This window comes from Bifidobacterium sp. SKU, assembly GCF_026016405.1.
In the GTDB taxonomy this organism is placed as follows: domain Bacteria; phylum Actinomycetota; class Actinomycetes; order Actinomycetales; family Bifidobacteriaceae; genus Bifidobacterium; species Bifidobacterium bifidum.
This window is the reverse complement of the sequence record NZ_CP092890.1, coordinates 747,443-1,208,815: the sequence shown is the minus strand read 5'-3', so window position 1 is coordinate 1,208,815 and position 461,373 is coordinate 747,443. Positions and strand designations below refer to the sequence as shown.

General features: G+C 62.4%; 386 protein-coding genes, 10 tRNA genes, 13 pseudogenes and 2 riboswitches (2 of these 411 only partly in view). Of the genes and pseudogenes, 167 read left to right on the top strand and 242 right to left on the bottom strand.

Features of this window, described 5'->3' with window-relative positions; all coding sequences use genetic code 11:
* The 12 genes from uvrA to MMB49_RS05100 form a co-directional block, all read left to right on the top strand.
* Window positions 1-1,125, top strand: the 3' portion of a protein-coding gene (gene uvrA / locus MMB49_RS05155; RefSeq protein ID WP_165442597.1) for an excinuclease ABC subunit UvrA. The gene continues 1,809 nt to the left of window position 1, outside the view; the window shows 1,125 of its 2,934 coding nt (coding positions 1,810-2,934); its start codon lies off the left edge, out of view; it ends in the stop codon at window positions 1,123-1,125.
* Window positions 1,122-3,464, top strand: coding sequence for an excinuclease ABC subunit UvrC (gene uvrC, locus MMB49_RS05150; RefSeq protein WP_047272238.1), 2,343 nt, complete (start codon window positions 1,122-1,124; stop codon window positions 3,462-3,464). Before uvrA ends, uvrC begins: the two co-directional genes overlap by 4 nt.
* Before the next feature lie 192 nt (window positions 3,465-3,656).
* Window positions 3,657-4,619, top strand: a complete 963-nt coding sequence (locus MMB49_RS05145) for a shikimate dehydrogenase family protein (protein ID WP_013389953.1) — start codon at window positions 3,657-3,659, stop codon at window positions 4,617-4,619.
* The gene (rapZ, locus tag MMB49_RS05140; protein ID WP_003813279.1) at window positions 4,619-5,563 is read left to right on the top strand and encodes an RNase adapter RapZ; all 945 of its coding nucleotides are present in this window, start codon (window positions 4,619-4,621) and stop codon (window positions 5,561-5,563) included. Before MMB49_RS05145 ends, rapZ begins: the two co-directional genes overlap by 1 nt.
* 166 nt (window positions 5,564-5,729) lie before the next feature.
* Window positions 5,730-6,701 (top strand): DNA-binding protein WhiA, encoded by a 972-nt coding sequence (whiA, locus tag MMB49_RS05135; RefSeq protein ID WP_047272236.1) that lies wholly within the window; start codon window positions 5,730-5,732, stop codon window positions 6,699-6,701.
* A 157-nt stretch (window positions 6,702-6,858) separates the two neighbouring features.
* Window positions 6,859-8,064 carry a phosphoglycerate kinase gene (locus MMB49_RS05130; protein ID WP_047272234.1) on the top strand — a complete coding sequence of 402 codons (1,206 nt, stop codon included), beginning with the start codon at window positions 6,859-6,861 and terminating at the stop codon, window positions 8,062-8,064.
* 68 nt (window positions 8,065-8,132) lie between these two features.
* On the top strand, window positions 8,133-8,927 hold the full coding sequence (tpiA, locus tag MMB49_RS05125) for a triose-phosphate isomerase (protein WP_003813273.1): 795 nt from the start codon (window positions 8,133-8,135) through the stop codon (window positions 8,925-8,927).
* Window positions 8,928-9,005: 78 nt separating this feature from the next.
* Window positions 9,006-9,254 carry a preprotein translocase subunit SecG gene (secG, locus tag MMB49_RS05120; RefSeq protein WP_003813271.1) on the top strand — a complete coding sequence of 83 codons (249 nt, stop codon included), beginning with the start codon at window positions 9,006-9,008 and terminating at the stop codon, window positions 9,252-9,254.
* Window positions 9,255-9,361: 107 nt separating this feature from the next.
* A complete protein-coding gene (locus tag MMB49_RS05115) occupies window positions 9,362-10,312 on the top strand; it encodes an L-lactate dehydrogenase (protein ID WP_022173794.1) in 951 nt (316 codons plus the stop codon).
* Between the two features lie 59 nt (window positions 10,313-10,371).
* Window positions 10,372-11,208 carry an HAD family hydrolase gene (locus MMB49_RS05110; RefSeq protein WP_003817489.1) on the top strand — a complete coding sequence of 279 codons (837 nt, stop codon included), beginning with the start codon at window positions 10,372-10,374 and terminating at the stop codon, window positions 11,206-11,208.
* On the top strand, window positions 11,205-12,575 hold the full coding sequence (locus MMB49_RS05105) for an MATE family efflux transporter (RefSeq protein WP_047272232.1): 1,371 nt from the start codon (window positions 11,205-11,207) through the stop codon (window positions 12,573-12,575). Before MMB49_RS05110 ends, MMB49_RS05105 begins: the two co-directional genes overlap by 4 nt.
* Before the next feature lie 394 nt (window positions 12,576-12,969).
* Window positions 12,970-13,176 carry a hypothetical protein gene (locus MMB49_RS05100; protein WP_047272230.1) on the top strand — a complete coding sequence of 69 codons (207 nt, stop codon included), beginning with the start codon at window positions 12,970-12,972 and terminating at the stop codon, window positions 13,174-13,176.
* A 281-nt stretch (window positions 13,177-13,457) separates the two neighbouring features.
* Here the strand turns inward: MMB49_RS05100 and brnQ are convergent, their stop codons facing one another.
* The 4 genes from brnQ to tkt form a co-directional block, all read right to left on the bottom strand.
* Complete coding sequence (gene brnQ, locus MMB49_RS05095; RefSeq protein WP_047272228.1) at window positions 13,458-14,870, bottom strand: branched-chain amino acid transport system II carrier protein; 1,413 nt, start codon at window positions 14,868-14,870, stop codon at window positions 13,458-13,460.
* A 164-nt stretch (window positions 14,871-15,034) separates the two neighbouring features.
* Entirely contained in the window at window positions 15,035-15,847 is an 813-nt protein-coding gene (locus MMB49_RS05090) for a YoaK family protein (protein ID WP_047272226.1), read from the bottom strand.
* Between the two features lie 242 nt (window positions 15,848-16,089).
* The gene (gene tal / locus MMB49_RS05085) at window positions 16,090-17,193 is read right to left on the bottom strand and encodes a transaldolase (RefSeq protein ID WP_003813255.1); all 1,104 of its coding nucleotides are present in this window, start codon (window positions 17,191-17,193) and stop codon (window positions 16,090-16,092) included.
* A gap of 132 nt (window positions 17,194-17,325) precedes the next feature.
* Window positions 17,326-19,434, bottom strand: coding sequence for a transketolase (gene tkt, locus MMB49_RS05080; RefSeq protein ID WP_047272224.1), 2,109 nt, complete (start codon window positions 19,432-19,434; stop codon window positions 17,326-17,328).
* A gap of 347 nt (window positions 19,435-19,781) precedes the next feature.
* Here tkt and hrcA point away from each other — a divergent pair, with 347 nt between their 5' ends.
* Window positions 19,782-21,038: a heat-inducible transcriptional repressor HrcA gene (gene hrcA, locus MMB49_RS05075; RefSeq protein WP_047272222.1), complete on the top strand. Its 1,257-nt coding sequence runs from the start codon at window positions 19,782-19,784 to the stop codon at window positions 21,036-21,038.
* 52 nt (window positions 21,039-21,090) lie between these two features.
* Window positions 21,091-22,242 (top strand): molecular chaperone DnaJ, encoded by a 1,152-nt coding sequence (gene dnaJ / locus MMB49_RS05070; protein ID WP_047272220.1) that lies wholly within the window; start codon window positions 21,091-21,093, stop codon window positions 22,240-22,242.
* Window positions 22,243-22,377: 135 nt separating this feature from the next.
* Here the strand turns inward: dnaJ and MMB49_RS05065 are convergent, their stop codons facing one another.
* Entirely contained in the window at window positions 22,378-23,169 is a 792-nt protein-coding gene (locus MMB49_RS05065; protein ID WP_047272218.1) for a fructosamine kinase family protein, read from the bottom strand.
* A gap of 141 nt (window positions 23,170-23,310) precedes the next feature.
* Here MMB49_RS05065 and uppP point away from each other — a divergent pair, with 141 nt between their 5' ends.
* Window positions 23,311-24,255 (top strand): undecaprenyl-diphosphatase UppP, encoded by a 945-nt coding sequence (gene uppP / locus MMB49_RS05060; RefSeq protein WP_047272216.1) that lies wholly within the window; start codon window positions 23,311-23,313, stop codon window positions 24,253-24,255.
* Window positions 24,256-24,376: 121 nt separating this feature from the next.
* On the opposite strand, the gene MMB49_RS05055 is transcribed toward uppP, so the two are convergent.
* Window positions 24,377-25,210: a PAC2 family protein gene (locus MMB49_RS05055; RefSeq protein ID WP_003813243.1), complete on the bottom strand. Its 834-nt coding sequence runs from the start codon at window positions 25,208-25,210 to the stop codon at window positions 24,377-24,379.
* Window positions 25,211-25,402: 192 nt separating this feature from the next.
* Here MMB49_RS05055 and MMB49_RS05050 point away from each other — a divergent pair.
* The 3 genes from MMB49_RS05050 (at window position 25,403) to MMB49_RS05040 (ending at window position 25,703) form a co-directional block, all read left to right on the top strand.
* Window positions 25,403-25,475, top strand: a tRNA-Gly gene (locus tag MMB49_RS05050).
* Between the two features lie 29 nt (window positions 25,476-25,504).
* Window positions 25,505-25,575 (top strand) — tRNA-Cys (locus MMB49_RS05045).
* 53 nt (window positions 25,576-25,628) lie between these two features.
* Window positions 25,629-25,703 (top strand) — tRNA-Val (locus MMB49_RS05040).
* Window positions 25,704-26,024: 321 nt separating this feature from the next.
* Here MMB49_RS05040 and MMB49_RS05035 read toward each other — a convergent pair.
* Together MMB49_RS05035 and MMB49_RS05030 are read right to left on the bottom strand one after the other, a co-directional pair.
* Window positions 26,025-26,636: a hypothetical protein gene (locus MMB49_RS05035; RefSeq protein ID WP_229940973.1), complete on the bottom strand. Its 612-nt coding sequence runs from the start codon at window positions 26,634-26,636 to the stop codon at window positions 26,025-26,027.
* Window positions 26,633-27,175 carry a hypothetical protein gene (locus tag MMB49_RS05030; RefSeq protein WP_229940974.1) on the bottom strand — a complete coding sequence of 181 codons (543 nt, stop codon included), beginning with the start codon at window positions 27,173-27,175 and terminating at the stop codon, window positions 26,633-26,635. The genes MMB49_RS05035 and MMB49_RS05030 overlap by 4 nt, the downstream gene beginning before the upstream one ends.
* A gap of 301 nt (window positions 27,176-27,476) precedes the next feature.
* On the opposite strand from MMB49_RS05030, the gene MMB49_RS05025 reads away from it, so the two are divergent.
* The 17 genes from MMB49_RS05025 to MMB49_RS04945 all read left to right on the top strand — a co-directional run bounded on the left by MMB49_RS05025 (window position 27,477) and on the right by MMB49_RS04945 (window position 45,592).
* Window positions 27,477-27,626 (top strand): hypothetical protein, encoded by a 150-nt coding sequence (locus MMB49_RS05025; protein WP_153246768.1) that lies wholly within the window; start codon window positions 27,477-27,479, stop codon window positions 27,624-27,626.
* A gap of 179 nt (window positions 27,627-27,805) precedes the next feature.
* Window positions 27,806-27,878: transfer RNA gene (locus MMB49_RS05020), tRNA-Val, on the top strand.
* 26 nt (window positions 27,879-27,904) lie between these two features.
* Window positions 27,905-27,980 (top strand) — tRNA-Gly (locus tag MMB49_RS05015).
* 286 nt (window positions 27,981-28,266) lie between these two features.
* Complete coding sequence (locus MMB49_RS05010) at window positions 28,267-29,796, top strand: dicarboxylate/amino acid:cation symporter (RefSeq protein ID WP_047272446.1); 1,530 nt, start codon at window positions 28,267-28,269, stop codon at window positions 29,794-29,796.
* Between the two features lie 211 nt (window positions 29,797-30,007).
* Window positions 30,008-32,038, top strand: coding sequence for a threonine--tRNA ligase (thrS, locus tag MMB49_RS05005; RefSeq protein WP_047272215.1), 2,031 nt, complete (start codon window positions 30,008-30,010; stop codon window positions 32,036-32,038).
* Between the two features lie 273 nt (window positions 32,039-32,311).
* Window positions 32,312-35,461 carry a family 20 glycosylhydrolase gene (locus tag MMB49_RS05000; RefSeq protein WP_225841005.1) on the top strand — a complete coding sequence of 1,050 codons (3,150 nt, stop codon included), beginning with the start codon at window positions 32,312-32,314 and terminating at the stop codon, window positions 35,459-35,461.
* Between the two features lie 278 nt (window positions 35,462-35,739).
* Window positions 35,740-36,498 (top strand): YebC/PmpR family DNA-binding transcriptional regulator, encoded by a 759-nt coding sequence (locus tag MMB49_RS04995; protein ID WP_003813232.1) that lies wholly within the window; start codon window positions 35,740-35,742, stop codon window positions 36,496-36,498.
* Between the two features lie 6 nt (window positions 36,499-36,504).
* The gene (ruvC, locus tag MMB49_RS04990; protein WP_003813230.1) at window positions 36,505-37,086 is read left to right on the top strand and encodes a crossover junction endodeoxyribonuclease RuvC; all 582 of its coding nucleotides are present in this window, start codon (window positions 36,505-36,507) and stop codon (window positions 37,084-37,086) included.
* Between the two features lie 175 nt (window positions 37,087-37,261).
* On the top strand, window positions 37,262-37,879 hold the full coding sequence (gene ruvA / locus MMB49_RS04985; RefSeq protein WP_047272211.1) for a Holliday junction branch migration protein RuvA: 618 nt from the start codon (window positions 37,262-37,264) through the stop codon (window positions 37,877-37,879).
* A 6-nt stretch (window positions 37,880-37,885) separates the two neighbouring features.
* On the top strand, window positions 37,886-38,971 hold the full coding sequence (gene ruvB / locus MMB49_RS04980) for a Holliday junction branch migration DNA helicase RuvB (protein ID WP_003820196.1): 1,086 nt from the start codon (window positions 37,886-37,888) through the stop codon (window positions 38,969-38,971).
* Window positions 38,972-39,031: 60 nt separating this feature from the next.
* The gene (yajC, locus tag MMB49_RS04975) at window positions 39,032-39,457 is read left to right on the top strand and encodes a preprotein translocase subunit YajC (RefSeq protein WP_003817459.1); all 426 of its coding nucleotides are present in this window, start codon (window positions 39,032-39,034) and stop codon (window positions 39,455-39,457) included.
* Window positions 39,458-39,474: 17 nt separating this feature from the next.
* Window positions 39,475-40,056 carry an adenine phosphoribosyltransferase gene (locus MMB49_RS04970; protein WP_047272208.1) on the top strand — a complete coding sequence of 194 codons (582 nt, stop codon included), beginning with the start codon at window positions 39,475-39,477 and terminating at the stop codon, window positions 40,054-40,056.
* A gap of 84 nt (window positions 40,057-40,140) precedes the next feature.
* Window positions 40,141-41,346: an ADP-forming succinate--CoA ligase subunit beta gene (gene sucC, locus MMB49_RS04965; protein WP_047285895.1), complete on the top strand. Its 1,206-nt coding sequence runs from the start codon at window positions 40,141-40,143 to the stop codon at window positions 41,344-41,346.
* Complete coding sequence (sucD, locus tag MMB49_RS04960; protein WP_047272204.1) at window positions 41,343-42,269, top strand: succinate--CoA ligase subunit alpha; 927 nt, start codon at window positions 41,343-41,345, stop codon at window positions 42,267-42,269. The genes sucC and sucD overlap by 4 nt, the downstream gene beginning before the upstream one ends.
* A complete protein-coding gene (locus tag MMB49_RS04955) occupies window positions 42,266-43,627 on the top strand; it encodes a DUF6350 family protein (protein WP_047272202.1) in 1,362 nt (453 codons plus the stop codon). The genes sucD and MMB49_RS04955 overlap by 4 nt, the downstream gene beginning before the upstream one ends.
* Window positions 43,575-45,206, top strand: coding sequence for a bifunctional phosphoribosylaminoimidazolecarboxamide formyltransferase/IMP cyclohydrolase (gene purH, locus MMB49_RS04950; protein WP_022173403.1), 1,632 nt, complete (start codon window positions 43,575-43,577; stop codon window positions 45,204-45,206). Before MMB49_RS04955 ends, purH begins: the two co-directional genes overlap by 53 nt.
* Before the next feature lie 92 nt (window positions 45,207-45,298).
* The gene (locus MMB49_RS04945; RefSeq protein WP_003813210.1) at window positions 45,299-45,592 is read left to right on the top strand and encodes a hypothetical protein; all 294 of its coding nucleotides are present in this window, start codon (window positions 45,299-45,301) and stop codon (window positions 45,590-45,592) included.
* On the opposite strand, the gene MMB49_RS04940 is transcribed toward MMB49_RS04945, so the two are convergent.
* Window positions 45,572-46,477, bottom strand: coding sequence for an aquaporin (locus MMB49_RS04940; protein ID WP_003817448.1), 906 nt, complete (start codon window positions 46,475-46,477; stop codon window positions 45,572-45,574). The two genes, MMB49_RS04945 and MMB49_RS04940, sit on opposite strands and share 21 nt — an antisense overlap.
* Window positions 46,478-46,643: 166 nt before the next feature.
* On the opposite strand from MMB49_RS04940, the gene MMB49_RS04935 reads away from it, so the two are divergent.
* The 16 genes from MMB49_RS04935 (at window position 46,644) to MMB49_RS04860 (ending at window position 60,789) form a co-directional block, all read left to right on the top strand.
* A complete protein-coding gene (locus MMB49_RS04935) occupies window positions 46,644-47,420 on the top strand; it encodes a pseudouridine synthase (protein ID WP_003813203.1) in 777 nt (258 codons plus the stop codon).
* On the top strand, window positions 47,417-49,552 hold the full coding sequence (gene der, locus MMB49_RS04930) for a bifunctional cytidylate kinase/GTPase Der (protein ID WP_003817447.1): 2,136 nt from the start codon (window positions 47,417-47,419) through the stop codon (window positions 49,550-49,552). Before MMB49_RS04935 ends, der begins: the two co-directional genes overlap by 4 nt.
* 198 nt (window positions 49,553-49,750) lie before the next feature.
* Window positions 49,751-51,838, top strand: coding sequence for a bifunctional indole-3-glycerol phosphate synthase/tryptophan synthase subunit beta (locus MMB49_RS04925; RefSeq protein ID WP_047272201.1), 2,088 nt, complete (start codon window positions 49,751-49,753; stop codon window positions 51,836-51,838).
* Window positions 51,839-51,870: 32 nt separating this feature from the next.
* Complete coding sequence (trpA, locus tag MMB49_RS04920) at window positions 51,871-52,743, top strand: tryptophan synthase subunit alpha (protein WP_047272199.1); 873 nt, start codon at window positions 51,871-51,873, stop codon at window positions 52,741-52,743.
* Between the two features lie 97 nt (window positions 52,744-52,840).
* Window positions 52,841-53,833, top strand: coding sequence for a prolipoprotein diacylglyceryl transferase (gene lgt / locus MMB49_RS04915; protein ID WP_047272197.1), 993 nt, complete (start codon window positions 52,841-52,843; stop codon window positions 53,831-53,833).
* Window positions 53,834-53,960: 127 nt separating this feature from the next.
* Window positions 53,961-54,626 (top strand): ribulose-phosphate 3-epimerase, encoded by a 666-nt coding sequence (rpe, locus tag MMB49_RS04910; protein WP_003813194.1) that lies wholly within the window; start codon window positions 53,961-53,963, stop codon window positions 54,624-54,626.
* A gap of 111 nt (window positions 54,627-54,737) precedes the next feature.
* Window positions 54,738-55,001, top strand: a complete 264-nt coding sequence (locus tag MMB49_RS04905; RefSeq protein WP_003813192.1) for a phosphoribosyl-ATP diphosphatase — start codon at window positions 54,738-54,740, stop codon at window positions 54,999-55,001.
* A gap of 34 nt (window positions 55,002-55,035) precedes the next feature.
* Complete coding sequence (hisG, locus tag MMB49_RS04900; protein WP_003813190.1) at window positions 55,036-55,887, top strand: ATP phosphoribosyltransferase; 852 nt, start codon at window positions 55,036-55,038, stop codon at window positions 55,885-55,887.
* A 16-nt stretch (window positions 55,888-55,903) separates the two neighbouring features.
* Complete coding sequence (locus MMB49_RS04895) at window positions 55,904-56,557, top strand: CDP-alcohol phosphatidyltransferase family protein (protein ID WP_003821299.1); 654 nt, start codon at window positions 55,904-55,906, stop codon at window positions 56,555-56,557.
* Entirely contained in the window at window positions 56,547-57,518 is a 972-nt protein-coding gene (locus MMB49_RS04890; protein WP_047272195.1) for a DUF881 domain-containing protein, read from the top strand. The genes MMB49_RS04895 and MMB49_RS04890 overlap by 11 nt, the downstream gene beginning before the upstream one ends.
* On the top strand, window positions 57,519-57,851 hold the full coding sequence (locus MMB49_RS04885; RefSeq protein WP_003813185.1) for a small basic family protein: 333 nt from the start codon (window positions 57,519-57,521) through the stop codon (window positions 57,849-57,851). It abuts the gene before it with no gap.
* 6 nt (window positions 57,852-57,857) lie between these two features.
* On the top strand, window positions 57,858-58,679 hold the full coding sequence (locus MMB49_RS04880; protein WP_047272192.1) for a DUF881 domain-containing protein: 822 nt from the start codon (window positions 57,858-57,860) through the stop codon (window positions 58,677-58,679).
* A gap of 5 nt (window positions 58,680-58,684) precedes the next feature.
* Entirely contained in the window at window positions 58,685-59,122 is a 438-nt protein-coding gene (locus MMB49_RS04875; protein WP_003813181.1) for an FHA domain-containing protein, read from the top strand.
* Between the two features lie 94 nt (window positions 59,123-59,216).
* A complete protein-coding gene (locus MMB49_RS04870; RefSeq protein ID WP_013363479.1) occupies window positions 59,217-59,891 on the top strand; it encodes a MerR family transcriptional regulator in 675 nt (224 codons plus the stop codon).
* 14 nt (window positions 59,892-59,905) lie between these two features.
* Window positions 59,906-60,283: a hypothetical protein gene (locus MMB49_RS04865; RefSeq protein WP_003817435.1), complete on the top strand. Its 378-nt coding sequence runs from the start codon at window positions 59,906-59,908 to the stop codon at window positions 60,281-60,283.
* 200 nt (window positions 60,284-60,483) lie between these two features.
* Window positions 60,484-60,789 (top strand): hypothetical protein, encoded by a 306-nt coding sequence (locus MMB49_RS04860; protein WP_192829138.1) that lies wholly within the window; start codon window positions 60,484-60,486, stop codon window positions 60,787-60,789.
* A gap of 109 nt (window positions 60,790-60,898) precedes the next feature.
* On the opposite strand, the gene MMB49_RS04855 is transcribed toward MMB49_RS04860, so the two are convergent.
* The 6 genes from MMB49_RS04855 to MMB49_RS04830 form a co-directional block, all read right to left on the bottom strand.
* Complete coding sequence (locus MMB49_RS04855; RefSeq protein WP_003813164.1) at window positions 60,899-61,633, bottom strand: HAD hydrolase-like protein; 735 nt, start codon at window positions 61,631-61,633, stop codon at window positions 60,899-60,901.
* Window positions 61,634-61,643: 10 nt separating this feature from the next.
* Window positions 61,644-61,991, bottom strand: coding sequence for an RNA polymerase-binding protein RbpA (locus MMB49_RS04850; protein WP_003813163.1), 348 nt, complete (start codon window positions 61,989-61,991; stop codon window positions 61,644-61,646).
* Window positions 61,992-62,114: 123 nt separating this feature from the next.
* Complete coding sequence (locus MMB49_RS04845) at window positions 62,115-64,673, bottom strand: DEAD/DEAH box helicase (protein WP_047272190.1); 2,559 nt, start codon at window positions 64,671-64,673, stop codon at window positions 62,115-62,117.
* Window positions 64,674-64,781: 108 nt separating this feature from the next.
* Window positions 64,782-65,108 (bottom strand): hypothetical protein, encoded by a 327-nt coding sequence (locus MMB49_RS04840; protein WP_047272188.1) that lies wholly within the window; start codon window positions 65,106-65,108, stop codon window positions 64,782-64,784.
* A 4-nt stretch (window positions 65,109-65,112) separates the two neighbouring features.
* Window positions 65,113-67,050, bottom strand: coding sequence for a helix-turn-helix transcriptional regulator (locus MMB49_RS04835; RefSeq protein ID WP_047272185.1), 1,938 nt, complete (start codon window positions 67,048-67,050; stop codon window positions 65,113-65,115).
* A gap of 137 nt (window positions 67,051-67,187) precedes the next feature.
* Window positions 67,188-68,654 carry a UTP--glucose-1-phosphate uridylyltransferase gene (locus tag MMB49_RS04830; RefSeq protein WP_047272183.1) on the bottom strand — a complete coding sequence of 489 codons (1,467 nt, stop codon included), beginning with the start codon at window positions 68,652-68,654 and terminating at the stop codon, window positions 67,188-67,190.
* Window positions 68,655-68,924: 270 nt separating this feature from the next.
* Between MMB49_RS04830 and MMB49_RS04825 the strand changes: the two genes are divergently transcribed.
* Window positions 68,925-68,998: transfer RNA gene (locus MMB49_RS04825), tRNA-Pro, on the top strand.
* A 160-nt stretch (window positions 68,999-69,158) separates the two neighbouring features.
* Here MMB49_RS04825 and MMB49_RS04820 read toward each other — a convergent pair.
* Window positions 69,159-69,504, bottom strand: a pseudogene (locus MMB49_RS04820) (IS256 family transposase); the annotation flags it as partial.
* Between the two features lie 151 nt (window positions 69,505-69,655).
* Between MMB49_RS04820 and MMB49_RS04815 the strand changes: the two are divergent.
* Window positions 69,656-70,274: pseudogene (locus MMB49_RS04815) on the top strand (aldo/keto reductase).
* A 16-nt stretch (window positions 70,275-70,290) separates the two neighbouring features.
* On the opposite strand, the gene MMB49_RS04810 reads toward MMB49_RS04815, so the two are convergent.
* Window positions 70,291-71,052 (bottom strand): carboxymuconolactone decarboxylase family protein, encoded by a 762-nt coding sequence (locus tag MMB49_RS04810; protein WP_047272181.1) that lies wholly within the window; start codon window positions 71,050-71,052, stop codon window positions 70,291-70,293.
* Window positions 71,053-71,353: 301 nt separating this feature from the next.
* On the opposite strand from MMB49_RS04810, the gene MMB49_RS04805 reads away from it, so the two are divergent.
* The 3 genes from MMB49_RS04805 (at window position 71,354) to MMB49_RS04795 (ending at window position 75,079) form a co-directional block, all read left to right on the top strand.
* Window positions 71,354-73,150: a bifunctional ADP-dependent NAD(P)H-hydrate dehydratase/NAD(P)H-hydrate epimerase gene (locus MMB49_RS04805; protein WP_047272445.1), complete on the top strand. Its 1,797-nt coding sequence runs from the start codon at window positions 71,354-71,356 to the stop codon at window positions 73,148-73,150.
* A gap of 160 nt (window positions 73,151-73,310) precedes the next feature.
* Window positions 73,311-73,940 (top strand): HAD family hydrolase, encoded by a 630-nt coding sequence (locus MMB49_RS04800; RefSeq protein ID WP_003813146.1) that lies wholly within the window; start codon window positions 73,311-73,313, stop codon window positions 73,938-73,940.
* A gap of 215 nt (window positions 73,941-74,155) precedes the next feature.
* Complete coding sequence (locus tag MMB49_RS04795) at window positions 74,156-75,079, top strand: LysR family transcriptional regulator (RefSeq protein ID WP_003813143.1); 924 nt, start codon at window positions 74,156-74,158, stop codon at window positions 75,077-75,079.
* A gap of 53 nt (window positions 75,080-75,132) precedes the next feature.
* Here MMB49_RS04795 and MMB49_RS04790 read toward each other — a convergent pair whose 3' ends face one another.
* The 4 genes from MMB49_RS04790 to MMB49_RS04775 form a co-directional block, all read right to left on the bottom strand.
* Window positions 75,133-75,633: a DUF4234 domain-containing protein gene (locus MMB49_RS04790; RefSeq protein WP_047272179.1), complete on the bottom strand. Its 501-nt coding sequence runs from the start codon at window positions 75,631-75,633 to the stop codon at window positions 75,133-75,135.
* Window positions 75,634-75,769: 136 nt separating this feature from the next.
* The gene (locus MMB49_RS04785) at window positions 75,770-76,345 is read right to left on the bottom strand and encodes a TetR/AcrR family transcriptional regulator (protein WP_047272177.1); all 576 of its coding nucleotides are present in this window, start codon (window positions 76,343-76,345) and stop codon (window positions 75,770-75,772) included.
* A 100-nt stretch (window positions 76,346-76,445) separates the two neighbouring features.
* Entirely contained in the window at window positions 76,446-76,673 is a 228-nt protein-coding gene (locus MMB49_RS04780; protein WP_225841004.1) for a hypothetical protein, read from the bottom strand.
* Window positions 76,649-76,846 (bottom strand): class I SAM-dependent methyltransferase, encoded by a 198-nt coding sequence (locus tag MMB49_RS04775; protein ID WP_003822447.1) that lies wholly within the window; start codon window positions 76,844-76,846, stop codon window positions 76,649-76,651. Before MMB49_RS04775 ends, MMB49_RS04780 begins: the two co-directional genes overlap by 25 nt.
* A 102-nt stretch (window positions 76,847-76,948) precedes the next feature.
* Between MMB49_RS04775 and MMB49_RS04770 the strand changes: the two genes are divergently transcribed.
* From MMB49_RS04770 to MMB49_RS04760, 3 genes are all read left to right on the top strand, one after another.
* A complete protein-coding gene (locus tag MMB49_RS04770; protein ID WP_003813136.1) occupies window positions 76,949-77,248 on the top strand; it encodes a helix-turn-helix domain-containing protein in 300 nt (99 codons plus the stop codon).
* Window positions 77,245-78,390 (top strand): type II toxin-antitoxin system HipA family toxin, encoded by a 1,146-nt coding sequence (locus MMB49_RS04765; RefSeq protein WP_003813134.1) that lies wholly within the window; start codon window positions 77,245-77,247, stop codon window positions 78,388-78,390. The genes MMB49_RS04770 and MMB49_RS04765 overlap by 4 nt, the downstream gene beginning before the upstream one ends.
* Window positions 78,391-78,494: 104 nt before the next feature.
* Window positions 78,495-78,863 (top strand): cupin domain-containing protein, encoded by a 369-nt coding sequence (locus MMB49_RS04760; protein WP_013363460.1) that lies wholly within the window; start codon window positions 78,495-78,497, stop codon window positions 78,861-78,863.
* Window positions 78,864-78,888: 25 nt separating this feature from the next.
* Here the strand turns inward: MMB49_RS04760 and MMB49_RS04755 are convergent, their stop codons facing one another.
* The 8 genes from MMB49_RS04755 to MMB49_RS04720 form a co-directional block, all read right to left on the bottom strand.
* Window positions 78,889-79,884, bottom strand: coding sequence for an AEC family transporter (locus MMB49_RS04755; RefSeq protein WP_047272173.1), 996 nt, complete (start codon window positions 79,882-79,884; stop codon window positions 78,889-78,891).
* 6 nt (window positions 79,885-79,890) lie between these two features.
* Complete coding sequence (locus tag MMB49_RS04750; RefSeq protein WP_047272171.1) at window positions 79,891-80,415, bottom strand: PadR family transcriptional regulator; 525 nt, start codon at window positions 80,413-80,415, stop codon at window positions 79,891-79,893.
* A 46-nt stretch (window positions 80,416-80,461) separates the two neighbouring features.
* A complete protein-coding gene (locus MMB49_RS04745) occupies window positions 80,462-81,178 on the bottom strand; it encodes an endonuclease III domain-containing protein (RefSeq protein ID WP_047272169.1) in 717 nt (238 codons plus the stop codon).
* A gap of 2 nt (window positions 81,179-81,180) precedes the next feature.
* A complete protein-coding gene (locus MMB49_RS04740; protein ID WP_014760202.1) occupies window positions 81,181-81,891 on the bottom strand; it encodes an SDR family NAD(P)-dependent oxidoreductase in 711 nt (236 codons plus the stop codon).
* A 155-nt stretch (window positions 81,892-82,046) separates the two neighbouring features.
* A complete protein-coding gene (locus MMB49_RS04735) occupies window positions 82,047-83,405 on the bottom strand; it encodes an MATE family efflux transporter (protein WP_047272167.1) in 1,359 nt (452 codons plus the stop codon).
* A 73-nt stretch (window positions 83,406-83,478) separates the two neighbouring features.
* A complete protein-coding gene (locus MMB49_RS04730; protein WP_047272165.1) occupies window positions 83,479-85,986 on the bottom strand; it encodes an excinuclease ABC subunit A in 2,508 nt (835 codons plus the stop codon).
* 300 nt (window positions 85,987-86,286) lie between these two features.
* Window positions 86,287-86,619, bottom strand: a complete 333-nt coding sequence (locus MMB49_RS04725) for a hypothetical protein (protein ID WP_229940975.1) — start codon at window positions 86,617-86,619, stop codon at window positions 86,287-86,289.
* 192 nt (window positions 86,620-86,811) lie between these two features.
* Complete coding sequence (locus MMB49_RS04720; protein ID WP_003816654.1) at window positions 86,812-87,042, bottom strand: hypothetical protein; 231 nt, start codon at window positions 87,040-87,042, stop codon at window positions 86,812-86,814.
* 269 nt (window positions 87,043-87,311) lie between these two features.
* Between MMB49_RS04720 and MMB49_RS04715 the strand changes: the two genes are divergently transcribed.
* Complete coding sequence (locus MMB49_RS04715; protein ID WP_225841001.1) at window positions 87,312-88,463, top strand: DUF6591 domain-containing protein; 1,152 nt, start codon at window positions 87,312-87,314, stop codon at window positions 88,461-88,463.
* 189 nt (window positions 88,464-88,652) lie between these two features.
* Here the strand turns inward: MMB49_RS04715 and MMB49_RS04710 are convergent, their stop codons facing one another.
* From MMB49_RS04710 to MMB49_RS04665, 10 genes are all read right to left on the bottom strand, one after another.
* Complete coding sequence (locus tag MMB49_RS04710; protein WP_047272164.1) at window positions 88,653-89,696, bottom strand: zinc-dependent alcohol dehydrogenase family protein; 1,044 nt, start codon at window positions 89,694-89,696, stop codon at window positions 88,653-88,655.
* Between the two features lie 40 nt (window positions 89,697-89,736).
* Window positions 89,737-90,201: a MerR family transcriptional regulator gene (locus tag MMB49_RS04705; RefSeq protein WP_082247889.1), complete on the bottom strand. Its 465-nt coding sequence runs from the start codon at window positions 90,199-90,201 to the stop codon at window positions 89,737-89,739.
* A gap of 108 nt (window positions 90,202-90,309) precedes the next feature.
* Window positions 90,310-91,008 (bottom strand): orotate phosphoribosyltransferase, encoded by a 699-nt coding sequence (gene pyrE, locus MMB49_RS04700; protein WP_080959367.1) that lies wholly within the window; start codon window positions 91,006-91,008, stop codon window positions 90,310-90,312.
* A gap of 21 nt (window positions 91,009-91,029) precedes the next feature.
* Window positions 91,030-91,992: a dihydroorotate dehydrogenase gene (locus MMB49_RS04695; protein WP_047272163.1), complete on the bottom strand. Its 963-nt coding sequence runs from the start codon at window positions 91,990-91,992 to the stop codon at window positions 91,030-91,032.
* Window positions 91,980-92,810: a dihydroorotate dehydrogenase electron transfer subunit gene (locus tag MMB49_RS04690; protein ID WP_003816664.1), complete on the bottom strand. Its 831-nt coding sequence runs from the start codon at window positions 92,808-92,810 to the stop codon at window positions 91,980-91,982. Before MMB49_RS04690 ends, MMB49_RS04695 begins: the two co-directional genes overlap by 13 nt.
* 132 nt (window positions 92,811-92,942) lie before the next feature.
* Window positions 92,943-93,908, bottom strand: a complete 966-nt coding sequence (gene pyrF / locus MMB49_RS04685) for an orotidine-5'-phosphate decarboxylase (protein ID WP_013363449.1) — start codon at window positions 93,906-93,908, stop codon at window positions 92,943-92,945.
* 70 nt (window positions 93,909-93,978) lie between these two features.
* Window positions 93,979-95,403: a dihydroorotase gene (locus MMB49_RS04680; protein WP_047272162.1), complete on the bottom strand. Its 1,425-nt coding sequence runs from the start codon at window positions 95,401-95,403 to the stop codon at window positions 93,979-93,981.
* A gap of 108 nt (window positions 95,404-95,511) precedes the next feature.
* Complete coding sequence (locus tag MMB49_RS04675) at window positions 95,512-95,931, bottom strand: aspartate carbamoyltransferase regulatory subunit (protein WP_003816669.1); 420 nt, start codon at window positions 95,929-95,931, stop codon at window positions 95,512-95,514.
* Window positions 95,931-96,893, bottom strand: coding sequence for an aspartate carbamoyltransferase (gene pyrB / locus MMB49_RS04670; RefSeq protein WP_003816671.1), 963 nt, complete (start codon window positions 96,891-96,893; stop codon window positions 95,931-95,933). Before pyrB ends, MMB49_RS04675 begins: the two co-directional genes overlap by 1 nt.
* Before the next feature lie 140 nt (window positions 96,894-97,033).
* Window positions 97,034-100,132, bottom strand: coding sequence for a bifunctional [glutamine synthetase] adenylyltransferase/[glutamine synthetase]-adenylyl-L-tyrosine phosphorylase (locus tag MMB49_RS04665; RefSeq protein WP_013363445.1), 3,099 nt, complete (start codon window positions 100,130-100,132; stop codon window positions 97,034-97,036).
* Window positions 100,133-100,213: 81 nt separating this feature from the next.
* Between MMB49_RS04665 and MMB49_RS04660 the strand changes: the two genes are divergently transcribed.
* Window positions 100,214-100,546 (top strand): hypothetical protein, encoded by a 333-nt coding sequence (locus tag MMB49_RS04660; RefSeq protein WP_047272159.1) that lies wholly within the window; start codon window positions 100,214-100,216, stop codon window positions 100,544-100,546.
* Between the two features lie 116 nt (window positions 100,547-100,662).
* Here MMB49_RS04660 and metF read toward each other — a convergent pair whose 3' ends face one another.
* From metF to MMB49_RS04640, 4 genes are all read right to left on the bottom strand, one after another.
* A complete protein-coding gene (metF, locus tag MMB49_RS04655) occupies window positions 100,663-101,511 on the bottom strand; it encodes a methylenetetrahydrofolate reductase [NAD(P)H] (RefSeq protein ID WP_013389889.1) in 849 nt (282 codons plus the stop codon).
* A 142-nt stretch (window positions 101,512-101,653) separates the two neighbouring features.
* Window positions 101,654-103,960, bottom strand: coding sequence for a 5-methyltetrahydropteroyltriglutamate--homocysteine S-methyltransferase (gene metE / locus MMB49_RS04650; RefSeq protein ID WP_047272158.1), 2,307 nt, complete (start codon window positions 103,958-103,960; stop codon window positions 101,654-101,656).
* 159 nt (window positions 103,961-104,119) lie between these two features.
* The gene (locus MMB49_RS04645; RefSeq protein ID WP_014760190.1) at window positions 104,120-104,677 is read right to left on the bottom strand and encodes a SixA phosphatase family protein; all 558 of its coding nucleotides are present in this window, start codon (window positions 104,675-104,677) and stop codon (window positions 104,120-104,122) included.
* 119 nt (window positions 104,678-104,796) lie between these two features.
* Window positions 104,797-105,897, bottom strand: coding sequence for a tRNA (adenine-N1)-methyltransferase (locus MMB49_RS04640; RefSeq protein WP_047272156.1), 1,101 nt, complete (start codon window positions 105,895-105,897; stop codon window positions 104,797-104,799).
* A 240-nt stretch (window positions 105,898-106,137) separates the two neighbouring features.
* Between MMB49_RS04640 and MMB49_RS04635 the strand changes: the two genes are divergently transcribed.
* The 3 genes from MMB49_RS04635 (at window position 106,138) to MMB49_RS04625 (ending at window position 108,144) form a co-directional block, all read left to right on the top strand.
* Window positions 106,138-107,058 carry an alpha/beta hydrolase gene (locus MMB49_RS04635; protein ID WP_003816197.1) on the top strand — a complete coding sequence of 307 codons (921 nt, stop codon included), beginning with the start codon at window positions 106,138-106,140 and terminating at the stop codon, window positions 107,056-107,058.
* Between the two features lie 117 nt (window positions 107,059-107,175).
* Complete coding sequence (locus tag MMB49_RS04630) at window positions 107,176-107,400, top strand: permease (RefSeq protein ID WP_229026605.1); 225 nt, start codon at window positions 107,176-107,178, stop codon at window positions 107,398-107,400.
* Window positions 107,401-107,460: 60 nt separating this feature from the next.
* Window positions 107,461-108,144 carry a hypothetical protein gene (locus tag MMB49_RS04625; RefSeq protein WP_229940976.1) on the top strand — a complete coding sequence of 228 codons (684 nt, stop codon included), beginning with the start codon at window positions 107,461-107,463 and terminating at the stop codon, window positions 108,142-108,144.
* Window positions 108,145-108,217: 73 nt separating this feature from the next.
* Here the strand turns inward: MMB49_RS04625 and MMB49_RS04620 are convergent, their stop codons facing one another.
* Window positions 108,218-108,415 carry a hypothetical protein gene (locus tag MMB49_RS04620; protein ID WP_047272154.1) on the bottom strand — a complete coding sequence of 66 codons (198 nt, stop codon included), beginning with the start codon at window positions 108,413-108,415 and terminating at the stop codon, window positions 108,218-108,220.
* A 459-nt stretch (window positions 108,416-108,874) separates the two neighbouring features.
* Here MMB49_RS04620 and MMB49_RS04615 point away from each other — a divergent pair, with 459 nt between their 5' ends.
* Complete coding sequence (locus MMB49_RS04615; protein ID WP_232782766.1) at window positions 108,875-109,624, top strand: restriction endonuclease; 750 nt, start codon at window positions 108,875-108,877, stop codon at window positions 109,622-109,624.
* A gap of 112 nt (window positions 109,625-109,736) precedes the next feature.
* Here the strand turns inward: MMB49_RS04615 and MMB49_RS04610 are convergent, their stop codons facing one another.
* On the bottom strand, window positions 109,737-110,300 hold the full coding sequence (locus MMB49_RS04610; protein WP_022173496.1) for a hypothetical protein: 564 nt from the start codon (window positions 110,298-110,300) through the stop codon (window positions 109,737-109,739).
* A 267-nt stretch (window positions 110,301-110,567) separates the two neighbouring features.
* Between MMB49_RS04610 and MMB49_RS04605 the strand changes: the two genes are divergently transcribed.
* The 8 genes from MMB49_RS04605 to MMB49_RS04570 all read left to right on the top strand — a co-directional run bounded on the left by MMB49_RS04605 (window position 110,568) and on the right by MMB49_RS04570 (window position 125,778).
* Window positions 110,568-111,629, top strand: a complete 1,062-nt coding sequence (locus MMB49_RS04605) for an ATP-binding protein (protein ID WP_047287560.1) — start codon at window positions 110,568-110,570, stop codon at window positions 111,627-111,629.
* On the top strand, window positions 111,622-113,916 hold the full coding sequence (locus MMB49_RS04600) for a S8 family peptidase (RefSeq protein ID WP_047272149.1): 2,295 nt from the start codon (window positions 111,622-111,624) through the stop codon (window positions 113,914-113,916). Before MMB49_RS04605 ends, MMB49_RS04600 begins: the two co-directional genes overlap by 8 nt.
* A gap of 201 nt (window positions 113,917-114,117) precedes the next feature.
* Complete coding sequence (locus MMB49_RS04595) at window positions 114,118-117,405, top strand: helicase-related protein (RefSeq protein ID WP_047272147.1); 3,288 nt, start codon at window positions 114,118-114,120, stop codon at window positions 117,403-117,405.
* Window positions 117,402-118,118, top strand: coding sequence for a DUF4391 domain-containing protein (locus MMB49_RS04590; RefSeq protein ID WP_047272145.1), 717 nt, complete (start codon window positions 117,402-117,404; stop codon window positions 118,116-118,118). The genes MMB49_RS04595 and MMB49_RS04590 overlap by 4 nt, the downstream gene beginning before the upstream one ends.
* Entirely contained in the window at window positions 118,115-120,037 is a 1,923-nt protein-coding gene (locus tag MMB49_RS04585; protein ID WP_047297683.1) for a site-specific DNA-methyltransferase, read from the top strand. The genes MMB49_RS04590 and MMB49_RS04585 overlap by 4 nt, the downstream gene beginning before the upstream one ends.
* A gap of 10 nt (window positions 120,038-120,047) precedes the next feature.
* On the top strand, window positions 120,048-123,272 hold the full coding sequence (locus tag MMB49_RS04580; protein WP_047272143.1) for a type III restriction-modification system endonuclease: 3,225 nt from the start codon (window positions 120,048-120,050) through the stop codon (window positions 123,270-123,272).
* The gene (locus MMB49_RS04575; RefSeq protein WP_229940978.1) at window positions 123,269-123,919 is read left to right on the top strand and encodes an AAA family ATPase; all 651 of its coding nucleotides are present in this window, start codon (window positions 123,269-123,271) and stop codon (window positions 123,917-123,919) included. Before MMB49_RS04580 ends, MMB49_RS04575 begins: the two co-directional genes overlap by 4 nt.
* Window positions 123,880-125,778 carry an AAA family ATPase gene (locus MMB49_RS04570; protein ID WP_229940979.1) on the top strand — a complete coding sequence of 633 codons (1,899 nt, stop codon included), beginning with the start codon at window positions 123,880-123,882 and terminating at the stop codon, window positions 125,776-125,778. Before MMB49_RS04575 ends, MMB49_RS04570 begins: the two co-directional genes overlap by 40 nt.
* A gap of 197 nt (window positions 125,779-125,975) precedes the next feature.
* Here MMB49_RS04570 and MMB49_RS04565 read toward each other — a convergent pair whose 3' ends face one another.
* A complete protein-coding gene (locus MMB49_RS04565; RefSeq protein ID WP_229940980.1) occupies window positions 125,976-126,842 on the bottom strand; it encodes a hypothetical protein in 867 nt (288 codons plus the stop codon).
* 500 nt (window positions 126,843-127,342) lie between these two features.
* On the opposite strand from MMB49_RS04565, the gene MMB49_RS04560 reads away from it, so the two are divergent.
* From MMB49_RS04560 to MMB49_RS04535, 7 genes and pseudogenes are all read left to right on the top strand, one after another.
* Window positions 127,343-127,678 carry an Abi family protein gene (locus tag MMB49_RS04560; RefSeq protein WP_082247888.1) on the top strand — a complete coding sequence of 112 codons (336 nt, stop codon included), beginning with the start codon at window positions 127,343-127,345 and terminating at the stop codon, window positions 127,676-127,678.
* Between the two features lie 190 nt (window positions 127,679-127,868).
* A pseudogene (locus tag MMB49_RS09655) lies at window positions 127,869-127,973 on the top strand (hypothetical protein); the annotation flags it as partial.
* A 60-nt stretch (window positions 127,974-128,033) separates the two neighbouring features.
* The gene (locus MMB49_RS04555) at window positions 128,034-128,384 is read left to right on the top strand and encodes a helix-turn-helix domain-containing protein (protein WP_265067864.1); all 351 of its coding nucleotides are present in this window, start codon (window positions 128,034-128,036) and stop codon (window positions 128,382-128,384) included.
* Window positions 128,385-128,536: 152 nt separating this feature from the next.
* Window positions 128,537-130,036 carry an IS21 family transposase gene (gene istA / locus MMB49_RS04550; protein WP_047271245.1) on the top strand — a complete coding sequence of 500 codons (1,500 nt, stop codon included), beginning with the start codon at window positions 128,537-128,539 and terminating at the stop codon, window positions 130,034-130,036.
* Window positions 130,033-130,812 (top strand): IS21-like element helper ATPase IstB, encoded by a 780-nt coding sequence (gene istB / locus MMB49_RS04545; protein WP_015439062.1) that lies wholly within the window; start codon window positions 130,033-130,035, stop codon window positions 130,810-130,812. Before istA (MMB49_RS04550) ends, istB (MMB49_RS04545) begins: the two co-directional genes overlap by 4 nt.
* A gap of 124 nt (window positions 130,813-130,936) precedes the next feature.
* Window positions 130,937-131,173 (top strand): annotated as a pseudogene (locus tag MMB49_RS04540) (transposase); the annotation flags it as partial.
* A 61-nt stretch (window positions 131,174-131,234) separates the two neighbouring features.
* Window positions 131,235-131,585: a transposase gene (locus tag MMB49_RS04535; protein ID WP_320109769.1), complete on the top strand. Its 351-nt coding sequence runs from the start codon at window positions 131,235-131,237 to the stop codon at window positions 131,583-131,585.
* Between the two features lie 25 nt (window positions 131,586-131,610).
* Here the strand turns inward: MMB49_RS04535 and MMB49_RS04530 are convergent.
* The 12 genes and pseudogenes from MMB49_RS04530 to MMB49_RS04475 form a co-directional block, all read right to left on the bottom strand.
* Window positions 131,611-132,249 (bottom strand): annotated as a pseudogene (locus tag MMB49_RS04530) (SPFH domain-containing protein); the annotation flags it as partial.
* Window positions 132,250-132,376: 127 nt separating this feature from the next.
* Window positions 132,377-132,604, bottom strand: coding sequence for a transposase (locus MMB49_RS04525; RefSeq protein WP_052773318.1), 228 nt, complete (start codon window positions 132,602-132,604; stop codon window positions 132,377-132,379).
* A 159-nt stretch (window positions 132,605-132,763) separates the two neighbouring features.
* Window positions 132,764-133,714: a choloylglycine hydrolase gene (bsh, locus tag MMB49_RS04520; RefSeq protein WP_013389832.1), complete on the bottom strand. Its 951-nt coding sequence runs from the start codon at window positions 133,712-133,714 to the stop codon at window positions 132,764-132,766.
* Window positions 133,715-133,851: 137 nt separating this feature from the next.
* Window positions 133,852-134,481 carry a sel1 repeat family protein gene (locus MMB49_RS04515; protein ID WP_241958044.1) on the bottom strand — a complete coding sequence of 210 codons (630 nt, stop codon included), beginning with the start codon at window positions 134,479-134,481 and terminating at the stop codon, window positions 133,852-133,854.
* Between the two features lie 97 nt (window positions 134,482-134,578).
* The gene (locus tag MMB49_RS04510) at window positions 134,579-135,451 is read right to left on the bottom strand and encodes a nitrilase-related carbon-nitrogen hydrolase (RefSeq protein ID WP_047272125.1); all 873 of its coding nucleotides are present in this window, start codon (window positions 135,449-135,451) and stop codon (window positions 134,579-134,581) included.
* A gap of 70 nt (window positions 135,452-135,521) precedes the next feature.
* Complete coding sequence (locus tag MMB49_RS04505) at window positions 135,522-136,388, bottom strand: ABC transporter ATP-binding protein (protein ID WP_047272138.1); 867 nt, start codon at window positions 136,386-136,388, stop codon at window positions 135,522-135,524.
* Window positions 136,389-136,539: 151 nt separating this feature from the next.
* Entirely contained in the window at window positions 136,540-137,790 is a 1,251-nt protein-coding gene (gene glgA / locus MMB49_RS04500; RefSeq protein ID WP_003812943.1) for a glycogen synthase, read from the bottom strand.
* A 149-nt stretch (window positions 137,791-137,939) separates the two neighbouring features.
* Entirely contained in the window at window positions 137,940-138,413 is a 474-nt protein-coding gene (locus tag MMB49_RS04495; protein ID WP_003812941.1) for a hypothetical protein, read from the bottom strand.
* 347 nt (window positions 138,414-138,760) lie between these two features.
* Window positions 138,761-140,293 (bottom strand): glutamate synthase subunit beta, encoded by a 1,533-nt coding sequence (locus MMB49_RS04490; RefSeq protein ID WP_047272123.1) that lies wholly within the window; start codon window positions 140,291-140,293, stop codon window positions 138,761-138,763.
* Between the two features lies 1 nt (window position 140,294).
* Window positions 140,295-144,866: a glutamate synthase large subunit gene (gene gltB, locus MMB49_RS04485; RefSeq protein ID WP_047272136.1), complete on the bottom strand. Its 4,572-nt coding sequence runs from the start codon at window positions 144,864-144,866 to the stop codon at window positions 140,295-140,297.
* Between the two features lie 279 nt (window positions 144,867-145,145).
* Entirely contained in the window at window positions 145,146-147,236 is a 2,091-nt protein-coding gene (locus tag MMB49_RS04480; RefSeq protein ID WP_047272121.1) for an elongation factor G, read from the bottom strand.
* 196 nt (window positions 147,237-147,432) lie between these two features.
* Window positions 147,433-148,968 (bottom strand): aminotransferase class I/II-fold pyridoxal phosphate-dependent enzyme, encoded by a 1,536-nt coding sequence (locus tag MMB49_RS04475; protein ID WP_182298092.1) that lies wholly within the window; start codon window positions 148,966-148,968, stop codon window positions 147,433-147,435.
* A gap of 350 nt (window positions 148,969-149,318) precedes the next feature.
* Between MMB49_RS04475 and MMB49_RS04470 the strand changes: the two genes are divergently transcribed.
* Window positions 149,319-149,459 (top strand): hypothetical protein, encoded by a 141-nt coding sequence (locus tag MMB49_RS04470; RefSeq protein WP_003816806.1) that lies wholly within the window; start codon window positions 149,319-149,321, stop codon window positions 149,457-149,459.
* Between the two features lie 56 nt (window positions 149,460-149,515).
* Here MMB49_RS04470 and hemW read toward each other — a convergent pair whose 3' ends face one another.
* A complete protein-coding gene (gene hemW / locus MMB49_RS04465; RefSeq protein WP_047272134.1) occupies window positions 149,516-150,766 on the bottom strand; it encodes a radical SAM family heme chaperone HemW in 1,251 nt (416 codons plus the stop codon).
* Window positions 150,767-150,924: 158 nt separating this feature from the next.
* Complete coding sequence (gene lepA, locus MMB49_RS04460; protein WP_013363424.1) at window positions 150,925-152,805, bottom strand: translation elongation factor 4; 1,881 nt, start codon at window positions 152,803-152,805, stop codon at window positions 150,925-150,927.
* A 208-nt stretch (window positions 152,806-153,013) separates the two neighbouring features.
* Between lepA and rpsT the strand changes: the two genes are divergently transcribed.
* Window positions 153,014-153,274: a 30S ribosomal protein S20 gene (rpsT, locus tag MMB49_RS04455; protein WP_003812925.1), complete on the top strand. Its 261-nt coding sequence runs from the start codon at window positions 153,014-153,016 to the stop codon at window positions 153,272-153,274.
* A 137-nt stretch (window positions 153,275-153,411) separates the two neighbouring features.
* Here rpsT and MMB49_RS04450 read toward each other — a convergent pair whose 3' ends face one another.
* The 6 genes and pseudogenes from MMB49_RS04450 to MMB49_RS04430 all read right to left on the bottom strand — a co-directional run bounded on the left by MMB49_RS04450 (window position 153,412) and on the right by MMB49_RS04430 (window position 157,323).
* Window positions 153,412-154,134, bottom strand: a complete 723-nt coding sequence (locus MMB49_RS04450) for a trimeric intracellular cation channel family protein (RefSeq protein ID WP_082247898.1) — start codon at window positions 154,132-154,134, stop codon at window positions 153,412-153,414.
* Between the two features lie 126 nt (window positions 154,135-154,260).
* A complete protein-coding gene (locus MMB49_RS04445) occupies window positions 154,261-154,395 on the bottom strand; it encodes a hypothetical protein (protein WP_261804419.1) in 135 nt (44 codons plus the stop codon).
* Window positions 154,396-154,406: 11 nt separating this feature from the next.
* Window positions 154,407-154,832 (bottom strand): AAA family ATPase, encoded by a 426-nt coding sequence (locus MMB49_RS09650; protein WP_052773314.1) that lies wholly within the window; start codon window positions 154,830-154,832, stop codon window positions 154,407-154,409.
* Window positions 154,747-155,214: pseudogene (locus tag MMB49_RS04440) on the bottom strand (hypothetical protein); the annotation flags it as partial. The gene MMB49_RS09650 and the pseudogene MMB49_RS04440, both read right to left, overlap by 86 nt.
* Window positions 155,215-155,347: 133 nt before the next feature.
* Window positions 155,348-156,475, bottom strand: a complete 1,128-nt coding sequence (locus MMB49_RS04435; RefSeq protein WP_003816817.1) for a branched-chain amino acid aminotransferase — start codon at window positions 156,473-156,475, stop codon at window positions 155,348-155,350.
* A gap of 215 nt (window positions 156,476-156,690) precedes the next feature.
* Window positions 156,691-157,323, bottom strand: a complete 633-nt coding sequence (locus tag MMB49_RS04430) for a 50S ribosomal protein L25/general stress protein Ctc (RefSeq protein ID WP_047272114.1) — start codon at window positions 157,321-157,323, stop codon at window positions 156,691-156,693.
* Window positions 157,324-157,637: 314 nt separating this feature from the next.
* On the opposite strand from MMB49_RS04430, the gene MMB49_RS04425 reads away from it, so the two are divergent.
* Window positions 157,638-158,630: an alpha/beta hydrolase gene (locus MMB49_RS04425; protein WP_047272112.1), complete on the top strand. Its 993-nt coding sequence runs from the start codon at window positions 157,638-157,640 to the stop codon at window positions 158,628-158,630.
* A gap of 136 nt (window positions 158,631-158,766) precedes the next feature.
* Here MMB49_RS04425 and MMB49_RS04420 read toward each other — a convergent pair whose 3' ends face one another.
* From MMB49_RS04420 to MMB49_RS04410, 3 genes are read right to left on the bottom strand one after another with little or no spacing between them, the layout of a single operon-like run.
* Window positions 158,767-160,212, bottom strand: a complete 1,446-nt coding sequence (locus tag MMB49_RS04420; RefSeq protein ID WP_047272110.1) for an NAD(P)(+) transhydrogenase (Re/Si-specific) subunit beta — start codon at window positions 160,210-160,212, stop codon at window positions 158,767-158,769.
* On the bottom strand, window positions 160,212-160,526 hold the full coding sequence (locus MMB49_RS04415) for an NAD(P) transhydrogenase subunit alpha (protein ID WP_003816822.1): 315 nt from the start codon (window positions 160,524-160,526) through the stop codon (window positions 160,212-160,214). Before MMB49_RS04415 ends, MMB49_RS04420 begins: the two co-directional genes overlap by 1 nt.
* Before the next feature lie 3 nt (window positions 160,527-160,529).
* Entirely contained in the window at window positions 160,530-161,669 is a 1,140-nt protein-coding gene (locus MMB49_RS04410; RefSeq protein WP_003816824.1) for an NAD(P) transhydrogenase subunit alpha, read from the bottom strand.
* A gap of 219 nt (window positions 161,670-161,888) precedes the next feature.
* Here MMB49_RS04410 and MMB49_RS04405 point away from each other — a divergent pair, with 219 nt between their 5' ends.
* A complete protein-coding gene (locus tag MMB49_RS04405) occupies window positions 161,889-163,925 on the top strand; it encodes an AMP-dependent synthetase/ligase (protein WP_047272108.1) in 2,037 nt (678 codons plus the stop codon).
* 100 nt (window positions 163,926-164,025) lie between these two features.
* On the opposite strand, the gene era is transcribed toward MMB49_RS04405, so the two are convergent.
* From era to MMB49_RS04375, 6 genes are all read right to left on the bottom strand, one after another.
* Window positions 164,026-164,997, bottom strand: a complete 972-nt coding sequence (gene era, locus MMB49_RS04400) for a GTPase Era (protein WP_229941018.1) — start codon at window positions 164,995-164,997, stop codon at window positions 164,026-164,028.
* A gap of 87 nt (window positions 164,998-165,084) precedes the next feature.
* Complete coding sequence (locus tag MMB49_RS04395) at window positions 165,085-166,503, bottom strand: hemolysin family protein (protein WP_003816896.1); 1,419 nt, start codon at window positions 166,501-166,503, stop codon at window positions 165,085-165,087.
* A gap of 73 nt (window positions 166,504-166,576) precedes the next feature.
* Window positions 166,577-167,122, bottom strand: coding sequence for an rRNA maturation RNase YbeY (ybeY, locus tag MMB49_RS04390; RefSeq protein WP_003812903.1), 546 nt, complete (start codon window positions 167,120-167,122; stop codon window positions 166,577-166,579).
* Entirely contained in the window at window positions 167,119-168,204 is a 1,086-nt protein-coding gene (locus MMB49_RS04385; protein ID WP_047272104.1) for a PhoH family protein, read from the bottom strand. The genes ybeY and MMB49_RS04385 overlap by 4 nt, the downstream gene beginning before the upstream one ends.
* Window positions 168,205-168,212: 8 nt before the next feature.
* Window positions 168,213-168,551: a histidine triad nucleotide-binding protein gene (locus MMB49_RS04380; protein ID WP_003812900.1), complete on the bottom strand. Its 339-nt coding sequence runs from the start codon at window positions 168,549-168,551 to the stop codon at window positions 168,213-168,215.
* Between the two features lie 73 nt (window positions 168,552-168,624).
* Window positions 168,625-169,422: a 16S rRNA (uracil(1498)-N(3))-methyltransferase gene (locus MMB49_RS04375; RefSeq protein WP_003812898.1), complete on the bottom strand. Its 798-nt coding sequence runs from the start codon at window positions 169,420-169,422 to the stop codon at window positions 168,625-168,627.
* Window positions 169,423-169,527: 105 nt separating this feature from the next.
* Here MMB49_RS04375 and MMB49_RS04370 point away from each other — a divergent pair.
* From MMB49_RS04370 to glgC, 3 genes are all read left to right on the top strand, one after another.
* A tRNA-Leu gene (locus MMB49_RS04370) sits at window positions 169,528-169,618 on the top strand.
* Window positions 169,619-169,734: 116 nt separating this feature from the next.
* Window positions 169,735-170,613, top strand: coding sequence for a TrmH family RNA methyltransferase (locus MMB49_RS04365; RefSeq protein WP_003812896.1), 879 nt, complete (start codon window positions 169,735-169,737; stop codon window positions 170,611-170,613).
* Between the two features lie 141 nt (window positions 170,614-170,754).
* On the top strand, window positions 170,755-172,026 hold the full coding sequence (gene glgC / locus MMB49_RS04360) for a glucose-1-phosphate adenylyltransferase (protein ID WP_256211209.1): 1,272 nt from the start codon (window positions 170,755-170,757) through the stop codon (window positions 172,024-172,026).
* A gap of 119 nt (window positions 172,027-172,145) precedes the next feature.
* Here glgC and MMB49_RS04355 read toward each other — a convergent pair whose 3' ends face one another.
* The 7 genes from MMB49_RS04355 to MMB49_RS04325 form a co-directional block, all read right to left on the bottom strand.
* Window positions 172,146-172,730, bottom strand: a complete 585-nt coding sequence (locus tag MMB49_RS04355) for a metal-sulfur cluster assembly factor (protein ID WP_047272102.1) — start codon at window positions 172,728-172,730, stop codon at window positions 172,146-172,148.
* A 78-nt stretch (window positions 172,731-172,808) separates the two neighbouring features.
* The gene (sufU, locus tag MMB49_RS04350) at window positions 172,809-173,357 is read right to left on the bottom strand and encodes a Fe-S cluster assembly sulfur transfer protein SufU (protein ID WP_003816902.1); all 549 of its coding nucleotides are present in this window, start codon (window positions 173,355-173,357) and stop codon (window positions 172,809-172,811) included.
* Window positions 173,358-173,513: 156 nt separating this feature from the next.
* On the bottom strand, window positions 173,514-174,785 hold the full coding sequence (locus MMB49_RS04345; RefSeq protein ID WP_047272100.1) for a SufS family cysteine desulfurase: 1,272 nt from the start codon (window positions 174,783-174,785) through the stop codon (window positions 173,514-173,516).
* Between the two features lie 221 nt (window positions 174,786-175,006).
* Window positions 175,007-175,795, bottom strand: coding sequence for a Fe-S cluster assembly ATPase SufC (gene sufC, locus MMB49_RS04340; protein ID WP_003812885.1), 789 nt, complete (start codon window positions 175,793-175,795; stop codon window positions 175,007-175,009).
* A 2-nt stretch (window positions 175,796-175,797) separates the two neighbouring features.
* Window positions 175,798-177,027, bottom strand: a complete 1,230-nt coding sequence (gene sufD / locus MMB49_RS04335) for a Fe-S cluster assembly protein SufD (protein ID WP_014760154.1) — start codon at window positions 177,025-177,027, stop codon at window positions 175,798-175,800.
* Window positions 177,028-177,032: 5 nt separating this feature from the next.
* Window positions 177,033-178,487, bottom strand: coding sequence for a Fe-S cluster assembly protein SufB (gene sufB, locus MMB49_RS04330; RefSeq protein ID WP_192829137.1), 1,455 nt, complete (start codon window positions 178,485-178,487; stop codon window positions 177,033-177,035).
* A 266-nt stretch (window positions 178,488-178,753) separates the two neighbouring features.
* Complete coding sequence (locus tag MMB49_RS04325; RefSeq protein WP_047272095.1) at window positions 178,754-180,421, bottom strand: CTP synthase; 1,668 nt, start codon at window positions 180,419-180,421, stop codon at window positions 178,754-178,756.
* 44 nt (window positions 180,422-180,465) lie between these two features.
* Here MMB49_RS04325 and MMB49_RS04320 point away from each other — a divergent pair, with 44 nt between their 5' ends.
* The gene (locus MMB49_RS04320) at window positions 180,466-181,194 is read left to right on the top strand and encodes a sortase (RefSeq protein WP_047272093.1); all 729 of its coding nucleotides are present in this window, start codon (window positions 180,466-180,468) and stop codon (window positions 181,192-181,194) included.
* Between the two features lie 271 nt (window positions 181,195-181,465).
* On the top strand, window positions 181,466-182,110 hold the full coding sequence (locus MMB49_RS04315) for a response regulator (RefSeq protein WP_229941019.1): 645 nt from the start codon (window positions 181,466-181,468) through the stop codon (window positions 182,108-182,110).
* Window positions 182,111-182,182: 72 nt separating this feature from the next.
* On the opposite strand, the gene MMB49_RS04310 is transcribed toward MMB49_RS04315, so the two are convergent.
* The 4 genes from MMB49_RS04310 to aroC form a co-directional block, all read right to left on the bottom strand.
* Entirely contained in the window at window positions 182,183-182,437 is a 255-nt protein-coding gene (locus MMB49_RS04310) for a hypothetical protein (protein ID WP_013363409.1), read from the bottom strand.
* Window positions 182,438-182,522: 85 nt separating this feature from the next.
* A complete protein-coding gene (gene aroQ / locus MMB49_RS04305) occupies window positions 182,523-182,966 on the bottom strand; it encodes a type II 3-dehydroquinate dehydratase (protein WP_014760151.1) in 444 nt (147 codons plus the stop codon).
* Between the two features lie 89 nt (window positions 182,967-183,055).
* Complete coding sequence (locus tag MMB49_RS04300) at window positions 183,056-184,678, bottom strand: bifunctional shikimate kinase/3-dehydroquinate synthase (protein ID WP_003819294.1); 1,623 nt, start codon at window positions 184,676-184,678, stop codon at window positions 183,056-183,058.
* Window positions 184,679-184,735: 57 nt separating this feature from the next.
* Window positions 184,736-185,929 (bottom strand): chorismate synthase, encoded by a 1,194-nt coding sequence (aroC, locus tag MMB49_RS04295; RefSeq protein WP_003816938.1) that lies wholly within the window; start codon window positions 185,927-185,929, stop codon window positions 184,736-184,738.
* A gap of 46 nt (window positions 185,930-185,975) precedes the next feature.
* Between aroC and MMB49_RS04290 the strand changes: the two genes are divergently transcribed.
* Window positions 185,976-186,446, top strand: a complete 471-nt coding sequence (locus MMB49_RS04290) for a prepilin peptidase (RefSeq protein WP_047272091.1) — start codon at window positions 185,976-185,978, stop codon at window positions 186,444-186,446.
* Here MMB49_RS04290 and mltG read toward each other — a convergent pair.
* The 6 genes from mltG to MMB49_RS04260 form a co-directional block, all read right to left on the bottom strand.
* Window positions 186,443-187,630, bottom strand: a complete 1,188-nt coding sequence (gene mltG / locus MMB49_RS04285) for an endolytic transglycosylase MltG (RefSeq protein ID WP_003812867.1) — start codon at window positions 187,628-187,630, stop codon at window positions 186,443-186,445. The two genes, MMB49_RS04290 and mltG, sit on opposite strands and share 4 nt — an antisense overlap.
* A gap of 11 nt (window positions 187,631-187,641) precedes the next feature.
* Entirely contained in the window at window positions 187,642-188,100 is a 459-nt protein-coding gene (gene ruvX, locus MMB49_RS04280) for a Holliday junction resolvase RuvX (protein WP_003812865.1), read from the bottom strand.
* 8 nt (window positions 188,101-188,108) lie between these two features.
* The gene (gene alaS / locus MMB49_RS04275; RefSeq protein WP_013363404.1) at window positions 188,109-190,787 is read right to left on the bottom strand and encodes an alanine--tRNA ligase; all 2,679 of its coding nucleotides are present in this window, start codon (window positions 190,785-190,787) and stop codon (window positions 188,109-188,111) included.
* Between the two features lie 112 nt (window positions 190,788-190,899).
* On the bottom strand, window positions 190,900-191,139 hold the full coding sequence (locus MMB49_RS04270; RefSeq protein WP_003812861.1) for a hypothetical protein: 240 nt from the start codon (window positions 191,137-191,139) through the stop codon (window positions 190,900-190,902).
* Window positions 191,139-191,549, bottom strand: coding sequence for a DUF948 domain-containing protein (locus tag MMB49_RS04265; RefSeq protein ID WP_003812859.1), 411 nt, complete (start codon window positions 191,547-191,549; stop codon window positions 191,139-191,141). The genes MMB49_RS04270 and MMB49_RS04265 overlap by 1 nt, the downstream gene beginning before the upstream one ends.
* A 120-nt stretch (window positions 191,550-191,669) precedes the next feature.
* Window positions 191,670-192,344, bottom strand: coding sequence for a histidine phosphatase family protein (locus tag MMB49_RS04260; RefSeq protein ID WP_003816928.1), 675 nt, complete (start codon window positions 192,342-192,344; stop codon window positions 191,670-191,672).
* Window positions 192,345-192,946: 602 nt separating this feature from the next.
* On the opposite strand from MMB49_RS04260, the gene MMB49_RS04255 reads away from it, so the two are divergent.
* The gene (locus MMB49_RS04255; RefSeq protein ID WP_047272088.1) at window positions 192,947-194,932 is read left to right on the top strand and encodes an acyltransferase family protein; all 1,986 of its coding nucleotides are present in this window, start codon (window positions 192,947-192,949) and stop codon (window positions 194,930-194,932) included.
* A 134-nt stretch (window positions 194,933-195,066) separates the two neighbouring features.
* Here the strand turns inward: MMB49_RS04255 and rpsD are convergent, their stop codons facing one another.
* The 6 genes from rpsD to MMB49_RS04225 form a co-directional block, all read right to left on the bottom strand.
* On the bottom strand, window positions 195,067-195,693 hold the full coding sequence (gene rpsD, locus MMB49_RS04250; protein ID WP_003812853.1) for a 30S ribosomal protein S4: 627 nt from the start codon (window positions 195,691-195,693) through the stop codon (window positions 195,067-195,069).
* A gap of 203 nt (window positions 195,694-195,896) precedes the next feature.
* Window positions 195,897-196,706, bottom strand: coding sequence for an ABC transporter ATP-binding protein (locus MMB49_RS04245; RefSeq protein ID WP_409194282.1), 810 nt, complete (start codon window positions 196,704-196,706; stop codon window positions 195,897-195,899).
* Window positions 196,707-196,718: 12 nt separating this feature from the next.
* Window positions 196,719-197,933, bottom strand: a complete 1,215-nt coding sequence (locus MMB49_RS04240; RefSeq protein ID WP_003816923.1) for an ABC transporter permease — start codon at window positions 197,931-197,933, stop codon at window positions 196,719-196,721.
* The gene (locus MMB49_RS04235; RefSeq protein ID WP_003816922.1) at window positions 197,930-198,328 is read right to left on the bottom strand and encodes a DUF4418 family protein; all 399 of its coding nucleotides are present in this window, start codon (window positions 198,326-198,328) and stop codon (window positions 197,930-197,932) included. Before MMB49_RS04235 ends, MMB49_RS04240 begins: the two co-directional genes overlap by 4 nt.
* Before the next feature lie 175 nt (window positions 198,329-198,503).
* Complete coding sequence (locus MMB49_RS04230) at window positions 198,504-201,161, bottom strand: ATP-dependent helicase (protein WP_047272084.1); 2,658 nt, start codon at window positions 201,159-201,161, stop codon at window positions 198,504-198,506.
* A gap of 63 nt (window positions 201,162-201,224) precedes the next feature.
* Window positions 201,225-203,228, bottom strand: a complete 2,004-nt coding sequence (locus MMB49_RS04225; RefSeq protein WP_047272082.1) for an acyltransferase family protein — start codon at window positions 203,226-203,228, stop codon at window positions 201,225-201,227.
* Window positions 203,229-203,417: 189 nt separating this feature from the next.
* Between MMB49_RS04225 and MMB49_RS04220 the strand changes: the two genes are divergently transcribed.
* Window positions 203,418-203,999, top strand: a complete 582-nt coding sequence (locus MMB49_RS04220; protein ID WP_047272079.1) for a xanthine phosphoribosyltransferase — start codon at window positions 203,418-203,420, stop codon at window positions 203,997-203,999.
* Between the two features lie 50 nt (window positions 204,000-204,049).
* Window positions 204,050-205,405: a nucleobase:cation symporter-2 family protein gene (locus tag MMB49_RS04215; RefSeq protein ID WP_047272077.1), complete on the top strand. Its 1,356-nt coding sequence runs from the start codon at window positions 204,050-204,052 to the stop codon at window positions 205,403-205,405.
* Between the two features lie 96 nt (window positions 205,406-205,501).
* On the opposite strand, the gene MMB49_RS04210 is transcribed toward MMB49_RS04215, so the two are convergent.
* Window positions 205,502-205,717 (bottom strand): hypothetical protein, encoded by a 216-nt coding sequence (locus tag MMB49_RS04210; protein ID WP_047272076.1) that lies wholly within the window; start codon window positions 205,715-205,717, stop codon window positions 205,502-205,504.
* A 38-nt stretch (window positions 205,718-205,755) separates the two neighbouring features.
* Window positions 205,756-206,292, bottom strand: a pseudogene (locus tag MMB49_RS09645) (SIS domain-containing protein); the annotation flags it as partial.
* A gap of 864 nt (window positions 206,293-207,156) precedes the next feature.
* On the opposite strand from MMB49_RS09645, the gene MMB49_RS04200 reads away from it, so the two are divergent.
* Complete coding sequence (locus MMB49_RS04200) at window positions 207,157-207,438, top strand: hypothetical protein (RefSeq protein ID WP_047272074.1); 282 nt, start codon at window positions 207,157-207,159, stop codon at window positions 207,436-207,438.
* A 107-nt stretch (window positions 207,439-207,545) separates the two neighbouring features.
* Window positions 207,546-208,160, top strand: a complete 615-nt coding sequence (locus MMB49_RS04195) for an isochorismatase family protein (RefSeq protein WP_013363393.1) — start codon at window positions 207,546-207,548, stop codon at window positions 208,158-208,160.
* A gap of 88 nt (window positions 208,161-208,248) precedes the next feature.
* Here MMB49_RS04195 and MMB49_RS04190 read toward each other — a convergent pair whose 3' ends face one another.
* Complete coding sequence (locus tag MMB49_RS04190) at window positions 208,249-208,503, bottom strand: hypothetical protein (RefSeq protein ID WP_013363392.1); 255 nt, start codon at window positions 208,501-208,503, stop codon at window positions 208,249-208,251.
* A gap of 231 nt (window positions 208,504-208,734) precedes the next feature.
* On the opposite strand from MMB49_RS04190, the gene MMB49_RS04185 reads away from it, so the two are divergent.
* Window positions 208,735-208,875, top strand: coding sequence for a hypothetical protein (locus MMB49_RS04185; RefSeq protein WP_101357251.1), 141 nt, complete (start codon window positions 208,735-208,737; stop codon window positions 208,873-208,875).
* On the opposite strand, the pseudogene MMB49_RS04180 reads toward MMB49_RS04185, so the two are convergent.
* Together MMB49_RS04180 and MMB49_RS04175 are read right to left on the bottom strand one after the other, a co-directional pair.
* Window positions 208,857-209,297: pseudogene (locus MMB49_RS04180) on the bottom strand (adenine-specific methyltransferase EcoRI family protein); the annotation flags it as partial. The gene MMB49_RS04185 and the pseudogene MMB49_RS04180 overlap by 19 nt on opposite strands.
* 14 nt (window positions 209,298-209,311) lie before the next feature.
* Window positions 209,312-210,586 (bottom strand): annotated as a pseudogene (locus tag MMB49_RS04175) (IS3 family transposase); the annotation flags it as partial.
* On the opposite strand from MMB49_RS04175, the gene MMB49_RS04170 reads away from it, so the two are divergent.
* Both MMB49_RS04170 and MMB49_RS04165 read left to right on the top strand, forming a co-directional pair.
* Window positions 210,580-211,107 carry a MobA/MobL family protein gene (locus MMB49_RS04170; protein ID WP_003818716.1) on the top strand — a complete coding sequence of 176 codons (528 nt, stop codon included), beginning with the start codon at window positions 210,580-210,582 and terminating at the stop codon, window positions 211,105-211,107. The pseudogene MMB49_RS04175 and the gene MMB49_RS04170 sit on opposite strands and share 7 nt — an antisense overlap.
* Window positions 211,108-211,171: 64 nt before the next feature.
* On the top strand, window positions 211,172-211,738 hold the full coding sequence (locus MMB49_RS04165) for a mobilization protein (protein WP_101357149.1): 567 nt from the start codon (window positions 211,172-211,174) through the stop codon (window positions 211,736-211,738).
* 37 nt (window positions 211,739-211,775) lie between these two features.
* Here MMB49_RS04165 and MMB49_RS04160 read toward each other — a convergent pair whose 3' ends face one another.
* A complete protein-coding gene (locus MMB49_RS04160) occupies window positions 211,776-212,255 on the bottom strand; it encodes a hypothetical protein (protein ID WP_003818719.1) in 480 nt (159 codons plus the stop codon).
* Window positions 212,256-212,405: 150 nt separating this feature from the next.
* Here MMB49_RS04160 and MMB49_RS04155 point away from each other — a divergent pair, with 150 nt between their 5' ends.
* The 5 genes from MMB49_RS04155 to MMB49_RS04135 all read left to right on the top strand — a co-directional run bounded on the left by MMB49_RS04155 (window position 212,406) and on the right by MMB49_RS04135 (window position 217,675).
* Window positions 212,406-212,915, top strand: coding sequence for a helix-turn-helix domain-containing protein (locus MMB49_RS04155; protein ID WP_229941020.1), 510 nt, complete (start codon window positions 212,406-212,408; stop codon window positions 212,913-212,915).
* A gap of 111 nt (window positions 212,916-213,026) precedes the next feature.
* Complete coding sequence (gene istA, locus MMB49_RS04150) at window positions 213,027-214,526, top strand: IS21 family transposase (RefSeq protein ID WP_047271245.1); 1,500 nt, start codon at window positions 213,027-213,029, stop codon at window positions 214,524-214,526.
* Window positions 214,523-215,302, top strand: a complete 780-nt coding sequence (gene istB / locus MMB49_RS04145; RefSeq protein ID WP_015439062.1) for an IS21-like element helper ATPase IstB — start codon at window positions 214,523-214,525, stop codon at window positions 215,300-215,302. Before istA (MMB49_RS04150) ends, istB (MMB49_RS04145) begins: the two co-directional genes overlap by 4 nt.
* An 83-nt stretch (window positions 215,303-215,385) precedes the next feature.
* The gene (locus MMB49_RS04140; protein ID WP_320109768.1) at window positions 215,386-216,024 is read left to right on the top strand and encodes an IS30 family transposase; all 639 of its coding nucleotides are present in this window, start codon (window positions 215,386-215,388) and stop codon (window positions 216,022-216,024) included.
* Window positions 216,025-216,196: 172 nt separating this feature from the next.
* A complete protein-coding gene (locus MMB49_RS04135; RefSeq protein WP_003812813.1) occupies window positions 216,197-217,675 on the top strand; it encodes an ATP-binding protein in 1,479 nt (492 codons plus the stop codon).
* Between the two features lie 5 nt (window positions 217,676-217,680).
* On the opposite strand, the gene MMB49_RS04130 is transcribed toward MMB49_RS04135, so the two are convergent.
* The 4 genes from MMB49_RS04130 to MMB49_RS04115 form a co-directional block, all read right to left on the bottom strand.
* On the bottom strand, window positions 217,681-219,120 hold the full coding sequence (locus MMB49_RS04130) for an ABC transporter permease (RefSeq protein ID WP_047271919.1): 1,440 nt from the start codon (window positions 219,118-219,120) through the stop codon (window positions 217,681-217,683).
* Window positions 219,107-220,354, bottom strand: a complete 1,248-nt coding sequence (locus tag MMB49_RS04125; RefSeq protein ID WP_047271917.1) for an ABC transporter permease — start codon at window positions 220,352-220,354, stop codon at window positions 219,107-219,109. Before MMB49_RS04125 ends, MMB49_RS04130 begins: the two co-directional genes overlap by 14 nt.
* Window positions 220,355-220,470: 116 nt before the next feature.
* Window positions 220,471-221,454, bottom strand: a complete 984-nt coding sequence (locus MMB49_RS04120; RefSeq protein ID WP_047271916.1) for an ABC transporter ATP-binding protein — start codon at window positions 221,452-221,454, stop codon at window positions 220,471-220,473.
* 143 nt (window positions 221,455-221,597) lie between these two features.
* The gene (locus MMB49_RS04115; RefSeq protein WP_003817352.1) at window positions 221,598-221,861 is read right to left on the bottom strand and encodes a cation transporting ATPase C-terminal domain-containing protein; all 264 of its coding nucleotides are present in this window, start codon (window positions 221,859-221,861) and stop codon (window positions 221,598-221,600) included.
* Window positions 221,862-221,923: 62 nt separating this feature from the next.
* Between MMB49_RS04115 and MMB49_RS04110 the strand changes: the two genes are divergently transcribed.
* Window positions 221,924-223,207 carry a sensor histidine kinase gene (locus tag MMB49_RS04110; protein ID WP_047271915.1) on the top strand — a complete coding sequence of 428 codons (1,284 nt, stop codon included), beginning with the start codon at window positions 221,924-221,926 and terminating at the stop codon, window positions 223,205-223,207.
* Complete coding sequence (locus tag MMB49_RS04105; protein WP_047271913.1) at window positions 223,204-223,896, top strand: response regulator transcription factor; 693 nt, start codon at window positions 223,204-223,206, stop codon at window positions 223,894-223,896. The genes MMB49_RS04110 and MMB49_RS04105 overlap by 4 nt, the downstream gene beginning before the upstream one ends.
* 44 nt (window positions 223,897-223,940) lie before the next feature.
* On the opposite strand, the gene MMB49_RS04100 is transcribed toward MMB49_RS04105, so the two are convergent.
* The 3 genes from MMB49_RS04100 to MMB49_RS04090 all read right to left on the bottom strand — a co-directional run bounded on the left by MMB49_RS04100 (window position 223,941) and on the right by MMB49_RS04090 (window position 228,392).
* On the bottom strand, window positions 223,941-224,564 hold the full coding sequence (locus MMB49_RS04100) for a DUF47 domain-containing protein (RefSeq protein WP_003812798.1): 624 nt from the start codon (window positions 224,562-224,564) through the stop codon (window positions 223,941-223,943).
* A gap of 50 nt (window positions 224,565-224,614) precedes the next feature.
* Complete coding sequence (locus MMB49_RS04095; protein WP_003817356.1) at window positions 224,615-225,667, bottom strand: inorganic phosphate transporter; 1,053 nt, start codon at window positions 225,665-225,667, stop codon at window positions 224,615-224,617.
* Between the two features lie 247 nt (window positions 225,668-225,914).
* Complete coding sequence (locus MMB49_RS04090) at window positions 225,915-228,392, bottom strand: phosphoketolase (RefSeq protein ID WP_003817358.1); 2,478 nt, start codon at window positions 228,390-228,392, stop codon at window positions 225,915-225,917.
* Between the two features lie 531 nt (window positions 228,393-228,923).
* Here MMB49_RS04090 and guaA point away from each other — a divergent pair.
* Both guaA and MMB49_RS04080 read left to right on the top strand, forming a co-directional pair.
* The gene (guaA, locus tag MMB49_RS04085; protein ID WP_013389788.1) at window positions 228,924-230,486 is read left to right on the top strand and encodes a glutamine-hydrolyzing GMP synthase; all 1,563 of its coding nucleotides are present in this window, start codon (window positions 228,924-228,926) and stop codon (window positions 230,484-230,486) included.
* Window positions 230,487-230,807: 321 nt separating this feature from the next.
* Window positions 230,808-230,996: a hypothetical protein gene (locus MMB49_RS04080; protein ID WP_052773312.1), complete on the top strand. Its 189-nt coding sequence runs from the start codon at window positions 230,808-230,810 to the stop codon at window positions 230,994-230,996.
* Between the two features lie 55 nt (window positions 230,997-231,051).
* Here the strand turns inward: MMB49_RS04080 and MMB49_RS04075 are convergent, their stop codons facing one another.
* Both MMB49_RS04075 and MMB49_RS04070 read right to left on the bottom strand, forming a co-directional pair.
* Entirely contained in the window at window positions 231,052-232,383 is a 1,332-nt protein-coding gene (locus MMB49_RS04075) for a hypothetical protein (RefSeq protein WP_047271912.1), read from the bottom strand.
* A gap of 270 nt (window positions 232,384-232,653) precedes the next feature.
* Window positions 232,654-232,764 carry a hypothetical protein gene (locus MMB49_RS04070; protein WP_081111191.1) on the bottom strand — a complete coding sequence of 37 codons (111 nt, stop codon included), beginning with the start codon at window positions 232,762-232,764 and terminating at the stop codon, window positions 232,654-232,656.
* 83 nt (window positions 232,765-232,847) lie between these two features.
* Here MMB49_RS04070 and MMB49_RS04065 point away from each other — a divergent pair, with 83 nt between their 5' ends.
* The 4 genes and pseudogenes from MMB49_RS04065 (at window position 232,848) to MMB49_RS04055 (ending at window position 236,211) form a co-directional block, all read left to right on the top strand.
* Window positions 232,848-233,135: a transposase gene (locus tag MMB49_RS04065; protein ID WP_047271910.1), complete on the top strand. Its 288-nt coding sequence runs from the start codon at window positions 232,848-232,850 to the stop codon at window positions 233,133-233,135.
* 68 nt (window positions 233,136-233,203) lie between these two features.
* Window positions 233,204-233,434 (top strand): annotated as a pseudogene (locus tag MMB49_RS09640) (IS3 family transposase); the annotation flags it as partial.
* A complete protein-coding gene (locus MMB49_RS04060) occupies window positions 233,425-234,045 on the top strand; it encodes an IS3 family transposase (RefSeq protein WP_151901864.1) in 621 nt (206 codons plus the stop codon). The pseudogene MMB49_RS09640 and the gene MMB49_RS04060, both read left to right, overlap by 10 nt.
* 432 nt (window positions 234,046-234,477) lie before the next feature.
* Window positions 234,478-236,211 carry a DUF262 domain-containing protein gene (locus MMB49_RS04055; RefSeq protein WP_047271906.1) on the top strand — a complete coding sequence of 578 codons (1,734 nt, stop codon included), beginning with the start codon at window positions 234,478-234,480 and terminating at the stop codon, window positions 236,209-236,211.
* 313 nt (window positions 236,212-236,524) lie between these two features.
* Here MMB49_RS04055 and MMB49_RS04050 read toward each other — a convergent pair whose 3' ends face one another.
* The 4 genes from MMB49_RS04050 to MMB49_RS04035 all read right to left on the bottom strand — a co-directional run bounded on the left by MMB49_RS04050 (window position 236,525) and on the right by MMB49_RS04035 (window position 240,938).
* On the bottom strand, window positions 236,525-237,199 hold the full coding sequence (locus tag MMB49_RS04050) for a DUF3800 domain-containing protein (RefSeq protein WP_047271904.1): 675 nt from the start codon (window positions 237,197-237,199) through the stop codon (window positions 236,525-236,527).
* A 312-nt stretch (window positions 237,200-237,511) separates the two neighbouring features.
* Window positions 237,512-237,730 carry an excisionase family DNA-binding protein gene (locus tag MMB49_RS04045; protein WP_003812783.1) on the bottom strand — a complete coding sequence of 73 codons (219 nt, stop codon included), beginning with the start codon at window positions 237,728-237,730 and terminating at the stop codon, window positions 237,512-237,514.
* Window positions 237,731-238,227: 497 nt separating this feature from the next.
* On the bottom strand, window positions 238,228-239,262 hold the full coding sequence (locus MMB49_RS04040) for a UvrD-helicase domain-containing protein (RefSeq protein ID WP_047297681.1): 1,035 nt from the start codon (window positions 239,260-239,262) through the stop codon (window positions 238,228-238,230).
* Window positions 239,262-240,938 (bottom strand): ATP-dependent nuclease, encoded by a 1,677-nt coding sequence (locus tag MMB49_RS04035; RefSeq protein WP_047297680.1) that lies wholly within the window; start codon window positions 240,936-240,938, stop codon window positions 239,262-239,264. The genes MMB49_RS04040 and MMB49_RS04035 overlap by 1 nt, the downstream gene beginning before the upstream one ends.
* Window positions 240,939-241,125: 187 nt before the next feature.
* Here MMB49_RS04035 and MMB49_RS09635 point away from each other — a divergent pair.
* The 4 genes and pseudogenes from MMB49_RS09635 to MMB49_RS04020 all read left to right on the top strand — a co-directional run.
* A pseudogene (locus tag MMB49_RS09635) lies at window positions 241,126-241,218 on the top strand (hypothetical protein); the annotation flags it as partial.
* A gap of 103 nt (window positions 241,219-241,321) precedes the next feature.
* Window positions 241,322-242,200: an IS30 family transposase gene (locus tag MMB49_RS04030; protein WP_348519590.1), complete on the top strand. Its 879-nt coding sequence runs from the start codon at window positions 241,322-241,324 to the stop codon at window positions 242,198-242,200.
* Between the two features lie 102 nt (window positions 242,201-242,302).
* Window positions 242,303-243,973, top strand: a complete 1,671-nt coding sequence (gene pta / locus MMB49_RS04025; protein ID WP_003812775.1) for a phosphate acetyltransferase — start codon at window positions 242,303-242,305, stop codon at window positions 243,971-243,973.
* A 281-nt stretch (window positions 243,974-244,254) separates the two neighbouring features.
* The gene (locus tag MMB49_RS04020; RefSeq protein ID WP_047271899.1) at window positions 244,255-245,484 is read left to right on the top strand and encodes an acetate/propionate family kinase; all 1,230 of its coding nucleotides are present in this window, start codon (window positions 244,255-244,257) and stop codon (window positions 245,482-245,484) included.
* 113 nt (window positions 245,485-245,597) lie between these two features.
* On the opposite strand, the gene aroA is transcribed toward MMB49_RS04020, so the two are convergent.
* Complete coding sequence (gene aroA / locus MMB49_RS04015) at window positions 245,598-246,956, bottom strand: 3-phosphoshikimate 1-carboxyvinyltransferase (RefSeq protein WP_192829135.1); 1,359 nt, start codon at window positions 246,954-246,956, stop codon at window positions 245,598-245,600.
* Window positions 246,957-247,149: 193 nt separating this feature from the next.
* Between aroA and MMB49_RS04010 the strand changes: the two genes are divergently transcribed.
* Both MMB49_RS04010 and MMB49_RS04005 read left to right on the top strand, forming a co-directional pair.
* Window positions 247,150-247,767, top strand: a complete 618-nt coding sequence (locus MMB49_RS04010) for a Type 1 glutamine amidotransferase-like domain-containing protein (protein ID WP_047297679.1) — start codon at window positions 247,150-247,152, stop codon at window positions 247,765-247,767.
* Window positions 247,768-248,244: 477 nt separating this feature from the next.
* On the top strand, window positions 248,245-248,898 hold the full coding sequence (locus MMB49_RS04005) for a tyrosine-type recombinase/integrase (protein WP_047271895.1): 654 nt from the start codon (window positions 248,245-248,247) through the stop codon (window positions 248,896-248,898).
* Between the two features lie 164 nt (window positions 248,899-249,062).
* Here the strand turns inward: MMB49_RS04005 and MMB49_RS04000 are convergent.
* Window positions 249,063-249,136, bottom strand: a tRNA-Pro gene (locus tag MMB49_RS04000).
* 491 nt (window positions 249,137-249,627) lie between these two features.
* On the opposite strand from MMB49_RS04000, the gene MMB49_RS03995 reads away from it, so the two are divergent.
* Window positions 249,628-250,899, top strand: coding sequence for an IS30 family transposase (locus tag MMB49_RS03995; RefSeq protein WP_101357152.1), 1,272 nt, complete (start codon window positions 249,628-249,630; stop codon window positions 250,897-250,899).
* Between the two features lie 110 nt (window positions 250,900-251,009).
* Window positions 251,010-252,228, top strand: a pseudogene (locus MMB49_RS03990) (ABC transporter permease).
* 75 nt (window positions 252,229-252,303) lie between these two features.
* Here MMB49_RS03990 and glgX read toward each other — a convergent pair.
* The 6 genes from glgX to MMB49_RS03960 all read right to left on the bottom strand — a co-directional run bounded on the left by glgX (window position 252,304) and on the right by MMB49_RS03960 (window position 260,051).
* On the bottom strand, window positions 252,304-254,475 hold the full coding sequence (gene glgX, locus MMB49_RS03985; RefSeq protein ID WP_003821081.1) for a glycogen debranching protein GlgX: 2,172 nt from the start codon (window positions 254,473-254,475) through the stop codon (window positions 252,304-252,306).
* Window positions 254,476-254,507: 32 nt separating this feature from the next.
* The gene (locus tag MMB49_RS03980) at window positions 254,508-255,236 is read right to left on the bottom strand and encodes an NUDIX hydrolase (RefSeq protein ID WP_047297670.1); all 729 of its coding nucleotides are present in this window, start codon (window positions 255,234-255,236) and stop codon (window positions 254,508-254,510) included.
* A 53-nt stretch (window positions 255,237-255,289) separates the two neighbouring features.
* Window positions 255,290-256,207: a Nif3-like dinuclear metal center hexameric protein gene (locus MMB49_RS03975; protein WP_047271891.1), complete on the bottom strand. Its 918-nt coding sequence runs from the start codon at window positions 256,205-256,207 to the stop codon at window positions 255,290-255,292.
* Between the two features lie 56 nt (window positions 256,208-256,263).
* Window positions 256,264-259,095, bottom strand: coding sequence for a DNA polymerase I (gene polA, locus MMB49_RS03970; protein WP_047271889.1), 2,832 nt, complete (start codon window positions 259,093-259,095; stop codon window positions 256,264-256,266).
* Entirely contained in the window at window positions 259,092-259,868 is a 777-nt protein-coding gene (locus MMB49_RS03965) for an ANTAR domain-containing response regulator (RefSeq protein WP_003812733.1), read from the bottom strand. Before MMB49_RS03965 ends, polA begins: the two co-directional genes overlap by 4 nt.
* Before the next feature lie 109 nt (window positions 259,869-259,977).
* Window positions 259,978-260,051, bottom strand: a tRNA-Leu gene (locus tag MMB49_RS03960).
* 224 nt (window positions 260,052-260,275) lie between these two features.
* Here MMB49_RS03960 and MMB49_RS03955 point away from each other — a divergent pair.
* On the top strand, window positions 260,276-260,875 hold the full coding sequence (locus MMB49_RS03955) for an NUDIX domain-containing protein (protein WP_047272062.1): 600 nt from the start codon (window positions 260,276-260,278) through the stop codon (window positions 260,873-260,875).
* 201 nt (window positions 260,876-261,076) lie between these two features.
* Here MMB49_RS03955 and pyk read toward each other — a convergent pair whose 3' ends face one another.
* From pyk to MMB49_RS03925, 6 genes are all read right to left on the bottom strand, one after another.
* Window positions 261,077-262,519 carry a pyruvate kinase gene (pyk, locus tag MMB49_RS03950; protein WP_047271887.1) on the bottom strand — a complete coding sequence of 481 codons (1,443 nt, stop codon included), beginning with the start codon at window positions 262,517-262,519 and terminating at the stop codon, window positions 261,077-261,079.
* Window positions 262,520-262,661: 142 nt separating this feature from the next.
* Window positions 262,662-263,651: a TerC family protein gene (locus tag MMB49_RS03945; protein WP_047272061.1), complete on the bottom strand. Its 990-nt coding sequence runs from the start codon at window positions 263,649-263,651 to the stop codon at window positions 262,662-262,664.
* A gap of 47 nt (window positions 263,652-263,698) precedes the next feature.
* The gene (gene uvrB, locus MMB49_RS03940) at window positions 263,699-265,810 is read right to left on the bottom strand and encodes an excinuclease ABC subunit UvrB (RefSeq protein WP_013363372.1); all 2,112 of its coding nucleotides are present in this window, start codon (window positions 265,808-265,810) and stop codon (window positions 263,699-263,701) included.
* 178 nt (window positions 265,811-265,988) lie between these two features.
* Window positions 265,989-266,597 carry a dephospho-CoA kinase gene (gene coaE / locus MMB49_RS03935; RefSeq protein ID WP_003812724.1) on the bottom strand — a complete coding sequence of 203 codons (609 nt, stop codon included), beginning with the start codon at window positions 266,595-266,597 and terminating at the stop codon, window positions 265,989-265,991.
* Window positions 266,598-266,920: 323 nt separating this feature from the next.
* Window positions 266,921-268,393 carry a 30S ribosomal protein S1 gene (rpsA, locus tag MMB49_RS03930; protein ID WP_003812721.1) on the bottom strand — a complete coding sequence of 491 codons (1,473 nt, stop codon included), beginning with the start codon at window positions 268,391-268,393 and terminating at the stop codon, window positions 266,921-266,923.
* 147 nt (window positions 268,394-268,540) lie between these two features.
* Window positions 268,541-269,416, bottom strand: a complete 876-nt coding sequence (locus MMB49_RS03925) for a bifunctional methylenetetrahydrofolate dehydrogenase/methenyltetrahydrofolate cyclohydrolase (RefSeq protein ID WP_022173940.1) — start codon at window positions 269,414-269,416, stop codon at window positions 268,541-268,543.
* Between the two features lie 113 nt (window positions 269,417-269,529).
* On the opposite strand from MMB49_RS03925, the gene MMB49_RS03920 reads away from it, so the two are divergent.
* From MMB49_RS03920 to MMB49_RS03910, 3 genes are all read left to right on the top strand, one after another.
* Window positions 269,530-270,573: a metal ABC transporter solute-binding protein, Zn/Mn family gene (locus MMB49_RS03920; protein WP_047271885.1), complete on the top strand. Its 1,044-nt coding sequence runs from the start codon at window positions 269,530-269,532 to the stop codon at window positions 270,571-270,573.
* Window positions 270,574-270,740: 167 nt separating this feature from the next.
* Complete coding sequence (locus MMB49_RS03915; RefSeq protein ID WP_013363367.1) at window positions 270,741-271,631, top strand: ABC transporter ATP-binding protein; 891 nt, start codon at window positions 270,741-270,743, stop codon at window positions 271,629-271,631.
* On the top strand, window positions 271,628-272,464 hold the full coding sequence (locus tag MMB49_RS03910) for a metal ABC transporter permease (RefSeq protein ID WP_003812712.1): 837 nt from the start codon (window positions 271,628-271,630) through the stop codon (window positions 272,462-272,464). Before MMB49_RS03915 ends, MMB49_RS03910 begins: the two co-directional genes overlap by 4 nt.
* 93 nt (window positions 272,465-272,557) lie before the next feature.
* Here the strand turns inward: MMB49_RS03910 and ispF are convergent, their stop codons facing one another.
* Both ispF and MMB49_RS03900 read right to left on the bottom strand, forming a co-directional pair.
* Window positions 272,558-273,034, bottom strand: a complete 477-nt coding sequence (gene ispF, locus MMB49_RS03905) for a 2-C-methyl-D-erythritol 2,4-cyclodiphosphate synthase (protein WP_080958845.1) — start codon at window positions 273,032-273,034, stop codon at window positions 272,558-272,560.
* A gap of 18 nt (window positions 273,035-273,052) precedes the next feature.
* Complete coding sequence (locus MMB49_RS03900; RefSeq protein WP_003812708.1) at window positions 273,053-273,649, bottom strand: CarD family transcriptional regulator; 597 nt, start codon at window positions 273,647-273,649, stop codon at window positions 273,053-273,055.
* A 127-nt stretch (window positions 273,650-273,776) separates the two neighbouring features.
* Between MMB49_RS03900 and glgB the strand changes: the two genes are divergently transcribed.
* From glgB to MMB49_RS03880, 4 genes are read left to right on the top strand one after another with little or no spacing between them, the layout of a single operon-like run.
* Window positions 273,777-276,032 (top strand): 1,4-alpha-glucan branching protein GlgB, encoded by a 2,256-nt coding sequence (gene glgB, locus MMB49_RS03895; RefSeq protein ID WP_047271882.1) that lies wholly within the window; start codon window positions 273,777-273,779, stop codon window positions 276,030-276,032.
* 13 nt (window positions 276,033-276,045) lie between these two features.
* A complete protein-coding gene (locus tag MMB49_RS03890; protein ID WP_003812704.1) occupies window positions 276,046-276,765 on the top strand; it encodes a response regulator transcription factor in 720 nt (239 codons plus the stop codon).
* Window positions 276,765-277,871 (top strand): sensor histidine kinase, encoded by a 1,107-nt coding sequence (locus tag MMB49_RS03885; RefSeq protein ID WP_041775364.1) that lies wholly within the window; start codon window positions 276,765-276,767, stop codon window positions 277,869-277,871. Before MMB49_RS03890 ends, MMB49_RS03885 begins: the two co-directional genes overlap by 1 nt.
* A 38-nt stretch (window positions 277,872-277,909) precedes the next feature.
* On the top strand, window positions 277,910-278,335 hold the full coding sequence (locus tag MMB49_RS03880) for a LexA family protein (protein ID WP_013389771.1): 426 nt from the start codon (window positions 277,910-277,912) through the stop codon (window positions 278,333-278,335).
* Window positions 278,336-278,441: 106 nt separating this feature from the next.
* Here the strand turns inward: MMB49_RS03880 and MMB49_RS03875 are convergent, their stop codons facing one another.
* Together MMB49_RS03875 and MMB49_RS03870 are read right to left on the bottom strand one after the other, a co-directional pair.
* Window positions 278,442-279,158: a ComF family protein gene (locus tag MMB49_RS03875; protein ID WP_022173945.1), complete on the bottom strand. Its 717-nt coding sequence runs from the start codon at window positions 279,156-279,158 to the stop codon at window positions 278,442-278,444.
* A 3-nt stretch (window positions 279,159-279,161) separates the two neighbouring features.
* Window positions 279,162-279,989 (bottom strand): HAD-IIB family hydrolase, encoded by an 828-nt coding sequence (locus tag MMB49_RS03870; RefSeq protein ID WP_013363362.1) that lies wholly within the window; start codon window positions 279,987-279,989, stop codon window positions 279,162-279,164.
* Between the two features lie 78 nt (window positions 279,990-280,067).
* Between MMB49_RS03870 and MMB49_RS03865 the strand changes: the two genes are divergently transcribed.
* Entirely contained in the window at window positions 280,068-280,496 is a 429-nt protein-coding gene (locus MMB49_RS03865; RefSeq protein ID WP_074741471.1) for a metallopeptidase family protein, read from the top strand.
* 72 nt (window positions 280,497-280,568) lie between these two features.
* On the opposite strand, the gene MMB49_RS03860 is transcribed toward MMB49_RS03865, so the two are convergent.
* The 3 genes from MMB49_RS03860 to MMB49_RS03850 are packed head-to-tail and all read right to left on the bottom strand — an operon-like array spanning window position 280,569 to window position 285,559.
* Window positions 280,569-282,080: a DUF5719 family protein gene (locus MMB49_RS03860; RefSeq protein WP_047271880.1), complete on the bottom strand. Its 1,512-nt coding sequence runs from the start codon at window positions 282,078-282,080 to the stop codon at window positions 280,569-280,571.
* A complete protein-coding gene (locus MMB49_RS03855; protein WP_047271878.1) occupies window positions 282,077-285,226 on the bottom strand; it encodes a glycosyltransferase family 2 protein in 3,150 nt (1,049 codons plus the stop codon). The genes MMB49_RS03860 and MMB49_RS03855 overlap by 4 nt, the downstream gene beginning before the upstream one ends.
* 33 nt (window positions 285,227-285,259) lie before the next feature.
* Window positions 285,260-285,559 carry a WhiB family transcriptional regulator gene (locus tag MMB49_RS03850; protein WP_003812689.1) on the bottom strand — a complete coding sequence of 100 codons (300 nt, stop codon included), beginning with the start codon at window positions 285,557-285,559 and terminating at the stop codon, window positions 285,260-285,262.
* 281 nt (window positions 285,560-285,840) lie between these two features.
* Here MMB49_RS03850 and MMB49_RS03845 point away from each other — a divergent pair, with 281 nt between their 5' ends.
* The 3 genes from MMB49_RS03845 (at window position 285,841) to MMB49_RS03835 (ending at window position 289,788) form a co-directional block, all read left to right on the top strand.
* Window positions 285,841-287,316, top strand: coding sequence for an LCP family protein (locus MMB49_RS03845; RefSeq protein WP_047271876.1), 1,476 nt, complete (start codon window positions 285,841-285,843; stop codon window positions 287,314-287,316).
* A gap of 260 nt (window positions 287,317-287,576) precedes the next feature.
* Entirely contained in the window at window positions 287,577-289,394 is a 1,818-nt protein-coding gene (locus MMB49_RS03840; protein WP_047271875.1) for an FtsK/SpoIIIE domain-containing protein, read from the top strand.
* Window positions 289,395-289,509: 115 nt separating this feature from the next.
* Window positions 289,510-289,788 (top strand): WhiB family transcriptional regulator, encoded by a 279-nt coding sequence (locus MMB49_RS03835; protein ID WP_047271872.1) that lies wholly within the window; start codon window positions 289,510-289,512, stop codon window positions 289,786-289,788.
* A gap of 134 nt (window positions 289,789-289,922) precedes the next feature.
* Here MMB49_RS03835 and MMB49_RS03830 read toward each other — a convergent pair whose 3' ends face one another.
* Complete coding sequence (locus MMB49_RS03830; protein ID WP_047272056.1) at window positions 289,923-291,410, bottom strand: sensor histidine kinase; 1,488 nt, start codon at window positions 291,408-291,410, stop codon at window positions 289,923-289,925.
* 137 nt (window positions 291,411-291,547) lie between these two features.
* Here MMB49_RS03830 and trhA point away from each other — a divergent pair, with 137 nt between their 5' ends.
* On the top strand, window positions 291,548-292,435 hold the full coding sequence (gene trhA / locus MMB49_RS03825) for a PAQR family membrane homeostasis protein TrhA (protein WP_003812675.1): 888 nt from the start codon (window positions 291,548-291,550) through the stop codon (window positions 292,433-292,435).
* Between the two features lie 484 nt (window positions 292,436-292,919).
* Here the strand turns inward: trhA and MMB49_RS03820 are convergent, their stop codons facing one another.
* The 23 genes from MMB49_RS03820 to MMB49_RS03710 form a co-directional block, all read right to left on the bottom strand.
* Window positions 292,920-293,507, bottom strand: a complete 588-nt coding sequence (locus tag MMB49_RS03820) for a hypothetical protein (RefSeq protein WP_047271870.1) — start codon at window positions 293,505-293,507, stop codon at window positions 292,920-292,922.
* A 24-nt stretch (window positions 293,508-293,531) separates the two neighbouring features.
* A complete protein-coding gene (locus MMB49_RS03815) occupies window positions 293,532-293,879 on the bottom strand; it encodes a hypothetical protein (protein ID WP_047271867.1) in 348 nt (115 codons plus the stop codon).
* A gap of 1,096 nt (window positions 293,880-294,975) precedes the next feature.
* The gene (locus MMB49_RS03810; protein WP_003812673.1) at window positions 294,976-295,455 is read right to left on the bottom strand and encodes a GreA/GreB family elongation factor; all 480 of its coding nucleotides are present in this window, start codon (window positions 295,453-295,455) and stop codon (window positions 294,976-294,978) included.
* A gap of 58 nt (window positions 295,456-295,513) precedes the next feature.
* Complete coding sequence (locus MMB49_RS03805) at window positions 295,514-295,918, bottom strand: FKBP-type peptidyl-prolyl cis-trans isomerase (RefSeq protein WP_003812671.1); 405 nt, start codon at window positions 295,916-295,918, stop codon at window positions 295,514-295,516.
* 160 nt (window positions 295,919-296,078) lie between these two features.
* Window positions 296,079-297,539, bottom strand: a complete 1,461-nt coding sequence (locus MMB49_RS03800) for an L-serine ammonia-lyase (RefSeq protein ID WP_014760108.1) — start codon at window positions 297,537-297,539, stop codon at window positions 296,079-296,081.
* 168 nt (window positions 297,540-297,707) lie between these two features.
* Complete coding sequence (locus tag MMB49_RS03795; protein ID WP_003812667.1) at window positions 297,708-298,277, bottom strand: hypothetical protein; 570 nt, start codon at window positions 298,275-298,277, stop codon at window positions 297,708-297,710.
* 75 nt (window positions 298,278-298,352) lie between these two features.
* Window positions 298,353-298,433: transfer RNA gene (locus MMB49_RS03790), tRNA-Leu, on the bottom strand.
* Between the two features lie 43 nt (window positions 298,434-298,476).
* Complete coding sequence (locus MMB49_RS03785; RefSeq protein WP_047271864.1) at window positions 298,477-299,475, bottom strand: Ppx/GppA phosphatase family protein; 999 nt, start codon at window positions 299,473-299,475, stop codon at window positions 298,477-298,479.
* 149 nt (window positions 299,476-299,624) lie between these two features.
* The gene (locus MMB49_RS03780; protein ID WP_003812664.1) at window positions 299,625-300,212 is read right to left on the bottom strand and encodes a DUF501 domain-containing protein; all 588 of its coding nucleotides are present in this window, start codon (window positions 300,210-300,212) and stop codon (window positions 299,625-299,627) included.
* Window positions 300,213-300,298: 86 nt separating this feature from the next.
* Window positions 300,299-300,832 carry an FtsB family cell division protein gene (locus MMB49_RS03775; protein ID WP_047272054.1) on the bottom strand — a complete coding sequence of 178 codons (534 nt, stop codon included), beginning with the start codon at window positions 300,830-300,832 and terminating at the stop codon, window positions 300,299-300,301.
* A gap of 90 nt (window positions 300,833-300,922) precedes the next feature.
* Window positions 300,923-302,221, bottom strand: a complete 1,299-nt coding sequence (gene eno / locus MMB49_RS03770; protein WP_003812660.1) for a phosphopyruvate hydratase — start codon at window positions 302,219-302,221, stop codon at window positions 300,923-300,925.
* Between the two features lie 197 nt (window positions 302,222-302,418).
* On the bottom strand, window positions 302,419-303,207 hold the full coding sequence (locus MMB49_RS03765; RefSeq protein ID WP_003817853.1) for an aminotransferase class IV: 789 nt from the start codon (window positions 303,205-303,207) through the stop codon (window positions 302,419-302,421).
* Window positions 303,200-304,717, bottom strand: coding sequence for an anthranilate synthase component I family protein (locus MMB49_RS03760; RefSeq protein WP_047272052.1), 1,518 nt, complete (start codon window positions 304,715-304,717; stop codon window positions 303,200-303,202). Before MMB49_RS03760 ends, MMB49_RS03765 begins: the two co-directional genes overlap by 8 nt.
* A complete protein-coding gene (gene mfd / locus MMB49_RS03755; RefSeq protein WP_047271861.1) occupies window positions 304,714-308,313 on the bottom strand; it encodes a transcription-repair coupling factor in 3,600 nt (1,199 codons plus the stop codon). The genes MMB49_RS03760 and mfd overlap by 4 nt, the downstream gene beginning before the upstream one ends.
* Window positions 308,303-308,902 carry an aminoacyl-tRNA hydrolase gene (gene pth / locus MMB49_RS03750; protein WP_003812652.1) on the bottom strand — a complete coding sequence of 200 codons (600 nt, stop codon included), beginning with the start codon at window positions 308,900-308,902 and terminating at the stop codon, window positions 308,303-308,305. Before pth ends, mfd begins: the two co-directional genes overlap by 11 nt.
* Window positions 308,903-308,905: 3 nt before the next feature.
* Window positions 308,906-309,460, bottom strand: a complete 555-nt coding sequence (locus MMB49_RS03745) for a GNAT family N-acetyltransferase (RefSeq protein WP_013363347.1) — start codon at window positions 309,458-309,460, stop codon at window positions 308,906-308,908.
* A 208-nt stretch (window positions 309,461-309,668) separates the two neighbouring features.
* Window positions 309,669-310,460, bottom strand: coding sequence for an ABC transporter ATP-binding protein (locus MMB49_RS03740; protein WP_003812647.1), 792 nt, complete (start codon window positions 310,458-310,460; stop codon window positions 309,669-309,671).
* Window positions 310,450-311,256: an ABC transporter permease gene (locus MMB49_RS03735; protein WP_047271859.1), complete on the bottom strand. Its 807-nt coding sequence runs from the start codon at window positions 311,254-311,256 to the stop codon at window positions 310,450-310,452. The genes MMB49_RS03740 and MMB49_RS03735 overlap by 11 nt, the downstream gene beginning before the upstream one ends.
* A 53-nt stretch (window positions 311,257-311,309) precedes the next feature.
* Window positions 311,310-312,353, bottom strand: a complete 1,044-nt coding sequence (locus MMB49_RS03730) for an NAD-dependent epimerase/dehydratase family protein (RefSeq protein ID WP_003819097.1) — start codon at window positions 312,351-312,353, stop codon at window positions 311,310-311,312.
* Between the two features lie 26 nt (window positions 312,354-312,379).
* On the bottom strand, window positions 312,380-313,096 hold the full coding sequence (gene ispD / locus MMB49_RS03725; protein WP_003819095.1) for a 2-C-methyl-D-erythritol 4-phosphate cytidylyltransferase: 717 nt from the start codon (window positions 313,094-313,096) through the stop codon (window positions 312,380-312,382).
* A gap of 141 nt (window positions 313,097-313,237) precedes the next feature.
* Entirely contained in the window at window positions 313,238-313,783 is a 546-nt protein-coding gene (locus MMB49_RS03720; protein ID WP_080543983.1) for a hypothetical protein, read from the bottom strand.
* Complete coding sequence (locus tag MMB49_RS03715) at window positions 313,773-314,960, bottom strand: acyltransferase family protein (protein ID WP_082247870.1); 1,188 nt, start codon at window positions 314,958-314,960, stop codon at window positions 313,773-313,775. The genes MMB49_RS03720 and MMB49_RS03715 overlap by 11 nt, the downstream gene beginning before the upstream one ends.
* Before the next feature lie 2 nt (window positions 314,961-314,962).
* A complete protein-coding gene (locus MMB49_RS03710; RefSeq protein ID WP_003821388.1) occupies window positions 314,963-316,849 on the bottom strand; it encodes a CDP-glycerol glycerophosphotransferase family protein in 1,887 nt (628 codons plus the stop codon).
* 151 nt (window positions 316,850-317,000) lie between these two features.
* On the opposite strand from MMB49_RS03710, the gene MMB49_RS03705 reads away from it, so the two are divergent.
* Window positions 317,001-318,092, top strand: coding sequence for a CDP-glycerol glycerophosphotransferase family protein (locus MMB49_RS03705; RefSeq protein WP_192829129.1), 1,092 nt, complete (start codon window positions 317,001-317,003; stop codon window positions 318,090-318,092).
* A gap of 477 nt (window positions 318,093-318,569) precedes the next feature.
* Here MMB49_RS03705 and MMB49_RS03700 read toward each other — a convergent pair whose 3' ends face one another.
* The gene (locus MMB49_RS03700; protein ID WP_047271855.1) at window positions 318,570-321,833 is read right to left on the bottom strand and encodes a UPF0182 family protein; all 3,264 of its coding nucleotides are present in this window, start codon (window positions 321,831-321,833) and stop codon (window positions 318,570-318,572) included.
* A gap of 116 nt (window positions 321,834-321,949) precedes the next feature.
* Here MMB49_RS03700 and MMB49_RS03695 point away from each other — a divergent pair, with 116 nt between their 5' ends.
* A complete protein-coding gene (locus MMB49_RS03695) occupies window positions 321,950-323,236 on the top strand; it encodes a glycoside hydrolase family 3 N-terminal domain-containing protein (RefSeq protein ID WP_041775361.1) in 1,287 nt (428 codons plus the stop codon).
* A gap of 14 nt (window positions 323,237-323,250) precedes the next feature.
* On the opposite strand, the gene MMB49_RS03690 is transcribed toward MMB49_RS03695, so the two are convergent.
* The 4 genes from MMB49_RS03690 to MMB49_RS03675 all read right to left on the bottom strand — a co-directional run bounded on the left by MMB49_RS03690 (window position 323,251) and on the right by MMB49_RS03675 (window position 328,133).
* A complete protein-coding gene (locus MMB49_RS03690; protein WP_022173828.1) occupies window positions 323,251-324,333 on the bottom strand; it encodes a hypothetical protein in 1,083 nt (360 codons plus the stop codon).
* Window positions 324,330-325,148 carry an ABC transporter ATP-binding protein gene (locus tag MMB49_RS03685; RefSeq protein WP_047272048.1) on the bottom strand — a complete coding sequence of 273 codons (819 nt, stop codon included), beginning with the start codon at window positions 325,146-325,148 and terminating at the stop codon, window positions 324,330-324,332. Before MMB49_RS03685 ends, MMB49_RS03690 begins: the two co-directional genes overlap by 4 nt.
* On the bottom strand, window positions 325,148-326,248 hold the full coding sequence (locus MMB49_RS03680) for a hypothetical protein (RefSeq protein ID WP_047271853.1): 1,101 nt from the start codon (window positions 326,246-326,248) through the stop codon (window positions 325,148-325,150). The genes MMB49_RS03685 and MMB49_RS03680 overlap by 1 nt, the downstream gene beginning before the upstream one ends.
* Before the next feature lie 517 nt (window positions 326,249-326,765).
* Entirely contained in the window at window positions 326,766-328,133 is a 1,368-nt protein-coding gene (locus tag MMB49_RS03675; protein WP_047271851.1) for a dipeptidase, read from the bottom strand.
* A 142-nt stretch (window positions 328,134-328,275) separates the two neighbouring features.
* Between MMB49_RS03675 and MMB49_RS03670 the strand changes: the two genes are divergently transcribed.
* The 4 genes from MMB49_RS03670 to glnA all read left to right on the top strand — a co-directional run bounded on the left by MMB49_RS03670 (window position 328,276) and on the right by glnA (window position 333,289).
* The gene (locus MMB49_RS03670) at window positions 328,276-328,878 is read left to right on the top strand and encodes a DUF3043 domain-containing protein (protein ID WP_013363335.1); all 603 of its coding nucleotides are present in this window, start codon (window positions 328,276-328,278) and stop codon (window positions 328,876-328,878) included.
* Window positions 328,879-329,131: 253 nt separating this feature from the next.
* Window positions 329,132-330,622 carry an FAD-dependent oxidoreductase gene (locus tag MMB49_RS03665; protein WP_047271848.1) on the top strand — a complete coding sequence of 497 codons (1,491 nt, stop codon included), beginning with the start codon at window positions 329,132-329,134 and terminating at the stop codon, window positions 330,620-330,622.
* 105 nt (window positions 330,623-330,727) lie between these two features.
* Window positions 330,728-331,525: a DUF4191 domain-containing protein gene (locus tag MMB49_RS03660; protein WP_047271846.1), complete on the top strand. Its 798-nt coding sequence runs from the start codon at window positions 330,728-330,730 to the stop codon at window positions 331,523-331,525.
* A 315-nt stretch (window positions 331,526-331,840) separates the two neighbouring features.
* Entirely contained in the window at window positions 331,841-333,289 is a 1,449-nt protein-coding gene (gene glnA, locus MMB49_RS03655) for a type I glutamate--ammonia ligase (RefSeq protein WP_047271844.1), read from the top strand.
* A gap of 112 nt (window positions 333,290-333,401) precedes the next feature.
* Here glnA and MMB49_RS03650 read toward each other — a convergent pair whose 3' ends face one another.
* From MMB49_RS03650 to MMB49_RS03635, 4 genes are all read right to left on the bottom strand, one after another.
* Complete coding sequence (locus MMB49_RS03650) at window positions 333,402-333,614, bottom strand: excisionase family DNA-binding protein (protein WP_013363332.1); 213 nt, start codon at window positions 333,612-333,614, stop codon at window positions 333,402-333,404.
* 5 nt (window positions 333,615-333,619) lie between these two features.
* Window positions 333,620-334,462 carry a hypothetical protein gene (locus MMB49_RS03645; protein WP_229940942.1) on the bottom strand — a complete coding sequence of 281 codons (843 nt, stop codon included), beginning with the start codon at window positions 334,460-334,462 and terminating at the stop codon, window positions 333,620-333,622.
* Between the two features lie 328 nt (window positions 334,463-334,790).
* Window positions 334,791-335,897: an FtsK/SpoIIIE domain-containing protein gene (locus MMB49_RS03640; RefSeq protein ID WP_003818265.1), complete on the bottom strand. Its 1,107-nt coding sequence runs from the start codon at window positions 335,895-335,897 to the stop codon at window positions 334,791-334,793.
* Window positions 335,898-336,059: 162 nt separating this feature from the next.
* Window positions 336,060-336,458 carry a hypothetical protein gene (locus tag MMB49_RS03635; protein WP_003818267.1) on the bottom strand — a complete coding sequence of 133 codons (399 nt, stop codon included), beginning with the start codon at window positions 336,456-336,458 and terminating at the stop codon, window positions 336,060-336,062.
* Between the two features lie 142 nt (window positions 336,459-336,600).
* On the opposite strand from MMB49_RS03635, the gene MMB49_RS03630 reads away from it, so the two are divergent.
* Both MMB49_RS03630 and MMB49_RS03625 read left to right on the top strand, forming a co-directional pair.
* On the top strand, window positions 336,601-337,167 hold the full coding sequence (locus MMB49_RS03630) for a hypothetical protein (RefSeq protein WP_003818268.1): 567 nt from the start codon (window positions 336,601-336,603) through the stop codon (window positions 337,165-337,167).
* A 61-nt stretch (window positions 337,168-337,228) separates the two neighbouring features.
* Window positions 337,229-338,101: a GIY-YIG nuclease family protein gene (locus MMB49_RS03625; protein WP_013363330.1), complete on the top strand. Its 873-nt coding sequence runs from the start codon at window positions 337,229-337,231 to the stop codon at window positions 338,099-338,101.
* A gap of 200 nt (window positions 338,102-338,301) precedes the next feature.
* On the opposite strand, the gene MMB49_RS03620 is transcribed toward MMB49_RS03625, so the two are convergent.
* The 3 genes from MMB49_RS03620 to xerC all read right to left on the bottom strand — a co-directional run bounded on the left by MMB49_RS03620 (window position 338,302) and on the right by xerC (window position 341,842).
* A complete protein-coding gene (locus MMB49_RS03620; protein WP_003816446.1) occupies window positions 338,302-339,015 on the bottom strand; it encodes a PaeR7I family type II restriction endonuclease in 714 nt (237 codons plus the stop codon).
* Window positions 339,012-340,604: an Eco57I restriction-modification methylase domain-containing protein gene (locus tag MMB49_RS03615; RefSeq protein WP_003816444.1), complete on the bottom strand. Its 1,593-nt coding sequence runs from the start codon at window positions 340,602-340,604 to the stop codon at window positions 339,012-339,014. Before MMB49_RS03615 ends, MMB49_RS03620 begins: the two co-directional genes overlap by 4 nt.
* A 143-nt stretch (window positions 340,605-340,747) precedes the next feature.
* Complete coding sequence (gene xerC / locus MMB49_RS03610; protein WP_229026510.1) at window positions 340,748-341,842, bottom strand: tyrosine recombinase XerC; 1,095 nt, start codon at window positions 341,840-341,842, stop codon at window positions 340,748-340,750.
* Window positions 341,843-342,512: 670 nt separating this feature from the next.
* Between xerC and MMB49_RS03605 the strand changes: the two genes are divergently transcribed.
* Complete coding sequence (locus tag MMB49_RS03605) at window positions 342,513-343,337, top strand: hypothetical protein (protein WP_047271839.1); 825 nt, start codon at window positions 342,513-342,515, stop codon at window positions 343,335-343,337.
* Between the two features lie 127 nt (window positions 343,338-343,464).
* Here the strand turns inward: MMB49_RS03605 and MMB49_RS03600 are convergent, their stop codons facing one another.
* The 3 genes from MMB49_RS03600 to MMB49_RS03590 form a co-directional block, all read right to left on the bottom strand.
* On the bottom strand, window positions 343,465-344,595 hold the full coding sequence (locus tag MMB49_RS03600) for a P-loop NTPase (protein ID WP_013363328.1): 1,131 nt from the start codon (window positions 344,593-344,595) through the stop codon (window positions 343,465-343,467).
* Between the two features lie 227 nt (window positions 344,596-344,822).
* Complete coding sequence (gene ligA, locus MMB49_RS03595) at window positions 344,823-347,525, bottom strand: NAD-dependent DNA ligase LigA (protein ID WP_047271836.1); 2,703 nt, start codon at window positions 347,523-347,525, stop codon at window positions 344,823-344,825.
* Between the two features lie 86 nt (window positions 347,526-347,611).
* Window positions 347,612-351,091 carry a tetratricopeptide repeat protein gene (locus MMB49_RS03590; RefSeq protein ID WP_047271835.1) on the bottom strand — a complete coding sequence of 1,160 codons (3,480 nt, stop codon included), beginning with the start codon at window positions 351,089-351,091 and terminating at the stop codon, window positions 347,612-347,614.
* Window positions 351,092-351,171: 80 nt separating this feature from the next.
* Between MMB49_RS03590 and MMB49_RS03585 the strand changes: the two genes are divergently transcribed.
* From MMB49_RS03585 to MMB49_RS03575, 3 genes and pseudogenes are all read left to right on the top strand, one after another.
* Complete coding sequence (locus MMB49_RS03585; protein WP_047271833.1) at window positions 351,172-353,364, top strand: hypothetical protein; 2,193 nt, start codon at window positions 351,172-351,174, stop codon at window positions 353,362-353,364.
* Between the two features lie 130 nt (window positions 353,365-353,494).
* Window positions 353,495-353,935 (top strand): annotated as a pseudogene (locus MMB49_RS03580) (aryl-sulfate sulfotransferase); the annotation flags it as partial.
* A gap of 110 nt (window positions 353,936-354,045) precedes the next feature.
* Window positions 354,046-354,834, top strand: coding sequence for an ATP-binding cassette domain-containing protein (locus MMB49_RS03575; protein ID WP_047271829.1), 789 nt, complete (start codon window positions 354,046-354,048; stop codon window positions 354,832-354,834).
* Between the two features lie 124 nt (window positions 354,835-354,958).
* Here the strand turns inward: MMB49_RS03575 and MMB49_RS03570 are convergent, their stop codons facing one another.
* Both MMB49_RS03570 and ppgK read right to left on the bottom strand, forming a co-directional pair.
* Entirely contained in the window at window positions 354,959-356,149 is a 1,191-nt protein-coding gene (locus MMB49_RS03570) for a pyridoxal phosphate-dependent aminotransferase (RefSeq protein ID WP_047271827.1), read from the bottom strand.
* A 93-nt stretch (window positions 356,150-356,242) separates the two neighbouring features.
* Window positions 356,243-357,004 (bottom strand): polyphosphate--glucose phosphotransferase, encoded by a 762-nt coding sequence (gene ppgK / locus MMB49_RS03565; RefSeq protein WP_013389734.1) that lies wholly within the window; start codon window positions 357,002-357,004, stop codon window positions 356,243-356,245.
* Window positions 357,005-357,220: 216 nt separating this feature from the next.
* A riboswitch (FMN riboswitch) is annotated at window positions 357,221-357,373 on the top strand.
* A gap of 5 nt (window positions 357,374-357,378) precedes the next feature.
* On the opposite strand from ppgK, the gene MMB49_RS03560 reads away from it, so the two are divergent.
* Both MMB49_RS03560 and MMB49_RS03555 read left to right on the top strand, forming a co-directional pair.
* Window positions 357,379-357,999, top strand: a complete 621-nt coding sequence (locus tag MMB49_RS03560; protein ID WP_003812575.1) for an ECF transporter S component — start codon at window positions 357,379-357,381, stop codon at window positions 357,997-357,999.
* 176 nt (window positions 358,000-358,175) lie between these two features.
* Window positions 358,176-360,641, top strand: a complete 2,466-nt coding sequence (locus MMB49_RS03555) for an energy-coupling factor transporter ATPase (protein WP_052773311.1) — start codon at window positions 358,176-358,178, stop codon at window positions 360,639-360,641.
* A 24-nt stretch (window positions 360,642-360,665) separates the two neighbouring features.
* Here MMB49_RS03555 and MMB49_RS03550 read toward each other — a convergent pair whose 3' ends face one another.
* The 12 genes from MMB49_RS03550 to hisS all read right to left on the bottom strand — a co-directional run bounded on the left by MMB49_RS03550 (window position 360,666) and on the right by hisS (window position 375,867).
* Window positions 360,666-362,132: an MDR family MFS transporter gene (locus tag MMB49_RS03550; protein WP_017143319.1), complete on the bottom strand. Its 1,467-nt coding sequence runs from the start codon at window positions 362,130-362,132 to the stop codon at window positions 360,666-360,668.
* Between the two features lie 173 nt (window positions 362,133-362,305).
* Window positions 362,306-363,712 (bottom strand): replication-associated recombination protein A, encoded by a 1,407-nt coding sequence (locus MMB49_RS03545; RefSeq protein WP_022174192.1) that lies wholly within the window; start codon window positions 363,710-363,712, stop codon window positions 362,306-362,308.
* Between the two features lie 98 nt (window positions 363,713-363,810).
* On the bottom strand, window positions 363,811-366,372 hold the full coding sequence (locus MMB49_RS03540; protein WP_047271822.1) for a DEAD/DEAH box helicase: 2,562 nt from the start codon (window positions 366,370-366,372) through the stop codon (window positions 363,811-363,813).
* A 57-nt stretch (window positions 366,373-366,429) separates the two neighbouring features.
* Entirely contained in the window at window positions 366,430-367,467 is a 1,038-nt protein-coding gene (locus tag MMB49_RS03535) for a PPK2 family polyphosphate kinase (RefSeq protein ID WP_003812567.1), read from the bottom strand.
* Window positions 367,468-367,635: 168 nt separating this feature from the next.
* A complete protein-coding gene (locus MMB49_RS03530) occupies window positions 367,636-368,724 on the bottom strand; it encodes an amino acid ABC transporter permease (RefSeq protein ID WP_014760077.1) in 1,089 nt (362 codons plus the stop codon).
* Between the two features lie 4 nt (window positions 368,725-368,728).
* Window positions 368,729-369,406 carry an amino acid ABC transporter permease gene (locus tag MMB49_RS03525; RefSeq protein ID WP_003816367.1) on the bottom strand — a complete coding sequence of 226 codons (678 nt, stop codon included), beginning with the start codon at window positions 369,404-369,406 and terminating at the stop codon, window positions 368,729-368,731.
* A gap of 1 nt (window position 369,407) precedes the next feature.
* Complete coding sequence (locus MMB49_RS03520) at window positions 369,408-370,247, bottom strand: glutamate ABC transporter substrate-binding protein (RefSeq protein WP_047272045.1); 840 nt, start codon at window positions 370,245-370,247, stop codon at window positions 369,408-369,410.
* Window positions 370,248-370,262: 15 nt separating this feature from the next.
* The gene (locus tag MMB49_RS03515) at window positions 370,263-371,063 is read right to left on the bottom strand and encodes an amino acid ABC transporter ATP-binding protein (RefSeq protein ID WP_014760075.1); all 801 of its coding nucleotides are present in this window, start codon (window positions 371,061-371,063) and stop codon (window positions 370,263-370,265) included.
* Between the two features lie 94 nt (window positions 371,064-371,157).
* Window positions 371,158-371,664, bottom strand: coding sequence for a YbaK/EbsC family protein (locus MMB49_RS03510; protein WP_047271819.1), 507 nt, complete (start codon window positions 371,662-371,664; stop codon window positions 371,158-371,160).
* A gap of 77 nt (window positions 371,665-371,741) precedes the next feature.
* Window positions 371,742-372,251 (bottom strand): response regulator transcription factor, encoded by a 510-nt coding sequence (locus tag MMB49_RS03505; protein WP_047271817.1) that lies wholly within the window; start codon window positions 372,249-372,251, stop codon window positions 371,742-371,744.
* Between the two features lie 341 nt (window positions 372,252-372,592).
* Window positions 372,593-374,389 (bottom strand): aspartate--tRNA ligase, encoded by a 1,797-nt coding sequence (gene aspS, locus MMB49_RS03500; RefSeq protein ID WP_047271815.1) that lies wholly within the window; start codon window positions 374,387-374,389, stop codon window positions 372,593-372,595.
* Window positions 374,390-374,472: 83 nt separating this feature from the next.
* The gene (gene hisS, locus MMB49_RS03495; protein ID WP_047271813.1) at window positions 374,473-375,867 is read right to left on the bottom strand and encodes a histidine--tRNA ligase; all 1,395 of its coding nucleotides are present in this window, start codon (window positions 375,865-375,867) and stop codon (window positions 374,473-374,475) included.
* A gap of 88 nt (window positions 375,868-375,955) precedes the next feature.
* Here hisS and MMB49_RS03490 point away from each other — a divergent pair, with 88 nt between their 5' ends.
* Window positions 375,956-377,377, top strand: coding sequence for a DUF349 domain-containing protein (locus MMB49_RS03490; RefSeq protein ID WP_003816390.1), 1,422 nt, complete (start codon window positions 375,956-375,958; stop codon window positions 377,375-377,377).
* A 300-nt stretch (window positions 377,378-377,677) separates the two neighbouring features.
* Here MMB49_RS03490 and MMB49_RS03485 read toward each other — a convergent pair whose 3' ends face one another.
* From MMB49_RS03485 to MMB49_RS03470, 4 genes are all read right to left on the bottom strand, one after another.
* Complete coding sequence (locus MMB49_RS03485; protein ID WP_014760071.1) at window positions 377,678-377,857, bottom strand: hypothetical protein; 180 nt, start codon at window positions 377,855-377,857, stop codon at window positions 377,678-377,680.
* 88 nt (window positions 377,858-377,945) lie between these two features.
* On the bottom strand, window positions 377,946-378,128 hold the full coding sequence (locus MMB49_RS03480) for a hypothetical protein (RefSeq protein WP_229940941.1): 183 nt from the start codon (window positions 378,126-378,128) through the stop codon (window positions 377,946-377,948).
* A gap of 20 nt (window positions 378,129-378,148) precedes the next feature.
* Window positions 378,149-378,364, bottom strand: coding sequence for a hypothetical protein (locus MMB49_RS03475; protein WP_022174184.1), 216 nt, complete (start codon window positions 378,362-378,364; stop codon window positions 378,149-378,151).
* A 358-nt stretch (window positions 378,365-378,722) separates the two neighbouring features.
* Window positions 378,723-381,299, bottom strand: coding sequence for an ATP-dependent Clp protease ATP-binding subunit (locus MMB49_RS03470; protein ID WP_003816398.1), 2,577 nt, complete (start codon window positions 381,297-381,299; stop codon window positions 378,723-378,725).
* A gap of 136 nt (window positions 381,300-381,435) precedes the next feature.
* Here MMB49_RS03470 and MMB49_RS03465 point away from each other — a divergent pair, with 136 nt between their 5' ends.
* Window positions 381,436-382,431 carry a universal stress protein gene (locus MMB49_RS03465; RefSeq protein ID WP_047271811.1) on the top strand — a complete coding sequence of 332 codons (996 nt, stop codon included), beginning with the start codon at window positions 381,436-381,438 and terminating at the stop codon, window positions 382,429-382,431.
* Window positions 382,432-382,581: 150 nt separating this feature from the next.
* Here MMB49_RS03465 and MMB49_RS03460 read toward each other — a convergent pair whose 3' ends face one another.
* The 5 genes from MMB49_RS03460 to MMB49_RS03440 form a co-directional block, all read right to left on the bottom strand.
* A complete protein-coding gene (locus MMB49_RS03460) occupies window positions 382,582-383,655 on the bottom strand; it encodes a DUF3027 domain-containing protein (protein WP_013389721.1) in 1,074 nt (357 codons plus the stop codon).
* A gap of 18 nt (window positions 383,656-383,673) precedes the next feature.
* Window positions 383,674-384,063: a cold-shock protein gene (locus MMB49_RS03455; protein ID WP_003812533.1), complete on the bottom strand. Its 390-nt coding sequence runs from the start codon at window positions 384,061-384,063 to the stop codon at window positions 383,674-383,676.
* Window positions 384,064-384,179: 116 nt separating this feature from the next.
* Window positions 384,180-385,943, bottom strand: coding sequence for a sensor histidine kinase (locus MMB49_RS03450; RefSeq protein ID WP_047271810.1), 1,764 nt, complete (start codon window positions 385,941-385,943; stop codon window positions 384,180-384,182).
* 196 nt (window positions 385,944-386,139) lie between these two features.
* The gene (locus MMB49_RS03445) at window positions 386,140-386,877 is read right to left on the bottom strand and encodes a response regulator transcription factor (protein ID WP_022174181.1); all 738 of its coding nucleotides are present in this window, start codon (window positions 386,875-386,877) and stop codon (window positions 386,140-386,142) included.
* A complete protein-coding gene (locus MMB49_RS03440; RefSeq protein WP_047271807.1) occupies window positions 386,861-388,006 on the bottom strand; it encodes a hypothetical protein in 1,146 nt (381 codons plus the stop codon). The genes MMB49_RS03445 and MMB49_RS03440 overlap by 17 nt, the downstream gene beginning before the upstream one ends.
* Window positions 388,007-388,078: 72 nt before the next feature.
* On the opposite strand from MMB49_RS03440, the gene MMB49_RS03435 reads away from it, so the two are divergent.
* Complete coding sequence (locus MMB49_RS03435) at window positions 388,079-388,372, top strand: WXG100 family type VII secretion target (RefSeq protein WP_003812525.1); 294 nt, start codon at window positions 388,079-388,081, stop codon at window positions 388,370-388,372.
* A gap of 160 nt (window positions 388,373-388,532) precedes the next feature.
* Here the strand turns inward: MMB49_RS03435 and groL are convergent, their stop codons facing one another.
* The 3 genes from groL to MMB49_RS03420 all read right to left on the bottom strand — a co-directional run bounded on the left by groL (window position 388,533) and on the right by MMB49_RS03420 (window position 391,562).
* Window positions 388,533-390,158 (bottom strand): chaperonin GroEL, encoded by a 1,626-nt coding sequence (gene groL / locus MMB49_RS03430; RefSeq protein ID WP_003821749.1) that lies wholly within the window; start codon window positions 390,156-390,158, stop codon window positions 388,533-388,535.
* A gap of 299 nt (window positions 390,159-390,457) precedes the next feature.
* Window positions 390,458-390,661: a cold-shock protein gene (locus tag MMB49_RS03425; protein WP_003816407.1), complete on the bottom strand. Its 204-nt coding sequence runs from the start codon at window positions 390,659-390,661 to the stop codon at window positions 390,458-390,460.
* 154 nt (window positions 390,662-390,815) lie between these two features.
* Complete coding sequence (locus MMB49_RS03420) at window positions 390,816-391,562, bottom strand: LytR C-terminal domain-containing protein (protein WP_003816409.1); 747 nt, start codon at window positions 391,560-391,562, stop codon at window positions 390,816-390,818.
* Between the two features lie 116 nt (window positions 391,563-391,678).
* Between MMB49_RS03420 and MMB49_RS03415 the strand changes: the two genes are divergently transcribed.
* The 12 genes from MMB49_RS03415 (at window position 391,679) to MMB49_RS03360 (ending at window position 404,824) form a co-directional block, all read left to right on the top strand.
* Window positions 391,679-392,434 carry a uracil-DNA glycosylase gene (locus MMB49_RS03415; protein ID WP_013389717.1) on the top strand — a complete coding sequence of 252 codons (756 nt, stop codon included), beginning with the start codon at window positions 391,679-391,681 and terminating at the stop codon, window positions 392,432-392,434.
* Between the two features lie 10 nt (window positions 392,435-392,444).
* On the top strand, window positions 392,445-393,551 hold the full coding sequence (locus tag MMB49_RS03410) for an AAA family ATPase (protein WP_022174179.1): 1,107 nt from the start codon (window positions 392,445-392,447) through the stop codon (window positions 393,549-393,551).
* Window positions 393,548-394,537: a DUF58 domain-containing protein gene (locus tag MMB49_RS03405; RefSeq protein WP_047271804.1), complete on the top strand. Its 990-nt coding sequence runs from the start codon at window positions 393,548-393,550 to the stop codon at window positions 394,535-394,537. Before MMB49_RS03410 ends, MMB49_RS03405 begins: the two co-directional genes overlap by 4 nt.
* A complete protein-coding gene (locus MMB49_RS03400; RefSeq protein ID WP_003816418.1) occupies window positions 394,534-395,106 on the top strand; it encodes a hypothetical protein in 573 nt (190 codons plus the stop codon). Before MMB49_RS03405 ends, MMB49_RS03400 begins: the two co-directional genes overlap by 4 nt.
* Window positions 395,107-395,120: 14 nt before the next feature.
* A complete protein-coding gene (locus tag MMB49_RS03395; RefSeq protein ID WP_003821653.1) occupies window positions 395,121-396,179 on the top strand; it encodes a vWA domain-containing protein in 1,059 nt (352 codons plus the stop codon).
* Window positions 396,176-397,204: a vWA domain-containing protein gene (locus MMB49_RS03390; RefSeq protein ID WP_047271802.1), complete on the top strand. Its 1,029-nt coding sequence runs from the start codon at window positions 396,176-396,178 to the stop codon at window positions 397,202-397,204. The genes MMB49_RS03395 and MMB49_RS03390 overlap by 4 nt, the downstream gene beginning before the upstream one ends.
* Window positions 397,205-397,230: 26 nt before the next feature.
* Entirely contained in the window at window positions 397,231-397,821 is a 591-nt protein-coding gene (locus MMB49_RS03385; protein WP_082247866.1) for a DUF6466 family protein, read from the top strand.
* Between the two features lie 592 nt (window positions 397,822-398,413).
* Window positions 398,414-398,728 carry a hypothetical protein gene (locus MMB49_RS03380; protein WP_003812499.1) on the top strand — a complete coding sequence of 105 codons (315 nt, stop codon included), beginning with the start codon at window positions 398,414-398,416 and terminating at the stop codon, window positions 398,726-398,728.
* Complete coding sequence (locus MMB49_RS03375; RefSeq protein WP_047271797.1) at window positions 398,725-400,260, top strand: esterase/lipase family protein; 1,536 nt, start codon at window positions 398,725-398,727, stop codon at window positions 400,258-400,260. The genes MMB49_RS03380 and MMB49_RS03375 overlap by 4 nt, the downstream gene beginning before the upstream one ends.
* Before the next feature lie 158 nt (window positions 400,261-400,418).
* Window positions 400,419-401,855 (top strand): adenylosuccinate lyase, encoded by a 1,437-nt coding sequence (purB, locus tag MMB49_RS03370; protein WP_047271795.1) that lies wholly within the window; start codon window positions 400,419-400,421, stop codon window positions 401,853-401,855.
* Between the two features lie 52 nt (window positions 401,856-401,907).
* Window positions 401,908-404,412 carry a lysylphosphatidylglycerol synthase transmembrane domain-containing protein gene (locus MMB49_RS03365; RefSeq protein WP_080958970.1) on the top strand — a complete coding sequence of 835 codons (2,505 nt, stop codon included), beginning with the start codon at window positions 401,908-401,910 and terminating at the stop codon, window positions 404,410-404,412.
* 130 nt (window positions 404,413-404,542) lie between these two features.
* Window positions 404,543-404,824, top strand: a complete 282-nt coding sequence (locus tag MMB49_RS03360) for an HU family DNA-binding protein (protein WP_003812492.1) — start codon at window positions 404,543-404,545, stop codon at window positions 404,822-404,824.
* Between the two features lie 162 nt (window positions 404,825-404,986).
* Here MMB49_RS03360 and pafA read toward each other — a convergent pair whose 3' ends face one another.
* The 5 genes from pafA to arc all read right to left on the bottom strand — a co-directional run bounded on the left by pafA (window position 404,987) and on the right by arc (window position 410,991).
* Window positions 404,987-406,444: a Pup--protein ligase gene (gene pafA / locus MMB49_RS03355; RefSeq protein ID WP_047272042.1), complete on the bottom strand. Its 1,458-nt coding sequence runs from the start codon at window positions 406,442-406,444 to the stop codon at window positions 404,987-404,989.
* Window positions 406,444-406,647: a ubiquitin-like protein Pup gene (locus MMB49_RS03350; protein ID WP_003812488.1), complete on the bottom strand. Its 204-nt coding sequence runs from the start codon at window positions 406,645-406,647 to the stop codon at window positions 406,444-406,446. Before MMB49_RS03350 ends, pafA begins: the two co-directional genes overlap by 1 nt.
* A gap of 153 nt (window positions 406,648-406,800) precedes the next feature.
* Window positions 406,801-407,634 (bottom strand): inositol monophosphatase family protein, encoded by an 834-nt coding sequence (locus tag MMB49_RS03345; protein WP_047271793.1) that lies wholly within the window; start codon window positions 407,632-407,634, stop codon window positions 406,801-406,803.
* 148 nt (window positions 407,635-407,782) lie between these two features.
* Entirely contained in the window at window positions 407,783-409,423 is a 1,641-nt protein-coding gene (gene dop, locus MMB49_RS03340) for a depupylase/deamidase Dop (protein ID WP_047271791.1), read from the bottom strand.
* Window positions 409,420-410,991, bottom strand: coding sequence for a proteasome ATPase (gene arc, locus MMB49_RS03335; RefSeq protein ID WP_192829132.1), 1,572 nt, complete (start codon window positions 410,989-410,991; stop codon window positions 409,420-409,422). Before arc ends, dop begins: the two co-directional genes overlap by 4 nt.
* Window positions 410,992-411,424: 433 nt before the next feature.
* Between arc and serB the strand changes: the two genes are divergently transcribed.
* Complete coding sequence (gene serB / locus MMB49_RS03330; protein ID WP_047272040.1) at window positions 411,425-412,093, top strand: phosphoserine phosphatase SerB; 669 nt, start codon at window positions 411,425-411,427, stop codon at window positions 412,091-412,093.
* 185 nt (window positions 412,094-412,278) lie between these two features.
* Here the strand turns inward: serB and fmt are convergent, their stop codons facing one another.
* The 5 genes from fmt to rpoZ form a co-directional block, all read right to left on the bottom strand.
* Complete coding sequence (fmt, locus tag MMB49_RS03325) at window positions 412,279-413,253, bottom strand: methionyl-tRNA formyltransferase (protein WP_003812479.1); 975 nt, start codon at window positions 413,251-413,253, stop codon at window positions 412,279-412,281.
* 90 nt (window positions 413,254-413,343) lie between these two features.
* Window positions 413,344-414,048: an HAD family hydrolase gene (locus tag MMB49_RS03320; RefSeq protein WP_003812477.1), complete on the bottom strand. Its 705-nt coding sequence runs from the start codon at window positions 414,046-414,048 to the stop codon at window positions 413,344-413,346.
* Window positions 414,049-414,893: 845 nt separating this feature from the next.
* The gene (locus MMB49_RS03315) at window positions 414,894-417,134 is read right to left on the bottom strand and encodes a primosomal protein N' (protein ID WP_047271783.1); all 2,241 of its coding nucleotides are present in this window, start codon (window positions 417,132-417,134) and stop codon (window positions 414,894-414,896) included.
* 187 nt (window positions 417,135-417,321) lie between these two features.
* Window positions 417,322-418,539, bottom strand: a complete 1,218-nt coding sequence (metK, locus tag MMB49_RS03310; RefSeq protein ID WP_013363287.1) for a methionine adenosyltransferase — start codon at window positions 418,537-418,539, stop codon at window positions 417,322-417,324.
* Window positions 418,535-418,600, bottom strand: a riboswitch (SAM riboswitch). It overlaps the preceding gene by 5 nt.
* Before the next feature lie 189 nt (window positions 418,601-418,789).
* The gene (rpoZ, locus tag MMB49_RS03305; protein WP_003812470.1) at window positions 418,790-419,113 is read right to left on the bottom strand and encodes a DNA-directed RNA polymerase subunit omega; all 324 of its coding nucleotides are present in this window, start codon (window positions 419,111-419,113) and stop codon (window positions 418,790-418,792) included.
* Window positions 419,114-419,343: 230 nt separating this feature from the next.
* Between rpoZ and ilvD the strand changes: the two genes are divergently transcribed.
* A complete protein-coding gene (gene ilvD, locus MMB49_RS03300; RefSeq protein ID WP_047271781.1) occupies window positions 419,344-421,206 on the top strand; it encodes a dihydroxy-acid dehydratase in 1,863 nt (620 codons plus the stop codon).
* Between the two features lie 369 nt (window positions 421,207-421,575).
* Here ilvD and MMB49_RS03295 read toward each other — a convergent pair whose 3' ends face one another.
* From MMB49_RS03295 to MMB49_RS03260, 8 genes are all read right to left on the bottom strand, one after another.
* Window positions 421,576-422,433, bottom strand: a complete 858-nt coding sequence (locus MMB49_RS03295; RefSeq protein ID WP_229940939.1) for a DUF559 domain-containing protein — start codon at window positions 422,431-422,433, stop codon at window positions 421,576-421,578.
* A 330-nt stretch (window positions 422,434-422,763) separates the two neighbouring features.
* Window positions 422,764-425,469: an aconitate hydratase AcnA gene (acnA, locus tag MMB49_RS03290; RefSeq protein WP_013363285.1), complete on the bottom strand. Its 2,706-nt coding sequence runs from the start codon at window positions 425,467-425,469 to the stop codon at window positions 422,764-422,766.
* 72 nt (window positions 425,470-425,541) lie between these two features.
* A complete protein-coding gene (locus tag MMB49_RS03285) occupies window positions 425,542-428,082 on the bottom strand; it encodes an HAD-IC family P-type ATPase (protein WP_082247865.1) in 2,541 nt (846 codons plus the stop codon).
* Window positions 428,083-428,379: 297 nt separating this feature from the next.
* Window positions 428,380-428,994 carry a sugar ABC transporter substrate-binding protein gene (locus tag MMB49_RS03280; protein WP_013389699.1) on the bottom strand — a complete coding sequence of 205 codons (615 nt, stop codon included), beginning with the start codon at window positions 428,992-428,994 and terminating at the stop codon, window positions 428,380-428,382.
* Window positions 428,995-428,998: 4 nt separating this feature from the next.
* The gene (locus tag MMB49_RS03275) at window positions 428,999-430,261 is read right to left on the bottom strand and encodes a class I SAM-dependent RNA methyltransferase (RefSeq protein WP_047271777.1); all 1,263 of its coding nucleotides are present in this window, start codon (window positions 430,259-430,261) and stop codon (window positions 428,999-429,001) included.
* Between the two features lie 25 nt (window positions 430,262-430,286).
* Complete coding sequence (locus MMB49_RS03270) at window positions 430,287-431,060, bottom strand: DUF3159 domain-containing protein (protein ID WP_013363281.1); 774 nt, start codon at window positions 431,058-431,060, stop codon at window positions 430,287-430,289.
* A gap of 39 nt (window positions 431,061-431,099) precedes the next feature.
* Window positions 431,100-431,921 (bottom strand): DUF3710 domain-containing protein, encoded by an 822-nt coding sequence (locus tag MMB49_RS03265; RefSeq protein WP_047271774.1) that lies wholly within the window; start codon window positions 431,919-431,921, stop codon window positions 431,100-431,102.
* A 139-nt stretch (window positions 431,922-432,060) separates the two neighbouring features.
* The gene (locus MMB49_RS03260; RefSeq protein WP_013389696.1) at window positions 432,061-432,918 is read right to left on the bottom strand and encodes an exodeoxyribonuclease III; all 858 of its coding nucleotides are present in this window, start codon (window positions 432,916-432,918) and stop codon (window positions 432,061-432,063) included.
* Between the two features lie 140 nt (window positions 432,919-433,058).
* Between MMB49_RS03260 and MMB49_RS03255 the strand changes: the two genes are divergently transcribed.
* Window positions 433,059-434,465 carry an aminopeptidase C gene (locus MMB49_RS03255; RefSeq protein ID WP_047271773.1) on the top strand — a complete coding sequence of 469 codons (1,407 nt, stop codon included), beginning with the start codon at window positions 433,059-433,061 and terminating at the stop codon, window positions 434,463-434,465.
* Window positions 434,466-434,691: 226 nt separating this feature from the next.
* Here MMB49_RS03255 and MMB49_RS03250 read toward each other — a convergent pair whose 3' ends face one another.
* The 5 genes from MMB49_RS03250 to MMB49_RS03230 form a co-directional block, all read right to left on the bottom strand.
* Window positions 434,692-436,473 (bottom strand): ABC transporter family substrate-binding protein, encoded by a 1,782-nt coding sequence (locus MMB49_RS03250; RefSeq protein WP_047271771.1) that lies wholly within the window; start codon window positions 436,471-436,473, stop codon window positions 434,692-434,694.
* 172 nt (window positions 436,474-436,645) lie between these two features.
* Window positions 436,646-438,844, bottom strand: a complete 2,199-nt coding sequence (locus tag MMB49_RS03245) for an ABC transporter ATP-binding protein (protein ID WP_047272038.1) — start codon at window positions 438,842-438,844, stop codon at window positions 436,646-436,648.
* 17 nt (window positions 438,845-438,861) lie between these two features.
* Window positions 438,862-439,806, bottom strand: a complete 945-nt coding sequence (locus MMB49_RS03240) for an ABC transporter permease (protein WP_003812440.1) — start codon at window positions 439,804-439,806, stop codon at window positions 438,862-438,864.
* Between the two features lie 21 nt (window positions 439,807-439,827).
* Complete coding sequence (locus MMB49_RS03235; RefSeq protein ID WP_003812438.1) at window positions 439,828-440,811, bottom strand: ABC transporter permease; 984 nt, start codon at window positions 440,809-440,811, stop codon at window positions 439,828-439,830.
* 396 nt (window positions 440,812-441,207) lie between these two features.
* Complete coding sequence (locus MMB49_RS03230) at window positions 441,208-442,212, bottom strand: tyrosine recombinase XerC (RefSeq protein WP_047271769.1); 1,005 nt, start codon at window positions 442,210-442,212, stop codon at window positions 441,208-441,210.
* Between the two features lie 85 nt (window positions 442,213-442,297).
* Here MMB49_RS03230 and MMB49_RS03225 point away from each other — a divergent pair, with 85 nt between their 5' ends.
* Window positions 442,298-442,549, top strand: a complete 252-nt coding sequence (locus MMB49_RS03225; RefSeq protein WP_003812433.1) for a DUF6725 family protein — start codon at window positions 442,298-442,300, stop codon at window positions 442,547-442,549.
* 73 nt (window positions 442,550-442,622) lie between these two features.
* On the opposite strand, the gene MMB49_RS03220 is transcribed toward MMB49_RS03225, so the two are convergent.
* The 16 genes from MMB49_RS03220 to infC all read right to left on the bottom strand — a co-directional run bounded on the left by MMB49_RS03220 (window position 442,623) and on the right by infC (window position 459,332).
* Window positions 442,623-443,660 (bottom strand): prephenate dehydrogenase, encoded by a 1,038-nt coding sequence (locus MMB49_RS03220; protein WP_047271767.1) that lies wholly within the window; start codon window positions 443,658-443,660, stop codon window positions 442,623-442,625.
* A complete protein-coding gene (locus MMB49_RS03215; RefSeq protein WP_047272036.1) occupies window positions 443,654-444,682 on the bottom strand; it encodes a prephenate dehydratase in 1,029 nt (342 codons plus the stop codon). Before MMB49_RS03215 ends, MMB49_RS03220 begins: the two co-directional genes overlap by 7 nt.
* Window positions 444,682-445,161: a hypothetical protein gene (locus tag MMB49_RS03210; RefSeq protein ID WP_047271765.1), complete on the bottom strand. Its 480-nt coding sequence runs from the start codon at window positions 445,159-445,161 to the stop codon at window positions 444,682-444,684. Before MMB49_RS03210 ends, MMB49_RS03215 begins: the two co-directional genes overlap by 1 nt.
* Window positions 445,162-445,738: 577 nt before the next feature.
* Window positions 445,739-447,661, bottom strand: coding sequence for a translational GTPase TypA (gene typA, locus MMB49_RS03205; RefSeq protein WP_003812425.1), 1,923 nt, complete (start codon window positions 447,659-447,661; stop codon window positions 445,739-445,741).
* Window positions 447,662-447,841: 180 nt separating this feature from the next.
* Window positions 447,842-449,119 (bottom strand): cysteine desulfurase family protein, encoded by a 1,278-nt coding sequence (locus MMB49_RS03200; protein ID WP_003817118.1) that lies wholly within the window; start codon window positions 449,117-449,119, stop codon window positions 447,842-447,844.
* A 2-nt stretch (window positions 449,120-449,121) separates the two neighbouring features.
* Window positions 449,122-450,015: a carboxylating nicotinate-nucleotide diphosphorylase gene (gene nadC, locus MMB49_RS03195; RefSeq protein ID WP_047271762.1), complete on the bottom strand. Its 894-nt coding sequence runs from the start codon at window positions 450,013-450,015 to the stop codon at window positions 449,122-449,124.
* 133 nt (window positions 450,016-450,148) lie between these two features.
* The gene (nadB, locus tag MMB49_RS03190; protein ID WP_047271760.1) at window positions 450,149-451,798 is read right to left on the bottom strand and encodes an L-aspartate oxidase; all 1,650 of its coding nucleotides are present in this window, start codon (window positions 451,796-451,798) and stop codon (window positions 450,149-450,151) included.
* A gap of 52 nt (window positions 451,799-451,850) precedes the next feature.
* Complete coding sequence (gene nadA, locus MMB49_RS03185) at window positions 451,851-453,131, bottom strand: quinolinate synthase NadA (protein ID WP_047271758.1); 1,281 nt, start codon at window positions 453,129-453,131, stop codon at window positions 451,851-451,853.
* Between the two features lie 117 nt (window positions 453,132-453,248).
* Window positions 453,249-454,061 (bottom strand): NUDIX hydrolase, encoded by an 813-nt coding sequence (locus MMB49_RS03180; protein ID WP_003812414.1) that lies wholly within the window; start codon window positions 454,059-454,061, stop codon window positions 453,249-453,251.
* Window positions 454,062-454,234: 173 nt separating this feature from the next.
* Complete coding sequence (gene scpB, locus MMB49_RS03175) at window positions 454,235-454,807, bottom strand: SMC-Scp complex subunit ScpB (protein WP_047272034.1); 573 nt, start codon at window positions 454,805-454,807, stop codon at window positions 454,235-454,237.
* 96 nt (window positions 454,808-454,903) lie between these two features.
* Window positions 454,904-455,758 (bottom strand): segregation and condensation protein A, encoded by an 855-nt coding sequence (locus MMB49_RS03170; RefSeq protein ID WP_013363269.1) that lies wholly within the window; start codon window positions 455,756-455,758, stop codon window positions 454,904-454,906.
* Window positions 455,759-455,794: 36 nt separating this feature from the next.
* A complete protein-coding gene (locus tag MMB49_RS03165; protein WP_003812409.1) occupies window positions 455,795-456,634 on the bottom strand; it encodes a ParA family protein in 840 nt (279 codons plus the stop codon).
* 241 nt (window positions 456,635-456,875) lie between these two features.
* Window positions 456,876-457,844 (bottom strand): site-specific tyrosine recombinase XerD, encoded by a 969-nt coding sequence (gene xerD, locus MMB49_RS03160; protein ID WP_047271757.1) that lies wholly within the window; start codon window positions 457,842-457,844, stop codon window positions 456,876-456,878.
* Window positions 457,845-457,992: 148 nt separating this feature from the next.
* On the bottom strand, window positions 457,993-458,376 hold the full coding sequence (rplT, locus tag MMB49_RS03155) for a 50S ribosomal protein L20 (protein WP_003812406.1): 384 nt from the start codon (window positions 458,374-458,376) through the stop codon (window positions 457,993-457,995).
* Window positions 458,377-458,423: 47 nt separating this feature from the next.
* Entirely contained in the window at window positions 458,424-458,618 is a 195-nt protein-coding gene (gene rpmI, locus MMB49_RS03150; protein WP_003812404.1) for a 50S ribosomal protein L35, read from the bottom strand.
* Window positions 458,619-458,636: 18 nt separating this feature from the next.
* Window positions 458,637-459,332 carry a translation initiation factor IF-3 gene (gene infC, locus MMB49_RS03145; protein WP_047271755.1) on the bottom strand — a complete coding sequence of 232 codons (696 nt, stop codon included), beginning with the start codon at window positions 459,330-459,332 and terminating at the stop codon, window positions 458,637-458,639.
* 483 nt (window positions 459,333-459,815) lie between these two features.
* Between infC and MMB49_RS03140 the strand changes: the two genes are divergently transcribed.
* Entirely contained in the window at window positions 459,816-460,544 is a 729-nt protein-coding gene (locus MMB49_RS03140) for a thiamine diphosphokinase (protein WP_047271753.1), read from the top strand.
* Between the two features lie 206 nt (window positions 460,545-460,750).
* Window positions 460,751-461,373, top strand: partial view of a type I glyceraldehyde-3-phosphate dehydrogenase gene (gene gap / locus MMB49_RS03135; protein WP_003817090.1) — the 5' portion only. 433 nt of this gene lie beyond the right edge of the window; only the first 623 of its 1,056 coding nucleotides appear in the window; its start codon is at window positions 460,751-460,753; its stop codon lies off the right edge, out of view.

The window sequence follows — 461,373 nt, the reverse complement described above, 5'->3', positions numbered from 1 at the left end:
GAGCACGGCGGCGAGGTGATTTACTCCGGTCCGGCGAAGCGCCTCATCGAGGCGCCCCGGTCCGTCACCGGCGATTACATCGCCGGCCGACGGAGCATCGAGGTGCCGGCCGTGCGGCGCAAGCCGCATGCCACGAAGCGCCTTCGCGTGGTGGGGGCAAGGGAGAACAATCTGAAGAACATCACCGTCGATTTCCCCCTTGGCGTGATGACTGTGGTCACCGGCGTCTCCGGCTCCGGCAAATCGACCCTGGTGAACACGATCCTCTACCCGGTGCTCGCCGACAAGCTCAACGGCGCGCGCATCGTGCCGGGCAAGCACACGCGCGTCGAGGGCCTTGACCAGTGCGACAAGGTCATCCACGTCGACCAGAACCCGATCGGGCGCACTCCGCGCTCGAACCCGGCCACATACACCGGCGTGTGGGACAAGATCCGCACGCTGTTCGCTAAGACGCCGGAGGCGCAGGTGCGCGGTTACGGTCCGGGGCGGTTCTCGTTCAACGTCAAGGGCGGCCGCTGCGAGGCGTGCCACGGCGACGGCACGCTCAAGATCGAGATGAACTTCCTGCCCGACGTGTACGTCGAATGCGAGGAATGCCACGGCAAGCGGTACAACCGCGAAACCCTGGAGGTCAAATACAACGGCAAGACCGTCGCCGACGTGCTTGATATGCCGATCGAGGAGGCCGCCACGTTCTTCAAGGCGTACCCGTCGATCTCCCGCTACCTCGACACGCTCGTGCAGGTCGGACTGGGGTATATTCGCCTCGGGCAGCCCGCGCCCACGCTGTCCGGCGGAGAGTCGCAGCGCGTCAAGCTCGCCACCGAGCTGCAGCGCAGGTCCACCGGCAAGACAGTGTATATCCTCGACGAACCGACCACGGGCCTGCACTTCGAGGACGTGCGCAAACTGCTGCTCGTGCTGCAGGGACTGGTAGACAAAGGCAATACCGTGATCGTCATCGAGCACAATCTCGACGTGGTCAAGTCCGCCGACTGGATCATCGATTTGGGCCCGGAAGGAGGCGACGGCGGCGGCACGATTGTCACGCAGGGCACACCCGAACAGGTGGCGCAATGCGAAGCGTCCTGGACGGGCAAGTTCCTCAAGGACATGCTGTGACGAACGATATCGAGCGGCATTCACCCGAAGTGTGGAGAAAAGCGGCCGATTCGCTGCGCGGGGAGGCGGACGCTTCGGATGCGGTCGCCAAAGTGAACAGGAACGGGGCTCCGCTGCTGGGGGACACGCGCGACCTGTTCCGGCCGAAGACCGGAGATATCCCCGCCCAGCCCGGAGTCTACAAATGGCGGGACGGCGAAGGACGCGTGATCTACGTCGGCAAGGCGAAAAGCCTGCGCAACCGGTTGACCAACTACTTCCAGCCGCTGTATCTGCTGCATCCGCGCACGCAGACGATGGTGCTCACCGCACGTAGCCTCGAATGGACGGTCGTCGGCACCGAACTGGAGGCGCTCACTCTCGAATACACGTGGATCAAGGAGTTCGATCCCCGTTTCAACGTGCAGTTCCGCGACGACAAGACCTACCCGTATCTGGCGATATCGTCGGGGGAGGCCGTGCCTCGCGTATGGGTCACCCGCAGCCGCAAGAGAAGGGACGCCCGCTACTTCGGCCCCTACGCGAAGGTGTGGGAGCTGAGACAATCGTTGGACAAACTGCTGCGCACATTCCCGGTGCGTACCTGCACGACCAGCGTGTTCCACAAGGCCGAACTCACCGGGCGACCATGCCTGCTCGCGTCGATTGGCAAATGCTCGGCGCCATGCATCGGGAGAATCGCGCCCAAGGAGCACCGGCGCATGTGCGAGCAGCTGGTCGGCGTGATGACCGGTCGGCTCGGCAAGAGCTACATCGCCCAGCTGACGCGGGACATGAAGGACGCCAGCGCCGAACTCGAATTCGAGAAGGCCGCGCGGCTGCGCGACGAAATCCAGATGCTGCAGACCGTCATGCAGCAGAACGCGGTCGTGTTCGATCAGGACGTGGACGCCGACGTGTTCGGCATGGCATCCGACGAGCTTGAGGCGTCCGTGCACACCTTCATCGTGCGTGACGGCTCGATTCGCGGAGAACGCAACTGGAGCGTCGAACGCGTCGAGGACGTATCCGACGGCGAACTCATCGACGACCTGATCATGCAGGTGTATTCAGACGTGGCCGCCGACAACGGATTGAACGTCGATCCTCATGATGGAACGGCCCCTTCCATGGCCTCGCTCTCCGGGAACGGGGACGTGTCGGCGGCCGAAGGGGGAGCCTCCATCGTGGAGAGACGCGACGCCATCGGCAGCACGCAGACGGTGACGGCCAAGAGCAGCGTCGAGCGCGCGCAGGCGACACGCACGAGACGCGAACGGCAGGAACAGACCGGTCGCGCGGACCTGCTGGCGCCAATCGCCCCAGTGCCGCGCGAGGTCATCGTGCCGGTCGAGCCGGCACGCCGTGCAGAACTCGAATCATGGTTGAGCGGGCTGCGTGGCGCCGTGGTCACCATCCGCGTGGCAAGCCGCGGCGAGAAGAAGGCGCTGATGGACCGGGCGAACGAGAACGCCGGGCAGGCGCTGCAACGCAGCAAGATGAGCCGCATCAGCGACATGGGCACGCGCACCGCGGCCATGAACGACGTCGCGAAGGCACTCGGGCTCGCTCAGGCACCGCTGCGCATAGAATGCTACGACATTTCGAACACCGTGGGCGGGGCGTTCCAGGTCGCCTCGATGGTCGTGTTCGAGGACGCCATCGCCAAGAAATCCGAATACCGCAGATTCGCCATTCGCGGTGATGACGGCAAGGGTGCGCTCGACGATCTGAGCGCCCTTTACGAGACGCTGACGCGACGGTTCAGACACGGCAACATCGCCGGCGACTCCGGCGACAGCATGGACAACGAACGTCGTGCCGAATCGTCCGATACATCCGCATCCACGACGACGGCATCGTCTCCTGACGGCATACGGGACGCGGGAGTCGTCCAGCAGAACACGAACCGGCATCATTTCGCCTACATCCCGAATCTGGTCGTCGTCGACGGCGGCCATCCGCAGGTCATGGCCGCGGCGAAGGCTCTGGCCGATTGCGGCGTGAACGATGTGGCCGTCTGCGGTCTGGCGAAGCGACTCGAAGAGGTCTGGGTGCCGGACGACGAATACCCGATCATCCTCAAACGCCAGTCCGAAGGCATGTACCTGCTGCAGCGGGTGCGTGACGAGTCGCACCGCTTCGCCATCACCTACCATCGTCAGACGCGACGCAAAGGCGCGTTGCGCTCCGCGCTGGATGGCATTCCCGGCGTGGGGGAGACCTACCAGAAGCGCCTGCTGAGCCACTTCGGTTCAGTGCGTGCGATGCGTGACGCCAGCGTCGAGGAACTCGAAGCGGTCAAGGGCATAGGCCATGCCAAAGCCGAAGCCATCCACACCGCCCTTCACGCCGAATAACCGCACACCTCGTTCGCCCCGCTGGCGGTCTATGGACCCCGCCCCGTCAGCGGGGCGCCATGGACTCCGTCCCCGCTGGGGCGCGAAGTCCATATCCCGCCAGCGGAATTCATTGGTCTATGACGATTTTGTTAAGAACATTTACGGTACGATGGTGGCAGTGAATGATATAGGCAGTGAGCAAGGAGGGGTATGACCGTGATTGCACATCGTTGCGCCGTGCTCGGCAAGCCGATAGCCCATTCGTTGTCGCCGGTGCTGCACAATGCCGCATACAAGGCGCTCGGGCTGGATGACTGGGCGTACGAGCGGCACGAGGTCGGCGAAAGCGATCTCGACGGATTTCTCAAAGGGCTTGATCCGACCTGGCGCGGTCTGAGCCTGACCATGCCGCTCAAGAAAACCATTCAGCCCTATGGCACTCCGTCCAATATGTGGGCGCAGCGTCTCAAAGTCGCCAATACCGCGATTTTCGACTGGCCCGCCGAACCTGGCATCACCCCCGGTGCCACCCCCGACGGCGCCTCCGCAACGGGCTCGCTGCCGGCGATCCGCCTCTACAACACCGACGTCATGGGCATCGTGCTCGCCTTCGACCATGAGCTCAAGGCCCTCGGGGAGCCTGACCGTTGGAAGAGCGCAACCTCCGCCGCCGTCATCGGCAACGGCAACACCGCGGCCTCGGCCGTCGCCGCATGCACGGTCATGCTGAAGAACGGGCAGACGAACAAACGCATCACTGTGGCGGCGCGCCACCCGGGCAAGAACCGGCAGCTGCCGGACATCATCGGCGAGGGCGACGCCATCGCATACGAGGAGAAGACGATCGACGCATCGGCAGACACCCTGCGGGACGCGGACATCGTCATCAGCACGATTCCCGGCCACGCCGCCGACGCGGTCGCCGAAGCCATCGGGAACGACGACTCCTTCCGGCCACGTGGCATCCTGCTCGACGTGGTCTACGACCCCCGCCCCAGCGCATTGATCCGCGCATGGAGGGCCAAGGGAGGGCTGGCGATCGGCGGCGAGGAGATGCTGCTGTGGCAGGCCATCCTGCAGGTCATCCTCATGACCGGCGCGGACACGGCCGACAGCTCCCTGACGGATGTGCTGGAACCCGCGATGCGACATGCCCTTGAGGAGGCACTGTAATGAACGATCACGCAACCATGAGCCCGGCCGGCGCGCCCGTGCCGCCGGCGGGCGGGAACAGGCCGGAGCCCGCGGACGACTTCGAGGTCCTGCTCATCACGGGCATGTCCGGCGCCGGTCGCTCCCATGCCGCCGACTGCGTGGAGGACATGGGATGGTACGTCGTCGACAATCTGCCGCCGAAACTACTGGTCCCGCTGGTCGACATGATGACCAATGCCGGCAAGGACGGCGTGCACAAGCTCGCGGCCGTCATCGACGTGCGTTCGCGCGAGTATTTCGACGACCTGTCAGCCGTGCTCAGCCATCTCGACGACCTGGGGGTGCGCGCCCGCATCCTGTTCCTTGACGCCAGCGACGAAGTGCTCATCAAGCGGTACGAGTCGGTGCGCAGGCCCCATCCCCTGCAGCGTGGAAACCGTCTGATCGACGGCATCCTTGAGGAGCGCAGCCTGCTGGCCAACCTCAAGGAACGGGCCGACATGGTCATCGACACGTCCTCGCTGAGCATCCACCAGCTGTCGACCAAACTATACGAGGCGATGCTCGGCTCCGGCCCGTCCACGGTGGCCGTGCACATCTTCAGCTTCGGATTCAAATACGGGCTGCCGATGGACGCCGATTTCGTGGCGGACGTGCGGTTCCTGCCGAACCCATTCTGGGTGCCGACGCTGCGAGAGCTCAACGGGCAAGACAAGCCCGTCAGCGATTACGTGCTGTCAAGTCCGGGCGCGGGCGATTTCCTGGACGCATACGAGCGGGCCATCCTCGTGGCGTTGGAAGGCTACGCTCACGAGGACAAGCATTTCGTGACCATCGCCATCGGATGCACGGGCGGTCAGCATCGTTCCGTCGTCATGAGCGAGGAACTTGCGAGGCGGCTGCGCGCGCACGGCATATCCGTCACCGTATCGGCCCGCGAGCTGCACCGGGCGCGCGCATAGCGAGACCGTGCAGCCACTATGCAAACATTTCGTTTCCATAATCCGGCAGCATCGCGTATTCTTGTCCAAGTGATTAGGTATCACAGTAAGCCGGTGGCAGTGCAGGGAGCAGAACCCAGCAGGCCGGGGAAACATTGAGAAGAAACAGGACATAGGAGGTTGGCTCTTGGCTCTTCTGGATGATGTCAAAAGCGAGCTGGCCGCAATCGATAACGAATTGCCTGCGGCGAAAAAGGCGCAGGCGACCGCTATGATTCGTTTCGGCGGCGGGCTGCGGCTGGTACAGCGCCAGATCATCGTTCAAGCGCAGTTTGACTCGCTCAAGGCCGCCCAGTGGCTTCAGGACACCATCAGGGATCTGTATGGGCATGAGGCGGTCATGACCCAGGTTTCTCGCTCGACGCCCAACGGCACCACGGTGCAGCGATACATGATCCACGTGGAGCGCGGCGGTGCAGCGTTGGCATTGCAGACCGGCCTCCTCGATCGGCGCAAGCGTCTGGTGCGTGGACTTCCCGCGGATATCATCAGCGGCAACATCGCTCAGGTGAAGGCCGCATGGCGTGGAGCCTTCCTGGCTCATGGCGCTCTTTCCGACCCGGGCAAAGCCGGCTTCCTTGAAATCATCTGCCCGTCGAACGAGGCCGCCCTCGCGCTTTCGGGCGCCGCACGCAGGCTCGGCATCACGGCGAAGCCCCGACAGCTGCGCAGTTCGGAGCGTATCACGCTCAAGGACCCCGACGCCATCGAGCGCATGCTCATCCTCATGGGCGCCCCGCACTCAGCAAGGGAGTGGACAGGCAAGCGCACCGACGGCGAGGCACGGGGCAAGGCGAACCGTCTGGCGAACTTCGACGACGCCAACATGCGCCGCAGCGCGAAGGCCGCTGCCGAAGCCAGCGAGAAAGTGCGCCGCGCATTCGAGATTCTCGGCGACGACATCCCCGAAAACCTTCGTGCCGCGGGCCAGCTGCGCCTTGAGCACGGGGATGCGAGCCTTGAGGAACTCGGACGTCTCGCCGACCCGCCCATCACCAAGGATGCCATCGCAGGCCGCATCCGCCGTCTGCTGCAGCTCGCCGACAAGACCGCGAAGACCCGCGACCGGGAACAGTCCGGCGCGTCCGTCGGACGCTGACGGCGTCCCTCTGCTCCTGATAAGCGCCGGAATCAAATCCCGTCATGCACCGCGTCCATGTTCGCTATGGGCGCGGTGTTTTGTTCCGTGCCGCTTGTAATATTCGAATTGGCTAAAACCGGCCATTCCTCGCATATGCGGATAGGAAAGGATACACATGAAGACACTCAAGGATCTCGGAGATCTCAAGGGCAAGCGCGTTCTGATGCGCGCCGATTTCAACGTCCCGCTGGACGGCACCACGATTACCGATGATGGCCGTATCAAGGCCGCGCTGCCGACTATCACGGCGCTTCGCGAAGAAGGCGCCAAGGTCATCCTGATGGCCCACCTCGGCCGTCCGAAGGGCAAGGTCGTCCCTGAGCTGTCTCTGGCCCCGGTCGCCAAGCGTCTGGGCGAGCTGCTCGGCGTCGAGGTCCCGCTGGCCAAGGACACCTACGGCGAGGACGCCCAGGCCAAGGTCGCCGCGATGAACGACGGCGACGTGGTGCTGCTGGAGAACGTTCGCTTCAACCCGGAGGAGACCAGCAAGGATCCCACCGTGCGCGCCCCGTACGCCAAGAAGATCGCCGCCCTCGGCGAGGTCTTCGTCTCCGACGGCTTCGGCGTGGTCCATCGCGCCCAGGGCTCCGACTACGATGTGGCCGCCGATCTGCCGGCCGCCGCGGGCAAGCTGGTCGAGAAGGAAGTCAAGGCCCTGTCCAAGGCCACCGAGAACCCGGAGCGCCCGTTCACCGTCGTGCTCGGCGGTTCCAAGGTCTCCGACAAGCTCGGCGTGATCGAGAACCTGCTCGACAAGGCCAACCGCCTGGTCATCGGCGGCGGCATGGTGTTCACCTTCCTCAAGGCCAAGGGCTACGAGGTCGGCACCTCCCTGCTCGAAGAGGACCAGCTCGACAAGGTCAAGGGCTACATCGCTACCGCCGAGAAGAACGGCGTCGAGCTCGTGCTGCCGACCGACGTGGTCGTCAACGCCGGCTTCCCGGCCGGTGACACCCCGGTCGCCCCGGAGGTCGTTGCCGCCGATGCCATCCCGGCCGACAAGATGGGCCTGGACATCGGCCCGGATTCCCAGAAGCTCTTCCACGACAAGATCGTCGACTCCAAGACCGTCGTGTGGAACGGCCCGATGGGCGTGTTCGAGGTTCCCGAGTTCGCCGCCGGCACCAAGGCCGTGGCGCAGGGCCTCGTCGACGCGACCGCGGCCGGCGCATTCACCATCGTCGGTGGTGGCGACTCCGCCTCCGCCGTGCGCAACCTCGGCTTCCCGGAGGACGGCTTCTCGCACATCTCCACCGGTGGCGGCGCCTCCCTTGAGTTCCTTGAGGGCAAGGAGCTGCCGGGGCTGAAGGTCCTCGACTGATCTTCACCCGCAATTCGGCTCCCCGGGCGCTTGACGCCGGGGAGCCGCTCCATACGGAAAGGACATCAATGGCGTCACGCATCCCGCTGCTCGCGGGCAATTGGAAGATGAACCTCGACCATCTTGAGGCCACGTATTTCGTGCAGAAACTCGTATGGCTGCTTCGTGACGCACGCTTCGACTACTCCCGCTGCGAAATAGCCCTGATGCCGTCGTTCACGTCGCTGCGCAGCGTCCAGGTGCTGGTCGAAGCCGACAAGCTCAAGATCCGCTACGGTGCGCAGGCCGTGTCGGTGACCACACAGGGTGCGTTCACCGGCGATGTCTCCGCTGACATGATCGCGCACCTCGGCTGCTCGTACGTCATCGTCGGGCATTCCGAACGCCGCAAGTACCATCCCGAAGACGACGTCAACATCGTCGATCAGGTGCGTGCCGTATTGGCGGCCGGCATGCAGCCGATACTATGTGTCGGAGAAAGCTTCGAGGAACGCCGCCAGGGCATCGAGCTCGACTTCGCCGTCGGACAGGTGCATGACGTGACCCGTGACCTTTCCGACAAGGAGGCCGCGAAGCTCATCATCGCGTACGAGCCGGTCTGGGCGATCGGCACCGGCATGGTCGCCACTCCGGACACCGCCCAGCAGGCCGCCAAAGCCATCCGCGACGACCTCGGCGAGATGTTCGGCCCCGCCGTCGCCGATACTGTGCGCATCCTATACGGCGGATCGGTGTCGTCCAAGAACGCGACGCATCTGATCGGCGAGCCGGATGTCGACGGATTCCTGATCGGCGGCGCGTCGCTCGACCCCGACGAATTGGCGAAGATCGCCCGGTTGACACTCAAGGCGACACGTCGATAGGGAAACATGCGCATATCCGCACGTTTTTCAATGCCCTGCGCTATGCTATGACACAGTACGTTTAATGGAGGTTTCCCCGTGCATATTCTGAAGATCGTTCTTGAGATCATCGTCGTCATCGCGTCCATCCTGCTGACGCTGCTCATCCTCATGCACAAGGGCAAGGGCGGCGGTCTGTCCGATATGTTCGGCGGTGGCCTGACCCAGAACGCCGGCACGTCTGGTGTCGCGGAGAAGAACCTGAACCGCTGGACCATCTTCATCGCACTGGTCTGGGTCGCCATCATCATCGCCCTCGGTCTGATGACAAAATTCAACTTGGTGTGAGCGCGATTCGCTGAAGCACTGTATGCAGCACGTTGAGCCATGGTCACTTGATCATGGCTCATTTCATTGGGCAACGTTTATCGGATATCGTTTGAGGAGCATCTGACATGGTCACCATGAACAGGAACAAAGTCGTCATCGTCGGCACCGGGCAGGTCGGATCCACCGCGGCGTTCGCCATCGTCACCCATGGTCTGTGCAACGAGCTCGTACTCATCGATCATTCCGCCGGCAAGGCGCTCGGCGAAAGCCATGATCTCGATGACGGCAGCGAATTCCAGGACCGGCACGTCAAGGTGCGCAACGGTGACTACGGTGACTGCAAGGACGCCGACATCGTCGTCATCACCGTCGGACGCAAGCCACCGGCCAACTCAACCCGACTCGACGAACTCGGCTTCACCATCGGACTCGTCGGCGACGTGGTCGACCGGGTCATGGCATCCGGGTTCAACGGCGTCATCGTCATGGTCTCCAACCCGGTCGATGTCATGGCATGGTACGCGTGGAAACGCTCCGGCCTGCCGCGCACCCAGGTGCTGGGCACGGGAACCGCGCTGGACACCTCGCGTCTCAAGACCATCATCGGTGAGGAGACCGGGCTGGACCCGCGCAACGTCGGCGGTTTCGTGATGGGCGAGCACGGCGATTCGCAGTTCACCGCATGGTCGACCGTCTCGCTCGGCGGCAAGCCGTTCACGCGATTCCTGAGCGACAACGCCGACCGATTCTCATCCGTCTCCACGCATGAGATCGAAGAGAAGACCCGTACGCGAGGCAACGAGATTGTCGCGGCGAAGGGCGGCACGAACTTCGGCATCGCCTCGACGGTGGCCGGCATCGTGCAGACCATCCTTTGGGACGAACGCCGCATCGTGCCGGTATCGACCCTGCTCGACGGCGAATACGGCGAACGCGACGTGTTCCTCGGCGTGCCGACCGAGCTGCGTGCCAACGGCGCCAACGAGATTGTCGAGCTGGAACTTGCCGACGACGAGCTCGCCAAGCTGCATCATTCCGCGGAGCTGGTCCGCTCCTACTGCGAAGGGCTGCTGTAGCCGCAGACCGGCATGATTCTTTTTCCCCCCCCCCCTGACAGGCTTTACGGAGAAACGCCATGACCAACCCTGAACAGCGACTCATCGTCACCGACCTCGACGGCACGCTGCTGCATGACGCCCCCACCTTCGAGGAGCGGTTTATCACGCAGCGCAGCATTGACACAGTCAAACGCATGCACGATGCCGGTTACCGGTTCGCGGTGGCGACCGCCCGGCCGGTGAGCACCGGCTTCGAGTACGCGGGTAAGTTGCCGGTCGACGCGTACATTTATCTCAACGGTGCCCTGATTGATTTCGCGCCCGAACGTTCCGATTACGATCTGCTCACCTCGGGGCGGCTCCCCTCCGACGGGCATCTGCTGAAGGTCGGCTTCTCCTCCGCACGGGCCTGCGAGGTGTGCCGGTATCTGCTCGACGAGATACCCGGCCTCAGCCTCGGCATCGTCATGGATGACGTGCGCTACACGAACTTCGACGTGAGCGTGTACTGGAAGACACAGACTTGGCAATTCACCGATTTCACCGACGTCCCCGACGGTATCGCCGACAAGATCATTATCTTCCCCAAGTCGGAGCAATGGGCACATCTGAAGACGCTGGTTCCGCCCGATTTCGACGTGGCGATCTCCGAAGGCTCGATGTGGATGCTGATGAATCCGCTGGCGAACAAGCGGCAGGCGTTGAAGACGCTGTGCGAACGCATGGACGTGCGGCTCGACGGTACCGTCAGTTTCGGCGATGACCTTATCGACATCGGCATGATGACGACATCGGAAACGGGAGTGGCGGTCGCCAACGCGAACCCCGAGGTCATCAAGATCGCCGACGAGATCTGCCCGCCCAACAACGATGACGGCGTCGCGCAATGGATCGAACGGCATCTGCTGGCATGACGGCGGACAGCTCCGGGCTCGGCACGAAACCGGTCGCGCGGCTCGCCCTGACGATGTCGGTTCCGACCATCGTCGCGCAGGCGGCGAACGCCTCATACACCATCATCGACCGACTGTTCATCGGGCATATCCCCGAGGTCGGCGATGCCGCGATGACCGGCGTCGGCATCTGCTTCCCGATCCTGCTGGCCGTCACCGCGTTCGCGTCGCTGATCGGCGCGGGCGGCGCGCCGAGGGCGTCCATCGAACTGGGTCGCGGCAATTTCAAGAAGGCCGAACGCATCCTGGGCACCAGCGCGGCGTTCCTCGTGGCCATCGCCCTGACGCTCACCGTCATCCTGCAGGCGACGAAGGAGCCGGTGCTGCGCGCTTTCGGAGCCAGCGACGCCAACATCGGATATGCGGTCGACTTCATCACCATCTACCTGGTCGGCACAGTGTTCGTGCAGCTCACACTCGGACTCAACAACTTCATCTCCGCGCAGGGCAAGACCACCGTCGCGATGACCTCGGTGCTGATCGGCACCGGCACCAGCATCATCCTCGACCCGGTGTTCATCTTCGTGCTCGGCTGGGGCGTAAAGGGCGCGGCCGTCGCGAACGTGATCGCCCAGTTGATCTCATCGGTGTGGATCATCCTGTTCCTCGCCTCCGGGCGCAGCGCCATCCGGTTGAGACCGTCCAACATCCGCTTCAATCGAGTCATCGTGCCGATCCTGACCCTCGGGTTGGCGCCGTTCATCATGCAGATCACCGAATGCCTCATCAACGTGGTGTTCAACGTCGGGCTGCAACGATACGGCGGTGACGACTATGTCACGTCGATGACCATCATCACCTCGCTCATGCAGGTGGTCAGTGTGCTGACCAACGGTTTCCAGCAGGGCATCCAGCCGATCATCGGGTTCAACTTCGGTGCCCGGCGCATGGATCGCGTGCGGCAGGCCATCCGCGTGGCATTCATCGCGCAGACCACTTCGGCCACGGTGCTGGTGTCGCTTCTTGCCGCATTCCCAAGCGTGTTCGCCGCATGGTTCACGTCGTCGCCGGAAGTCATCGGCATCGTGACCCGCATGATGCCGGTCTTCGTCGCCGGATGGGGCGTGTTCGGCATCCAGATGGGCGCGCAGTGCACCCTCGTCGGCATGGGGCAGGCCAAGCAGTCCGTGTTCCTGGCGATCTTCCGCAAGATCATCATGCTGGTGCCGCTCGCCCTGACACTGCCTCACTGGATCGGAGTGACCGGCATCTTCCTCGCCGAGCCGATCTCCGACGCGACTTCCGGCATCGTCGCGGGCATCCTGTTCTACGTCACCTACCGTTCGCTGACACGGGGCAGGATCGCGGATGATGCCAAGAACCGGTGAGGCGGCGCCCGCCGTATTGCCGGCTGCCAATGCTCATTGGGGGGGGCATGTTCGTGCAATGGTGTCATAGGAAGGAGACGGGAGCGCCCGGACCGGGCGAGCACCGGCTTGATGTCGAAGGAGACATGATGACGATGCGTTCATATCATCAGACGAGGATGCGGGTTCCGGCAATACTGGCGGTCTTAGCCATGATACTGGTTTTTGCCGGATGCGGCGGTCGGGTCGTTTCCGTGGCCTGTGACGCCGGCGTGCAGTACGGCAATCTCAGCGATGCCGTCGCTGCATCGGATGTAGTCACCGTTGCCACGATTGACAGGATGAAGCAAGCCGATGGCGACCAACAGGATCTGTATGACATGACGCTGAAATCTGGACGCGTCTCAAGGGGTCTGTGGAAGGTAGTGATATCACGGTCACCGTCAATCTTGGATGCGAAGGAGCGGGGGCCAAGGACGATTTCATCGCGAAATATGGTGCGGAGACCAAGATCATTGTCCTGCTCGCCAAAACGGACGATGGAACCTACCAGCTCTCTAATCTGACCCAAGGTATCCGGCGATACGATGACACGGCCTTCAAGGAGTGTCGGACGCCGTAGCGTAGTTTGTGATGACCACCCCAGTCGTCCTACGCGCCTCATTAGCCCGTTCCATCTCCTATCTCGATTTCGAGGGGTTGATTCCGGCGTCCCGGAACATCTATCTGCGTTTCAAGGGGTTGCCTGAATGCGGTACCCGGAGTATATCGGGGTGTTCAGCATTGGAATCATGCGATTCCCATGGTGTTTATACTCGGGCACCAACCCCTCGAAACGCAGTTAGATGTCTGAGCGAGCCTCAATCAACCCCTCGAAACGAAGATAGCCCTCGAATCAGTCGGTCATCGTTTGAACGACGAATGTGCAGCACTGTCAAGCACGCCGATGAGCAAGCCTGCCAGCGCCGGAATGATCCATCCCAGTTGAAATTGCTGCAGCGGCAGCATGTTCAATATGGCCTCTAGCCATGGCAGGGAGCCGCCGAATACCGTGACGATGCTCGCCAGACATGTGGCGAATGACACGATGGCCACCAGCAGTACCATCCAGAAGTACACGCGCGGGAAATGAACGGCGAGGATTCGATGGGTCAATGCGAGCGTCACCAACACGATGGCAATCGGATACAATGCGGCGAGCACGGGCACGGACACCTTGATGATCATGCTGAGTCCGGCGTTGGACACCACGAAACTGAACACGGTGAACAGTGCCTGCCATGCGCGATAGCTCACGCGGCGACCGGCGACGGTGGCGAATCGCGTGTGGAAGTATGTGGCGCACGTGCAGATCAGACCCGTGCAGACATTCAGACAGGCGATGACGAACACGATGCCCAAAAATACCATGCCGAACGTGCCGAACAACGAGGCCGTGAGATTGGTGAGTACGGTCGCGCCTGTATCGGTCGCTGGATTGACCGAGGCAATGCTCCCGGACACGACACCCACATAGCCGAGCACCGCATAGATCACGATCAGCAGGATCCCGGTGCCGAGACCGGCGTACGCGGTCTCCCGACGAATAAGCGTGTTGTCGGTGACATGCATGGCGCGGACGTTCGCCGAAATCACGATGCCGAAGTACAAAGCAGCTAGCAGATCCATGGTTTGATAGCCGTCCAGGAAGCCCCGGGACGCCTGATGCACCGCATAATCGCCTGTCGGTTGCGTCGGTGTTACCGCACCATGCGCCAGGCAGGCTATGAACAGCACTGCGATGAACGCCAACAGCAGCGGCCCCATGAACCGTCCCAACACGGCCGACAGTTTCTCGGGATGCTGGGCCAGCAGGAAAGCCACGGCGAAGAACACCAGTGAGTACGCCAGCTGCGTCGTCCAGCCGCCCCATCCAGTGCGGGAGGGCAGGAATGGCGCCACCATCATCTCGTATGACGTGGTCGCCGTGCGTGGGATGGCGAAGCACGGGCCGATGGTGAGCATGATCGCCACGCCAAGCAGCGAGGCGAACGCCGGGGACACACGGCGGGCGAGCTCGTCGAAGCCACCCGCGAACGTGACGGCGAGCACGCCGAGAATCGGAAGGCCGACCGCCGAGACGATGAACCCGATGATGGCGGGAACGGTGGCAGCGCCCGCCTGCGCCCCAACGAACGGGGGAAAGATGAGGTTGCCCGCACCAAAGAACATCGAGAAGAACGTGAACGCCATGACGAGGCGTCCGGAGAACGGGAGACGGCGCCGACCGCCGGATGCGGCGGTGTTGATGTCTGTTGGTATGGGAGTCGTTGCCATAACGGTACTGCTTTCTGTTGCGGCGGCTCGGCGCCTGTCTTCTCGGCACCTGTTTCGGACTCGGTTCCCGGCGGTCGGCATGAATCCACCCGCGTCGGGTGGCCCGACCCGTGATAAGCCCATGGCAGCGCAGTTTAACACATTGCTGTGCGTTGGGGAATAGGTCAGTGGCGGGCGGTCGCCCATGCCGCCGTGGAATGCGCGTGCGCGAGCATCATGCCGATCACGGCCAGCAGACAAGCCAGGGCGACCATGAGGATGATGTCCTCATGTCCTTTCGACTGTAGCGCCGCGCCCGTCAGCGCTCCGAGAAACATGGCCAATACGGCGACGGCGCGCCGGCCGAGTTTTGACATCTCATGGCCGTGGGCGGATGTGTCGGCGACGATGCCGGTCACGGTCATCGTCAGCACGGTCGTCGGCAGGTCGGGCACCGCGAGCCGCCGGGCAGTGGAGTTCTGGATGCCCATCGCGGGGGCGATCAGCACGATCAGCATCAGATGATGGACGTCGATGTGGCGGGCGGTGGGGAAGTTGAGGCTCGGCTGCGATGACGCCCGCATACTGCCCATGCCCAGAGCCGGTTCCGCGGAATAGTGGTTCAGCAGGTACAGTCCGATCAGCGCGGCGAGGATGAACGCGGCCTGCACGATCGACGAGATCAGCAGATGGCGGGCCCGGTGTTCTCCGAACCGGCGTATGATGCGGCCTCCGATGAACGCGCCGAAGGCGAAGCACACCAATGTCAGCGCCGATGTCCACCAGACGAACCCCTGTGCGTGGGCGAGCGCGAAGCCAAGGAAGACGATGTTGCCGGTGACGTTCGCCACGAACACATGTCCCAAGGCCAGGTAGCTCAGTGCATCGACCAGACCGGCGATGAACGTCATCAGCACCATGGCGGGGGAGAGCAGTCCGTATTCGTCATCCTTGCGGGGAATCAGCGTGCGTCCTGCCTCTGCCAGATGCAAGTTCATGTGGTTGACGGTCCTTCTGTTTGTAGTTTCTGCTTGAGTGATGCGCTGGCGCATGTTCGCGGCGAGAGAAATCCCCTTCGGCATGATACACGAAGGGGCGTCATTCACGGCCTTTCCCGGTTTCGATATGGCGTTCGTGTGCGGTCTAGCAGTGTATCACGTGAAAAGCCCTCGGCCGTTATCGGGTCGGGGGCTTCTCACGATTATGTGGTCAGGCGTATGTCACGCTTGACCGGTCGGTCTCAGGCGTTCACGCGGTCGATGCCGGACTGCACGTCGGCCAGCACGGAATCCCAGGACTTGATGAAGGCGGCGACACCGTCGGCCTCCAGCTTGTCGGTGACGTCCTTGAGGTTGATGCCCAGCTCGGCCAGCTTGTCGATGACGGCGTGGGACTCCTCGTAGGTGCCCTCGATGGACGGAGCGCCGTTGCCGTGATCGGCCAGAGCGTTCAGGGTCTTCTCGGGCATCGTGTTGACGATGTGCTTGGCAACGAGCTCGTCGACGTACTTGCAGTCGGAGTAGGCGGCGTTCTTGGTGCCGGTGGAGGCCCACAGCGGACGCTGGACCTTGGCGCCCTTGGCGGCCAGGTCAGCCCAGCGAGGATCGGCGGCGAACTTCTTCTCAAAGAGCTCGTAGGCGAGGCGGGCGTTGGCGACAGCGGCCTTGCCCTCAAGGGCCTTGGCCTCATCGGAGCCGTTGGCTTCAAGCAGCTTGTCGACCGCGGTGTCCACGCGGGAGACGAAGAAGGAGGCGACGGAGCCGATGTGCTTCAGGTCGTGGCCGTTGGCGGCAGCCTGGGCGATGCCCTCGATGTAGGCGTCGATGACCTGCTCGTAGCGCTCCAGCGAGAAGATCAGGGTGACGTTGACGGAGATGCCCTTGGCGAGGGTGGCGGTGATGGCCGGCAGGCCTTCCAGGGTCGCCGGGATCTTGATCATCGCGTTCGGGCGGTTGACCTTCTCCCACAGCTCGACGGCCTGCTTCTCGGTGTTCTCGGTGTCGTGGGCCAGACGCGGGTCGACCTCGATGGAGACACGGCCGTCGACGAAGTCGGTGGCCTCGGCGATCTCGCGGAAGATGTCGGTGGCGTTGCGCACATCGGTGGTGGTGAGCTCGCGCACGGCGGTCTCGACGTCGACCTTGCCGAGTTCCTTGAGCTGGGCGTCGTACGGGCCGACCTGGCTCAGTGCCTTCTGGAAGATGGACGGGTTGGTGGTCACACCGACGACGTTCTTGTCCTTGATGAGCTCCTGCAGGGAGCCGGACTCGATACGGGTGCGGGACAGGTCGTCCAGCCAGATCGAGACGCCGTTGTCGGACGTGCGCTGAGTTGCTTCAGTCATATTGTTTTCTCCTTTGATTCCGTAATGGAACAAATCTTCAATGGCGCCCCTCCCGCGAGGGGCTTGTCGGCCGTGCCGACCGGGAGGGAGCCGCCAGCCGCGTATTCGCCTCGGCGGGCGGCTCCCGATGGATCACTTGGCGGCTTCGGCTTCCGCGATGGACGCCTTGGCGGCCTCGACCACGTGCTCGGCGGTGATGCCGAGGTCGATCATGTTCTGCGCGCCATCGCCCTGCAGACCGAACTGCTCGATGGAGACGGGCTTGCCGTAGGAGCCGAGGTACTTGTACCACGGCATCGCCACGCCGGCCTCGACGGACACGCGGGCCTTGACGGAAGCGGGAAGCACGGCTTCCTTGTACTCGGCGTCCTGCTCCTCGAACCATTCCATGGACGGCACGGACACGACGCGAGCCTTGACGCCCTCACCGGCCAGGGTCTTCGCGGCGTCGACGGCCCACTGGACCTCGGAGCCGGAAGCCATGAGGATGACGTCCGGGGTGCCCTCGGTGTCGACCAGGACGTAAGCGCCCTTGCGCACGCCGTCCTTGGCCTTGGCGGCGGTCTCGGCGAGCACCGGGACGCCCTGACGGGTCAGCACCATGGCGCCGGGCAGCGTGTTCTTCTTCTCGAAGAAGTAGCGGTAGGCCTCGGCGGTCTCGAAGGCGTCAGCCGGGCGGATGACCTCAAGCTGCGGGATGGCGCGGAAGGAGGCAAGGTGCTCGACCGGCTGGTGGGTCGGGCCGTCCTCACCGACGGCGACGGAGTCGTGCGTCCACACGTACAGGTTCGGGATCTCCATGAGGGCGGCCAGACGGACGGCGGAGCGCTCGTAGTCGGAGAACATGAAGAAGGTGCCGCCGAACGGACGGGTGTGGGAGCCCAGCAGGATGCCGTTGGTGATGCAGCCCATCGTGAACTCGCGCACGCCGAAGTGCAGCTGACGTCCGAACTCGTTGCAGACCGGCCACTGCTTGGTGGCGCACTCCGCAGGAGCGAAGGTGGCGGCGCCCTTGAGGTCGGTCTTGTTGGAGCCGCCGAGGTCGGCGGAGCCGCCCCACAGTTCCGGCATGACGGCCGCGATGGCGTTGAGGACGGAGCCGGAGGCGCCACGGGTGGCGACCTTCTTGCCGACCTCGAAGGTGGCCTCAAGATCGTCGAGGGCCTTGTCGAAGCCTTTCGGCAGCTCGCCGGCCTTCAGACGGTCGTACAGGGCGGCCTTGTCCGGGTTGGCCTTGCGCCAGGCGTCGAACTTCTCGTCCCATTCCTTGTGGGCTTCCAGACCGCGCTCGGCGACCTTGCGGGCGTGGGCGAGGGCTTCCTCGTCGACGTGGAAGGACTCTTCGGGGTCGTAGCCGAGCAGCTTCTTGAGGCCGGCGACGGCTTCGGCGCCCAGCTTGGAGCCATGGGAGGACGGGTCGTTGGTCTTGCCCGGGGTCGGCCATGCGATCAGGGAGTGGACCTTGATGAGCTTCGGCTGGTCAGGCGCGGCCTTCTCGGCCTTGGCGATGACCTCGGCCAGACCCTCGATGTCCTCCTTGTAGGAGCCGTCGGGCTGGATGAAGCTGAATTCGTCGGTGTACCAGCCGTAGGCCTGGAAGCGCTTGAGCACGTCCTCGGCCAGCACCAGGTTGGTGTCGCCTTCGATCTGGATGCGGTTGGCATCGAAGATTACGGTGATGTTGCCGAGCTTCTGGTTGGCGGCAAGAGCGGCGGCTTCGCCGGAGATACCTTCCTCGATGTCGCCTTCACCGCAGATGGCCCAGATCTTGTGGTAGAACGGGGACTCTTCCTTCGGGGTCTCCGGGTCGAGCAGGCCGCGCTGGAAGCGTTCGCCGTAGGCGAAGCCGATGGCGGAGGCAAAGCCCTGACCCAGCGGGCCGGTGGTCATTTCGATGCCTGGGGTCAGACCGTACTCGGGGTGGCCCGGGGTGCGGGTGTCCGCGCCGCCGCGGAAGTGCTTGAGGTCGTCCAGAGTGACGCCGTAGCCGGAGAAGTACAGCTGGACGTACTGGGTGAGCGAAGCGTGGCCACCAGAAAGGATGAAGCGATCGCGGCCTTCCCAGTTGGGGTCGTTCGGATCATGCTTGATGAAATGCTGGTAGAGGGTGTAGGCGACGGGCGCCAGGGAGACGGGGGAACCGGGGTGGCCGCTTCCAGCCTTCTCAACCGCGTCGGCCGACAGGACCTTGGCCATGTTGATGGCGCGCTCGTCCAGCTCGGTCTCCTTGAATTCGGTCATGGATGTACTTTCCTTCCAATACTTCGGGCACCACGCATTTCGGCTTATGCCGCGCCATGCATGCCCTCACATTGCAATCCCATACTAACGTTGTGAACAGACTTAATGGTTCGATTTTGGCGTGTTTTGGTAGATTTTGTTATGTTAGCGCTCACAACTTGTGACTGACTCATGCCGGCGGCTGCGTCATGAAATCATCTGATAACGAACGCGTTAGCACTCAAGGGCAAAGAGTGCTAATACTGGGTACGTCATCGTTCGACCGACCCCACTCCGGGAGTGTCGGGCGTGTCGTGAATACGGGAAAGCCGTGAAGGCGTGAATGCCGGGGAAGGACAGGAGGAGACATGGCGCAACCACGACGCATGGTGGTGCTTCGCGCCATCGTGGAGGATTACATTCGATCCCAGGAGCCGATAGGATCGGCCGCTCTGACGAAGAAGCACGACCTCGGCGTCAGCTCGGCGACCATCCGCAACGACATGGCGTCCCTCGAGGAAGAGGGGTATCTCATCCAGCCCCACACGTCCTCGGGCCGCATCCCGACGGAGAAGGGCTACCGGTACTTCGTGGACCGCCTGTCCACCGTCGTCCCCCTCTCCGACGCGCAGCGCAAGGGAATCGCGGCGTTCCTGTCCGGATCCGTCAGCCTGCAGGACACGTTGCAGCGCGCGGCCAGACTGCTTTCCCACATAACCGGTCAGGTGGCCGTGGTCGCCTCCCCGTCCCCGGCCAAGGCGAAGGTGCTGCGCGTGCAGATCGTCCCCGTCTCATCCACGTTGCTGCTGATCGTGGTCATCACCGACGCCGGCAACGTCGCACAGCATACGCTCGCCCTGTCGCCCCAGCCGACGGATATCACGCTCGCCGACGTGGGATCCGTCGTGAACGGAGCCTGCCTCGGGCTCACCTTCGCGCAGGCTGCCGAACGGGTCCGTTCCCTCAAGTCGTCGCGGCGGGAATCCGTTGCGCTGCTTGAAGGGCTTGCGCAGGTGTTCGAGGCGATGGGAGACAACGAAAGGTCCAGTGAACTGTATATGGCCGGCGCGTCGCACCTGGCCCATCGGCGTGACATCGCCGACATGGCGCCGCTGTTCGACGCGCTGGAGGAGCAGATCGTGCTGATGAAACTCATGAGCGCGCTTTCGGAGGACACCGACGCCTATGGGGTCGGTGTAGCCATCGGTTCGGAGACGCACACGCCGGAACTGCTGCATGCTTCGGTGGTCACCAGCGGCTACGGAAACTCGCTGGCATCCCGGGCGGAACCGGCGGAATCGGACGCGGGACATGAAGACGGCGGTGGATCCGCGCTTGGCGGCGCGACGCATGCCAATACGGCTCAGAACGGCATGGCGGGGGAGCCCCGCATAACGGATGACGCCGACGCGGAGCCCGGCAAAATGGACGATGGCGATAGCGTCACGATGCCATCTCTCGACGGCGGGTCGGGCGGATCGGGCGAATCCAGCGGGCCGGTGGCCTTCGTCGGCTCCATCGGACCGACGCACATGGACTATGCCGCGACCATAGCCGCCGTACGTGCCGTGGCCCGGTACCTGACCCGTGCGATATCGTCGTACGATGACGGCGACGGCAACTGACTGAGCCTTATGGCACAATAGCTCCCCGAACACCAACAAGAAAGAACGAGCAGTGGCAGATTACTACGAGGTGCTGGGCGTCGACAAGTCGGCCAGCGACGATGAGATCAAAAAAGCGTATCGCAAGATGAGCCGCAAGTATCATCCCGATATCGCCGGCCCCGAATACGAAGACAAGTTCAAGGAAGTGAACAACGCCTACGCGGTGCTCTCCGACCCCGACAAGCGCCGCATGTACGATTCCGGCGTGGACCCCAACGACCCCAATGCGGGCGGATTCGGCGGCGCATCGGGATTCGGCATGGGTGACATGTCCGACATCTTCGGCCAGTTCTTCGGAGGAGCGTTCAGCGGCGGCTCGCAGGGCCCCGTTCCCCGCACCCAGCCGGGCCGCGACGCGCTGGCGAGCGCCACCATCGATCTCAAGACGGCGGTCTTCGGCGGCACCACGCACATCAAGATCAATACTTTCGGTCTGTGCCAGCAGTGCGGGGGCTCGGGCACCGCCAACGGTTCTCAGCCCACCACCTGCCCGGACTGCCACGGCCAGGGGTTCCGGCAGAAGGTCGTGCGCACGATGCTCGGCCAGATGATGACCTCCGCGCCCTGCGAGCGGTGCGAGGGGCACGGAACGGTGATCTCCGACCCCTGCCCGTCCTGCATGGGGCACGGCCGCGTACGGACATCGCGCGAGGTGGGGATCTCGGTTCCCGCTGGCATCGCGGACGAATCGCGCATACGCCTCGCCCATCAGGGCGAGGTCGGTGAAGGCGGCGGCGCGGCCGGCGACTTGTACGTCGACGTGCGCATCAAGGCCGACAAGTGCTTCACCCGCAGCGGCGACGACCTGCATTGCTGGATTCAGGTGCCGATGAGCTGGGCCGCATTGGGTCACGACATGGAGATCGACACCTTCGACGGCAAGCAGAAGGTGACCGTGCCGGCCGGATGCCAGCCCGAGGAGACGATTGTCCTGAAGAACCTGGGCGTCACCAAGCTGCGCCAATCCGGCGAGCGCGGCGATCTCGTCGCCCATGTCAACGTGCACATCCCGACCAAGCTGACCGACTCGGAGCGTTCGCTCATCGAGCAGTTCGCGGCCAGCCACGACGCCTCGGCGGCGCACGTCGCGCAGAGCTCGCACCCCGCCACCGGCAGCCAGCGCAAGGGGTTTTTCAGTAAGTTGAAGGACGCGCTGAGCTGAATTCGGCTATGCCCGTCCATGCTCGGCAGCGCTCGTCATTCGCGCCGATCAGCGGCTTCGGCATTGAAAAGGGCTTTCAGACACTCTGGTCTGAAAGCCCTTTCCCGTACATATGCCTCTTGTTGCGGGCTCCTGCTACTTGAGCAGCGAGCGGCACATGGAACGGTATTCGCTGATGTACCCGCCGCCGAAGAACACGCAGTGCCCGGCGATCGGATACAGTTGCCACAGCGTCGTGCGCTCCTGCCATCCGGCCCTCAGCGGATGCACGCTCTGGTAACCGTCCATGATCTCGGTCAGATAGCTCATGCCGAACAGGTGCAGCATCGCGAGATCCTCCTCGCGGTGACCGCCGTGTGCGGCCGGGTCGATCAGCACGGCCTCGCACGAGCCTCGGTCGTCGGCCCACATCACGTTGCCGCTCCACAGGTCACCGTGCACTCGTGCCGGCTTGTCCTGCGCCGCACGCCCCAGAAGGTCGGGCATCGCGTCGATGACGCGGTTCGTCAGGTCCATGTCGGCCTGGGTCAGCTCTCCGCGACGCATGCCCAGTTCGACCATCGGGACCAGCCGCCCCTGCGCGAAATAGGTGATCGGGTCATCCCACGCGCCGGTCGCCATCGGCACCGGATCCTGCAGCGGCCCGAAATAGCAGGTGCCGTCATATCCGGCCGGAGCCGAGCCGAAGTGGTCCGTCCCAGCGTCATGCATCCGCGCCAGGGCCGCGCCGAAATCGTGGGCCGCCTTGGCCGTGGGGGAGCAGGGGGATACGCGTTCGATGTCGAGAAAATCCTTGCCCCATTCGTAGACGTCCACCACGCGGGGGCCGCCCTGCGCCTGCGCCTCGCCGAGCCATTGCAGACCGCGGCCCTCGCACTCGAAAAAGTCCTGCGGCGCCCACATCCTTGACTTGCGGTATCGTGCCATAATTCCTCCCCGTGACGTCCCGACTATCCACCACCCCTCATTGTGGGTTTTCTGTACGACAATACGATGTTTGGCACGTTCTTAGGGGACGTTGAGTACCCTTGTCCACGGTAAAGGACGGACAATCATTCAAGAGGGATCATGAATTTCTTCCAAGCGATCATTCTGGGAATCGTGCAGGCGCTCACCGAGTATCTTCCGGTGTCGTCCAGCGCGCATATCCGCATCATCGGAGATCTGATGCTGGGCGCGGATCCCGGCGCGGCGTTCACCGCCATCATCCAGATCGGCACCGAGCTCGCGGTGATCCTGTATTTCCGTCGTGACATCATCAACATCCTGTCGCACTGGTTCGGATGCCTGTTCGGCAAGAACGGCCCGGACTGGCGTGCGCGCATGGGTCGCGGCGACAAGTACGCGACGCTCGGATGGAACGTCATCGTCGGCTCGATTCCGATCATCATCCTCGGCTTCACGCTGCAGAACATCATCGAGACGTCGCTGCGCAACCTGTGGATCACCGTTACCGTGCTGTTCCTGTTCGGTCTGCTGCTGTGGATCGTGGACGCCCGCTCCCGGCAGATCAAGACCATGGACGACATGAACTATCGCGACGCCTTCCTGTTCGGCCTCGGCCAGTCGATGGCGCTCATCCCCGGCGTGTCCCGCTCCGGCGGCACCATCACCGTCGGCCGTGCGCTGGGATACACGCGCGAATCGGCCGTGCGTCTGAGCTTCCTCATGGCCATCCCCGCGGTGTTCGGCTCCGGCCTGCTCGAAGCGGTCAAGGCCGTGAAGAACGCCGGGACCGATCGCATGTTCCCCGGCTGGATTCCGACCATCATCGCGATGATCATCAGCTTCCTGCTCGGCTACATCGTCATCATCGGGTTCCTGAAGTTCGTCTCCACGTTCTCGTACAAGGCGTTCTCCATCTATCGCATCGGCCTGTCGGTGATCGTCGCGCTGCTGCTGCTGTTCGGCGCCCTGAAGCCGTATGAGCCGGTGAAGGCCGCCAGCGAGGCCAGCGTCGTCAATCCGGTCAGCATCGTCACCGTGGAGCAATCCGCAGCCGCGGTCAGATGACGGCGGCAGGGTGACGTTGCGGTCATCGCCGTAACGTCACGAAACACGCTTGGATGGCGTCCGGTTCGCGGCTTCGCGGAACGGACGCCATTTGCGTTGACGTGAGATTATGCGGCCCGCGTCACTTGCCGCGACTGCGCAGGAAGGCCTCTGCCTCGCGCACCAGCTGTTCCGCGGCCGGAGCGCCGAAGCGCGCCACCTGATCGGCTTTCTCCTGCATGTCGTAATCATGCTCAAGGTGTTTCACGTATTGGGCGAGGTCGTCGTTGCAGCGCGTCAGCACCGAAGCCTGCGCCTTCCACTGTTCGGCCTTGCCGGCGAGGTCGCCCGGATCCAGCTCGACGCCGATGCGGTCGGACAATGCCGCGAGCATCTGCATGGTGGCCTGCGCGCATTCGTCGCTGCCGAGGTATTGCGGGACGGACACCCACATCGACGTGGTCGAGAATCCCTCCTCGCATGCCATGCAATCCAGCACGGTCGGGATGCCGACAGGGCCGCTGTATTCCCGGTCCATGTCGCACTGACACTGCTGGTCGCTGATGTCGAGCGGCAGCGCGCGCGTGTGCGGGCAGTCGGCGAACATGGCGCCCATGGTCACGATATGGCGGACGTCAAGCTCCTCGGCGATGCGCATGCTTTGACGGCAGTAGTCGTTCCAACGGTAGTTGGGCTCGGGCGCGATCTGCGCATACAGGGTCGTCGAGGGCGCCACGTCGATGGCGTAGAATGTCGTCTGCGGCCATAGGATCCGGCGTCGGCCCGTCACCTTGCACAGCATCGGGCGCGCGACCTGGTAGTCGTAGTACCCATCGCAGCGGATGTGGCGGATCTCGCGTGAATCGTAGCGCGACACGAGATGCCGGATGACGTTGGTGGCTGCCTGGCATGCGTCGTTCCAGCCTTCGAATGCGGCGATCATCACCGGTTCATGCGCTTTCGCTTCTTCACTCATATCAACCAATGTAACGGTTCCTCGCGGCTGGTGCAGGCGGCTTATGCCATCAGAGAATCGCGGTATGGCAAGGCCTGTGGGTGATCGGTCGCAGGCCGTGACATCGCGCGACACGCCGGATTTGGCAAATCCCATGGTTGTCATTATAGTTGTAATCCGTTGCTTGAACGGCATGACGCTGGTCAAGGAAACGCGGACATAGCTTAGTTGGTAAAGCGCAACCTTGCCAAGGTTGAGACCGCGGGTTCGAGTCCCGTTGTCCGCTCTAAGGTCCGAAGAGTTGACGACCTTTGCGGTGGGTTAGCCAAGCGGTTAGGCAGCGGCCTGCAAAGCCGTATAGACGAGTTCGACTCTCGTACCCACCTCTCGTTTGCATGGAATCCGAAACATAATGGTTTCCGTCAAATGATACAGACCCGGGCGGTTGGCGCAGAGGTAGCGCACTTCCCTGACACGGAAGGGGTCACAAGTTCGAATCTTGTATCGCCCACCATGTTCCTCTTATATGTAGCGCCTTCGGGTGTTTTTTGGCCTATAACCCGTTTTACCGTGCCTTATTGCCTCCGCTGGCAGGCTGATACCCGGTATCTCCGCTTCGAGGGGTTGATTTCGCGCTCTCGGAACATCTATCTGCGTTTCAAGGGGTTGCCCAAACGCGATATCCGGAGTATGCGGGGACATCCCGCATTGGAATCATGCGGTTTCCGGCCCGGCTCTACTCGGGCACCAACCCCTCGAAACGCAGATAGATGTCCGAACGAGCCTGAAGCACCCCCTCGAAACGCAATTAGACTTCAGAACCCCGCCCGATTGCTCATCCCGCGTTGCATTGCCCGGAGTGGATGCGTTCCGCGGCCCGGTCGGTGAACGCATCCATGCGATACTGCTTGTGCCCGGTGCTGGCCGCGTAATCGATGCTCTGCTGGATCAGGGCGCGGTTCGCGCCCATGTACTTGACCGCGTAGCTGTTCGTCACGCCTTCGGTGCGGTTCACGCCGTTCTGCATGACGGCCTCGGGCTCGATGGTGCCGCAGCGCATGTGGATGGCGTGGTGGGACAGCTCGTGCCTCACGCCCGCGGCCGTCGCGTAGGTCATGTTCCAGTCGGGCATGCTGCGGTTGCCGTAGATCACGTTCGGCGTGGCAGGGCAGTAGAAGCCGAACGTCTCGGACTTCGTCAGCGCCTTGTTGTCGCCGTCGTCGGTACCCGCAAACGCCGGGAACTGTCTGAATCCCTCGTCGATGTCCCAGCTGAGCTTCATGTCCGCGAGCTCCACCAGTTTCTGCGCGCTGGCGGCGTTGCCACTCTCCAGCGAGTTCGAGGCTTTGGCGACGCGCTGTTCCAGCTCGTCCCAGGTAGGCCTGAGCGTGATTGATTTGCTGCCGTCGACCGTGTACTTCTTGCCATCGTTGCCGGTAACGGTCATCGAAACGCCGAGCGCCTGCCCTTCTTGAACCGTGCTTCAAGGGTGTCGACGGTGGTTCGGTACGAGTCGATCTTCGCATCCAGCGCATCGGGGTCCTCGCTGGTCTCGTTCGCTGCCGCCTTGGCCTCGTTCACGGTGCCCAGCAACGCCGCCATGTATCCCGTCATGTAGTCGGTGCCGTCCTGCGTGTCGGGTATCCGGTATTCGCTCATGAACATGGTGTTGTTGTTGAGTATCTCGTCCTTGTAATGGTCGAGTTTGTCGGTCACGTAGGTCACCATGCTCTCGTATCCGGGCCGCTCGTCCATGCGGTAGACGGTGGAGGTCGGCTCGGGGTCGGCCTGATTCGGGTCGGAGGGAGACGCGTTGCCGTAGCTGTTGGTCGGCTCGTTGGCGCCTTGGCTGATATGGTTCTTCGCCACCGTCATGAGCCCGGCGGTCACGGCGATGAACAGCAGCGCGGGTATGACGATTACGGCGGCGACTATCGCCGTGATGCCGCCCGCCCCGATGCCCGTTTTCCTCGGGGGGGGCTGCATCGGGCGGTACTGCTGGTATGGCGGCATCGGGTACGGCTGGTACGGGGGATGGGCCTGACGATTTGTTTGGCCCGTGGTGAACGGGGATGATGCCGACGATGATGCGCCGTTGAGCGTCCTGGACCATGGGGCGGGCGCTTCGTATGAGCCCTGTGTCGCACGGGCTTCAGGAGTCGGGAAAGGGCCGGGCGCATACGGCCCGGATGTGGGAGGCCGCGTGGCTGAAGAGAATCCGTATGGGGTGTGCGGTTGTGGTGCCTGGCGCTGCCGTGATGCTCCTGTCGGGCCCGACGCGCCTGTGGTGGGTATCGACTCGGTCGACATTGACTCGGTCGGCTGGGATATGGATGATGCCGGTATGGGCGATGTCGGCATCACCGATGACGGTACGACCGGCGACGGCTCGGTCGGCGTGCCTTCCCTGTATGACTCGTATTGCGGGTCGCCATAGGGTTCCTGCGGCTGCTGTTCGGTCATGACGTCTCCTTTGCCCCCGTTGCGTCGATTATCGCGTGTCGGTCTGCGTTATTCAAGTCATGTGCTTTCGTCGTAGCCGCGGCCTGCATGGCGACTCGCCGTAATGGTTGCGCTCGCCGATGATGTCACGTAAAATGAACATTTGTTGTTTGCGGGTGATTGGCGCAGCGGCTAGCGCACTTCCTTCACACGGAAGGGGTCGTAGGTTCGATTCCTACATCACCCACGATGCTGGTCTTGTATCGGTATACTGCGGACATAGCTTAGTTGGTAAAGCGCAACCTTGCCAAGGTTGAGACCGCGGGTTCGAGTCCCGTTGTCCGCTCCATCAATCCGCTCTGGTCTATGGGGCTTCGGATACGGTGTTTTCAGCGCCCGTACAATACCCCGCTACTCGCTTCGCGTTTCACCTACCGGCGTAAGAGCTTCAGTCATTTAGGTAATTGCCGCAGTCCTTCCCAATTTTGAAGCGGTGCTGTTAAGCCCTTATCGAAAAAACCGATAGCACTTCCGAAATGTTGTTTCGTCCGCTACTGTACGGTGAATCGATGGAATCAAGAGCGGTGCCGCACCTGTATCAGGCGTCGCGTCGTCATGACACGAAAGGAGATGACATGTCCGATACGGCATGGAATTGGGTGGCGCTGGGCGCCACTGTTGTGCTGTTTGCGGGTTTGGCTTATCTGAGTATCAGGAAGAAAGCGGGATTCAGCGTCCGCGTGCTGATCGCGACCGTACTGGGCATTGTGGTCGGCATCGCGTTCAAGGGGCATACCGACTATGTGGCGGCGTTCGGCAGCGTATGGTCGAACGCGATCGCGGCTATTGTGGTGCCGTTGCTGCTGTTCAGCGTGATCGCGGCGATCACCAATCTGGGAGAATCGCTCAAACTGAGGAACATCGGTATCAAGACCGTGGTGTTCCTGCTCATCAATACGTTTACCGCCGCGCTGATCACGCTGGGATTGGCCCTGCTGTTCCGCGTGGGCGAGGGCTTCAAGTTCACGCTGCCCACCGACTACCAGCAGCGCGAGGTGCCCGCTGTGCTCGACACGATTGTGGCGCTGTTCCCGACGAACCTCGTCCAGAACTGGTATTCCAACCAGGTCGTGCCCGTGGTGATCTTCGCGATCCTCGTGGCCGTCGCCTACAACTCCGCCGCCAAGACCGCCAAGGGCGCCGCGGCCGTCAAACCGTTCAAGGCGTTCGTGGATGCCGGCAACGTAGTGCTGTCCAAGGCCACGCAGATCGTTGTCGGATTCACTCCGTACGCGGTGCTCGCGCTGATCGCCGCCGCTGTGAGCAACAGTGATGTGGCGGCACTGCTACCGCTGGTCACCGTGCTCGTGGTCGCGTACGTCGCGATGATCCTGCAGCTGTTCATCGTGCAGCCGCTCATCCTGTCCGTCACGACGCGCCTGAGCCCGATTCCGTTCTTCAAGGCGTACTGGCCCACCGGCGTGGTGGCGTTCACCTCCGAAAGCAGCATCGGCACGATTCCCGTGACCGTGCGCAACCTGCGCTCCAACGGCGTGCCCGGCGATATCGCGTCCTTCGTTGCCAGTCTTGGCGCGAACCTCGGCATGCCTGGATGCGCCGGCGTGTGGCCCGTGCTGCTCGCTGTGTTCGCAGTGAACGCCCAGGGAATTTCGTACTCGCCCGCCCAGTTCCTGTTCCTGGTGGTGCTCGCCCTGCTTGTGTCCATCGGTACAGTGGGCGTGCCCGGCACCGCGACGATCACCGCGACCTCGCTGTTCGCGGCGGCCGGTCTGCCGATCCCGTTCATCGCGATCAGCCAGCCGATCTCGCAGATCGTCGATATGGGCCGCACCGCCCTCAACGTGGCCGGTGCCGCCAACACGGCGGTGATCGTGGCCGCCACCGAGAAGGACCTCGACAAGGACCTCTACTATGGACGCAAGGAGTTCGAGGATGAGGACGCCAGCGAGGACGAGGACGCCGTCGCGGCCGCGCAACCGGAAGCCAAGGCGCCCGTCGAAGCGCCGGCGGCAGGCAAGCCCGCCGGTCTCGGTGCCGTGAAGGGCGCCTCCTCCGCCAACCTGCTGAACTTCTCTCCAGCCTCCGCGCTGGAGGGCACCGGTGAGGAACAATGCGGCATCAAGCCTTCCAGAAAGAAGGACTGATACTCCGCCTCCAAGGTACGTTGCCGGGGCCGTCGCCATGGTTCTCCCCATGATCGGGAACCGCGGCGGCGGCCCCGTTCGCATGTCCGGCGGCCCCGGCCGCGGAGCATGAACGAGGCATTGTCTGCGCGGGTTCCTATCGTTGCCACTGTTGATTACCAGTCCAGGCCTGCACATTGGTAACGCGGGCCCCGATAGCAAAGGACACATCATGGCGCTAAGCTCCATCTCCATCACAGTCAACGGCGAGGCGAAGGAGGTGGAAGCAACCACCACCGGCGTCGAGCTCTTCGCGGACGACAAGGACATCATTGCCGTCCGCCTCAACGGCGAACTGCGCGACCTGTGCACGCCGCTCAGCGACGGCGACGAGGTCGAACCCGTCTCGATCGATTCCGAAGACGGCCTCGGCATCATGCGCCACTCCGCCACGCATGTCATGGCCCAGGCGGTCCAGGAGCTGTTCCCGAACGTGAAGCTGGGCGTCGGCCCGATCATCAAGGACGGCTTCTACTACGACTTCCAGGTCGACGAACCCTTCACTCCGGACGACCTGAAGGCGATCGAAAAGCACATGCAGCGCATCGTCAAGTCCGCCCAGTCCTTCCGCCGCCGTGTGGTCACCGAGGAGGAGGCCCTCAAGGAGGAGGCCGACCAGCCGTTCAAGATCGAGCTGATCGAGGACAAGGAAGCGCATCTCGACCCGTCCACCGCCACCGAGGTCTCCGGCAAGGAGCTGAGCTTCTACGACAACGTCGACCGTGACGGCAACACCGTCTGGAAGGACCTGTGCCGCGGACCGCACCTGCCGAACACCCGCTTCATCAAGGCGTTCAAGATCGAGCGTTCCGCCGCCGCCTACTGGCGCGGATCCGAGAAGAACCCCACCATGCAGCGCATCTACGGCACCGCGTGGGCCACCAAGGAGGACCTCAAGGCCTACCAGACCCGTCTGGAGGAGGCTGCCAAGCGCGACCACCGCAAGCTCGGCGCCGAGATGGACCTGTTCTCCTTCCCGGAGGAGATCGGACCCGGTCTGGCCGTGTTCCACCCCAAGGGCGCCGCGGTGATCAACGCGATGGAGGACTACTCGCGTGAGATGCACCGTAAGCACCACTACAGCTTCGTGCAGACCCCGCACATCACCAAGGGCGGCCTGTACGAGACCTCCGGCCACCTGCACTGGTACAAGGACGGCATGTACCCGCCGATGCACCTGGACGAGGAGTACGACGCCGACGGCAACATCACCAAGCCGGGCGCCGACTACTACCTGAAGCCCATGAACTGCCCGATGCACAATCTGATCTTCAAGTCGCGCCAGCGCTCCTACCGCGAGCTGCCGCTGCGTCTGTTCGAGTTCGGCACCGTGTACCGTTACGAGAAGTCCGGCGAGGTCCACGGCCTGACCCGCGTGCGCGGCCTGACTCAGGACGACTCCCACATCTACTGCACCCGCGAGCAGATGAAGGACGAGCTGACCAGCCTGCTGACCTTCGTGCTGAACCTGCTCAAGGACTTCGGCCTGTCTGACTTCTACCTTGAGCTGTCCACCAAGGATCCGGACAAGTACGTCGGTTCCGACGAGATCTGGGAAGAGGCCACCCGCACGCTGCGCGAGGTCGCCGAGGCATCCCACCTCGACCTCGTGGCCGACCCGGGCGGCGCCGCGTTCTACGGCCCGAAGATCTCCGTGCAGGCCCGCGACGCGATCGGCCGCACCTGGCAGGTCTCGACCATCCAGCTCGACTTCAACCTGCCCGAGCGTTTCCAGCTCGAATACATCGCGAAGGACGGCACCCACCAGCGTCCGGTGATGATTCACCGTGCCCTGTTCGGCTCCATCGAACGCTTCTTCGCCGTGCTGCTGGAGCACTATGCCGGTGCGTTCCCGGCATGGCTCGCCCCCGTGCAGGTGCTCGGCGTGCCGGTGGCCGACGAGTTCGCGCCGCATCTGGCCGGTTTCGTCAAGTCGCTGGAGGACGAGATGGTCCGCTGCGAGATCGACTACTCCGACGACCGCTTCGGGAAGAAGATCCGCAACGCCTCCAAGTCCAAGGTGCCGTTCATCCTCATCGTCGGCGAAGAGGACATGAACAACAACGCGGTGAGCTTCCGCTTCCGCGACGGCAGCCAGCTCAACGGCGTGCCGGTGGACGAGGCGCGCGAGAAGATTCTCGCCGTCATCAAGAAGCGCGCGCAGGTCAACTCCGCGGACGACTTCGCCGCCGCATTGGCATAAGGTGACGCACGGGCCCCTCGCGCCCGTTGAAGACCCCCGTCAGCAACCGTTTCGCTGCCGACGGGGGTCTTTCCATAAGTGATGTCAAGACTCGCTCATTTTGTGCACTATATTTACAAAAATGGGATGACGTGATATATTGACGCTGGATTGTAAAGTCGCGGTCCATTCAATAGGCCGGATAATGGTGTGGTTCAATAGCGAGCCTGCCAGGAGATACAGAGAAAGAGCCATCATCCCATGAATATCAAACGACGTGGCCTCGCAAGATTCATGTCACTGATCTGCGCATCGGCGATGCTGCTGGTGCCGGCCTCATCGGCCTTGGCGCAGCACAACGCAGAGGCGGCGGCAGCGGCGGAATCATCCACTTCCACAGTGTCCAACCTCGCGACCATGGCGACGGTCACCGCGTCCGGTCGCGAAGTCAGTTCCGGATTCGGGCCGGAACTGGCCGCCGACAACCAGGATCTGCCGGACAACCCCACCGACAAAAGCGTGCACAACGCATCCGGCGCCTCGCGCTGGAGCGCCGACAGGGGGAGCGGCCCCTGGTGGCTGGCCTACGAATTCCCCGGCGAAGCGACGATTTCCAGTGTGAACATCGCCTGGGGCAACACCTATGCGACGAACTACTCCATCCAGACTTCCGATGACGGCTCCAACTGGACCGATGTGAAGACGGGACTCAAGGCGACGGCACAGGCGCAATGGGTCAAAACCACATTCGACACGCCGATCAAAACCCGGCACATCCGCATGATCGCGACCACGAAGAGCCAATCCTGGTCGCTTTCCGTGTGGGAGATGCGCACGATGGGGACCATCTCGGCAGTCGCCACCGACCCGTTGAGCCGGCTCACCCCGAGGCCGCTATATGCGCAATCCGCTGACGGAGAGGCGTTTGAACTTAAGAAGAACACCTGCGTGTCCGTGAGCGACGGCAGCCTCCTGCCTGCGGTTGACGTCATGCGTGACGAGCTCGGCACCTCGTACGGCCTGAAACTCGCCGAAGGCACGAACTGCCCGATCACCTTCACCCTTGACGAGAACCTGGACGTCACCGGTCACGTCGGTTCCGCCCAGTCGATCACCGCCGATGAGGCCTACACGATCGTCTCCGACGCCGACTCGGTCACCGTCAAGGCCCGCAGCGCCACCGCGGGCATATGGGCGGCGCAGACGTTGCTGCAGCTGATCGGTCCGTGGACGAACTCCACGGTGAAGCTTGCCGATGTCGCTTTCATCCCGGCCGTCAACATCGCCGACGCCCCGCGTTACCAGTGGCGCGGCGTGCTGGTCGACCCGGCGCGTTCCTTCTACCCGCTCGATGAGATGAAGCAGATGATCGACGTGATGTCGGCCTACAAGATGAACACGCTGCACCTGCACCTGAGCGAGGACGAGGGCTTCCGCGTCGAGATCACCAATGACGGGCGTGCGGATGGCGATACGACCGACTACACGCAGCTCGCGATCAAGTCCGGCGCCATCAGCTACCAGTCCGCGTGGACCAGCAACTGGTCCCCGGCACAGGACGGGCGCACCGGCTACTGGACGCAGAGCGAGTTCATCGAACTGGTCGCCTACGCCGCCGATCACGGCATCGCCATCGTGCCCGAGATCGACGGTCCCGGACATTCCTTCAGCCTGCTGCACGGCCTTGCCGAGCTCAACACCGGCAACTCCAACCCGAAGCCTGCGGCCGGCGAGGACACCCCCGCCTTCATCCAGTCTGCGCAGGGCAGGAGCAGCCTCGCGACTGACGCCGACATCACCTACACCGTGCTGGGACATATCATGGACCAGCTCGACGGCATGATCGACAAGGGCATCAAGGCGTCCACCATGCCTGCGTCCGAGCTCAAACGCATGTACTTCCACCTGGGCGGCGATGAGCTGTTCCTCAGCGGCGGCGCCGGTAACAAGACGGAACGTCTACAGGAGTATCTCGGACGGTCCGGAGCGCTGGTCAAGGAACGCGACAAGACCACCATCGTGTGGAACGACGGCCTCGACGCGGTTGACCAGATCCCCGAAGGATCCGTGGTGCAGCATTGGACCGGCAACGCAGCCAACAATGCCAGCATCCAGAAGCTGCTCAACCAGCGCAACGGCAAGATCATCATGTCGCCGGCCGGCAACACCTACTTCCCGCAGCGTCCCGGCACCGAGACCACTGGCGTGACCTGGGCGTGCGGCGCCTGCACGACCAGCAACTTCTACCAGTGGAACCCGACCTCATCCGCCGGCACCACCGAGGACAAGGTTCTGGGCGTCGAGGATGCGCTGTGGAGCGAGCACCTGCGTTCTCTCAACGACGCCGAATTCCTGATGTACACCCGCATGATGGCGACCGCCGAGGTCGGCTGGACCCAGCAGAACCGCAAGGATTACGACAACTGGAACAAGCGCGTCGGCGACATCGCCATCGACCTGATGAACCGTGGCGCCAACTTCCACAAGGCCACCGAGGTGACCAGCTGGAAGGGCTCGTACGCGGCTGTCGACGCGGCCGAGCAGAAGGTGACCGACGGCAAGGTGCTTGTCGGACGGTACGCCGAACCCGGCCTGACCGGCACCGATGGCCTGAGCTTCACTGCCACGTACACGGCCGAGGGCGGTACCGCGGTCAATCTGCCGGTGACACCGGACATGAAGCAGACCTACAGCCAACAGCAGCTGAAGAACGGTCGTCTCGTCGTCAACGGGGCGCACATGAACTCCATCGTCGACGTGTACGTCACCTTGCCGTCCGACGTGCTCGCGGCCGACAGCGAGGCCGTAGGCCGTCTCGACGTCTCCGTGTCCTCCTCCACCTACCCGATCCCTTCGGATTCCTCGATGAGCATCGCTATCAAGGACGGTAAGGTGACTCAGACTTGGACCGGCGACGAGCGTCCGACGCCTGATCCGGATCCCGAACCGGAGGTGACGGTCGTCTCCATAAAGGCCTCGACCTCGCAGTCCGACGTGAAGGTCGGTGATACGTTCGATCCGTCGAAGGTGAAGGTGGTCGCCACCAAGAGCGACAAGACGACCGCCGTGCTCGCAGCCGCAGATTACACGATCGCGGTGACCGACAAGGACGGCAACGCAATCGATGTGACCAAGCCGTTCGAGGCCGCCGGGGATTTGACCGTGACCGTGGCACTGAAGGATGACGGTTCGATCAAGGATTCGTTCACGATGACCGTCACTGACAAGGGCGCGGTCGATCCTGATCCCGATCCGACCCCCAAGCCGAATCCGGACCCGCAGAAGCCGTCCGGCGACAACAAGCCCCAGATCAAGCCCGAAGGCGGAAAGCCCGGTGATGTCGTCGCCGAGACCGGTGCCAGTGTCTCTGGCGCCGCACTGGCCGCGATGATCTGCGCGGCAGGTGCCATCGTGATGCTTGCGGTTCGCCGTCAGCGTCGCTGATTCGAATCGGAACCTCTGACCAATGAACGAGGCCTCCGCCGTACATTTCACGGCGGAGGTCTCGTCGTATTGCCGGCCCGGCAGGCGTGCGCAGCTCCATCATCGTCCGTCATCCCGCGAAAGTCCCATTTCTGTGCCATCAGATGGGACTTTCGGCGGTGCCTGCGGTTCCTCTTGCGGCGTAATGACCGGCAGCGGCAGAACCCAGGACTGCTGTTGTCGTCTTGCCGCTTTATCATAGTGACGTTTGTCAGTATCCGTATACCTGTAGGAGCATTATGTCAGGGCATTCCAAGTGGGCGACTACCAAGCACAAGAAGGCCGCCATTGACGCCAAGCGCGGCAAGCTCTTCGCCAAGCTCATCAAGAACATCGAGATCGCGGCCCGTATGGGCGGCGGCGACCCGGATGGCAACCCGTCGCTGTACGACGCCATCTACAAGGCCAAGAAAGCGTCCATGCCGGCCGACAACATCAAGCGCGCCGTCAAGCGCGGCTCTGGTGAAGAAGCCGGTGGCGCCAACTACGAGGACATCGTGTACGAGGGCTACGCGCCTGCCGGCGTCGGCCTGATCATCGAGTGCCTGACCGACAACCGCAACCGCGCCGCCGCCGAAGTCCGTTCCACCCTGACCAAGGGCAACGGCTCGCTGGCCACCAGCGGTTCCGTCAGCTTCAACTTCGAGCGTAAGGGCCAGATCGAGGTTCCGAGCGAGGGCGTCGACTTCGACGACCTGTTCGAGAAGGCCGGCGACGCCGGTGCGGAAGACGTGATCGACGACGGCGACGTGTTCACCGTGATCACCGATCCCTCCGACCTGCATACAATCCGCAAGGCTCTGCAGGACTCTGGTTTCGACTACGACTCCGCCGATATGGTCATGCGCCCGAAGAACGAGGTGTCGCTCAGCCTTGAGGACGCCCAGAAGGTCTCCAAGCTCATCGACAACCTCGATGACCTGGACGATGTGCAGAACATCTACGCCAACTGGACCGCATCCGACGAGGTGATGGCCCAGCTCGCGGACGAGGAGTAATCCCCTGTGATCATCCTTGGCGTCGATCCCGGGCTGACACGCTGCGGGGTCGGCGTGATCGAAGCCGGCGCTAACCGCCGGCTTTCGTTTATCCACGTCGATGTGGTGCGTTCGGATCCCCATACGTCGCAGGACCTCCGACTGCTGACGATCTACAACGGGCTGTGCTCCAAAATGGACCGATTCATTCCCGATGCGGTGTCGATCGAGCGCGTGTTCGCCCAGTCGAACCGCAACACCGTGCTGGGCACCGCCCAGGCCGCAGGAATGGCCATGCTCGCCGCAGCGCAACGGGGGATTCCCGTGGCGCTGCACACGCCGACCGAGGCGAAGCTCGCGATCACGGGCAACGGCAAGGCCGAGAAGATACAGATCGAACGCATGGTGGCCAAGGTGCTGGGGCTGAACACGTTGCCGCAGCCCGCCGATGCCGCCGACGCACTGTCGCTGGCGATATGCCATGCCCTGCGCCCGCAAGGCGCCTTGCAGGGAGGCGAACGGGAACAGCATCTGACCGCGGCTCAACGGCAGTGGGCGCAGGCGGCGCAGAAGGCCGCCCGACGCGCCGGCGTCCGCAGCGGCATGTAATGTGTATCGAACAGATGTTCTGCATTATGTGGATGGGCCGTCTCGACACCATATCCCGCACGACGTGCCAGTTCGGGGCGGGCGCGTTCGGCATGTGCTTTCGTTATGCGATGCGAGGCGAACGAGCTCGTGGCGGCCCATTCCGCGTGCGGTTCGGCGAGGAAAGGACGACGTGATGATCAGTACGTTAACCGGGCGCGTCGAGTCGGTGGAGGCATCCAGCGCCGTGATCGAGGTTCATGGCGTCGGGTACGAGGTCCGCATGGCGGCGGCCGATCTTGCGGCGCTGCATGCCGGTCAGGAAACGCACGTCTTCACTTCGCTGACCATATCGCAGGATGCCATCACCCTGTTCGGGTTCCTGTCACCCGCGTCCAAACGCATGTTCCTGCAATTGCAGAAGGTCAGTGGCATCGGGCCGAAGGTCGCGCTTTCCCTGTTGTCGACGCTGCCTCCGGACCGTCTGGCCAAGGCCGTCGCGGACGGCGACACGGCGGCATTGTCCAAGGCTCCGGGCCTGGGCAAAAAAGGCGCACAGAAGATCATCCTTGAACTGGCAGGCCGCATCGACCTCGACCAGATACGGCCCGAAGCCGATGGGCCGTCGGAAAGTCGCGACCCCGGAGCCAGGCAGGTGATCGAAGGACTCGTCTCTCTGGGATGGCGCCCCCAGACCGCGGAGGAGGCCGTACGTCAGGCATGCGATGCCGCGTCCATAGCCACCCCCATCAGTGCGGAGGACGTGCCGCGGGTGCTCAAACTGGCATTGTCGTCGCTGGACAGAGGAAGGTGATATTCCATGACATCCAACATCGACATGCAGGATGGACGGACCAACACCGGCGTCTCGGAGGACTCCCTACGCATGGTCTCCGCCACCGCAATCAACGACGAGCCGATCAGCGACGAGGAACTGCGGCCTCATGCCCTTGACGGATTCGTCGGGCAGCCGCGGCTCAAGGCCCAGCTGCAGCTGTTCCTGGACGCCGCCCGCAAACGTGACACCGCCCCCGACCACATCCTGCTCGCCGGCCCTCCCGGATTGGGCAAGACCACGTTGGCGATGATCGTAGCCAACGAGCTGGAGGTGCCGATTCGCATCACGTCCGGTCCGGCAATCCAGCACGCGGGCGACCTGGCTTCGATACTCAGCTCGCTGGACGCAGGGGAAGTGCTGTTCATCGACGAGATCCACCGTCTTCCGCGCGCCGCGGAGGAACTGCTGTACATCGCCATGGAGGATTTCCGCGTCGACGTCATGGTGGGCAAGGGGCCAGGCGCCTCGTCCATCCCGTTGACGCTGCCCAGATTCACCGTGGTGGGCGCAACCACCCGGGAGGGCATGTTGCCTTCTCCGTTGCGTGCGCGTTTCGGCTTCACGGCCCATCTCGACTTCTACCCCCACGATGAGCTCGAAAAGCTGATCGAGCGATCCTCCGGCGTTCTGGGAGTCTCATTGGGGGAGGGGGCTGCCGCGGAACTCGCCCTGCGTTCTCGAGGCACGCCACGAATCGCGAACAGGCTGTTGCGCCGTGTGCGTGACTGGGCGATCGTGCATGACCTGCAAGTCGTGGACGTCGATGACGTGCGCGCCGCGCTTGCGCTCTATCAGATAGACTCCGAGGGCCTCGACCGGCTGGACATCGCCGTGCTCAACGCGATCGTGCGCAACTTCAACGGAGGGCCCGTCGGCCTGAACAACCTGGCCGCGATGGTCGGCGAGGAATCGGAGACCGTCGAAACCGTATGCGAGCCGTATCTGGTCCGTGAAGGATTTCTGATCCGCACTCCCAAAGGCCGGGTCGCCACGGCCAAGGCCTGGTCTCATCTGGGTCTGGAGCCACAAGGTGAAACAAACGGAGAGGATGTCAGCAAGCTCTTCTAACATTGGTTGTTTGTTGACCGACGTCCATAGAGCATTCGTTCCCTACTGCAAGGAGAAATCATGCCGCAAGGTTCATCATCCTATCTCATCATGATCGTTTCCATCGTGCTGATCGGCATCATGATGTGGTGGCAGTCCCGCAAGGCCAAGCAGCAGCAGCAAAAGATGAAGGACTTCCGCTCCTCCCTTGAGCCCGGAACCGAGGTAATCACCATTGGCGGCATCATCGGCAAGGTAGTGTCCGTGGACGAGGAATACGAGGAGATCGTCATCGACTCCGAGGGCTCCCTGCTGCGCTTCACCTTCCGCGCCATCAACAAGGAGTACACGCGTCCCGCCTTCATCCATGATGACGAAGTGGAGGACGCGGAGCAGACCGACGAAGCCGACGACCAGGCCCAGGTACCGGTGGACAAGGCTCTGGAATCCGCCGAGAACGCAACGCAGTCCGACGATTCCGCGCAGACCGCAGACGCCGAGAAGTGACGGGGGAGCGCGAGACCATGACGCAGTCTGACATCACCATTGAGAGACTGGCCGATGTCGGTGCCGGTGACGCGGCATACCTCGTCTCGAAGATTCGCACCATACCGGGATTCCCCAAAGAGGGTATCAAATTCCGTGATTTCATGCCGGTGCTGGCGGATGGCAAGGGGCTGCGCATTCTCATGAAGGCGCTCCAGGCCAGCCTTCCCGTCACCGAAGACTCGTTCGACGCGGTGGCAGGGCTGGAGGCCAGAGGGTTCCTGTTCGGCCCCGCCCTCGCGGCCATGCTCGGCAAGGGGTTCATCGCGATCCGCAAGGCGGGCAAGCTGCCGCCGGAGACCATCGCCGAGGAATACGATCTCGAATACGGCACCGAAAAAGTGGAGATCGAGACGTCGGCCGTCCGTCCGGGCGATCGGGTGCTGATCGTCGACGATCTCATCGCGACCGGTGGAACGGCGAAGGCGGCCATGGATCTGGTCGAGGCGGCAGGGGGCACGGTCGTCGGATTCAGCTTCGTCATGGGGCTGCGAGGACTCGACGGACTGGACAAACTGGGCGACAAACCCAGCAGCACACTGGTGTCGATGCCGGCGTGACCCGGCGGTGCCGTGCGTCGGGACGCGCCGCACGGCACCAATCATCATTCGAAGAACACATCATAGGAACGTGAGGCGTCGAACATGGATCTTTATGAATACCAGGCACGAGAATTGCTGGAGGAACAGCATATTCCCACGCCGCGGGCCGTTTTCGCCCAGAACTCCCACGAGGTCGCCGAAGCGGCCGATGCCATCGGATACCCGTGCGTGATCAAGGCTCAGGTCAAGATCGGCCATCGCGGCCAGGCGGGCGGCGTCAAGATCGCCCACAACCGGGACGAAGCGATACTGCTGTCCGAATCCATCCTCCCGATGACCATCCACGGCCATAAGGTCAATGGTGTGCTCGTCGCCGAGGCGAAGAACATCCTGCACGAGTACTACGTGTCGATATCCGTGGACCGCACATCGCGGGACTTCGATGTCCTCGCCACCGCGAACGGCGGCACCGAAGTCGAGGAGATCGCCAAGGAACATCCGGAATCGGTCAAGCGTCTGCACATCAACGCCCTCGGCGATTTCGACATGGAGGCCGCCAAGCGCATGGCTGGCCAGATCGGCTTCTACCACGCCGACCTGGATCAGGCCGCCAACATCCTGCTGCGCATGTGGCAGTGCTTCAAGGACAACGACGCGACGCTGGTGGAGATCAACCCGCTCGCCAAGATCGGCGATCCCGACGATGAGGCGTCCAAATCACTGTGCGCCCTCGACGCCAAGATATCGTTGGACGGCAATGCGGCGTTCCGGCACGACGGGTGGACCCGCTTCGACGATCCGATGCAGGCCGATCCGTTCGAGGCGGCGGCGGCCGAACACGGGCTGCACTACGTGCACCTCGACGGTCAGGTCGGCGTGATCGGCAACGGCGCTGGATTGGTCATGAGCTCGCTCGACGCCGTCTGGGACGCCGGCAAGGAGCAGGGCACGAATGTCACGCCTGCGAATTTCCTCGACATCGGAGGTGGCGCGTCCGCCGCGGTGATGAGTGACAGCCTGTCTATCGTGCTGTCCGACCCGCAGGTGGAATCCGTGTTCATCAACGTCTACGGCGGCATCACCTCATGCGAGCAGGTCGCCAAGGGCATCCTGCAGGCGTTCGAGGAGCTGCACACATCGAAGCCGCTCGTGGTCCGCTTCGACGGCAATGCCGCAGCCGAGGGCCTGCAGATCCTCGCCGCGGCGAACAACCCCAACCTACATGTGGAAGGCACCATGGAGCAGGCCGCAGCCGAGGCCGCTCGTCTGGCGGCGAACGCCAAGGCATCGAAGGAGGCCAAGCAATGACCGCATTCATCCAGGAGGGTGCTCCCGTCATCGTCCAAGGCATGACCGGGCATCAGGGCATGACACACACCGCTCGCATGCTCCGTGCCGGTACGAACATTGTCGGTGGCGTCAACCCGCGCAAGGCGGGCAGCCAAGTGACGTTCGAGGCCGCGCGTGAGGGCAGGGACGTCTCCGTTCCGGTGTACGCCACGTGCGCCGAAGCCAAGGAGGCGACGGGCGCCCAGGCCAGTGTGGTCTTCGTGCCGCCACGGTTCGCCAAAGGCGCCGTGGTCGAGTCCGTCGAAGCCGGAATCGGGCTCATCGTGGTCATCACCGAAGGCATTCCCGTTGCAGACAGCGCCTACTTCGTCGAACTCGCCCTTCAGCGTGGCGTGCGCATCATCGGACCGAACTGCCCCGGCCTGCTCACCCTGCCGTCGCAGGAGAACGAGCATGGCGTCAACCTCGGCATCATCCCCGATGGCATCGTGGGCCGTGGTCCCATCGGACTGGTCTCCAAGTCCGGCACACTGACCTACCAGCTGATGGGCGAGCTGAGCGACATCGGCTTCACCGCCTGCCTGGGCATCGGCGGCGACCCCATCGTCGGCACCACGCTGCTGGAGGCCTTGCAGGAATTCGAGCAGGATGCCGACACGAAGGCAGTAGTCATGATCGGCGAAATCGGAGGCAGCGCGGAGCAGGACGCCGCGGCATGGGCCGCAGAGCACATGACCAAGCCCGTCGTCGCATACATCGCCGGATTCACCGCGCCGGAAGGCAAGCAGATGGGCCATGCCGGCGCCATCGTCTCCGGAGGCAAGGGAACCGCGCAGGACAAGAAAATCGCGCTGGAGGCCGCCGGTATTCCCGTCGGACGCACTCCCGGTCAGACCGCGGACCTCATGCGCAAGGTGCTCGCCGAACGCTCGCTGGTATGAGGAAGCGTATCCAGGCCTGGCTCAGGGGGCCGATCATCGCCATCGGCTCGATGGCGTTGTACGCCATCGCCCTGGGCTGCTTTCTTGCGCTCATGCTGCTGGTCATCTCGATGGAGGAAGGTGGGGAAAACCTGTCGTCCTCGACGTTGGACATGACCCGCATCGTAGTCCTGCTCAGCCAGGGCATCGGATTCGAGACCGACACGCTTTCCCTGTCCATCATGCCGCTGCTGCTCACCGTGCTGCTGATAGGCCTGGTCTGGTCGTTCAGCCGGAAGATATGCACGGATATCCGCGCATACGTCAGCGGCGTGGTGGTCTGGATTTTTATCAACGTCATGGGCACGCAGTCGCTTCCCGTCGGATTGCTTGACTGGCCGGCTCTGGTATGCGTCAAATCGGCCGTGGTGTTCTCGCTTGGATTCGCCGGCGCCGCGCTGTCGAAGGACCCACTCTCCGGGCAGCTGCGTGAACTTATCCGTCATCATGTGTCCGACGGCGTGCGCCGCACGATCAGGACCGGCCTGATGGTGGGTGTCATCATGATGGGCGTGTACCTGGTCATGGGACTGATCACCGTCATCGTGTGGGGCGTGCTGAACCGTTCGGCCATGGACACGCTGTTCGCCGACATCGGCATGGGGACCGGCTCGCGCATACTGACGACGATCGCATCGCTTGCATGGCTGCCCAACCTGTGCATATGGGCGGTCTCGTGGCTGTTCGGTGCCGGATTCCACATCGGAGAGCTTGCGACATTCACCCCTTGGATCGGGCAGGGGCGTTCGCTTCCGCCTCTTCCTGTTTTCGGCCTGCTTCCGCAGGCAGTCGGCGATGAAGGCATACGGTTCGCCGTCGTGCTGATTCCGCTGGTCGTCGGATTCGTCGCCGGGCTGGCATCCATGGCGATGAAATCCGGTTTCCGCATCATCGTCGGCAGCGCGTCCGATCCCCTCGACCGCAAGGACCTGATTCTCGAACTCGCCTACCCGGCGGGCGGGTTCTGCCTGTCGAGCGTGGTCATATCCCTGCTGTCGTCGGTCATGTTCGGGGTGTCGAACGGGTCGCTGGGAAAGGCCAGGCTCAAATACGTCGGCGTCGACGTGATGCAGTCCGCGCAGGCCGTCGGACGTCCGAGCGCCATGGGACTGTGCATGGCCTGGGTGCTGGCGCTGATTGGCGTCGCCATTGTTTTCGGGATACGCTGGATTGCACGAAGAACGGGGGCACAACGAGCCGCAACAACGCACCCGCGTACCATCGTTTCCCGCAAGTCCATACAACCAACAACCAAGAAGGAGCACGATGACCAACACGAATCGACCGATACGACGGGCTCTGGTGTCCGTCTTCCATAAGGAAGGCATCGAAGTACTGGCCGAGGCCTTCATCAAGGCCGGCACCGAAGTGGTGTCCACCGGCTCGACCGCCAAGCGCCTCGCCGAACTCGGCGTCGCCGTCACCGAGGTGAGCGAGGTCACCGGATTCCCGGAGTGCCTCGACGGCCGTGTCAAGACGCTCGACCCGCACATCCACGCCGGCATCCTCGCCGACATGACCAACCCCGATCACGCCGCCCAGCTTGAGAAGTTCGGCATCAAGCCCTTCGACCTGGTCGTCGTCAACTTGTACCCGTTCGCCGATACGGTTCGTTCCGGCGCCGACGAGGCCGCGGTCATCGAGAAGATCGACATCGGCGGCCCGTCCATGGTGCGTGGCGCGGCGAAGAACAGCGCCACCGTCGCCATCGTCACCGACCCGGCCGACTATGCGCTCGTCGCGGCCCGTGTGGCCAATGGTGAAGGCTTCAGTCTGGAGGAGCGCCACTGGCTGGCCGGCAAGGCGTTCGCCCACACCGCCGCCTATGACGCTACCATCAACGAGTGGACCGCCAAGCACTGGCCCAAGCCCGCCACCGTCGAATCCGCCGACCCGGCCGAAGGCGAGAACCCGGTCAACGCGGCGAAGTTCCCGGCCGCGTTCACCCGCACCTGGGACCGCGCGCACACGCTGCGCTACGGCGAGAACTCCCACCAGCAGGCCGCCCTCTACCTCGACCCGCTCGACCGCGACGGCTTCGCGCACGCCGAACAGCTCGGCGGCAAGCCGATGAGCTACAACAACTACGTGGACGCCGACGCCGCATGGCGCGCCGTGTGGGATATGGCACCCGCCATCGCCGTGGCCGTGGTCAAGCACAACAACCCGTGCGGCCTCGCCATCGGAGCCACCGCAGCCGAGGCCCACAAGAAGGCCCACGCCTGCGATCCGGTGAGCGCCTACGGCGGCGTCATCGCCTGCAACACCACCGTCACGTTGGAGATGGCCGAAAGCGTTCGCCCGATCTTCACCGAGGTCATCGTCGCCCCCGCCTACGAGGACGCGGCGCTTGAACTGCTCAAGACCAAGAAGAAGAACCTGCGCATCCTCAAGGTGGCCGAGCCGCCGAAGGGCCACACGCAGTTCCGCCAAATCGACGGCGGCCTGCTCGTGCAGGACATGGACCTCATCAATGCCACCGGCGACGATCCGGACGCATGGAAGCTCGTGGCCGGCGAACCCGCCGATGAGGCCACGCTCAAGGACCTCGTGTTCGCCTGGCGCGCCATCCGCTGCGTCAAGTCCAACGCCATCCTGCTCGCGCACGACCAGGCCACGGTCGGCATCGGTATGGGCCAGGTCAACCGCGTGGACTCCTGCCATCTGGCCGTCGATCGCGCCAACACGCTGGCCGACGGCGCCGATCGCGCCACCGGTTCGGTCGCCGCGTCCGACGCGTTCTTCCCGTTCGCAGATGGCGCCGAGACGCTGATGAACGCCGGTGTAAAGGCCATCGTGCAGCCCGGCGGATCCATCCGTGACGAGGAGGTCATCGAGGCGGCCAAGAAGGCCGGTGTGACGATGTACCTGACCGGCACCCGTCACTTCTTCCACTGATCCGCCGCCCGGTCACCGATTCACGGATCGGCCGCCGACCGTCAAGGGTTCGCGGCCGATCCATCACGATAACCAATCCCCGAGGAAGCTCCATGAATCAGCATCATCCATACGTGTCCGAAGTCCACGAGGGCAAGCCGGCATTCGAGTGGTGCGTGCTCGGCGTCGTCATCGTCGCCCTGGTCGTCGCCTTCCTCGGATATACGATGGCCGCGACGGTGATCATCGCCGTCACGGCCATCGTCACGGCCCTGCTGCGCATCATCATGCGCGAGAAGAGCCCTTGGAAAGTCCGGTCAGTCCTGTTCGACGCCATTATCGGCATCGGTTTGGGACTGGGACTGCTTCTGTTGTATTTCGCACCGTCACTGTTCTGGATTCGTTGACGGAACCTGGGGCGCCACATTGACCGCCGCGTCCACGGCGATGTCATGTGCATCCGCCTCAGCGTCCGTCGCCTCGTCGATGGGCGCATCCGCAGGAGTCTTCGGCTTGCGTTTCGACGCCATATCAGCGATGATCATGACCAGCGCCACGATTGCCGCGGCCAGGACCGGCGCCAGCCAGAAGATCCACAACTGCTGCAGCGGCTGCGTTGAAAGACCCTGATTCTGCCCGAACAGCGCGATGCCGGTGGCGCGGGCCGGGTTCAGCGCGGCACCGGTGACCGTATAGGTCATGGCCACGCCGAGGCCGTATGCGGCGCCGATCACCGGAGCGTACGTCGCATTCGGCTTGCCGTTCGCATCGGTGTGACGCATCGCGACCGCGATGATGATGATCGCGGCGATCACCTCGACGACGATGGCCATGGAGATGCCGAAGCTCACCGATGCGCTGCTGGTGGTGGCGCTCGATACGGAACCGGTGCCATAGCCGTTGACGGCGGGCGTCAGCCACGTCTTCATGGTGACGGTCTGCGAGGTCGGCAGGATCCACCTGACCGCGCCGGCCGCCGCGATCGCTCCGACCACCTGCACGATGACGTACAGGATGCCGGCGACTACCTTGGTCTTGCCGGTGAGCATCGCCGCCACGGTGATGGCGGGATTGAACTGGCCTCCGGAGACACGCCCGAGCATCGCGGTGACGACCGCGTACGCCAACGCGGTGCCCACGACGATGTACGCCAGGTCAAGCCCGTAGATCGAAGTGCCGAACGTGCAGATCATATAGATGGCGAAGCAGACGAGGAAGCTGCCTGCAAGCTCCGCGCACACGCGCGCCCCGATCGGATAAGCGCTTGGCTCGGTGTTCTGTTCTTCAGTCATGATGTTGTAGTGTCCTTTTTCTGATGTTGCGGGCTTTGCGACCCGCCGAACGTTGCAAGTTTACCAACGGGGGGACGATACGATACAATGTATTGGCTGTGTTTTCCCTGTGAGTTTGTCCGGGAGCGCAGATTCATTGTCAATGTCCGGCCACGTTGGGAGAACGATGCCAAACGCATATTCGCGCGCACTCAAAGCGCATGACGACAACAACAACGAAGGAATCCGCCTGCAGAAGATCCTCGCGCAAGCGGGCTTCGGATCACGCCGCAAGTGCGAGCAGATGATCACCGATGGGCGTGTCGAGGTCGACGGGGAGCTGGTGACCGAACTCGGCACCCGCGTCGATCCGAAGAAGCAGCACATCCGTGTGGACGGCTCGCGCGTCCACCTCAACCCGAACCATGTCACGTTGGCGCTCAACAAGCCCAAGAAGGTGCTCAGCGCCATGGACGACCCGAAAGGCCGCTACACGCTGGCCGACATCATCGGGGACAAGTACGAGCGCGTGTTCCACATGGGCCGCCTCGACTACGATTCCGAGGGCCTGATCCTCATGACCAACGACGGCGAGCTGAGCCAGCACGTCATGCACCCGAAGTACGAGGTGGAGAAGACCTACATCGCCACGATTGATGGCAAGATCGGCGGCAACGTCTGCCGGCGCCTGGTGACCCAGGGCGTCCAGCTGGATGACGGCCTGGTCAAGCTGGACCATTGCGCCATCATCGACGCCAACCGCGACCAGACCATCGTCAAGGTGGTGCTCCACTCCGGCAAGAACCGTATCGTCCGCCGCATCTTCGGCGCCATCGGATACCCGGTTCGCCGTCTGGTGCGCACCCAGATCGGGCCGATCAAGCTCGGTGACCTCAAGTCCGGCACCTACCGTGTGCTGTCCCAGGTCGAGGTCCGTTCCCTGCAGAAGGAGGTCGGGCTGTGATACGAGTCGCCATCGACGGCCCTGCGGGCGTCGGAAAGTCCTCCACTTCGAAGGCGCTGGCCCGCCATTTCGGCTTCGCCTACCTCGATACCGGCGCCATGTACCGCGCATGCGCCTGGTGGTGCCTGCATCAGGGCATCGACCTCGACGGCGATCAGGTGGATGAGCAGCAGATCACCGAAGCAGTCGCCGAATTCTTCACCGGCGACCACTTCGACATCGGCGTCGACCCGGACCATCCGAGCATCACCGCCGACGGCGAGGACATCAGTGAGGCCATCCGCTCCTCCGAGGTCTCCTCGCACGTGTCGAAGGTGTCGAACGTCATCCCGGTGCGCCACGTGCTCATCGCCGCGCAGCGCGCCTACATTGCGCGCGAGTCTGCGGCCGACTCTTTCTCGCTGGGCCGCGGCATCGTCGCGGAGGGCCGTGACATCACCACGGTCGTGGCTCCCGATGCCGAGGTGCGTGTGCTGCTGACCGCCCGGGAAGAGGTGCGTCAGGCGCGCCGCACGGGGCAGGCCGTCGCCGGTGCCGGCGTGGGAGGCGAGGACGTGGCCGCCCGCGACCGCGCCGATTCCAAGGTCACCAGCTTCCTGACCGCGGCGGACGGCGTGACCACCGTCGACAACTCCGATATGGATTTCCAGCAGACGCTGGATGTGCTGATCACGCTGGTCGCGGACGCGGTCGAAGTGCAGGAGTACGAGCAGTATGCCGCCAATCTGAGCGATTACGAACTGGATGAGGGCGACGAGCAGATCATCGCCGGTTCCCGGTACGGGATCGAAGACGAGTCGCCGGCTCCCAAGGCCGTCGGAGTGCTCGCCGTGGTCGGCCGCCCGAACGTGGGCAAGTCGACGCTCGTCAACCGCATCCTCGGCCGTCGCGCCGCGGTCGTCGAAGACACGCCCGGAGTGACCCGGGACCGTGTCAGCTACGACGCGGAATGGTCCGGCACCGAATTCAAGCTCGTCGACACCGGCGGCTGGGAGGCCGACGTCGAAGGCATCGAATCCGCCATCGCCTCGCAGGCGCAGATCGCCGTGCAGCTGTCTGACGCGGTCATCCTCGTCGTGGACGGCCACGTGGGGCTGACGGACACCGACGAGCGCATCGTCAAGATGCTGCGGGCCAGCGGCAAGCCGGTCACGCTCGCGGTGAACAAGGTCGACGACGGGGCCAGCGAATACCTGACCGCCGAGTTCTGGAAGCTTGGCATGGGCGAGCCTTACGGGATCTCGGCCATGCATGGCAGGGGAGTCGGCGACCTGCTTGACGCCGCGCTGGATTCGCTGCGCAAGGCGGACAAGACCTCGGGCTTCCTCACGCCTACGCATCTGCGGCGTGTCGCGCTCGTCGGCCGCCCGAACGTGGGCAAGTCGTCGCTGCTCAACCAGCTCGCCGGCGAACAGCGCGCCGTGGTCAACGACCTCGCCGGCACGACCCGCGACCCGGTCGACGAGACCATCGACATCGACGGCGAGGACTGGCTGTTCATCGACACCGCCGGCATCAAGCGTCGACTGCACAAGGTGTCCGGTGCCGACTACTACTCGTCCCTGCGCACGCAGGCCGCAATCGAGCGTTCCGAGCTCGCGCTGGTCTTGTTCGACTCGTCCCAGCCCATCTCCGACCAGGATCTGAAGGTGATGAGCCAGGCGGTCGACGCCGGCCGTGCGGTGGTGCTGGTGTTCAACAAGTGGGACCTGATGGACGATTTCGGCCGGCAGCGGCTGGAGCGCCTGTGGAAGACCGAGTTCAACCGCGTGACGTGGGCGCAGCGCGTCAACCTGTCCGCGAAGACCGGATGGCACACGAACCGCCTCGCCGACGCGATGCGCAACGCGCTGGAATCCTGGGACAAGCGCATTCCCACCGGGCGTCTCAACGCCTTCCTCGGCCAGATCCAGGCCGCGCACCCGCATCCGCTGCGCGGAGGCAAGCAGCCACGTATCCTGTTCGCCACGCAGGCGTCCACGCGTCCGCCGCGCTTCGTGATCTTCGCCACCGGATTCCTGGAGCACGGCTACCGCCGGTTCCTTGAGCGCTCCCTGCGCGAGGAGTTCGGCTTCGAAGGCACCCCGATACAGATCTCCGTCAACATCAGGGAGAAGAAGCGCCGCAAGTGACGTGGGGTCTCTCCCTGCACGGATGAGCGTGCATGCGCGGCCGTCGCGGATTCCTCCGCGGCGGCCGCCTTCGTTGCCGGGCCACGATCCCGGCCCGCTCCGGCCCGCGGCCACGCCCAGAATGTAGGACGGAACGCGCGGTTGTCGTCTGCCATGAATTACAGTGGCGACTGACCGAACGATCTATAAGGGAGCATTATGTCGGTTTTGGACGAATTGGTTGCCGGGGCGTTGGAAGACCAGCGTTCCCGCGAATGTGTCGTGTCTCTTGAGGATGTGAGGCGGGCCGCTCTGGCCGCGCCGGCGCCTATCGACGCGACGCGATGGCTCAAGCGTCCGGACGGCATCCCCGTGATCGCCGAAATCAAGCGCGCCTCCCCATCCAAGGGGCATTTGAGCGATATCCCCGACCCGGCGGCCCTGGCCCGCGAATACGAGCGCGGCGGTGCGAGCGTGATTTCCGTGCTCACCGAAGGCCGGCGGTTCCTCGGCTCGCTGGACGATTTCGACAAGGTCCGCTCGGCGGTTCACATTCCGCTGCTGCGCAAGGACTTCATCGTCACCGACTACCAGATCTACGAGGCGCGTGCCCACGGCGCCGACCTAGTGCTGCTCATCGTCGCCGCGCTGGACGACGACAAGCTCGCGCACCTGCTTGAACTCGCCCACGAGCTCGGCATGGCCGTGCTCGTCGAAACGCACACCACCGAGGAGATTCGCCGCGCGGTCGCGGCCGGCGCCCGGATCATCGGCATCAACGCGCGCAATCTCAAGAACCTGAAGGTTGACGTGAACAAATACGCCGAACTCGCCGAAGGACTGCCCGATGACGTGATCCGCGTCGCAGAGTCGGGCGTGTTCGGTTCGGTCGAGGTCGAGGATTACGGTCGCGCCGGCGCGGATGCCGTGCTGGTGGGCGAAGGCGTGGCTACCGCCGATGACCATGTGGCCGCCGTACAACGACTAGTAAAGGCAGGGCAGAGAGTGAAAGCATCCGAATCGACCCCGTTGAGTGAGCATCAGGGACCATATTGGGGACAGTTCGGCGGGCGATACGTGCCGGAGGCACTGATCACCGCTCTGGACGAGCTGGAGCGCGTCTATGATCAGGCCAAGGCCGACCCCGAGTTCCGTAAGGAATTCATGACGCTGCAGCAGCGGTACGTCGGCCGTCCGAGCCCGCTGACGGAAGCCCCGCGATTCGCCGCGCTGGTCAAGGACAGGACCGGACTCGACGCCCGCATCTTCTTGAAGCGCGAGGACCTCAACCACACCGGCGCGCACAAGATCAACAACGCGCTCGGCCAGGCGTTGCTCGTCAAGCGCATGGGCAAGACCCGCGTGATCGCCGAGACCGGTGCCGGACAGCACGGCGTGGCCACCGCCACCGTGTGCGCGATGCTAGGGCTCAAGTGCCGCGTGTACATGGGGCAGATCGACGCCCGACGTCAGGCCCTCAACGTGGCCCGCATGCGCATGCTGGGCGCCGAGGTCGTCGAAGTGACACTGGGCGACAAGATTCTCAAGGATGCAATCAACGAGGCGCTGCGCGATTGGGTGACCAACGTCGCCGACACGCACTACCTGCTCGGCACGGTCGCCGGACCGCACCCGTTCCCGGCCATGGTTCGCGACTTCCAGAAGATCATCGGCGAGGAGGCCAAGCAGCAACTTCAGGACTGGTACGGCATCGACCACCCGGACGCGGTGTGCGCGTGCGTCGGCGGCGGATCCAACGCCATCGGCGTGATGAACGCGTTCCTCGACGACGAGCGCGTGAACCTGTACGGCTATGAGGCGGGCGGCAACGGGCCGGCCTCGGGCCATCATGCGATCCGTTTCGCACCGGGCACCGGACAGCTTGGCATGTTCCAGGGTGCCAAGAGCTACCTGTTGGAGACCGATGAAGGACAGACTCTCGACACGTATTCGATTTCGGCCGGTCTCGATTACGCTTCCGTCGGCCCCGAGCACGCTTGGCTCAAGGAGATCGGGCGCGTGAACTACTCCTGGGCCACCGACGAGGAGGCTATGAACGCCTTCCGCGACCTGAGCCAGACCGAGGGCATCATCCCCGCCATCGAGAGCTCGCATGCCGTCGCTGGCGCCTTCAAGGCCGCCGCTGATCTGAAGGCCAAGGGATACGACAAGGCCGTGATGATCGTCAACATCTCCGGCCGCGGCGACAAGGACATGGCCACCGCGGGCAAATGGTTCGGATACCTGACCGACGAGCAGGCCGCGGCGCTCGATGTCACCGGCGCGCAGGGCGACACCGTCGCCTGAACCGGTCCGTGAAGCAGAAGGAGTTTTTGATTATGACGAATACAGCAACCACACCGTCCGGACAGCCGCTCGGCATCAGTCACAAGCCCAGCGCGACGGAAGCCATGTTCGACCGGCTCAAGGCCGAAAACAAGCCGGCCTTCATCGGATACCTGCCGTATGGCTTCCCGAACCCCGACATCTCACTCGACGCGCTCAGGACCATGATCGAGCACGGCGTCGACGCGGTCGAGATCGGCCTGCCGTACTCCGACCCGGTGATGGACGGCCCCGTCATTCAGGCGGCCAGCCAGATCGCCCTGAACAACGGGGAAAGCATCAACGGCGTGTTCAAGGCGGTCGAGACGGTGGCCAACGCCGGCGGCGTGCCACTCATCATGAGCTACTGGAACCTGATCTACCATTACGGCGTCGAACGGTTCGCCTGCGATTTCGAGAACGCCGGCGGTGCCGGCCTGATTACCCCCGACCTCATCCCCGATGAGGCTGGCGAGTGGATCGAGGCTTCGGATCGTCACGGACTCGACCGCATCTTCCTGGTCTCCCCGGATTCGGCCTCCGAACGTCTCGAACTGGTCGCCCGCAACGCACGCGGCTTCGTCTACGCGGCATCCCGTATGGGCGTCACCGGCGAGCGCGACACTATCAGCGCATCGCCCGAAACGCTTGTCGAGCGTGCCCGCAACGCCGGGGCGAGAAACGTGTGCGTGGGTATCGGCGTATCCACCCCGGAGCAGGGCGCGAAGGTCGGCGCCTACGCCGACGGCGTCATCGTCGGTTCTGCTCTGGTGCACACCCTGCTTGACGACGACAACGTCACCGCGAAGACGCCGAAGGAAGGACTGCGCGACCTGGCCGCCAAGGTCGAGGCGCTGTCCGAGGGCATCCACAACGAGTCACGCTGACACACCCCCGCGCCGGCGGGCTGCCTTTACCGTGCATCCGCCGGCCATGGGGTAGGGTAGATGGCGGTAACAGCGGTCTAGACAAACGAGGCACTGCATGAATCTTGCGTATATCCCCTCACCGGGGTTCTCCAAGTTCTCCATCGGACCGGTGACGATCCACATGTATGCGATCTGCATCCTGACGGGAATCATCTTCGCCGTGTGGATCCTCACCGTCAGATGGAAGAAGAACGGGGGCACCTTCGACCAGGTGCTGGACACCACGCTGGTCGCAGTGCCCTGCGGCCTGGTCGGGGCCCGTCTGTACCACTGCATCACGACGCCCGACATCTACTTCCCGCCAACCGGCAACCTCATCAACATCCTCAAGGTGTGGGAAGGCGGCATGGCCATCTTCGGCGGCATCGGGGTGGGGGCCTTGGCCGCGTTCCTGTGGTGCCGCCACCGGCGTTATCCGTTCGCCCTGCTGGCCGATTGCATCGCGCCGGCGCTGATGGTAGCGCAGGCCATCGGACGACTGGGCAACTGGTTCAACCAGGAACTGTACGGCATGCCGACCACGCTGCCATGGGGCCTCAAGCTCAACGATGCGGACGCCATCGGCAAAAGTGAGATCTGCTACAACGGACAGGCATGCCCGACCGGCACGCTGTTCCACCCCACGTTCCTGTACGAGATGATCTGGAACCTGATCGGCACCGCGATTATCGTGTGGCTCGGCCACAAACTCGTCGACGTGCTCAAATCCGGACAGCAGTTCGCCATGTACATGATGTGGTACGGGCTTGGACGCACCTGGATCGAAAGCATCCGCATCAACTATTCGACGATCATCCTCGGCCTGCGAGTCAACGTGTGGACCGCGATCATCGTGTTCCTTGCCGGGTGCATCCTGTTCGTCGTGTTGTGGCGCTTCGGCAGTGAGACACGCGACCTGACATCCAGACTGCGCGCGGTCACGGCCGACGAGATGGAACGTCAGCGCCAGCTGGAAGAGCGGGCCGCCGCGAAATCCGGCAAGACGGCCAAGACCGCGAAGCCCGAGACTCCCGCCGAAACCGCCGAGAGCGAGGTCCATCAGGACTGAGCGCCCGCATCCGTCCGAATCAGGATATCGCACAAGAGCATAGAAAACCGCAATACCATAACACACAAACAAGAACGTCGTGTAGGCGCAAGCCGTCTCGTCGTTCTTCCACCATAGAATGAGAGCCATGAGCATACAAATCGCACCCAGCATCCTTTCCGCTGATTTCTGCAACCTCGAACGCGACCTCAAGGCCATCGCCAACGCCGACCTCGTGCATGTCGACGTGATGGACCACCACTTCGTGCCGAACCTCACCCTTGGCGAGCCCATCGTCAAGCGCATCTGCGAGGTCACCGACCTGCCGGTCGACGTGCACCTGATGATCGAGGACCCCGACCGTTGGGCCCCCGAATACGCGAAGCTCGGTGCCGCCTCCATCTCGTTCCATATGGGCGCCACCCACGCGCCGGTGCGTCTGGCCCGCCAGCTGCGTGACATGGGCTGCAAGGCATGCTTCGCCGTGCGTCCCGCCGAGCCGGTCGAACCGATTTTCGACATCCTCGACGAGTTCGACATGGTGCTGATCATGACCGTCGAACCCGGTTTCGGCGGACAGAAGTTCCTGGACAACCAGATGGCGAAGGTTCGTCGCCTGCGTGACGAGATCACGCGTCGGGGCCTGTCCACCCATATTCAGGTCGACGGCGGCGTCAGCCCGAAGACCGCCCACATCGTCGCCGAGGCCGGCGCCGACGTGCTGGTCGCCGGCTCCGCCGTGTACGGCGCTGAGAGCCCGGCCCAGGCCATCGACCAGATCAGGGACAAGGCCGCTGCCGCATACCGCGACTGACGGCGGAAACGCAGAACATGGCACGCGACGGCTCCGACACCAATGCCGGACCGCGATCGCGGCGACGCCGTCGAGTGCCTCAACCATGCACAATCTCAAGGGACACATATCATGAAGACGTTTGAATCGCTATTCGCCGAACTGTCCGAGAAGGCCGTCACCAAGCCCGAAGGCTCCCTGACCGTAGACGAGCTCGCCAAGGGCACGCACTTCATCGGCAAGAAGATCATCGAAGAGGCGGGGGAGACCTGGATTGCGGCCGAATACGAGGGCGCGGACCGCACGGCCGAAGAGATGAGCCAGCTGCTGTACCATCTCCAGGTCATGATGATCGCCAAGGGCATCACCCTGGAGGACGTTTATAAGCACCTGTGACAAACAGACCGGCCGGTCTGGAGGGAGAAACACCATGCTCAGAATCGCAGTGCCCAACAAGGGCATGTTGTCGGAGCCCGCTTGGAACATGCTGTCCGAGGCGGGGTATCGTCTGCGTTCCAATCCGCGTCAGCTCGTGGTGGAGGACCCGGACAACGACATCGAGCTGTTCTATCTGCGGCCGCTCGACATCGCCGTGTATGTCGGCCGCGGCACCATCGACGTCGGCATCACGGGCCATGACCTGCTGCTGAACTCCGGCACCGAGGCCAGCGAGCACATGGAGCTCGGCTTCGGTGCGTCCACGTTCCGCTTCGCCGCGCCGAACGATTCCGACTTCCATACGCTGCAGGACATCCAGGGCAAGCGTGTGGGCACGTCCTTCGACAAGCTCGTGCACGACTATCTGGTGGCGCACGGCATCGAGGCCGAGACCATCCACCTCGACGGCGCCGTGGAGTCCTCGGTGCAGCTGGGCGTGGCCGACCTCATCGCCGACGTGGTGTCCACCGGCACTACGCTGCGCAACGCCGGCCTGCGCATCTTCGCCGACCCCATCATGCACTCCGAAGCGGTGCTCATCCGCTCCCCGCGCCTCGACCCCGAGGACGAGCGGCTCACCATCCTCAGCCGCCGACTGCAGGGTGTGCTGACCGCGCAGCGCTACGTGCTGATGGACTATGACATCCCCGTCGGCAAGGTGGCGGCCGCCGTCGCGGTGACCCCCGGATTCGAGAGCCCGACCGTATCCCCGCTGCACGACAAGCAGTGGAATGCGGTGCGCGTGATGGTGCCCAAGGCGAAGGTCAACCAGCTGATGGACAAGCTGTACGAGGTGGGTGCCCGGGCCATCATCGTGACCGCGCTGCAGGCCTCCCGCATGTGACGAACGGGGTTCGACAATGGGTACACAGCAGCACGCCGACGGCGGATACCGCCAGAAGATCAAGCAGAAGTTCAACCAGGAGTACAGCCCCGAGCCGAGGGACATCTACTTCACCGTGCCGAACCTCATCAGCGTCCTGAGAATCGCGTCCATCCCCTTTATCGCATGGCTGGTCGCCGATCACCGGATGGTGCCCGCACTGATCGTCCTCGCCGTTTCGGCCATCACCGACAGCCTCGACGGCATCATCGCGCGCGCCTTCAATCAGGTGAGCAAGATCGGGCAGATCCTCGATCCCATCGCCGACCGCCTGCTGATCATCTGCAGCGTCCTCGCATTGGGCGTCGCCGGGATCATCCCCTGGTGGATGATCATCATCATCGCGGCCAGGGACGCATGGATGATGCTGCTCGTGCTGTGGCTTGCTCAATACGATTACGGCCCGCTGCCGGTGCATTTCGTCGGCAAGGCAGGCACTTTCATGCTGATGGTCTCCATCGTCGCGCTGATTTTCTGCGACATCTGGGAGAACCCCTTCGTCGGGCTTCTGCACCTCGCCGCGCTGGCCGCCGGCATCTGGGGCGTCGGACTGTACTGGCTCGCCGGTTGCATCTACAGCAAGCAAGGCATTTCACTGCTGGTGAAAGAGAAACGTGCCGATGGACGCTGATCCGATCAAGCCGCTGTCGTTTCCCGTGCCGGCCGAGAACGCGCCGGTGAAACGTCGCGCGGTGTTTTCGGATTCCGTGGCCCAGTCGCAGTCCCGGCATGTCAGGCCCGCGGAAGGCGGGCAGACCATGCCGGCCCGCCGCAGACGGCTGCATGACGATTCACTCAAGCTCATCGACGATCTCACCAACCGCCCCATGGATCCGCTGTTCTCGGATTCGAGGCTCGACCAGCGTCCGCGCTCGCGTCTGTCGACGTGGGCGACGAAGTTTCTGGTGTTCGCCATGTGCATCACCGTCGGTTTCTACGGGTCGCTGTTCATCGAACGGCTGCATTCCGACCCGCGCAAGGTCGTCAGGCAAAGCCTCGCCAGCGAGCTGCGCGAGACGCGCGGCCAGGCCGACACGCTCATGAACGAAGTCAACGATCTGCGCAACCAGGTCACGGAACGATCGAAGAAGCTGGGCGGCACGGGGGAGGATTCGACGCTGGTCAACGACGAGATGGTCAACGGGCTTGTCGCCATGGAGGGGCCGGGCATCAGCCTGACCCTGGCCGACCCCATCGCCGCCGGCTCCGACGGGGCATCGACGCCACGCGAGTCCAGCGGCATGCAGATTCGCGTGGTCACCGACGCCGACCTGCGGCTGCTGGTGCGACTGCTGTGGCAGGCGGGCGCCGAGGGCATAGCCATCAACGGCAACCGGCTCGGCGTGCAGACATCGGTGCGCAAGGCGGGATCGAACATTCTCGTCGGCGTCACCGCCGTGACCAGCCCGTACACGATCCAGGCGATAGGGGACCGCGACACGCTGGCCTCCGCGGTCAGCAAGTCCACGCAGCGCAGTCTGTATGATTCGTTCGCCCAGGCGGGCATATACCCTCAGGTGAATAAAGAGAGTTCGATTACACTGGAAGCGGCGCCTTCCGGCGAATTGTCCTATGCAAAGAGGAGCGAGTAGATGGCAGCGGTACTAGGTCTCATCATCGGCGTGGTGCTCGGCGTGTTCGTCAAGCCGGATATCCCCATCATTCTGCAGCCGTATCTTCCCATCATGGTGGTCGCCGCGCTTGACGCGCTACTGGGAGCGGCCCGCGCGTACTTCGAGCGCAGCTTCTCCGACAAGGTGTTCGTCATCTCGTTCATCTCGAACGTGGTCACCGCGACGCTGCTGGTGTTCCTGGGCAATCAGCTGGGCGTCGGATCCCAGCTGCAGACGGCCGTCATCGTCGTGCTGGGAATCCGTATCTTCTCGAACGTGTCGGCAATCCGTCGCTTCATCTTCCGGGGGTGATGAACCATGGTGGCGCACAAATCGTCTCGTGACGTGCTGTCGCAGCTGCACGAGCAGCATGCGCAGGACAAGAAGAACGATCGCATGGAGACCGGCTCGTTCCCCGTGGTGCGCAAGAAGCCGAAGCGCCCCGTCAAGGACGGCTCGGCGCGCATGCGCCTGATGACGAGCGTGCTCATCCTCATCATGTGCGCGCTGCTGGGATACGGGTACATGATCCAGATCAACAACGCCGACGCCACATACGAGACGCTGAGCGAGGACGAGCTGACCAGGCTGATCAGCGAGACCGGCACACAGGTGCAGAACCTGGAGCAGCGCAAGTCGGAGCTGACCAATCAGCTGGGATCGCTCAAGGCCGCGGCGAACAAGACGCAGGAGGCGGAGCGCATCGCCAAACAGAACGAGGAGACCAACGGCATCCTCGCCGGTCGTTTGCCCGCGACGGGCAAGGGCGTGTCGATCAGCATCTCCCAAGGGTCGAAGACGAAGATCGACGCGGCGACGATGTACAAACTCATCGAGGAACTGCGCAACGCAGGCGCCGAGGTGATGGCCATCAACAGCGTGCGTGTCGTGACGAAAACCTATGTCAGCGACACGGACGACGGCCTGGAATGCGACGGTGTCGCGCTGAGCGCGCCGTATCGGATCCTGGCCATCGGCGATCCCCAGAACCTTCAGAACGCCGTCAATATCGCGGGTGGCGTGGGTTCGAGTCTGAAGGTGAAGTACGGCGCGACGGTGAGCGTGACGTCCTCGGATTCGATTACCATCAGCCAAATTCGCAAGTCAACCGACAATACGTATGCAAGGGCTGTAGAATAGCGTTTATGACAGATCCGATTCCAAGTGCAGGCGAGACGACCATCATTGGTCTGCCCGCCATCCAGATTCCCATCACCACTACAGGTGACCGTCCCCTCACGCAGGAGGACATCGAAACCATCGCGCGGCTCGCACCGGGCACCGCACTGCTCATCTCGACCAGAGGCGCCGTTTCCGGGTCCCGCTACCTGCTCGATGAGGACGAGGTGACGGTCGGGCGCGACTCCCGCGCCGACATCCTGCTGGACGATTCGACGGTATCCCGTTCCCATGCCGTGTTCCGCCGCGTCGGCGACACATTCGCGGTATACGATTCCGGCAGCCTCAACGGCACCTATGTGAACCGCCAGCGGGTGGACCATCAGCAGCTGCGCAACGGCGACGAGATCATGATCGGTAAGTTCCGTCTGGTTTTCTTCACCAAATCCGCCGTTATCGCGTGATGATGCGAAGCCGTGCGCGTTAGACTGGGACGGTACGACATTCATGTGATCGTGCATGTGCCGGTTCGGCGCATGCACAGGACGGGGGAGTGCGATGGCTGAGCAGACAGGGAGCCAGACGGCCGGGCTGCATCTGGTCGTGCCGCTGGAGCAGAGGCTCGATCTCGGTGCGTCCGACGCCGTGCAGGGGGAGCTGTTCGTCGACGAAGGCGCCAGCCGCCCGACACGGGGCTACCGTGGTACGGTGGCTTCCAAGGTCGCCGGCATCACGTACCGTCAGCTGGACTATTGGGCGCGCAAGCAGATCGTCGAACCATCGATCACCCCATCTCACGGATCGGGGTCGAGGCGGCTGTACTCCTTCAAGGACGTGGTGATTCTCGCGGTGTCCAAGAAGCTGCTGGATGCAGGCGTGAACCTGCAGAACGTCACTACGGCCATCGGGTTCCTGATGCAGCGCGATGTCGACCAGCTTGAGCATGTCACCATCATGTGCGATGGGGAAGAGGTGCATGAATGCACCACCAGCGACCAGATGATCGCACTGCTGCAGAGCGGCAAGGCCGTGTTCGGCGTGTCCGTCGGCTCGCTGTGGCATCAGATTCATGACGCGCTGGAGACCGAGGACTACGTCGATCTGCAGTCGTCCTCGGCGAACGTCGGCTCCGCAGGGTCGGGACGTGTCGCCGGTCGGCCGATCGACGAGCTTACCGCCATGCGCATGCGCAGGAAGATTGCCGCCCAGCGTGCCGCACGCGAGGCGGCATAACCGGAGGCTGGCGTATGGATGATCTGCTTCCGCTGTTGTTGTGGGTGTTCGCCGTCGTGTGGATGCTCTCGGTGTGCGGCATCTGCATTGTGAGAAGTCGGTTCGGCACGGGGGAGAGGCACCCCGAGGTGAACCCCGTCAGCTGGAATGTGGTGCTGGCCCAGATGGTGTCCGTGCTATTCGCGGGCATCCCCTTCATGGTGTATCTCATGGCGAGTGAGGAACTGTCCCCCGCATTCCACGATTTCTACACCGACCACTTGGTGATCGGCGCGGCGATAGTCATCGCGCTGGTTTTTGTGGAGCTGTTGCTGATGGGTATCCAGGCGCATCGCGCGCATTTCACCGAAGTCGACCGCGTGGTCCGCGGCGCCACGCATACCGAGGCGTGACGTATGCGTCTGTGAGACGAGAATATATCGTTATGGATTGGGGTTTGCCATGTGATGGCAAACCCCAATCCATAACGATATCTGGCCGTACGTTCACCGCTGCAAGTGTTATAGATTACGTTGAATGCGTTCGTACCAAGAGCATCCGGCGTCAGTTTCGTCGCGTCCAATTCGATGTTCCATGATCCTGAGCTGTCGGTTTGGAACGTGATGGGCAGTTCCCCAACAAAGTGTCTCCCCGCACCTCGTTGTCGTCGTTGTCGAACTTGACCTCTACGACCGGCATGTTGACCGTCTGCTTGCTGGTGATGACGATGCATGAGAAGTCATCGAACGCGTTCATGGGCGCGCGCCTGCTCATGGACCGCGCGCACGAGTACGACAGGCTCGACGAGGCCTTCCTCGCCGACCTCCGGCTCATTCTCATCGCCATCTACCTGAAAAACACAGCCAAAATCTGCACGAAGATATTTTTATCCGGCGAAAGTCCCATAATCACGTTTTGAAATAGGACTTTCGCCGGATAAAAGTGCAAAAGCGGAACGTCAACTGCGCCGAAGATCATAAATCTGACATAACGTACATTATCGGATAATAGTACGGTATGTCAGATGGTCACTTCGCAAAATAATCATTCACCGCGGCGGCAAGCTCATCGACGGTATCGATGATGCGGTATGCGCCATGTTCCTCAAGCTCACCGGCTTCGGCGTACCCCCAACGGCAACCCAGGCAATCGAGCCCGCATGCGATGGCGCCGTCGACGTCGGTCCAACGGTCGCCGACCATCAGGGCGCGGTCACCGGCATCCGCATCGAATCCGATGCTGTCGAAGCAGTATCGGATGACCTGGTCCTTGTCGATGCGCGAATTGTCTGTGCTGGCGCCGTAGATGCCGTCGACCATGGTATCGAGATGGAAATGCTCGCACACTGGCTCGGCCTGATATTGCGGCTTGCACGTGGCGATTGCCAGGTGCAAGCCGTCGGCGCGCAATGCCGCCAGCTGCTCGGGAATACCGGCGTACACGCTGTTGTACAGTCGTCCGGGAATTTTGTGGCCGGGATTGTTCGGGTCGTCGAACACCGCCTTGTCCGCATAGTATTCGCGGTATATCTCCACGCCGCGATCCAGCAGCTCGTCCGGCATATGGTTGCGTCTGAACGATTCGATGATGGCTGGTCCGATGAACCGGTGCATCTCCTGATCGTCGGGAACCGGCAGGCTGAGCTCCTCGAACGCCTTGGTGGCGCAGGCGATGATGCCCGGGTCCGATTGCGTCAACGTACCGTCAAGGTCGAGCAGCACCACGTTCCTGCGCTGCCGGGTCGTGACCTGATGCTGAGACATGCCTCTCCCCTTACTCGTAGTCGGGAATCCAGCCGCTGTGGTGCATTTCAAGACGCTTGTCCAGCAGCTTCTTCAGTTCGTCCTCGCTGCGACGCTCCAGCAGCATGTCCCAGTGGGTCCTGGTGGGCTTGGCGATCTCGTTGGCCTCCTCGTCGCCGTCGCCCTCGCGGTGCGCGATGGTGCCGCAGCGGCATTCCCACTCGTCGGGGATTTCGGCGCCCTCGGCGAACGGCAGGATGGTCCGGTGTCCCTTGGGACAGATGTACGCCACTTCGCTGCGTGCGGCGAAGTCCACGTTGTCGTCGGATTCCAGTGATTTTGCGCCGATGCTCATACCGCGTAGGCTGCGTTCCGCCATGACGTTCCTCCTTGTGGTCTTTCTTGTCGATCTTTCCCGAAAACTATTATCACGCTACAAAACAGTTCGGACGAGTCGTATATTCCCCGTTCCGGTCCTGCCTTGCCGCCTGCGACGATTCCGTCAGCCCTCGCCAATGCCCGAATAGGCGACGATGCCGCGGTTGACCAGTTCCATGGCCTCGTGCGCGACCTGGGCGAGGTGCGCGCTCCCCTGCGGCAGATACGGCTCTGCCGCCGAGATCTGCTGGAGGATGTCGGACAGACGCTTCGCGTTGCGCACGAAATCGCCGCCGGTCATGTCCCGGTCATGCAGCACATATGCCAGACTGTTGCCGCTGGCCCAGTCGTACATGATGTCGACGATGCCGAAGTCGAGCTGCTGCAGGTCGTCAAGCCCCTCATCCTCGCACAGCATCGTGAGCTGCGCATGCAGACGGTCCAAAGATTGCGAAGTCTGGGCGACCGGGCCTTGGATGCCGCCGGGCCAGCGCCTCGGTTCTCCCCCGGTGCCTCCCCTGGCTTCGAACACCAGGGCGGAGAGCACCGCGGCGAGCTGTCGCGCCGTCAGATGGTCGAACATGCCGCGTTCCAGCGCTTCGGCAAGCACGATGTCCTGCTCGCTGTAGATGTGGCGCAGCAGTTGCCCCTGCTCGCTCAATCGCATGTCCGTCCCGTCGCGCTTCACGTATCCCAGCTGTTCCAGGATGGAGCAGATACGGTCGAACTGCCGGGCCACGGACCCGGTGCGCGACTCGTACCTGTGCTGCACCCGCTCGTATTCGCGCATCTCGCGAATCCAGCGATGGCCCCATTTCATATGCTGCTGCATGTCGGGGCACTGCCGGCACGGATGTTCGCGGTCGCGCTTCTTCAGGGTCTCGATGGACTGGTCCAGCTCGCGGAACGTGTTCTTGCGCTGCTCATCGGTCGGGAAGGCGGTCTGCTTGAGCTTGCGCCGGCCGTTCTTCTCCAGGTCGGACAGCTCCATGCGGATGCGCATCAGAGACGCGAAATCCCCGTACTCGCAGTGGAATGCCTGCTCATAGCCGTCCAACGCCTGTTTCAGCGTGGTCAGTTGCGATTCGAGCTGCCAGGCCGACTCGTTGGCCTCCCACTGGGCGAAGGAATGGTCCAGCGTGACGCGAGTCGTCTCGTAGTCGCTGGTGTTGAGCAGATTGACGGCCATGTTGAACGTGGCATGGAAGCTCGAATGCAGCGGGTAGACGCGCTTGCTGGACAATGCGGCGGCGGTCGCAGGTACGAAATCGCGATGGTCGACGACGATCGCGTGTCCGATCGTATCGATGCCGCGACGGCCGGCGCGGCCGGTCAGCTGGGTGAACTCCCCCGGTGTCAGCGGCACATGCCCGCTGCCGTTGAACTTCTCCAGCTTTTCGACGATGACGCAGCGCGCAGGCATGTTGATGCCCAGCGCGAGCGTCTCCGTCGCGAAGACCATCTTTACCAGTCCCTCTTCAAACAGGCGTTCGACTATCTGCCGGAACAGCGCGACCATGCCGGCGTGATGGGACGCGAAGCCCTCCTCCAGCGCGAACCTGAACCGGGAGAACTGCAACGCCTTGAGATCCTCCTGGCTCAACTGCCCGGCGACCATCTCGTCGACGATGGCGCGGATGCGCCGCATCTCGTCCTCGGTGGTGAGTTCCAGCCCCGCATTGATGCACTGCTCGACGGCCTGATCGCAGCCGTTGCGCGAGAATATGAAATAGATGCCGGGAAGCATGTCGAGATAGTTGAGCTCGTCGACCACCGCCCAGCGCTTGGGCGTGTGGCGCTGCGCCGGCGCGTGGCCCCGCGAATGGCCACGGCCGCGGGAGCGTGAGTTCTCGGCGCCGCGGCGGCGCGCCGCCTGACGGTCAAGCTGATCGAGCCGGTCGATCAGGCGCGCGTTGAGCTTGGTGGTCTGCTCGCCCTGGGCGTCACGCCGGTACAGGTCGAGCAGCTCCGGCTCGGTGTGGTCGTCGGCCTGCACGAGCACATGCTGCTCCAGCGGGACGGGACGGCGCTCGGAGACCACCAGCTTAGTGTCGCCGCGGACGGAGGATATCCAGGACGAGAAATCCTCGACATTGGAGACCGTGGCGGACAATCCGATGACGCTGACCTGCCGGGGAAGATGGATGATGACCTCCTCCCAGACCGGGCCGCGGAACCGGTCGGCGAGGTAATGGACCTCGTCGAGTATGACGAACCGCAGCGCGTTGAGCGTGGTCGAATGCTCGTAGAGCATGTTGCGCAGTACCTCGGTCGTCATGACGACGATGTCGGCCTCGGAGTTGATCGAGATGTCGCCCGTCAGCAGCCCGACGCGGTCGGCGCCGTAAACGGCGGTCAGGTCATGGTACTTCTGGTTGCTCAACGCCTTGATCGGCGTGGTATAGAACGCCTTGACATTGCGCTCGCGGGCCAGATACATCGCGAAGTCGGCCACCACGGTCTTGCCTGCGCCCGTTGGGGCCGCGACGAGCACGTTCTCCCCCCGCTCCAACGCGTCTATCGCGTCCTGCTGGAAATCGTCCAGGTCGAATGGCAGCGTGGCTGCGAAACGCGCGGCGACGCTCGCGTTATGCGCCTGACGCTTCTGGAATGCGGCATACCGCTGGGAAGGCGATGGGCCGGGTCGATTCGCCGCCGAATGTTTGCGCTGATGTTTGACCATGCGTGAAACCCCGTTCGTCACAGACGGCCATCGCCGTCGGATTCTCGTATTCGCCTGCGTGCATGAGACGATGCCGCGGGCCGCGCCGCAGCTTGCAGCCGCAGTCCGTCAACGGTTGAAACGTGACCACCGCGCCCACGCACGCGCGTGACGTTCGCGCTTCGCGTTCCGGTGCCTGATGACGTCGACCTGCGCATCGTCATACCGGCTGATGGCGCTGTTCAACGGTTGGGTGAATGTCGGAGGGGCGAGCGGCTCGCGCACGTCCGCACCCTGCGGAACGTCCGCGAGCTCGGAGAGGGGCTTGCCGAGACGGCTGCCGATCTCCGCAATGCCGTTCAACGCCCTGAAGCCGTGAAGGGCGGCGTACGCGATGCCCGCCACGATCATCGCCAGCATGAACAGCGAGAGAATGAGCCAGATCCACCAGGGCATGAGATCACTCCTCTTCCGGGGTGTCTTCTTCACGTGTGCCGAGGCTGAGCTCGCGCTGCGCACGGGCGACGATCATCGTGCGCAGGGTCTCGGGTGCGACCGCGGTGATGTGACGCGCATGGGCGATGCAGAAGGCGACGAACCAGGAATCGGACGACACGATGATATGCACCTTCTCGCCCGGGCTGCACGGCTCGACGGTGGCTCCCGGCATCGACTTGATGAACGGAAGATCCGGCTGATCCGTGATGAACACGGCCGGAGTGCCGTTGTCGAAGCTCCACTTGCGCAACTCACTCACCGGCATGTCGGGAATGTCCACGCGCTTGACCGGAGCGATGACCTCGGCGTGCTCGATGCGGGCGAGCCTGAGCACCTGCCATGTGCGGGGCTTGCCGTTCGCCTTGTTGATGAGCTGGTCGCGTGAGACGAACTTGCGCCGGTCCTCCGGAGTGGAGTCCAGCACGTCGGTCCAGACGGCGGCATAGTAGACGCCCTCATCCACGAAGATCTTGGAGGGGGCGACGACCTTGCGGCGGGTCCGTCCCGCGCCGTCCGTGTACTCCATGTCGAGCAGCGATTCGGTGGAGATCGCGCGCTTGACGACGGAGAAGCAGTGGGGCTCCAGCTCGTAGCCGGTCAGGCTCAGCCAAGGGGTCTCCCCCGGCTTGACCAGCTGGCGCAGACGCTGATACAGCGAGGCCGCCTGCGTGCGCTGCGCCTCCGGCAGCAGCGGCGAATGCGCGAGGTAGCTCACTGAAGCGGTGAGCATGCTCAGGTATTGCGGGGAGATGCCGGCGAGGCGTTCCAGTCCGAGCGAATTCGTCGCGGACACGATGCCTTCGGCGTCAAGCAGCGACCAATCGATGTCGAAGAACTGGCTTCCGGCCATCTCGCCGTCGTCGGAGACCGTGGTCAGCGTGTTGATGTCTTTGTGGATCACGTTGACGTATTTCTTGAGCTCGTCATCCGACTTGGGCCTGCCGATGAAGCGTTCCGCGAGTTCCGCGAGGGAGAATTCCTCACCGAGGTGGGCGGACAGGAAGAGCATCAGACGCAGTCTGCGGTCGACCTCACTGCCGGTCTGGAACGAGGTCCCGGACTTCTTCTGGTGGTTTTTCTTGGGGTCGGCGTCCTCCGGCTCGGGGGTCGTGCTGGTGATGGTGGGCGTGGCGACCGTGGCGCTGCCGGTATCGTCCGACGATCTGTCGGCCAGCGCCATGTTTGACGCCGCCTGGAGACGACGGTTGAAGGCGTCGACGGCCTCCTGCGGGCTGACGATCACTGCGCCGGGATGTTCGAGCACGAACATGGCGAGGTCGTCGGAATCGGTGTAGGCGACGTTGATGTTCTCTCCGTCCACGTCGACCGTCGCCGCGAAACGGCGGGAGTCGACGACGCGCACGAGAGCCGGCGGAATCGTCTGCGTGCCGAGTCCCGGGGCGATGGAATCCAATCCGAGGCCGGGGATGGGCGTCTGCGGCACCCTTGGCGTGGTGCGGGACACATGCTGCGGCGTCACGGTCTGCGATTGCGTGGACGATACGGAAATCGAACGTGCGAGATAGTTGGCCGCGGCGAGAACCGGCAGATCCTCCTGCTCGAAGCGCAGGCGGATGCGCGGCTCGTCCCCGAGCTGCAGTCGGTACGACGCGAAGTCCTGTCCCTCGGACTTCGAGGAGTATTCAGGCTGGCGTGACTCGATGGCGATTCCCATTGCCGCGAGCTTGGCGCGGTCGCGCTGGAACTGCTTGGCGAACGCGGCTTTCGCGGCCTGATCGGCAAGTTCCCCGTAGGAGTCGGCATATGCCTTGACGCGCTGGGCGATTTGCCGCGAGGTCAGCCACTGCGGAAACGCAGACGACAGCACGGCCAACACATCCAACTCATGTTTGCCCCATTTGTCGGAAAAGCGGCGTCTCCCGTTCGATCCCTCTGCCATTAGTCCTCACGTATCGTTAGCATTCCAATTAAATATGCATGGGTATCACGCACACCACATCCCATGATAGAGGGTTTTGTTGTGTGCGGCTCGCATTTTGTCAAAAATAGGTATTTTTTCTTCGTACGGCGGACACATCACACCCAATCACCGGGCTCGATGCCCATCGGTCCGACGTATTCGCCGTTGGGTACGTAACTGGGCTCGTTTCTATCCTCCAGACGCGCGTCGGCGAACATGATGACGTCACGTCCGAATGTCCAGTCTCCCTTGATGCTGACCGAGTTCGCGGCGGCGAGCGACGGCACGTTGTAGGGGAACCGTTCGTTGAAGTCCTCGATGTTCTTGTAGTACCGCGGATCGAGGTCGACGTTCGGGAAAATGTAGCTGCCGTCCTCCATCTCATACGAGTCCGTAAGGTGGAACCGATCGGAACGCATAATGAACAGGTCGTTGGTCGTCTTCACCGGCAAGAACCGCATGCGGTCCACCTGCACACAGATCGCGCCTTCGAACAGGCCGATCGCCGCGCCCATCGCGGTCTCCAGCTGGACCACCGCCGGGGACTGGGGGTCGGTCGGGTCGACGGTCTTGTTGTTGATGATGACGGGAAGCGGCAGCACGCCGTCATGCTCGGCGAGCATGTCGCGCAGCACGTCGATGCGCACCCAGATGTTGTTCGTGTTGAAATACGGGTGCTTGGCGATGTCTTGGGCCGCGTCCTTGTCGTCGGGATGCACCTGCGACATCTCCCGCAGGATCAGTCGGCCGGTGGCCGTGTCGCGCACGATATGGCCACCCTTGCGGTCCGCGTACGTGCGATTGGCGACCTCGACCATGAACGGGGCGCCCGTGTCCTCGAAATACTGGGCGAGCGTGCGAGACGGGCGCGCCCCCAGATTGTCGGAGTTCGAGATGAACAGGTATTCGAAGCCATGCTCCAGCAGAGTGTCCAGCAGGCCGGACTCCCGCAGCGTCGAGAACAGGTCGCCGTGGCCGGGCGGGCACCACTCCAGATCGGGGTTGGCCGGCCAAGACGCCGGCGCCCCGGTGGCCGCGTCGATCTTCGGTTCCTGATGCTGGATGATCTCCAGCGGGATGTCGGTCTGCTTGAACTTGCGCTGGTGTCGCAGTGCCTTCATCGTGTCATCGGAAGTGCGGAACGAGTTCATGAACGTGACCGGCAGAGGCACGTTCAGCCTCGTGCGCGCGGTGAGCACCTGACCGAGGATGATGTCGAGGAAGCGCATCTGCCGAGCCTTGTGGCGGCGCACCGGCAGCAGCGACTTCGCGCATTGCAGGCCCATCGAGGTTCCCAGGCCGCCGTTGAGCTTGAGGAATGCGGTCTTGGCGAACGCGTGCACTGCCTTGTCATGATCGATGGTCTTGTACACGTCATGGAAGCTCCGCACGCCGTGCAGCGGCTCGACGGTGTCCTCGCGGATCCACGCGCTCTCCTTCTCGCTGGCCCACACATGGTATGCGTGCCTGAACTGCGAGATGGCGATCTCGCTCATGCCCTGCTCGCGCATCTTCTGCGCCGACTGCTCGAACACATCGTCCACTGTCATCTTCTCCGTCCGTTTCAGATCTTCGGCAAACATTCCTATAGTCTACTCGCGTGGTGCTTCGTTCGCCAATCATCCCGCAGACGTATCCATTACGGGGGTATCCGGGGTGGGGCGGCTGGCTGCCGCACTGCAATGGCATGCGCAGATGGAACTTGGATAAGACTTGGATGGGCCATGCCGTCTATGTAGCTGGTGTCTCCCTATTGCGAGGTGATAGTCGGGAATTACCCGAGTCGCGACACGCTTGTTTTGCGTTATTGATGTCATATGGTAAATTCTCTTCTCGGTGCTTTTCGCACTGTTCGGGCCGTAGCGCAGTTTGGTAGCGCACTTGACTGGGGGTCAAGGGGTCGCGGGTTCAAATCCCGCCGGCCCGACAAGAATGGCGGGATCCCAACGATTACAAGTCGCTGGAATCCCGCTTTGTCATACTTGGGGGACATGAACTTCACGAACACGGTTCCACCACGTGTTCCGCGATGAACCGCCCTCGGTCTCGCTGCGCTGGGTTATAGGCTGAAATGTGTGTCTGGTGGTTTAGTCGTTTGGCTGCCGTTCGACGCGTGTGTGGAAGTCGTTCCGGTCGATGCCGGTGCCGTGCCGCGTGGGGGATGCCGGACGTCTCGTGCATGTCTTGCGGGCTCCTTTCCCATGCCTGCCTGTAGGGGTCCTCGAGCTGTTGGCCGGTGATGGCGTTCTCGGCGGGCCGTGCGTCGGCCTCGGGACGTTCGGTGTGCTGGCGGCGCCACCGGCAGATCGCCTTCGGCTGTCGCGTCAGGCGCGGTCCCCGGTGGCGGCGCGGCGTGTCGCGCGGGCGCGCGTTCCATGATTCGATGGGGTTGTTCGTGGACGGCGCCGGCCCGCCGACGGCCAGGCCGCCGTCCCCGTCGCGCATGAGCGCCACCGCGATACGGCGCAGCCGCCTGCCGGCCCCGAAGGTCCCGGCGCCCACATTCAACCCGGCGACACGCCAGTCAGCACAAGACGTGACGGCTTATCCCGGACACACATTCTGGCCTATAACCCGTTTTACCGTGCCTCATTGCCTCCGCTGGCAGGCTGATACCCGGTATCTCCGCTTCGAGGGGTTGATTTCGCGCTCTCGGAACATCTATCTGCGTTTCAAGGGGTTGCCCAAACGCGATATCCGGAGTATGCGGGGACATCCCGCATTGGAATCATGCGGTTTCCGGCCCGGCTCTACTCGGGCACCAACCCCTCGAAACGCAGATAGATGTCCGAACGAGGACGTGGTCGGCAAGGCTATCCGCGAATCAGAGGTGCCGCGAGAGGACATCATCGTCGCGTCGAAGCTGCCGGGCCGTCATCACCAGTACGATCAGGCACGCGTCACGATCGAGGAGTCCGTGGCCCGCATGGGACTCGACTACATCGACCTGTATCTGATTCATTGGCCCAACCCGCTCCACCGGAGTCACGTCGGCCGTCAACCAAGTAGAGCTGTACCCCTTCTTCCAGCAGGCCGGGCAGCGCGCCTACGATCAGGCGCATGGCATCATCACCGAGGCGTGGAGCCCATTGGGCCACGCCAACCAGATGCTTAAGGATCCGACGAGCGTGCGCATCGCCGCGATGGACAATCCCGAGGGACGTTCCTTCGCGCAGGACCCGCACTGGCACGAGGAAGCCTGACGGCCCGCGCCGACTGTCACGCCTTCGCCGCCGCGTCGGCGATGCACCGCAACGCGTTGAGCGTGCGCGGATAACCGATATACGGCGTGCACTGGGAGACGACGGCGATCAGGAACCTCTCGTCGTTGCCCACGCGCATGTTGGCCACCGCATGGGAGGTGAGCTGCGGCTCGCACCCTCCCTGCGCGGCCAGGAAGCACAGCGTGATCATCTCGCGTCGGCGCGTGTCGAGCCCGCCGCGCGTGTAATAGTCGCCGAAGCAGTTGCCGGCCAGCCACTTGTTGATGTGACGGGTCTTCTCCGGCCCTGATTGCGCGAAGCCTCGCATGCGCTCGCCGAAGATGTCGATCTGCGCCTGCTCGCCCGCCTCAGCGCGGGTTTCGGGCGTCGTGGTGGATTGCGGTTCGAGCGGGAGGTGGATGTTCTTCGCCTCCAGTATCTCATTGGTCTTCTTCAGGAACGGCAGTACACGGCCGAAACCGAGATATGCAACCGCCTGGTAGACGATTTCCTTGACCTGGACGGCGCCGACGCCGGATTCGAACGCGACCGGCACCATCAGCTCGAAGTCGTCGAGACCTTGGCATCCGATCAACGCCGCCAGAATGGCCATGGAGCGTGTGGCGTCGTCCAGATCGGGGTGATTCGCTCCCGGCTCGTTGACGACCTCGTCATAAGCGAAGTTCGAGAACAGCTCGACGAATTCCGGGTCTGTCTGTGCCAGCGTCCTGTCATCGTTCCAGAACTTGTTCATGCGGCTTTTCAGCTCATCGAACATGATATCTCCTTGCGGTTTGACTGCGATCGGCGGTCATTATGACTCGCTTTGAGATGTCACGGTAGCCGCTTCGAGCGCTTGAAGTACAGCGGCGGCGACACTTCCGCGTGTCGCCGCCGCAGCCGTCACGTGAGAGCCCCACGGTCCAGCCGTCCGCCGCGAGTGCTCGTACCGCTCGCGCGCGCGAACTCGTGTAACGGTATCGCAGACGCGTCGCCGCGACGGCTCGACAGCGAGTAGAGTGGAGGGACGGGCAAAGTCCGATTGATGGAAACGATCCATGAACCAAGGAGGATGCATCATGGCAGGGCAGACAGATGAGAACAGGCTCCACGTTCTTCGTCACGCCGCCTTCACGGCGCGAGACGTGCGGGAGATGGAACGGCCACTGCTTGAGAACGGTGTCCCACTGATGAGGATGGCTTCCGCCGCCACAGCCCATGTCGTCGCCGAAATGCTCGAAGATGAGGGCGTCGCGTTGGAGGAGTCGAACATTGTGCTGCTCGCCGGCAGCGGCGACAACGGCGGCGACGGGCTGTTCGCCGCGACGATGCTGGCGGGCGACGGCGCTTCGGTCACCGCCGTCGCGGTCGGCCGCACGCTGCATGGCGAGGGGTTCGCCGCATTCGTCCGCGCCGGCGGCAAGGTGCTGATCCTCGACCCGGCCTCCGAGATTCCGGGGTGCGCTGCCGGCTTCAGCGCGGGAGAGGCCGGTGAAAGGCTTCGGGCCGCGGTGGAACTCGCCCAGCACGCGCATGTCATCATCGACGCGATGACGGGCATCGGCCTGAGCGGGGCGCTGCACGGCATCGCGGGCACGGTCGCATCCTCGCTGGGTGTCGACGGCACGATCCCCGACCGCACCGCCCTTCCCGCCGGCGACTCGACCGGCGAGTTCCCGTTGGTCGTCGCGGTGGACGTCCCTTCTGGCGTGGGAGTCGACGACGGTGCCATCACAGGCCCGTATATCCCTGCCGATGTCACGGTCACGTTCGGCGCCCTGAAGCCGTGCCTTATGCTGCCTCCCGCGGCGTACGCCTGCGGTCGCGTGACGCTGGTGGACTTCAGTTTCGACATCGACGGCCATATGCCGTTCGTCGAGGCGGTTTCCGGCGACAACGCGGCTGAGACCGTCCGACTCCCCCGGCTTGCAGACACGAAGTACTTACGTGGCGTGACCGGTCTGATCACCGGCTCCGAACGGTACCCCGGCGCCGCGGTGCTGTCGTGCAAGGCCGCGGCCAAGACGAACATCGGCATGATCCGCTACATGGGTCCGCAGGTGTGTCGTGATATGGTGCTCGACGCGGTCCCGGAGGCCGTACTCGGCAAGGGGCGCGTGCAGGCCTGGGTCGTGGGCTCCGGCGTTCCGACGGGTGAGACCGAGGATGATGATTTCCAGCGTGAGACCATCGCCAAGCTTCTGACGCATTATGCGTTGTCCTCTGACGATGACCCGGATGACGATGATGACCTCGCCTATGATATGCCCCCGCTGGTGGTCGACGCGGGCGCTCTCGACCTGCTGCCCGACGAGGTGCCGCCGCAGGTCGTCATCACCCCGCACGCCGGGGAGCTCGCCTCGCTGCTCACCGCCAGGGGCGAGGATGTGGATGCGTCGGATGTGCAGAACGAGCCATTGCATTGGGCGTTGCGGGCCCATGAGCTCACCGGCGCCACCGTGCTGCTCAAAGGTGCGGTCACGATTGTCGTGGGCGAGCCGGCCGACACCGATCGGGAGTCGGATGCGCAGGGTGGATTCGCGGATGATGAGCAGCATGTGCGTGTGGTCGTCTCCGGCCGCGCCCCGGCGTGGCTGGGCACCGCGGGGGCGGGCGATGTGCTCGCCGGCATGCTGGGGGCGTTGCTCGCCCAACAGGACGACGAGGACGTTTCGGCTCCCGATGTCGCCGCCTGCGCTGCCTACCTGCACGGATATGCAGCCGCTCAGGCGTCGCAGTCGGATCAGCGCGGGTTCACGCCCCCGACGATTTACGGTTCCGATGACCGTCATCTGCGCACCAAGCTGGGGCATCCCATCGTCGCATCCGATGTGATCGGCATGATTCCCGCGACTTTCGCGGAACTGCTGTCGTAAGGGCGCGAGGGCGGTCGGGATGCGGAGGCCGGTATCGCATGATACCCGGCGTCGACGCATCCCGACCGCTTGCGCGACTGCGCCGGCCGGAGACCTATTCCGTCCGGATCAACAAATCAGACACTATCCTATTCCCCCTATTCCAACGTTGAGGAGCATCATGAGCAACTCCCCCATCACCGATGTGATTTTCGATTTCTGTGGCGTCCTGCTGGACTGGCAGACCCGCGCATGCCTGACCGGGCATTTCCCCCAGGACACGGTGGACGCGATATGCGCGCCCGACGACCCGCACGGGTTCTTCCGCTATGAGGACCGCATGGACGCCGGCGAGGACTTCTCTCACATCTACCCCGACGTGGTGCGGGAGCAGGGCGAGGACATCGCTCCGATCTTCGCCTATTACATCGAACATTACGGCGACGCCCTGCCGCGCATGCTGCCCGGCATGGAAGATCTGCTGCGCGACCTGAAGCGGCATGGGTACGGTGTGTGGGGACTGACGAACTGGTCTCATGAGACGATTCACATCGCGTTCGAGAAATTCCCGCAGATTGGCGAACTGCTGCAGGACACCGTGGTCTCCGGCATCGAGAAGATGCACAAGCCGAACGCCGACATCTACGAGCTCGCACTGCAACGATTCGGCCTTGAAGCCGGGCATTGCGTGTTCTTCGACGACACGGCGAAGAACATCGTCGGGGCCAACGAGGTCGGTATCCACGGTCTTCTGTTCGACAATGCTCTCCAGGCCCGCGAATCGCTCGCTTCGCTCGGTGTGAGGCTGTAGGAATAACCGGATTCGGTGCTCTCAAAACTCGCAGATATGAGGAAAAAACGTCAGTCGTCCGGTGTATCTGCGAGTTTTGAGAGCGTGCCTTGCGCATACCGCACCGCAAGCCCGCCGCATGATAAATTGAGCTTATACCCCCGCACTTGGTGAAATGCCGGCAATCCCAATGATTTCAATGGTTTCGTCCATGGTCGGCCTTATAAATGCTGCTTATGACACTGCTGCAGCTGAAATACATCGTGAAGATCGTCGAGTGCGGATCCATGAACGAGGCGTCGCATGAACTGTACGTCTCCCAGCCGGCGTTGAGCTCGTCGGTCAAGGAACTGGAGAACGAGCTCGGCATCGAGATCTTCACTCGTTCCTCGCAGGGCATCGCCCTGACGGTGGACGGCGCCGAATTCCTCACTTACGCCCGTCAGGTGCTCGACCAGGCCGACCTGCTTGAGGAGCGCTACAAGAACGCGAAGCCGCGCAAGCAGCTGTGCTCCGTGTCCACGCAGCACTACATGTTCGCCGTCGAGGCGTTCGTCGAGATGATCGACTCCATCAAGTCCGACGAGTACGAGTTCACGATCCGTGAGACCCGCACGAAGGACATCATCAACCAGGTCGCGAACATGCTTTCGGAGATCGGCATCATCTACCTGTCGGACTTCAACAAGGACGTGATCGGCAAGATGCTGCGCGAGAAGCATCTGGAGTTTCATCCGCTGTTCCGTGCGCCGCTGCACGTGTTCATCTCGCGCAACAACCCGCTCGCCGGCAAGAAGAAGGTCACGATGGACGACCTCAAGCCGTTCCCGTTCATCCAGTACGAGCAGGGTGAGGAGGGCAGCTTCTTCTTCGCCGAGGAGGCCGTGTGGCCGGAGTACTCCCCCAAGCAGATCAACGTGACCGATCGTGCGACGATCCTGAACTTCATCATCGGCCTGAACGGGTACACGGTGTGCACCGGCATCGACAACGGCGACCTGAACAACGAGAAGATCGTCACCGTGCCGTTGGACACCGACGAAACGATGCTGGTGGGCTGGGTCACCAATGAGCGCGCCAAACTGTCGAAGGCCGCCGAGACGTATATCGAGAAGCTCAAGTCCGTGGTTGCCGACCACGGTTACAAGCTGATTGACTGAATGCGATTATGGGCTCCCTGTGGCGGGGAGCCCGATTTCGATCCGTGTCTCGTTCAGAAGCCGCGCACGTTGTAGTCCGCGGACAGGTCATTCATCGCGTGCAGCAGCTTGTAATTATAGATGAACGGTCCCACTGCGATGAGCGAGTCGAGGATGCCCCACAGCCAGAATGTCGAGGCGGTGACCGTGACGGGCAGACCGCGCGCGGCCTGTTCTTCGCCGATGCGGCCGGATACGCGGTGATACCACACCAGCCAGCCGATGCCCAGCGTGACCCATCCCACCAGGAAGAACATCAGGCAGTAGTGCATTGTGTGTTTGCCGTCGCGTTTGAACGCGAGCAGGTTCAGGCTGTCTCCCACTTCGCTCATCTGCCAGATGTCGTAGATGCTGAACGTGACGAGACCGAGCAGCACGTATTTCAGCAGTCCGCGCTGCGTACGCAGGGGTGCGACCGGCCGGGGAGCATAGGGCTGTTGCGGCTGGAACTGGGGCTGCGGTTGAAATCCGGATTGCTGCGGCTGGGCGGCATACGGCGCGTTCGGATTGGTCATGGATCCTTCTTCCCAAGAAGACCTTCACTGTTATGGGCAAACGGCGTTGATTTACCCTGTTTCCCATTACAGGTCCGTGTTCCTGAATTATGTGATCCATCAGTGGATGGCGCATTTTGGCGCACTCCCGTTGCCGTCAGCGCCGGTGGTCGATGATGCGCCGGATGCCGTCGCGGATGGACTGGGGGTTGCGTGGTTCCCCGCCCAGCGCCCGGTGCAGTGTCAGGCCTTCGATCATCGCGTCGAGCAGCACCGTGGTCTCGGAGTCGAAGAACCGGCCCATGACCTTCTGTGTCGCCGACATCCAGCGGTCACTGATGTCGCGGAAGGACAGGTCGCGCGCGGCGAGCGTGTAGAACTCAAGGTTGATGTTCAGGTCGCGCTGGTTACCGAGCATGTCTCGTTCGATGCTCAGCGCGATGGCGTCGCAGGCTTCGTCGACGGTCGAGGCGGGCTGCATGCGCGCGGCGAATTTCAGTACGGAGGCCCGGGCGAACTGGTCGAACGCCTGGTGCAGCAGATCGTGCATGCCGTCGAAATAGTATGTCATGGAGCCGAGGGGCACGTGCGCCTCGGCGGCGACGACGCGATGCGAGGTGCCTGCCACTCCACGTGACGCGATGACGCGCAGCGCGGCGTCGATGATGTGCTGCTGTCGCTCGGGGTCGACTCGGGATGACTGGGATGGCATATCGGCAATCATAGCATTCATGCGGGTTCCATGCTGTCCCCCTCGTATATGTACGTTCGTACACATCGGAAAACGGGACCTCTGCCCCTCCTGCAGTCGGCCATTGCCGGCCAATGCGCCGCTATTGCTCGGAATCGAGCACCGAATCCACAGCGGCCCAGCGCCGACGCAGCAGCATCCACAATCCGATGATCATGGTCAACGCTCCGAGTCCGATGCCGAGCAGCCCGGAGGATTGTGCGGCATGTTGCGCGCCCTCGGCCTCCGGCAGAACGTCCTGCGTGACCACGAGCGAGAGCATCGCGTCGATGAACGTCACGAACTTCACCGATGCGTCGACACGTCGCACAGCTGGAAATCGATGTCCGGGTAGGCCTTGCGAGCCGCCTCGATCATGTCCGGCGAGCTGTCGACGCCGAGAATCTCGGCGTGCGGGTAGCGTTCGCGCAGCACGGCCGTGCTGTTGCCCGGCCCGCAGCCGATATCCAGCATGCGCTTGACGCCGCCGCCGTCCTCTGGCAAAGGCCACCTACAAGCGCCGGATAGGACTGACACGACATAATGAATGCTACTAATATAGTAGTAATTACTATATAATTTCATAAGTATTGCTAAAATATTAGTATGTATGATTTGTTAGATGAGCCGCTTCCCGGAGAAGTAATGGCCGGTATCGCCCGGCGAATGACCATGAGACGCAAGGAACACGGCATGACGCAGTCCGATCTCGCCCGAAAATCAGGGGTGAGTCTCGGGTCGATTCGTCGATTCGAACAACTCCATGAGATATCACTGAACGCACTGGTCGGCATCGCCTTCGCCTTGGACTGCGAACGGGATTTCGACGCACTGTTCTCCCAGCCGTATTACCGCTCGATCGATGACGTGGTCACAGCGACGCGCCACGGAAAGGACATCGGATGACCCCGCTGCTGGATGTAGACCGCGTGCGCGTGCTGCTCGCAGGCAATACCGTCGGAATGCTTACCATGTCACCTTCCCGCACACTGGCGTTCGCCTACGACAAGACCTGGCTGACGCACGGTTTTTCCATCAGCCCGATAAGCCTTCCGCTCAGAGATGGCGTGTTCGTCGCCCAAAGAGATCCGCTGAACGGCATGTTCGGCGTGTTCGACGACAGCATGCCCGACGGATGGGGACGACTGCTGACCGACCGAATGCTGCGTCAACATGGCATCGACCCGTATTCGGTCGGCCCGCTGGCGCGTCTATCGATCGTAGGTCATGGCGGCATGGGCGCACTGGAATACGAACCCGCTTCAACAATCGACGATGACATGCAATCATTCCCCGATCTCGACTCACTCGCCGAGGAATGCCTGAATGTGTTGAGCGCTGACTTCTCGAATGACCTCGACCAGCTGTTTGTCCTTGGCGGTTCGTCAGGCGGAGCCCGCCCGAAAATCCTCACCACAATCAATGGCGAGGAATGGATCATCAAGTTCCCCTCATCCGTGGACGCACCCGATATCGGTGAGATGGAATACCACATATCGAATCTTGCCCGCACTTGCGGAATCGACATGCCGGAAACCAGGTTGTTCCCTTCACGTCGATGCGCAGGCTATTTTGGCGTCAAGCGCTTTGACCGCATACCGCTCACGAACGGCGAAATCGGCAAGGTACACATGGTTTCCGCCGGCGGCCTGTTGGAGACTTCACACCGCATCGCCAATCTGGACTACGCCTTGCTGATGCGATTGACCATGCGCATGACCGGCGGCATCAAGGAATGCGAACGATTGTATCGACTCATGTGTTTCAATGTATTCATCGGCAATCGCGACGACCACGCGAAGAACTTCTCCTACCTGCATGATGCGGAGTCCGGCGCTTGGAGCCTCTCCCCCGCGTACGACCTTACCGAGAATCCCGGTATCAACGGCGAACACACCACCGCGGTCAATGGTAAGGGGCGCGGCATCACCGTTGAGGACATGGCAGACATCGGCATGAAAGCCGGCATCCCACGAACCCGATGCATATCGATTGCGCGGAACATGCGCGAACGCATCGCGGATGCCGGTTTTACCGTACGCAACTGAAGGTGGGCCGAACACCTTCGAGCGAACCCGACCTCACCGGAAGTCGTTTCAACGGAAACGTTCGTCGAGCAGGGCGTCGCGGCGGGCGTGGTGCGGATGCGGCCGTGCATCGGGAAGACGCATACGCCAAGTATTTCATCGGGCAGAGCTATCTGGCACCGCTGGTCTCGGGCAAGGAAGTCAACGTTTCCAACGTCACATTCGAGGCGGGCTGCCGCAACAACTGGCATATCCATCACAAGGCCTGTCAGATTCTCACCGCCGTGGGCGGGCGCGGCTACTACCAAGAGTGGGCCAAGGAGCCAGTTGAGCTCAACCCCGGCGACGTGGTGTACGTGGCGCCGGAGACCAAGCACTGGCATGGGGCCGCGCCGGATTCCGACTTCGCGCATATCGCCATCATGAACGCGGTGGACGGTGCCTCGAACGAGTGGCTGGAGTCGGTCGAGGCCGAATACGACGCGTTGCGTTGAATCGAAGGCCTGTCGCTCGCGCTCGTCAGAACACCACCGCCGACACGATGGTCAGTGAAAGCAGCGAGAACAGCGTGCTTACGAGCACGAAGCCGACCGCGTAGTCGGGCATGTTGTTCCTGCGGGCGGTGAACATGGCGATGGTGGTCATGGTCGGCAGACCGGCCACCAACGTGATCATCATGATCATGTCGTGGGTGATCGGCAGCTCCGGCAGCGCGCCGGCGGCCGCGGTGAGTAGCGCGTACAGGCCCAGCGGGAAGGCGATCATCTTGGCGACCAGCCCCACGTACAGTTCGTAGCGTTTCAGCACGCCCCACCATTTGGTCAGCGCGAACAGGCCGCCCAGGTAGATCAACGACATCGGCGTGGCCATGCCTCCGATGGTGCGCAGCGGAGTCAGGACGATCGAGGGAATCCTCACGCCGAGCATGATCAGCACCAAGGCGAGCATCACCCCGATGAACGCGGGGTTGACGAACCTCCCCAGCAGATTGCGCACGCGCAGGCCGAGCGTGGGCCGGCCGGCGGCGTCGGGTGATGCGACGGTACCGGGTTCGGGAACCGGCTCGCACAGCCATACGCCGTACGTCCATAGCAGCGTCTGATCGACGATCGACATCAACGCGACGTAGATCGCGCCCTCGTGCGGCCATAACGCCATGATGATTGGAATGCCGATGAACCCGGCGTTGCCGAAGATCAGTGCCGCCTGGAACACGTGGCTACGTGATCCCTTAAGCCGCAACGCCCACGCGACCAAGCGGAACACGAGGATAAGCAGGGCGTACATCACCGCGGTCAGCAGCATGGCGCCCCAATTGGCCTCGACCTGCGCGCGGTCCGCACCCGCCATGGCGTTCGAGAACACCAGCAACGGGATAAGCACGTTGAGCAGCAGCGAGCACATGCCGTCGAGCGCGGTCTGGCCGTAGAAGCGAAGCCTCACGCATCCGTATCCGACCATCAGCATGATGAAGAAGCCGACCAACTGGCCAACCATAATAGCGAATTGACCCATTGCCCCTTACATCTCCAGCATCGAACGCAGCCATTCGAGTTCGGCGGCGATCTGTGCGTCATGCACGGTGATGATACCCTTGCGGTACGGGTCGTCGATCTGCTCGGCGCTCAACGGATTGCCCGCGTCACAGTAGAAGAAATGCACGTCGTGGCCGTTGAGCAATTCGTAACGGCGGCGCAACACCGCGTCGCGGTCGGTTTTGTCTGGCACGACGGACAGGAAGGTAAGCACGACGGTCCACCGGGTGAAATCGGTGAGATTGAAACCACTGGTGCTTTTAAGCTCGTCGATCAACTTGGCGCGACCCGCGTCCAGCAGGGTGAACACGCGACGCTGGCGCCCGTCGCGAATCGACGCCTGTTCGGAGATCAATCCCGCTTCGACGAGCCTATTGGTCGCCGGATAAATCGCGCCGTCGCTGAATTTGCGCGCGTACCCCTGCAGCTGCTCCATCTTCTTGCGCAACTCGTAGCCGCACATGGAACGCTCCGAAAGGAACCCCAGAATCATCATCTCAATCAAGCTCATGATTGTCCATCATAACTCGTTTCAACATACCCGTGGCACCGTCTCGTCACTCCGTCGGGCGAGGAGCAGCCTCTCCCGGTCGCCACGACTGGAGAAACGACTCGTTTTTTGCCGCATCGTCGCGGTAGGCTTTGCCGAACTCGTCGATGAGCCCATGGAATTCCTGAAGGTCGGCGACGTCCAGCCCGGTGTCCAGCACCACGGGGGCATACGCCTTATGGAACGCCGGGTATCCGTCCGGCGCATCGAAGCCGAGGAACGCGAACAGGCGCCGTGCGTAGGTGTCGGCCACGAACGTGCGGCGGGAGAACACGTAGAGCATCATATCGTCGGCCGTTTCGCCGCCGATGCCGAACAATCCGAGCAGTTCGGCGCGCAGCTCGGCGTCGGTGATGCCGTCGGCTCCTTCGGGAGAGGCGTCGCAACGCTCCACATACCAACGGCTCAACGAGCGCAGGGTCTTGGATTTGTTGACGTAGAAGCCCGACGGCCGAATCAGCTCCTGCAAACGCTCCGGCTCCACGACCGTCAACGCATGGGGGTCGAGCATGCTCTCCGCCTTCAACGCCGCGAGCGAACGATCCACATTGCCCCACGCGGTGTTCTGCGTGAGCACCGCGCCCACCATGATCTCGAATGTGGTGTCCGCCGGCCACCATCCGGTCGGGCTCAGCTCCGCGGACAGCGCGCGGTACAGCGACTCGATGTCGCCGGCTGCGGGCCTGCGCCGGGATTGCCTGCCATTGCCGTGCGCCGATGCCATGGTCAACGGTACAGGCGCTCGATGAGAATGTCGGAGACGGTGAGGCGCGCCTCGCTGAGCAGGTTGTCGAGCACCACGCCGGCGAGATCGGCGGCGGGCATGAACGTGTGCTGCTTGTCGAGTGAGACGTAGTCGTGGCTCTCGCGGTAGAAGTCGGTGTCGATGCCGCCGGGGTACACGCCCACGACGGTGACGCTCGACCCCTTGTACGCGGCCTTGAGGCTCTGTGTATACCCCTTCTCACCCCATTTGGTGGCGCAGTACACGGATTCGTTGGCGTTGCCGCGCGTAGCGGCGGTGCTCATCACGTTGGCGATTTTGAGGTTCTGTTCGTCGCATGCCTTGAGCGTCTGGACGCACCACAGAATCATGCCCTTGAGGCCTTTGAGGCATTTGTCCACGTCGGCGGCCTCGTAGGCGGTCGGCGTCTTGAACGAGGGCTGCCCGGCATTGTTGATCAGCAGGTCGATGTGCCCGATCTTGGCGATCTCGGCCACCGAGGCTTTGACGAAGTCCTCGTCGGACACGTCGCCGACGAACCCGTGGTAAGAGCCCCGGGGGAATTCGCCGGCCAGTTCGGTCTGGCGTTCGGCGTTGAAGTCGATGCCGGCGACGAACCATCCGCGGTCGATGAGCTGTCGCGTGAGTTCATAGCCCAGTCCGAGGGCGCTGCCCGTCACGATGGCGATGCGTTTGCCGTTCGTCCGTTCCATGATTCGTATGCCTCCCTGCCTTCGTCGGTTCGTCGCCGTCCGGCGATCACTGCCCGATGCCGCGACGAAACGCTGTTGAAAACGTATGCACAATGCATTTTATCGAATCCGTCCGACCCGTCGCCATCGCCATCGCCTGCGCATGGGGCGGCGAATCAGCTCAATTCGCGTAGGATGCGGCGCATGAATGGAATGGTGACCGCGAAGGTGAGCACGTCGGACACCGACTGTGCCATTTCCACGCCGAGCACGCCGAACGCCAACGGCAGCACCAGTACGATCGGCGCCAGAAACAGGCCCTGCCGGCACAATGCCAGGAACGAGGCGATGCCGGTGCGGCCCATGGTCTGGGTCATCATATTGCCCATCATGTTGAAGCCATTGAACACCACCGTGCAGCATTGAATGTGCAATGCGGACACACCCACCGCCACCACGGCCGGGTCGGAGCGGAAGATCTCGACCAGATGCGGGGCGAACGTCCACAGCAGCGCGGCCAACGCCACAAGCACGCCGGTGGCGAGCCGCACGCAGAACCAGTACCCTTCCTTGACGCGCGCGTACAGGCCGGCGCCGTAGTTGTATCCGCACACCGGCTGGAAGCCCTGGCCGAGGCCCACGATCACCGAGTTGGCGCCCAACATGATGCGCATCACGATGGCCATGCCGGCGATGGCCGCGTCGCCGAACGGGTTGGCGGCGATGTTCACGCAGGTCACGGAGATCGAGCCCGCACCCTGCCGAATCAGCGAGGGCAGGCCGCCGCCGGCCACCTCGCGCATGAGCAGCACATCCGGCCGGCAGTTGCGCAACGACAGTTTCATCACGCCGAATCTGGCGCTCATCGTCGTCAGAATCGCGAAGCTCACCGTCTGGCAGATGGCGGTGGCCAGCCCGGCGCCGAATATCCCGAGGCCCGCCACGAAGATGAGCAGCGGCGCGAGCAAGAAGTTCAGCAACGCGCCCGAAACCAAGCCGATCATGCCGAACGCCGACTGGCCTTGGTAGCGCAGCAGCCCGTTGAGCGCGAACGACCCGCATACACAGGGCGCGGCGACCAGCAATGGCGTCAGGTATTGCACCGCGTACGGCGCAATCGTGGGAGTCGAACCCAGCATGACGGCCAGCGGCCGCAACGTCAGCAGCCCGATCGCGGCGATCGTCAGACCTGAGATCACCGCGCCCGCGAAGCCTACGGCCAGCAGCCGGGATGCCCGCTCGTTGTTCTGTTTGCCGAGTTCGCGGCTCATCGAGTTGCCCGCGCCGTTGCCGAAGAAGAAGCCGAGCGCCTGCATCACGGTCATGATGGAGAACGCGATGCCGATCGCGCCGGATTGCGCGGTGCCCAGCTGACCTATGAAAAAAGTGTCGGTCAAATTGTAGGCGGTGGTCACCAGATTGGAGATCACCGCCGGCAGACACAGTCTGAGAATCAACGGTTTGACCGGCTGACCGGTCATCTGCCGGTATTTCGCGTCCGCGCTCGCGCGTCTGATGCCATGAACCTGAACCACGGACGGTCATCCTACTCGCGCGGCATCCCTCGCAGCCGTGCATGACCGCCATGTGGGTCGCCCACGGATACAGTCACCTCAGGTACCGGCCCGTGATGCTGTTCGCATCGGCCGCGATCTGCTCCGGCGTGCCGGCGGCGACGATGCGTCCGCCGCTTTCGCCGCCGCCCGGCCCCATGTCGATCACCCAGTCGGCGTTGGCGATCACGTCGAGGTCATGTTCGATGACCACGACGGTCGCGCCGGACGCCACGAGTCGGTCAAACACGCCGAGCAGCACCCGCACATCGAGCGGATGCAGGCCGATGGTCGGCTCGTCGAACACGAACACGGCGTGCGACTGAGCCCTGCCCATTTCGCTGGCAAGCTTCAGGCGTTGCGCCTCACCGCCCGAAAGCGCCGGCGTCGGCTCGCCGAGCGTCAGGTAGCCCAGACCCAGATCGTGCAGCGTGATCAGTCGCGCATGCACCTTGCGCATGTCGACGGTCACGGCCAACGCCTGATCCACGCTCATCGCCATCAGCTGCGGCAGGGTGAGTTCGCGCCCGTCCTTGGTCGTGCGGTGAATCGCGTCGGCTTCGGGCGCATACCGGGAGCCCCGGCAGTCGGGGCATTCGATGTCGACGTCCGGCAGGAACTGCACGTCGAGCGAAATCGAACCGGTGCCGTCGCATGTAGGGCAGCGCAGTCTGCCGGTGTTGTAGGAGAAGTCGCCGGCCTTCCAACCGCCCGCCTTGGCTTCGTCGCTTCGGGCGAAGGCGCGGCGCAGGTCGTCGTGGATGTCGGCGTAGGTGGCCACGGTGGAACGCACGTTCGCGCCGATCGGCGTGGCGTCGATGAGGTTCGCGCGCTCGATGCCGTCGGCGTCGATCGAGCGCACATGCTCGGGCGGCTTCTCCCCCGCAGACCGTGCCTTGAGCGCGGGAATCAACGATTCGAGTACCATCGTGGTTTTGCCGGAGCCGGATACGCCGGTCACCGCCACCAGACGGCCGCGCGGAATATCAACATCCAGCGGCTTGACCGTATGCAGCTGACTGGTTGTCATGCGAATATGCCCAAGGTCGAACATATGCGAGACGGGCATGCACCCGCGTTCACGGACACTTTCGCCATCGGCTAGGAACGGCGCGATGCGGCTGCGCGGATTCGCCGCCACGTCGCCGACCGTGCCCTGCGCGATCACATGCCCGCCTTCGGCACCGGCGACCGGACCCATTTCAATGAGATGATCGCATGCCTTGAGCACACGCACATCATGGTCGACGACCACCACGGAGTTGCCATCCGCCACGAGGTCACGCATCACGCCGAGCAGACCGTCCACATTCGCCGGGTGCAGGCCGATGGACGGTTCGTCGAGCACGTAGAGCACGCCGGTGGTGCGGTTGCGCACGGCGCGGGCCAATTGCACGCGCTGGCGTTCGCCGGTCGACAGGGTCGCTCCGGCGCGATCGAGCGCGAGGTAGCCGAGTCCGAGCTCCAACAACCGGCGGGCCACATCGAGGAAGGATTCGCAGATGTTCGTCGCCATCGGGCGCATGTCGGCCCCGAGCGACCCGGGCACGCTACGCACCCAGTCCACCGCCGCGTCCAAGGTCATCGCGCTCGCCTCGGCGAGATTCAGTCCGCGCACCCGTGGGGTGCGCGCCGCCTCGCTGAGCCTCGTGCCGCCGCAATCCGGGCAGGTTTTCTCCTCGAGGAACCGCGCCACGCGTTTCAGCCCCTTCTCGTCCTTGGCTTTGGCGAGCGCGTTCTCGACGGTGTACACGGCGTTGAAATACGTGAAGTCGAGTTCGGCGAAGTCGTCGCCTTTCTTCGGCTTGTACAGGATGTGCTTCTTGACGGCCGGGCCATTGAAGACGATGTCGCGTTCTTTGGGGGTGAGGTCCTTGAACGGCACGTCGGTGCGCACGCCCATCGCGCCGGCGACCTGTTTCATCAGGTCCCACATCAACGAACCCCATGGCAGCACCGCGCCCTCGTCGATGCTTTTCGATTCGTCGGGTACGAGCGCCGCGCGGTTCACCTCGCGCACGATGCCGGTGCCGGCGCAGGCCGGGCATGCGCCGGCCGAGTTGAAGGCCAAGGATTCAGCGCCGGGCGCGTGAAAATCCTTGCCGCAATTCGCGCAGACGATGGGCAGGCCGGCGGCCACGTTGAGAGTCGGTTCGCTGCGTGCGCCGCAATGCGGGCACACATGTGAGGCGAGACGTGAGAACAACAGACGCAGGCTGTTGAGCAATTCGGTCATCGTGCCGAAGGTGGAGCGTATGCCGGGCACCGCGGGCCGCTGGTGCAGGGCCAGCGCGGCGGGCACGTGCAGTACTTCGTCCACCTGCGCGCGGCTCGCTTGGGTGAGGCGGCGGCGCGTGTACGTGGACAGCGCCTCCAAATAGCGCCGTGAGCCTTCGGCATACAGCACGCCGAGTGCGAGCGAGCTCTTGCCCGAACCGGAGACGCCGGCCACACCGACCAGTTCGCCCAGAGGCACGTCGACGTCGACATTCTTGAGGTTATGCACGCGCGCGCCGCGCACCTCGATCGACTCCGGGCGCGCATCGTCCCGTATCCGCTGCATATTGGGCACCCCCCTCACTCAAGTCTCCTACGACGCGTCACGTCATCGCCCATTGTAGGGACGCAACTGGCCAACAAGGGACATATTCGGACCGTTGCAAGCATCTATCTTCGTTGCAAGAGGTACATTCGACCTCCTGCAGAATGCTAACTGTCTTCAGAGAGGTACCGAATGGGAACCCTCGAGTACAAACGCCGTCATTGCAACGTTGATACTCGGGTTCTCATGTTTCAGGCACCTCATTGAACGCAGATAGCTCTCCGCAACAAGACAAATGTACCTCTTCCAAAGGAGAAACATCTACGAGGCATAGGCGTACGCCTCATAGGAAGCGTACTTGGGCAGACCATAGATCTGGATGGAGAACGCGCGGGATTCGCCTTTGGCCGGTTTACGCACATACTCACTACGCCAGAACACGAAGTTCCCCTTCTCGTCGCGCAGGATGAGCGAAATGGCGACATCCGAGCCGTAGACGCCATCACCGTTGTCATCGTCGCGCTCGCAGACGTAATGGTCGAGCGTCACGCCGTCCACGTAGTCGTAAATGACCACGAACATGTCGGGCAGCTCGTAGGCCGCCTCGACGCGCGGCAGCCGCGACGAAGCGCATTCGGCGAGTGTGGGGACCACAGTCGCCGCCTCGCCAGCCGCAGCGGCATCTTCTTGCGCACGAACGGCCCGGCTCCATCGAGGCTCACCATTTCGGTGACGCCGTATGCGCCGTCCGCCAGCACCCGTTCGACGCAGTAGGCGTCGCCGAGCATCATGGCGTGCATGGTCTGCCGTTCGTCCATAATCGTCGTCGTCCCCCGAGCGCCGCGGTCAGTCCGCGTCGAGCAGCGTCGGCTCGTTCATGCGGTACAGCTCGTCATCCGTGGCGACGCGGTCACGACCCTGTCGCAGGCACCAAATGATGATCGCGTCGCGCCGCTGCCTGCAGTACAGTTCGGGCACTCCGGCGAGACGCAGCAGCCGTTGCGTTTCGATGTCGTCGCTGGCGAGCAGACGTTCCAGCAGTTCCTCGGTCAGATGCGCCGGATCGTTGACGTTCATGCCTCGCCTTCCCTTGGTATGTCTTCACATGCCGGACCGCCGGGAGATCTCCCGTCGGGAGCGTCAATCGACTGGCCCGTTCGTTTCACTGTGACCAGACTACATGGCGCGGCGGCGTGCGGCACGGCTCCGGTGCCGGAATCATCCATGCGGAAAAACTTGCCGAAATTCAGTTGGCAACTGATGACGGGCCGCCGCATCGCCCATGACAATGGACGATGTCACCAGTGTCCGCGCATAAACGCGCGATTGAAGAGAAAGAGCAGACCATGACGAACCCATCCGATTTCACGCCACAGCCACCCCAAGGATCGGGGCCGCAACCCGTCCAGCCCAATCAGCCCATGCCGGTCCAGCCCGCGGGGAACACCGTGCCGCCGCAGACGCCGGGCGTCATCCCCATCGTCCCCGGCACTCCTAACAATCCCAATACACCCGACGCACCCAATGTCCGCAACAAGAAGACCTCCAAGCTGGCGGTGTTCGCGATCATCGTCGCCGCGGTGTTCCTGCTGATCGCCTTCATCGGTGTGAACAGCTGGAGTCTGTTGGCGTTCTTCGCGCTGTTGCCGGTATTGTTGTCCGGATTCGCCGTCTACACAACCCGCAAGGACGGCAAGGCGCAGGGGCGCGTGCTCGCCTGGGTCGCGGTCGGTATCACCGTGGTGGCGCTGATCGTCGGCGGCGTGGATGTCGTACGCAACGGCCTCGAGGCCAAGGCCTCTCATGACGCCGCGGAACAGGCCGCGAAGGAAGCCGCGAAGGCCAAATGCGACGCCTACTCATGGCCGACGACCGATCTGGCCAGTCAGCTGCCCAAGCCGGAATCCGCCAAGGGTAAGATCGAGAGGGATAGCTCGAGCACGTTCTACATCAAGGTGTGCGGCACCGATGCCACCGCGTACGACAACTATGTCAAGGCTCTGCAGGAGAAGGGATTCACCGTCGACTACTTCAGGAGCTCCTCCGTGTTCAACGCGAAGAACGCCGCCGGCTACTCGGTCAATATCAGATACGATTCCAAGGGCGACTCCATCATGGCCATTTACGTCTTCGCCCCGGACGACTCCTCGACTTCCGGCACATCCGGGAACGGCGCTACGCAAAACAACGGTGATTCGGGTTCCGGCGACGCTTCCACCGGATCCAGCTCCGACGCCGATTTCAAGGCCGCGATGGACAGCTACGAGTCGCTGATGAACGAGTACGCCGACTTCATGGAGAAGTACAACGCCGGCGGGCACCCGGCGAGCATGGCGGCCGACTACGCGAAGATAATGGTCAAGTACAACGATGCCATGAAGAAGCTCGACGCCATCGACGAGAATTCGCTGACCCCCGAAGAGCAGCAGTACTATATCGAGGTTCAGACCCGCGTGAATCAGCGACTCGCTTCGGTGGGCGCCTCGACGGCGCAGTAGACGCGCGCCGGGTTTTCAGAGAACGGTTCTCAATAAGAAAAGTGCGAGCCGGCGCTGAGGCCAAAACGAACAAGGGGATGCCAGGAACGTTGCAATTCCGGGCATCCCCTTGATGTTCGATTGTGCTGTTTTGTGAGGAATCCTCGCACGTTTCTTATTGAGAACGATTCGCTGATACAACCGCCTCGCCTAGAGGCGAATCAGCGCCTTGATGACCTTGCGCTGGTCCATCGCCTCGTAGGCGTCCTGGATATGGTCGAGGTCGTACTCGGCGGTGAACACGCGACCGGGGTTGATTTCGCCCTTGAGCACCGCATCCAGCAGACCGTCATCGAGGTCATAGTGGCGCACGGGAGCCGGGCCGCCCTTGATGCCGATGTTGCCGTAGAACGTGCCTTCGGCGCTGATCTCCACGTCGTGCGGCAGGCCCACACGACCAATCACGCCACCGCGGCGAATCAGGCCAATCGCCGTGTCGAAGGACTGCTTGGAGCCCACGCATTCGAGAACTGCGTCCGCACCATAGCCACCGGTCATCTCCAGCACCTTGTCAATAGCCTCTTGGCCACGCTCGGGCACGATATCAGTCGCACCGAATTCGCGGGCGAGCGCCGCGCGATCCTCGTGACGGCTCATGGCAATAATGCGCGTGGCACCGCGCATCTTGGCGGCAATCACACCGCACAGGCCAACTGCGCCATCGCCCATGACCACGGCGGTGTCACCGGGCTTGACCTCGGCAGAAACCGCCGCGTGATAACCGGTGGACATCACATCGGAAACGGTCAGCAGCGAAGCAAGCGTCGCGTCATCGTAGTCTTCCGGCGAACCGGGCACCTTGACCACGGTGCCGTCCGCCTCCGGTACGCGCAGGTATTCGGCCTGACAGGCGGAGAAGTAGCCGCCGTGAGGGCATACGGATTCGAAGCCAGCCTTGCACACCGGGCATTTACCGCAGCTGTACGGGAATGGCACAACCACGAAATCGCCGGGCTTGACGGATTCGACCGCCGCGCCAACCTCTTCGACCACACCGATGGACTCGTGACCCACCTGGCTGTGTGCGGCCTGTCCGCTCAGCCCACGGAAGAACCACAAATCAGAGCCACACACGCACGTGCGCACCACGCGGATCACGATGTCATCATCCTGTTCAAGCGTCGCCTTCGGCACTTCTTCCACGGCCATCTTGCCAGGCTCCACGAAAATCGCGGCTTTCATCATTTCGGTCATGTCAATCACTCCTTTGTTGGGAATATCTGTCTATTGTCGTTTATTGTTTGACGTCGGTTTGCAGGCGCTTCACCTGTTCGATGATGTTCCGGTTTTCTTCGATGAGCTGCTGCGCCTCCTCGTCGCGCCCCTCAGCCTTAGCCCGCCAGTACAGTGTCTTGAACGATACGTACGCCTGCTGCATTCGAATGGATTCGGCTTTGGCAGCGAGACGCAGGGCCTGCGCGTCGAGCAGTTCCAGCTGGCGGCGTGCACCTTCTCGCCCGCCCTGCGAGTTGGCGAGGTATGTGCGCATCGATTCGAGCGGCATGCCCGTGGCTGCGAGACAGGATACTGTGGTCAGCCGTTCGAGATCGGCGTCCGAATAGGCGCGATGCCCCGAACTCGGGTCGCGAGTGATGGGAGCGATAATGCCGATCTGCTCGTAGTAGCGCAGCGTGGACTCCGGAAGCCCGGAAATCATCGACGCCTCGCGAATCGTATGCCATGTGGTCGTTGTGCTCATATCGTCAACTCTAAAAACCTCAAGTACTTGAAGTAAAACGGCGACACGCCCATAAGAAAACGGGCTACGGCAAATGCAATGCCGCAGCCCGTCAGCGCCGGATACGAATCAGGCGCCGTAGCGTTCGAGATAGTCGTCGGCCGCGCTCTTGATGGCGTCGGTCACGTACGGCTGGCCGTCGGACGTGACGATGTTGCGCCCGGCCTCGAAGATCTCGCGCACATTGGCGATGGCGAGCACGGGGAATCCGAATTCCTTCTCGACCGCGGCCACCGCGGACAGGTCGGAGTCCTTCGTCTTCTCCATACGGTCGACACTCAACACCAGACCGACGATGTCGACGTCGGCCTCGGCCTTGAGCTTGGGGATGACCTCGCGCACCGCGGTTCCTGCGGTCATCACGTCGTCGACGAGCAGCACCTTCATGCCGTCGGCCAGCTGCGTGCCGACCATCATGCCACCGTCGCCGTGGTCCTTTTTCTCCTTGCGGTCGAACGTGTAGCCGACCTGCATGCCGTGGCCGGAGGTCAGCGCGATCGCGGTGGATACGGCCAGCGGAATGCCCTTATAAGCCGGGCCGAACACCGTGTCGATGTCGTGCGGAAGATGCCCGGCCTTGATCTCCTCGGCGATCTTCTCGGCGTAGAACGCACCCAGCGTGGCGATCTTGCGACCGTCATTGAACGCGCCGGCGTTGATGAAATACGGCGATTGACGCCCTGATTTCAGGGTGAAGTCGCCGAACTTCAGCGCGTTCGATTCCAGCAGGAATTCGGTGAAGCGATGGTCAAGAGTCGCGATGGTCACAATACCCTCCTCAATTGATGGTTATCTCCAAGTCTCCCCCGCTGCGAGCTTCGCCGCAAGTTCGGGCCTTGAATCCAACAGGTCGTCGAGCTCGCGGGCCACGCGCAGTGGTGCCGTCGGATCGTACAGGGCAGCCGCGCCGACCTCGACGGCGTTCGCGCCCGCATACAGGTATTCCAGTGCCTTCTCCCCCGAGTCGATGCCGCCGATGCCGATGATCGGAATGTCGGGCAGCGCCTGACGCACGCGCCACACGTAGCTCAGCGCGATCGGGAAGATCGCCGGGCCGGACACGCCGCCCGTGCGGTTCGAGAGGATCGGTTCGCCGGTGCGGATGTCGATGCGCATGCCGACCAGCGTGTTGATGAGGCTCAGCGCGTCGGCGCCGGCATCCACCGCGGCCCGTGCGATCGTCGTGATGTCGGTGACGTTGGGCGACAGTTTCACGATCATCGGCTTTGAGGTGATCTTGCGCAGGCGGTCGATCAGGCGGTGCAGCGCCTCCGGGTCGGTTCCGACGCTCATGCCGCCGTGATTGACGTTGGGGCAGCTGACGTTGATCTCCAGCATGTCGGCGCGCGAGTCGGCCAGTTTCGCCACGACTTCGGCGTACTCGTCGTCGCTGTGCCCGGCGACATTGGTGATGACCGTGGCTCCGAGGTCCTTGAGCTTGGGCAGCTCGTCCACCAGATAATGATCCACGCCGGGATTCTGCAACCCCACGGAGTTCACCATGCCGGCGGGGGTCTCCGCCGTGCGCGGGCCGGGATTGCCCTGCCATGGCTCTGGGGACACGCCCTTGGTGCAGATGGCGCCCATCTGGCTCACGTCATAGAACCAACGGCATGCCGCGAGCTGGAACGTCCCGGACGCGGTGCCGACGGGGTTCTTCCATTCGACGCCGGCGACGATGGTCGAATGCTTCCACTGGTGCGGCTCATATACGTTCGTGTCGGTGATGGCATCCATGGTCACGCCTCCCATCCGAGCTGCTGGGCGGTGAACACCGGTCCGTCAGAGCACACCTTGCTGCGCCCGGCGACCGTATCGACCACGCAGGTCACGCATGTGCCGTATCCGCATCCCATGCGCTGCTCCATGCTGAGCTGGCATTCGATGCCCCGCGCGGTCGTCCACAGGGCCACCGCCTTCATCATCGGCAGCGGGCCGCACGACAGCACGACCGGCTCCAGGCCGCCGGCCGCCAGTTCCCCTTGTGATTCCATGCGGTCAAGCAACGTGATGACGTTGCCTTCCGACTCGTCGATGCTCAGCGTGCGGTGTGCGTAAGGGCTCACGATCTCATCGGCGAAATGCACGTTCCTGTAGCCGAACACCGCGGTCGAGTGTGACTTTTCCGACGCCTGCAACCGTTGCGCGGCATAGATCAGCGGCGGCACGCCCAGGCCTCCGCCAACCAGCAGATAGTGTGCGTCGCGTTTCGTGTTGAACGGGCGGCCGAGCGGGCCGAGCACGTCGATCCGGTCCCCGGCATGAAGACGCGAGAACTCCTGCGTCCCCTTGCCGACGACGGCGAAGATGACGCTGACCAGATCGTCGCGCACCTCACTCACCCCGAACGGACGCGGCATCAGCATCATGCTGTCATGGCTGAACAGGTTGACGAACTGCGCCGCCTTGGCGTGGGCGGCGATGTATCCGTCGCGGAACGTCAGGCGGAATACGCCGTCCGACAGCCTGCGCACATCGGTGACGTCGACGGCATGTCGTCCGGGGAAGAAACCGGCGGAAGTCGCTTGGCTTACGACATCATCGACCGGCGTGAAGGTGGCTGCTGGCATACACTCCTCCATCCATGTGACCATCAGTTCAAGATTACGGCATGACGATGCCGTGACGCGCTCGTGGCGCAACGAAATGCGGTGATTCGGCGGCGTCTCCCGAAGCCGAATCACCGCATGCGGCTCACCGCCTCAGCGGTACACGTTGACGCGCAGGTCGTCGCGCATGTCCTGCGCGGCCTTGCGGGCGCAGCGCGCCACCAGGTCGAGCGCGTCGTCGGCGCTCATGTCCTCGCGGTATTCCTCGCTCTTGCGCCATGCGCCGATGATGCCGCGCGAGGAGTTCACGATGGCACCGGAGCCGTCGGCGTCGAACATCCCGGCGACGTCGCCCGCCTTGCCTCCCTGCGCGCCGTACCCCGGCACGAGGAAGAAAGTGTGGGGCATCCGGGCTCTAAGCGCTTTGCCCTCCTGCGGATGGGTCGCGCCGACGACCGCGCCGACGTGCGAATACCCGTGGCGTCCGATGGTGTCGGCGCCCCAGCCCTCCACCAGGTCCGCTGTACGCTCGTACAGCTTCTCGCCGCCGGCAAGCTCCAGCTCCTGCAATTCGGAGCTGGAAGGGTTGGACGTCCGTACAAGAACGAAGATGTCCTTGTCGTGCGCCGTGGCTGCCTCGACGAACGGCGTGATGCCATCCGTGCCGAGATAAGGGTTGACGGTGACGGCATCCTCGTGCCAGGGGTCATACAGTCCGTCGCCGTCGGTGACTCCGGACAGATGACCGGCGTATGCGGCGGCCGTGGATCCGATGTCGCCGCGCTTGATGTCGCCGAGCACGTACAGGCCCTGCTGCTGGGCGTATTCGCAGGTCATCGTGTATGTGTCGACCCCGGCCGGGCCGATCGCCTCATACATGGCGATCTGCGGCTTGACCGCGGGCACGATGTCGGCGACCGCATCGATGATCGCCCGGTTGAATTCGAAATACGCTACGGCCAGACGTGCCGCGGGCAATTCGGACTCATCCTCGATGGATTCCCGCACCTCGTCGGTGAACGAATCCACGACCTGCGGCGGGACCAGCGCAGGCGTCGGATCGAGTCCGACGACGCTGGGGTTCTGTGCCTCCTCGATGGCTTCGATCAAACGATCCATGCGTGGTGCTTCCTTTCATGTGTCTGTCCCGCCGCTGACGGCGGGTTTGCGGGCCGGTTCGAATCTGCCGTCAGTGAATGCGGCTGAATACCAGCGTGGAGCCGATGACGGTCGCCAGCGGACGCCCGGTGACATGCCATCCGCCGAAGGGCGTGTTGCGGGCCTTGGACAGGAACTTCTCGGGGTCGACGGTCCATGCCTCGGACGTGTTGAGGATGGCGAGGTCGACGTTCTCCGGGTGCTCCACGGCGGACAGGTCCAGAGTGCGCTTGGACGCGCAGGGGGCGGTGACGTTGAGCAGCGCGGCGACGTCGGTCGGCCGGTGGCCCATCAGGCGCGAGGGCGCGACGCTCATCAGCTCGATGAGCCGCTGGTCGGAGATGTAACCCCCGTCGACCAGCACCTTGTGGCACACGCCGTACGCGCATTCCAGCCCGATGATGCCATTGGGCGCCTCCAGGAAGCCGCGTTCCTTCTCCTCCAGCGTGTGGGGCGCATGATCGGTGGCCAGCAGGTCGACCGTGCCATCCGCGATCGCGGCAATCGTTGCCTGACGATCCGCGGCCGATCGCAGAGGCGGGTTCATCTTCGCCAGCGTGCCGTATTCGAGCAGGTCCTCGTCGCACAGCGCCAGATAGTGCGGCGCGGTCTCACAGGTGATTGGCAGCCCTTCCGCCTTGGCCTTGCGGATCGCGTCGAAGGAGATGGCCGTACTGACATGCTGGAAGTGGATGTGCACGCCGGTCTCGCGCGCCTTCTCGATGTCGCGCGCGACGATCTTCAGTTCGGTGTCCTCCGGGATTCCCGGCACGCCGAGCTTGCGGGAAACCGGGCCGTCGTTGACCGCACCGGTGTCGTGATGCTCGCAATGCTCGATGAGATACAGGCCGCTCTCCTTGACGTTGGCGAGCACCTGGTCGAGGAGGCCGAGCGTCACCGCGGCCCCGTCGTCGCTGATGGCGGTGACCGGGTGGGCCAGTTGCCACGCGTCCTTGCCATCCATGTCATGGCCGTCGAGATGGCGCAGCCAGTCGGCCGGGTCGCTCGCCTCGACGCCGGCGCGGTCCTTGGAGGCGCATACGCACAGGTCGTAGCGCACCGGCAGCGACACGTCGTGCACCCGCTCGTAATGCTGCAGGTAGTCGATGACGTCGCTGCAGCCTGCGTCCAGCACCTCCGCGGCACCGGATGCGCCGGCCTTCACCGCACGCCCGTCCATGGCGGGGACAGTGTTCGGCATGATGAGTACGTTCGTGTAGCCGCCCGACGCAGCCGCCCTGCAGCCGGACACCATGGATTCCTTATAGGTCTGGCCGGGATCGCGGAAATGCACGTGCGGATCGGCGAAGCCGGGGGCGACCGTCAGCCCGGTGGCGTCGAAGTCACCTTCGATGACGCCGCCGTCCTCCGGCTGATTGCGTGCGTCGGCCGAGGGAATCACCATGTCGATGATCTCGCCGGTGTCCCAGACGCGAATGTTGCGTAAGGTCAGCATATGCATCTCCTTGTGGGGTTGGCTCTGATGAAGACGGTTGCACCCGCTGGACCGCGGTTTCGGTCGCCAGGGCTTGACGTCCGAAACCGCGAAACGACGGGCGTGAGGTCAGAACTTGGCTTCCTCGTCGCAGTAGTCGCAGCGGTACTCCTGACGCTGCGAATGCACGAGATGGAACATCTGGTCGATGCCACGCTCGGTGGTGGTCACGCAACGGGGATTCACGCAGGTGATGATGTTCACCACGTGTTCCGGCAGCGTGGGCTTGAGCTTGCGGACGATCTTGCCGCCGCGCACGATGCCGACGGTGGCCTGACGGGCGACCAGGCCGAGCACGTCGAGATCGACGTTTTCCTCATCCTCGATCTTGATGATGTCCTTCGTGCCGTACAGGTGGCTGTCGGCGTTCATGATGAGCGCCAGCCGCGTCTTGGACGGATCGATCTTCAGGTACTCCAGCACCTTGAGCGCGGTGCCGGCGGGCACATGGTCGATGATGATGCCGTTTTGAATGCTGGTGACTTCCATCAGGCCTGAACCTCCTTGGGGTCGAGCGGCTCATATCCCGGCAGCTGGTCTCCGACCACCGAGCTTTCCAATGCCATACGCATGAGCATGCCGTTCTTGACCTGCTCGAAGTAGGCGGCGCGCGGGTCAGCGTCGACCTCGACGGCGATCTCGTTGATGCGCGGCAGCGGGTGCAGCACGGCCATGCTCGGCTTGGCCTTGGAGAGCTTGTCCTCGTCGAGGATGTACGTGTCGCGCAGACGCAGGTAGTCATCCTCGTTGAAGAAGCGCTCCTGCTGCACGCGGGTCATGTACAGCACGTCGAGGTCGCCGATCACGGAGACGAGGTCCTTGACCTCCACGTAGGAGCAGGACGGCGTCGCCTTGATGCGGTCGATCACATAGCGCGGGGTCTTGAGCTCGTCGGGGCTGATCAGCACGAAACGCACGTTGCCGAAGCGGCACAGCGTCTCGATCAGCGAATGCACGGTGCGGCCGAACGTCAGATCGCCGCACAGGCCGATGGTCAGGTCGGTGACACGACCGAAGCGCGATTGCAGCGTCGCCAAGTCGGCGAGCGTCTGCGTGGGGTGCATGTGGCCGCCGTCGCCCGCGTTGATCACGGGCACGGACGCGGCGCGCGAGGCGACCAGCGCCGCTCCCTCCTTCGGATGGCGGATGGCGACCACGTCCACGTAGTTGGACACGGTCTTGAGCGTGTCGGCGATGGACTCGCCCTTGGACACCGAGGCGAGCTGCGCGCCGGCGAACCCGATGACCTGGCCGCCGAGACGCAGCATGGCGGTCTCGAAGCTCAGGCGAGTGCGCGTGCTGGGCTCATAAAAAAGCGTGGCCAACACCCTGCCGTCGCAGGTATGCGCCACGCGTTTGCGGTTCGCATCGATGTATGCCGCCTTGTGCAGCAAATCTCGAATCTGGGAAATGGAAAGCGTATCCAGCGTGATGACGCTTTGACCGACCAACGGCGTCTCCGCCGGCTCCTCTGTGACTGACACAGCTCACCTTTCATGCGTGAAGCGGATAAGGTGGCCACTGAAGTGACCTATCCGACTATAATGCAGATTTCTGATTTTTCACAGGCGACACACACGACCGTCTCATATCAGCGTCCATAAAACAGATGCTCTGCCACGTCGCGGGCCTTGCGCATCGTTCCCATCAGGTCGTTTTCGAAATGCTGCCCGCGGTGGGCATCGTATCCCAGATACACGGCGATGCCGCCCAGCGAATACATGTCGTCGGGCAGGATGTCGGCCTGCGAGACGCGTCCGTTCCACAGGTAGTTGCCGTTGCGGGCCGCCGTGCACATGCGCCACGCCTTGCGCAGCACCGCCGCGTCCCCGCGGTCGATGAACCTGCGGCGTTCCAGCTCGTCCAGCGTCGCGAGTGTCGAATTCAGCCGCAGCGAGGCGTTGTCGCCGGCATGCTGCAGTTGCAGGAGCTGCACGGTCCATTCGACGTCCGACAGGCCGCCCTTGCCGAGTTTGAGATGCCTGTCGCGCCTCACGCCGCGCGGCAGGCGTTCGGCTTCCATGCGCGCCTTGAGCTTGCGGATCTCGCCGAGCTGTGCATCGGTGAGCGGGCTTATCGGGTATCGCAGCGGGTCCGCGATGTCGTGGAGGAAATCCTCGCCGAGCGCCCGGTCCCCGGCGACGAACCGGGCGCGCAGCAGCGCCTGATGTTCCCACGTGTTCGCCCATGACGAGTAGTACTCCCGGCAGGAGGCGTACGAGCGAATCAGCGGGCCGTTCTTGCCTTCGGGGCGAAGGTCCAGGTCGATCTCGATCTTCGGCTCAAGCGTGGTCGGCCCCTGCAGCACCTGCCGCAGCGCGTCGACCACCTTGCGGGCGAACTGGTTGGCGACCTGCTCGTCGGCGCCGTCCGCGGGCCTATACAGCAGGATCATGTCGGCGTCGGAGCTGAAATTGACCTCCTGGCCGCCGTAGCGTCCCATGCCGATCGCCGCGATCGCGGCAGGCGGCTCGCCGAGCCCCATCGCCGATGTCTGATAGCGGATCGCCCATGTCAAGGCCGCATCGATGATGGCGTCGTACACGTCGGTCATGCCGGTCAGGCACGCCGTCTCGTCCATCACGCCGCTGAGCCGGGCCAGACCGATGCGCTCGATCTCGTGGCGCCTCATGGCTCGCATCGATGTCGCGAAATCGTTGATGCCGTCGGCGTTGCGGCTCAGAGAGGACCGGCATTGCACGTCCAGGCTCTCGCGCGAGCGTGCGATCAGCGCGTCATCGTCGCCAAGCCAGGTGACCGACTCCACGGACTTGTTCAGCGCGTCGCCGAGGAAACGGGAGTTCGACAGGACGTGGCACAGCCGTTGCGCGGCCGAATTGGAGTCGCGCAGGAAGCCCAGGTACTCGCTGTCCGTGCCGAAACGCTCCTCAAGCTTGCGCCAGTTCAGCAACCCCATGTCGGGGTTCTGCCCCTGCCCCAGCCATTGCAGAACAGCCGGCAACAGTATGCGGTTGATCTTGGAGGCTCGGGACACGCCTGCGGTGAGCACGGCCACATGCCGCATGGCGGCCTCCGGATCGGCGAATCCGATGGATGCGAACCGTTCGTAGGCCACCTGCGGGGCGAGCGAGAAATCCTCGCCGTTCAACGCCGCGATCGGCAGCATCGGGCGGTAGTAGATGTCCATGTGCAGCCGGCGCACCTCGCGCCGCGTCTCGTCGTATTTCGCGACCAGCTCCTCGGCGTGCAGGCCAAACGCGCGGGCGAGCCTGCGCAGCTCGGGGTTCTGGCTGAGCTTTTCGACGTTGACGTCGCGCTTCTTCTCAAGTCCGCCGACGCTGCCGTCGCCGAGGTCGGGGAACAGGTGCGTGCGTTTGAGCGCCCACATCTGCTGACGATGCTCCATCACCCGTTCGAAGCTGTAATCCCGGGCGAGTTTCGCGGCCTGCTTGCGCGACACGTAGCCGCCCTCGGACAGCCTGCGCAGCGATTCCAGCGTGGCGCTGGCGCGCAGCGTCTCATCGGTGCGGCCATGCACGAGCTGCAGCATCTGCACGGTGAATTCCACATCGCGCAGGCCGCCGCGGCCAAGTTTGATCTCGCGGTCCTTGAGCGCGGGCGCGATGAGGTCCTCGACGCGCTTGCGCATCTGCTGACAGTCGTAGACGAAGTTCTTGCGCTTCGACGCGCTCCACACCATAGGCCTGGTCATGCTCATGTATGCGTCGCCGATCTGCGGGTCCCCCGCGACCGGGCGCGCCTTAAGGAGCGCCTGGAACTCCCAGTTCTGCGCCCATTTCTCGTAGTATGCCTGATGTGATTCCAGTGTGCGCACGAGGGAGCCGTCCTTGCCTTCCGGCCGCAGTCCCCCGTCAATCTGCCACAGTGCCGGTTCGGCGACTCCCATAATCACCGACTGGCACACGCGCTGCAACATCGTGCCCATCTTCGTGCCGATGCGGTACAGCTGCTGCTGGCTGGTGTCCGCGTCGGCGGCCTTCACCACGTAGATCAGGTCGACGTCGGACACGTAGTTGAGTTCGCGCGCGCCGAGCTTGCCCATACCGATGATGGCGAAACGGCAGTGCTCGCTGCCGGTGATCTCATGCCGGGCTATGGCGAGGGCGCCTTCAAGGGCCGCATCGGCGAGGTCGGACAGCTCACTGCTGATGCGCGGCTGCAGGGCGATGGGGTCGTCGCTCATGGTATCCTGCGCGATGATGGCGGCCAACTGGTTGCGGTACGTCCTGCGCAGGGCGGTGGCGGCGTCGGCAAGGTCCATCGTGGCTGTCGGGGACATGCGGTCGTTCGGGTCGGCTCCGACGGATTCGAGCACGTGCGCCCGGCGCTGGTCATGGTTGTAGAGGTGACTGTTGCAGTGGTCGGTCGCCGCGGCCTGAACCAGGTCGGGGCGGAACCGCATCAGCTTGCCCATCGCGTCGGAGACGCCGAGCACGGCGACCAGCTGTCGGAACGCCGTGTCGTCGGGCATGATGTCGTCCAGCGCGCGGCCCTGGCTCACCTGCGCGTTGACGATGTCGACGAGGTTGCGCAGCGCGACATCGGGATCACAGACATGCTGAAGCGCGTCAAGCAGCAGGCCGCAGCGTGCCGCATCGAATCCGCTGGCGGAGAGCTGGCGGAACAGTGAACGGGCTTCGTCGAGATTCTGCAGGCCTGCGTGGATGAGTTCGCGCGCGCTGGTGTCAAAGGTTCCCGGAACAGTCATAACCTACAATTTTACAAGAAACCGTGCTTCCTCGGCCGCGATGACACGGCCGTGTCGTGGCCGGATGGACATAATGGCGGTATGCAACTGTCATCCGCAGAACTGATCGTAACCATCGTCTCCGCTATCGTCGGCTTGCTGATGGGCTTTGTTTCCGGTGCCATGCCGCTGCAGCCGCAGAGGATGACGCCTGTGCAGGCGACCGTGCAGAAGGTGCTCGGCTTCGCCATCGTCGCGGTCGTCGTCGTGCTTGCCCTGGCCTCCATGAACGTCGCCATGTGGACGACGCTCATCGCCGTGGCTCTGGGCATCGCTATCGCCAACGTTCCGGTGATTCGCCGGGCCGTGACCACGCGGATCGCGTGGTTCGCGCCCAAACCCGACTTCAGGCGCAGCAAGCGTCGCCGTCGCTGACGGCAGATACGCGGCGTGCTGTTGCCGGCCGCGCATTCTCATATGGTTGGGGCCAGACAGCCGCATGACTGTCTGGCCCCAACGATTTTGCCGTAATCGGCTGTTTGCCGGGAGTGTCATTCCACGGTGAACAGCGGCTCCACGTTGCGCCATATGCGGCGTGTGGTGGCGGGATGATTCATCGAATACAGGTGCACGCCGTCGACGCCGTGGGCCACGAGGTCCGCGATCTGGTCGGAGGCGTAGATGATGCCGGCCGCGCGCAGGTTCTGGATGTCGTCTCCCCAGCGGTCGAGCAGTGCTTCGAGCTTAGCCGGGATGCGCGAGGCATTGACCTTCGCCATGCGCCGCACCGACTTCGCGCCGCGCACGGGCATGATGCCCGCCTCGATCGGCACGTCGATGCCGGCCGCATGAGCCTTGTCGAGGAAACGGTAGAAGTCGTCGTTGTCGTAGAACAGCTGGGAGATCAGATGCGTGACGCCGGCGTCCACCTTGATTTTCAGGTTCCCGATGTCCTCGTCGAGCGAGGCGGCCGAATAGTGGCCTTCAGGATAGCAGGCGCCGAACACCTTGAGGCCGGGCTTGCGGTCGTGGATGTAGGTCGCGAGGTCGCTGGCGTGGTTGAAGCGACCGACCGGCTCCTCGCCGTCGATGTAGTCGCCGCGCAGGGCGAGCACGGCGGAGACGCCTGCCGCCTCGAACATGTCGAGCGCCTCGTCGATCTTCGCCTCGTCCGAGTACAGGGCGGTCAGATGCGCCACGGCAGGGATGCCGTATTCCCCGTGGATCGTGTTGGCGATGCGCGCGGTGGCGGTGCGATCCGAATGCGTGCCGTGCCCGTAGGTGACCGAGATGAAGTCGGGGTTCAGGCCTTCGAGCCCGTCAAGCGTGTCGTAGATGGTCCCGACGGGGGCGTCCCGCTTGGGAGGGAACACCTCCAGCGAAAACATGGGTGTGTGCATATCAGGTTCCTTACTACAAGTATGAAGTTGCCCCCGCCGGCGGGGCTGTCCGGCCGATGCCGGACTGGGGGTGGTCGGGTCATGCTCCACCACCCCCAGTCGCCTACGGCGACAACCTCCGCCAGCAGGGGCCTATAGGGTCCTACTTCGTGATCTTGGCGCGAACCGCCTTGGCGGCGGCGACCATGTGCTCAAGACTCGGCCAGGTCTCGGCGTTACCACGGGTCTTCAGACCGCAGTCGGGGTTGATCCACACTTTCTCGATGTCCATCTTCTTGAGAATCTCGTAGATGCGGTCCTCAATCTCCTGCTCGCCGGGGATGCGCGGCGAGTGGATGTCGTAGACGCCCGGGCCAGCCTCGGTCTCGAAGTGCGCGTCATGGATCGCGTCAAGCACGACCAGATCGCCACGGGACGCCTCGAAGGAGATTACGTCGGCGTCCATCGCGTCGATGTCGCGGATGATGTCGTTGAACTCCGAGTAGCACATGTGCGTGTGGATCTGCGTGGTCGGCTTGACTGCGGAGTGCACGAGACGGAACGCCGGGATGGCCCAGTCAAGGTACTTGGCGTGCCAGTCGGTCTTGCGCAGCGGCAGCTTCTCGCGCAGCGCGGCCTCGTCGATCTGGATGACCTTGATGCCGGCGGCCTCCAGGTCGAGCACCTCGTCGCGGATGGCGAGAGCCAGCTGCTGGGTCTGCTGCTCGTGCGTGATGTCCTCGCGCGGCCAGGACCAGTTGAGGATGGTCACCGGGCCGGTGAGCATGCCCTTCATCACATGGTTGGTGCGGGACTGCGCGTAGGCGGACCATTCCACCGTGATCGGGTTGGCGCGGGAGACGTCGCCCCACACGATCGGAGGCTTGACGCAGCGCGTGCCGTAGGACTGCACCCAGGCGTTCTTGGTGAACAGGAAGCCGTTGAGGTTCTGTCCGAAGTACTCGACCATGTCGTTGCGCTCGAACTCGCCGTGAACCAGCACATCGAGGCCGATCTGCTCCTGGTGCCTGATGCAGGCGTCGATCTGGGCCTTCATGAACTCGTCGTATTCGGCCTTGGTGATCTCGCCCTTACGCAGCTTGGCGCGTTCGGCGCGAATCTCCTTGGTCTGCGGGAAGGAGCCGATGGTGGTGGTGGGCAGCAGCGGCAGGCCAAGGGCGACACGCTGCTCCTTCTGACGCTCGGCGCGGGCCGGCTGGCGCACGAAGTCGGCGTCGGTGAGCTTGGCGATGCGCTCGGCGACCGCCGGATCGGCGGCAACGCGGGTGCCGTCGAACAGCGCCTGGTTGGCGGCCAGATCGGCGGATGCCTTCTTGGCGTCCTCATCGGAGTCGGCGAGGACGGCGATCTCCTTGAGCTCGGTCAGCTTCTCGACAGCGAACGCGAAGTGCTTGAGCACGGCCGGGTCAAGGGCGGTCTCACCCTCGGTGCTGAACGGCACGTGCAGCAGGGAGCTGGCGGTGGACACCGCCACGTTGTCGGTCTTCTGGCGAAGCGCGTCGATCAGGCCGAGGCTGACGGCGTAGTTGTTGCGCCAGATGTTGCGGCCGTTGACCACGCCCGCGAACAGGGTGGTGTTCTCGGCGACGCCGTACTTCTCGACCGCGGCGAGGTTCTCGTCCTTGCCTTCGTTGAGGTCGAGGCCGATGCCGTCGAAGCCCAGCAGGTTCACGGTCTCGTACACGTCGGCGATGTGGCCGAAGTACGTGTTGAGCAGCACCTTGATCTTATCTTCGCGAGCGGGCAGGATCTTCGCGTACAGGCTCTTGAAGAGGGAGACGTCGCCGTCCTCCTTGTCGAGCACGAGGTACGGCTCGTCGAGCTGCAGCCACTGGGCGCCGAGTGCGGCGAAGCGCTTGATCACTTCCGCGTAGACGGCGGCGACCGCGTTCACCAGGCCCTTGTCGTAGGTGAGCTCCTCGGCCTGCGCGTTGCGGGCGAGCTTGAGGAAGGTGTAGGGGCCGATCAGCACCGGCTTGGTGAGGATGCCCCGGGCCTTTGCCTCGTTGAACTCGTCGAACGGCTTGGTGCCGTTGAGGCGGATCTCGGTGCTCTCCTCGATTTCAGGAACGATGTAGTGGTAGTTGGTGGTGAACCACTTCTTCATCGGCAGGGCGGTCACGTCGCCCTTGTCGCCCTGATAGCCGCGGCCCATGGCGAACAGCGTCTCCTCGGGGTTCGTGAAGGCGAGTCGCTTGTAACGCTGCGGGATGACATTGAGCAGGATCGCGGTGTCCAGCATCTGGTCATAGTAGCTGAAGTCGTTGCTGGGGATGAGATCGACGCCGGCCTGTGCCTGCAGCTTCCAGTGCTTCGCGCGAAGTTCCTCGGCAGTGCCGCGCACCTCGTCGAGTGAGGCGGCGCCCTTCCAGTAGGCTTCGATGATCTTCTTCAGTTCACGATTCTGTCCGATGCGCGGGAATCCCGAGACGGATGTAAGTGCAGGCATGAATCCTCCGTTATGTACGACTATGACCCGCCTAGATTACCAAAACCCGCCGATTGCGAGGCCATCAGAAGCATTAAGGTGTCGTTATAAACGGTGGTTATAACACAAGCCGGCCGTCACCGTTCGCGAGAGAGGCCGGCCGGCAAAAAGGCGTCATCCCTAGTCGAAATCCTTGGGACTGAGCACGGCGAGCAGCTCGGCGTCGTGTACCTGCCAGCGGCTGAACGGCTGATCGGAGCCGAACACCACCACGGAGGCGGTGGACATGCCCAGGTTGAGCAGATCCAGCTTGACCATGTCCGAATCCGAGGAGGCGAGCCACTGGCAGCTCACCGAAACGGTCGGCTCATGGCCGAGGACCATCAGGACCCGGGTCTTGTCCTTGGCGTTGGCGAGCTCGTCGAACACGGCCTGCATGCCGCCGTCGTACAGGGCCTGGCGGTATTCGACCTTGGGATGGTCGCCGAATACCTTGAGCATTCTCTCCAGCGTCTGCCGGGCGCGGACCGCGCCAGAGCACGCGACGCGGTCGGGCAGCAGTTTCATGCCGACGAGCCCCTTGGCGACGATCTTCGCCTGCTTCTCGCCCTTGTCGGTTATCTCGCGATCATGGTCGCCCTTGTCGTTGAACGGTTCCGCCTTCGCGTGCCGCATGACCAGCAGCACGTGGGAATAGTTCTTCGCCTTTTTCTCGACCTTGCTGAGATTCACGCCCATTCTTCAGGACCTTTCCGTACGACGTCACTGCCTCCATTGTGGCAGACGAGGGGCGCTCGACTTCCCGTCATCACCAAATCATTGCCTGCCGTTAAGATTCGCCGCGCCTGATTGGGCTGTCAGATCGCCGTCGCCTCCCCTTGCTCGCAGGCCTGGTCGTCCTGCGACAGTCGGGACGTCTGCAGGTCGAGGTCACGCAGCACCTTGCGCAGCTTGTGGTCCGAAATGTCGCGCAGCTCCAGATCGTCCAGCTGGGCCTCGCGCTGTTCGGGGGTGAGCGAATCGATGTCAGTGGTCGTATCCTTGGTGGCGCGGTCGCGTTTGCGCAGGGCCGCGAACCCCTCCGCCATCGCGCGGGAGACCACGAGGAAGCCGGTGTGGCCGATCATCGCATGGTCCGGCCGCACGGCGAGCCCCTGCGCCTTCCACGTGCGTTCCAGCGTCTCCTGGATGGCGGGATCGGTCCAATGGCCGGCTTCGCGCAGAGCCTCGACGAGTCGGCTCATTTGCGTGGTGGTGGTGATGTAGGCGATGAGGACGCCGCCGGGCGCGATGACCCGGTACGCTTGTTCGAGCCTGTTCCACGGGTCGAGCATGTCGAGCACGATGCGGTCGAAGGAGTGCTCCGGCAGGCTGGCCGCGACCGAGTCGAAGTCGCCGGTCTTGAGGTCCCACCACCGCGGGCGTTCGCCGTAATACAGCGTGGCGTTCGCGTCGGCCACACGGGCGAATTCGGGTCGCAGCTCGATGGTGGTCAGGTGGCCGGACTCCCCCACCGCATCCAGCAGGTTGACGCTCATCGCGCCCGATCCGGCACCAGATTCGAGCACGTTGAGGCCGCTTCGGATGTCGCCGAGCTGGATGACCTGCGCGATGTCCTTCGGGTACATGATCTGGGCGCCGCGCGGCATGGAGAGCACGTAGTCGGCGAGACGGGGGCGCATGACCGCATACTGCCAGCCGCCGATCGCACGGGTCGCCTTCCAAGGCTTGTTCCGGTCGCGTTCGGGATGGTTCGCATTGACCTGAGCCTCGCGCTTGGCGGTGACGGTGGTGACGACCACGCCCTCGGTGCGGCCTATCACGTCGTCGTGCAGAATGATCCCGTGCTCGGTCTGGGTGACGCCACCGGCGGTCAGCTGGTCGGTGATCTTCTTGCCCTTGCGGTCGGTGAATTGGATCTTCTCGCCTGCGACGATCGGCCCGCGTCTCGGGTTCATGGCATCTCCTTGGGGTGAGTTTCTGAGCTGTACACAGTTTAGCGTACCCGCGCGCTGCGTTCCGGATGTAGCAGCGAATCGTTCTCAATAAGAAAAGTGCGAGGATTCCGAACATTTCCGCACAATCGAACATTTCAGAGACCGGCAAAATACCGGGCTTAGGAAGTAATCCGTGTTCGTTTCCTCACATAACGGACTCGCACCTTTCTTATTGAGAACCATTCGCTGTAACATTGCCTCATGCCGAATATCACGCCGTCAGAAGACCGAACCGTCGAAACCGTCCACGTACCGAATAATCCCACGCTCACCGGCCTGGCCCGGCTCACCCGCAATGTGGCGTATCGCACCGGGGCCGATGATCTGGTGATGGACATCATCGCGCCGCAATCCACCGGCGACGATGATGACCGCCGCTACCCCACCGTGGTGTTCGTGCAGGGTAGCGCGTGGACCACACCGGACCGTGATTACGAGATCCCGCAGCTATCCGAACTGGCGCGAGAGGGATTCGTGGTGGCGACGGTGAACCATCGCAACGCCTCGCGTGACGCCAGTGCCGTGTTCCCTGCCTATCTGAAGGATGTCAAGGCGGCGATCCGGTACCTGCGGGCGAACGCGCGGCAGTGGCACATCGACCCTGAGCGGCTGGGCATCTGGGGCACGTCGTCCGGCGGCAACACGTCTCTGCTGGTGGGGCTCACTGCCGACGACCCGCGGTATGAAGACGGCAGTTATGCCACCGAAAGCGACGCGGTGAGCTTCGTGGTCAGCTGCTTCCCGCCCACCGACATGATGGAGGCGATCGACGCGTTCGGCAACGAAGATGACCCGTTCCGGCTGTACTATTTCGGCCCGTTCGCCGCAGTGGTCGGGGCGACCCATGAAACCGGATTGAGCGACGACGTGCGCCGCCGGGCGGCCGACATGAGCCCGTACCTGCAGGTGCGTGACGGGGTGGCCTATCCGCCGACGATGCTGCTGCACGGCACCGCCGACACCGTGGTCCCCTACCGGCAGTCGGTCAAGATGCACAAGAGGCTTCTCGAACACGGCGTGGACTCGCGGCTGGTGCTGGTCGACGGCGCAGAACACGAGCGCGACTTCTGGAGCCCGCAGGTGTTCGATATGATCTTCGATTTCATTCGGGAGCGGTGCTGAGATAATCGGACCGTATTGGGTCGGGGATAACTTGTATTCGATTCCCGGAAAAGCTTCTAACAAATGCCGTGTGAGCACACGCACGGCAGTGGCACATCAGGCACTATGGTGGCGGGTATGACTTCGGTTCGTGCTGTCGAGCAGACGCGGATGGGGATTGCCGCGCTGCTCGTTTCCAATATCGGCTGGGGCGTGCTGCCGCTGTACTGGCACGCGCTGTCCGGCATGAATGCCATCAGCGTGCTGGCGTATCGGCTGATCGCCACGCTGGTGGTCATGATTGCGCTGCTGATGGCGTTCCGCCGCTATCGCGCATATCATCGCGCGATCGCCGCGCTTTGACGCGCACAGCGGAGCAAAAGGCTGTTCGCGCTGGAACTCGCCGCCACCACGGCTATCAGCGTGAATTGGTTGCTGTACATATATCTGGTGGTCAACGGCCAGGCGCTGCAGACCTCAATCGCGTACCTGACTACGCCTCTGCTCAACGTGGCGCTGGGCGTGGGCATGTTCACTGCGCAGTCACCGACGTTCCCGTGGATGGCAATCGTGCTCGCCGCCAGTTTCTCCGTCTACGGTCTGCTCAAACGCTACGTGCCGTTGGACGCCATTGCACAGGCCGAGAACGACAAGGACATGCGGCAATGGGAACCACTGAACAGCATGCTGTTGATTTCCAGCACACTCGCTTTCGCTCGATATGATGACAAACGCATGTGGGCCTATGACGTGATCGAGAATGCGATGACGCGCAATCTGGGATACTCGTTCAGCGAAGAATACGACGAAAGTGCCGAGGATAACGAGGATACGAACGAAGTCGGTGGACAGCCCGACCTACTACGCCGCCTTCGTGCACGATCCGGAAGGCAACAACATCGAGGCCATGCTCGCCTGAGTGTCCGACAGCTCAACAGCGACAAAACCAGATCCCGCCATGCGCAATGTTCGCATGGCGGGACCTGTCATATTCCCAGAGAATCAAACATCTCAGCAGCCGTATGGAAACGCGGGCCGTTCTCCGCTGAATATTCATGGACTTCCCGCAAGGCAGAAAACGTATCAGTAGGAACGGCGCTCTGTTGAGGAAGGTCTAATGAAAGTCGGAACTCGTACGTGTCTGGATTGGAACACATGTGATTTCCCCCTTTAGCCCTGGTTACTTGAACAGGTCGAACAGGCTGAACGTGGTCTTCTTGTAGACGGTGTTGTACAGCTTGCGCTTGGTGTGCAGCCAGCCCATGCCCTTCTTGCCGTAGCCAGGGATCAACGCTTTCTTGACCGCGCGGGTGGTACGGCCTTTCGTGCGCGCGGACAGGCTCTTCTTCCAGCTGGGTTTCCTCATCCCGTATTTCATGACGGCCTCTTTTCGGATGACTACCTCATATTGTGCCGCGCCCACAGCAAACCGACAAGTCAGGAACCCATACTTGGCTATGCTCCATCACTCGTCCAGGCACAAGGGGCAAGGATGCGGTGCGGACCACACCCTATCAAAACATGAACATCAGGAGCCTGCAACTGCATCTCGGAACATGCGATAAGGTGGAACCAATGGCAGAAAGGCGGTGCGGCTATGAGTGCTTGGATGATTCGCGCGGGACACGGTGGGGTGTACGCGGAAGACTGGCTTGACAAGGGGAAGATCGGCATCGGTTGGGATTTTGGAAGCAAGGATATCGCTTCCATGAAACGCGAGCAGATCCGAGCCACATATCTAGCCGAACATCCCAATGAAAGTAAAAACAGGGTGGCTGCCATCGTCGGTCAGGTGTACCGTTTCGCACACGAGATGACACAAGGGCAGACCGTCGTCATGTACGATCCGGCGAGTCGTCTTTATCATATTGGCGTCATCACCGGTGATTGCGTTCCCACGCGTGATGAAGATGACCCCGCCTATACCCGTACCGTTCGTTGGGACACATCCGCATCACGCGATGCGCTCAAGCAATCCTCCAAAAACTCCCTCGGCGGCATCCAGACTATTTTCGCCGTGTCGGACGAGGTCATGAACGACCTCCGATCAGCCACGGGGACTTCGCAGCCGATTCCGGAGGAAGCGGCAGGCGAAGACGCCTCCGACGACAATGAGGACGCCCGCGCCGCCACATATGATAATGGCATCGAGCTTATCAAGGACCGCGTGAACCAACTTGACTGGGAGGACATGGAACGCCTCGTGGCAGGACTGCTCAAAGCCATGGGATATTGCGCTCGAATCACGCCGAAAGGGCCGGACGGCAGCCGCGATGTCATAGCATCTCCCGATGCCCTTGGACTGGAATCGCCACGTATCGCGGTCGAAGTCAAGCACCGCAAGGGTGTCATGAGAGCACCTGCGATCCGTTCCTTCATTGGCGGCCTACGCGCAAACGACCGCGGACTTTATGTCTCCACCGGAGGTTTCACCAGAGAAGCCCGATACGAGGCGGACCGCTCCAATGTTCCCATGCGTCTGCTCGACCTCGACGGATTCGTCCGCCATTATGTTGATGTGTATGACAAGACCAATGAGGAGACACGCGATATTCTGCCGCTGACACGCATCTGGTGGCCAGCGTGACAGTATGAACTACCTTTGTTTCGTTTCTCTCTTAACTCGGTGGGAATGCGGAACAAAGGCAGTTCATGTCTCTTCAAGACGGAATACATGAAAAGACATAGGTGGCTCTTAGTCAATTCCTAGCATCGCTAGGATTCTCCTCCGGAATCTCTTGAAGCATTCCATCTTTGAGACACCAATTGTGACGACGATAATCCGAGAATCGCATCTCAGTAATCATCTTTTTCCCTTTGCCTTTAACGAGAAGATCAACTTCCTCTTCGCATCGGTCGAGATTAACAAGTGCGCCCCAATGGTATTGGGCATCCGCAGGCATAATGTAACGCCCAGGAGGCAGCAAACCAATCTCGCACGTTGCATTCCTCATGCCGCTATCAAGACGATTGCTTTCGACTGTAATGTCAAAAATAGGTTGATCAGATCCATTGAAGAGATAAATGCCCCATCTTCCAGCACCATCCCGATCCGGCAATTTCACGCCAGCCGCAAAAATTGATTCTGCCTGCCCGCGAATCTGCAAACGCCTCTTGTCTGTCTCCCTCTTCTCTTCAAGAGCCAGCATTCTTTTGTTAATCCGGTCGCTCGACTTCCACGCAAGAACAGAAGCAACAACTGCCAAAAGTCCACCGATGGCACCTACCCAATCGGCAATAGATCCTGAATCAACAGGAAACACGATATCTCCTTAATTTAGGGAGCTCTCAGATTCGCCTAACTCGGATTGACGAACCATTGCGGTAGACTTACAGAGTCTTAGCAGGACATGCAAGCCTTAGGGCTCCACCAGACTCCGATTCGTTGGCGCGAATCGGAGTCTTCATTTTTTTCACGTAGCCTGAATGAAGCTACAAGGCACACCATACCACATGGAACGATATGAGACAAACATGTATTATAATGAGACAAAATATATTGAAATCGAAGAGACCTAAGGTCGGGAAACATGAAGAAAAAGGATGTATTAAACCTAATCCGATACCATACGGAGCATAACGATGCCGCTTTTCGCAATGAAGCGTACAACATCGCCAAGGAATTTGATCATGCTGGAGACTCACAGCTGGCTGCATACATCATCGCGTTGCTGTCAGATGCAAATACTCTTGTTCCACAATCGGCCGGTTCCGACATTAAATCCGAATTCCTTGAAAAGAAAACTGTGATTAAGACTTCTCTGCCTCTACCTGAAACCATCGCTGATGACATTCAAGGAGTTCTCAACGCCATCGAACGGAATATTGGAATCCATAAGTTCCTCTTCCACGGCCCTGCCGGTACAGGAAAGACTGAGTCCGTAAAACAAATTTCTTCAATCATGCAACGCGAGTTATACGTCGTCAATTTCAACTCTGTCATAGACAGCCGTCTCGGGCAGACCGCAAAGAACATCACCAAACTATTCGCTGAAATCAATAGTTTTACGCACCCCGATCAGACGGTGGTGCTCTTTGACGAAATCGATGCGCTTGCCCTTGACCGCATTGACTCGCATGACATTCGAGAAATGGGCCGTGCTACGTCGGCTTTATTGCGTCAGATGGACGAACTTTCAGAACAGATTATTTTGTTCGCGACTACCAACCTATTTTCAAAATTCGACAAGGCATTCATCCGCAGATTTGATGCCGTAATTGATTTCGGAAGGTACACGAGAAAAGATCTTATTGATGTCGCAACTAGTATCATGAACGACTATGCAAAACGATTCTCATTCATAGGAAAAAACATCCGTCTTTTCAAAAAGATTCTTTCCAAGGCGGAGCAACTACCCTACCCAGGTGAGATGAAAAATCTTATCCGTTCAGCCATTGCATTCAGTAAACCCAATGATGAAAGTGATTATCTCCGTCGTATTTACATAGCTCTCATTCCCGATGGTACAAATGCAATTCAAAATATTCGAACATTGCGAGAGCAAGGATTCACACTCCGTGAAATTGAAATTCTAACTGGAATATCACGCAGCACAGCAGCTCGAGAAATGAAAGGTACCCACAATGAATAACACTCTGAGGTTAAAAGGAAAATTTGGACGCGGCAATGCACAACATCCAGGACCGCCTTCTCTGCCCGCAAACGCCGTTGTTACTACAAATCAAATACAGGATAGACTCGATGACCTTCATCAGATCATCGCATACTGGAAAACACAGCCAACCTTCATTGACCCACTTGTCGAAGTGCGTTACAAGACGATAGTCGCCAAAAGCAACCGCGTTAAACGTTTGCTAAGTAGCCATGACAAATCAGCAAACGACTCCATAGTTGGCGCGGCTTTTGGAACGAATCAAAATGGAAAACCATGCCATGTTATTACATATTATGTGAAGATGGGAACCATTGAATCAACTCTCAAAGACCTGGAGATAGCCAAAGAAATTCTTATCCATCACGGAGATTCTATTGGCAACAAAGAATTAACATCAATTACCCATGACGGTCTCGCCAAAATCGATGCACATATGGGGCTGAGCAAAACATCATTTGCGCAGATTATTCGCGATGCTTATTACGTGGAACGCTTTACCGTAAAAACTTATGCCGATCCTCAACAAGAACACGCTCTGGTGTCAATCTACGATACCGGGCGTAATGGTCTACAAACAGTCGCATTGCTGAACAAATTAGGCGTTAATGTGCTTGGCGCCAACCTGCTCGACACAACGACCATCAATATGACGCCAAATCAGTACCGTAAGCTTACGGAAACAGCACCGTATCTCGTTGCGATGTCCCTCAAAGATATGTTGGAGCTGAAATTCGAGCCAGATTCTAACCAAATCGACGATCAATTCGTTCCTTCGATTCCAACTCCGGCGAACGAACCAACTATCGGAGTAATCGACACTTGTTTCGATGAAAAGAACGCTTATTTCTCCAAATGGGTGGAATATCACAATGAACTTGATTCTCAAATCGATATAAACCCGAAAGATCTTGTTCATGGAACTGAAGTCACATCGCTCATAGTCGATGGACCAACGTTAAACCCAGCACTTGATGATGGCTGCGGCAGATTTCGCGTTCGCCATTTCGCCGTTGCCAAAAGCGGCAACAACAGTTCTTTTACCATTATGAAAACGATTCGCAACATCGTATCCAACAATCCCGACATTAAAGTATGGAATCTAAGCCTTGGCTCACGTTTGGAATCTCCCAAAAACACAATCTCCCCCGAGGCTGCAATGCTGGATAAGCTGCAGAACGAATATGACATCGTTTTCGTGGTGGCAGGAACCAATAAAACGCAAAAGGACAGCCGAATCAAGCCCAAACGTATTGGAGCACCGGCTGATTCCATCAATTCGCTCGTCGTTAATGCCACGTCCATCCTTAAAGAGCCTGCAAGCTATACCAGAGAAGGCCCTGTACTGAACTTTTTCCGCAAGCCGGACATTTCCTGCTTCGGAGGTGACGACACTGAGCAGATGGCCGTATGGTCACCACAAGGCGTGGCCTTGACAGCTGGAACATCGTTCGCAGCCCCTTGGATTACACGAAAAATGGCATATCTGATATATGTGATGCATTTCTCGCGAGAGACAGCGAAGGCCATGCTCATTGATGCGGCCTCAGGATGGAAAAAAATCTCAGCCGACAACATCAAGGTTGGATATGGCATAGTCCCCACCAATATCGAGGACATTCTTACCACCCCCTCAAACGAAATACGATTCGTTCTGGAAGGCACAATCGCTTCTTTCGAAACGTACAATTACCGTATACCAGTGCCAATGGCAAATGGGAAATACCCATATATGGCCAGAGCCACACTTTGCTATTTTCCAAAGTGCAACGCTAGACAGGGTGTTGATTACACTTCCACAGAATTGGACCTTCATTTTGGACGCATGAGAGAGAAGGGGATAGACCCCCTGAACAATAACATTCAAGGAGATCCAACCGCGTATGCCTACGAAGGTGCCGCCCGAAAACTGTACCGAAAATGGGACAACGTAAAACACGTCAGCGATATTGAAAAAAGCCGTTTCCAACCACGTATTTCTCACGGAATCCCTTACTGGGGTTTCAAGATTCGCAAAATCGAACGTTTCGATCCTCCAATCGACAAAAATGGAACTGTGGGGAAAAATGCCGGGGACGGCCTTCGCTTCGGTATCGTAGTGACGTTACGGGGTATGGATGGACGTAATCGATTCGAAGAATTCAAACAGCACTGTCAGCTTCAGATAGAGCCTTGGATCGTCGAAGAAATTGACATACATTCCAGCATCGAGCTCTACCAGGAATCAGATGTAGAAATCAATTTCGACGAAGACAGCAATGCTTAAAGGTAGCGCCTGCGACACCCTTTGGGGGACTTGCAGGCGCTATTATCGATGCAACTTCTGTGTGACTTAGTTTTGGTTCCATCATGCCCTGCTGATATTTATCTGCGGTGAGTATTCCGCCATGCGCTGCGCGTCGATTGTCCGATACTAAGAACACGTCGACCGATACTCTTTGGCTGTTCCTCCACTAGAATAAACGTTGTGACTCAGGGCTTTATCGATAACAAGACTTCGCTGGTCAAGGACGACCTTGTTCGTACGATACGTGAGGGGGACAGAATCTCCATCGCGGCGGCTTCGTTCTCGATGTACGCGTACAGGGAGCTGCGCGAACAATTGGAACATGCAGGCGCGTTCCGTTTCATCTATACGTCAAAGACATTCACCGAGGACGCCACCCCCAAGGAACAACGCGAATTCTACATCCCACGCTTGGAACGCGAACAGAGCCTGTATGGCACTCCATTGGAGATCCGCCTGCGCAACGAGCTCACGCAGAAGGCCATCGCCACGGAATGCGCCAACTGGATCCGTCGCAAGAAGGCTCGTTTCATGTCGTTCTCTGAGGGGTCAAATATAGCCCAGTTTCTCGGAGTGGAACATGGCGACGAGCACATCGCGTACATGCCGTTCAACGAGTTCACGACCACGCAGTTAGGTGTGAGCCGACACGCAGCCTCCTATCAAGGCGTCGCCAAAGTGGACGGCTCTGCAGCCAAAGGCTTCTTGGACCAGTTCAATAGTGCTTGGGACAGCGGCGACTTGCATGACGTGACCGACAAGGTCATCGACGGCATCGAGCGCATGTACCAAGAAAACCCGCCCGAACTCGTCTACTACATGGCGCTATACCGCATCTTCAGCGAATTCCTCGACGATATCTCCGAGGACGTGCTGCCGAAGGAGGGCACCGGTTTCCGTGAAAGCCTGATCTGGAACAAGCTGTACGACTTCCAGAAGGACGCGGCCCTCGCGATCATCAACAAACTCGAAACATACGACGGCTGCATCCTCGCGGATTCGGTCGGTTTGGGCAAGACGTTCACCGCGCTAGCCGTGATCAAGTACTTCGAGGCCCGCAACCGCAACGTGCTCGTCCTGTGCCCGAAGAAGCTCAAGGACAACTGGGTCACATACAAGTCGAACGCGACGAACAACCCAATCGCCGGCGACCACCTGCGTTACGATGTGCTGTTCCATACGGATCTGAGCCGCACACGAGGCGATACGATCATGAGCATTCCGATTGAGCGGATCAACTGGGGTAACTATGACCTCGTGGTCATCGATGAGTCGCACAACTTCCGCAATGGCGCAGACAGCGCCGCCAAGGCCGACGACAAAGAAAACCGATACCAGAAGCTCCTCAACAAGGTCATCCATTCCGGCGTGCCTACAAAGGTGCTTATGCTCTCCGCCACCCCGGTGAACAATCGTTTCCGAGATCTGCAGAACCAGCTCGAGCTGGCCTACGGCGACAAAGGCGATGAATGGTCCAGGAAGCTCGGGCTTTCCACCAATATCGATATGGCGTTCCGCAACGCGCAGAAGGCTTACGGTGTCTGGTCGAAACTCGAACCGGAGGAACGCAGCACCAAACGTCTGATGGACATGCTCGACTTCGATTTCTTCCGTATCCTCGATCAGGTCACCGTCGCACGCAGCCGCCGCCACATCCGTAACCATTACGATATGGATGCGATCGGCGGCTTCCCTGAACGTCTCCGCCCGCAGACCATCCGCCCGGCGCTGTCCACGGAAAGCGACTGCGTATCCTACGACGAGATCTATGACGAGCTGGAAAGGCTCACCCTCGCGCTATACACGCCGTCCGAATTCGTGCTCGAATCGCGCATGAGCAAGTACTTCGACAATGACAAAATCGAAGGCCTGACAATCCGGGGCCGAGAAACGGGTGTGCGCAAGCTCATGGCCACGAACTTGCTCAAACGTTTCGAGAGCAGCGTCCACTCGTTCCGCATGACATTGAACCGCGTGCTCGGCTACATGTCGGATACGGTCGGCACGATCGACTCGTATGAGGAATACCGTGCCAAGCATTACGACACCGGCGTGCTTGAGCAAATTGATATTGATCGTTTCGACGACGGATTCGACCTGGATCAGGATGATACGGAGAGTATGGATCCTGACGAGTTCGCCACCAAAGGCAAGACCCGATTCCTGCTGTCCGACATGGATTGGTGCACCTGGCGCGATTGCATTCTTCGCGACATGGATGTCATCCACCGCCTGCTGAACATGGTCTCCAGCATCGACGCGGCACACGACGCGAAGCTGCAGCGTCTGTACCGGACCATCAGCGACAAGCAGAACCAGCCCATCAACCCCGGCAACCACAAGATCCTCATCTTCACCGCATTCGCAGACACCGCCGACTACCTGTACGAGCACGTCAGCAAATACGCCGGCATGCTGGGATTGAATACCGCGGAAGTGACCGGCACGAATCCGGGACGATGCACAGTCAAGAAGGTAGGCGGTCACATGTCCGACATCCTGGCATGCTTCTCCCCTATTTCAAAGGAACGCGATATAACTGTGCCCCGGTTGAAAGACACAAACATCGACATTCTGATCGCCACAGACTGTATCTCCGAAGGGCAGAATCTGCAGGATTGCGACATGATGGTCAACTACGACATCCATTGGAATCCTGTGCGTATCATCCAGCGTTTTGGCCGCATCGACCGTATCGGTTCGACGAACAAGCGTATCCAACTGGTCAACTATTGGCCCGACGTGGATCTCGACAAATATCTCAAGCTCAAAGACAGAGTCGAGGCGCGCATGAAGGTTGCTGTGATGGCTTCTACCGGCGACGATGACTACATCAATCCCGACGAGAAGGGAGATTTGGAGTACCGGGAACGCCAGCTCAGGCAAATGCAGGACGAGGTACTTGATCTTGAAGATGTGGACGGCGGCGTCAGCATCACCGACCTCGGTCTCAATGAGTTCCGCATGGATCTGGTCGGTTATCACCGAGACAATCCCGACATCGAACGCACACCTACGGGCATCAACGCAGTGGTCGAGGGCGACGAGCCCGGCATCCTGTTCGTGCTGCGCAACACGAACAAGGACGTGAAGGCCATGGGCCGCAACCCGATCCACCCGTATTATCTTGTGCATGTCGGCGACGACGGAAGGATCCTGCACGGGCATCTGAATGCCAAGGACTGCCTCGACGTGATGCGCAAGCTGTGCAAAGGCAAGGATACATATGATCCGCGCCTATGCCGTGCATACAATCGGTTCACCCATGACGGCAAGGACATGCGCCACGCATCCGACCTGCTGCGTGAAGCGGTCAGAAGCATCATGGACCAGGATGATGCGACTGCGGCCGACAGCTTCTTCACCGGATCCATGGGATCTTTTCTTGACGAGAACGTGAAGGGGCTCGACGATTTCGAACTGGTTTGTTTCCTCGTCATCCGACCTGCAACGGGAGGTAAGTCATGAGCGGCATCGAATCATGCGGGCCGGTGACCGCACTCACGTTGGGACTGCCCAGTACCACCGCGGTCATGCATCCGAGGGGACGGCTCACCAAAGAACGCTTCTATACGAACACCAAAGTAGGCAAACGCTTACGGCAGCATTTCATCGAGGACATCGACTCAATCACCATGCTCGCCGTAATCCGCGAGCAGGAGACCGGCATACCGGCAGGACCGCTCACTAACGAAATCAACGTGATTGGCCTGGAGCAATCCACGGAACATCCGCCGCTGGAGGTCATGGAGCACATCGCCCGCACCCGCGACGAGCTGACCCGGCACAGGTCGCGTATCCTGTTCGTCTGCATGAATGGCAGCATGACAAAATTCGCGGTGTTCCGCAATGCGAACGTGGCCGAGGGGCTCACGGAGGGCTCGGTCCATATGGGAGAACCGGTGGAATGCGAATCCGCACGCGTCCGTCTGAACGGAACCGATCTGGACGCCGTATGGGATTCCCTGTGCGCGGAGACCATCCTCGGCGCGTCGGATCCGACGCGCGTCGACCGACGCATCGTGTCCCGCACGCGCATAATGAGACTTGTCAAAGAAATAGACCAGCTGGAACGACGCCACGCCAAGGCTGTCCAGATAGGCCAGCGGAACAGGCTATGGGACGATTTGCAGGCCAAGCGGCACGAGCTCGAACAGGAACAACAAGGAGAAACACTGTGAGTGACATCGAGAAGATCCACGGCATCACACCGGATTTGACCAGGGAGAACGTGGACAGGCTGCTCGCCCTGTTTCCAGACGTGGCCACCGAGATCACTGACCCGAAGACCGGCAGAACCGAACGCGCGGTGGACTTCGACGCGCTGAAAGAGCGACTTGGTGATGTGGCGGAAGGCAACCGGGAACGCTACCAGTTCACTTGGCCCGGCAAACGCGAGGCGAAACGCCTCGCCCGCGAACCCATCGCCAAGACCCTGCGACCCGTCAAGGAACGCAGCAAGGACTGGGACACCACCAGGAACCTGTACATCGAGGGAGACAACCTCGACGCGTTGAAGCTCCTGCGCGAGAACTACGCCGGCAAAGTCAAGCTCATCTACATCGATCCGCCCTACAACACCGGCCACGATTTCGTCTACGACGACGACTTCTCCCAAACCCATGACGAATTCAATGCCGAAAGCGGAGAATACAACGAGGAAGGCGGCCGCTTGGTCGCCAATCCGGAAAGCAACGGGCGTTTCCATTCCGACTGGTGCTCGATGATCTACCCACGCCTCCTGCTTGCACGTGATCTGTTCACCCAGGATGGTGCCATCTTCATCAGCATCGATGATAATGAGGATAAGAACCTAAAAAACATATGTGACGAGATTTTTGGCGCTTCTAATTTCGTCGACACAATCATATGGCAAAAAAGATATAGCCCGCAAAATGCCGTCCAATGGTTCTCTGAAAGCCATGACTATATTCTTGTCTATGCAAAAAACAAATCACAATGGTTTCCGAATCTTCTCAAACGCAGCGACGAAATGAACGCACGATACACAAATCGTGACAACGATCCCCGAGGACCATGGAAACCGGCGGATTCCACTGCACAAGGTGGACACGGAACGAAATCACAGTTCTATACGCTCACTGCTCCCAATGGGAAGCAGCATAACCCTCCAAGCGGTCGATGCTGGCTGTATACACAACCGGTCATGGAAAAAATGATTGCTGATAATCGAGTATGGTTCGGCGAAGACGGCAATAACATGCCGGCGATCAAACGCTTCCTCTCAGAGGTCAAACAGGGTGTCGCATGTCAAACAATATGGCCTTATACGGAAGTAGGGCACAACCAGGAAGGTAAAAAAGAGCTGAAAGCACTTTTCCCTGAAGAAGTTCCTTTCGATACCCCGAAGCCGACACGTTTGATGAAACGTATTCTTGATATTGCCTCCGATAAGGATTCCCTCATATTGGACTTCTTCTCCGGTTCAGCAACCATGGGCGAAGCTGTCATCCAAGAAAATGCCGATGATGAGGGACAGCGTAAATTCATCCTTGTTCAGCTGCCTGAAGAGACAACAGGCCAATACTCGGCTCTTACGGAAATCGGCGAGGAACGCATCCGCCGTGCCGGCGAGAAAATCAAGTCCGAGATTGAAGCGGAGAATGCGCAACTGACACTCGACGGCACTCCCAAGAAGGTGCCGGACATCGGCTTCCGTGTGCTCCGTGTGGATGACTCGAATTACGAGGACAGGCGCAAGCTCGTCGACGAGTATTCCCAGAAGGACATCGACGACGACGTGGACATCACGAAAATGGATCGTTCCGATCTGGATCTGCTGTTCGAGGCGCTGCCGAAGTTTCAGTTGCCGTACAGCTCGAAGATCGACGTCCTGTCGGGAGGCGAGTTCGACGGCCACACCGTGTACAGCGTAAACGACGGCCAGCTGCTCGCATGCTTCGAGGACAGTGTCCCCGAATCGCTGGTCCGCGCGATGGCGGCGTTCAAGCTGCGTCCGTCCTATGTGCTGGTCTCCGAGAACGGTTTCCTGAACAGTGCTGCGCGTACGAACTTCACCGAGATCTTCAAGCAGTCCGCCGACGAGAAGACCGGCGCCACGCAGATCCGCATCATCTGAGGTCACCGATATGCAATTCAAATTCTCGCAATACCAGTACCAGACCGATGCCGCGGACGCGGTCTGCGATGTGTTCGACGGCCAGCCTTTGCAGGACGGCGTCTCATACATCCGCGACACCGGCATCCGCAGGCCCACGTCCCCGGCGCTCCAGCCCGCTCAGGACGCTTTCGATATCCCCGAGTTGAGGCCGGTGCAGGAGATGCTCGGCCATTTCGACGCGGATGACGACACGGGCTACCGCAACGCAGATCTGTTGCTGGACGGCGAAAGGCTGCTCGCCAACATCAAAAACGTACAACGTCGGCAGAACCTGACGGAATCCCCGAAGCTGTACACGGATCCGGCCGGTGCCGTCGAACTGGACGTAGAGATGGAGACCGGCACGGGCAAGACGTTCGTGTACACGAAGACCATGTTCGAATTGAACCGCAGGTATGGCTGGTCGAAGTTCATCGTCGTGGTCCCGTCCATCGCCATCCGCGAGGGCGTCGCCAAATCGTTGGACATGACAGGCGACTATTTCTACACGTCCGGCCGCGACGGCAACGAGGGCTATGGGAAGAAACTGCACTCCTTCATCTACGACTCGTCGAATCTGAACCGGCTGGACGAATTCGCCCAGTCCTCGGACATCCAGGTGATGGTCATCAACATGCAGGCGTTCAACACGTCCATGAAGGAGAACGGGCGTAGCAGGGACGCGAGAATCATCTTCTCGGAACGTGACGATTTCGGCTCGCGCCGCCCGATCGACGTGATCAGTGCGAGCCATCCGATCATGATCCTGGACGAGCCGCAGAAAATGGGCGGCAAGGCCACGCAGGCGGGCATACGCCTGTTCAAACCATTGTTCACGCTGAACTATTCCGCCACGCACAAGATAAAGCACGACCTCGTGTATGCGCTGGACGCGCTGGACGCGTACAACCAGCGTCTGGTCAAGCGCATCGAGGTCAAGGGCTTCGAGCTGAACAACATGCGCGGCACCGACGGCTACCTGTATCTGCAGGACGTCATCGTCAGCAAAAACAGGGCGCCGCAGGCCCGTATCGAATACAAGAAGCTGTCCTCGGCCGGTAAGGTCGTGACCACGTCCGGACTGTTCGACGAGGGCGACGACGTCTACACCGCGTCCGGCGGGCTAGAGGCGTACCGCGACGGCTGGCGCATCGCTCCGGACGGCATCGTGCCCGACGGCCTGGAGCCAGGCCGGACCGGCTACGTGCGGTTCATGAATGGCGAGACGCTCGGCAAGGGCCGTATCATGAACGACGGATCCGAGGCAGACATGCGCCGCGTGCAGATCCGCGAGACCATCCTTTCCCACCTGCACAAGGAGGAGCACCTGTGGGCGCGAGGCATCAAATGCCTGAGCCTGTTCTTCATCGACGAGGTCGCGAAATACCGACAGTACGACGATGACGGCGAGCCGTTGAACGGCGAGTACGCGGACATGTTCGAGCAGGAGTACGACCGTTGCGTGCATGATTTCGTCGAGAACCGTCTCGACGACGGGTCCGGCTATCTCGACTGGCTACGTACCACACACGGCCGTTACGTGCACAAGGGATATTTCAGCATCGACAAGCACGGTCATTCCATCGACTCGAAAGTCAAACGCGGGTCGGAAGACAGCGACGACATCAGCGCATACGACCTGATTCTGAAAAACAAGGAACGACTGTTGAGCTTCGACGAGCCCACGAGGTTCATCTTCAGCCATTCCGCGCTGCGCGAGGGATGGGACAACCCGAACGTGTTCCAGATCTGCACGTTGAAGCATTCGGACAACGAGGTCGGCAAACGCCAGGAGGTCGGACGCGGCCTGCGCCTGTGCGTGAACCGCGAGGGCGTGCGTCAGGATCGTAACCTGCTCAGCGACGCGGACTTCCTTGACGTGAACCTGTTGACCGTTATCGCGTCGGAAAGCTACGAAAGATTCGCCGAAAGCCTGCAGAAGGACATCGAGACCGACCTGCGAGAGCGGCCAATCGTCATCAACGATGCGTTCTTCGCCAAGACATGCGTTCCGGCCGACAAGCTCGGTCCGGAGTATGCGGGCTTGGGAGACGTGTCGTTCAGCAAGGACGAGGCGCGTGACATCGTGTACGCGCTGACCGTGGACCGGCTCATCGACCGCGACGGCAAGCTGACCGACAAGTACAAGGAAGAGCGTTTCGGCAAGGATGCGGTGGAACTTCTGCCAGAACCCTTGCGAAAGAAGGTCCCGGCAATCCGTCTCGTGCTGGACAGCGTGGTGGAAGGCACCACCAAGGTGCTGATCGGCAACGCATTGAAGCGTAAGGTACATGGCAATCCGCTCAATGCCAACTGGCAGAAAAAGGAGTTCCAGGAGCTCTGGAGGCGCATCAACCACAAGTATGCGTATACCGTCAGCTTCGACGACGACGAACTCGTCAAAAACGCAGTCAAGGCAATTGACGAGCGTCTGGTCGTATCGAAACTGTCCTACACGGTCACGCGCGGCATCCAGAAAGAGAACGCTTCACGCAACGAGCTCGCGGACCGCACCCACTTCCACAGGAACGACTCCTATACCGGTGGCTTGGATGTCGACGCTTCGAACGGCGTGAGATACGATCTGCTCGGCGAGATCGCGCAGGCTGCGACCATCACGCGTCGTTGTGCGGCACGCATCCTCAAGAGCATTCGGCCGGACCGGTTCCTCATGTTCAGGGACAATCCAGAGCAGTTCATCGCGAGGGTCGGCCGTCTGATTGTTCAGGAGAAGGCGAACATGGTCGTTGACCATATCTGCTACGACCGGATCGAAGGCGGATACGATTCGAGCATCTTCACCAAGGGCGGCAACAATCGTGATGAGGCCGAAGGCTATCAGGCGTCCAAGTGCGTGCAGGACTGGGTGTTCCCCGATGGCAGGATCGAAAGCGATTTCGCCAAGGACCTCGATAACGCGGCGGAAGTCGCGGTGTATGCGAAACTGCCGCGTGGATTCCAGATTCCGACCCCGGTCGGCAACTACGCCCCTGACTGGGCCGTGGCCTTCCGCGACGACAGCGGTCTCAAGCACCTGTTCTTCGTCGCCGAAACCAAGGGCAGCCTGGAATCGTTCGACCTGCGTGGAATCGAGAACAGCAAGATAGCCTGCGCGAAACGACTGTTCAACCAACTCGATCTCGCAGATGGAACCCGTTACGAGCAGGCCACCACCTATCAGACCCTACTCGACGAGGTGAAGGCACTGCAATGACAACCAGAAAGAGAAAGAATAAAATTATGGAAAAAATCAAAGAGATCGAAGTATCTGGACGAATTTATGGAGCTGGGGAAAAACTTGAAATATTTGCACTCAATAGCCACAATAACCAAACTGTATCATGGTGTACCATCTACGGGAAAAATGGGTCCGGCAAAACTACATTATCAAAGGCCTTGTGGAACTATTCTCATCCCGATGATGAGTCTCTCGAAACCGATTCACCGCAAACTTCTTTTAATCTTGAGAGCAATATTTCGCCAGAGAATTGTTATGTATTCAATGAAGACTTTATTAATAGAAGAGTTCGATTTAATCAAGACAATTTAGGTGCCATTGTTTCACTTGGTTCACAAGGTGATGCTCAAGATAAAATCAAGGAAAACGAAGATGCGCTTGAAGCAAAACAAAAAGAAATTGACACATTGAAATGGACTATTGATGGCAGTAAAAGCGAGAACCGCAAACAAGATAATAGCAGTCCATTAACTAAGCAAAGTGAAGAAGCAAAAAAAATTTACTCAGTGCATTCAAAGGCGATGATCGCTGGGCTGGTTATATTAAGAGGATACGCGGCAACAAACAAAATGCAAGTGTCAGCTTGCCAAACATTCAAAGAATGTATTCTGAAAGTACTTTAAATAGTATTCCTGATTTTGAAGAATTTCGTTCACGTTTGGAAGCTTTTGAGCGTACTGGTACTTTAAAAAAAGTAATTAACATTGATAAATCTTTCTTGATACACTATGAGCGCATAGTGGACTCAATTTTCACTGTTCTCACCACGACACCTGCAAGTACAGGTGATACAAATTTGTCTTCCATCATTAATCTACTCAAAGAAGCGAAAAGCGACGAGACAAAAGAACTCTTTAGAAGCAATAAAGAACATTGTCCGTTATGTCTACAAGCAATCGATCAGAATTGGAAGAAAAAGGTACTTGAAGCAATCGATCTACTTGATTCATCACAAGAATCAGAACAAATTATTCAGCAAACAGAACAAATCAACTCATATATATCTAATTACAAAACAAAAGTTTACATCATTCTGGAACATGAAATCCTAAAAGACTCAGATGATACGATAATCAACATCAGACGTGATATCGAAACTTTTGACAATATGCTTGATATCTTTCAACAAGCATTGGAAAAGAAAATGAAATCACCCTCATCGCTCATTAACCTCAAACAAAATATACAAACTAAAGAAAATATTATACAAGAATTTAATATAATTGATAATAATCTCGATTTATTGAACAACAAGATTAATAACCGAAATAAGCAAATTGATAAACACGCCCAAGAAGCGTCTTTACTTGAACAAATGATAAATACAATTAGTCTATCTGAAAATAAGAATTTATATTATTCTTACAATAAAGTAATTGCAAACTATAACAAGAAGAAAGAGGAACTTGAGCAAAGGAAAAATGAACTTAATGATATTCAAAAAAAACTAAACGAAGCAAAGGATGAACTTCGCAGAACCAATATTCAAATGGACCATCTGAACTCTGCACTTTCACTTATTTTTCTTAGTCCCAATAGACTTTCCTTGGAAGGAACGCCCAATGGAGAATATGGGATTTATGTAAGAGGAAAGCGAGTATCTCTATCCAATCTATCCGCAGGAGAGAAGAATGCAATAGCTCTTTCATATTTCTTTTCAATGCCATATGAAAATAGATCTGAAGAGTATTTTTCTAAAAACGACTCTCTGTTCGTTCTTGATGATCCAGTCAGCTCTTTAGATAGAAATAATGAAATTGGAATTTATTCATTAATTGAGCATGAGATATCAGAAATCAAAAAACTCACAAATACTAATAACAATTTTGTGCAAGTTATAGCTTTAACACATAGTCTTCCTGTATACTATGCACTCAAAAAAATTGCTGACGATGTCTTCAAAAAGAAAAAAGGCAAACCGCCGGAGACTACCTGTAAAATGCTAAGTAAAGGTAAGCTCACTGAAACAAAAGTAATTGATTACAACTATAGAAGTCTTATACAAGACATATATGATTTCGCCAAATCAAATCTTACTGATATTTCGAATAGCCCGGCATCTTATTATGGAACAGCTAATAAGTTAAGACGTGTACTTGAAGAATATTCCTACTTCAACTTTGATATCGGAGGAACAGGTCTACCCAAAAACCAATTAGTAAACGAATACCTTGAAACATGCGTACAGTCACATAAAGTACACAGTGAAACTAGAGATAAAATTACTCGTGCTCTAGTTCCTCTTTGGATGAATTCAGAGAGCCACGGTGAAGAAAAAGTAAAGTCCGGATCAATCGACCACAATATTCAACTTCTAGATCCAGAAGAAACTCAAAAGTGCGCTCGCCTAATGCTGCTCCTACTAGATTTGCTGCACCCAACAGGACTTCCAGGTTTAATAAACAGTCAAATCCCTGAGAAAGACCAGAAAGACATTAATCAACATCTTTCGAAGTGGGACAGTGAATTTGCTGAACTATAGATAGACAGAAACATCTCTCTTATTTTCAACAAATATTGACCAATAAGGTCTGTTACCGAGAAAAATCCATATATTTTCACCCGATAACAGACCTTACATATTGCATCAAATCCTCTCCGAGGGAATAAACAGCGGTATGAGTAAGTGATAAAGTTATTATGAATAGAATCATTTATCACTATCAGCCCATCATTTTTTCAGTCGTCAATCTCGATCGCATGAATCGTGACTTCCGTGTCAGCATCTGCGGTATTGGCTTTCTTGAATTCCGGGCGAAGTTCCATGCCGGTCTCATCGAACTCACCGTTCAGATTGCGCACCAGCACATCGGCCAATCGGCCACCCATGGGTTTGAACGTCGCATAGGTTATCGCCCCGGAAATGGCACCGCCAACAACGGGCACAACCTTGGCAACGGCCTTGCCAACCGACTCCTTCACCACCCGTTTGCCAACCATCGCGCCGATTTTCTTGAGCAATGGATACCAAGTCGTTTTCGTCAAAGCCTGTTGCGTGATCTTCTTGCCCATGTTTTTGCCGACTTCCCTGGCAAGCTTTCCTACCAACATCGCCGAACCTGACGCGCCGAGCATCACACCCAAATACGCAAGGACTCGGACTTTGGCACCTTCATTCAGTTCCGACTCGTCGGTGAACAAATCATCCTCTCCGAAGAGATAGGCGATTTTCTGCGCCAGATTGATCGCGAAACCAAAGTATTGGGCCACATCGGCACCTCCAGCGGCAACGGCGGCAGGCCCGCCGGGGATTCCTGCCACAAAAGCGGCAAGAGTGGTCTGATTCGTCGATTTCTTAATCAGCCCATCCGCTTTTCTTCGCAACGACTCCGCCGTATACACATGCTGCGGGCCATGCTCCAGAATCTCATCAAGATATTCCGAACCGGCGAATTGCTGCCGCAGAAACGCTTCCCTATCAACCCTGATAACCGGAAGCTTTGCAACGCTTCCGATCATATTTATCGCCACATCATAAAGCTCTTCGTCGGTTTTCTTAGCCATGTTCTCTCCATTCTGATAAGACGCATTGCGCTTAACGCCCATGGTATCTGCTCCTTTATTTGTTCGATGGATATAACATGCGGGCGATCCGCATTCACCATGAGCCATGTTTCCTTCGCGAGCGCGAGGGGCTTTCAACAGATAGAGCCTGCATTAAAAGCAGCAGCCTGTTAAAGCAGATTCGAGCACTTTTCTCGCGCATTTTCACGCACTTGCACGCACGCAGATTCCAATCACACACTTCACGCTCATGCGGGATGGGTTCAACGTAATCGCCAAGGAAATCAACGATGCTCCATGAAGCTCCTTGGCAGCAAGACGCCCAACAAGGTATGGAACCGGGGAATAAGCAAGATGCAATCGCGTCGTCAGAAACCGAATCGCGTCGTAATCCCGTCATAATCGCGTCGTAATCGGGTAGCGCGAAAACCATAACCGTAATGAAAAAGATTCTTCCAACACCATGAGCCGGCAGACACCACACTGCTAAGGCATGTTTCAAGTTACAATTAACCCTTATAACTTCAGCGAATAAGGATGCAATGAAAACACTGGATGAACTTATGCAGCATCTATGCGATAACGGCATCGCATGCTCTGGTGAATTGCAAAAAAGAGAATTGAAAAACCTGGGGTATTATCACGGCTATAAGGGGTGCCGATTCGCTGGCATTGCAAAGAATCGTCTTCACTTGCAGTCCTTCGAGCAAATTTCATCATTGAATTCTTTTGATATGGCGTTGAAATCTTTAATTTACCCTCGGATCATCGCCGTGGAAACCACTTTGAAGAATTACACATTGGAAGAAGTTCTTCAAGATGCAGAGTCACCATTTCTGGCTCTTGTGTTGTTTTCGTGGGTGTCGTCTCATCGTTGAGCCGTTGATTATGAGGGTGTGAGGGGCGTTTCCTGTAGGTTTGTTTTTCGACCAAGAAAAAGAACCACAGAAAACGCCTTATGAAGAACATATTCAAACGTTTGCTCAACGTCAAGGGCATGGTCGTCGAGGACGTGTCCATCGTCGATTCCCCACTGCGCGACGCTCCGGTCCTAGTGGCGCGCGTCAGGTGCAGGAAGGCCGCGTTGCGTTGCTCGCGCTGCGGGCGCAAATATGCCCGAAATACGACGACGGGGGCGGCGAAAGGCGTTGGCGGCACCAGGACTTCGGCTGCTATCGGGTCGAGCTCGTGGGTCCGGCTCCGCGTGTGGAATGCCGTGTGCATGGCGTGGTGGTGTCGCGGGTTCCGTGGGCGGAGCCGGGCAGCCGGTTCACGCGCGACTTCGAGCTGGAATGCACGTGGCTGATGACGGTCGCCAACAGGAAGACCGTGAGCGGTTTCCTGCATGTCGCGTGGAGGACCGCGGGCGACATCGCCGGACGGGTCGCCGGCCGGCCGGAATCCGGCATGCCATGCATGTTCGACGGGCTCACGGCGATCGGCGTGGACGAGACCAGCCACAGGAAAGGCCACACGTACATCACCGTCGTCGTCGACCACGAACGCAAGCGGGTGATTTGGGCGCACGACGGATACGGCAAACAGGTCCTCGACCTGTTCTTTGTTTATGTTCAATGGTTTTAAGACCGGTTGAGCGTTTGGTTTTTAGTCCGAAAGAGCGGTAGGAATTAGTCCATTTCATCGTTGATGGAAAACAAGTGACACCGGTCTGTCGTTATCGATTAGTTTCCCGAGTTGAAAAAACAACCATTGACGGTTCTCGGGAAAGGAAAGGAATGACCATACCGGTGTCGGTTCAACAACGTATCAGGCTCCTTGACCAGCAGGGAACGCCATGGCGAGCCATCGCCCGTGATTTGAACGTGTCCAGGGACACGGTCAGGAAATACGCCTTGATGGAGGATTGCTCGCCCAAACCCAAACCATCGACCACGCGGCCGAGGAAACTCGACGGGTTCACGCCCGTGATCGACGAGTGGTTGCAAGCGGACCGGTTCATGCCCCGCAAGCAGCGCCATACCGCCAAACGCGTGTACGACAGACTCGTCACGGAGAAAGGGTTCACCGGCTCGTATTCCGCGGTGCAGCGTTACGTGAAGCAATGGCGTCAAGAACATCGTCCCGCCTGTGACGGGTTCATGGAGCTGGAATGGCGGCCCGGGGTCATGCAGGTCGATTTCGGCGAGGCCGTGGTGGTGCTGGCGGGCGTGAAAACCAAGGTGCATTGCCTGGTGGCGTCGTTTCCGTATTCGAACAAGCGTTACGTGGTCGCGTTGCCTGGCGAGAACGCGCAATGCGTGTGCGAGGGATTGGTCGAGATCTTCGAGCATATCGGCCTGGTTCCGATGGTGTTGGTGATGGATAACGCCACAGGGGCCGCGCACCGGACCGCTTGGGACAAGATCACGATCGTCGGGCTCTTCCAGTTGTTCCTGGAGCATTACCGGATCGAGGCCAGGTTCTGCAATCCCAGGAGCGGTTGGGAGAAAGGCAGCGTGGAGAACGCGGTCGGGTTCCTGCGCCGCAACCTCATGGTCCCGTTGTTGAACGTCGAGTCCTATGCGCAGTTAAGCAAGCATCTGCTGTCGCGGTGTGACGAACTCGGCAACGACAAGCATTACCGGGCTGATGAAAGCGTGAACGACTTGTTCGAAGAGGACCGGGCGGGCATGCGGCCATTGCCGCGCGTGCGCTTCGACGCGGTCGATTGGCAGGAACGGCGCGCCGACAAGGAAGGTGTCATACAGGTCGGTTCGTATCGTTACCTCGCGGGCCCGGCCTGGCGTAGCTGGCCGCTATTGGTGGGATTGCGCGCGTTCGACGTGGAGATCCGTACCCGCGACGGCCGCAAGGTGGCCTCGCTGCCCAGGGCTTATGGCGAGCAGGCCGGTACGGTGCGTAGCCCGTCGTCGCTGCTGCCGGCATTGGCGCGCAAGCCACGCGCGTGGGGCGAATCACCCGTGCGCGGTGATTTTCCCGAGGGCCTGAGAACCCTGATCGACGCGCAGGACTCCGCCCGGCGCAAGGCCACGTTCCGCTTGTTGGAGCGCGTGGGTGCCGCTTGCGGTTTCGACGTGGCCTGCAAAGCCGCGGAACACATCATCGGCCAGGGCAGACCGATCGACGAGGCAGCCCTGAGCATCATGGCCAGACGGATAGCGTCCGGCGAGGCGCCGGCCGATGTTCCCGCGCCCGACCTGAGCGTGTACGACGACTTCATGAAAACAGGCGATGGCGATACGCTCAAGGAGCGGGAAGGAGGGAAGGACCGATGAGCCGGATCCAGAACCCCGCGCCGGACGCCACCCGACGCCGCGCGTCCACGAACAGGAAAATGGAAACGATCATGCGATTGGCGCGCCGACTGCCGTTGACCAGGCAAGTGCTCGCCGACCAGCTCGAAACCGCGACCCCGTCGCAAATGGAGTTCATGGACCAATGGATGAACGCGGAGATCGAGTCCAGGGAACGATCGAAACGATCCCGGCTGCTCAAGCAGGCCGGTTTCCCGGCCGTCAAGACATTGGACGGCTATGACTGGGAGAACATTCGTTTTCCGGTGGATTGGGGCAGGCGGTCGCTTGAATCATTGGAGTTCGCGAGCCGTCCGGAGGATGTGGTCATGTTCGGACCTCCCGGCACGGGCAAAACCCATCTGGCGATGGCGTTGGGAAGGAAGGCCTGCCTGGAAGGCATGACGGTACGGTTCTTCACCGCCGCTGGCCTGGTCATGCGCTTGTTGCACGCCAGCACGGAAGGCAAACTCGACAGGGAAATCGCGTCCATCGGCAAGGCCCGCCTGTTGATCATCGACGAGTTGGGCTACGTGCCGATCGACGAGGAAGGCAGCCGGTTGTTGTTCCAGGTCATCACCAACGCGTACGAGATGCAATCCATCGTTTACACCACGAACATCGAGTTCAGCGGGTGGGGCCGGGTGTTCGGGGATCCGAACATGGCCGCGGCGATCATCGACCGGACCGTGCATCACGGCAGGATGCTCAGGTTCGAGGGCGAGTCCTATCGCAGGACTCATGCTCTTATGCAATGAAACAATAAAACACGAGCAATGACAGGCCAGTTCCGAACTGGACTAAAACCTACCGCTTTTTCGGAAGGAAAACTCACGCCACACTGGCCTATAACAACTTGACAAAACACAGTTCTTCGAAGAATTGACGCCGGAGCAGCGCGCCTCCATCAGGATCGTCACCGGCGACGGCGCCAGGTGGATCGACTCGTCCGTCGCCGGATACTGCCCGAACGCGGAGCGCGTGCCCGACTCATTCCACATCGTCTCCTGGATGACCGACTGCCTGGACCGGGTCAGGAAACGGTTGCGGAACCAGGCCAGGCGAGCGAAGGACAAGACGGCCGCGGAGGCGATGAAGGGCCTGAAATACGCCGTGCTCAGAAACCCCGGCGACTTGACCGAGCGCCAATCCACGGCCCTCGCCACGCTCGCCGGCGTGGATCCCAAGGGGCCAGCTCTACCGCTCCTGGCAGCTCAAGGAACTCCTGCGCACGCTCCTGCACCAGCCCGCCGGCCAAGCCGAGGGGGAACTCAAACGATGGATCAACTGGGCCAGCCACTCGCGCATCCCCGAGATCGTCGAACTATGCAGGAAGATCCGCAGGCGCCGGGACGACATCCTCAGAACCATCCGACCCGGCCACTCCAACGCGCGACTGGAGGCGTTCAACAACAGGATCAAGGTCACCATACGCATGGCCTACGGCTTCCACCACGTCGACAACCTCATCGCCATGATCAAACTCAAATGCTCCGGCCTACCCATCCGATTGCCGGTCCCCGTCCTCTAAACCCACGAAAACAGCAGAAGCCTCATTTTTTCATCGCCTCGACTTGTTCTTCCACAGACATGGATGCCGTGTGAGAGGCGGGAGCAGCGGCTTCCGGTGCCGGAGTAGGCGCCGGCGCTTGAACCGGGGCGGCGGTCATAGGATTGATGGCTTGCGCCATATTCATGCCCAGTAACATGCCGCCATCGCCAAAGCCGTTGTCTTGGATGCCTTGCGCAATGCGCTGCTGGGCAGCCATATTGCCATCTTGCTGGGAAACGCCCTCGTATGCGGCAACATTCATCCTATTCGAGGCGAACTGCTGCACGAGTTGACGTGATTGCTCGGTGAGCTCGATGCTTTCGATGCCCACGCTGAACACTTCAAAGCCAAAACGATCATTCCACGTACCTACATTCGCCCGATCGCCACGCACGCATGCTGCGATGTCATTCGCCTTGCCGAGCAATTGCGAAATACGATATTCATTGGACAACGAATTGATGGCCACAATAAACGACTGTACGAATTCAGACAGAATCTGCCTACGTGGCCCTTCATCATCGAATGAATACGACACGGTAGTGGCGGGCACAAAGTTACGTACGAATCGAACTGGATCAGTGACCTTTAGCGACATGGATTCGCGTGCGCGAATTTCCAAATCGACGCCATAGAACCGGTCCGCCCTCGGATACCGGAGCCCAAAGGAATTCACCGAACAGGGACTTGTCCTCTAAGAAACCGTCTAACACACCGTTGCCAATCCACGATGCTCGCGATCCCGTGCCTGGCCATGGCCTCCGTCTTGGTCATGCCGTTCTCGACGTGGTCGCGCGCCGCGGCGACCTTCGTCTCCCAATCATAGCGTCTGCCGCCGCCTCGCCGTTGGATCTGTACAGCCTGATCCAGTTTCTCGCGGTATACGCCAGCATGGCAAGCCGTCTGGCGAGCGCGTCCCTGCCGGCTCCGGCCTTGATGAGTGCCAGCGCCTCGCGCCGGAACCCGTCGTCGTAACGCCTCCTTCGATCCTCACGCATACGAAAGAACCGCACCTCCGATCATCGAATCTGAATTTCTTCAGTCCAACAATCGGGGTGCGGTTCAGGTTGCGACGTTGTGCACTTTTATGCTGTCCATATAGTGCGATCACTGCGGAATCTTTGGAACTGGAATCTTCGAACTCGAAATTCCCGGAATCAGTCGGCGGTGATCAGCTCGCTCGAATCCATGTCGAAGTCGGACATGGCAAACGAGCGGATCGCCGGATCCTCATACGTGTTCATGTAATACGTGTTGGTTTTCCCGGAATAGCCACTGGTGAACAGCGTGCGCTCGAACTGGCCGTTGCCCATCTTGGACATGCCGTCAACCATTTGCACGGAAACCAGCGTGTGGAACAGACGAGACACATTAGCAGCCTCGTTGTTCTGCTGCGGATAGTGCGTGTTGGTGTAGGCGACGCGTACGAAACGCGACGGCGAACTCACGTCACCGGGAATGCCGTGCATGCTCACGCCGGCACCCCATGCGCTCAGTTCCGCCTTGCCCCAAGTGGTCGGCTCCGCCATTTCGTTGCTCACACACATGTAGTTGCGCAGGTTTTCCATATGAAAGTCGAAGGTCGGCTGGTTGGTAAGCACGTCCACATCGTCATGATGAATGTGCATGCCGTCAGCCATCTGCTCGACGACGATGCTGCGGGTGCCGTCACCAATGAACCAGTGCAGCAGGGATTCCTGCTGGCCGGGCACGACCTGCGAAACGAGCGTCACGTTCTTCAACGCCTCTTCGACTTCGTCGACACTGTCGAAATTGCGCGCCACCCACAGCGGGAATTCGAAGGTAGCGACGTTTTCGGTTCCTTCGACCGGCTCGTGTGCAAAGGAGGCGTACCCAGGGAAGTTCAGTCCGGCAATGGCCAGACCATGCTCGTTGGCGCAGTCGAAATACATGGGGCGGTCGACCATGACCACGCCCACGCCGATCACCGCATTCGGTTCGCTTTTACCTTCGGCCCCATACACATAGTCGTACTGGTAGCCTCGCGGAGTGACCAGAATGGTCTCGCCGTAGGAGAAGCTCCAGTCGAGATTACGGCCGAAATACATGTTTCCCTCATCGTCGGAGAAACGAACACCAGTGCACATATGGACTCCTTTCCATGATTTGCCGTGATTTTCTTGCTTGCGTGTTCATGGTAAGCGTCACTTGCTGGGAAAATCTTAAGTTTTGCCCGCGGAAGAATCTGCTTTGACTACCTCATCCATAGTATCGTCCTCCTCAATCATGTATTTCGTGTAAAATGTGCCTGCCGCAATCCGTCACACATGTACGCCCGCAGGAACATGTCGAGCGCCTTCGCATGATCAGCCGCACAGCCTCTGCCCTCGGCCAGCATGTCTCCCAGCTTGTAGCAGCCCTCCGCGATCTCCGCTTCGGCCGCATGACAAAAGCACTCGTATGCCAAAACGTCCGTATCCGGTTTGGGTGGAACTTCGCCGGAATTGTTGTAATACGAGCGGAAGTACCTACCCTCGCAGCGGTCGTACGCGTACACGTACCCCAGGCACAGCCATCCGATCGCATTGCCGCGGCCGGCCGCGTGCCGGTAAAGGATCTCGGCGGCTCTGAAACAGTCGACCCGCTTCTGCCGTTCCGATGCGGCGGTATAGTGCATGCCCTCCTCGTAGTACATGCCGCCGAGGCCCAGAGCAATCGACCCGTCCGGATCGCTGATGTCGGCCGTGGTGCATTCGTCGTCTTCATCGAAGATATCGTCGTAGTACGGCACGCCCGCTTCCGCCTCGTTCGCATGACCGATGCCGACCGGGCTGATTCGCGCGATTTGCGCTTCCGACAAGCGCGACACGCCCGGATTGCTCAGCACAATCGTCAGGGGATCACTGAAGTACAACGGTGCACTTTGACATTCGTGCAGCGCAATCCGGGCGTGTCGTGCGACGCGTGTGGCCGATTCCCGGGCCGCATGCGCGTCATACGGGAAATTTGTGTCAATCCCGCAATTGCGGGTCTGCGAAGCGTCGGTTCTCCAGAACCGGCAGCGTGCGTCGCGCGGATTCGAGAACTTCTCGGTGCAGCCGGGCAATCAGCATTCCGGCCTGTCCGTCCGCCTCGCCCTGTCCGTCACCCGCCTGCGCGATGACCTCGCCCAGCGGGTCAATGACACGGCTGCAGCCGATGTTGCGTGCGCTCACCTCGCTGCATGCCAGTACGTAGCACGTGTTTTCCAGCGCACGCGCGGCGGTCATCAGCTTCCAATGTCGCTCCTTCAAACGCCCGCGCACCCATGCCGCACTGACGATGATCACATCGGCGCCGCGCACGGCCAGCGACCGCGCGACTTCGGGAAATCTCACGTCATAGCAGGTCATGACGCCGACATGCCAGCCGTCGATCTCGACGATTGGCGGCAGCTCGATACCGGGGCGAACCGTATCGGACTCCCGCGCGGCGAATGCATCATAGAGATGCAGCTTCCGATAGGTCGCGATAAGAGCCCCGTCACGGATGACGACGAAAACGTTGGAGACCCGGGAATCCGTTGCGCAAGACGCCGGCTTGTCCGGCACCGCATCAGCCGCGCCGGACACAGCATGAACCGCGCCCATCAGCGTAATATGACGCTCTTCGCTGATCCGTCTCAGGCCGGTGACGAACGGCCCGTCTAGTGGTTGCGCGTGTGCGGCCGCGAACATGTCATCATCGCCGTCACGCGCGATCAGCCCTTCCGGAAGCACCAGCAAGCGGGCACCGGCATCCGCGGCCTGCCAGGCATATCCGTCGATAATGTCAAGGTTCCATTCCGGCTCCCGGCGAACCGTGAACTGAGCTACGGCGACCTTCAGCTCTTGCGTGCCATTCATGGCTACCGTTATATCAGATGCGCAGGCATGGTTCCTCATGAATCCCGCCAGCGACCGATACGCCTCGGTCTCACACCGCGAACGCCGACCAGCGCCCGTGCGTGTGTTGCACCTCGATCGGCATGCCGAACAGCTCCGACAGTCGCTCGTCGGTCAGGCCGGCCTCCAGTGGACCGGTGTAGACGATGGTGCCGGCGGACGGGTTGCCCATCGCGTCAATGCCGTCGTTGGTGGCGTCCTCGGCGGAGACCGGCTTGCGTCCCATGATGGCGATGTGGTCGAAGCCCGCGGGAATCTCCTCAAGTCGATGGGTGACCAGCACCACGGCACGCCGCGAATCCTCTTCGCCGATACGGCTCAGGGTGCGCATCGCCTGCTCGCGGCCGCCCAGGTCAAGGCCAGTGGTCGGCTCATCCATGATGAGCAGTTCGGGGTCGCCCATCAACGCGCGGGCGATGAGCACGCGGGTGCGCTCGCCCTCGGAGAGCCGCCACATCTCCTTGCCTTCGAGATAGGAGACGCGGAAGTCGCGCAGCAGCTGTCGCGCCCGCGCATACTCCTCGTCAGTATAGGTGTCGCGCCACCGTCCGGTCACGGCGCTCAGGCCCGTGACGACGGCGTCCAGCGGATCCTCGAATTCGGGAAACTGCCGGCCGAGGTCGGCCGAAGCCAGACCGATGCGCGTGCGCAGTTTGAATACGTCGTATTTGCCGAGCTGATGGCCGAGGATGAATACGCGACCGTCCGAGGGGAACGTGCGCGTGGCGAGCATGCCGACCGCGGTGGATTTGCCGATGCCGTTCGGCCCGAACAGCACCCATCGCTCCCCCGCGTGGATGATGAGGTTCACGTCTGTGATGATGACGCGCCGGTTGCGGCGGAATTCGACGTTGTCGAGCTTGAGGACTTCGTTGTCGGCGGTGTCGGTCGTGGGCATGTTGTGGTTCCTTGTCGTGGGGAGGTTTGCCGGCAGTGCGGGTTTGGAATGGTTGCGGTAATTCGCGAAGCCGTGCCATCCGGTCATGCCGCGCATTACGGCCCCGCAGGCGGGGGCATCATTCCTTGCCCCCGCCTGCGTCGGATCGCCGTTACTTGTTCTGCTCGTCGAGGACGGACTGGTAGACGGCCACGGTCTTGTCGGCGATGGACTCCCAGCTGAAATGGTCGCGGGCGCGCTCGTAGCCCGCCTGGCCCATCTTCTTGGCGAGTTCGGGGTCGGCCATGATCTTGTCGATGGCGGCGGCCATGTCATGCACGAACTTGTCGGGATCGGTGGGCGTGCCGGTACCGTCGCGCAGCTGGTCGATCGGCACCAGATAGCCGGTCTCGCCGTCGACGACGACCTCGGGAATGCCGCCGGTGGCGGAGGCGACTACGGGCAGGCCACAAGCCATGGCTTCCAGATTCACGATGCCCAGCGGCTCATAGATGCTCGGGCAGATGAACGCGTCACAGCCATGCTCCAGCGCGTTGAGCTCCGGACGAGGCAGCATCTCCTCGATCCAGATGATGTTGCCGCGTTCCTCGTCGAGCTTGGCGAACGCGGTCTTGACCTCCTCGGCGATCTCCGGGGTGTCCGGGGCGCCGGCGCACAGCACCACCTGAATGTCCTTGGAGATCAGGTGCAGCGCCTTGAGCAGGTATGGCAGGCCCTTCTGACGGGTGATGCGGCCGACGAACAGCAGCGTAGGCTTGCTGCGGTCGATGTGGTAACGGTCGAACACGGCCCAGCCCGGGTCGTCGTCGGCCGGCGTGGCGAAGTCGCTCATGGTGATGCCGTTATGCACCACGACGACCTTGTCGGGGTCGAGGTTCGGGTACGCGGCGAGGATGTCCTCGCGCATGCCGCCGGAGACGGCGATGACGCGGTCGGCATGCTCGTAGGCGTCCTTTTCGGCCCAGGAGCTCAGATTATAACCGCCGCCGAGCTGCTCGCGCTTCCACGGGCGGAACGGCTCCAGCGAATGTGCGGTGATGACCAGCGGCGTACCGTGCAGCATCTTGGCGAGGTATCCGGCCAGGCACGCATACCAGGTGTGCGCGTGGGCGATGTCGGCGTCGACGTCGTTGGCTATCTGCAGATCAACGCCGAAGGTCTTCAGCGCCGGATTCGCGTCGGCCAGCTCAGAGGGCGTTCCATAGCCCACGACCTTCAGGCTGCCCTTCGTCGAGCCATCTCCGGGGATGGCGGGTGCATCGGCTTCGGTGCGCGGTCCGTCGAACGCACGGACGGTCACGTCGACCCGCTCGGCCAGCACCTTCGAGAGCTCTTCCGCGTGCACGCCTGCGCCACCATAGACATACGGCGGGTATTCGCGGGTGAGGATATCAACTTTCACGATTAAGGCCTCCTTCGTCGGTAACCTTGTTTGCGGCTACTGCCATATATAACTTTAGGGCATTGCACGTCGAAAAAACGCACAATGCCCATGTTCGTGTTGGCGAAAAAACACACCATAATACCAGGTAACTACCGGATACCAGACTCTCACACAGCGGTGCCGTTGGCGTCCAGGTTCGGGTTGTTGCGGTAGTTGCCGGCCGTGAAGAACAGGCTGAGCACACCGACGACGAACACGACGGACACGGTCAGGATCAGCCACAGCGGATGCGTGGGCAGCCACATCACCACGAAGAACGCGATGACCGACAGCGCGATCAGCGTCCAGCTGCCGACACGGAACCACTGCCGCACGGAGTGCGGTGCCTTGAACGCCTTGGGATCCTGATAGTTCGGGTTGGCCTCGAACACCGACTCCACTTCCTCATCGACCTCGGTGCGAGCGCTGGGCTTCCACACGCCGCTGTCATCCACGCCCTCCTGAATACGGCGGGACTTCTCCTGAAGCGCGTACTCGTCGAGCATGCCGGATCGGGCACGGCCACGGGTCTGGTCGTACTGCGACGGGACTCCCCGACGCTGATCTTTTGCTGCTTTGCGGCGTTCGGCACGGTTAGGCATCGTTACTTCTCCTGCTCGTTTGTGGATAACACTCCTATGTACTGTACTCCAAGCCGTGCCGTAGCGGCGGTTCGACTCGCACGACGAGACAGATCCGCAATCGTTGGCAATCACGACGTCCGAGCCGTGGCCGCGACACGTACCACCCCGCACATAGCCGGCCTCCTTCTGCGGCTCACCCACACATGAGCGGGCCATTCCTCCGGCGAAAACCCACCGGCACACAACAGGACGGGACTTTCGCCAGAAGTAGGGAACGCCCGATATGCGACTGGGGGCCGGAAGTCCCTTGAAGAGACTTCCTGCCCCCAGTAGATGTCGGTACGGCGAACCGCCGGACTATCGAATCATCGCGGCAGCATCATCGGACGCTGGGATGCGGTGATCGGCGCGGGCAGCTCGGTGACGCCGGTAAGGTACTCATCGACGGCGGCCGCGCAGGAGCGGCCCTCCGAAATGGCCCACACGACCAGGCTCTGGCCGCGGCCCGCGTCGCCGGCAACGAACACGCCATCCTGAGAGGTGGCGAACTTGTCGTTGCGGGCCACGTTACCGCGCTTGTCCAATTCGACAGGCAGCTGGTCGAGCAGCGTGGAGGTGTCCGGGTGCAGGAAGCCGACCGAGATGAGCACCAGATCTGCGGGCAGCACGCGTTCGGTACCGGGCTGGCGGGTGAACGGACCGTTCTCCCCCGGTGCCACATCCACGACCTTCAGACCGGTGACGTGGCCGTTCTCGTCGGCCACGAATCCTTCGGACGCGGTGGAATCCTCAATGTGCACACGGGCCTGTTCCTCGTCGGAGCCGACGAAGTTGACAGAATCGGTGCTGTACACGTAAGTGCCGCCCTCCTCCATCGAGGAGGTCTTCTGGTAGAGACGCGCGAACGTCGGCCACGGCTGGTTGTCCGGGCGCTCGTCCGGCTCCTTCGGCATGATCTGCAGCACGGTCACGTCCTTCGCGCCTTGACGGATGGAGGTGCCGAGGCAGTCGGAACCGGTGTCGCCACCACCGATGATGATGACGTGCTTGTCCTTGGCGGTGATGTCGTGCACGGGCTTTACGCCGTACACGCGTCGGGTCGCGTCGGGCAGGAACTCCATCGCGAAGTGAATGCCCTTGAGCTCGCGGCCGGGAATCTTCATGTCACGCGGCACAGTGGAGCCGATAGCGACGACCACGGCGTCATAGCGGTCGCGCAAATCGTCCCAGCTGATGTCCTTGCCGATCTCCACGCCCGTGCGGAAGCGGGTGCCTTCGGCCTCCATCTGCTTGATACGACGGTCGATCAGTCGCTTGTCGAGCTTGAAGTTCGGGATGCCGTAGCGCATCAGACCGCCGATGGCGTCATCGCGCTCATAGACGACGACCGTGTGGCCGGCTCGGGTGAGCTGCTGGGCGCATGCCAGACCGGCGGGGCCGGATCCGACGACCGCCACGGTCTGGTCGGTCAGACGCTGCGGAGGCATGGGCTTGACGATATCCAGACCCCATGCCTGGTCGATGATCGTCTGCTCGTCGAGCTTGATCATCGTCGGCGGCTGGTGGATGCCGAGCACGCACGCCTTCTCGCACAGTGCCGGGCAGATGCGTCCGGTCACTTCGGGGAAGTTGTTGGTGGTGGACAGACGATTGTAGGCGTCCTCCCACTTCTCCTGACGAACCAGATCGTTGAACTCGGGGATGATGTTGCCGAGCGGGCATCCGATCATGCAGAAAGGAGTGCCGCAATCCATGCAGCGGGCGGCCTGTTCGGTGGTCCACGGCTGCAAGCCGGACTCAGCATGGACGTCAAGCCAGTCCTTGATGCGCTCCTCGACGGGGCGTTCCGCCAGTTCGCGACGGGTACGGACCTTCAGGAATCCTCTGGGATCTCCCATGTCAGTGCGCTCCTTCCATCACCTGCTCGTACACCTGTTCCCAGGCGCCGGGCGTGTTGAAATCGATATTGTCTTCCTCGGCCTTCGCCATGGCGGCGGTCATGGCCAGATAGTGTTCCGGCACCACGTGCGTGAACCGGGCGACGGTGTGCTTCCAATCCTTGAGGAGTCCGGCGGCGAATGCGGAACCGGTCTCTTCGACGTGACGCTTCACCAGATCGTGGACCAGTGCCTGTGCTTCGTCGTCCAGCGGTAGGAACAGCAGCGAGCCGTCCTTCGCCGCGGTCGGATTGACCTGGTTCATGTCCAGATCGAGCACGTACACGTTGCCGCCGGAGAAGCCGGCGCCGAAGTTGCGGCCCATGGAGCCGAGCACCACGACGGTGCCTCCGGTCATGTACTCGCAGCCGTGGTCGCCCACGCCCTCGACCACGAACGTGGCGCCGGAGTTGCGCACGCCGAAACGCTCGCCTGCACGGCCGGCCACGAACAGCTCTCCGGAGGTCGCGCCGAAACCGGTCACGTTGCCCGCGATGACGTTCTCGTGCGGGTCGAAGGTGACGCCGTCCTCGGGGCGTACGATCAGGCGTCCGCCCGACAGGCCCTTGCCGGCGTAGTCATTGACCTCGCCGTAGACGCGGATGGTCTCGCCACGCGGAATGAACGCGCCGATCGACTGGCCGCCGGCACCGTGGAACGTCATGTCGATGGTGCCGTCCGGCAGTCCTTCGGCACCGTAGCGGCGGGTGATCTCGTAGCCGACCATCGTGCCGAGCGTACGGTTGACGTTGCGGATCGGCATCTCGATGCGTACCGGCTCCTTGCGCTCCAGCGCGGGTTCGGCCATCTCGATGAGCTTGTTGTCGAGCGCCTTCTCCAGTTCGTGGTTCTGCTCGATGGTCTGGTGCAGAATCGTTCCGGGAACCGGGCCGGGCTGCATGAGCACGTTGCTCAGGTCGATGCCGTCGGACTTCCAGCGCTTGATCGCCTCGTTCTGGTCCAGGCATTCGACATGGCCGACGGCCTCCTCCAGCGTACGGAAACCGAGCTCGGCTAGCAGTTCGCGCACTTCCTCGGCGATGTACATGAAGAAGTTGATGACCGCTTCCGGCTTGCCCTTGAACCGGGCGCGCAGCTCGGGATCCTGGGTGGCGATGCCCTGCGGGCAGGTGTTCTTCTGGCACGCGCGCATCATGACGCAGCCCTCGACCATAAGCGCCGTGGTGGCGAAGCCGAATTCCTCGGCACCGAGCAGCGCGGCGATGACCACGTCGCGGCCGGTCTTGAGCTCGCCGTCGCACTGAACGACGATGCGGGAGCGCAGACCGTTCAGAATCAGCGTCTGCTGGGTTTCGGACAGGCCGATCTCCCACGGGGTGCCCGCGTGGCGAATCGCGTTGAGCGGCGCCGCACCGGTGCCGCCGTCATAGCCGGAGATCAGCACCACGTCGGCATGGCACTTGGCCACACCGGCCGCGATGGTGCCGACGCCGAACTCCGAGACGAGCTTGACGTGGATGCGCGCCTTCGGGTTGGCCATCTTCGCATCGTTGATCAGCTGCTTGAGATCCTCGATGGAGTAGATGTCGTGGTGAGGCGGCGGGGAGATGAGCTCCACGCCGGGGGTCGCGTGACGGACCTTGGCGATCCACGGCGGGACCTTGGCACCGGGCAGGTGGCCGCCCTCGCCGGGCTTGGCGCCCTGGGCGAGCTTGATCTGCAGGTCGGTGGCGTGCACCAGGTAATCGCTGGTGACGCCGAAGCGGGCGGATGCGATCTGCTTGATGCGGCTGTAACGCAGCGGATCCTCGATGCGGTCGTCGGATTCGCCGCCCTCGCCGGAGTTGGAACGCGCGTCGATCGTGTTCATGGCGATGGCGAGCGTCTCGTGCGCCTCTTGCGAGATGGAGCCGTAGCTCATTGCGCCGGTGGAGAACCGCTTGACGATCTCGGAGGCCGGCTCGACCTCGGAGATGTCGATCGGCTTGCGGTCGTGCTTGAACTTCATGAGTCCGCGCAGCGTCATAATGCGGTTCGACGTGTCATTGATGTGGTGCGAGTACTTCTTAAACATCTGGTAGTCGCCGCGAGCGGTCGACTGCTGCAGCAGGAAAATCGCCTCGGGGTCGTTCAGATGATCCTCGCCGGTGCGACGCCACTTGTATTCGCCGCCGGTTTCGAGGTTCATGTGCGGGGTGGCAGTCCACTGGTTCGGGTAGGCCACGCGGTGGCGAATCGCCACCTCCTCGGCCAGCTCGTCGAGCCCGATGCCGCCGACCTGCGAGACCGTGCCGGTGAAGTACTTGTCGACGATGTCCTTGCTCAGGCCGACCGCCTCGAACAGCTGCGCTCCGCGGTAGCTCATGATGGTGGAGACGCCCATCTTCGACATGATCTTCAGCACGCCGATGGACAGCGCCTTGGTCAGGTTCTTCACAGCTGTGTGCTCGTCGACCTTCAGGTAGCCGGTGCGGGCCAGGTCCTCGACGGATTCGAACGCCAGATACGGGTTGACGCATGCGGCACCGTATGCGATCAGCAGCGCGACATGATGGATCTCACGCACATCGCCGGCCTCGACGGCCATCGAGATCTGCGTGCGGGTGTGCTTGCGCAGCAGGTGGTGCTGCACGGCGCTGGTGAGCAGCAGTGACGGGATCGGGCCCCACGTGTGGTTGGAATCACGGTCGGACAGCACGATGAAGTTGCTGCCGCCCGCGATGGCCTCGTCGACTTCGGCAAAGATCTCCTCAAGGCGCTCGCCCAGCGCCTTGCCGCCGCCGGCCACCTGATACAGGCCCTTGACGACGAACGGACGGTAGTATCCGCCGAGCACCTTGGCCTTGTCGAGCCGCTTGAGCTGCGCCATCTCGTCGGAGTTGATGACGGGCAGCGGGATCAGGATCTTCTTGGCGTGCAGCTCGGAATCCTCCAGCAGGTTCGGCTCGGGGCCGATGGCGGATTCGAGCGAGGTGACGATCTCCTCGCGCTCCCAGTCCAGCGGAGGGTTGGTGACCTGCGCGAACTTCTGGTGGAAGTAGTCGAACAGCATGCGGCTGCGCTTGGAGAGCACCGGCAGCGGGTTGTCGTTGCCCATCGAGCCCAGCGGCTCTTTGCCGGTGTTGGCCATCGGCGTGAGCAGCATCTTGAGGTCTTCCTCGGTGTAGCCGAACGCGCGCTGACGACGCTGCACGGACTGGCCGGAATGGCTCACGTGCTCGCGCTGCGGCAGGTCGCTCATCTCCACGGAGTTGCCTTCGACCCACTTACGGTACGGGTGCTGCGAGGCAAGGTTCCTCTTGATCTCCTCGTCGGGGATGATGCGGCCCTCGTCGGTGTCGACAAGGAACATCTTTCCGGGCTCCAGACGGCCCTTGGAGACGATATGCTTGTCGTCGATCTCCGGCAGCACGCCGGCTTCGGAGGCGAGCACAAGGTAGCCGTCATCGGTGAGCTGCCAGCGGCCGGGGCGGAAGCCGTTGCGGTCGAGCAGGGCGCCCACCTGCGTGCCGTCGGTGAAGATGATGTCGGCCGGGCCGTCCCACGGTTCGATCAGCGTGTTGTTGTACTCGTAGAACGCGCGCACGTCGGGGTCGAGCTGGTCGTTGTTCTCCCATGCCGGCGGCAGCATCATCGAGATGGCGTGCGGCAGGGAGCGGCCGGCGAGGTGCAGCAGTTCGAGGCATTCGTCGAACGTGCCGGAATCCGAATAGCCGGGCGTGGTGATCGGCAGCAACGGCTCGAACTCGCCGAGCAGTTCGGAGCTCAGGCGGCCTTCGCGGGCCGACAGCCAGTTGCGGTTGCCCTGGATCGTGTTGATCTCGCCGTTGTGGGCGAGCAGGCGGAACGGCTGCGCGAGCGGCCAGCTCGGGAACGTGTTCGTGGAGAAGCGCGAGTGCACAATCGCGATCTTCGCCTTCATGCGCGAATCCGACAGGTCGGGGAAGAACGGGGTGAGCTGCATCGTGGTGAGCATGCCCTTGTAGGTGATGGTGCGGGCCGACAGCGACGCGAAGTAGATGCCGACCTCATGCTCGACGCGCTTGCGGATGCGGAAGGTCTTGCGGTCGAGCTCGATGCCCGCCAGCTTGCCTTCGGCGTCGGCGATGACCAGCGTCTTGAAGCTGGGCATCGAGGCGAGCGCCTGCAGGCCGAGCCCGTCCGGGTTGGTCGGCACCACTCGCCAGGCGAGCACTTCCAGACCCTCTTCGCGCACGATGCTCGCGATGGCCTGCTCCTGCTGGCCGGACGTGGCGATGTCGCGGTCGAGGAACGCGATGCCCGCCGCGTAATGGCCGGCCTCGGGCAGTTCGACGCCCGTGGTGGCCCGCATGAACTCGTCGGGCATGCTCATCAGGATGCCCGCACCGTCACCGGTGTTCTCCTCGGCGCCCACGGCGCCACGGTGGTTGAGATTGACGAGCACTTCGATGGCGTCGTCGATGATCTTACGTTCCGGCCGCTTGTTGAGTGTGGTGACCATACCTACGCCGCAAGCGTCATGTTCTGAGCTTGGGTCGTACAGACCTTGTGATTTATGTATGCTCAAATCGAGCGGGGCGTGGAAAGTCACCGAAACCACCTTCATATCGTTTTGGCAGGATCTTGACAACCTGCGGTTCTTTTGTTAGTGCGTAGGAAAGAGTACCGCTCGGCTATGTCAAACACGTTTCGCTGTCCATATACCGAGTCGAGGTGTTTGTCAATACCCAATTTCAATGTTACTCAAGCGATTCGGAAAATCTGCGGCACCCGTTTCGCATGTCAATGAGATGTCTCTTATGTGAATGGCGTGTTAAGTGTGACGAATATCACTGTCACTGCCGCCGGACCCCTTTGCCCGGCGAAGACGTCACTGCCCGGCGTCGTATGCGCGATCCAGATGCATGAAATCCGGCACCCGGTACCATTTGACCGTGTAACCGGCGCCATGCGCGCAGAACACCGAATCAGGGGTGTTTTCGAGATCGTCTCCCGGATCGTATCCCGCTTGTTCGATGACCTCGGCCGCATTGTGGCATGGCCGGTAGCAGTCGAACACGCACCCCAGATGGCCCGTGCCGTGGGTGTAGACGTTCACGTCCATGGCGTAGTCGCGCATCTCGGATACCGGGCAGACTCCCGCCAGCACGGCGAACTGGCCGTCCATCTCGGGTGGGTCGAACGTGCCCGACATGCGTTGTATGTCGGACATGGCCCGGCCGAGCATGTCCTGCGGGATGTCGAGCCGGAAGCGGTACCACGGTTCGAGCACCCGGCACCAGCCGGGATCACGGGCGGCCGCGGAGGCGAAGGCGCTGCCGTCCGACGGCTCCGATTCGTCCGTCCGGGCTGTTTTGGCATCGGCTACGGCCGCGTCTTCGGCGACGTCCTCCGCGGCGTCCTCGTCGAACAGGTCGTGCCGGGAGAAGTCTCCCTCGACCAGGGCGGTCATCAGCCCCTGTCGGATGGCCCGGTAGGTGGCTTGGCGGAAATCACCACCCTCCGTATGCTTCTCGTGCGCGCGGCCGGTGAGCAGCGTGAGCTTCATGTCGGTGATGGGGACGCCAATGAGCACGCCCAGATGCTCCTTCTCGGCGAAATGCGTCAGGATGAGCCTCTGCCAGTTGCGGGCCAGCACGTCTTCGGAACAGGATGTGGCGAAGGTCAGTCCGCTGCCCGGCTCGCCCGGCTCCAGCAGCACGTGCGCCTCGGCGTAGTGTCGTAGCGGCTCGAAGTGGCCGATGCCCTCCACCGCATGGGCGATCGTCTCCTTGTAGAGGATGGATCCGGGGCCGAAGCCGACGTTCAAGTTGAAACGGTCCCGCATGATCTGCTGGATGATCTCCAATTGAACCGCGCCCATGAGCTGCACATGGATCTCCTGCAGCCTCTCCTGCCATACCACATGCAGCAGAGGGTCCTCATCATCCAGTTCTCGCAGCGCGGTCAGGCAACGGTGAGGATCCTCCCCCTGCGGCAACAGCGTGTAGGTGAGCACCGGCTGCAGCACCGGGGCGTCGGCGTCGCACTGGTCGCCCAGCCCCTGACCGGGGCGGCTGTGCGTCAGGCCGGTGACGGCGCAGACCGAGCCGGCGGGCAGCGCATCGACCGTGGTGAATTTCGCACCGGAATACAGGCGCACCTGATCGGCCTTCTCGTCGCCGTCAAGCACCATCTTCGCCTTGATCTCTCCCCCGGTGACGCGCAGCCACGTCAGACGGTTGCCATGCTCGTCATGCGACACCTTATATACACGTGCCCCGAAACGAGCACCCGGTTCGATCTCCTTGGTATACCGTTCAAAGCCGGCGAGGAAGCCATCGATGCCCTCCATGGCGAGAGCGGACCCGAAGAACACGGGGAACAGTGAGCGCGCGGATATCATGGCTTTCAGCCGCTCGTCCGCGACGGCGCCGGAGTCCAGGAACTCGTTCATGGCCGATTCGTCGAGCATCGCGATGTCTTCCATCGACCGGGTCGGAGCGCCGTTCTCGAAGTCCACGCAGCCGTCGGAGAACCTGTCACGCAGCTGGGCGAGCAGTGCGGCCCGGTCGGCGCCGGGCGCGTCCATCTTGTTGACGAATATGAAGGTCGGCACGTTGTATCGCCGCAACAGGCGCCACAGCGTCTCGGTATGCCCCTGGATGCCGTCCGCCCCGGACACCACCAGTATGGCGTAATCCAGCACTGCCAGCACGCGCTCGGTCTCGGCGGAGAAATCGACGTGCCCCGGCGTATCGATGAGGGTGATCGTCAGATCGCCGGATCGGATGATGGCGGGCTCGGCGAATATCGTGATGCCTCGCGCTCGCTCCATCGCGTCGGTGTCGAGGAACGCATCGCCGTGATCGACGCGGCCGAGCCTGCGAATCTGCCCCGAACGGTAGAGCAGCGCTTCGGACAGCGTGGTCTTGCCCGCGTCCACATGAGCCAGAATGCCCGCGACGATGTGCTTTTTCATAGCGTCCATCCTATCGGCGGCGAGGACGTGACGGCGGGGAGCCTCGAGCCCCTCTCCGGTTTGCGAATTACGGGTCGAAAAAGCCGTTATCCGCAATTGGGTGTGTGAAATCGCCGTTTCGGAGCCTCAAAACGGCGATTTCACACGGGGAATCACGGATAACGGCTTTTTCGACCCGTATTGTGATGCCCGCCGACTACTGCCGGTAGCAGCTGAGGAAGTCGGTGAGCTTTTCCGTCGCGTCCTTGAGCACTTCGATGCGCGGCAGGTAGACGATGCGGAAGTGGTCCGGCTCATGCCAGTTGAACCCGCCGCCGCGCGTGATGAGGATGCGCTTGTCATGCAGCAGGTCAAGCGCGAACTGCTCATCATCAGTGATGTTGAACTTCTTCACGTCGAGCTTGGGGAAGATGTAGAACGCGGCCTTCGGCTTGACCGCGGTGACGCCGGGAATCGAGTTCAACGCGTTGTAGATGTATTCGCGCTGCTCGTACAGACGGCCGCCGGGCACAATGTAGTCGTTGACGCTCTGGTGGCCGCCGAGGGCGGTCTGCACGATCGACTGGGCGGGCACGTTCGAGCAGATGCGCATGTTGGTGAGCATGTTGATGCCCTCGATGTAGTCCTTCGCGATGGACTTGTTGCCGCTGAGCACCATCCATCCGATGCGGTAGCCCGCGATCATGTGCGACTTCGACAGGCCGGAGAACGTGACACAGAACAGGTCCGGGGCCATGGACGCGATCGAGACGTGCTGGAGACCGTCCATCACCAGACGGTCGTAGATCTCGTCGGAGAAGATCATCAGCTGGTGTTCGCGGGCCAGGTCGACGATCTGCTGCAGCACCTCCTTCGGGTAGAGGGCGCCGGTCGGATTGTTCGGGTTGATCAGGACGATGGCGACGGTGCGGTCGGTAATCTTGCTGCGCATGTCGTCGATGTCCGGGTACCATTCGGATTCCTCGTCGCACACGTAGTGCACGGCGGTGCCGCCGGCCAGGTTGACGCAGGCGGTCCACAGCGGGTAGTCGGGGCTGGGCACCAGCACCTCGTCGCCGTTGTCGAGCAGGGCGGACAACGACAGGTTGATCAGCTCGCTGACGCCGTTGCCGGTGTAGATGTCTTCGATGCCGACATTGGGCAGGTTCTTGAGCTGCGCGTACTGCATGATCGCCTTGCGCGCCGAGAACAGGCCCTTGGACGCGGAGTAGCCTTCCGTGTCGCTGAGTTGCCGGGACATGTCGTAGACGACCTCGTCCGGCGTGCGGAAGCCGAACGGCGCGGGATTGCCGATGTTGAGCTTGAGCACGTGCATGCCGGACTGCTCCATGCGGGCGGCCTCGTCGACGACCGGTCCGCGCACGTCGTACAGCACGTTGTCAAGTTTGGTGGATTTGTTGAAGTGGCGCATGGGTGTTCCTTCCGGTTCGTGTGATGGTGACGTTGTCTGGGGTGCGGGCGCTTGGGATGATGGCGTGCGTGGCGCGTCGGCCCGGCCGCCGGGATTGTCCGGCACCCGTTTCGGCTGCGCCGGCATGCCGGGCCGTCCGCGATCATGGCCGAGCAGCCATTGCTCGTCGACCTGCAGTGTATCGGCGAGGAACCTGAGCGTATCCGCGCGGGGCGTCGTCTTGCCGCTGACATATTGGCTGATGTGGCTTTTGCCGAGTTTGACACCTGACGCCTGGGCGGCACGCACGATGTCGACCTGTCTGAGGTGACGGGCGTTCATGGCGGTTCTCAGCCGCGTCGCGAAGCTCTCCAATGACTTCCTCAATTCACGTTGGTTCAAAGTTCAAATTCTGGTTCAAAAGAATATCACGGCTTTGTCAGCGAAACAACCTGAGTTCAATTTTATCTGTATTGAACTTTTCTCCGATGGACATATTTAGTCTGCTTACAACCCAAAAGGTGCTAGCACGGCAGCGAAGCTGCACGGTACGAGACCGCGGCGGAACGCGAGAGACTGCGAAGCTCTCTGCGCAAGGTAATCGAGAATCTTCAAGCCTGACGCAACAGGCATCCCGTCGACCTGCCTTCCAGCACTACATCGGGCAGAACACACGAAAGGAGTCATGATTCATGCCGTATTCCATCAAGCGGCTGATATGCTTTCTGGCGGGAATCGCCATCGAATCCTTCGGCATCGCACTCATCACGAAAAGCGACCTCGGAACCTCGCCGATCTCCAGCATAGCCTGGGTGACGCATTCTCCATCGTGAGCAAGGTGAAGTTCGGCACGGTCAAGGTCTGCTTCGACGTTTCACTGCCGGAGCCACTACAGGCCGACCGCGCCGAACATGCGCTCGATGACGGCGTCGTTGAGCAACCGGCCTCTCCTCGTGGCGACGGCATGGCCCGTCGTCGGGTCGAGGGTGATGAGGCCATCCCCGACCAGCGGCGTGAGGCACGCGTCGTCGATGATGCGCAGCGTTCCCTGCGCCGCATCCTGCGCCCGGTTCACCGCTTCGATATGCCGATTGACGCGGCCGATGTCGAGCCCTTCCCGAATGCGCAGGCCAAGCATGATGAGCTCTTCAAGGTTCTCCGTGGGCGATATGGTCTCATCGCCCGACCACGGCACACGCCCGTCGTTGATGGCCATCCCCCACATGCGCGGATGCGCGATGTCCCAACCGCGCATCGATGTGGAGGTCACGGAAGCCGAAACGTCTCCAGCGGCGTCGCTGTTCGCGGCGGCACCGTCTGTGGAGCTGCCCATAACCGTGTTGTAGTGGCTGTGCGCTCCAGGGCCCAGGCCGGCCCAGTCGACGTTGCGCCAATACCCGAGATTGTGCCGGCTCTCATAGCCCGGGCGCGACCAGTTCGAGATCTCGTACCATTCTAGGCCCGCCGCGGCGAACAGTTCATCGGCGATCTCGTATTTCGCTGCCTCGTCGTCATCGTCGGGCTTGGGCAATGTGCCCGCCGCGATCTGTCGACCCATCTTCGTGGTCGGTTCCACGGTAAGTGCATAGGCGGAGACATGGTTCACGCCAAGATCGACTGCCGTGCGCACCGAGTCCCGCCAATCGTCAAGGCTCTCCCCCGGCGCCCCGTAGATCAGATCCACGCTGGAGCGCAGGCCGGCCCTGTCGGCCGCCCTGACACCGACCTCCACATTGGCGGGCGTATGCGTGCGGTCGAGGGTTTTCAACACATGCGGCACGGCTGACTGCATGCCGAATGACACGCGGGTGAACCCTCCTTCCGCGAGCGCGCCGATATAGCGCTCGTCGACCGTGTCGGGATTCGCCTCGGTGGTGATCTCCGCCTCCGGTTCGATGCCCCACAGGCCGCGGACCGCGTCCAGCATCATTACCAGATCGCGCGCCGGCAGAATAGTGGGTGTGCCGCCGCCGAAGAACACCGTGGAGACGGGCGGCTCCTCGATGCCGTGCACGAGCTGCCAATCGCGCACGAGACGCATCTCACGCACCACCATGTTCGCGTAATTGCCGCGGGACGCGCCCGCGCCCATGTCCGTGGCCGTGTATGTGTTGAAATCGCAGTAGCCGCAACGCCGCATGCAGAACGGCACATGGATGTAGATTTCGTAGCCTGCCGCATCGCCCGCGTTGGCGGGGGTTGTCGGCGTAGCCGGCTGAAGGCGGTCATTCGCTGGACCACCCCCAGCCAGCCTTCGGCTGTCAGCCCCCGCCAGCGGGGGCATATCAAAGACCTCCATCAGCCTTCCGTCTTCTGCGCGGCGCGGATCTTATCCTTGGTGTCGCGGTCGTTGCCGGCCTCGCCGGTGGACAGGGCCGCGATGAACGCCTCCTGCGGCACCTCGACGTGGCCGAGCATCTTCATGCGCTTCTTGCCGGCCTTCTGCTTTTCGAGTAGCTTGCGCTTACGGGTGATGTCGCCGCCGTAGCATTTGGCGAGCACGTCCTTGCGCAGTGCACGGATGTTCTCGCGTGCGATGATGCGCGATCCGATCGCCGCCTGAATCGGGATCTCGAACTGCTGGCGGGGAATCAGCTCGCGCAGCTTCTTGGTCATCATCACGCCGTAGCTGTATGCCTTGTCGCGATGCACGATGGCGCTGAACGCGTCGACCTTCTCGCCCTGGATGAGGATGTCGACCTTGACGAGGTCCGCGGCCTGCTCGCCGTCCTCATGGTAGTCGAGTGACGCGTAGCCCTTGGTGCGGGACTTGAGCTGGTCGAAGAAGTCGAACACAATCTCGGCGAGCGGGATGCGGTAGTGCATCTCCACGCGGTCGGTGGAGATGTATTCCATCGTGCCCATGATGCCGCGGTGGTCCTGACACAGGTCCATCACCGAACCAATGAAATCCTTCGGCGTGATGATGTCGGCAGCGACCATCGGCTCGACGATCTTCTTGATCTTGCCGTCCGGGAATTCACTCGGGTTGGTCACCCGGTGCACGGTGTTGTCCTCGGCGGTCACCTCATACGGAACGTTCGGCGCGGTGGAGATCAGGTCGAGACCGAACTCGCGTTCCAGACGCTCCGAGACGATCTCCATGTGCAGCAAGCCGAGGAACCCGCATCGGAAGCCGAAGCCCAGCGCCACCGACGTCTCGGGCTCGTAGATGAGCGCGGCGTCGTTGAGCTTGAGCTTGTCGAGCGCGTCGCGCAGTTCGGGGAACTGGGCGTTGTCGATCGGGAAGAGACCCGCGTACACCATGGGCTGGGGGTCGCGATAGCCGGGCAACGCCTCGGCTGCAGGGCGGACGGCGGAGGTCACGGTGTCGCCGACCTTGGACTGGCTGACGTCCTTCGCGCCGGTGATGATGTAGCCGACCTCGCCGGCGCCGAGCGCCTTGGTGGGGGTCATGTCGGGGCTGATGACGCCAATCTCGATGGGCTCGTGCGTCATGCCGATGCCCATCATGTGCACCTTCTCACGCGACTTGAGCTCACCGTCCTCCATACGGATATAGGTGACGATGCCGCGGTACGAGTCGTACACCGAGTCGAAGATCAGCGCACGTGCCGGCGCCTTCGGGTCGCCGTGCGGAGCGGGAATCTCCATGACGATATGGTCGAGCAGATCGGCGACGCCTTCGCCGGTCTTGCCCGACACGCGCAGCACGTCGCTCGGCTTGCATCCGATCAGTCCCGCGATCTCCTCCGCGTGCTTGTCCGGCTCGGCACTGGGCAGGTCGATCTTGTTGAGCACGGGGATGATGGCCAGATCGTGGTCGATGGCCATGTACAGGTTGGACAGCGTCTGCGCCTCGATGCCCTGCGTCGCGTCGACGAGCAGCACCGCGCCCTCGCATGCGGCCAGCGCGCGCGACACCTCATACGTGAAATCCACGTGGCCGGGGGTGTCGATCATGCCGAGCGTGTACTCGGTGCCCTCGAAGGTCCACGGCACGCGCACGGCCTGCGATTTGATGGTGATGCCGCGCTCCTGCTCGATGTCCATGCGGTCGAGGAAGCGGTCACGCATCTCGCGCTCAGGAACGATGCCGCTCAGTTGCAGAATGCGGTCGGCCACCGTGGACTTGCCGTGGTCGATGTGCGCGATGATGCAGAAATTCCGGATTAGCGACTGATCGGTAAACCCTGGCTTGTTCTTCGGCTCAATCACCCTGATCCGGTTCCTTTCGTCCGTGGTGCTCGTTCGTCGCGGGCCTTTGGCATCGTAAATGTGACGCCATGTGCCGCAAGTCACCAAGTTTACCGGTCACCGTCGGCAATTTCCCGACGACACACGGAACACGGGGTCGGTTTTATCCGAACATCGTGGTAGCATGACTCCCTGTATGTCCTTATAGCAAACGTCGTTTGGAGAAAACGTGGCAAACATTAAGTCGCAGAAGAAGCGCGTGCTCACCAATGAGAAGGCGCACAAGCGTAACGTGGCCGTCAAGTCCAGCCTGAAGACCGCCATCCGCGCAACCCGTGAGGCCATCGCCGCCGGCGATAAGGCCGCTGCCGAAGCCGCCTACAAGGTCGCTTCCCAGAAGCTCGACAAGGCCGCCGGCGCTGGCGTGATTCACAAGAACCAGGCCGCCAACCGCAAGTCGGGCATGGCAGTCGCCATCAACAACATGTGAGCATGACCGTCTGACGGTCGTCACAGCATAAGACCCCCGCGGAACCGCAAGGTTCCCGGGGGTTCTTTCGTGTTAGCCGGCCACCCCCACCCGCCAGCGGGGGCTCCCGCGAAGCGGGTGGGGGTGGTCCGAAAGCGTCAAGCCCGAGACTGGTCTTTGTCGTCATCGCCGCCATCGTGGGCATCGGGATGGATGACCGGGCGTTTCAGATACCGCGACTCGCTGGGAAGATACGTGTTGTGCCGCTTGACCGCGCCGGGAAGCATGATGCTGAACTTGACCGACAGCAGACGCATGACCACGACCAGCACGACGATCGCGCAGTCGAGCACCACCTCGGCCGTGAAATCCAGCATCTTCCATTGCACTCCCCTGCACACGAACACGGTGAGCACGCATCCGACCGCGGAAGGAACCGCGTACAGGTGCTTGTCACGGATGATCATCGGCACGTCGTTCAGGAGCATGTCCCGGACCAGACCGCCGCCCAGCGCGGTGAACATGCCCATGAATACCGCCGTCATGCCGGAGGTTCCCAAATCGAGCGCCTTCGAGGTGCCGTTCACCGCGAACAAGCCGACCTCCAAGGCGTCGATGGTCAGCATCGACCATCTGAGCTTGTCCACTTCCGGATGGATCACGGCGATAGCCAGGCCCGACACCAGTGCGGTCAGCACGAACCCGCGGTCGGAGATGCCCACCGGCGGCAGGGAGCCGAGCATCACGTCACGGATGATGCCGCCGCCCAACGCGGTCAGCCATGCGGTGATCAGCATGGCGAACAGGTCATAGTTCTTGCGAACCGCGCATAGACCGCCCATCAGCCCGCTGCAGAACACCGCAAGATATTCGATGCCCATGAAAAAGGCATTGCTTTCCAGTGCCAGTTCCTCCACGTGCCACTCCTCGCCAACATCACAACCATCCGGCCGTACATGAGCCTACCGCAAGCCGGCTACCCGAACTAGAATCGGCTCCGATCCGGGTCAGGATCTCGCCGACCTTGATCCGATGTCGCGTTTCTTGAACGTCTGTCGCTCATAGGTCAGGTCGATGCCGTTCTCCTTGCGCTCCACGCGCACGGAGAACGATCCCGGGGATGTGTCGCCGTGCGCGACCACCGTGTCATACTTCAGAGCCCGCGGGCGTTGATCGTGCGTGTGTTCCGACGTCCTTCGAGGAACGCCTCTCGAGTGAAATTGCAGGCGAATACGTCGCTCTCGCCGCGCACCGGTGTGACCCGGACGTACGGGTCGGCGATCATGCGTTTAAGCAGGTTGCCGTTCGGGTCTCCGGGATTGAGCGGGCGGAACATCACGTGGTGGAACCGCTTCCACGACGAGCGGATGTACTCCTCCGGCACATGGTCGGCACGCGGCCGGGCCTCGTTGCGGCGCAGCAGCTCGTCCAGGGGCACGTCGAAATCCTCCGTCCGCCAGATTGCCCCGTGCCGTGTGGCGAGCCGCGCCAGCTCATTCGCATACGCCGGGTTCGCATGCTGCGCGTCGACGACCACATCCCAGCCGGCGTCGAGTGAGATCACGCAATGCGGCCACATGTTGGCGGGGTCGGACGCCCAGTTCTGCGCCCATGTCGACTTGCCGGAGCCCGGCAGTCCGCGCAGAATTGACGTTGAGCGATTCCGGCCGCGCACCCGCGGCAGACAGCTGATGCGTGTGACCGTACAGCAGCTTGCGTCCGTCGAACGGCAGCGCCTGATCGTGGAATCGAACCGCGTCATCGGGCCATCCGTACGCGAGGTCTTCGCGATATGGGAAGTGCGACAGGTTGACCGTTCCAAGTCCTTCCAGTTCAACGGTGCCGTTCGGTTCGATGCTCTCGAACAGGTTCAGCGCCGGCTTGTTGTCCATCCACCAGTCATCATGGTTGCCGATGACCGCGTGCAGATGACGGCAACGCAGCTGCCGCAGGCAATCCTTATGGGCATATAAACACCACCCTCAGTCTCGCTACGCTCGACAGCTCCCGCCAGCGGGAGCGGGTTCTATACGAAAAGCCCCGCCGGGCTCGATCGAGCCGATGGGCGGGGCTTCACGTAGGACTGGACTGCGCTCAGCAGACCTTCCACATCCAGTTGTGCGGGTCTTCGACCTCGCCGAGCTGGATGCCGAGCAGCTGGTCGCGCAGGTCGATCGTGAGCTTGCCGGATTCGCCGTTGGCCACGGTCACGTCGAACTCCTTGGACTTGAAGCGGCCGATCGGGGTGATGATGGCGGCGGTACCGCAGGCGAACACCTCGGTGACCTCGCCGGACTTGATGTCGTCGAGCAGGTCGGTGAGCTTGATCATCGTCTCGACCACGTCGATGCCGCGATCCTGCATGAGCTGGATCAGGGAGCGGCGGGTCACGCCCGGCAGGATGTTGCCGGTCAGGGACGGGGTCTCCACGTGGCCGTCCTTGTGCACGACCATCATGTTCATGCCGCCGAGCTCCTCAAGGTAGGTCTTGGTGGCGGCGTCCACGAAGCACACCTGCTCGCAGCCGTTGTCGATGCCGGTGTATTCGCCGAGCAGCGAGGCGGCGTAGTTGCCGCCGCACTTGGCGAAGCCGGTGCCGCCGGGGCCGGTGCGGAACCACTTGTCTTCCACCCAGATGCTCACCGGCTTGACGCCGCCCGGGAAGTACGGGCCGGACGGGGAGGCGATCACGCAGTAGTCGACCTCGTGCGGGGCACGCACGCCGAGGAACGGCTCGGAGGCGAACATGAACGGACGCATGTACAGCGTGTACTCGCGGCGGGTGGGCACCCAGTTGACGTCGCGCTTGACGAGGGCCGCCACGGAGCCGAGGAAGTCGTCCACAGACAGCTCGGGCAGGTACAGGCGCTTGGCGGAGTTCTGGAAACGCTCGGCGTTCGCGTCCGGGCGGAACAGCCAAGTGGAGCCGTCGGCGTGGCGGTATGCCTTCAGACCTTCGAAGACCTCCTGGGCGTAGTGCAGCACGGATGCGCCCGGATCCAGCTTCAGCGGCGCGTACGGCTCGATGCGACGGTCGCCCCAGCCCTCGCCCTTGGTCCAGCTCATGTGGGCCATGTTGTCGGAGAAGACCTGACCGAATGCCGGCTTGTCGATGAGCTCCTGGCGCTTCGCGTCGGATGCGGGATTGTCGTTCGGCAGCACGGTGAACGGCTCGGTGAGCTTGTCCAGCGCGGCGGAATCGTGATGATTGTTTTCTGTCATAACCACTTCTTTGATAACGTCGCCGTTTGCGTCACGGCGGCCAGATGGGGCAGTCGGCGCTTCTGGCACCGGCTCTGAGAGATACTTTCTCACACCGATGACGCATTCGGCGTGAGCTCGTTCACATTATGAAAAAAGCCCACGCTTGTGGTGGGCTTTTCTCAAGCGTCACTCCCGTGTGTCACGCGGGAATCCGATGTGCTATGCGAGACGGATCACTTGGCGTCCGCATCGGCCGGAGCGGCAGCAGCGGCATCGGCGTCAGCGGCCGGAGCGGCAGCAGCGGTGGCGGTGGACTCGGTGGTGTCCTCAGGCACCTCGACGCTGACGACGGAGGTCTCCGGATCGTCCATGTCGAGCTCGGCGCCTTCCGGCAGCACGACGTCCTTGAGCAGCACCTTGGTGCCGTCGGTCAGGCCGTCAACGTTGACCACGATGCGCTCGGGCAGGTTGGTGACATCGGCGCGGACCTTGAGCTCCTGCAGGTCGACGAACGCGACGGCGGCACCCTTCGGCGTGCCCTCGACGAACACCGGCACCTCGACGTCGATCTTCTCGCCGGCCTTGACCTCGTAGAAGTCGATGTGTTCAACGATGCGCTTGACGGGGTTGCGCTGCACATCCTTGACGACGGCCAGCTTGGTCTGGCCGCCGAAGGAGATCGAGAACAGCGCGTTCGTGTGGCGCAGGGCCAGCGTGGTCTCCTTCATCGGGAGCTTCACGAACGTCGGCTGGTCGCCGCCCGCGTACAAGGTGGCGGGGATAAGCTTGGCCACGCGCATGCGGCGCGCAGCGCCCTTGCCGAATTCGTCACGGATGTCACCGGCGATCTTGATGGTGTTTGCCATAATGGTTCTCCTTGAGTGTTACTTGTCGTTCTGTCTATTTGACGCCACGACGCGCCGCAGAACTCCCCAAGGAGGGGTGGTATTCAACGCCGAGTCGATTACGGCAGACCCGTTCTCGCGAATCGGAATGCCCTCGCCAAAGCAACGAGAAACAATTATACGGCCGCGCGGGACATTCGATGGAACGTCTATCCCGGCAAACGAATCGAACGCCCGATCCGCCCGGCTGTTTCGTCGTCATGCCGTCATCGACCCCGGCGAGGCCCTACAATGGACGCAATGGGACATGCACCGAATCAGCTGGGAGGTTTGCAATGGCGCGTAACACATCACGGATAGTAGTTGGAGGCGGAATCGCGGCCTCCGTGGTAGCCGGCGCCACTTACGGGCTGGCGAATCTCATGTTCTCGTATGCGCTGGATGCACAGGCGAAGCACTCGATGCTCAGATCCGGCAGGGATGACGGCAAAGTCGCGGACAAGGGACCCCGCCTCGACGCGGCCGAAGAGGTCGAGGCGGCGGATTGGTTCGACCAGTCCAAGCAGCCGGTGGTCATCTCGGCGGAGGACGGCATCCAGCTTCATGGCTGGCTGTTCGATCCCGATTGCGCCGGTGCGAAGCCCCACCTGTATGCGATATGCTGCCACGGGTATTCGGGGCAACCGCAGGATATGGCGAAGTACGCGCATCGTTTCGCCCGTCTCGGGTTCACCGTGCTGGTTCCGGCGCTGCGCGGCCACGGGCTCAGCGAAGGCCGCTATGCGGGCATGGGATGGCTGGATCGCCGTGACCTGATGCGGTGGATATCGCTGATCATCGGCAGCGACGCGGACGCCCGCATCCTGCTGCAGGGCAAGTCCATGGGCGCGGCCGCGGTCATGATGACCGTCGGCGAGCCGGACCTGCCCAGGAACGTCGTGGCGGCGGTCGAGGATTGCGGCTATGCGTCGGTCGGCCAGCAGTTCATCGACTGCGCGCGGTCGATGTTTCACCTGCCGAAGTTCCTCGCCAAGCCGATCGTGACGACGATGGGGGCGATCGCGCGGCGGCGTGCCGGGTACGGTTTCCAGGAAGCCTCGTGCGTGGAACAGCTGAAGCATGCCACGATTCCGATGCTGTTCATCCACGGCGGCGCGGACGATTTCGTGCCGTCCAGGGCTTTGGACGAGAACTTCGACGCCTGCGCGAGCATCGACCGGCAGAAACTGCTGATTCCCTCGGCAGGTCATTCCATGAGCGCCAGCACGGCACCGGTGGTGTACTGGAAGACGGTGACGAATTTCGTCACCCGCGTGTTCGGACTCTGACGGCAGCTTCCCGGCCGCAGCCGCCATGCGCCGACGGAACCGATATGGATATGGGAGTGGGCCCGCTGGATGGATTTCCCCCCCACTCCCATATCGTTTCGCTCCGTTCGGCCCGGCGGGCCGAGTGCGGTGACGGTTACGAGATGAGCTCCTTCACGGCGGCGATGACGGACTGCAGGCCGGCCTTGGCGTCGCCGAACAGCATCTGCGTATTGGGCTCGAAGTACAGCTCGTTCTCGATGCCGGCATAGCCCTTGCCGCGACCGCGCTTCATGACGACCACGTTCTGCGCCTTGTCGACGTCGAGAATCGGCATGCCGGAGACCGGGGTGCCGGGGCGACGCGCGGCCGGGTTGGTCACGTCGTTGGCGCCGACGACCAGGGCCACGTTGGCGGACGGGAACTGCGGGTTGATGTCGTCGAGGTCGATCAGCTCCTCGTACGGCACGTTGGCCTCGGCGAGCAGCACGTTCATGTGACCGGGCATACGTCCCGCGACCGGGTGGATCGCGTACGACACCTCAACGCCATGACCCTTGAGCAGGTCGCCCAGATCGGCCAGCTCGCGCTGCGCCTGGGCCTGCGCCAGACCGAAGCCCGGCACGAAGATGACCTTGTCGGCGTACACCAGCTGCACGGCGACGTCATCGGCGCTGGTCTCCTTCATCGTGCCCTCGGGGCCGTCGGCGTCGCCGCCGGCCGAGGCGCCACCGCCGAAGCCGCCGGCGAGCACGCTCATCAGCGGACGGTTCATGGCCTTGGACATCGCCAGGGAGAGCGTGACTCCGGCCGCGCCGACGAGTGCGCCGGCGACGATCAGCGCGATGTTGTTGATCGCCAGACCGCTCATGGCGACGGCGGTGCCAGTGCAGGCGTTAAGCACCGAGATGACGACGGGCATGTCAGCGCCGCCGATCGGGATGACGAACACCAGACCGTAGCACAGCGCGAACACCGTGGTCAGCACACACCACAGCAGACGCTGCTCGGGCTGCACGCACAGCATGACGAACGAGACGACGGTGAGCACAATGAAGCCGATGTTCCACACGCCCTTCGCGGGGAGGGTGAGCTTGCGCAGGAACTTGACGCCCTGCAGCTTGCCGGCGGCGATCAGCGAGCCGGTGAACGTGACGGAACCGATCATGATGCCAAGTCCGGCGGTGATCAGCACGACCAGCGTCGGCAGCTCCTCGGAGGTGAGGATGTCGTTGAGCGCGACGAGGGCCGCCGCGCCGCCGCCGACCGTGTTGAACACGGAGACGAGCTGCGGCATGTCGGTCATCTTGACCTTCTTCGCGCTCCACACGCCGACGATCGTGCCGATGAGGATGCCGACGATCAGCAGCACGACGGCGACGAGATGCTCGAAGCCGTTGCCGATCTCGGTGACGAACAGCACGATGAACGCCATAACCACCGCCATGACCATGCCGGCCGCGGAGATCAGGTTGCCCTTGCGCGCGGTCTTCGGCGAGTTCATCATGTGCAGGCCGACGACGAACAACACGGCGGCCAGCAGATACACGAACCATTCAACGACGCCAAGCGGGTTGCTCAGCACTTCAGCAAGGGTACCCATTACTTGGCCTCCTCATTCTTGTCGGCGGACTTCTTCGATTTGTCGGACTTGAACATCTCCAGCATGCGGTCGGTGACCACGTAACCGCCGACGACGTTCATCGTGCCGAGCACGGCGGCGAGGAAGATGAACACCCAGGCCAGGAGCGAGGTGGCGTGCGCGGCGACGATGACGACACCGACGATGACGATGCCGTGGATGGAGTTGGCGCCCGACATCAGCGGCGTATGCAGGGTGGCGGGCACCTTGCCGATGACCTCGACGCCGATGAGCAGCGCGAGTATGAACAGTGTGATGGCAACGATGATGTCCATGGATTATTCCTTGCTTTCTGCGGCGGGACGTCCGGCTACGATGAGGGCGTCGTCAAGTTCCTCGTTCAGGTCGATGCTCAGACGACCGTCATGCACGAAGTGGGCGAGCACGTCGCCCACGTTGCGGGCGAGCAGGTTCGAGGCGGTGTTGGAAACCTCGCTGGCGAGATACGGGGCACCGATGATGGTCACTCCCCCATCGGTCACCTGCGTGCCGACGCGGGATCCCTCGACGTTGCCGCCCAAGTCGCTGGCCGCGCAGTCGACGATGACGGCACCGCGCTTGAGGCCGTCCACGCCGGCCTTGGTCAGCAGCATCGGAGGCTTGCGACCGGGAACCTTGGCCGTGGTGATGATGACGTCGAACCCGGCTGCCTTCTGGTCGACGGCCGTCTGCTGGGCGGCCTGCTCCTCGGCGCTGAGCTGGCGGGCGTATCCGCCCTCGCCCTGCCCCTTGGAGAAGTCGAGACCGAGATCGAGGAACTTCGCGCCCAGCGACTCCACTTCGCCGCGCGAAGCGGGACGCACGTCGTACGCGGTGACCACGGCGCCCAGACGGCGGGCGGTGCCGATGGCCTGCAGGCCGGCGATGCCCGCGCCCAGGATCAGCACCTTGGCCGGGCGGATCGTGCCAGCGGCGGTCGTCATCATCGGGAAGAACGAGCCATAGGCGTTCGCCGCCACCAGCGCGGCCTTGTACCCCATGACCGAATTCTGGGACGTCATCTCGTCCATGGACTGCGCGGAGCTGAGCTGGCGAGGCAGCTTCTCCATCGCGACCCCGACAAGACCGGCCGCCTGGAGGGCGTCCACATACGCGGCATCGGTGAACGAGCCGAGCATGCCGATCACCCACGTGCCGGCCTTGAGCCGCGCGACCGTCTCGGCAGACGGACGGTCCACGAATCCGAGCACGTCGGCGCGCGCGATCACATCGTCCGCGGCGACGACCTCGGCCCCCGCCTTGGCGTAATCATCGTCGGTATATTGTGCGGCGATTCCGGCGCCGCTCTGCACCAGGCAGGACACACCTGCTTTCTTCAACCGTGTGACGATATCCGGCGTCAATGCGACGCGGGTTTCGTCCTGCGATGTCTCGTTGAGGACACCGAACACCACGGTGGCTTTCTGGGTTTCAGCCATGAGAGCCCTTTCTTCGTCGAACTCAAGCGTTCTTTGCTTACCGTTGCAAGTGTACCGAAGGAATCGACTTTTGGCGCGTTCCGTTTCACCTGACGAATGGCCGCGGGCGAGCGGGCGACCCGCACGACGCTGTTTCCTACGCTACCGTAAGGTGAAAAGAGGCGTTTTTACGGGTAACATTTATGTGTTAAGCATTATCAGGCCTCCAAGGAGCGTCACGTGTCATTGTTCACCTCAGTAAGACAGCAAGCTGCGAATATCACGCAGAAGGCACTTCGTTTGGGAGGTGACTTCGCGCACCCGATCGGCGACGATTCCTCCAACGGCCCGGATTACGCGGAGAACGACGCTCTTGCCGCGAACGGCGAGGTCAGCCTCCCGAACACCGCCGAATGGGGGCCGGGATACCCGACCACGACGCTGATCGACAGCACGACGGGCCTGCTCACCACGAAGACCGAGGGCAACCCGCCACTTGACGAGGGCATGTCCATCTACGACATCTATGCGGACCGCGCCGAACGCATGGGCGACGAGCCGCTGTACACCTACAAGGACGACTCCGGCAAGTGGGTCACCAGCACAGCGAACGAGACGCTCGCCGACATCCGCAGCGTCGCCAAGGGCCTGCTGCACTACGGGCTGAAGAAGGGCGACGGCGTGGCGTTCATGTGCCGCACCTCCTACGCGTGGGATGTCACGGACGCTGCGGTCATGGCCTGCGGCGGCGTGCTCGCCACCATCTACGACACCGACTCCGCCGAGCAGATCCGCAACATCGTCAACAATTCGGACGCGCGGCTGCTGATCGTCGGGACCGCCGACATGCGCGACAAGGCAGAGGGCGCGATCGAGGAATGCCCGTCGCTGGAGACCATCCTGTGCATCGAGACCGGCGGCCTAGAGGAGATCAAGGCGTACGGGACCGCGGTGAGCGACGAGGAGCTCGACGAGCGCATCGACTCGATCAAGAAGACCGACCTGTGCTCCATCGTGTACACGTCGGGTTCCACGGCGGCACCCAAGGGCGTGGAGATGACGCACGAGCACTACTGCACGACCGCGCTGAACCTGCCCGTCTACATGCCGGACCTGCTGCACAACAAGAAGAACTCCGTGCTGCTGTTCCTGCCGCAGGCGCACTCGTTCGCCCGCGCGATCAACTACATCTGCGTGGCGAGCAACATCAGGATCTACATCGCCCAGGGTATCAAGACGCTGATCGCCGACCTTCAGGTCGCCCGGCCGTCCGTGATGATCGTCGTGCCGCGCGTGCTGGAGAAGGTGTACAACGCGGCGTCCCAGAAAGCCGGCCACGGGCCGAAGGGCGTGGCGTTCGCCGCCGCGGTGGTCGCCGCGCAGAACTACATGAAGGAGCTGGGTGCCAAGGGCAAGGTCGGTGTGCTGGCCAAGACCCGCCGCGCCGCCTTCAACCCGATCGTCTACAAGACGCTGCGCGACGTGCTCGGCGGCCGCGCCCAGTGGATCGTCGCCGGCGGCGCCCCGCTGGACCCCGAACTGCTCGCGTTCTTCCGCGGCGCGAACGTGCCCGTGTACGAGGGCTACGGACTGACGGAGACGACCGCGCCGTGCGCGTTCAACCCACTCGGCGTGCCGTACCATCAGGGTTCCGTCGGCATCGCCTTCCCCGGGTTCGAGCTGCGTGTCGCCGAGGACGAGGAGATTCAGGTCAAGGGCACCGCGGTGTTCCCGAAGTACCACAAGAACGAGGAGGCGACCGAAGGCTCGTTCACCGATGACGGATGGTACCGCACCGGCGACCTGGGCAGGCTCGACAACGACGGCTTCCTGTACATCACCGGCCGCAAGAAGGATCTGATCATCACCGCCGGCGGCAAGAACGTCGCCCCCGGCCCGATCGAAGAGGTCATCCAGCGCTGCGAGTTCGTCTCGCAGGTGCTGGTGCTCGGCGACAAGCGCCCGTTCATCTCCGCGCTGGTGACGCTTGACGAGAAGTCGCTGCGCCCCTGGCTGGAATCCAAGGGCCTCAACCGCGATATGACGATGGAGGAGGCCGCCTCCAACGCCGCAGTGCGCGCCGAAGTGCAGAAGTGGGTGGATCAGGCGAACGAGGGTGTGTCCCGCGCCGAATCGGTGCGTAAATTCATCATCCTGCCCGAGGAGTTCAGCCAGGAGAACGGCCTGCTGACCGCATCGATGAAGGTGATCCGACCCAAGGTCATCCGGCGTTACGCCACACTGCTGAACACGCAGATGTACACCAAGAAGAAGTGACGCTCGACATCCTTCACGCGTGAGGCGGGTGGTTCAACACGATTGTTGAACCACCCGCCTCACGCCGTTTTATCGGTGCCAACGCCCACGCGGCGCGCAATCAGAAGCCGAGCCTCTCCAGCTGCTTGGGGTCGGACTGCCAGCCCTTGGCGACCTTGACATGCAGATCGAGCTTGGCCTTGCCTCCGACGATGCGGTTGACCGGGGTGCGCAGCTTCTTCTTGACGCGCACCAGATGCTCGGCGCCGCGTCCGATGATGATCGGCTTCTGCGAGTCGCGCTCCACGTACACGGAGACCATGACCTGGATCTTGCCTTCGTATGACTGCCCGCTCTCGTTGTCTTCGGGCCGTTCGATGGAGTCCACGACGACGGCCAGCGAATGGGGCAGCTCGTCATCAAGCTCTTCGAGGAACGCGCCGCGGATCAGCTCGGCGATGGTGTCTTCCGGACGCTCCTCACTGACCTGGTCGTCCGGGTACATCTGCGGCCCCTCAGGGGTGTTGTCGATCAGCACCTGGCGGACCTCGTCGAGATTGTCGTGTTCCAGGGCGCTGACGGGCACGATGTCGGAGAAGTCGGCGAACTCGTTGATCTCGATCAGCTTGTCGATGAGCTGCTGGCGGCCCAGCTGGTCGATTTTGGTGACGATGGCGATCAGCGGAACCTTCCACGAGAACGTCCCGTCCTCGCCCTTGGTGGCGAAATCGGTGCGCAGACGGCTTAGGATGCGCTTGTCGCCGGGGCCGATCTCCTGGTCGGCGGGCAGCAGGAACGCGATGGCGTCGATATCCGACAGCGATTCCTCGACGATGTCGTTGAGACGCTGGCCGAGCAGCGTGCGAGGGCGGTGGATGCCGGGCGTATCAACCAGCACGAGCTGCGCGTGGTCGGTGGTGAGGATGCCGCGAATCGCCTTTCGCGTGGTCTCCGGGCGCGATGAGGCGATGGCCACCTGCTTGCCGATCAGCGCGTTGATCAGCGTCGACTTGCCGACGTTCGGTCTGCCGACAACCGCTATGAATCCGGAACGGTACGCCGGCTGGGATTCCTGCTCGTCAGTATTGGTCATATTCGTGTCATGCCTTTTCTTCGCGTTCGGTTTGGTCATTGTTTCTCTACGGTAGCGGTTCACCTTGTCATTGGGCGGACGGCTCCGTCATTTGCCTTGCGGGGAGGCGGACTCGCCGTCCTGTTCGTCGCTGCGGGGCTCATCGTCGTCGGCTGCGGGACCCTGCGACCCGGCCGCCGGCTCCACGACGATCATCGACACCCTCTTGCGTCGGCCTGCCGTGTCGACGGCGGTGAGGCGCAGGCCGCGCGTCACCGCGCTGGAGCCGACGATCGGGACGCGGCCCAGCAGCTTGGTGAGCAGGCCATATACGGTGTCGACGTCGTCCTCGTCGATGTCGATCTCGAACATCTCCTCAAGGGTGGCGATGGGAGTCCTCGCCGGCATCTTCCACTTGCGTTCGCCGATCTTCTCGGGCTCGGAATGCTGCGTGCGGTCGTGCTCATCCTCAAGTTCGCCGACGATCTGCTCGATGGTGTCCTCGATGGTGACCAGTCCGGCGATGCCGCCGTATTCGTCGACGACGATCGCCACATGCTGCCGGGTCTGCTGCATGGCGTGGAACAGGTCATCCACCGGCTTCGACTCGGGAACCAGCATCGGCTGCCTGACGATGGAGGCGACATCGCGCTGCGAGGCGGCGGGATTGAACGCCGTGGCGCGCACGGCGTCCTTGAGATACGCCACGCCGATCAGATCGTCGACGTCGTCGCCGATCACCGGCACGCGGGAGAAACCGGACCGGGAGCACAGACGCAGCATGTCGGCAAGTGTGGCCGTGCGGTCCATGCAGATCATGTCGGTGCGAGGCACCATGATCTCGCGGGTCAGCGTCTCCGACAACGTCAGCACGTTGCGCAGCATCTCAGAGACTTCCGGATCGAAATCATTGGCCTCCACCAGGCGGTCGATGGTGGCACGCCCCTGTTCGAGCTGAATCTTCTCCAGCTCCTCGTCGTCGGACAGGTCCGATTCCTTGGAGCGACGCTTCTGACCCTTCTGCTCGCCCGCCTTCGCAAACGGCGTGATCGCGGTGGCGAACCTGACCAGTCCCGCCAAATTGAGCATGATGTCGATCGGCTTGCTGGCTCCCGCGGACCGCGGGCGGACCAGCACCGAGACGATGCCGACGATCAGCGCGAACAGGAAGCCGCACAGCAGCTGCAGCCAGATCGGCGCATCAAGCAGCGACGCCACGCACGCCACCAGCACGCCGTCGAACACGTTGCATGTGATGCGGAAGAACGCGCAGCTGCCCGAGGTGGCGTACCGGTTGGCGATGAGCCGCTGCACAGTATGGATCTTGCCGATCTTCTTCATCCGGATGAACTGGCTCGTCTCGGTGTCGGTCTGCACTTCGAGGATCTTGTTGTTCAGTCCTGCCCGTGTGACGCGCCCGACCGCACTTTCCGCGGCGGCCATGCTCAACGACAGCCAGACCAGCAGTGCGGCGACGACGACCAACGCGACAACCAGGATAATCGTGGACGTATCGGTCAACGGCATAGGAATCCTTCGTTTGAGTTCATGTGTTCAGCGCCGGTGACGGCATTGCCGCCGAACGGCGACGGGAAACGCGTCATTCCGTTATCTGCCGTCCGCCGCCGTGCGACGCGTCGTATTCGGCAAGCGCGTCGGCCGCGCCCTTCGGCAATGTGGCCGGTTCGATGGTGATGCGGCGCACGGCCAGGAACGTGAGCAGCAGCTGCCGCTGCAGACCGAACATCTGCCTTTCCTGCTCCGGCGTGACATGGTCGTAGCCGAGCAGGTGGAGGATGCCGTGAATGGTGAGCAGCATCATCTCCTGCATGGTGCTGTGACCTGCCGCGGCCGCCTGCTGGGCCGCGACCCAGGGGCATATGACGAGGTCGCCGAGCACGCCCTCCATCGTGGTCTTGCCGTCGCCGGGCCTCAGCTCGTCCATCGGGAAGCTCATCACGTCGGTCGGGCCTTCCAGCGACATCCACCGCTCATGCAGCTCGGCTATGGGATCGGGATCCACGAACAGGATGGTCAGATCGGACTGGGTACTCACGCGCATCTGGTCCATCACCCACAGGCCCAGGTCGGAGAACGCCTTTGCGTCGATGTCCCAGATGGTCTCGTTGGTCACTTCCACGCTCATTGTGCGTCCTCCCGCGATTCCTTGCCTCGGTTGCGCCTGACACGGGTGGCGTCATGACGGTCGTATGCCTCGACGATGCGCCCGACCAGCTCATGGCGGACCACGTCCCCGGCGTCGAGATGGGCGAATGCTATGTCGTCGATGCCGCCCAGAATGCCCTCGATGGTGGCCAGACCGGATCGTGGCACGGCGAGGTCGACCTGCGTGACGTCTCCGGTGATGATCATCGTCGTGTTGAATCCGAGACGGGTGAGGAACATCTTCATCTGCTGTTCCGTCGTGTTCTGCGCCTCGTCGAGAATCACGTAGGCGTCGTTGAGCGTGCGTCCGCGCATGTACGCGAGCGGCGCGACCTCGATGGTGCCGTCGTCGAGATAGCGGTGCAGCTGGTCGGGGCCGAGCATGTCGGACAGCGCGTCATACAGTGGGCGCAGATAAGGGTCGACTTTGTCGTTGAGCGTGCCGGGGAGGAAACCGAGGCTCTCCCCCGCCTCGACCGCCGGGCGCGTCAGGATGATGCGGCGAATACGCCTGTCCTGGAATGCGCGCACCGCCTTGGCCACGGCGAGGTAGGTCTTGCCCGTGCCGGCCGGGCCGATCGCGAAGGTGATGGTGTGGGCGTCCACGGCGTTGACGTAGGCGATCTGCCCCGCCGTCTTGGCACGCACGGGCTGCCCGGCCGCGAAAGTGATGACGCCGGGTATGCGAGGCTTGCGCGCATCCCCTGAACGCGCTGCACCGAGCGACGCACGGCCCCGCTCGGCGGACCTGCCGTATCCGGGGTGTTCGGCGCGGACCTTGTTGGGCAGCACGTCCTGGTCGAGCAGCCTGCGCACGGTGTCGGCGTCCATCGGGGCGCTGTACGCGGCCTGGATAATCGTATGGATGACGTCTTCGGCGCGAGAGGCCTGCGATTCGGTGGACTTCGAATGGGAGACGATGGCCACCCTGTCGCCGCGTACGATGATGGTCAGGTCAGGGAACGCGTGCTCGACCTGCCGGATGACCTCGTCGACCGGGCCGAAGACGGCCACCGGGTCAAGCTGCGACGGGATGGTGATGGTACGGGTCGTCGTTGTCACGAATCGCCCTACTCGTCGAGCTTCTCGCCGGTGAGCACATGCGCGTGCACGTGGAACACGGTCTGCCCGGCGTCGAGGCCGGTGTTGAACACCAGACGGTACGCGCCTGAGAACTCCTTGTCGGCGATGCCCTGGGCGAGCCCGACGATATGGGCCAGTTCCGCGGGATCGGCGGCGGCCAGCTCGGCGACGTTCGCGTAGTGGTCCTTGGGCACGATCAGCACATGCACCTTCGCCTTGGGATTGATATCCTTGAACGCGTACGTGGTGTCGTCCTCGTATACCTTCTCGCTGGGAATGCGCCCGTCGATGATCTTGCAGAACAGGCAGTCCTCGGACTTGCTCATATGCTCGCCGCTCCTTGCTGGCCGTGATGGAAATCTGCTTCCATGCTATTGCGTATTGAGGATATTCTCGGCTTCACGCGAAACGCCCCAACGCCCTCGACAGCAGCGACAGCGCCACCGGGCCCGCCGTCGATGCGCGCAGGATGTTCGAGCCGAGCACCACGCTCTGGGCGCCGGCCCCGACGAAATCGGACACCTCCTGCTCGCTGATGCCGCCCTCAGGCCCCACGACGACATTGATGCTGCGCGGCCGCCCGTCGGCGAGACAACGGTCGGCGAGCCGCGAGACCTCGTCCTCCACGGACGACCATGACATGGTGGCATCCTGGTGCAGCACGATCACCAGATCGCCATGCACGCACGCGCGCCTGCAGATGGCGACGACCTGCTTGCTTGAGACGCACTGCGCCAGTTCCGGCGACCACACGCGGCGCGACTGCTCGGTCGCCGCGTCGAGGACCTGCCGCCATTTGCGATCAGTACGGCCCGCCTTCCACTTGGCGATGGAACGATTGGCCTGCCAGGGGATTACCTCGTCGACGCCGATCTGGGTCGCCATGTCGATGGCCGCCTCGTCGTGACCGGTCTTCGCCAGCGCCTGGATGAGCACGAGCCGCGTGACCGGCTGCGGCTGCCGCCCGACGCGCTCGACGCTGACGAGACCGGCCTGCGCGTCGACGAGCGTGGTCTTGACGCACAGCCCCCGACCGTCGGTCAGCGACAGCCCGTCGCCCTCGGCGAGGCGCATGGCCCCCAAGGCATGGCGCTTCACCGAGGCCGGCAGCGTGATCGTCCACCCCGCGTTGAGACCATCGCCGTTCACCGGCACATCATCGGTGTCAGGGTCGAAAAGGAATACAGGATCAGTCATGGATACAAGGCTACAACATCCCCGCAAACACAGGCGACACGCCATGATTTGGCATCATCCGAAAATACCGATATAGTGTCTACTCGTTGTCTGAAAACGACACCTGTCCGGGTGGCGGAATGGTAGACGCGCAAGCTTGAGGTGCTTGTGCCTATTTTATACAGGCGTGTGGGTTCAAGTCCCATCCCGGACACCAGCGAAGACCCCTTGGAAACAAGGGGTCTTTCCATATATATACATACCGTATGCGCAGACGGCCGCGCGCAATCGGGCCGACGACGGTACGACGACATGAGAACCCGAGGCACGCCCATGCAATTCATCACCATCGACTCCATCGACGACGAGCGGGTTGCCGCATACACGAATCTCACCGAAATCCAGCTGCGCAACCGGCTCGAACCCGAGCGTGGCCTGTTCATCGCCGAATCGCCCAAGGTCATCGACCGCGCGCTCGCCGCGGGCCGCGAACCGATCTCGCTGCTGGTCGAAGAGCCGTGGATCGAAGGCATGTCACAGACCTTCGACGTCGTCGACAAACGGTGGGGAACGGACATCCCCGTATACGTGGCCTCCCCCGAGCAACTGCGCCAGCTCACCGGATACCGCCTCCACCGAGGGGCGCTTTCGGCGATGCGGCGCTGGCCGCTGCCAAGCGTCGAGGAGACATGCCGCGACGCTCGCCGCGTGGCGGTCATGGAGAACATCGTCGACCACACCAACGTGGGCGCACTGATGCGCTCGGCGGCCGCGTTGGATGTCGACGCGGTGCTGGTCACCCCGTCGTGCGGCGACCCGCTGTACCGGCGCGCCGCGCGCGTGTCCATGGGCACCGTCTTCCAGATACCGTGGACGCGCATCGGAGGCGACGACAAGCATTTCTGGCCGCGCCGAGGACTGGAGGAACTGCGCTCGCTGGGATTCACCACGGTGGCGATGGCGCTGAGCGACGACTCGATATCGCTGGACGAGCTGACACGCCGGCTGAACAACAGTCCCGAATCCGCGGACCACATCGACAAACTGGCGCTGATCTTCGGCACGGAAGGCGACGGCCTGTCACGTCACACCATCGCGGGCGCAGACCTGACCGTGAAAATCCCGATGTCCCACGGCGTCGACAGCCTCAACGTCGCCGCGTCCAGCGCCGTCGCCTTCTACGCGACATCCCCGAAGCGCGCGGAACAATAAGAACAGATCGGATATTTTTCATGACTTTTTCATGACGCGCAACGCCATTTCCTTGCACTCACGGGGAAATGTGCAATTATTGTTTCTGTAGGCTCCGGCAACGAAGCAGGGGCGGACAGGCAGACGGTGTCATCAGACGCTGTGAACAACGAGAGGAGCACTCAGATGGCGAAGAACAAGCAGAAGATTCTCTCCATCGTCCTGGCAGGCGGCGAAGGCACGCGCCTCATGCCGCTGACACGTGACCGTGCAAAGCCGGCCGTACCGTTCGGCGGCGTATTCAGACTGATCGACTTCCCCTTGAGCAACCTGGTGAATTCGGATTACCGCCATATCATTGTGCTGACCCAGTACAAGTCGCATTCCCTTGACCGTCACATCTCGCAGATGTGGCGTTTCTCGTCGTTGCTCGGCAACTATGTCTCCCCTGTGCCCGCACAGCAGCGTCTGGGCAAGCACTGGTATCTCGGGTCGGCCGACGCGATCTATCAGACCATCAACATCATCGAGGACGTCCAGCCCGACATCGTGGTCATCGTCGGCGCCGACCACGTCTACCGCATGGACTTCGGCCAGATGGTCGAGCAGCACATCGAATCGGGTGCGGAGTTCACCGTGGCAGGCATCCGCCAGCCGCTTGAGGAGTCCAACCAGTTCGGCGTGATCAACGTTGACCCGAACCACCCCAACATGATCCGCGAATTCCAGGAGAAGCCGGCGACGACCGAAGGCCTGCCCGACGACCCGAATTCGTTCCTCGCTTCGATGGGCAACTACGTCGCCAACACGGACGCGCTGTTCGATGCGCTCGCCAAGGACGAGAAGGCCGCGGACACCAAGCACGACATGGGCGGCGACATCGCGCCGTACTTCGCCTCGCGCGGCGAGGCCGGCGTGTACGACTTCAACTCCAACGTCATTCCAGGCTCCACGCCGACCGACCACGCCTACTGGCGCGACGTGGGTACGATCAAGCAGTTCTATGACGCTCACATGGACCTGATCGCCTACGTGCCGGAGTTCAACCTCTACAACCAGGCATGGCCCATCTACACGAACTCGGGCACGCTGCCCCCCGCGAAGTTCGTGCATGCCGGCCGCGATCGTCTCGGCCACGCGACCGACTCCATCGTCTCCCCCGGCGTCATCGTCTCGGGCGGCGAGGTGCATCATTCCGTGCTGTCGCCGAACGTGCGCATCCATTCGTGGGCCCAGGTGGTCGACTCCGTGCTGTTCGACGGCGTCATCGTCAACCGTCGCGCCCGCGTGTACAAGGCGATTCTCGACAAGAACGTTGTGCTGACCGAGAACTCCACGGTCGGCATCGACACCGAGAAGGACCTCGCCCGCGGCTTCACCGTGACGCCGGAAGGCATCACCGTCGTGCCGAAGGGCACCATCGTGGACGACTGATCGGCTCGGATATACGTTGAGGGGGTTTGCCGGATTCGCGGCAAACCCCCTCAACTATATTCACGTGTCTTCGTTCACGTGTCTTCGGCTGTACAGAGAAGCCGCAGACACACATGAGGTCAGTACTTCGGCATGTTGTCGAAATTGAAACCGAGCGCGGCCAGCTGCTCGCGCCCCTCGGACGTGATCTTGTCCATCGTCCAGCGAGGCTGCCACGTCCAGTCGATGCGGAACTCCTCCACAAGACCCGCCAGCGTGCTCGCGCACTCGTCCTCGATGAGGTCGGTCAGCGGGCATGCGGGCGTCGTCAGCGTCATCGTGATGATCGCGCGGCCAAGCTCATCGATCTCGATGCCGTAGACCAGACCGAGGTCGATGACGTCGATGCCCAGCTCCGGGTCGATGACCTGATGCAGGGCCTCCTTCACATCCTCGGCGGTGGCACGGCCGATATCGTCGATGGCCTTGAGCGGAATGTCATCCTCGCTGCTGTGCTCGCCATCCTCGCACTCGCTCTTCGGATGGCGGCCGCACGCGCACATCTCGACGCCGCCATCGCTTTTGGGGGCAGGACGGCCGTTGGGGAACCCAGCCGCAAGCTGCGGGTTCGCCATCACGCGGCGCGCCGCCTCCTCGTCGCCCAGAACCTTGCTCACCGAATCGAACACGGAAGCCTGCGGCTCAGGAACCAGATTGTCGCTCATATCTCTCCAGTCGTTAATCGCGAAACCGTTAAATCAAGAGTACAACTCGGACCGCTCTCATGGCAGTGCGGTGACCGTTTATTTCGCCGCCAGCGCCTTGGCGACGGAGTCGCGCATGCCCTCCCAGCCAAGCAGCGCGCACTTGATGCGCATCGGGTACTTGGACACGCCCTGGAACACCACGGCGTCCTCCAGCTTCTCCTCCTTGGCCTCGTCCTGCAATCCAGCGCCGCGCGACTCCATGAGCTCATGGAAGTCGCGGAACAGCTCCATCGCCTCGTCGACGGTCTTGCCAGCGCACAGGTCAACCATGACGGACAGGCTCGCCTGCGAGATCGAGCAGCCGTGGCCGTCCCACACCAGACGCTCGATGGTGTGCGGCTCGCTGTCGGAGACCTCGGCGTGAACCGTCGCCTCGTCACCGCAAGTGGGGTTGAACTGGTGGGATTCGCCCGGCGTGCAGTATTCGTGGCTGGCGCGCACGGTCGTGTCGGCCGGCGCGGAGCCCTGTTCCTTGGACACGTCCGTCGCGAAATGCTCGCGACCATGCGGGTCACGCGCGGCCTCAAGAATCACTTCCTGATACATCTGCTCAAGATCGTCGCCGCTCATGCCGAAATCACCCATCGGTCAATCCCTTCCCATGTATAGCGCTCGATAGCGCTCGGATATCATTCACGAACACGCGAAACGCCGTCCGCGTGAGATTCCGTGGATATTATGCCACATGCCGTGACAGTATCCCGTGGGAGTCATACGCAAACGGCGTAAACGCGACACGTATCACAGTCCGAAGAACGGACGGACCTTCGCCACGGCCTCGACCAGGGCGTGAGCGTCGTCGACGCTGTTGTACACGCCGGAGGATGCGCGGTTCGACGCATACAGACCGAAGTGGCGGTGCACCGGCTGGGCGCAGTGATGGCCGACGCGGATGGCGATGCCTTGCGCGTCGATGAACTGCCCGACGTCATGCGGGTGTACGCCCGCAACGTCGAACGCCACCGTGCCGATGCGGTTCACGTTCTCGCGCGGCCCGAGAATCCGCACGCCGTCGATGTCGCCCATCTTGAGCAGTTCGGCGGCGATCGTGCGCTCATGCGCCTCGATGTTCTCAAGCCCCACGTTCATCATCCATTCGGCGGCCACACCGGCTGCGACCACCTGGGCGACCGGCTGCGTACCGGCCTCGAAACGGGCCGGAGGCACCATGTACTGCGCGGGCTGGTCCATCCACGCGAGCTCGACCATGGAACCGCCGAAGTTCGCCGGCGGCAGGGCCTCCAACAGCTCACGGCGCCCGTACAGGAATCCCACCCCGGTGGGACCGTACATCTTGTGGGCGCTCCACGCGGCGAAATCGACGTCAAGCGCGTGGAAGTCGACCTTGAGGTGAGGCACCGACTGGCATGCGTCAAGGATGAAGATCGCGCCGACCTCATGGGCACGGCGGATGATGGGCGCGATGTCGGTGATGGCGCCCGTGGTGTTGCCCACGTGCGTGATAGCGACGACCTTGGTGTGTTCCGTGATCACCTCATCGGCGGTATCCGAGCGGATGCGGCCGTCTTCGGTCAGATCGAACCATTTGAGCGTGGCACCGGTGTGGTATGCCAGCTCCTGGAACGGCAGCAGCACGGAATGGTGCTCGGCCTTGGATACGACGATCTCGTCGCCGGGCTTGAGAGCGAACCGTTTCGCCGCCTCTCCCCCACGGCCCAGACTCGCGTTGCCGAACGCGGTGGCAAGAAGATTCAGTCCCGCGGTGGCCCCGGCGGTGACGACGATCTCCTCGTTGCCCTCCTCGGCGTTGGCTCCGACCAGGCGGGCGACCTTCGCGCGGGCGTCCTCGAACGCCATGGTGCTGCGGGCCGCCAGCTCATGCGCCCCGCGGTGCACGCCGGCGTTGATCGTGCGGTAGAACTCGCTCTCCGCATCGATCACGCACTGCGGCTTCTGCGAGGTGGCCGCGGAATCCAGATAGACGAGCGGATGCCCGTGGATCTGCTGATCCAGAATCGGGAACTGCGCCCGAATCGCCGTAAAATCAACCATTGTTCCCCTTAGATTCAATGTCCTGCCGATATGTCGTTTTTCAGTTATCCGCTTATTCGCTCGCCGCTTCCAGCGGTGGATCATGCTTCCGGCGGTGGCCGCGGGGTGCAGGGATGTCCTGTTCCCGGAATCGCTCCAGGCCGCTCGGGCCAAGCTTACGGTCGGGAATAGTACACCCCCAGACAATGCGACCACACCTCAAACGCAACAAAACGAAGAAATCAGGCCAGAGCCGATTCGGAGTCGGAGCCTTCGGGCAGGTACTTGTCGTAGCCGGTCTCTTCGAGTTCGTCGGCAAGCTCGGGACCGCCGGTCTTGACGAAGTGGCCGTCTGCGAACACATGCACGATGTCGGGCTTGATGTACTTGAGGATGCGCGTGTAGTGCGTGACCATCAGGATGCCCAGTCCGGTGCTCTCCTTGGCGCGGTTCACGCCTTCGGACACGATGCGCAGGGCGTCCACGTCGAGGCCGGAATCGGTCTCGTCCATGATGGCGAACTTCGGCTTGAGCAGTTCGAGCTGGAGCACTTCGGCGCGCTTCTTCTCGCCGCCGGAGAAACCTTCGTTGACGGAACGCGACGCGAACTTCGGGTCCATGCGCAGCTTCTTCATCGCGGCGCCGAGCTCCTTGGTCCAGGTGCGGATGGCGGGGGCCTTGCCGTCGACCTCGGTCTTGGCGGTGCGCAGGAAGTTGGTCATCGACACGCCAGGAACCTCGACCGGGTACTGCATGGCGAGGAAGAGTCCTTCCTTGGCGCGCAGGTCGGGGGTCTGCTTGAGGATGTCGACGCCGTCGAGCAGCGCCTCGCCCGAGTCGACCTCGTACTTGGGGTGGCCGGCCAGCGTGTAGGCGAGCGTGGACTTGCCTGAGCCGTTGGGGCCCATGATCGCGTGGGTCTCGCCGGAATGCACAGTGAGGTTCACGCCTTTGAGGATCTGCTTGCGACCCTCCTTGGTCTCCACGGATGCGTAGAGGTCCTTGATTTCGAGAGTGTGCTGTTCGGCCATCGTTACTTATCCTCCAATACGGCTTTCATGGCGTCGCTTTCGCCGCGGGCGAGGCGGCGGTCGATTACGTTCATCAGGTGTTCGGCGATGAATGGCACGCCGATCTCTTCGACGAGTTCTCCGAAGAACCCGCGTACGACGAGCTTGCGGGCCTCCGTTTCGGGGATACCTCGCGACTGCAGATAGAACAGTTCCTCGTCGTCGAAACGGCCCACGGAGCTCGCGTGTCCGGCGCCGATGATGTTGCCATTCTCGATTTCGAGGTTCGGCTCCGAATCGGCGATCGCGCCCGGGGTGAGCACGAGGTTGCGGTTGAGCTCATACGAGTCGGTGCCCGGCGCTGTCGGCGCGATCAGCGCATTGCCCACCCAGGTGGAGTGCGCGTCCTTGCCGTCGAGCGCGCCCTTGTAGACCACACGGGACTTGCACTCGGGATGGTTGTGCACCACCATCGTGCGGTGTTCGATGTGCTCGCCGGGGTCGACGAAGTAGATGCCGAGCATGTTGAGGTCGCCCTGCTCGCCGCCGAAGTCCTGATCCATGCGGATACGGACCACGTCGCCGCCGAGTGTGACGACGGAGTGGCGCAGGGATGCGCCCTCGCCGACGTGGATGCGCTGGTTGCCGACGTGCTTGGAGCCCTTCTCCCACTCCTGCACGAAGGTGGTGGAGACGTGGGAGTTCTTGCCGGTGACGATTTCCACGCCTTCGGCGAGACGGGCCAGACCGTGGTGCTCGACGATGACGTCGGCGTGGGCCTCATCGGCCGTCGAGATGACCAGATGCAGGGCATCGAGGTCGTCGCCGCTGCCGATCACGTTGACCAGCACCGGCTGGGCGATCTCGCCCGACAGCTCGATCACCGTTGCGGTACGCCCGGAATTCCACTCGACGGCGGCCGCCCGATCGCTGGGCTTGGAGACCGTGCCGGAGACTCCTTCGCCAAGGGCGCACTGGCTGACGGCCACGTGCTTTTCGTCGACCGCGGTGCCATCGGCGTAACTGATCGCGATGGTCGTCTCCCCGCTCGGCTTGAACACGTCGAAGAACTCTCCGATGCGGTCGAGCGGCGTGTAGCGCCAATCGTCCTGCTTGCGCTCCGGCGCGGCGAAATCGTTCACATCGAACGAGCGCGGCTCCCTGTCGGCGCTCGACGGCATGGCCGCCGGCACCGCGTACGGGTCGTTCGGATCCGCGACGGGAATGGTGATTTCAGTATTGTTCGATGCCATGGGAATCAGCCCACCGATCCTTCCATCTGCAGTTCGACCAAACGGTTCAGTTCGAGCGCGTACTCCATCGGCAGCTCGCGGCTGATCGGCTCGACGAAGCCACGCACGATCATGCCCATGGCCTCCTTCTCCTCAAGGCCGCGGCTCATCAGATAGAACAGCTGATCCTCGGAGACCTTGGAGACCGTGGCCTCGTGGGCCATCGTCACGTCGTCCTCACGCACGTCCACATGCGGGTACGTGTCGGAACGGCTGAAGTCGTCCACCAGCAGGGCGTCGCACACGGTGGAGTTCGACGAGCCTTCGGCTCCGTCGACGATCTTGACCAGTCCGCGGTACGCGGAGCGGCCACCGCCGCGCGAAATCGACTTGGCGACGATCGTGGAGCTGGTGTGCGGAGCGAGATGAATCATCTTCGCGCCGGTGTCCTGATACTGGCCCTTGCCGGCGAAGCCGAGGGACATGGTCTCGGCCTTGGCGTACGGCTCGGCGAGAATGCACGCCGGGTACTTCATCGTGGCCTTGGAGCCGATGTTGCCGTCAACCCATTCCATCGTGCCGCCCTCGCGCACGTAGGCGCGCTGGGTGACGAGGTTGTAGACGTTGTTCGACCAGTTCTGCACGGTGGTGTAGCGCACGCGCGCATGCTTCTCGACGATGATCTCGACGATGGCGGCGTGCAGCGAGTCCTCGGACCAGATCGGGGCGGTGCAGCCCTCGACGTAGTGCACGTAGGAGCCTTCGTCGGCGATGATCAGCGTACGCTCGAACTGGCCCATGGCCGGCGTGTTGATGCGGAAGTAGGCCTGTAGCGGGATATCCACGTGCACGCCCTTCGGCACGTACACGAACGAGCCACCGGACCATGCGGCAGTGTTGAGGGCGCCGAACTTGTTGTCTTCGGGGCTCACGACGGTGCCGAAGTACTTCTTCACCAGGTCGGGGTATTCGCGCACGGCGGTGTCGGTGTCCACGAAGATCACGCCCTGGTCGGCGAGGTCCTTCTGGATGGAGTTGTAAATCACTTCGGACTCGTACTGCGCGGCCACGCCGGAGACCAGACGGCTTTTCTCGGCCTCGGGGATGCCCAGTCGGTCGTAGGTGGAGCGGATGTCGTCCGGCAGCTCCTCCCACGACTTCGCCTGCTTCTCGATCGGCTTGACGTAGTACTTGAAGTCGTCGGCGTTGAATCCGCTCAGGTCCACGCCCCAATCGGGCATCGGCTTCTCAAGGAACGCCTTGAATCCGCGCAGACGCATGTCGAGCATCCACTGCGGCTCGCCCTTGTCCGCGCTGATGTCACGCACGACCTGTTCATCGATGCCGCGCTTCGCGGCCTCGCCGGCCGCGTCGGAATCATGCCAGCCATAGGTGTAATCACCGAATTGCTGGATGATCTCGTCATCCTTTTTGAGTTTCTCTTCGTCCACACGCTGGCGATCGGCCACATACTGGCTCATCTCCACGTCGGACGCGGCGTTGGGCGCCTGCTGGGTGTCGCTCACCTTGACGCTGCCTCCTATTCATCACATAGTTCCTACGTTAAGTTAGCAGAACCTCACGGCGAACTCCACAGCAGACCCGCATGTTGGCTTAGCGCAAAACGTGAGCTTGCTTATATTGCGATTTCTTCGCAATGATCGCCGGACCCGCACTAAACAACGATGGGGATGCCCTTTCGGGCATCCCCATCGTCACGTATCAGTCTACTCTTAAAGCCACACGCTCAGGCCTGACGGGCTTCCTGATGATCCAGCGCGGCCTTGACGAGCCCCGCGAACAGGGGGTGGGGCTTGGTCGGGCGGGACTTGAACTCCGGGTGAGCCTGGGTGCCGACATAGAACGGGTGCACATCCTGCGGCAGCTCGACGAACTCGGTGAGCTCGCCGTCCGGGCTCTGACCGGAAATGCGCAGGCCCCCCTCGCGCAGGCGATCCTTGTAGGCCACGTTCACCTCATAGCGGTGGCGGTGACGCTCGGTGACATGCGTGGTGCCGTACAGCTGCGCAACGAGGGAGTCCTCCTCCAGCTCGGCCGGGTAGCTGCCCAGACGCATGGTGTGGCCCATGTCGCCGTGGCCGGCGACGATGTCCTTCTGCTCCTCCATCGTGGCGATGACCGGGTTGGAGCAGTCGGGCTCGAACTCGGAGGAGTTCGCGTCCTCGATGCCCAGCACGTGGCGAGAGTATTCGATGACCATGGACTGCAGACCGAGGCACAGACCGAGAGCAGGCAGCTTGTTTTCGCGCGCGTACTTGAGCGCGCCGATCTTGCCGTCGATGCCGCGGATGCCGAAACCGCCGGGGATGACGATGCCGTCGACCTGGTCAAGCGCGGCGGCCGCGCCCTCCTCGGTCTCGCACTTGTCGGCGGCGACCCACTTGACGTTGACCTTGGCCCAGTTGGCGAAGCCGCCGGCCTTGATGGCCTCGGTGACGGACAGGTAGGCGTCCGGCAGGTCGATGTACTTGCCGACGATCGCCACGTTGACCTCGTGCTTGGGGTGGTGCACGCGCTCCAGCAGGTCAGCCCACTCGTCCCAGTCGACGTCGTGGAACGGCAGCCCCAGCTCGCGCACCACGTAGGCGTCAAGGCCCTCGTCGAACAGGATGCGCGGCACGTCGTAGATGCTCGGCGCGTCCACGCAGTTGACCACGCCCTCCTCATCCACGTCGCACATCAGGGAGATCTTGTCCTTGATGGACTTGTTGAGCGGGCGGTCGGAACGCAGCACCAGCGCATCCGGGGAAATGCCGAGCTGGCGCAGCATCATCACGGAGTGCTGGGTCGGCTTGGTCTTGAGCTCGTGCGCGGCGGAGATGTAGGGCACCAGGGAGACGTGCACGAACATGCAGTTCTCGGCGCCGAGGTCGCGACGCACCTCACGGGCCGCCTCCAGGAACGGCTGGGATTCGATGTCGCCGACCGTGCCGCCGATTTCGGTGATGATCACGTCGACATCATCGCTCGCCTGGGCGCGCATGCGGGACTTGATCTCGTTGGTGATGTGCGGGATGACCTGCACGCACTGGCCGAGGTACTCCCCCGCGCGTTCCTTGCGCAGCACCTCCTGATAAATCTGCCCGGTGGTGACGTTGGCCTTCTGGGAGAGGAACACGTCGAGGAAGCGCTCGTAGTGGCCGATGTCGAGATCGGTCTCGGCACCGTCTTCGGTCACATAGACCTCGCCGTGCTGGAACGGGTTCATGGTGCCCGGGTCGACGTTGATGTATGGGTCGAGCTTCTGCTGCAGCACATGGATGCCGCGGCTGCGCAGCAGACGACCGAGTGAGGAGGCGGTCAGGCCTTTTCCGAGGGATGAGACCACGCCACCGGTAACGAAAATGTGCTTGGTGATGTGTTCTTGAGAATTGCCATGTTGTCTTCTAACCATGGAATTTCACTGTATCATCTGCCTATGACGGATTCCGGTGCGGCATGATCGGGCCGCCGCCCGCGCAACGGCTCGCCGGCCGTCTCGGACTGCGGGCTGCGGCGGTCGCGGTCATGGCGGCGTTGGCCATGTTGCCGCAGGTCATGTCCATCAGCGCGTTGCGCTCGGAGCCCGCGCATGCAGCGACGAGCGGCATCACGCTTCGCGCCGGGGAGAATCTCACGCTTGCGGGTCATGCGTTCACGGTGACGCGCATCGGCCGATATGACGATGTCAGGCATGCCGGCGGTACAGTGACCGGATTCGATATCGTCGGCGACACGGCATGGAGAACCGCGTCCTCCATGCAATCGTCGCCTCGAAACGAAACCAGCATGACGAACGAAACCGGAATGACGGTTGACGAAGCACAGGCATACAACCGGAGGCTCATTGATTCAGGGCAATACGATCTCGGGCAACCGGATGCCGAGCAACAGAACGGCTCCGGAGATTCGGGCACGGTCATCGGCAGGATACTGATTCCGACCATATCGACTGACTTGCCCATCCGCCAGAGCTCTGACGCAGAGACGCTGCGGCTCGGTGCCGGCCTGCTACACGACACCAGTCTGCCCGTCGGAGGCCTTGGAACCGCAGGATGCACCGCAAGACGATCGATCCCGATATATGGGCTTCATGCCGACGATCCCGGCAACGACGATTCCCCTCGTGACGTTCACACACGCAATCGGCACGGAACTTCAAAGGCTGTTACGGAATCGTCCCAATAGCCTCATATCCCGCCATGCCACACGAACAACGGCCTCTGCATCATCCCGCCAAAGTCCCATACCGACACCATCAAATGGGACTTTGGCGGGATGAGGCTTACAGCAACAATGCACCCTCATATCCTGGCATCAAACATGGGGGCATGGATGCAACACCCGTTGATTTTGACGGGGGTATACAAGGGGGTTACTATGGGGGAAAAACCTGAAAGCATATGATGAGGTATGTGATTGTATGGGGATTTTCGATGACCTGACTGGGACAATCGGCATGGTTGATGATGACAGGCGGTCATTGGATTCGCGGGAGCGTCTCGTTCTCGAAATGACACCTGGACTGCGCATAGCCTGGTCGGTCATCGACGGGCCGCGCGCCGTGAGCCTGACGCTGGACGCCCGGACGAGGCCAGATCTGGTTCTGGTCGACCTGTCGATGGAATCCATGTCGGGCGTCATGGTATGCCGTCGTATCCGCCGACGCGACAGCATGGTGAAGCTTCTGGCCATGACCTCGTTCGCCAAGGAGACGTTCGGATTCGACGTGGCGCAGGCCGGCGCCCAAGGACTGGTCAGCAAGAACGACGAGCAGGAAATACTCGAAGGCTTGGCGACGGTACTTGGCGGAGGCGTTTACGGTGATTTCGGGTTCGTTGACGCCCGTGCCTCATTCGACCAGCTCGCGCATGAGACGCCGAAACGGGCTGACCTGGTCTCCAACCGCGAAGTGCAGGTGCTCGATCTTATGTCGCGTGGGCTGACTGACTTATCGATAGCGAAACGGCTCGGCATTAAAGCGGCCACCGTGCGCAAGCACGCGCAGTCATCCATGCAGAAGCTCAACGCCGAAAACCGCGTCCAGGCGGTGCTCAAATGGACCGGGCATCATACCGAAGACGGCATGCGCCGTCAGGGATGATGCCCGTCACACAATCTACCGGTCGAACGCGGTCAGCCGCGTCGAGCCGGCCGACACCCCGCTCGACGCGGATCAGCAGCCCGTCGAATCGTAAGAATCACCGTACGAATCATAGGAGTCGTCGCCGGAGTTTCCGTTCGAGTCGCCGCGCGGAACCTCGATGTAGCCATCGTTGTTCTTGTTGTTCGAACCGCCGTTCGTCGTCTGCGACGTTTCGGTGCCCTTGCCGTCGCCGTCCTTGGACGTCAAAGCCCAAACCAGCACGCCGATCAGGGCCAACCAGCGGGCCAATGCGACGACGATAGAGAGATTCGCCTCATCGTTCATGGACACCACACTAGGCGCAGCACGCCCGACGCACAAGCGCCCAAGCGATGATGACCACCCGTTGAAACGATCCTACGCCTGCGGATCAGTCGACGAGATGAGCGATGGCGTCCAGCGCAAGCTTGTAACCGTAGAATCCCATTCCCGTGATGGTGCCGGTGGCGACCGGGCTGATGACCGAACGCTTGCGGAACTCATCACGGGCGGAGGGATTGGAGATGTGCACCTCCATCAGCGGCAGTCCGGCATCGCCCACCATGTGCGCGGCGTCGGCCAGCGCGTACGAGTAATGCGTGAATGCGGCCGGGTTCATCACCACCGGGGTCTGCTCGTCGACGGCCTGATGCATCCAGCGCACCATCTCGGCCTCGTCGTCGGTCTGGCGCACCTCGACCTTCAGCCCGAGCGCGGCGCCCCACTGGGAGCATTGCGTGCGCAGCGTCTCAAGATCCTGCCTACCGTAGACGTCCGGCTGACGCACTCCGAGGCGGCCCAGATTCGGTCCGTTGACGACTATCACCTTGGTCATGATGCACTTTCCTTTGGCTGATGATTGATATTGCTGGGGTGGGCGAAAACACGACTCGGACCGGTCATGTGGAGACCGGTCCGGCGTCGTCACGCCTGGATACGTCTGAACGCCTCCTCGACCGCGTCCGCCGGCGGATCGTCCAGATGCACCGGATGGCCGATCGAATCGAGCACGACGAACCGCAGCTTGTTGCCACGAGCCTTCTTGTCGCGGTGCATCAGCGCCAGCACTTCGTCGAACGTGCCGCCGTTCCATGAGGTCGGCAGACCGAGCGAGCCAAGCAGAGAGCGGTGATAATCGACCAGATCCTGGTCGATATAGCCCAGCAGATGACCCAATTCCGCCGCATACACGCATCCGACCGCGACCGCGTTGCCGTGGCGCCAGCGGAAATGCTCAAGTTTTTCGATGGCGTGGGCGAGTGTATGGCCGTAGTTGAGGAATTCACGCAGGCCCGCTTCCTTGAGGTCCGCGGAGACGTGGTACGCCTTGACCCGGACCGTGCGCTCGATCAGCTCGGCGACCACGTTCTCCAGACCGCTGCCAAGGAACGTAGCCCCGTCGAATGCGCGAAGTTCGGCCGCATGCTCTTCAAGGATGTGCAGGATTTCGGGGTCCTTGATGAATCCCGATTTGGCGACCTCGCCCAGCCCTTCGATGAAGATGTCGTTGGGCAGCGAGACGAGTGTCTTGAGGTCGGCGAGCACGCCGGCAGGCGTGTAGAACGACCCGACGAGGTTCTTGCCCTGCGGCGTGTTGATGCCGGTCTTGCCGCCCGTAGAGGCGTCCACCATGGCGAGCAGCGACGTGGGGCAATTGACGTACCGCACGCCGCGCATCCATGTGGCGGCCACGAAACCGGCCAGATCCGTGGCGGCGCCTCCGCCGACGCCCACCACGGCGTCGGAGCGTGTGAAGCCCTCGTCGCCGAGCCGCTGCCAGATGCCGTTGGCGACCTCGATCGTCTTGCCCGCTTCGGCGTCGGGGATCACGATGTCCGACACCTGGTAGCCGCCTTGTCGCAGCAGCGTGCGGGCACGGTCGGAATGACGCTGCACCGGCTGCGTGTGGATCAGGGCTATCCGGACCGGCTTCGGCCCCAGCACCTCGGAGAGGTGGTTCATCGCCCCTTCCCCGATGCTCACGTCATAATCCTCGATGGTCGCGCCGGTCACATGAACCGTTCGTTCGGTAATCATATCCATCATCTTCCTCGCCGCGGCGAGCGGCGTCTGCCCGTATGTTTCGACATGGACGTTCGCCACCCGGTAGTACACTGGGTCGCGCTGGCGGTACAGCTTCTTCCAGCGGGCATCGGCGTCCCCCTGCAGCATCGGACGGCCGCCACCGCGATGGGCCCGTTCCATGGCCTCGCGCGGGTCGGCCATGAGATACACGACCTTGCCGCCGTCCTCGATGTATTCCTTGAGATCGTCCTGCACCGCGGGCGTCATCGGAGCGCCGCCGCCCAGGGCGAAGACGCCTCCGAACCCGTGCAGCATCCCGGCGATGACCTCGGATTCGACCTCACGGAACGCGGGTTCGCCGTGACGCTCGAAATATTCGGGGATGCGCATGCCGACCTCGTGCTCGATTTCGACGTCGGCATCCGCGAACGGCAGCGACATCAGCTGCGCGACCTCCTTGCCGACACGGGTCTTCCCGGCGCCCATCATACCGATGATGACGGCGACTGGTCGAGTGGGCATGGTTTCTCTCCCTTGGTTCAGGACGTACGGTTCGTTGCGGATGACGTTACCGCGCCGTCAGCGCATGTGCTCCGGCCAGGAGGCGACGTACTGCTCGAAGTTGCGGCGCGTCTCCGCTACGCTGTCTCCGCCGAACTTGTCAAGGGCGTATCGCGCCAGGGTGAGCCGGACCATGGCCTCGGCCACGACGGAGGCCGCAGGCACGGCCGTGGTGTCGGAACGCTGGTTGATGGCGGATGCGGCCTCGCCGTCGGTGACGTCGACCGTGCGAAGGGCGCGCGGAATCGAGGGGATCGGCTTCATCGCGGCCCGTACGCGAATCGGCTGGCCGTTCGACATGCCCCCTTCGATGCCGCCCGCACGGTTGGTCAGTCGCGTGATGCGCCCATCTGCGCCGGGGACCATCTCGTCATGCGCCTGCGATCCGGGGCGCACGGCCTCCAGGAACCCGTCGCCGATCTCCACGCCCTTGATGGCCTGGATGCCCATGACCGCCGAGGCCAAGGCAGCGTCGAGCCGGCGATCCGATTCGACGTAGGTGCCGATGCCGGCGGGCACGCCGTATGCGAGCACTTCGATCACGCCGCCGACGGTATCGGCGGTGGACTTGATCTCGTCGATGCGCGCGATCATCCTCTCCTCGGCCGCCTTGTCCAGCGTACGCACCGGGGATGCGTCCAGCGCTTCGACGTCGTCGGGGGTCGGCAACGCTGCGTCATCGGCGTCCTCGACGCCCGCCCCTCCGATGGAGATCACATGCGACACGGTGCGAATGCCGAACGCCTGCTCAAGGAACCGCGCGGCGACCGCGCCCAGCGCCACGCGGGACGCGGTCTCGCGCGCGCTGGAGCGCTCCAGCACGGGTCTCGCGTCGTCGAACCCGTATTTGCGCATGCCGGTGAGGTCGGCGTGTCCCGGCCGCGGCCTGCTCAGCGGGGCGTTGCGCCCCTCACGCGGCAGATCGTGGTCGAGTGGATCCGCGCTCATCACCTCGGTCCATTTCGGCCATTCGGTGTTCGCGATCTCGATGGCCACCGGTGATCCCAGGGTCTCGCCGAAACGCACGCCGGTGAGCAGACGCACCTTATCCTGCTCGAACTTCATGCGCGCGCCGCGCCCGTATCCCAGGCGCCGTCTCGCCAATGCATCGACGACGTCATCGCTGGTGACCCGAACGCCCGCAGGCAGCCCCTCGATCATCGCGACCAGCGCCTCGCCGTGTGATTCCCCCGCCGTCTGCCAGCGCAACATGCCATGCTCCTTTGATTCAATCGGTAACTTCGCTATATCTTATGTCATGACCTACCTTGCATACCTTCCCAGCTTGATATGTGGTATCGCCGTGAGCGTCGAGGACATTCGGCGCCGGCGCGTGCCGCGCCTGTGGATCGCCATCGGGTGCCTGGCACAGCTGGTGGCGGTCATCATCGTCGCCGTCATGGCGAACACGATGTTCCTGCTGGTGCAGGCCCCTCTGTTCGCCGTGCTCAGTGCCGTGCTGCAGGCCGGGCTGTCGATGGTCAAGCCCGGATCGATGGGGTTCGGCGACGTGACCTGCACGCTGGCCATGGGCCTGGCCGTGGGGATGGCCGGGCTGACCGCCGTGGTGGTCTGGTGGCTGGCCATGGGTCTGCTGGGATTGGCATGGATGGCGCTGTGGCTAAGGTTCGATCCCCAGCGCCGATCCGACCATGCGGGCAAGGTCCCGTTCGCACCCGCGATCGTCTGCGCGGCGGTGGTCGCGGTCATCGCGACGACGCTGCTTTAGTTCGCGCTCTTGTTGTTGTCCTTGTATTCCTTGACGTACTGCTCGAACTGCGCGTTCTGCTCCTCGACGGAGCCGGTGGTGAATTTCGTCTCGCCGGTACTCAGGTTCACAGTGACGAAATACAGCCAGTCGCCCTGCTCCGGGTTCATCGCCGCCTGGATGGCGCTGTCTCCCGGATTGCTGATGGGCGTGGGGGTGAGTCCCTTGTTGACGCGCGTGTTGTATTTGTTCGACGAGTCGTTGAGCTGCGCGTTGGTCAGCTGCGTGCCGTTGATGCCCAGACCGTACGCGGTGGTCGAATCCATGCCCAGCGTCATGTCGCGGTCGAGACGGTTGAGGATGACGCGGGTCACCTTGCCGTAGTAATCGGGCGAATTGACCTCGGCCTCCGCGATGGAGGCGATGATCAGCAGCCGCTGCCGCTCGCTGCCGGTGGGCACGTGCATCTCGTTGAGCTTGGAGACGCGCTTGTCGACGATGGTCTTCAGGATCTTCTGCGCGGAGCCGAGTCCCTTGACGTCGTACTTGCCGGGTTCCAGCCATCCCTCGAAGTTGCCGCCGGCTTCCGCGGGCAGTATTCCCTCGCCTTTGGCGTCGATGATCTTCTGGAATTCGGATTCGTCGATCTCGCTGAGCGCCGCGGCCTTCTTGATGACGTCGGACACCCGCTCCCCCGCGTTGACGTCGAGGAAGCCCTCCGCCTTGCTCTGATCGGACAGGATCGCCGCCACGGACGACGCGGGCATGTGCTTGCGCAGCTGATAGGTGCCCGGATACAGCGTCATACCCGATGAGACACCGGTGAACGCGTCCGCGGACTTGACCACTTCGGCCTCGACGAGACGCTTGGCGATGCTGGACGGGCTCTCGCCCTGCGAGACGGTGAACTCCACGGACCCGTATCCCTGACCGCTGTAGTCCTGCACGGAGTAGGTGTCGCCGTCGTTGCGGTCCCTGATGGCGCGCAACGCCCTGACTCCGAAGAACCCGCCGGCTATGACCACGACGAGCACCGCGACGACCATGGTCAGCACGATGATGGTCTTGCGGCGGCGGACATTGCGCCGACGGCGCATTTCCCGCCGTGATTTCGGCGGTCTGGGGGGCTTTACCGACGTGGTGTTGCCTTTGGAGTCGACCCAATGGGTGTTCTCCTCGAAAAAATCGGCGAGGTCATCTGACACTAGCTCTCTCCTCACACTTTCATGGCGCCGTCCAGCGCGGTCTGCAATATCACGACAGCGGATTGCTGATCGACCACCGGACGATGACGGCGGGACCCGAGTTGCGCTTCCAGCAATTGCCGATGCGCGCTGACCGTGGTCAGCCGTTCATCCAATAATGTTACCTGAGGAATGTGGTACAACGCGAAATCGTGTTCATCCATCAAGTTGCGCATGCGCTTTTCCAGGTTCGCGCTCCAACGGCGAGCCTTCTTCGCGCTTTTTCCTTCGGTGCCGTCAAGTTGAAGCGGCAGTCCCACCACAATGTGGTCCACCGCTTCGTCCTCGATGACAGTAATGACGTCATCCAGCGCACGGAACGAATCGCCGTATGCCTGGATGTTGCCATAGGGATGGGCAAAGGTGAGCTCAGGGTCGGACAATGCGAGCCCGACCCTGGCGTCACCCAAATCAACGCCTAGCCATACCACCTGATGGTTCAGCCCTTCAGCGCCTCGGCCTCAAGTGCCTTCAGCGCCTCGTCGATGCAGCTCGCGTCGGAGCCGCCGCCCTGGGCGAAGTCCGGCTTGCCGCCGCCACCGCCGCCGAGCATCTTGGATGCCCCGCGAACCAGGTCGCCGGCCTTGATGCCGTTCTTGCGGGCGGCCTCGTTCGTGGCCACGGCGACCATCGGCTTGTCGTCCTCGGAGACGCCGGCAAGCGCTACGACGACCGACGCGTCCTCGCCGAGCTGGGCGCGGACGTCCATCACGGTCTTGCGCAGCGCGTCGAACGAGCCGAAGTGGCCGACGTTCTTCGCAGCGACCTTGACACGCGCCGCGGACGTCTTCGCGGCCGCGACGAGCTGGGGCACGGACGCGGCCAGCTGGCCTTCGTACATGGCGGCCAGACGGCGGTCGGATTCCTTGAGCTTGGCCAGCAGCGTGTTGACGCGCTCCGCCAGCTCGTCCGGACGTGCGTTGAGCTTGTCGGACAGCTGGGAGACCAGGGCGTGCTCGCGGGCGTTGAACTCGTAGGCGCCCTGGCCGACGACGGCATCCACACGGCGCACGCCGGAGCCGATCGAGGCTTCGGACATGATGTTGATCGAGCCGATCTTGCCGACGTGGTCGACGTGGGTGCCGCCACACAGCTCGCGGCTCCAGCCGTCCTCGCCGATGGAGACCACGCGCACGATGTCGCCGTACTTCTCACCGAACAGGTGCATCGCGCCGAGCGCGATCGCGTCGTCGAACTTCATTTCGGTGGTGGTGACGATCAGGTTGTCACGCAGACGGTCGTTGACTCGCGCCTCGACGGTGTTCATCACGTCCTTGCTCGGTGCCGACGACCACTGGAAGTCGAAGCGCAGGCGGTTCGGCGCGTCCTCGGATCCACGCTGCGTAGCCTGGGGGCCGAGCTCCTCGCGCAGGGCCTTGTGGACCATGTGCGTGGCGGTGTGCGAGCGGGCGATGGCGCCGCGGCGGGCGAGATCGATGCTCGCGCTCACCTCGGTGCCGACGACCAGCGTGCCTTCGGTCAGACGGCACTGGTGGACGATGAGATCCTTGATCGGCTTCTGCACGTCGTCGACTTCGAGCACCGCGCCATCGTCGGACAGGATCTCGCCCTGATCGGCGAGCTGGCCGCCGGCCTCGGCGTAGAACGGCGTACGGTCGAGGATGACCTCGACGTTCGCGGGGGCGCTGACGGCCGGAACCGAACCCTTGCCCTCCTGCATGATGCCGAGGACGCGGCCGCGAGCGGACATGTCGGTGTAGCCGAGGAAGTCGATGGGCTGCACGAGCGTCTTCTTGAAGTCGTCGTACACGCTCAGGTCAACGTTGTGGCGCTTCTTCAGCGCATCGGCACGGGCGCGGGACTTCTGCTCGCTCATCAGCTCGCGGAACTTGGCCTCGTCGACCTTGACGCCCTGGTCGGCCGCCATCTCCAGCGTCAGCTCGATCGGGAAGCCGTAGGTGTCGTGCAGCGTGAACGCGTCGTCGCCGGAGACGACCGGGTCGGAGGTCTTCTTCGCCTTGTTGACGGCGACGTCGAGGATTTCGATGCCGTTGTCGAGCGTGCGGCGGAACGCGTCCTCCTCGCCGTAGGCGGATTCGGAGACGTCATGGAACGTCTTTTCGAGCTCCGGGTAGCTGGCGACCATCGCGTCCTTGGAGACGGGAAGCAGGTGCGGGATCACCGGCTCGGTGACGCCCAGCACGCGCATGGCCTGGATGGTGCGACGCAGCAGTCGGCGCAGCACGTAGCCGCGGCCGACGTTGGACGGGCGCACGCCGTCGGACATGATCATCAGCGCGGAACGCACGTGGTCGGCCACGACGCGGAACTTGACGTCCGCGGCCGCGTCCTCGCCGTACTTGCGGCCGGAAAGCTGCTCAGCCGCCTCGATGACCGGGTAGACCTCGTCGGTCTCGTAGATGTTCTGCTTGCCCTGCATCAGGTAGGCCAGACGCTCCAGACCGGCGCCGGTATCGATGTTCTTCTGGTTGAGCTCGCCGACGATGTGCAGGTCGGTCTTGGACTTGACGTTGTCGACCTCGTAGTTCTCGAACACGAGATCCCAGATCTCGATGAAACGGGTCTCGTCGGCCGCGGGGCCGCCGTCCTTGCCGTATTCGGGTCCGCGGTCCACGTAGATCTCGGAGCAGGGGCCGCCGGGGCCGGGGCCGCCGGTGGTCCAGAAGTTGTCTTCCATGCCGAAGATCTGCATGTGCTCGGGGTCGAAGCCCTCGTTCTTCCAGATCGAGCGGGCTTCCTCATCATCGGTGTACGTGGTGACCCACAGCTTCTCGGGATCGAAGCCGTAACCACCTTCGGACTGCGGCGTGGTCAGCAGCTCCCAGGCGTAGTGGATCGCCTCCTCCTTGAAGTAGTCGCCGAAGGAGAAGTTGCCGAGCATCTGGAAGAAGGTGCCGTGACGGGTGGTCTTGCCGACCTCGTCGATGTCGAGCGTGCGCACGCACTTTTGGTTGGAGGCCATGCGCTTGTGGGGAGGGGTCTGCTCGCCGAGCAGGTACGGGATGAACGGCACCATGCCGGCGATGGTGAACAGCGTGGTCGGGTTCGGCGAGATCAGTGACGCCGAAGGCATGACCAGATGGTCGTGCTTGGAGAAGTAATCCAGATAGCGCTTCGCGATTTCTGAAGTGCGCATGAGTTGGTGAGCTCCCTTGTGGGTTGGGGCCGTGCTGGCCCGCATGCAAAATGATAGATAAAAATTTAAACAGCTGTTATGCGTGTGAAAGTGGGGGCATGCCCCGGATTCGCTACCGCGCGGCGCGGTCGATGTAATGTTGGTTGAGCTCAGCCTCGCGGGCTCGGCGGGTGGCGTTGAACTCGTTGACCAGGCCTTCCAGCGTCCTCATGCCCACATGGTCCTGATCCGGACCGAACACGAACGCTCGTGCGGCGTCAGGGGTGTTGGCCTTGACGTAGGCCTGGGCTTTGATGACGGCTAGGGCGCCGACGGTCACGCCGACACCGATCCAGAACAATCGTTTGAACATCACTGAGCCTTGCTTTCCTGCTGTCCGGAGCCTTCGACGGAGTCACGGCCGGTGCTCTTCTTGGCGACGAACGACTGCGCGGTGGATTTCAGCGCATAGAAGAACGACGCGATCTTGATGACGGGCTTGCCGAGGAACGAACCGTAAAGATCGGTCAGGGCGCCTACGTTGTTGGCAGTGGACGACGCGGCCGCGGAGATCCTGTTGACATCCTCAAGCGATTTGTTGACCTGCTTGACGGTGGTGACGCCCTCATCGAGGGCCGGGATGGCGTGCTCCCCCGACTCACGCACGGTGTCCGCAATCTGGTCGAACAGCTTGCCGAGGCGAATCAACGGATAGATCATGAAGCCCGCAAGCACGGCGAACGCTATTGCCGCGATAAGGCCGGCGATCTGGCCAACACCCATGTGTACCTCTTTTCCGTCCCACAGGCATACGCCCGTGCACACAATACCCGCAACACACTAGCCGTCACCCGAGACCGACGCTGCCGGCGGCATGCGGGTCGGCCGGCCCGGTCGCGCGTCTCACTGATTGTATGACACGACGGTGAGAGCCACTTCGAACGGCTTGGTCGTATCGAAATCAAGGCACGTAACCGACCCGTTGGCCGGCCTCTCGCTCAGGTCATACCCTTCCGGCGCGAAGCGGTGCATGAGGCTGAGCAGCGTATTGCCATGGGATATCTGCAGCACGTCGTCGCCGTCCTTGAGATCCGGGTTGGACGCGATCAGGGAAAACGCCCCGTGCACGCGGGCCCAGTATTCGGCGTCGGATTCCGCGTCGTGGAACGGGTCGGCCTCCTTGAGGAAGTCGCGGGTCGCGGCGAGGCCGTACTTGGCGACGATGTCGTTGTAGTCCTTCGCGCCGTGGGGCCCTCCCGCGGCCGTCCAGGCGAGCGACATGTCCTGACCTTCGAAATAGCCGTAGCACTGCTCGCGGAAATGCATGTCCGACACGAGCACCGGCCGGGCGTTGCCGACCTCCTCGTTCACGTCGAGGATGCGCTTCGCGGTGATCTGCGCACGCGACGTATCGGAGCAGTACGCGGCAGCAAACCGCACGTACTTGAGTTTTTCCGCCGCCTTGTCGGCGTCCGCCAACCCCGCTTCGGTCAGCGGCGCATTGCACCATCCCTGAAGTCGGTTATACCTGTTGAACGTGGTCTGTCCGTGGCGGACAAGATGCAGATGGAGAATCATACCGACGATTATTCCATGCTTCCCGCATGCCACAAAACCCGCCGCGCCCATCGCCACAGACCCCTCCAGTCTGCTAACGCCCCCGCTGGCGGGGGGCTGGCATGCGCGGCATGACTGGGGGTGGTTCTTAGCTCAATGGAACAGCCCGCACTCAGTCCCTACCCATCCGTCCGGCTGATTCGCTCCCATCCCGTGTGCCACACCAGGCGAAAAACACCCCAAAATCGCATGGTGTGGCACAGCAGAGAGCCACACCATGCGATGTGAGCCTTCACATCACGTGGTGTGGCAAAGCACGGGTCGCGGAAACCGCCATTTTCCAATGACCGGTGAATGGGCCCGGAATCGCCCTTGGCCACACCAGCCCCAAAACCCTCAAAAATCGCATGGTGTGGTACAGGCGATAGCCGGATGCGGTCGGCGGGGAATCATCCCCACGCCTTTCCCGCGAAAGTCCCATCCGGCGACGCGCAAACGGGACTTTCGCCGGATGAACACATATGAACACAGGTAAACACAAGCGCAAGAACACCAATGAACGCGAACGCGGGTTCAGGTCACAACTATAGCCATGAAACCCGCGGTGAAGTAGACTAGGCCACATGAGAGAGCAAGAACAGAAGGGGCTGCCTGACAGCCAGCGGCAAATCCGTTTCGACGGCATCGACGGCCTGCGTGCCGTGGCGATACTCGGCGTGGTCGCATTCCACACCCGCCCATCGCTGCTTGAGGGTGGTTTCATCGGTGTCACCATGTTCTTCGTGATCACCGGCTTCCTAGCGACTCGTTCGGTGATTCGCGCAGTGGACAGCCATGGCACGTTCCAGTATGGAAGGTATCTGGGGCGCCGGATCAAGAGGCTGTGGCCGGCAACACTGGCCACAATCGCCCTGACCGCTCCGTTCGCATGGCTGTTCGCCCCGAGCCTTCTCAACAAGGTGCGCGCCGACGCGCTTCCAGGCGCGCTGTTCGCCAGCAACTGGGTGAACATCTTCCGCAAACTTCCCTATTTCGCGGCGGCCGGACTCCCCTCCCCTCTGACGCACCTGTGGTTCCTTGCGCTGGTCATGCAGTTCTATCTCGTATGGCCGCTGCTGATCATGGCGATCGGCCGTCTCGTTCGCGCCAAATGGGCTCGGACCGTCGTGATGGTGATAATCGTGCTTGCGTCGAGCGCGGCGATGTGGCTGCTGTTCGATCCCGACGACACGTCGCGCGTGTATTACGGTACGGATACGAGGCTCGCGGAGCTGGCGATGGGGGCGATGCTGGCGATGCTGATGCAGCGTGCCGACCGGACCGCTGACGATCGCAAACAGACAGACGACGGTCGCGGCGCGTCCGCTATCATCCTGGACGTGTTCGGCTGGCTGTCGTTGCTGGCCCTATGCGCCGGTTTCTGGTTCATGAACGGCTATGACGACACGATGTATCACGGCGGGTACCTTGTCGCCGCCATATTGGGCGCCTTGGCCCTCGCCGGCGCCATCAGAGGAGTGAGCCTGCCGCGTGTGCTCGGCTGCGCTCCGCTGCGTTACCTAGGGTCACGCTCGTATTCGCTGTATCTCATGCATTACCCGCTGCTGCAGTTCATGAATCCCGCCACCCGCACCGAAGCACTGCCGTGGTGGGGATGGCTGATTGAGGCGGCCGTGATATGGACGGCGACGGAGGCGTTCTACCAGCTGGTCGAGGCCACTCGCATGTACGAGCCGACGCCGCGCAGCAGGCATGCGAGGGCATCGGTGGAGCCGAGCGGACGGCTGAGGCCGGGGTCATGGGTGATGGCGGCTCTCGGCATCGTCACCGTGGCCGCGCTCACCTGGGCGCCGGTGAATTGGGAGCAGATCGCCCACGACCGCATGATCCAACTCCGGCCCGAACTCGCCGAGCCGGCGAAGCCTCTCGCCCTGCCCAAGCCGAAGAGCATCGAAAAGCCCTCGGACGACGGTACGACGAGTAACAATGCCACGACGAATCAGACGAATGACGACGGCTCCGAGCGGAACGGAGACAGCGCAAAGCCGGCGTCTCCATCTGTCGCGCCCATTGCGGAGAAGGTGCCCGACAACCTGGATGCTTCGAAATACCACTATGACCCCAATACAGGAAGCTGCAACGCCGACATCATGATGATCGGCGATTCCGTCACCTCCGGCACGAAGGATGCGATCCAGGCGGCGTTTCCGAACGGATACATCAATGGCAAGCCGAACCGTCAGATGCCTCAGGCCGTCAGCGTGTTCCAACAGGCGACCACTGCCGGGCACAGCGGCAGCGTCATCATTTACGGGCTCGGAACGAACGGCATCATCCGCAACGAACAGGTGGTCCAGCAGCTGATCGACCTTGCGGGCGGCAAGCCGGTGTATTTCGTGACGATCCGTATGCCCTATCCGAACCAGGAGAAGAACAACAACTCGATGATGCGTGCCGCAGCCAGCCACAACGGCAATGTGGGCATCATCGACTGGTACAAGTACAGCGAGGGCCACGGCGAATACCTGTACGACGACGGCATCCATCCCAACATGACCGGCGCTTATGCGTATGCGACGATGCTGCGGCAGGCGGTGTGCGGCCAGTGACGATGAACGCGGCCGATGGCCGGTCGAACCCGTGAGAACAGGACCGGAATACACGAACGCCCCGGGCGCAATGCCACGGGGCGTTCGTGTGTATGTATGTCCTTACGCTGTAAATTACAGGTGGTGGATCCAGATCAGCGAGCGTAGAACTCGACGACGTACTGGATGTTGACCTGAACCGGGATCTCCTCGACTTCAGGCTTGCGGGTCAGGGTGGCCTTCAGGGAAGCCAGGTTCACGTCGAGGTAGCCGGGGACGGGCGGCAGCACATCGCGGTGCACGCCTTCGGCGGCGATCTGGAACGGAACCATGGTCTGGCTCTTGGCCCTCACCTGGATGGTCTGGCCGGGCTTGACACGGTAGGACGGACGATCCACGATGTTGCCGTCGACGAGGATGTGACGGTGCACCACGAACTGACGGGCCTGAGCAGTGGTACGGGCGATGCCGGCACGCAGCACGAGGTTGTCAAGACGGACTTCGAGATCGGTGAGCATCGCGTTACCGGTCTGGCCGGCGGTGCGGGTCGCCTTCTCGTAAGCGGAGCGAAGCTGCTTCTCGGAGACGCCGTACTGGGCGCGCAGGCGCTGCTTCTCGCGCAGACGAACCGCGTAATCGGATTCGGTGCGACGACGGGTGCGGCCGTGCTCACCGGGAGCGTACGGGCGCTTTTCGAAGATGCGCTGAGCCTTGGGGGTCAGTGCGATGCCGAGGGCGCGGGAAAGGCGCACCTGACGGCGAGAACGCTGAACGTTGGTCATTCTTGTTCCTTTATTCTGTCGTTATCTGAACGGAACGCGAGGCTGTCCCCGCGCTGAGTCGGCCTCCCCAGTGCTTCGTCGTGACGTGCACGAACGGCGGAAAACCGCCGCCGACCCACTGATGGGCTAAGACTCCAGATAGCATCCGCCTTATGGCAGACACAATCGTTTATAATCGCATACCCTATGGACGACCCTGCGTGTCAGGCTCCGCCGGCCGGGGTGAGCCGCCCCGCGTCCATGGCATACACGCGGTCGGCGTATGGCAACGTGTCGCCGTCATGGGTCACGATAAGCACCGCCGCCGTCTCATCGGCGACGTTGCGCAGCAGACGCATGACCATCGTGGTGCTCGTCGCGTCGAGATCACCGGTCGGCTCGTCGAGGATCAGCAGCTTCGGCCCGTTCATGAGCGCCCGGGCGATGGAGACGCGGCGCATCTCGCCACCCGACAGCTCCTTGGGATAGCTGTCGGACAGGTCAGCCACGCCGAGTCGATCCAGCAGCATCGTCGCCCGTCGCTCCAGGGCGTCGGGCTCGTGCTCCGCCGTGAGATCATCGTCGATGACGTCGGGCATGTCGGCATCGTCCTGCTCACGTGCGGAATCGGCCGCGCCGGCGGCATCGGCTTCGCCGGGCGCCGCAACATCATCCGGCACCACCGTTTTCTTCGCCGGGCCAAACAGCACGGCCGGAAGAATGACGTTGTCGAGCACGGTGAGGTTGCCGAGCAGCGTCTGTCCCTGCGTGACGAACCCGAGCGTCGCGTTGCGCAGCTGCGAGAGCTCCTTGTCCGACAGCTTGGAGACGTTTCGGCCGTCGATCTCGACGGTGCCGGACGTCGGCTTGAGCAGGCCAGCGATCAGATTGAGCAGCGTGCTTTTGCCGTTGCCGGAACGTCCGATGATGGCGACCAGTTCGCCCTGGTCCATGGAGAAGCTCACGTGGTCGACGGCGGCGAAACGCGCGCTGCGCCGGGTGAATTCACGGGTCAGATCATTGATTTCAAGCATCGCCATGATGAATCACTCCCCCTCGCGCAACGTGAGATAGGTTTCGGGCGCGGACAGCTTGACCGCGGTGACGATTGACGCCAGCAGTCCGGTCGCGACGGCGAACACGAGGCTTATGGCGACGAGCGCGACGACCTTGAGCGCGTCGGTCTGCAGGTATGGCAGCTGCAGCTGCCTGCTGATCAGCGTGTTGAACGGGAACACCGCCAGAGACGCGCCCGCGATGCCGATGACGCCACCGACCAGTCCGATCAGCGCCGATTCCTTGACGATGAGCGCAATCAGTGTGCCGCGCGTGGCGCCCATGATGCGGTAGGCCGCGAATTCCTTCTTCCGCTCGTTCATCGCGGATGCGAACACTGCCAGCAGCACGATGAGGCCCATGATCCAGAACACTGCGACGAACAGCGTGACGTACCCGACCAGCGCGTCGAGGTTGGTCTTGGTGGTGGCTGTCACGCCGCCCGGATACACGAATCCGAGCCCTTCGAGACCGGATTCCTTGGTGATGTTGAGCGAGACCTGCTTGGCGTCATACCCGTCCTTGACCTTGATGAGGATCGCGGAGACCGCCTTGTCGGCGTATTCGGCGGGGATGGCCGTGTGTCCCACCGACGACGAGTACGAGACGATCGAGGGGATGGTGGACATATTGACGAACACCGAATTGTCCAGGCTGGTGCCGGTCGAGCCGAGCTGGGCGGCGACCGGGAACTCATGCCCGTACAGCTTGATCGTGTTGTTGCCGGATACGCTGATGTTCGAGCCGGCTACGACTTCTCCGTCTTTCAGCGTCCCGTCGAACTGCGATGTGATCCAGGGGGTGATGACGAAGTCGGTCGCGGGGTTGAAGCCTATGATCTGCACCTTCTCGTCGCAGCATGCGGCCGCGAGCGATGATATGTACGTCTGGGCCGTGACTCGGGAGATGCCATCAGCCTTGGAGACCAGGTTCTCGATGTCGTTGGTGAAATAGAACGTGTTGGATCCGCCGTTGGTGAGCAGGGCCTCGGCTTTGGCGCCGGTATCCTGCGGCACCACCATGAGGTCGGCTCCCATGCGTTCCTGCATGCTGCGCAATCCGTTGCGCAGGTTCATGGACAGCAGCGAGCCGCCGAAGAACGCGAGCGTCAGCATCATGACGACGATGACGAGCGCAGCCGTGCGAAACGGCTTGCGCTTCAGGTTCTCCAGCGGCAGTCGTTTGAGAGTGATTCGTGTGATCATCGCTTGACGGGCTTGGAGTCAAGGTAGATGGCGACGACGGCGAACAGCAGTGCCAGAATGCCGATCACGATGAGCGTCGGCCTGGTGACCATATGGCAATGCATCATGGCGCCCTTGCACACGCCGATCAGCACCGTCGGCACGGCCAGCGACAGCAGTGCGTTCAAAGCGACGGCGATATTGAGACCTGTACGTATCTTCGGGCTGCAGAACAAAGCGATGATACCAAGCAGGGCGATGACCACGCCGATGCCAAGCTCCGCTTGCGCGGTGTAATGGCACGCCATGGGCATATTATCCTTGACCTCGCACACATGAGCGAATGCCTGCGGGGCGACGGCGATAAGCACGCCGAACACGATGGCCGGCAGCGATGCGAATAGTCTACGGAACATTGTTGTCTCCTCTCGGTTGAAGATGGACATCGACGATTATGTCAACCGTTTCCGGGAAACACAAGCCTTGACTTTTCAACGCTTTTCATATATGCGCCGGTCATCCGCCGGTACGGTCCCACCACCATCCTCCCGCTGGCGGGAGGTGGCGCGAAGCCGCCGGTGGGTGGTTACCTCAGAGCTTCTCCAGCGGCGCCACGCGCAGCATCAGCCGCTTGACGCCCGACGAGCCGAAATCAACCGTGATTACGGAGTTACGGCCCTTGTCCTGCGTGTCGACGACGGTGCCCAGCCCGTACTGGTCATGCGTGACCTTGTCACCGGCATGGAAGTCGGCGATGTTGAGGTTATTGTCCTTGCTGAGCGACGAGGCCGGTTTGGCCGACGAGAGAGATGACTTGGGAGCGGTGCGGCGCGTCGTGACCTTGCCGCCACGCGACAATCCCGTGGATGAGCCGAACCGGCTGCCCGACCCGTACTGCTGTCCGGAGCCCTGACGGCCGGAGCCGCCGTGGCGCGAAGATGAGCCGAATCCCCTGGCCCCGCCATATGACGAGCCCGATCCGCCGCGCGAACCGGAGCCGAACGACGAGGAACCACCGTACGAGGAACGTCCACGAGAACCGTATGACGAGGAACCACCGTACGAGGACGACCCGCCGTATGTGGTGCCGCCGAAGTCGTCATCGTCCCATCCGCCGAACTCGTCGTCGAAGCCGCGGCGTGACCAGCCGGAGCGCATGCCCTCCATGCCGGTTTCGCGCCGTTTCCAGTCGATGAGCCGGTCGGGGATCTCATCGAGGAACTGGCTGGGCATCATCTCGTTGGCCTGCCCCCACTGCGCGCGCACGGCGGCACGGGTGACGTACAAACGACGCTTGGCACGCGTGATGCCGACATATGCCAGACGACGCTCCTCAGAAAGCTCGTCGGCGTCCTCCATCGCCCGCGAGTGCGGGAACGTGCCCTGCTCCATGCCGGTGAGGAACACGACGGGGTATTCCAGGCCCTTGGCGGTGTGCAGAGTCATCAACGTGACCTTGCCGGAGTCCTCGCCCTCGGAGGGCAGCTGGTCGGAGTCCGCCACCAGCGCCGTGGTCTCCAGGAATCCCGCGAGTGTGGCGTCCGGCGTGTTCTGCTCGAATTCGGCGGCGACGGACTGCAACTGGGACAGGTTCTCCACGCGGGAGGCATCCTGTGGATCCTCGGACCGCTGCAGTTCTTCGAGCAGACCGGACTGCGAGAGCACCTCCCCCACCACTTCGGACGGCTTGCCGTCATGTTCGGCCGCGAACGCGCTCAGGGAGCGCATCAGATCCCTGAATGCGGCGAGCTGCTTGCCGGTACGGGTGGGCACGCCGTCGATCTGGTCAAGATGGTCAATGCCGTCCCAGAACGTGGTCGCATGAGCATCGGCATATGAAACGATGATCGATTCGGCACGAGGTCCGAGACCGCGCTTGGGCACGTTGAGGATGCGCCGCATGTTGACGTTGTCGGCCGGATTGACGATGGCCTGCAGATACGCGATGGCGTCCTTGACCTCCCGCCGCTCATAGAACCGCGTGCCGCCGACCAGCTGATACGGCAGTCCGGCATGCACGAGCGCGCCTTCAAGCGCACGCGACTGCGCGTTGGCACGGTACATGATGGCCATGTCCGAATACGGCGTGCCCTCCTCGGCGCGGACGCGAGCGATCTCCCCCGCTATCCACGCGGCCTCCTGCTCGGCGTTGTCCGCGGCATAGCCGACGATCGGGTCCCCGCTGCCCAATGCGGTCCACAGCTTCTTGGGCTTGCGACCCTGGTTGTTGGCGATGACCGCGTTGGCCGCGTCGAGGATGGTCTGCGTGGAACGGTAGTTCTGTTCGAGCATGATGGTCTTCGCGTTGGGGAAATCCTGCTCGAAATCCTGGATGTTGCGGATGTCCGCGCCGCGGAACGCATAGATCGACTGGTCGGAGTCACCGACGACGGTGATCCATGCCGGGCCGGCCCGCCCCGCCGAGGGGGCGTCCGGCACGACCTGCCCGGCCGCGTCCACGCCCGCCAGCTCGCGGATCAGCTCGTATTGGGCATGGTTCGTGTCCTGGTATTCGTCGACGAGGATATAACGGAACTTATGACGGTAATAGTCGGCCACCTGCGGTTGGGTGCGCAGCAGTTCGACCGTCCGGCCGATCAGATCGTCGAAGTCGACGGCGTTCGCCATGGCCAGACGATGCTGGTATTCGGCGTAGATGACGGAATACAGCACCTCGATGTCGCCGAAATTGCCGATCTGATAACCGCGCTGGCCGGGCCGGTAGTCGGGCGCGTAGCGCTTGAGCTGCTCCTGCCAGCCGATCAGTGAGTTCTTGTAGTCGGAGATGCGCGAGAGGATCGCGCGCGGCGTGTAGCGCTTGAGGTCGATGTTGAGATCGGCGCCGACCAGCTTGACGAGGCGCTCGCAGTCGGCGGTGTCATAGATGGAGAAGCCCGACGCCAGCCCTATCGACTGGCCGTCACGCCTGAGGATGCGCACGCATGCGGAATGGAACGTCGACACCCACATGCGCTGGGCGACCGGTCCGATCAGACCTTCGAGGCGTTCGCGCATTTCAGCGGCCGCCTTGTTGGTGAAGGTGATGGCGAGGATCTGGCTCGGCCATGCTCCGAATTGCGTGAGGATCCACGCGATGCGCCGGGTGAGCACGCGTGTCTTGCCGGATCCTGCGCCGGCGCCGATCAGCAGTGCGGGCCCCCGGTACTGCACCGCCTCGGCTTGCTGCGGGTTGAGGTCGCCGACGAGTTCCTCGGCGCTTCTTGCGATGAGATCCGGATCCTGCTGCACGCTGCTCCCCCTGACGGTTGACGATGATTCGGCTTTCCTGTTTACCACATGGTTCGGTCAGTGTCACTCGATATGGGCGACCTCCCATTCCGCCAACGCGTTCCTCAGACCGGAGGCATACAGGTCTTCGCCTTGTCCGGCCTGCGGGTGGATGCCGTCCGGTCCGAGCCAATCGGTGTGTGCCGCGATAGCACTGTTCCAGTCGACCAGAATCGAATCGGTGGGATGCTTGCGCACGTAGTCGGAGGCCGCCTGATTGGCCACGGGAATCCACTCGCGGTCGCCATACGCATTGATGATGACCAGCACATGCCCATCACCCGCCGCGGCCGCAATCCGCTCGTATTCGCCGACCGTGGTCGCGCTGTTCGTGTTCAGCGAGATCACCACGTACTTGCGCAGACGGCCTTCCGCCTTCATCTGCGCGACGATACCGGGCGCGGTCAGGATGGACCGCGACACCTGGGCGTCCACGGCGATGCCGGGCAGTGACTTCTGCAATGCCGCCGACGCGCCCACGGTGACGGAGTCGCCGATCACGGAGACGTCCTCGCCGTTCAGGGTCTTCTCGATGGCTGCCTTGGCCTCCTCGCGGCGCTTGCGCTCCTCCTCGGCGCGTTTCTTCGCCTCGGCCGCGGCCTTGGCGTCCATCTTGCGCTGACGTTCCTTCTTGGCGAGCGCGCTCTGGTTCTTCTCCAGCATGATCTGTGTCTGCGTCTTCGCCGGGGCCTGGGCCACACCCATGAAGAACCCGATGACGATCAGTACCACAACCGACACGGTGACGACCATGCGCATCGTCTTCGCGGTACGGGAGCTGCGGGATGCGACGACCGGCGCGTCTTGCGGCGAGGGCAGGGGCGCAGCCTGAGAGTACGGCTGAGTGAACTCGACGTTGTTGAGGTGCGTCCCATACACGCCACGTGCCCGCGCGCTGCCGACCCGTCGCGGAGCCGAACGTTGCGCCACCGTGCGGCGGGGAGCCGACTTGTCGCGCTTGGACTTGATCCATTCCGCGACCGGATTCTCCACCATCCACCATGACACCGCGGTCATCACGAGGCTCAGCAGCAACGTGAGCGCCTGGACCACCCACAATCCGCTGCCACGGTAACCGGGAAGCATGAGCTGCAGCAGCAGGTACAACGGCCAATGCCACAGGTACATGCCATACGAGTATTTGCCCAGCAGCGCGAGCGGACGCCAGCCGAACAGGCCGATCATCCATGAATCCTTGGAAATGCTGCCGCCGATCAGCACTACGGTGAGCACAGAGGCCAGAATCAGACCGCCGCGGAACGCTGACGCATCCTGCCCGACGCGCGGCATCATCATGATCAACACGACCAGTGCGCCAGTGGCCAGCCAGGGCATAACCATGGTGAACAGGCGGCGCGGCTCGGCGTCAGACTCCTCGCTGTGCCGCACGACGAACGCCAGCGCGACACCCAACAGCATGCCAAAACAGTGCGTGTCCGTGCCGAAATACACGCGTGTGGGGTCGGCGGACGGGTTGTACAGCACCCACATTCCACACGCGGACAGCGCGGCGAGCAGCACCGGCACCAACGCCTGCACGAACGTGGAGCCGATTCTGTGCAGCACGGCCGTCAAAAGCGGCAGCACCAGCGTCGCTTGGGCCAGCAGCGCCACGAACCATAAGTGCCGCAGCAATTGCGGCGACGTCGCCGCGAAATAGCTGTCTCCGGAGAAGATCTCCCCCCAATTCGACGTGAATGTCAGCGCGGAGACGCTTTTGCCCGGCACCCCCACCAGAATGTCATGGTTGACGAACAGGCCGAGCGACACCGAGCCGGCGATCATGAACGCCATCGCCGGCCACAGTCGAGACAACCTGCGCAGATAGAAATTGCCAAGACGCAGTCTGCCGGTACGGTCGATCTCACGAAGGACGCTCAGGGCGAGCAGGAAGCCGGATACGGTGAAGAACACGTCCACGCCAATGAAACCGCCGGGCAGCGAGCGTTGCGACAGGTGATACCAGATGATGCCGATCAGGGCGAATCCCTTGATACCGTCCAGGCTCTCATAGCGGTCATTGCGCATGCTGATACTCCTTACACGACTTCCCGTTCCGTCGAGGTTATGCTAGAGCATCCCCCTCCCAAAAACATTTTGGAATCACAAAGTGTTCGTCAAGGACTCGTGGCGGATTCATACAGGTCGCCGCGGTCATCTGCATGGCGTATGCTGTCCCTCTGTCCTATTCATTGACGGTACAGGCAAAGGGGACTTATGAAGGAGCTGGAAGAGCGCATTCGGCGTGATGGAACGGTCAAGACCGGTGACGTGCTCAAGGTGGACGCGTTCTTGAACCATCAGTGCGACGTGCGTCTGTTCGACCATATGGGGCAGGAGTGGGCCCGGCATTTCGCCGGCAAGACCATCACCAAGATCCTGACCATCGAGGCGTCGGGCATTGGCATCGCCTGTTGCGCCGCGCGCCACTTCGGCGATGTTCCGGTGGTGTTCGCCAAGAAGGCCCAGTCCATCAACCTCGACGGCGACCAGTACACCACCACGGTGTACTCGTTCACCAAGCGCAAGGAGTTTCCCGTCATCGTGTCCAAGAAATATTTGGACGCCGACGACCACGTGCTGCTCATCGATGATTTCCTGGCGAACGGCAAGGCGTTGCATGGGCTCATCGAGCTGTGCCATGCGGCGGGGGCGAGTGTCGAGGGAATCGGCATCGCGGTCGAGAAGGGGTTCCAGGGCGGCGGTGACGAACTGCGCGCGCAGGGCTATGACGTGGATTCGCTGTCCATCGTCGAGTCCATGAATCCCGAGACCGGCGAGATCACGTTCAGGGACTGAGTCCGGAACAGCAGAGAGCAACGGTAGAGCAGAGGAGAGAAAAGGAAACCATGTCGCAGAAGAAAACGAAGAATTCCGTATCGTTCGAGGCGCTGTCCTCGCTGGACGCGCCCGTGTCGTTCTGGAAGGGCATTCCGTTCGGCCTGCAGCATGTGATGGCGATGTTCGTCGCCAATCTAGCCCCGATATTCATCGTCGCCAACGCGGCGAAGATGACGCCCGCGCAATCGGCGGCCGTGATTCAGTCGGGTCTGCTGGTGGCGGGTCTCGGCACCTGCCTGCAGTTGTATGGCGCGTGGCTGATCGGCTCGCGGCTGCCGATGGTGACGGGCATCTCGTTCACCTATGTGGCCGCCGCGGCCGCGATCTGCGCCGACAAGGGTTACGGAGCCGTGGTCGGCGCGGTGATCGTCGGCGGTCTGCTTGAGCTGGTGCTGGGCCTGACCGCCCGGTACTGGCGCCGTTTCGTGCCTCCGATCGTCTCCGCCATCGTGGTGACGTCCATCGGCTTCTCGCTGCTGACCGTGGGCGCCACGAGTTTCGGCGGCGGTGACGCGTCCGCCGCGGACTTCGGATCCTGGCAGAACCTGACGCTGGGTCTCATTTCGCTGGTCGCCTGTCTGGCGTTCCAATTGCTGATGAAGGGCACCGCCAAACAGCTGTCCGTGCTGTTCGGCCTGGTGGTCGGCTATGCGGTGGCGATTTGCATGGGCAAGGTCGATTTTTCCGGGTTCCAGGAGCTTTCCGTCGTTTCGCTGCCGCAGTTCATGCCGTTCAAGCCCGAGTTCGATTGGGGCGCGATCATCTCCATCGGACTGCTGTACGTGGTCTCGTCCGTCGAGGTTCTGGGAGACACCGCCGCACTGACCAAGGTGGGTCTGAACCGTACGCCGACCGAGCGTGAGACGGCCGGAGCGATCGCCGGCGACGGCCTGATCTCCTCGGTCTCCGGACTGTTCGGATGCCTGCCGCTGACCAGTTTCGCCCAGAACATCGGACTGGTGGCGATGACGAAGGTCGTCAACCGCAAGGTGATCCTGTCCGGCGGACTGATCCTGATTCTGGCGAGCTTCGTGCCTGCCGTGGCGGAGGCGTTCAACTCGCTGCCGCAAGCGGTGCTCGGCGGCTGCACGATCATGATGTTCGGCAACATCATTCTTTCCGGATTCCAGATGATCGCCGAAGCCGGCTTCACCCAGCGCAACATCACCATCGCCGCGTTGAGCCTGACCATCGGCATCGGCTTCACGCAGGTGAGCGACATCTTCGCGCAGTTCCCGGCCCTGTTCCGCCAGATCTTTGCCTCGAACTGCATCGCCGTGGCTTTCGTGGTGGCCGTGATCCTCAACGCTGTGCTGCCCGGCGAAGAACGATTCCTCTCCGCCCCCGCCAAGAACGAGGACTAAAAAATCTAAGCTGCAGAGCATCTGCCATCTCCAGTCGCGAAGCGACTGGAGATGGTCATTGGCAATCAAATCACGACCTCGCCGAAATAATCCGCGTCATGCACCCTGCCGGCTGATTCCGCCCTTGTGACCGGTCGCCTTGAACGGTTTGGCGGATCTTCCCCTCACCGGGCGAAAACCGGCCCGATCTTTCGGCGGGTTTGCCTCCGGGTCGTCATGACGGTGCCTGCCGGCCCGCCCGACCTCATCCTGCGGCGTGCGGATCCCTTTGGCCTGCAATGCGCGCAGCCACTTGTCTTTGTTGTTCGTCATCTCTCGTCCTTCGCCATCTCTCGTCCTTCGCCATCGCGTCACTCAATCGTGACGGATTTGGCGAGATTGCGCGGCTTGTCCACGTCATACCCCTTGATCTCGGCCATATCCATGTCGAACAGCTGCAATGGGACCACGTCGACGAGCGGGCTCATCAACGTCGGGCATTCGGGACGCCGGAACACGACATCCACATAACGTTCATCATCCCGGCGCCCTGTTCGGCGACGGCGATGATGAACGCGCCTCTGCTCTTGACCTCCTCGATGCCGGACCGCACCTTGGCGTGCAGCACGTCACGGCCGCGCTCGGGCGGCATGATGAACACCACCAGCTCTCCCTCATCGACCAGCGCTATCGGACCGTGCCTGCCTGCGTGTCGAGCACCCATTGGATCTTGGCCGGCATGCCCTTGAGCGAGTCGATGATCTGATGGCATCGGATTCGCGCGGTATCGACGCCACCTGCGTGTTGCAGATCGACAGCACCATGGATCCCTGCTCGCGCACGTGGCGCAGGGCCATCAGCGTGTCCATAGTCTCTCCGGACTGCGATATCGCCACGACCAGCGTACGCAGGGGGTGGGGATGGGCGTTCACGTCGGAGGGCGCCCCGTTCGTGGCCCAGCGGGTGTGTCCGATGGCGGCCGTCGCGGGCGGCATCGGGTTACGTTCCACGCTTTCGACGAGATTGGCGAGCCTTCCGGCCTTCTTGTGCACCACTGCATGCCCCATGCCCGAAGCGACGAGCGCCACTCCCGCAGAGTCGTACCCGCGGTATTCCAGGCGTTGCAATCCCTGAAGACACACCTGAGGGGGCTTGCCGCACGTGGCCGAAACATTACCTGCATATCCGACGATTCCGCACATGGTCTCACAGCTTAGCCCAGACGCCACCAAGCCGCCAACATCGCAATCCGCCATGTAGGACAAGTACGGATATAAGCCGTCTCAAGCTGTTCAGCATTCCGGGCATACACCAGCACGGCATTGTCATATATGAGATCGCTTCCATAACCCGACTTTGCTGAAATATCCTCGATGCGCCGTTCCACATCGTCATATCGGCGAAGCGCATCATTCAATCGTTCTACAGGGAAAGAATCAATATATCGCGTTGGATGACGCAGAGCGGAGCATCATCAATGATGTATGTACGGCTCTGGGAGGGCAAACCGGGAACCAGCTTAGTGCGCGTACCCACAGTGAATCACCGTGGCTCAACGCTCGAAATGGTATGCCCAATACTGCCCCGTGCAATGCAATCATCAGCAAAGATTCCATATCGGCCTATTACCGATTGAATCCCATCATTACAGCTTAGCGATGGAATGATCAGCCGACTTCGGCAGCGACGGTAGAAAGATAACGATTCGCCGGGTGCCGTATCATCGTAGGCATCGACGCAATCGCAGATTCGTGATGACCGGAGGAACGCTTATGGAAAACAGGGGCAGCCGTCCGTTCGGCTATTGGGATTCGAGTTACCGGGCCAAACTGCGCAGGACATGGATCGCGTTGCCCTTCTGCATCGTCGCGGCCGTCGCCATGCCGATATTCACCGCTGTCAAATACGGTGACGTGGTATCGGGACTCGCATTTTCCGTTGTGCTCGCCGTCGTCTGGGCATGTCAGCTGATGTACGCCAAGAGCAAGTCGAAGGCGGAGGCGGAAACCAGAACCGCCGTGCCCCGATACGATGACAATGAGCTGCCCCGATGAGTCCCGATCCGGCTGTCGGGCGCGCCGTTTATAGGGGCTTATGCGGTTGGCATCGGTCGCTTATGATGGGAAACGTCAGTCGAATCGAACGATGATGGGAGCATGACATGGCCAAGGCGCTGATTGTAGTGGATGTGCAGCCGACATTCTGCGAAGGCGGCGAGCTGGGGGTCGAAGGCGGCAACGCGGTCGCCGGGAGGATCGCCGACTATGTGAACGCGCATCGCGGCGAGTATGCGTATACCGCCACCACGCAGGATTGGCATATCGAGCCGGGCGCACACTGGTCGGGCAATCCGGATTTCGTGGATACGTGGCCCAAGCATGGCGCGGCGGGCACGCCGAACGCCGAGCTTCATCCGGCCATCGCGGTTCTGGGCATCGCCCATCATTTCAAGAAGGGCCAGTATTCGGCGGCATACTCCGGTTTTGAAGGCATCGAAGACAATACCGACCGTATCCAGACGCGCGAGGAGGTCACGGCCGAACAGTCCGCCGGCAAGACGCTGGCCAATGCGCTGAAGGCCGCAGGCGTCACGCAGGTGGATGTGGTGGGCATCGCCGAATCGCATTGCGTCAAGGACACCGCGCTTGACGCGAAACGTCTCGGCTTCGATGTCACCGTGTTCGAGGATCTGACCGTTCCGGTCAGCGAGGAGTTGGGTGTCGCGGCCCGCAAACAGATGGCCGATGCCGGCATCATATTGGCGGAGGCTCGCTGAGCTTTCGTCGTGTGGCCTCCCGGTATGAAAGGGAGGCCACACGACGGGGCGCATGTCAACGGCAAGTCGGTGTAGTGGTATCACCGGATCAATCGTGCGGTCGTGTTTCCTTGAGCGCGGATTTGACGGCCCATTTGGTCAGCGCGTATTGCGCGTAGATGCTCGCCGCGACGATGACGGCCGAGACGGCCACACCGATGATGTTGACCGCGGTGTCGCCCTTGCCGAGTCGTTTCAGTGGGCAATGCGCGGCCTTGCCGCAGCCCTCGGATTGGTACACCAGCTCGTCGGCGTCGCCGTTGTCGCCGGCGCCGTCCGGTATGTGTTCGTTGTAATCACTCATGATGTTCCCGATTCATTTGGCCGTTGTGGCCTTATGGTCACGTACGCAATGTATCAAGCCAAGCTGGAAGAACGCTACTCATTGGCGCTGCCGAAGCAACTTCGCGATGCGGTTCAACAGACGGCCATATGCTCTCCGAGGGGAAGAGCGTGACGATCAGCGCCACGGAACAGGAACTCACGACGGAACAAGCCGCGCACACTGGGAGTATCGCGACAGACGCTGGTCAGAATGTTAGATAAAGGACTCATTCCTTTTTCCCGCCCATCACGTCATCGCAGAATCCGCCTGACAGACTTGCTGGAATACGAACGGGCTTCCCGCAGCCGCCGTGATTCCTCCATCAGGCAAATCACGTTGATTGCGTCGTAATTGTCGTACTTGGGGTAATCCTCGGGCTTATAGCGTTTCACGAGGATAAGTTCGTCGTGACGTTTTCTGATGTCCAGATTCGTGAACCACGAGGCAGTGCCGATGCTTCGCCAGTTCTGCCCCGATTCGTCCGTCCAGAATCACTTGTCATTCTCGCTGTGAGCCTCATAATCGCCCGGCACCCGAAACTCCATGTTCCCCGAGTAGCAGCCAAGCCAGATTCGGTTCTCTTTGATGAGTGGGAACACTTCCTTATAGGTAACAGCGTTCTGATTGCCGATGACGACGAACTTCTTATCATGCTCCATGAGTTGAGCAATGTACTCACGGAAGAGGCTAAACGGTGGGTTAGTGACCACGATGTCCGCTTCGTCCAGCAACTCCACGCACTCGGGTGAGCGGAAGTCCCCATTACCCTCAAGGCATGCAATGTGAAGTGGCCTGATTTTTGTTCCGTCCTTATAGTGGGGCGGCTTGTGCCGCTTGATGTTGATGATACTCAGTTTCCACCGCTTCGGGTGTCCTGTAGCCCAGGGACTGGTGCAGGCGCTTCGAGTTCCACCACGAGACCCACCGGAACGTCGCCAATTCCAGGTCCTTCAGATCCGCGAAGGGTCTGCGCCGCCATACCAGCTCGGTCTTGTACGCGCCGTCGGCGCTTTCGCCATGGCGTTGTCGTACGGGTCGCCGACGGTGCCGGTCGACGGCAGCATCCCATATTCCATAACCCCGGTGGCGTACACCGTGCTGATGTACTGCGTGCCATGGTCGCTGTGGTGGATAAGACCATCCGTGCCGCCGCGGGACGCGGCCCGTGAGATCGCCTGCTCCAACGCCTGCAACGGCAGCTCCTGCGTGTTCATGGTCATGGCGCACGCCCATCCCACGATCCGACGGGCGTACACGCCGTCGGCGAACGCCGTGCAGCCGAACGAGCCGTTGGCCATGCGCACGTAGGTGATGTCGGCCACGTGCAGGCGGTTCGGCGCACAAGCCTCGAACCTCCTGTCCACCAGATCCGGCCTGCAGCCCGTGCCCTTGGCGGGTTTCGTCGTCACCGGGGTTTTGCCGCGGCGCACGCCCCGGATGCCAAGCCCGCGCATGATGTTCATCACCCGGTCGCGGCCGACCTCCGTGGGATCCCGGCCCTGGGCGACCAGCTGCGCGTGCATCTTCCCGCAGCCGTACACGGCCGTGAAGAGATCCGAGTGGATCTGGAGGATGTCGCGGGCCAGCGCCTCATGCCTCGCCCGCATGCGGCTGACGGGACGTGTTCTGAACATGCGGTAGCCGCGCGGCGTGAGAAACCCGCAGTCCAACGATTCGGAAAGGCCCCTGCAGATCGGCCCGACCCTGAAACGGCTTCTGTGCTCGTCGATGTACGCGGCCATCAACGCCGTGTCGGGTCGAGCCTGGCCGCGAAAAAAGCCGACGCCGTCGTCAAGATCTCGTTCGCCCGACGCAATTGCGCGTTCTCGGCCCGCAGCTTCTTCAGCTCCGCCATCGCGTCCTCGGCCGACTGCCTCGTCTCCTCCGCGACCGTCGCGTCCGACTGGTTGCGCCAACGCCGCAGCGATTCCGGCGCTATCCCCAGATCCTTCGCCACCGCGGAGATCGCGTTCGTCTCCGACGAATACGAGGAACGCGATTCCGCCAGCAGCCTGACCGCCTTCGCCCTGAACTCCGGCGTATATCGAGTGCCCTTTGCCATGGTTCCATCATCTCCCATCGAGTCAGAGGAAATACGGAACAAAAATCAGTTCATATCACCAGAACGGCGAGCGGATACCGGTCATAGACCCCGCCACCGGCGAGCAGAAGACCGGGGCCAAGAACCGTAAGGTCTGGAAGTGCGTGGACGTGTCGAACAACCCCTTGGACTCCACGGAATTCCTCGAACGGCTGCGCGCCGACTGGGCCAAACAGTGCAACCTCATGCTGCCCGAGGGCGTGCGCATCGACCACCGCAGCCTTGAGGCGCAGGGCATCGAACGTATCCCCACCATCCACGAGGGCCACGCCAGCCGCGAGATCACCAAACGATGTGGGCACAGCATACTCAATGCGATCAACCGGCGCATCGCCACGGCCAACCGGTACCTGACGGCCATCCGCAAACAGATGGGCGACCCGACCGGCCTGCTCGGACAATTCAAGGAGCAGGCCAGGAAGGAACTCGACACGGCGATGAGCCGGTTCCGGGAATCACTGTGTTCGATCGCCAGCCCATAGCGTCGCGTGGCCGGCAACTGGTCGAAGCGCCCACGCCCCCCCCAGGAGCACGTCCGGCAGGAGCTTGGAATCCAAGCCTGATCCCGTGCCGCGGGAGATCGGACGCGAACCGCGGCGTCCCGAGCCGGAACCGGTGGACGAACTGGACGAGGCCAGGCGTGAGCTCGCCGACCTCACCGAATGGTGGAAGACCGAGCCTCCACGGGAAGTCAGGGACGTGCAACGGATCATCGACGTGGCGCGCGAGGCCAGCGAAAAGGCCGAGCACGCGAACCCGTTCACGCGCGGATGGCTCCGACACGCGGCCGAGAGGACCGCCGCCGAGCAATCCCAGCTTCTGAAGCAAACGGCGCCGTGGCTTGAGAACACGACCATCCCGGCTACCTACGCCGAGGCCAACGCCTTCCGCACCAACGCATCCAAGGCCACGCTCGACCACATGCGTAAACCCTACGAGGATCGCGTGCGCAGACTCAACCGCAGCCGCTTCAACGAACGAATCAAACAAAGACTGGCTGAGAAACATCGAAAAAGCAAAGACAACACACGAACCGATTCCGCAGCCACATCACCGGCACAGCCGCTAGGAACGCGGAGGGCCGGTGCCCGAAGACACCGGCCCTCCGTCTAAAGGTGTTGTAGGGAAAGGATGTGCTCTCCCATAGGTTTTAGTAACGGGTGACGTAGAAGCCGTCGACAGAACCGTTTGGCGTGAATTTGCGGTTTGCAGCAATCTGGCTTACGTACACCCGTTCTCCTTTCCAGGTGAAACCGATGTCCGCTGACTTGTTATTGGAGTAGAAGCTGCTCCGGCTGGGCCAATTGCCATTAACCGCGCCAGTACCCGTAAACTCCATGTCGCCGAGCGCTCCGCCGCCTGCCCAGCAAGCGGAAGTATTGTTGGTGCAACCACGGCTTGGCTTAAGCGTGCGTCCGTTCGGGAGAACAATGTCAGTGAACGTCTTCGTCTCAAGGTCAAAGATCAACTCTGACCCTTCAGGAGCGTTGGGGGCAACGACAACGGTGGCGTTCGCCTCATAGGGAACGCTATCGGTGCCGTTGGCCAGTGCAACGCTTGGAACAAGGGCAAAAGCAACGGACGCGACTGCCGCCGCGAGCGTTGAAGCAATCTTTTTCATATAGCTCATAATTCCCTCCTTGGAATCGATCAACGCTACAAGATAATTGTAGCTCCCCTACCGGTTGCTTGACAACCGCCCCGTTGTCTAAATGAAAGTGCAACACCCCGTTAGATTGGAGATTGTCTAGAAAACCAGTCCGGAAGGGATGTTGCACCTATGGGGGAAGTATATTCGCACCTGTCGGAAGAGGAACGCCAGGTCATCCAGATCGAGATCGGCAACGGGACCGGCATACGGGCGATCGGCGCGATGATCGGGCGCAGCCCGTCCACCGTCAGCCGTGAGATCAAACGCAACACGTGGTTCCCGTCCAACGAGAGCGAATCCTACCGTCCCTATCGGCCCAGGCGGCTCAAGACCGGGCCTTGGACGAGCCGCTATTACATCGCCGGGCCGGCCCGGCGCAAGGCCGCCCGGAGGCGCGCCAAAGCGCGCAAGCCGCATCGCCTGTCGCCTGACCGGCTGTGGGCGTGGGTGGCGGAGAAGCTGGGCTGCGGCTGGTCGCCGCCGCCCGTCAGCGGCAGGCTGCGCGTCCTGTTCCCCGGCGACGATGCCATGCGCGTGTGCCCGGAGACCGTCTACCGATGGATCTATTCCAGCAAGTGTTTATGTTCAATGGTTTTAAGACCGGTTGAGCGTTTGGTTTTTAGTCCGAAAGAGCGGTAGGAATTAGTCCATTTCATCGTTGATGGAAAACAAGTGACACCGGTCTGTCGTTATCGATTAGTTTCCCGAGTTGAAAAAACAACCATTGACGGTTCTCGGGAAAGGAAAGGAATGACCATACCGGTGTCGGTTCAACAACGTATCAGGCTCCTTGACCAGCAGGGAACGCCATGGCGAGCCATCGCCCGTGATTTGAACGTGTCCAGGGACACGGTCAGGAAATACGCCTTGATGGAGGATTGCTCGCCCAAACCCAAACCATCGACCACGCGGCCGAGGAAACTCGACGGGTTCACGCCCGTGATCGACGAGTGGTTGCAAGCGGACCGGTTCATGCCCCGCAAGCAGCGCCATACCGCCAAACGCGTGTACGACAGACTCGTCACGGAGAAAGGGTTCACCGGCTCGTATTCCGCGGTGCAGCGTTACGTGAAGCAATGGCGTCAAGAACATCGTCCCGCCTGTGACGGGTTCATGGAGCTGGAATGGCGGCCCGGGGTCATGCAGGTCGATTTCGGCGAGGCCGTGGTGGTGCTGGCGGGCGTGAAAACCAAGGTGCATTGCCTGGTGGCGTCGTTTCCGTATTCGAACAAGCGTTACGTGGTCGCGTTGCCTGGCGAGAACGCGCAATGCGTGTGCGAGGGATTGGTCGAGATCTTCGAGCATATCGGCCTGGTTCCGATGGTGTTGGTGATGGATAACGCCACAGGGGCCGCGCACCGGACCGCTTGGGACAAGATCACGATCGTCGGGCTCTTCCAGTTGTTCCTGGAGCATTACCGGATCGAGGCCAGGTTCTGCAATCCCAGGAGCGGTTGGGAGAAAGGCAGCGTGGAGAACGCGGTCGGGTTCCTGCGCCGCAACCTCATGGTCCCGTTGTTGAACGTCGAGTCCTATGCGCAGTTAAGCAAGCATCTGCTGTCGCGGTGTGACGAACTCGGCAACGACAAGCATTACCGGGCTGATGAAAGCGTGAACGACTTGTTCGAAGAGGACCGGGCGGGCATGCGGCCATTGCCGCGCGTGCGCTTCGACGCGGTCGATTGGCAGGAACGGCGCGCCGACAAGGAAGGTGTCATACAGGTCGGTTCGTATCGTTACCTCGCGGGCCCGGCCTGGCGTAGCTGGCCGCTATTGGTGGGATTGCGCGCGTTCGACGTGGAGATCCGTACCCGCGACGGCCGCAAGGTGGCCTCGCTGCCCAGGGCTTATGGCGAGCAGGCCGGTACGGTGCGTAGCCCGTCGTCGCTGCTGCCGGCATTGGCGCGCAAGCCACGCGCGTGGGGCGAATCACCCGTGCGCGGTGATTTTCCCGAGGGCCTGAGAACCCTGATCGACGCGCAGGACTCCGCCCGGCGCAAGGCCACGTTCCGCTTGTTGGAGCGCGTGGGTGCCGCTTGCGGTTTCGACGTGGCCTGCAAAGCCGCGGAACACATCATCGGCCAGGGCAGACCGATCGACGAGGCAGCCCTGAGCATCATGGCCAGACGGATAGCGTCCGGCGAGGCGCCGGCCGATGTTCCCGCGCCCGACCTGAGCGTGTACGACGACTTCATGAAAACAGGCGATGGCGATACGCTCAAGGAGCGGGAAGGAGGGAAGGACCGATGAGCCGGATCCAGAACCCCGCGCCGGACGCCACCCGACGCCGCGCGTCCACGAACAGGAAAATGGAAACGATCATGCGATTGGCGCGCCGACTGCCGTTGACCAGGCAAGTGCTCGCCGACCAGCTCGAAACCGCGACCCCGTCGCAAATGGAGTTCATGGACCAATGGATGAACGCGGAGATCGAGTCCAGGGAACGATCGAAACGATCCCGGCTGCTCAAGCAGGCCGGTTTCCCGGCCGTCAAGACATTGGACGGCTATGACTGGGAGAACATTCGTTTTCCGGTGGATTGGGGCAGGCGGTCGCTTGAATCATTGGAGTTCGCGAGCCGTCCGGAGGATGTGGTCATGTTCGGACCTCCCGGCACGGGCAAAACCCATCTGGCGATGGCGTTGGGAAGGAAGGCCTGCCTGGAAGGCATGACGGTACGGTTCTTCACCGCCGCTGGCCTGGTCATGCGCTTGTTGCACGCCAGCACGGAAGGCAAACTCGACAGGGAAATCGCGTCCATCGGCAAGGCCCGCCTGTTGATCATCGACGAGTTGGGCTACGTGCCGATCGACGAGGAAGGCAGCCGGTTGTTGTTCCAGGTCATCACCAACGCGTACGAGATGCAATCCATCGTTTACACCACGAACATCGAGTTCAGCGGGTGGGGCCGGGTGTTCGGGGATCCGAACATGGCCGCGGCGATCATCGACCGGACCGTGCATCACGGCAGGATGCTCAGGTTCGAGGGCGAGTCCTATCGCAGGACTCATGCTCTTATGCAATGAAACAATAAAACACGAGCAATGACAGGCCAGTTCCGAACTGGACTAAAACCTACCGCTTTTTCGGAAGGAAAACTCACGCCACACTGGCCTATAACAACTTGACAAAACACAGCAAGCCGCGCCGCGAACGCCGGGCCCGATGCCTGCCGCGCGGCCACCGGCGGCCGCGCAAGCATGCGGGCCGTCGGGTGTCGAGGTTCCCTATCCCCGGAAGGGTCTCCATCGCCGAGCGTCCGCCGGAGGCGGACGACCGCAGCGGGTTCGGCCATTGGGAGGCCGACAGCGTCATCGGCATGGGATGCAACCTGCACACCGAGGTCGAAAGGAGGACCCGCTTCCTCATGGCCCGTGTTATCCCCGACAAGACCGCCGAGCGGAGCGTCGGGGCGCGGCTGGCGATGTTCGCCCCGCTGCCGGCGGCCGCCAGGCTCAGCGTCACGCACGACAACGCCACCGGGTTCGCCCGCCACGCGCGGCTGCGCGACGAGCCGGGCATGGCCACGTACTTCGCCGACCCCTATTCCAGCTGGCAGCGGGGCGGCAACGAGAACCGCAACGGCATGATCCGCCGTTACCTGCCCAAACGCACGATCATCGAACCGGGCATGGCGAGGGAACTCCAGGAGATCGTCGACGAGACCGACAACCGGCCCATGCGAGCGCTCGGCTACCGCACACCCGCCGAGGCGTTTGCCGACGAACTGCCAGACTTACAACTCTGACGAAGGCGTTGCACTTACAAATAGACAACAGGACCTCGTACTGCACCAATGAAAACAACAGTCTTATGTGCACCCCGACCGCGTGAATTTTCAATGAATTGACGGAGGACGTGGGCGCGGGAGGCTTCGGCAGACAGCCGGCCGCGGGACAATGGTGTCAAGGAGGACCGCCATGGTTGACGACTACACCGCGAAGATGACCGAGCTGATCGAGCTGATGCGCATGATCGGCAACGATACGCAGCAGTGCGAGGTCAAGGAATGCAAGCGCAAGATCTCCTCGACCATCACCGATACGTTGTCCGCGTTCTCCAACGGCTCCGGCGGCTGGATCATCCTGGGCCTGTCTGAAAAGAACGGGTTCACGCCGGTCGAGGGATTCGACGCGCGCGCCATGCAGGAGGCGCTGAGCCAGGCGTGCGAGAAGATGACGCCGGTGGTGCGGCCCGTGATCGTCACCTGCCCGTTCGAAGGCGCGAATCTGGTGTTCGCGCGCATCGACGAAATGCTGCCGCGCGATAAGCCCTGCTTCACCACCGCGCTCGGACCGCACGGCGGCTCGTTCATCCGCACCGGCGACGGCGACCGGCGCATGACCTCCTATGAGGTCGACCGGCTCATCGAGGAGCATCTGCAGCCCACCTACGATCTGGATATCGTGCCCGGCGCCACGACCGATGACCTCGACCCGCAGCTTGTTGCCGGATTGTTGGCACGCGTGCGCGAACAGCATCCGCGCGTGTTCGCCGACCGGGACGGCATCGATGTGCTGCTGGATCTGCAGGTGTTGCGCCATGATGATTCCGACGAGTCGGAGGTCGGCGGAATACTGCGTCCCACCTTGGCCGGACTGCTGGCGTTGGGCCGCTATCCGCAGAAGTTCTATCCGCGGCTCGGCATTTCGATAGCCGTGTTTCCGGGGACGAGCCGGGACGATGTGTTCCGGGGCGACGAACGATTGGTCGCCTCGAAGTCGGTGGTCGGTTCGATTCCGGTGATGATCGACGATGCGGTCGACTCGCTGATGCGTTGGATTGGCGCGAAGAAGCCCGATTATCCGCCACTCGTGTTGCGCGAGGCGATTGCGAACGCGCTCACCCACCGTGATTATTCGCCCGATGCGCGCGGCACGCAGGTGCATATCAGCGTGTTCACCGATCGCATCGAGATCACCAATCCGGGTGGCCTGTACGGCATGGTGACACATGATGTGCTGGCGAGTCCGCATCCGGTGACGGGCGCGCCGTTCGTCTCCACCCGAAACCAGTTCCTGTTCACGCTGCTGGAGTCCACGCCGTATCCGGGCGGCGGGTTTGTGAACCCAGAAGGCGGCGACGGCTACCAGCGCATCGCCGCCGCGTTGCGAGAGGCCGGCATCGAGCCGGCGACCACGCGCAACGACATCAACACGTTCACGATGACCATCACCAAGCAACGCACGATGGCGAACAGTTCGCCGGGCGACGTGGTCAAGGCGATTATGACCGTACTGGAGCGGCATTCGGCGATGAGCGTCAAGGAGATCATGCGCGAACTGCAGTTGACGCCGCTGGCCGCCACATCCGGTATGCGCGAGCTGATGAAGGAAGGGCGGGTCGCCCGAGTCAAGTTCGCCGACGACTCGGTACAGCGGTATCGGTTGAAAGGCTGATTTTCTCACTCGGCCAGCTGCGTGGTGGCGGGCGCGGCCAGGGTGGGACGGGATCGGCGGAAGCGGCCGGCGGCCAGGCCGATGCAGATGAACATCACGCCGAACAGTGCGACCAATCCCAGCGAGCCGGCCCAGCCGGCGACGCTTATGCCGGTTTCCTCCGCCGTGCCGGAGCCGAGCGCGTTGTCGATCGCGGTGCAATACCACCAGCCGGGCAGGAACTTGGCTATGGTCACCATCACGCCGGGCATCATGTCAACCGGCAATGCGACGCCCGACGTGAACATGATGAGCAGGCCGAAGATATTGGCGAATCCGTTGGCAGCCGCCTCCGAAAACCCGAATTCGCTGAGCATGAATCCACAGGCGACGGTCATCAGCGCATATACGCAGGTTGCGCAGAACGTCATCAGCACTCCTTCGGCGCTCAATGTCAACGGATCAAGTCCTGCCGCGACCATCAGACCGACCGCCAGCACCAGATAACCGACGCATACGACGAGCGCGAATCCGCCCAACGTCAGCAACCGCTGGAGTCCCATCGACGACATGCGTTGTGGGGATGCGGTGAGACGACGGCGAACTTCCCCGGTGGTGAATATGCCCAGAATCATTGACCCGCAGACGGTCATCGCCAAAAACAGCGGATACAGCGCGGTTCTCATGGTGTTGCCAAATCTGCTGGCCGCCATGTCCGAAGCACTTTCCGCGTCCGCGCTTGCCGTGTCGATCACAGCGACCTTATGGTTCGCGTCCATGTCACTCGCCGATGCGGCAGCCGCTTTCGATGCCTCGAACAGATCGCCGACGCTGGGTTTCTCAATCTGACCGGCCGGCAGCATATCAAGCATGTCCTGATTCGAGAATTCACCAAACCCGCCCATGCCATCTTCAGACGAATCACCCGCAGTGTCTCCAATGTCGATACCGGCCATAGCTGCGAGCGCCGCACTATCGACCGTCGTATGCGAGCCAATCAGTGCCGTACGCGTGAGTGAAAGGAACCCGCTGACGTTCATCCGGGCCATCGAGCCTGCGCCGGACGTATAGCTGGTGACCGTGTCCACTCTTGGTGGATTCTCGCCTGTCGCCGCGGCATCAATGAAATCGTCGGCGAAACCATCGGGGATGATGACGATCAGATCCACCCAGTTCGAGGCGACGGCTTGTTGCAGAGTTTCACTAGCATCGTCAACGTTCACCAGTTCGCTGGAATCCGACAGGTATGTGCGCATCGATGACGCGATGCCGCCCCTGTCCGAGTCTCGATCGATGACGGCGACACGCATTTTGGCCGGCTCGAATGCCGCGGCTGCGGAATCGGATGTGCCAGACAGCATCGACCAGCTGATAGACAGCATCATGATGCCCACGAACACGAGGTAAATCAACAGGTAGGCCCTGTGCGAGAACAGCACGCGCAGCGTGGCTTTACAGGTGTTCATAGCGTTGCCTCCTCAGCATTGCGATGCCGGCCAAGAGGAATACCGCGCTCATCGCCAGCAAAATGGCACAAGTGGTGATGAACGGCTGGTAGCTGTCGTAGTACAAAATGTCGTAAAACAGGTTCGTCACCTGTTGCGCGGGGTTGATGGTGCCGAGGATGGGCGCGTTGCGTGCTATCCAGTCACTGATCTGCATGGCGAAGCCGCCGTACAGTCCGGTGAACAGCGACAATGTGCAGGCGATTCCGCTCGACAAACCGTATTTCGTGTCGTAGGAAAGCTTCGGTACCGCGCCGAGCAAAGTACCGGCTGAACTGGTCATGAATGCGGCGATGATTACCGCGACCACCGTCACTGGTTCTCGCCCTCCAAACGAAATGTCGCAAATGAAGCGAATATAGGCCAATGCGATAAGCAATGCGACCGATGCGCACAACCAGCAGGCAAGGAAACCGGCAATAAGCTGTCTGGCATGGCTCAATGGCGCCACGGTGCGGCGAATGCCCAATGCGGACAGGTTGGCTTGTGCTGTGGAGACCGTGCTGATTGAGTACCCCATGGCAATCATGCAGGACATGGCCAGCAACGCGTAATAGTATCTGGCGATGGCATCGGGCTGGAAATGCGTGAGCGTTGTTTCGTGAGTCACATCGACGCTTTGCCCGATGCTATTCCAGAAGTTGCGGCTGAGCGCAGCCTGTGGATTATCGGCGATAATTTGTCGGGTGACGGCGTCGGTGCGGTTGTACAGGTCGATGGCGCTGCGCAATGCCGATAGGCTGATATCCAGTCCGACGCTTCCTGTGGTGTCATTGGCCGCGGTCACCGTTTCCCGACTGATGGTTATCGCCAAACGCCCGTTGCCGTCAGCAGTCAGGTAGCCGCGGACTGTGCCATCGGCGAGCAGCTGTTCGGCTTTCCGCACGGTGTCGGCTGCGGTGATGGTCAGCAATTGCTGATTGCTATCGGCGTATGCCGTGCCGTCCAAAGACTCCGACGATGAGGCCGTCTCTCCAGACAAGGCATCCACAAACGTACGCGCTCCGTCCGCCTGCTGCCAGCGGCTATCTTCGACGACGGCCATTGGCACCGGTTTGAGCTCGTATCCCTCGGACAGTCCGCCGAAGAACCCATTGAACATGGTTGCCAACACGATCGGAAACACAATCATCCAGAACAGTGCCTGACGATTGCGCAGGTTCGCTTTCAATGCGACCAGAAATGTGGTCCACATGATGTCTCCTTACCTGCTCCCGCTGGCGGGAGCTGTCGGCGAAGCCGACTGAGGGTGGTTGTTGCAAGGCCACCCCCACTCGCTTCGCGGGAGCCCCGCCAGCAGGGGCAAGATGGTCAGTCCCTCAGTGCCTTGCCGGTGAGTTCGAGGAACACGTCGTTGAGGGTGGGCGGACGACTGGTCAGGTGGCCGATGTTGGCGCCGGAGCGTTTGACAGCGTCGAGCACATCGGTCAGGTTGTGCTCGCCCCGCCTGCATCGTATGTTCAGTTCCTTGCCGTCATAGACGGCTTCGATGACGCACGGCAGCGCTCGGACATCAGTCAACGCGGCATCTGTCAGGTCAAGCGTTTCGATGTTGATGCGCTCGCCCGTGTCGATCATGTTCTTGAGTTCGTCGGCGGTGCCGAGCGCCAGGTGACGGCCGTGATCCATGATGAGGATGCGGTCGCAGATCTGCTCGACCTCCTCCATGTAATGGCTGGTGTAGATCACTGTGGCGCCGGCCTGGTTGAGCCGCTGGATGCCTTCCAGAATCGAATTGCGGCTCTGCGGGTCGACGGCCACGGTCGGCTCGTCGAAAAAGATCAGGTCAGGCTTGTGCGCGATGCCGCAGGCGATGTTCAGGCGTCGCAGCAGACCGCCGGACAGTTTGCCGGGCCGGAACTTGCGGAAGTCCTGGAGTCCGACGAATTCGATGGACTCCTCGACCAGCGGCGCGCGGTCAGTTTTCTTCGGCACGTACAGCGAGCAGAAGTAGTCGATATTTTCGGTGACGGTCAGTTCGTTGAACACGGCCACATTCTGCGGCACGATGCCGATACGGCGCTTCAGCGCGTAGGAGGTCGGCGTCATCGGCTGGCCGAATACGCGAATCGTGCCCGAATCGTAGGTGAGCAGCGCGAGGATGCAGTTGATCGCCGTGGTCTTGCCGGAGCCGTTCGGCCCGAGCAGGCCGAAGATCTCGCCTTGCGTCACGTCGAGGTCGAAATAGTCGAGCGCCACCATGTCACCGTAGCGTTTGACCAGTTGACTGACATGCACGGCCGGCACTGCGCCGGGTGCCACATCGCGTCCGGGGGCTGTGTTGTCGGTTGCCATAGCCGCTCCTTTCTTTGATGATTACATCATCCCAAGAGAGTGTCGGCGATCGCCACCTGCAAACGTCACGACTTGGCCGCGCACCCGTGACATTTGTCATCATTTCACGGCGCCACTTGCCCCCGCCAGCGGGGCGGAGCACGCTATACCCGCTCGGTTGGGAAAGAGTGCCGCCAGATGAGTTTGCGCAGTTCCTCTATGCCGAGGATCACGAACGGGATGCAGCACAGGTATACGCAGTCGTCCCAGCCCAGGGGCGCGGTGTGGAACACGGTCTGCAATACCGGCACTTCGGTGATGAGCACGAGCAGCACGATCTCGGTCACGATGCCGATGTTGATGGTCCGGTTGGAGAACAGACCCATCGTCAGGGAGCCGCCACGCGGATTATCCACCACGATCGGCATGTTCGTGGAGTTCCTTCCACCGCTAGACTGGTATTGAAACGAATGACGATCCGGGAGGTGCCATGCGCGTGTTGGCCGAGGAGGGTGTTCTGCTCGCGTTGGGCACCGTGCTCGCCGTGATGACCGGGATCCGCACCGATGCCGTGTTCATCGCGGGGCTTCTGCTGGCCGTCTCCGTCACCGGACTGGTCGAATGGCTGCATGCCGATGAACGATGGCCGTGGTTGCCTTGCGTGGCGTATCTGATCGTCGCCGCGGCGGTGCCCGCATGGTGCTCGTTCATGCCGCTTGTCGCCTACGATATGGCGCGTCTGGCTGCCGCAGGGCGCCCTTCGCGGCTGGTGACGGCCGTGCGCTGGCTATGGGTGTTGCCGTTTGCGGCGCTGTGGTTCGTCCGCGTGTCACATGCCGGTGTCGCGGCCGGAGCCGCAGATGCCAACAGCCATATGCAGGCGCTGGCTCTTACGTTGACCGCGTTGCTCGGATTCGTCGCGGGACGGTCCCGCGAGGCTTCGGATGGGAATCGACGTGCGCTGTTGCACGCTCAGGATATGGCCCGTGAAGCCTCCCGTTCCGTCCGCTCGCGCATCGCCGATATCGATGAGGAGCGCGCGCAGTCGGTCCGCATGGCGACGCTCGGCGAACGCACGCGTATCGCCCGCGAGATCCACGACAATGTGGGGCACCTGCTGACTCGTGCGATCATGCAGGCGCAGGCCGGCAGGGCCGTGGCCGAGGCGACCGATGACGAGGTCGCGGCCCGTGGATTCACCACGCTGGGCGAGACCTTGGACGATGCGATGACGATGGTGCGCCGCTCGGTACATGACCTTGAGGATGATGGCACCGATTTCGCCGCGCAGATCGAAGCCGCCGTCGCCTCATTCGACGGCATCTCCCCGGACTTCTCGGTGTCGTTGGCGAACGACGTCGACACGGCCCCGGCCCCGGTGTCACGCTGCTTCGCGACGGTGATTCGCGAGGCGCTGGCAAACGTCGCGCATCATAGCGAGGCCCATGAGGCGAGCGTGACGCTGCGTGATTTTCCGACATTGTGGCAGTTGGTCGTCCAGGATCCAGGGCCCGCGATCCGCGCCCGTGATGCCCGTGGGGAGCGCCGGACGGACGGGGAGCCGCCTCGCGGCATGGGGCTCACCGACATCGAATCGCGCGTGCGCTCAATCGGCGGAACCGCCCTGTGCGGCCCGTATGATGGCGGATGGCGCGTGTTCGTGTCCGTGCCGAAGCAACGTTGGCATGCATCCCCGGGATCTTGCGCGAAAACAGACCAGCCGGCATTCATGAAGACGACTGCCAGCACATCAGGGAACAGAGGGAAGCTATGAGAATCGCGATCGTGGACGACGACCCGATCGTCTGTCAGTCGCTGGAGACGATCCTGACCGCCACCGGCACCGCCGACGTGCTATGGAGCGCCAACGACGGCGGCGCGACGATTCGCAGGTATTTCGAGTCGCCGGAGAATCATCCGGATATCCTGCTCATCGACATACAGATGCCCAGCATGAACGGGCTGGACGCCGCGCGGGAGATCCTGACGAAGGATCCGGCGGCACGTATCCTGTTCCTGACCACGTTCTCTGACCAGGCCTATATCGAGCAGGCGATGCGGCTCGGGACGAAAGGCTATCTCATCAAGCAGGATGTGGCGGCGATCGCACCCGCCCTGCATGCGGTGATGGCCGGTCAGGTGGTGCTCGGCGCCGACGTGATCGGCAAACTCACCGGGCCGACGGCCGGTGCCGGATACAAGGGGCCGGACGACGCCTCGGACACGGCCGGCGACGGCATCCCGCACGGCCGTCGTACGTCTGATGGCATCGATCAGCTGCTGAACGAACGGGAGCGTGACATCGCGGCGCTCGTCGCCGAGGGACTCGACAACCGCGACATCGCCGCCAGACTGTATCTGAGCGAGGGCACCGTGCGCAACCGCATCAGCGCGATGCTCGACAAGCTTGCTCTGACCAACCGCACCCAGCTCGCCATCGCGTGGCTCAACACCCACCGTTAGGCGGCATTCCCGTCCAACGCCGTGGCCGGGACGGGGAACCGCTCTCAGCTGTTCTCCATGACGATGTTGTCGACGACATCGGCGACATGCTCGCAATCGTCGGTGCACAGCTCCAGATGCACATACACCTCGTGCCAGGCGAGCACCTGCAGCGGGTCGGTGCAGGTGGTGTGCAGGCGGCGCATCGCCTCTACGAACAGGCGGTCCGCGTCCTGCTCGATCTTGTTGATGAAGAACACCTGCTCGCGCAGGGTCTTCGACCGCTTGAACCGGGGCAGCTCGCCGATCAGCTCCGCCATCTTCCCGCATGAGCGCTCGACCATGTCGACCAGGTCCAGCGCATCGGGTCGGATCTCCAGCACGTTGTCGTAATACATGCGGTGCAGGGCGCCTTCGATGCGGTCGGTGACGTCATCGAGCACGCTGCTCAGCCGCGCGATGTCGTCCCGGTCGAACGGGGTGATGAATGCGGTGACCAGCTCGTCCATCATGCCGTGACGGACCTCGTCTGCCGCCTGTTCGATGCGATGCATCTCGTCGAATCGTTCCAGCAGACGATCCGGTTCGTAATGGTGCATGACTTCCGACAGCAGATGTGCCGCCTGGCATGCATAATCGGCGCTCTGCTTGAATCCGTCGAAATAGAACGAATCGTTTTTCCTCGCCATATGCTGATCCTTTCTTGAAACGATGACTGATGCCGTGTGCCGGAGCGGTGTCAGAACACCAGCATGAACAGTTTTGCCATGACGTAGCTGATGATGCCGCAGCCGGGGAACGTGAACACCCAGGTGAGCATCATGTCGCGCACGACGCCGAAGTTGATCGCGGACAGCCTGCGCACCGCTCCGACGCCCATGATGGCGCTGGTCTTGGTGTGCGTGGTGGAAACGGGGATGCCGAGCACGGTCATCACCAGCAGGCACAGCGCACTGGACAGGTCCGCGGAAAAGCCTTGGTATTTCTCCAGCCGGACCATGTCCTGCCCGACGGATTTGATGATGCGCTCCCCTCCCACGCTGGTGCCGACACCCATGATCGTGCTGCACAGGATCATCAGCCACACTGGGATGATCACGCCTGCGACACCGGTCTGCCCGCTGCAGAACGCCATGCCGAGGAACAGGACGCCGATGAATTTCTGGCCATCCTGCGCGCCGTGCATGAAACTCATGGCCGCGGCACCGACGATCTGCGCATACGTGAAGAATACGTTGGCGCGCCTGCGGTCAAGCCCCGCGCAGATCAGCGTCACCAGCTTGCACACGATCCAGCCGATGCCAAATCCGAGCAGGAGGCTGGCCGCGAGACCATACAGCACTTTGACCCATTCCCCCATGTTGATGCCGCCGATGCCATCCTGGATGGCGATGGCGGCGCCGGAAAGGCCGGCGATTAGGCTGTGGCTCTCGGACGTGGGGATGCCCAGCAGCGACGCGCCCACACTGTAGACAACGATGGAGAACAGCGCCGCGCACAACGCGATCAGCGCGGCGTTCGTGTCGCCGCCGAAATCGACCATGTTGCTGATGGTGGACGCCACCGAGGCGTTCAGCTGCGTCATGATGAACACACCGAAGAAATTGAGCACCGCGGCCATGATCACCGCCGGACGGATACGTAGGCATCTGGTGGTGACGCAGGTGGCGATGGCGTTGGGGGCGTCGGTCCAGCCGTTCACGAAAATGACGCCGAGCGTCAGCAACGTGGTGATGGCCAGCGCCGGATTCGAACATACCTGTTGGATGAAATATGAGAATGATACATCCAAGAGAGTCATCACCTTCTTCTTCGAGGGACCGTCATGCGGTGGGTCGCATTCAGCGGACGTCTTGATTATATATGGAGATGACTACGTAGTGTGGATTTACCCGTCGTGTCATGACGACTTGTCGGTTTGTAGGCGATGACCATTCTCACGAGCGATATTGTCGCTTGGTGGAGCCTGACGAAAAAAGGGCTTCCGGATTGCTCCGGAAGCCCTTGCAGCTCAGATCCTGATAAGAATCAGGCGATCATCACTCGTTGTCGCCAGCGGTGGCGGCGGTGGCGGTGACGGCGCCCTTCTTGTCGGTCTTGACGCCCGAGTACACCCAGTCGGTGTAGTCCGGGTGGTCGTAGCCCTTGTCGACCGCGAACTGGAACGCTTCCTGACGGAAGTCCTCCAGCTTCTGGATCTCGTCGGCGTACTTGTCGGCGTCGATCATGCGCAGGGCTTCGGCGGTCAGCTCGTAGCGATCCAGCTCGTTCACGCGAACCATGTCGTACGGGGTGGTGGTGGAGCCCTCCTCCTCGTAGCCGTGGACGTTGAAGTTGTCGTGGTTCGGGCGATCATAGATCAGGCCACGCACGTCGTGGGCGTAGGAGTGGTACGCGAACAGCACCGGCTTGTCGGCGGTGAAGATGTCGGCGAACTCCTCGTCGGTCAGCGCTTCGTCGTTCTCCTTGGCGGACTGCAGGGAGAGCAGATCAGCCACGTTGACGACCTTGAACTTGATGCCCAGGGCCTTCAGCTTGTCGGAAGCGGCCATGATCTCCTGGGTCGGGACGTCGCCAGCGGCGGCGAGCACGACCTGAGCCTCATCGTTGGTCTTCGCGGTGGAAGCCCAATCCCAAGCGGCGGCACCCTTGGCGAGCTCGGCACGAGCCTCGTCCAGGGTCAGCCAGGTGGCGGCCGGCTGCTTGCCGGCGATGATGGCGTTGATCTTGTTGGTGGACTTGTAGCACTTCTCGGCGATGGCCAGCAGCATGTTCGCGTCGGTCGCGAAGTAGATGCCGATGACGTGATCGTTGTGGAAGCACTTGTTCAGCAGGACGGAGGTGACACCCGGGTCCTGGTGCGAGAAACCGTTGTGATCCTGACGCCACACGTGCGAGGAGACCAGCAGGTTCATGGAGGCGATCGGCTTGCGCCACGGAATCTCGCGGACGGTAGCCTCAAGCCACTTGGCGTGCTGGTTCAGCATGGAGTCGATCACGTGCACAAAGGACTCGTAGGAGCTCCAGATGCCGTGACGGCCGGTCAGCAGGTAGGCCTCGAGGAAGCCTTCCATCTGGTGCTCGGACAGCTGCTCGACGACCTGGCCGGAGACGTGCATGTGCTCGTCAACCTCGTCGGAGATGTAGCCGGCGTCCCACTGCTTGTTGGTGACCTCGTAGGAAGCCTGCAGACGGTTGGAAGCGGTCTCATCCGGTCCGAAGATGCGGAAGTCGTGCATGTTGTTCTTGATGATGTCGCGGGTGTAGACGCCCAGACGACGGGTGGCCTCGAGCTGGCCCCAGCCGTGCCCGAACTCCTTGACTTCCTTGACCTCGTAGTCCTCGAGCGCCGGCAGCACGAGATCCTTGCGGATCACGCCACCGTTGGCGTTCGGGTTGGCGCCGATGCGCAGCTCGCCCTTCGGCATGAAGGCCAGGACGTCGTCCTTGACGGCGCCGTTGGCGTCGAACAGCTCTTCCGGCTTGTAGGACTCCAGCCAGTTCTTGAGGACCTCGAAGTGGGCCTCGGTGTCGCGGGCGGAAGCCAGCGGCACCTGGTGAGCGCGCCAGGAGCCCTCGGTCTTCTTGCCGTCGATGTACTTCGGGCAGGTCCAGCCCTTCGGGGTGCGGAAGATGATCATCGGGTAGAACGGACGGTGCATGTTGTCCGTGTTCGCCGCGGCCTTGATGTCGCAGATCTCGTCCCACACGGACTCGAACAGCTCGGCGAAGCGACGGTGGATGGACATGTGGTCCTCATCGTCGAAGCCGGCGACGAACTCGTAGGGCTCGTAGCCCATGCCGTGGAAGAACTCGTGGAGCTCTTCGTCGGAGATGCGCGACAGGATGGTCGGGTTGGCGATCTTGTAGCCGTTAAGGTGCAGGATCGGCAGCACGATACCGTCGGTGCGCGGGTTCACGAGCTTGTTGGACTGCCAGCCGGTGGCCAGCGGGCCGGTCTCGGCCTCGCCATCGCCGACGATGCAGGGAACGAACAGGCTCGGGTTGTCCATGATCGCACCATAGGCGTGGGACAGGGCGTAACCCAGCTCGCCACCCTCGTGGATGGAGCCCGGGGTTTCCGGAGCGAAGTGGGAGGGGATGCCGCCCGGGTAGGAGAACTGGCGGAAGAACTTCTGCAGGCCAGCCTCATCCTTGGTAATGTTGGGGTACGTCTCGGTGTAGGTGCCGTCCAGGTAGGACTGGGAGGTACCGGCGGGGCCACCGTGGCCCGGGCCCATGATGAACACGGTGTTCTGGCCGTGGTCAGCGATGAAGCGGTTGATGTGGCCGATGAGGAAGTTCAGGCCAGGGGTGGTGCCCCAGTGCCCCACCAGACGGTGCTTCACGTCTTCACGGGTGAAGGGTTCCTTCATCAGCGGGTTGCTCCGCAGATAGATCTGGCCGATGGAAAGGTAGTTGGCAACGCGCCAGTACTTGTCCACGCCTTCAAGAGCTTCCTCGGAAACCGGAGCGTTCAGCTTCTTCCAAGGGGTGCCAATAACAGGACTCGTCATGTGTACTCCTGTACTCCTGCACAGTGATGTGCAATTGATCATTATCGTTCGGTCATGGGCTCTCGCGAAGCCTTGCGATTTCGCGGTTGCCCAATCCCAATCGTTCATCATGGTACGTTGAGAGCAAGACTTTTGGCAGCTTTTTTTGCATGTGTGTTCGAAAATGTTAGATTAATTGTATGAATTATGAGTGAATAACCGGTGCCCTCACAGGTTATATTACGGCGCCATCCAGTGAGAAACTTTTATTTTCCAACGATTTCAGCGATCCACCGGTACGCCGCGTGTTCATGCAGGCAACAGAACATGCGGCGTGTTGTTCATATTAACAGCGTTAATTGTTCGGTTTTGTGAAACGGTGCGTCGCTCCCGGACGACACCCGCCCATCGCACACGCCAATGTCGGCTCGAATCGCCACAATTGATGTGACATACTGTAAGAAGTCCACACACAATACCAATGGCCGCAATCAACGATATCGCCCATACCTATGTATCCGCTATCGCGCGCGGCCGCATGAAGGGAGTCCCATGGCTAACGGCCCGGTGCTTGTCGTCGATTTCGGCGCCCAATACGCGCAGCTCATCGCCCGTCGCGTGCGCGAGGCGAACGTGTATTCGGAGCTTGTCCCCCATTCCATGCCGGTAGACGAGATGCTCGCCAAGGACCCGCAGGCCATCATCCTGTCCGGCGGCCCCGCATCCGTATTCGAGCCCGGCGCCCCGCGCGTCGACCCCAAGCTGTTCGACGCCGGCGTGCCCGTGCTCGGCATCTGCTACGGCTTCCAGGCCATGGCGTACGCGCTCGGCGCCGACGTCGACAAGGCCGCGCTCGGCGAATACGGCAAGACCGACACGACCATCGACAAGACGGACGGGCTGCTCGCCGGCTCCCCGGCCGAGCAGGACACGTGGATGAGCCACGGCGTCGCCGTCAAGACCGCGCCCGCCGGCTTCGAAGTGCTCGCCCACACCGAGGGCGCGCCCGTCGCCGCCATGCAGGACGAGTCCCGCAAGCTCTACGGCGTGCAGTGGCACCCCGAGGTCAAGCACACCCCCCTCGGCCAGAAGCTCATCGAGACGTTCCTCCACCAGTGCGCCGGCCTGCCCGACAACTGGGACGCCTCCTCCATCATCGAGGACCAGGTCGCCAAGATCCGCGAGAAGGTCGGCGACGCCGAAGTGATCTGCGGCCTGTCCGGCGGTGTCGACTCCGCAGTCGCCGCCGCCCTCGTCCACAAGGCCATCGGCGACCAGCTCACCTGCGTGTTCGTCGACCACGGCCTGCTGCGCAAAGGCGAGGTCGAGCAGGTCAAGCACGACTTCGTCGCCGCCACCGGCATCCGACTGATCACCGTCGACGCCGCCGACGACTTCCTCGAAGCGCTCAAGGGCGTCTCCGAACCCGAGCGCAAGCGCAAGATCATCGGCGAGAAGTTCATCCGCACCTTCGAGAAAGCCCAGCGTCAGGTCCTCGAAGAGGCCGGCGCCCGCGGCAAGGAAGTCAAGTTCCTCGTGCAGGGCACCCTCTACCCCGACGTCGTCGAATCCGGCGGCGGCGACGGCGCGGCCAACATCAAGTCCCACCACAACGTCGGCGGGCTCCCCAAGGACATCAAGTTCCAGCTCATCGAACCGCTGCGCACCCTCTTCAAGGACGAGGTGCGCGCCATCGGCACCGAGCTCGGCCTGCCCGACGAGATCGTCTGGCGCCAGCCCTTCCCCGGCCCGGGCCTGGGCATCCGCATCATCGGCGAAATCACCAAGGAACGCCTCGACCTGCTGCGCGAGGCCGACGCCATCGCCCGCGAAGAACTCTCCCGCGCCGGCCTCGACCGTGACATCTGGCAGTGCCCGGTCGTACTGCTCGCCGACGTTCACTCGGTGGGCGTCCAAGGCGACGAGCGCACCTACGGCTCCCCCATCGTCCTGCGACCGGTCAGCTCGGAGGACGCCATGACCGCCGACTGGTCGCGCGTGCCCTACGACGTGCTCGCCACGATCTCCACGCGCATCACCAACGAGTGCCGCCAGATCAACCGCGTGGTACTGGATTGCACGTCCAAGCCGCCGGCAACGATCGAGTGGGAATAAAAAAACTCAAGAAATCACTTTTCCGCACTTCACCCCGAAACACAACGAAACCGCAGGTCAGAAGTGGTGCGTCCGAGAAATCGGCGCACCACTTTGCTTCGAAAGAAAGCACTCCTTTCGGGATTATTCGTACCGGAATTCGTGCCACCCCAGCGCTACCATTCGCGATGCTAGGCACGGAGAGGAGATTAGAAAGATGATTAACGAAGCGAAGATGACCGAACTCACCCAGGCCGAGGACATGCCTACTTCCGAGCAGACCTCTGCATCTTCTCGCCCGAGAGCTACAGCCTGGACGAGAAGAAGGAGATCTGCAACGACATGATGAGCGCGAGCAAGGCCGTGCTCATCGATGCCATGCGCGAGGACTTCGAGCAGCTGCCCCCGGATGCCCGCGCCAAGCTTCTGGACATGCTCTGCGCATCCGGAGTCGAGTCGCCCCAGTGGTGGTGGGATGTGCTCGTGGGCGACGGAGGCCCGCTGTACCGCGAGCTCGAGCCGCTCAGCTAGTCCGAACCGACATAACAAGAGAGAAGGCCGTCAATCGCGTTGGCGGCCTTCCGCTTTATTCATCCTCATGGTGCTCGTCGATGATCTCGGCATCGTTCGCTTCGTGTGCCTTTTCGTCGGCATGCATTTTCAGGAAGTGGACGCCGTCGCCATCGACGAGCATCGCGTTGGCCTCGTTGTAGATGAAGCTCATGCGTGCAAGCTCATCCTCGCGCTCTTCACCTATCAAAGCAACCGGATCGTCAACGCCCGCTGCCCGACGGTAGCGGCTCCTCTTGATTGCCGCCTGCCTCTGTGCCTCCTTGCGCAGCGCAAGAGGCGTAACTCGCGGAGCGTTATGTGCCACAAAGTGAACTGCGTCGAAGACCGGGTTCTGGGGCTCGTAGCCATCGTCTTCCGCGTCAGGCACGGCCAACAAGCCGCCGCGTACGCCCTTGATCCTCTCTGTGAGCAGGCCCCGGGCCTTATCGCGAACCTCGGCATAGTCATCGAGGCATTTGCCAATCTTCTCGCGCTCGCGCGCTATTCTGCCGGCGCTGAAATCTCCGTCATATTGCATTGAAGCCTGCTCTGCAGCCAGGAAGAGCCGAAACGCAGCCTGCGCGTCTCGCTCCTTGCCTTGGAACTCGTGAAGTCTTGCCCGTACCTCGTCGTCCTTCAAACGCCTTGAGCGTTCCATGCGCGTACCGAACTCGCGCATAGCCTTTACCTGGAACTTCCATGCCTTGAGGGTTTCAACGCATATTCCCTCAATGGCGTTATGCACGGCCTGCCTCTTTTCTGGGTTGGTTAAGATCTCGTCGTACTGGGAGAGGTATTCGAGAAGCTTCTCGAATCGCGCTTCTATGTCTGCTTCGCGTTCGAGCTTCATCTCCTGCTGGATTGCGGCGATGCCAGACTCGATGCCCTCAAGCTGTTTGCTTATCTCTGCCATGTACGCCTGGCCCACAACGATGGCGGCTCCCTGCAAAGCTAGGTTGGCTACTGCAACAGGTTGGAGCTTCGCCTGCCTGATTGCGGCTTGGGGCTGAAACTTGCCGTCCTTGAGGACGCCAAGCTGCTTCCACTCCTCCCAGCCGGGAGTCTTTCGGTTGAGCAGATCATTCCATCCTGCACCTTCGGGGAATCGAACGATGGCATGGTCCCATTGGGCCGCCGCATCTGCCGCCTTAGTCGCCATGGGTATCAGGGCGTCGGCGTATGCCTCTCCGCCGATTGTCCTGACATCGAGGGTCACATGGTCATAGAGGGCGAGGTCCACGTCCTCGCTATCTAACGTGGGAACTATCTCGTTGCCTTCCGTAGGAACGATGACATTTTCCGCACGCTCTTCTTCTGGTTCAGGTTCGTTGTCGCGCTTGCCAAAGAAGGAAAATCTCATAGTCATAGCCGCCTGTCGATATGCTCCGAATGCAAATGAGTTGCAAACGTAATTTTATCAGGTGGCAGTGCGCCGAACATATGCACAGAATAGAAAAGGGTGCCGCTTCGAGATGGACGGCGGCTCCCTCGACGTTCACTTCTCTTCGTATGCCCTTCGGATTCGTCCTACATCTCGAAGAGCGGTATCAGCGGCAACAGAACGATCATTAGGACCAGGCATCCCGCAATCCCGAGGAACCGCCCACCTGTTCGCCAAGCCACCGTAGCCTCGATCTCATGACAGCATCTCGTTCACGCGAGTCTGGACGATCGAGTAGTAGGATCTCAGGCGCCGCTTCCTCTCGTCCCCGTTGCCGTAGTCGCCGCGAATCACAGCACGTGCCATCGCATTGAATCTGCCCCAGATCCGTTGACAAGTCGATTTCCGTTTCGGCATGATGGCCGCAACGGAGGAAAGCGAGGCGGGCCATGGGCAATCCATCTCCCAGGTACACGGCGGAATTCAAGCAGAAGGCCGTGGAGCTGTACGGGAAGTCGGGCACGACGTACGCCGAGGTGGCACGCGGGCTGGGCTGCGACGTGGGCAGCCTGGCCGACTGGGTCAAGAAGGCCGACGCGGCCGGGCCGGCGCCCGACGCCAACCCGTTCCAGATGGCCGAGGACCTGCGCAGGCTGAAGAGGGAGAACGAGCGGTTCAAGCGCGAGAACGAGATACTTTTAAGAGCGAGCGCCTTCTTCGCCAGCAGGCAGCTGTAGGCCTTTCCACGAAGAGGACGAAGTTCGAGTTCATATTCTCCAACGAGCCCAATTGGCCGGTGTCGGGGATGTGCGCGGCGCTGAAGGCGGCGCGCCAGAGCTGTTACGCTTGGAAGTCGCGCCCGCCGAGCGCGCACGACCTGCGCGACGATGAGCTTGCCGTCGCGATATCCCGGGTCAGGGACGAGGTTCGGGGCATCTACGGCGCGCCCAAGACGTTCATGCGGCTGCGGGCGCGCGGGGTGCGCACCTCGCGCAAGCGCGTGGCCCGCATCATGCGGGAGCGAGGCTGGCGCGGCGGTCGCGCGCGTGCGCCAAGCGCCCCTCGGGCGAGAAGCGGGCGTCCAAGCGCGAATCGGCGCTGGACCCGGTGGGGCGCAGGTTCGAGGCCGGCGGCCCCAACGCGGCGCGGTCCGCGGACATCACCTACGTGAAGACCCGCCAGGGCTGGCTGTATCTGGCGCTCGTGATGGGCATATGGTCGCGGCGCATCGTGGGATGGTCGATGGGCCCGAGCATCGCGGCCGAGCTCGCAGACGAGGCATTGAAGATAGCGTTGGCCAGGCGAAACCCGCCAGAGGGATGCGCTCATCACAGCGATTGCGGCTCGCAATACGTGTCGCTGCTTCTGTCCAAGACCATGCGGGAGAACGGCATCCGGCCATCGATGGGGTCGATCTCGTCGCCGCGGGACAACGCGGCCATGGAGTCGCTCATGGGCATCGTGAAGTCGGAATGCGCGCACGCGCGCACCTACGCCACGCGCGAGGAGGCCGCGCTGGATCTGTTCGAGTACATCGAGGTAATCTACAATAGGGCGAGGATACATTCGGCGCTGGGCTACCTCAGCCCCGCCGAGTTCGAAGAGGCTAATTGGCCCAAGGGAAACAGCCGCTCGAAGGCGGCGTAAAAGGTATCAATGGAATCGGGGTAGATTCACGAAGCTTGAGCTCCTGGGAGTAGCGGTTGTCCTTCCTCGGCCTGTCTATGGCCCCGACGCCGCCTTGGTCGATCCTCTCCCTCCGAAGCTTCACGGTTGACTTCGTAAGGCCGAACTCGTGCTGCAGCATGGCGATGGTCGCGCCGTCGGCGTACCTGTCCGCAAAGCGCTGCTTGAACTCGGCGGAGTAATCCATGCTCAGCAAATCAACCCCCCTAACGCAGAAGACCCCTATAGGAGAAGCAGAACATTGTCTGTCCAACTATAGGGGTTCACTGCAGATGCGGGTCTTCAATCTGTTCCCGCGCTCTCTGGTCCTATCGTGCCGTCATCAAGCACCTTATTTTATGCTGTGCAATATAATTCTGGATGCAAAAAGATACCTGCACGGAGGTTTCCGGAATGTCCAAGCTCAACATCGACCAGAAAACGATCAAGCTGCTCCTCACAGATAAGCATTCAGACTTCCTCATCCCAGATTACCAGCGACCTTACGCCTGGGGCGAAGACGAGTGCGCAACGCTATGGGACGATCTCTTCACCTTCGCGTTTCCCAACGACGACTGTGACGCCTTCAAAAGCACTAGTGATGAATACTTCCTCGGCCCCATTGTTACTTTCAAGAACGACGCAGGACAGCTTGAAATAATCGATGGCCAGCAGAGACTTACAACCATCATGTTGCTGCTTAGGGCGTTTTACGACAAGTTCGCAAACATGAAGGACAAGCAGTCAATTAAAGTGCGTGACTCGATTGCTGGCTGCGTCTGGAAGACCGATGAGTTCGACGACCCCGACATGGATGCGCTGAAAATTGATTCAGAGGTGGCGAGCGATTCCGACAAAGATGAGTTTCTAGATATATTGCGCCACGGCGCTGTGGGCCCCATGGCCCACAGCGCCTATTCACGCAATTACGCCTTCTTCTCTAAAAGAATGGCCGAAATGACAAGCGAGTGGCCAAGCTACATCGCGCTATTCGCCGCTCGCATTCTCAATAACGTAATCTTGCTTCCCATCGAGGCGGAATCCCAGGACACCGCGCTCAGGATCTTCTCGACTTTGAACGACCGTGGACTCCCATTGGCAGACGCTGACATCTTTAAGAGCCAGTTCTACAAGCGCTTCTCCATCGAGGGCCGCAAAGACGAGTTCGTCACGCGTTGGAAAGCGCTCGAGGAAACAGCCAACCTCATTTTTAAACCAACCTCGGGCACGCCGCTCGATGAGCTTTTCACCCGCTATATGTATTATCGCCGTGCAAAGAAGGGCATCCGCGACACAACAACCAAAAGTCTACGCGACTTCTACAGCGACAGCTCGTACGAAATTCTACGCGAGGACGCGACGCTCGACGATTTGGAGTCTCTGCTCGTTTTCTGGAAACGGGTTGATGCGCAGGAGGGCTTTTCCGAGCGTGTAGCACGACGCCTATTCGTTCTCAATTACGCACCCAACGGCATGTGGGCTTATCTGTTGAGCACCTGGTTCCTGGCAAAGCGCAATACCAAAGGCGAGCTAGACGACAAGGAGCTCTACGATTTCCTTTGCTACATCACTGGATTCATCTACGCCTACTCACTTGAGCGTCCCGGAGTAAACGCTCTGCGCGGTCCCGTCTATCCCGCACTCATAGACATCGTAGAAGGTCGCAAGGTTGACTTTTCAGCCCATCTGTTCGACCGTGAAACAATTACGGGACGCTTCAGAAGCTATCAGTTCACCAACCAGCGTCGCTTCACACGATCGATGCTTGTTTGGTGGGCCTACTCAGATCCTAAGCAACCTCTCATGGACTTGGACACAACGCTCGAGATCGAACACATCTATGCAAGAAAGCGTAACGAGGTACACCCACTATCCAATCGCTCAAACCTTGAAGCACTAGGAAACAAGGCGATGTTGGAGAAGCGCGTAAACATTCGCGCCTCAGATTACCAGCTGTCGGATAAGCGCAAGTATTACGAGGGCTATGTGAACGATAAGGGCGTTGAGGTGTCGGGGACCGCTGTTCGCGAACTCGTGGAAATTGCGCGATGCGGCGACTTCGCCGAGAGCGACATCGAAACGCGCACCGAGCGAATCATCACTACTTTTGTCGAGTGGCTTGGCAAGTTGGGCCTGTTAAGGGAGTAAAACTTGATCCATCTTCGCTTATCGGTCTTGGACCCGGAAAAGCTCGTTGCTTTTGCTCAGTAGGCGGACGTTGCCGTCTACTGCGGTTGTGTGCCAAACGTTGGTGTCGGCACCCCGGAAAAGGGGTGTGGCCACCGCCTAGAATCCTCAGTTACCACGCTGAGACAATAGGAGATGACAACATGGACGCACTGTAGCGCACGAAGCGCCCGTGACGCCATTGCTTGCGTTTCGCTTTCGCTGCTCGAAGCATGTCGCCTGGGGCTCCTAGCCGGAGGAGTGCTGACCGTTCCTTGCGAAGCCTCGGAACCATCTATATCCGCATGCTGCGGGCTTGCTTGAGCCAGTTTCTCTTGAAAGATCCGATACCTCCGAAGAACTTGTTGTACGTCTCACCGTTCTCCTTGGCCTGGTACTTGACCAAGGCGAGTTCGATGGTGCAGAGGTAATCCGCCACTTGCTCGAGGCGGTAGTCAGTCATCGAGGTCTTGCGGCGTCGGACAACTCCTTTTGAGAGAACCTTGTCCACTGAACGGTCGAGCGCTTGCTTGACGATGTCCTGACCGTTGTCGTAATAGACCTTCACATCGTCGAAGGACTGGAAGAAGCCCAAGTGCTCAACCATGGCGGAGGAGACGTCGCGCCCCATGCGCTCCATTAGCCTTGCCGGGTCTTCGAATTGGCTGCGGCAGTAGACGAACATGACATAGGAGATGGGGAGCCTGCGGACAAACGAGGAGAAGTAGGCGAGCATGGCTTTGCGCTGCTCGATGCCGAGAAACTCATAGTCCTTATGCCCGTTCATGAGGGACTCGGAGTGGAACGGGATATTGGGGAGGTCGGCCCTGGCGAGCTTGGCCTCATAGCCCGTGACCGCTTCGGCGATGCCGTCTGCCTGGTCGTGGAAGACGAGCGTGAGCAGATAGTAGCGAGCCTTGCCGCCGCGGTCGCCGCTCTCATCGACAAAGATGCTGAGCTCCTTGGCCAATGGGGACTCCTAATGGAATGGATAAAAAATAGCCGGGGGACTCCCCCGGCACTTGGAGGTAGCTCAATGAGCCACCAACAGCCTTATAGCATGCGCTAGCGGTGAATGCAGGGGGGGCGAGCCGGTACATGGCGTCGCGGCTGATGCGCAGCATCGCGCACGCCTCGTCGGCGCCGAATATCGCGTTGGTCGATGCGATGAGCCTCACCTAGCTCCTGCTAATGCTCTTGGTCATGGTCTCCTCGAGCTCCTCTCGTCTCGAGGCTCCCTCGCATGCCCGGCCGCGGGCGGCTCCCGGGGCGGTCGCCGTCGTCATTTCCTGCCGCCCCTCGACTCGATGTAGGCGTCCACCGACGCCCTCGAAACCAGGAGCTTCCTTCCGAGCCTGTACGAGTCGATCTCTCCCGGCCAGATGAGGTCGTATGCCTTACTCCGGCTCGCCCCCATGTACTCCTGCATCTCGATCACCGTCATCCACTCGTCGCGGCCCCGGTTGCCCTCGGGCGCGGCGCATTTCGTAGCGTGCGCCATGGTTGCCTCCAATCTTTCCGCGCGATACGTCTGCGCGGTCCTGTGTGCGTTTACGTCTGCGCGACGATTGAACCGCCTGACGGCGATTGACACGCCCGACAGGAGCGGAGATGGGTCGAGGTGGGTCGAGCTGGTCGGGCCTTCACGAAACGGCCATGAGCCGTACGCCTTAGCTGGCAGCTAAGTCCCCGAAAAGCAAAAGGCGCCCGTGCGGGCGCCTGCCTAGGATCGAAGTTCGTTCAGTTGTGTTCGCAGTTGTGTTCGGAATGCTCGTCTTCCGCGGTGCTGTCGTCCGGGGTCCGGCATCTGTCGTTCGTCTCTTCTTTCGTGTTTGATGTTGCGTGTTCTGCGAGCGACCTTTCGAGGGCCTGCCGGCCCGTTGCCCCAGATGCACCCGGGTAAATGGTATCCATCCGTTGGGACACAGCCTGGCCAGGAAGATGATTATGCTGCGAGGGGATGGACGAGCGGCGCGGTTTGAGCGCCAGCCAAGGGCGTCATTGTGGCCTGACTAGCCATAAATTGTTACGAGCTCGCGTTACCGCAACATACATCTTTGCCCTTGCGCCTGGTTTAAGCGCCGCCTCTCTATTATCGAGCCACATGGACATGGGCTTGGTCAGCCAAACTGCGACATTGTCGAATTCGGAGCCTTTCGAGGCGCCCATTGTCATTGTCGAGCAATTGCTATAGGGCAATGACTTCGCTTGCCAGGTCAAGTGCATCGCCTCAAGGAAGTCTACCGGTGGCTTGGCGCGCTCTCCTTTTGACAGGGTGCGGAGATGGGTCCCCTCGTCGGGTGTAGCGCAGGCCAGTGCTGGCAGATCAGGAAACAAGGCGTTGGCAAGTGCGACAACGTCTGGTCTGCAGCGGTGGCAGACGGAAAGGCTATTGGTGTCAATCTCACACAACTGGCGACGTCGAGCATAATCGAAGAATGTCTCTTCCGTATACGGCCCCTCTTTCGAAGTGGTGTAGGTTCTTTGTCTCGGGTCACCGACGACTATGACGGTAGCGGGGGTATGCATCAGGCTGCTGATGTAGTCATAATCGTACGAAGACAAATCCTGGGCCTCATCGATAAGGATGATGTCGAACATGTCGCTGATGCGATTGACGGCATCGCCGCCAACCTGCTCGTTGCATTTGCAGGCAAGGTCGGCGAGGCGCGAGCTGAATACGTCTCCTCGTTCGTTCGCGAGATAGTAGGCCGGGTTGCCCCTGGTCACTCCTCTACGTTGAGGGACCTTTCCCTCAACAAAGCTAATGCCTCGCGGCAAGATACCGGGAAGAGGGTAAGGGAAGGGCCTAACTCCGTGTGCGAGAAGAAAGCTATACCAGGTCATAACGGTGATATTGCCGGGAACTGCGCCGCGTATCGCCTTCACTCGACTTGCGAAGTGAATTGCTGCCGCTTCCGTATATGTGAGGTAAAGAACATTCTTCTCGTGAGGAACGTTCAGTGCCTGGTTGAGGAGATAGGTTGTCTTCCCGGTTCCTGCACCGGCCATAATACACTTCTGAGTTGTCACTAGTTTTCGCCTATCCACTCGATGGCTCCAGTAATGTAGCCGGGGAATGCGATCGAGGTCTCTGAATCGAAGATAGAAAGGGCTGTGTCCGTCTTGTTGGTTTCCATGTAGTGGATCAGGCTATGGTCGCTCTCGTCCTTCCTTCCCAATAGCGAGCAGAGCGTTTCTCGCCCGGCACTCCTTACCAACGTGGCCTCCAGCGTATCCAAGCGAAGCGTGGGATAGTCGTCGTGCGGCTCGTCATGCGCTTCGCTGTCAAAGAACGCCTGTATGTTCCCCAGCGGTAAATAGGGTTCGAATTTTTTCGCTAACTTTTCCGGATTGCCGTCGTTGTCCGTGACGATGGCGACCTTCTTTCCGATCAGCTTAGCGATGCTCAGGAATCGTTCAAACGCCAGGCCAACGGAAATGACGTCTATGCCATCTGCTAATGGGGAGCGCCCGTATTTGTCCTGATACGCGCGCTGGATAATCAGCTCGTCAGATGGTCCCTCAACGAGAATGGCTTTGTCTACGAGGGCGAGGCGTAACGTTTCGAAGCCGGGCAGTTTCCTGAAAAACGAATAAGTGGCCTCTGGCAGGTGTTTTAGTGTGGTCGAGGGTATTCCATCCGTCGCGGAACCGATAACGACGAGGTTTTCGAGACCGAGCTTGTTGGCGACGAAACTTGAATGAGTCGTGCAGAGGAACTGGCTTCCTTGGTAGCTGTTGAGCAGCGAGAGCAATCTGTTCAAGTTCCCATACGAGAGATGGTTTTCGGGCTCCTCTATCAGCACCACTGTCGGCTTGCTGCTGCCACCTGAAATTGAACCAAATGATATTTCGCTCTGAAGCAGGCACTGAGGTCCAGCTCCGATATTTTCGTACGGAACACCGGAGAGAGAAATGGTCAAATCTCGATACCAGGAGTCGGCACTTCCTAGGTTGACGTCGAGCTCTGGCTTTCCCGCTTTGAAGTTTGCGCTATTTGCTAGCTTTTGGTTTATCCCACCATTCCTTACGGCGTGCCGAAACCCATCCTTGCCTTTGCGCGCTCCCTGCGAGAGGGCCAGTCGGTCATCTTTGTCGAGCGTGTCGATTAGGGATTTCGTTGCACGGTCGGTCCCGAATGAAGGGCGCATGTCTCCGTTTGGGTTGATGAGAACCGATGTGATGGGAAGCATTCGTGGCGTCACCTTTTCTCCTGAGAAGGTCGTCCACGATGCCTCGAAATACTCTATAGGCAGTGAATCAAAGTGTTCGCTGCGCGATGCCGCCTCAACTTCTGGAAGATATTCTGAATCGAAGGAAATCGTGAACGAGAAGCCGCATTTCTTGGTCTTCTCTGGGCAATTCGCGCCGCTCAGCCGTGCCGCCGTAGCCTTATCGCCGCCCTCGAGGTATACATCGATTCGCACTTCCGGAAAAGCCAGATATGGTTGGGACGAATTCGTAAACAGGGCCACGTCGTCCTTGTTGAACAGGTATTCAGAAACGCTTCGACCGATTGGTGCGTCGCGGTATCTACCACTCAGGGCAAGGTTTATCGCTTCAACAATGGTGCTCTTTCCTGTCCCGTTTTCACCTACGAGAATGGTAACGAGATCATTGAAGGTTAGTTCGAAAGGATTTCTGATTTTCTTGAAGCCGGATATTCGCACTTTTGAAATTGCAAATGGTTTGTTCTCGTCCTCCATTAGCACCTCCGCATGCCATGAATTAATTAACGCAGGACGACGGCGACGTAGCCTGCAGCCAAGGTTCAATGAGTTTATTTTACCAGCGTAGATCGCATGAGCTTCATCCCCCGTTGTCTAATTGAAAGTGCAACACCCGTTAGATTGGAGATTGTCCGGATAACCAGTCCGAGGGGATGTTGCACCTATGGGAGAAGTATGTTCGCGCCTGTTGGAAGGGAAACGCCGGGTCATCCAGATCGAGGTCGGCGACGGCACGAGCGTCAGGAAGATGGCCCGTTTGCTGGGACGCGGCCCGTCCGGCATCAGCAGGGAGATCAAACGCAACACGTGGGTTCCCGTCCGACGAGAACGGGTCCTGCCGGCCGTGCCGGCCGAAACGGCTGAGGACAGGCCCGTGGACGGGCGGATGCTGCATCGCCGGCCCCGCGCGGCGCAGGGCCGGCCGCAGGCGCGCCAAGCCGCGCAAGCGCCACCGCCCGTCATGCGGACGCCTGTGGGCGCGGGTGGCCGAATGGCCGGGTCGCGGCTGGTCGCCGCCGCCCGTCGACGGCAGGCCGCGCGTCCCGTTCCCCGACGACCCCGCCATGCGCGTGTGCCCGGAGACCGTCCACCGTTGGGTCTACGCCGACCGCCATCGCCGTGAGCGCCGGGCGCGCCGCCTTCCACGCGGCAGCAGGAGGCGGCGCAGGCGTGGCGGCGGGAGGACGTCGCGTTTCCCGATTCCCGGACGGGCTCCCATCTCCGAGCGTCCGCCGGAGGCCGGCGATCGCAGCGGTTTCGGCCATTGGGAGGCCGACAGCGTGATCGGCGCCGGATGCGACCTGCACACCGAGGTCGAGAGGAAGACCAGGTTCCTCATGGCCGGGATCGTGCCCGATAAGACCGCCGGGGAAAGCGTCGGGGCGCAGCTGGCGATGTTCTCGCCGCTGCCGGCCGGCGCGCGCGTCAGCGTCACGCACGACAACGGCACCGAGTTCGCCCGCCACACGCGCCTGCGCGAGCTGGGCATGGACACGTGCTTCGCCGACCCGTACTCCAGCAGGCAGCGGGGAGGCAACGAGAACAGGAACGGCATGATCCGCCGGTATCCGCACAAACGCGGCGAGATCCGGATGGGCATGGCCGGGGAGCTGCGGGAGATTGTCGACGAGGCCGACAACCGTCCCATGCGCGTGCTGGACTACCGGACGCCCGCCGAGGCATTCGCCGACGAACTGCTAGAATTGCAGGACCAACAGGGGTGTTGCACTTCTAAATAGACAACGGGAACGCCCGGCAGCGAACGATCGGGTACTACAATGTCAGTAAGTGTGAAACAAGGCGGTCACACGAGCAGTACCATCCCCGACGAGGAGACAAACGTGACAACAACGAACATCTACATCGCAAGTCCTGAAGGCGCAAACGGACGCAACGTCGTGGCATACGGCGTGCTCAAGGCGCTGACCACCAAATTCAAGACCACCGTGTTCCGCCCCGCGGTCTCCAATCACGACCACTTCACCCCCATCCTGCTGAACGCCTCCAACGCCGGCCTCGGCGTCGCGCTGTCCACCGGACTGGACATTCACCAGGTGCGCAAGGACAAGGAAGGCTCCCGCGGCGACATCGTCGCGGCGTTCAACGACGCGATGAACGTGTCCCGCGCGGACGCGGCGCTCATCGTCGGCACCGACAAGTCACACGTCAACGACCCAACCGCCTACGAGTTCAACGCGAACATCGCCGCCGACCTGCAGGCCGGCGTCTTCCTCGCCGTGTGCACCATCGACCGTTGGCCTGACGAGCTCAAGGACACCGTCCGTCTCTCCATCGAAGGCATGGAGGCCGCCGGCAACAAGGTGCTGGGCATCTTCGTGACGGGCTGCGAGCCGCGCCACTCCGTCTCGGTCAAGGACACGCTCGCGGACTTCGGGCTGCCGGTGTGGACGATCCCCCAGATCCCGTTCACCGAGGCGTCGCAGGCCGATGCGGCGCTCGCCGCCTTCCAGGCGAACGTGCCAACCGAAGAGGTCCTGCGGGCCATCAACGTCGAGATCGACTTCCCGATCACCTCGTACGCCTTCCAGTACAGCCTGCTCGGCCGCGCCAAAGCGAACAAGAAAACGATCGTGCTGCCCGAAGGCGAAGAGGACCGCATCATCAAGGCGGCCGACTACCTGCTGGAGCGCGAGATCGCGAACCTCATCATCGTGGGCGACAAGGGCGCGATCCTCGCCCGGGGCGCGGAACTCGGTCTGACCCATCTGGGCAAGGCACGCTTCCAGGCCATGGACGACGAGAACATCCTCAAGCCCATGGTCGCCAAGCTGTGCGAGCTGCGCGCCAAGAAGGGCATGACCGAAGAGCAGGCCCGCAAGCAGCTGACCGACGCGAGCTATTTCGGCACGATGCTCGTCGTGCTCGGTTACGCCGACGGTCTGGTGTCCGGCGCGGTCAACTCCACCGCAAACACCGTGCGTCCGGCGCTGCAGGTCATCAAGACCAAGCCCGGGCAGAGGCTCGTCTCCGGCGCCTTCCTGATGTGCTTCAAGGACCACGTGACCGTGTTCTCCGACTGCGCCATCAACCTCAACCCGGACGCCGAACAGCTCGCGGAGATCGCGCTGCAGTCCGCCGTGACCGCCAAGGCGTTCGGCATCGAGCCCAAGGTCGGCATGCTCTCCTACTCCACCCTCGGCTCCGGCAAGGGGCCGGACGTGGACATCGTCGAAGAGGCCACGCGAATCGTCAAGGAGAAGGCTCCGGACCTGCCCGTCGTCGGCTCCATCCAGTTCGACGCCGCATGGTCGCCCGACGTGGCAGCCACCAAGGCCAAGGGCAACGACGTGGCCGGACACGTCAACGTGTTCGTGTTCCCCGACCTGTGCTCCGGCAACATCGGCTACAAGGCCGTGCAGCGTTCCTCCGGGGCGCTCGCCATCGGCCCCGTGCTGCAGGGCCTCAACAAGCCCGTCAACGACCTCTCACGCGGTGCGACGGTGCAGGACATCATCAACACCATCGCACTGACCGCCATCGAGGCCCAGTGACGCGGGTGTTTTAGCGGTCTCCGCGCGGTACAGCCGCTCTTTACGACCGCCCCCAGTCGCTTCGCGACAGCCCCCGCCAGCGGGGGCACGTGCAATCTGTCGTTCGCTCTTCACCTATAACCAGCCCCGCTGTTTACTTCACGGCTCAGCCCGTCAGCGGGGCTTTTCTCTTTGGTGGCTCTCGGCGAAACCTGCGGCGCTGATTTGTAGCAAGCAGCGAGTAATCTATCAGATGGAAAGCCGTGTTTCGCGGTACGTATCAATCATGGAGGATGCCCACAATGGCGAAAACCGTCCTTGTCATCAATTCCGGTTCCAGCTCTATCAAGTATCAGCTGGTCGATCTTGAGTCCGGCGAAGGTCTGGCCTCCGGTCTCGTCGAGAAGATCGGCGAACCGGTCGACGGTCACTACAAGCACGAGTACAACGGCGAGAAGCACGAGCTCGAAGAGCCGATCCACGACCACGAGCAGGGCCTCAGGCGCGTGCTCGGCTTCTTCAAGGAGTACGGCCCGGACCTGTCCGAAGCAGGCATCGTCGCCGTCGGCCACCGTGTGGTTCAGGGCGGATCCCTCTTCCCGAAGCCGGCCCTCGTGACCGACAAGACCATCAACGCCGTCAAGGACCTGGCCGTGCTCGCCCCGCTGCACAACGGCCCGGAGGCCAAGGGCGCCGAAGTCATGCGCGCGCTGCTGCCCGACGTTCCGCAGATCTTCGTGTTCGATTCCTCCTTCTTCTTCCAGCTGCCGAAGGCGGCCAGCACCTACGCGCTGAACAAGGAGATTGCCGACCAGTACCACATCCGCCGTTACGGCGCCCACGGCACCTCGCACGAGTTCATCTCCTCCGTGGTCCCCGGCGTCATCGGCAAGCCGGCCGAAGGCCTCAAGCAGATCGTGCTGCACATCGGCAACGGAGCCTCCGCCTCCGCCGAGGTTTCCGGCAAGCCGGTCGAGACCTCCATGGGTCTGACCCCGCTTGAAGGCCTGATGATGGGCGGCCGCACCGGCGACATCGACCCGGCCGTGGTCTTCCACCTCATCCGCAACGCCCACATGAACGTGGACGAGCTCGACACCCTGTTCAACAAGCGCTCCGGCATGATGGGCATGACCGGCTTCGGCGACCTGCGCGAGGTTCACCGTCTGGTGGCCGAGGGCAACGAGGACGCCAAGCTGGCCCTCGACGTGTACGTGCACCGCATCGTCAGCTACATCGGCAACTACACCTACCAGATGGGCGGCTGCGACGTAATCACCTTCACCGCCGGCGTCGGCGAGAACGACGACATCGTGCGCAAGATGGTGTGCGACAAGCTCGCCCCGTTCGGCGTCAAGCTGGACGAGGAGAAGAACGCGAAGCGCTCCAAGGAGCCGCGCATCATCTCCACCCCGGACTCCTCCGTGATCATCGCCGTCATCCCGACGAACGAGGAGCTGGCCATCGCCCGCAAGTCCGCCGAAATCGCCGAGAACGGCGTGGACACTTACGGCAACACGTTCGCCAAGTGACGAACTGCCGTTAGCAGGCCGCAGTCCGTCTAACGCAAACGGACGAACATAAATGAGGGGCTGATTCCGCTGGGAATCAGCCCCTCATCGTATATCCGTGATATTCGTCGCGGTCACCGATCCAACATGCCGGTCCACATGCCCACGAAATCGGGCAGTGTCTTGCGCGTGGTCTCCACGTTGACGATTCGGACGCCCGGCACGGCCAGCCCGATCATCGCGGCGAACGTCGCCATGCGGTGATCAGCGTAGGATTCCATCACCTCACCGTGCAGACGCTCAACCGGCACAGGAGTGATCTCGATGCCATCCTCCAGTTCGCGGGCCTCTCCCCCGATGCGCGTGATCTCCGTGACCAGCGCCTCCAGACGGTTCGTCTCATGACCACGCAGATGACCGATGCCGAGCATACGGGTCGGAGCATCGGCAAACGCCAGTATCGCCGCGAGCGACGGCGCGATCTCCCCTGCCGCGGTCAGGTCGAAATCACCAAGACCATGCACATGGCCGTCGCCACTCACCTCGCAATACCGCACGCCGTCCTCTTCGGGGAACGAGACGCGCGCGCCCATGCGTTCCAGATATCCCGGCAGCAGTCCACCGGGCTGGGTGGTCTCAGCAGGCCAGTGCGGCACGCGCACCGTGCCTCCGGCGATCAAAGCCGCGCCGAGGAACGGCGCCGCATTCGACAGGTCAGGTTCGACGACCACGCGTTCCGGCAGCTGCAACGCGGCATGGCCGACTCGCCAGACGCGAGACTCCTCATCAGCGGTCGCATTGCCGCTCGCGCCGTTCACATCAGCGACGGTCATGCGGATATGCGGCAGGCTCGGCGTCTTCTCCCCCGTATGCCGCAACTCCAGCCCACCGGGCAGGCGCGACCCGATCAGCAGCAGACCGGAGATGAACTGTGAAGAGCCGGACGAGTCGATGCTCACCTTGGCGGCAGCGGAACCGTCATCGGCCCGTTCACCATCATGACGCGGTGGCGTGATGGTGAACGGTAACCGGCCGTGCTCGCCGTGGTATTCGACGCGGGCGCCGAGCTGTTCGAGCCCGTCGAGAACCGGCTGCATCGGCCTCGCGTATGCCTGATCGTCTCCATCGAACCGCACCGGGGCGTCCGCGAACAGCGCCAGTCCCGGCACGAAACGCATCACCGTGCCGGCGAGCCCGCAGTACACGCCCACATTGCCGCTGAATCGGCCGGATTCCGGCGGCGTCACCGTGACCGTGGTGTCGTTTTCCGGGTCGATGTCGCAGCGCACACCAAGCGCCGACAGCGCTCCCATCATCAGTTCGGTGTCGCGCGAGCGCAACAGCCCGACAAGCGTGACGGGCTTCGCGCCAAGCACGGCGAGGATCAGATACCGATTCGACAGGGATTTGCTGCCGGGGATGGTCACGGTCGCGTTCAGCGGGCCGTCAGCGGTCGGGGCCGGCCACAGGTTGTCATTGTTCGTTTCGCTCATGCGTCCAATCGTATCGTCTTCGTTCGAGTTATGGCATTTTCCGTCCGCATCGGCGGAATCGTTCGCGCCCATGTCGTCATTTCCGGCAACCGGGCCAGGCGAGCGCCAAACGCCACCGCGCGCATTCGACCTTTCATCTGTCAGCGCTCTCATGAACGCGGTCCTATACTGGGCGATACGAAAGGAGGCCAGGATGGCGACCATGATGCTCACATCGACGCTGCGCGGAGCCGCAGGGATGATCCCGCATGCACTGCCCGGGCTGCACGGCGGTCGACTGGCGTACATCACGACCGCCGCGGCCGTGGAGCCATGGGGGTTCGCGCATACGATGCTGACCCGCCGCCAACTGCGTCAACTGGGATTCCGCGTCACCGAACTGGATGTTTCAACGGCCGCTGCCCCCGACGTGTGGAGCACCCTCTCGGACGCCGACTGCATATATGTCGGCGGCGGCAATTCGTTCTTTCTGCTGCAGGAACTGCGGCGGAGCGGCGCGGATGCGCTGCTCGCCGAACGGATAGCCGACGGGATCCCGTATATCGGCGAATCAGCCGGTTCGGTCATCATGTCGCCGGACATCGGCTACTGCTCCATCATGGACCGCACGGATCGCGCCCCGGGTCTGCGCGACTACAAAGGACTCGGTCTGACGGATTTCCATGTGGTGCCGCATCTGGGCAATCCCACGATGGGTCAGGCGGCACGGCTCATCATCGAACGGTATTCCACGGAGCTCGACCTACGCGCGCTCACTGACCGTCAATCACTGCTCGTCAGGGACGGCGGCATCACCATGTTGCAGTCATGACGAGGCATCACGGTTCGGGCACGACCCCTTTCCGGCGCGATTCGCCATCTTCTCTCCCCCGGTCATGGGCGAAAAGCCCGGAATCACATCGTCATTGAACCGTATCTACGTTTCGAGGGGTTGATTTCGGTCTCGCCGGACATCTATCTACGTTTCGAGGGGGTGCCAGCCAAGTATGAACGCTCCCAAAACCGCGCAATCCCAGCAGCAAAAAACGCTTAATACTTCGGATATCGCGTTTGGGCAACCCCCTGAAATGCAGATAGATGTTCCTGATCCATCAGATCAACCCCTCGAAATGTAGATACCACCAATTTCGCCCACACTAATCCCGCTTTCACGCCTCAAACGGCGATTAGCACAGCCCGGGACCGCTTTTCCATTCGGAATTATTCAGGCGGCGGCCCACTGGCGACGATAGGATGGTCAACAACAGCCGGCACCGCAATCATCACCGGCGCCACTGAAGGGACCAGCATGGAATTCGTCCTCAAAGGCATCTTTGACTACGCCGTCTCGAACGGGTGGATCGGTGAGAATCCTGTGGACAGGGTCACCGTGCCGAAGATCGCCTCCGACGACGACATGGTGTTCCTCTCGGTCCGCGAGGTCAAGTTGCTCGCGGACGAGGTGGAAAAGATCGGGAAGCCGGTGGACGGTCTGCTGGTCAGATGGCAGGCCTATATGGGATGCCGCATAGGCGAATCGCTTGCCCTTAAGGTCGGTGACGTGGACGCGGCCAAGCGGCGCGCCAGGATAGGCCGCACATGGACTGACGACGGGCACGGCGGTAGCATGCTCGGCACCCCGAAGAACGGAAAGGCCCGCAATATCGCGATACCACGGTTCCTCATGCCGCAGATCAAGGCGCAGATGGATGGCATGGGTGATGACGACTGGCTGTTCCGTGCCACCCGTGGCGGGAACGTCTGGACGAACATGTGGCGGACAAGGATATGGAACAAGGCCGTCAAAGCGGCCGGCATGGAGGACGAGGGCGTGACCATACACAGTCTGCGCCACACATACGCGAGCTTCGCGATCGCCCAGGGCGCGGACGCGAAGACCCTGCAGATGCAGCTCGGCCACTCCTCTCCCAGCATCACATTGAACACCTACACGGCGCTCTGACCGGAACAATTGGACGACGTGGCCTACGCGATCGGAGCCCTCCGCGAGCGCGAACTCGTGTGAATCGGGCATGGAGATCCCGCGGCGTTTGTATGCATTTGTATGCAGATTGTTTTCGACGGAAAAATAAGCCCTTGAAAACCTAATGTTTCCAAGGGCTCCGGTCGGGCTGACAGGATTTGAACCTGCGACATCCTGCTCCCAAAGCAGGCGCGCTACCAAACTGCGCTACAGCCCGATGTGCCCAGCCCAAGGCAAAGCACAAATGTTGAGTATACCATAGGCTGAGACTGAGCCCGTTTTTCAATTATCGCCGGGTTCCGTAGGCCTTGGCGACCGAATCCGTGGCCATTGGACTCGACCCGCATCTTCCACCCCGCCGATGGTCCAAATAATCGGTGCAATGTAGGCCCCCTCCCATTGCGTTCCTAAGTGCGCGCCGAAACGACGAGTGCGCGAACATAGGTACGCAAATGGCCCTGTTTGCGTACCTATGTGCGCACGGTCGTCGTTTCGGCGCGCACTTAGGAACGCAAAATCCGGACGACACATCCCACGCATGAACAGGCACCACGCCGCATGCCGGTCATCGTTCCACGCCGCCCCGTCATAATCCCGTACCGTCGCGTCACAATCTCGTCCCGCACCGCCCCCCCTCCCCGGCCACCAACGCAAGGCGGGTTCTAGTGATCGTTGCAACACCTGACCTACCGCAAGGAGGATCAGGTGATGAAAAGCCATCATCATGACGGGGACCGCGACGCACGCCGTTGGGCGTTCAACGGCGTCGAATACCCGACGAGGAACGAGATGTGCGAGGCGAGACGCGCCGAGTACGTGCGCCTGCTGGATGAGGAGGGCATGAACTTCACCCAGGCCGCGCACGCGGTCGGCGTCTCGAAACGCGCCGGCAAGGCGTGGCGCAACGGCAGGACGCGCGCCACGGGAAGGAACGAGAAACCCCTGGTGGACTGGTATCGTTCCACCATGGACAAACCAAAGAGGATCCATGCGCGCTATCTGAGCCAGGACGAGAGGATCGCCATCGCGGACCGTCTGCGTCTGGGCGATTCGATCCGCGCCATCGCCCGGCTGCTGGGCCGCGACCCCGGCACGGTCAGCCGCGAGGTCGAGCGCAACAGGAATCCCGAGTCCGGCGGCTGCGAGCCCTACCGCGCCCAGCAGAAGGCCGCGGACCGGCTCAAACGCCCCAGACCGCGCAAGGCGGCCGTGGGCACGCGACTGTGGGACGAGATCGCCGCCGGGTTGCGCAGGCATTGGAGCCCGGAGCAGATAGCCAACCGGCTGAGGCTGGACTTCCCGGATAATGGGGATATGCACGCGAGCGTCGAGACGATCTACCAGGCCATCTACCTGCAGGCCAGGGGCGAACTCAAACAGGAGCTGAAACGCGCCATGAGGCAAGGCCGGGCCAAGCGCAAGCCACAGGGCGACGGCGGGCGCAGACCCCGGTTCCGCGAGCCCATGGTCATGATCAGCGAACGGCCGGCCGAGATAGAGGACCGCGCCGTGCCCGGACACTGGGAGGGCGACCTGATCACCGGCGCCAAGAACCAAAGCGCCATCGGCACGCTCGTCGAGCGCACCACCAGGTTCACGATCCTGCTGCGCCTGCCCGACGGGCACGACGCCGAACACGTCCAGCAGGCCATCATCGACAAGATGCAGCACCTGCCCAAACTCCTGCGCAACAGCCTGACCTGGGACCAGGGAAGCGAGCTCGCCCTGCACAAACGGATCACCACGGCACTGGACATGGCCGTCTACTTCTGCGACCCGCACTCCCCGTGGCAGCGCGGTACCAACGAGAACACCAACGGCCTGTTGCGCCAGTACTTCCCCAAAGGCACCGACCTATCCGTCTACCCGGAGGACTACCTCGACGCGGTCGCCGAGGAACTCAACGACCGGCCACGCAAAACCCTCGGGTTCATGAAGCCCAGCGAGAAGATCATCGAACTACTCAACACCGCAAGCTAACCTAACAACCAACAAAACCAATCAGGCGTTGCAACCACCACTAGAATCCACCCAACACAGCCGCGAAACCGCACGAGTACAATGGATATCCGGACGGCGAAAGGGGTGTCATGGGACGTCATCAGCGAGCGGAGACCCTTGGTCTGATCTCATTCCTGATCTGCGCGATGGTCGGCGCGATAATGATGTCGCTGTACATGCAGTTCGCCCCGGCGATCTGGCAGATCACCCAACGACGTTTCATGGTGTGCGCGGGCATTCTGGCCGGTTGCGCCGCCCTGTCATTCTGCGTCGGTTACGCCAGCCACTCCCATTCGCTCAACCTGCATCGCGGCTGGTTCGCCCCGATTCGTCGCGTGTTCGAGATCCTCGCATTGTCGATCGTGTACGCGGCGACCGTGTTCCTCTCGTCATTCGCCCTACTCGGCGCAATCAACGGCATGATGGGGTCGGCGACGTTCAGCGGATACCTCACCCCCATCTGCGCCGGCTTCGCGGGCGTCGTCGGTTATATGACGTTCGTGCAGGCGGAGATGATGAACGCGAAGACGTTGGCCTCGCTGCTGCCGTTCTTCGTGATTTCCGGCGTGTGCACCGCCGGCCTGACCAACCGACGACCCGTACTGGTACCACAACAATTTCTCGCAGCTCGGCGACCGCACCACGTTCGCGGCCCGCATGTTCAACTCGACGCTGATGCTCGCCGGAACGTGCATCATCATCGTCAGCTACTTCGCCATCTCGGAGCTGATCACCACCGAACGCATACAGCGAGCACGCCATCAGATGAACAAAAGCACCGGCACCGCCGCCGATGACCGCGACATCACGCATTTCACGTTGCGTATCGCCATCCTGTCGCTGCTGCTGACCATATCCGGGCTCATGTTCATAGGCATCGGCGCGTTCCGCTATACGCCGCACCCGATCATGCACAACGTGTGCGCCAAGGGACTGACGGTCATCATGGGCGTGTTGATGCTCTCCCTGCCGTGGCTCGCCCCGCGGATACCGAAGGTGATGTCGGTGATTTCCGCCTTGGCGATTCTGATCTGCTCTGCCATCGGCATCAGGATGCTGATGGGCCAGGAAACGCTCACCAATCTCGAAGCGCTCGCCGGACTGCTGTTTCTGGGATGGTTCATCGTCTTCTCAAGGCAAATCGCCGCAATCGAGGCCGATCGTCTGCAGGATCAGCTGATGATGCTGCAGCCCGGCACTGGTAACAGCACCGGTGCCGGCCCCGGCAATCCAGCCCGAGACGCGGACGGCTCCGGCACCAACGAGCAGGTCGCGGAACTGCAATCCCGCCTGTCGAACGACCGGTAACACGCAAGTCACCGGTCGGCGCCTGCCCAGCGTAGCGCACACAGCGCGCAGGTGCGAAGCACCTGCCACGATATCTCAGCTGTCCTCGCGACGTACCGCCGGGCAATCAGAACTCTTGAGCAGCAGGAAGCTGCGCGCCTGGGCGGTGATGGCGAATCCCGCCTCATAGCTCAGCTCCGGCCCCTTGGGGTTGTATGTGTCGATGAGCAGCTGCCACTTCTTGCCATACCGCTCACTGGGCAGAGTGAACATGATCGGCTCGTAATGCGCGTTGAAGATCAGGATGAAATCGTTGTCGATCATCGGCGAACCGTACCAGTCAGTCTCGGGGATGCGCGAGCCGTTGAGGAACACCATCATCGAGAACGCGTGCGTGTTCGACCAGTCATCCATGTCCATGATTGATCCGGTGTGGTCGAACCATTCGATCTGCGGGATCGTCGAGACGTCCTCGCCCGGCTCACGTCCGGAGAAGAAGCGGCGCCTGTGCAGCACGGGATGCTCCAGCCGCAGATGGATCAGCTTGGACACGAACTGCAGCAGGTCCTCCTGCTCGGGCGTGGAGTCCCAGCTGCGCCACGATATCTCGTTGTCCTGGCAGTAGGCATTGTTGTTGCCCTGCTGGGTGCGTTCCACCTCGTCGCCGCCGCAGATCATCGGGATGCCCTGGCTGACCAGCAGCGTGGAGAACAGGTTGCGCAGCTGCCGCTGGCGCAGGTTGTTGACATCGCTAATGGTTGTGGGGCCTTCCACGCCGCAGTTCCATGAACGATTGTTGCTTTCGCCGTCGCGGTTGTCTTCGCCGTTGGCCATGTTGTGCTTGTTGTTGTACGTGACCAGATCGTTCATGGTGAAGCCGTCGTGCGCGGTGATGAAGTTCACCGAAGCGACCGGCCTGCGGCCGTTGACCTGATACAGGTCTGAGCTGCCGAGCAGACGGCTGGCGAACTCGGGAAGCGTGGACGGCTGCGAGCGCCAGAAGTCGCGCACGCAGTCGCGGTAACGGCCGTTCCATTCGGACCAGCTCGACGGGAACCCGCCCACCTGGTAGCCGCCGGAGCCGAGATCCCACGGTTCGGCGATGAGTTTGACACGTGAGATGACCGGATCCTGTTCGACGATGTCGAAGAATGCGGACAGCTTGTCGACCTCCTGGAACTGGCGTGCCAGCGTGGCGGCCAGATCAAAGCGGAAGCCGTCGACGTGCATTTCGGTGACCCAATAACGCAGCGAGTCGGTGATGAGCTGCAGCGCGTGGGGAGAGCGCATGAGCAGCGAGTTGCCGGTGCCGGTGGTGTCGAAGTAATGCCGCGGATCGCCATCTACCAGACGATAGTACGACTGGTTGTCGATGCCCCTGAAGCTCAGGGTCGGGCCCATGTCGTTGCCTTCGGCGGTGTGGTTGTAAACCACGTCGAGGATGATCTCGATGCCAGCGCGGTGGTATGCCTTGACCATCGCCTTGAACTCGTTGACCTGCTCGCCGCGCTGGCCTGAGCATGCGTAGGCGTTGTGCGGCGCGAAGAACCCGATGGTGTTGTATCCCCAGTAGTTGCTCAGTCCCTTTTCCTGCAGGAACGAGTCGTTGACGAACTGGTGGATGGGCATGAGCTCCAGTGCGGTGATGCCGAGCTTTTTCAGGTATTCGATCACCGAGGGGTGCGCGAGGCCGGCGTAGGTTCCGCGAATCTGTGGCGGCACGTCCTTGTTGAGGTTGGTCATGCCGCGCACGTGGGCTTCGTAGATGACCGAATCATGGTATGGCGTGTTCGGATGCTGGTCGTTGCCCCAGTCAAAATAGGGGTTGACGACTGCGGACTTCATGGTGTGATCGGCTGAGTCGAGGTCGTTCATTGGGCCGTCCGGGTCGGCGAAACGGTAGGAGAACAGGCTTTCGTCGCCGTCGATATTGCCTTCGATGGCTTTGGCGTAGGGGTCGAGCAGCAGCTTGTTCGGGTTGCACCGCATGCCCTTGGCGGGATCGTACGGGCCGTACACGCGGTAACCGTAGCGTTGCCCGGGTTGGATTCCGGAAATATAGTTATGCCAGACGTACGAGTTCTGCTCGGTCATCTCGATGCGCGTCTCTTTGTCGTCCTCGTCGAACAGACATAACTCGACCTTGTCCGCCACCTGCGAGAACAAGGCGAAATTCACGCCAGAACCGTCGTAGTTCGCACCCAACGGGTACATGGAGCCGGGTCGTATTTGCTGCATGGTCATATTATCGCACGCCAACGTGAACATAGTTAACTTCAAACCGATATAAAGAAAAATTCTCAGCAAACTATGTTTGTTTTACTATGAATGCTTATTTTTTTCAGAATTCGCTGAATCTTCTCATGCTGTATGGCGATGACGGAGTTCGACGCGGTGACCGGCACTCCGGCGAGTTGGCGCCAGGTCACCCACGCAGATTCCACGTGTTCGTCGGGATCGAACCGGCGCGGTCGGCTTTCCCAGCGTCGCAGGTGCATGACCATGATGTTGGCGAGCTCGTCGCTCATGCCTTCCGACGAGTAGAACGCCCCCACATGGTCGAATATGACGCCGTCCTCTCCGACCGGCACCACGCCGGTCTCCTCGGCGAGCTCGCGCAGCGCCGCCTGCTCCACGTCCTCTCCGTCGTCCATCAGTCCCGCCGGCAGACCGTAGGCGAACAGGTCGGAGCCTACGCGGTACTCGCGCTCCAGCAGGTACAGGTCCCGGACCTCGTCATGGACGAGCATGACGACGCATGGCGCGTGACGGCACACCTGGCGACGCACGGTGACGCAGTCCCCGCCACCGGCCGGCAGCGCGATGCGCATGTCCTCCACGTCGAACACCGCCCCTTGGTACACGGTCTGTCGTGACAGCACGACGGCCCTGCGATCCCGGCTGTCCATGACGATGCCGTCGGTGGAGCGGTCGAGCAGCGCGTCGACCTGACGGGTGATGTCGCTTGCGGCGGCGGTACCCGCGGTTTCGGCAGTGCCAGCGGTGTCAGCGGTTGAACGGTCAGGCATGATGAATGGTCCTTTTTCGAAAGAAGTTGTCAGCGATGTGCAGCGGCAGCCGGCTAGCTCCGGCAGGGGATACTCAGCGTCCACGGATCGGTGTTCATCGTGATATGGGTGGTGCGTATGGTCTCCCCCGTCGCCCGCCCGACCGCCGCGGCGATGTCGTCCGGGGCGTATCGGAACCACAGCGACTCGATGGCGGAGTGCGGCGTGTTGATCAGCGCCGGACGGGCGACGGCGCTCCCTGCCGTTCCCGTATTTCCGGCCGAGGGGGCGGCCAGTCCGCGCGAGAGCAGCGACGCCTCGTACCGCGCCTGTTCCAAGGCGTCAGTCGCCGGATGATGGCGCAGGTCGCTGGTCACATACACATCGGCTCCGCTGGCCCGCACCTCGTCGAACAGCGAGTCCCCCGATCCCGGCAGCACCGCGACACGCCGCACGAGCGACTGGAGGTCGCCGGCGACCTGAACACCAAGATTCGTGGCCGGCAGCGCCTGCGCCACGCGATGCGCGAAACGCTCCAAGGTCATCGGCTCCTCCAGCAGGCCGACACGACCCAGGCCCACGGCGTGCGCAGACCCCGAGTCGTCGATGGGCACCAGAGGCCGCTGATCGACCAGGCCGAACGCGTCGGCCGCAGCCTGCCCTACACCGCGCCACGCGGCATCGGCGTTGGTGTGACCCACCCACAGAGCGCAGTGATGGCTGTACAGTTTGCCGACGATGGCACCGTGCACGTCCTGTCCGGAGACAGCGTGCACGGAACGGAACAGCAGCGGGTGATGGCATATCAGCAGGTCGGCGCCGCGTTCGATGGCCTCGTCGATCACCGCCATGGTGGGGTCCGCGGCGAATGCGACCAGTCCGACGTCGGCACCGGGCTCGCCGACGATCAGGCCGGGCGCGTCCCAGGATTCCGCATAGCGCAGCGGATACAGGGTTTCCACTACGTTGACGACCTGTCGAAGCGTGGTCATGGCTTGTCCTCTTTTCTTTTCTTGCCGTCGTTGTTCTCGCCGCCGTGCCGTCGCCGTCAGTGGGCGGCGAGCTGCCAGTCGGAGCCGATGCCGGTGGACACGTCCAACGGCACGGCGAGATCGACCGCGTGCTCCATGGCGTCGCGCACCAGGCCCGTCACCTGCTCGGCTTCGCCGGGGGCTATCTCCACCACGAGTTCGTCGTGGATCTGCAGGATGATACGGCTACGGACCTTGGCCTTGGCGAGCGCGTCGGACGCGTGGATCATGGCGATCTTCATGATGTCCGCGGCCGAGCCCTGGATGGGCGCGTTGAGTGCTCCCCGCTCGGCGGCGTCGCGTATGTTGCGGTTCGGCGACTGCAGTCCGGGGAAGTACCGACGCCTGCCGAACATCGTCTCGGTGTAGCCCTTCTCGCGGGCATCGGCGACCAGGGATTCCAGATACTCGTGGACCTTGCCGAACGTCGCGAAATACTGCGATTTCAGCCGGTCAGCCTCGCCGGGGCTGATTTTGAGCTGCTGGGCGAGACCGTAGGTGCTCAATCCGTACGCCAGCCCGTAGCTCATCGCCTTTACGTGGGTGCGCTGGTCGGGGGTGATGTCGTCAACGGGGATGCCGCACACGAGGCTCGCCACGTACTTGTGGAAGTCAGCTCCGGAGCGGAACGCCTCGATCAGCGCGTCATCGCCCGACAGGTCGGCCATGATGCGCAGCTCGACCTGCGAGTAGTCGGAGCTCAACAGCGACTCGTAGCCCTCTCCGGGCACGAACGCGGAGCGAATCTCGCGGCCCTCGGCATTGCGGTTGGGGATGTTCTGCAGGTTCGGGTCGACGGAACTGAGCCGTCCGGTGGCGGCCACGGTCTGCTCGAACGTGGTGTGAATTCTCCCGTCATCAGGGTTCACCGCATCGATCAGGCTTTGGACGATCTGCTTGAGCTTGTTCGTCTCGCGATGGCGCAGCAGCGCGGTCAGGAATCCGTTGGCGCGCTCGTTGCCGACGGATCGGACCGCGAGATCCTGCAGCGCGGACGCATTGGTCGTGTACGAACCCGATTTTGTTTTCTTGGTCGGCTTGAGGCCCATGTCGTCGAACAGCACGGCCTGCAACTGCTTGGGGCTTTGCAGGTTGACGCGGCTCCCGGCGAACTGCCAGGCGGTCTCCTGCGCGTCGCGAGCGTCGACGGCGAACCGGTCGCGCATCTCGGTCAGGCGCATGAAGTCCACGCTGGCACCGACCTGCTCCATGCCGAACAGCACGTGGGACACCGGCAGCTCGATGGACTGCAGCAGCCTGAACTGCTCGCGTTCGTCGATCTTCGCGGCCAGCATGTCGGCGAGGGCGCGAACCATGGCCATATGAAGCAGATCCTTGCGCTGGTCGGCCGGATCGACGTCGCCGCTCAAGTCCAGCTGCCCCTGCGCGACGTCATCGTCATTGTCCAATTGCAGCTGCAGGAAATGGGATGCCGCCTGTTCCAGCGAATCGGCATGATAGTCCGGCTGGACCAGGTATCCGGCGAGTTTCGTATCGAACCACGGCTCGGCGAGGTCCAGTCCGAGCGACGCGAGGATGTGCGACTGCTCCTTGTACCCGTGCACGACCATCCGGTCGGCGTGCCCGTCAAGGAACCGCTGCAACGCGGGACGGACGCCGGCGATCACGCCGGCTTCCAGCACGGCCGCCTTGCCGCCGACCTCCAGCATCAGCACGCTGCATCCCGGGTTCCCGGGTTTGGATGAGCCTTCGGCATACAGCGCGCAGGTCGATGCCATGACGTCGGCGCAGTGCGCCCGGTTGCGCGGCTCATCATCCGAATTGTCGGCAGGCGAGCCGAGACCGTCTCGTGCGGAGTCGATCCATGCCGCCAACGCCGCCTCATCCGCGATGGTCACGGCCTCGGGAATCCTCAGGTCGTCGGAGGTGTCCTCGTCGTCTGCGTGCTTGTCAGCTGCGTCGCCGGCCTGCTTGCCGGCGTTGAACGACTTGAGCACCTTGCTGCGGGTGCGCGGGCCGAATTCGAGGTTGGTGAACAGTTCCGAAAGCGCGTCGGCGTCCACCTCGCCGAATGTCAGGTCCTCGATGCCGATACCGAGGTCCACGTCGCGCCGCAGCGCGTTGACCTTGCGGTTGAGCTTGACCTGCTCAATGTTCTCGCGCAGCGACTCGCCCTTCTTGCCGCCTATCTCGTCGGCGTGCTCGATGATACCCTCAAGTCCGCCGTACTGGTTGATCCACTTCGCCGCGAACCCGTCGCCGACGCCGGGCACGCCGGGGATGTTGTCGGCAGTCTCGCCGCGCAACGCCGCAAGATCCGGGTATTGCGCGGGGCCGACATGGTACTTGTCCTCCACCGCCTGCGGCGTCATGTGCTTGAGGTCCTTGAAGTGATGCCCGGGATACAGCACGGTGACGCGCTCGTCGATCAGCTGGAAGGCGTCGCGGTCGCCGGACAGCACCAGCGTGTCGTATCCGGACCGCTCCCCCATCGCGGCGAGCGTGGCGATGATGTCGTCGCCCTCATACCCCTGCTTTTCGACGTAGGTGACGCCCAGCGCCGTGAGCATCTTCTGGATGAGCGGCAGCTGGGTGAGCAGGTCCTCCGGCGCCGCTTCGCGGGTGCCCTTGTATTGCGGCAGCATCTCGTTGCGGAAGGTGCCGCCCTTCATGTCGAACGCGACCGCGAGATGGTCGGGCTTCTCGCTGTCCAGCACCTGGGACAGCATCGTGGCGAAACCCCATACCGCGTTCGTGGCCTGTCCGGCCTGAGTACTGAAATTTTCCGCCGGTAAAGCGAAAAACGCGCGGAACGCAAGCGAGTGGCCATCGACCACCAGCAACGTTCCACGCGTTTTCGTCTGGGCGTCGTCGCGCGATTCGCTCATTCCCCTACTTCCGACGGCTTGGGATCGCCATACTTGGCGATGATCGCCATGGCCAGACGCTTCTTCGGGATGCGCTGATCCATCGAGGTCTTCTGGATCCAGCGGAAGGCTCCCTGCTCGGAGAAGTCCGCCTTGTCCATGAGCAGGCCCTTGGCGCGGTCGACGAGCTTGCGCTCCTCCAGCGTGTCTTCGGCCTTCTTGAGTTTCTCCTCGGCCTTCTTGAGCTGCTCTTCGGTCTCCTTGAGCTTGTTCTCGCTGGTCTCGACGTTGTCGAGCAGGTCGTTGATCTCGGAGAAACGGCCCATCGCGACTTCCAGGGCGGGCAGCAGCTTGGATTCCTCATACGGCTTGGTGACGTAGGCCATGGCACCTGCACCGGTCGCCTGACGGACCAGGTCGGGCTGCGAGAACGCGGTGAGCATCACCACGGGAGCGATGTTCTCGTCGCAGATGACGCCGGCGGCGGCGATGCCGTCCATACGGGGCATCTTCACGTCCATGCACACGATATCCGGGCGGAACTTGCGCGTCAAATCGACGGCCTCCTCACCATTGGCCGCCTCGCCGACGACCTCATACCCGTTGTCCTCCAGCATGGCCACCAGATCCATGCGGTTCACCGACTCGTCCTCGGCGACAACGACCGTGCGCTTCTTGTGCACGGCGCTCTCGACGGGCTCGCCTTCGGAGACTGCCTTCAGCTCATCGGCGGAAAGCACCTCCTCTACCTGACCCTCTTGCTCTTGCGTTGAGGTCTTCTTCCTTGCCACCATGCTCACAACCTCTTTTCCACGACACAGTGATTCATCGACAGAACTTCACGTATAACGATAACATAGAGATTCGGCGATGCGACACTGTGGCTCACCCGATAATGCAACGTGCCCTCGGTGGGACTCGAACCCACACTGCGCAGATTTTGAGGCTGCTTCCTCTACCAATTGGGATACGAGGGCGTTTCTGACACTCGCGATAGTCTAGCATATCGCTACGTCATTCGTCCATTGCAGGCGTGCCGCGCATCATTCCAGCGAGTCACGCCGGTTCCGTGGACACCATACGCCCCGGCACGCGATTTACGCCGGTAGCATCAACGCCGCGCCGAATATCCCCGCAACTCACCAGCGCGGACCTACAATGGAAACACATAAGAGAACTATCAAAGGTGAGGCTTATGAGCATGGACAGTGACACTTACAGACCCTTCGATCCGTGGCGTCCGACACCGGTCAAGGAGGAGTCCCGCAAGCAAATCGTCGAGACCCATTATTTCAACGTGGACAGGGTCGCGTTCAGTTCGGCGCAGGTCGGCCAGTTCGAACGGTTCATCCTGCATGAGAACAACGGGGACACCGTCGGCGTCCTTGCGGTGACCGCTGACGGGAAGATTCCGTTCGTCGAGCAGTACCGCATCCCGACCCATCGCTGGACGTTGGAGATTCCGGCAGGCCATGCCAACGCGCCAAGCGAGCAGTATCTGGACGTTGCAAGCCGCAAGCTGCGCGAGGAGGCCGGCTACGAGGCTTCGAAGCTCATCCAGTTCACGCGCTTCATCAACACGCCCAGCTTCTCCTCGCAGTACACCGCGCTGTATCTGGCGACGGGACTCAAGGAGGTGGACCGTTCCGCGATCGGCCCGGAGACGCCACGTTCCGCGGTACGCCTGTACACGCAACAGGAGGCCATGGAGATGGTGACCAACGGCACCATCGTTGATGCGAAGACGATTATCGCGATCCTTCGCCTCCATGAGGGACTACTGGAGCACATCGGCATGTGAGATTGTGCGGTTCGCCTTCCGCACGAGACAGTCGGCGCATCTGCCCCGCACCCGCGCGACGACCTTCCGCATCGTCCTTGAGCCGATGCGGTTCCCTGGCGAAAGCGCGTGGGCCCCCGCTCGTTTCGGAGCGGGGGCCCACGCATGAGTATTCGGCTTCCGTCGTCACGCAGCGGAAACCGAATCTGCTATCGGCTGAAATCAGTCGTTGGCACCGACGGTGTGCACGTAGATGGTGTCGGTGCTGCCAGCGGCGTGCTCGCCCTGAGCGGAGCTCAGCACGACGATCTTGTCGCCGTCGGAGACCTTGCCGGCGTTCTTGAGGACCTTGTCGGTGAAGGTCATGAGATCCTTGCGGGTCTTGTCGTGGTAGTCCTCATCGAGCAGGAAGGCCTCGGTGCCCCAGGAGAGGGCCAGCCAGTGGTAGGTGTGCTCGTTGGTGGTCAGGCCGTAGATCGGTGCGGCCGGACGCTCGCGGGACACACGGTGCACGGTGTTGCCGGTCTGGGTGTAGGCGACGATGGCCTTGGCGTTGAGCTTCTCGGCCAGGTCGACGGCGGCGGAGGAAACGGCGCCGGTGGAGGACATGTCGAGGTTCTTCAGCTCGGGGATGCGGTCGAAGCCGTGCTCGGTGGCGAAGCCGGAGATGCGGCTCATCGTGGCGACGGTCTCGGTCGGGTACTCGCCGACGGCGGTCTCGTTGGAGGTCATCGTGGCGTCGGCGCCGTCAAGCACGGCGTTGGCGCAGTCGGAAGCCTCTGCACGGGACGGAACCGGGGAGTGGACCATGGAGCCCAGGACCTCGGTGGCGACGATGACGGGCTTGGCGTACTGACGGGCCAGCTCGATGATGCGCTTGGTGGCCAGCGGGACCTCTTCCAGCGGGCACTCGACGGCCATGTCGCCACGGGCGGCCATGACGCCGTCGAACGTCTTGACGATGTCCTCAAGGTTCTCCAGAGCCTGCGGCTTCTCGATCTTGGCGACGATCGGGATACGACGGCCTTCCTCGTCCATGATCTCGTGGGCGCGGTCGATGTCGGTGGCGAAACGCACGAAGGACATGGCGATGATGTCGGCGCCGGTGCGGATGGCCCAACGCAGGTCGGCCTCATCCTTCTCGGTCAGGGCGGGCAGGCTCACGGCCACGCCGGGCAGGTTGATGCCCTTGTGGGAGGAGACCGGGCCGGCAACGACGACCTTGGTGTGCACGTTGTTGCCCTCGACCTTGGTGACCTCCAGACGGACCTTGCCGTCGTCGATCAGGATCGGGTCGCCGGGGTGGCAGTCGCCGGGCAGGCCCTTGAAGGTGGTGGAGGTGATGTGCTCGTCGCCTTCGACATCGTCGGTGGTGATGATGAACTCCTGGCCTTCCTCAAGCTGGACCTTGTCCTCGCCCTCGGCGTTCTTCTTGAACCAGCCGCAGCGGATCTTCGGGCCCTGGAGATCGACCATGGCGGCGACGTTACGACCGGTCGCCTTGGAGGCCGCGCGCACGTTGTTGTAGACCTTGAGGTGATCCTCCGGAGTGCCGTGGGAACGGTTCAGACGGGCCACGTCCATACCGGCCTCAATCAGCTTGGTGATGCCTTCGGGAGACTCGGTGGAAGGACCGATGGTGTCTACGATCTTGGCTTTACGCATGAATGCCTACCTATTCTTATGTGATTTCTTCTAGGAAGAAGTCTTGCGACTTCCACTGCCACAGGCAAGTGTACTAGGTTTGGGCGACGTGAGCCACTGTTTTCACGGGCGTGTTGTGAGCGCTCACATTTTTTTGGGCGGCTCAGGCTTCGCTCTTCGCGGCCTCGACCGACTTCATCTTCATGACGCTCGCGATGGCCGACGATCCGATGGCGACGACGATCACGACCAGCGACACCCACGTCGGTACCTCGGGCACCCAAGAGACCGGGTGACCGCCGTTGATGAACGGCAGCGTATTGCCGCTCAACGCCTCCATCACCAGTTTGATGCCGATGAAGCCGAGCACGAACGCGAGCCCGACCGGCAGGTAGACGAGCTTGTCGAGCAGTGCGCCCAGCAGGAAGTACAGCTGCTGCAGGCCCAGCAGAGCGAACACGTTCGACGTGAAGACGATGAACGGATCCTTCGTCAGGCCGAAGATCGCGGGAATGGAATCAAACGCGAACATGACGTCCGTCGTGCCGATGGTCAGGAACACGATCAGCATCGGAGTCCAGTACGACTTGCCGTCCTTCTCGGTGCGCAGCTTCTCGCCGTCATAATCGTCGGTGATGCGAATCACCTTGCGCAGCATGCGGATCAGGCCGTTCTCATGGTATTCCTCATCATCATCGCCTCCGACGACCAGCTTGATCGCCGTATAGATCAGGAAGGCGCCGAACAGGAAGAACACCCACGTGAACCGCTGAATAATGGCCGCGCCGACCAGGATGAAGCAGCCGCGCAGAATCAGCGCGACGGTGATGCCGACGGACAGCACGTACTTCTGGAGCACTTTCGGCACGGCGAAGTTCGACATGATGATGACGAAGACGAACAGGTTGTCGATGCTCAGCGAGTACTCGGTGAGCCATCCCGAATAGAATTCGATCGCGGGCTTCGAACCGGAAAAGCACCATACCAGTCCGCCGAAAATCAGCGCCATGACCACGAAAAAGGCGATGTGCTGCACGCACTCCTTGGTGCTGGGCACATGCGGCTTGCGGCCGATGACGAACAGATCCACAACGAAAAACGCGATCAGCACCGCAAAGGTGGCGATCATAAAAGCGACAGGGGTTTCAGACATGTATACCAGCATAGGAAAGGGCTGTGACGCTCTCTGTTACGAAATGCTCACTTGTTCGCTTCCGTCATCTGGCGCAGTTCCTTCTTGAGGTCGCGGATCTCGTCGCGCAGGCGTGCTGCGAGCTCGAACTGGAGCTGTTCGGCGGCGGTGTGCATCTGCTCGCTCAGCTGACGGATAAGGTCGGCGAGATCCTGCGCGGGAAGCCCCGCCTTGAGTATCTCCTCATGTCGCTTGTCGGCCTCCGCGGCGTCGAGGGAGGGCACACCCAGATGGGTGTTGCCGGCCTTGCCCGCGTTGCGGTAGCCGCCTTCGAGCAGCGTGGCCGTGTCCACGTCCTCCTTGGCGAGCATGTCGTTGACGTCGCTGATCTTCTTGATGAGCGGCTTCGGGTCGATGCCGTGCTCCTTGTTGTAGGCGATCTGCCGCACACGGCGACGGTCGGTCTCGTCGATGGCCTTGCGCATCGCGTCGGTAGTCTCGTCGGCGTACATGATGACCGTGCCCGATACATTGCGGGCCGCGCGACCGATGGTCTGGATCAGCGAGCGGTACGAGCGCAGGAACCCCTCCTTGTCGGCGTCGAGGATGGCCACCAGCGATACCTCGGGCAGGTCCAGTCCCTCTCGCAGCAGGTTGATGCCTACGATGACGTCGATCTTGCCTTCGCGCAGTTCGCGCAGCAGTTCGACGCGCCGCAGCGTGTCGACGTCGGAATGCAGGTATTCGACCTTGATGCCGCGTTCCAGCAGGTAGTCGGTCAGATCCTCGGCCATCTTCTTGGTCAGTGTCGTCACCAGCGTGCGCTCGTTTTTGTCGACGCGGTCCTTGATCTCGGCGAGCAGGTCGTCGATCTGCCCCTTGGTCGGGCGCACGTCGATCTTCGGGTCGACCAGACCGGTCGGTCGGATGATCTGCTCGACCACGCCGTCCGACAGACCGAGCTCATAGTCGCCGGGCGTCGCCGACAGGTATACGGTCTGCCCGACGCGGTCCAGGAACTCCGGCCATTTGAGCGGGCGGTTGTCCATCGCGGACGGCAGACGGAACCCATGTTCGACCAGCGTGCGCTTGCGGGACGCGTCTCCCTCGTACATCGCGCCGATCTGCGGCACGGTGACATGCGACTCGTCGATGACCAGCAGGAAGTCATCCGGGAAGAAGTCGAGCAGCGTGTGCGGCGGCGTGCCGGGTGCGCGGTTGTCGAAATGCCGCGAATAGTTCTCCACGCCTGAGCACACGCCGACCTGCGTCAGCATCTCCAGGTCATATGTGGTGCGCATGGTCAGGCGCTGCGCCTCCAGCTCCTTGCCCTGCTTCTTGAGTTCGGCCACGCGCTGGTCCAGCTCCTCCTTGATGGTCTTCAACGCATGCTCCATGCGCTCGGGGCCGGCGACGTAATGCGAGGCGGGGAAGATGTGCACGGAGGTCTCGTGGTCGATCACGTCACCGGTGAGCGGATGCAACGTGGAGATGCGGTCGATCTCGTCGCCGAAGAACTCGATGCGGATAGCCAGCTCCTCATATACCGGTATGATCTCGACGGTGTCGCCACGCACGCGGAACGTGCCGCGCGTGAACGCGATGTCGTTGCGCTTGTACTGCATGCCGACGAACTTGCGAAGCAGCTGATCGCGGTCAATCTGCTGGCCTTCCTGGAGGAACAGCATGCGGCCGGCGTACTCCTCCGGCGTACCGAGGCCGTAGATGCACGAAACGGTGGCGACGACCACGCAGTCACGCCGCGTGAGCAGGTTCGCGGTGGCCTGATGGCGCAACCGCTCCACATCGTCGTTGATGTTGGAGTCCTTCTCGATGTACGTGTCGGTCTGCGGTATATACGCCTCGGGCTGGTAGTAGTCGTAGTAGCTGACGAAGTAGCTGACCGCGTTGTCGGGCATGAGTTCGCGGAATTCGGCGCATAGCTGCGCGGCGAGTGTCTTGTTCGGCTCGATGATGAGCGTCGGCCGCTGCAGCCGTTCGATGAGCCATGCGGTCGTCGCGGTCTTGCCCGTACCGGTGGCTCCCATGAGCACCACGTCGTTCTCGCCGTTCTCGATGCGGGTGGCCAGCTCCTCAATGGCCTGCGGCTGGTCGCCGGACGGCTTGTACGGTGATTTGACGACGAATGGCTTGTCGGCGCGCTCGATGTTGAATCCCATGGCTTCCAGCTTACCGCCATCCGTTCAGCGAACGGTTCTCAATAAGAAAAGTGCGAGGATAACGCACAAAACAGCACAATCGCACAAAACATGCATGCCTTGGAAATACAGGGATTGGGCGGGTTTCATGTGCGTTTTGCGGCGCTGCCGGGCTCACACCTTTTCACGGGCGAATGATTCAGTGAGCCTTCCACCGGCGATACAGCCCATCGACCTGCGCCAGCATGTCGGGGATCGGGCGGGTGGAATCGATGACGATGTCGGCAAGCTCCCGGCGCTCGGCTGTGCTCGATTGGCTGCGGATACGGTCTGCGGCCTGCCGTTCGGTCATGCCGCGCGTCGCGACCATGCGCCTGATGCGCATCTGTTCCGGCGCCTCCACCGTGACGATGTGATCGAATTGGAACGGAATCGACCGGATCACCTCTGTGAGCAGCGGCACGTCATGGACGATGACCTTCGCGCCGGGATTCCGTCGCTCCAGCCGTGCGGCTTCGGCATATATCAGAGGATGCTCGATGTCGTCCAACCGTTCGCGTGCGCCGGGAGCGGCGTCACGGCCGAACACACGCTCGGCGAGCCACGCCCGATTGAGCGATCCGTCGGCCAGCAGCGCGTCCGGGCCGAACACGGCGGCGATCCGTGGCAACGCCACTCCCCCGGGCGCCACGATCTCATGCGCAAGTCCGTCATAGTCGATGACCAGCGCGCCGAGTTCCCGCATCCGGGCGGCGACGGTGCTCTTGCCCGCGGCGATGCCTCCGGTCAGTCCGATACGAATGCTCATGACATCATGCTATTCGCGACACGCCCGGTTTCGTGGCAGAGATGGAAGGCGAGTTTTTGGACTCTCGCAGCATTCCGCCATTTCACTGATTCGCGCATGGCAGGCTTGCTGGATATCCGGGCGTGTCGCGGTTGTTCAAGGCAGCCGGGAAGTGAGGATGACCGGCATCGCGCAAAGACCACCCTCAGTCTCGCTATGCTCGACCGCTCCCGCCGGCGGGAGCGGGATATGAAAAACGGGAACCACCCGTGTGGGGCGATTCCCGTTTTCCTATCTGCCGGCAAATCCTACCGGCATTCTACTTCTTCTCGGGATGTGATGACTCACTTGCCGAGCAGCTGATCGCGCAGAGCGGCGAGCTGGTCGGAGTCGGCGAGAGTACCCGTGGAGGAGTTGTCGGAAGAGTAGTTGGAGGTCTCCTCGACCTTCTCTTCCTTCGGAGCCTGGCCATCCTCGGCAGCGGAAGCCGCGGCGTTCTCCAGCTCCTTGGCGACGAACGCCTTGTGCTCCTCCCACAGTTCGTGGGCGGCGGCGTACTGGGATTCCCATTCCTCGCGCTGCTTCTCGTAACCGGCGATCCACTCGTTGGTGTTCGGGTCGAAGCCTTCGGGGTACTTGTAGTTGCCCTGCTCGTCGTACTCTGCCGGCATGCCGTACAGAGCCGGATCGAAGTCCTCGGAAGCCGGGTCGACGGAGTCGTTGGCCTGCTTGAGGGACAGGGAGATGCGGCGACGGTCGAGATCGACGTCAATCACCTTGACGAAGACCTCTTCGCCGGGCTTGACGACAGTCTCCGGGTTCTCCACGTGGCGGTTCGCCAGCTCGGAGATGTGCACCAGGCCCTCGATGCCATCCTCGACGGAGATGAAGACACCGAACTGGACAATCTTGGTGACCTTGCCCTTGACGATCTGGCCGGGAACGTGGGTGCGAGCGAAGCGCTGCCACGGATCCTCCTGGGTCGCCTTGAGGGACAGGGAGATGCGCTCACGGTCGAGATCGACGTCGAGCACCTCGACGGTGACCTTGTCGCCGACCTTGACGACCTCGGACGGATGGTCGATGTGCTTCCAGGACAGCTCGGAGACGTGGATCAGGCCGTCGACACCGCCCAGATCGACGAACGCGCCGAAGTTGACGATGGAGGACACGACACCCTCGCGGATCTGGCCCTTCTTGAGCTGGGACAGGAAGGTCTCACGGACCTCGGACTGGGTCTCCTCCAGGTACTGGCGGCGGGACAGGACCACGTTGTTGCGGTTCTTGTCGAGCTCCAGGATCTTGGCCTTGATCTTCTGGCCGATGTACGGGGAGAGGTCGCGAACGCGACGCATTTCGACGAGGGACGCGGGCAGGAAGCCACGCAGACCGATGTCGACGATGAGGCCGCCCTTGACGGCTTCGATGACGGTGCCCTCGACGACGCCGTCAGCTTCCTTGATCTTCTCGATGTCGCCCCAGGCGCGCTCGTACTGGGCACGCTTCTTGGACAGGATCAGACGACCTTCCTTGTCTTCCTTGGTGACGACAAGGGCCTCGATGGTGTCGCCGACCTCGACGACCTCGTCAGGATCGACGTCCTTCTTGATGGAAAGTTCGCGGGAGGGGATGACGCCCTCGGTCTTGTAGCCGATATCCAGGAGGACCTCGTCGTGATCGATCTTGACGACGGTACCTTCGACCAGATCACCATCGTCGAAGTTCTTGATGGTGGAATCGACTGCCTTGATGAAGTCCTCTTCGGTGCCAATGTCGTTGATGGCGACCTTGGTGACTTCAGTGTTGTTCTCTGCCATGTAAATATATGGTTTCTAATAGTGGATGAATAATTACTCGATATTCAGTTATACGTGTGCACTCATATGAGCACACACAAGTTATCAGGATACCTACAGCCATGCCCAAAATGGGCGGAAAAACCAGCGCGACACGCCCGAATTCGGCTACATTTTCCTCTCGGCCATCTCCACGACGTTGGCGAGCAGCATGGCGCGGGTCATCGGACCGACGCCGCCGGGGTTTGGAGAGTATGCGGAAACCTTGTCATAACAGGCCTTGTCGACGTCTCCCCTGATGCGGAAACGGCCAGTCTGCTCATCAAACACGCGGGAGACGCCGACGTCCATCAGCACGGCGCCGTCCTTGACGTTTTCGGGCTTGACGAACCCGGCTGACCCCATGGCCGCGACGATGACATCGGCGCGACGCATGTGGTCGGCGATGTCGCGCGTGCCGGTGTGGCACAGGGTGACCGTGGCGTTGATCGCCTTGCGCGTCAGCAGCAGACCGATCGTGCGGCCGATGGTGATGCCGCGCCCGAGCACGCACACCTCCTTGCCGTTCAGGTCGATGTCGTAGGCGTCGAGCAGTTCGATGACGCCGCGCGGCGTGCACGGCAGCGGGGTCGTGATGTCGCCCTGCACATGCAGCACGAGTTCGCCGAGATTGTATGGGTGCATGCCATCGGCATCCTTCGAGGGATCGATCAGGCCGATGATCGCGTTCTCGTCGACGCCGCGCGGCAGCGGCAGCTGCACGATGTAGCCGGTGCAGGCCGGATCCTCGTTCAGGTCGCGCACCGCAGCGGCGATGTCATCGAAACTCGCGTCGGCGGGAAGGTCGCGCCGGATGGAACGGATGCCGACCTCCGCACAGTCGGCATGCTTGCCCGCGACGTATTTCATCGAACCGGGATCCTCCCCGACCAGCAACGTTCCCAGACCGGGGACGATGCCGTGCTCCTTCAGTGTTGAAACACGTTCCGCCAGGTTCGCCTTGACCTCGGCCGCGACCCGCTTGCCATCGAGTTTGATGGTCATGTGCGTCCTTCCCTAGAGTTCGTTCATTCCTCGTAGCGTTAGGCTATCGTGGACTCAGGTCAATGACAATCCGACGGCGGACCGTCGACGGCATATTCGAAGAAGGCAGCGATATGAACATTCACCCGCATCGTCTGGTCACCGGCATTGCCGCCATCCTCGCCACAGGCATGCTGATGGCGTCGAGCGCCTGCGGCACCGGCGGCGGCTCGCAATCCGAGCGGCCCTCCGCGAAGGAGCCGACCGGACCGATCACCGTCGTCGCGTCCATCAACCAGTGGGGCTCCCTCGCCGAGCAGATCGGCGGCACCGACGTGAACGTCACCTCCATCCTCAGCTCCACGAATGTGGACGCGCATGATTTCGAACCGAAAACATCCGATGTCGCCAAGCTGCAGAAAGCGCAGATCATCGTGTCGAACGGTGCCGGATACGACTCATGGGCGACCAAGTCCGTAGGCCGCAACTCGACCATCGTCTCGGCCGCCGAGACGGTCGGAGCTATGGAAGGCGACAACCCCCACCTATGGTTCTCCAAGGACGCCCGCAACGGCATGGCGACCGAACTGACGGAGGCATTTTCCAAGGCGCTCCCCGCCAAGAAGAAGGCGTTCCAGTCGCGCCTCAAGGCATGGCAAAAGGAGGAAAAGGCCATCGAGAAGTCGATGGGCGAGTTCGCCGCCAACCGCAAGAACGCCACGTACGGTGCGACGGAGGCCGTGGCGTACTACCTGATGTCGGACATGGGCTTCCAGGACGACACTCCCAAGGGGTTCGCCCGATCCGCGGCCTCGGGCGGCGAACCTGCCCCGGCCGACCTGCAGGAATTCCAGTCGCTGATCGAATCACAAGGCATCAGCGTGCTGGTCAACAACACGCAGGAATCCAGCGACGCCACCAACATGCTGACAGGGACGGCCGGACGGGCCGGCGTCCCCGTGTTCGACGTCAGTGAGCAGATGCCGCAGGCGTACACGACGCTGACTGATTGGATCGCCGATCTGGTGGCCCGGCTTGACAAGACCGTCTCCCGCGCCATCATCGACGACAGCGACGAAAGCGGCAGTTCCGACGGCAAAGACGGCGCCAGCGCCAAGAACGATGCCGGCAACCGTGCTGACGACAAAAGCGATACCGGCGCCGGCAGCAGCAACTGAGTTCGCCCGCCCGCTCCAGACCGTTACCATTGCCGTCTCCTCCGCCGCTAATGAGTCCGCCACCGCTAATGAGAATGATTGTCATAGTCCTTTGCGATAATGCGTTGCCGTACATGTCGCACCGGCGGACGTGATGCCGGTCCCGTACAGACAGGACGATGAATCATATGCACAGCAACAGCGGCGACCGGGAACAACGGCCCGACTGCATCGTGTTCAGCAACGCCTCGGTGAAACGCGGCGAACGGCTGATCTGGCAACACGGCGACTTCTCCATACCGGCGGGTTCGGTCACCGCCATAGTCGGCACGAACGGCACCGGCAAAACCACGATGATGAAAACGGAGCTCGGCCTCCTCCCACTCGCCGGGGGCACCGTGCACGTGCTCGGACGCCCGGCAGGCGAGATGAACCGCCAGATCGGGTACGTGCCGCAAAGCTACACTTCGGACATCGACTCCAATCTCACCGCCGAGCAGTCGGTGCTGCTCGGCCTGACCGGCACCCGTTTCGGCGTCCACTTCGTCACCAAGGCGCAACGCGCGAAGGTGAAGGAGGCCATGACCTTCACCGGCATCGCCGACAAGGCCCACTACCGACTGTCCGAGCTTTCGGGCGGTCTGCGCCAGCGCGTCGCCATCGCGCAGGCCTTGGTATGCGACCCGAAACTGCTCATGCTCGACGAGCCGCTCGCGAATCTCGACCTGGCCAGCCAGCGTGCCGTGGTGCATGTGCTGGCACGGCTCAACAAGGAGCTCGGCATGACGATCCAGGTCGTCGCGCACGATCTCAATATGCTGCTGCCGATCCTGACCGGCGCCGTCTATCTGCTGGACGGGCATCCTCACTACGCGGCGATGAACGACGTGCTGGATTCCAAGCTGCTCACGCACCTGTACGGCACCAAAGTGCAGGTCGTCACCACGCCGCAGGGGGACATGTTCGTCACCCCCACCCCCGACGAGGCGGATGACGTCGTTCCCGACACGCATGACACCAGCGAGGTCGCACAATTCCATCATCACGAATACCACGAGCGGAAAGGGCGGGCACAATGACCGGCATCAGTTTCTCCTTCGATCCCGACTGGATGTACACCCTGTCCGCCCCGTTCATGACCAACGCCTTCCTCGCGGGCCTGTGCATCTCGCTCGCCGCGGGCGTGATGGGATATTTCACCATCGCACGCCATTCGACGTTCGCCGCGCACGCGCTGGCCCATATCGGACTGCCCGGCGCCACCGGCGCGGTGCTGTTGGGGCTGCCGGTCTCGCTCGGCATGGGAGTGTTTGCGCTGGGCGGCGCGCTGGTCATCGGAGCGTTGGGCAAGCGCGCCACGCAGCGGGAGATCGCCACCGGCACCGTGCTCGCCTTCGCCACCGGCCTCGGACTGTTCTTCGCCCGACTCTCGTCGTCCGCGTCGCAGCAGATGCAGTCCATTCTGTTCGGCTCGATCCTGACCATAACCACCGATCAGATCCTTGGCTTCGCCGTGTTCGACGTGATCCTGCTCGCCGTGCTGGCCATCGTGTACCGGCCACTGCTGTTCAGCTCCGTCGACGAACAGGTGGCGCAGGCCAAGGGCGTGCCTATCGGGCTGATGAACGTTGCGTTCATGGCGATCATGGCCGGCGTCATCACCATCGCGGTCCCCGCGGTGGGTACGCTGCTGATCTTTGCGCTGGTCATCACCCCGGCCGCCACGGCGAACGCCATCGTCGCCTCGCCGTTCAAGGCGATGGTGATCGCGACGGTGCTGTGCCTGGTGTCGATCTGGGGCGGTCTGGTGCTGTCCGCGATGTTCCCCGCTCCCCCGAGCTTCATCATTGTCACGTTGTCGACGCTGTTCTGGGCGATCGCCAAGGGCGTGACGTCGCTGCGTCATCGCTGATTACTCTGGACGACGCCCGCGAATCGGGCGAATGCGGGCGTTATCCAGCGGAATCATGCGAATCCCCGCTGAGATTCGCATGATTCCGCTCGATTACATCACCAGCGCATTGGCGATGGCGGCGATTCCCTCGCCCCGGCCGGTGAATCCCATATGGTCGGTGGTCGTGGCGGTCACCGTCACCCGGCATCCGACGGCATCCGACAGCGCGCGCTCGGCTTCCTCCCGGCGTCGCCCGATCTTCGGACGATTGCCGATGATGACCACGCTGGCGCTGGATGGCATCCTTCCATGCGATCGCAATACATCGACGGTTCTTCGCAACATATCGCAGCCGTGCATGCCGGCTCCCGGAGCATCGGCTCCCACGCCGAACAGTCCGCCGATGTCTCCCATCCCAGCGGCGGACAACAGCGCATCGATCAGGGCGTGGGCGGCCACATCGCCGTCCGAATCCCCCTCGATACCGACGCCATCCCATAAAAGCCCGGCGAGCCATAGCTGCCGGGCTGGATCCTCGGCGAAACGATGCGCGTCAAACCCTTGACCAATCGCTGGAACAGCGTTCATGGACATGTTCGTCGCCGGCTACTTGCGCCGGGACTTCTTGCTTTCGGATTCGATGCGAGCCAAGGTCCGGTCGGCAGGCTCGGCGGGTGCCTCGCTGTGATGCTTCTCGTCGCCCGGCTTCGGCTCGGAGAAACCGAGGTTGACGTCGAGCAGACGCTGGATCTCGGCCTCGTCAAGGTCTTCGGACAGGGCGATCTCGGAGGTCAGGATGCTGCGGGCGCGGGTGAGCATCCGCTTCTCGCCAGCGGACAGGCCGTGCTCGTCCACGTCGCGCTGGGCGAGGTCGCGGACGACCTCGGCGATCTTGTTGACGTCACCGGTCGCCAGCTTCTCGACGTTCAGCTTGTACCGGCGGGACCAGTTCATCTCCTTCTCGACGATGGGCGTACGCAGGATCTCGAAGACCTTGGCGACCTCATTGGCGTCGACGATGTCACGCACTCCGACCTTCTGCGCGTTCTCGACGGGAACATTGATGACCAGACCGTCGGAAGACAGCACGGTGAGTTGCAAGTATTCCCGCTTCACGCCCTTGACCACCCGTTCGGTAATGGCCTCGACCCTTGCCGCTCCATGACGCGGATAGACGACCATATCGCCGACCTTGTACCCCATGAATCCTCCGTGAAAACAATATACTTAACCTTACGTATTATGCCATACAGCCGGGACGATGGGAACACTCCGGACACGACTCGCCAAAATCTCACAATAGTGCCCCGAAGGTATTACCCTCTGTGTTATGGCTACTTACACGAACATCAATGAAGATATCGCTCCCGTGCCAGTGAATCAAAGTGATTTGAGCGCGGTGAGCAATGCAACGTTCTACAACCCGCACGAAGTGCTGGGCGGTCACCTCGGTTCCGGAGACCACGCCGGAACCGTCACCATCCGAGTGCTCAGGCCACTGGCCAAGAGCGTCACCATATACACCCAGAAGGGAACGGCCGAGGCCCGGCACGAATTCAACGGCGTCTTCGTGGCCGTCATCGCGGCCGAAAAGACCGCGGACGGCTGGGCCGTGCCCGACTACCGTGTATGCACCACCTACGAGGGCGGCAAGTCCGTCATGGAGGACGACCCGTACCGTTACCTGCCCTCCATCGGCGACATGGACGCCTACCTGTTCGGGGAAGGCCGCCACGAACGCCTGTGGGAGGCCCTGGGCGCGCGCGTTCGCCGCTACGACGACCCGATGGGCGGCGCCGACGGTGCTCCCGGCCACCAGGTCGTGGGCACCTCGTTCACCGTCTGGGCGCCCAACGCGCACGCGGTCCGCGTGGTCGGCAACTTCAACTCCTGGGACGGCCGCCGCCACGCCATGCGCGAGCTCGGTTCCTCGGGCATCTGGGAGATCTTCATCCCTGGCGTCAAGGCGGGCGAGGTCTACAAGTACGAGCTGCTCAACGCGAACCACGAGTGGAAGATGAAGGCCGACCCGATGGAACGCTCCCACGAGATTCCGCCGGCGACCGGCTCCATCGTCGTCGAATCGGACCACGAATGGAATGACGAGGCATGGATGGACCACCGCAGGCACACCGACCCGCACGCCGGCCCGGTCAGCATCTACGAGGTCCATGCCGGCAGCTGGAAGAAGGGCATCGGCAACTACCGCGAGCTGGCGGACGAGCTCGTGGACTACGTGGCCAAGGAAGGCTTCACGCATGTCGAGTTCATGCCGCTGACCGAGCACCCGTTCTCGGGCTCGTGGGGATATCAGGTGACCGGCTACTACGCCGTGGACTCCCGACTCGGCAATCCGGACGACTTCAAGTACCTGGTGGACAAGTTCCACCGTGCCGGCATCGGCGTCATCATGGACTGGGTGCCCGCTCACTTCCCGAAGGACGATTTCGCGCTCGGACGCTTCGACGGCACCCCGCTGTACGAGGATCCCGACCCGCTGCGCGGCGAGCACCCCGACTGGGGCACGTACGTGTTCAACTTCGGCAGGCGCGAGGTGCGCAACTTCCTGGTCGCCAACGCCTGCTTCTGGCTCGACGAATACCACATCGACGCGCTGCGCGTGGACGCGGTGTCCTCGATGCTGTACCTGGACTACAGCCGCAAGCCCGGCCAGTGGCGCCCGAACATCTACGGAGGTCGCGAAAACCTCGAAGCCATCGACTTCCTCAAGGAAGCCAACGCCACCGCGTACAAGAACAACCCCGGCGTCATGATGATCGCCGAGGAATCCACCGCCTACCCCGGCATCACCGCACCGACCGACGCCGGCGGACTGGGATTCGGCCTCAAGTGGAACATGGGCTGGATGCACGACACGCTGCAGTACCTGCACGAGACCCCCATCAACCGCAAATGGCACCACAGCGAGATCACCTTCTCGATGGTGTACGCCTATTCGGAGCATTACGTGCTGCCGATCAGCCACGACGAGGTCGTGTACGGCAAGGGCTCGCTGTTCGGCAAGATGCCGGGCGACGACTGGCAGCGCTACGCCGGCGTGCGCGCCCTGTTCGCCTACCAGTGGGCGCACCCGGGCAAGAACCTCACCTTCATGGGCAACGAGATCGCGCAGTACGGCGAGTGGAATCATGACGGTTCGGTCGACTGGGACGCCCTCAACTGGCCTGACCACCGCGGCGTGCAGAAGCTCGTCGCCGACCTGAACGAGTTCTACAAGGACACGCCGGCCATCTGGAGCCAGGACTTCGACCCGGCGGGATTCCAGTGGCTGACCAGCGATGACGCCGACCACAATACGCTCAGCTTCCTGCGCATCGGCAGCAAGGGCGAACAGCTCGTCGTCGTGGTCAACTTCTCCGGCGAGGCGTGGCAGGACTATCAGGTTCCGCTGCCGCAGGGCGGCAACTGGACCGAGGTGCTGACCACGGACGACAAGAAGTACGGCGGCTCCGACATCCACAACGGCACGTTCGCCGCGGTGAAGGGCGAGTACCATTCGCGTGATTGGTCGGCAAAACTCACCATTCCGGCATTGGGGGCGGTATTCTTGAAACCGGAAAACTGAAAGGTGAATCGTCATGATTAATTCTCCAACACGTCAAACGACGCCGCGGACCATTCTGGTGGTCGAGGATGAGCCGACCCTCGCCACCGCCATCGCTCAGCGCATCACCGCGGAGGGATGGTCCGCCCGCGTGGCGTCCGACGGTGCCAGCGCGGTTCAGGCCGCCAAGCAGCTGCGCCCGGACCTGGTAATCATGGACATCATGCTGCCGGTCATGGATGGTCTTGAAGCAACCAAGCGCATCGTGGCCGACCGCCCGGTGCCGGTGCTCATCCTGACCGCCCGCGACGCCGAGGCGGACAAGGTCATCGGCCTCGGCGCGGGCGCCGACGATTACATGACCAAGCCGTTCTCCATGCGCGAACTGATCGCCCGCTGCAAGGCGCTGCTGCGCCGCGTGGAACGCGCGAAGGTCATCGCGAAGAACTCCGAGAACGAGAAGATCCTCAACTTCGGCTCGCTGGTCATCGACCCGGCACAGCGTCTGGTCACGGTCAACGGCGAGCAGGTGCACCTGACGCCGACCGAGTTCGACCTGCTGGTCACGCTCGCGCGCAAACCCAAGTCGGTGCTCACCCGCGAGAAGCTGCTCGAAGAGGTCTGGGACTGGGTGGATGCATCCGGCACCCGCACCGTCGACTCCCATGTCAAGGCACTGCGTCATAAGCTCGGTTCCGAGACCATCCGAACCGTGCACGGCGTCGGCTACGCTTTCGAGCCGCCGGAACAGTGATGAAGCCGCGTCAGAAGCGGGACAGGAAACAGGCCCGATTGGATTTCGATCGTCCGATCGGGCTGTTTTCGTCCCTGAAAATGGAATTGAGCGTCCTGATCGTCATCGCCACGTCCATCGCGTTCGTGCTGGTCTGGTTCCTGCTCAAGTACGGGTGGAGCGGCTGGATCGCCATGCCGCTGACCATGATCGTCGCACTGGGCATCACCTATTTCTTCTCACGGGGTCTGATCGCGCCACTGAAGCAGCTGCGTGACGCGGCCGAGGCGATGTCGGAGGGCGATTACAGCGTCCGCGTCCACGTGGCGACCAACAGCAACGACGAGATCGGCCAGCTGGCCCGCACGTTCAACGAAATGGCCGAGGAACTGCAGCACGCCGATCAGATGAGGCGCGATGTGGTGGCGAACGTGAGCCACGAGCTGCGCACCCCCGTCTCCGCGCTGCAGGCGATGGTGGAGAACATGGCGGACGGGGTGGTCGAGCCCACGCCGGCCAATCTTGAGGGCATTCTGGGTCAGACGCACCGGCTATCCGACCTGATAGCGTTCCTGCTCGATTTGTCTCGCATGGAGGCGGGCGCGGCAAGCCTGAACATCGAACGTTTCTGCCTGCATGATTTCCTCGACGAGACGATCGAGCCGCTGGAGATCGCGGACGCCGGGCACGCGCACGACATCATGCTGCACGTGGATTCCGATATCTGGATGGAGGGCGATCAGGATCGGCTGCGCCAGCTGTTCACCAATATCATCGCGAACGCGCTCAAGCATTCCGCGGACGGCACCAGCGTGCTGATCGAGGCTCGGGAGAATGCCGACACCGGCACAATCGTCACGAATGTGGTGAATTTCGGGTCTCAGATTCCCGTCGAGGAACGTTCCGACATCTTCCGCCGGTTCGTCAAAGGGCGCAGCGGCCCCGGCACCGAATCGGGCGGCACCGGCATCGGATTGTCGATCGCGCGTTGGGCCGCACAGCTGCACGGCGGCACGGTCCGGGTGGTCGACGACCCGCGCGGCGCGGATTTCGAGATCGTGCTGCCGAAATACCATATCGCCGATGATGAGCCGGCGACCGACGGTTCGGCGCGGGCCCTGTTGTGAGCCGGGATTGCGCTCCCGAAGCCTGCACGGCACGTTCGGTGGTTCATGCGCGACCGGATCACCGTCCCGTGCCGATCGTCACCGAGATGGTAGCGGCCGGCTTCCCCTCCCCCGCCTTGGACGGGCGGGAGGAGGGCTTCAGCCTTGACGCTCATGTGATCGAGCACCCGGAATACACATTCATCGTCACCGTCGCCGGCGACTCCATGGAGGGGGCCGGCATTTTCCACGGCGATTGGCTGGTCGTGGACCGTTCGCTGACGCCCGAGGACGGCGATGTGGTGGTGGCCGTGCTCGATGGGGAGCTGACGGTCAAGCGACTGCTGTCGCGCGACGGCCGCCCCATGCTGCACGCGGAGAATCCCCGCTACCCCGATTTCGTCCCCTCCGAACATGGGGATGTCGTGATATGGGGCGTGGTCACGGGCAGTTTTCATCCACAGCGTCGGCTGCGACGGAAATAACTGGATTGCGCTGGTGATCTGCGCGGATGGCGGGTGTGCGGCTCGACCGGGTGGTGGTCACCCTCCGGCTAGCCAAGTCCCCTCCCGCCAGCGGGAGGGGATTTGGCTAGTCGTCTGTGTTTTCGCCGGCGCGCAGGGTGCGCGCCAGGCAGATGACCGTTGTCACATGTATTCCCGCGGCGTTGAGCGCCTGCACGCATTGCCGGGCCGTGGTGCCCGTGGTGACGATGTCGTCCACCAGGATCACGTTGCGTGGGTAGGGTGGGCGCGCAGCGATGACGATATGCCCCTGCAGACGCCGCGAACGCTGGGCGGCGCCGTGCATCTGCACGGATTTGCCGCTTGTCTTCGTCGTCCGCAGCAGCGCGGCCGTATCGACGTCCATGCCACGCCGCCGCAGCGACCGTGCCAATGAGTTCGTCACGTTACGCATATGCCACCGTCCGCGCTCCCTCATCGAACGCGGGGAGGATGGGGCCGGCACCAATGTCGTCACCGGCATCGGATCCGAAGCCAGCAGGCCCGACGAAAGCAGCGCGTCGGCCATCATATCGGCGAACGGGCCATCGCATTCCTCGTCGCCATGATCCTTCCATCGCAGTATCGCACGGCGCAGCGGCCCGCGATATGCGCCGCAGGCAATCGCCCGGCCCGAAACCGTGCCAGGCATAGCGAACGACATGAAGCCGCCACCCGAAGCGCGACAGTCATCGCACAGCACAGCGTCCGGTATGTCGCATCCCGCACAGCCACGCGGCAGCAGCACGTCCCGCAGCGATCCGGCCACTTCTGTGAGCATTCGCGCGAAACCGTGCCATCCCATGGTTCATCCGTCCTGCCGAACCGGCTCGCCACCCAGCAAAGGCAGCAGGATGTCGCACAGACGCACGGTATCCTGCGGTCCGGTGACCTGAAGCGCGATAGCCCCCGCCTGCGCGGCAGGATAGTCGTTGCCGCCGGGCGTCATCCGGTCGCCCACGAAGATGATGTCACCGGTGCTGATGCCGAGCCGTCCCGCCAATTCGCGCAGGGCGAACGCCTTGTCGGTGTTTCCGGCGCTCACATCGACACTCGTGTAGCCGCCCGCGCGTACGCGCAGATGACCGAGGTCGCCCGCCACCGCGGCGACGAGCCGCCGCTTTTTGGTGTCGTCGGGATCCCAGCGGCGCTTCTCCTCGATCGGCGCGAGCTGCCCCAGAGCCGAGAACGTGATCTGGCTGCCACGATCCTCGATGGACTCCCCCCACGGGTGCTCCGGCCACATGCCCAGCTCTCGGGCGCGTCGAGTCAGCGACAATATGGCCGCGTCCCTGTCCCGGGCCGACAGCGTCCTCTCGTATTCCAGACGCCATGCGCCCTCGCGCCAGCGGTAATAGCTCGATCCCCCCGCCGGCATCACATGCAGGTTGGAAAGGTCAGCTCGGGGACCCAGCACGTCGAGCACCTGACTGATGACCAGTTCACGCCCGCCGCCGGTCACAATCGCCACCGGCATCAGTTCGGTCAGCGCCTCGATGCGAACGGTCATATCCGGTTTCATCGGTTGTTTGGAGACGGCCAGCGTGTTGTCCAGGTCGAAGGCGATCAGACGCGCATGTGCGCCGTCGTGTCGCCAACCGGTATCATTCCAAGCGTGCACGGTCGCTGTTGGCATCTGCACACCTCCCCAGGAAACCTTGTCGATGAACAGTATCCTAACGCATTGCCGCCGGCTTGTCCTACAGTGGAGTCCATGCAACAGGCACCATGGGAACGACCAACGTATCGCAATCGTCACGGGCGAGGCATGCGCACGCCGATGTTCGGCACGCGGCTCCCGCGCTACCGCACCCGCAGCGGCGCGTTCGACGACATGGTCGCGGCCCAGATCCGGCGTCTGAACGGTGCCTGGCCGCAACTGGTCAAGCCGGTGCAGTTCGCCGTGGAGGATGTGCCGCCCTCGCAGCCGGCTCCTTGGGAGCCGGAGCCGTCGTTCGCGTCCCAGTGTTTCCCTGCGAGCCACGGCATCCCCGCCCGCATCGTGCTGTACCGCATGCCGATACAGAGCAAATCACGCAGCCGCATGGATCTGGAACTGGCCATCCGCGATGAGGTGGTGCTTCGGCTCGCCGAGCTCTATGGCCGCCGGCCGGATGAGATCGACCCGGATTGGAGCCTGTAAGGCTCTGTCGGGGCGAAACCTCATAGAGCACCCCTCATAGGGAGCACCACGGAACATTCCGCCGACCGACCGTCAGTGAACGATGGTCATATCCGACCGCGCCCAGATCCTCTCCTGCAGCGGCATCAACGGCGTGGCACCGATGTAGGCGATGCCGGCGAGCTTGGCGTCACTCACCGCGGAGCTGGACAACCGGACACCCCATGCCAGTCCCTTGCCGTCGGCGGCCACCGCGAAGACGTTCTTCCCCAAATCCGACGCGTCGAAGCTCGCCGCGGCACCGGCGTCCACCGTGATGGTCTTCTCCCCCACCGCGGCACCCTTGTCGTCGTAACCGGTCATGTGCATCTGTTTGCTGGATAAAGACGCGTTCACCACGCTCACACGGCCGTCAAGACCGGAGGGAATGACGGCGGCCGACCGGTCGTCTGTCTGCGCGGCGCCGATCAGCGCGAAATCGGACTGGTTCCCGTTCCCGTCACGGCTGACGGTCACACCTGCCGTCACCTTCGTATCCGCCGTGATCTTCAGCGCCGACGCGTCTTTGGGAACATCGCCCAGATCGATGGTGGTGACGCGGTCGCCCGAATACTGATGGACGGACTGCCCGGCCGCGCCGACCCATGCGGCGGTGAGCGACCCCGAACCGGCCGCGTATACGGTGAGTGTCGCCTTGTCTCCCTCCGCGACGGCCGGGAAGACGAGCTCCTTGGACGCCTCCCCGGCCGCGGCGGCGTAATCCGATCCCTTCGGGTTCAGCCCTTCGGTCCTGATCACGCGCACCGATGCCGATACCGGCGTCTGCCGGCTCGAAACCGTGACATACAGCCCCTTCTGCCCGCTTGCGGCCGCGGAAAGACTCAGCACGGATTCGGCGTTCGCCGCGACGGTCAGCGTGCTTCCCGTGGACAACGCCAGCGCACCGGACTGTTCCGTACCCCACACCCGAACATCCACCACAGTGGCCTTCGAAGACGAATTGGCCACGACCAGCTGCTGGGTGGTGCCGGTCTGCGTGTCAGGCAGCACGAACGACTGCTCCAGCGCACCGACATCGCAGAATGTCGCGGACAGGCCGCGCAGGTCGCCCTTCGTCGCCCAGGACGCCACGGACGCGGAAGCGCCGACGCCCGCGGCCGATTCCAACAGCTGCGTGTCGAACAGCAGCGACGTACGGTCGACGTCGGCCGAGGCTGCGATGACGTTCGCGGTATCCGTAGGGTCGAGGTCCTTGAGCTGCGTGGTATCGCCGGAGCCGTCAAGCGCGCCGAACTGAGACCGGTACACCGCTCCGAACGCGGCGAATCCAGCCGAAGACGAGATGTCGCCTTCACTCGGCTGATATTCGCTGTCACCGTACGCCGATGCATCCGGCAATGTCATGCGGGACGGGCAGTATGCGGTGATCCGCCTCTGGCTCACCGCGTGCGAGACGGACGCCGAATCCGACGAGACGGAGTCGACCCAATGGCCCGATGCCGTCAGTACCAGCAGGGCGACGAACAGGCCGACGATGATCACCGTGGAAATGACGCCGACCACAGCCTTCCAGACCTTGCCTCCACGTTTGACTTGGCTGCTCATTGGTCCTCCTCGATGAAACGACGGTGGCTGCGCGGGAACGCGACGACACAATACAGCCCCATCACCACGCCCATGCACACGAGCCATGCATACCGGTAGGCAAGATGCCGCTGTTTCAGCATGCCGTCCTGCGGCACGCGCTGCGTCGCGCTGTCGACGAGCGTGAGCCGGTAATAGACACCCGACGTGTTACTCACCACGGATTGGATACCCTCACTCGCCGTGATGTTCGAAATCAACTGTTCCGTGGCCTGGGAGCCGCCATCGTCAGCCGATGGGCGGACCACGTACAGGCCGCCGTAACCCAACGCGCTGATATCAGCGATCGCGTCGGCATCGGCGCTGACCAGCAGTCGGGCGCTCGCGGACGACAGTACGGCGTCGCGGGAGTCATGACCGCCATCCGCGACTCGGGCACGCAATGCCGGAGAGCTGTCCATCAGATCGCCGCGTGACGTGCGCATCGTCGTATACCGTACGCCGGTGGATGATTCGGCGGTGATGGCGAGCACGCGGTGCGCGTCGTCCTTGCCGAGATAATCGGTGGCGACCATGGGCAGCCCGTCATCGGAACGGGACGCGTGCAGACCGTTCGACCCCGGTTCCATGGCTGACGCCGCAGTGCATGACACGGCACCGGCCACCAGCACGGCCACCAGCACGCCGCGCCCGATACGGGCGAACACCGCATGCACCTTGGCGTTTTTGGCCTTGCGGCCTTCAAGACGTGTCAGCACGGGTTGCGAGCCATTCCCCTGCCGCAACAGGGAGAACCGGTGGACCGCCATTCCGGAGACCAATCCGACGCAAGCGAGCAGACCAAGCAGCGCGAACACCACGCCGGGCAGCACGGAACCCGCGACAGGACCGTCATCATCGACGGCCACGACGATCCTCGACGATGCGACGGCAAGCGCCCCACCACTGAGCGTGACGACCCACATCATGCGCGAGGCGCGCAATGCGAAGGGCAGGAACAGCGACGCCACCGCAAGCACCGTCACCACGGCCAGCAGCACCAGGACGCCGATACCGAAAACGCCGGCCGCCGACAGGCCTGCCAGACCGTTGCCGGCCGTATCATCGACACCGAACGCACGCATGGCCAGCGTGGCGAACCCGGAAGCATCCGGAGCGCCGTTCCCGGCGGATAACGGCACCATCACATCACCAAACAGCTGACGCCACGCCCCTTCCGAAGCATGGTGCACCGCGTTGATGATGGTCGGCGCGATCACGAACCCTGACGGCAGCGGAATCAGCAGCAGCATCGCGCGATGCCGCGGCACCACGGCGAGGAACACGACGAACACCACGATCAGGGACAGCATCAGCTGGGGCTCGGCGGCGACCGGGGGTACGAAGCACAACGCCGCAAGAGCCGCAGCCTGAACGGAAGGATGGGCCGTCACCTGGTCCTCGGTGCGATACAGACCCACCGCGCGGAACACGAAGGCGAACGCGGCCGGCAGGAACACCATCACGGTGAGCATCGGCACATCGCCTGCGGAGAACAGCCCCAAGCCGAGCGCGAACGACGCCCACAGCAGGCCACATGCGACACGGACCGCGTCGGAACGGGTGAACACGCCGGCGAACGCCCAGAAGGACAACGCCATGAGGGGCGCCGCGGCAAACGTCACCAACGCGATCGCGGCAGACACATTGCCGGCCGTTATCACCGAGGCCAGTCCCCATACCAGCAGCCACGGCGCGGGCGGGGCGGCGATGCCGTCACCGAACACCCACGACGTGGTGGCGGCTCGCCACAGCTGACCGAAGTCCCCGCCGGTCGGCAGCAGCGAATCGGAGTACAGGGACGCTCCCGACAGAACGGCACGCAATGTGGTGCCGTGCATCACCGCCACGACGCCGAAGCATACCAAGGCCATCGCCACCGCGAGCAGCCAGCGCTGAATCGCACGCCGGCGCAAGTGGGCCTTGGCCAGCGGCGACAGCAGGACGACATGGCGCTGGTCCGACAGCGCCTGTACGCGGTCATGCCACTGCGCCACCTGCTGCCGGTTGGCGACGAGGACGCCGAGACGCCCGATCGGCACCGACTCCTGGCGGCTGACGCGGCGACGGGCCGCGATGGCGCGAGGCAGGCCGCCCCACAGCGTCCAGGGGGCGACCAGTTCGCACAGCGCCTCGTACGGACGCTTGGCGAACAGTTTCGCGATCGCCTTGCCAATCGCGGCGAACACGCCGAACACCCAGACGAACGGCCACATCATCAGGCGCGTGTCCGTATAGGAGTAGCGCATCCTCCCCCTGATGCGAGCCATCGAACTGTCAATGGGACGATCCTCGTCCACGGGCTCGCCGCCCTTGGTACGCACCCCTTCGAATCGCGCCCGCCGATGGGCGATACGCGCCTGGGGCACCACCACGACGCGCCGGCCGCTCAGGCATACGCGCCGGCAGAAATCCTCCGATTCGGCGAATGTGGTGAACCAGTCGTCGGCACCGCCAAGCTCGTGCATGGTCTCGATCGAGACGAGCGTGCCCGCGAGGCTCACCGAGAACACGTCACGGCGGCCGTCATACTGCTCCTGATCCGGTTCGCCGTCGACCACCAGCGACTCCACGCGATGCCGGTACGCATACGCGCCGACGTCATGCAGGTGTTTGGCCTGCCAGTCCAGCTGCTTGGCTCCCAGCACCGATGCGGTCGGATCGTTACGCCACGTCTCCAGCAATGATTCGAGGCATGTGTCGTCCGCGGGCCGTGAATCGTCATGCAACAGCCAGACCGCGCGGGTGGACGAGTCGAGTTGCGCGTCATGCAGCGCCTTGGCAACGCCGTGATAGAACGAACGGGCGCCCTTGACGCCGACCAGCTCGACCGTGACAGTCTTGGGCTGCGGAACGGAGCTGACCAGTCCCGACGGCGCAGGAATGACCTGGAACTGCGATTGCACCGGAGGATTGTCGCCGCCGGCGCAATCGGCGATGACGATCACGCCCGGCAGCACCGTCTGTCTGAGCAGCGCCCCCATGGTGTCGGGGAGAAACCGCATGTCCTCTTCAACGGTCACCACCGCCACGACGGTCGGATCGACATTCTGCCGATGCGAATATGGCCTGTTCGCCATGACATCGGCCAGAATCCGCTGAATATCGCTATTGCCTGTGGAACTCATAATCTCCAGTCTATGCGACGCACGGCCGCCGCGTCACGCACGTTCCTTGTGTTCCTTCTTATAGCGGCGGCGTTCGCGTTCGCTCAGACCGCCCCAGATGCCGAAACGCTCATCGTGTTCGATGGCCCATTGCAGGCATTGCTCGCGCACCTCGCAGCGGGCGCACACCTGTTTCGCATCACGCGTCGACCCGCCTTTTTCGGGGAAAAAAGCTTCCGGATCGGTCTGGGAGCACAGGGCCTTATGCTGCCAGGAAACATCGTCGTCCGACTTGAACAGGCCCCACAGCTCACTCATCGGATCCTCGGCGGAATCGTCGACCACTCCCCACATGTGTCGCTCCTCCTTGCCGATGCTGCTATGGACGTCCATCAGGGTAATTACACACATGCGACTTACCTTTGTCAAGTCTACCCCGTGTCAATGCAGCGCAGAAGAGCGAAAGTGTGGTAAGCGACATCAGCCTTCACCCCCATGCCTTCTTCATTCCCTGTCATATCCGACCACCAGCCCTTCACGTATGTGCCGTTACTGCAGAGGAATGGGCAACGGACACGACAATGACTCATGACAACGTGTAAAAGGGATTGAGAACACGAGGCACTGGAGGAACAATGAGCGAAGGAAACAGTGGAGTCAGCCCACAGGACAATCCTCCCAGCTTCATTCCCTCCGGCACGCGCAAGCGTCGCCCCAGCGGGCAGGTGCCGCGTCCGTCGGCCGCCGGCGAGGCCGTGCCCGGAGCCGGTCCGCAGGCAGGCGTGCCGTCGCGTCGGCAGACCTCGGCAGGCGCTCAGGGAGCGCAAAGCATGCCGGCCGCACAGGACGTGATTCCCAGTTTCACGCCGAATTCATCGCGTCGCGTATCCAGGTCGACCAGGCGGTCCGCATCCGAGCAGGACGCCCGCCTGCAACCGGTCTCTCCCATGCAGGACGCCGCTTCTGCGGCCCGACGCCAGCCCCGCCGTGCAGCGGGCTCCACGCATACTATTTCGAACCAGCCTCGTCCGGGCGAGGGCGCGGGTGCGCAGTCGATGTTCGCCTCCGCACAACGTCAGGGCCCGCAGAGCCCTGACGGTTACGGCATGCCGGCCGCACAGGGAGGCGGCCGTGGCATGTCCGGGAGGCCGGCAGCCACCGCCATGCGCAGAAAGCGCCCCGTGGGACGTATCGTCGCAAGTGTTTTGGCGGCGCTCCTGGTCGTCATCATGCTGGTGACGTTCGGACTGTGGAACTGGGTCGACGGTCATCTCGACAAGCAGCCCTGGCTGTCCGACAAGGCCAACACGTCAGGCACCAGCTGGCTCATCCTCGGATCCGACCAGCGCACCGGCGAAGAGGCGAAGACGATCACCGGGTTCCGCACCGACACGATCCTCGTGCTGACCAAGCCCAATTCTGGCACCCGCTCGCTCATCTCCATCCCGCGCGATTCGCTGGTGCAGGTGAACGGCACCTATATGAAGATCAACGCCGTCGCCCAGCTGTCCGGCGAGAAGGCGCTCGTCCAGCAGGTCGAGACCATCACCGGCCAGAAGATCGACCACGTCGCGCAGATCAAGTTCAACGGTTTGAAGGATGTGGTCGACGCGTTGGGCGGGGTCGACCTGTGCTATGACCAGACCGTGAACGACGCCCTGTCCAATCTCAACTGGACCGCGGGATGCCACACGGCCGATGGGGCGACCGCCCTGGCGTTCTCGCGCATGCGCTACTCCGACCCGAAGGGCGATTTCGGCCGCGCCGAACGCCAGCGGCAGGTCATCGGAGCCATCGCGAAGAAGGCCATGTCCGGCAAGACGCTGACCAACATCCCGAAACTCAACAAGACGCTGAAAGCCGCTTTGGCGTCCATCACCGTCGATTCCAAGACGAACCCGTACACGCTCGCACAGATGGTGTTCGCGTTCCGCGACGCCACCTCCGACAACGGCATCAGCGGCAGTGTCTATTGGACGAATCCCGGCTACAACGTGTCCGGGGTCGGCTCGTCGGTGCTGCTGGATGACGCGAAGAACCTCGAACTGTTCAGAGAGCTCGCTTCGGGCAGCCACAAGCCGGGCGCCGTGGGCACGCTGGCCAACCAGTGATCGCAGAATGATGCGGCAGGCCGCATGCCTCGTCGTGGCCGGTTGGCGTGTTCCACCCGCCGGCCACGACACGCCGAAATGTGGATAACTCGGTAGCCTTCGACCACATTGTTCCCCCAAGCTTGCGCATGCCGGCGACGCCGTTCCACACTGAGGGCATGGACGAAGGCAGGAACCCGGATTCGAGGCGCGGGCGGCGCGGCCGAGGCAGGCGGCGTCCCAGGCGCGAGCGACGCGCGCGCGGATCGTCCGCTCTGCCGATGATCACGCTGGTCGCGCCCATCGCCGCACAGGCGTTGATGGTCATCATGCTGCTGCTGGAGCGACGTTGGCTGTTCGCCGCCATGGTCGCGCCGGGCATGGTGGGATGCATGGCTTCGGCGGCGTCATCCCTTGCTGACCGTCGTGGATCGTCACGCCGCGACGAATCCGGGACGACGAGCCACGACGCTGCGGGCGGCCGCCCAAGTCGGCCCACCGATATGGCAGGAGCCCGGGGCCGCCATCATGGATCGGCGGACGGAGCCGATCGAGACAAGGATGAAGGCGAGTCGGAGGATGCGTCACAGATTCACTCGCCCTCACTGGAGGAGCTGACGGGGCTTCAGGCCGAGCCGCTGCCATGGCGCATCATCGCGAGAACATGGCTCGCCTCCCCGTCGCTGTGCGTCACCGTGGGCATGGGGTCGGGACAGCGGCCGTTCACGATCGATCTGCCCCGCCAAGGGCCGCACGCCTTGGTCGCCGGCACCACGGGCTCCGGCAAATCCGTGCTGTTGCAAAGCTGGTGCCTGGCCATGGCGGTGCGCAATCCGCCCGACCGGCTGCATTTCGTGTTCCTGGATTTCAAGGGAGGTTCGGCGTTCAGCGTCATCGAGCGGCTGCCGCATACCGTGGGCAGCGTGTGCGACCTCGATCTGAATCACGCCGTTCGCGCGTTGAGGGCGCTGGAGCTGGAGCTGCGACGCAGGGAGCATCTGGTCGCCGCGGAGCGTGTCGGCTCGATCGGGCAGTTGCAATCCCCGCCACCCTCGCTGATCGTCGTCATCGACGAGTTCCATGCGCTGAACAACCAGCTGCCCGACTATGTGGACCGGCTGGTGCGCATCGCCTCGCTGGGGCGTTCCCTGGGCATGCATGTCATCGCCTGTACGCAGAACCCGCTGGGACAGGTCAGCGCCGACATGAAAGCGAACATGGCGCTGAACATATGCCTGCGTGTCCGGGACGGCCTGCAATCCATCGAATTGCTGGGAGACGGGCGGGCGGCATCCATCAGCCCGTCCGCTCCCGGGTGCGCATGGCGCAACGACGGTGAATCCGTGGAGCCGTTCCGATGCGCCTTTGTATCGGACATCGGCGCGATGGTCGAGGCCGCGCGCACAGCTGCGGCATTCCATGGTCTGGTCCATGCCTCGGCGCTGTTCACGGTCCCGCTGCCCCGCATCGTGGAGGCCGACATGCTGCCCGCACGGTCATCGGACGTTCCCTCAGTGCCCTTCGCCCTTGCCGATGACGGCATCGGCATCGATGTGGCGGAACTCGCCGTAAACGCCGGCAATGTCGGAATCATCGGAAGCGCAGGACGCGGCAAGTCCACGATTCTCGCCTTGCTAGCGCACCGTTCACGCAACATTCTCGGCCTGTGCGTGCGCTGGACACGCCGCGAGGGACGGGCGTTCGTCACGTCGACGGTACGCCATCACAGACGGGTGCGGTTCTCCTCCGAATCGCCACCTCCCGTATCCCCGCATCTGCTGTGGCTGGTGGACGATGCCGACACACTGTTCGATCCGTTCGGCACGGACCCGCTATGCGCACGGCTCAAGGACGCGCTGGGCGACCACGACGTCACCGTCGTGTTCGCCGTGGAGACCTCCAAGCACATCCGAATCCCCGAGCATTGCGGCACGAGAATAGTCTTCCCCACGGGGGAACGTACCGTGGACCTGATGGATGGCATACCCGCCGGCCTGCTGTCGCAATGCGGGCCGGATGACATCATGACGGCGGGCCGCGCCGTGCTGCTGCGCGAAGGGAACGCCCTGTGGATACAGTGCGCCATGGCCAAAATCTGAAGTTCTTCACACTTGAGAGCGAAAACCTCTTGAAAAAACATTCGTTTCGTGGTTACCTAATGTATGACTTGAAAGCTCGTCGTCGGCAATAGGCGATGGGAGGAGGGTGATACACATGAGCAGCGCTTTTGATTGGCGTGCCAAGGCAGCATGTCGAGACAAGGACCCGGAACTGTTTTTCCCGGTGGGAAACACGGGAGCCGCATACCAGCAGATCGAGGAAGCTAAGGCGGTCTGCCGCACCTGCAAGGTGATTGACGCCTGTCTGAAGTGCGCGTTGGACACCAATCAGGATTATGGTGTCTGGGGCGGTCTGAGCGAAGACGAACGCCGCGCCCTGAAGCGTCGCGCGATGCGCGCGCATCGCTCCCAGGCCATGCAGCTGCAGGTCTGAGTCGCTCCTCGTCACAACCGACTCCTCGCCGCAGCCGATTCATAGCTCCATATGCTACGAAAAGGGTGGTCTCCCCCACAGGGAGGCCACCCTTCAATCATGTTTCGGCAGGTTTTCGGGCCGTCAAGCGGCCGTCACTCGTTCTGCGCCGCGCGCAGCGTCATGTCGAGGATGACCCGGGTGCCGCCTTCGTGACGCGGCTCCCAGCGCACGCTGCCGCCGAAATCGTTGGTGACGAACGTGTTGATGATCTGCGTGCCCAATCCGGAGCCCGAGGAGCGTGCCAGACCGTCGTGTTCCTCGTTGGCGAGACCCGACCCGTCATCCTCCACCACGACATTGAGGCTGTTGCCGCTGCGCCCGGCGGAGATGGTGATATGCCCCTCCTTGCGTCCCTCGAAACCATGCTCCACACAGTTGGTGATGAGCTCGGTGAGCACCAGTGACAGTGGGGTCGCGTCCTGTGCGGGCATCATGCCGAACTTGCCGACGTAATCGATGTGGATGTGCTGGTCGCACATCGTGGCCAAGTCGACGCTCATCTTCAGCAGGTTGGAGATGACCTTGTCGAAATCGACGATCTCATCGGCGGTCTGGCTCAGTCCCTCGTGCACCATGGCGATGGTCTGCACGCGGCGCTGCGCCTCTTCAAGCTCTTTTTTGACCTCACTGGACTTCGTCTTGCGCGCCTGGAGCCTGAGCAGCGCAGAGACCGCCTGCAGGTTGTTCTTGACACGATGGTGGATCTCCGAGATCGTGGCGTTCTTGGTCTGCAGTTCGACTTCACGCCTGCGCAGCTCGGTGACGTCACGGCACAGGATGATCGCCCCGGTGCGCCCGTTATTGTCGTACAGGGGCAGAGACCGGACGGATACCGCGGATCGGTTGGCGTTGATTTCGGAATCCACTGCATCCTTGCCCATCAGCACCATCGGCAGCGCCTCGGGGACTGGATCGTTGCGACGCAGCAAGTCGGTGCCGATTTCACTGAGGAAATGCCCCTGCATCGTCATCAGGCATCCCAGCCTTCTGAAGCAGCTGATGGCGTTGGGCGAGGCGTAGCGTACGATGCCCTCCTGCGTGAGCATGATGAAGCCGTCCGAGACACGTGCGACATGGCGCTGGCTCATGATCGCGTTGACGTAGGGGAACTGGCCACGGGGAATCATCTCGTACAACTGCTTGCCCGCGTTGATGCTTTCGGACTCGTACCGGCCGTTCGACTCGCGCGTGGCCATGTTGGTCTCACGCACGACAAGCCCCAGCGTCTTGCCGTCATGACGGATGGGGGCGTACACGTTGCAGACCGTGGATTTGCCGACCGCCCTGAGCACAGTGGACCTGAACACGGTCTTCGACTGCATGGCGGCATCCAGCTCCCCCACCATTTCCGGGGCGACCAGCGCGCCGACGGCGTCATCGATTCTCAGGGTCATCACGGTGGAGGGCCTGCACTGCTCGACGATGCGGTAGTTGCCGTCGCCGTCCTGCACGATCAGCAGCAGGTCGGCGAAGCTCAGATCGGCGATCACCTGCCAGTCGGCGACCAGATGGTGCAGCCATTCGCGATCGCTTTCGGTGAAGTCAGGTCGAGTAGCCAGAATGTGTGTGAAATCAGCCATGCATCGGCATGATACGCAATACCATGCCGATGCATGACGCAATCGTCATCAGTACTTCATGAGCACATCCGTGAGCGGACAAGTCTATAACCTACGCTAACGTAAGTTACGTTTCCGTAACCAATCGGGGAGGTCATATGGCAGTACAGGACGACGCGACGGTGGCAGCGAAGCGAGCCGCTGTCATCAAGGCGCGGGAAGTCGCATTGCAGGCGAAGGCCGACGCGGTGAGGGCGAAATCCCGCGCGAAGGCCGAGGCGATCCGACATAAGGCCGAGGAAAAAGCCACCAGGACCCTCGCCAAGGGCGAGGCTCACGCCGCGCGCATCGAGGGAATCGCCCCGGCGGAAGTGGAGCGCAAGATCCGTCTCGACGTGCACGGACGGCCCAAGCCATTGATGAGAGGGTGGATTCACGCAATCGCCACGCCGCTGTCGCTCGCCGCCGGCATCGTCCTGATATGTCTGGCCCACGGCGCGCCCCTGAAATGGGCTTGCGCGGTGTTCATGACCTGCTCGCTGATCCTGTTTGGCAACTCAGCCGCCTACCACCTCGGCGACTGGTCGCCCCGCGTGACCGACGTGCTGCGGCGCATCGACCACGTGAACATCTTCCTGCTCATCGCGGGCACATATACGCCGGTGTCGTTCGCGCTCGCCCCGCATATGCGCAACGCCATCATCGCCGGCATATGGAGCTGCACGCTGGTGGCGCTCATCATCCATGTGATCTGGATCAGCGCCCCGCGCTGGTTGTATACCGTCGTCTACATCGTGTTCGGAGTCTCCGGCGTGGCGTTCATGTACTTCTTCTGGGTCTCCCCCGCCGCCGGCCCTGCCGTCGTGGTGCTGCTGGCCTCGGGAGGCGCCTGCTACATCCTCGGCGCCATCGTCTACGCGCTGCGCAAGCCTGACCCGTGGCCACGCGTCTTCGGATTCCATGAGATCTTCCACTGTGGCACCGTCGCCGGCTACGCCTGCCACATGGTCGCGATCTACATGGTGATCGTGCATCTCTGGCCGTGACCATCGCCGCTCAGGTCAGCCCGCCAGCGAGCACCACACAACTTATGCTCCCGCTGGCGGGAGCTGGCGCGCAAAGCGAGACTGAGGGCGGTTACCAGGCTACAGCGACCATCATCACCCGCTATAATCCGCAATAATCAGACTCCCCTCCCCCGCAAACCGCCAAGTAACACATGAAAGCGTTCCTAAGTGCGCGCCGAAACGACAATCCTGCGCACTTAAGAACGCAAACCGGGCCATTTGCGTGCCTATGTGCGCGCACTCATCGTTTCGGCGCGCACTTAGAAACGCTTTTCTAGTCCACAGCCTCAGCATAGACCTGGGGCGCGGCACCGACGGCGCACCGCACATCAGGTGATGCCCCGACCATGGACACCAAATAAGACGTCATCACGCCGCCATCCGTGGAATGGCCGCGCGGGGGCATGCACGACAAAGACATGCGCCCATGCCCCCGCAGAACCGGTGGAATGCTGCTATGCAATCACGAACGATACGAATACAGCACCAACGATGATGCCCCGTCGTCATCTTCCGGGACCACATCGGGCGCAGCCGGCCGCCACGGCAGAAGCATGGTGTTGACTCCGTCCTTCGTGACCGTCACCGCTTTGGAGCTGTAGCGTTCACCGTTTTGGACAATCTCACCGTTGCGCCACGCCCATGCGCGGATTCGCCCGGTCTGGTTGTGGTAGATCACGACCGAACCATCCTTGGCTTTGGCCCAAGGGGTCGAATCATATGGGTCATACCACAGGACGTGAGCCGTGAGGCTCCCCCTCTCCATGTTGATGTATTTCAGTACGGGGGCTTCCTGCTGTTTCGCTTCGGCAAGAAACTCATTCACCGCGACGTTGGAGGATTCTCCTACTTTGGTGAGATCAATGTATCCGTCACGGATCAGCTGTTCGCTGGTCACATTGACAGGAATCGCGTTGAGCTCGCCGGTGATTGCGGAGGCGCTTGGAGTCGTGCGGTACGCCCAGAGCCAGGCTCCGCCCACGAATACAATCAGCACCAGCACCGCCATGATCGGATACCAGTTCAGCAGTTTATTACGCGTCGTGTTCACGATGATTCCCTTCGATATGCGAACTTATGAGACGCAGACAAGATATGGAGCTTCAGATACCTGCTCATACATGTCCTGATAAAAAGTTCGCTTCTTGACTCCGTACTCGTAGTAGTCAACACGATAATGTTTGATGGTGTAATTCTTGGTGATGCGTGCCTGATAGTAATGAGCAGCACTAGGCGGCTGCAGGCAATAACCGGTAACGCCGGTTTTTTTCGCGGTGGATATCAACGTCATTGTCGTTTTCTCGCCATACCGCGGTTCTACTGTGGTTGCTGCGGCATCGTCTGCGACGCTGACGGTTGTCTCATGTGCAGACGCCATCCCCAACGGAGACAGCGCCAACATACTGGCAATCGATATCGCCATTATTTTTGTTTTTGATATTCATAATGTCCTCCTTTGGACATTGACAGACAACTGTCTATCGTAATATCTAGAATACTCCCCTCATGAATCAGCGTCAACGCCCATGTCAATCGTGGACCGTGTTTGCTGTTCCGATAAAGAGACGAGATTGGGCGGAGATCTCTAGGCGGAATTGACGCCCTAGACCATTCCGCTTTCACGAAGACGCTTACATATTCCAAGAGCACTCGGCCAGCTCTTCCATGAAACTGCGGTTGCCGGTCGTGGTGCGGACGTCCTCGGTCCAGCTCGCGGAGCGAGTCTGAAGAAGGCCACCAGCCCACAACGAACATCGCCTTCACTCGTCGTAACACGTGATGGTCGAAACAAAATCGAGACCGCTATACAACGCACTAGAGCGTTCCTAAGTGCGCGTCGAAACGACAACCGTGCGCACTTAAGAACGCAAACCGGGCCATTTGCGTGCCTATGTGCGCGCACTCATCGTTTCGGCGCGCACTTAGAAACGCTTTTCTAGTCCACAGCCTCGGCATAGGCCTGAAGCGTGGCGCCAGTGGCGGATCGTCCGTCGGATGAGAGAGCAGCGACCTGCTGTCCACCGACTCCGAGCATGCCGCTGGCGGGATTGATGGGCGTGTACGTACCATCATCAGATGACAGCAGCAACTACGATAACCACCGTCGTAACGCCGATTGAAATCTTCGTTGAACGTCTCATCAGAAACAACTCCTCACATAAGCTATGTCAGAAATTCGCACTGTATGGAGTTTTAGGCACACACATCCCATACCGCGCGTAAGACAGGAGGCAGCCATTGCCTGAGATGGGAGGAAGCTCGGCGACAACGTACTTATAACGGTTGCCGACGGCAGAGAGCATTTTCCCATTCATGTCTTCTCCATTGAATTGGCATCTGCGATATATAGGCCAACACAACAACCTATGGTTCAATGATAGTCACGTGAGACGGCTCTGACAACGTAGTTCTTATTGGAAAGGGCTGCACGGCATAAAACCGTACAGCCCGAAGTGAGTCATGTCGACCCTAATGGCGCAACAATCACCAGTCCCCGGTCAGCGAGGACGCGCATATGGTCAGCTCAGAGGCTTCGCTTCCTTGATGACGACGGAAATCTCACGGCCGTTGGGGGCCTTGTAGCTCACCGTATCTCCCTCGTTGGCGCCCAGAATGGCGGCGCCGATGGGAGACTCGGGGCTGATCACGTCGTACTTCGTCGCGACCTTGATGTCGCGCGAGCCCAGCGCATACGTCATCTCGCGGCCGGCGAGCTCCAGCGTCACCAGCGACCCGTTGCCGACCTTGCCAGCCTTGGGAGCTTCGACGATGGTGGCGTTGCGCAGCTTGACGGTGAGCTCGTTGATGCGGCCCTCGTTCTTCGCCTGCTCCTCGCGCGCGGCCTGGTAACCGCCATTCTCCGACAAATCGCCCTCGGCGCGGGCTGCCGCGATGCGCTTGGTGATTTCCTCGCGGTACTGGCCCTGTCGATGCGCCAGCTCATCCTTCAGCGTGTCGAAAGCCTCCTGCGTCAGCAGAACGGATTTTTCCTCACCCATGGGTTCCTCCTGTATCAGTGATATCCAATCGATGCGTCAGATGACCGCCATCATACGGTCAGCGGGTCGAGATGATGTCGATGACGAATACGAGCGTGTCGCCGCCGCCGATGCCGGCCGCCGGCATGCCCTGGCTGCCATAGCCATACTCCGGCGGAATCGACACGACCAGACGGGAGCCGACGTTGTGGCCGGGAACGGTCTGATCCCAGCCGCGAATCACCTGACCGACGCCGATGCCGAAGCTTGCCGGCTGGTGGCGGGCGAAGCTCGAATCGAAGGGCGTGTCCTTGCCCCAGACCACACCGTGATAGTTCACGGTCACCGTGTCGCCGCGGCGAACCATCGGCCCGTCACCCTCGACGATCTCCACGGCCTTCAATCCCTTCGGCGCCTCGTCCGACGGGAAAGCGATCTCCGGAGCCGCGCCAAACACGGCATTGACCTCAGGCATGTTCGCCATGGCCTACCTCCTATCAATAATGCCATGCCGTTCATGGCATGGCCGCAAGTCGTAAAAAGAAAGTGCCACTCACACTAGCACCCCAAGCCCCGGTTGCACAGCTCGCAGCGTATTTTTCAACGCAAATCGCCATATTCGCCATATTCGGCACGGCGACGGCCTAGCATTCGACGACGTTGACCGCCAGACCGCCCTTCGAGGTCTCCTTGTATTTCGACATCATGTCCTCGCCGGTCTGCTTCATCGTGGCGATGGCCTGATCCAGGCTGACGATGTGGGAGCCGTCTCCGAGCATGGCCATGCGCACGGCGTTGATCGCGGTGTTCGCGGCCATCGCGTTGCGCTCGATGCACGGAATCTGCACCAGACCGCCCACCGGATCGCAGGTGAGGCCGAGATTGTGCTCGATGCCGATCTCCGCCGCGTTCTCCACCTGCTCCGGAGTGCCGCCCATCACCGCGGCCAGACCGGCGGCCGCCATCGAGCAGGCGACGCCGACCTCGCCTTGGCATCCCACTTCCGCTCCAGAGATCGAGGCGTTGCGCTTGAACAGGTATCCGACCGCGCCGGCGGTCAGCAGGAACGTCCTGACGCCCTCGTCGTCGGCGGACTCGACAAAGTGCCAGTAGTATTCCAGCACGGCCGGAATGATGCCGGCCGAACCGTTGGTAGGCGCGGTGACGACCCGGCCGCCGCCGGCGTTCTCCTCGCTCACCGACATGGCGAACAACGCCACCCATGCGGAATCGGAGGATTCCAGCGCCGAAGAGATGCGGCGATCGCGTCTGAGCACGTCGCTGTTGGCCGCGAGACGCCGGTACATCAGCGGGGCGCGGCGGGGCACGTCCAGACCTCCCGGCAGCGTCGGCGTCGCGCTGGCGCACCCGGCGTCGATACAGTGGCTCATCACGTTCCAGATTCGCGTGAGCCGGTCACGCACCTCCTGCGGCGAGCGCCGGGCCGTTTCGTTCGCCCAGACGACGTCGGCGATGCTCAGATGGTGCTTCCGACACAGGTCGATCAGGCCGTCGCATGATACGAAGGGATATGGCACGCCGTCGCCGTATTCGGCAGCCTCGTCGTTCCCGGAGTCCTCCGGCGACTGCGACGACGCCGGCGTCTGCTCGTGGTTCGAGATCAGCGCGTCGTCGATCCGTCCGCGGCGGATGAACCCTCCGCCTATCGAATACCAGACCTGCTCGTCGATGATGTTGCCCTGGGCGTCGAACGCCTGGAACCGCATGCCATTGGGATGCGGGGCGAGCCGCTTCCACCGGTCGAAGACCATGTCGCCGTCGTCATCGTATGCGATGGCGTTCGTGCCGTTGACATGGATGGTTCCGTCATGCGCGCAGCGTTCTCGGACTGAAAGCAGGTAATCCGTATCAACTGTGGCGGGTACGTTGCCTTCCAATCCGGCGAGAATCGCGCGGTCGGTGCCGTGGCCGAGTCCGGTCAGCGACAGTGACCCGTACAGGACGACGCGGATACGGCCGACGCGCGACACGGCGCCAGATTCCTCCAGTGACGAGGCGAACGCCTGCGCCGCGCACATCGGGCCGACGGTGTGCGACGAGCTGGGGCCCACACCGATGGTGAACATGTCGAGAACACTGAACATGACTGACGAATCCCTTCACACTGTTATGCACGCTTTCACGGCTGATACCATCGCGATATCATATCCTCCGCCACGCACATGCGCGCGGCCGGGCCGTCGCCATCTCCGCTGCCCCGCCGAACCGCCGAATCAGGTCAGCTCGACGACAGCGTTCCGCAATGGCTGGTCTCACGCCAGATGCGACCACGTCATCGCCAGGACGACGCCGCCGAACACGGCGAGCGCGATGACGGCTGCGGCCGTGACGGCGATCCGGCCCTTGGACTTCATAACGCGCGGCATGGCGGCGGTTCCCAGGAAGAACGCGGCGAGGCCCACCACGGCGCAGTTGATGCCGATCATCAACGAGTCGCCCTGCGACAGGGTGGGCAGACCGGCTCGGGTGATGATCGAGTTCATCGTCGCCGGATACACGCAATACCCCCAGATGCCGAACCCGACGCATCCGATCACGGCATATATCAGCGGCATCAGCGCATCGCGGCGTTTCAGCCGGGCGGCGAACGAATCAGCCGCCCACAGCAGCACGAATCCGACCGTATACACGAATGCGACGGCGAACAGGCAGGCGACGAGGAACCACGGCATCAGGGCGAACGCGCCTCCCGCGGCGCTCACCATCACCGGTGCGCTGACCAGCTCGCACACGCACATGACAAAGGCGATGGAGACCGCCTGCACCAGCATCGTCGGCAACCCGGTCTCGGGCTCGCGCGTCACGTTCGTCCAGTTCGCCATCTTGCACCTTTCGTCAGTGTCGGGCCGCAAACCCAGCTGTATGTAAAGCAGCCATCCCAGAATGTTGCGATAAGGTGCCCCCGGTGGGACTCGAACCCACAAGCCAAAAGCGGCGGATTTTAAGTCCGCTGCGTCTACCGATTCCGCCACGGGGGCTGTGCCGGCAAATATGCCGGCAGAACCATTATGTCATGCTTGTTCAGCGTTCTGCAAGCAACCGCCGTCCGCAGTCGAGCACGATGCCGTCGAGCAGGCCGTGTTCGCTGGCCACATACGAGTCGATGACTCCGCCATGATCGGCCGCGGCCGCCTGGGCAACCTTCGCGAGCACACGGTTCCATACGACGGCACCGCCGCCCACCACGTCGATACGCCCCGGATGGATGGTCTTGTAGGCGCAGCGCTGCTCACGCGTCATGCGCAGAAACCTGTCGTCCACGGCGTAGACGTCGTCCACGGGGATGCGCACGCCGTCCACGCGTCGGTGATCGTATTCCTTGAGCCCCAGAGCCAGCGCGCTCATCGTGGTCACCGTGCCGGACACGCCGATGATCGTGCGGGTGCGTCCCGCCGGCACCATGCGGAACGCCTCGTCGATGTGCTCGTCGATGTCCGCGATCGCTTCGGCGATTTCGGTTTCGCTGGGAGGATCGTGGCGCAGGTGGCGCTCGGTCATGCGCACGGATCCAATGTCCATCGAGAACGCGGCCTGTACCTGCGTGGAGGGCGCGTCGATGCCGTCGCCGCCCAGCACAAGTTCTGTGGAGCCGCCACCCAGGTCCACCACCAGATACGGGGGTTCGAGCTCGCCGCGGCTCACGACGCTGGTCGCCCCGAGGAAGCTCAGATCGGCCTCCTCCGTTCCCGGGATGACTTCGGGGCGCACGCCGAGTATCTGCTCGATGCCATCCTCGAATGTGTCGCGGTTGACGGCATCGCGGGTCGCCGATGTGGCTACGAATCGGATCGCGTCCACCGGGTGCTGGGCAAGGACCCCGGCGAATTCCGCGGCGGCCGTGTACGCCCGGTCAAGCGCGTCCTGAGCGAACCGGTGCGTCTTGTCCACGTCTTGCCCCAAGCGAATCACGCGCAGGATCCTCGGCACGATCTCGTGCATGCCCTGATCATCCACACGCGCAATCTTCAGCCGGATCGAGTTCGTGCCGCAGTCGATGCCCGCAACGGTAACGGATTTCATCTCTATCTCCTTTATTTCCCGCTGTCTCGCCGGCCGGGCGACCGCGATCATCGGGGGCGTTCGCCCGGCATGATCGTCTCGCTCGGCGCAATCATTGCGTTCAGCGGCCGTTTCCAGTCTTTTGGCCGTTCGGTTTTTCGTCTGTCCGCTCAGTCGTCGAGCGAACCGCACCGGCAGACGGATGGACTGAACTCCTCCGTCACCGCCTCCAGCACACGATCGCCGATGGGGTTGACGCCCTCCCCCATGACCAGGGTCTGCGCCAGCAGCGCATGCAGGCATTTCACGCGTTCGGGCATGCCCCCCGCGCTGACGTTGGCGATGCGGCTTTCGTCATCGCCGAGCCGCACCGCCAGCTCATGGCGGAACGCCACGTACAGGCGGTGCGCCCCGCGGTACTCGCCGGCCACCGTCTCATCGTCGTGCAGCAGCTCGTTGTACGCCCGCATGCGGCCTTCCGCTTCGATGTGCGACACCGCCTTCACCGCCTCGGGGCTGGTCAGATAGCAGGTGGTGGGGAACGGTATGCCGCCGGGCAGCATGGGCCGGGTGACCACGGCGAGCGGCCGGCCGCATGCGCAGCGGGCGCCGACCGCCACCATGCCGCGCGGGTATCGTCCGAGCTGCCGTTCGACAATGGCGATGTCACGCTCATCTGCACGCTGCTGCAGGAATCGGTCGGCGAGTTTCGCGACATCTCGTGTGGTGGATTCGTCTTGTGATTCTGGTTCGGTCACCAGCTTGGCTCCTTATCGAATGGCTTATCGAATAACTGGTCGAATGGCTTATGCAGTCGGATGAATGACGCTGCCGCCGGCCGCGTCTACTGCTTGTCGCCCGAGTTCGTGTCGGTTGCGCTGCCGGAGTTGCCGTCGGCTTTGCCGGTATCGCCCGATTGGCTGCCAGAGGCCGTTTTCGATGGCCGCTCATCGGCTTTCTTGAACGAATATTCGAGCTCGCTGTACCAGGGCAGCACCTTCCCGTCGGATGTACCGCTTTTGGTCTTCGCGGCCCCCTCGCTCGTGCCCGTCACCGCTTCCGGGTGCTGCACGCGCACCGCCTTCTCACCGGGGAAGACGAAGCCGAGCCGCTCCCTCGCCTGCGTCGCCACATAGCTGTCATCGTTCCAGCGTTCGATGTCGTTTTCGAGATCCTGCTTCTTGGTGATAAGCGCGGCTTCCTGATTCTTGAGGTCGTTGAGCTGGGCGAGGTTCAGCGCGTACGTGTGGAACGTGGAGACCAGTTGGATGGCTCCGAGCGCGATGATGAACAGCGACACGAAGAACGCGATCGGTCCGGTGCCGTGCCGTTTGCTTCGTTTGCCGCGTGGTCGCATGTTCCGGGTCGAGTCGTTCATGGCAACAAAAATACCCGGCACATTCGACTTGGCGAATATGCCGGGCATTGTCACGACGCTAGCATTGTCTCGGCCTTACGGCCGCGACAATCACTTGGCGATGTACTTCTTGCAGGCCTTGAAGGCGCTGTAGCCGGCGTACTGAGCGGTGGAGCCGAGCTCCTCCTCGATCTCCAGCAGGCGGTTGTACTTGGCGACGCGCTCGCCACGGGCCGGGGCACCGGTCTTGATCTGGCGGGTGTTCTTGGCGACCGCGAGGTCGGAGATGGTGGTGTCCGGGGTCTCGCCGGAGCGGTGGGAGACCATGGAGGTGTAGCCGTTCTCGGTGGCCAGCTCGATGGCGTCGAGGGTCTCGGTGACGGAACCGATCTGGTTCAGCTTGACCAGCAGGGAGTTCGCGGCACCCATGTCGATGGCCTTGCGCAGGCGGGCCGGGTTGGTGACCAGCAGGTCGTCGCCGACGAACTGCAGGCGGTCGCCGAGGCGACGGGTGATCTCGGCCCAGTCTTCCCAGCCTTCCTCGTTGAACGGATCCTCGATGGAGACGATCGGGTACTCGTTGATGAGGTTCTCGTAGTAGTCGAGCATGTAGGCGGAGTCGCGCTCTTCGCCGTCGAAGCGGTACTTGCCGGTCTCCTTGTTGTAGAACTCGGAGGAGGCGACGTCGAGGCAGATGCCGATCTGCTTGCCGGGCTCGTAGCCGGCGGCGGAGATGGCGTCCATGATGTACTTGAGGGAGTCCTCGTTGGACTTCATCTTCGGGGCGAAGCCGCCTTCGTCGCCGAGGCCGGTGTTCAGGCCTTCCTTCTTCAGGACGTTCTTGAGGGTGTGGTAGACCTCGACGCCGGCGCGCAGGGCCTCGCTGTAGGTGTCGAAGCCGTACGGGGAGATCATGTACTCCTGGATGTCGGTGGCGAAGTCGGCGTGGGCGCCGCCGTTCATGATGTTCATGTTCGGGACCGGCAGGATGTGGCCGTTGGTGCCGCCGATGTAGCGGTACAGCGGCAGTTCGGCGGACTCGGCGGAGGCGTACAGGGCGGCCAGGGAGACGCCGAGGATGGCGTTGGCGCCCAGCTTGCCCTTGTTCGGGGTGCCGTCGAGCTCGATCATCAGGTCGTCGAGGGCGCGCTGGTCGGTGGCATCCATGCCGATGACCTTCGGAGCGATGACCTCGTTCACGGCCTTGACCGCGTTCAGCACACCCTTGCCGCCGTAGACGGACTTGTCGCCATCGCGGCGCTCCCAAGCCTCGGCCTCACCGGTGGAAGCGCCGGACGGAACCAGGCCGCGGCCTTCGGCGCCGTCTTCGGTGTCGAGGATGACCTCAACGGTCGGGTTGCCACGGGAATCAAGGATCTGACGCGCGTAAACGCTTTCAATAGCTGCCACAACTACTCCTTAAGACTGTTAGGTTGTGATGACAGACTTAAGAATAATGCCTTTTGTGGACGAGTGCCAGAATTTCTCGGAAAAATAATATGAGCGCTAACATTCGGCTGGATATAGACAGATTCCGTACATCTGACCACCCTCGGCCGGCTCCGCCGCCACTGTCGAGGACTGGCGGCGGAGCCGACTGAGGGCGGTCAGAGGATACCGAGCTCAAGCCGACGGTATTCGCGCTGGATCGCCCGCGTCACCGGCCCGATTCCATAGCCCGCATCCCCCAGCTCGACGACCGGGCGCACGCCCATCAGGGCGTTGGTGGCGAAGACCTCATCCCAGCTGTCCAGCGAATCCTGTCGGAAGGTCCCCTGCTCGGCCTCGTATCGTTCGCACAGCCACGCCCGCACGGTGCCGGGTAGCAGCCCGCATCGCTCGTCCGGCGTGTACAGCCGCCCGTCGCGCACGAAGAACAGGTTCGCGTTGGTGGTCTCGCAGATGTCGCCGCGCGTGTTGAGGTACACGGCGGAATCGAAGCCGAGCCGCCGAGCCGAACGCGATTCGAGTATGTTGTCGCCCTGATTCAGCGTCTTGTGCGCCGTGAGCGGCGAACACTCGTTGCGCCAGGCGCGGCACCAGCCAAGCCTGAGACCGCGGTCCTGCGCCCAATCCGCATACGGGTTCGGCCGATGCGTGACGATGACGTTCGCGGACGACACCATGAGCTTGACCGCGAACGACCTACCGTCAGGCAATTCTGCCGCGTCGAGATGTTCGGCGATATGAGCCCGCAGCGTATCATCGTCCGGCGCGTCGATGTCCAATGCCCGCGCTCCGCGCCGAAGCCGGTCGAGATGACGGTCGAGCATGACGAGTCGCCCGCCGGTCAGGTTGATGGTCTCGAATACGCCGAGGCCGAACTGGTATCCCTCATCCAGGGCGAATGTGACGGCCGTGCCTTCGCCGCCAGGCGTGCCATTGCTATTAGTCATGCCATTGTCCTTGTCTTCCGTCATGCACGTCACTGTCCGACACGTCACAGTCCAGCGCGTCGAGCAGCGCCTGTGCTTTCTGCATGGCCTCGTCGTATTCGGCGTCCGGGTCGGATTCGATGGTGATGCCGCCGCCCGCGCCGATCCGGTACAGGCCAGCCTTGTCACATCGCCCGACGTGCGTCGCGCAGCGGATCAGAATGCTCAGATCGCAGTCGCCATCGGCGGTGATGTAGCCGAGAGAACCGGTGTACACGCCGCGAGGCGACCGTTCATACCGGTCGATGAGTTGCATGACGCGGCGCTTGGGAGCCCCCGTGATCGATCCACCCGGCGACATGACGGCAAGCAGTTCGGACAGATCGCGGGCATCGGGCAATTCGGCCTCGACGGTGGACACCAGATGGAACACGTGCGGGTGTGTCTCCAGTTCGGCGAACCCCGTGACCTGCACGGTTCCGGGAATCGCCGCGCGGCTCAGATCATTGCGTTCGAGGTCGGTGACCATGAGCAGCTCATCATGGTCCTTGCCGGATTGCTCAAGGGCGGCGCGGTTGGCCGCGTCCTCCTGCACGGTGAGGCCACGTGGCCGCGTTCCTTTGATGGGGCGGGTGACGACATGGCCGCTGCAGCATTCGAGGAACCGTTCCGGCGACGAGCTGACGATCTGCCATCCGCCGCCGTTGACATATGCGGAGAACGGCGCGGGATTGTCGTCGTTCAGACGCAGGAACATGTCCAGGGGCGTCACGGGACTGGTGACGTCGAGACGCAACGAGTAGTTCACTACGTAGGCTTCGCCGTCGTGCATGTGCGATTTGAGTCGTTCCACGGCCTCGCAGTATGAGGCGCGATCGTGGTCGCAGCGCCATGCGCCGCGGTGGGAGGCTGAGGTGTGCGGGGAGTCTGGATAACCACCCACAGTCGCTTCGCGACAGCCCCCGCCAGCGGGGGCGGACTGGCAGACGGATCGTATGGCGGCGATGTTCCGGGCACTGTTCGGGTGGCGATGATGGCTGAGCAGGGTCAGCGAGCGCCGCTGCCGGTCTTCGATGAGGATGTCGTCGAAACTCCACCATGCGGCGTCCGGCGGCGTCTTTCGCTCTGCCGCCTGCGGGCCGCCGTCGAACCGGGATCGCGCGCCTTCCCGGCGTCGGCCGTCATCATATGACATGAATCCGAGCACGCCGGGCTCGTCACGCAGCCGGTCGTGCAGCAGCATGAGCGCGTCTTGGCCGGGGAGCAGCCGGTCCCGCCAGACATCGTCGTCTCCGCAGACGGCGAGGGTGCCTTCCATCACGTCATCGCCGTATTGCATGAGCCGATGGTAGGCGTGCAGTCCGAGCACCGAATACCGTCCGCCCCGCCCCGAGTGCAGGAGCGTCAGGGCCTGGCCATTGTCGAAATGCCGGATCAGCGAAGTCAGGGGATGGTACGGCAGCCGGATCATGCCGTTCCGCTCCCCGATGCCTCCGGGCATGCCTTCGAACGGGGATCCGGAGCCCATCATGCCTTCCTCGGTTGCGGCTTCCATGCGAAGTCGTGCAGCAGGTCGCTCACCCAGTCCATGACCTGATCGCCCGGCATCGGTTTGCCGCCGAGCGTGCCCGCGAACGGCGCGGGGATCAGGTATGTGTGCGTGACCGGCCGGTATTGCGCCCCGCGGTAGATGCGGTTGATGCGCATCTGCATCGATTCGGGCGGGTCGATCTTGCCGACGCGCACGTTCTTGCCCTGAGCGACGATCTCCGATATGCCGAGTTCCCGCGCCTTCATGCGCAGGTGGGCCACGCCGAACAGCGTCTCGAACTCCTCCGGCAGTTTGCCGTAGCGATCCGTGAGTTCGTCGGCGAGTTCCTTGAGGTCCTCATCGGTGCGCGAAGCGGCCAGTTTCCGGTATGCTTCGAGCCGCAGCTTGTCGGAATCGATGTAGTCCACCGGGATGGACGCTTCGATGGGCAGGTCGATGGTGACCGCGACCGGCTCGGTCCGCTCCGGCTCCTTGTACTGTTCGACGGCTTCCGAGACCATGCGCACGTACAGGTCGAAGCCGACGCCCTCGATGTGCCCGGACTGTTCGTCGCCCAGCAGGTTGCCGGTGCCGCGCAGTTCGAGATCCTTCATGGCGACGTCGAAGCCGCTTCCGAGCGCCGTGTTCTGCGCGATGGTGGCGAGGCGGTCGTGCGACTGCTGGGTCATCGGCTTGGACGGGTCGTATAGGAAGTAGGCGTACGCGCGTTCGCGGCCACGGCCGACGCGCCCGCGCAGCTGGTGCAGCTGGGAGAGGCCGAACCGGTCGGCGTGGTCTACGATCAGCGTGTTCGCGTTGGAGATGTCGAGTCCGGTCTCGATGATCGTCGTGCATACGAGCACGTCGATGTCGCGATGCCAGAAGTCGCGGATTACGCCGTCGAGCTGCTTCTCCCCCATCTTGCCGTGAGCGATGCCGACTCGCGCCTCGGGGACGAGCTCGTGGATCTTCGCGGCTGTCTTCGCGATGTCCTGCACGCGGTTGTGCACGTAGAACACCTGTCCGCCGCGCAGCAGTTCGCGCCGGACCGCGGCCGTGACCTGAGCGTCCTCGTACGCGCCCACGTAGGTGAGCACGGGAAGCCGGTCCTCGGGCGGGGTGGCGAGCGTAGACATCTCGCGGATGCCGGTCACCGCCATCTCCAGCGTGCGCGGGATAGGCGTGGCGGACAGCGAGAGCACGTCCACATTGGTGCGCAGCGCCTTGAGCGTCTCCTTGTGCTCGACGCCGAACCGCTGCTCCTCGTCGATGATGACAAGGCCGAGATCCTTGAACTTGATCTTGGGGTTGAGCAGCTTGTGGGTGCCGATGACGACGTCGACGCCACCCGTCTCCAGTCCCTCGATGGTCTCGTTGATCTCCTTGGTCGTCTGGAAGCGGCTCATGGCCGCAACGGTGACCGGGAAGCCCTCGTACCGTTCGGTGAACGTCTCGTGATGCTGCTGCACGAGCAGCGTAGTCGGCACGAGGACGGCCACCTGCTTGCCGTCCTGTATGGCCTTGAACGCTGCTCTCACGGCGATCTCGGTCTTGCCGAAGCCGACGTCGCCGCAGATGAGGCGATCCATCGGCACTGGTTTCTCCATGTCGGACTTGACATCGTCGATGGTGGTGAGCTGGTCCGTCGTCTCCTGATACGGGAACGCGTCCTCCAGCTCCTTCTGCCATGGCGTGTCGGGGCTGAACGCGAACCCCTTGGTGCGCTGCCTGGCAGAGTACAGCTTCACCAGGTCCTCGGCGATCTCGTGCACGTGCTTGCGCGCCTTCGCCTTGGTTGCGGCCCAGTCGGAGCCGCCGAGCTTGTTGAGCTTGGGGGCCTCCGCGCCGATGTATTTGCTGATCAGATCCAGCTGATCGGTGGGGATGAACAGCTTGTCGGCCGGGGCGCCGCGCTTGCTGGGCGCGTATTCGATGACAAGGTATTCGCGCGTGGTCTTGTTCGCCCCGGTGCCGATGGTGCGCTGCCGCATCTCCAGGAAACGGCCGATGCCGTGCTGCTCATGGACCACGTAGTCTCCGGCTTTGAGCTCCATCAGGTCGATTGCCTTGCGGCGGCGCTTGGGGGTCTTCGCCTGACCGGCCGCACTGGACCGTCCGGTCAGGTCGCGTTCGGTGAGCAGCGCGGTCTTCGCCGCCGTGTCGATGAACCCGTCGATGGCCTGGGAGCGGATGACGTCGAACGAGGCGATGCCGGTCTCGTTGATGGCTCGCTTCAATCGTGCGAGCGTGCCCTGCGCGGCCGCGGTGACGGTGACCTGGTACCCCGCGTCGATGAGCCCCTCGATGCCGGCCGCGGCCTTCGTCTCGTCACCGCGGTATTCGCCCGGGTTGCCGGCGGCGAGCTGCACGTGGTTCGGGCGGCTGGCGTCCACGCCGAAACTGGTGAGGTTCCACACGTCGTGGCTGGAGTATGCGAGCGAGTTGATGGTCTCCTCGTAGTCGAGGAAGCTGGCCTGGTCGAAGCTGATGGGAGCTCCGGCACCGTGCCCGGCCGCGGCGACATGCCAGCTGGCGGCGAGGAACTCGTTCGCGGTTTTCGAGAGGTCGTCCGCCGCGCGGCGCAGCTTTTCCGAGTCGGCGAGCATGATGATGGCATGCCTGTCGAGCATGCCGGTCACGGGTTCCATGTCGTCGATGAGCGCGGGCATCAGGGATTCCATGCCTTCGATGGGAATCGCGTTCGCGATGGACTCCAGCATGTCGTCGGCATTCGGAATCTGCCCGATGAGCCGTTTCGCCCGGTCCCGCACGGCGTCGGTGAGCTGCAGTTCACGGCAGGGCGTCGCCCAGATCGTGCGGACGCCCTCGCCGTAGGTGCGCTGGTCGGACGCGTGGAATTCTCGGATGGAGTCGATCTCGTCACCGAAGAACTCGATGCGCACCGGATGTGGCGCGGTTGGGGGAAAGACGTCGATGATGCCGCCGCGCACCGCGAACTCGCCACGGTCCATCACCAGGTCGACGCGCGTGTAGGCGTTCTCAACCAGTCGACGCGACACGTCGTCGAGAGGCAGCTCCTCGCCTTGCGTGAAGACGAGCGGATCGACGTCGCCGAGCCCCTTGACAACGGGCTGGATCAGCGAACGCACCGGCATGACGAGTATGCGGATCGGTCCGAACATCGGATTGGTGTCGCTGGGGTGCGTGAGCCTGCGGAATACGGCCATGCGGCTCGCCACGGTGTCGGCACGGGGACTGAGCCGCTCGTGGGGCAGCGTCTCCCAGGCCTCCAGTTGTGCGATGTCGTTCGGGTCGCCGTCGTACCACGACCGCAGCGCGTTCACGGTGTCCTCGGCCTCGCGGCTGGAGGCCACGACCAGGACGACGGGGGTGTGTTCCGCCTGCGCTGCGGCGATGGCCGGGCGCAACCCGTCCGGGGCGCCCACGGTGATGATCGGGGCGATGTCCTTGTCGTCGGCGATGCTCATGCCGCCGCTGACGAGCCGATGAAATGCCGGATCCTCATCGAGCCGTTCGAGGATGCCGCACAGGGAGCCGTCGATCAGCGCGTTCTGGACGCGTGTGGCCGTGGCGGCGGACGCTTTGCCGCGCGCGCGTCCCTGCTCAGCGGCCATTGAACTTCTCCTGGGTGGCGGCGAGTCCGTCGAAGATGATGGTTTCGGCCGCGTCGGCGCCGTCTGCGAGGAATTCCGGCAGCTGCTTGCGCTGGTCGGGTCCGAAACCGCCGAGCACCCAGTTGACGGTGTTGTCGTGCGCGTGGGCTCCGCGCTGAGCGTGGCCGACGCCCATGCGCACGCGCGCGTACTTCGGGGTGCTCAGGGCCTTGTCGATTGATTTGATGCCGTTGTGCCCGCCGGCGGATCCGCCCGCCTTGACCTTTATGCGGCCGAATTCGAGATCCATGTCGTCATGGATGACGACGACGTGATCCGGCTGGATCTGATAGTACGCGCTGATCGAGGCGACCGCGTTGCCCGAGTCGTTCATGTAGGTCAGCGGCTTGGCGAGGAAGAACTTGACGTTGCGACCCTGCAGATTCATCGCGCCCTTGCCGAGCATCGCGAGCCCCTTGTGGTCGGAAAAGGCGACGGACCAGCGTTCGGCCAATATGTCGGCGGTCATGAAGCCCATGTTGTGACGGGTGCCCTCGTACTTCTTGCCGGGATTGCCCAGCCCCACGATCAGCCAGAAATCGGATGCCATGTGTTACTCTCCTGTCTTCAACCTTAAGGATTGTACCCCACCCGCCAACGCCTTGACCCAATAGCTCATGTCATGCAGCTTGCCGTCGAGCGCGCCCACCGCGGCGGGAAGCAGGCCGAACCGGATGAATCCGAACCGCCGCATGAGCGCGACGGAACCGGCGTTGTCGGCGTAGATGATCGCCGTGACATGCGTGAATCCGCGCTCTGCCGCGGCATCGATCAGCCATCGCACCATCATGGTGCCGAGTCCCTGGCGTTGGTGGTCGTCGGCGATGTAGTAGCTCAGTTCGGCGATGCCGTCGTATCCGGCCCGCTGATGGAATTTCGAAAGCGAGCCGAACCCCACGACGGCGCCTTCGGGACCTTCGATGACGACGACCGGATACTTGGCGCGTGGCCGATGGGAGTCGACCCACGCACGACGGCTTTCCAGAGACACCGGTTCAAGGTCGGCGGACGCTCCCCCACGGATCACCGCCTCGTTGTAGATGTCGGCGATGGCCGGAACGTCGGCATCAACGGCCGCGCGGATGGTATAGGACATGTCTTCAAGCATAACAACCGCCCTGCCGGCGGGATAGGGCGGGTGAGACTGGTGTCAGCGGTGCATGATGCGCGATTCGCCTCGATCCGCCGACAGAAACGTGGACAACGGCCGCACAATCACGAAACGCGGGAGTTGTCCCGGCCATCCGACCGAGCGCGGTCAATGGACGTCGGCCGTGCCGCTTGCCGGCAACGCCGTCAACGGAACGGTCGAAGCGTCACGAGGCGGTGTAGAAGTCGACGGCCTCCTCGATGCCACCGCTGAACATGGCTTTGCCCTTCTGGATGACGATGCCCCTGTGGCAGAACTCCTTCGCGGTGCCGGTCGAGTGGGTGACGAACAGCACGGTCACGTTCTCGTTGGCGATGATGCTGTTGACCCGCTCGCGGCACTTCTTCGCGAACTTGCGGTCGCCGACGGACAGCGCCTCGTCCACCACCAGGATGTCCGGGCGGATCGACGACACGAACGCGAAGCCCAGACGGGCGCGCATACCGCTCGAATACGTGCGCATCGGCTGGTCGATGTACTTGCCGAGTTCCGAGAACTCCACGATCTCGGGAATGAGCTCCTTGGACTCCTCTTTCGACAAACCCCACAGCTGGCAGCGCATGTCGATGTTCTCCATGCCCGACAGCTTCATGTCGAAGCCCGCGGAAAGCTCCAGCAGCGCGGACACGCGCCCGTGCACCTCGACGGTGCCGGACGTCGGGAAGCACACGCCGGTGATCATCTTGAGCGCCGTGGACTTGCCGGCGCCGTTGTCGCCGAGCAGCGCCAGGGATTCGCCGCGGTTCACGGTGAAACTCAGGTCGTCGCTCGCGTTGACCGTATCGTGCGGAATGCGCTTGGAGAAGGTGGACAGCAGGCGCAGCTTGTCGTTCTTGAACAGCTTGTACTGCTTGGTGACGTGGTCGAAGCGCACGGCGACGGGATTGCTCGCGTCCTCGTCGCGGATGACCGTGGCATCGCCCATTCGCGTGACATTCGATGGGAGCTTAGAGGACATCCGGCACCTCCATGTACAGACGGCGGTAGTTGTGCAGCGCGAGCACGACGAAGATCAGCAGCACGAACAGGAACGGCAGGAACGACTCCCAATCCGTGAAGAACCATTTGTTGTAGATAAAGCAGTCACGCACCGACTGCACGACCCATGTGACCGGGTTGAAGGACGCCACCAGACGGGCGGTTCGCGGCCAGCCGCTGATGTCGAACAGGATGCCGGACAGCCAGAAAAACGGGGTGCCGAGCGTCTTGAGCAGGTTCGAGAAATCGCGCGATATCGCGCTCAAAGGCGACAAAGCCATGGACCACGCCACCCAGAACAGGAACATGAACACCATGACCAGCGGCAATTGCAGCATGTAGCGGCCAAGATGCACGCCGGTGAGCAGCGCCACCACAATGGTGAACGCCATCATGCACGCGAAGATGATGAGCAGCGACAGCGTGTAGAACGTGGAAATCAGCGACAGCGGGAATTTGATGCGGTTCACCAGATACGGGTATCGACGATATACGTCACTGCCGGTAGTAATCATGTCGGACATGAAGAACCACGGGAACACACCGGCGGCGAGCCACAGCAGGAACGGCTTGCCGTTGACGTCGGACGAGCTGCGCAGACCGAATTTCAGTGCCACCCAGAAAACCAGGATGTACACGGCCGGTTTGGCGAACAGCCAGATCTTGCCGAGCGCGGCACCGCGGTACGTCTTCACCAGATCGATCTTCGCCAGATTCCAGACCTGCCGTCGCCAATGCCAGTTCTCGCCGACGACTTGCTTCAGTGTTGCAAACAATGTTCTTCCAAATCTGCTTGTCTTCTCATGGTCAGGTGCGGTCTCCCGCGAGGTCAGCCCATGTATGCGATGAGCTTGCGGTACATGTCTTCGAGACCTACCTGCGGCCTCCAGCCGAGCGCCTCAAGGCGTGACACGTCGAGTGGCAGGTGGTGCTCCGGCGGGTAGGGCGCGTTCGGGTCGACGTCGATGATGACGCGCGCGTCGCCCGTACCGAATTCGCGGTACACCATATCGGCCATCTCGCGGATTGACGAGTAGGTGGAGGGATTGGCCACGTTGTACGAGACGCCGTTCTCCCCCGCGACCAGCACGGTGAGGATGGCGGACACCGCGTCGGCGGTGTATGAGTACATTCGTGTGCTTTCGCCGGTCGTCTTCATGACGAAGTCCTTGCCGGCCACGGCGTTGCGTGCGAGCGCCGCGAACAGGCGGACGTCGTCGCGAGGGATGCCCGGGCCGAAGGTCTGCGCCAAGCGGACGGCCTTGACCGGCACCTGGTATTCGGAATGGTATGAGACGCACAGGTTTTCGGCGGCGCGCTTGCCTTCGGAGTAGCAGCTGCGCACCGAGCAGGGGTCGATGTAGCCGACGGCGCTCTCGTCAAGCAGGTGTTCCGTGCCGCGCTGCTTGTTGCCCATGCCGTAGATCTCCATGCTGGAGACGTAGACGAAGGAGGCCGCGCCGCGGCGTCGCGCCAGTTCCAGCATCGACCTGGTGCCGTCTACGATCGCGGAGAACGTCTCGACCGGATGGGACATGAAGAACGACGATGCGGTCGGACAGGCGGTGTGGATGACATAGTCCGCCGGCAGGTCGAGCGAGTCGACATCTTCGAGCGATCCCTGATGCAGCACGAGCCCGTCGTCGGCCGTGTACTGCCCCAGCATGGCCTGTGCCTTGGCCGGGTCTCGCACCAGCGCGTCCACGATGATGCCCGCCCCCGTCAAGCGGTTGCGTTCCAGCAGCGTGCGGGCGCACAGCGAGCCGATAAGGCCCGTGGCGCCGGTGACGAGCACATGCCGGCCGGCGAGCGCATCCCAGTCGATGTCGAGATGCTGCGCCAGTGACGCATATTCCTCTTGCAGATCAAACATGATGGTCGTTGTCCTCCGTGTTCGTGTCACAGACCGAAGATCTGGGAGCTTTCCTCCGCGTCCATGATGGCGCGCATGATGTAGAAGTCCGATGGCGTGGTGATCTTGATGTTCGAGTTGGCGCCTTCCACCTCGTACAGTTTGTGGCCGTAGTACGACATGAGGGACGCAGAGTCGATGAAGTCGCCGAGCCCTTCTTCCACGGCCTTGTGGTGTGCGTCATGCAGCTCGCCGAGGCGGAAGCACTGCGGGGCGCGGGCGAGCTGGCACTGTTTGCGGTCGATGATGTTGGTGATCACGCCGTCCTCGCTTTGCACGATGGTCTCGGTGGCGGGTACGACGGTGACGGCGCTGCCGTTCTTCTTCACACTGACGATGCAGTCGGTGATGGTCTGCTGGTCGATCAGCGGCCTGACGCCGTCATGAACGATGACGACCGAATCCGCGGGATACAGTCTGTTCGCCTTGTCGACGCCGTTGCGGATCGACTCCTGCCCGGATGAGCCGCCTGGCACGATCGCGGCGATCTTACCGACGCCGAACTTGGTGATGAGCTGTTCGAGAACGTCGATGTATTCCTTCAGGCATACGACGACGATGGCGTCGATGTCGGGATGCTGATCGAACGCCTCAAGCGTGTAGATGATGATCGGTTTGCCGTGCACGAGCAGAAACTGCTTGGGCTTGGTTCGCGAATTCATGCGTTGGCCGGTGCCGCCCGCAAAAATGACAGCGATGTTCATACCCTCTCCACTGTTATATGCGCTTTCGGGCTTGCAGCCCCGTTAACTCATACGTAGTCTATGTTCCAGACACGACTTATTTACCGAGCATTCACCTTTCTGTGGTATTCGGCACGCAGAGTGCACTAAGACGAACCACCATCAGTCCTTTCCAAACAGACGCATGACCGCCCGCAGTGGCGCAGTGACCTTCCACGACTTCGAGTTACGGAGTTTCTGGACCTCGGCGCGAGATTTCTTGAGATCCGCTTCGAGCTTCTTTCGCTTCTCGGATAGTTTCTTGTTCTCAGTTTTCAAACGTTCGATGTCAGGGTGTTCAAGAATACGCTCGGCGCCGATCTCGCAACCCAATACCATCTGGCCCACATAGGCGGCATAGTCATCGGCGTAATAGCGGACATCTTTCTCTTTGAAGACAGACAGCTTTGATTGCGCCTCACCCATGTACATCTTGTTCCATTCTTCCATGAATGTTATTCCCATCTCATTCATGGAAGAGAAATCCACCTGCAACTCTTGATCCTCAAATGCGATATTGCGTCCCTCTAGGTAGTCACGGAAGAAACGGTTCGGGCCGAACAGGAACGGGCCATCTATGTGAGGTACCGGCAGAGGGTTCAAATATAGAACAAAGGCATGTGAAACGAATACAGCCATATTTTCGCCTGCTGGTGCATCAAGCCGCATATGTGCCCCTGTACTCTTTGGCATTAAGTAAACGTTTCCCACGCAGCAGCCTGTGCTGAATCAGGTTGCACAGCTGTTTCAGGGGTATCGACAGCGCGATCGCGCCGATGATCACGACGGCCTCATAGCGCAGGTGCGTGGTCGGCAGGTTGTTGAGGTTCAGCATCTTGCGAATCATCACGTGAAGCAGATACAGTTCCAGCGAATACCGTCCGAACCAGCTCAGCACTTTCGATACCACGTCGTGAAGGCCTGCGAGCGCGGGCTTTCCCGCGCGGGCCATCACGTCCATGATGACGACGCCGCATATGCACAGCAGCAGGTTCAACGCCGCGCGAAGGTACACCTTGACCAGAGGGACATCAACCAGCTGCATCGGGTAGAGCATGACGGCCACGGCCGTCATGCATGCGGCGACCACGGGCATGGGCAATGGACGACGTTCATGCGAGAGCCTTCCCAGCAGCGCGCCGAAGATGAAGCACGGTATGCGGTTGACGATCAGATCGACGTTGTCGTAGAAAGACGGCGCGAACCTGTACAGCGCCACCGCGACCAGCACCGAGGCCGCACACAATGCCAACGTTCGCACCCATGCCGCGGCGACGTTTCGGGTACCGTCCACGACGGCGAACACGAGCGGAAACAGCACATAGCAGATCAGGCACACCGCTATGTACCAGAACCACTTCACACCGTCCGTGAAAAACGTGACGAATGCGATGTCGGCGAGGAAACGCACCACTCCGGCATCCGAATGGACGAAGTCGAACCAGATCCACCCGACCAGCGCCACGGCGACGTACGGCACCAGCACGCGGGTCAGCCGCTTGCGGTAGAACGCCCCCGCGTCCGGGTTGCGCTTCCACGAGTAGTACAGGCCCAGCCCCGAGATCATCAGGAACATATCGACGCCGGAACTGCCGATATAGTCGTAGAACACCTGAGCGGGACCGTTGAAATGGTCGGCCGCGTTCGACAGGTCCTCGGTGTAGTGGAACGCCATGATCAGCAGGATCTGCACGCCCATCAGCACGCCGCGGTATTTGGACAGCAGCTCGTATGATGGGCGCCCGGCGCCGCGTGGTGCCGCGTGCCGGGCAGTCTCGCCGGAGCCACTGCCCGGCTCACCGGCGCCGGCGGCGGGCGCGACGGCCATGCTCGTGTTCCCCGGCACGCTCACTCCTCCTCGTCGGAGGCGGACTTGGTATCCTTGTCGGCGACCTTGGAATCCAGCAGTTCCTTTGCCTTCCTTTCGGACTTGGCCGACTTGTCGGACTGCCGGACCGGCACCGCGCCTCCCTTACCGGAGGCCTGTTTGCGCACACCCGGAACATCCTTGCCGTAGATAATAGTGTCGATGGCGCGGTCGCTGGCGAGTCCGCTGCGCTCGGCGGCGCGGTCGATGGACGAGGGGTGAGGGGAAACCGTCTCATAATGGCGAGTCCTCAGCACGTCCAGGAACTCGTCGAACGTATCGCACACCACGCCCGGCGCCATCTCGTCGATGGACCGCTGCACACCACGGATCAGCGAGTACGCGGTCTTGTCGGGCACGAAGAACACTACCGGCTTCTTGAGCAACAGGTAGTCGTAGAAGCACGACGAATAGTCGGTCACCAGCACATCGGCGATGAAGAACAGCTTCGTCAGGCTCTCATCGGACAGGTCGAAGATGCGGTCGGCGTACTCGGCAGAGATATCCGGACGCTTGCGGATGAAATGATGCATCTCGAACACGAAATACGTGTCCGTCTCGACACACATGCGGTACAGACGATCCATGTCGATCTCGTCATACGGGTAATACGCGGTGCGCTGACCGGTGCCGCGGAACGTCGGAGCGAACACGATGACGCGTCCCTTGGCCGACCACGGGAACTTGTCGGCCATCTCCTCGCGGTATTCCTTCTCGACCTTCTCATCGAGGAAATGGTCGAGCCTGGGCATGCCTGTGGCGAGCAGCGCCTCCTCCTCGATGCCGAACACCTCGGAATAGATGCGACGCAGGTGCTCGTTGCCGACCAGCGCGTACGTGTATCGGCGGTGCGCGGAATTGTACGGATCCGGCGAGCCCTTGAGACCAAAACGGGCATAGCCGACCGACTTGAAACCGACGCCGGCATGCCAGATCTGCGTCAGCGTCACATCTTCACCGGGGTCGATGAAGTTGAATACAGGGGTGTAATCGTCGATGAAGACGTACCGGCTTCGGGCGATCTCGAACAGGTCGCGCAGCCAGGCGACGATGTTCTGCCTGCCCGCGAATACGTTGCGGTACCGGGCACGAATATCGAAGCGCTTGTCCATGCCGCGCTCGATCATGCGGCTCTGCAACGCCTCCATATTCTCCGTCGGGCCCTCGCCGTTCTCCTTGAGGAAGAGGATTCGATTGCGCTTGCGCGGCACCAGCTTGGTCATCACCGAGTACGTCGCCGCGAAAACGTCCTTCTGCATCTGGCGACGACTGCGCTGACGGTGGCGCGGGGTCTTGTTGCGCTGGAAGAACTGCATGTGCAACGCGAGATAGATGAGACCGGCACGATTCGTCTTGGGCACGAACACACCAGTATAGGCGTAGCTGTTCTTGCCGTAGCGGAACACGCGGTCGAGATTGTCAAGCCGCTCCAGCACCTCATCGTCGTAGGTGACTCCGCTGGTGACATAGGGGTGCCGAGCCACCAGTTCCAGACGCTCTTCGTCGGTGTACTGTGCGACCGCCTCATCATCGTCACGCAACTCCGGGGGCAGCAGGTGACGTACATCGTAGTCGACGCGCTGCGGCATGAGCGGGTATTCGGCGTACAGCGCCTGCAGACTGAAGAGCGCAGACTCCTTGATTTTCTCGCAGATGATCCATTGGCCGCCGGGAAGCACCTCGCGCCCGTCCCCGAGCACCAGGTTCAGGCGGGCGCGGCGGACACCGCTCTCAAGCCCGACGATCTCGAACGGAACGAACTGGCGACGTCCCACGCAATACAGCCACGGCACACCACCATCCCGCGAGGAATAGTCGATCTCCAAGTAACTTGACCGCCAGCGGATTTGGTGAACGTCCAGTGACATCCCCGGGCTCCTTTACGACACCTTGTGGTTCCCCTTGTGGTAACCCATGTAATATATAGAGTTGCAGTTACGGTAGACCGGCTAACACACCAACCTGATGCTTCGGTAAGGGAGAACAAGAATGAAACGTCATCTGATTAATGCAGTTCGGATGATGATGCTTCTTATATATAGGTTCTTCCGCGCGTTCCCGCGCAAGCGTAGGATTGTGTGCCTGAGTCGCGAGAGCGACCGACCGACCACCGATTTCCGGCTCATCCGCCATTATGTGAGACAGACGCATCCGGATTATTCCGTGGTGATCCTCGCCAAGAAGCTGCACAACCCGGTACGATACGGGTTCCATATGATCCGGCAGCTGTATTTCATCGCCACCAGCCAGGCGGTGCTGCTCGACACCTACGCCATCGTGGTAAGCCTGCTCGCCGGCTACATCGACGTGCCCGTCATCCAGATGTGGCATGCGCTCGGCAACATGAAGAGGTTCGGATACACCGCGTTGGGCTCCAAGGAAGGCCGGAAGTTCTCCACCGCCTCGCTGCTGAACATGCATCGCGGGTACACGTCCGTGCTCATCTCATCCAAATCGTTCATCAGCGATTACGCTCGCGGCTTCGACATCGACCCGTCCATCATCTACGAGGCGCCACTGCCCCGCACCGATCTGCTGATCAACAGCTCGTACCGGGCGCAGCAGCGCGAACGCATCATCCGCGAGTTCCCGGAACTCGGGCGCAAGCTCAACATCGTCTACTGCCCCACGTTCCGCAAAAAGACGCCCGCCAATCAGACTCAGGCGGCAGCAGCCCTCGCCGATGCCATCGATTACGACAAGTACAACCTGATCGTGAAATGCCATCCGTTGGACGACCTGCGTATCAACAATCCGCACGTGTTCCAGCACTATCCGAGCCAGTACGACATGCTGTTCGTCGCCGATTACGTCATCAGCGACTATTCGACCGTGATCTATGAGGCCGGACTGCTTGACCTGCCGGTGTTCCTCTATGCGTACGACTGGCCGGACTATTCGAGGAAACGCAGCCTGTACATCGACCCGAAGCGCGATATCCCGACGCTGTTCACGGATGATGCCGAGGCGATCGTGAGAGCCATCGAGCACGACGATTTCGACCATGCCGCCTATCAGGCGTTCATCCGTCGCAACGTGGCCATCCCCGAGCACGGCTCCTGCACGGCGCGCGTAGTCGAGCACGTATTCGATCTCATCGCCGCCCGCTAGTCAGGTTCTCCTTTCCCACAAGTCAGCCCCCTCCCTCCCGCGAAAGTTCCGTTTGAAGACCGCCGGATGGGACTTCCGCGAGAGAAGGTGTGGGGATGGTTACCGACCGACTGCCATCTAGCCCTCGCCTGTACCACACCATGCGATTTTTGAGGGTTTTGGGGCTGGTGTGGCCAAGGGTGATTCCGGGCTCATCCACCGATCATTGGAAAATGGCGGTTTTCATGACTCGCATTCTGCCACACCACATGATGTGAAGGCTCACATCGCATGGTGTGGCCTTCTGCTGTACCACACCATGCGATTTTGGGGTGTTTTTCGCCTAGTGTGGCACACGGGCTGGGAGCGAATCAGATGGTCAGATGGGTAGAGCATGACTGGGGGCCGTTCTGGGCCGAGAACCACCCCCAGTCATGCTGCGCATGACAGCCCCCGGTGTGGGGGCGTTCACAGTACTGGGGTTTTCTGGTTTGGCTCTTACTTGCCACCGTCGAGTTCGATGGCCTTGTTGAGGGCTTCTTCCAGTTGCTTCTGGGCTTCACCGTAGGCGGTCCAGTCGCCGTTCTTCATGGCGGACTGGGAGTCCTTCATCGCTTGGGCCGCATCCTTCAGCGCTTGCTGAAGCTCGGGGCTTTGGCTGCCGCTCTGCGAGGAGGAACCGTTCTGGTCCTTGCCCTCGTTCGTACCACTGCCATTCGCGTTGCCGTTGCTCTCGCTGCTGTCACCGGAGTCAGTGCCGTTCTGCCCGTCACTGTTCTGCCCGTCACCGCTTTGAGACGTGTTGCCGGAATTCTCGGCATCGCCCGCGGACGCACCCGAATTGCCGCCGAACACCTGGTCGAGCGCCTCGTCGAGCGTATTGGCGAATCCGACCTGGTCGCCGAATGCCACCAGCACCTTCTTGAGCAGTGGGAAGCTGGTCGATCCGCTGGACTGCACGTACACCGGCTGCACATACACCAGACCGCCACCCAGCGGCAGTGTCAGCAGGTTGCCTCGGTTGACCTTGGTGGAACCGGATTCGAGCAGGTTCAGCTCCTTCGACACGTCCGCGTTCGCGTTGAAGTTGTTCTGCGCCTGCCCCGGTCCGGGAACGTTGGAGTCCTTGGGCAGCTCCTGCAATCGTATCGTGCCGTAGTTCGGCCCGATTACGCCCTTTTCGTTGCCCGCGTCGGAATCCACCGACAGGAAGCCGGTGAGGATTTCTCGCGTGGACGTGCCGGCGGGGATGTACGAGGAGGTCAGCGAGAACACCGGCTTCTTCGACCCGCCGGTCTGCAATGACAGGTAATACGGGGGCTGCGGAACGCCCTGCTGCTGCGCCGTGGCCGATTCGGTGGGATCCACCGGCGTCTGCCAGAAATCCTCGCCGGAGAAGAACTGGCCTGCGGACGACACATGGTATTTCGCGAGCAGCTCGCGCTGTACCTTGAACAGGTTCTCCGGGTAACGCAGGTGGCTCATCAGGTCGCCGGATATCTCGGAGATCGGGTGGTACTGTCCGGGGAAGATCTTCTCCCATGCCTTGAGCACCGGATCGTTGGCATCCCAGGCGTACAGTTCGACGGAGCCATCGTACGCATCGACGGTCGCCTTGACCGAGTTGCGGATGTAGTTGGCCTTCTGCGAACCCAACGCCTGGATCGTGTTCGACGTCTTGGTGGTGGAATCCTGCGTGACGCTTCCCAGATCGGTCATCTGCGAATACGGGTAGGCGTCCGACGTGGTGTAGCCGTCGACGATCCACTTGACCCGTCCGTCCACCACCGCCGGGTACACGCGGCCGTCCAGCGTCAGGTACGGGGCGACCTTGGCGACGCGCTCCTTGGGGGAACGGTCGTACAGGATCTGCGAGTCGGAGGTGACACGGTCGGAGAACAGGATCTGATCGGATCCGAACCGAACCGCGTACAAAAGCCGCGAGAAGATGTTGCCCACCGAGGGGCCGCCATCGCCGTCAAACGTATTGGTCGCGCCCTGCGATCCGGTCGGATAGTCGAACTCCCACGAATCCATGCCCTTCGGAGCCCCGACAATCGAGTATTCGGGGGCGTTCGGGGAGAAGTAGATGCGCGGCTCGTACTTCTGCGATTCGGTGAGCTTGCCCTGGGTGGGGATGCTGGATTCGAAGAACTGCGGCTGCCCGTCCGCCGCCACCTTGTTGCCGTATGCGGCCACGACACCGTACCCATGCGTATACACGGTGTGGTCGTTGACCCAGTTGCGGTTGTCGTTGCCTTCCAGATCCAGTTCTCGGGCGGCGATCACCGTGTCCTGGCTGACGCCGTCGATGTCGTACTTGTCGACGGCCAGCGTGTCGGCGAACGTGTAGTACTGCTTCGACTGCTGCAGCTGCTTGAACGTGGGGCTGACGACCTGTGGGTCGAGCAGTCGGATCTGCGCGGTGGATTCGGCCTCGGACGACAGCGCTCCGGACTTGCCCTTGGTGGTGGCCTTGTACTGTTCGACCTTCACCTTGTCGAGCCCGTACGCCTGCTGCGTGGCGTTGATGTTGCGCTGGATATAGGTGGATTCCATCTCCTGCGCGTTCGGGTTCACCTTGAACCGCTGCAGCAGCATCGGCCATGCGACGGTGAGCACCAGCGAGACGACCAGCGCGGCGGCGATCGCAATCACCGGCGTACGCCACGCCTTGAGAGCCGCGGCGGCGCGGACACTCGGCTTGGCGGCGCCTTCCAACGCATGGGAGCGCATCAGCCACACGCCGAGGAACACACCGAGCATCGCGGTGATGGCCGCCATGATGAACGTGACCGGAATGGTCGCGTGCACGGTGGTGTATGCGGCGCCGGTGATGCGGTCGCCCTGCTGGGTCAGATGCGTGAACACGCCGATCACCTGGTGCGCGGACCAGGCCAGCATGTTGAGGATCAGCCAGATGCCGATCTGGCGACGGGCGCGCTTGGTCACAGCGAGCACTCCGCGACCATGCACCGGCATGGTGAAGCGGATGCCGCCCATCATCGCATGCGTGACGACGGAGAACACAATGCCCATCAGCAGCAGCATCGATACGGCCGACATCACCAGCCGCAAACCGGGCAGCACAAACACATAGAACCCGTTGTCGATGCCGAACTGCGGATCGGCAGTGCCGAAGCTCTGCGCGTTGAACATCAGCAGGATCTCAGACCAGTTCGAGTTGAACTGCGAGCCGAACATCACGCCCACGACCAGCGACACGACCACGGCGGCGCGACGCGCGGTCTTGGAACTGAACGACTTGCCCACTTCGATGACGTCGTCCTTGATGCGGAACGTCGAGCCGTCGGACGAATCGGGGCGAGCGCGGATAGCCAGCCAAGCGGACACATAGCTGACCAAGGCCATCAGCAACGCATACGCCGCCCACAGGCCGAACTTGACACCCAGCTGGGTCCACACCACGTTCTGAAAACCGAGCTGTCCGTACCACATCAGGTCCGTGATGAACTGCGACAGGCCGAAGAACAGGCCGACGACGACAACCAGCGCCAGCACGACGCCGATCAGAATCTTCGTCCCCTTGCTGGGCCCGTTCGGCAACGGTCGGGGCGTGAGCCTCGGCACGCCGCGCTTCGGCGGCTCCCCCTTGCCGGCGGATGGCGTCTCGCCATGATCGTCGCCATCCGCCTGCACGTCGACGATCACCGGATCGTCATCGGTCGCACCGGAGTCCCGACGTGGCCCGCGTGGCCCGTCGCCGGGATCGAACATACCCAACATATCAAAAAAAGACATGATACAAGCCTATCGAAAGGCTAGGAAAGCTGGTCATGCTCTGAGCTGAGAACACAGCCGTCGTACAACCGTTTCACAACCACTACACATGATGGCCTACGCTAGTGCATATGAGGATGCAGCAGATCAAACACGGCGGCAGGAGGCCGCGCCCCAGTTCAGCCCCCACCATCATCGCGGCCATGCTCTGCGTGGTGGCCCTTGTGGCGGCAGGCACGGCATGGTGGATGCTGCGCCCCCAGCAAAAAGACACGCTCGAACATCTCGCGCAGCCACAGTCCTCCTCTTCGACGCTGAACCGCGACAAGGCCCCCACACCGAAACCGCAGAAATCTCAGGAGCGGCAGAAGGCAGCCGATGACTCCCCCGCGGCCAAGGCGAGCCGCGCCATCGCCACGATGAGTCTCGACGAACGGGCCGGGCAGCTCATCATGGCACCGATGTTCGCAGGCGGCAATCCAGCCGATCTCAGCGCCCTCATCAGCACACGCCATGTCGGTTCCGTAGTGCTCATCGGCAACTGGAACAACGGCACAGCCGCAGCCAAGACCGCCGCTGACGCGCTGCAAAGCTATGCTCCGAGCGGCAACCAGCTGATCGTCTCCACCGATCAGGAAGGCGGCCAGGTGCAGCATCTCAAGGGCAGTGGATTCGACACGATGCCGTCCGCGGTGGCGCAGGGCCAGATGAGCGCTGACACGCTGCGCTCCTCCGCAAAGACCTGGGGCGGCCAGCTCAAGCAAGCCGGCATCAACGTCGACCTGGCCCCGGTATTGGGGACGGTGCAGGTCAAGCGTTCCTCGAACGCTCCGATTGGCGCGCTGAACCGCGATTTCGGTTTGGATTCCAACGGAAACGCGCAGCACGGCATCGCGTTCGTCGAAGGCATGCGCGACGCGGGCGTCGGCGCGACCGTCAAGCACTACCCCGGTTTGGGCGCGGTGACCGGCAATACCGATTTCACGACCGAGGGCATCCTCGACACCACGACCACGCTTGATGGCGAGCAGATAGGCGCGTTCAACACCACGATCAAGCAGGCGAAGCCGGCTATGGTGATGATGTCGCTGGCGACCTACCAGCGCATCGACTCGTCGGCGCCCGCCGCGTTCTCCAGCAAGATCATCGACGGCACGCTGCGCGGCAGCGTCGGCTATGACGGCGTGGTGATCTCAGACTCCCTTTCGGCCGCGGCGGTCAGCGGCATAGCGACCAAGGACCTGGGCGTGCGTCTGGTGGACGCCGGCGGCGATTTGGCGTGCATAGGCGATACGTCATATGTGACGCCGATTCTTGACGGTATCATCGCCCGTGCGCAGTCCGACCCGGCCTTCGCGAAGAAGGTGACGGCCTCCGCAACGCGCGTGATGACCCTGAAATACCAGATGGGACTGGCGAAGTGACACGGGATTAGGCGCTACCGGTTCCTGAAGTAGCGGAACAGCTGCGTCTGTCGGATCACCGATCCCGTCAACAGCGAGGAGACGAGCACTCCGGCCAGCAACACGAGCGGCGTACGAACGGCGGCCAGCAACACGGCAAGAGGGTCGGACTGCGACATGCGCAGCGCGTACGCGGAGAGCAGCGCGCATGTCGCGAGCGTGCCGACTCCTGCCCAGATCAGTGATTCCAGTTCGATACCGAGCAGCTGCGCGCCCTTAGATTCGCCCGAGTGCAACGCGCCTGCATATTCGAGCCGGCGGCGGCGTACCGAAATCACGCCTAGCAGCAGGCCGACCGCCAGTCCAAGATACGGCATCCAACGGGTCACACGGGTCAGATAACCCTTCTGCGCGTCATAATGCGCATCGAACCCCTTGTTAAGAGCGGTCACACCGGGACGCATCTCCGATTTCGGGTTCTTCGTGGCGGTGGACAGCAGCAGCTCGTCCATCTGGTCGCTTTGCGGCCACTGCTTTGCCCAGCATTCCTGGAACACGCCGCCGCTCGATGCCGCCGGTGCGATCATCGCATAGGCGAACCGCATGTCCCTGCCGTCATTCGGCCAATCGAACACGCCCGCCACGGTGACCGTGCCATGATTCGTCTGCATGCGGCTGCCCTTGACGAGACCGAAATCATGGGAGACGTCGGATGACACCCACACGCCGGACGAGTCCGGAACCTCCTGCGGGTCTCCGGCGGTGATGAGCCGCATCATGCCCGCGGTCACCTCATATGATGACAGTTCGATGCCTTTCGTTGCCAGCGGCACGACCTGCGGGCCGGACCGCATCGCCCCGGAAATGAACGACGGGTCGCCATGGTCGGAGAGCCGGTCGCAGGCGAGTCCGTCGACATTGCCGCCGACCACGGTTTTCACGTCGGCGAATGCGCGGATGCGCACCGCGGCTTCGGTTTCCAACCTCATGACCGACATCGCCTCGTATCCTCCGAGCAGGGTGCCGGCGAACAGCACGGCGAGGAACATGGTGAGAGCATGCGCGGTGCCCGAGGCGATGTTGCGCAGCGTCTCCGAGATGATGGATCCCAGTCTCATGAGCGCACCTCCGATCCATTTTCGGCGATGTCAGTTGAGTCGGTGGGACCACCCCCATCCGCTTCGCGGGAGCCCCCGCCAGCGGGGGCGGGATCGGTAGGCTCAGCGGGTTCGTTTCCGCCAGCGGGGGCAAAACCGGAGTCCTCGTTATCGCCGGGGGCGTAGTCGGCCAGGTCGATGACGCGACCGCAGGCGTCGCGCGTGTCCGGGTCATGGGTGGCGACCAGCACGATCATGCCCTGTCCGGCCAGGTTCCCGAGCACGTGGCTCACCGAGTGCGCGGTGCGCGTATCCAATTGTGCAGTCGGCTCGTCCACGAGCAGCATGTCAGATCTGGAGCATACTGCACGGGCCAGCATGAGCCGCTGCGCCTCGCCGCCCGACAGTTCGCCGAACCGCCGGTCGGCCGCATACTCCAAGTCGAACAGCCCCATGGCCTCCAACGCCTGCGGCTCCGCTTCGCGCCGGCGCAGCCCCTTGGCCAGCAGCGGGAACACGACATGGTCCAGAGCCGTTCGCCCGGGCACGCCGTACGGGTTCTGAAACACCCAGCCTACACGTTCCACGTTCTTGCGTTCCACCGTGCCATGGTACGGCTTCTCCCATCCGGCAAGAATCGACAGCAGCGTCGACTTGCCGCATCCGGATGGCCCGCATATCGCCACGGTCTGGCCGGGTATCGCTGTGAAATCCAGATGTTCGAACAACACGTCCGTTCCGGGGAACCTATGCGCCAAATCATGTACGCTCACCGATCGCTCCGGCTGCGGCGCGGCACCGACTCCGGCACCGGCGTATACATCTTCCCCCGTCATCATCGGCAGCTTTCGCCGGTCAAACCACTGCCTATCTCAACCGAGGTGATAGCCGCGGCATCGGCGCCTTGGGGCTCGACGAGACTCGCCCCGAGCTCGGATCCGACAATTGACACCTTGATGGTCCTGCCACCCGAGACGATGCACCCCTTGCTGCCGTTGACGCCGATCACCGACGCGGCCGGCACGCGCAGCGCCTGCACCGGATTCACAAGCTGCACGCTGGCTTCCAGACCTGTGGCGAGCATGTCGCTGGTGAGTGACTGGAATTCCTGTGTGGCGGCGACTCTGGCGCAGAACTCGGCGTCATCCACTTCGGTGGTGCCGGCTTTCAGCGTGGCGGTCTGCCCGATCAGGGTGACCGTCCGGTCGAGTTCCGACGGCTGCCCGTTCTGGATGGAGAATTTCGTGACACTGCCGGGCACCTTCCCAACGACGCTTCCCCCGGCCACGGTCGCTCCGACAGTGCCGGCCCATTCGCCGACCCGCACGCTCGCGGCAGGTATCCACAGCACGTCGGTCAGCGGCAATGAACCGTCCGACGTGTTGCCGGCGGCGCTCATGAGCTGCTTCACTCCTTGAGACGTGATCCATGTATATGTGGTGGATTTCGCCGAGGCCGGCAATCCGAGGCGTGCGAGTTCGTTGTTGAGTGCGAGCACGTCGTCGCCTTTGTCCCCGGTGGCGAGGTCGCGGTACATCGGCGTGGCTGTCGCCAGTGCCACCACCGAGACTCCGTTGACCTTCATCGCGGTCTTGCCAGAGGTCAATCCCTGCGATGACATGTCCTCCGTCACTGTGCCGGAGGCGTTGCCGACCAGTTCGCGCGTCTGAGAGACCGTGGGAATCATGGTGACCTGGGTGGCTCCCGTGTACTCCTGCACTCCGGCCGGCGCGCTCGTGATCTCCTTGGCGGAGCCGAGCAGTGCGGGTGCCCGGTCGGGCAGCCACAAAGCGCATGCCCCGACCGTCAGCGACACCGCGACCACCACGGCCAGCAGCAGCCATATCACAGATATACGTCCGCTATTGCGGGTCTTGGAGATGCTGCCATTGCCGACTGTTTTGCCGTTTTTGCCGCGATTACGCCGTTTTTTCATCCTCGACCGCCTTTGGTTCGATGATCCCGTTCACCCATCATATGATGCTATGAAGTCCATTCATAGCAGGCCCTCCCATCGAATCTACGGATGCTACGACATACCGAAGGACCCTGGATGCCTTCCGATGACATATCAAGAAGCAGCAGATCCGGCTTGAGCTCATGCTCCTTGCATGATTTGATTGCTCTCAACCCCTCAGTCGTCGACCAGATAACATCGTTTGAGGTAGGCGATCAGCAAACAGCGAGACTACAGACTCCAAGGCGCGCTCGTCATTGTCGACGATGGCGACTCTGGCATCGGCGCAATAGCCGGTCAAATGATCCGGTTCGGAGTATGTGTTCATTCCCTTTATTGTTCACCGCACCACCAAAAGAGCCACGGCGGGCAACCGAAAAACGCCGCCGGCTACCGGAACGGAGGGCACCGCATCGTCGCAGCACACCGGTGGCATACCCGTTTTTCGGGTATGCCACCCAACCTGTTCCCGGGGAAACGGAGGCAGCTGCCGGCCTTACTCGCCGAGCTTGGCGAGCAGCAGGGCCTCCGTGAGGATGTTGTTCTTCAAGCCGGGCAGCGAGATCGACTCGTTGGGGCTGTGTGCGTTGGCCTTCGGATCCTCCGGGCCGGTGACGAGCACCTGCGCGGACGGGAAGATGCGCTGCAGCTCAGGGATGAACGGGATCGAGCCACCCTCGCCCTTGTTGATCGGCGCCACGCCGAACGCCTCCTCCATGGCCGCGAGTGCATCCTTGGTGGCGACCGCGTTCGGGTCCATCGCCCAGCCCATGCCGTTCTCCAACTTGGTGACCTTCACCTCGGCGCCGAACGGGGCGTGTGCCTGCAGGAACGCGGCAAGCGCGTCCTGCGCCTCCTGCGGGTGCTGGCTCGGCGCGGTGCGCAGGGACAGGCGGAACGTGGTCTCGGGGCTGACCACGTTGAATGAGCCCTCGACCGGATGCGCGTCGAAGCCGATCACGGTCACGCTCGGCTTGGTCCACAGCTTGGAAGCGAGCGAACCGGTGCCGGCGAGACGATAGGAGTCGACGATGCCGGCGTCCTCGCGCACGGTGGCCTCGTCAAGGTCGCGCTGCAGGCCACCGACCGGCTCCTGCGCGGCCACGCCCGGCACAGCAAGGTCGCCGTTGGCGTCGTACATCGAGGCGATGAGCATCGCGGCGAGCGTGTTCGCATCGAGGATGGGGCCGCCGTACTGGCCGGAGTGCACCGGATGGTGCAGCACCTTGACGTTCACGTCCACACAGGTGTTGCCGCGCAGCGACGTGGTCAGCGACGGAATCTCGGCGGACCAGTTGCCCGAGTCGGCCACGACGATCACGTCGGACGCAAACTCGTCGCGATGATCCTCGATGAACGGGATGAAGCTCGGCGAGCCCATCTCCTCCTCGCCCTCGACGAACACCTTGATGTTGACCTTGAGATCGTCGCCGAGCGCCTTCATCGCGCCCGAGTGAATCGCTATGCCGCCGCCGTCATCCGCCGAGCCGCGGCCGTACAGGCGCGTGCCGACCTCGGTGGCGACGAACGGATCAGTGTCCCATGCGGACGGATCCGGCACAGGCTGCACGTCGTGGTGCGCGTACAGCAGCACGGTGGGGGCCTGCGGGTCGACGATCTTCGAGCCGATGACCTCCCATGCGCCGGGCGTGCCATCCGGGTTGCGCGATTGGACGACCTTCGCGTCGATGCCGACCTGGCGCAGCTCGTCCGCTACGAATTCGGCGGACCGCTTCATATGCTCGGCGGTGATGCCCTCGGCGGAAATCGACTTCAGCGCGATCTTACGGCTCAGCAGATCGACGACGCGGCCGAAATCGGCTTCGACCCGCGCGCGCAGCTCGTCGGAAAACACTGCGGTCATGATGCTCCTTACTGTTGCGTTCGTCATCATCCATCCCGCCGGCACGAACCGGCCGGCCTGGAACAGATGGTCATATCAGCTGCCATTGTAACCGGTTCGTCCGGCTTTCCAGCGTCGAGGCGTGGCCGTATTCTGACGGATTATGACATGGAACCCTTTCAAGAAGGACAAGGCCCAGGAGCCGGTCGAAGAGGAATCGCCCGCCAAGACCGTCGGGAAAGGCCGTCCGACTCCCAAGATGAAGCAGGCGCAGGCGCGTAACCTGCGTCCTCTGGTGCCGCCGGACCGCAAGGCCAGCGCCAAGGCCGCGAAGGAGCGGATCCGCAAGCGCGAGGACGAAGAGTACGAGGCGATGCGCACCGGCGACATCAACCACATGCCGAAGGCCGAACGGTTGCCGTGGCGCGTGTACATCCGCGACTACGTCGACGCGCGCCGCAACCTCGGCGAGTTCTTCATCCCGGTTGCGTTCGTCATGCTGCTCGGCTCGATTCTCGTCACCACCATCGCGCCGCAGCTGTCGGTCCCGATGATGATTCTGCTGTACGTGTACCTGATTGCCGTGATCATCGACGTGGCTGTCATGTGGCGCAAGCTGAAGAAGAAGCTCATCGAGAAGTATGGCGAGGCATCCGTTGCCAAGGGCTCGCGCTCCGCATCGTATGCCTGGAGCCGCGCGATTCAGGTGCGCCGCTGGCGTCTGCCCAAACCGCGCAGCCCCAAGCACGGCAACTGGCCGAAGTGACAGCCGCCCTGCTGCTTTCCTGACGGCGCTCCCGATAGCGGGAGCGCCGTTTTTTTGTATGCCCTAGGCTGCGTGAAACCACCCCAGTCTCGCTGCGCTCGACAGCCCCGCCGCCAGCGAGGGCAAGACAGCACCCACCTTGCTCGCTCTTGGCCTACGAACAGCCCTGCTATTTGCTCCACAGCTCAGCCCGCCGGCGGGCGTAAGGTATTACGATGGGGATGGTTTTGGTACGAGCACAAAGGAGTCGGACATGAGTGAAGCTTTTGACATCGCGATAATCGGCGGTGGACCCGGCGGATATTCCACAGCATTGCGGGCGGCCGAGCTCGGCAAACGCGTGGCCATGATCGAACGCGACGCAACGCTCGGCGGAACCTGCCTCAACCGCGGGTGCATCCCGTCGAAGGCGCTGATCAGCGCCACCCACGCAATCGACTCCATCCGGTACGCCGGCGAACTGGGCATCTCCGCCACCATCAACGGCATCGACTACGGGACGCTGCACGATTACAAGAAGCGCATCGTCGACACGATGACGCAAGGGCTGGCAGGTCTGCTCGCCCATCGGGGCGTCACCGTGTTCCGGGGCGTCGCCTCGATCACCGGCGCGGCACGTCCCATCACCGTGCACATCGCCGCACCTGCTGACGGGCAGGGCGTGCAACGGTCCGTGCGCTCGGACGTGCCGGAAGACATCGGCCCGTCCTACGACATCACCGCTCAGGACGTGGTGCTCGCCATGGGATCCGTCCCGCGGCAGCTGCCCGGCGAGCCGTTCCGTGGCGCGATCATCGATTCGACGCGGGCGATGTCGATGGCGATGCCGCACAACGCGGTCATCATCGGCGCGGGCGCGATCGCCGCCGAATTCGCCTCCATGTGGAACGCCGCCGGATGCAAGGTCACGACGCTTATCCGCAAGGACCGTGTGCTCTCTGGATGGGATCGCCGCGCCGGCGTGACCCTGACGCGTGAGCTCAAACGACACGGCATCGACGTCATCGACCGCTCGACGGTGACCCACATCGACACCGGCGTCAACATGGGAGCCCTCGTGCACTACACCAGCGCCAAGGACGGCGGCTCCACCGAGCACATCGCCGAAGGCGAATTCGTGCTCGTCGCGATCGGGCGGGATCCGCTGACCTCCGACGGTTGGATACGTGACGCCGGCGTGACCGTCGACGACCATGGATTCATCACGACCGACGGATACGGCCGCACGACGGTCGCAGGCATATGGGCCGTCGGCGACATCACCGAAGGGCACGCGCTCGCTCACCGCGCGTTCGAGCAGGGCATCATCGCCGCGGAATCCATCGCCGGACTCGATCCAAAGCCGCTCGATGAGGACACCATCCCGCAGATCGTGTTCTCGAACCCCGAGGCCGCCAGCGTCGGACTGACCGCGACCGATGCGAAACAGCGCAACGACCTCTCCGATATCAAGGAGACCGTGTACCCGATGATGTCCAACGCCCGCATGATGATGAGCGGCTCCGGCGGATCTCTGTCGCTCGTCAGCGGCATCCGCGCGCAACAGCCCGGCGTCAGGGTCGTGCTCGGCGTGCACATGGTCGCGCCCGTCGCATCCGACATCATCGCGGAAGCGGAACAGCTCGTCGGCAACCACACCCCGCTTTCCGACGCCGCGCGTCTCATCCATCCCCATCCCACCTTCAGCGAGACGCTGGGCGAGACGCTGCTCAAAGCCGACGACCGGCCGCTGCACACCCGATAAAGACACCGCGAACGAGCGACGCGGCGGCTCATGGTCGGCAGAAGGGCACATCTGCTGGTAAACTTGTCGCTCAGTGTGTTCACCCTAGACCAAGCGAGGAAGTTGATGGCAGGCAAGGACGAGAAGACCAAGCAGAAGAAGCCCAAGAAGCAGGGCACGATCAAACAGATCATAACGATCTTCAAGTACACGCACAAGGAAGACAAGATGCTTCCGGCGCTGATCGCCGGCGCGTTCCTCGTGCCCGTGATCGTGTTCGTCATCCTCGGCATCATATTCCGTTGGACGGTGCTGACGTGGGTGTTCCTCATGCTCATCGCCATCATGCTCGGCATGCTGATGGCGACCATCGTGCTCACCCGCCGCGCCGACATGGTCGGATACAAGCAGCTCGACGGCAAGCCCGGCGCGGCCATCAGCGTGCTGCGCAACATCAACAAGGCCGGCTTCAACTTCCCCGAGCAGCCGGTGTGGGTGGATCCGCGCACCAAGGACGCCATTTGGCGCGGCACCGGATACAACGGCATCTACCTGCTCGGTGAAGGCGATTACGATCGCGTCAAGCGCGCGATGGACCGCCAGGAGCAGTCCATCAAGAGCGTCACCGCCGGCTCGCAGATCCCCGTGTACCGTGTGATGGTCGGCAACGGCCAGGGTCAGGTGCCGCTGAAGAAGCTGCGCAGCAACATCATCCGCCACAAGGCGTACCGCCCGACACACCACAAGAACGCTCTCCTGGCGAAGATCCACCCGCGCGAGCGTTTCATCCTCACCAAGGCCGAGCTGGAGAAACTGAACGCCCGTCTGCGCACACTGCAGACCAAGAACGGCATGGGCATCCCCAAGGGCATCGATCCCACGCGCATGCAGCACGTCAGCCGCCGCGCGATGCGAGGCCGCTGATCTTCGGCGGGCAACCTCACGCCGAACCGGCATCATTCATACATCGGGAAAGCCCCCGCGGGACATCGCCGCGGGGGCTTTCCCATATCCGGCCGGGTCCCGACCGACAACCGTCAAACCGTCCACTACTTGAAACGCGACACTGAGACGCGACGAATTTCATAAATCCCAAAACATTGGAAAAACGCGGATTACACCGTCTGTTGCCCATCTCGAAACATAATCGTAACCCAATTGACGAGCGCGTGAAACTCACATTTCTAGACTTGTCGATTGTAAGTTCTCAAACAAGTTCTCAAGAACAAAGGAGCGATTGTGGCAGAGAATAAGATTTTCGCCCACACGCCTGAAGAGGTCGAAGCACTGATCAACAAGGAAGGCATCGAGTACGTCTCCGTGCGTTTCACCGATCTGATCGGCGTTCAGCAGCACTTCACCGTCCCGGCCAGCGAATTCATTGACAACGCCTTCACCGACGGCATGCCGTTCGATGGTTCGTCCGTGCAGGGTTTCCAGGCCATCAACGAGTCCGACATGAAGCTGATCCCGGATGTCACGACCGCCTTCGTCGACCCGTTCCGCAAGCACAAGACCCTCGACGTGGCCTTTTCCATCGTCGACCCGCTGACCGACGAGCCGTACTCCCGCGACCCGCGCCAGGTCGCCGGCAAGGCCGAAGCCTACCTGAAGTCCACCGGCATCGCCGACACCGCTTCCTTCGCTCCCGAAGCCGAGTTCTTCATCTTCGACAAGGTGCGCTACGAGAACTCCATGCAGCGCTCCTTCTACGAGGTCGACACCATTGAGGCTCCGTGGAACTCCGGCGTCGACACCGAAGAGGACGGCACCCCGAACATCGGCTTCAAGAACCGCGTCAAGAAGGGCTACTTCCCGGTTCCGCCGTGCGACCACTACCAGGACCTGCGCGACGACATGGTCGCCAACCTGCAGAAGGTCGGCCTGCAGCTGGAGCGCTCCCACCACGAGGTGGCCGGCGCCGGTCAGCAGGAGATCAACTACCGCTTCAACACCCTGCAGCACGCTGGCGACGACCTGATGAAGTACAAGTACGTCGTCCACGAGACCGCAGCGCTCGCCGGCAAGGCCGTGACCTTCATGCCCAAGCCGATCGCAGGCGACAACGGTACCGGCATGCACTGCCACCAGTCCCTGTGGAAGGACGGCAAGCCGCTGTTCTACGACGAGCAGGGCTACGGCGGCCTGTCCAACATCGCCCGCTGGTACATCGGCGGTCTGATCAAGCACTCCTCCGCAGTGGTCGCGTTCACGAACCCGTCGCTGAACTCTTACCACCGTCTGGTGCCGGGCTTCGAAGCTCCGGTTTCGCTGGTCTACTCCGCCCGTAACCGTTCCGCCGCCATCCGTATCCCGCTGGCCGGAACCTCCCCCGCTTCCAAGCGCATCGAGTTCCGTGCACCGGATCCGTCCTGCAACCCGTTCCTCGCCTTCTCCGCCCAGATGATGGCAGGCCTCGACGGTATCCTGAACCACATCGAGCCCCCGGAGCCGGTCGACAAGGATCTCTACGAGCTGCCGCCCGAAGAGCACGCCAACATCAAGCAGGTGCCGGGCTCCCTCGACGCGGCCCTGAACGCCCTGGAAGAGGACCACGACTTCCTGACCGCCGGCGACGTGTTCACCGACGATCTGATCGAGACCTGGCTTGACCTCAAGCGCGGCGAAATCGACCAGGCTCGTCTGGCCCCGACCCCGCTGGAGTACGAGCTGTACTTCCACATCTGACCTATATGGCCCGTTTTCCTTGGAATTAAGCCATTTTCAATTCTAAGGGTAGCCAAACGGTAGCCTAAGGTATACAAGAAGACCCCGGATTTCTCCGGGGTCTTCTTGCGTTTCAGCACCAGTCGGATGGCAGAGCAGCCACCCAGTCGTCGAGGTCGGTGCGACGTATCCGGACGGTGGAGCTGCCGGCGTAGCAGGAGGCGAGGTCGCCGTTCTTGACGGCAGCGTTGACAATCTTGTATGGGATGCCCGCGAGGGCCGACGCCTCCGGGACAGTGAGCGTGAGCTTGTCTTTGATCGGGATTTCGGGGATGACGATCACCATGTAGCTCACGTCCTCAGCATTTCCATGAGCGATTTCCCGAGGATGCGCCGGCGTTCCTCTGAACCACCTTCGTCACGCAGCCGGGCGAGCTCGTCCACTCCCCATTGGTATGCGTCCCAGCCGATCATGTATCCGCGGGAGCGCAGTCCCTTGACGATGGAGATCGTCACGTCCTTGGGGATCCAAACAGACACCGGACGCACGACGGACAACTCCGGCCGGCAACAACGATTGCTCCGGCGCGCTTGTCCGATCGCCTTCGCTCGTCTGTGCGGATCCTTGATCATGCAGGCATGGGCGCAACACCATTTGCGCGCCTCTCTGCGGAACTGGTGGAAAGCCCGCATGTCCATAGGCAGAACGCTGTCGTCAGCCACTGGCATTTTCCTGTCGTGTCCCCACATCGCGCCGGCACCGTCACGCCATTCGTCTGGCATGTTATCCAATGCCCGCTGGTAGTGTTTGACGCCGCGGATGCCGTGTTTCGCGATGTAGACGAGCCACGCCTCGTTCCCATCAATCAACTGGACGTCTTGGGAGTTGGATGATGTATGCAGTCCCTCTGCTTCCGTCAGCTCCAGCCACTTGACCACGACATTGGAGACGACCGCGCTCTCGTTGTTGTCCCACACGATGTACTGGCGCAGATGCCGGTCCCATTCCTCATACCGATCAGCCATCCATACGCTCATATGGATGTGCGGCATACGTCGTGCCGTGAACTCGATGATCCAATGGAAGTGGAGCATTCCATGTCGGCGCAGGTATTTTATCATCACGTCGATGAGCCGGTGCATCACCACCGGTGTGACCTGTTCCATCTGCCATGCCGGCAACGTCAATGTCACCGCGTACGGTGTCCCATCAACTCTCTCGAAATCAATCCGTTGGAGGTACTGGCTGTTTCTTCTTGCCACGGCGGCGGTCCAGCCTCGATTCGCCTTCCTCTCCTCCGGCTTTTGGAGGTTTCCGGCAATGGGATGACGTGGGATCGATGCGCTTGCTCCGTGCTGTCGGATCGTCAATCTGGGCATGCCGGATCACCTCCTTTTGATGTTCACGGTGGAATTTGAATCTAATAATCAAGAGCAGCCGGGCTTCGATGACCGAATTTTGGGTATAGAGAACCCCGCCGCCTGCGCGAGCATCGCTCCGACGGCGGGGTTCTCACAGCGCCTACGCGCCCAGTTCCATCAGGTCGTCGTCGCCATACCACGGCGCCCTGAAATAGTCGACCGTCCCCGTGGTCTGGTTCCAGATGAATCCGGATCCCTGTTGATCCGGTGAGATCAGCCATGGAGTGGCACCGCGGTCGACGGCTTCCCGTCCGAGCAACATGACAGCTTCCTCCTCGGAGTTGAGCCGGAGCGCGATTCGCTGAGGGAACCGGGCCCGCAGGGGGACGGATTCGACACGTGGATCCTGACTGAGCGCCACGACGACGATGCCGAGCGCACGCCCACGTCTGAGGATCGAGTCCAGCAAGCGCGTGACCAATTCGCTCTTCTTCCTGTCTGCCTTGCCGTGTAGCTCGGCGGCTTCATCGATCAGCAGGACGATTCGTGGATACTCGGGCGTCGGCGGCAGCTCCCGCGCGCGCCCACGCAGACTGTCCATTCTGTGGTCGCATTCGGTGGACAGATTCTGTAGTAGAGCGACCGCCTCGTCAAGCGTGTAGGCGTGATGGGACTCAAAGAGAGTGCCGTACATCGACATTTCGATGCCACCTTTGAGGTCGATGCCCCAGAACTGGACGAGGCCGTCTTCATACAGCTGTGAAAGTCCGTCGACGTAAGTCGCCATGATGCTGCCCTTGCCACTGCCTGTCAAGCCGATGACCAGTGTGTGCTCGTCGCTACGGATCATGACCGGCTTGCGAGATAAGTTGAGACCGATACAGACGTAATGGGCCGGATCCTTCTCCGCCGGTATATCTTCGCGACGGATTATCTTCCGCGCCGGACGGCGGACGGACAGCAACCAGTATGCCCGCGTACCACGTCCCATCATCCGATGCGAGGGGATCCAGCCGGGGTACGCCTTCGCCGTCTCCTTCAACGCGTCCATCGCCTGCTGCTCGGCGATGTCGGTCGGCACCAGCCAGATCCGACGGCCGGGTAGGGCAATCGCGCGACAGCCCCAACCATCGCGGCGCACGACCGCTTCAGGCATGTGATGCTCAATCGTATGGCGCAGTTTCCGCAACCGCACGACCGAGATAAAGACCACGGCCGCGACGCAGGCAATCAATGCCAGCGCCGGCCAGAACAACACGTCACCCATGATGGGCTCCTTCCTTGATACCATTCAGCCGCCCCGTTATCGCTTCCACGATGAACAGACTCCGATCGAAACGGCGACCGAATTCGGATTCCCCGTACGCGTCCAACCGGTCCAGCAGGTCAATGGGGATTCGGACCGTGATACTGGTCTTACGCCCCATCATCATTCACCGCCGTTCTGTTTGAACCCGGCGGCCATGAAGCTGCGTCCCACCGACGTGACCTGCTTCGTAGTCTTGTCGTGGGAGACGTAAACCCATGCGCCGAATCCAACAAATTCCACCGGAACCCCCACACGGATGACGGGTTTCACCTTGGCCGTCACGGTAACGGGCACGACCTCGGGCGCGTGCTCTGTATCACCATCGATTGGCTGGAACAAGGTCTGGATCAGCCATTGAGGTACGCCGTCCGCATTGGTCTTCTGCGCATTGGTTTTGGTCTCGGCATCCCAATCGCCCTGTTTCTCCTCAACCCTCAGGGGAATCATCTGCTGAGCGATGAGATGCTGGTCGAGGCTCTGAAATCCTTCGGCAGTTGTGTAGCTTTTCCTGCGTGGCATGTGACGCCACCTTTCTGGTTTTCGGGATCGCCCTGTGCGTTCCCTTGGTGATTTCCATCCTTTCGTCCATCAGCAGATTTCCCAAGAATTTTCCGAGTACCGTATTCATATAGAAAACCGTTAGAGAGGAAAGGACTTCCACATGGCCCGGATGGAATCGCAACAGAAGCACACGCGCGACAACATGCGCGTCCTCGCAACAATCGAGAACGATGACAATTACAGAAAACTCATGTACAACAAGGTCATCGAGATTCTCAGCCAAGTCGACACAATGTCCATCGATCTAGCCGAGCAGTTGGAAGCAGAAACAGCCGTTATACCAACACGTCGGGAGAACGGCTACATCGTAATACCCCTGTCGCCGGAATACGACAACGGACTATGCCGACACGTCGCTCAAGTGCTGTTGATTTCAGAACTCAAGAAAGCACTCGACCATGAACTGGCGGTAGTCGCCGCATGGGCGATACACGAAGGGGACAGCAAGAACAGCGTCGCCAAGGCCATGCACAAACATCCCAGTGATCTGTTCAGCAAACGAAACCTGATCGGCAGCGACATTCAACGACTGTGCGCAGCCCACGACGAAATGGAAGCGCATCCCGACGATCCTGCTTACGATATAATCCCCGTCAAACTACACGATGGGTTCGTCTACGAAATACACAGGCAAAAATATCCCCATCCCGCCGCAGATTTAACCTGATAATGCAATCAGCGATAAAACGAAAATAGATAACAATAATGCACCTGCATAAGGATGAAAAATGCCAGAGCAAAAACCGATAAAATTCACTGAACTATTCCATTTCAGTGAGCCGACCAACGCGAAGATCAAACTCAACCGGAACAACACCACATTCCCCGCATGGGATCTCCTGCTGCATGACGATCCCGAATGGGAGATCATGAACGCGTACCGCGGCGGCGAGCGTAACAACAACCACAAAATGAACGGGCGCGAATATTTATTCGCATTTGCACAGTACTACCCGTATGGCAAGGACTATTACATTTTCGGCGGACTATACCGGGCAACAGAAATCCAACCGCCGGTATACGAAGGCATCGGCTACAAGTTGGAGCACATGGACCAGTATGCGGGCTATGAGAAACGCCTTATCATCCGCATCAACAAAGTGCTCTCGAACAATGAACCGTACATGCGCCTGTACGAGCATGTGCAGGATCAGCTCGACCCAATCGTGTATGAGATCGCGCCCCGCACCAAGCTCGGCACGTTCAACGGCTACGATCACGTAACCCTGACCCACGGTGAATTGCAGGACATCATCAACCACGATGAACCGGAATGGCGCACGGCCCTGTCCGCCGTCAAAGCCGTATATGTGATCACAGATCGGAACACGGGCAAACTGTATGTGGGCAGCGCATCCAGTGACAATGAAGGTCTGTGGACGCGATGGTCCACTTACGCGAACCTGAATGATCCGACCGGCGGTAACAAAGAGATGATCGAATTGAGGAACAAATACGGCGCGGAGTACATCACCAGCAATTTCTCGTATTCGATTCTGGAAATATTCGACAAAAAGACGTCCCGTGACACGGTGCTTAGCCGGGAATCCTACTGGAAGGGCGTGCTTCGGACAATTGAATTCGGCATGAACGACAACTGACCAATATAAACGCAAGTGGGCGGCCATACAGGATATTCAGCGCCCTGATATAGCCGCCCATTTTTCAAAGTTTCAGCACAGTGCGAAACATCGAAGACGAAACCGTAATTGACAGCAGACATGCAACGGCTAACTGTCTGCGGATACATGGTATATAAAGCGAGTTGACAAAATGATGGAAGAATAAGTACTACTTCTTATCAACGTTGAGCACGATGCATCCGCAAGCCCGACTCAATCGTCGTCATAAACACTTCATATGTCATGGATGGATCCGGCTCGTAAGCGATACCTTCGTCAGGACGCGCGAATACGAGCCATACCGCGTTATACAAGCTCTTCCGACGTAAGCGGTCGCAGAGAATATGAAAGCGATCAAGATACGAAACGCCCTTAAATGCTTCATCTATATCGAAATGCGGTGAATGCGCAGGACGTGCGGACGTACTACGACTTTCATCACAATCACAGACGATCATGGCGTAACCCATCACCGGCGGAATGCTGCAGTTACCATATAAGCGCTCGTTATACGCCTCAATCGCGTCGACAACCGACCCTATCGATTCCTCAGCGCGATTGTTAGCGTTGTTGCCAAACGAACTACTGATGCTCTTGAGCTCAATGGCACTTACGAGCTCACCATCATCAAGCGCCAACAGATCCCAGTCCTTTGTCGGACGAAACCATCCCGGAAGCGTACATGCGCGCCCTGTGTGAAACACCTCGTCTTCATGGAAACCGAGGTCAATCAAGTCGTTTCTTATAATCCCGGCAACCGGATCGAGGTGTTTGCCCGACGTAACAGCACTTCTACGCCCTTGATCAGCACGCCCATTTGCCGCTTGTGCCGCCGCAGCACGCGCCATAGCACTATACATGCCGAGTATCGCAGTCTCAATGTTTTGTCTCATCTCATAGCCTCCTTATAAGCAATCTCCGCGAAGTGTGTGGCAACATTGCGATCACCGTCATCAAACGAACGAGCGAGTGCCGCCTTAACTTCGTCGTTTACCTGCGTGGGAGCCGGAATGTGCACAAGACGTAGATATTGCGCTTGAAAGCGCAAAGTGCCGCCGCGCATTTTGACTCCAAGCGCATCAATGAAGCTTCGCGTCGTGTCCGCCATCAGAAACCCGCCCAACGTGCGCATGTCCCATGTATCGGATGCGATCCAATATGTATTGTGGGCAGGATACAATCCGCGAGATAGCACAGGATCGGATGTTGTGGCCATATCCGGTATGAAGAGCAAGTCACGATCCATAAGACCAGGCGTCAATTTATCAATCGTGCGATACCACGCATTATCGTTATTGCGCGCCACATGACGTTTACACAGCTTGTCGGTATATTTTTCAAAGTACGCCTTGAGCTTCGGATATTCATCGAGATCAACAAGCGTACCGTCATCGTTCCATGGGTTCACAAGCCAGCGGCGCTTATCAGCATGTCCGCGACGATAGTCACGCATACTAAACACGGGCAACATACGTTCGGGCTCGACAAGGTTCTCAATGTCGGTAATGAACACCTTGTCACAGCCTGTCGCCACTCCAATACCTATACGTACGCCAGACTCCTCAATACTTGGCAGTTTCTCACGCGCTTGTGTGACAAAATCAACCAGCTCGGAACTACCGAGCGGATAAACCTCGTCACCCTTCGGACGATCAATTTCGAATGCCTCGAATCGCGCTGCATGCAACGCCTCATCCGGAGCATCAAGCCACGTCTTGACAGCATCAACATCCTCTGGTTTGAAATCGGGACAACAGTTCACGAAGCGAATCAATCCCGTCGGTGGACGATGCCGAATAAGCGTTACCGCCGGATAAGCGTCAACCTCGTCGTCGAACGCATCAACTCCGTGCATCCTAACCAACATGTCCAAGTCATATGACGAACTAACACGTGCGCGCAAGCGCCTACCATAAGCGTTCTGAAGCCAGCGATCAGCGCAGATAAAACATAGGACGCCATCTCGTTTAAGTATGCTAAGACCCTTGTCGAAAAAACTCACGTACAAGTCGCATCCACTTGTAACCGATGTAAGCGTACTACAATACAACGCGCGTTTGTCTCGATCAATATCAATCGCACGCACATACGGTGGGTTCCCGACAATAAAATCGCAGATGGGCACTTCGCTCAGGATAAAGTCCCCATGAATTAACCACGTATTGGCAAGTCGTATTGCCGTGCCATCTGGACACCCCTTCGCTATGAGTACGTCGACTACAGCACGTTTAGTAACATCAATCGAAGCAATGTCTATGTCGTAGCCGTGCACCGCATCAGCTAAGTCTTCCCAGCTCGTCCCCCGTCGTGTAGCCTCATCGGCTAGACGCTCAACAATGGACACCATGAACGCACCACAACCACATGAGGGTTCGACGATTACCTTGTTCGTGATTCCCGAACCGGATACGTAGCCGGCAAGATCTAGCACAAAGTCAACAACCCAACGCTTTGTGTAAATAACACCATGCTCGGCGGGCATATAACCTCCCTGCACACTTATCGACGGTTACTCAACATTTTTTCACAACAAACTGACTAGAACCTTTGTATCTCCTGTAACCGCCATGTTGTTCGATGAATGTTATTACTCGGATACATTGTTCCACAACACTCATGGTTTCATCATTCCACAGGCGAACCGGATTCCTCCGAATTCGCAGGTTCCAACGCCAGCAGCGTTTCGACTCCGTTGACGGCCTTGGACGCGTCGGCCGTGCCAACATGCGTGTACACGCGATTGGTGACGCTGATGTCACTATGCCCCATGATGGACTCGCGAACCTTGTCACTCATTCCCAACTGGGCCATCGCCGTCGCCGCCGTATGCCGGGCCGAATGCGGCACGAAATCCCCCGGCAGCCCGACACGTTGTAATGCCTTCTTCCACGCCCGTGTCTCGATCATACGATTCAAAGGCGCTCCATCCTCTTGGACGAAAACCAGATCATCAGGCTTCACCCGCCCGGTGCCCTTGATATACAGCCCCAACTCAGCCGCCAACGATTCAGGCAGTGGAATCACGCGACGCCCCGCATTCGTCTTGGGCGGCACCAAATAAGCCTTGCCCATCACATGCCGGGCACCGAGTGAGCTAGGGATATCCCGCGCATCCTTCACATTGTTGTAGACCTTCAACTGCCATTCGACCACAATGCAGATCACGTTGTCAATCAGCTGAATCTCGGAGTTCGTCAAACCAAGACGCTCCCCCTGCCTCATGCCCGTCTCATAAGCAAGCCGCCACATCAAATGCCACATGACATCGTTCTCGGCATTAATCAATTGCCCCGCCTGCGCCGGTGTCAGAATCTTGCGCTCCGTATACACGACGCGCGGGGATTCAGCACGATCACATGGGTTCGACTCGATGATCCCTTCCCTCACGGCATCGTCAAGAGCTTTATGCAACGTCCGCCACGCACTTCCCGCCGTCGCGCTGCTTCGGGGTCTCCGCGGCGGATCGCACGTGTCATCACCTTTGGTGATGTACTCCTCCATCATCCGGAAGTGTTTCGGCTCCAACCTGCCCAACCGGACGCCACCGATCGCAGGCTTGATCAACGCCTCGACAACGCTCCTGTATGTCGCCAACGTCGAAGGACGCAGACGCGGCTTGACAATCTCATCCAACCACCTATCCAACCAATCTTTCAGGTACGGCGTCGTCTGGCTCGGCATACGGCCGGAACGCTCATACTCCAGCTTCTTGTCCTTCAACCGCTTCAGCGCTACGGCCTTAGTACGCCCACGCGCCACCAGACGCCGCCGCCTCCCCGTCGCCGGATCCGGAGGCAATTCGCACGTCGCCCGGTACCCTCCAGTGCGTTCCGGATAGACGCTGCCGCTTCCATGTGTTCTTCGTGCCATACGACCAGAATATTCCCAAGGGTAGCCAACAATAGCGATCTAAAGAAATCTAAGGCCGTCCATAGCCACCTACGACACGTCTGATAAATGGCGGTATCAAGCCATTTTCCGCATTACCTCAACAATTGTGGCAAACCCTACAAATCAGATTCCACATCTGATAGATGCTTTTTCATTATCTCTTCCTCTCTCTTCCCCTCCTCATCTTTTTCTCCCTCCTTCTCTCTCCCCCCCCCCGATGTATCAGCGAATGATTCTCATTAAGAAAGGTGCGAGGATTGCGCACAGATACGCACAATCGCACATTTCTCATATCGGCGGAATAACGCCGTTCCCATCAATTTCATGTTCGTTTGCCCGCAGAACCGACTCGCACCTTTCTTAATGAGAACCGTTCGCTGATACATGGAATGTGGATAACGCGCCGAAGACATGCCAAAAATGCCTAGCCTTCGACCACATACCCCGAAATCGCTTGCCATCGGTACATTCCATTCCATACCGTTGCCCCATGGGATTCATGAACACGGATATAGTCAACGGGCGGCGGAACGAACGCAAACGCTGCAATGAAGCCGCCATGCGCACCAAGAGACCGCTCAGGGTCGGATATATCAACGCCATACGATACTGGGGAGCTCCCGTGCCGAAGACCAATCTGGCGTCGAATCGCGTCCATGTCAGCGTGCCTCGCGCACAGGATCGCAATCACATCGCCGGAGTCACATTCCATGTGTTCTCCGGAAAGGAGGAATACTGCAAATACGAATATGAACGGTTCTGGATGGCCTCCCCCGCCATGGCATGGGCGCAGATGGCAACCTACTGCGACACGGAAGCCCTGGCGACGATAGCCTCGGCGTTTGCCAGCCGCGAGGAACGCAGGAAGAAGGCCAGGAAAGACGACTTCGCCGCATACCTCGACGCGAGTCCCCGTTTCGCGGGGAAGAGAAAATGCGAGGAGGCGCTCCCGTACATCGTCGAGGACACGGATTCACCACCCGAAACACCTCTGTTCGGCATTCTCTTAGATTCGGGGCTCGGCAGGCCATATGCGAATTACCGAGTGAGGCTTAGGCACGGAACCAGACTGATCGATATGGCCTACCCCGACTGCAAGGTGGGATTCGAATATCAGGGCGCATATCATGCGAGCCACGAGCAGATGCGCAAGGACGCCGCGCGGTTCAACGAGCTGCAGCACAATGGCTGGACCATCATCATGGTCACCGCGGATGACCTGCGGACGGAGGAATCAAGGCGGGCCTTCATCGAGATGGTCAGGGACATCGTCAACCGGCAGCGTTATTTGCACTACTGGCTCGCAGCGAACGGTTCTCAATAAGAAAGGTGCGAGTCCGGCTGCCGGCCAAACGCACATGAAATATGCAGAAACGGCTCTATTCCGCCACTCCTAGGAATGTGCGACTGTGCGTATTTGTGCGCAATCCTCGCACCTTTCTTATTGAGAATCATTCGCTGCGAAGAAGACCCTCGGCAAGCTCCCGGAACGTGCGCCCCAGGGCATCCGAGCGCAGTGCGCCGTCCTCGTTCAGAACCGCCGGACGGCCGGACTCGCCCACCTCGCGCAAATCGGGGTCGAGCGGCAGCTGGGCGAGTAGAGGCACGTCATAGCCAAGCGTCTCGGTCAGTTGATCGGACACACGCCGACCGCCGCCCGCGCCGAAGATCTCCAGTCGCTCGCCCTTATGCTCATACCAGCTCATGTTCTCGACCACGCCGCGTACTTTCATCGGCACCTGCAATGCGACCAGACCGGAGCGCACCGCCACATCCGAAGCCGACGGCTGCGGAGTGGTGACGACGACGAGTTCCGCATTCGGCAACGCCTGAGCCACTGAAATCGCCATGTCGCCGGTGCCCGGGGCAAGGTCGAGCAGCAGCACGTCCGGATCCCCCCACCACACGTCCGACAGGAACTGTTCCAGCGAACGCTGCAGACGAGGCCCGCGCCACAGAATCGCACGGTCGGCACCGGCGAACATGCCAATCGAAATCAGCTTGACACCCCATGCAGTCACCGGCATCAGCATGCCGTTGAGGTTCGTCGGCTGCGTGTGCACGCCGAACAGCTTCGGCAGCGAAAAACCGTAGATGTCCGCGTCGATGGCCGCGGTGTCGTACCCGAGCGCCGCGAAGGTCGCCGCCAGATTGGCGCTCACCGATGATTTGCCGACGCCGCCCTTGCCGGAGGCGATCGCGAAGATGCGCGTCTTGACGCCCGGTTTGTTGAACGGATTCTGCTTGCGCTCCGCCTTGAGACCCGCCACCAGGTCGGCGAGCTTGTCATGGCTCATGGATGAGACCTCGATGTGCGGGGTGAGCTTCGCGTCGGGATATGAGACGATTGCGCCGTTGATCTGATTGGTGATGGTCTGTGACAGCGGACAGCCCTCGACCGTAAGTTCCACATGCACGGTCACGTCATATGACGGCACGTCGCCGTCGCCCTGGGAGGTGACGCCCACCGCGTTGATTGCGGCGATCATCCCCAGATCGGTGATGGAGCGTCCGAGCTCCGGGTCGATGACTTTGCTGAGCCGTTCGTAGATCTGCGCCTCGATGTGGCGTGCGTCTGTCATGTATCCTATCCTCCTTATTGCCGCGTACCAGACTAGCGTGTGAATCGACGGCGTGCCAGAGGCGGCGTGAAATCCACCCTGTGAAATGGGCCGCAAAGCGCGGGGCGGGTACTTGCTCCCGCCGGCGGGAGCTGACTCGCGAAGCGAGACTGAGGGGTGGGTTTATAGGCATGGACCACCCCAGTCGCTCCGCGACAGCCCTCCATCAGCGGAGAGGGGGCAGCAGTCTATTGCACGGCGCCGGTTTCCAAGAGGGTGCGGAATTGGGCTTCGTCAAGCATGGGGATGCCAAGTTCTTCGGCCTTGGCGGCCTTGGAGCCGGCGTTTTCGCCGACGACGACCCAATCGGTTTTCTTGCTGACCGAGCCGGCAGCCTTGCCGCCGCGCTCGATGATGGCCTCCTTGGCGGAATCACGCGAGAATCCCTCCAGAGAACCAGTCACGACGACGGTCTTTCCGGCAAGCGTCTGCGGCAGCGTGCTGGTCTCTGCGGCGGCGACCCCGACGCCGGCCGCCTGCCAGGCGCGCAGCGTCTCGCCCCGCCAATCCCTCGGCTCACGGGCGGCGGCGAACCAATTGACCACCGATTCGGCGATTTCCGGGCCGATGCCGTCAATGGCCGACAGCTCGTCCACGCCCGCCTGCTCGATGGCCTCCAGCGAGCCGAAGGCGGAGGCGATCAGACGGGCCGTGGGCGGGCCGAGACGACGTATTGACAAGGCGACCAGCACCCGCCACAGGTCAGCGTGCCGGGCCTTGTCCATCTCGTCGAACATCTTGCGCGTGTTCTCGCCGGGGCGGACGTACACGGGAACGTCGACCGTGCCGTTGCGCGTGGTCTTCCGATCGACGCGCACGACCACCGCATCGGCCGGCACGTCATATCCCGGATACGGCTCAGCCGCAGCGTCGGCCGGCGCACCGGCCGCAGCCTGCCGTCGCGAGGAAAGCTTCTTCGCCGGCGTGGGCGCGGTCCAGAACGCCGGGACCTGATGCCATAGGCCCGAGCCACCGATGCGTTTGCGAGTGCGCTTGGTCTTGCCGTCGGCCGTGACCGTCTCATGGATCTCGATGATCGCGGCCTCGCGCCACACGCGCACATCCCTGAGCGCCACGGCGTCCAGTGTGAACAACCCCGCTTCGCTCGACAGCACTGGCTTCTGCCGTTCCGGCAGCCGCAGTCCCTCCACGGGCTCGTACGGCTCCGGCTCCTCGCCGGGCTTGACGAGAATCTCGGTGATGTTCGGAGCGAACGTATCCGGCGAATCCGGCCGGTTCTCCTCCGGGTTGGTCAGCGCGATGGCCGACTGGTCGCCCAGATGCTCGATGTCGAACGCCTTGCGCGAAGCCAGGTTGATGATGCGCTCGGTCAGCTGGGCGGGGCAGGATTCCACGTTCGGGCAGCGAATGTCCTTGTCTCCCTCCTTGGCCGGTGCGAGCTTCGATCCGCAGGACGGGCAACGATCCGGCATGACGAATTCGCGCAGGTCGTCTTCACGCCCCTTGCGGCGTTCCACGACCGGCCCGACCAGTTCGGGAATCACGTCGCCGGCCTTACGCACCACCACCGTGTCGCCGATCAGCACCCCCTTGCGCTTGACCTCGAACGGATTGTGCAATGTCGTGCGAGACACCGTGGACCCCGCTACATACACGGGCTTGAGCACGGCGACGGGCGTGACGCGCCCGGTACGCCCGACCTGCACGGTGATGTCCAGCAGTTCGGTATTGACCTCCTCGGGCGGGTACTTGTAGGCGATGGCCCAACGCGGCGCCCGCGAGGTCGCGCCCAGCGACCTCTGCAGGCCGAGATCGTCGACCTTGACGACGATGCCGTCGAGCGCGTGCTCGATGTCGCCGCGGTGCTCGCCGTAATAGTCGATCATGTCGAGGATCTGCGCGAACGACGTGACCTCACGGTTGTGCGGCGACACCGGCACTCCCCACTTGGAGTACAGCGTGTACGCCTCGGACTGGTCGGCGACGACGTCATGCGAGCCGGCGGGCCGCCCCGAGCCCCAGCGCAGCGTACCGATGCCATGCGCGTAAAAGCTCAGCCGCCTTGTGGCGGTGATGCGCGGATCCTTCTGCCTGAGCGATCCGGCCGCCGCATTGCGCGGGTTGGCGAACGGAGGGCGCCCGGCATCCTCCTGTTCACCGTTGAGCGCCTTGAAATCGTCCCAACGCATGAACACCTCGCCGCGGATCTCCACGAACTCGGGGATATCCGCGGCCGGCCCGCCGAGATTGGCGGGAATGGAGCCGATCGTGCGCACATTGAGCGTGATGTCCTCACCGGTGACGCCGTCGCCACGCGTCAGTCCCTGTTCCAGCACGCCGTTGCGGTATATCAGATTCAATGCCAGGCCGTCTATCTTCACCTCGCAGGTCATCGGCAACGGCTTGCCCTCAGGCCAGTCCAAATCGCGCAGCACCGAACCGTACCAATCGCGCAGCTCCTCGATCGAGAACACGTCGTCAAGGCTCATCATGCGTGACGGATGCCGCACCGAAGCGAAATCATTGGAGAACGTGCCGCCGACCCGGTGCGTGGGAGATTGCGGTGAATCCAACGACGGGAACTCCGCCTCCAGCCGTTGCAGGCAACGCAAGCGTGCATCGTAGGCCGCGTCGGACGAGACCGGCGCGTCATCGATGTAATAGGCGATCTGGTCGGCCTCGACCCACGCCGCGACGCGCGCCCACAGGCGGGCTGCAACCTCGTTCGACAGCGAGGACACATCCAGCCGATCCAGCCGGGCCGCATCAGCGTCCGTGGACTGCAGCGCGGCGACCCACTGGGATGAGCCGGGCGCGAACCGGGCGGCGCCTTCGTTCTCGACCGGCGCCGGAGCCTCCCCAGCGTCCGGATCGTCGAAATCCCAAGCCAACTGGTCGCCGGATGATTGCGAAACCGCTGCGCGAGCCATCACTTCCCCTTCGTATGTGCGAATTCATCTGGATTCGATTGTAATCGAAAACATGAACCCGCCTCGGCGACGCCCGCGCCACGGCATCAGGAGTTGAGCGATCTCAGGAACTGGGACTGCACCATGTCGACACCGCCGTTGTCGCCGTCGTTCATACGGGCGGCCGCCATCGACAGCGTCCGTGCGGGAACGAACATGCCCTCGTCCACGCACACGCGGGCGGCGTCGCGCACGATCGCGGCGGCCTGGGTGTGGGGCCACACCGGCAGATCGTGCATGCGCAGCACGCCGGCTGCCGACTCCACGTCGGTAGGCACCGCTATGCATTGGGATTCGGCGCGTGCGAGCAGTTCCCTCAGCTCGCCGTCAAGCGCCCCGATCTGCCCCGGTGCGATGTGCTCGCTCATGATGTAGGCCGCGGCGGCGATATCGAAACGGTCGCGCATCCATTCCGCGTATGCCAGCCGGTAGTAGGCGAATGCGGCGTCATCACGGTCGAGCGCCACGCGCAGCGCGTTCAGGCATGCCGCGCGCGCGGAATCCCAATCCTCGTTGCGGGCGAGCTGCACTGCGAGCTTCATGTGCGAGAACGGGTAAGCGGGAGCATACGCCACCATCGCGTTAAGGTGCGGCAGCGCGGCCTTCGCGCCCTTGAGCTGAGACAGCAGGTCCGCCAGCTCGGTGTGCGCGTAGAACAGGTTGTCGGGGATCAGCACCGTGCGTTCGCCGTCCGTGGCGAACAGGCGGTTGTAGACGACGCGCTCGGCATACGAGTTGAAATACCGTGGCACGCCCGGATTGTCGGCATAAGCCGATTCCACACGTTCGATGGCCGCTTCGGCGACGGTCACGGCCTGATCGTCCTGACCGGAGAACAGCAGGTCGCGGGCCCGCGTGCGTTCCCGGTCGAGTTCGTCCGCCAGCTGGAAGGTGAAGTCCGGTGTGTCGGTACCGTCGATGAGCGCACTGGTGACGCGTGACGACAATTCGGACAGCTCCGGATCGGCGACGCGGTCGATGACATGCATCGCATGCTGCGCCTTGGAGACCGACGCCAGGGTCCCGTCGGCGGCGAGCCGGTGGAATTCGTCGACGCAGCGCTGCAGCAGGTCCGCCCGCTGGATGGACAGGCCCTCGGCGTTGTCCGTGCCGAGGATGCCGGCGACAGTCGCCGGGAAGACCTTGTCCGACAGTTCCGGCTCCTCCTGGGAGCCCGTCGGGGAGAACCTCGCGTCACGCAGGTCGAATTCGGCGCTGATGGGGGCGAGTCCGCCCCGCTCGTCGATGTCCATCACCGCGCCGAACAGGCGATAGGTGTCGGCGGGGTGCCGCAACGCGTCTTCGCGCAGCCGCTGCAGCAACTCCTGTCTGGTGAACGTTACGGTGACGAGGTTTCGCACGGTGGGGCTGCGGCGCAGCGCATCCATGGGGTCGGTGTCGCCTTCTTCGTTGCCTTCGCCGCCGGGGGCCGCTCCGGCGTCATCCGCCTGACCCGTATCGCCGGAGTCGGAGTCCTGGACTTCCTGCGGGGAGTCCCGTACGAAGTCTTCGAAATTGATGTCCTTCATCATGTCGGCGAAGCTCTCCAACGACTGCAGATCATCATCCCCGACGGTCGCAGAAACGGACTCACCGGCGGAATCCGTCTTCGCGTCCTGGGCGCCTCTGGCATCCGCCTGCGGTGTGCGGGCATCAGACGCCGGCTCCGCGGAAGGCGTATGCGAAGGATCGCCGTGATGGTCGCCGTCCTTCGGATCGGCCTTGGACGCGCCGGCATCGCCCGTGTGCAAGCGCTCGAACGATCGCAGCGCTGCGCTCATCAGATCGGAGATCGCGCTGTCCTGCTCGGCGACCGCCTCTTCCAGACCGATGGAATCGATGCGCACGCACACCTGATCGACCCGTTCGCTCGCGCCGAAGCACAGTGCCGCGATGATGAGCCCGACACGGAGATTGTACGCGGCGCTCATGGCGGCCCGTTCCCCCTGCGAGAACGAGACCCAATCGTGGGTGCGCTCGTCATAGCGGCTTTCCGGCATCATGGAGGGGCCCGCCGTGGTGAACGCCACCGCGGTCGTCCCCTGTTCGAGATTGCTACGGAATTCCATGTCGAAGCGATACGGGAGCCTCAGCTGGCGCAGCAGCCGGGACACCGCCTGACGGTACACCCATTCTGACGCCCCTGGGTCGGAACCGAGCCGCCCGCCCGCGGGATTCGGATTGTCTTGAAGCATCCGGTCAGCGGTCTCGCCCGCGTACCGCCACACGTGTCGTATCGCCGCCACGCCGTCGTCGTGCGGGAAATCGATTCCGGATATCGCGGGGTTCCCTTCCCAAGGCAGCGCCATCAGCGCCGGATCGTCCAGCAGCGCAAGATCGATCTGCGCGGCCTGCGCGCGCGTGACCGTGTCCTCGGTCACGCCGCCGTTGCGGGCGGATCGTTCGATCCACGCGCTCACTGCGGCGAAACGGTTGAGATTGCCCTCGATTCTCAGCGAGCGCAGCGCGGCGCGGAACTCCAGTCCGGAGTCCCACGCGAAGAAATACCCGCCGGAGTAACTGGACGTATACAGGTGTAGCGGTTCGGCCCCGTGCACCGCCTCCAGGCCGGACGCATGGTCGAGGGCGCCGGCCTCTTGCATCAGGTCGGCGAAATGATCCTCCAGACCGGACGCCCGCATGCCGTGCGCACGAGCCTCCATCGTGTCGCGTATGCTGCGGCGTATGGCACCCATCGGCGCCTCACGGTTGAGGCGACGGAAGATGTTGCCCGATCCGAACCCGATGAGCAGCCCCCGCATTTCGGGCAGCATGTATGCGGCGAGGAAGGCGATGGAGATGGCGTCACGGTACTCCAGACGCTGCCGCAGCGAGGCGGGCAGCGGGGAGCGCATCTGCTCCAGGGTGTACCGGTTTCCCGTCTTCAGCCACGAGGCAAGCCATGTCATGCGCCCTGTGGCGTCCCGTCCCACAATGCCGCCCTGAAACGCGCGGACCGTGCCCGCCGACTCGCCGGTCGAGGCCCCCGTCACCGCAGACGGCGGCCGCGCCTTCGCGCCGAATCTCGCGCCGTCGACGGCGTCCAGCTCCTCCTCCTTGACGAGCATGAACCGCGGCTTCATATCATGCGTATCGGCATGCGGGTCGGAGGTCACGAACACGCGCCCGTTCCCGTCGGCGAGCGCGATCTGCGAGAAACGGTCATGCCCGATGAACAGCCCAATCGAGATGGTGGCACCCTCCCCCGAGGTCAGCTGCGCCCATCCCAACGCCACACCGCGCGGGACACCGGGCAGGTCGGGAAACACGCGACGCTTGATAAGCGGCGTCAATCTCACCGAATGCTTCGAGAGCGCGGCCATCATCGCATCCGTGTCGTTGCCGGACCCGGCCGCGGCCTGCACCGCCGCCTCGAACGGTCCCTGCCCGTCCTCGTCCATACGAACGCCACGCCCGCCCAGTACGGACGCGGCGGCGTCCCCCACCTGTCGCAACGCGCCGGACAGGCCTGAGATCAGCCCTCCAAGAGAGCCTTCTGACGGGAAGTGTGAAGCGTTTCGGAACATGGCACACATTCTTTCAATCCAACCCGACATGAAGCCGATAGAATAATGGGGTGCGTTCTTCCATCATTTCCCGAGACCACATGCGACGGTCACTGCCAGCCATGCTTGTGACGCTGCTGGCGATCCTGGTGATCGAATGCGTGGCATTCAACATGCCGTTCTGGACCACGCTCGGTGCCAGCACCGATTCCGCCGCGGCGACGAACGTCATGGGAGACGGTCTCAAACGCGGCGAGGACGGCATCCTCACCGTCACCGACCCGACGTCGGCGTACATGGAAGTGAGTGCGGACGGCACGTCGTCATACGTGCGCATCGAGGCGGCGAACATGCCCGAAGGAGGCGACGTCAAAGCGGCAAACAACGTGTTCGTGCGCGCCGACACCGATTCGCGCGCCGGCGAGATCACCTCCGTCTCCACGTCGGCACCGCGCTCGCTGTACCTTAAGGTGAAGCCGGGCAGCTCGGTTCGCCTGTGGATCGAGGAGCCCGTGGGCTCTCGTATCCCGTTCTCCGCGGTCAGAGCTAACGTTCGGGTTCCCTTCGAGTTCAGTTGGCTGCGCGTGTCGATCATGGTCGCGGTGGCGCTACTGGTCGCGCTGTGGCGACCCGACTCCGCGTTGTGGCGCATACGGCTCAATCCCGCGAGCGTACGGCAGCGGTGGGCGCTCGTGGCATTCCTCGCCCCGCTGGCCATCTATACCACGGTGCGCATCGTCGGCGAATTCCTCGTCTCCGGGCCGCTGGTGTTCCCCAACCCGCATGGCTACACCTACGACTTCGACCAGTACGACCATGTCGCGCAGTCGCTGCTGAACGGCCGCGTGTGGCTGGATCTGCCGGTCTCCCCCGAGCTGGCGCAGGCTGCGGACCCGCATGACATCCTGGTGCGCGGTCAGCTGTTCGAATCCGGCAAGACGCAGATATTCTGGGATTATGCCTTCTATGGCGGCCACTGGTATTCGTATTTCGGCGTGGTGCCCGTGGTGCTGTTCTTCCTGCCGTTCCGTGCGATAACGTCCCTATGGACGCCCGGCGGCATGATGCTGCCCACGTCCGTGTGCATACTGCTGATGATGTTCCTGTTCGCCGTCTTCGCATGCCTGCTGGTGATACGGCTGACGCACCGTCTGTGCCCGAACGCATCGGTGGCGGCCACGTCCATCGTCATCGTGATGTTCCTGCTCGGCTCGAACGCCAGTTATCTGCATTTCCGCCTGAATTTCTACTCCGTGCCCTTCGCCGCGTCCCTGATGTTCACGACGCTCGGCCTGTGGCTGTGGCTCAAAGCGACACCCGAACGGCATCCCGGGCGCAGGGAGCACGTCCATGTGGACAGCTGGTCGGTCGCGGGCGCCCAACCACTATCGCTGCGCTATCTCGCCGCCGGCGCGGCATGCATCGCGGCGAATTTCGGATGCCGGCCCACGTTCGCGCTGTCCGCGCTGCTGTGCTTCCCGATCTTCTGGCCGCAGATCACCTCGCTGCTGCAGGGGTTGAAAAGCCGCTCCCTGCCCCCGCGAAGGGCCCTGCGAGCGCCGGCCGCCGTCATCATCCCCGCCCTGATCGTGGTGCTGCCGCTGATGGCCTACAACGTCGCCCGGTTCGGGTCGCCGCTGGATTTCGGCAATGACTACCAGATGACCGTCACCGACATGACCAGGTTCGTGCAGCCGACGGCCAATTTCCTGCCGTCGGTGGGCGCCTACCTGTTCCTGCCGTTGCGGTTCACGTCGGAGTTCCCCTTCATTGGCATGACGCCCATGGCGTTCCGCGAATGGGGCTATTACGAGCCGATGGCCGGCGGCCTGTTCACGGCATGCCCGCTGCTGCTGCTCGCGCTGGCGGCCCCGTTCCTGCGGCGCAGGATGCACAGGTCGGGTTATTGGGGGCTCGCCACGTGCTCCCTGGCCCTGGCGGTGCTGCTGGCGTCGTTCGACAGCCACACCGCGGGCCTGGGATGGCGCTACATTTGCGATTTCGGGTGGATGATGGCGATCGCCGCGCTGGCGCCGATGCTGTATCTCATGCATCCCGGCGGCAACGCGATCGCGGCCGGTGCGCCCGATCCGTCGGAACGCAACGAGCCTCGGCGAGACGTCACGAAGCGTCACCCGATGGCGCTCGCATGCGTCCGCGGACTGGTTGTGGCGGTACTGATGGCATCCATCATCCTGGCTGTGCTGGCCTGCTTCATCCCGGGCCGCGACGACTCGCTGATCAACAACAATCCGGTCCTCTACGACACGGTCGTCGCCTGGTTCAGGCTGTAGACGCCCGCGGGCGTGTCGCGGACGGCACCGGACCGCGACACGTATAAGCCGCCCGCCATAATCGACATTCATGCGATTCAGGAAATCGCCAGACAACACATAGCGTTTCCTCTGCGCATTATTACCGTGCTACCGCTCGCAACGGCTGCTGTTCGACGACAACGGGCTCATGTGGTTCTCCGCGTCGACCAAGCATTTCGTCGGCATGAACCGGTTCGGAAAGCTGGAGAAGATCATCGACCTGGGTGACCGGTTCATCCTCCACCACGACTACGCGCTCGACGATGACGGCAACATCGTCTCCCTCGCCACCGACCTGACACGATCCGACCATGCCGTGCAGGACCAGGCCATCAAGGTCAACACGAGCACCGGCAAGGTGACGAAGCTCGTCGACTTCGGCGAGATGTTCCCCGATTACAAGGCTTCCACCGACCACTCCGGCATCGATGAATCCGATCCGGCCGCATCCGGGAGCTGGGACTGGATCCACTTCAACACCATCCAGCTGCTGCCCGACGGCCAGTACTACATCTACATGTTCGACAACGACTTCGGCTACGCGAAGACGATCGCCCGCAGGCCATGACGAGAAGGCCCGACGACCGCGTACCGGCGGCCGCCGGGCCTTCTCGCGATGCGGGCCGATGCGAATGCGCCGATGCCGCTACTATAGGAGTCATGGGACTTTTTGACTCGCTCTTCGGCAAGGACGAAGCCTTGCCATCGCAGGTGACCTTCACGCTGGACCAAGCCGGACACACCTATGAGGACGGTTCCGTCGGACTTCTTCCCACATCGCTGACGATCACGCCCGACGACAGGCGCGTGGCGGTCATCGGGCTGAACGGCGCCGGCAAGACCACACTGCTCAAGCTGCTCGACGGAGCATTGGCCGCCACGAGCGGATCCGTCTCCATCACCGCGGGCGAGACCGCGCTCAGCCCCGCCGTCAAGCGTGATCTCAAACGCATCGAGGACATCGTCGGGCGTGTCCGCCGCGAGGAGATCCCCGACAGTTACTACCGTGCGGCGACCATCCGCGAGGCGATCGACCAGCCGCTGAAAAAGCACAAGGTGCCCGAATCAGAGCGGCTGGCCATCGTCGGCAACCTGTTCGCGCATTTCGGGCTCAGCACCGTGGCTCGGCAGTCGGCCAGCTCGCTCAACAGCGAGCAGCGGCACCTGCTCGCCATCGCCAGCGCGTTGAGCTTCTCCCCCGCGGCGATCGTGGCGGACGAGCCCACCAAGGGCCTGGACGAGATCGGCTCGGCCCACGTGGCGAAGGCGCTGTTCGGCTACAACAAGCAGGTCATTTTCGCCACGCATGACGTGGACATGATCACACGGCCGCAGTACGCGATCGACCGGGCGCTGGTGGTCGACGACCACGCGGTGGTATTCGACGGGAAACCTGCCGCCGCGGCCGCGTTCTATGAGGACCTGATTCGGTCCAAAGTGGCACGATAGCGGAAAGCACGCTCTCAAAACTCGCAGATACGTTTTCCGCTTTTACGCGAAAACGGCGGAAAATGGCCAAAACGCAGAAAACGTGGAATCTGTATCTGCGAGTTTTGAGAGCGTCCTTCGACAATCACCCCAGCAATTCGGCCACCGAGTCCAGCACGACGCGCACGTTATGCGCGAATTCGTCCGGTTCGGGCAGCAGCGATATGGCCAGATAGCCGTTCGAGGCCATGTCGAAGAAATAGCCGGGCTGGCCGGAGACGCCATGCGCGTCAATCATGTGCAGCACCAGCTCGTTCTCATCGATGACGCCCGGCACGCGCAGCAGCACGTTCCAGCCGCCCTCGGCCCGCAGCACGGAGACGACGCCGAGCGGGTCGGACTCCAGCATGCGGTGCAGTGCCCTGAGATTGCCCTGCACCCGGCCGCGCACGAGGTCGGTCTGGACCTTCGCCGCCTCCAACAGGTCCGGGATGCGGGAGGCGATGATGTCGCTCATCGGCAGGTAGTCGTCGGCGATGACATCCAGCCGACGCATGGCCTCGCGAACGTCCGTCTCAGGCCCCGACACCTGAATCCAGCCGACCTTGGCATGGGGCGCGGCGAGCATCTTCGAGAACCCGTCCAACGCGAACGTCAGCGCCCCCGCCTCGCCGGCGAGCCGTGCATTGCCGGGGAACGGCTCCAGCGCGTAATCGTAGAACACCTCGTCGGCGATGATGGCGACACCGCGCTCGCGGCACAGGCCGACGAGCTGCTCGCGCTCCCCCGCCTTGACGTAGGACCCGGTCGGATTGTTGGGATTGATGAGCACCAAAGCGCGTATACGCGCCCCCTGCGGCCCGTCCAGCAGCGCGCGCAACTCGGCGACGTCGATGTACCATGACCCGTCGAAACGCAGCTGGTATTCGATAGTGTCGACGCATTCCAGGCGGGCGATGGATTCGATCAGCGGATACCCCGGCTTGGGGGCGAGCACCGCATCGCCCGCGTCACACAGCAGCTTCATGAGCCACGAGTACGCCTGTGACGTGGAACTCAGCAGATAGAGGCGATCCGGATCCGCCGCCGGCGCGGTGCCGGCACCTTCGGCGCCCCGGTGAAGCTCGGTCAGGAAGGAGGCCAGCGCCTCCCGTGCGGGCCGCGGGCCTCTCGGGTCGGCGGTGTACGTGCCCGGCACCAGTGCCGGTGCAAGTCCGTGACGTGTGGGATTGGAATCGTTGAGCTTGCCCAGGGGCATGCCTTCGCACCGGCAATGTGTCTCGGCTGCGGCTATGGGATTGGGCTCGCTCAGATCTACTCGGGAAGAAAAACGCACGCCACTACCCTACCGCGACCATGCGTCCTGCATTGCCGGGACGATGGTCGGCCAAGGTGTGGCGTGCGAATGTATGTGTCTGTGTCCTCTGCGCTACTTGGTGCTGGCGTAGTAGGCGGCACCGATGATGCCGGCCTCGTTGCGCAGCTTCGCGGGGACGATCGGCGTATCGATGTCGATGAACGGCACGAAGTTGTCGCTCTTGCGGCTCACGCCACCACCGATGACGATCAGCGAGGGGCTGAAGTACTTTTCGATCAGGCTGTAGTACTTGGTCAGACGCTTGGCCCACTTCTTGTAGCTGAGCTCCTTGCGCTCGCGCACCGCGGAGGATGCGTAGCGCTCGGCGTCGCCCTTGCCGCCCTCCAACTCGATGTGGCCGAGCTCGGTGTTCGGGATGAGCACGCCGTCATAGATCAGCGCCGTGCCGATGCCGGTACCGAGCGTGGTCACGACGACCAGACCCTCCTGACCCTTGGCCGCGCCGAACTGCTGTTCCGCCAAGCCGGCGGCATCGGCGTCATTGACGACCGTGACCGGACGGCCGCACTCCTCGGACAGCGCCTCGGTGATGTCGACGCCTACCCACGACTGGTCGAGGTTGGCGATCCAATTCAGCTTCTGGCCGGGCTTGACCGGAGCGGGGAAAGAGATGCCGACCGGAGCCGTCTCCGGAACCTCGAAATGTTCGAGCTGCTTGCGCAGCACCGATCCGATCGCCTGCGGGGTGGACTCGGACGGGGTGAGGATCTTCAGCCTGGGCTCGGCGAACTCCCCCTTGTTCAGGTCGACCGGAGCGGCCTTGATACCGGATCCGCCGATATCCACGCCAAACGCTTGAGCGGTATCAATCATCATGACCTCCTGTTGGACGGTGTGCGACACGCACGTCATAGTGGCTGTACGCGAAATTGTATAACGAAATCGTGTCGAAATGGGCAATTGCGCCGGTATGCAGCGCAAAAACCGGCACAACGTAGTGGATGGGGCCACCTACGCGCATGGATACCTCATGTTCGCTATGTGGGCAACGTTACGTCAATCATCCAGACCCCGGCGTATACATGGTCAAGCAAGTTTCAGGGAAGGTGCAATTCCTTACTGGCGGTGACCTGCGGAGCCGGGATTCATAACGGCGGCCGCGGCAGCCCGCGACCCGCGCAAGCGGCTGATCCGGTGGAAATCCGGAGCCAACGGTCAAAGTCCGGATGGAAGAAACGGAGCTCACCATGAGTGTATCTTCGCAACCCAATTCAGCCGATTCGTCGAACGCGGCCAAGCCGACGCGCCCGGATTTGGCGCATTCGACCGGCGTCGCCGATTCCGGCCGCTGGTCGACCCGCCGCATCGCCATGTACGCGCTGTTCGTGGCGCTGGCGATGGCGACCAGCTTCATCTCGTTCCCGATCCTGCCGAACCCGGCGTTCTCGTTCCTCAAATACGACCCGTCCGGCATCGTGTGCCTGATCGCCGGCTTCGCGTACGGCCCGGCCGCAGCCGCGATCGTCAGTGTGCTCGGCTTCGTACCGCACGTGTTCATGGACCCGTGGGGCACGCTGATGGCCGTGCTGGTGGCCTTGACGCTGTCGGTGCCGGCGGCGCTCATCTATCGCCACGTGCACACGCGCAAGGGCGCTGTCATCGGTTTGGTCGTCGGTGCCCTGCTGGCCTTGGTCGCGGCCATCGCCGGCAATCTGGTCATCACGCCGATCTACACCGGCTGGCCGGTCTCCGAGGTGGCGGCCATCATCGTTCCCGCACTGCTGCCGTTCAACCTGATCAAGTTCGTGATTCACGGCGTGGTCACGTTCCTGGTGTACAAGCCGATTTCGAACCTGCTGAATCGCTGACATGACGCGGCGCGAAGTCGCCGCCTAGGGCAGCCCGCCAAAAGGGTCATCGCACGAGGCTTATTTCCGACAGTCCGGGTGATGACCTCTCTGGCGGGCTGCATCCGTCAGCGGTGACAATGGCCTCTATGATATGGATTGACCACGATGTTTTGTGAATGGATGATATGAACAGCATGGTTCCCGCCGCACGACTTGAGCATGTGCGATTCAGCTATGACAACGGCGTCACATGGGTGCTTGACGGCATCGACCTGACCATCCGCAGCGGGGAGCGGCTGTGTCTGGTGGGCCCCAACGGCTCCGGCAAATCCACCCTGGCGCGTCTGATCGCCGGTCTCGCCGCCCCGGACGGCGGCGATGTGACGCTGCTGGGCCATCATGTCTTCGACGGCGAGACCGCTTCAGCGAATCCGAGCGAATACCGCGATGCCCGGCATGGCATCGGCACGGTGTTCCAGAATCCGGAGGATCAGATCGTCACCACCATCGTCGAGGATGATGTGGCATTCGGCCCGGAAAACCTCGGCGTGGCTCGGGACGACATCGGCGGGCGCATCGACGAATCCCTGCAATCGGTGGATATGGCGGGGTTCCGCCACGCGGATCCGACGCGCATGAGCGGCGGCCAGCAGCAGCGTATCGCCATCGCCGGAATGCTGGCGATGGACCCGCGCATGCTGGTGCTCGACGAACCGACCGCAATGCTGGATCCCGACGCGCGGATCGAGGTGATGCGCATCCTCGACATGCTGCAACGGCGTGGCACGACGATCGTGCTGGTCACGCATCATCATGACGAGACCATGCACGCTGACCGCGTACTTCGCATAGACGGCGGGCTGCTCACGCAGGTCGAAGCCGACAGGGACGCGATTGCGGCGAAGCAAGTGATTGCGCGGAGCCACGCTGACGCGACTGACGCTGCGGGCTCCACGGAGTCGGCAGCTGAGGAGCCCGGAGGCTCCACCGCGGCCGCGTCGCCCGCGCAACCAACGAAATCCGGACAACCCGTAAAACCGGCGTCTACCAAGTCGGACGCATCATCCATTCCACCTACAGGCTCAGCATCCGACGCCATCGCAGTAGCCGGCCTGTCATATCGTTATGACGATGGCGACGCCCCGGTTTTCGAGAATCTTTCTCTGCGCGTCGCCGAAGGCGAAATCGTGGCGCTGATGGGTTCCAACGGCGCCGGCAAGACCACGCTCGCACGTCTGCTGTGCGCCTTGGACCGCCCGTCCGCCGGATCGATCACCGTGGCCGGATTGCCGGTCGCGTCGTCGAAACACGGGAAACGGCCTCGCGCACTCACCCGAAAAGAACGCGCGGCCCTGCGGCGCAACGTCGGCTATGTCATGCAGCATCCGGAGCGTCAGCTGTTCGCTGACACCGTCGCCGAGGATGTGGCGTACGGCCCACGCAACCAGCATCTGAGCGAGTTGGAGGTGGCCACCCGCGTAGAGGAGGCGCTGCGGATGCTGCATATCGAGCATCTCGCCGACCGTTCTCCGTTCAACCTGTCGGGCGGGCAGCAGCGGCTCGTCGCCATCGCGGGCGTCATCGCATGCCGCCCTCGTGTGCTCATCATGGACGAGCCGACCGCCAGTCTGGACGAATCGGCGGTCTCCCGTATCCACGCGCTGCTGGGTTCCCTGAAAAGTCAGGGCGTGGCGGTGCTCATCATCACGCATTCCATCGACGAGGCCGAGCACTGCGCGGACCGCATCATCACCATGGGATCGCATAATGGCGACGGCGAAGGCGATGGTTGCGGCACCGGAGACGACGGAGACACCAGCGTCGGCGACGCCACCGAGTCTTCCACGAACGCCGGCAAAGCCGGCATCGAGTCCATTGAAGACGAATCCAGGAACCGTCCGTCATTCGTAGCGTCCCTGGATCCGCGCGCGAAGATGGTGACGTTCCTGACGTTGATGTTCACCGCATTCGTCATCACCAGGCCGGCGCAGCTGGCGATGGGCGCCGTCCTGACCGCATGCGTCGTGGCGGCCGCCCGGCTGCATCCGCTGCGTTTGCTGTCTTCCGTGCGCGTGTTCCTGATCGTATTCGCGGTGATGGGCCTGGTGAACATGTTCTTCGCCCGCTCCGGCGAGACGCTTGCGCATATCGGCCCGCTGCCGATCACCACCGGCGGGCTCATGGTCGCGGTGCTGTATTCGTGCCGTCTCGCGCTGGTGATCATCCTGGGTGCCGTGTTCCTTGCGACGACGACCCCCACCGCGATGACGGATGCGTTCGGCTCCCTGCTGTTGCCGTTCAGAAAGATCGGCTGGCACACGCAGGAAGTGGCTCTGGTGATGAGTCTTGCGCTGCGGTTCCTGCCGACGCTCAGCGACGAGACCAAGGCGATCATCGACGCGCAATCGGCCCGCGGCGGCACGATCGAGACCGGTTCGCCGGCCACTCGTGTCAAAGCGCTGTTCGCCATCATCGTGCCGATCCTTGTGGCGGCGCTGCGTCACGCGGATAATCTCAGTCTGGCGCTTGACGCGCGCTGCTACGAGGAAGGCATCCACCGCACCCATTGGAGAGTGATGCGCGCGCGCCGACGCGATCTAATGGTCGCAGCCGCGTGCGTCGCCTACGTCGTCGCGCTGCTGGCGGTGGGATGGCTCTGACCTGAACCATCCCCGGAGCGGGAGTCAGCGCTCGGCAGCCGTTCTCGACGCACGGATACGGAACGCGCAGGCAAGCGAGCAGATCGCGATCAGGCAGATCACCGTCATCGTCGCGAACATCCACGTGCCGCCCACGGCCGTGGCGTGACGGAACGCGGCACTCCCCTTTTCGGCCGAGCCAGCGCCCGCCTGAGCCACGCCGAGAATCATCGAAAACAGTGCGGTGCCGACGGCACCGCCGAACTGCAATGCGGTATTGAACACGGCATTGCCATCCGGCATGAACGCGTGGTCGATGCCGCTCAGCGCACTGGTCATGATGTTGGAGAATCCCAGCGCATAGCACAGCCCGAAAATGAAGTAGAAGCCGGCGAGCAGCGCAGGCGTCAACCGCATGGAGAATGCCAGCAGCAGGATCGGTCCGAACGTGGCCACCGAAATCGCCGAAAGAATCGGCTTCGTCGGGCCGAATTTGTCGTACAGCATGCCTCCGACGGGCGCGAAGAACGCACCGACCAGAGCGCCCGGCAGCACGAGGACGCCGGCGTGGAACGCGCTGGTGCCAAGCGACATCTGGGCCAGATTGGTGATGACGTATCCGAATCCGATGCCGACGATCGGCAGAATCAGGTACGCGAGTAGATGAAGCTGGACGACACGGTCTCGTAGCCACCCCAGACGAATCAGCGGCGAGAACGAGCGGCTGGATGACCAGCCGAAGAACACCAGGGAGCCCACACCGACGACCAGGCTCACGACGGTGATGATGACGGGACGTGTCGCCGAAGAGCCGTTGACCGCAGCGCTGACCGCGACGCCCATCTGGTTGAGCGCCAAGATCATGCCGCTCAGGGCGAGCACTATCGCCACGAACTGCACTGGGTTGAGCCGCGCGTCCTCGGTGGGGCGTTTCTGCTCGATGCAGTGCAGTCCGAGCGGCAGGGAGACCAACAGCACGATCGGAATGGCGATGACGAAGATGGCACGCCACGGCAAAACACTCGACACTGCGCCGCCGACGGTGGGGCCGATGGCCGGGGCGACCGTGATCACCAGCGAACCTACGCCCATGAGGCGGCCGACCTTGCTGCGGGGCGACTGTTCGAGGATGATGTTCATCATCAGCGGCGTCGCCACGCCCGAGCCGATGCCTTGGATCACGCGGGCGAGCAGGATGACCGGGAAGGTGTGGCCGACGATCATGATCGCCGAACCGGTCACGGCAAGGACCACAGCTGCGATGAACAGGGATTTCAGCCGGAAACGGCGGTTCAGGAACGACGACAGCGGCATCGTGGCCGCGACCACCAGCAGATACACGGTGGTGATCCATTGCACGGTGGCGGTGTTCACGCCGAATTCGGTCATGAGTTCCGGGAACAGCACGGTCATCACCGTTTCGGTGAGGATGCCGATGAATGCCAGCGAGCCCACGGCGACGATGGCGCCGATCAGACGCTTGGGGATGCGCTCCTGCGAGGTTGAGGTCATGTGATGAAATCCATTCAGACCGACGCCAGTTGTTTCCGGACTGCCCTTACGATACCCACACTGCGTCAGGCCACATTACAGTTTAACGGATTGCCGGACGAGGGCGGAGTGGCAGTTGCGATGAACTACTCCCAGCCTCGCTACCGCTCGGCAACCCCGCCGGGCGGGGCGATTTATCCGTTCTGCTCTTTGGACTCGGTATAGCCGTCCGGCGCGGTTTCACTGTGCAGGATGGAGCGGACTTTGTCCAAACGCTGGCTGACCTCGTGCTCGTATCCGCGGTCGTTGGGATGATAGTACTCGCGGCCGCGCAGCTCCTCGGGCAGGTATTCCTGCGGCGCGACGGCACCCGGCCAGTCGTGCGCGTACCGATAGCCGTCATGGTTGCCCCAGCTTTTCATCAACGCGGTCGGCGCGTTGCGCAGGTATAGCGGCACTTGGCCGATGAGCCCGGCGTCCACGTCGGCGAGCGCCTGGTTGATGGCGTTGTAGCTGGCGTTCGATTTGGGTGCGGTGGCGACGGCGATGGTCGCCTCGGCGAGGATGATGCGCGCTTCGGGCATGCCGATCATCGCGACGGCCTGTGCGGCGGCGACGGTGACCTGCAGTATCTGCGGCGCGGCCATGCCGACCTCCTCGCTGGCGGCGATCATGATGCGACGGGCGATGAACCGCGGATCCTCGCCCGCTCGCAGCATGCGTGCGAGGTAGTGTATCGCGGCATCCGGGTCGGAGCCGCGCATCGATTTGATGAATGCGGAGATGACGTCGTAATGGTCGTCGCCGTCCTTGTCGTAGCGCACGGTGGCGGCGTCCATGACCTGCGAGACCACATCCGGCGTGATGGTCGGGCGCCGCGCGCCTTTTTTGCGGGCCTTGTCTCCGGTGACGGCACCTGCAGCGGCTTCGAGGATCGTCAGCGTCTTGCGGGCGTCACCGCCGGCCATGCGGATGATCTCGTTGACCGCCGCATCGTCGATTTTGACTTCGCCGTTCAATCCGCGCTTGTCTTCCACCGCGCGTGCGATGAGCGTGGCGAGATCGGACGGTTCCAACGATTCGAGTTTGACGACGACGGAACGTGACAGCAATGGTTTGATGACGGAGAAGCTCGGATTCTCGGTGGTCGCGCCGATGAAGGTGACGTCACGGTTCTCGACGGCGGGCAGCAGCGCGTCCTGCTGCGATTTGGAGAAACGATGCACCTCGTCGATGAACAGGACTGTCTCCGTGCCGTCGCCGACGAGTCTGCGCCGCGCGCGGGCGAGCACGTCGCGCACGTCCTTCACCCCCGATGTCACCGCCGACAGCTCCTCGAACGCGCGCCCCGACTGACGGGCGACGATGGTCGCCAGCGTGGTCTTGCCCACGCCGGGAGGTCCGAACATGATGATGGAGCTCGGCGCGGTCAGCGACCCCTTGGACGAGGGATTCGCCAGACGCCGCAATGGGGAGCCCTTCCCCAGCACATGGGACTGCCCCAACACCTCGTCGACCGTCCGAGGCCGCATGCGCACGGCCAACGGTCGCGTCATATCGTCGGGCACATCCGCCGCCCCGAACAGATCATTCTCAGTCATGCCTACACTCTACAACACGGTATCGAACATAGGTTCGATACCGGACAGACCACCCCCAGTCGCTTCGCGCCAGCCCCCGCCGGCGGGTGCTGGCGGCGTCAGTCGTTGGTGACGGCGTAGTCGAAGAAGACGACTTCGCCGCTGGATTGCGTCGCGTCCAGGTCGATGGTGCCGGTGATGGCCCAGTCGTGGTCGCCGTCGGAGTCGTCGATGATCTGGCGCACGTGCCAGCTGTGCTCATCGTTCTCGTGCTTCTCGTCGAGCATGAACAGCTCGGCCGAACGCGCCTTGGCGTCGGTGTTCACGTACTCGTGTTCGTCGTAGAAGTCGTCGAGCGCGTCCTCCCACTCATGCACGCCGTAGCCCCACTCCTTGTCGAGAGCGCCGAGCGCCTCGGGCTTGTCAAGGTCCATGAGCTGCACGCGGTGGAACAGCGCGTTGCGGATCAGCACGGTGAGCCCGCGCCGGTCCTCCACCACCGCGGCCTTCGCGCCCGGCGCGGCCAGACTGGCGGCCGCCTGCGAGGCATCATCGGACGCGCCGGCGTTCTCCCATTCATCCACCAGACTGGAGTCGATCGAACGCACGACCACGCGCAGCCATGAGATCACGTCGCGCAGCTGATCGTCGAGCTTGTCGTCCGGTACGGTGCGGGCGAGCGCCCGGTAGGCGTCGGACAGGTAGCGCAACAGCGTGCCCTCCGAGCGGGCGATGTTGTACCGCGAGATGTATCCGGTGAAGTCGGAGGCGGTCTCGACCATGTCGCGTACCACGGATTTGGGGCTCAGCCAGTAGTCGTTCGCCCACGGCACGTCGTGCCGGTACTGATCGAACGCCGCGTCAAGCATGTCCTCCAGCGGCTTGGGATAGGTGATCTCCTGCAGCCTGTCCATGCGCTCGTCGTATTCGAGCCCGTCTTCCTTCATCCGGATCATCGCGGCGTCGCGCGCCTGCCGCTCCTGCGCGCGCAGCACCTGCTTGGGGTCTTCGAGTGTGGCCTCGACCATGGAAATCACGTCAAGCGCGTACATGTCGGATTCAGGGTCGAGCAGTTCCAGCGCGGCGAGCAGGAACGGGCTGAGCGGCTGGTCGAGCGCGAAATCGTCGGGCATGTCCACGTCGAGGAAGTAGTCGAGCCCACCGTCGTCGCGCTCTTCGGTCTCGATCACCTTCGTGTCGAACAGGGTCTGGAATATCTCGTCGGCACGTTCACGCAGATGCTCCTTCTGGTCCGGCGTCTGCGCGGAGTCGTCGATCAGCTCGTCGACGCGCCGGCGCGCGTCACCGCCCTGCGTGACCTCGTTGAGCACCATCGAATGAGTGATCTTCATGTGCGGGACGAGTGTTTCCGGCGCGGCGTCAATCAACTTGTCAAACGTGCTCTGGTTCCACGTGACAAACCCTTCCGGCGCCTTCTTGCGCTTGACTTTCTTGAGTTTCTTCGGATCGTTCCCAGCCTTGGCGACGGCCTTGGCGTTTTCGATCTCGTATTCGGGCGCCTCGGCGACGACCAGTCCCTCCGTGTCGAAGCCCATGCGGCCGGCGCGGCCGGCGATCTGATGGAACTCGCGGGCGCGCAGGCGACGCATCTTGGTGCCGTCGAACTTCGTCAGCGCGGTCAGCACGACCGAATGGATCGGCACGTTGATGCCGACTCCCAGCGTATCGGTGCCGCAGATGACCGGCAACAGCCCCTGCTGCGCAAGCTGCTCGACGAGACGACGATATCGCGGCAGCATGCCGGCATGGTGGATGCCGACGCCGGTACGCAACAGCCGTTGCAGTATCTTGCCGAACGCGGTCGTGAACTTCACGCCCTTGATGGCCTCGGCGATGGCCTGTCGCTGCTCCTTGCTGGACACGCCGGTCGAGGCGAGCGACTGCGCGGTGTCGAGCGCCGCATCCTGTGAGAAATGCACGACGTAGATCGGCATCTCGCCCTTGCGGAACGCCAGTTCGACGGTCTTCTCCAGCGGATCGAGCGTGTACTCGTAAGTGAGCGGCACCGGGCGCGGCGCGTCGGCGATCACGTCCACGTCAGTGTCGGTCATGTCCTCCAGCTTGTCGGCGATCGCGTCGACGTTGCCGAGTGTGGCGCTCATCAGCAGGAACTGCGTGTCCGGCAGCGTCAGCAGCGGCACCTGCCACGCCCAGCCGCGCTCCGAGTCGCCGTAATAGTGGAACTCGTCCATGGCCACGCAGCCGATGTCCGCGCGACGCCCCTCGCGCAGCGCCTGGTTGGCGAGGATCTCGGCCGTGCAGCAGATGATCGGCGCATCGGCGTTGATATGCGTGTCTCCGGTGATCATGCCGACGTTGTCGCGGCCGAACACCTCGACCAGATCGAAGAACTTCTCCGAGACCAGCGCCTTGATCGGCGCGGTGTAATAGGAGCGCCGCCCGGTGCACAGCGCGGCGAAGTGCATGCCAAGCGCCACCAGCGACTTTCCGGAGCCGGTCGGCGTGTTGAGGATCACATGGTCGCCTGCCAGCAGGTCCATGATGGCCTCTTCCTGATGAGGCCACGGCTCGACGCCCTTGACGTCGGCCACCCAGCCGAAGAACCGCTCGTAGATCTCGTCCGTGTCGATGTTGCGCTCGCCCTCGTCCCACGCGGGCGCCAGCGCCCCCAGCGAACCATAATGTTCTGTATCTGCCATAGTGGTTCCCAGTCTACACGCCGGCGCAGCTCGCGGAATCGACCGGCGGGCGCAAGTTCACCCCAGCAGCCGCCGAACCTCGTCCGGATCGACGTCCGGGTCGAGTCCCGGCCATGTCATGTTCATGTTCTTCAATGTGGTGCGCAGCAGCTCGGAGACCACGGCCCTCGAGTACCAGCGGTTGTCGGCGGGCACCAGATACCACGGCGCAGTCTGCGTGCTGGTCTTCTCGAACACCTCCTGCCACGCGCCCATATAGTCGTCCCAGCGTTCGCGCGCGTCCAGGTCGGACATGTCAAACTTCCAGTATTTGGTCGGGTCGTTGAGACGCCCGAGAAAATGCCTCTTCTGCTCCTCCTGGCTCACGACGAGGAAGATCTTGAGAATCGCGCAGCCGTCGGCCGCCAGCGAACGCTCGAACTCATTGACCAGATCGTACCGGCCGCACCATTCGGCCTCGGGATACGTGCCGTACACATGCGGCATGACGATGTCCTCGTAATGCGAGCGGTCGAACACCGCGATCCACCCGTTCTTTGGCAGCTCGCGTTCCACCCGCCACAGGAAGCCGTGCCGCGCCTCCTCGTCGGTCGGCTTGCCGAAACCGTGATAGTGGATGCCCATCGGGTCGCCCTGCCGGAACACGTGGCGCACGATGCCGCCCTTGCCGGAGGCGTCCATGCCCTGCAGCACGATGAGCAGCCGGCGGCGCGAGCCCTTGACGCCGTTCGCATACAGCAGCCGTTGATATCGGGCGATCTCCGATGAGCTGAGCGTGATGAACCGTTCAGCGTCATCCCTGCCGCCTGGGAAGCCGGGTGTGGAGTCTCCGGCGACATCGTCGATATGCACACCGTGATGGAACATGAGACGCTGCGCGGGCGGCAGCGACCATACAGCGCTGAGCAGCTCACTGGATTTGGCGGCGTTCGCGAGTCGTTCAGCCACCGTCGTGCTCGATTCGATGGTTTCGATGCGGTTCGTGGCGAGCCGCAGTACCTTGTCGATGCGTTTGTCCGTTTTCTCGGACTTCGCTCCTTTGCCCGACTTGTCCGGCTTATCTGTCTTGTCCGATTTTCCGTCGCCTTTGGCCATGCCCCGATTGTACGTCCCATGCGCCGCCTTGTGAAGCATTTCCGCGGCGGAATATCGAACGGCCGGACCGGCGCATCCCCTGTCGGGGAGTGCCGGCCCGGCCGTTATCGGGTCAGGCTGCGGGACGCTGTCCGCGTATTCCTACGCGGACCGTAATCTACCGGGTCATTACGCGTCGTCTTCAGCGTTCTTCTGCTCGGCATCGCCCTCATCTCCACCCTGCGGATCGGGATGGGCCTCGTCGAAGCCCTGCTCATAGCGCGTGCGCTGCCAGTTGTGGATCGAGGCGTTGCTGCCGCGATGGTGCGCGTGGTATGTGAGCGGCGTGCCGCGCAAGGGGCGCTCCTCGACCTCCTTGGCGACGGCGATCTGGTTGACGTTGGACGGATCCATGATCGCGATCGGCGGAACTGGTTCCGGTTCGGCCGGCGCCGCGGTGCGCTGCTGCATGCGCGACGGCAGCCATTCGGCCAGACGCGACAGCAGCCAGCAGACGATGAAGTACACGACCGCGGCCACGACCAGCGTCTGCAGGATGTTGAAGTACATCGAGCCGAGACGGCGCGACTCCTGCAGCAGATCGGTGTACATGATGATCGATCCGAGCGCGGTATCCTTGAGCACCACGACCAGCTGCGTGACGGCGGCCGGCAACATCGCGTAGACGGCCTGCGGCACCTCGATCTGCATCAGCGACTGCGTCTCGGTCAGTCCCAGTGCGAGCGACGCCTCACGCTGCCCGTTCGGTAGGTTGCCGACGCCGGAACGCACCAGCTCGGCGACCACGGAGCCGTTATACAGCACCAGGGCCAGCACCACCGCCCAGTAGGACGGGCTGGACAGTCCCGCGAACGCGAACCAGCGCCAGAAGAAGATCATCAGCAGCAGTACCGGCACCGCGCGGCAGAACTCCACGACGACCGACGAGATCGCCCGCAGCACCACGTTCGGCAGCAGTCGGCCGACGCCGAACACCAGGCCGAACACCACGGAGCCGACAACGGCGACGATGGACGCCTTGACCGTCATCCACAGGCCGGGAAGATAGAAATCAGTCCACGCCTCACGCTCCAGCGCGGGCTTCCACAGCTCCCAGCTCAGCTGGTTCTCGCCGTCCGGCGGGTTGTGCAGGCGCATCAGGATCAGCACCAGCACGCCGACAAAGATCAGCGCGGCGACCCAGTTGACGATGCGGATGGTGCGGCGTCCCTTGGGACCGGGCTGGTCGAACAATACGGAATTGGAAGTATCAGCCATGTCGTCACCTCCGCACGGCGAGCTTGTTGGACAGGTACGTGGTCAGCATGCCGATCGGGATGATGAGAATCACATAGCCGAACGCGAAGATCAGGAAGATCTGCACGATCACGTCCGGGTGGAATTCGATCATCGTGCTCATCAGCGACGACGTCTCCGTGGCCACCGACGCGGCCGCGGCCACCGTGGAGTTCTTCAGCAACGCGATCAGCGTATTGCCGAGAGGCGCGACCGAGCCGCGGAACGCCTGCGGCAGGATGATCTGCGTGGCCGACTGCATGAAGCCCAATCCGAGCGCACGAGCCGCCTCGGCCTGGCCGATCGGCACGGTGTTGATGCCTGAACGCAGCGACTCGCACACGAACGCCGCGGTGTACAGGCTCAGTCCCGTCACCGCCAGCCAGAAGAAGTTCGTGACGAACGTGTCGGAGAACGTGAGCTTGAGCTGCGCGTAGGCGCCCAGCACCATGAACACCATGATGATGGTCAGCGGCAGGTTCTTGAACAGTTCCACGTAGGCTCCGGCGACGGTGCGCAGCGAGGATATCGGCGAGATGCGCATCATGACCAGCACCACGCCGAGAATCAGCGAGAACAGCGCCGACCACAGCGTCAGTTCGATGTTGACCAGGAACGCGGCGGGAACGTTGTATTCGCTGAACAGTTGGATGAATCCGTCCATGCTACTTCTCCCCCTCGGTCGGTTTCGGCGGGTTGTACTCCGCGTTCGGCGTGTACGACGTGCCCTCGGTGTTGTCGGCGATGGCGCGCTCCCAGGAACCGTCCTTGATCATCTCGGCGATGGCGGCGTTGATCTTCTTGGCGAGCGCCGTGTCGCCCTTCTTGATGCCCACGCCGTAGTATTCCTGCGTGAACGGCTTGCCGACGACGCGCAGCTTGCCGCGCGAGGCGGAGGCGAGGCCGGCGAGGATGATGTCGTCGGTGGTGACCGCGTCCACGATGCCGGAGAACAGCGCCGTGGCGCATTCCGCATAGCCGGGCTGCTCCATGAGCTGCACTTCGGAGGCGAACTTCTCCTTGACTGTGGCGGCCGAAGTGGAACCGGTGACCGAGCACAGGCGCTTGCCGTTGAGGTCTTCGGGGCCGTTGATGGAATGGTCGTCCTTGCGCACGAGCAGGTCCTGCCCGGCCACGAAGTACGGGCCGGCGAAGGAGACCGCGTTCTTGCGCTCGTCGGTGATCGAGTAGGTGGCGAGGATCATGTCGACGTCGCCGTTCTGCAGCATGGCCTCACGCTGCTTGGAGGGGGCTTCCTTCCAGACGATCTCGTCTTCGGAATAGCCGAGCTTCTTGGCGACGTACTTGGCCACGTCCACGTCGAAGCCGACGTATGTTCCGGATTTCTTGAAGCCGAGGCCGGGCTGGTCGAACTTGATGCCGATGCGTATCTTGCCGCTTTCGTCGGCGCCGCACGCGGCCAGCGACATCGTGCATGCCACGGCGGCGAGCGCCGCGAGCGCGCGGCGGGCGATGCGCCTGATGCGAGTGTTGAATACCGTCATATGCGTCACGACCAATCAGTGCGTGAGGATCTTCGACAGGAAGTCCTTGGCGCGTTCGGTCTTCGGATGGCCGAAGAACTCGTCGGGCGTGTTCTCCTCAAGGATCTGCCCGTCGGCCATGAACACGATGCGGTCGGCCGCCTTGCGCGCGAAGCCCATCTCGTGGGTGACGCAGATCATCGTCATGCCTTCTCGCGCGAGCTCGACCATCACGTCCAGCACCTCGTTGACCATTTCGGGGTCGAGCGCGGAGGTCGGCTCGTCGAACAGCATGACCTTCGGGCGCATGGCGAGCGCGCGGGCGATGGCCACGCGCTGCTGCTGGCCGCCGGACAGCTGGGAGGGCATCTTGGACGCCTGCGAGTCGACGCCGACACGGGTCAGCAGATCCATGGCGAGACGCTCGGCTTCCTTCTTGTCCATGTGGCGCACCTTGATGGGCGCGAGGGTAACGTTTTCAAGGATCGTCTTGTTGGCGAACAGGTTGAACGACTGGAACACCATGCCGACTTCGGCGCGCAGCTGCGCGAGCTGTCTGCCCTCCTGGGGCAGCGCCTTGCCGTCGATGCGGATGTCGCCCGACTCGATGGTCTCCAGGCGGTTGATGGTGCGGCACATCGTCGACTTGCCGGAGCCGGACGGCCCCACGACGACGAGCACTTCGCCTTTGTTAACGGTCAGGTTGATGTCTTTCAATACGTGGAGGTCGCCGAAGTACTTTTCCACGTGAGTCAGTTCGACGAGAGGTCGTCCTGTGGGTTCATTGCCCGGTACCAGCGGCACCACGGGGAGTATTGCTTCTTGTTTTTCTGACATATTGAGCAGTATAAACTATTGAAGGCACAAGAAGTTCACGTTCTCGTCCAATATGCGACTCACCTGTGCGACTCGCCCGCGGCCGCGCGGCGTCTTACTGCCGGGGCTTGCCCAGACCGGGGACGAATCGGACGCCGGGAATATCGGCGAAGATCGAGCCGTCGGCCACCAGTTTGGACGGGCGGATGCCGGAGCCGAGATACAGCTTGGGAATCGACAGCACATGCTGGTCGACGAGCAGCGGCCAGTCATCGGGCAGTCCGATCGGCGACATGCCGCCCGACTCCATGCCGGTCGCCTCGACGGCCGCGTCAATCGGCGCGAAACTGACCTTGGACACCTCCAGCGTGTGCTTGACCACGCCGTTGAGGTCGGCGTGCGTGTCCGCGGTGACGAAAGCCGCGGCGAATTCGGGCGGCGCCTTGCGGATCTTGTGCGTGTGCACGACCGAATCTCCAACGATCTCGCCTACGCGGTCATGCGTATCGATCATGACCTCGACGCAGGGCTGCTGGAGGAAGCGGAAGCACAATCGTTGCGCTCTATCGTCATGCGGGCGCTGCATGACACGCATGACGTCATCAACATGCCGGATCGACATGGCAGCGGCTTCGATCGGTACCGGCGGCTGGGGGTGGTCACCGTAAACAGACGCACGATGTTCAAGCCGTATTCGACTCAGTACAATGCACGAAACACGCGCACGGCCTCCGACCGAGCGGCGACGTCGAGCTTGACCTTCGCGTGCCGCACCACCACGGACACCGTCGAATCCGCTATTCCCAGGCGCTCCGCAATCTCCGCCGTCGAATAGTTGTCGGCATACAGACCCAACACCTCACGCTCCCGCTTCGACAGTGTCCGGGACCGTCGCGCCGATGCCGATACTATCGACCCATGTGCCTGTTCCGTGGTCGGGAAACCCGGGAACGGCCGTACCAGGACATTCCGCATGGCTTCGGCGAGTTCCTTCGGCGTCACGCTTTTGGCAATCAACCCCTGGGAGCCCGCATCGATCGCCAGCTGACGGTAATGATCCAACGAATACGATGTGATGCCAAGTACCACGATGTCGGCTGATGCAGCACGAACACGCCGGCAGATCTCGGGACCGGGAATGTCGGTCAGCGGCATATCCAGCATGGGCAATGCGAACCGGTCGTTATCCACGATTCCAATGGTGATCACGATCCCATTGTGCCCTGCCCGACCTCATCGCCCATCATCAAATGGTCGACATGGCATGCATCTGATGTGCTTTGGCCGTCATTGCGTTCCTAAGTGCGCGCCGAAACGACGACCGCGCGCACTTAAGAACGCAAACCGGGCCATTTGCGTCGCTATGTGCGCGCACTTGTCGTTTCGGCGCGCACTTAGGAACGCAAAACAGCAGTTCGGCAATCCTCACGGGTAGCAGGGTGCGGACAACTGCGAAAAAACGGCCTGTGCACTGCACAGACGGATATGCAAAGAGGGCCCCGACCTGCATGGTCTGGGCCCTCCCGTCAAAGAAGACAGCGAGATGTTACTCAGTCTTCAGCATCCGGGTCGTAGTCGACGCCGGTCTCGGCACGCTGCTCGTCACTGATCGGAGCCGGGGCGCCGGTCAGCGGGTCACGACCGCCACCGGCCTTCGGGAAGGCGATGACGTCGCGAATGGTGTCGGCACCGGCGAGGATGGACACGGTGCGGTCCCAGCCCAGAGCGATGCCCGCGTGAGGCGGGGCGCCGAACTTGAAGGCGTCGAGGAGGAAGCCGAACTTCTCCTTGGCCTCTTCGGGAGCGATGCCGAGGACGTTGAGGACGCGGTCCTGAATGTCGTCGCGGTGGATACGCACGGAACCGCCGCCCATCTCCTCGCCGTTGCAGACGATGTCGTAGGAGTCAGACATGGCGTGCTCGGGATCCTGATCGAACTTGTCGATCCAGTCCTTGCTCGGCATGGTGAACGGGTGGTGCATGGAGGTCCACTTGGAGTGGCCGACGGCCACATCATCGTCATCCGGGTCGTCGGTGGGCTTGAACAGCGGGAAGTCCACGACCCAGGTGAAGGCGAACTTCTTCGGATCGAGCAGACCCGCGCGACGGGCGAGCTCCACGCGCACGGCACCCAGCAGCAGCTGGGAGGATTCGCGGGAGCCGGCGGCGAAGAACACGGCGTCGCCGGACTCGGCACCGACGGCGGCCATCAGGCCCTCGCGCTCGGAGTCGGACAGGTTCTTGGCGACAGGTCCCTTGAGCTCGCCGTCCTCGGTGAAGGACACGTAGGCGAGGCCCTTGGCGCCGCGCTGCTTGGCCCACTCCTGCCATGCGTCGAACTGACGACGCGGGGTGGCGGCACCGCCCTTGAAGACGACGGCGCCGACGTAGTCGGCCTGGAACACGCGGAACGGCGTGTCCTTGAAGTATTCGGTGAGCTCGACGAGCGGGTTGCCGAAACGCAGGTCCGGCTTGTCGGAGCCGTACTTGTCCATGGCATCCTGCCAGGTGATGCGCTGAATCGGCAGCTGCACGTCGTAGCCGGCGGACTTCCAGATGGCGGCGATGACTTTCTCGGCCATGGCCATCACGTCCTCCTGATCGACGAACGCCATCTCCATGTCGAGCTGGGTGAACTCGGGCTGGCGGTCGGCGCGGAAGTCTTCGTCACGGTAGCAGCGGGCGAGCTGGTAGTAGCGCTCGACGCCGGAGACCATGAGCAGCTGCTTCAAGAGCTGCGGGGACTGCGGCAGCGCGTACCAGGAGCCAGGCACCAGACGGGCGGGCACGACGAAGTCGCGGGCACCTTCCGGGGTGGACTTGATGAAGGTCGGGGTCTCGACCTCGGTGAAGTCCATCTCCTCCAGCGCGTGTCGGGCGGCCTTGGCCATGTCGGAGCGCAGCCTGAGGTTGTGCTGCATGGACGGACGGCGAAGGTCGAGGTAACGGTACTTCAGTCGCACGTCTTCGCCGGGCAGCTTGTTCTCGGACTCGTTTTCGAGCGCGGTGGACACCTGAAATGGCAGCGCATCGGACTTGGCGAGCACATCGATGGTCTCGACGACGACTTCGATCTTGCCGGTGGCCAGATGCGTGTTCTCGTTGCCGTCCGGGCGCAGACGAACCTCGCCGGTGACCTGGATGACGAACTCGGAGCGCAGCGGGCGCGCCATCTCTTCGTCGTAGATGACGATCTGCACCAGGCCGGTGTTGTCGCGCAAATCGATGAACGCCACGCCGCCGTGATCGCGGCGACGATCGACCCAACCTGCGAGCGTCACCTTCTGACCGACGAGTGCTTCGGTCACCTCGGTGGCATGATGTGTTCTGTAAGCCGTCTGGCTCATGCTTCCTCTTTCTTATGCAATCTATGCAATGGTTTCCCTGCAACGCGCGCCCGTCCCCGGCAGAGGACGGGCGCTGACGAAAATCAGTCGATTACAACGGTTTGCCGGGCATACACAGTATCCGGTTGCCACGACTTGGGATCGGCCGGCTGCTGATCGCCGGTGACGATGTTCTTGACCTCGTCGGATGCCGTGTCGTCGCCGTCCGTCGCGCCGGCCGGGAACCACACATACGGGATGCCAAGCTTGTCGGCATATTTGATCTGCTTGCCAAGTTTGGCCGCAGTGGGCGCGACGTCCGCGGCGATGCCGCGGGAGCGCAGCGTGTTCGCGATGAGATTCGCGGCGGAGCGATCCTGCTCGTTCCACACGGCGACGAGCACGGATGCCGGGCAGACGCGGCTGGCGTGCGCTCCGGCGGAGTGCAGCATGTACGACACGAGACGGCTCAGGCCGATGGACAGGCCGACGCCCGGGTACTTGCGGTTGCCCTGCGAGGCGAGGTTGTCGTAACGGCCGCCGGAGCAGATCGAGCCAAGCGACGCCGCCCCGTCGAGGAAGGTCTCGTATACGGAACCGGTGTAGTAGTCGAGTCCACGGGCGATCTTCAGGTCGGCGATCACCGCGCCCGGGCGGATGAGGGCGGCTTCGTCGACGATCATCGCGAGCGTGTCCAGTCCCTGCCGGGCCAGCGCGTACGCGTCGGAATCGGCCGCGATGCCGTGCGCGGCGCACAGCGCGTCGAACTTGTCGGCGAGCTCCTTGCCGTCGGCGGCGGTGAGTTCGGCCAGTTCCAGGCAGGCGCGGGCCTGCGCTTCATCGGCGCCGCACGTGTCGACGAGCAGCTTCGCCACTTCGTCCGCGCCGATCTTGTCGAGCTTGTCGATCTCGCGAAGCACTCCCTCGATGTCGGTCAGGCCAAGTCCGCGGTAGAAGCCTTCGGACAGCTTGCGGTTGTTCGCGTGCACGGTCGCCTTGGGTAGGCCGAACGCGCGCAGCTCCTCAAGAGCCGACACCATGACCAGCGGCAGCTCGACCTCGTAATGGTCAGGCAGGTCGCCGTTGCCGATCACGTCGATATCGGCCTGGACGAACTCGCGGAAACGTCCTTCCTGCGGACGTTCGCCACGCCACACCTTCTGAATCTGCCAACGCTTGAACGGGAACGCGAGGTCGCCGGAATGCTCGACCACATACCGGCTCAACGGCACGGTCAGATCGAAGTGCAGACCCAACCGGTCATTGACCGGCGTGTCGGATTCGTGCCCGACCTCCTGCAGACGGGACAGCAGGTAAATCTCCTTGCTGGTCTCGCCTTTCTTGAGCAGACTGGAGCCCTGTTCCACCGCGCGTGTCTCGATGCCGATGAAACCGTTGAGCTCGAAAACCCTACGGAGCGTGTCGATGACACGCTGCTCCACAACACGTTCAGAGGGGAGCCACTCTGGAAATCCTGATATTGATGCGCCTTTAGCCACGATTCCCTATAATAGGGGAGGTTGCGGAAAAATCCATTCGGATTTTTCCCCAGCCAACGACTACCTTCAAGCTTATAAGGAGCTGGCCATGGCCGACGAGACTGCCACCATATCCGACAACACCACCGAACCCACCGAGCAGGCAACGACGCCCACACCGGCACCGACCCCTGCATCCGCGCCGAAACCCCACGCCCCTTCGCCGGCCGCATTCGCCAAGAAAGCGGTCAAGCGCCCCGCCCCCGCCGCTTCGGCATCCGGCTATTCGGACGCCGAGGTGAAGGCGGCCGAAGCGTTCGGCCGCGTCGACGACAACGGTACCGTGTACGTCAGGGAGGGCGACTCCGAGCGTGAGGTCGGGCAGTTCCCCGACGTCTCCAAGGAGGAGGCGCTGTCGCTGTACGCCCGTCGTTACCTTGACCTCAAGGCCAAGTTGGATCTGCTGGCGAGCCGCCTGCATTCCGACACGGTGAAGTCGCACGAGATCGACGAGACGCTGAAGTCCCTTGAGCAGGAGACCGACAAGCCCGCGGCGGTCGGCGACATGGCCGCGCTGAAGCAGCAGTTCGAGCAGCTGAAGGAGGCCGGTGCCGCGAAGAAGGCCGAGCTCACCAAGGCCCGCAAGGCGGCGATCGCCAAGGCTGTCGAAGAACGCACCAAGATCGTCGAGAAGGCCGAGGCCCTCGCATCCTCGCTGGATGACGAGATCAACTGGCGTTCCACCGCAGACAAGTTCCGTTCCTTGTTCGACCAGTGGCAGCAGCATCAGCGCACGTCCGTGCACATCGACAAGCCGCAGGCCGACGCGCTGTGGAAGCGTTTCTCCGCCGCACGCACCACGTTCAACCAGGCCCGCCGCAAGTGGTCGCAGGCCCGCGACGTCGAGCGCGCCCATGCCAAGGCCGAGAAAGAGGCGATCATCGCCGAGGCGAACCAGCTGAAGGACTCGACCGCATGGGGCGAGACCTCGCGCCGGTTCAACGAGTTGATGGACCGTTGGAAGCGGGCCGGCCGCGTCGGCCGCAGCGATGACGACGCGCTGTGGGCGCAGTTCCGCAAGGCAGCCGACGAGTTCTTCAACGCGCGTCAGGCCGACCGTGACCAGATCAGCACCTCCGAGAAAGAGAACCTCGCCAAGAAGGAGGAGCTGCTGAAGAAGGCCGAGGCCCTGGTGCCCGTCGCCGACGAGGCCGCCGCGAAGAAGGCGCGTCAGGCGCTGGGAGCCATCCAAGACGAGTGGGATCAGATCGGCTATGTGCCGCGCGACGACATGCGCCGTATCGAAGGCCGTCTCGACGCCGTCGACAAGCAGATCAAGGCCGTCGAGGACGCCGCGTGGAAGAAGACCGATCCGGAGGCCGACGCCCGCAAGTCCAGCTTCGAGGAGCAGCTGACCGCTCAGCTCGCCGAGCTTGACGAGAAGATCGCGGCCGAGTCCGACCCGAAGAAGAAGGCCAAGCTGGAGGCGGAGAAGGCCACTAAGGAGCAGTGGCTCAACGCTATCAAGTAGGCCGATCCGCTGTCCGGCCCGGTGTGTCGGCCGGCCGCCGTCGTCAGGACGGTCGGCCGACACACCGATTACCGGCTGTCATCGTCTCGTTGGCATGGGCGTCAGGGAATTCTCCCCGGCGCTCTTTTTTTTGTATTACGACACCGCGGACGCTACGACAGTGGTCAGGTTTGATGCGTTAGAGGCACACGGGCATACAGCATCCAAGTGCCGTCCTCGACCTCGGTGCGCAGCATGCCGCCGAAATGGAGCAGTCTGTCACGATACAGGCCAAGTCCCATATGTGTGGAGACCGCTGTCTCACTTTTTATCGGCCGGATGAGTCACGGAATTGTACTGGGTGACTTCTGCGACGTCATCGTGAAGCATCACGCTGCAATCGAATTCGCAACCTGCCGGGCAGTGCCGGATGATGTTATGGGCGATTTCATTGAGCGGCTCGCCAAGCAGCGTCATATGATCGGGGCCGATGTCTTCCATGAGTCCATTGTCGTGCAGCGCGAACCCTCCATGGAATCCCTTGCCGGCAAGCTCTTCTCGAAGAGCGTCACATAGTCGACGCAACCGATCAACGGATACCGCGTCCGCCCGAGTCGTGCACCTGCGCGGCGTAATCGAGCGTCTGAGCGTGATGTTCCTGACGCTCCCGCTCCAGTATGCGCTCATGCGCCTGCTCACGGGTCTGCTGCCGACGCATCATCATACTGAGCAACAGGCCAAGCAGACCGGCGAATACGATGACAGCAATCATGAATAGGCCGTTCGTTACATTCAGGTATGACAAACCACCGGCCATATGAATTGCATGAAGCAGCTGCTTTTCCGGAAATATGTCACGGTTGGCTTCAGCGGGTTGTTAGCTGTCGTGGTCATGAGACTTATCTCGGAACCGGTCGCCTCGGCAATCTCGGCGGCCTTGAATTCTTCGTTCTTGAGCCTGTTCTTATACTCCTGCACATACTGTGCGGGAATGTCGGCGCTGACCATCCTCTCAGCGTCCTGTACCAACACGACGGTGACCAACTCGTTTTCGGGAGAGGTTCCGTCTGCATGTGCAATTGGTATCGCATGTCATAGCGCAGGCCAAAGTAATGATCGCGGCCAGATACTTCCTGACCAACACTTCGTTGTGTCGGTTTCCACTGTAGGACGGAATCGCATGGTGGGAGTATGGGTGCGGGTGATTTGCCGTCCTGAGGACGGCATGAGTGGGAGGATATTGCAGACCACCCCCAGTCGCTTCGCGACGGCCCCGCCAGCGGGAGCCAATTCACGCCCCCGCTGGCGGGGCTGTCGAGTGTAGCGAGACTGGGGGTGGTCAGTCGGCCGGTCAACCGGTACCCGATCAGGCCTCCTGCGAGGCGGGAGCGGCGTTGTCAGCCGACTTGTCAGCTGACTCCTCCGTTGCCGGCTCCGCAGCCGGCTCGTTCTCGGGCTTGGCGTCGTCGAACTGTTCGCCGCGGAAAGTGAACTCGCCGAGGATGCCCTCGCCTTCGGAGTCGACCACCACGCGCTGACCGTCTTCGAGTTCGCCCATCAGGATCTTCTCCGAGATGGCGTCCTCGATGTCGCGCTGGATCACGCGGCGCAGCGGACGAGCACCGAGCAGCGGGTCGAAGCCCTTCTGCGCGAGCAGGTCCTTGGCGGCCGGGGTGAGCTCCAGCGACATGTGACGGTCGAACAGACGGTCGTTGAGCTGCTTGATGTCGAGGTCGACAATCTGACGCACCTGCGGCTCGGTGAGCTGACGGAACACGATGATGTCGTCAAGACGGTTCAGGAACTCGGGGCGGAACTGCTGCTTGAGTTCGGAGCTGACCTGATCCTTCATGCGCTGGTAGCTGGACTCCGCGTTCGAGCCAAGGTTGAAGCCGGTGTTGGCGGCCTTGGCGATGTCGCGCGTACCCAGGTTGGTGGTCAGGATGATGATGGTGTTCTTGAAGTCCACCTTGCGTCCCTGACCATCGGTCAGGTGACCGTCGTCCAGCACCTGCAGCAGCGTGTTGAAGATGTCCGGATGGGCCTTCTCGATCTCGTCGAACAGCACGACGGAGAACGGCTTGCGGCGCACCTTCTCGGTGAGCTCGCCACCCTCCTCGTAACCGACGTATCCCGGAGGAGCACCGAACAGACGCGATGCCGCATACTTCTCGGAGAACTCCGACATGTCCACGCGAATCAGCGCGTCCTCATCGTCGAACAGGAACTCGGCCAGCGCCTTGGCCAGCTCGGTCTTGCCGACGCCGGTCGGGCCGGCGAAGATGAACGAGCCCGCAGGACGCTTCGGATCCTTGAGGCCCACACGAGTGCGGCGAATCGAACGGGACAGCGCGGAAACCGCTTCGTCCTGGCCGATGATGCGCTTGTGCAGCTCGGACTCCATGCCGAGCAGCTTCTTCGACTCGGCCTGGGTGAGCTTGAACACCGGAATGCCGGTGGTCGAGGAGATCACCTGGGCGATCACATCCTCGTTCACGACCATCTCGACATCGGACTCGCCCTCGCGCCAAGAGGATTCCTTCTCCTTGCGCTCCGCTTCCAGCTTCTCCTGGTTGTCGCGCAGCTCGGCGGCCTTCTCGAAGTCCTGGTCCTTGATAGCCTTGTCCTTCTCGGCGGCGACCTTCGCGACCTTCTGGTCAAGTTCCTTGAGCTCGGGCGGGGCGGTCAGGCGCTTGATGCGCAGCCGCGCGCCGGCCTCGTCGATCAGGTCGATGGCCTTGTCGGGCAGGTTGCGGTCCTGGATGTAGCGGGACGACAGCTCCGCGGCGGACTGCAGCGCGCCGTCGGTGATGGTCACATGGTGGTGGTTCTCGTAGCGCGAGCGCAGGCCCTTGAGGATCTCGATGGTCTCCGCGATTGTCGGCTCATGCACCTGAATCGGCTGGAAACGACGTTCCAGCGCCGCGTCCTTCTCGATGTACTTGCGGTACTCGTCGGTGGTGGTGGCGCCGATGGTCTGGAGCTCACCGCGAGCCAGCATGGGCTTGAGCATGTCAGACGCGCCCAAGGCGCCGTCCGCCGAACCGGCACCGACGATCGTGTGAATCTCGTCGATGAACAGCACGATGTCGCCGCGCGTCTTGATCTCCTTGAGCACCTTCTTGAGGCGTTCCTCGAAATCGCCGCGGTAGCGCGAGCCGGCCACCATGGAGCCCAGATCCAGCGAATAGACCTGCTTGTCCTTCAGCGTCTCCGGCACGTCGCCGGCGTTGATCTTCTGCGCGAGGCCTTCGACGACGGCGGTCTTGCCGACGCCCGGCTCGCCGATCAGCACGGGGTTGTTCTTCGTGCGGCGCGACAGCACGACCATGACACGTTCGATCTCGTTGGTGCGCCCGATCACCGGGTCGAGCTTGCCCTCGGCCGCTTCGGCGGTCAGGTTGCGCCCGAACTGGTCCAGAATGGCCGAACCGGTCTGGCTGCGTTTGTCCTGCACGCCGCCGGCGTTGGCCAGATCGCCCTTGCCGGAGGCATTGGCGCCGCCGCTGTTGCCATGGATCATGTCGATAGTGGCCGAACGCAGTTCGCCCAGGTCGACATCCATCTTGATGAGCACCTGGGTGCCCACGCCCTCGCCTTCGCGGATCAGGCCGAGCAGGATGTGCTCGGTGCCGATATAGCTGTGACCGAGCTGCAGCGCCTCGCGCAGACTCAGCTCCAACACCTGCTTGGCGTGCGGAGTAAAGGGAATGTGCCCGTTGGGGGCGGCATTGCCTTTGCCGATCATCTCCTCGACCTGCTTGCGGGTGTCGTCCAAGGTCACTCCCTTGGATGCGAGCGCCTTGGCGGCGACCCCCTCACCTTCGCGGATCAGGCCGAGCAGCAGGTGTTCGGTGCCGATGTAGTTGTGCTGGAGAGTACGCGCCTCTTCCTGCGCCAACACGATCACGCGCCGTGCACGGTCGGTAAACCGTTCGAACATGCTTGTCCTTCCATCTCGATAGTCCACACCACTCTACCGATTCGCGATGACGTTTATGCCTTTCCTCGCGATAATTGCGCTCATAACGCAATGAAAAACGATATGCTGAATATAACATGCCAACAAGGAGGATGTCATGACGCAACCAGATGTGAACATCGAGTCCGAGCCGCGGACGTCGGACGGAGCCGGCGACATCGTCGTTGGGGTGGACGGCTCCGAGGAGTCGTTCACGGCCTTGCAGTGGGCGCTCAGGGAGGCGTCCTTGAGCGGCAGGGCGGTCAACGCGGTCTATGCGTGGACGCATTCGTGGGATATGGGAGCCCAGCCGGACAATCCCGACGCGTGGGAGAAGGCGAGCAAGGCCATCACCGAGCAACTGCTGGATTGGGTGAATGAGGCGAGCGCCGGCATCGCATTCGACCCGGATAACCTGAAGCTCACCTCCGTGCACGCCTCCGGCACGACTGGACTGCTGCAGATCGGAGCGAATGCCCAACAGATCGTCGTCGGCCGCCGATCCCTGGGTCGCGTGACCAGATGGTTCGTGGGGTCGCTGTCGTCCTCCCTCGCCGAATCCGCCAAGGTGCCGGTGACGGTGGTCAGGATCGCCGGCAACGAGGACAAGAGCGTGCAGGATGATATCGCGCATTCGCTCGCCCCCGGTATGCCGATTCACCATGATGACGATGAGCTGGCCGCGGCCAAGGGCAAACGTCCGGTGGTCGTCGGCGTGGACGGTTCCGAGACGTCCCGTCATGCGTTGCGGTTCGCCATTGATTTCGCTGCGCTGCATCATGCCCCGCTGCAGGTCATGTTCTGCTGGCAGCTGAAGGATCTGGGCGAGGTGCCCGGCTATGAGAACGCGATCGCCTCGATCGGCGCCGGTCAGGATCACGCGCAGGACATCGTCCGTCGCATGATCGAGCAGGCCGATATTCCCGACGGGCTTCAGGTGACGGGCAAGGCGTTCCACATCGCGGCAGCCAAGGGCCTGACCACGGCATCCCGGTTCGCCAGCCATCTGGTCGTCGGATCCCGCGGCCTGAGCGGCTTGGACGCCCGTTTCCTCGGTTCCGTGTCGAGGCAGATCCTGAACTTCGCGGAGTGCACGGTCACCATCGTGCACTGAGCGCCATCGCGCGCTGGCCCGGATGCGCAACCCCGGATATAGACGAATCGCCTGTGACACCGCTTCGCGTGGTGTCACAGGCGATTATCGTTCCATCGTCATTCCGCCATTCGGCCGCCGTGACGTTGCCCGTGTTGCAGGCGATTCGGGTCAGCGCGTTTCAGGCAGCTGGGATTTGAGGATGATCGTGCCCTTGGGCACGTCGAACGGCAGGCCGGCGACACCGAGCTTCTCGATCAGCTCCACTTCGCCGCGCTCGTCCCGCGGCGCCTGCGCTATGACATCGATATGCAGGTCGTCGAACGCGGGCTTGGATTGAATCCACATGTGGCTCGGCTCGGGCGGCTCGATTTCGGAATGTTCGCCGCATCCGTGGTCGAGCGAGACGACCTTGCCGTCGTCCGGGCTCCACTTGTTCGCGCAGACGCCGAACATTTCGCTCAGATCACCCTGCAACGCGACGAAGAACCCGCAGGTGGAGCACAGATTGCCCGACGCGGTCTTGGTGGACAACGACTTGGGGCCGCGAGGGCCCTCATACCAGCGCTGCGCGGTCTGGGCGCGGCCCAGCGGGGACAGCACATGGCGGCGGGACAGATCGAATGCGCTCACCGCGTCATCGACATCCTCCGCAGCTGTGGTGGGCTGAGCGTCCTGGGACTCCACAGGTTCGCTGTCGGGCGCCTCAGAATCCGATGCTCCGGTATCCGATGCCTCATCCGCGGCATCGACCTTGCCCGGGGCCCCGGCCGCTTCCACGTCCCGTGCATCCGAAACGCGCGTGTCACCGGTCTCGGCTTCGGCGGTCGCCCGGAAACCTTCCTCCAACCGCGGGTCATCCGGGTCGGTGCCGATGGAGTCGGTCACCGACAGGTCGGTCGGCAGCAGACGGTCCTTCCATGGAATCCATTCCGGAGGGCGCAGCGCCTGTTCCATGGGAATAAGCGTTGACTCGTTCACCGTCCACGTGTCGCGTTCGACATCGTGGAACATCGTCACGGACCACTGCCATCCCTCGTAGCCGCGCATCAGCGAGACGAACCGGTAATCGGTGATGCCGTCACCGGCGTCGATGGCCTCGACGAACTCTCCGACGCCGTTCTCGTCCTCGGCAGCCTCGACGGCCATGGCACGGGCAGCGTCTTTCGGGTCGATGGAGGCGATGGGCGAATCCGCGATACCGGGTTCGTCCACAACCGTCTCAGGCATGGTCGTTTCAGGCATGTACTATCCCCTGTCCCCTCATTCCTGCACGTCGAAGCTGTCAGCCACGCCACGCAGCAGTGTGGCGAGCTTCCGGCTGTCGGCGGCGGAGGGATACCGATGGCGACGCAGCTCGTTGCCCGCGGAATCCAGCAACTTGATAAGGTCCTCCACGATGGCGGCCATATCATCCGGCTTCGGGCGGGTCGCCTTGACCAGGGACGGCACGGATGCGACCAGCGTCACGCCCATGGCCTGTGGCCCCTTGCGGCCGTCGATCACGGAGAACTCCACGCGGGCGCCTTTGCGCAGGGTGGTCACGCCATCCGGCAGAGCCGCTGCGGGCAGGAACACGTCCTCGCCCTCGTCGTTCGTAATGAATCCGAATCCCTTTTTCGCGTCGAACCAACGTACGCGCCCACTGGGCATGGCACACCTCGTTACTCGTCGGACCGGCAGATTCTCGATCTGCTCATGAATACATCAAAGTATCAGTTTACCTCAATGCATGAACGCACGGCACGCGGCAGCGCACCGGACGCGAATCACTTGCTCTTGTGCTGCCGCGCTTGCTGTTTCTCCTGCTTGGCTTTGTTGCGTTCGGCCTTGCGTTCCGCCTTGGCGTCCTGAGGGGGTTCGTCCACGGCGATCTTCGGCTCCAGCGGCGCTACGGGCAGCACCACCGTGAGCGTGAGGCCGCCGCCCTGGGAGTCGGTCGCGCAGATGAAGCCCTTGTGCGCCTTGACCACCGACTGCGCGATGGCCATGCCAAGCCCGGTGCCGCCTTTGAGACGCGCCCGGGACGGGTCCGCGGTGTAGAACCGCTCGAAGATCTTGGAGCGGGAGTTCTCGGGCACGCCCGGACCATGGTCGCTGAAGCGGACCACCGCGTAGTTCATGCCCATCTGCATGGAGCGGCTTACGTCCACGGCTTCGATGAAGTAGCGCATCGAGGCGTCATTCGCGGACATGCGGGCCAACGATTCGGGGCTGATCGACGCGGGCATGACGCCGACGGATATCTCCACCGGGGAGTCGCCGGGCGTGTAACGGTGGATGTTGCCGACGATGTTGGTGACCACCTGCCGCAGCCTCGACCCGTCGCCTTTCAGCATGACATCGGGCAGCGGGCCTTCGACGAACTCCAGATCGGCCGGCTCATCCCCGTTGCGCGGCTGGAATGTCAGCGTGCCGCGGCGAATCTCACGGCCCGGATCGAGCGCGTGCAGGTCTTCGGTCGCGTCCGTGACCAGCGTGGTCAGCGGCACCTGCTGGGTGATGTCGATGCCACGCCCCTCGTCGAGGCGCGCCAACGACAGCAGGTCCTCCACCAGTACCGTCATGCGGGTGCTCGAATCCTCGATATGTGAGATCGACTCATCGGCGCGTCCCAGCGCACCCGGCAGGTCACGCTGCATCTTGTATAGCTCCGCATACCCGTGGATCGCCGCGAGCGGCGTGCGAAGCTCATGGCTGGCATCGGAGACGAATCGTTTCATCTTCGCCGTGGTCTCCTCCTGCTCGTGGAAGCTCTGCTCTATTCGGGTGAGCATGGCGTTGAGCGAGACCGACAGCGAACCGACCTCCGTGTTCTCCGGCGCCGGGGGCACGCGTTGTGTGAGGTCGCCAGCGGCGATCTTCGCGGCGGTCTTCTCGATGCGCTTCAGCGGAGACAGTGTTCTCTGGGTCATCAGCGTGGCCAGCAGGGCGCCGAGTATGACGATGGCCACGCCGACGATGATGCAGTAACGGGTCAATGTCTTTACGGTGTCAAGCTGGTCGCTCAGCGACAGACCGATGTAGCATACGCCGCCGGGCTTGCCGTCCTCATCGGTCCACGGCAGCGCCACGACGCGCCACGGCGATTCGGCGGTGGACAGCGTGGAATGGTCCACGCTGCGCCCGCTCAACGTCACGACGGCGTTGGTGGTGAACGGCTGCTGGAGCTGCACACCTCCGCGGCTGCCGTTCATAGGCAGCAACGGCATCGAACTGACGCCGTCCTTGAGAGTGGGGACGATGGCGTTGCGCAAGATGGTGTCGTCGCTGTCGCGGATCTGCACGAAGTAGCTGTACAGCAGGCTGCTGCTGGATTTCTCGGCGTTATTCTGCTGGCGCATGGTATCGATGTTGTTGAGGACCAGTTGCGCCTGACGGAACAGCTGCGTGTCCGTCTTCTCCAGCATGTAGTTGCCGACCAGCTGGCGCAACGTCAGTGATATACCGGCCGTACCCACGATCAGCAGGATAACCGTGCACGCCACGATCTTGGTGGCCAGCGGAACGGCGTCCAGGCGCCCGACGAACATCGATTTCAGTGTCGCCCACACACCCTTGGTATGGGTCGCACGCTTCTGGCTCGCAGGGGCGGCTGTCGGCGGAGGTATCTGCGCGGTTCCCGGAGTCCCGGCCGTGCCGGTCGGCGCGGTTCCCGGTGCCGGGGCCGGGCCTGCGGCGGTTCCGTCACCCGTCGGCGGAGGTGTCTGTGCGGTCATCGCGCCCGCCTCACGCCGAGACTCTGGGCTCGCGAATCATGTAGCCGATGCCTCGCTTGGTCTCGATCAGCGGGGTGACCTTGTGCTGTTCACCGTTGTCGTCGGTCACCATGATGCCGTCGACCTTCTTGCGCAGGTACGAGATGTACGACTCGACGATCGCCGCGTCACCGCCCCAATCGTATTGCCAGACGTGATCGAGGATCTGCGCCTTCGACAGCACACGGCCCTCGTTGTCCATCAGGTAGCGCAGCAGCTTGTATTCGGTCGGGCTCAGATCGATCGCGTGACCGGCGCGGGACACATCGTGCGAATCCTCGTTGATCTCAAGGTCGCCGACGCGGATGATCGGATCGTCCTCCACCTGCTCACGGGTGCGACGCAGAATCGCGCGGATGCGGGCCACGACCTCCTCCAAGCTGAAGGGCTTGGTCACGTAGTCGTCGCCTCCGACGGTCAATCCCATCACCTTGTCCTGTGTGTCGTCGCGGGCGGTGAGGAACAGCACGGGGGCGCCAATGCCCTCCTGCCGGATGCGGCGGGTCACGGTGAATCCGTCGATGTCAGGGAGCATGACGTCAAGGACGATCAGGTCGGGCTGGGTCTTCTCGATCACCTCGATGGCTTCGGAGCCCGATGCGGCGGTGGCCACATAGAATCCGGCGAAATGCAGGGATGCGACGAGCAGTTCACGGATGGACGGTTCGTCGTCGACAACAACAATGGATGCTTCAATCGGCTTGCTCATGGTTACCAGCTTGACTCGATGTTCTGGATGTTTCCTGAACACCATCTGTGTCTTGCGGGACAATGGACGCCAGCCACGCGTCGAAACGCTTCCGGGAGCCTTCGTCGGCGGCTTCGTCGGTGTTGCCCGGCTTGGGCGCGGTGGCGGCCGACGACGTTCCGAACCGCTTTCCGCGCCGGGATGCCTCCCTCCGTTCGCGGCGCGTCATGGGTACGGACGGAGCGGACTGCCCGTCGGATTCACTTGAAGCGGACTGCGGCCCGCCGCCGTCCTCCGCCGTGGAGTCCGACTCGGCTGCATCACCCTTGGAGCGCCGCTTCTTGGCGGACTTGCCCGTGCCTTTCTTCGTGGCTTTCTCTGTAGATTTTCCTGCGTCCTTCTCGGCATCCGGCTGCTTGCCCTTCGTATCGCGACGACGGCGAACCACCGTCACGACGCCGATGACGATCAGAACCACCAGCACGCCGCACATCACGGATATGCCCACCCATTTCCACACCGTGCCGCGCTGCGCTGTGGTCGTCTTGATCGTGGCGATGGAATCCATCATGGCGATCGCCGAGCCGGACCAGTCGGGGTTCCTGCCGCTGACCGGCCCGTAGGCGCTTTTCAGCAGCTGGTCCGACGTGGTCTTGTTGTACAGCCACGATTCCGAGTTGCCGGAGACGGCGACCACGAGCTTGCCGTCGTTGAGGGCCACGGCCAGCAGCACGGTGTTCGGTTTGGGGTTGGTGGCGTCCAACGCCTCCTGCGCCCATTGGTCGGGATCCTCTACCCCCTCGAAATGCAGCATGTATGACAGCTTGACCGACACGCCGGTGCTGTCGTAGGTGCTGGATATGGCGTCCGTGACTTTCGTCAGATTGGAGCCGAGCACGTTGTAGGGATCGGTTATGTCCTGGGAGAACGTGGCCTGCCCCTGGTCCGAGGACGACGAATCGTCCCCGGCGGCGTATGCGACCGCACCGGGCGAAGTTATCCACATTGTTATGACCAGCACCGTCAAAACCGCGGAAAACAGCCGTTTCCACAGAGAAAATCCGTCGCGCGACACGCCGATAACCCCCAAAATGGCCGAGCCTTCGACCACATCATCCGTTTTTCCGTATCTCATCGTTCGCAATGTCATATCCTCCACATTACCGGCCGGACGCTTCAACGTCACCGGGCGAAAACAGAACAATACAGGAAAGGAACAACCATGCCCCAATATCAAGTGGATTCCGAACGGATCCAATCCTCCTCCGCCGCCGTTTCGGCGTCCATCGCCGCCATCCGGCAGGCGGTCAACGGAATGTATACGAACCTCAACGGGCTCCAGGACGCCTGGCGTGGCGGTGCCGCCACGCAGTTCACTTCGGTCAGCGCGCAGTGGCGTGCGGCACAGCAGCAGATGGAGGCGTCGCTGGAATCCATCCAGCAGGCGCTCACCCAGGCATCCACCGTCTACGCCGACGCCGAAGCGCAGGCGTCCCGACTGTTCGCTTCCGGCTGAACAGTATCACGGCGGTGATCCGCTCCGGTACGCCCGCAGACATACGAAAAGGGCTCCGACCCTCAACAGGTCGAAGCCCTTCACATCGCGGCAAATCCGTGTTACGGCATCCGCTGCTGCAACGCGCTACCGCGCTGCGATGGCGGATTCCGAGAGCGGATCAGTAGCCCATGTCGGCGCCGGCGGCCGGAGCGGCGGTCTTCGGTTCCGGCTTGTTGGCGACAACCGCTTCGGTGGTCAGGAACAGGCCGGCGATGGACGCGGCGTTCTGCAGAGCGGAGCGGGTGACCTTGACCGGGTCGGCGACGCCGGCGGCCAGCAGATCCTCGTAGGTGTCGGTGGCGGCGTTGAAACCCTGACCCTCCGGCAGCTCGCGAACCTTGTTGAACACCACGTCACCGGACACGCCGGAGTTCTCGGCGATCTGCTTGATCGGGGCCTCGATGGCGCGGAACACGATGGCGGCACCGGTGGCCTCTTCGCCGGTCAGCGAAGTGACGGCTTCTGCGGACTCGGCCTTCTTGGCAGCCTGGACGAGCGCCACGCCACCGCCGGGCAGCAGGCCCTCTTCGATAGCGGCCTTGGCGTTGCGCACGGCGTCTTCGATGCGGTGCTTACGCTCCTTGGCCTCGACCTCGGTGGCCGCGCCGACTTTGATGACGGCGACGCCGCCGGCCAGCTTGGCGAGACGCTCCTGCAGCTTCTCACGGTCGTAATCGGAGTCGGTCTTCTCGATCTCGGCGCGAATCTGGGCCACGCGAGCCTCGACGTCGGCCTTGTCGCCGCCGCCGGAAACGATGGTGGTCTCGTCCTTGGAGACGATGACCTTCTTGGCGGTGCCGAGCACGGACATGTCGATGGAGTCGAGCTTGAGACCCAGCTCGTCGGACACGACCTGAGCACCGGTCAGGATGGCCATATCCTGCAGCATCGCCTTGCGACGGTCGCCGAAGCCGGGGGCCTTGACGGCGCAGGAGTTGAAGGTGCCGCGGATCTTGTTCAGGATGAGGGTCGGCAGCGCCTCGCCGTCGACGTCCTCGGCGATGATCAGCAGCGGCTTGCCGGACTTCATGACGAGCTCGGCGATGTGGACGACGTCCTGCTGGCTGGAAACCTTGCCGGAGGTCAGGAGGATGTACGGATCCTCAAGAACCGCGGTCTGGTCGTCCGCGTTGGTCACGAAGTACGGGGCGATGTAGCCCTTGTCGAAACGCATGCCCTCGGTGAACTCAAGGTCAAGGCCGAAGCGGTTGTTGTCCTCGACGGTCACGACGCCGTCCTGACCGACCTTGTCCAGAGCCTCGGCGATCTTCTCGCCAACCTCGGGGTCGGCTGCGGAGATCGTGGCGGTGGCGGCGATCTGGTCCTTGGTCTCCACGTCCTTGGCGGCGGCGACCAGTTCCTTGACGATGGTGTCGGTGGCCTTCTCGATGCCGCGACGCAGCGCGATCGGGTTGGAGCCGGCGACAACGTTCTTCAGGCCTTCGTGCACGAGGGACTGGGCCAGCACGGTGGCGGTGGTGGTTCCGTCGCCCGCGACGTCGTCGGTCTTCTTGGCGACTTCCTTGACCAGCTCGGCGCCGATGCGCTCGTACGGATCCTCAAGATCGATTTCCTTGGCGATGGAGACGCCATCGTTGGTGATGGTCGGTGCGCCATAGGACTTGTCGAGCACCACATTGCGGCCCTTCGGGCCCAGAGTGACCTTCACGGTGTTGGCGAGCTTGTCGAGACCCGCAAGCATGCCCTGACGAGCTTCCTCGTCGTATGCAATGATCTTTGCCATGGTTGTGTATCCTCCAAATGGCTTCACGGTACTGAATCTCACCTGGGGGCGAGGCGTGGCCGCCGACCGTCAGCTGCCGGCTGTCACTCTCACTCCCCGAGTGCTAATTGGGAGATTAGCACTCTCGGTGCCCGAGTGCCAACATATTCACGAGGATTGCGCTGTTGGCTTGAAATCATCGCGTGATCCGCGAAGGCCGGAGCATGCCGATACCGATCCGGTAAAGCCGAAAGAAAAGGAAAAAGCTCCGGCACCCATTGGGTACCGGAGCTTCGATGACGCGCAAAGCCTCGCACGATTCAGAGCTTGACCACTTTCGTGGCCTGCATTCCCTTCGGCCCACGTTCGGCCTCGTACTCGACCTTATCGCCCTCGTTCAGCGTCTTGAAACCATCGGCTTGAATAACCGAGTAGTGCACGAACACATCATCCCCACCAGCATCAGAGGTAATGAATCCGTAACCCTTGCCAGCGCTGAAGAACTTCACAGTTCCCTGTGCCATTGTTATATTCTTTCCCTTGTTCCTATGCCGCGAACAAACGGAAGAGAGCTCAAAACCGCACCGCATCCCCCACCTCGCGACTCCATATCATTGTACGGTACTAGGGGACATTCGCACAAAGCCTCGGGGACGCGGATTCTCGGCCGATGTACGGTCACTGCATCAGCACGACGACGACGGGTGCGGAGATGCCCGACATCTGCCGCACGTCGGAGATGCCCAAGGTCACGGCGATGTCCTTCGCGGTCGCCGCATCGGTCTCGTTCTGGTACCAGACCACGGTGCTCGCAGGCAACGTACCGGAGGGGTTGGCGGAGACGACGTTCTTGTATCCGGCCTGCTTGAGCGTGTACGCACGGCTGGCGGCGTGACCGGAGATCTTGGTTCCGTTGATCACGCGGACGGAAGTGGCCTTGTTCGCCTCGGCGGTGGCCGGCGGCGTCGACTGCGCGTCGGACGAGGCGGTGGAGTCCGTCCCCTGCCCGTTCGTGTCGGTGGCATCGGTCGAACCGTCGCTGCTGCTCGATGTCGTATCGCTCTGGGCGGAATCCGTGGAGGTATTGGAAGCCGTGTCGGAGGAACCGTCAGTCGAACTAGAAGTGGACTGCTCGCCCGTGCCGGACTTCGTCGTGTCGCCGGTCTTCGAGTCGTCGCTGTCGGACGCCTTGTCGTCGGCCGCCTGCGACGTGCCGTTGTTCCCGAAGAGCACGTCGGAGAACATTCCCGACAGCACACCCCATGTGCCGACGCCCGCCAGGGCCACCACAAGCAGCACGATCAGGAAAGGCGTCATGCGCGCCCCGGCCGACCGCGCGCCCCGATGCACGCCCACCGGACCTGCCGGAGGATTGTCGAACACGTCTTTGGCATACGAATCGTATGTTTCCTTGTCCTTGGCCATAATCACCCTTCCGTATCGTTCGTCAAGTCTACCGGCCATGGTGTCCCAAGTGCGCGGCGGCCGTCAGTCATGCACCGGATATGCACAGCTTCGACACGCTCGCTACAGTAGAGACCATGAGTCAACATCCAGTCAAACCATTGTCGCAGCTCGTGGAGCCCGGATGGGCCGCCGCGCTGCAGGACGTGGAGCCGCAGGTCCATCACATGGGCGATTTCCTCCGCTCCGAACTGCAGGCAGGACGTCAGTACCTGCCCGCAAGCCATAATATCCTCAGAGCCTTCACAATTCCATTCGACTCGATCAAGGTGCTGATCGTCGGGCAGGATCCCTACCCGACTCCGGGGCATCCGGTCGGCCTGAGCTTCTGCGTGGCGCCCGACGTCCGACCGCTGCCGAAGAGCCTGGTCAACATCTACCGCGAGCTCGTCGACGACATGCACGTGCCGATGCCCGCCAACGGTGACCTGACACCCTGGACCCAGCGCGGCGTGATGCTGCTGAACAGGTGCCTGACCGTCGGCGTGGGACGCCCCAACAGCCATCAGGGCAAGGGATGGGAGACCATCACCGAGGCCGCCATCCGCGCCCTTAACGCCCGGGTGGACGCGGACGGCAAGCCGAAGCCGCTGGTGGCGATCCTCTGGGGGCGCAACGCGCAGAGCCTCGCGCCGCTGCTCACCAACGCGACCATCATCGCCTCGCCGCATCCCAGCCCTCTGTCCGCATCCCGCGGGTTCTTCGGCTCCCACCCGTTCTCCCGCGCCAACCAAGCGCTGGTCTCCATGGGCGCGGAACCGGTCGACTGGTCACTGCCATCGGCGCAGGCGGATCGGCCCGATCCCCACTCCGCGGTTGCTTCGTCACGGTAAGGTGGGCAGCATGGCTTTATTCACCTCGAAACCTTCAATGCCGTCCCAGCTCGCGAACGCGATCCCCACGACGGGCGCCATGCCGGCCGCCCCCATGCGCACGCCCGTGCCGGCGCCTTCCGCCGCGCTGACGCAGGATGACCTGCGACGCGCACGGCAGCTCACCGACCGCATCCGCGCCAGATTCGCCCAGACGCTGGTCGGACAGTCCGACTTGCGCGAAGCGCTGATCGCCACGATGGTCGCAGGCGGCCACATCCTCATCGAATCCGTGCCCGGCCTGGCCAAGACCACCGCGGCCCAGACGCTGGCCACCTCGGTCTCGGGAACGTTCCGCCGAGTGCAATGCACGCCCGACCTCATGCCGTCCGATCTGGTGGGCACCCAGGTGTTTGACTTCTCCACCCAGCGGTTCTCCACCCAGATCGGCCCGATCCACGCCAATTTCGTATTGCTCGACGAGATCAACCGTTCCAACGCCAAAACGCAGTCGGCGATGCTTGAGGCCATGGCGGAAGGCGCCACGACGATCGGCGGCGAACGCATCGAGCTGCCCAAGCCGTTCATGGTAATCGCCACCGAGAACCCCATCGAGGAGGAGGGCACGTTCAACCTGCCGGAAGCCCAGATGGACCGATTCATGATGAAGGCCGTCATGACCTATCCCAAGGCCGACGAGGAGACGAGCATGCTGGCGATGCTCACGCGCCGCGGCACCGACATGTTCGATCCGAAATCACTGCCGTCCGACACGATCACCATTCAGGATGTGGAGTTTCTGCGCAAATCGGCGCGGCGCGTCCATGTGTCGGAGGCGATCATGCGCTACGCCGTCGATCTGGTGGCGACCTCGCGCGGTGCCGGAAACAAGCCGCTGAAGGGCCTGAGCTCGACGGTCCGCCTCGGTGCGAGCCCCCGCGCGTCGATCGCCTTGATCCGCAGCGGGCAGGCCAACGCGCTGCTCGCCGGCCGGGATTACGTCATCCCCGAGGATGTGAAGATGATGGTCCACGAAGTGCTCAGGCACCGTGTGATCCTGACCTTCGAGGCGCTGGCCGACGGCGTGACCAGCGACCAGGTGATCGATCGGATCGTGGAAACGGTTCACGTCCCATGATCGATGGCTCACACCCCTCACACTCCTCACACTCCTCATCTTCCGACAACCGGATCCGCAGGAAGATCGAGGCGCTGGGCAATTCGCTGAGCCTTCCGACCGTTCGCAAGGCGCTGGGCGTCCTGGAGGGCGAGCACGCCTCGAACCGGCGTGGAGGCAATGACGACCCGATGGACATCCGCGTCTACGGGCCGGGGGACGAGGCGCGTCTCATCGATTGGAAAGCCAGCGCCCGTCTCGGCCGCCCGATGGTCGTGCAGCATGCGCGCCAGGCGACCAGCCAGGTGTGGCTGCTGTGCGATGTCGGCGAGGAGATGACCGGAGGATGCGCGTCAGGCGAGCCGGCCTACGCGGTCGCAGGCAACGCGCTGCGCATGTTCGCCGCGCTGTCGCTGCGGCGCAGCGATGACGTCTCCCTGGTGTTCGCCGACGCCCACAGCATCACGCGCATGCCGTTCAACGGCGGGTTCGCGCAGTTCGAGCGCACGCTGGACGACGCCTTGCGGCGGGATTGGTCATACGGCCGCAACATCGACGCTCTGCTGGATTACGCGCGCCGCATACGCGACCGTCAGGCGCTCATCGTGCTTGCCACCGACGAGCTGGCCCTGCGCAAGCGTCACATCGACGTCATCGGCGCCATAGCCGCCACCCACCCCGTGGTGCTGATCACCGTGGCGACGGCCAACCCCTTCGACCCGTCCGAGGCCGCCCGCGAATGGTATGACGGAAAATCCGGGCGCCGCATCCCCGCCCTGCTGCGCAACGCGAAGGCCGCGGAAGAGGTGGCGCTGCATCGCAGATACGTGTGCGCCGCTCTGGAGCACGAACTCGCCAAACGTGGTTCGCGAATGATCCGCGCCGCGTCGAGCGACATGATGTTCGATGCCTTCGTGCGGCTGGTGTCGCGTTCGCTCGGCCGTTCCATCCGCAATCAGCTGCGTGTGCCGCCATCGCTGAACCTGACGTCGGAGGTGCCTGCATGAACGTCATGAACGGTTTCGTGACCTCGTCGACGCTGGCCGCAGCCGTGGACGTGAACGACCTGCATCCCGTGACGGACGTGCCCGTCGCGTCTCTGCTGCCCATAGTGACGATGGCGTGCTTCATCGCGTTGCTGATCCTGATTGTGGCGATCGTCATCATGTCCCGTCCTCGACGTGCGAAACGCGTAGCCGCTCCCCGAGGGTCCCACAACGCCCTCGCCCCCGTCTCGCAGTGGAAAAGCCGCGTGCATGACATCGTGGAGCGCAACGGGGCCGGGAAGCTTTCGCGCGAGGACGCCTTCGTCGAGCTCGCCGCCGTGGCGAGGGACTTCGCGTCGCAGGCCAGCAGCGCGGAGCTCGGTTCGACGACGCTGCAGGAGATCGCGTCACGTTCCGCAGGCTCCCTGGCAGGTGATTCGGGAGTCCACGGTTTCACGCTGCTGCGCCAGACCATAGCCGCGCTGTATCCGCCGGAGTTCGCGAACGCCGAGTTCAATGCGCAGGCGAAGGACGCCACCGTGGAACAGGCCGCCGACTGGGTGCTGAACCTCGTGGAAAGGTGGCGCTGATGACCACGAACGACATGAGCATCCATTGGCTGTGGCCGTATGCCGCCGTGGCGGCCGTGCTCGTCGCGGCAGTGCTGGTGGCCGTCATCGCGATCTTCCGAGGCCGCAGGCGTCCCCCGCGGGACGGCATGCCGGTATACAGTCTTGACGACGACCTCAATACCGAGCATGCATCGCATCTGTTCCATCTGTGGCGATTGCTGGGGCGGATCGCCGTGGCGGCGCTGGTGGCGGCGCTGGCCATCTGCACGGTTCTTATCGCCAGACCGGCGCATGTGGACCGCGACGCGGAACGCTCCAGCAGTCGCGACATCGTGTTGTGCCTCGACGTATCAGGTTCGGCGCTCCCCTATGACCGGGCGGTCATCGAAACATATCTGGAACTGGTGAGCCATTTCCGGGGAGAACGCATCGCCCTGAGCATCTTCAACTCGACATCGCGCACGGTGTTCCCCCTGACCGACGACTACGACCTGGTCTCCAGCCAGCTGACCAAGGCGGCGGACGCGCTCCGTGGCGTCGAATCGCAGGACGACATCGACAAGATGAGCGACAAGGACTACCAGAAGATCGCCGATTGGCTGGAAGGCACGCAGAACCGCAAGAACTCGACATCACTGATCGGGGACGGGCTGGTCAGCTGCGCCGCGATGATACCCGGCTTCGCCTATGGCGACACGTCCGGCGCCGCACGGCAGCGCCCCGCCTCGATCGTGCTCGCCACCGACAACGTGGCGTCCGGCACGCCGACGTATTCACTCGCCCAGGCGCTCGATATGGCCGAAGCCTCGCATATCAGCGTGGACGGCCTGTTCTCCGGGCCACGCCAGAGCGAGGGCGACGCCACAACCACCGAGATGAAGCAGCAGATCGAGTCCCGCGGCGGAACGTTCCTCACCCAGTCGGGCTCATCCGACATCAACGAGCTGGTGAGGCAGATTGACAGCCGGCGTACCAGCGAAAGCCGACGGTCAAGCCAGGCCGCGCTGATCGACGCGCCGGGATGGTGGACGCTGATGCTGGTCGTGCTGCTTGCGATATGGATGATACTGGCATGGAGGTTGAGACGATGAGACCGATGACATTCGCCCCGGCTCTGGGTTGGATCGCGGGCGGCGCGATCGCGGCGCTCATGCTGGCGTTCGCGGTCGCGGTGGTCGTCGTGCATGTGCGGCGCAGGCGCTCCAGCGATGAGACGCTGACCGCCTGCATACGCAGGGTGATAATGTTCCTGCTCGCCGCCGTGATGATGCTGACGCCCAGCATCGTGACGACCACCACCAGCCGGGCTATCAATGCCACCGATGTCATGGTGGCGGTCGACGTCACCGGATCGATGGCGGTCAAGGACGCGGAATACGGCTCCTCGGGTACAATCAGCCGTCTTGACGCGGCCAAGCGCATCGTGAAGGGCATCACGTCGACGTACGCCGATTCCAGTTTCGCCGCATTGCGCTTCGGCGCGAGCGGCACCCTGGATGTGCCGTTGACTCCGGACTCCATCGCCATTGACGGCTGGGCCGACACGCTGGCCGTCGAATCCACGTCCACATCGGCCGGATCGAGTCTCGACACGCCGCTCGACCAGCTGATGCTGTCGCTCAAATCAATCAGGGATCAACATCCCGATGACATCATCGTGCTGTATGTGATCACGGACGGCGAGCAGACCTCCGACACCGCACGCCGTAGCTATTCTGCGCTGAGGCGGTACCTTGACGACTCGTTCACCATCGGCGTGGGCTCTGATGCGGGTGGCAAGATACCGATGGCCAGCGACGGCACAGCAACGGGACAGCAATCCGACGGGCAGTGGGTGACCGACCCGACGACCGGCAAGCCAGGAATATCCAAGCTCGACGAGGCCACGCTGAAATCCATCGCCGATGAGATGGGCGGCTCATACCTGCACGTGGACGCCTCGCACACCATCGAACAGGCCGTGTCCGCCAAGGCATCAAGACAGTGGAGGCTCACCCAGACGGTCAAACGGCGGGAGCGTACGATTCCCGTGATATGGCCGTTCGCCGTGGCGCTGGGCCTGCTGCTCGCCTGGGAGATCGGCGCATGGATCGCCATGTCACGGAGGATGCTATGAAATCCCGGAAATCAACGAATCGTGCAATGAAAAGCAACACAGTGAAGAAGCGCGAGGCGAACGGCCGCGCAGCGAAAGACCTCGCAGTAGCGCGCACTCCGCTATGGTCGCGCATCCTGATCGGCATCGTCGCGATGGCCTGCCTGTGCGCGGGCATCGCGGCCGGCGCGAACCTCATCGCTGTCACCGCATTCGACGATGCCACCTCGCAACTGAACGGCAATCTGAAGGCCGCTTCCAAGGATGACGCCGACCTGTCGACGCTCAGCGCACTCCAGCAAAAAGCCGACGCCAGGTTCGCAGACGCGGCCGCATGGTCCGCGTTGCTACTGCCGCAAGTCAAGGACGTGATCGACACCAACGCGTCAGTCTCCGCCACGCTGACCGAACGCATCAACGCGCAGCTCCAGAAGCAGCAAAACACCGAAACCTCCAACGCGCAGACCACGCCCGGATCGGACGGCAACGCCAGGCAGAGCGGCGGTCTGACGCAGGAGCAGCGCAAGCAAGTGGACGACCTGCTGAAGTCGAATCAGCAGTCCAACTCGCAGAACGGCTCCAAAGGCGGTAAGGGCAAAAGCTCCTCCAACACAAACTCCACCACCAAGCCATGGTGATTGGCCCGGGCGCCGCCTGGTTCCAGCTGTCCGGTTCCGGTTGTCCGTGTACCACACCACACGATTTTCGACGGTTTTTGGGCTGGTGTGGCAACGCCGGTATCAGAGCGTTTTCCCGAATCATTGGAAAATGGCGGTTTCTGTGATTCGCTTTCTGCCATACCACGTAATGAGAAGGCTCACATTCCATTGTGTGGCACGACAAAAGCCACACAATGCATTTTTCCCATGTTTTTCCCCTGGTGTGGCCATCCCGGCACAGCATCCTTAGCACGGCAATCGGCGGCGAAGTCAGGTCGATTCTCCCCTGATGGAAAGACGGGCCACGGCACAAGTGGCGCTGCGGATGAGAGGCACCCGGGACCGCCCCAGGCGGCTTCGCCTGCAAACAGCCCCTCTACTCGCTTCACGGCTCAGCCCGCCAGCGAGGGCACCATTGCGCATCACTCCATTCAGTGCTCCGCGACGGCGCCGGTCTCGTCGTCCACATTTGCTGTGGATGACACGCCGAGTGTGTGGATAAGTCGGGAGCCTTCGACCACATGTTCCGCTCCGCTTGCGCGCGGATGGCCGTGCATGCGTTCATGGAACCATGAACACTTGCACTATCTTCAACGGCGCGTTCCCGATATGGGGGAACGCGATGGCGTCGATCGCCGGCGCCGACTGCCCTTGCCGCACCGCTGTCGGGTCCAGCCGGGAGCGCATCGGCTCCCTGCAACGGCTGACCTCCAACGCGCTGGAACAGTCCAGAACCGCGATGGCCGCCGCCAAGAACCTGGATTGGACCGGCAATGCGGCGACACTGTGCGCACGAGCATTGGACCGCGATACGAGGTTGGCGGCATCCATCGACGACCGCGTGCGGCAGACCGGGCAACTCGCCTGGAGCGGAGGCTCATCATGAACTGGATGGTCACTTCGTCGATACACGGAGGCACGCAATACGCCCCGGCAACCCGTGAACGATATACGGCCGCCGTGGCATCGCTGCGCAATCAGGCGGAGGAGATGAAGGGCGCGGGGTTCTTCTGGTCGGTGGTCCACGACCAGCTCCGAAAGGACCGTGCGGGCGCGGCGCTCTGCCCTGCGTTGGCCGGCAGCGGCGGCGATGGAGAACCCGGTCACGTCTCCATGCCATATGCGCGTCTGCTGGAGCAATGCGTCACCCACGCGCGGGAGTGCGCCACGCTCGCCGGGGACCTGGAACAGGTCGCCGATCTGATCGCCCGCGCCCACAGCCTGTATGACGAAGCGGAGACCAAGGCGGAGACGAAACTTCGCAAGGCCGCGCAGATCATGACGACCGTGCTGCCCAGCGTCGGATGGAACACGCTGGGGATGCTGTCACTCTACGGATTCGTCTCAGGCTCCATCAAGGACGGCAAGCTCAACCCCGTGCGGGCGCTCGATGCCACGTCGAAAATGGATGAGGAGCTGCTGGCATCGCTGGCGGGACGCATCACGAACAACCGCATCGCGCACATCCTCGGCGGTACCCAGGTCGCCGGCGCCGCGGAACGCATCGCAAAGTACACGTCGAAGTTCAAGAACGCCATGCAGGGCAACAAACTCACCGTGCGTGAGGTGCAATCCACGTCTCAGGTGGCCGGGGCCTCGCATTCCGTGGCCTCGTCCATGGAGAACCTCCGACGGCTCGCCGAGGAACGCCTGGGCAAGATCACCCTTAACAGCGGACTCAGTTATGCGACGATAGCGGTCCAGCGATACCGCCGCTCCGATGGGACGACAGGCTGGCTAATCCTGATACCGGGCACGGACGGGCAGGACGATTCGCCGTTCGGATGGGAGCAGAACCTCGAACTCATGAGCTCCAACGCCAACCGACGCAGGAACGCGGACAGCTTCCGCATGGTCGAGGAAGCCATGAAACAAGCCGGCATCGGCAAGGACGAGCCGGTGGCATTGGTGGGGCATTCCCAGGGCGGCATCGTGGCCGCGGCCCTGGCCTCCGACCTGAAGGACTCCTACGCCATCGATCACGTGGTGACCGCCGGCTCTCCTGTCGCCAATCATCCGATACCGCCCAAGACCTGGGTGACCAGCATAGAGATCGAGGACGAGCTCGTCGCCTCGCTCGATGGCGGCCGCAACCCTTCGACCGAACAATGGCTCACCGTAAGGGGCAAAGTCACGCAGACCACCGGCGTCACGCCGCCGACGGTGAACGCCGACGGGTCGTGCACACCCGGCCAGAACACCGGTTCGGCCGAGTCGAACTACGCCGGAGCACTGGTGGCCGACGCGCCGAAGACCAAGGAGATATCCCATTGGCTCAAATACCATCAGGCCGCGTACCGCAACGCCACCGATCTCGGCTCGCCCGCCGTGGACGCGCACGAACGGCATTTCCAGCAGATCATCGACGGCGAACTCATCGACACCCGATACTACGAGGGGCGCATGTCGCATGAATGACGGGCGTGCACGCACCGGAAACACGGGAAAACAGCAGTCAGCAGACGAAAACGAGAGGAGAACGACATGCCGGGACGAAAAAGGCATCAGGAACGGGGGCGAAACGAACATGCATCGGTTTCGCATCAGGTTTACGGCTGGAAGTAATCTGGGATGCTATGAAGCTTACTGACATCACCCCCGCAATTGCATTGACCCCGCTCGACGGACGCTACCACAAGCAGACCGCACCTCTCGTCGAATATCTGAGCGAGCCGGCGCTGAACCGCGAGCGCATGCGCGTCGAAGTCGAATGGATGATCCTGCTGGCCAACGGCTTCGACGGCAACGGCAACCAGCCGATCGTCGAAGGCGTGGAGCCGTTCACCGACGCCGAGATCGCCTTCCTGCGGGCCATCCCCGAGGACTTCGGCGCCGAAGGCATCAAGCAGCATGCCGCGCACGAGGCCGTCACCCACCATGACGTGAAGGCCGTGGAATACTACATCGACGACCAGCTCGACAAAGCGCCGGCCGAGCTCACCCACATCAACGACGCGCTCAAGACCCTTGTGCACTTCGCCTGCACCTCCGAGGACATCAACAACCTGTCCACCGCCCGTTGCGTGAAGAACGCGATGGAGCAGGTATGGACGCCGGCGTTCAAGGAGATCATCGACCACCTCGCCGCCAAGGCCGAGGAATACAAGGACAAGGCCCTGCTCTCCCTCACCCACGGCCAGCCGGCCACACCGACCACGCTCGGCAAGGAGCTCGCCGTCTACGCCTACCGTCTGAACCGTCAGCTGAGGCACATCGAGAACCAGGAGTACCTGGGCAAGATCAACGGCGCGACCGGCACCTTCGGCGCGCATCTGGCCGCCTGCCCGGACGTCGACTGGATCGCCGTCTCCCGCGAGTTCGTCACCAACCGCATGGGCCTGACCTGGAACCCGCTGACCACGCAGATCGAAAGCCACGACTGGCAGGCCGAGCTCTACTCGACCGTCTCCCACGCGAACCGCATCATGCACAACCTGTGCGTGGACGTGTGGATGTACATCTCGCGCGGCGTGTTCGCCCAGGTGCCCGTCAAGGGCGCCACCGGCTCCTCCACGATGCCGCACAAGGTCAACCCGATCCGCTTCGAGAACGCCGAGGCCAACTTCGAACTGTCCTGTTCGCTGCTCGACACGCTCTCCGCCACGCTGGTGGAGTCCCGTTGGCAGCGCGACCTGACCGATTCGACCACCCAGCGCAACATCGGTTCGGCGCTCGGCTACTCGCAGCTCGCCCTGTACAACCTGATGGGAGGACTCAAGTCCATCCATCCGAACGACATCGTCATCGAACGCGAACTCGACTCCAACTGGGAGGTGCTCGGCGAGCCGATCCAGACCGCGATGCGCGCCTGCGAGCTCAAGGGCCTGCCCGGCATGGACAAGCCGTACGAGAAGGTCAAGGAACTCATGCGCGGCCATGAGATCAGCAAGGAGGCGGTCGAGCGCTTCATCGACCAGCAGTCCTTCGACCCCGCCACGGCCGCGCGGCTCAAGGCGCTGACCCCCGCCACCTACACGGGCGTCGCCGGCGCGCTGGTCGACTTCGACCGCTGAGCCGTCCGATAATTCCCATTTCCATCGACGATCAATCAGCACAGGAACGGTGATGAACGATCAGACGATAACCGCAACGTCCGGCGATGACGATTCCAAGGCGTCGCCGGACGCGCGTCCGATGAGCGACGACGTATCCGGCACCACGGCCCACCCGGTCATCGAGGACGTCGCACCGCGCCGCATCCACGATTTCGGCGATCTGGTCCACGCCGTCTCCGCCGTGCTGCTCGCGGCGGTGGCCATACTGTCCTCCATCTACCTGAGCGGTTTCGTCACGGGAGTCGAGTCCGATGCCCACAGCGCCGGACGTGCACTGAACTGGATGGTCGATCTTCCGACCTCGATGCTGCAGCAGCTGACCATCGTGACCATCGCCGTTATGGCCATCGTCCAGCTGCTGGTGGGACGGGAGTGGCTGCAATCGGCGTTGGCCCTACTCGCCATGTTCGGTGGCCTAGCGACCGTCTGGGGCATATCGATGGCCGTGTCGACCTTCGGGAACTTCACACTTATCACCGCGCTGTGTTCGCCGAGCTCGATCATCGGAACGGGACTGCTGCCGGACTTCTACGCGGGTTCCGCGGCATTGTTGACCGTCGCGGGGCCTCGGCGTACACGATCGACGGTCAAATGGGGATGGAACATCCTCTACATCTCGTCGGCCATCCTGATCCTGCTGTCGATCAACTCCGTGACCGGAGTTATCGTGTCCCTGTCCGTAGGCCGGCTGGTCGGCATGCTGATCCGGTTCGCAGCCGGCACCAAGAACCAGGGCGCATGGGGCGAGGATCTCGTGCAGGCGCTCAACGGCATCGGACTGCATATCACCTCGCTGAAGCGCCGCATGGACGTCGACCTGTCCCATGGCTCCCTCGCCTCGACCCTCGACGACGATCTGGTCGAAGGATCTCGACTGTACGACGCCGTGGATGATTGGGGACGGGCCTTCGTCGTCTCCGCTCTGGACAGCCAGGCGCGCACGGCGGGCTACGTCAAACAGCTGTGGCAGTGGGTCCGGTTCACCGGCGTCGCCATGCGGCGCGACCGCTCGCCGAGAGAGGCGACCCAGCACCATATGGCGATGATTCTGGGATTGCGCAATGCGGGCCTGCCCACCCCCAAGATCTACGGCGTGGCCGACACCGGCGAGACTTCGATCCTGGTGCTGCACGGCGACGACATCATGCACGAGTGCAACCTCAACACGTTGTCCGACAAGGACGCCATCGCATTGCTGCGTTTCCTGTCGGTGGCGAACAAACGCGGGTACACGCATCGCCGCATCACGCCGGACACCCTCGCGCGACTGGAATCCGGCACGCCGATCATAGCCGGATGGCAGAACGGGGACGACGCCAGCGCGGCCCCGAACATCGCACTGGATCAGGTGCAACTGCTGTTGCTGCTCGCCGTGCTCATCGGCCCCGAACGCGCGGTCACCGCAGGCCGCGACGTGCTCGGCGACGACACGATGATCTCGCTGACCCCATTCATCCAGAAGGCGGCCGTTCCCGCCGGCACGCGGGCCCTGCCGGGCTGGAACAAGCACATCGTGGACGACATGCGCGCCGAGATGCGCGCGCTGGCCCCGCAGGAGACCGCCGAGGCCATGGAGCCGGTGTCCCTGTCCCGGTTCAGCCCGCGCTCCTTCATCGGCATGGTGCTGCTGATCGTCGCCGTCGTGGTGATCTTCACCCAACTGAAGCCCGACGAGGTCATCTCCGCGGTGAAGAACGCCAACCCGGTGATGGCGATCGTCTGCCTGGTCTTCGAACTCATCGCCCTGCTCGGCTCCGCGCTGGAGCTCGGGGCCTTCATCGAACGCGACAAGCGCAACCCGCTCGGCATCTTCATGTCACAGGTCGCGCAAGGATTCGCGATGGTGTCCATGCCCGCCGGCGTCGGACCCGCATTCGTGAACCTGCAGTTCCTGCGCAAAAGCGGCTACCGCAATACGACCGCCACCGCGATCATGAGCGCCGTCATGGCCGTGTATTATGGCGGCACAGTGCTCATGCTGTTCGTCATCGGCATATTCACGGGCAGCGACGCGCTTAGCAGCATGATTCCGACGAACACCCTGATCGTCATCGTCGGCATCGTGCTGATGGCGCTTGCCGTGGCGATGATGATCCCACCCATCCGGCATTACGCGACGGACAGGCTGCTGCCCCTGGTCAAGGCCTACGCACGGCAGCTGATCGACGTGCTCACCAATCCCAAGGAGCTGTCGTTCAGCGTGCTGGGCATGCTGATCCTCAACGTGGCCACCGGACTGGAATTCTGGGCGGCGCTGCTGGCGTTCGGACAGATGACCAATCCGCTGGAGACGCTGTTCATCTTCCTGGTCGCCAATGCCATCGGCTCCGCGGTACCGACCCCCGGCGGCCTCGGTGGCGTCGAAGCGGCGCTGACGTTCTCGTTCGGCGCGGCAGGCGTGCCCGCGGGCATCGCGCTCTCCGCGACGCTGCTGTACCGTGCGCTGTTCTACTGGCTGCGAATCCCCCTCGGTGCGCTGTCCATGCGCTGGCTCGACAAACACAATCTCATATAACCGCCCAACAACCGGAAAAAGTGTGGAAAACCCTTAAAAAATGCGGCGTTTGCCTACATCATGCGCTATCATCATTGATGAACACCGGGGATTCGGCAATCGAAGCCCCCAGATCAAAGAAGGATGCTTTATGGCATACAACAAGTCTGATCTCGTTTCGAAGATCGCCCAGAAGTCCAATCTGACCAAGGCTCAGGCTGAGGCCGCCGTTAACGCTTTCCAGGACGTGTTCGTCGAGGCCATGCAGTCCGGCGAAGGCCTGAAGCTCACCGGCCTGTTCTCCGCTGAGCGCGTCAAGCGCGCTGCCCGCACCGGCCGCAACCCGCGCACCGGCGAAATCATCGAGATCCCGGCGACCTACGGCGTGCGCATCTCCGCCGGCTCCCTGCTGAAGAAGGCCGTGACCGAGTAAGTCCGGTTCGTGCCACTGTCACCGATTTCGATATCATGGTGAACAAATACAGCCCCTGACCAATGAAGAGTCAGGGGCTTTTCCGTATCTGGGCTTGGGCTGGGGCGCCTCCGGTCGGCGCCCCCGGTCGACTTCGCCGACGGCTCAGCCGCCAGCGGGGCGTTATAGCAGGTTCATCAGGTGTTGGACGTCGGCATTCGCCTGGTATTCGAAGGGGTCCAGCAGCACGACTTCGCTGCGTTCGGGAGCCATGACGGACAATCGCGTCCAGTCGCAGGAGAACCGGCATTGCGTGGACAGCGCCTTGGCGACGAAGGCCCCGCGCAACGCGGCACGGGTATCGGCCGGCGGTTCCGAGACGGCATGCTCCACCTGCTGGGGCGTGGCCAGCTGCCGCATCACGCCTCGACGCAGCATTGACGGATACAGCGAACCGTTGACGATGTCATGGTAATCCATGTCCAGCCGTTCGCGCATGGCGTCCGTCACTTCGCCCTTGCGGCGTTTCAGCGCCTGGAACAGGCGGTATTTCGCCGCCCAGTCGACACGATCCGACAATGCTTCCACATCGCTGGCCTCCAACTGGTCAAGAACCAGCGACCATGCGGAAAAAATCTGATCCACGTCCGTGCGCGGCAGTGCGTCGTCAACGGCATCATGATGACGTTCCATGAAATCACGGACGACGGCCTGGTACCTGCGCTGCATCTGCACGGCGGACACCGGTTCGGAGCCGTCAGCAAGACGAAGCCGGGCGGTCACGCATGTCAGATCGGCGCTGACCGCACGGTTCGCGGCACCGGGATCGGCCAACGCGCACGACGCGAAACCGGAATCCTCACCGAGCCGGGCGGCCGCCTCGATGACGCAGATAATCAGATGCGTCACGGCGAGTTTCATCCATGTCGCCCATTGCGAACGATTGGAGTCGCCGATGATGACATGCAGCCGGCGGAATTCATCCGGATCCGAGTGCGGTTCGTCACGCGTGTTGACCATGGGGCGCGACCGCGTCGTCGCCGATGACACCGCCTCATCCAGATAGTCCGCCCGCTGCGTGATCTCGAATCCCTGATCGGTGACCCGCCCGGCTCCGGTGTACAGCTGCCTCGTTATCAGGAACGGCAGCAGCTCGTGCTCGACGGTTTCCAGAGGCACATATCGGCGTACAAGATAGTTCTCGTGACACCCGAACGAGTGGCCCGCCGAGTCCGCGTTGTTCTTGAACACGTGCACGTTCACGCCGTCCCCGTACCTGGCACGAAGCCGGGCCTGCGCGTCGAGGGCCAATCCGGCCATGACCCGCTCCCCCGCCAGATCCTGCAGCAAGGCGTCCATCGGATCGCGGGCCTCGGCGGTCGCATACTCCGGGTGGGAGCCGACGTCGAGATACAGCCGCGAACCATTGGTCAGGTACGTGTTCGTGGAACGCGCGCGGGACACGACAGGCTGGAACATCATCATCGCGACCTGCGCCGCGTCGACCGGATGGTCCGAACCCGTCACCGATACGCCGTACTCCGTCTCCACGCCGAAAATGCGGGCGAATCCCTGGAACTGCGAAGACCTCCGCGCTTCCTGCCAACTCCCGTGATTGCCGCTGTCACGCAGCTGCGGCATCATTCGCCGCCTTTTTGCACGAAGCTGTTCACGTACTCCTCGGCGTTGGATTCCAGCGTGGATTCGATGTCGTCCAGCACCGCGTCGAGAGCGTCCGCGGCCGCGTCGGTCTCGGCCTGTGCCGCCATCGACACGTCATTCAGCTGTTCGTCGGTGTCCTGCTTCTGCGAGGACGACCGCGTGTGAGCGAATTCCTGAGGCATATCCGTCCCTCCCTTTCCTTCCGGTTTTCTTCTTCCGCCGATGCCGGCACAGGCCGGACATCCGGCATGCCGTCACCGAATCGCAGACATCTGCCACGCACGCACGTATTCGTCACCGCCGGCAGACGCCTGCATATGTCTGTATGCGCCCAATCACTGCAGATACGGCTGCAGCTCGTCGTCGATCAGGCCGTTCGACGCCACGACATCGTTCTCGCGACGCCAATGGATCAGCTCGCCGTTCCACTGTCTCAGACGCCCCTGCGCCTCCCATACCACGACGGCGCCGGCCGAGACGGCCGGAACATCCCACTTGTGCAGGTGAGGCTCGAAATAGGCGTCGTACGTGCCGTCGGCCACCTTGCACAAATCCATCGAAGCCGGACCCACTCGCTTTATATCGGCCGGTTTACCCGCGATGGAGGCTACCGCGGACAGGGCCCGCTTGGACTCCTCCGGCACATACGACATGCCGTAGCTGACCACGGAGCCATCCAGCGTCGCAGTGATCGACGGCATGACCTTCTCGCGCTTGTCGCCGCCCACGGGGTTGCGGCGTATCCTGATGGCGCCCTGGCCCTTCGCCGCCATGTACGTGATGCCCATGGCGGGCGCATGGACCACACCCATGATCGGGCGCGCATGGCAGTGCTCGTCGAACTCGAACAGTGAGATGGTCACGGTCCATTCGGCCATGTTGCGGATGAAATTGATGGCTCCGTCGATATTGCCGACGCACCAGTACCTCTCCCCCGGCTGGTTGTCCTCCGGACGCTCCTCCCAGAAGCCCTGGAACGGTTCGATTTCGGACAGTCGCGCGCGGGTATAGCGAATCAGCCGGGTGTTGACCTCGCTAGTGAATTTCGTCTCGCCGGGCGACACCATCGTCGTGGATAGGTCGTGGGGATTCACCTGCTCCTGAAGGGCGTGCCTGCCGGCATGCCGCGCCACTTGGGCGACGGCCTGTGTCATTTCTCGCAAATCCATGTCTGTATCAACACCTCGTCTGTCGGTCGTTGTCTCTGGTCGTGGCGTTCGCGCCTTTGATCGTCATCGCTCGCCATCATGGCTGCCCCACGATGCGCATCGGCCAGTGGTGCGCTCACGGTAATGCCATTTCATGCCTGTATCGATATTACCTTCCGGCGGTGATGTTCCGATCGATTTGCGTTATCAGCTCATCGGCGTTTCGCGTGCCGTCCACGAACGCGGCCATGTGCGCCTTGTCGAAGACGCACGGATCGGACATGTCGAGCGAGCACAGGTCGGACGGCCGGACGATCGGACGGCTCGCATTGCCGTACGACTCCTCCCCCGTCTGCGGCGCATCATGCCTGCGGACGGTCAGATGGGACCATGAGACAGCGACCACCTGGCTCGCATACCGGTTCACGACCGCGGCACGCAGCCATGCGCGCGTGGTCTGCGGCGCATTGCCAGCGGCATCGGCGACCTGCCGGTCGTCGACCGTGCGCTCGGTGCGCGACCTGACCTTCTCGAATATCGAGCGGACCGGGTCCAAGGCGGCCCACCCCAAGTCGATCGCCCGCAGTTTCGGATCGTTCCACGACAAACCGTGCCTGCGGCGCAGACGCTCCAGCAGCTGCCATTTCATCAGCCATTCCACCCGCGACGCCTCGGGTTGCATATTCAGTCTCGTATCGTCGTCGGCATGCCGGATGGCGGCCACGTCGGCGAGTGCCTGCCCCCACAGCGCCATGATGCCGGTGGTGGGCTTGTCCGGCCACAGCGGCTCGCCGCGCGTGTCGGTGCCGTACACCAGCGCCCCCATCTCGTACACGGCGGCCCGCAGCCTCACCTGCATGATCCACGCGTTGGTGACGCCCCCGTCGCGCAGCGGCAGCTCGGCCTGCAGCGTCAGGTCGTGCGACACCGTGTGCATGGCCGACACGGGGTCGACGAGCGCCATGGAGTCCAGCAGCGCTGCCAGATCATAGCCGGTCTCGTCCGCGTGCTCGGCCAGCCACAGCAGCATGCTGGTGACGCCCAGCTTGAGCGTCTGCGGCACGTCCATGCGGTTGGCGTCGCCGACGATCACGTGCAGGCGACGATAATCGGATGGGCTGTGGGATTCGTCGCGCGTGTTGACGATGGGGCGTTCGAAGGTGGTCTGCAGTCCGAGGATCGCGTGGATGTAGTCGGCACGCTGGCTGAGCTGGTATCCGGCGGTCTCGCTGCGCTCCCCTATGCCGACGCGGCCGGATCCGGCGTAGATCTGCCGTGAGACGAAATGGGCGGTCATCAGCGCCGCCACCGTGTCGAACGGCACCGATCTGAGCATCATGTAGTTCTCATGGGTGCCCCAGCTGGCGCCCTTGCCGTCGACGTTGTTGCGGTGCAGGACGATGTCGTGCCCCGTTCCCACGCTCGCCGACGCGGCCGCCCGCCGCATCAGCAGGTCGCCGGCATGGTCGTACCGCACCGCCTCGAACGGGTCGGTGGTCTCCGGCGCCGAGTATTCGGGGTGCGCGTGGTCTACGTACATGCGGCCGCCGTTGGGGGCGATGACGTTGACGATGTTGAGCTGCGGCTCGTCGGTAAGCATGTCGGGGCGGGCCGCGGCCCTCTCCAGACGGGTGCCCCGCGCGTCGTTGACAGGGTCCTCCTGACGATAGTCCCAGCGTATGCGCGAACGTTCGGGATCGGCGGCAGCGCCGATTACGTCGAACGACAGCTGCACCGGATTGGCATGTGAGACAGCGGGCGCCGAGACCGCGTATTCGGTCTCCGTGCCCATCACCCGTCGCACGGTCATTGCATGTTCTCCTTTTCCTTGCGCGGAACCGGACGGATACGGACCACGCGCCCGTTGTCCATGCCGTTGATTCTCGACCATTGCACCGGATCGACGTCCATTACCGACCCTCGTGTCTCCACGAACTCGTCCTCCACGGCCTCTCCCAGCAACTCGACGTTCAACGCCACGTCGTCGCCGCCGAGAATGGACGCCTTCACCGCCTTCGTCTTGGCGCGGTCGACGATGTTCTTGAGCATGGCACCGGACGCGACGTCGGAGAGGAAGATGGCCGACCATTGCCCCTGGTCGTTGCACGCGTCGCACAGGTGCCGTCGCGACGAGCGCGTGTAGATGTCGCGCACCAGAACGCGCGACAGGCCGTCGGCGTCCAGTCCGGGCTGCAGGGGCAGGTCGTCGGTCAGATAGTGGCGAATGATGGATGCCGCCTGATCCGCCCCGGGGCGGTCCACGCGGATCTTCACGTCAAGTCGTCCCGGGCGGAGCACGGCGGGGTCGATCATGTCCACGCGGTTCGAGGCGCCGATCACCATAACGTTGTCGAGGCTCTCCACGCCGTCGAGTTCGGAGAGGAACTGCGGCACGATCGTGGTCTCCACGTCGCTGGAGACACCGGTGCCGCGGGTGCGCAGCAGCGAATCCATCTCGTCGATGAACACGATGACCGGCCGGCCGTCCGCGGCACGTTCGCGCGCGCGGGTGAAGATCTGACGCACCAGACGCTCGGATTCACCGACGAACTTGTTGAGCAGTTCCGGCCCCTTGACCGAGAGGAACACGCCGCTGCCCCTGCCGAAACCATCCGAAAGCGCATGGGCGACGGCCTTGGCGATCATGGTCTTGCCGTTGCCGGGAGGGCCGTACAGCAGCACGCCCTTGGGCGCCTTGAGATTGTACCGTTCGTACAGGCTGCGGTGAAGGAACGGCAGCTGCACGGCGTCCCGGATGCGTTCGATCTGGCTGTCAAGCCCGCCGATGTCGGCGAAGGTGACATCGGGAACCTCCTCCAGCACCAGGTCGGCATCGTTCTCGTCGGGCAGCAGTTCCAGGGCGAGCCGGCCCGACGGGTCGACGATGACGCGCTGCCCGTTGGCGAACGTCTCGTGCGCCAACGCTCCCGAGCGCCGGATCACGCTGGGGTTGCCGCCGCCATCCGCGACGATCAGACGCCCGTCATCAAACACCTGGCGGATCGTGCGGACAGAGCCGAGCATGTCAGTGCCGCGCTGCTCGACCAATACCATGTTCTCGTTGAGCAGCACGCAGGCGCCGGCCGTCAGCCGGGACGCGTTGACGTTGGCGGCCACAGGCACGACCAGCCGCCTGCCGCCCGTCAGGATCTCGGCCGACGCATGCTGGACGCCGAGCTCGTCGGTCATCGACGAGTCGACCTTGACCATCGTCGCGAAGGTCTTCGGGGGCTGGGCCATCTGTGACAGCTGCGCCTTCGCCTTGGTGAGTTCCTTGCCCGCACGCGACAGCGCCTGCGCGAGCGCATGGTTCTTGGCCATCAGCTGGTCATTGGCGGCCGCCAGCTCACGTGCGACGTTCTCCCGTATCTTCTTCACGTCCTGTCGTGCCGTGGCGCTTTCGGCACCCGTGCCCGACGATGAGACCGGCCCTGAATCAGGTAGGCCTGACGGATGGTCCTGCGAATTCCATATGCCATCCGGAGTGCCGTCGTGCATGATATCGTTCACTGTTCGCCCCTTTTTCGAGCACGCTTCCCTATCAGATTACGCGCCCGGCGAATCGCCGGGGCCGCGACGGCCACAATGACCTTGGCAATGGCGCCGACAGCGGAGCCGGAGTCGCCCGCTCCGTGCACCGCAGTGGGCGCGAAGGCCGATATGCGCAGGGATTCATGCATACCGGATATTGTCCCAACGATTTCCGACAATCGACGGTATGCTTGACGAAACTTTGCAACCTTCTGACGAATCGTATGACGTGTCCGACGTGGAGGCGTTCGCGGCCGCGCACCAATCGCCCTCGGACACCATGGGTGACGGTGACGGCACCGCGGCCGCGCCGACGCTGTCGAAGCCTGGTCTGCTTGTCATGGATGTGGATTCCACGCTGATCGACGAGGAAGTCATCGACGAGCTCGGCGAGGCGGCCGGCAGCGGCGACGAGATAGCGAAGGTCACCGAACGTGCCATGCGCGGGGAAATCGAATTCTGTGATGCGCTGCGTGAGCGTGTCGCATTGCTCAAGGGACTGCCCGTGAGCGTGTTCGACACCGTGCACGACAAGCTGCACTTCACCAATGGCGCGTTGGCGCTGATCGACGAGCTTCACCGTCATGGTTGGAAGGTCGGCGTCGTGTCCGGGGGATTCCATGAGGTCGTTGACCGTCTCGCCGCCGAAGGGCATATCGACCATTGGCTGGCGAACCGTCTGGAAGTGGTGGATGGCGCGCTGACCGGCAAGGTGCTGGGCAATATCGTGTGCAAGACGGTGAAACTGCATGCATTGCAGGCGTGGGCCGCCCGAGACGGGGTTCCCATGAGCCAGACCGTGGCGGTCGGCGACGGCGCGAACGACATCCCGATGATTCAGGCGGCCGGGCTCGGCATCGCCTTCTGCGCCAAGCCGAAGACTCAGCTCGCCGCCCACGAGTCCATCAATGAGCGCGACCTGACCAAGGTGCTGGACTTCCTGCGCTGACGTCGCACGGCGATAGCGCCAAGACCCCCTCAGTCGCTTCGCGACAGCTCCCGCCAGCGGGAGCGTGATAATTGCCCCGCTGGCGGGCCGAGCCATAAAGCAAAGGGCAGGGCCATTTGCAGGCGAGGGCGAGCGACAGCGAGACTGGGGGGGGCACTTACCTCCAGTCCGCAACGCGCACCTCGTTACCGGCAGCGCGCGGCTTCGGAGAGTCGGGCTCCTCGCGCCCAGTCGGCGGCGCGCATCGCCTTCTTGCCCTGCGCCTTGACCTCCAGCAATTCCAGAGGTGTGGAGCCTGTGCCGATCCAGACATTCTTCTTTCCAGCTGCGAGCGCCCCAGACACCAACGACCCGGGTACGTTCGGATTGGTCATATCGGCCGGGTGCGCCCGCAGCACGTGCAGCGTGGACAGCCCGTCGTCGAGCCCGAGCCCGCCTGCATCCAGTTCGGTCCATGCCCCGGGATTCGGCGTGCACGCGCGAATCTGACGGTCGACCGCTTCCACCGGCGCACTGAAATCGATATGCGCGTCGTTGACGCGGATCTTCTCCGCCACCGGGTAATCGCCTTCCGCCTGTTCCACGGGATCGGCGGTACCGTCCTCGACGGTGCGCAGCGCGTCGCGCAGCACCAGCGCTCCGGATTCTCCCAGACGGGTCAGCAGGTCGCCGGCGGTCTCATGCTCGCCGATCGGCGTTTCGGATTGCACCAGCAGCGGGCCGGCATCCATCGCTCGCGTGATGCGGAACACGCTGGTGCCGGTCATATCGTCGCCCGACCAGATGGCTCGTTGCACGGGGGCCGCGCCACGCCAATGCGGCAGCAGCGAGAAATGCAGGTTGTACCAGCCGCAGGGCAGCGCGTCCAGCACGGACTGCTTCAGGATTCGTCCGTATGCGATGACCGCGGCGGCCTGTGCGCCGGTGACCTTCAGCTCGTCAAGGAACGTCGGCTCGGCCGGGTCGGATTCCAGTACCGGCAATCCCAGTTCCAGCGCGGCAGTCTTGACCGGGCTGGGCGTGAGCTTGCGTCCGCGTCCGGTGGGCGCGTCCGGGCGGGTGAGCACTGCGACCACTTCGAAGTGCTCGCTGTCCGCGGCGAGGGCGCGCAGGGACGGCACCGCGACGTCAGGCGTGCCGGCAAAGAGGATTTTCAACATGTGTTCCGTTTCCTTCCACGGTATTGGGACTTCAGGCCATCTGCCCTGTCATCATCGTCGAACGCCTGACGACGTGCGGACGGGCGGAGGTCACTGAACCGCCGGGATATCGATGCCCTGCTCGATCAGCAGCTCGCGCAGCTTGCGGGCGTCCGAGAAGCGAATGCCGCGGATGCCGGCCTCGTTCGCGCCCGCGATGTTCATCGCCTTGTCGTCGATGAATACGCTGCTTTCGGCGCTGATGCCGAACTCCTCCAGGGCCTTCTCGTAGATGTCCTTGTGCGGCTTGCGCATGTGCACGTACCCCGACACCAGACGGCCGTCGAGCCGCTGCAGGATCTCGCAGTGCTTCAGCGCGATCGGGAACAGTTCCTTCTCCCAGTTCGACAGGCCCCATACTCCAATGCCGGCGGCCTTCAGATCGTTGACGAGCACGCGGGCACCCGGCACGACGCCGGTCAGGGAATCCTCGAAATTGTCGAGATAGTAGCGCAAAATATCCGCCCACTTGTCGCCGTAATGCTCACGCATCCATGCCACGCCCTCGTCGGGGCTTGCGCCGCCGTCCATGCGGTCGTTCGCGTCGTAGAAGCCGGAGATGTCATTGTCGAGGAACTGGTCGATGGTCTCCTGCGAATACCTGGGCAGCAGCACGACGGACGGATCCCAGTAGATCAGCACGTTGCCGAAGTCGAAAATCACGTTGCTGATCGGCTTGCCGTCGGCGGCCGCGGCGGGTCCCTGCGCCACCAGCACGTCATGTTCCATATCCGGTTCGCCCGGCCAACCCTTCATGATGCCTCCATCCATATGAACGATTCCAATGAACGATTCCGCGGCGCGCGGCCGCGCACATCCATGGTTCCATGCCATCGAGACGACGCGGCGAATCATCCGCCGCACCGATGCATTCCGGCATGCAACTATAAGCGCCGCGTCTGAAAGTTTTCGTCCGAATCGTTTCGGCAGCCCCGAATCTACGCGGCAGATGTCATATACGCCGACATCAATCAGCGCCATAATCGCCGTGAGCAAGACAACGGTCGCCGTGCCAGCACCCGTCTGAGCTAGAGTATTCTCGGAAAGAGGAATCCTTCCGCGCCTCGCCGGCCGTCTTGGTCTCCGCCAGTGAATCAGGCCCGGCCTGCATGGTGGCACCGGATGCAGTGACGGCCTGGTCAAAACGATTCCGCCCTTCGGTCGCATGTTGTTTTATGTCATCGAAGCCGTTCCACGACCACACGTTCCGGTATGTCCCGAATAGTTTTGCGCACAGGTGAGATGCATTTCTCGACCGAATACATTGCCACGAGATGCGAAAAACAAGCGTTCTCGACATTTCGTGCCACACGACCGACACGAAAAATCCGCTCCGAATAACAGAATCGGCCATTTTCCAATGATTCCCAGTTTCGGTCTCATGGCTCGAAACGACATGCAACCGGTTAAATCCGATTTTGTGGCACAAGAAGTGGCGAATGCCGAAAACAGCGATTTCTGACGTTTCGTGGCAAGGAATCCCCGTCTCATCTCACCAACCGAAACAAAAGGTTCCGAATACTGATTCAATCGGCAGTCAGACATGTCACACCGCCGCTTTCCTCGAAACGACACCTCGACGCGGCGGATAATCTCTCGGATCAGATCAAATCCTTGGGATCGATTTGGAACCGCAGTTCGCCGGGAGTGCGCGACGCCATGTGACGCGCCACCGCGGACCGCAGGCGGACGGCCAATTGGGCACGCATGCCGACCGGCACACGGACCAAGGCCTTGACCCGGTCCTGCATGCTCTCCAGCTCGCGTTCGCTCACCGTCACCGGAGCCGCTATCGGCACCGGCCCCAGCATGCCGGGTATCGGCTCCCCCGCAACATCCAGCGAGGCCCAATCGCCGCGCAGCACGCCGATATCGTCCAAGGCGGCCATCACCGCATCCCGACGCCCCCATACGCATGCGACCGCGCACACCGGAGGCATGCCGGCCTGCCCACGCTCCAGCAATTCGTTCCGGGCGAGCGACGCCGAATCCCACATCATCAGCGCATGGGCCACTGCAGGATCGCATTCACCAATCAGCAGACCCTGTCCGCCACGAGTGCGGGGCGCACACAACGCCATGACCCGCATCCACGCCGTCAGCGCGTCCACGCGGGCGTCCACACCCGGCGCATACAGACTGTTCCACGCGTCCAGGATCGCCACGGCACGATATTCGCCGGCATCCTGCTCCGATTGACGGGATGCAGGCAGCACGCGGGGCTCCGCTCCCGGCGTGGCGATGACGATGCGCGGCGCATCATCCACGTACTCGACGACGCCTCGCGGCTGGCTCGGCGACGATATGACGACGGACACACCGCGGAACAGGCCGCCCAGCTCGCGGGCGGTGCCGGTTGCGCCAACCCGTATCACGCGCATGCGCTCGCAGCCGCAATGCGGGCAATGCCAGTCGACCGCCGCCGCAGCGCACCACCGGCAGCGCGGCACCCCATCACCCATGCGCCCCAGCGGGCCGGTGCATTTCGCGCAACGAGCCTGCGCATGGCATTTCACGCAGCTCAACGCCTCCTGCATGCCGTCCGAGGGGATGGACAGCAGCACTGGCCCTGTCTGCAAGGCCTTCGACAACACCGTCACCGCGGTATGCGGCACGCGGGCGCCTATGCTCGGGTCGGCGAGACGCGCCAGCTCCTCGCGGTTCAGCCACCGCACCCACGGCATCTGATCCCTGCGAGCGGCTGGCAACGGCGTGACGGATGCGCTCGGGCCGCTCACGGCAGTCACGGCCGTGTGGTCCTCGCATTCCCATTGGCTCAACGGGCTACGGGCGTACGACAGCGCCACAAACACTCCCCCGTGCGACTCGGCGCGCAGACGCATGACGCCGCGTGCCTGCGCGTACGGCATCATCCCGTCGGCCTGCTGGTAGGCGGCATCATCCACCATCATGAACAGGGCCGGCCCCTCGACCGGAGCATACATGGCGGCACGCAGTCCGATGACGCACCCGACCTGACCGGTCGCCGCCGCCAGATAGGCACGGTACCGTTCCGCCGGCGGCAGTCCTGCGGCCAGCACGACGAAGTCACCGGAGTATCCGCCATGCTCGGCGCCGCCCGGCGCGAAACGGGACAGTCCCAGTCCCTCCAGGGCAACGGCGAGATCCTCGCACTGTCTTATCCCGGGCAGGACCACCACGGCGGCACGGTTCTGCCTCATCGCGGCAGCGATCATCCACGCGGCGTCACGAGCCCACGCACGCGCTCCCGGACGCGCATCCATCACCAGGGCGGCGAACGAGCTGCCCTCCAGGGATGAGCGCAGCATGGCGGCGCCGTCATATGAAGCCTGTATCGTGTCGAAGCACCGTTGCATCAGTTCGTCCGAGATGTGCGAGAATCTGGGCCTTCCCACCCATAGCGAACGCGCGGCCAGTTGCTGTTCGCCGTCGATGCGCGCCACGCGCGGGGGGACCGCCAGGCGAAGTATGTTGGCCCGCGTGCCGCCATAGGCGTCGGCGATGCGCGTGATATCGTCACGCATGGATTCGGATACCAGCATGTGCGGGCTGATCACCCGTTCAAGAAATCTCAGCGCGGAGCGGGGCGTGGCGCTGGCTGCCGCGCGCTTCCAGATCACGCCGTTGAGGAGCCTGCCCCCGAACCGGACCCGCACCATGACGCCGGGCCGTGCGGCCTGCGACCACCGCTCCTCCACGAGATAGTCGAATGTCTGGCCCAGATGGGTCGCCTGCACGTCCAGCACCACCTGCGCGATCGGGTCTTCCGCGGCCACAATCTTCTCGGCGGGCGCGCGCTTGCGGCGTTTGCGCGGCGCCATGCCGTCAAACGCCAACTGCTGCGCGTCATTCGTACTCATGGTTCATTTGTATCACGCCACCGGTGAAGTTCGCCTCAGGCGGCAACCTTCTCGGGGTGTCCGGCGGCTTTTCTGTGTATGCATGTTGTGTGTATAGACAAGATCACCCCCGGTTTCGCTTCGCGGCAGCCTCCGCTGGCGGGGACGTTACGAAGTGAAACCGAGGGTGATCGTTGTGATTTGCCAGTCAGCGGATGGCGGCCTTGAGCTCGTCGACCTTGTCGGTGCGCTCCCACGGGAACTCGACGTCGACGCGGCCGAAGTGGCCGTATGCGGCGGTCTTCGCGTAAATCGGGCGCTTGAGGTCAAGCTCGTCGATGATCGCGGCGGGACGCAGGTCGAACACCTTGCGCACGGCCTGCTGGATCTGCTCGCGGGTCACGCCGATTTCGGTGCCGAACGTCTCGACGTTGACCGACACCGGTTCGGCCACGCCAATCGCGTAGGCGACCTGCAGCTCGACACGGTGCGCCAGCCCCGCGGCGACGATGTTCTTCGCCACCCAGCGGGTCGCGTACGCGGCGGAACGGTCGACCTTGGACGGGTCCTTGCCGCTGAACGCGCCGCCGCCATGGTGGGCGGCGCCGCCGTACGTGTCGACGATGATCTTGCGGCCGGTCAGGCCGGCGTCGGCAGCCGGACCGCCGAGGACGAACGAGCCGGTCGGGTTGACGAGCTGACGGTAATCGTCATGCTTGACGCCGTCGCCGAGCACCTCGTCCAGCACCGGGTCGATGACATGCTCCTTGAGCTGGGCGGCCAGCCATTCCCGGCTCGCCTCCGGGTCGTGCTGCGTGGAGATCAGCACGGTGTCGACGCGCAACGGCTTGTCGTTCTCGTCGTATTCGATGGTCACCTGGGTCTTGCCGTCCGGGCGCAGGTGCGGCACTTCGCCGGACTTGCGCACTTCGGTCAGGCGGAAGGCCAGACGGTGGGCCAGATAGATCGGCAGCGGCATCAGCACGTCGGTCTCGTCGGTGGCGTAACCGAACATCACACCCTGGTCGCCGGCGCCCTGGGCCTCGTACCGCTCCTCGCGGCTGGCCTCGGTCTCCTTCTCGCCGGTGAGGCGCGCCACACCCTGATTGATCTCGGCGCTCTGGCCGGTGATGGCGACGATCACGCCGCAGGAGTCGGCGTCGAGGCCGACCTCGGAAGACGTGTAGCCGATGCGGCGCAGCGTCTCGCGCACGGTGGACTGGACGTCGACATACCCCTTTGACGTCACCTCACCGAACACGAGGAACACGCCGGTCGCGGCGGAGGTCTCGACGGCGACGTGCGACTGCGGATCCTGCCGAAGCAGTTCGTCGAGGATTTCGTCGGAAATCTGGTCGCATACCTTGTCGGGGTGGCCTTCGGTCACAGATTCGGCCGAGATGAGCTTGCGCTCCTGATTGGTCATATCATCCCTCTTTCGGACTTATCGCCCTACCCGCCTTTTGCGGATAAGGCACAATGATACGTTGGTTCATTCTGTTGTTGCAGGACCTGAACAGGCTACGAAAAGGGCCCGTGCCAGACCTTCGGTCGGCGCGAGCCCCAAGCCGTTCGCTCCTGACGCTCAGTTGTACACGTCACCGCCGTCAAGGGCAAGAGTGTCGCCCCAGAAAAAGCAAATACCGCGTACAGCGAACCGGACGGATTCAGACGAATCAGTTGCCTTCGCTCAGATCATCCTCGCCCAGAGTCTCCTCCAGCAGGCCCTCGTCGATCTCGCGGAAAGCGATCGACAGCGGCTTCTCCTGGTTCTGGTATTCGACCAGCGGGCCGACGTTCTGCAGCAGACCCTCGTTGAGCTGGGTGAAGTACGAGTTGATCTGACGGGCGCGCTTGGCGGCGAAGATGGCCAGCGCGTACTTGGAATCGGCGTGCTTCATCAGATCGTCGATCGGCGGGTTCGCGAAACCCTCGGGCACGGGCGCGGTGCCGAACTCCTCGTTGCCCTTGACCTCGGTATCCTTGGTTTCTTCTGCCATTTTTGCAAGTCTCCGAATCACATGATGGAAATCTATCTCAACCGCAGCAATTATAGCCTCACGCAGCGACCGGAGCGGGTCCGGTGGATTCTGCCAGTTCGTTGCCGACTCGCAGACAACATAAAAGGCTACATAGGCTTAATCCACTGTGAGTTTTGTAACACTTATGAAAATCCCATATTCCGACTCTTGACATGTCGCGTGTCCCTTGCAAGAGCTTGAATAGAACCATGACTGAAATGCGATCTGCAAAAATCATGAACGGGCGCGTCTTCGCAGGTGCCCGAGCCCTCTACCGTGCAGCTGGCGTCAAAGGTGACGACATGGGCAAGAAGCCCATCATCGCCATCGCCAACTCGTTCGACGAGTTCCTGCCCGGCCACGTCCACCTCAACAAGGTCGGCCGCATCGTCTCCGAGGCCATCAAGGAGGCCGGCGGCATCCCGCGCGAGTTCAACACCATGGCCGTCGACGACGGCATCGCCATGGGCCACACCGGCATGCTGTACTCCCTGCCCAGCCGCGACATCATCGCCGACACCGTCGAATACCAGTGCAACGCGCACTGCGCCGACGCACTGATCTGCATCCCGAACTGCGACAAGGTCGTCCCCGGCATGCTCATGGCCGCGCTGCGCCTCAACATCCCCACTGTGTTCGTCTCCGGCGGCCCGATGGAGGCCGGTACCACGATCCTCGCCGACGGCACCAAGAAGAGCACAGACCTCATCGACGTGATGTACGCCACCGCTGACGACAGCGTCTCCGATGAGGAACTGCTCAACTATGAGAAGACCGTCTGCCCGACCTGCGGCTCCTGCGCTGGCATGTTCACCGCCAACTCGATGAACTGCCTGACCGAGGCCATCGGCTTGGCACTGCCCGGCAACGGCACCATCCTCGCCTCCCACTCCTACCGCAAGGACCTGTTCAAGCGTGCCGCCAAGCAGGTCGTCAAGATCGCTCACCAGTACTACGACGATTCCGACGACTCCGTACTGCCGCGCTCCATCGCCACCAAGGAGGCCTTCGAGAACGCCATGACCATGGACGTCGCTATGGGCGGTTCCACCAACACCGTGCTGCACATCCTCGCCATGGCGCAGTCCGCCGACGTGGACTTCACGCTTGACGACATCGAGCGCATCTCGCACACCGTGCCGTGCATCTGCAAGGCCTCGCCGTCCGGCAAGTGGGAGATCTCCGACATTCACCGCGCTGGCGGCATCACCGGCATCCTCGGCGAGCTCGACCGCGCCGGCAAGCTGCACACCAACGTGCACTCCATCGACTACCCGACGCTGGAAGCCAAGCTGGCGGACTGGGACATCATGCGTCCCACCTGCACCGAAGAAGCCCAGCAGATGTACAAGGCGGCTCCCGGCCACATCATCTCTCCCGAACCGTGGACGCACACCACGCTGTTCGACTCGCTGGACCGCGACCGCGCCAACGGCGCCATCCACGACATCGACCATCCGGAGATCCACGAGGGCGGTCTCGCCGTGCTGCGCGGCAACCTCGCTCCCGACGGCTGCGTCGTCAAGACCGCGGGCGTGCCGCAGGAGATCTGGAAGTTCCGCGGACCGGCACTGGTGGTCGATTCGCAGGAGCAGGCCATCGAGGTGATCCTCGACGACACGCTGAAGCCCGGCATGGCGCTGGTGATTCGTTACGAAGGTCCGAAGGGCGGCCCGGGCATGCAGGAGATGCTGTACCCGACGTCCTTCGTCAAGGGCAAGGGCATCGGCAAGCAGGTCGCCATGCTCACCGACGGTCGCTACTCCGGCGGCTCCTCGGGTCTGGCCATCGGGCACATGGCTCCCGAGGCGGCGAACAAGGGCCCGGTGGCGCTCATCAAGAACGGCGACATCATCGACATCGACATCGAGGCCCGTTCCGTGAACGTCGAGCTGACCGACGAGCAGCTGGCCGAGCGCCGCCACGAACTGGAGGCCGGCGATGGCTACGTGGCGCACCGCGACCGCAAGGTGAGCCAGGCCCTCAAGGCGTACGCCGCCTTCGCGCGCTCCGCCGACAAGGGCGCCACGCGAGACCCCGAGCTTATCAACAAGCTCTCCGGCCTCGCGTGACGGGATCGTCCGTCACTACTCGAGGACCGTTTCGCTGGCGTAAATGCCAGCGAAACGGTCCTTCTTTATCCCGGTCCGAGGACTTCTCCCACATCCTGCCGGCCGTCTCTCTTCCATCTGTTCCATGCCCCTCAACTGTTGTTCCCGACTTTCTCTCTTCAAGTTTCCCTCTTTCCTCGATACACCGGTGTTTCCATAACACGACACGCCCGGATTGCACAGCGCAATCGTTGTGTCCGGAGTCCAGAACGGGTTTATACCGTTACCTTGCAGCGACTATTCGGCGGTCGTGCTGCGCACTCCGGGCGTGTCGTATCACGACGACTGCCATCCCTGTCTCGGACCATATACCAATCGGTCGCTCCTACGTCAAAACGGTTCCAGCAGCTCCGGATTGCCGCTCAACGTCCACAGATCCATGCGCGGATGCAGAAAACCGACGGCACCGGCATGCTCCAAAGCGGCGGCCACCTGACTGAAGTATCGATGCAGTTCGGCCTGGTCAAGCACCGTACTCTGCCAGGCCGGAAGCACCACCCAATTCTTGGCCGCCAATGCGTTCATGCGCCTCGTGTCCGCTACATACTGTTCCAGATGCTGCTGCCCATGAAATTCCATCGCCACGCGATACTTCTCGTATGCCATGTCAAGCCATGCCAATCCAGACTCCAAATCGACCGGATGGTTCGCCTCCGGATTCGGCAATCCCCATTTCATCGCATCCAGACGCAGCTCCCGTTCCCACCGGGAATCGGTGTTCGGACGAGACAAACGCAACGCCCGGCGTGCGGCCTTGCCGCCATAGACCTTCCGCTCATCAAGGAAGTCCATCAGTTCCTGTTGGGTCGCGCGCCTCAGCCGCTCGTCACGGCATGTCAGCCGATCCGCCAATATAATTGTTTCCTCGAACCAGTTGAACCGCACGAATTGGGCGAACGTCGCGGCGGGTGACGTGCAGTACAGATCAAAGATGCGGATTACGATACGGTCGTCCAGCAATGACCACGCGTGACACACGACATTGGCGGGATGACCGCGTCGCGCGTCACGATTCCGAACGACGATATGTTCCTTGCCCAAATCAAGGACGGCGGTCTCGGGCGGTGCAATGCCCATCAGCCCCAGCGCCGACGACAACGCGAATACCGGCTCATGCTCCAGCGTATCCCTGACCGCCCGGCAACGCTTCAGGTAATAGCGCTGGATGAGCCATGCCTGATGCCGCATGTATTGGTTCGATGGCGGTTCGTTTCGCATCTCAAACATGGACGAACGGTAACAGGTTTTCCGGCCCGGTCTTCAGGTTTTCGGGCAATGTGGTCGAAGGCTCGATCGTGACACGCCCGGACTGCGCCGCACAATAGTCATGCCACGTTGCCGAACCATTGCAATACAGCCGTTCTATGGAGATGCTACCGAGGATTGTGCAATGCAGTCCGGGCGTGTCGCGCCTGTGGATAACTCCCGGAAAGAGGAAAGGAAGAGGGAGAGAAGGAGGGGAAGAAAGAGGAGAAAAGGGAAGTCCCTTGACCATGGGGTCAAGGGACTTCGGGCCGCTTACTTCATGAGGTTGCGCAGGACGTACTGAAGGATGCCGCCGTTGCGATAGTAGTCCGCCTCTCCGGGCGTATCGATGCGGACAACTGCGTCGAACTCGGTGGTGGAGCCGTCGGTGTGCGTGGCGGTGACGTGCACGGTCTTCGGGGTGACGCCGCTGTTGAGCTCGTCCACGCCGGCGATGTCGTAGGTCTCGGTGCCGTCAAGACCCAGGGACTCATAGGACTCCCCCGCCGGGAACTGCAATGGCAGCACGCCCATGCCGATGAGGTTGGAACGGTGGATGCGCTCGAAGCTCTCGGTGATGACGGCCTTGACGCCGAGCATCACCGTACCCTTGGCGGCCCAGTCACGCGACGAGCCAGTGCCGTACTCCTTGCCGGCCAGCACGACGAGCGGAATATCGGCGGCCTTGTAGTTGAGCGAGGCGTCAAAGATCGTCGAAGGCTTTCCAGTCGTGAAATCGTAGGTGAACCCGCCCGGCGTGACCTCCTCGCCGACGGAGGCGAGCAGCTGGTTGCGCAGGCGGATGTTGCCGAAGGTACCACGCACCATAATCTCGTGGTTGCCTCGACGCGAGCCATAGGAGTTGAAGTTCTTCGGCTCCACGCCGCGCTCGGTCAGGTACTTGCCGGCCGGGCTGGACGCCTTGAACGCGCCCGCCGGGGAGATGTGGTCGGTGGTGACCGAGTCGCCGAGCAACGCCAGCACGCGGGCGCCGTGGATGTCGGCGACTGGCTCCGGCGTGGCCTTCATGCCGTCGAAGAAGGTCTGCTTGCGCACGTACGTCGAATGCTCGTCCCATGCGAACAGCTCGCCTTCGGGCACGTCGAGGCCCTTCCAGCGGTGGTCGCCGTCGAACACGGAGGCGTAGTCCTTGAGGAACATCTCGCGGCTGACGGTACCGTCAACCACGGCCGCGACCTCCTCGTTGGTCGGCCAGATGTCCTTCAGATACACGTCATTGCCGTCTGCGTCGGTACCGAGCGGCTGGGTCTCGAAGTCGAAGTCCATCGTGCCGGCGAGCGCGTAGGCGATGACCAGCGGCGGGGAGGCCAGGTAGTTCATCTTGACGTCCGGGCTGATGCGGCCTTCGAAGTTGCGGTTTCCGGACAGCACGGCGGTGACGGTCAGGTCGTTGGCGTTGATGGCTTCGGAGATCTCGGGCAGCAGCGGTCCGGAGTTGCCGATGCAGGTGGCGCAGCCGAAGCCGACCAGCTGGTAGCCGAGCGCGTCGAGATCGTCCTGGAGGCCCGCGGCCTTGAGGTAGTCGGCCACGACCTGCGAGCCGGGGGCGAGCGAGGTCTTGACCCACGGCTTGGGGCTCAATCCCTTGGCGTGCGCGTTGCGGGCGATCAGGCCGGCGGCGATCATCACGGACGGGTTGGAGGTGTTGGTGCACGAGGTGATCGAGGCGATGGCCACGTCGCCGTTTTCGATGTCGAAATCGCCACGGAAGTCGGTGGACACGGCCACCGGGTCCTTGACGGTCTTGTCGGTCTCGTAGGCGGGTGCGGTCTTCTCGAACATGTCCTTCGCCTCGGACAGCAGGATGCGGTCCTGTGGGCGCTTCGGGCCGGCGATGGACGGCACGACCGTGCCGAGGTCGAGCTCCTCGTATTCGGAGTACTGCGGCTCGACATAGTCCGGGTCGGAGGCGTCGCCCCACAGCTTGTTGGCCTTGGCGTACGCCTCGACAAGCGCGACCTGCTCCTCGGAACGTCCGGTCAGACGCAGGTAGTCGAGCGTGACGCCGTCAATCGGGAAGATGCCGCAGGTGGAGCCGAACTCAGGTCCCATGTTGCCGATGGTGGCGCGGTTGGCCAGTGGCACCGAGGCGATACCCTCGCCGTAGAACTCGACGAACTTGCCGACCACGCCGTGCTTGCGCAGCATGTCGGTGATGGTCAGGACCACGTCGGTGGCGGTGACGCCCTCGGGGATCGAACCGGTGAGCTTGAAGCCGACGACGCGCGGCACGAGCATGGAGATCGGCTGGCCGAGCATGGCCGCCTCGGCCTCGATGCCGCCCACGCCCCAGCCGAGCACGCCCAGGCCGTTCTCGGTGGTGGTGTGCGAGTCGGTGCCGACGCAGGAGTCGAGGTAGGCGAGCTCGCGGCCATCATCCAAGCCGGAGGTCTTCGTCATGACGACCTTCGCCAGGTATTCGATGTTGACCTGGTGAATGATGCCGGTTCCCGGCGGCACCACGCGGAAGTTGCGGAACGCCTGCTGGCCCCAGCGCAGGAACTGGTAGCGTTCGCCGTTGCGCTGGTATTCGATGTCCATGTTCTGCTGGACCGCGTCAGCCACGCCGTACTTGTCGATCTGCACGGAATGGTCGATGACCATGTCGGACTGGACTTGCGGGTTGATGACCTCAGGGTCGCCGCCGAGATCCTTGACCGCGTCGCGCATGGTGGCGAGGTCCACGATGCAGGGCACGCCGGTGAAGTCCTGCATGATCACACGCGAGGGCGTGAACTGGATCTCATGGCTGGGCTGGGCCTGCGGGGCCCAGTTCAGCAGCGTCTTGACGTGTTCGTCCGTGATGTTCGCGCCGTCGATGTTGCGTACCAGGTTCTCGACGAGGACCTTGAGCGAGTACGGCAGATGGTCGACGCCGGGCAGGTCGGCGATGCGGTAGTAGTCATAGTCCTTGCCGGCCACGTTCAGTGTCGCCAACTGGTCGTCTCGCACAGACATGCTTCCTCCGAGATCAAATGAAATGCTATTCCACAAGAGATTATCCGCTACCAACGATACCGATACGTTACTTTAGCTCTGGCGTGTCGGCTTGATATGTGGGAAAATTCGCGTCACCGAGGCAAGGATGACGTGACAGACCGCGAACAGGACCGTGGAAATCAGCAGCGCCGCCACCGTGGCGATCAATACCCGCCCGGTCGGCAGATGCAGGTCGAAGAACCTCGCCACGAACGGAATGAACATGCCGATGACGCCGGCCGCGGCGAATACGGCAACCAGCACGCCGCGCCACGAATTGAGCGGCTGCGCCACGCGGGCGAGCATGAACACGCCCAGCACGAACACGATGATCGCGCAGGTGGTGCGCAACGCGGACAAATCGGCGGCGTTGTTCACATCCCAGCCCATCACATCGGGCAACAGCCACGACGACAACAGCACGGACAATGCGATCGCGACGCCTCCCGGCAGCGCGAAATACACGACACGCCGCAGGAAGCCGGGGATGTAACGCCGCGTGTTCGGCGCGAGCGCGAGGATGAATGCCGGCATGCCGATAGTCAGCGCGCCGACGTACGTGATATGCCGGGGCAGGTACGGGAACGGGATCGCGGTGAGTACCACGCCCAGCGAAATCAGCGCCGAGTAGACGGTCTTGACGAGGAACAGGCTGGCGACGCGCTCCATGTTCGCCATGACCTGACGGCCGCGGGCCACAACGTCAGGCAGGTGCGAGAACTTCGAATCGACGAGCACGACCTGTGCCACGGCTTTGGTGGCGGGCGCGGCGTTGCCCATCGCGATGCCGAGATCGGCCTCCTTGATGGCGAGCGAATCGTTGACGCCGTCTCCGGTCATGGCGACCACGTGATCACTGGTGTGCAGCGCCTGGACGATCGCCTTCTTCTGGTCGGGCAGCACGCGGCCGATCACATCGACGTTCTCCAGCACGCGGGCGAGCTCGTTGATGTCCTGCGGCAGCGTGCGCGCGTCGATGGCGTGCGGCTCGCGGTCTCCTGTAAGTCGCACTTTGGCCGCGATCGCGCCGACGGTGACCGGGTTGTCACCGGAGATGATGCGGCAGCGCACGCCCTGATCGCGGAACCACGCCAGTGTGGGCTGCGCGTCGTCGCGCACGCACTCCGAACACAATACGAGCGCGACCGGCTCGGCGTCCGGCAGCAGTTCGGGCGACTGCGTGAACCATGACGAATCTGTTGCGGCATCGCCGTCGCTCTTCCGTATGAGCGTCGCCCGCGCGATGAGCAGCACGCGGTTGCCGGAATTCGCGTAATCATTGACCGCTTCGAGCACATCGCCGTGCTCTCCGGAAAGCGCGGAGAGCATCACTTCCGGTGCGCCCATATACCAGACGGTCGGCGGCTCGCGGTCGGCGGCCGATTCCGTTTCCGCGGCTGCGGCCGGGGTGACGATGGCGCTCCATTTGCGGGCCGACGAGAACGGCACGCGCGCTCGCACCGGGCCGGCATGGTAACCGCGTTCCCCCAGCCCGTCGAGCACGGCCTGACCCGTGCCGTTCGGCTGCTCCTCGTTCGACAGGTCATACAGCGCCTGGGTCGCCGCGCTCTCCACGCGATCGTCGCCGTCCATGCGTTCCAGCATGACCAGACGGTCGAACATGATGCCGCCATCGGTGATCGTGCCGGTCTTGTCGAGATTGAGGCAGTCCACGCGAGCCAGCGTCTCCACCGATTCGAGTTCCTGCACGAGCGTGTTCTTGCGGGCGAGCCGCATCGCCGCGACCGCGAAGTTGAGCGAGGTGAGCAATACCAGGCCTTCGGGAATCATGCCGACAACGCCCGCTACAGCTGACACGATGGCCTGCCGCCACTCCCCCGAAGCTATCGCGGCGTTCCATCCGCCCACGGTCCTCATCTGCGACCAGACCAGCAGCACGCACAGCGGCACCACCAGGAACGTCATGAACTTCAGGATCGTGTTGATGCCCTTGTTCAGGTCGGACACCGTCTTCTTGTATACCTTGGCCTGTGCGGTCAACGTCGCCGCGTAACTGTGCTCGCCCACCGCGTTCACCCGCGCGAGCGCCACGCCGGACACCGCCGTCGACCCGGAGTACACCTGGTCGCCGTCCTCCTTGCGCACGGTGCGCGATTCGCCGGTCAGCATCGATTCGTCGAGTTCGAGCCCGTATGATGACAGGACCTGCGCGTCAGCCGGCACCTGCTCCCCGGAACGTATCCACAGCAGGTCGCCGAGTACGATGTCGCGCGAAGGAACCTCCGTGTTCTCGCCGTCGCGGCGCACCGCATAATCCGATGTGACGAGAATCGACAGCCGATCCAACGTACGCTTGGCCTTGAGCTCGGTGACGATGCCGATACCGGTGTTGATGAGGATGACGAAGCCGAACACCGCGTCCTTCCATGACCCGGTGATCAGCACCAGTACCATCGCGGCGAAGATGATGCCGTTGAACAGCGTGAAGACGTTGGCCCGCACGATGTCGAGTACCGAACGCGACGTGGTGCTCTTCACCGCGTTCGTCTGACCGCTCTCCTCGCAGGCGCGCACTTGCGAGGCGGTCAGGCCGTTTTCCTCGACTTCAGGCAGGTTCATGGTTGCATTCATACGTACTAGCCTACCCGTGGCAGCATAACGGGGGCACCATTCCCAGGCGGTATTTTCACACACGTCCCCCATCGAGCGCAGCAGGATGAGGTGTGGCTCTCGGCTGATCACCGCAGCCACCTACGCCTCCACACCTCCCGCCGGCGGGAGGTGGCGCGCAGCGCCGGAGGGCGGTCAGCCGGAATAGCTGGCAGGCGATGAAACGCCAAGCCGCCCCCAGTCGCTCCGCGACAGCCCCGCCAGCGGGGCGAAAATACGGACTACCGCTCCCGCGGAAGAGCTCCGGATATCGGAAGGTCAGGACAGGTTGTCGGTGACGTTCATCGTGCGGGGGTGGGGTTTGTCGTCGACGATGGTGACGACGGCGTCGTCGAGGGCGGTCACGCCGTCTCCCTTGCCGGTAAGCGTGAACGTGACGGCGAACAACGTATCGTCGTCGGGCGGGGCGACCGGATCCAGGAGGATGACGGGAACGCCCGCCTTGCGCGCGGACTGCAACGCGGCATCCCAGTCTTCGGCGTTCTTCTCGTTGACGGCAATGCCGTCGATCATGATGACGGAGGCCTTGCGCGTGACCATGGACCGCACTCCGCGCTGCGCGGCGGCATCCGGATCGTCGACCATGCTGATGGATACGTAGGGCGCCTTCAACCCGGCCTTGTTGAAGGCGTTCAGCACATCAGAGTCCAGGCCGGTGTCCACAGAGCCGATGACGCCGACGACGATATCCTGCCGTTGGACGCCCTCATGGGCGATCTCCGGTTCGCTCTCCTGCGTATCGCCGACCGCCTTGCCCTGCGGCACGCAGGAGGTGAGCGACATCACCGCGGCCGCGGCGCACGCGATGCCAATCCCACGGCGCCACATGCGCCGCAGGAACCCGCAATCATGATCGCCGCGTACCCGACCCATCGCCTCACCGTCCGATGCGTGTGAACCAAGCCACCGTCTCAACATGGTGGGTCATCGGGTAGATGTCGTACGCCCGGATGTCCGACAGGCGGTACCCGAGCGAGATCAGCGTCGCCGTGTCGCGGGCGAGGCTGGTCGGGTCACAGGCGACATAGATGACGTCCTTCGCGCCTGCCTGCGCGATCTGGCGGCACACCTTGGCGTGCGCACCGGCGCGGGGAGGATCGAGCACAACCAGATCGGGTCGTGACAGATGGGCCGGCACGTGCGCGAGCGTGGCGGACACATCGCCGCAACGGGCGTCCACATCAGGCAGGTTCAACGCGCGGAGGTTGCGTTGCGCGTTCTTCACCGCGGTCTTACCGCCCTCCACGCTGAGCATGCGCGTGCGTTCGGCGGTCATCGTGGCCAGCGGCAGCGTGAACAGTCCGGCACCGGAATACAAGTCCCATATGCAGGCGGAGGTCATGCCGTCAAGCGCCTTGTTCGCTAAGTCGATCACATGGCCGGCGAGCATGACCGGCGCCTGACGGTGCACCTGCCAGAAGCCGTTCGCGTCGACCATGTATTGGAAGTCACGGCCGTTCACGGTGACGGTCTCCATCAGATGCCGGTTTCCGGCGCGAAGTTCGCCGTCCACGAGCACGGCGTAATTGCCCTCGATGGGCTGCTTCCTCGGTTCGGGCACAGACAGGCGAATTTGGGATCCGGGTTCGAACCCGCCATCCCACACGTGTTCGCGATCGGCGACGGCAAGCAGGTTGTCTGTCGCGAGCGGCATCGTGTCCAGCGGCACGCGCTTGTGCGAGCCGCGCCGACGCATCGACGGCCTGCCGTCGTCATCGGCGATCATCTCGATGCGGGTGCGCCAGTGCAGGCCGCCGTTCTCAGTGTCGCCTTCGGCCCGTTCCACCGGCACGGTGACGTCCACGTGCCCGAGACGGCTCATCTGATCGCTGATGGTGGCGGCCTTCCAGCGAAGCTGCCCTTCCAGGCTCACGTGCACCAGATCGGCGCCGCCGACGCCACCACCCATGGCAAGCGGCCCGGCCAGCGGCCATGCGGGATCCACACGATCGGGGCTCGGTTCGATGACCTCGACGACCTCGCCGGTCCAGTAGCGGTCGTCGCGGTCGTGCGGTTCATCCAATGCGACCTGCACCAGCTCGCCCGGCAGGGCGAACCTCACGAATACCACACGGCCATCGATATGCCCGACGCATCGTCCCTGGTCGGCATAACGTTCGATACGCACTTGCGCGTTCATTGTTTCCTTTCGCGATTTGACCGGATCAGGCCTGTCCGGCTGCGTTGTCACCTTCATCACCGCTGTTGCGGCCGTCACTGTCACCGTCTTTGCCGCCGCCGGCCGCCGCTTTGGCCGCGGCGATGTGCCGGTGCAGCGGGGTGGCGATGATCAGATACGACACCCATATCGCCAGCGCCCAGAACGGTATGCCCATCAGCAGGCGCGCCGTGCCCAGCAGCGCCACGGAATCGGCGAGGTACAGCGGCACCTGCACGATGAGACGCAGCGCGAACACGCCGATCCACAGCACGGTGACGATCGTGTAGGCGCGCCTGAGCGGCTTGTCGTCCAGCCAGCCGTGCAGCCACGCGCGGAAATGCTCGGTGGGGATGGTACGGATGAACTCGACCATGAGCCCCAGACCGGGCACGCGGATGAGCAGGGTGAAGGACAGCAGCACGATGTACACGGCGTTGGTGAGGAAGCCGAACATGTAATAGTTGCGCGCTTCATGACTCTGCCACGCCCATATCAGGCAGATGCCGACGGCGATCAGGCCGCTGAGAGCGCCCATGACCGACTGCCGTTGCACGAGCCTGATGACGACCTGCAGCACCGCCAGCGCCGCGGAGACACCGATCGTGAGATTGAGGTTGCTGGTGACGACGAACAACACGACGAACAACACGCCCGGCAGCATCGATTCGATGACGCCGCGCGGCCCGCCGATGGCGTCGATGACGGAGAAGTCCTCCCCCTCGCCCGCGGCGGCGAGGGACGCCATACCCGTACGTTTCTTCTGGTTCTGATCGGTCATGCTCGTTCCTTGGCTCCCGGCGTCGAGCGCCGGGATTCGTCAGCGGACTTCGGAGAACATCGGTCCACGCGACAGCGTGGTCTTGACCTCGGTCTGCTGATCGGAGTCGAACGGCCCTTCGGGCTTGTCCGGGATGTCGTCGAGGTGCTCCTTGTAGTCAGCCTGGTCATTGGTCTTGGCCGCCGCCTGACGCTGGGCGGGGGTCACCGGCGGGTGCATCGGGATGAGATCACGCGGGGCGAGCGGCTCGTCGCCGCGCTCCACGACGATGTCGGCGAAGTACTTGTTGAGCGCTTCGGTGTCGGAGTTGCCGTCATCGTTCGCGGCCTTGCCGGAGAAGATGCCGCGCAGCATCCAACGCGGGCCATCCACGCCGACGATGCGCGTGTTCACGGTCTTGCCGCCCTTGACGGTGACCGGCAGGTGGAGTTCGGTGCCGAACACGCCCGCGTGTTCGGATGCCTTCTCGTTGGCCTCAAGCAAATCGGCGCGCACGTCGTCCCACAGACCCATGGTCTTGGGCGCCGCGAACGCCTCGATCTCCAGGCTGGACGCGCCGTAGCTGATGGTCGCGCCGAGGATCTCCTGGGTGCTGCGGTTCGCCTTGATGCGCAGCTGCAGGCCCGCGAGATACGGCAGGTAGTAGGAGCCCATGTCGAGGTACTCGTCGTAATCCGGCACGTTCTCGTCATCGACGTCCCACGGTCCGTAGGATTCGCCGCGGCCTTCGTACGTGTCCGCCACGTCGGTCGGGGCGGCGGTCTCCTCGGTGTCGACGGCGGCCTCGTCCTCGCGATTCTCGGCCTTCGCTTCGGCTTCCTCGCGTTCACGCTTCTTCTTGCCGAATCCAAACAGTCCCATGGGTTCCTCATTTCGTTGTACAGGTTGCAACCGTGACTAGCGTAGCACTAGGGCTTGTGATTGGCTTGGAAGACGCCGCCGGATTGTCGCCGGTCCGAACGGCCGCCGCATGGCCCAGAGCGCGTCATGGATTGCACGATCACACGTCATACGTGACGGTCAGCGGCGCATGGTCGGACCAGCGGGCGTCATAGCTGGGCGCCTTGTCGATGACGAAGCCTCGTGCCGTCTCGGCGAGTTCCGGAGTGGCGAACTGATAGTCGATGCGCCAGCCGACGTTGTTGTCGAACGCCCTGCCGCGCTGACTCCACCACGTGTACGGCCCCTGGATGTCGCCGGCGAGCGAGCGTATGACGTCCACGAACTCGTACTCCCCCAGCCAGCGGTCGATGTAGGCGCGTTCGGCGGGCAGGAACCCGGCATGCTTGATGTTGGCCTTGGCGTTCTTGATGTCGAGCGGCGTGTGCGCGATGTTGAAGTCGCCGCACAGCACGGCCTGCCGGCCGCCGCGCGAGGCCTCGTCCCGCAGCTCGCCCATGCGCGTGAGCATGGTGTCGAGGAAGCGGTATTTCTGCGCCATTTTCACCGGATCGTCGCTGTTGCCCGCGTGCACGTACACGCATGCGACGGTGATTCCATAGCCCTGTGGCGTCGTCACGTCGGCCTCGATCCATCGACCGGAATCCACATCCTCGTCCAGCCCGGACAAACCGTATCGCCGGGCTGTCACGGGCAGGTCGGTCAGCAGCCCGACGCCGGCGCGTCCCTTGACGCGGCAGACCTCGTTCATCGCCGTCAGCTCGCTCTGGTCGGCGATCTTGCCGGCGGTGGCGTATTCGAACCCGAACTCGCCGAATATCGGATCGAGCTCGTCCTGCGGGGCACGGACCTCCTGCATGCACCAGATGTCCGGGGCGTGCTCGCCCGCCCATGTCTCGATGCCCTTGCGCTTGGCGGCGCGGATGCCGTTCACGTTGGATGTGGTGATGGTGATCATGGGGCCATCCTATATCCGTCCCGTTGACAGTGCGAGCCGCAGTTTCGACCGGAATCTTCCGCTCCCCGCTCACACACGGCCTACGTAGGCGGAGTAGACTGCTTCGTGGCAGTTTTTCATTCCGACAATAGGAAAGGATCATGGACATGGCTTCCAACCAGCCCGACAACCTGGCACTGACTGCGGAACAGCTCAGGGAATACTCCGCGGCGTTCAACGCGGACCGCGCGAACCTCGTGGCGGCGAACGCGGCGGTATCGAACGGCATTCTCCAGGCCGCGACCTCGTATCGCGGCGTGCGCGAGCTCCCCCGCACGTTCTCGGTCGAACTCAAGCAGGGTTCGATCACCTCGCAGGAGCATTCCGGCCGCTGCTGGATGTTCGCATCGCTGAACACGCTGCGCTACGAGCTGATGCACAAGTGGAACCTCGACGATTTCGAGTTCTCCGAAAGCTATCTGTTCTTCTACGACAAGCTGGAGAAGTCGAACTTCTACCTTGAGAACGTGCTCAAGACGCTCGACAAGACCACGGACAGCCGCATCTTCGAGGCGGTCAACGAAGGCCCGGCTGACGATGGCGGCTGGTGGCAGATGTTCGTCGCGCTGGTCAAGAAGTACGGTCTGGTGCCGAAGGAGGCCTACCCGGAGTCGTCGAACTCCCGCGATTCCTCGGCGTTCGAGCAGTACCTGAACACGAAGCTGCGCGAGTTCGCCGCCGAATTGCGCGACGCCCATCAGGCCGGCAAGTCGGTTGAGGAGCTGCGCTCGCTCAAGACCGGGCAGATGTCGGTCGTGTACCGTATCTGCGCTATCGCAATGGGCGAGCCACCGGCGAGCTTCGATCTGCTGCTGCGCGTCAAGGATGACGCCAAGGCGTCCGAGTCCTGCACGAAGTCCGGCATCGACTCGCGCAGGCAGATCGTCGAACACGGCATCACGCCGCAGGAGTTCTACGCGAAGTACGTGGGCAAGGATTTGGATGATTTCGTGAGCCTGACGAACTCCCCGCTCGCCTCTACCCCGTATTACCGCCGCTATCAGCTGGCGTTCGTGGGCAACGTGGCGGAGGCCGCTCCGATGGACTTCATCAACGTGCCGCTCGACGTGTTCCGCAAGGCCGCCGTCGACCAGCTGACCGCAGGCCACCCAATCTGGTTCGCCTGCGACTGCGCGCAGTTCTCACTGCGCAAGGCCGGCATCTTCGATCGTGGCACCGTGCGCGTGGATGAGCTGTTCGGCACCGAGTTCGCATCGGACAAGGCGCACGGTCTGGAATACAACGATTCGCGCAGCAACCACGCCATGACGCTCACCGGCGTCAACCTCGACAAGGCCGGTGAGCCGGACCGTTGGAAGGTGGAGAACAGCTGGGGCAAGGACAACGGCAAGGACGGCTACTATGTCGCCTCCGGCGCGTGGTTCGACCGCTATGTTCAGGAGCTCATCATCCGCAAGGAATACCTGGACGAGCGCACGCTCGCCGCGGTGGATTCCGAACCGGTGACCCTGCAGCCCTGGCAGCCGATCTCCAAGGTCTGCCGCTGAGCGGGGCATACCCGCTCTGCCAGCGTGACCACCCCCAGTCAGCCTTCGGCTGGCAACCCCCCGCTATCGGGGGCTTTTTCACATGCCCCCGATAGCGGGGGCTGCCGGCATGGCCGGCTGGGGGGGTGGTCCAACATCGTCCACACATACAAGAAGTCCCCCGTGACTTTGCAGCCACGGGGGACTTCTATATCGCTATCTCAATGAGATCGATGAATCAGACGACTCACTTCTCCCAGCCGAGGTTCTCGGGGTGAACGGTCACCATGACACGCGCGCCGGAGGAGTAGCCTGCAGGACCGTAGTTCGCAAGACCCTTCTTGACGGCGACAGTGATCTGGCCGTTCTCGAACGGGATCTGAGCGTACAGCTTCTGGGCTTCCTTCTCAGCCTTGTTGAACTGAGCAATGGCCTTGGTGCTGTCCTTGATGCCCGGGATGGACTCGAGCTCCTTGTCGATCTCGTCGGTGCCGGTGAAGGAGAAGTTGGACTCGGACTTGGAGCCGTAGAGCTGGTAAGCGGAGGACGCGTAGCCGAACGGGTCGGCAGCGGACCAGCCGAGGCCGATCATGTCCCAGTTACCAGAGCTGACGGTGTCGGAGAAGGTGTTCGAAGCCTTGATGTCGATGCTCACCTTGATGCCGACGGTCTTGGCCATCTTCTGGATGGCGGTTGCCTTGGCCTTGGTGGAGGCGGAGTCGGAGAACGTCGTGTACGTAATGGCCGCGACCTTGCCGCCCTTCTCGTAGTAGCCGTCGCTGTTCTTCTTGTAGCCGGCGTCCTCAAGGGTCTTGGTGGCGTTGGCGGTGGAGTACTTCGACTCAGCGGGCATGTTGTCCTCGTAGCCGTCCTGGAACTGAGGCAGAATCAGGGAGCCCGGGGTCTTCTCGGTCCACTCGATGCCCTGGAAGTCGATCTTCTGCAGCTGGCTGCGATCGACGCCCTGGACGAAGGCCTTGCGGACCTCCAGCGGGATGTTCTTGGTGTTGATGGTCAGCGTGTACACACCGGAGTCGTAGGAACGACGCAGGTAAGCGTCCTTCACGGTCTTCGCGCTCGTCATGGACTCAGCATCGGAAGCGCCGACGGCGTCAATCTCACCGTTCTTGAAGGCGTTCATGGCAGCGGACGGCTCCATCTGCTTGAGCACGACCTTGTCCAGCAGCGGCTTGTCGCCCCACCACTTCGGGTTCGGGGTGAAGGTCACTTCGGAGTCGGAGCTCTTGGAGACGACGAACGGGCCGGCGCCCCACTTGTCGGAGTGGGAGTCGTTCGACCAACCCTTGGAGAAGGTTTCGCCGTCCTTGGTGTCGTCGCCGGTGAGGGCTTCAGACGGGTACAGCAGGTTGAACAGGGACTGGTAGGGGTAGAAGTCCTTCTCGAACGTCACGACGGCCTGCTTGTCGGTGTCGCCCTTGGTGACGCTCTTGATCTGGTCGTAACCAGTGGTGAGGGCCGGGGTGAACTTGTCGCTCTTGCCGCTCTGGACCTTCCAGGTGGACTCGAAGTCCTTCCAGGTGATCGGGGTGCCGTCGTTCCAGGAGGCCTTGTCGTTGATGGTGAAGACAACGGTCTCAGGGCTGTCGGAGGTCTGCTCGACCTTGGTCACGTAGTTGGTGTTCGGCTTGATGTTCTCCAGGGAACCATCCGCCGGGTACTCCCAGATGCACGGCATGTAGAAGCGCCACAGGCCGCTCATGTACACGGTGTTGCCGTTGACGTCAATGGCGTTCCAGTTCGGGCCGATCTCGGTGATCGGCAGGGTGAGGGTGCCACCCTGCTTCAGCTCGCCGCGGTCCTTCGGGTTGTTGTAGGCCTTGCCCGGATCCGGCATCGGGAACGAACCGGTGTAGTTGGTGGGAACACCTTCCTGCGGTTCGGAAGTGGACTTGGCGCCGTTGTTGCTGGCGCTGCCGTTGTTGCTGTTGCCGCAAGCACCAAGCGCCAGGAGCGTGGCTGCAGCGGCGGCGAAGGCGGTGACCTTACGCGCGGTAGATGCAAAACTCATACTTTGCATTCCTCTCCTGAACAGCACGAGTTGCGCGTGCCGTTCTCTCCTTCAAAATATCTCGCAACTAGAACCGTGATGATACACCACGTTTTGTTAACATTGGCGTCACTTTTCACTTTTCGGTGAAACCAATGCAATCGGGCCGGTCATATGACCGGCCCGAAAGACTTTAGAACGGCGCGGATTCGTCGTTCACATCCAGCGGGAAGTGACAGGCGAATTCGGTCGCTATCTGGTCATCCGACGTCAAAACCGGGCGTTTCGTCTCGCACATCTTCTGCTGCTCGGGAGTGAGCCGCAGCTTGACGGGGCAGCGAGACGCAAAACGGCATCCCGGGTGCTTCTCGGACGGAGACGGCAGGTCTCCCTTGAGGATGATGCGCTGGCGGGTGCGCTCGACCACGGGGTCGGGCACGGGGATGGCCGACAGCAGCGCCTGCGTGTACGGGTGACGCGGATGGGTGAACACGTCCTCGGTCTCGCCGAGCTCGACCACCTGGCCGAGGTACATGACGGCCACGCGGTCGGAGATGTGGCGGATGACCGCCAGATCGTGCGCAACGAACAGGTATGAGATCTTCAGCTTGGCCTGCAGGTCCTCAAGCAGGTTGATGATGCCCGCCTGAATCGACACGTCGAGGGACGCGATCGGCTCGTCGAGCAGCAGCACCTTCGGATCGGTGGCGAGGGCACGGGCGATGGAGATGCGCTGACGCTGCCCACCGGAGAACTGCGCCGGGAAGCGATCCACGTAGTCGGGGTTCAGGCCGACCAGCTCCATCAGCTCGCCGATGCGGCGGTTGATCTTCTCCTTGCTCCACTTGTGCACCTTGAGCGGCTCCGCGAGCACGTCGTAGATGGGCATGCGCGGGTCGAGCGAGCTCATCGGATCCTGGAAGATGATCTGCAGGTCCTTGCGCAGCGCCTTGCGCTCCGCCTTCTTCTTGAGTTCGGCGAGGTCATGGCCGAGTACGACGATGCGTCCGTCCTCGGGCTTCATGAGGTTCATGATCTCCATCAGCGTGGTGGACTTGCCGGAGCCGGACTCGCCGACCAGCGCCAGGGTCTCCCCCTGACGAATCTTGAACGTCACGTCGTCGACGGCCGCGACCTGGCCGATGGTACGGCGGAACATGCCACCACCGGTCAGCGGGAAGTGCTTGACCAGGTGGTCGACCTCCAGCGTCACCGGGCGCTGGTCGCGCGGGACGTCGGCCCAGTCGGCGGGAAGCAGGTCGGGCACGGGGAACACGTCCGTGTACTTCATGTTCTTGTCGATGATCTCCTGCAGTCGACGGCAGGAGGCGAGATGACCGGAGCTCGCGTCCACGACTTCCAGGTTCGGCTCAGACAGCGAGCACTCCGGGGTGGCGAGCGGGCATCGTGGCGAGAACGGGCATCCCTTCGGGATGTCGACCAGCGACGGCGGGTTGCCCTGAATCGGCACGAGACGCTGGGAGGCGGCGATGTGCGGCTTCGGCACGGCGCCGAGCAGACCCATCGTGTACGGCATGGAGGGGTGCTGGAAGACGTCGTCGATGCTGGCGCGCTCGACGGGACGACCGGCATACATGACGAGGATGTCGTCGGCCGCGCCGGCCACCACGCCCAGATCGTGGGTGATGAGCACGACGGCGGCGCCGGTCTCCTTCTGCGCCTTGGCGAGCACGTCAAGGATCTGCGCCTGAATCGTCACGTCGAGGGCCGTGGTCGGCTCGTCGGCGATGATGACGTCGGGGTTGTTCGCGATGGCGATGGCGATCATCACGCGCTGACGCATACCACCGGAGAACTGGTGCGGGAAGCTGCTGAGACGCTCCTCAGGCTGCGGGATGCCGACCAGTTCGAGCAGCTCGACGCAACGGTCGTGAATCTGCTGCTTGGACATGTCGGGATGATGGGTGATGAGGCCTTCGGCGATCTGGTCGCCGATGGTGAACATCGGGGTCAGGGCGGACAGCGGATCCTGGAACACCATGGCGATACGCTCGCCGCGGATCTCGCTCATCTCCTCGTCGGTCTTGCCGATGAGCTCCTCGCCGTTCATGATGATGGAGCCGGTGACCTTGGCGTTGTCGTCGAGCAGGCCGATCAGGCTCAACGCGGTCACGGACTTGCCGGAGCCGGACTCGCCCACGATGCCGAGCGTACGCCCGCGCCACAGGTCGAAGTTGACGCCTCGCACCGCACGGCACACGCCGGCCTCTGTGGCGAAGGACACGTGCAGGTCGCGCACCTGCATGATCGGATCGCCCTTCGGCGCACCCTTTGGGCCGTTGCCTTCAAGCAGCTCGTACTGGAGGATGTCGTCGCGCACGATCTCCTTGTGCTCGCTTGAGACGCTGCCCTTTGACTTGTTGTTTTTCATCATTGTCTTTCTGAACATCAGGCACCCACCGTTCCGCTCGCACGTGAATTGGGATCAAGCGCATCGCGCAGACCGTCACCGATCAGCTGCATGCTGAACGTCAACAGGACCAGGGCGATGGAGGGGAAGACCAGCAGCCAGGGAGCGGTCTGCATGGACACGGCGCCGGACTGCAGGATGGAACCCAGCGACACGTCGGGCGCCTTGACGCCCAGACCAAGGTACGACAGTGCGGTCTCGGAGTTGACAGCGCCCACGACGCCCAGCACCGTGTTGATGATGATCATCGAGGCGAGGTTCGGCATGAGGTGACGCACGATGATCTTGAACGATCCAACGCCCATGAACCGGGCCGCCTTGACGTAGTCGCGCTCGCGCAGCGACAACGTCAGCGTTCGTATGATTCGCGCATAGCCGACCCAGCCGAACGCGGTCAGGCCGATGATCAGCCAGATCCATCCGGTGGTGGCGTTCGCGGTGCGCACGATCATTGCGATCAGCAGGAACGACGGCACGACGAGCAGCATATCGAGCAGCCACATGCCGACGCGCTCGACCCAGCCGCCGAAGAAGGAGATGGCCGTTCCCAGCAGCGAGGCGATCGCCATCGTCGCCACCGAGGTGATGATGCCGATCATCAGCGACTTGCCGAGACCACGCACCACCATGGCGTACAGGTCGGAGCCGCCGGAGTCGGTTCCCAGCCAGTGGCTGGCGCTCGGACCTGCCGACAGGGCGAGGAAGTCAGGGTCGTCATACGCCCACTTGCCGATGTTGGCGCCGAACAGCGCGAAGAACACCAGCACCAGAAGGATGATCAGTCCGACCACGGCGGAGCGCTGACGGAAGAAACGACGCGCGATCAGGCCGGCGTAACCGATGTGCTTGATATCGCCCTTCGACGTGCTCTCGTCGGACTCTTTCTGTGTCGTTTCGTTGTTTTTGACGGTTGTATCAGTCATTGTTTCTCACATCCCCTGCACTCAGCTCATCTTGATGCGCGGATCAAGCCATGCGGACACGATGTCGGCCAGCAGCGCACCGGCGAGGGTGCACACACCGCCGAACGCCGCGATGGCGACCGAGGCATTGATGTCGTTGTCGAGAATGGCCTGGATGAAGTACCGGCCCAAGCCGTTGATGGCGAAGATAGATTCGGTGATGACCGCGCCGGTGAACACCGAGGCGATGGAGAATGCGACGTTGACGGCGGTCGGAATCAGGGATGCGCGCAACGCGTGGCGACGGATGGCCTGGCGGCGGGTCAGACCCTTCGCACGGGCGGTGCGCACGTAATCGGCGTGCATCTCGTCAAGCAGGTAGGTGCGCTGCGTCAGATGGTAGGAGACCATGCCCAGAATCGTCAGCACGATGGTCGGTAGGATGATGTGCTGCCCGAAATCAGCCAATCTCAGGAACCAGTTATTTCCTGTATAACTGGACAGACCCGTCACATAGAACAGGCGGAAGCCGCTGGCGCCGTTGATGAAGATGGCGAGCATCACGACAAGCAGGGCGAACACGGCGGTCGGGATGACAAGGAAGAACGTGGCAGTGGTGCCGAACAGGCGGTCCTGCCACTTGTACTGGCGCTGCGCGGTGTAGATGCCGAGCGCCACGCCAAGCACGATGGAAAGGACTGTGGCGATCGTCACCAGCTCGGTGGAGGCAACGATACGCGGCGCAAGCGCACCGTTGACCGACCCCAGATCAGGGGACAGTCCCCAGTCCCATCTGGTGACGACACCGGTCAGCCAACGCCAATACCGAGTGAAGATATTGGTGTGATCATTGATATTGGCCAGATCCAAGCTGCGGTTGATGGACGCTGCCGGAGGGCGGGGAGTCCTCGACTCGTAATTCGAGCGCGGACGCATGAAACCAGAAGCCAGAAAATACGTACATGAAATCGCCACGAACAGCATGACGACGTAGTTGGCGAGGCGCTTGGCGATGAACTTCAGCATTGAGCCGGGGCCATCCTTCCTCCTTGTTCCGAACGACAAAAGCGTTCACTCGACTGTCGCCTTTGGATGGCGGCGTTCTTGTTGGTGACCGATTATAGCCACCCCATGTAAACGCAAAACGTGATAAGGATACGCTTCCGTCAAGATTTCGACGTTAATTACCACATTTTGTTCATATTTGTATCACATTTCAAGATTTTAAATGATGTGAACGTGCACAATTCGCCTGTTGCACCCCGGAATCATGCGGATTGCAGGGCAATCGAGGCGAAATCACGGGTTGATCGCAAGATGACCGCAGGGTAAGCGCAGGGTAAGCGCAGGATGGCCGCGGAGTTATCGCGGAGTTGTCGACGTAGGCAATCGCGGGACGATCAAGCTCGGAACGTGACGATGTCAGGCCCGGGGAAACGCCTGGCGGTACCGCTCCTTCAGCTGCTCGATCGACACATGCGTGTACCGCTGCGTGGTGCGCAACGACGAATGGCCGAGCATCTCCTGAACCTCGCGCAGGTCCGCTCCCCCGTCCAGCATGTGCGTCGCCGCGCTGTGCCGCAGCGAATGCGGGCTGATATCGGGCACCCCGCTCTCGCGGGCGGCGCGATGCACGACATCGCGCACGATACGCTGGTCGATGCGGCGGCCGCGCATGCCGAGGAACAACGCGACCGTATCGAGAGTGCCCGCACCGGCTCTGCGCAATATCAATGGTCGGCCATGCTCCTTCCAGCCGGCCAGCGCCTTCTCGGCAGGGTCGCCGAAGGGCACCACGCGCTGCTTGCTGCCCTTTCCCGTAACCCGTATCGTGCGGTGGGACCAGTCGACATCGCCGATGTCGAGCCCGACGAGTTCCGCCACGCGGATACCGGTCGCGTACAGCAATTCCAGCATGGCCGCATCACGTAGCGCCACGATTTCGTCACGCTGACTCATCTCTTCGCCCCGATGAGCCGAATCAAGGCGGGGCATCTCATCATGCCGTGTCTCGTAACGCTGCGATGAGGCGGCATGCAGCGACGCATCGTCATCCACACGGTCCATCAGGCGCTCCGCCTGGGCCTCAGTCAGCACCGAAGGCAACGTGTCCGGCAGTTTCGGCGTCATCAGCACGGCCGCCGGGTCGGCCTCGATCCTGCCATGCTCATGCGCCCAAGCGAAAAACGAACGGACCGACACGACCTTGCGGGCCATGCTGGAGCGGGCGTGGTCGCGGGTCTCGAACGCCATCCATCCACGCAGGTCGTCGGTCGTGACCTGACGCAGATCTGCGATGCCGCGCGACGCCAGTGCATGCAGGCACTCCCTGACATCGGTGCCGTACGCCTTCACCGTATTGTCCGACAATCCCCTGTTGGCCCGCAGATACGCAAGGAACGCGGACAGATCACCATCGCCATCCATGCACACTCCTTTCTTTGCCGATTCTATCCCGCAAAACCGCGTTTCACCCACTAGAATGGAACAAACCGACGGCAAAGGAGTCCCCATGGCAATTCCCAATGAAATCCCTGCCAACGCGCGAGTGGTCGTCCGAGTGTCCGAAGGGGTCGATCCGACCGACCATCGCATGAAATACCGCGATTACGTCGGACACGTCACCTCATGGGACGGTCACACGTTGGATATGATCCGCGACGCGGCGGCCAACGGGTCACGCCCCGAACATCGCGTGACCATCGACGCCGACACCATCATCACTCTCAAACCCGTCCCCGAACGCCACTTCACCCGCCCCTGAGCTGTGGTGCCGTCAAGCCCCTAGTCAGCCCGTGGCCGACTAGGGGTGGTCTATCGTCAAGTAGCCCGCAGCATCACATCGCGCTGCGACGCTGCACGCAGGCGGTATAGTCGTCGCCGAAACGCAGGATATGCTCGCCGCGGCGGGCGGAATCGAGCAGTGCCGCCTGCCATCCCTCCGCGGGTATCGTCAGGTCGAAGACCGGCCCGTCCCCGTCCGCACCGCTTCTGACCGCGGACTTGTAGTCACGGAACGGCTGTCCATCCGCGAAAAACGCGGCGATGGCACCTGCATCTGCGCCATGCAATTCGTCCGCGACCTCGGTAAGCCGCGCCGCCATCATGCGCAGCAGTCGTTCCACATTGTCGGCGTCCTCTTCGACCATCGCACGGGTGCGGTCCGGATCGGTCAGCGCGACGCGCGTCATGTCCCTCCAGCTTCCCGCGGCGAGCGCAGCCGCGATGTTGCGGTCCGGGTCGTCGGTCAGCTGGTTGATGAGCGCCGTGGCGACGACGTGCGGCATGTGTGAGATCAGCGCGGCAGCGCGGTCATGGGTATCGTCGTCGAGCACGATGACGCGGTTGCCCACATCGTCGGTGATCATCCGCGCGACGGCGAGAAAACGACGGTAATCGGTGTCGCCATCCACGGTCATGGCCCACAGCGCGTTGTCGTAGAGCGACGGGGCGGCGGCGGCCCATCCCGAGAGCTCGTTGCCGGCCATCGGGTGCGCGCCGACATAGCGGCCCGCCAGACCCGCGTCCCGCACCTGATCGCGGACCATCATCTTGACACTGCCCACATCGGTGAGCGTGATGTCCTGATACGGTTCGAGCAGCGGCCGCAACTCGCCGAGGATCGCCGGCATCGCCTTCAGCGGGTTGCACAGCACGATGACCTCCGGCTGCGCTTCGACCAGTTCGGCGAGCGTGCGCATGCAGCGTATGCCATCGGCTTCGGCCTGGGCGTATGGATGCGGGCGATGGTTCCACGCGACGACCGACACCCCGCGGACGGCGAGCCTTCGGGCCAGCGACCCGCCGATCAGGCCGAGTCCGATGACTCCGACCGTGAGCCGTGCGGCGGCCGCAGTATCATGACTTCCTACCACAGCAATTCCCTTCGCGCAGTGTCGCCTTCCGTCCATGTGCCGGGCGCGGCCGGCTCGCGGCGCACTCCCCCGTTGGGCAGCGACCACGCGTAGATCGGTGGGTTCGGCCGTTCGCGGCGCGGATACACCGCCAGCGTCTTCACCCAATCGCCATGGTCGACGACCTGTGTCAGCACGTCGCGCAGGTGTTCCTGCCAGGGCGCTGCATCGATGGTCGCGATGAAACTGTACGTGCCGTCGCGTCCCTTAATCGGGCGAGATATGAAACTCGTCATGTTCAGACCGGCGTCGCGCAGCACGTCCAGCAGATTCGCGAGTACGCCGGGGCCTGTGCTCAGCGGTATGAACGCGATGATCGATTCGTATTCCGAAACGGGGTCGGTCGTCGCCCCTGGAGCCGGCATCGATCCCACGGTCTCATCCCCGGCCGTCCGTGATGCCCGCTCGCGCAGCACGGTGATGGCCTCGTCCCGCGGGGCGAGTGCCAGGAACTCGGTGCGCGCGCCGGCATAGTCGCCCACGGCGCAGGCGACGCGCGTCAGATTGTACAAATCGCCGCAGATGCTCGGTCCGAGCGCCACCTGGCCGGGCTCAAGGTCTCGGCAGGCGGCACCATTCGACGATGCCGGCAGCTGCTGCAGCTGATGGTCGGCCGTGAAACGGCGGCATTGCGCCAGCCCGTGCGGATGGGCGGTGACGGTACGGCAATCGGCGAGTGATGTGCCGGGCAAGGTGAAGGCATCGAATGACACGTTCACGCCGACTCGGGCGAATCCGACCACGTTGTCAGCGTCGATGAGCGCGTCGAGGTTCGGCACGACGTACCCTTCCACGTTGTTTTCCCACGCGATGATGCCCCAGTCACCCCGACGCTGCACCGCGTCAAGAATCGTCGGGACGTCCGGCTCGGGTGTCAGCGTCACGGATGCGCCGGATGGGCGGATCGTCTTGGCGGCCTCGATCGCCGCCTGATGGGTGAACGTCCCGGTCGGCCCCAGGAAATGCAACGTATACTCGGCCATCATCGGCTCTCCGCCAGCGTGTCGGGAGTCTGCCGGGACACGGACAGCTGCGATGGCTGCTGCGAATTCTTGTCGTCGGTCTTGTCGTCGGTCTTTCCATCGGTCTTGGGCGTGATGGCGAACCATCGCGCGGGCAGGAACATCAGCATCAGCTGGACGACGATGCAGCCGATCAGCCACAGGTATCCCACACGCTGGGAAAAATACGGCACCGATGATCCGCTGAATCCGACCGGCGTCAACGCGTCGTCGGTGGATTGCACAGCGATCAGCCATACCGTGCCGGACGAGGCGATCAGGTGCAGGGCGAGACCGACGACGTCAAGCCGCGAGCGTGCACACCACGCCGATATGCCAAGAATCAGGAAGGCGAGCACCAGTCCATACGGAATGTTGGCCGAAGCGCCCATGCGATGCGCGAATGTGCTGACGATGCCGCACAGGATGCCGGCAACGACGGTGACGAGTCCGCGCAGCACGGGGCTGAGCCGATGAGACCAAGGCAGAATTGAACGATCATCCGATTGAGTCATGGTCACCAGTATAAGGAGATGCGCTGTATCGGCGCGGTGAAATCTCGCTCCGCTGGCGCAATGAGCCGTATGGCAAACAGCGGAAGCCGTGTCCGCAGGCCATCCAATTACAGGCCAGAAGGCCCGGCGAACTCATATCTTGCCCCCGCTGGCGGGACATAACACCATGCCGCTGCCGCAGAACATGCCACACCAGCGTCAAAACAGGCAAAAACCGCATTGTGTGGCCAACATATTGCCACACAATGGAATGTTAGCCCTAACATTCGCTGGTATGGCAACAGGCAAAATCATAGAAACCGCCATTTTCCAACGATGAACAAATATTCGTCCCGATCGCAGGAATTTCCGTCGTACCACACCAGCCCAAAAAACGCCGAAATCGGCCTGGTGTGGCACACAGACCCGTCAGAACAGCCCCTCGAAAAACAAAAACGGAGAGCCCAATGGACTCTCCGTAATCAGAAGCAAGCAGACGGGCGCGCAATCAGCGCCCGCGACGATCGTCAGAACGACAACGCCGTCAGGCGTTGTTGTTCTGACGACGCTGCTTTGCACGCCACTTGTACCAGTCCTCACGGCTGAGGATGATCTTGCGCACGCGAATCGCCTCAGGGGTGACCTCGACGCACTCGTCCTCATTCGCGAAGTCGAGCGACTCCTCAAGGCTCATCTTGATCGGCGGAGTCAGCGTTTCCAGCACGTCGGCGGTGGAGGAACGCATGTTGGTCATGTGCTTGGCCAGCGTGATGTTCACGTCCAACTCGTCCGGCTTGTTGTTGATGCCGACGACCTGGCCCTCATACACGTTGGACTGCGGTTCGACGAAGAAGTTGCCGCGGGCCTGCAGCCGCTGCATGGCGTACGGGGTGGCAACGCCGGCGCGGTCGGAGACCATCGAGCCGTTCTGGCGGGTGACGATGGCACCGGCCCACGGCGCGTAGCCGGCGGACAGCGAGGAGGCGATGCCGGTGCCGCGCGTGGCGGACAGCAGCGCGGTGCGGAAGCCGATCAGGCCACGGGACGGCACGGTGAACTGCAGACGCACCCAGCCGGAACCGTGGTTGCTCATCGAGTCCATGCGGCCCTTGCGGTCGGCCATGAGCTGCGTGACGGTACCCATGTATTCCTCGGGAACGTCGATGGTGGTGTTCTCCATCGGCTCGTTGATCTTGCCGTCGATGGTCTTGGTGACCACCTGCGGGCGGCCGACGGTCAGCTCGAAGCCTTCGCGGCGCATCTGCTCGGCGAGGATGGCCAGCGCGAGCTCGCCACGGCCCTGGACTTCCCAGGCGTCGGGGCGGTCGGTGGGCAGCACCTTGATCGACACGTTACCGATGAGCTCGCGGTCGAGACGATCCTTGAGCATGCGGGCGGTAAGCTTGTGGTCCTTGCCTTCGCGGCCGGCCAGCGGGGAGTCGTTGGTGCCGAAGGTCATCGAGATGGCCGGGTCGTCGACGTGGATGAGCGGCAGCGGCTTCGGGTCGTTCGGGTCGACGATGGTCTCGCCGATCATGATGTCGTTGACGCCCGCGACGGCGACGATGTCACCGGGGCCGGCGGATTCGACGGGAGTGCGCTCCAGGCCCTGCGTGCGCAGCAGTTCGACGACGCGGAAGTTCTCGATGGAACCGTCCACGCGGGACAGGCCGTAGGTCTTGCCCTTCTCCAGCGTGCCGTTGTAGATACGGACCAGGCCGAGTCGTCCGAGGAAGTCGGAGGAGTCGATGTTGGCGACGTGCGCCTGCAGCGGCGCGCCCTCCTCGTATTCGGGGGCGGGGATGTACTTGATGATGTCCTCGAACAGAGGCTCAAGGTTGTCGTTGTCCGGCAGGCCGCCGTTCTCGGGCTGGTTGACGGACGCGTAGCCGGCCTTCGCCGCGCAGTAGACGACCGGCAGGTCAAGCAGGTGGTCAAGGTCGAGGTCGACGCCTTCCTCGATGACGTCCTGGGCGAGGCCCAGCAGCAGGTCGGTGGATTCGGAGACGACCTCTTCGATGCGGGCGTCCGGACGATCCACCTTGTTGACGCACAGAATCACCGGCAGCTTGGCCTCAAGGGCCTTGCGCAGCACGAAACGGGTCTGCGGCAGCGGGCCTTCGGAAGCGTCGACGAGCAGCACGACGCCGTCGACCATCGAGATGCCGCGCTCGACCTCGCCACCGAAATCGGCGTGGCCGGGGGTGTCGATGATGTTGAGTGTGATGCCGTCCGGGTAACCGTACTTGGCCGCCAGCGGACCGGTGTATTCCACGGCCGTGTTCTTGGCCAGGATGGTGATGCCCTTCTCGCGCTCCAGATCGTTGGAGTCCATCACACGATCCGGCACCTCCTCGCGCTCGTTGAACACGTGGGACTGCTGGAGCATCGCGTTTACCAGCGTGGTCTTGCCGTGATCGACGTGTGCCACGATAGCCACATTACGAATATCACCGCGAACCGCCATAGAAACCTCTCTTAATTGATTCTTCGCGTAACCGTTCGGTACTTGTTTTGGTTCATATCTGTACTTACACGCAAACCGGCATAAGCCTAGCGATACGCCTTGACACACAACCGAACCGCCCTCCGACGGGTAACAGCACACGTTGCCCCCGCAGGGATCGTTGACTGGAGACCATGTGCACTAATGCGTCAGCTCGGTGTAGGAGTCTTCCAAGGCCATGGAGATGCGCTCGATTTCCTCCCGTGTGAGGGGACGGCGGAATGTCATACGCAGGGCGGATTTGGCGATCTGCGGTTCCAGCCCCATGGCAAGCAGTGTGCCGGGAATCTCATGACGGCCAATGGCGCAGGCGGATCCGGACGAGGCGGCTATGCCTCGGGCGTCCAGATCGACAAGCAGAGCTTCGCCGGTGACTCCGGGGAAAATGAATGACGCATGTCCCGGCAGACGACTGACCGGGTCGCCGGTGAGTTCGGCGCGAGGCACCACCCGCCGCACGGCGTCAATCAGCATGTCGCGGGAATCCGTCAGTTCCCGGTACTGCGCCGCCATGCGCGCGTTCGACTCGTTGAGCCCTATGGCGAGCGCCACCGCACCGGCCACGTTCTGCGTGCCGGAGCGCAGCCCGCGCTCCTGACCGCCGCCGGAAAGCACCGGCTCGATCGGGGTTCGACCGCGGACCAGCAGCGCCCCCAGTCCCTTGGGCGTACCGAACTTGTGTCCGGACACGCTCAGCGCGTCCACATCCCAATCGCGCATGCGGAGGGGAATCTGCCCGGCCGCCTGCACGGCGTCCACATGAATGGGAACCCCGTGCGCGTGGGCGATGCGGACCAGCTCCTCCACGGGTTCGACGGTGCCGACCTCGTTGTTGGCCAGTATGGCGGAAACCAGCGTGGTGCGTTCACCGGCCTCGCCGTCGAGCTCCTGTTCGAGCGCGTCAAGGTCGAGGTGAGCCTGACCGTCCACGGGAATGTGCACGACTTCGAAGCCGAACCATTCGTGCAGCCATTGCGCCGATTGCGCGACGGCCGGGTGCTCGATGGATGAGATGATGATGCGCGGACGGCGGATCGCCGGATGTTCACCGGCCTGCGCGGGGTTCACGCCGGACGGCTCGTCATCGATTCCGGCAAGACCGTAGACCGGCTGCAGGCCGAGTGCGCGCATACGTGCCATGGCGATGCCCTTGATGGCCAGATTGTCCGACTCGGTGCCGCCGGAAGTGAAGATCACGTCGTCCGGGCGGGCGCCGAGACCGGCGGCGAATGAGGCGCGGGCGGCATCAAGCGCCCTCGCCGCCGTCTTGCCGGGTTGATGCACGCTTGCCGGGTTCGCGTATGCGTCGGTCATGAACGGCATCATCGCTTCGATGACGTTCCTGGTCACCGGCTCGGTGGCAGCGGCGTCCAGATACAGTTCGTCGGGTTCGCCGGATGCATTGGGAGTGTCAGCCATGGCTAGTTCCAGTCCAATCCGAGGTCGATGCTGCGTACGCTGTGCGTCAGCGCGCCCACTGAGATCACGTCCACACCGGTGGCGGCCACGGCCGGCACGCGCTCCATGCTCATGTTGCCGCTGGCTTCCACGATGGCCTTGCCGTTGATGATATCCACGCCGCGGCGGGTGTCATCGAGCGAGAAGTTGTCGAGCATGATGGTGTCCGCACCGCCGGCGAGCACGGCGGGAATCTGCTCAAGCCGGTCGACTTCCACTTCGATATGCGTGGTGTGGCCCACCTGTTCGCGCACGTGGCGGATCGCGCCGGTCAGGTCGATGCCGCGTGCGGCGAGCGCCGCCAGATGATTGTCCTTCATCATCACCGCGTCGGACAGCCCGTAACGGTGGTTGTGGCCTCCGCCGCAGACCACGGCGTATTTCTCGAACGGGCGCAGGCCGGGGGTGGTTTTGCGCGTGTCGACGATGCGAGTGCGCTCGTAGCGATGCGGCCGGGTGACGGTCCCGTCATGTCCGTCATCGTAGATGGCGTTGACCGCGTCCACGAAGGAGGCGGTCATGGTGGCGATGCCGCTCATGCGCTGGGTGAAGTTGAGGGCGATGCGTTCGGCGGCGAGCAGGTCACGTACCGGACCTTCCACGGTGGCGAGGACCTGGCCGCGCTGGAATCGCTCCCCGTCCGCGATCAGGGGCGAGACGCCGATACCGGGATTTTGCGCCGTGAAGGCGGCCGTGAACACGGCGATGCCGCTCATCACGCCCCTCTCGCGTGCGGTGAGGTGCGCCGAGCCGGTTTCGTCCGCGGGGATTGTGGTCTCGCAGGTGATGTCGCCGTAGGGCGCGTCTTCGGCGAGCGCCGCCTCGATGGCGGTGCGGATGATGTGTTGCGTAAGCATGATCGGGTCTTTCTTGATATGGACTGCTGTCGTTCTTGCGGGATTAATCGCAATGCATCGGGTCAGGGTACCGAGACCACTCCGGCGGCGTGCAACGACAGTCCGGTGCCAACCGACAAGTGAGCAAACAGCGCTAGGCGTTGATGTAGGCGATGGATTGGGCCCACTCGTCGCATGGCTCGGGATAGTCGGTGCGGGCGTGGGCGCCGCGCGACTCGGTGCGGCGCAGCGCGGCGTTGGCCTCGACGTAGCCGACGGTGAGCAGGTTGCGGTTTTCCAGGCGGGTGATCGGGTCAGGCTCACAGGCCGTGGCAGCGGGTTCCGTCGCGTCGGCATCGGCCAACGCCAGGCCGGTGCCGAGCTGGTCGATGGCCTGGCGCAGGCCGTCGCCGTCGCGCAACACGCCCACGCCGGCCCACATCGTGTTCTGGATGCGGGTGCGATCCCAGATGGCAGGCCGGCCATTGGCCCCGGCACGCTCATCGGGGGCCGGCATGCTCAGCTCGACCGGCGTGTCGCTGACGATGAGGCCGGTGGCCGAGTTGGAGAACCAGACCGGGTTCCACACGGAACCGGCCGGATCGTTCACGGCGGCGAGTCCGGCGCGACGACCGTACACCAGTCCTTCAAGCAGCGAGTTCGACGCGAGCCGGTTGGATCCCATCACGCCGGTGCGGGCGCATTCGCCGGCCGCATACAGGCCGGGGATGCTCGCGCGACCTTCCAGATCGGTGCGGATGCCGCCCATGTAGTAGTGCGCGGCGGGCGCGACCGGAATCGGCTCCTTGCTCCAGTCGAAGCCGAGAGAACGCGTATAGGCGTCGATGGTCGGGAACCGGTGACGCAGGAACTCGGCCAGATCCGGGTTCTCGCGGCGCATCGGCGAGACGTCGAGCATCACGGGCTTGCCGCCCTGCGCCTGCATGACGCGGAAGTTCTCGCGGGCCACCACGTCGCGCGGCGCGAGTTCGGCGCGCTCGTCGACACGGGTCATGTACCGTTCGCCGTGCTCGTCGAGCAGCACCGCGCCCTCGCCGCGTACCGCCTCGGAAACGAGGAAGTGCTCGCCCACGGCCATCGCGGTGGGGTGGAACTGGTAGAACTCCACGTCGGCGACCTGTGCGCCGGCACGCCATGCGGCCGCCAGACCGTCCGCGGTGGCGACGGCCGGATTGGTGGTGTACGGGTAGAGACGTCCGGCGCCACCGGTGGCGAGGATGACTCGTGAAGCGGCCATGTCGGCGCTGCGGAATGTCTCGCCGCCCCTGACGAGCAGCCGCACGCCGGCGATGGCGCCGTCGCGCACAATCAAATCCTCAAGGAACGCATGCTCGATGATGTGGATGAGCGGATTGGCCCGCACCATGGCGGACACATCCAGTTCGACCACCTTGCCGGTGGCGTCTCCCCCGGCGTGCACGACACGGGCCCGCGAATGCGCGGCTTCGAGGCCACGCAGCATGTGGCCTTGCGCGTCACGATCGAAATGCACGCCCGCGGCGGCGAACTGCCGCACACGGTCGGCGCCCTCGCGGGTCAGTATCTCCACGGCACGGGGCTCGCACAGACCATGCCCCGCGGCCATCGTGTCGGCCGCGTGCAGTTTCGGGTCGTCGTCGGCGAAGACCGCCGCGGCGATGCCGCCCTGCGCATGGTAGGTGTTGGATTCCACCAGGTCGGCCTTGGTGACCAGCGTCACGTCCTGGCCGGCATCGGCCACCGCCAGCGCCGCGGAAAGGCCCGCGACGCCCGCGCCGACTACGACGATTTCAGCGTTGCTCATTGTGCTGCTTCCTCAATGTTGTTGATGTGCTCCCGTTGACGGGAGCTTGCGATCACGGGTGCACCTGGAGCATGCGCTCCAGAGCCACCTTTGCCTCGCGTGCGGTGTCGTCGTCCACGGTGATGCGGTTGACGATGTTGCCCTGTTCGATGTTCTCCAGCGCCCAGGCGAGGTACGCCGGGTGGATGCGGTACATCGTGGAGCACGGGCAGACCACAGGATCCAGGCAGAACACGGTCTTGTCGGGGTACTGCGCGGCCAGGCGGTTCACGAGGTTGATCTCGGTGCCCACGGCGATGGCCGATCCGGCCGGCGCGTTGGCGATCTCCTTGACGATGTACGCGGTGGAGCCGGTGCCGTCGGCCGCGTCCACGACCTGCATCGAGCACTCCGGGTGCACGATCACCTTGACGCCCGGGAACGCGGCGCGCGCCTTCTCGATCTGTTCGACGGTGAAGCGCTGGTGCACCGAGCAGAAGCCCTTCCACAGGATCATCTTGGCCTTGGCGTAGTCGGACGGGTCGGTCGCGCCGCCCTGCGCCTTGTACGGGTCCCACAGCGGCATCTCGCTCAGCGGAATGCCCATCGCGCGGGCGGTGTTGCGGCCCAGATGCTGGTCGGGGAAGAACAGTACGCGCTTGCCGCGCGCGAACGCCCATTCGAGCACGGCGTGCGCGTTGGACGAGGTGCACACGATGCCGCCGTTGCGTCCGCAGAACGCCTTCAAGGCCGCGGACGAGTTCATGTAGGTGACCGGGATGATCTGCTGACTGCCGTCCGCGTCGGGCTTGGTGCCGCAGATCTCGCCGAGCTGGCTCCAAGCCTCCTCGACCTGGTCGATGTTGGCCATGTCGGCCATCGAGCAGCCGGCGGAGAGGTTCGGCAGCGTCACGGTCTGCTCCGGCGTGGAGAGGATGTCGGCGGTCTCGGCCATGAAATGCACGCCGCAGAACACGATGTGGTCGGCGTCCGGGCACTGCGTGGCGTTCTTGGCCAGCTGGAACGAGTCGCCCACGTAATCGGCGTGGCAGATGATCTCGTCACGCTGGTAGAAATGCCCCAGAATCAGTAGCTTGCTGCCGAGACGGGACTTGGCCGAGCGAATGCGCTCCTGCAGCTCCTCGTCGGAGGCGTTGCGGTACTCCTCCGGCAGCACCTGCTGGCGAGGCGCGTTGTGCGGCAGCTTGTCGAGCATGGACGCGCCCGGCCCGTAGCTGGGCTTGGTGGTGTCGAAATGCCACGGATCCTGGGTCAGGCCGGCGTCGCAGGTGCTCTGCGCACCGAGGCGGGCGATGATCTCATCCACTGACAGGGCGGACAATGTTGCGCTCATGGTGTGTTCCTTTCTCTAAGGCGTGCGGGCACGCCAACGTATCTGACAACCGGGTGGCCGGCCAAAATCAATATGCGGTTATACGGCACGGACGCGGGTCTTGCCGCCCGCCTCCCGTCATGCGCGTGCCGATGGCATCAACGCGGACAGCGCGTCCTCGATGCGCTGGCCCTCCAGCTCCTCGATGGTCGGCGCGTCGCGTGGCGGCCCGACGGGCGGGGCCGTCGACGCGCGGGAACGGTCGGGGTTGTACCGGTACACGGCCGCCGGGCGGTGGCGGCCATCGCGCAGTTTCTCGCCGGTATCCTCCAGCTCGCCGGACAGCAGCATGCGACGCCGGAAATTCGCCACGTCGATGGCCTCGCCGGTTATGGCCTCATACACGTGATGCAGCTGGCGCAGCGTGAACGTGTCACCGACCAGCTTGGTGGCGATATCCGGGTATTCGATCTTGTTGCGCAGGCGCCACAACGCATAGTCGATGATCTGCCGATGGTCGAAGGCCAGTTCGGGAAGCTCGTCCTCGGGGAACCACCGGACGTTGTCCGCCTCGGTGAAATCATGGGCTTCGGCCTTGCCGACCAGCGCCCAGTAGACGATGGAGACCATCGGCAGGCCACCGTGCGATCGCGCGGGATCGCCGAACGTATACAGCTGTTCGAGGTAGCGAGGATGCAGGTCCGTGGTGGTCTCCAACGCGTGGTAGGCGGACTGTTCCAGCGAACGGTCGGCGCGCAAATCGCCGCCCGGCAGCGCCCACCGCCCCAGAAACGGCTGGCGCACGCGGCGCACCAGCGGCAGCCACAGACGCGAGGGCATCGCGTCACGGCAATCCGACGCGGTCTCCTCCGGCCCCAGGGCCAGGATCACCACGGAGACCCCGACGGCCGGCGGTTGCATCCGCCGCTCCGACACGTTTCCGCCGACCATGCATGCCCACTTTCCGACTGGTGTGCTCTCCAGTTCAAGACCAGAGCATATCACTTATAGTCAACATGACTTTAAGTGGTGTGTCATGCGAGGCCGCGGAGGCGGCATAACCTACATACGCTGAAACACCGACCACCCCAGTCGGCTTACGGCCGACAGTCCTCCGGCAACTCCTATTCGCCGTCGGGGACGTTGGTGGTCTCGCGTTCGGGCAGGAATGGGGCGAGCGGGGGCAGCTGGTCGAGCGACTCCAATCCGAGATGTTCCAGGAACAGGCCGGAGGTCACCAGCAGCGCGGCCCGGGAATCCTCGTCCACGCCATCCTCGCGAACCAGTCCGCGCACTGTCAGCGAACGAATCACGCCGTCGGAGTTCACGCCGCGGATCGCCGCGACCTGGGCGCGCGTCACAGGCTGCTTGTACGCCACGATGGCCAGCGCCTCCAACGCTGCCTGCGACAGGCGCGCGGTCTGCCCGTCAGTCACGAACGCCGACACCACCTGCTCGTATTGCGCCCGGCTCGCGAACTGCCAGCCACGCGCGGTATGCCGCAGCTCGAAGCCGCGCCCCTCCTCGTCATACTGCGAGCGCAGACGCTCCAGCGCGGCACGAGCCTCCTGCTCGCCCACGCCCAGAACCCGCGCCAGGTCGGCGGCGTGCTGCGGCTGGTCGGCGGCCATCAGAATCGCCTCCATGCAGGCCCTCAGACCGCCCGGAAAGTCCTCCGCCGTGAATTGCGCATCCATCACGTCACCTTTCTCGCCCACAAAACGTCGAGATATAAAAAACCAAACCGCTATTTTCCAATACGACGCCGCCTGTATCTTCACGTTTTGCGAGCCTCATGCGAAGTCCCCCTCCGCGATGTCGACCACACCGGCGTCCCGGGCGTCTTCGACCCAGCGCAGATGCAGCGTCTCGAATGGCCCGGCCTGCCGAAACTGCAGCACGCCTTGCTTGAAGAACACCAGAACCGCCAGAAAACGCGCGACCACCTCTACACGGCGGTGTGCGTCACGCGTCAATTCCGCGAACGTCATCGAACCGCCGGCCGGCAACGCCTGCAACCGGTCGCGCACGACCGCCGCCTGCGCGCGCAGGTCGACAAGCGGCACATGCAGCTGATGCAGCGACACCTCGCTGGCCGGCGCGTTGGCGAACACCTGTGCGGCGATGCGCGCCAAGTCCTCTGCGCCCAGCGACCATGCAAGCTCCGGCAGCATCGCCGCGACACGTTCATCGACATATGCCGGATGCGGGAACCTGCCGGCATTGGCAGCGAGCCGGGCGCGAAAATCGCCGGCCGCCTGTTTGAACGCACGATACTGCAACAGCCTGGCGAACAGCAGGTCACGCTCACGCAGCGCTTCGAGACTCTGCTCGTCGCGCTCCCCATCCGTCTGGTCATGCGGCAGCAGCGCCGCGCTCTTCGCCTCGACGAGCACCGAGGCGACATCGAGGAACGCGCTCGCCTCCTCCATGTCGCGCGCGAGATCCAGCGTGCGCACATAGGCAAGGAACTCCTCGGTGATCTCCGACAACGACACCTCGGTGAGCTCCAGCCGCCGGTTCGCGATCATGGACAGCAGCGCGTCGAAAGGCCCCGAATAGACCTCCAGTTCGACGGAGAATCCCGGGGAGACGGCGGCATCGCCTCCGATCTCGCCGCCGTCGGCAGGTTCCGTCAACTCGCTCATCGCATCGCGCTTGCGCCGCTCACCATGGCCGCGCCATCACGCGACGATGCCGCGGGCGATCAGCTCGCGCGACACCTCGCGGTATTCCTTCGCGGTCTTGTGGCCGGGAGCGTAGATCGTGATCGGGGCGGCGGCCACGGTGGCGTCCGGCAGCTTGATGGACCGCGAGATGACCGAATGGAACACCTTGTCCTGGAACGCCTCGTAGATGCGCTGCAGTACCTCCTCGCAGTGCAGGGTGCGCGTGAACATGGTGACCAGCACGCCGTAGACCTGCAGGTCGGGGTTGATGCGCGACTGCACCTTCTCGATGGATTGCATGAGCAGCGCCACACCGCGCAGCGCGAAGAACTCCGCGGCGACAGGGATGATCACGCCGTCCGCGGCGGTCAAGGCGTTCACTGTGAGCAGGCCCAGCGACGGCTGGCAGTCGACGATGATCACGTCGTATTCGTTGCGGAGCTTTCGCAGCACGCTGGCGAGGATCTGCTCGCGACCGACTTCGGTGACCAGCTGCACCTCGGCGGCGGACAGGTCGATGTTCGCCGGCATGATGTCCAGGTTCTCGAAATCCGTGTGCTGTACGATCTCGTGCGGATCGATCGACGGGTCGAACAGCGCAGTATACACGGTGTTCTCGACAGCGTTCGCGTTGATGCCGAGGCCGACTGTCGCGGCTCCTTGCGGGTCGAAGTCGACGATCAGGCAACGGCGCCCGTACTGGCTGAGCGCGCCGGCGATGTTGATGGAACTGGTGGTCTTGCCCACCCCGCCTTTCTGGTTGCATATGGCGATGATGCGCGCGGGACCGTGCTGCGACAGCGGTTTCGGCGCGGGGAACGTCTCGTATTCTCGTCCAAGCAGATCAGTAGGCATACCGTTCACCTTATCATCACCAGTGTTCGCGGGGCCGCCGGACGTGCCGACCATCACCGTTTCCGCCGAAGACCCGTCGTCTCCCCGTGGCGCGGCGGAGTAGGTGCCGCGGATCGGCAGCGTTCCCTGCCTGTTTCCCGCGTCGTCGCCGTCGAAGCGGGAATATGCCGCCTGCTGCATGTCGAGCTGCCTCCTTCGCGTGTCGCATCCATGCTATCGCGCCCGGGCAACCGCTCCGCGTTCACCGCGCGCGCGGATGCGAGGTGAGGTACGCCTCAATCAAGGTCTCCGGGCTGACGTGCGTGTATATCTGCGTGGTGGTGACCGAGGCATGGCCGAGCAGTTCCTGCACGGTGCGCACGTCGGCGCCGCCCTGGATCAGGTGCGTGGCGAAAGAGTGCCGGAGCGTGTGTGGGTGAAGCGGACGATCGATGCCGGCCCGCTCCCCCGCCAGTTTGATGACCTCCCATACCGACTGGCGAGACAGCCGGCGCCCCCGTTTGTTGAGGAATACCGCGCGGCGTTCCGGCGTGCCCTTGGCGCGGCCCTCCAGCGTGCCGCGCCCCTCGGCGAGGTATCGGCGCAGCGCGCGACATGCGTATTCGCCGAGCGGGACGAGTCGCTGCTTGGATCCTTTGCCCGTCAGCCGCGCCACATGCGCGTCGTCGATGTCGATGTCGTCCAGATTCATTCCGACCGCTTCGGAGACGCGGCATCCGGTGGCGTACATGAATTCGAGCAGCGCCCTGTCACGCAGCAGCACGGCGTCCGGCAACGCTCCGGCGCCAGCTCTCCCCCGCGCCGCGTCGGTGCCGTGCGGGTCGGGAATCGCGTCGAGCAGGCGGGAGACCTCGTCGATCGTCAGCACATCCGGCAGCATCTGCGCGCTCTTGGGTGCCTTGACCGTGGCGGACACGTCGTCGCTCACGGCGTGCTGCGCGAGGGCGAACCGGTGAAACTCGTGGATGCTGGCAAGCCTCCTCGCCTTGCTGCGCGCGCTGTCGCCGTCCGAATCCAGCTGCGCCACGTACTCCTCGATGTCGGCTTTGCCGATGGCATCGGGATCGGTGATGCCGCGCGTGTGCGCGAGCCACGAGAGATAGCGGCGAAGATCGGATTCGTATGCCCGCACGGTCGCCCTGGCCAGTCCGCGTTCGACGGAGATATGCGCGATGAACTGGTCAAGAAGCCGGGTGGATCCGTTGTACATGGTGCCCCATCATATGCGAGAACCCTGTATGCGTGCGGAAGGCTTGCATACCTGCACGTTCCCGCATGATATGCGAGAACCCCGCATAGGGCGGGGTTCTCATGCGGTTGCCGATGCGCGCGAAGGCGCATCCGCCGAGGTTCGCGGCTCAGGCCTCGACCGGAGCGTTGACGTCCTCGGGCAGAGCGGCCTTGGCCTGCTCGACGATGGCCTTGAAGGTCTCGGGATCGGAGACGGCCAGCTCGGCGAGGGCGCGGCGGTCCAGCTCGATGCCGGCCAGGTGCAGACCCTGGATGAAGCGGTTGTAGGTGATGCCTTCGGCGCGGACGGCGGCGTTGATGCGCTGGATCCACAGCTTGCGGAAGTCACCCTTGCGAGCCTTGCGGTCGCGGAAGTTGTAGGTAAAGGAGTGCAGCAGCTGCTCCTTGGCCTTGCGGTACAGACGGGAGCGCTGTCCACGGTAGCCGGAGGCCCTTTCGAGAACGACGCGACGCTTCTTGTGGGCGTTCACTGCGCGCTTGACACGTGCCATAGTTATTCCTCAGCTTTCTTTTGACGTATCTATTCGGCTGGCGCGGTTCAGCGGCCCAGCAGCTTCTTCATGTTCTTGGACTGGGCCGTGGCCAGCACGCCGTCGGCCTTCAGCGCACGACGCTTGCGAGCGGACTTGTGCTCAAGGTTGTGGCGCATGGCGCTGCCTGCATGCATCAGCTTGCCCGAGCCGGTGACACGGACGCGCTTGGACGCGGCGGAATTGGTTTTCATCTTCGGCATTGCTGCCCTCCTTGTTGGTTACTTCGTTTCGGAAGTCTTGTCTTGGTCGTCGATCGCGGCTGCGGACGCCGCCGCTGCCTGGCTCTGCGCCTCCTGCTTGGCGGCGAGGCGGGCGGCCTGACGGGCCTGGCGCTCGGCGCGCGACTGGTCGCCGCGGCGGCGCTGCTCGGACTGGGTGTGCACCTTCTTGCCCTTGGGCGCAAGCGTCATGATGATGTTGCGGCCTTCCTGCTTCGGCCGGGACTCGACGGTGCCGTACTCCTCGACGTCTGCGGCCAGACGCTGCAGCAGTTCGACGCCGCCGATGGGGCGGGACTGCTCGCGGCCGCGCAGCATGATGGTCACCTTGACCTTGTCGCCGCCGTTGAGGAACCTGACCACATGGCCCTTCTTGACCTCGAAATCGTGGTCATCGATCTTCAGGCGGAAGCGGATCTCCTTGATTTCGGCGGCGCTCTGGTTACGGCGGGCCTCACGGGCCTTGATCTTCTCGTTGTACTTGAACTTGCCGTAATCGATCAGCTTGGCGACGGGAGGCTTGGCGTTGGGCGCCACCTCGACGAGATCGAGGTTCGCTTCCTTCGCCAGGTTGAGCGCGACCGAGGTCGCGATGACTCCCACCTGCTCGCCGTTCGGGCCGATCAGGCGTACCTGCGAGACGCGAATCTCGTCATTGATACGTGGTTCGTCGCTAATGATGACTCCAATCCTCATGTTCTCCGAAGCGGACCTTCGCCGGATACCGGGCATGACGGACGAATCCATGGCTCACCGAACCGTGCGCACTGCAGCGCCGGCCATCATACATATTCGCATGATCGCATGCCTCATGAGGCATGCTCACGACCGCGCATTCCACGCGACCGGATAGGCTGTTGCCTTGGACCCGAGGCCATGACAGGCTTCCAGGTGGGGTTGCCCCGCTTTCTTGATTTCTCAAGCCTTGTAGATACTACCACACCCCCAGACCAGGCGTGTCGCCACAAGTTTCGGTCCGGGCGCGGGCGGCGAGGAAATACACGAGCGCGAGTGCCAGAAGCGGTCCGGAGAAGATCGGGAACGTCACGAACGTGCCCACCGCGGGGATCATCACGAAGATCGGCATGCAGCTAACGCGGCGATGACCGGGAAGTTCGTCGACACGGTGACGATCAGCAGGCGCGACGCGCAGTGCCGTGCACACGATACAGTGGCAGCATGGCATATGAACGTTGCGTGATCTTCGGCGCTGGCGAGTATTACGAGGGGCCCGCGCCCGCTATCGAGAAGGGGATGCTGGCGATCGCCGCGGACGGCGGGCTCGACCATATGCGGGCGATGGGGCTGTCGCCGGATTTCGTCATCGGCGATTTCGATTCGCTGTCCGGCGACGTGCCGGACGGCGACCGCAGCGTCCGCCTGCCGCCGCAGAAGGACGATCCGGATCTGCTGAGCGCGCTGAAGGTCGGATGGAGCCGCGGCGCACGCGAGTTCCATATATATGGAGCGCTGGGCGGTCGCATCGACCACACGATCGCCAACATGCAGCTGATGGCGCTACTGGCCTCGCATGGCGGCATCGGATATCTGTACGGCGACGGCAGCATCGTTACCGCGATCGCGGACGGGGCGCTGGAGTTCCCGGCCAATCATGTCGCCCCGCGCCGCATGATCTCGGTGTTCTCGCACAGCGACGTCTGCCATGGCGTCACCATCGCCGGGCTGAAATACGTGCTGGAGGGCGCCGCGCTCGCCAACACCGTCGTGCAGGGGGTGAGCAACGAGTTCGTGGACGGTTCCGCGGCGACGGTCTCGGTGGAGTCGGGCACGCTGATCGTCACGTTCCCGATCGAGGCGCCGCTGCCTGTGGTGAGACTGCGGCATCCGTTCGGCGGGGATCTGGGCGCGCTCGACACGACGGTGTCCTCGGCGCTGGCGGTACGGTGAGGCCGCGGTGCGGAATGCCTCGCATCGAATCGCCGCAGGCTGTACAGACATATTTGTTAGCGTTAACGAAATATGGCCGTTTTATGCTCAAAGCAAGCGCGACACCGTTGCTCTAGTACAGACGGCGCATTACAGTAGACACTGTTGGTAAACAAAGGCCATAGCGCATCCATACGCAAACGGCCTACCCTACAAAGGGAGAACACATGACAGTTAAGATTGGTATCAACGGCTTTGGTCGTATCGGTCGTCTCGCCTTCCGCCGCATCTTCGAGCTGCAGGCTCGCGGTGGCCAGGCCGGTGACATCGAGGTCGCTGCAATCAACGATCTGACCACGCCGTCCATGCTCGCCTACCTGCTGAAGTACGACAGCACCCACGGCACCTTCCGTCACGACGACGGCACCCCGGTCGACGTGACCTCCACCGACGACGCCATCGTGGTCGACGGCAAGGAATACAAGGTCTACGCCGAGAAGGATGCCAACAACATCCCGTGGGTCAAGAACGACGGTGTCGAGTTCGTGCTTGAGTGCACCGGCTTCTACACCTCCGCCGAGAAGTCCCAGGCCCACCTGAACGCCGGCGCCAAGAAGGTCCTGATCTCCGCCCCGGCCAAGGACGAGACCACCCCGACCGTCGTGTTCGGCGTTAACCACGAGATCCTGAAGGCTTCCGACAACATCGTGTCCGCCGGTTCCTGCACCACCAACTCGATGGCCGCCATGGTCAAGCTGCTGAACGACAAGTTCGGCATCAAGCTCGGCTTCATGACCACCATCCACGCCTACACCGGCACCCAGATGATCCTCGACGGCCCGCGCTTCCC

Coding starts and splice junctions, on each gene's coding strand:
- MMB49_RS05145 (WP_013389953.1), top strand. CDS start 3,657: ATGACCGTGATTGCACATCGTTGCGCCGTGCTCGGCAAGCCGATAGCC.
- rapZ (WP_003813279.1), top strand. CDS start 4,619: ATGAACGATCACGCAACCATGAGCCCGGCCGGCGCGCCCGTGCCGCCG.
- MMB49_RS05130 (WP_047272234.1), top strand. CDS start 6,859: ATGAAGACACTCAAGGATCTCGGAGATCTCAAGGGCAAGCGCGTTCTG.
- tpiA (WP_003813273.1), top strand. CDS start 8,133: ATGGCGTCACGCATCCCGCTGCTCGCGGGCAATTGGAAGATGAACCTC.
- MMB49_RS05115 (WP_022173794.1), top strand. CDS start 9,362: ATGGTCACCATGAACAGGAACAAAGTCGTCATCGTCGGCACCGGGCAG.
- MMB49_RS05110 (WP_003817489.1), top strand. CDS start 10,372: ATGACCAACCCTGAACAGCGACTCATCGTCACCGACCTCGACGGCACG.
- MMB49_RS05105 (WP_047272232.1), top strand. CDS start 11,205: ATGACGGCGGACAGCTCCGGGCTCGGCACGAAACCGGTCGCGCGGCTC.
- brnQ (WP_047272228.1), bottom strand. CDS start 14,870: ATGGCAACGACTCCCATACCAACAGACATCAACACCGCCGCATCCGGC.
- MMB49_RS05090 (WP_047272226.1), bottom strand. CDS start 15,847: ATGAACTTGCATCTGGCAGAGGCAGGACGCACGCTGATTCCCCGCAAG.
- tal (WP_003813255.1), bottom strand. CDS start 17,193: ATGACTGAAGCAACTCAGCGCACGTCCGACAACGGCGTCTCGATCTGG.
- tkt (WP_047272224.1), bottom strand. CDS start 19,434: ATGACCGAATTCAAGGAGACCGAGCTGGACGAGCGCGCCATCAACATG.
- hrcA (WP_047272222.1), top strand. CDS start 19,782: ATGGCGCAACCACGACGCATGGTGGTGCTTCGCGCCATCGTGGAGGAT.
- MMB49_RS05065 (WP_047272218.1), bottom strand. CDS start 23,169: ATGGCACGATACCGCAAGTCAAGGATGTGGGCGCCGCAGGACTTTTTC.
- uppP (WP_047272216.1), top strand. CDS start 23,311: ATGAATTTCTTCCAAGCGATCATTCTGGGAATCGTGCAGGCGCTCACC.
- MMB49_RS05055 (WP_003813243.1), bottom strand. CDS start 25,210: ATGAGTGAAGAAGCGAAAGCGCATGAACCGGTGATGATCGCCGCATTC.
- MMB49_RS05035 (WP_229940973.1), bottom strand. CDS start 26,636: ATGACCGTTACCGGCAACGATGGCAAGAAGTACACGGTCGACGGCAGC.
- MMB49_RS05030 (WP_229940974.1), bottom strand. CDS start 27,175: ATGCAGCCCCCCCCGAGGAAAACGGGCATCGGGGCGGGCGGCATCACG.
- MMB49_RS05010 (WP_047272446.1), top strand. CDS start 28,267: ATGTCCGATACGGCATGGAATTGGGTGGCGCTGGGCGCCACTGTTGTG.
- thrS (WP_047272215.1), top strand. CDS start 30,008: ATGGCGCTAAGCTCCATCTCCATCACAGTCAACGGCGAGGCGAAGGAG.
- MMB49_RS05000 (WP_225841005.1), top strand. CDS start 32,312: ATGTCACTGATCTGCGCATCGGCGATGCTGCTGGTGCCGGCCTCATCG.
- MMB49_RS04995 (WP_003813232.1), top strand. CDS start 35,740: ATGTCAGGGCATTCCAAGTGGGCGACTACCAAGCACAAGAAGGCCGCC.
- ruvA (WP_047272211.1), top strand. CDS start 37,262: ATGATCAGTACGTTAACCGGGCGCGTCGAGTCGGTGGAGGCATCCAGC.
- ruvB (WP_003820196.1), top strand. CDS start 37,886: ATGACATCCAACATCGACATGCAGGATGGACGGACCAACACCGGCGTC.
- yajC (WP_003817459.1), top strand. CDS start 39,032: ATGCCGCAAGGTTCATCATCCTATCTCATCATGATCGTTTCCATCGTG.
- MMB49_RS04970 (WP_047272208.1), top strand. CDS start 39,475: ATGACGCAGTCTGACATCACCATTGAGAGACTGGCCGATGTCGGTGCC.
- sucC (WP_047285895.1), top strand. CDS start 40,141: ATGGATCTTTATGAATACCAGGCACGAGAATTGCTGGAGGAACAGCAT.
- sucD (WP_047272204.1), top strand. CDS start 41,343: ATGACCGCATTCATCCAGGAGGGTGCTCCCGTCATCGTCCAAGGCATG.
- MMB49_RS04955 (WP_047272202.1), top strand. CDS start 42,266: ATGAGGAAGCGTATCCAGGCCTGGCTCAGGGGGCCGATCATCGCCATC.
- purH (WP_022173403.1), top strand. CDS start 43,575: ATGACCAACACGAATCGACCGATACGACGGGCTCTGGTGTCCGTCTTC.
- MMB49_RS04945 (WP_003813210.1), top strand. CDS start 45,299: ATGAATCAGCATCATCCATACGTGTCCGAAGTCCACGAGGGCAAGCCG.
- MMB49_RS04940 (WP_003817448.1), bottom strand. CDS start 46,477: ATGACTGAAGAACAGAACACCGAGCCAAGCGCTTATCCGATCGGGGCG.
- MMB49_RS04935 (WP_003813203.1), top strand. CDS start 46,644: ATGCCAAACGCATATTCGCGCGCACTCAAAGCGCATGACGACAACAAC.
- MMB49_RS04925 (WP_047272201.1), top strand. CDS start 49,751: ATGTCGGTTTTGGACGAATTGGTTGCCGGGGCGTTGGAAGACCAGCGT.
- trpA (WP_047272199.1), top strand. CDS start 51,871: ATGACGAATACAGCAACCACACCGTCCGGACAGCCGCTCGGCATCAGT.
- lgt (WP_047272197.1), top strand. CDS start 52,841: ATGAATCTTGCGTATATCCCCTCACCGGGGTTCTCCAAGTTCTCCATC.
- rpe (WP_003813194.1), top strand. CDS start 53,961: ATGAGCATACAAATCGCACCCAGCATCCTTTCCGCTGATTTCTGCAAC.
- MMB49_RS04905 (WP_003813192.1), top strand. CDS start 54,738: ATGAAGACGTTTGAATCGCTATTCGCCGAACTGTCCGAGAAGGCCGTC.
- hisG (WP_003813190.1), top strand. CDS start 55,036: ATGCTCAGAATCGCAGTGCCCAACAAGGGCATGTTGTCGGAGCCCGCT.
- MMB49_RS04895 (WP_003821299.1), top strand. CDS start 55,904: ATGGGTACACAGCAGCACGCCGACGGCGGATACCGCCAGAAGATCAAG.
- MMB49_RS04890 (WP_047272195.1), top strand. CDS start 56,547: ATGGACGCTGATCCGATCAAGCCGCTGTCGTTTCCCGTGCCGGCCGAG.
- MMB49_RS04885 (WP_003813185.1), top strand. CDS start 57,519: ATGGCAGCGGTACTAGGTCTCATCATCGGCGTGGTGCTCGGCGTGTTC.
- MMB49_RS04880 (WP_047272192.1), top strand. CDS start 57,858: ATGGTGGCGCACAAATCGTCTCGTGACGTGCTGTCGCAGCTGCACGAG.
- MMB49_RS04875 (WP_003813181.1), top strand. CDS start 58,685: ATGACAGATCCGATTCCAAGTGCAGGCGAGACGACCATCATTGGTCTG.
- MMB49_RS04870 (WP_013363479.1), top strand. CDS start 59,217: ATGGCTGAGCAGACAGGGAGCCAGACGGCCGGGCTGCATCTGGTCGTG.
- MMB49_RS04865 (WP_003817435.1), top strand. CDS start 59,906: ATGGATGATCTGCTTCCGCTGTTGTTGTGGGTGTTCGCCGTCGTGTGG.
- MMB49_RS04855 (WP_003813164.1), bottom strand. CDS start 61,633: ATGTCTCAGCATCAGGTCACGACCCGGCAGCGCAGGAACGTGGTGCTG.
- MMB49_RS04850 (WP_003813163.1), bottom strand. CDS start 61,991: ATGGCGGAACGCAGCCTACGCGGTATGAGCATCGGCGCAAAATCACTG.
- MMB49_RS04845 (WP_047272190.1), bottom strand. CDS start 64,673: ATGGTCAAACATCAGCGCAAACATTCGGCGGCGAATCGACCCGGCCCA.
- MMB49_RS04840 (WP_047272188.1), bottom strand. CDS start 65,108: ATGCCCTGGTGGATCTGGCTCATTCTCTCGCTGTTCATGCTGGCGATG.
- MMB49_RS04835 (WP_047272185.1), bottom strand. CDS start 67,050: ATGGCAGAGGGATCGAACGGGAGACGCCGCTTTTCCGACAAATGGGGC.
- MMB49_RS04830 (WP_047272183.1), bottom strand. CDS start 68,654: ATGTTTGCCGAAGATCTGAAACGGACGGAGAAGATGACAGTGGACGAT.
- MMB49_RS04810 (WP_047272181.1), bottom strand. CDS start 71,052: ATGTTCGATGAGCTGAAAAGCCGCATGAACAAGTTCTGGAACGATGAC.
- MMB49_RS04805 (WP_047272445.1), top strand. CDS start 71,354: ATGGCAGGGCAGACAGATGAGAACAGGCTCCACGTTCTTCGTCACGCC.
- MMB49_RS04800 (WP_003813146.1), top strand. CDS start 73,311: ATGAGCAACTCCCCCATCACCGATGTGATTTTCGATTTCTGTGGCGTC.
- MMB49_RS04795 (WP_003813143.1), top strand. CDS start 74,156: ATGACACTGCTGCAGCTGAAATACATCGTGAAGATCGTCGAGTGCGGA.
- MMB49_RS04790 (WP_047272179.1), bottom strand. CDS start 75,633: ATGACCAATCCGAACGCGCCGTATGCCGCCCAGCCGCAGCAATCCGGA.
- MMB49_RS04785 (WP_047272177.1), bottom strand. CDS start 76,345: ATGAATGCTATGATTGCCGATATGCCATCCCAGTCATCCCGAGTCGAC.
- MMB49_RS04770 (WP_003813136.1), top strand. CDS start 76,949: ATGTATGATTTGTTAGATGAGCCGCTTCCCGGAGAAGTAATGGCCGGT.
- MMB49_RS04765 (WP_003813134.1), top strand. CDS start 77,245: ATGACCCCGCTGCTGGATGTAGACCGCGTGCGCGTGCTGCTCGCAGGC.
- MMB49_RS04755 (WP_047272173.1), bottom strand. CDS start 79,884: ATGGGTCAATTCGCTATTATGGTTGGCCAGTTGGTCGGCTTCTTCATC.
- MMB49_RS04750 (WP_047272171.1), bottom strand. CDS start 80,415: ATGAGCTTGATTGAGATGATGATTCTGGGGTTCCTTTCGGAGCGTTCC.
- MMB49_RS04745 (WP_047272169.1), bottom strand. CDS start 81,178: ATGGCATCGGCGCACGGCAATGGCAGGCAATCCCGGCGCAGGCCCGCA.
- MMB49_RS04740 (WP_014760202.1), bottom strand. CDS start 81,891: ATGGAACGGACGAACGGCAAACGCATCGCCATCGTGACGGGCAGCGCC.
- MMB49_RS04730 (WP_047272165.1), bottom strand. CDS start 85,986: ATGCAGCGGATACGGGACGATGCGCGCCCGGAGTCGATCGAGGTGCGC.
- MMB49_RS04720 (WP_003816654.1), bottom strand. CDS start 87,042: ATGAACGTCAACGATCCGGCGCATCTGACCGAGGAACTGCTGGAACGT.
- MMB49_RS04715 (WP_225841001.1), top strand. CDS start 87,312: ATGACGAACCCATCCGATTTCACGCCACAGCCACCCCAAGGATCGGGG.
- MMB49_RS04710 (WP_047272164.1), bottom strand. CDS start 89,696: ATGACCGAAATGATGAAAGCCGCGATTTTCGTGGAGCCTGGCAAGATG.
- MMB49_RS04705 (WP_082247889.1), bottom strand. CDS start 90,201: ATGAGCACAACGACCACATGGCATACGATTCGCGAGGCGTCGATGATT.
- MMB49_RS04695 (WP_047272163.1), bottom strand. CDS start 91,992: ATGGGAGGCGTGACCATGGATGCCATCACCGACACGAACGTATATGAG.
- MMB49_RS04690 (WP_003816664.1), bottom strand. CDS start 92,810: ATGCCAGCAGCCACCTTCACGCCGGTCGATGATGTCGTAAGCCAAGCG.
- pyrF (WP_013363449.1), bottom strand. CDS start 93,908: ATGGATCGTTTGATCGAAGCCATCGAGGAGGCACAGAACCCCAGCGTC.
- MMB49_RS04680 (WP_047272162.1), bottom strand. CDS start 95,403: ATGCTGACCTTACGCAACATTCGCGTCTGGGACACCGGCGAGATCATC.
- MMB49_RS04675 (WP_003816669.1), bottom strand. CDS start 95,931: ATGGAAGTCACCAGCATTCAAAACGGCATCATCATCGACCATGTGCCC.
- MMB49_RS04665 (WP_013363445.1), bottom strand. CDS start 100,132: ATGACTGTTCCGGGAACCTTTGACACCAGCGCGCGCGAACTCATCCAC.
- MMB49_RS04660 (WP_047272159.1), top strand. CDS start 100,214: ATGCAACTGTCATCCGCAGAACTGATCGTAACCATCGTCTCCGCTATC.
- metF (WP_013389889.1), bottom strand. CDS start 101,511: ATGCACACACCCATGTTTTCGCTGGAGGTGTTCCCTCCCAAGCGGGAC.
- metE (WP_047272158.1), bottom strand. CDS start 103,960: ATGCCTGCACTTACATCCGTCTCGGGATTCCCGCGCATCGGACAGAAT.
- MMB49_RS04645 (WP_014760190.1), bottom strand. CDS start 104,677: ATGGGCGTGAATCTCAGCAAGGTCGAGAAAAAGGCGAAGAACTATTCC.
- MMB49_RS04640 (WP_047272156.1), bottom strand. CDS start 105,897: ATGAACCCGAGACGCGGGCCGATCGTCGCAGGCGAGAAGATCCAATTC.
- MMB49_RS04635 (WP_003816197.1), top strand. CDS start 106,138: ATGCCGAATATCACGCCGTCAGAAGACCGAACCGTCGAAACCGTCCAC.
- MMB49_RS04630 (WP_229026605.1), top strand. CDS start 107,176: ATGACTTCGGTTCGTGCTGTCGAGCAGACGCGGATGGGGATTGCCGCG.
- MMB49_RS04620 (WP_047272154.1), bottom strand. CDS start 108,415: ATGAAATACGGGATGAGGAAACCCAGCTGGAAGAAGAGCCTGTCCGCG.
- MMB49_RS04615 (WP_232782766.1), top strand. CDS start 108,875: ATGTACGATCCGGCGAGTCGTCTTTATCATATTGGCGTCATCACCGGT.
- MMB49_RS04605 (WP_047287560.1), top strand. CDS start 110,568: ATGAAGAAAAAGGATGTATTAAACCTAATCCGATACCATACGGAGCAT.
- MMB49_RS04600 (WP_047272149.1), top strand. CDS start 111,622: ATGAATAACACTCTGAGGTTAAAAGGAAAATTTGGACGCGGCAATGCA.
- MMB49_RS04590 (WP_047272145.1), top strand. CDS start 117,402: ATGAGCGGCATCGAATCATGCGGGCCGGTGACCGCACTCACGTTGGGA.
- MMB49_RS04580 (WP_047272143.1), top strand. CDS start 120,048: ATGCAATTCAAATTCTCGCAATACCAGTACCAGACCGATGCCGCGGAC.
- MMB49_RS04575 (WP_229940978.1), top strand. CDS start 123,269: ATGACAACCAGAAAGAGAAAGAATAAAATTATGGAAAAAATCAAAGAG.
- MMB49_RS04565 (WP_229940980.1), bottom strand. CDS start 126,842: ATGGGCGTTAAGCGCAATGCGTCTTATCAGAATGGAGAGAACATGGCT.
- MMB49_RS04560 (WP_082247888.1), top strand. CDS start 127,343: ATGAAAACACTGGATGAACTTATGCAGCATCTATGCGATAACGGCATC.
- istA (WP_047271245.1), top strand. CDS start 128,537: ATGACCATACCGGTGTCGGTTCAACAACGTATCAGGCTCCTTGACCAG.
- istB (WP_015439062.1), top strand. CDS start 130,033: ATGAGCCGGATCCAGAACCCCGCGCCGGACGCCACCCGACGCCGCGCG.
- MMB49_RS04525 (WP_052773318.1), bottom strand. CDS start 132,604: ATGCGTGAGGATCGAAGGAGGCGTTACGACGACGGGTTCCGGCGCGAG.
- bsh (WP_013389832.1), bottom strand. CDS start 133,714: ATGTGCACTGGTGTTCGTTTCTCCGACGATGAGGGAAACATGTATTTC.
- MMB49_RS04510 (WP_047272125.1), bottom strand. CDS start 135,451: ATGAATGGCACGCAAGAGCTGAAGGTCGCCGTAGCTCAGTTCACGGTT.
- MMB49_RS04505 (WP_047272138.1), bottom strand. CDS start 136,388: ATGCCCACGACCGACACCGCCGACAACGAAGTCCTCAAGCTCGACAAC.
- MMB49_RS04495 (WP_003812941.1), bottom strand. CDS start 138,413: ATGCCTAACCGTGCCGAACGCCGCAAAGCAGCAAAAGATCAGCGTCGG.
- MMB49_RS04490 (WP_047272123.1), bottom strand. CDS start 140,293: ATGGGAGATCCCAGAGGATTCCTGAAGGTCCGTACCCGTCGCGAACTG.
- MMB49_RS04480 (WP_047272121.1), bottom strand. CDS start 147,236: ATGAAAAAGCACATCGTCGCGGGCATTCTGGCTCATGTGGACGCGGGC.
- MMB49_RS04475 (WP_182298092.1), bottom strand. CDS start 148,968: ATGAACGCCCGTCACCTCAGACAGGTCGACATCGTGCGTGCCGCCCAG.
- MMB49_RS04470 (WP_003816806.1), top strand. CDS start 149,319: ATGCCGTATTCCATCAAGCGGCTGATATGCTTTCTGGCGGGAATCGCC.
- hemW (WP_047272134.1), bottom strand. CDS start 150,766: ATGCGGCGTTGCGGCTACTGCGATTTCAACACATACACGGCCACGGAC.
- MMB49_RS04450 (WP_082247898.1), bottom strand. CDS start 154,134: ATGGGCATCGAATATCTTGCGGTGTTCTGCAGCGGGCTGATGGGCGGT.
- MMB49_RS09650 (WP_052773314.1), bottom strand. CDS start 154,832: ATGTGGCCGCATTGCGTGATCTCACTCGACGCCGGCTGGGATGTGGTC.
- MMB49_RS04435 (WP_003816817.1), bottom strand. CDS start 156,475: ATGACAGAAAACAATCATCACGATTCCGCCGCGCTGGACAAGCTCACC.
- MMB49_RS04430 (WP_047272114.1), bottom strand. CDS start 157,323: ATGGCAAACACCATCAAGATCGCCGGTGACATCCGTGACGAATTCGGC.
- MMB49_RS04425 (WP_047272112.1), top strand. CDS start 157,638: ATGGCGCGTAACACATCACGGATAGTAGTTGGAGGCGGAATCGCGGCC.
- MMB49_RS04420 (WP_047272110.1), bottom strand. CDS start 160,212: ATGGGTACCCTTGCTGAAGTGCTGAGCAACCCGCTTGGCGTCGTTGAA.
- MMB49_RS04415 (WP_003816822.1), bottom strand. CDS start 160,526: ATGGACATCATCGTTGCCATCACACTGTTCATACTCGCGCTGCTCATC.
- MMB49_RS04410 (WP_003816824.1), bottom strand. CDS start 161,669: ATGGCTGAAACCCAGAAAGCCACCGTGGTGTTCGGTGTCCTCAACGAG.
- era (WP_229941018.1), bottom strand. CDS start 164,997: ATGACCAATACTGACGAGCAGGAATCCCAGCCGGCGTACCGTTCCGGA.
- MMB49_RS04395 (WP_003816896.1), bottom strand. CDS start 166,503: ATGCCGTTGACCGATACGTCCACGATTATCCTGGTTGTCGCGTTGGTC.
- ybeY (WP_003812903.1), bottom strand. CDS start 167,122: ATGAGCGTGGAAGTGACCAACGAGACCATCTGGGACATCGACGCAAAG.
- MMB49_RS04380 (WP_003812900.1), bottom strand. CDS start 168,551: ATGAGCAAGTCCGAGGACTGCCTGTTCTGCAAGATCATCGACGGGCGC.
- MMB49_RS04375 (WP_003812898.1), bottom strand. CDS start 169,422: ATGACTGATCCTGTATTCCTTTTCGACCCTGACACCGATGATGTGCCG.
- MMB49_RS04365 (WP_003812896.1), top strand. CDS start 169,735: ATGCAATTCATCACCATCGACTCCATCGACGACGAGCGGGTTGCCGCA.
- MMB49_RS04355 (WP_047272102.1), bottom strand. CDS start 172,730: ATGAGCGACAATCTGGTTCCTGAGCCGCAGGCTTCCGTGTTCGATTCG.
- sufU (WP_003816902.1), bottom strand. CDS start 173,357: ATGGGTGATTTCGGCATGAGCGGCGACGATCTTGAGCAGATGTATCAG.
- MMB49_RS04345 (WP_047272100.1), bottom strand. CDS start 174,785: ATGGTTGATTTTACGGCGATTCGGGCGCAGTTCCCGATTCTGGATCAG.
- sufC (WP_003812885.1), bottom strand. CDS start 175,795: ATGGCCGAACAGCACACTCTCGAAATCAAGGACCTCTACGCATCCGTG.
- sufD (WP_014760154.1), bottom strand. CDS start 177,027: ATGGCATCGAACAATACTGAAATCACCATTCCCGTCGCGGATCCGAAC.
- sufB (WP_192829137.1), bottom strand. CDS start 178,487: ATGAGCCAGTATGTGGCCGATCGCCAGCGTGTGGACGAAGAGAAACTC.
- MMB49_RS04325 (WP_047272095.1), bottom strand. CDS start 180,421: ATGGTTAGAAGACAACATGGCAATTCTCAAGAACACATCACCAAGCAC.
- MMB49_RS04320 (WP_047272093.1), top strand. CDS start 180,466: ATGATCGGGCCGCCGCCCGCGCAACGGCTCGCCGGCCGTCTCGGACTG.
- MMB49_RS04315 (WP_229941019.1), top strand. CDS start 181,466: ATGGTTGATGATGACAGGCGGTCATTGGATTCGCGGGAGCGTCTCGTT.
- MMB49_RS04310 (WP_013363409.1), bottom strand. CDS start 182,437: ATGAACGATGAGGCGAATCTCTCTATCGTCGTCGCATTGGCCCGCTGG.
- aroQ (WP_014760151.1), bottom strand. CDS start 182,966: ATGACCAAGGTGATAGTCGTCAACGGACCGAATCTGGGCCGCCTCGGA.
- MMB49_RS04300 (WP_003819294.1), bottom strand. CDS start 184,678: ATGCCCACTCGACCAGTCGCCGTCATCATCGGTATGATGGGCGCCGGG.
- aroC (WP_003816938.1), bottom strand. CDS start 185,929: ATGTTGCGCTGGCAGACGGCGGGGGAATCACACGGCGAGGCGCTGGTC.
- MMB49_RS04290 (WP_047272091.1), top strand. CDS start 185,976: ATGACCTACCTTGCATACCTTCCCAGCTTGATATGTGGTATCGCCGTG.
- alaS (WP_013363404.1), bottom strand. CDS start 190,787: ATGCGCACTTCAGAAATCGCGAAGCGCTATCTGGATTACTTCTCCAAG.
- MMB49_RS04270 (WP_003812861.1), bottom strand. CDS start 191,139: ATGTTCAAACGATTGTTCTGGATCGGTGTCGGCGTGACCGTCGGCGCC.
- MMB49_RS04265 (WP_003812859.1), bottom strand. CDS start 191,549: ATGGGTGTTGGCCAGATCGCCGGCCTTATCGCGGCAATAGCGTTCGCC.
- MMB49_RS04260 (WP_003816928.1), bottom strand. CDS start 192,344: ATGATTCTCCATCTGCATCTTGTCCGCCACGGACAGACCACGTTCAAC.
- MMB49_RS04255 (WP_047272088.1), top strand. CDS start 192,947: ATGAGAGAGCAAGAACAGAAGGGGCTGCCTGACAGCCAGCGGCAAATC.
- rpsD (WP_003812853.1), bottom strand. CDS start 195,693: ATGACCAACGTTCAGCGTTCTCGCCGTCAGGTGCGCCTTTCCCGCGCC.
- MMB49_RS04245 (WP_409194282.1), bottom strand. CDS start 196,706: ATGCTTGAAATCAATGATCTGACCCGTGAATTCACCCGGCGCAGCGCG.
- MMB49_RS04240 (WP_003816923.1), bottom strand. CDS start 197,933: ATGATCACACGAATCACTCTCAAACGACTGCCGCTGGAGAACCTGAAG.
- MMB49_RS04235 (WP_003816922.1), bottom strand. CDS start 198,328: ATGTTCCGTAGACTATTCGCATCGCTGCCGGCCATCGTGTTCGGCGTG.
- MMB49_RS04225 (WP_047272082.1), bottom strand. CDS start 203,228: ATGCGCAATGACCGCTATGAGAGCCTGGACGGTATCAAGGGATTCGCC.
- MMB49_RS04220 (WP_047272079.1), top strand. CDS start 203,418: ATGAAGGAGCTGGAAGAGCGCATTCGGCGTGATGGAACGGTCAAGACC.
- MMB49_RS04215 (WP_047272077.1), top strand. CDS start 204,050: ATGTCGCAGAAGAAAACGAAGAATTCCGTATCGTTCGAGGCGCTGTCC.
- MMB49_RS04210 (WP_047272076.1), bottom strand. CDS start 205,717: ATGACGAACAACAAAGACAAGTGGCTGCGCGCATTGCAGGCCAAAGGG.
- MMB49_RS04200 (WP_047272074.1), top strand. CDS start 207,157: ATGGAAAACAGGGGCAGCCGTCCGTTCGGCTATTGGGATTCGAGTTAC.
- MMB49_RS04195 (WP_013363393.1), top strand. CDS start 207,546: ATGGCCAAGGCGCTGATTGTAGTGGATGTGCAGCCGACATTCTGCGAA.
- MMB49_RS04190 (WP_013363392.1), bottom strand. CDS start 208,503: ATGAGTGATTACAACGAACACATACCGGACGGCGCCGGCGACAACGGC.
- MMB49_RS04185 (WP_101357251.1), top strand. CDS start 208,735: ATGTTAGATAAAGGACTCATTCCTTTTTCCCGCCCATCACGTCATCGC.
- MMB49_RS04160 (WP_003818719.1), bottom strand. CDS start 212,255: ATGAGCTATATGAAAAAGATTGCTTCAACGCTCGCGGCGGCAGTCGCG.
- MMB49_RS04155 (WP_229941020.1), top strand. CDS start 212,406: ATGGGGGAAGTATATTCGCACCTGTCGGAAGAGGAACGCCAGGTCATC.
- istA (WP_047271245.1), top strand. CDS start 213,027: ATGACCATACCGGTGTCGGTTCAACAACGTATCAGGCTCCTTGACCAG.
- istB (WP_015439062.1), top strand. CDS start 214,523: ATGAGCCGGATCCAGAACCCCGCGCCGGACGCCACCCGACGCCGCGCG.
- MMB49_RS04135 (WP_003812813.1), top strand. CDS start 216,197: ATGGTTGACGACTACACCGCGAAGATGACCGAGCTGATCGAGCTGATG.
- MMB49_RS04130 (WP_047271919.1), bottom strand. CDS start 219,120: ATGAACACCTGTAAAGCCACGCTGCGCGTGCTGTTCTCGCACAGGGCC.
- MMB49_RS04125 (WP_047271917.1), bottom strand. CDS start 220,354: ATGTGGACCACATTTCTGGTCGCATTGAAAGCGAACCTGCGCAATCGT.
- MMB49_RS04120 (WP_047271916.1), bottom strand. CDS start 221,454: ATGGCAACCGACAACACAGCCCCCGGACGCGATGTGGCACCCGGCGCA.
- MMB49_RS04115 (WP_003817352.1), bottom strand. CDS start 221,861: ATGCCGATCGTGGTGGATAATCCGCGTGGCGGCTCCCTGACGATGGGT.
- MMB49_RS04110 (WP_047271915.1), top strand. CDS start 221,924: ATGCGCGTGTTGGCCGAGGAGGGTGTTCTGCTCGCGTTGGGCACCGTG.
- MMB49_RS04105 (WP_047271913.1), top strand. CDS start 223,204: ATGAGAATCGCGATCGTGGACGACGACCCGATCGTCTGTCAGTCGCTG.
- MMB49_RS04100 (WP_003812798.1), bottom strand. CDS start 224,564: ATGGCGAGGAAAAACGATTCGTTCTATTTCGACGGATTCAAGCAGAGC.
- MMB49_RS04090 (WP_003817358.1), bottom strand. CDS start 228,392: ATGACGAGTCCTGTTATTGGCACCCCTTGGAAGAAGCTGAACGCTCCG.
- guaA (WP_013389788.1), top strand. CDS start 228,924: ATGGCTAACGGCCCGGTGCTTGTCGTCGATTTCGGCGCCCAATACGCG.
- MMB49_RS04080 (WP_052773312.1), top strand. CDS start 230,808: ATGATGAGCGCGAGCAAGGCCGTGCTCATCGATGCCATGCGCGAGGAC.
- MMB49_RS04075 (WP_047271912.1), bottom strand. CDS start 232,383: ATGACTATGAGATTTTCCTTCTTTGGCAAGCGCGACAACGAACCTGAA.
- MMB49_RS04070 (WP_081111191.1), bottom strand. CDS start 232,764: ATGGCACGTGCTGTGATTCGCGGCGACTACGGCAACGGGGACGAGAGG.
- MMB49_RS04065 (WP_047271910.1), top strand. CDS start 232,848: ATGGGCAATCCATCTCCCAGGTACACGGCGGAATTCAAGCAGAAGGCC.
- MMB49_RS04055 (WP_047271906.1), top strand. CDS start 234,478: ATGTCCAAGCTCAACATCGACCAGAAAACGATCAAGCTGCTCCTCACA.
- MMB49_RS04045 (WP_003812783.1), bottom strand. CDS start 237,730: ATGGCGCACGCTACGAAATGCGCCGCGCCCGAGGGCAACCGGGGCCGC.
- MMB49_RS04035 (WP_047297680.1), bottom strand. CDS start 240,938: ATGGAGGACGAGAACAAACCATTTGCAATTTCAAAAGTGCGAATATCC.
- MMB49_RS04020 (WP_047271899.1), top strand. CDS start 244,255: ATGGCGAAAACCGTCCTTGTCATCAATTCCGGTTCCAGCTCTATCAAG.
- aroA (WP_192829135.1), bottom strand. CDS start 246,956: ATGAGCGAAACGAACAATGACAACCTGTGGCCGGCCCCGACCGCTGAC.
- MMB49_RS04010 (WP_047297679.1), top strand. CDS start 247,150: ATGGCGACCATGATGCTCACATCGACGCTGCGCGGAGCCGCAGGGATG.
- MMB49_RS04005 (WP_047271895.1), top strand. CDS start 248,245: ATGGAATTCGTCCTCAAAGGCATCTTTGACTACGCCGTCTCGAACGGG.
- MMB49_RS03995 (WP_101357152.1), top strand. CDS start 249,628: ATGAAAAGCCATCATCATGACGGGGACCGCGACGCACGCCGTTGGGCG.
- glgX (WP_003821081.1), bottom strand. CDS start 254,475: ATGTTCACGTTGGCGTGCGATAATATGACCATGCAGCAAATACGACCC.
- MMB49_RS03980 (WP_047297670.1), bottom strand. CDS start 255,236: ATGCCTGACCGTTCAACCGCTGACACCGCTGGCACTGCCGAAACCGCG.
- MMB49_RS03975 (WP_047271891.1), bottom strand. CDS start 256,207: ATGACCACGCTTCGACAGGTCGTCAACGTAGTGGAAACCCTGTATCCG.
- polA (WP_047271889.1), bottom strand. CDS start 259,095: ATGAGCGAATCGCGCGACGACGCCCAGACGAAAACGCGTGGAACGTTG.
- MMB49_RS03965 (WP_003812733.1), bottom strand. CDS start 259,868: ATGGTGGCAAGGAAGAAGACCTCAACGCAAGAGCAAGAGGGTCAGGTA.
- MMB49_RS03955 (WP_047272062.1), top strand. CDS start 260,276: ATGGACAGTGACACTTACAGACCCTTCGATCCGTGGCGTCCGACACCG.
- pyk (WP_047271887.1), bottom strand. CDS start 262,519: ATGCGTAAAGCCAAGATCGTAGACACCATCGGTCCTTCCACCGAGTCT.
- MMB49_RS03945 (WP_047272061.1), bottom strand. CDS start 263,651: ATGTCTGAAACCCCTGTCGCTTTTATGATCGCCACCTTTGCGGTGCTG.
- uvrB (WP_013363372.1), bottom strand. CDS start 265,810: ATGGGATTCAACATCGAGCGCGCCGACAAGCCATTCGTCGTCAAATCA.
- coaE (WP_003812724.1), bottom strand. CDS start 266,597: ATGAGCATTCGTATCGGACTGACCGGAGGCATCGCCGCGGGCAAGAGC.
- rpsA (WP_003812721.1), bottom strand. CDS start 268,393: ATGGCAGAGAACAACACTGAAGTCACCAAGGTCGCCATCAACGACATT.
- MMB49_RS03925 (WP_022173940.1), bottom strand. CDS start 269,416: ATGACCATCAAACTCGATGGCAAGCGGGTCGCGGCCGAGGTCAAGGCG.
- MMB49_RS03920 (WP_047271885.1), top strand. CDS start 269,530: ATGAACATTCACCCGCATCGTCTGGTCACCGGCATTGCCGCCATCCTC.
- MMB49_RS03915 (WP_013363367.1), top strand. CDS start 270,741: ATGCACAGCAACAGCGGCGACCGGGAACAACGGCCCGACTGCATCGTG.
- MMB49_RS03910 (WP_003812712.1), top strand. CDS start 271,628: ATGACCGGCATCAGTTTCTCCTTCGATCCCGACTGGATGTACACCCTG.
- ispF (WP_080958845.1), bottom strand. CDS start 273,034: ATGAACGCTGTTCCAGCGATTGGTCAAGGGTTTGACGCGCATCGTTTC.
- MMB49_RS03900 (WP_003812708.1), bottom strand. CDS start 273,649: ATGGGGTACAAGGTCGGCGATATGGTCGTCTATCCGCGTCATGGAGCG.
- glgB (WP_047271882.1), top strand. CDS start 273,777: ATGGCTACTTACACGAACATCAATGAAGATATCGCTCCCGTGCCAGTG.
- MMB49_RS03890 (WP_003812704.1), top strand. CDS start 276,046: ATGATTAATTCTCCAACACGTCAAACGACGCCGCGGACCATTCTGGTG.
- MMB49_RS03885 (WP_041775364.1), top strand. CDS start 276,765: ATGAAGCCGCGTCAGAAGCGGGACAGGAAACAGGCCCGATTGGATTTC.
- MMB49_RS03875 (WP_022173945.1), bottom strand. CDS start 279,158: ATGGGATGGCACGGTTTCGCGCGAATGCTCACAGAAGTGGCCGGATCG.
- MMB49_RS03870 (WP_013363362.1), bottom strand. CDS start 279,989: ATGCCAACAGCGACCGTGCACGCTTGGAATGATACCGGTTGGCGACAC.
- MMB49_RS03865 (WP_074741471.1), top strand. CDS start 280,068: ATGCAACAGGCACCATGGGAACGACCAACGTATCGCAATCGTCACGGG.
- MMB49_RS03860 (WP_047271880.1), bottom strand. CDS start 282,080: ATGAGCAGCCAAGTCAAACGTGGAGGCAAGGTCTGGAAGGCTGTGGTC.
- MMB49_RS03855 (WP_047271878.1), bottom strand. CDS start 285,226: ATGAGTTCCACAGGCAATAGCGATATTCAGCGGATTCTGGCCGATGTC.
- MMB49_RS03850 (WP_003812689.1), bottom strand. CDS start 285,559: ATGTGGGGAGTGGTCGACGATTCCGCCGAGGATCCGATGAGTGAGCTG.
- MMB49_RS03845 (WP_047271876.1), top strand. CDS start 285,841: ATGAGCGAAGGAAACAGTGGAGTCAGCCCACAGGACAATCCTCCCAGC.
- MMB49_RS03840 (WP_047271875.1), top strand. CDS start 287,577: ATGATCACGCTGGTCGCGCCCATCGCCGCACAGGCGTTGATGGTCATC.
- MMB49_RS03835 (WP_047271872.1), top strand. CDS start 289,510: ATGAGCAGCGCTTTTGATTGGCGTGCCAAGGCAGCATGTCGAGACAAG.
- MMB49_RS03830 (WP_047272056.1), bottom strand. CDS start 291,410: ATGGCTGATTTCACACACATTCTGGCTACTCGACCTGACTTCACCGAA.
- trhA (WP_003812675.1), top strand. CDS start 291,548: ATGGCAGTACAGGACGACGCGACGGTGGCAGCGAAGCGAGCCGCTGTC.
- MMB49_RS03815 (WP_047271867.1), bottom strand. CDS start 293,879: ATGGCGATATCGATTGCCAGTATGTTGGCGCTGTCTCCGTTGGGGATG.
- MMB49_RS03810 (WP_003812673.1), bottom strand. CDS start 295,455: ATGGGTGAGGAAAAATCCGTTCTGCTGACGCAGGAGGCTTTCGACACG.
- MMB49_RS03805 (WP_003812671.1), bottom strand. CDS start 295,918: ATGGCGAACATGCCTGAGGTCAATGCCGTGTTTGGCGCGGCTCCGGAG.
- MMB49_RS03800 (WP_014760108.1), bottom strand. CDS start 297,539: ATGTTCAGTGTTCTCGACATGTTCACCATCGGTGTGGGCCCCAGCTCG.
- MMB49_RS03795 (WP_003812667.1), bottom strand. CDS start 298,277: ATGGCGAACTGGACGAACGTGACGCGCGAGCCCGAGACCGGGTTGCCG.
- MMB49_RS03785 (WP_047271864.1), bottom strand. CDS start 299,475: ATGAAATCCGTTACCGTTGCGGGCATCGACTGCGGCACGAACTCGATC.
- MMB49_RS03775 (WP_047272054.1), bottom strand. CDS start 300,832: ATGAACGACTCGACCCGGAACATGCGACCACGCGGCAAACGAAGCAAA.
- MMB49_RS03765 (WP_003817853.1), bottom strand. CDS start 303,207: ATGACTAATAGCAATGGCACGCCTGGCGGCGAAGGCACGGCCGTCACA.
- MMB49_RS03760 (WP_047272052.1), bottom strand. CDS start 304,717: ATGATGGGCTCCGGATCCCCGTTCGAAGGCATGCCCGGAGGCATCGGG.
- mfd (WP_047271861.1), bottom strand. CDS start 308,313: ATGGCCGCTGAGCAGGGACGCGCGCGCGGCAAAGCGTCCGCCGCCACG.
- pth (WP_003812652.1), bottom strand. CDS start 308,902: ATGGCATCCGATTTCTGGCTGATCGTGGGGCTGGGCAATCCCGGCAAG.
- MMB49_RS03745 (WP_013363347.1), bottom strand. CDS start 309,460: ATGCTTGAAGACATGTCCTATACCATCCGCGCGGCCGTTGATGCCGAC.
- MMB49_RS03740 (WP_003812647.1), bottom strand. CDS start 310,460: ATGTCCTCTAAGCTCCCATCGAATGTCACGCGAATGGGCGATGCCACG.
- MMB49_RS03730 (WP_003819097.1), bottom strand. CDS start 312,353: ATGTTTGATCTGCAAGAGGAATATGCGTCACTGGCGCAGCATCTCGAC.
- ispD (WP_003819095.1), bottom strand. CDS start 313,096: ATGAACATCGCTGTCATTTTTGCGGGCGGCACCGGCCAACGCATGAAT.
- MMB49_RS03720 (WP_080543983.1), bottom strand. CDS start 313,783: ATGCGGCTTGATGCACCAGCAGGCGAAAATATGGCTGTATTCGTTTCA.
- MMB49_RS03710 (WP_003821388.1), bottom strand. CDS start 316,849: ATGTCACTGGACGTTCACCAAATCCGCTGGCGGTCAAGTTACTTGGAG.
- MMB49_RS03705 (WP_192829129.1), top strand. CDS start 317,001: ATGATGATGCTTCTTATATATAGGTTCTTCCGCGCGTTCCCGCGCAAG.
- MMB49_RS03700 (WP_047271855.1), bottom strand. CDS start 321,833: ATGTCTTTTTTTGATATGTTGGGTATGTTCGATCCCGGCGACGGGCCA.
- MMB49_RS03695 (WP_041775361.1), top strand. CDS start 321,950: ATGCAGCAGATCAAACACGGCGGCAGGAGGCCGCGCCCCAGTTCAGCC.
- MMB49_RS03690 (WP_022173828.1), bottom strand. CDS start 324,333: ATGAGACTGGGATCCATCATCTCGGAGACGCTGCGCAACATCGCCTCG.
- MMB49_RS03685 (WP_047272048.1), bottom strand. CDS start 325,148: ATGACGGGGGAAGATGTATACGCCGGTGCCGGAGTCGGTGCCGCGCCG.
- MMB49_RS03680 (WP_047271853.1), bottom strand. CDS start 326,248: ATGAAAAAACGGCGTAATCGCGGCAAAAACGGCAAAACAGTCGGCAAT.
- MMB49_RS03675 (WP_047271851.1), bottom strand. CDS start 328,133: ATGACCGCAGTGTTTTCCGACGAGCTGCGCGCGCGGGTCGAAGCCGAT.
- MMB49_RS03670 (WP_013363335.1), top strand. CDS start 328,276: ATGACATGGAACCCTTTCAAGAAGGACAAGGCCCAGGAGCCGGTCGAA.
- MMB49_RS03665 (WP_047271848.1), top strand. CDS start 329,132: ATGAGTGAAGCTTTTGACATCGCGATAATCGGCGGTGGACCCGGCGGA.
- MMB49_RS03660 (WP_047271846.1), top strand. CDS start 330,728: ATGGCAGGCAAGGACGAGAAGACCAAGCAGAAGAAGCCCAAGAAGCAG.
- MMB49_RS03650 (WP_013363332.1), bottom strand. CDS start 333,614: ATGGTGATCGTCATCCCCGAAATCCCGATCAAAGACAAGCTCACGCTC.
- MMB49_RS03640 (WP_003818265.1), bottom strand. CDS start 335,897: ATGGGTGACGTGTTGTTCTGGCCGGCGCTGGCATTGATTGCCTGCGTC.
- MMB49_RS03635 (WP_003818267.1), bottom strand. CDS start 336,458: ATGCCACGCAGGAAAAGCTACACAACTGCCGAAGGATTTCAGAGCCTC.
- MMB49_RS03630 (WP_003818268.1), top strand. CDS start 336,601: ATGGCCCGGATGGAATCGCAACAGAAGCACACGCGCGACAACATGCGC.
- MMB49_RS03625 (WP_013363330.1), top strand. CDS start 337,229: ATGCCAGAGCAAAAACCGATAAAATTCACTGAACTATTCCATTTCAGT.
- MMB49_RS03620 (WP_003816446.1), bottom strand. CDS start 339,015: ATGAGACAAAACATTGAGACTGCGATACTCGGCATGTATAGTGCTATG.
- MMB49_RS03615 (WP_003816444.1), bottom strand. CDS start 340,604: ATGCCCGCCGAGCATGGTGTTATTTACACAAAGCGTTGGGTTGTTGAC.
- MMB49_RS03605 (WP_047271839.1), top strand. CDS start 342,513: ATGAACACGGATATAGTCAACGGGCGGCGGAACGAACGCAAACGCTGC.
- MMB49_RS03600 (WP_013363328.1), bottom strand. CDS start 344,595: ATGACAGACGCACGCCACATCGAGGCGCAGATCTACGAACGGCTCAGC.
- ligA (WP_047271836.1), bottom strand. CDS start 347,525: ATGGCTCGCGCAGCGGTTTCGCAATCATCCGGCGACCAGTTGGCTTGG.
- MMB49_RS03590 (WP_047271835.1), bottom strand. CDS start 351,091: ATGTTCCGAAACGCTTCACACTTCCCGTCAGAAGGCTCTCTTGGAGGG.
- MMB49_RS03585 (WP_047271833.1), top strand. CDS start 351,172: ATGCGACGGTCACTGCCAGCCATGCTTGTGACGCTGCTGGCGATCCTG.
- MMB49_RS03575 (WP_047271829.1), top strand. CDS start 354,046: ATGGGACTTTTTGACTCGCTCTTCGGCAAGGACGAAGCCTTGCCATCG.
- ppgK (WP_013389734.1), bottom strand. CDS start 357,004: ATGATTGATACCGCTCAAGCGTTTGGCGTGGATATCGGCGGATCCGGT.
- MMB49_RS03560 (WP_003812575.1), top strand. CDS start 357,379: ATGAGTGTATCTTCGCAACCCAATTCAGCCGATTCGTCGAACGCGGCC.
- MMB49_RS03555 (WP_052773311.1), top strand. CDS start 358,176: ATGGTTCCCGCCGCACGACTTGAGCATGTGCGATTCAGCTATGACAAC.
- MMB49_RS03550 (WP_017143319.1), bottom strand. CDS start 362,132: ATGACCTCAACCTCGCAGGAGCGCATCCCCAAGCGTCTGATCGGCGCC.
- MMB49_RS03545 (WP_022174192.1), bottom strand. CDS start 363,712: ATGACTGAGAATGATCTGTTCGGGGCGGCGGATGTGCCCGACGATATG.
- MMB49_RS03540 (WP_047271822.1), bottom strand. CDS start 366,372: ATGGCAGATACAGAACATTATGGTTCGCTGGGGGCGCTGGCGCCCGCG.
- MMB49_RS03535 (WP_003812567.1), bottom strand. CDS start 367,467: ATGGCCAAAGGCGACGGAAAATCGGACAAGACAGATAAGCCGGACAAG.
- MMB49_RS03530 (WP_014760077.1), bottom strand. CDS start 368,724: ATGGCTGATACTTCCAATTCCGTATTGTTCGACCAGCCCGGTCCCAAG.
- MMB49_RS03525 (WP_003816367.1), bottom strand. CDS start 369,406: ATGGACGGATTCATCCAACTGTTCAGCGAATACAACGTTCCCGCCGCG.
- MMB49_RS03520 (WP_047272045.1), bottom strand. CDS start 370,247: ATGACGGTATTCAACACTCGCATCAGGCGCATCGCCCGCCGCGCGCTC.
- MMB49_RS03515 (WP_014760075.1), bottom strand. CDS start 371,063: ATGTCAGAAAAACAAGAAGCAATACTCCCCGTGGTGCCGCTGGTACCG.
- MMB49_RS03510 (WP_047271819.1), bottom strand. CDS start 371,664: ATGTCGATCCGGCATGTTGATGACGTCATGCGTGTCATGCAGCGCCCG.
- aspS (WP_047271815.1), bottom strand. CDS start 374,389: ATGAGCCAGACGGCTTACAGAACACATCATGCCACCGAGGTGACCGAA.
- MMB49_RS03490 (WP_003816390.1), top strand. CDS start 375,956: ATGGCCGACGAGACTGCCACCATATCCGACAACACCACCGAACCCACC.
- MMB49_RS03485 (WP_014760071.1), bottom strand. CDS start 377,857: ATGGAAGACATCGGCCCCGATCATATGACGCTGCTTGGCGAGCCGCTC.
- MMB49_RS03480 (WP_229940941.1), bottom strand. CDS start 378,128: ATGATTGCTGTCATCGTATTCGCCGGTCTGCTTGGCCTGTTGCTCAGT.
- MMB49_RS03475 (WP_022174184.1), bottom strand. CDS start 378,364: ATGGTCAGCGCCGACATTCCCGCACAGTATGTGCAGGAGTATAAGAAC.
- MMB49_RS03470 (WP_003816398.1), bottom strand. CDS start 381,299: ATGTTCGAACGGTTTACCGACCGTGCACGGCGCGTGATCGTGTTGGCG.
- MMB49_RS03465 (WP_047271811.1), top strand. CDS start 381,436: ATGACGCAACCAGATGTGAACATCGAGTCCGAGCCGCGGACGTCGGAC.
- MMB49_RS03460 (WP_013389721.1), bottom strand. CDS start 383,655: ATGCCTGAAACGACCATGCCTGAGACGGTTGTGGACGAACCCGGTATC.
- MMB49_RS03455 (WP_003812533.1), bottom strand. CDS start 384,063: ATGCCCAGTGGGCGCGTACGTTGGTTCGACGCGAAAAAGGGATTCGGA.
- MMB49_RS03450 (WP_047271810.1), bottom strand. CDS start 385,943: ATGTTCGTCGGGCGCCTGGACGCCGTTCCGCTGGCCACCAAGATCGTG.
- MMB49_RS03445 (WP_022174181.1), bottom strand. CDS start 386,877: ATGAGCAAGCCGATTGAAGCATCCATTGTTGTTGTCGACGACGAACCG.
- MMB49_RS03440 (WP_047271807.1), bottom strand. CDS start 388,006: ATGACATTGCGAACGATGAGATACGGAAAAACGGATGATGTGGTCGAA.
- MMB49_RS03435 (WP_003812525.1), top strand. CDS start 388,079: ATGCCCCAATATCAAGTGGATTCCGAACGGATCCAATCCTCCTCCGCC.
- groL (WP_003821749.1), bottom strand. CDS start 390,158: ATGGCAAAGATCATTGCATACGACGAGGAAGCTCGTCAGGGCATGCTT.
- MMB49_RS03425 (WP_003816407.1), bottom strand. CDS start 390,661: ATGGCACAGGGAACTGTGAAGTTCTTCAGCGCTGGCAAGGGTTACGGA.
- MMB49_RS03420 (WP_003816409.1), bottom strand. CDS start 391,562: ATGGCCAAGGACAAGGAAACATACGATTCGTATGCCAAAGACGTGTTC.
- MMB49_RS03415 (WP_013389717.1), top strand. CDS start 391,679: ATGAGTCAACATCCAGTCAAACCATTGTCGCAGCTCGTGGAGCCCGGA.
- MMB49_RS03410 (WP_022174179.1), top strand. CDS start 392,445: ATGGCTTTATTCACCTCGAAACCTTCAATGCCGTCCCAGCTCGCGAAC.
- MMB49_RS03405 (WP_047271804.1), top strand. CDS start 393,548: ATGATCGATGGCTCACACCCCTCACACTCCTCACACTCCTCATCTTCC.
- MMB49_RS03400 (WP_003816418.1), top strand. CDS start 394,534: ATGAACGTCATGAACGGTTTCGTGACCTCGTCGACGCTGGCCGCAGCC.
- MMB49_RS03395 (WP_003821653.1), top strand. CDS start 395,121: ATGAGCATCCATTGGCTGTGGCCGTATGCCGCCGTGGCGGCCGTGCTC.
- MMB49_RS03390 (WP_047271802.1), top strand. CDS start 396,176: ATGAGACCGATGACATTCGCCCCGGCTCTGGGTTGGATCGCGGGCGGC.
- MMB49_RS03385 (WP_082247866.1), top strand. CDS start 397,231: ATGAAAAGCAACACAGTGAAGAAGCGCGAGGCGAACGGCCGCGCAGCG.
- MMB49_RS03380 (WP_003812499.1), top strand. CDS start 398,414: ATGAACACTTGCACTATCTTCAACGGCGCGTTCCCGATATGGGGGAAC.
- MMB49_RS03375 (WP_047271797.1), top strand. CDS start 398,725: ATGAACTGGATGGTCACTTCGTCGATACACGGAGGCACGCAATACGCC.
- purB (WP_047271795.1), top strand. CDS start 400,419: ATGAAGCTTACTGACATCACCCCCGCAATTGCATTGACCCCGCTCGAC.
- MMB49_RS03365 (WP_080958970.1), top strand. CDS start 401,908: ATGAACGATCAGACGATAACCGCAACGTCCGGCGATGACGATTCCAAG.
- MMB49_RS03360 (WP_003812492.1), top strand. CDS start 404,543: ATGGCATACAACAAGTCTGATCTCGTTTCGAAGATCGCCCAGAAGTCC.
- pafA (WP_047272042.1), bottom strand. CDS start 406,444: ATGCCGCAGCTGCGTGACAGCGGCAATCACGGGAGTTGGCAGGAAGCG.
- MMB49_RS03350 (WP_003812488.1), bottom strand. CDS start 406,647: ATGCCTCAGGAATTCGCTCACACGCGGTCGTCCTCGCAGAAGCAGGAC.
- MMB49_RS03345 (WP_047271793.1), bottom strand. CDS start 407,634: ATGGATTTGCGAGAAATGACACAGGCCGTCGCCCAAGTGGCGCGGCAT.
- dop (WP_047271791.1), bottom strand. CDS start 409,423: ATGACCGTGCGACGGGTGATGGGCACGGAGACCGAATACGCGGTCTCG.
- serB (WP_047272040.1), top strand. CDS start 411,425: ATGGGTGACGGTGACGGCACCGCGGCCGCGCCGACGCTGTCGAAGCCT.
- fmt (WP_003812479.1), bottom strand. CDS start 413,253: ATGTTGAAAATCCTCTTTGCCGGCACGCCTGACGTCGCGGTGCCGTCC.
- MMB49_RS03320 (WP_003812477.1), bottom strand. CDS start 414,048: ATGAAGGGTTGGCCGGGCGAACCGGATATGGAACATGACGTGCTGGTG.
- MMB49_RS03315 (WP_047271783.1), bottom strand. CDS start 417,134: ATGAGTACGAATGACGCGCAGCAGTTGGCGTTTGACGGCATGGCGCCG.
- metK (WP_013363287.1), bottom strand. CDS start 418,539: ATGACCAATCAGGAGCGCAAGCTCATCTCGGCCGAATCTGTGACCGAA.
- rpoZ (WP_003812470.1), bottom strand. CDS start 419,113: ATGGCAGAAGAAACCAAGGATACCGAGGTCAAGGGCAACGAGGAGTTC.
- ilvD (WP_047271781.1), top strand. CDS start 419,344: ATGACTGAAATGCGATCTGCAAAAATCATGAACGGGCGCGTCTTCGCA.
- MMB49_RS03295 (WP_229940939.1), bottom strand. CDS start 422,433: ATGCGGCATCAGGCATGGCTCATCCAGCGCTATTACCTGAAGCGTTGC.
- acnA (WP_013363285.1), bottom strand. CDS start 425,469: ATGTCTGTGCGAGACGACCAGTTGGCGACACTGAACGTGGCCGGCAAG.
- MMB49_RS03285 (WP_082247865.1), bottom strand. CDS start 428,082: ATGAATGCAACCATGAACCTGCCTGAAGTCGAGGAAAACGGCCTGACC.
- MMB49_RS03280 (WP_013389699.1), bottom strand. CDS start 428,994: ATGGGTCGGGTACGCGGCGATCATGATTGCGGGTTCCTGCGGCGCATG.
- MMB49_RS03275 (WP_047271777.1), bottom strand. CDS start 430,261: ATGAACGCGCAAGTGCGTATCGAACGTTATGCCGACCAGGGACGATGC.
- MMB49_RS03270 (WP_013363281.1), bottom strand. CDS start 431,060: ATGACCGATCAGAACCAGAAGAAACGTACGGGTATGGCGTCCCTCGCC.
- MMB49_RS03265 (WP_047271774.1), bottom strand. CDS start 431,921: ATGGGACTGTTTGGATTCGGCAAGAAGAAGCGTGAACGCGAGGAAGCC.
- MMB49_RS03260 (WP_013389696.1), bottom strand. CDS start 432,918: ATGATCACCATCACCACATCCAACGTGAACGGCATCCGCGCCGCCAAG.
- MMB49_RS03255 (WP_047271773.1), top strand. CDS start 433,059: ATGGACATGGCTTCCAACCAGCCCGACAACCTGGCACTGACTGCGGAA.
- MMB49_RS03250 (WP_047271771.1), bottom strand. CDS start 436,473: ATGAGTTTTGCATCTACCGCGCGTAAGGTCACCGCCTTCGCCGCCGCT.
- MMB49_RS03245 (WP_047272038.1), bottom strand. CDS start 438,844: ATGAAAAACAACAAGTCAAAGGGCAGCGTCTCAAGCGAGCACAAGGAG.
- MMB49_RS03240 (WP_003812440.1), bottom strand. CDS start 439,806: ATGACTGATACAACCGTCAAAAACAACGAAACGACACAGAAAGAGTCC.
- MMB49_RS03235 (WP_003812438.1), bottom strand. CDS start 440,811: ATGCTGAAGTTCATCGCCAAGCGCCTCGCCAACTACGTCGTCATGCTG.
- MMB49_RS03230 (WP_047271769.1), bottom strand. CDS start 442,212: ATGGATGGCGATGGTGATCTGTCCGCGTTCCTTGCGTATCTGCGGGCC.
- MMB49_RS03225 (WP_003812433.1), top strand. CDS start 442,298: ATGGCAATTCCCAATGAAATCCCTGCCAACGCGCGAGTGGTCGTCCGA.
- MMB49_RS03215 (WP_047272036.1), bottom strand. CDS start 444,682: ATGGCCGAGTATACGTTGCATTTCCTGGGGCCGACCGGGACGTTCACC.
- typA (WP_003812425.1), bottom strand. CDS start 447,661: ATGGCGGTTCGCGGTGATATTCGTAATGTGGCTATCGTGGCACACGTC.
- MMB49_RS03200 (WP_003817118.1), bottom strand. CDS start 449,119: ATGGCTGACACTCCCAATGCATCCGGCGAACCCGACGAACTGTATCTG.
- nadC (WP_047271762.1), bottom strand. CDS start 450,015: ATGCTTACGCAACACATCATCCGCACCGCCATCGAGGCGGCGCTCGCC.
- nadB (WP_047271760.1), bottom strand. CDS start 451,798: ATGAGCAACGCTGAAATCGTCGTAGTCGGCGCGGGCGTCGCGGGCCTT.
- nadA (WP_047271758.1), bottom strand. CDS start 453,131: ATGAGCGCAACATTGTCCGCCCTGTCAGTGGATGAGATCATCGCCCGC.
- MMB49_RS03180 (WP_003812414.1), bottom strand. CDS start 454,061: ATGGTCGGCGGAAACGTGTCGGAGCGGCGGATGCAACCGCCGGCCGTC.
- scpB (WP_047272034.1), bottom strand. CDS start 454,807: ATGGATGCGCAATTCACGGCGGAGGACTTTCCGGGCGGTCTGAGGGCC.
- MMB49_RS03170 (WP_013363269.1), bottom strand. CDS start 455,758: ATGAGCGAGTTGACGGAACCTGCCGACGGCGGCGAGATCGGAGGCGAT.
- MMB49_RS03165 (WP_003812409.1), bottom strand. CDS start 456,634: ATGCCTACTGATCTGCTTGGACGAGAATACGAGACGTTCCCCGCGCCG.
- xerD (WP_047271757.1), bottom strand. CDS start 457,844: ATGTACAACGGATCCACCCGGCTTCTTGACCAGTTCATCGCGCATATC.
- rplT (WP_003812406.1), bottom strand. CDS start 458,376: ATGGCACGTGTCAAGCGCGCAGTGAACGCCCACAAGAAGCGTCGCGTC.
- rpmI (WP_003812404.1), bottom strand. CDS start 458,618: ATGCCGAAGATGAAAACCAATTCCGCCGCGTCCAAGCGCGTCCGTGTC.
- infC (WP_047271755.1), bottom strand. CDS start 459,332: ATGAGGATTGGAGTCATCATTAGCGACGAACCACGTATCAATGACGAG.
- MMB49_RS03140 (WP_047271753.1), top strand. CDS start 459,816: ATGGCATATGAACGTTGCGTGATCTTCGGCGCTGGCGAGTATTACGAG.